This is a genomic window from Marinobacter alkaliphilus, assembly GCF_055394375.1.
The window spans coordinates 3,140,464-3,601,836 of record NZ_AP043751.1; the positions used below are offsets into that span (position 1 = coordinate 3,140,464).

Sequence of the window (461,373 nt, forward strand, 5' to 3'; positions counted from 1 at the left end):
CAGAAACTCCAGGCTTCGTCGGCTGCCTTGCCGTTCCAGGCAGCCAAGGCGGACTCTCCGGGCGTAATCGCAGGCAACCGGAAACTGCCGGGCGTCATACTCTTCGCCCCAAACGCCGAACAGCTGGCCAAATGCCTCGGTCAGCGCTTGGGTGTGGCGTTCAAACTCAAAGGAGGTTACACCGGGTTCCGCTGGCTCCGGAAGCGTATTCGGCTCAGCGGTGTCGAATTCGGGCTCAGCCACCACCGGATCACTGACACGCTCGATGACGCCGGAGATGGCGGGCGCGTCGAGGTCGTCAGCGAGGGTCTGCTCGGTTACCGGCAGCTGGAACAACCAGATGGTGCCAATGATCGCCACCAGAATCGACGCCGATAACAACAACAGATGACCCGCGCGGGAAACCTCCCTGCCACCCCCGGTGTTCATCAGGCGGCTGTTACCATGAACTTCCCGAGCTGCCTGGCGGATGTGGTCGGCGGTGATCTGGTGTTCACCCTCAGCATAAGCGCCCAGCAGCGCACGATCACTGATCAGGTTGATCAGGCGGGGAATTCCCAGGCTCTGGCGATAGAGTTTCCGGACGGCGGCCGGGCTGAAGATATCCCCGCGCAGCCCGGCGACACTCAAACGGTAGCGAAGGTAAGCCGGCAGATCTTCCTGCTCAATGGCATCCAGATGATACCGGGCGGTCACACGCTGGTTGAGCTGGCGCAATTCGGGCAGTGCCAGCATATCCTGCAATTCCGGCTGGCCCAACAGCACAATCTGAAGCAGCTTTTTCTCGGCAGTTTCCAGGTTGGTGAGCAGGCGCAATTGTTCCAGCACATCGGCGGACAGATTCTGGGCTTCGTCAATGATCAGAACTTTATGACGGCCCGCAGCGTGAGCCTTGAGCAAGTCCTGATTGATGCCATCCACCAGTTGCTTGATGGTGGCTTCCGGCGCATGGTCGATTTCCAGCTCGTCACAGATCGAAGACAACAGTTCCCGGGCAGACAGCCGCGGATTGAGAATCAGCGCAATGTCGACATGCTCGGGAGCATTCTCGATAAAGCAGCGGCATACGGTGGTTTTGCCGGTTCCCACCTCACCGGTAATGACAATAAACCCGCCCTGCCCCTGCACGCCGTACATCAGGTGCGCCAGGGCTTCCTTGTGGCGATCACTCAGGTACAGGTAGCGAGGGTCCGGTGCGATTGAAAACGGAGGTTCCCTAAAGCCGAAAAAATCGTAGTACATGGTTCCTCAGGATCAGGGTTTAGCCTTGTCGGCTCCGCTGACCAGTCGTAATTCAGCGGCCTTGCGGTTCTGTTGTTTCAGGCGACGAACGCACCGTTCAAGCGTTTTTGAAATGCGTGCGTGGGAGCGAATCATCGAAATTTTCGGCCAGGTTGCGCGCTCTCCGGCCAGAATCATCTCACGGACATACTCCGGGCTGGGATTCGACAGCATACGACGGAAGTCCCGGAATGCATAGGTGGGTGCAATCGTCACATCGCCGGAGTAGCGCTGAGCCATAATGGTGTACATCTGACCAGCCATCTGCCGCATCAGTTCCGGGCGTACCCTTTTTCTCAGATAATCGAACACACCCTGGCCGTGGAACTGGATCTCGGACTTCACCAGATGCATCGGCAGGCTTCCCAGGGACAGCTTTTCGTCCCGGCTCTGCTGGCTGAGGAACGGCACAACATGGGGATTGGTCTGACTGACAATGGTGAAGTTCACATCGTACAGATGGACCAATCGCTCAATCGGAAGGTCACTGACTACCGAGCCATCCACAAACTTCAACCGGGGCATGTACGGCAGCGAATTACCGTAAAGGTCTTTCTTCATCAGAGTAACGGGAGGGAAAATGCCTGGCACCGCGGCACTGGCAAGAGCCGCACTCCACACCTGGATATAAGGCGAGGTGTAACCGCACATCAACCGGGCTTTCTGGTGAGTCTGTACCGGAGACACACTGATATTGATGCTACGCCCGGTGCGCTGATAGGCCTCCTCAAAGGTGTAGTCGCCGATGTTTGCCCGCAGGCAGTTTTTCAGGGTTTCCTGATCCATCAGGCCATCACCCCGCATGGCGCTCATGATCCCCCGCCACTTCCAGGCGTTGAGGTTGTGGTTCTCGGGCACCAGCATCTCGGGGATTTCCGCGTCAGTATGCACGCCGAGGATACCGGCAATGATGGCACCAATACTGGAACCCGCAATAACCTGCGGTAGCAGGCCTTTTTCCCAGAGCGCCTTGATCACACCGAAATGGAACATGCCCAGACTGGCGCCGCCGCTGAGCAGCAACGTTGGCCTGCCATAACTGGTCAGGGTGTCTCTGAAGAACTGGAGCTTGTCGTAGACGGGGAAGCCTGGCACCGGATGATCACACAGATAATCCAGGGCCTCGCACACCTGGGTGATGTACTCCTCGATCAGGTGCTTGGTACCAACCCGGGAACGGGTGTAAAGCGCGGGATTGCCCATGTTGCCAAGATCATGGTGGAGGCCTTCCCGGAGCGCTCGCTTCAAACGCTCGAAGTCGTTCTGCTGACGATACTGCTTGATGTTACTGAGCCGGTCATAGATCAGCTCATAGTGATAAAGGTCAGATGCAAAGTCCTCCTTCCACTCCGCGTTGCCTTCGAGAAAATCCAGTTCCAGCGCGGCAGCCTTCCACTGTTCATAATTGGGAGCTTCCGCCAACAACTTGCGGAATCGGGCTATCCTGGGGTCCTTGATCACCTGCGGCCTCCCGGCGTGAACGCTCAGAAATCGTCGAGCATGAAGTCGTCATCATCTGCGAAGGGGTCTTGCGTGATCTTACCATCGTTAATCAGGAATTCACGACGCTGCAGGAAAGCATTACGCACAAACGTGTACCGGTCACCAGAAATAAAGCTTTCTGCCGGGATAAGGTCGGCCCGCTTATCAACAATCTGTAATGCCCGCAGGTAATATCGCTCGGGACTGCTGACCTCATCCCAGGCAGATGGCAAAAGGAACCCGTCAGTTGCCATGCCGGTAAAATAGCGCGGAGTCGCCGGGCCGAGAAGCGGCATCACCAGGTATGGGCCAGAGCCAACACCCCAGTATCCCAGGGTTTGACCAAAATCTTCCGGGCGCTCGGGCAAATCAAAGGCGGTGGCCACATCAAAAATACCCCCGAGGCCAAACACCGTGTTGTAGGTGAAGCGCCCGGCGGCCACCACGGCCGACTCCCCTTTCAACTGCAGCAAGCTGTTGCTGAAATTGCGGATTTCGGTGAGATTATTGAAAAAGTTGGTAATACCCCGGTCAACAATCGTGGGCGTGACGGTGCGGTAGGCCTGGGCGACGGGGCGGAGAAACCAACGATCAATGGCATCGTTGAACGAAAACACCTTCCGGTTCCAGCTCTCGTAAGGATCATCGGTATTGACCGGGGTTGAACCCTCGGGAACCGGCTCCTGCATGTTCTGGGCGTGTAACTGGCCACCTGAAAACGTCAGCAGTATCAGAGCGGCCAGCGTGGTCAGGCGCCGGGATAAAAGGTTTCTCATTTTGCTCTCTTGGGTTGTTTAACCTGTTTCAGTTCGTCGACAATACCGGCGCTTGATTATTATTATGAACGTCATCCGGAGGAAATCAGATGTCAGTACCGGGAAATCCCGTCAGTTCCCTGACCATGTCGCTGCGATGGGGCGATATGGATGCATACGGCCACGCCAATAACACGGTTTACTTCCGCTTCTTTGAAGAAGCCCGGATTGTCTGGCTGTCGTCACTGGAACTGGGTGGCGCGGAAGAGCCAACCGGACCGGTCATTATAAAGACCAGTGCCACATTTCTGAAGGAATTGACTCACCCCGCCAACGTCGTTGTTGAAACATACGCGGACAAAGCGGGAAATACCAGTCTGGATACCTACCACCTGCTGAAAGATTCAGATACCGGGGTAGTTTACGCGGAAGGCTACGCCAAGATTGTCTGGATGGATCGGGCTTCCCGAAAGTCCACCCCCCTGCCAGACACCCTGAGGGCGCTGGCAGCGAGGTAACAGGCCTCACCGGTGGCGAACAACCACGCTACCGATGGAATAGCCGGCGCCGAAGGAGCAGATCACGCCCAGGTCGCCGGTTTTCAGGTCATCTTTGTGTTTATGGAAGGCAATGATCGAACCGGCCGAGCTGGTGTTGGCGTATTCGTCCAGAATCACCGGCGCTTCCTCGACCGTTGCATCCCGGCCGAGAACCTTTCTGGCAATCAGTTGGTTCATGTTCAGGTTGGCCTGGTGCAGCCACATGCGTTTGAGGTCTTCAGGCGTCAGCTGCAGGGATGCCAGATGGCCCTGAATGGTGTCTGCCACCAGCGGTGACACCTCTTTGAACACTTTGCGACCCTGCTGAATGAATAGCTTGTCCGGCTTGCCAATACCCGATTCGTCTGCCCGGTTCAGGAAGCCAAAGTTGTTCCGGATATTGTTGGAAAACTGAGTCTTCAGGCGGGTGCCGAGAATTTCAAAACCCTGGCCTGCCTGGGTGTCCTCTTCCCTTTCCACCAGAATCGCCGTGCAGGCATCGCCGAATATGAAGTGGCTGTCCCGGTCCCGGAAATTCAGATGCCCGGAGCAGATTTCCGGACTGACCACCAGAACCCCTCTGGCGCTACCGTTTTCCACCGCGTTCACCGCGGCCTGGATTCCAAAGGTGGCGGAGCTGCAGGCCACATTCATGTCATAAGCAAAACCGTCGATGCCCATGGCTTGCTGGACTTCAATGGAAATGGCCGGATAGGCGCGCTGCAGGTTGGAACAGGCAACAATCACCGCATCCACATCTGCCGGAGTTTTGCCCGCCTGCTCCAGTGCTTCCTTACAGGCCACAATGGCCATCTCGCACTGGACTGACGGTTCGTCGTTATCCCGGTCCGGAATATTCGGTGTCATGCGCTTCGGGTCCAGGATACCTTCACGGTCAATCACATGACGGCGCTTGATACCCGATGCCTTTTCAATAAAGGCAGATGACGAAGGTTGCAGAGCCGTCAGTTCACCGCGGGCTATCTCTTCCGCATGTTCATCGTTATACAGCTCTACGTATTGATTGAAGGCTTCAACCAGTTGATCGTTTTCAATAATGGCGGGTGGCGTATACAGGCCGGTTCCGCTGATGACGGCTTTAATCACAATAACCCCACGTCATGGTTGTAATAAGACACTATGCTGTCAGAAATACTAACACACACGGCCGGAATTGCCCGCCTGACCAAAGTCCAGTAGCACCAGAACAGTGCAGCCCTCCCTCACACTGGCCCGAGAAGCACCATATTCAGGCCCTACACCCGTGTGTTCTGCCACTGTTTATCGAGTCGCTTGGCCGATACGGTCATCGCCGTGCCCAGTTGTTGGGCAAAGAATGAGATCCGATATTCTTCCAGCATCCAGCGGTACAGCTCCAGTTCAGGGTCCCGCACACCTTGGCGTTTCTGCTGTTCCAGCTTGGTGGCGTAGCGGGCCCATAGTGGCTCAATGGTGTGCAGGAATTCGCGCTCGCGGCCCATCTCCCTGGGCATTTTTTCCAGGCGAATCAAGGCAGCCTCGAAATACACCCCGAAGCGTTCCAGCCACTGGGATGGCGTGGCCACCAGGAAGCCCGGATAGACCAGGTGCTGAAGCTGGAATTTCAGATCTGCCATGCTCTGCGCCAGCGCCAGGTTAATTTTGCCCTTGAGCTGTTTGGCCACTTTCTGGTAACCGGCCATAGCCTGGTAAAGGCGTTCGTCGGCCTGCTCTAACGCCGGAATAAAATCCCCGCGGTGGGCATCGAACACTCGGATAAAGCTTTCTTCGTCTCTGGGCAGGGTTCCGGGCAGGAAGTGTTGCATCACCGCAGACAACAACAGATCGTCCAGCAGCACCTTCGCCTGTCCTACCGGGGCAAACATCAGCGCGGACTGTTTGAACCGGGGCAGCTTGCGCTCAAGGTCCGCGAGGGTGTTGCCAAACCGGTTGATGATCAGCCGGGCAATACCCCGGCGCATGGTGTCCTCAGCCGTTAACCGGTCCAGGCAGCGAATGGACCGTACTTGCTTGCCCAGGTCCTCAAGGGCGGGATAGACGGTTACCTGCATACCGCCTTTTTCGGTCTGCACCTGCTCGGGCATATTGCCAAACTGCCAGTCACTGAATTCTTTCGGTGCTCTCGAACGATCATCGTCGCTGGTAGCCGAGGCCAGCGACGCTTCCGCCCGACCCTCCAGCTTGGCCTGCAAATCGTCGGTATCCCGGCTCTCTGCCACCACTTTGCCTTTGTCTCCGGTTACCCGAAGGTTCATCCGCAGGTGCCGGGGCAATTCGTCCTCCGGCCAGGCTTCCGGATCAATCTGCACACCGGTCATCCGGCGCAGTTGATCCCCCAGTTTCAGGGCAAGGGGCTCGTTGCCAGGCTGCATGTTGGCGAGGGCGGCATCGACGAAATCCGGAACCGGCACAAAGTTACGGCGCAGGGATTTGGGCAACCCTTTCACCAGGGCGATGCATTTTTCTCGCAACAGCCCCGGCACCAGCCATTCCAGCCGGCGTGACGGAATCTGCTTGAGCGCCATCAACGGCACCTGCAGGGTTACCCCGTCCCGCTCGCTGGTGGGCTCGAATTCGTAACTGAGCGGGTACTTGACGCCTTCCCACTCCAGATAATCCGGATATTGCTCCGCTGCGCCTTGGTCCAGCGGGCGCTGCAAGACATCGGCCTCGGTCAGCTCCAGTTTGCGAAGTTCGTCGGCAGACAGGCCCTTCCACCAGCTTTCAAAGTGGCGACCGCTAACAATGTCTTTCGGCAGCCTCTGGTCGTAAAAGGCCACCAACACCTCGTCATCCACCAACAGGTCACGACGGCGGGTTTTCTTCTCCAGGTTCTCGACGGTATCGAGCATCTCCCGATTGCGGGCAATAAACGGAGCCTTTGAGCGGTAATCCCCCTCCACCAGGGCGCGCCGGATGAACAGATTCCGGCATTCCTCCGGGTCTACCTTGGCGTAGGGAATCCGCCGCTTGGCGACGATATCGAGTCCATACAGAGTCACCTTCTCGTAACCCATCACCTGGGCTCGTTTCTGCTCCCAGTGGGGTTCGAAAAAGTGGTGCTTTACGACATGGCCTGCAAGGGGCTCAACCCATTCCGGCTGGATAGCAGCAACCATGCGGGCGAATACCTTGCTGGTTTCCACAATTTCCGCCGCCACAATCCACTTGGGCCCGGACTTGGCCACCTTCGAACCAGGAAAGATCATCACTTTCCGATTTCGAGTGGCCAGGTATTCCCGCTTCTCTACCTTGACCGCAACGTGGCCCAGCAAACCGGCAAGAATCGCCTTGTGCATGGACTCATAGCTTGCCGGCTGCTTGTTCAGTGCCAGTTTCTGCTCCCGACAGATCAACGTCAGTTGCCGGTGAATATCCCGCCACTCGCGCATTCGCATCCAGCTCAGGAAGGTTTTCTGGCAAAGCCTCTTTAGCTGGTTCTGGGATTGCTCCTGGCGTTGCTCCTCAAACCAGTTCCAGATATTCAACAAGGTGGCAAAGTCCGATTCCTTGTCGTTGAACGGTGCGTGGGCCTGGTCGGCTGCCTGCTGTTTGTCCTGGGGCCGCTCTCTTGGGTCCTGGACACTGAGGCCGGCAATCACAATCAGCACTTCGCTCAGGCTGCCCTGCTCAGCGGCCGTCACCAGCATCCGTGCCAGGCGTGGGTCCAGTGGCAGGCGTGCCATGGTCCGGCCGAGACGGCTCACTCGGCGTTTATCGTCAACAGCGCTCAGCTCTTCCAGCAGCTTGTAGCCATCGTTCACCTGGCGGCGATCCGGCGCTTCCAGGAAGGGGAAATTCTGGATATCGCCCAGGCCCGAGGTGGCCATTTGCAGGATGACCGAGGCCAGATTGGTTCTCAGGATTTCCGGGTCGGTATACTCGGGCCGGTTAAGAAAATCGGCTTCATCATAGAGACGGAAACAGATACCTGGCGCCACTCGCCCGCAACGCCCCGCCCGCTGGTTGGCGCTGGCCTGGGAGATTGGCTCGATCGGCAAGCGCTGAATCTTGGAGCGAACGCTGTAACGGCTGATTCGCGCAACCCCGGTATCGATCACGTAACGAATACCGGGTACCGTCAGCGAGGTTTCCGCCACGTTGGTGGACAATACAAGCCGCCGGCCTTTATGGGCCTGGAAAACCCGGTTCTGTTCCTGGTTACTGAGCCGGGAATATAACGGCAATACTTCGGTGTGTCGCAGCTCCGCATGCCGCAGCACTTTACTGAGCGCCCGTATTTCCCGCTCACCCGGCAGGAACACCAACACATCTCCTGGGGGCTGCTTCTCCTTGCGTTCGTGCTGTTCGATCTCCTCAAGGGCTGACAGTACGCCGTCGGTCCAGCCCTGGTCACGGTCGTCTTCATCGCCGGTCAGGGGCCGATAGCGGACGTCCACCGGAAACGTTCGGCCGCTGACCTCAATAACCGGTGCTTTATCGAAGAACTCGCTGAAGCGATCAACCTCAATGGTGGCGGAGGTAATGATGACTTTCAGATCCGGCCGTTTCGGTAACAGTTGCTTGAGGTACCCGAGCAGGAAATCGATATTCAGGCTTCGTTCATGGGCCTCATCGATAATCAGCGTGTCATAACGATCCAGAAAGCGGTCGTGCTGGATCTCCGCCAGCAGGATGCCATCGGTCATGACCTTGACCCGGGACGCCTCCGAGGTGTTGTCGGTAAAGCGCACCTGGTAACCGATCTGCTGGCCAACCTGTTCACCAAGCTCTTCGGCGATACGGGCGGCGACACTGCGCGCGGCAATCCGGCGCGGTTGGGTGTGGCCAATCAGCCCACGAACGCCACGGCCATGGTTCAGGCAGATTTTCGGAATCTGGGTGGTTTTACCGGAGCCGGTTTCACCGGCGATGATCACCACCTGATGATGACGAATGGCCTCGCTGATGTCGTCCACCCGATCACTGACCGGTAGTCCCGGCGGAAAACTCGCTGGGCGGTGCAGCGCCTGACGCTGGCGCACCTTCTCAAGCCCCTGTTCCAACCAGTTCGCCATCTGTTCCAGGTCTTTCTGGCCCGGCTTGCCCTTGGTTCGGCCCACTCTGCGGATAATGCGCGCCGCTTCCTGCTGGTTACAGACATCCAGCTGGCTCATAAAGGCCTTCACTGCCGCCTGAGGATCAGCAGCCGTGGGTTGGGCGTTATCGGGCGTTGTTTTGTCAGTCATTGAACGGCAACAGACTCATGGATTGATGGATGCATCACAAGGCGCCACAGTCTAGCGGGAAATCCAAACGGTAGAAACACAAAGACCCTGCCTGAGCAGGGTCTTTGTGGGAAGCAGTGCAACCTCGCGGTTGCACCAATCGCCGTTTACTTGGCGTTGGCTTCATCCCGCAGTTCACGGCGCAGAATCTTGCCCACGTTACTCTTGGGCAGCTCGTCCCGGAACTCAAAGTGCTTGGGCACTTTGTAGGCGGTCAGGCGCTCGCGGCAGAACTCTTTGAGTTCGTTTGCGGTGACACCGTCTTTCGTGGGCACCACGTAGACCTTGACGGCCTCGCCGCTCTTGGCGTCCGGAATGCCCACAGCGGCGCACTCAACCACTTTCGGATGGCTGGTTACCACGTCTTCAATCTCGTTCGGGAACACGTTGAAGCCAGAGACAATGATCATGTCTTTCTTGCGATCAACAATGCGGATATAGCCATCTTCCTGGATCAGTGCAACGTCACCGGTTTTCAGGAAGCCATCGTCAGTGAAGGACTTCTGGGTGTCTTCCGGGCGCTGCCAGTAACCACGCATCACCTGCGGGCCTTTCACACACAGTTCCCCGGGCTCACCGATGGGTGTTTCGTTGCCGTCGTCGTCGATGGTTTTAACCACGGTGGACGGGATCGGCAGGCCGATGGTGCCGATCTGGATAGCGCTGCGGGGGTTGAAGGTAACCACCGGAGAGGTTTCAGTCATGCCGTAACCTTCACTGATCTCACAACCGGTCACCCGTTCCCACATTTTTGCGGTATCGCTGGTCAGCGCCATACCACCAGAAGCCGTCAGCTTCAGGCCGGAGAAATCCAGATCCTGGAAGTCCTCGTTGTTACATAGGGCCACGAACAGGGTGTTCAGGCCAATGAAAGCAGAGAACTTCTGCTTCTGCATTTCCTTCACGAAGCCCGGAATATCGCGCGGGTTCGGGATCAGAACGTTGTGGGCGCCGGCTTCCAGCATGATGCCGCAGTTCAGGGTAAACGAGTAGATGTGGTACAGCGGCAGCGGTGCAATCACCACTTCCTTGCCCTCTTCTACCTGGTCTTCCATCATCGGGCGCACCTGGGTCAGGTTGGCCACCAGGTTAGCGTGGGTCAGCATCGCGCCCTTGGCGACACCCGTGGTGCCACCGGTGTACTGCAGTACAGCCAGGTCGTCCAGATTGATGTCAACCGGAGTGAACTTCTCACGGGCACCGGCACTGAGCACCGCCGGCAGTTTGTGGGCAGTCGGCAGGTTGTAGGACGGAACCATCTTCTTGACGTGCTTCACCACAGCGTTCATCAGGGTACGCTTGATGGGTGAATGCATATCGGCAATTTCAGTCACGATCACGTGCTCAATGCCGGTATGGGGCAGCACTTTTTCCGCATTGTCTGCCATGTTGGCCAGCACCACCAGCGCCTTGGCACCGGAATCGTTGAACTGGTGTTCCATTTCACGGGTGGTGTACAGGGGGTTGGTGTTAACCACGATCAGGCCAGCACGCATGGCACCGAAGACAATCACCGGGTACTGGGTAATGTTGGGCATTTGCACCGCAATGCGATCACCCGGTTTGAGATCGGTTTTGTTCTGCAGCCAGGCCGCAAAATTACGGCTCTGAGTATCAAGATCCCGGTATGTCAGGGTGACGCCAACCGCAGTGAACGCAGGCTTGTCTGCAAACTTCTTAACAGCCTGTTCAAATACATCCACCATGTTTTTGTATTTCTTGAGATCTACCTCACGGGGAATGCCGGCGGGGTACTTGTCTTGATAGAACTGCTCAAAATCCATCACCATCTCCTGTCTGATTGGCGCTATTGGGGAGCCACCGGATGGGTTCAGAAGCTCCCTGATTGTAATGTTTTGCCAAGGCCGAACTGATCAAAAAATCAACCCGACAAAAGTCTCAGCCTTAAAAAGTCGGGAGAGAATAGCAGTTTTGTTAACGATGAGGTAGTTTCCGAAGCGTTAAACGGTACAACTGTATACCCCTTTCAAACACTTCTTCCATCACCGGAGTCTGTGATGAGCGACACCCTGGATACCCTTGAAAATATTACCTATGACGAATTGAACGAGGGCGACTCTGCCACCTTCACCCGGACACTGACCGAAGATGAGCTGGTATTGTTTGCAGCGGTGTCGGGGGATGTGAACCCGGTACACCTGGACTCCCAGTTTGCCGCGGAGTCCATGTTCAAAGAGCGCATTGCCCATGGAATGTGGAGTGGCTCTCTGATTTCTGCCGCACTGGCCACGGTCATGCCCGGCCCCGGCACCATTTACCTTGAGCAGAGCCTGTCGTTCAAGCGCCCGGTCAAACTGGACGACACCCTGACCGTCACCCTCACCGTAGTGCGCAAAGAACCGAAGAATCGCGTGGTACTCCAGTGCGATGTGCGCAATCAGAATGACAGCCAAGTGGTGACCGGCGAGGCGAAAGTCATCGCCCCCACCGAGAAAATCTCACTGCAAAAGCCACGCCTGCCGAAAATTACTATCGAAAGCTGAGGTCGGGCCCTGTCAGCCCGGGAGGAAATCGATCGGGAATCGAACCTTCCGGGTTTCGACATTGTCTGCGCCAAAATTGAACATCTGTACCCGCATGGCAATGCGTTGCTCCAGGGCCGGGTTGCCCAGCTCTGAGCTGACCACCTGGCATGCGGACACCGAGCCGTCCGGCTCTATCACCAGCTCCAGGGTGACTTTGCCTTCCAGCGTCGGGTCCTGTCGCAGTTCCCGCTGGTACAGGCCGTAGAGCACACTTTTCTGGGTATCAAACACCTGCCGGATATTGCTCATGGCCCGCTCACCTACCGAGGGCCTGGCCGGGGTTGCCGGGTCAACCGCCACTTCCCGGGGCGCAGAAACAGTTTGCATGCTATGCTCTGCCAGCGCCACTTCCCGGGCCGGCCCCTCACGGCTCTGGACGCCGCCACTGCCGGCTAACACCCTGGAGCGGTCGCCTTCCGGTTGCTGCACCTCTGCCTGTGCATCACCAATATTGGCGGTTCGATTCTCGGGCCGGGCTGAGGGCTCTGGCGCCTTCAGTGCCGCAAGCCGGTCTTTCATGGCAAACAAACCAGAACGTGCGGCATTTTCCCTCGCCTGTTCAGTGGTCTGCTCTTGGGGTGCCGAGACCCTGGGTTCCGGACGGGGTTCCGGGTCGGCCACGACCGGTTCAGCTTCCGCCCGCTCGGGTTCAGGCTCCGGCGAGGGCTCTGGCTCTGGCTCTGGCTCTGGCACTTCAACTACAGCGGGTTTTGGCGCCTCCACCAACTGCGCCAGCCGCGGCGGAATGCGCTCTGCTTCCGACCGTTCCCGTTCGGGCACCTGCAGGTTTGGAATGATGAGCGCCGGCACCAGAAACAACGCAAGCATGACTGCGAGTATCACACCGAAACGCGCGCTCTCCCATCCATCTCTGCTCCAGGGAAGGCGGGAAATTTGTGTGCCTGGCTTGCGTTCAGCCATTGCGCACCTCCCCCTCTACCGCCAGCCGGACCTGCCGGAAATCCTCGTCCACGCAGGTTTGCATGATCTTGCGCAGTAACCGGTAGTCGGTCTCTTTCCCCGCCATGATGGTGACTTCCAGTCCCTGATCTGGCACTTCCGCCCATCGGCCCCGTCGATACGCCAGCTCCTCAGACAGGCCCGCAATGTGAGTGTCCGAGGCCTCAATGCCGTCCAGCCTCGCCACTTCCCGGCCCTGAACCAGAATGGATCGGCCACTGACCTGCACGGTCAGGTTCTCCACGGCTTCTTTCTCCGCCGTCGAGGTGGGCAAAGGCACGTCTGCTGTATTCTGCATTACCTTCACATCGGAGGAATTCACCATCAGAAAGAACACGAGAATGGTGAATATATCCATCAGCGACACCAGGTTCAGGCCACCGGCCGTATGCATCCTGCCGTAATGGCGTTGGCGCAGACGGGCGCGACGCGATGCCTTCATACTCCACCCCCGTCTGCTGCTGACGCACTCTGCGCAAGGGTACGATCTTCGCCTGCATCCATCAGGGACACATCCGGGAACAACTCAGCCTCCACCACGCTGGCGGCAACCACTGCCGGGTAAGAGCGGACTGTGTCCATAACGGTTACCAGTGTCTGATAATCCACATCCGGGCCTACTTCCAGGGTTACGTCGGTCTTTTCGGGCATACGGGCCTTGATCTGCTGAAGAAGGGCGCTGAGCCCCTGGTAGTCCTGGCCGCCATCCTTGACCGGAAGCACTTCAATCAGCCCGCGCTCACTGTCGGCCACTTCCAGGCCACCGGGAATAACAGTGACCACCAGCCGGAAATTTTCAGAGGCTGGCGCCTGCCCGGCTTCCATCCCCGGAAAATTCAGCTCTATCATGCGGATCTGCGTGAATACCATGCCCAGCAACAACACCGGTACCAGCACAATCATCAGGTTCAGAAACGCGGTAATGTCCAGATCCGCCTGAGCCGTCAGCCTGCGATGTCTGCGTCTCATATCGCCATACTCCTGTTTACACTGGCTGAAACACGAAGTGCATCAGGCGGCTACCCTGCCGGCGTCGGGATCTGACACCATATTCAACAGCTTGACCCCGGCCATCTCGAAACTGTCCACGATTTCATTGGTTCGGGTTTGCAGCAAGGCGTGGAACAACAGCAAGGGAATGGCGGATATCAGGCCAAAGGCGGTGGTGTTCATGGCTACCGAGATGCTTTCCGACAACAAGGTGGCCTTCTGGGCAGGATCGGCTGCGGCAACGGCGGTGAACGCCGCGATCAGGCCAATGATGGTACCAAGCAGGCCCAAAAGAGTGGCCACATTGGCCAGGGTTGCCAGGTACTGAGTGCGCTTTTCCAGGCGCGGCAGTACTTCCATCAAACCTTCCTCCATAGCGTATTCGATATCTTCACGGCGGCTGTTATTCAACAACCGGGAAATACCCGCCCCGAGCACCGAGGCAATGGCACTGTCGGAACTGGTTGCCGCCTTCATGGCGCGCTGGTAGTCCCGTTTTTGCAGGGCGGGCAGAATACCGCGCTCAAACGCCAGGCGGTTGCGCCGCCGCACCGACCCCAGATAAAGAAACCGTTCAAGCGTGATCGCCAGCCCCAGCGCCAACACAATGGCAATGGGGTACATGAATGGACCGCCGTCCTGAAAAAATCGAATGATGGTATCGAGCATGCCTTTGTCTCCGTTTACTGCAGGGTCACGGTTGGCCCGGACCGGCCGCATTCACGGCTGGCTTCAGGACCAATGGGTTCAGGGATTCCCGGAACTGGCGATGATTCTCCAGCACCTGAGGGGAAAGGGGTTGGTTAAGCTCCGGCGCCTGGCTATTGAGCTCTGCCCTGGGCCTTCTGGGCAGCGTCGGGTTCTGCCAGGGCAGAATGTAAAGCACCCTGGGGTCATCGTCCCCCACGCTGGCAGACAAACCGCTCACTGTCAGGGCCGATTGTTCCGGGTCTTCCGCGGTGGCCGCCTGGAAAAAACCACTGGCCAGCACAACAATGCAGAGGCGGAGAAGATTCCGGCCGATGCTCATTGCAGCCTCCGCTCAAGGTCGGCAATCCAGCCGGCGACCAGCTTGTCTTCCTCACCGGTCAACGCCCGGTATCGCTGGTAATGGACCAGTGCCTTATCAAGATCCAGCAGATAAAGCTCACTGATCACCGCCAGGTTGTAATGCAGTTGGGCAACCTCTGGAGCCGCCTCCACGCCCTGCTCCAGCAGGTTGGCCGCGTCCCGGAAACGGTTTTGCTGTTTCAGCAAAAGCGCCAGGTTATTGACCGTTGTCGCGTCGCTGGGGTCCAGGGCCACCGAGGTCTGCCAGGCCTTGATGGCCCCAGGGATGTCGCCGTTCTCATGGGCGTTCACCCCCTTTATGGCCCACTCTCTCGCCTGTTCCGGTGAATGCACAGGCTGCACCGCGGCCCGCTCGGGGGTTTTGCCGGGGCCAGTAGCGCAAGCGGTCAAACCCACCAGAACCGAGATGATCAGGGCACGTTGCGCGTAGTGAAAACCTTTAAGCACCTTCGTTCTCCTCCATGTTCCAGCTCATCCAGCGAAGTTCACGGTCGTAACGCCCCGGGTGCATGACGGCCAGCGCCTTCAGGCTCTGACCAATCCATTCATCAAAACCCTGGCTGGCAATGCGCCCGTGATTCCTGGAATGCAATTCCATTGCCCGCTCTTCCAGCGGCCAGGCTTCTTCTTCCAGAAGCATCTGGTATTGCATGGCTTCCAGCTCATTGAGTTCTGACGGTACCTCAGAAGCCATTAAGTCTGCCGCCAGGGTGCGATAGAGCTCGGCCCTTCGGTATAGCACCTCTGATGCCACAGTTTCTCCGGCAAAGGATTCCGCTTCGAGGAAATAGGCCTGGGCCTGCTCCATTGCCTTTTGCTTGCGTTCAAGTGCCCGCTCCAGGGGATGTTCCAGGCGGATGCCAGCAAATTCCTGAGCCACCGAAGCACCCAGGGCCAGCGCCGCCTTGCCGGCCCACAGCAGGGTTTCTTCCGAGTGCCACTGGCTAGCTGCTTCACGGGTGACCATCGCTTTCTGCTGGCGCACTGAATCAACACCGGATTCAATCAACCTCTGGCGCATGGTTTGCTGCTGCACATGATCAGCCGCCGCATCCGGATCCGGAGCAACCGCCAGCCAATCCACATACAGGGCATTGCGCTCGGGCAATTCACCGGCCTGGTGGTAGAGCGCCGCAGCGCGTAGCTTCAGCGGCCAGGGGTTTTGCGCACGTTCAGAGGCCGCCATCAATTCGCCGGCTGCTTTCAGAGGTTGACGGGATTCGTGGTAGGCGTAGACCAGTTTTTCACTGACCTCATCCGTGAGCTCATGGGCGGGGTAGTCGAGCCGGAAACGGTTCAGCTCGTTAATGGCCGTTTGCCATTCAGAAGCCTTGAGCAATGCATTACTGGCATCAAAGCGCGCCCGGATGGCAATCTCGGAATCGGGTAAAACGGAATTCACGCGCTGAAAATGGGCGACCGCCACGGCAGTGTCGCCACTGGCGGCCGCTTTCTCTCCCTGCCGGTAGATGGCGGTCGCCAGCTGCTCACGAATCTGCTCCGGTTCATCCTGAGTCGTGGCCACATCAGGCGCGCTGTCCACCAGCATCAGCGCCTGTCGCCAGGCCCGCTCTTCCAGCCCGTACTCCCCCGTCCTCTGACGCACCCGGGCGGTCACCAGCCAGGCGGCATAACGTTCTTCGTTATTCGCCGACTCAAGAACCAGTGTCGAGCGCGCATAAGCCAGCGCCTCATCCTGAGCACCAATCTCGTACCAGCGGTTTGCCAGGTCAGCCCTCAAACCTGAAAGCCTGGCGTCCTGCGCAAAGGTATTGCCGAATTGTTGCTCTTCACTGGACAATTCCGTCAAGACGCCTCGGTATGCCCCGGCAGCGCTCTCCTCTAGGGTCGATCTCAACACCTTGATAGCAGCCCAACCGGCCTCGGCCGCATCGGCGTATGGCTGGCCGTAACCCCGAGCGCCGTAAGCGGCGCTGCGATAGTTCTCCAGAGCCTTGTCACGATTGCCGGCCTGTAACCGGGCGTCGCCGGCCAGATGCAACAGTTTGCCCGTGTCGCCGGAATGGCCTGCAAGTGCTTCATAGTAGCCGGCCGCACTGGTCCAATCCTGTGCGGCGTAATGGTAATCCCCGAGGAAGCGCGCATAGTCCTGCCAGAGGGCCTGCTGTTGGCCCTTCAACTCTTGATACTCTGGCTGTGATTGGTATCGGGCCACATAATCTGCCCTCGCTTCACGAGCCTTACTGGTGTCGCCCGCCATCCGCCAGTAATCCACACTCTGAGCCAGGAAATCCGGAGCGGCTGAATGCTCGGGGTAGTTCCCGGCAAACGCCTGGTTGATGCCAACGGCCAGATCAAAACGCCCTTCAAGGGCATGCAAATCTGCCAGCCGGTCGTAAAGCAGGTGCGGCCAGGCCACTGGCGCTCGGTTGCCAAGCCACGCGGCCAATGTCGCAGAGTTGTCAGTCCGGGCGGCCATCAAAGCCAGCACCCGAAAACTGTCTTCAATCATGTCCAAACCAGTCTGCGGCGGATCCAGCAACGTGGCTTCGCTGGGCAGGTGTTGATCCAGCAATGCCATAAACGTCTCCGCCGACCGGTTCCAGGCCGCGGGCCCCTGTTTGAATTGGCTCCAACCCAGCATGTAACGGGCTTTCATGGCCAGGTCCTGGTGACCGTCACCTTCAATCAACTGCCGATACCCGGTTTCCGCTTCCTGATACTCGCCGGTGTTATAGGCGGCTTCGGCAATCCGGAACCGGGCTTCCGGCACCAGTGATGAGCGAGGGTACAGGCCCACCAGCTGTCTGAGTCGCTGGATGGACTCTTCATGCTGCCCAGTCAGTGCATGGGCTTTGGCCATCTGATAGAGCAACTCGTCGAGTTTGCCGGAGAAGGATCCGCGGGCCAGGATGCTTTCATAGCTGGCCAGAGCCTCTTCATAGACCGCCGACTGCTGCTCATCGGAGAAGCCAATATCCTGGCCGGAACGGTCTCGGATATTATTGAGGCGATTCAGCGCATCAATACGGACTTCAGGTTCGTCGGACTTCTCGAACAGTTTCTGATAGCGACGAGCCACCTCTTTCGGCGAGATTGCAGGCAGGGGGCGGCTTTCAAACTTGAGAAACACCGGGCGCATATCGCCCAGGGTTTCGCCATCCCGGCCGAGTTCCACACGGAACGATTCCTGGGCCGCTACGCTCCCACCTGGAACTGCAGATATCAGGATGACAGCGAGCGACAACCGACGCACAAACTGACGATTCATCGGGCAGCCTCCCCGATGTTTTCCAGCGCAAGATACTCGTATAGGTGCGCAATCTGTTGTTCGGTTTTATCCAGGGAGTGGGCCATCCGCTGCTGTTCAGCGGCAACCAGGGCCAGTGCCTTTTTATCAAGGTAGTCAGCAGCCCGGGCGCGGGCTTTGCTCACACGGGTCTGCAGGCTGGAGATCTCGCCCCGCAATTGCCGGGCCTCGGCAAGGTTGTCCCGCAACTGCTCTTGCCTGCCGGCTTCACGACGGGGCAAGGACGACAGACGCTGCCCACCAGACTGAAGCAAACGCTGCAACTGCCGGAGCCGGGCGATGTGATCTGCACTCAATGGGCGATCCGTAAGCTGTTCAAGTTGCCGGGTTAACGTGTCTTGCTGCTCCTGCAACGCGGCAAGTTGGCTGCCCCCACCACCATGATGGTTGTTTTCCAGGGCGCCGATAAATACATCGAGATCATGCTTGCTGCTCTCCAGCGAGAACGCCAGATCATCAAGCCGGGCTACCCGGCCAACCGCCGCCTGCCCCTCGGCGCTCTCAAGGAAGCGAAGGAGGTAAGCCAGCCGGGGCTGGGTCAACGTTCGGCTGTCGGCAAGGAACCATTGGGTATCAGCGCCCCGAGCGTCTGCCACCAACGCCTTGTAGGCACCTTCAGCACGGATTCGCTCTGCGAGCTTACCGAGCGTTACCCGCTCCCCTTCGTAAGCTGCGTTGGCAGCAAGCCAGGCTTCACCGGCCTGCCCCGGATAACCCGCCAGATCGTATCCACGGCCCATTCCGATCCAGGCATCGCCCACCCCGGGAAACGCCAGCGGGAATTTCTTGGCGCGGTGCCAGCTCTGCATCGCCGCTCGGTGATTGCCCTTTTCGGACAGGGCGAAACCATGCAGGTACAGGGCCTGGGGGGTGTAATAGCTCTCCAGAGAGACTTTCTCAAGGAAGTCAGTGGCCTTGTCGTAATCCTGGTTGCGCACAGACAAATAGCCTGCCCGGAGATAAAGCTGATTGCGCAGATCCGCGCTACGGGCACTGTCGGGGTCTTTCGCAGCCATGGCCATGGCAACCCTCAAAGACACCAGGGCCCTTGATGGATCAAGGTCATCCCGGGCGAAATCGCCCGCCAGGTTCATATAGCCCACTGCGGCCCAGTAACCGTCGTCCATACTGGCAAGGTATTGGCCGGCATGATCCGTTTTCCCCTGCTGCCGCTGTGTTTCCGCAAGGTTCAGCAGTGCTCTCTGGCGCACCTCGCCAAACCCGGTTCGGGCAGCCTCCTGATACCACTGCACTGCTTCGACCTGATTACTCTCTGCCTCTGCCAATCGGGCAAGCTCCAGAGCGGCTTCGGCGCGATGAACGTTGCTGTTGAACACACGCTCCAGCAACGGTTTCGCCTCGCTGGTCTGGCCACTGGCCAGCAACACTCGCGCGCTAAGGTAGTCGGCTGAATCGCCTTTGACCTGGCCAGCCAGAGGAATAGCCTGTGCGATATTCCCGGTGTCCAGCGCAAACCGGGTAACACCAGCGGCCAGCTCTGTCGGCACAGATTCCGAGGCTCCTGCCTGAGGCACCGCCAGGGTAAAAAGCACCAGCAAAGCCCGGGCAGCGCAATGAACGTTGCGAACAGGTCCCGTCATGATCGGCTACTTCCACTCCTGGAACGTGACTTCCGGCTCGTAGTCCGGAGCCCGGGCATCGAGATTCATCTGCAGGCGCAAGGTACCCGGGCGTTTATCAAACCGGTGAACCACCTCACGGCGGACAAAGCGCTTGTTGGCAGCGCGGGCGTTGATCACCGTCTTCAGCTGGTGGTTGCCGTCAGCCATATTGCCTACGAACAGCTGCTGCACCCCACCCTGCTCCAACGACGTTCGCTCCGTGGCGCTGTATAGATGGGACGCTACGGGCTGATCGTTGATAAAGAGTTCAACAGAATCAAGATTGAGTGCCTGCCGGTTTCCCAGGGTCAGGAACACCGAGACTCGGGTATCCACCGGGTGCAGCAAGCGTTGCTCAAGGGCATGCACCGATGCCGAATGACGGGTAACGTCTGCCGTCAGGCGGTTGATTTCATCGTCCAGCGATGAAGCTGAAACAGAGCCGAATGCCAGTACGGCAATCATTCCGGATATCCAAAGCCCCTTGGTCCCTGGGACAATCCGGCAGTGTTGTGATTTTTGTTTGCCGAACATAATTTTCCTGCCGTGCGATCTCGGGCCCCGGCACAACCGGGCACCGTTACAATTCGAAATAAAGAGTAACACCCGCTAACAACCAAGAACGGTATCCAATTCACCAAATGAAACTTTCACCGGCAGTGGCGTAATAATAAGTGTCGAGTTATTTGACAGAACAAAAGGCGGGAGCGGGAAAGACCGGTCGACATGACCGAGCAAAAAAAGTAACTAATTGATAATTATAAACTAATTTCGGGTGGCCCAAGGCTTGCTACGGGGAAAGCGGCGGGAGCGCCTTCTGGCAACCCCCGCTTGAATATGCCGAGCTTTGCCGATGCCCTCAACCGCATCGGCTTTTTTTTGGTTCATCGCGCTTTACCGGGAAATGCTGCTTTTATCTTCAGAAAGAAGTAGTCGTTATCCCGGTAGCCGTAGGCCACCCGCTTGATCACCTTGATCTTGTTGTTCATTCCCTCCAACACACTGGTGTTCAACCGGTAGACCGCGCTGGCGATAATGCCGTCGACGTAGCCCTTGAGGCGCCTGGCAAACTGCTGCACGGGGGCCAGCCCACTACTCATAGCCAGATTTAGCCAGTCTTGCCAGCGTTGTCTGGCATCGGCCTCTGAGGGAGCGTACCAGAGCTCTTTGAGCTGGTCTTTCAGGACGTAGACAGTCATCAGGGGCTGGTTGGCTTGCAGCAGTTCTTCGAGCTTCAGAGCCTGCTCGTCCTTGAGGTTGCCTCGGTTTCTGAGCAACAGCCAGCGACTTCGTTTCACTACTTTGCGAGCCGGCTTGTCGTGTCGAAGCTGATTGGCCTGATCGACCCGGACACGGTCAATCACTTCCCGTCCGAACTTTGCTACAACGTGGAACAGGTCATAGACCACCCGTGCTTGTGGGCAGTGGTGCTGAACTTCCAGGTCCATGGCGGTATTCATATCCATCGCCACGGCTTCGATCTGGCCACAGGTTTCCGGCCCCAGCCATTCAAAGAAGGGGCGTACCGCTGCTCGACTGCGGCCTTCTCCAACCCAGAGGACTTGTTGAGTATCCGCATCAATCGCCACGGTGGCGTAGCGGTGTCCCTTGAACAAGGCGAACTCATCCATGATCAGTCGACGAATCCGGCGTTTATCTGGCTCAGTCACTTCTCGTTTGAGGCGCCGATGGTCGATGGCCTTGACCGTATGCCAATGCAACCCTAGCAGCGTTGCCACATGTTGGATCGGCATCAGTCGTACCAGGGATTCAATCCAACTGACCATGCCTGCCGTCAGACGCTGTCGCCCTGGTAACCAGCGAATCTGTTCAAGCTTGGGGCCACAGGTCGTACAACGAACTCGGCGAACTGGCACGTCCAGCCAGACGCGGTATTGGAACAGGTCGCGTTCTCGGACTCGTCGGGTGCTGATGTCATGGATGGCAAGCGTGTGCTGATTACAACCACTGCAGCATGGCAAGTAATCGTCGGCAGGTTGCAGTCGGATGAGCAGAGATTGAGCGTCAATCTGGGCATACGATTCTATCGTGAATCCTTCCCAGAACAGGGCAAGAGGATTAGCATTCATAGGGACGGCGGTGAGTCGGTCAGGTTTGTTGTTTTGGCGAACTCAAAACTAACCGGTTTGACCGCCGTCTCCTACTTTTTCACGCTAACCCGCGATGAACCTTTTTTTTGATCCACCCACCTCGATCCGAACTACTTGCTCAGGTGTTTCATGGCGGATTCAAGTCCCTCAATGGTCAGAGGGTACATATGATTATTGACCAATTGTTTGGTTATGCCCAGCGAACCACCGCTACCCCAGTAACTTTCCGGTAGCGGGTTCAGCCAAACCACCTTGCGGAAATGCTCCGACACCCGCTGGAACCAGGTAGCGCCAGCTTCTTCGTTCCAGTGTTCAATGGATCCACCCGGATGCGTTATCTCATAAGGTGCCATGGTGGCGTCCCCAACAAAAATAACCTTATAGTCCGGAGTGTACTTGTGCAGGATGTCCCAGGTGCTCAGGGTCTCATTCATGCGGCGAATATTGTTCTTCCACACACTCTCATAGATAAAATTGTGGAAGTAGAAATACTCCATGTGCTTGAACTCGAGCCTGGCGGCGGAGAACAGCTCTTCACATACTTTGACGTGCGGGTCCATGGAGCCGCCGACGTCGAAGAAGATCAGAACCTTCACCGCGTTGTGCCGCTCTGGCACCATTTTCAGATCCAGGTAGCCGGCATTGCGGGCGGTGGAACGGATGGTGTCGTCCATATCCAGTTGATCTGCCGCACCCTGTCGAGCGAATTTACGCAACCGACGCAGCGCCACCTTTATATTCCGTAGCCCCAGGGTGATGCTGTCGTCCAGATCACGGTATTCCCGTTTCTCCCAGACCTTGACGGCCCGGCCATGGCGACCGTTCTTCTGGCCAATGCGGAAGCCCTCAGGATTGTAGCCATTGGCGCCAAAGGGTGAAGTTCCGCCGGTACCGATCCATTTATTGCCACCGGCGTGGCGCTCGTTCTGCTCTTCCATGCGCTTCTTGAAAGTTTCAATCAACTCTTCAAGGCCGCCCAGAGACTCAATCTTGGCTTTTTCTTCTTCGGTGAGGTGCTTCTCGAACTCGGCCCTTAGCCAGTCATCGGGAATCAGGGCTTCGAGCAGATCATCAAGGTTCTCGATGCCTTCAAAATACGCCTTGAAGGCCCGGTCAAACTTGTCGAAGTGCCTTTCGTCTTTCACCAGGCACACCCGTGCCAGGTAATAGAACTCCTCCATGTCTGCGAACGCCAGGCGCTGCTGGATAGCTTCCAGCAGGTCAAGGAACTCTCGCAGACTGGCCGGAACCTTGGCCCGGCGCACTTCGAGGAAAAAATCGATCAACATAAAGCGAAACTCTTGCCAGAGATCAGTTGCGGCGACGTGCCATAAACGCCAGCTTCTGCAGCAGGTGCACGTCCTGCTCGTTCTTCACCAGGGCGCCATACAGAGGCGGCAGTGCAGAACTGCTCTCCTTCTCCTGAAGCGCCTTGGCAGACAGCTCATCGGCCATCAGCAGTTTCAACCAGTCAATCAGCTCCGAGGTGGACGGCTTTTTCTTCAGCCCGGGCACCTTGCGGACATCGAAGAACACCTCCAGGGCATCACGCACAACCTGTTGCTGAAGGCCCGGAAAGTGCACATCCACGATGTCTTTCATGGTGTCGTGGTCCGGGAAGCTGATGTAGTGGAAGAAACACCGGCGCAGGAAGGCGTCCGGCAGCTCTTTCTCATTATTACTGGTGATGACCACGATCGGGCGCTTCTTCGCTTTCACGAACTCCTGGGTCTCGTATACGAAGAACTCCATGCGGTCGAGTTCCAGCAGCAGGTCGTTCGGGAATTCAATATCGGCCTTGTCGATTTCATCGATCAGCAGCACCACCTGTTCATCGGCCTCGAAGGCCTCCCACAACTTGCCTTTGACGATGTAGTTGCGGATGTCCTTGACCTTTTCATCCCCCAGTTGGGAATCGCGAAGGCGGGATACCGCATCATACTCGTACAGTCCCTGCTGGGCCTTGGTGGTGGATTTGATGTGCCAGGGAATCAGGCGCATCCCCAGGGCGGCAGCCATTTCTTCCGCCAGCAGGGTTTTTCCGGTGCCGGGCTCGCCTTTGATCAGCAACGGGCGCTGGAGCGCGATTGCTGCGTTTACAGCCATCTGCAGGTCATCGGTGGCTACGTATTTATCGGTACCGGTAAACTTCATGTGTCTGTTTCCTGTTGGTTACTTTTTCTGATCTTCGTCGTCTTTTTCGGTGTCGTCGGCCTCGGACTTGTCCGTAGCCTCGTCGTCCGCTTCTGATTCGTCCAGCTCCGGCAGATCATCAAACTCCGACAAATCAAAGTCTTCAAGACCAAACTCATCATCGTCGTCTTCCTCTGGCTCTGGCTCTGGCTCTGGCTCTGGCTCTGGCTCTGGCTCTGGCTCTGGATCAGTCTCGGCCAAAGTCTCATCGTCTTCCGGCTCTTCGTTAACCGCATCATCGGCAACGGGAATCTGATCATCTTCCGTTTCCGGAACCTCATCGCGTTCAAGCGATTCGGTCATTTCCGGGATATCCTCGGGCTCCGGCGTTTCATCCGGTTCGCTGTCTGACACAGCTGCTGCTACCACAGGGATCTCCGGCTCCTCCTCCGGCAGATCCTCCAGGGTCTCTCTCTCCGCTGCGGCGGCCTGCTCAGCCTCGGCAATGGACTTTTTCTGGCGCCAGGCGAAAAGCCCCAGCCCGATAATGACCACCAGTAAGGCTGCACCCGCTCCAAATGCCCAGACCGGTATTCCCCACAAAGTGCCTTTTTCCGGTACGTGAACCGGTTCCGGTTGTGGCTCCGAGGGAGCTTCTGCTTGTTCAGGCTCAGGCTCAGGCATTGGTTCCGGGTCTGCGACAGGCGCCGGCACCTCGACCGGTTCTGGCTCAGCCGGCGCCTCGGGCTCAACCCGTTCACTGAGGTCGGGTACCAGGGGCTCAGACACCACCGCCAGCTCAGGTTCCTCACCCGGCAATGTAAAAGCGGTCATTGCACTGAATTTCCGGGAGAATGTACCGCCGTCTGCCACCACATCAATCTGATACCGCCCGGGAGCAGGCAGCCGCGTCACGGTATCCCGATACACGCCATCTTCCGGAGGCTGGTCGCCAGACAGCACCTTGGTGCCCCGCCGGCCATCATTGGCGGTGATCGACAGGCTTACCTGCATCACACCCAGAAAATCCCGATTCCTGATCTTCTCGGATTCCTCGAAAAACACGACCTCCAGATTGAACGGCGTTTCTTCCGAGAATTCTGATGGCACCTCACTCACGGCCATGCGCAAGTCACTGACAACCGTCACCCGGCTACCTTGGCCGAGGTCTCCAACAATACGCCATCGCCCGGCGGCCGGTTCAGTTACGGTAATCAGGTCGTAACCCGGCTCCACGGCCCACCGCACGTTGTCTGGCAGATTATTGGCCGCGAACGGCTCGCCATCCGGCTCAGAGAGGGCCAGGCTTCGTGCTTCGGCGTCAGAGCCGCCCGTGAAGATCAAAGCGGTAAATTCCCGAACGCCAGCATCCACCGCAAAGCCATCGCCCTCAATGGGAATCTGTTCTTGCGGTACGGCCGTGTTCAGGGCATCCGCAAACGCCAGGTTGAGCGCTTCAGCGGTTTTGGCCAGTTGAAAGCTGCCGCCGGTTTCCCGGGCCAGTCGCTGCAGGAAGGTGATGTCTGCCAACTCCGACAGGCCGACAGTATGGATAGTGGCGCCTTTGGCTTTCAAGGACGGCAGCAGGGTTTCAAGGATGCGCCGCTCTTCTTCACGACTGGCAGCCTCCCCGCCGGGAATATCAACCTTGCCGTCACTCAGAAGAATCAGGTGGGTGTTTTCCAGGGTTCCGTCAGACAACCAGTCGTCGCCAGCCTTTTCCATCGCCAGCCCGAGATTGGTATACAAGGCCACGGAATTGATCTGATCCGAACGCTCGATAACGGTGTTGCGCCAGGCATCATCAACAGTGGCGTGGGGTACCAGCATGTTGACATACTTCCCGAAGGTCCAGACACCGGCCTCAGAACCCGCAGGCAGCATCCGGGCCAACAGGCGTACGGCCGGCCGGCGCAGGTTCTCCGGGTCGGTTTCCTTCATAGAGCCGGAGATATCAACAATGATGCGCACGTCAGCCTGCTCGGGTAATGTCAGACCTGAATCCTGGGCACTGGCCTGCGCTGGCAGAAAACTGACCAGCACCAGCACCAGCATGAGGATTACCTGAAATCGCTTCATAGCCACCCTTACCTGTCTGATGTTTCGGACGTTATTGGAGTTATTTGCGCACCAACCGATACCGGACAAGATCCAGAATCCAGACCAGCAACATCACCAATGCAGCAATACTGAAATTCAGCAGCGCCCTGCCCGCCGCGTCGGCGTCTCCCAGAATAAGTTCGTAACCGGCGAACAACCAGGCGGGAATCCACCAGCCTGCAAGCTCTGCAGACTCTACGGGTGTCAGAAATAAAACAACCAGGGCCGACAGCAGCAACGTCCGCACACCATAGAATGGCAGTATCCGAAACAGCGCTTTCATCATGTAGAACAACACAACGAAAGCAACTGCATAGGCCGCCCAGAAAATTCCGTAAGCTAGTGAAGCATCAGTATCGATCATTACAGAACCCAGTGAATAATGTGGTCTTCCCAATCCTCTTCCGGCACACTGTCCTCAGAGACGACTTTGCCTTTTACCGAAACCCCGGCGCGATGCACGGATTCAGGATCACCGGATCGCAAGGGGTGCCAGTCCGCAAGGGGCCGGCCTTCCGCCAACGTTCGGTAAGCACAGGTGTACGGTAACCAGTGGTAGTCTGATACCGTTTCCGGTGTCAGAACCGTACAACCCGGAACTTTCTTCAGCCGGTCAGAATACACGGTACAACGGCAGGTTTGCGTATCCATGTAACCGCAGACCAGGTCGGTGTGGTACACCTCGCCGGTGTCTTCGTCTTCAAGCTTCTGCAGGCAACAAAGCCCGCAGCCATCACACAGAGATTCCCACTCTGACCGGGTCATTTCGTTCAGGTGCTTACGCTGCCAGAAGGGAATCTCTGCAATCATTGTCCACGCTGCTCGATTTTTCGCCGAAAATCAACAATATAAGTTTCCTGCTCTTCCGGCATCTGCAGAAAGAAATCCTTCTCGGCCAACGCCTCCAGCACTTCTTTACCGGTGGTCCTGGCGAGCTTTTTGTCTGGGCTCAACAGCAGATCCATGGCGTGAACCGGCTGCCCGAAGATCGAACGCAAAGCCTCCGGGAGATCATCCCAAACCTGGCCACGGCGAACATAGATGTAGGTATCGCTTTTTTTACTGCTGCGAAACACCGATACAAATTCACGGTCTTTCATTGTACGAGAAGCTCCTCAATTTCCGGGACGACCGGCGCCAGTATATCCCTGCGCCAGCCTTCAAAAAACGGATTACCTGCCATGATGCCCTCTTCAATAACGCCTTCAAGGCGTTTTCTTGGCGCCAGCAATTCAATGGGTATATCAGTATCTTCTGCCACTTTTCTGAAGCAACGCTTGACCTTTTTGAACAGCGCTTGCTGATCTCGGGTCAGCGGCCTGGGTATGGGCTTCAGATCGGTGTGGTCAGCTTCTCTGGCACCCCGAACCAATTCCAGCAGGTGTTCGCCATAACGCTTTACAATGCCGCCCGGAACGCCCTGGACATCATTGAGGGCTCTGAGCGAGCCAGGGCAGCGCTCGGCAATGGCTATCAGCAAGCCATCATTCAACACTCGGTTTCGGGGGCGATCCAACCGCCGGCACTCCTGTTCCCGCCAAACCACCAAGGCCTGCAGAACCGCCTGCTGTTCCCGATTCAGTGTCCAGCCACCACGAAGTTTCAGGTAGTGTTGCCCGGCGTCCTCCAGGCTGGCTGCTTCATCCGCAAAGCGCTGTGACTCGTCGGCCATAGCCTGTTCCAGCCCGCGCTCGCGCAAGCCGTGGCAAACCCACTCATACACCGGTTGCAAAAAACGGATATCATCCAGGGCATAGCGCTCCTGTTCCGGGCTCAATGGCCTGGCCACCCAGTCGGACCGGGTAACGGATTTATCCAGGGTTTCACCGAACAGGGTTTCCACCAGGCGGGCATAACCCACCGAAAACCCGGCACCGGCCAGTGCCGCGCCAATCTGGAGGTCCAACACACCTTTAGGCATCACATCCAGCCAATGCCGGAACAGCTCAAGGTCTTCGCTCATGGCGTATAACAGCTTTGGTCGCTGGCTATCCGCCAGCATCTCCCGAAACCGTTCGGAGGCCTCGGCTACGTCCGGATCAATCAGCCAGAACTCACCGCCGCCACCCAGCTGCACCAGACCGGGAATGGGATAGAAGGTAGAGACTCGCTCAAATTCTGTGTCCAGCACCACCGGTACCCCGGGCTCGAGGGCGTCCAGCCAGTTGTCCAGGGTATCTGGCTCGCGAATCCAGCGAACAGTGTCAGGGGCCGGGGGAATGGTAACGGCCGGTGCGGAAAGAGTCATGGAGGAACCTGAGACGTTATTCAGACAGGGGCTTTCGGCCCCGGAATGCATGGGTAAGTGTGAAGCCATCTACATAGCCCAGCTCGCCACCCACCGGAATGCCATGGGCCAGACGGGTGATCAGGATATTCTGGCCATCCAGGCGGTCAGCGATGTAGTGGGCAGTTGCCTCGCCTTCGACGGTGGGATTGGTCGCCAGGATCAGTTCAGTCACACCCTCTTCGCGGACCCGCTGTAGCAACCGTTCAATACCGATTTCTTCCGGGCCCACGCCATCAATCGGCGACAAGTGCCCCATCAGCACGAAATAACTGCCCCGATAATCGCCGGCCTGTTCGATGGCAAGCAAGTCAGAAGGACTTTCCACAACGCACAGGGTGCCGGTACGCCTCTCCGGCTTCTCGCAGATGTTGCAGATTTCGGTGTCAGAAAAGTTCTGGCAGCTGTCGCATCGACGCACGCCATCCATCGCCTGGCTCAGGGCGCTGGCCAGCCGGGAGCCTCCAGAGCGGCCCCGCTCCAGCAGATGAAATGCCATGCGCTGTGCCGTTTTCTGACCAACTCCGGGCAAACACCGGAGGGATTCAACCAATTCATCAACCAGGGGGCTGAATGCCATGAACGCTCCTCAAAGACTATGGCGGGCCGGGCCCAGGTTCAGAACGGCATCTTGAATCCGGGGGGCATACCCATTCCGGACATCATGCCAGACATCTTTTCTTTCTGATTTGCCTCAACACGGCGAACGGCATCGTTAACGGCCGCTGCCAACAGATCTTCAAGAATCTCTTTGTCTTCAGACAGCAGCGACGGATCAATGTCTACCTTGCGAACGTCGTGGCGACCGTTCATGGTCACTTTGACCAGGCCGGCACCGGACTCGCCTGTGACTTCCGCCTTGGCAATCTCTTCCTGGGCCTTCTGCATCTGCTCCTGCATCTGCTGCGCCTTTTTCATCAGGTCGCCCATGTTATTCATCATGTGTTTATCTCCTGCCTGTCTCTATGGGACGGATGCTTTCTTCAACCACCCGCCCTTCAAATCGTTCAACAATGCTCTTTACCACCGGGTCCTGACGGATCGCTTGCTCTGCCGCTTTCTGCCTGGCTGCCCGCTGGCGTTCTTCCCAGGCGGCCGGGGTATGAAGCCCTGGCTCACCCTGCTCTATTCTCAGTGAAGTGGCATCACCGAAGCGGGATCTCAAGGCTGCCAGTATTTTTTCTTCATGGCGCGCATTCAGCAGCCGGGCGTGGCCTTCATCCAGGGTTAACACCACGGTTTGACCGTCCATCGCCATGGCACTGTAGCTGGCGAGGTTGCCGGGCATGCCAGTAATCTCCAACTGGCGAAAATCCCGTTCCCATACAAATCCGTCCGCGGTTACCGGCTCCTGATTTTCGACAACCGACTCAACCTCCGGTTCCACCGGGCCTTGAGGTTGGGCTTCCTCAAACACCGGCGGTTCGGTGGGCTCAAGTGCAATATTACTGACCAAAGTCTCTGGCTCTTCAACCTCCGCGCTCAGAGCCGGGTCGCCGGGGTCTGGATCCCAGGGCGGAGCATCCATCATGGGCGGCTCGGGTTCCGGTTCTGCCGAGTCAGCCTCGGCTGGACGGTGTGCCTGTGCTGATTCTGGAATCGGCCGCGGCTCTTCCACCGGCTCAGGATTCTGCGCGGGCGCTGATGCCTGCTCAGCTACCGGTGCAGGCTGATGGCTCTGGGCAGGGGCAGGGTCGGGTTCCGGTTCGGCGCGCGCCTGGCCCTCATTGCCACCAGAAGCAATGGTTGGCGGCTCACGGCGATCAGCCCCCGGCCGGAAAGCCAACATCCGGAGCAGAGTCATTTCAAACCCCATGCGGGCATCGGGTGTAACCGCCAGATCTTTACGCCCCATCAACGCCGCCTGATAGAACAGCTGGGCGTCTTCCGCGCTCAACTGTTTCGCCAGTGACTGAACCTGGGCGGCATCGCCCAGGGCATTGTCGGCACTGCCCGGTACTACCTGTTCCATGGTGACCCGGTGAAAGAGGGATAGCAGATCCGCAAGAATGACGGCGTAATCCGGCGCAAAATCTGAAATGCGGCTGATCTCCGCCAGCAAACCGGGGCCATCCCGCTCAACCAGCGTTGCAACAATGCGCTCAATGTCACGCTGATCAATGGTGCCCAGCATATTGCTGACATCACTGGCAGCCAGATTCTGGTTGCCGAAGGCGATCGCCTGGTCGGTCAGACTCAGGGCATCACGCATGCTGCCGTCCGCTGCCCGGGCAAGCAGCCAGAGCGCAGGCTCCTCAAAGGGAATCTGCTCTTCGGTCAGTACGTGCTTGAGGTGGCCTACGATGTGCTCCGGTGTCATCCGCTTCAGGTTGAACTGCAAACAACGGGATAGCACCGTCACCGGCAGTTTCTGGGGATCGGTCGTAGCCAGAAGGAATTTGACGTGCTCGGGCGGCTCTTCCAGGGTCTTCAGGAAGGCATTGAAGGACTGGTTGGTGAGCATGTGTACCTCATCGATGAGGTATACCTTGTAGCGGCCGCGACTGGGAGCGTACTGAACGTTGTCTGTCAGTTCACGCATGTCGTCAACACCGGTGCGGGAGGCCGCATCGATCTCGATCAGGTCAACAAACCGCCCTTCCAGGATTTCCTGGCAACTGCCACACTTGCCACACGGATTGGCGGTAATGCCTGTTTCGCAATTAAGGCAACGGGCCAGCAATCGACCGATGGTGGTTTTACCCACGCCCCGGGTGCCGGTAAACAGGTAGGCGTGATGCAGCCTCTGGTGCTCAAGCGCATGCACCAGTGCCTGAAGCACATGCTCCTGCCCCACCATGTCCTCAAAGGTGCGGGGGCGCCATTTTCGGGCTAAAACCTGATAGCTCATGATCCTTCAACTACTGCTATAAACCGGCGCTAACAATAGCATGTAGCCGGGGCCAGAAGAAGGATGATCTGTTCACGCACCGTCATCCCCGGCCCGGTCAAGGGCACTGATCCGCCTGCGCTCATGTTCCGTTTCAAACATCCGCACCCGCAGCGCCTCAACCTCTGCCTGCCGGTCTTCGGCGGTCAGCCCACCGGCCTGGTCGATCAGCGCCTTCTGGCGCCGATACTCAGCCACCCGGCTTTGCCACTGGGCCCGCTGTTCGTCCAATCGGCTCAGCCTTTGCGTCGCTTCCGGGCCGTAGGCTTCCAGCCGCACCGCCCGCACCTCCTCCTCTGAGGCGCCCTGCTCTCGCATTTCGCTGACCTTCAGGCTGGTCGACACCACCGCTTCTGAACGGCGGCGAGTTTGAACCGAAAACTCAGGCAACAGCTGGTCAACCTGCGCCAATGCCTGGTCACGCTCGTGGCCGCTCAGGCTTTCGTCCGCCAGAATGCGTTGCCGGTCGAGCATCAATCTGAGGCGTGCTTCCTCTGCTCCAAAGAATCCTTCAGCTACATCCGGGCCCAGATGCTTCCGTCGTAGGTCCTTCAGTTCGTCCAGAACCGCCTGCAAATCCTCCACGTTGCCACTACGCCTCACGGCCAGTGCTTCCGAAGCACCCCGGTAGGCAAGGTAATCATCCAGAATCTCGAGCACTTCCAGTTGCACCTGGGCCGATATGCCGCGCTGGCGCATCTCTGCCGCCAGTCTCTGCCTTAGTGCTTCGCCGTGGACCTGGTCACCGGTGAGACCTATGTAGAAATCCAGAAACCGCCGCAGTGACGGATCCAGCACCAGGTTTCCGTTCATATCCACCCGAACACTGCCATCCACGTCGATATCGGATATCCTCTCATCACGGGGTAACGGCGGCACGCTATCCTCAGCGGAGGAACTTCCAGCTACTTCTTCAGGCAGTGCGACGGAACGCCCTGCAGTCTGCTGGCCAACGTTCTCGATGCCTGCACCCGGCAAGCCCTGCCCACCATCAGCAAACAGCCAAAAACCGGCCACAACGGCGAGCAAAGCCCCGAGTGCGAAAATCCCAACTCTGTGTACCACGGTTTCGCTCCAGGGCGGGCCCGGAGGCCCGCCAACAGGTTGGGATTAAAGCCCGAGATTTTTCAGCCGGTTCGCCTGCTGGCGATACAGCTGCACCGGGCTTGCCGCGAAGGGGCCTACCAGACCAAAAATCTGGTTCACCTCATCCAGGTGGTTGTGCCGATAATCCACACCCAGCACCTTACCCAGCTTCATGCTGCAGGCGGGCACCAGGCCGTCGTGGGGCTCATTGAAAAGCGGGCTCATGGTCGCCAGCAAGAGATCGCTGGGGTCGAGCAGATTGGTCACTACCCTGTTGCCACCCCAAGAGTAATACCGCACCCCATTGGCCACTTCAGCGCCATCATCACCGCAGTAACTGGACGGCATACCTGCGGGAAACTGGGCATTGAATGCCAGGGAGCCTTCGGTGCTGAGCGAATGGATGGCTGCACTGGTATCCTGAGGCAAACCGCCTCCGCCAGAAAGAGTATCAATCAACCCGAAGAACCAGTTTCCGAGGCCATCCAGATCTACGCCACTGGCAGCATCGGCCACCGGTGTACCCCAGTTAACACCACCGACACTGGCGGCGGACGCCACCAGGTCAGGCCGCACCCCGGCCACGTAGCGCACCGTGGGCCCACCATGACTGTGACCAATAAGGTGAACTTTCTCAGCGCCGGATACCGCCAGGTATTCTTCAATCTGGGCAAGAAGTTGCTCGCCACGAACTTCCGTGGAATTGGCGGCAGACACCTGGGGCACAAAGACTTCCGCGCCGCCTTCCGCCAGGGCATCGGGAATTCCGTTGTGGTACTCCACAAAGCCCAGCAGCTTGTTAAAACCAGAAAGCCCGTGCACCAGCACGATCGGGTATCTGGTTTCGGTGTAGGTGTCCTTTTTACTGAACCACCACGCGGAGGCTGGCTGGGCTGTCAATGCAGCCGCCAGCACGCCCGCTGTTACGAGCGATGTTGTTTTGGCACTTTTCATAGCTTTCCCTTTTTGTCTTTGTTTTGATCGGGCAACAGCAAAATACCGCTTGGGTAGCATGCCAAAAACACGATAGACAGGGACAAGTGCCAACCGGGCCATAAGGTGGCTCAGCGTGAACCAGCCCACAAAATCACAGAGGAAAATCGATAAAAAGGAGAAAATAACAGAGGGAGAAAATCTGGGGGTGACCCCATCAGCAATCCCCCGGCACACACATCCACCGCTTCGGCTGCTCCCTTCCGGGCCTGACCGGGTTCACGGTTTCATGTTGCGGGGGCACCAATGGGGCCACCATAACGGCGTTCCGGGACTTTTACCCCGAAAGCGGCGCGCATAATATCAGAAGGATATAAGGACTACAACGGCTAGTGTCTCTTAAGGGACACTAGAGCGGCAAGGGCACTTCATCCTGCCGAAACCAGCAGGCAATGCTATAACGGGTTCGCCTTGCCGGCAGCACCTCATGGGGCACTTCCTCGCTCAGGAAGAGTACGGCACGGCCAGCTTCCGGGCGCACAAGGCCAATCGCCCTATCCTCTTCCCGTGGGCTGAACACCTGCAATTCGCCGCCGTCTTCCAGGCCCCAGTCGTCATTCAGGTAAAGCACCAGGCTGATCATCCGGGACGCCCGCCCGCGAAAGCTGTCGAGGTGGCACTTGTAAAAGTCGCCGGCCTGATAGGTCGCATAATGCGCTTCATACCGTTTAAGCCCGAGAAACAGCTTTTGATTGAGGCCAGCCATCAACTGGTCCAGAAACCTGAAAAGACTTGCCTGCGGTTCGGTGAACCCTTCCAGCCAGGCAATACTGTCTCGCCGAACGCTGCGATCCTTCACCAGATCCGCTCCACGCCCGATACCAGCCCGGCTCATCGCTTCGGTGCGTTCGAGAATCTTCACCTCATTGAGCAGGGCCGGCACCAACCCCTCCGGCAGGCGATCAGCAAGATCCAGCTCAAGCCAGGCGTGCTCGCTCAAGCCATCCGCCAACTGATCCAGCCACCTTGCGTCAACACGATCAACATCGTGCGCGCCCGCAGTGCCCGCCAGCGAGCCCTCACCCACTACCTGATCGAAATGTCCCTGGCCATGTTCGAGCCGAGGCTCCGGCAGTGGAACAATAACCGCGCTCTGGCTATCAGAATCCATCAATACACCCCCTGAATTTTAGGCTATTGTATGATCAAACTCGCCGGCGCGGCGGATTTAATTTACTCTCTTGGTAAGCAGATACCCTTAAGGAAATCATCGCAAAGGAAGTCGTCGCAAACCATGTCTGAAAGCAGTAACAAACCACCGGTCTCGGTGACACCGGGACAATGGTCGTTCACCCGCTGGCAAACCATCGGCCAGCTTGAGGCCCTGGAGGTGCACCATCCTCTGTTTCAGGCCACTATTTTCCTCCAAGGCGCACACCTGACTCACTTTTCCCCACGGGACCAGAACAATTGGCTGTGGCTGAGTGAGCTGGCCAGATTCCAACCGGGCCGGGCAATCCGGGGCGGCATTCCAATTTGCTGGCCCTGGTTTGGCGACCCAGCCAAAAACCCGCCGGAAATCCGCAAGCGGGTTCATGAACCGACTGCTCACGGTTTCGCCCGCACCGCCCTTTGGCGCCTGGAAGATGTACGCGAGAGCGCCCATGAAGTGGAGATCAGCCTGTCTCTGAATGCCAACGAGGATTTCGCCGAGCAATGGGATGGCCACGCACTGGTGCTGGCCACGTTCAGTTTCTCGGTCAGGGGTTGCCAGGTTGCACTGACCACCACCAACCTCTCACGCCAGCCACTGGCGTTCAGCCAGGCGCTGCACACCTATTTACCAACCGCTGACATCAGCCGCACCCGCGTGCTTGGCCTTGGCAACAGTCAGTACATAGACACCCTGAAAGACTGGGAGTATTGCACTCAGGAAGGCCCGGTCTATTTCGAGGGTGAAACCGACAGAATCTATGAATCCGGCGAGCCCCTTACAGTGGTGACACCGATTGGAAAACGCAAGCTGACCTCGGTGGGCAGTGACTCAACGGTGGTATGGAATCCCGGGCCGGACAAGGCTGCCCGGCTTTCGGACTTCCCCGGCAATGGCTGGCAAAAAATGCTGTGTGTCGAAACAGCCAATGCCGACGGCGATTATCGGGTGTTGAATGAAGGCCAGAGCCACATTCTGGGCGTATTGATCGGCCGCATCTGACTGCGCCGAAAATCCAAATCCATCAGACAGGGAGCAGGCATGGGCCTGGCATCGTTTCTCAAATCCAGACTGGTACCAGCCGAACTGGACCAGCAGATAGAGCGAATACGCAAGCCAATCGGTTCCCTGGGCTACGACCCCTGGGGTTATAACAACGAGGCCATCAAGTACGGCTTCTCCCTTACCCGGCAGATCTACGAGAAGTACTTTCGTGTTCAGGCCTCTGGCGTTGACAATGTGCCCGCCGAAGGCCCGGTTCTGATCATTGCCAACCATTCCGGCCAGCTCCCCCTGGATGGCCTCCTTATCGGCTATGCTTTGGCATCACGAAAAGACAACCCCCGCATTCCCCGGGCCATGATCGAGCGGTTCTTTCCCACCGTGCCCTGGCTGGGCAACCTGCTCAATGAGATGGGCGCCGTTCTTGGGGACCCGGTCAATTGCGCCAAGATGCTGGAAAACAATGAAGCGGTGATCGTCTTTCCCGAAGGGGTTCGCGGCTCCGGCAAACTGTACCGTGATCGGTACCAGCTCAAGCGGTTCGGCAACGGCTTCATGCATTTGGCCATGAAATACAACGCGACGATTGTTCCGGTAGGTGTGGTGGGTTGCGAGGAAACCATCCCTGCCATTGCCAATATAAAGCCACTGGCCAATGCACTGGGCGTGCCCTACGTTCCGGTGGCACTGCCCGTGATTCTTCCGGCCAAGGTACACCTGAACTTCGGCCCACCCATGCATTTCGACAATACCGAAATCCCGGAAGAACAGGTGACCGAGCGGGTGGAAGCCGTCAAGGCTGAAATCAGCCGATTGATCGACAAAGGGCTTAGTGAAAGGAAAAGGCTGTTCTGATGACCACCAAACGAAGACCCCACATCCTCGTGACTGGTGCCGCCGGCGCCCTGGCTCAACAAGTCATCAGCCGCCTCAGGGAAACCTGCGACCTGGTCGCCGTCGATTTCCGTGAGCAGGTGTATCTGGGAGACGACATCCCCAGCTATTGCATCGACTTCAACAAGCGGGTTTTCGAGGACCTGTTCAGGCGATATCAGTTTGACGGCGTGATCCACCTGGGCCGGATACTGTCCAGCCAGCTCACCCGCATGCGCCGCTATAACGCCAACGTGCTGGGCACGCAGAAGTTGCTGGATCTTTCCCAGAAGTACGGCATTCGCCGGGTGATTGTTCTCTCCACTTACCACGTATACGGCGCCGTCGCCTACAACCCGGCCCTGATTGATGAATCCGCCCCCCTCAAAAGCGCGGGCCTGAGCGCGGATCTTGTGGATTCCGTGGAACTGGAGAACCTGGCCAACATTTACCTCTGGCGCTATCCGGAGCTGAACATCACCATTCTTCGGCCATGCAACATCGTGGGCCCCGGTGTGCGAAATTCCATGAGCTCACTGCTCGGCAGCTCCCGGGCTCCGGTGCTGGCCGGCTTCTCGCCGATGATGCAATTCATCCACATAGACGACATGGCAGATGCCATCGTACTGGCCTGGAACAAACCCGTAAAAGGCGTGTTCAACGTCGCCCCCCAGGATTGGGTAGCCTATCAACAGGCCTTGAAACTTTGCGGATGCCAGCGCATTCCACTGCCATCCATTCCACCCGTCGTTCCCAAGGCGATTTCAAGAATTCTGAACCTCAGGAGCTTCCCGACTTACCTGATGGCGTTCTTCAAGTACCCAGTGGTGATTGATGGCCGGGCCTTTGCCCGGGAGTTCGGATTTACCCCCAAACGTCAGTTGACAGATATTTTCCGTTACTATCAGGACAACAAACGGCCAGTGTGAACCAGGCCGGGAAAACGCCGATACCCGTAGACGGAACCGGGAGTTCAGAGCTACCCTGTACAGAATAAGTACAGAACCCAGGTTCAAGGAAAGACCGAATGCTCAGGGACATCAGCGTGATCAGCTACGGTGCGGCGGCAGCCTTGTTCGCGGTGCTGTCTGTGCTGATCGCGACACGTTATCTGCGAAGGGATCTTGACCGCGCCCTCTTCCTTGCGGCGTTGGTCACCACCTTGTGGGCAAGCACCCTGGTCTCCCAGAGCCTTTGGGGGCACCCCGGCTTTTTCGTACGTTACCTGCTTGAATTGCTCAGAGATACCGCCTGGATCCTGCTGCTGTTCGCCATGCTTCGGGACGCTTTTCGCCAGGGCAAGCTCGCCAGCCAGCTCAAAAAAGTGCTTGGCGCCTCCCTCTTCATACTGATCGCAACCCTGCTGACCCTGGGCAGCCTTGAATTTATCCTTGGCCTCGCCCTGCTGGATGGCAAAACCAAAGTCATCGGGCAAATCGCTCTGGCCCTGCTCGGGCTGTCACTGGTGGAACAGATCTGGCGCAACGCCCCCGGCTTTGGCCGGTCCTCCATGAAGTACCTCTGCATTGGTGTTGCCACCATCTTCACCTTTGACTTCTTCATGTACGCCGATGCCCTGCTGTTCGGCAAAGTCGCCGATTCGTTCTGGAATGCCAGGGGCTTCGTCAACGCTGCATTAATGCCGCTGTTTGCCGTCAACATTATCAATACCCGCAAACAACCGGTGGATTTCCAGCTTTCGCGCTCCGCGGTATTCCATGTGGGCACCTTCCTGTTCGCCGGCGGGTACCTGTTGTTCCTTGCCGTAGGTGGATACTACGTTCGCGCCCTGGGCGGAGCGTGGGGCGAAGCCATGCAGGTGCTGTTCATCAGCGTTTCCCTGGCATTTCTGGTCACCCTGTTATTGTCGAGGCGAATCCGGGCCAAGCTGATGGTGTTCATCAGCCAGAACTTTTTCGACTACAAGTACGATTACCGGAACGAATGGCTGAGAATGACCCGTGAACTGGCCGACCTGAGCAATGACCCTCCCCTGCCCGAGCGAGTAATCCGAATTCTCGCAGGCCTGGTGGAGAGCAACGCTGGCGCCATCTGGCTTCGCAGCGACCAGGGCGACTACCTGCTGAATGCGAGCGTGAACCTCGCCACGCCCAAATACACCATTATCGATAGTGATTCGGAACTGGTCCGTTTTTTCACGGATCGGGAGTGGATTATTGATCTGAACGAATACCGGTCCGACCCGATAAGCTACAACCTGCTCGAGATTCCTGACCCCATCACCAACACCCCAGACGCCTGGCTGATTATTCCCCTGTACCTTGGCAACGAGCTTTACGGCGTTGCCATGGTGGGGCGCCCCTATTCGAAAGTTGAGTTGAACTGGGAAAACTTCGACCTTATCAAAGTGGTAGCCCGACAGACCTGTAACCTGCTCGCCCAGATGGATGCCCAGAACCGCCTCTCGCGGGCCATGCAGTTCGAGGCTGTGAGTAAAGCCTCAGCATTTATGGTGCACGACTTGAAAACCCTGATTGCACAGCTGTCGCTGCTGGTTAAAAACGCCCCCAAGCATCGGAACAACCCGGCGTTTATCGACGACATGATCGCCACCACAGACCACGCAGTACGCAAAATGGCCAACCTCGTGGACCACATTCGTAAACCTTCCAACCCGGCAGAAGAAAACCGGAGCCCGATAAACCTGACCGAACTGGTCCAGGAGCTGATCGCCCATCACAGCCATCGGGCGCCTGCACCATCCCTGCAAGGCAGCCCAGACAACATCTTTGTGTCTGCGGATAAAGAACAGCTGCGGAGCGTGCTCGGCCACCTGTTGCAGAATGCCCAGGACGCAACCCCGGCAAACGGCGACATATCCATCAATCTTAAAACCGCCAAAGGCAATGTTGTGATCTTCATTCAGGACACGGGCACCGGCATGACCGACGACTTCATCCGCAGCCAGCTGTTCAAACCATTCGAGAGCACCAAGGGCCTTACCGGCATGGGAATTGGCGCCTACCAGGCCAGAGAATACATTCAGGAATTAGGCGGCAATATTGATGTCACCAGTGAGCCAGGCGTTGGGTCTTGCTTTTCCGTCAGGATTCCTCTGCTCACGTCCGAAGCCGAAATACGGGCTGCGGCCCCGAGTGTGCCAATTCAGGAAACCGTACAACCACAGAAAACCGTCAACTAATCGTCGCCCGAAGGTATTTTTATGAATCAGCATTGCAAAGTGTCAATGTTCAGTTAAGAATCATAACCATGGAAATGCCGGTTCAGCCAATGGTGGCAGCCGCGCCGTACACAGACCAAAGGATTGAGTGTTGTTGTGAAGCAGCTACTGATTGTAGAAGACGACCCCGGCCTGCAGAGCCAGATGCGCTGGTGTTTCAGCGACGACATTGATGTATCTGTTGCATCAGACCGTGAGGCCGCTCTCACGGCCCTTCGGCGCCTTGAACCCCAAGTTATTACTCTGGACCTAGGCTTGCCGCCCGACCCAGGCGGAGCATCCGAGGGCTTTGCGCTTCTGGAAGACATTTTACGCCTGGCCCCCATGACCAAAGTCATTGTGGTGACCGGCCGGGAAGATAAAGAAAACGCAGTTAAAGCTATTGGCATGGGCGCATCGGATTTCTACCAGAAACCGCTGGATGCCGACATCCTCACCTTCGTGGTCAACCGCGCGTTCCGGCTTGCAGAGCTTGAAAGAGAGAACCGTGAACTGGCCAGCCAGGGCAACGGCACCACCATCAAAGGCATTGTTGCCGCCAGCCGTGAAATGCTCGCTATCTGCCGTACGGTTGAAAAAGTCGCCCCTGCAGACGTTACTACTCTGATTACCGGAGAAACCGGCACTGGCAAGGAACTGCTGGCCAGGGCACTACACGATCTCAGCCACCGGGCTGACAAACCCTTTGCCGCCATCAACTGTGCCGCCATCCCGGAGAACCTTCTGGAAAGTGAGCTGTTCGGCTTTGAAAAGGGATCGTTTACCGGCGCGACGCAATCGAAGAAAGGCAAAATTGAAAGCGCCAATGGGGGAACCCTGTTCCTCGATGAGATCGGCGACATGCCCATGGCCCTGCAAGCAAAACTGTTGCGGTTCCTGCAGGAACGAGTGGTAGACAGAGTGGGTTCAGTCAAACCCATACCGGTAGACGTCCGGGTGGTCTGCGCGACCCATAGAAATGTTCAGGACCTGATCAGCCAGGGAGAGTTCAGGGAAGACCTTTACTACCGGATCAGTGAAATCACCCTGGATGTGCCAGCCCTGCGGGAACGTGAAGGCGATGCTCTGGTAATAGCCCAGTCGTTGCTGAAAACCCTGGGCAAGCAGCTCGACCGGCCCAACCTGTGTTTCTCCGAAGACGCTGCACAGGCCATTAATGCCTATGGATGGCCAGGGAACGTGCGGGAGATGATCAACAAAGTGAAACGGGCCATCATTATGGCTGACGGCAAACGGATTACCGCAGACGACCTGGTGCTCCCCGCCGACGGCTGTGAAGCTGACTACCAGCTAAACCTTCGCCAGGTTCGTGAAGCGGCGGAACGTAAAGCGATCATACAGGCGTTGACCACCAGCAACTTTAATATGGCGCAGGCTTCGAGACTGCTGGGGGTCACCCGCCCAACGCTCTATAACCTCACAGACAAATACCGGATTGAGACCTCCACCGCGACAAGCGGTGTGTGACCAACCCCAACGGATTCAGAACAAGACCCCGATAAAAGGAAGGAACAGGGCATGAAAATCAGTAACGTTGTAAGAGTGTCGCTGCTTTCGGCTGCCATCGCGTTAAGCCTGACTGGCTGCAACAGCGAGCCGGACATGTCACAGGATGACATCCAGTATATCAGCCACCTTGACCAGGCGCGGTTCTTCCAACGCCAGGGGGAGTTAAGAGCGAGCACTATTGAGGCTCGCAGCGCCATCCAGATGCAACCTGAGCGCGTTGATCCCTACTTCGTCATCATCAACAACCTGCTGACCGCAGGAGATGCTGTTAACGCCGAGCGCCAGCTTGACCAATTCCTGGAGAACCGGTCCGAAGACGCCCTTACCCAGCCCCAGATGAACCAGGCCGCGTTAATCCGCGCGGAATCAAGGATATTGCAGGGAAAAACCGCAGAAGCTGTCCAGGCGCTGGATCAGATTAGCTCACCCTCTCGGGACCAGGAACTCAAGGCGGATAACCTGAGGGGCCAGGCCTGGTTATCGGCCGGGGATTTTGGTCGGGCCGAGACAGCCTATACTGACGCCCTTCAACGCAATGATCAGAATGTCACCGCCGCGGTCGGATTATCCAGAATCGCCGCCGCCCGGGGCGACATTGCCAAAGCCCGCGAACTGCTCAGCCAGGCAGAAACCATCGATTCTGACCATGAAGACATCTGGCTATGGAAAGCACAACTCGCCCACTCACAGGAACAATGGGCCGAGGCAGAGCAAAACTATATCCGCGCACTGGAAACGATTGGCCAGTACGACGTGATGACCTACCGAAAGTACCAGACCATCTCAGCTCTGGTAACGGTTCTTCGCCAGCAAGGCAAATCAGCAGAAGCCTTTGTTTATGAAGAAATCCTTGCCAAGTCCGGGCCCGGAACCATCAAGAGCAACCTTGAAGCTGCAGCCGCCGCCTATAACGATGGAGATCTCGATACCGCTGCTCGCTTTTTACAGGAAGTGCTGAACCAGGCGCCCGGGCACCAGCAAAGTGCCCTGATGCTGGGCGTTATCCGTTTCCGGCAGGGCCGCACTGAAGAAGCCGCCAGCCTGCTGGAACCCCTCGCGGAGATGAACGACACCGACGGTGTTCGCAAGCTTCTGGCCGCAACCAGAATCTCCATGCGAGACCCCCAGGGCGCCAAAACACTGCTTGACGACCTCAAGGATCGCGACAGCGACCCACAAACTCTGGCTCTGGTTGGCATCGCTTCTCTCGCCAGCGGTGACGACCAGAGTGGCCGCCAGCTCATCAACAGGGCCCTCGAACTGCAACCGGATAACCACAATCTTCGGCTGCGCTACGCCACCTACCTTGCCCAGCGCGAGGACTACGAGGCCGCCATCCGCCAGGCGCGCCAGATTCCAGCAGAGGCTCCTGAATCGACCCAGGCCACGATACTAGTGAGCCAGGCGCAGATGGCCTCGGGCAATCCCGACGCCGCACATAAGGCCTTGGACGACCTGTTAAGCAAAGAGCCGGCCAACGTGGCCGCTTTGATTGCAAAAGGCAACCTGGCCGGCAATACCGGGAACATGGACAACGCCCGGAAGTTCTTCGAGCAGGCACACAAAGCGGCACCCGACAACCCGACGCCTCTGGTAGGGCTCGGTAACCTGGCCCGGTTGCGCGATGATAATGACACCGCCCGAGAACTCTATACTCAGGCCGTAAGGCTGGCGCCCGACAACCGCGGAGCACTGCAAGCAATTGCCAACCTCCTGCCCAGAGACGACCTAACCGAGTTGATGCGAAGCATACGCGAGGACAACCCGGAAGCGGCAGGGCCGCGCCTGATTCTTCTTGAGACAGCACTCATTGAGAACAACACCTCCGAAGCCGACGAACTCACTGCCCAGCTGGTGGAGCGGCAGCAAGCGGATGCGCCATCTCCCACCGAGCCACTGGTCGCCACAGTGTACGACGGTATTGCAACGCAAATGGTACAGCGTGGACAAACCGAACGGGCGCTACAGATACTCAATCGGGGCCGCACCTTGTTCCCGGATAACGAAGACATGGCCCTGAAAGTGGCCTCTATCGAATTCCGTAATGGCAATACCGCTGCCGCCAGGGACGCTCTGAGGGACGCAAAACAGCACAACCCCGAATCCCCAGGCCCGTATCAGCTGGAAGCCAGCTATTACGAGAGCCAGGGAGAACACCAACAAGCCGCTGAGCTCTATCAGCTCGCACTCACCAAACGAAACACCCCAGAGCTGCAAGTTGTCCGAGCCAGAGCACTCAGTAGTGCAGGCCAGCCCACCGCGGCCCTGGAGTCTCTTGAACAGGCCATGGAGCAGTTCCCGAACAACACCAGAATCATGCTCAGCCTGGCCATGGCACATCAGCAGACGGGCCAACAAGACAAAGCCAAGGCGAGTTACGAACAGCTGGTATCACTCAGCCCGACCAATGCGGTAGCCCTTAACAACCTGGCATGGTTGTATTACGAAACGGGTGATAATCGGGCCCTGGACACTGCCAGGAAAGCCTACGAACTGGTCCCCGACAGCGCAGCGGTGGTGGATACCTATGGCTGGATACTGTTTGAATCCGGTGAGCAACAACAAAGCCTTGTCGTGCTTGAGAAAGCGCACGAGCTGGACCCAGGCTCCCGCGAAATTGCCATGCATCTGGTGGAGGCCTACAGGGCAGCCGGCAGGGATGACGACGCCAGGCGAATTCTGACCAAGCTGGATAACGAGGCCTGACAGAGCTTAACGCTATAAGCGCGGTAGGCAGATAGCGAAACGTTCCTAAGACTCGGTGGCAGCCCTAACACACTGCAACAATACTTTACACAATGTATCGTTGCGCAAGGAAGGTGAGTTATGGCTGCCAAGAAGATTCTCGGCCTCGGTGTAGTGGTGGTTTTTCTCGGTGGTTGCCAGAGTTGGCAGTTTCGGGACATTGAAAAGTTACCACCCACTGCTGCCATTCCCGAAGTCAGCGAACCGGGAAAAGTCGACGTCTGGTACTTTGATGGCATATCAGGCAACAACGTTCAAAGCATGATAGACGCCGAGAAATTCCCGGACTCACCTGACGAAATTACAGAACTCAACCAATTAAGGCGCGCAGCCAACCGGGCCAACAATTACGGCACCTTGATTCGTGGCTATTTAGAACCCCCCGCAACGGGTGAATACACCTTCTACATTGCAGGTGACGACGAAACTCAACTCTGGCTCTCCCCTTCGCAGTCTCCGGAAGATATCGTTCGAATCGCCTCAACCATGGCGACCCCGCTCGATAATTTCACTCGCTACAGCTCGCAAACCTCAGGCATTCATTACCTCGAAGCCGGACAAAAATACTATTTCGAGCTGAGGCACAAAGAAGGCGGCTGGGATGACCACTTTACCGTGGCCTGGTCCGGACCCGGGCTGAATCAACAGGTGATCGATGGCCCTTTCCTGCACAGTTTTGCGCAGACAACCCCGGGCACCCAACCGGAACTGACCACCGAAGAAGCCTATGAACTCGGCTACCGTCTCGGATTTTTCGATGGTGAAAAGGGCTTGTCGTATAACGCCCAATATCCACCGCTGGATGAAGATGGTGATGGCCTCTACGACAACTGGGAAATCTATTACGGCCTGGATCCGACAGACCCGACGGATGCGATGTCAGATACCGACGGAGACCTGCTTACAGCACTGGATGAATTCTGGGCGCGCACAGATCCCAACCTTGCAGATACCGACGGCGATGGCATTCCCGATGGTTACGAATACGCTTACGGCCTTGATCCCACAGACCCAACCGATGCCTCGCGAGACCTGGATGGAGACGGATACTCCGTACTCGAGGAATACCTGGCGGGCACAAACCCACTGGATCCTGAGGATTTCCCTGCACCTGAAGCAACCTACCAGCCAGGATACGTTGGCCAGTATTTCACAGGCGTAAACTTTGACAGCTTTGTTTACACCCAGCGAGACACCGCCATTAATTTCAACTGGGGAAGTGGCAGCCCGTCTGCCAATATGCCCAATAATAATTTCAGTATTCGGTGGCAGGGCTGGTTTACTCCACCGCACACGGAAGGCACGCGCGAATACACGTTTGCCACAAGAACGGATGACGGTGTTCGCCTTTTCCTTGATGGCAATCTGGTTATCAATCAGTGGAAAAACCAATCCGCCACCACCTATACCAGTACAGCCAGCCTTCCGGCCGAGATACCCGTAGCGGTTACTATGGAATATTTCGAATCAGGATGGGACGCCTCTGCGAGCCTGGTGATATCCGATACAGCCACCGGGCAAAGTCTTAACCCGGAAAACGTGGTGCAAGCCCTCTCTCTTGATAGCACCTCCAGCGACAGCTCACTCAACGACGGCATAGACGACCTGTACAAGCTCCGATACGGCTTACCGCTGCTACAACCTGTCGCCGATCAAGTCTTTAATGACAGCGGTATTACCGTGTTGCAGGCTTACCAGTCAGGACTTCACCCGTACACACTTGAGACCGTATCTGAACCGGATGCGCCGGTAACCAGCGAACCATCTGATAATGGCGCCAGCGCGGGCAGTGTCACGCTATCCTGGACCCCGCCCCTTACACGCGTAGACGGCAGCAGTATCTCACTCAGCGAAATCTCCGGGTATTTGATCAACTACGGCCAAGCGCCAACAAACATGCCCCAGATCCTGGAGGTTCCAGCGGGCACAACTGAAGCAAGGATAGAAGGGCTCTCCTCGGGAGATTGGTACTTCACTATAAGGGTGATTGACACCAACGGACTGAGTAGCGAACCGTCAGATCCGGTTCAGTACAGTGTGCAGTAAAAGACAGATCGTCGAATTAATTTACATCGCCCAGATTAAAGAAATAATTAATGCATTAAAATCAATGAGTTAAAATCTGGCACGCTATCTGCTTTGGTTAAAGGGTGTTGTAAAAATTCGACCACTCACTGGAGGAGTGACTCAAATGAACAAACTTACACAAGGCATCGCACTGGCAGCCGCAGTTGGTTTTTCCGGTTTCGCACAGGCAGCCTACATTGACGCCGTTGCCAACGGAAATGCCCCCGGCGCAGCCGCCGAGCAAACCGTACCCGGCGATAACGATTACGCAACCCGCGTTGCCGGCACCTGGACTGCTGACGCCCCGCTATATAGCGTTGGTGACTCAGTGTTGTTCGGGCACAACCTCACCTCAACCTCAGCAGATCCGTTCAAGCTGACCTTTACCTACCTCGGTAAAGAAGCCTCTGACAACAACCAGTTCTACTGGGGTAACACCTTGGTATTCGATACCAACAGCACCCCTGACGATACTTTCAGCACTGTTTTCACTGGTGGCCTCGGAGCCCTTCTGGACTTCAAATTCACCATCCAAACCGGTCTGGACATTGTGAACGACGCCAACAACGGTGGCCAGTTCAGAACTGCTAGCCCGAGTTCCAGCACCAACTTCAACCTGTTCTTTGTTGAAGAAGATTACTTTATCATCAGTCTGGATGACGGCTACATCGGCGACGACAACCACGATGACATGGTTATTGCGGTTCGCGCCTCCAAAGTCCCTGAGCCCGGCACCCTGGCTCTGTTGGGCCTCGGCCTGGCCGGTATCGCAGTGCGTATGAAGGGCCGTAAAAAAGCCTGACATGCAACTCTGTGCTACGCTTTAAAGCCCTGCCTTTGCAGGGCTTTTCTCTTTCTGGTGGTGACCCATGGACATACTCATCGTATACGCTAGCAGTGGGCGCGGGTTAGCAAAGGATGCTGACATTCTCCAGTCGGCGATAACATCCATGGGCCATGCTTGTCAGGTAGAACATTTGCCACCAACACCGGAATGGCAAAGCCGGCTATCCCACTACCGGTATCGACTGCTAAGCCGATATCTGCCAAGTAGTGTCGGCAATCTTTACTACACCACTCGCGCAGCCATCGCGAGAACACCGCCACGTCAGGCCAGAGCGGATCTGGTCATCCACCTGGAAAACATCAGGCTATCTTATCTCAACCGTGGCAAATCCCACTGGTTGATCCCCAATCAGGAATGGTTTATTGAGTCACGCCTGCCTTACCTTCGGTTTGTTGACCGTATTCAATGTAAAACCCGACACGCTGTTGAAGTATTTTCCCGCCTGCACTCGAATGCGGCGTATCTAGGGTTTACCGGTACCGAAAAAGCATCCTCCCCAAGGCTGGCAGATAAAGCCCCTAATCTGGCAATACACATAGCCGGCAACAGCCAATTCAAAGGCACGCGTGCAGTACTGGATTGCTGGCTACAACATCCGGAGTGGCCGAAACTGATCGTTATCAGCCAACACTTGAAAGCTTCGGACTACAGCAGCGATAACATTGAAATCGCAAGCAATCTGACCGATCAGGAAATAGAAATGCTGTGGCAAAAGGCGCGCTTTGCGGTTTTGCCATCAGAGGTAGAAGGTTACGGGCAGGTGTTGGCTGAAGCGCTGGCAAACGGATGCATAACGGTCACTACGGATGCCCCACCGATGAATGAACTGGTTGAAGAGTGTCGCGGCTATCTTGCAGAGCCAGAGGAAAACCAGCCTTTCCGGCTGGGCACCCTGTTCAAGGTTTCAAAACGCAGCCTGGAGAAGGTCATAGACAAAGCGCTCAGCGAATCGCCAGAGCACTTGGACCGCATAGCCCACAGTGCCACCCTGTGGTACGCTTTGAATCACCAAGCGTTCCTGAGCCGTCTCACAAAGGCCGTCAACGAACTGGCCGAACAACCTCAAGATCAATCCGGGCGAGCGCCTCAGGAAAAGCCCGTTCGATAAAACCCGTCAATGCCTCTTCAACGTTGCAGTTCTCACAATTAACCGCGGTAATCAGCAGACTGGCATCATCACGGTGGTTGAAAAAACCTGACACCTGCGCCAGCTTGGCCCGCCACTGATCGGTTTCCCACCGCCCCTGTACGAGGTAGGTATAGCCCAGATGTATCCTCTGGCCTGTCATGCGGTTGCGCAAGGTAATGCCCTGCACCGGGATGTCCAGCGAGGTTGGAACATGAAAAAAGTGCTCAGGCGTCCATACCTCGCGATCGTACAAACGATTACTGTACTGAATCAGCTCTGCCCGGTGCCTCTGGAATTCATAGGTGAATACCCCAAAATAATACGTCACCTCAGCACCCTGCCCCGCCCGGACCTCTTCCCGGTCAAACAGCGTTTGCACATACATACGGTCCGGGTTGCGTATCTGGGGTCTCCAGCCCGCCAGTTGCGCTCCGAATACGGGCCCATAATGTTCACTCAGGTCCAGGGCCAATGCCGCCGGTTGAGCGCTGACGGCCGACGTCCGCTCTGGCAGCGCAATCCAGGTGGCAAACCCCGCGATCATGATGACCACAACGGCAACGGCCGGATTTCCGCTCGGAGTCATGATTTCCGGCTGCACAGCCTTCTGTTGCGCAATCGCCAAATCGTCTTTGATTTCGAGACGTCGTGCTATGAAGTAGAGTGGCACCAGGGTACCGGCAAACACCCACCAACCGAAGTTGTCGTGATCATCGATCAGGCTGGACTGCATGTTCGTCTCATAACCCAGATAGATAATAACGAATACGCGAATCCAATTCGCAACCAACGCAAACGCGACCCCGAGGCAGAACAAGGTGACGCGCGACCTCAGGCGGGAAAGATACGTCTCTCCGTAAATCAGTACGAGCGCCTGCCCAACCAGCAGATAACGCAGGCCGGAACACCCGTGCGCCACCTCAAAGGTGCCAACACCAATCAGGTAAACAAAGACCCCTTCAACCTCAAACTCAATGTTCGCAAAACCGAGAAGGAACTGATTAACAGCGACCGTGATTAACTGGAGCGTCCAGGAAAGGAAGTCCCAGACCGGAACGGTCAGGAACAGGAGCCCAAGGGGCACCAGAAACCACCGTACCTGGCGCCACCCCATCAATACCGCGAAGGCGCTGAGTAACATGGGCACCATCACCAGTTGCTGCAATGCCTGAAGGCGAATCAATCCACCCAGCCAGTACACCGTAAAGCACGCTATGAACGGCACCAGCCAAAAAGGATAAAAGCCGGCTTTAACCGGATGGATCATTGCTGCCCGGGCAGTCAGGAACAGCGAAACCGCGGCCAACAAGAATCCGTGAGAGTAGGACTCATCCAGTTTAAGCCAGCGTGACACAATCCCTTCAATCGTCGGGAAGGTAACCAGACCAATAAGGCAGAAGGTCGCCAGAAAGGGCCAGAGTTGCCTGACTACCTGCGGACTCGGAATCCATTCCCTGCTCATCGCTACACCTGCCTAAAGACGAAAAAATCGATTGACGGAAGACACAAGTTGTTGGGGCAAACAGGCCCGGGCACCATACGCCAGTTTTAACACCGGGGAACGAACATACTCCCCCGTGGTAAAAACCACCTGCTCGCCCTGAAAACGGCTCTTGTAGAACGTATTCTTGCCAGAACCGGCCAGTAAATCGTATCCAATCACGGTGTCATCATTGAATGCGGCTTCGATGGCGTAGCCCAAATGCAGTGTGCCTAGCGATAGTTTCGGGTGGAAACTCTCCATAAAGCCCGCCTGCAGATTGTATACACGATTGCCTGCCTGTACATCGTAGAGGACTGAGACTACCTGCCCCTTGGCCGTCAGCGCCGAAAGCCTGGCTAATTGGCCATTACCCAACCGGCTGAGGAAAGCCAGATGAAAGCGCACCGCGTGCCGGTCAAAACAAGGCTTGCCCCAACGCTCACGATGGAACTGATTCAACTCCTGTAAAAAGCTCTCAGGGTCGTCCCAGGGAACATATTCACCTGCAACTTCGCTTTCGAACACTGCTCGGCGGTTGAACGCCTTCAGGCGGGTGTTCTTTCCCAGTCGTTCCAACCAGCGCCTGTAGCCAGATTCAACTGGAACCAGGACACCTTCCGCTTCACTCCTGACCAATCGGGCTATATCCATACTTTCTGACAGGGCCGGCTCCAATAAATTCATGGATCTGGGCGACGCATCCGCCACAATCATCTCGTCCCAGGCGAACCCGGCCAGACAATCGGCGAGTCGCTTCATCACAGGCTTTTGATGTGTGCGATCCACAATCAGCCCAACGTACTCGGTCCGCACAGTAGGGCCGAGCTTCCAGGCGTTACCAATCACATGGAGCCGACGAACCCGCCAGCCTACAGGCGTTCTGACCGACTTCAAATACAACGGAGCAAGACCAACCAGTTCGTCAGACTCGCTGTAGACACCCAATAACAGCAGTTCCAGTTCCAGCGCCTGGCTCCAGGTCTCCCACCAGGAGACCTGCCATGCCCAGCTCATAAACAACGGGTCCGCATCGCTGCGGCCAAGCAGCTCTCCCCAGCTCGTTTTGAGGCCAAAGAGCTCATCCTCTGAGAGCCTGCGAACGGTAAACGTCATTTTCGCCCCCGAGACGCGGAGCTCACCAGCATCTTGATGGCCAGCCGCCAAGGGCCAGACCAAAACGGATCGTTCGTGGCAGCCCTTGCCAGCTCTTTAAGCGCCGTTCGATACCGGCCTTGAGAAAGCTCGTATCGCCCTTTACGCACCAGGAACCGGCTCATCCCATGGCGAGCCTCACGCCGGCTCAGTGCCTGAGGAAAAGCGCCGAGGAAATGCCGGATTATAAGCTCGTTAGCCATGAAACGGCTGTCTTTGTCACTGGAGATCTGGTTCTCCATCACACGGTAATATCCCAGGACCTCAGGCAGATACAAAAATTGATAGCACGTTGAAAAACGCAACCAGAGACCATAGTCTTCCGCCAGCCGATCGGCATTATCAAATCCACCCATTTCCTCAAAACAGCGCCGGCGAGTCATGGTGGTGTTCATGCTCACGAAGTTGTCCTGGATTAGCTGGGGGGTAATACGCCCGGTATAGCGTTTCATCCGGTTAACGCCCTGCTCCTTTCCTTGCGCATCTATAACGATGTAGTCGCCGTAGACAATGTCGGCCTGGGGGTTATCCCTGAATGCCTCAAGCGCTTTGTCCAGCTTGCTTGCCAGCCAGGCATTGTCCGAGTCCAGAAAACAGATAAACTCACCGTTTGCAGCCTCAATCCCGCGGTTGCGTGCAGCACTCTGGCCCTGATTATCTTGTACAAGGTACCGCACGCGGGGGTCTTCAAGGAACGGTTGCATTACCGCTGCCGTGTTATCCGTCGAACCATCGTCTATCACGATCAGTTCTAAATCCGGCATGGTCTGGGCCAAAACGCTCTCCACCGCGACCGGCAGGTAATCTGCCCGGTTAAACGTGGGAGTAATAACGGACACCAATGGCCTTGATGACATAATCGCCTTACTTCCGTGTCTGGTTTATCTACGTTGTTATTTCAGTAGCACAGCGGCAAACGCGCGCCACACATTCAACTCTGCCGGCGAGTATTTCACCGCCTTCAGCAACTCCCTCACCCCATCCCGCTTCTGCCCATTACTTCCCAGATAACGGCCCTTCCTGATATAGAAATGAGCGAAGCCCTGATTGAACTCCCGGGTACTCATGGCATCAGGAAAATCCCTCCTGAAGTCATGAATGATCTGCTCATTTACCTGAAACCTTCGCGTTTTATCGGAAGAAATCTGGTCCTCCATCACCCGGTACCAGGCCCAGTACTCCGGCTCATAACGAAACTCATACTTTGCGGAAAACCGGAGCCAAAGATCGTAATCATCGGCCACCCGGCGTTTGCCACTCATTCCACCCATCTCGTCAAAGCACCGGCGGCGCGCCATGGTTGTATTCATGGCCACACAATTATCCCTGACCATGTAGGGCGCAATATGGCCAGAGTAGCGGGCCATATTGTTCCGGCTCAGCTCCTCACCGGCTTCATTGATAATCACATTATCGCCGTACAGAACATCGGTAGCCGGGTATTGTTCAAAAATCCGGACTTGCTGCTCCAGCTTAGCCGCCGGCCAATAGTTGTCTGAATCCAAAAAGCAGATGAACTCCCCTTTTGCATCATCCAAAGCGACGTTCCGCGCCACGCTCTGGCCCTGGTTTTCCTGCCGGAACAGTCTTATGCGCTCATCGTTGAGATAAGGTTCAAGCACTTTGTCGGTATGATCGGTAGAACCATCATCCACAATCAGAAACTCGAAATGGGGATAGGTCTGGGCGAGCACGCTTTCAACAGCCTCAGCGATAAAATCCGCACGGTTGTACGTTGGTGTAATAATGCTGATCAACGGTTTATTTACCGACATCAAACGTCGTCCCTGTTTGTAACTTGATGATTCCAGGATTCCCGGGCCGACTGCAGCAATTCTCCATCAGAGTCGCCGCCCATAATGAACCAGCCCTGGTTGCACGGCCGAGGATTCGAGCCATCAGCCATTTGCGGCGAGGCCCATACAAAGAAACGCGGCTGTTCGCGCCCTTGATAGAAGCCCAGAGACCTCATCGCCTGCTTGAATTCCGCATCGGAGGTCATAGCCGAATAGGCAGCCAGCTCGGGCCATGTCGATAACATGGTTTTCACCAGAAAATACTTGAGCGGCAGCGCCTTGGCTGGCCCAAGGTAATCCACCAGGCGAGCCTGTTGCTGGTCAACCCGAACAACACCGATAGCCGCAAGCTGCCCCTCCGGGGTGAGAATTTCAATAAACTTGTATTCCGCAAGCGGGTGTTTCTGGTATCGCCAATCCAGGTAGCGCCAATCCCGGACCACGGTTTTATCGTAACCGCCCATACTCCGTTGCCAGAGGCCATCCACTTCCGCTGGTGCGGGGAGTTCATCACGAACACGGGATTCATGCCCGGATTTGGGCACGGTAGACGCGCCAAGCCGGCCAAGAAACTGATAGACCATCAAAGCAACGTCCCTGAATGATCGGGGCCTGCATATCCGTTTGAGGAAATGCACGTCGTGGCTCGCACGCCACCCCATGCGTTCCAACACAATCGCTGCCACGGGGCTAATGCCGAAGGACATCAGCACCGAGGACTTCTTCGCCAAATCTTCCTTAATCAGCCGACCTACGCCTTTGCCCCGATAATCTGAACGAACCTTGAAGTCACAACTCCACATGGCGTCTATAGGTTGGCCCCTCCAGGTAATGGACACGGGCACGACCCCGTTGAACCCGATCACCCGCCCCTGATCAACAGCGACGACTGGATCAAAACCCCGGTTAACGACGCCGGGGTTCTCAACAAACTGGTACCTCCAGATGTCGCCCTTGAAAGCGACATCCGAGAACAGGTCCAGAATCTGTGTCCGGTGCAGTTCATCGTTGTAGGGTGTGATTTCAGCCACCAGTGTGCTCCAACCAGGCCAGGAACATCAGGATGCCCCAGAGCTCTGCAGAATAATCTTCCCTTCCCCGCAAGTGCTCTTGCCAATAAGCGTTTACAACAGACTCATCAAGCAGCTCTTGCTTGCCAAACACGGACGGTGCAAGCAGCGACTCCGCCCAGGGCCTCAGTGGGCCACGCAACCAGTGCCCGACCGGCACTGCAAAACCCTGCTTTGGACGATCCACCAGCTCCCGGGGCACGTGCCGGAACAGCACACTGCGAAGCACCTGCTTTCCTACCCCGCCTTTCAGGTTATAGTCCAACGGTAGCGAGAGCGCGAAGGCCACCACTTTCGGGTCCAGCATGGGAATCCGCGTTTCCAGGCTGCAGGCCATCGCGGCCCGGTCGACCTTCACCAGAATGTCATCCGGCAGGTACCAGTTAAGATCCCGCCACATGAGGGTTTTCAGACTCTCTTCCGGAACCCCGGGAGGTAAAGGCCGGGTTAATCCATAGGTAGGCTCGCGAACTGCCTGTCGGAAACATTCCGGCTCCGCCCAGAATGAGACGGACTGGCGATAGAACTCGGATACACTTGATGACCGGGCCAACGCCCGCTCCGCCTTCAGGCGATGGCGTATCGCAAGCCCGGAGCGACCACGTTGAGCGGGAACAAGTGCCCGAATAGCCGCTGCTGACAGAGATTCCGGCAAGGCGGCCGCAGCTCGCCTTCCAAGGCCGGAGAGACTGTTGCGACCTTGCCACCGGGACAGCACCGAAGGGTAGCGGGTATAACCACAGAAAAGCTCATCTCCGCCGTCTCCGGACAAAGCCACCGTAACGTGCTTCCGTGTCATCTCGCTGACCAGGTAAGTTGGCAGCTGGGAGGAGTCTGCAAACGGCTCATCGTAAAGTTCAGGCAGCCTGGGCACCAGGCCCAGTGCATCGTTCGGAGTAACGTACAACTCAGTATGCTCGGTACCCAGATGGCGAGCCACTTCGGCGGCGTGTTCCGCCTCATTAAAACCGGCCTCATCAAACCCGATACTGAACGTTTTAACCCGCTGCGTTGCCCTTGCCTGCATCAGCGCCACAACCGTTGAAGAATCAATGCCGCCAGACAAGAAGGCGCCCAACGGCACATCCGACACCATCTGATCTTCAACTACATCGCCAAGGAGAGACTCCAACTGATGACTGGCGTCGTCAAAGCTGCCCGGGGGGCTCTCAACAAAACACTCTTCCAGTCTCCAGTACCGTTCGGGCTCCGGCAAAGGGTTGCTGTGCCCCGCGTTCAGCTGGAAAGTCACCATTGAGGCAGGAGGTAACTTGAAAATACCTTTGTGAATGCTCCAGGGGGCTGGAATGACGTTATGGCGCAACAACAACGCCAACGCCTGTTGGTCCACACCACCTTGCCAGGCCGGATGAGCGCGCAGCGCCTTCAACTCCGAGCCGAACAACAGAACGGTGCCCTGATAACCGTAATAAAGGGGCTTTTCGCCCATGCGATCCCGTGCAAGTACTAACGTTCTCTCTTGCAGATCAATCAGAGCAAACGCAAACATGCCTGAGAACCTGGCCAAACTGGGCACCAACCCCCACTGCTCAATAGCATGCAGCATGACTTCAGTGTCTGAGTGACCACGGAACTGGCAGCCCAGCTTGACGAGTTCCGAGTGAAGCTGCCTGAAGTTGTATACCTCGCCATTGAACGCGATGACATATCGCCCACTGGCTGAGGCCATTGGCTGGGCGCCAGCGGGGGATAGATCCTGAATCGATAAACGGCGGTGGACAAGACCCGCACCCAGGTCGAGGTGGTGCCAGAGGCCTGCATCATCGGGCCCCCGATGCGCAATAGCCCGCCCCATACCAGAGAGTACCTGCTCAGGCTCAACAGCACTTTCCTTGCTGACAAATCCGGCAAAACCACACATCCCTTATTTCCTTCCCGCCATGCGAGCAATCCTAACACCCAGATAGGTTCGCTCTTCCCTGTTTAACACCAGTAACCAAAACGCCACTAGCCAGGCAAGACTACTCAGAAGTGCACCGGCAACAATGTCAGCGTAGGAATCGTAGATCAGATACTCCCCTACACCCAACAGAATCAATGCCATAATCCCGGCAGGTACAAATGCAGGCAGCACAGACACACGGAGATATTCCCAAACTGGGAGCTCCAAATGTTTACAGGTATAGCGAAGATACAAAGGTACAAAGATCAGCCCCGGTACCACTGAGGCAAAAGCCACGCCTTCCAGACCAAATGGATGCACCAGAACCAGGCTGAGCCCGATATTCATAATGGCAGCGATGGGTGTAAGTCTGGCAAAAATACCATGCTTGTTTATGGCCGTGAGATAGCGGCTAGCAAACGGATTGATAAACGGAAGAATGGTAAAAATCACCAGAAAAACAATAAGGTACTTGGCCTTCTCGCCAAACTCCGGCCCCAGCCAAACATTGATAAAGGGAACCCCCAATAACAATGCGCCTGTACCCATGGCCATCAAGATACTAACCACATAGCGCGATGACACCAGGAATACCCGCCGGATCATCGCATCCTCCGCTTTGGCACTTAACCCACTGAACAGGGGCATGAAAGCGTGAGTTAACGTCCAGCCGAGCCCGCGAATATGTTGCGTGAGGTTTGCCGGTATGCTGTAAAACGGCACCATGGCCGGCCCCAGAATCAAGCCGATAACCAGAACGTCCGTCGCATTCTCAACACGGGTTGCTATTCCCTGAACAAAAGACTTGAACCCGAATACGATAAGCTCCCGCAACCTTACCCAGGAAAACATACCCAACTGAGCGCGAATGGCACCGTAGGCTGGGCGCGAAAGAATCCACATAAACAGCAGATACTTCACCGTAAGACCAATGGCATTAATACCCGCCAAAAGCACCAATCCGTTTTCCGGTGTAATCAGGCTATACAAAAGTACCGAGCCAACCACCGAGTTCACAATGGTAATGTTGTTTTTCAGATAATACTTCTGGAAGCCTTCAAGGTAGCTTTCTGCCACGTACCCCGGAAAGGAAATCAGCAGGTAGGCGCCAATAATAATCAGAAACAACGTGTACTTCTGATGGGCCTCACCCTCCGGCGCCAGCGAACCGCCAAACCAATATCCCCACGAGAAAAAGAACACGAAGAGCAGAACCCCAACCAGTGCCATGAAGGCGAGCGCCGACATGTAGACAGACTGAAGCGCGGTTTCATCCTTCTCCGCCAGGTGCCTGGCGGCATAACGGCTGATAGCGGGGCGAAGGCCAAGATCAAGTATGCCCATATAGCCGATAACCGCACCAATCATCTCCCACAGACCGTAATCGTACTTGCCCAGATTGTGGACAAATACGGGGGTCATAATGAAAGTAATGACCAGCTTTACGAACATGACCAGAACGTTGGAGCCAGTGTTCACAAGCAAGGTACGAATCATAGAGTTTGGCCAACCAGCTCGTCGTAGAGCGCCCGTAACTCAGCAGCAGGGCGACCAATATGAAAACGCTCTACTGCAATTGGCTGATAATCCAGAAAGCGGTCTCTGCTCGGGTCCGCAATCTCCGCTTTTATCGCGGCTGCGAGCCCTTCAGCGCTACCAGGTGAAAAAATCCGGGTGGGCGAGCCCGCAACCACCTCTCGCAGACCGATGCAATCCGTAGATAGCAAGGGAACACCGGCCGAAAGTACCTCCATTGCCAATAAGCCACAAGCTTCCCAACGGGACGGCATCACAACCATATCGACTGCTTTTATCATGGCCGGCATGTTGTCGGTACCGGGCATCTGAATGAACTGCTCAGAAAGCCCCTTAGCCTCGAGGTATTGATAATCCTCTCGGATATACCCCCCCCAGCCGAATGTAAGAACTTTTGGCAGACGTCCAAACCCGGTCAATTTAAGCTGTTCGATCGCGTCAACCAAAGTTCTGAAGCCCTTCTGACCCATAAACCGACCGAAGAACCCTACCAGCGGAAGATCCGCTTCCAGCTCCAAATCAGCCCTGAGGTCCACTCCGGACCCACTGGAAAAATAGTCCGTGTCCACTCCGTGCAAGATCGGATGGAGACACCTTTCAGGGACACTCGGAAAAAATGAATGGAAATTATCTGTCGCATCGTTCGTAACGGTATGGATCGCATTCATCCGTTTAAAAAGCAGTGCCATAAAGATCTTCTTTACGGACCCAGCAACACCTCCAAACTGTGATGCCTGAAAGACATCGTGAGCAGTCATCAGGTGCTGTTGTTTGAGGCCAGTCATTGAAAGCTCAGTCAGCAACCCCGCGCCAAAACCATGTGAGTGAACAAGATCGTAACGTCGCTTCCCCAGCACCTTCCTCAATTCCTTAACGAAAAGATGAGACCTTTCTGGCGAATTGATAACTCGAATGCGCGATTCGCCTAACGAATTGTCGAGATACTCCGAAAGCCCATGGTCAGGCGCAAACAAAGTAAAAGTGCAATGATCAAAGACCTCATTTCCATATATATACCGAAAGAAGGTTTTAATTCCTCCTCCGGGCTGCAAAGCAGTCATCAATACGTCCATATACACGCCTTGAAAAATTGGAGAAATTAAAATTCTCGCTTCCTAACCTTATCTGCAAGTCGAAACCTGGGTTCGTTATTAATATCGGAAACACAAAATTCCGATTCATTTTCCATATGGCCGTTCTTCAGGGCGAGGTTAGAAAACGCTATTACAAGACCAGCAAACAAATACCAATAATATTGTGAAAGACCCCAATAATTAATACTATAAACAGCATACATCCAGAACAGAGTTATTAGGGCTTTATTTAAACGTGTATAGAAATCGTCTGCACCTTCCCTCACCTGTGAGAACATCGATCGAACAACGAAAAGTTTTTTTATAACTCTACTTAGAAAGGTCATAAAGATAAAAAAACCAACAATTCCGAGTTCTATAAGAACTTCTGCATATAGGTTGTGACTTGCCTGCCTTGCGCCGAGTTTGTGTACTTTCGCTTCAGGTGTCGTACCCAACCCATGGCCAACGATTGGCCGAGTCATACCTAACTCAAATTCTTGGACCATCCCTTTGATACGTCCCTCTGCAGATGCTCCGCCCTCGGCGTCTCGATCAATTAAGGAGAGATAACGCTCCTTCTGAACTGGAGTCATAACAGAAAATGCAAGAAAGGCGGCAAGAACACCAACGGCTATTAACCTGACCTTCTTTTTCGATTCTTTAAAAACAAAAATTGCTACAACAAGGAGCGCAATAAATCCGCCCCTCGACATCGTTAATATGAGCGCATAGAGTAACAATGGCATTATTGACAAGTAAACAGCTTTAGCCTTCCAATTAAGCGGCCAGAGGAGGTAATGAAGAAACGGAACTGCAGTGGCGATGACGAATCCAAGTTCGTTAGGATTTATAACATCAGCTGGTGCACCAGCTAGCCTGCTCGCAAACTCTTTAGAGCTAAGATAGGTTGAACTTCCCCAATAACCAGTAGTAACATTCAAATACAAAGGCTCTAAAACCCTAAAAACCTGGCATCCAACAAATACAAGCAAAAATATCTTAAGTCGCTTTTCCGTATCAACAAGTAACGCGACAAAGAAAAGAAATACCGATGCCTTTACAAAAGGATCAAGATTGGCTCTGATAACGCTACCGGGCCACTCGACCAACGGAAGAGAGATGACAATGTATCCAGCCAAGACAAAGAAGCTTTTAAAAACTGGATCAACCATTTTATGCTTGAATTTCTGTCGCTGGCTAAATAGTAGTAGCAGGAGAATCAACACCGCAATTAGGGTCGGGCGAATCACGCCATAGGCGGGAATACGTGCAGAAAATCTCACAAAAAAGTCGATTACAAAATAAAGAAAAAAGCAAAAAGTGAAGCTACTAATTAACGAGTCAGAGTTCTTATCAGACAATGATCTATCAAAACGGCTCTTAATCGAGATCATGATACACCGTATAAATCTTGGTGCTGCTCCACCATTACTTCACTGCTAAACCGGACTTCGGATGATACCAAAGCCGCCGATCCCATCTGCTTTCGCAGATTCGCATCAGAAACAAGCTGCCCAAGGTAGCCAGCTAGCATTGTGGTATTACCCACATTATAGAGATAACCGGACACCCCGTGCTCTATTGCTTCTGGATTCCCACCGACCGAACTACAAACGACAGGCAGACCCGCCCGCATGTACTCCACAATAGAGTTAGAGAACCCCTCAGAATCAGAGCATAGCAATCCAATATCAAAAGCTGGCAGACAACCCGAGACATCGGAACGACGACCCAGAAAATGAATGCGTTTGTGCACATCCAGATCTTTAGCGCGTAAGGCCAACTCACTGTCGTCACCGTCGCCAATCACGACAAGATGCATATTACCGCCTTGTTCAACGACTTTGGCCAAAGCCACAATAGCATCAGTGATTCTTTTGATTGGCCGAATATTTGCTACAATAACTCCAAAAACACCATCGGGGTATTCCTTGCGGATAAGAAGAATCTCATCAGGAACTGAGGCTTTTTCAAGGTCTGCTTTATACCCATTATAAATAACACTTATCAGATTCTCAGGAATCCCTTCATTTCTGCATACAACGCGCTTAACCGCTTCGCTGTTGGCAATTACAGAGGACACAAAGCGACCGCTAAATCGCAACAGATAAAGGTAATTTTTCGTATACCAATACCCCATATCACGACGAGATATAATAACGCGAATCCCCTGTAATCTGAATATTATCGGACACATAATTGAAGGGTCGATAAAAAACGCATGAACAACGTTTACGCCGGCCTTACGAAACCGCTTTGCCTCTCTCCAAAGCCTAAACCAAGTAGACAGGTTTCTTAGTCCACTACTCCCCAAGATTGTATAGTTACAAGGAAACCCACTTTCCTTTAAATAAGTGGATTCTTGGAACACCAAGAGGTGTGGGGATACTCGACTTCGATCTAATCCTTGGACGAGCTGATACAGCTGCCCCTCAGTCCCGGCTTGGGGATTTTTAAAACTATCGATAACATAAAGAACTTGCACAGTCTTCTGATCGTGATCCATTAAGGCTCCTCAAGTATTCCTCTCGAGTCCTAAAATTACCCTCATCGCCCTAATCGGATCGAGGAATCCGGCCTTAAAAAAATGATTAGCCGCTAAGCCTTTCCGGTCATTATACCAATATACTTTACCCAACCGATACTCTAAAACTGCTCGTCGTTTCCGAACCGTTGTCTTCTTATAGGGATAACGTCCCACCGCTCTGGACAAGATTCTTAAGCCATTATTCCAACGTGTTTCTAGCCCGTTTACACTGATAGCTCCGTCATGTTTTCTATAATAAAAAGATGGAATGCCGGAATACGCTATTAAGGAACATTCTGCTATACGTAACGCGAAGTCATGATCTTGCGCAGCTCTAAAGGACTCCTCGAGCGAGCCTACCTTTTCAATAATATTCTTACGAAACATGCACAATCCGGGCGAAACTATATAGCAATCAAGGAGAAGCCGATTAGGGTCACCATCCTCATAATGATCGGGAGCAAATAAAGAGTATAGAACTCTTCCCTCTGCATCAATAGCATACCCCTGCCCATACACCATTCCAACATCACGATTATCGTTCAGAAACCGAGCATGTTCAGCGAGTATGTTTGGCGCCAGCAAGTCATCACTATCCAATATAACTACATATTTTCCGGAAGCATTCGATATGCCTTTATTTATCGAAGCTGCTTGACCTAAATTTTTAAATTCCTCATGAACCAAAACCTTGACCCTAGGATCCTTGACTCTTCTAAGCCAATCTAAGGTTCCATCTGTTGAACCATCATCAACAATAATATACTCAAAAAATTTGTAATTCTGAGACAAAACAGAGTTTACTGTTTCAGGAATTAAATCTAACCGATTATATGAAGGAGTAATAATCGACACTACGATATCAGTTTCCATACCACACCTGATCCCAAATGATTGGTCAAATGGTTCCAATTTTTATCTAATTAGAGTCAAATAAATGCAGCCACTTCAGAGCATATTCGCCGAATAACCGTAGACCACTGATATTCAGACTGCACCGCACGAGCGCCGGAAGCTCCAAGACGTTTTAGTTCATTTTCAGAACTTAAAAGATCGCAAATTAAGCGACCAAGTGATTCTATATCACCTCTATTTACTACATAACCTGCATTATTGCCTTCTATGATTTCGGGCATCACGCCACAACTTGTTCCAATGCAGGGTATTCCATATGACATAGCCTCGATAAAAACCTCTCCAAATGCTTCGTTATATGAAGGAAGCACGAAAATCGACGCGTCCTCGAAACATTTTTGATAAATTTCTAGGTCAATCGGGTTTCTTTTATCCAAAAATCCATAACAGGAAACCCCTGGCTCGTTAATGCCCCAATCTTTACCGACTAACGTTAATGTGAGGCTTGGATAACTTTTTCGAGCAATTTTAAAAGCTTTAACTAGATCCTGACCACCCTTTGCTTTAAACGAATGACTAGCAACGAACAGTATATTTCTTGTATCGTAACTCTTTTTAGAAACGTCCCTTACTGGAAAAATGCTGCCAAAGCCGGCATACACCACCTTTTCCTCGGGCAACTGAAAATCCTCTATAAATGATTTTCGAAGAGTTTTGCTCATCGTAAAAACTCTGGTTAGCGAATCATAGACGCCTTTTTCGAAATCATAAGCCCGGCTGACTACTTCCTTTGGCCTGAGCGCTAAAGGAATAGACTTGGCATAACTCGACAGATTGTTATCATGAAATGAGAAAAGAGGAACATCTCTCTTCCTGACACTTTCAGAGTCACTGATTGAATAGTTCGAACCTATCTGTATAACTGAATTGTAATCTTCACAAACCTCTTCAACTGCATTTATTGCATATTTGCTAGCAATTTTATATCGATATACATCTAACTGGTCCTTGATCTTCCATATATCTTTACTGGCTGAAATATTTTTCAGAAAACATGCTTTTCTAACCAAGAATGGAAGTTCAAAATCAACGACCTCACTCATATTTCCTTGAAAGCGAAGTTGATGAAACAGATTGTAAAACGCTGACCCCTTTTTTTCCTGGAATTTCCAACCTTGGATCAACCCGAGCAGGTTTACTGTTGAGGTCATATATTTCCCCAGTCAAACTTACTATCCCGATCTAAAAGTAAAGCCCCTAGTCGATCTATTCCCCAAACGGTTTTAAGAAACTCAAACCAGTTTTCTCCAACCCCATGCCTAGACATCGAAAATCTATCACTTATGCCCCGTCTATCATAGTATGCAGCTACAGCTGACTCGAATCCCGCGTTCTTTACTTCCATTTTAGAGAAATCTGTGATGTCGCTCGGCTGCCCATTCGGAAAGCAAAAATGACGACCTAGGTCGCCAAGTTCATGAGACAAATGATCGCGACATCCGATTACCTGATCTCTAACACCTCCCTCAGAAAGATGCCCAAGGCTAAAGTGATCTTTCGTATGACCACCGACCGATACTCCGTTGTTCTGCATCTCGCGCAACTCAGACCAGGAAACAGATCTATACTGCTCAATGGGCGATTTCGGTGGCTGAACGTTGGTAAGGAAAGAAATTCTCTCTAGAAGATCGTTAATGTCTTGGCCAGGGATCTTTAGCATGGCGCTGACAAGTTCAAACCATAGTTTCTCTTTATTTTCACGCCAATATTCAGGGCTATATTCGACACCCCCTATTGATAAGGGCTCTGAAATATCGACGCTATTTTCAATTATCCATTTTAACTTATCATGCCACAACCAAATCCCATCGCCGACAAAATCCGTCGCAACGTAAAATGTCGCCGGAAATCGATACTTCTTCAGTAATGGAAAACAAATCTCATAAAAGTCCCTATATCCATCGTCAATAGTTATAGTAACGATAGGTTTGGAGCGACCACTTCGAGACCGGCTTGGCGAACATCGATTAAGCGCCTCGGTAAGTGAAAGAACCTCAAAATGATCTTTTAAATATGCAAACTGTCTCTCCAGAACTCTCTTGCTTATTGCACCGTTCGTTCCCTCAACTGAAAATCGATGATACATTAAAATTCGGGGGTAACGTTGGGTGAGTGTTGAGGCGAGTTTATACCCCCCATATGGACCGACAGCTTTTACTACTCCTGACAATGACAACATCAAACCTTCCTTGAAAAAACACCATCACTGAGCTTGAAAATCCTGAGGTGGCAAAGGCGCGTTAACCTTATTCAACTCCCACCCTCTTGAATTAACATTTCCATTAGCATCAAAAACGTAGAGGTAGACACTATCTTTATCTTGACTGAGCGCTCCCAGATTTACCTCAACCGAAATTCTCCTATCGTCCCAGGCAACCGGACGCTGGATCTCACAGTGAGCACCTTTTCCTCTGATTTCTTCAACTGTCGAACGATTGCAAAAAAGCACTCGATGAAGGGTTTTATCAAGATAAATATCATCTAATTCCACAGTGAACGGCACTGGCATAAAATCGTCCATCCCTAAAAGCGCAATTGTCAATCCAGTGGCATCATCAACATCAGAATTTTTTAACGCTTCAGCCCAGTCGCTATCACTCGCTAAATACACTCGCCCATTTAGCCATGCCGTCAGACTCGGACTCGCCCCCAAGTCGATCTCAATTTCAAATAGATTCCAGTTTCCTGGCTCAGGAGAGAGGCCGCCAAAGCTGTTTGCCCATATCGATGACCCTGTTCCCGCCAAACCTAAATTCGCAAGCGAAAAGCGATAACCCCTTCCAGTTGGGTCCGACCAGAACCGGGCATACTTCCCTCTTGGCGACAGAAACCCATACTGGTCGAATTTCCCCAATGAGGATGACTCAGGAAAAACAACCTCAGCGCCAGACTCAAGCCCTACAATCCGCTTGCCAGTTAGATCTCTTATTGAGACGCCTCTAGGTGGTTCAATGAATAACCAGCCATTAGCGAGCGAACCGATGTCTTCATATGCTATAACCCTTCCTAGACCATCCACTCCCTCAATCTTAATGGACTCGCCGTAACTTTCACGTCCACCTGTAGCAAAGGCGGATGGTTTCCTCTCCGCGGGAATCGCATAATAGTTAGTAAGGTCGTAAGGCAACTTTATCCAAAAAGCAGAATACATCTTTGTTGATTCAAAGTTGGTATTCTCCCCTCCACTGGCTTTCGGCCACCCCAAAAAGTTTACATTACCCTTACCATAATAGTGTGAACCGGGATTACCATCCCTTGTCGGCCTGGAATTGGTTACCAGTATGCCCGTGCTGTGCTCCTCCGGCAGTGAAGGTTTCGTCCAAATTGTATTTGGATCGACATTCACTCGTTTTACTAGCGTCATGTCGTTGAACGTAGATTGGTGCTTATTGGCGACTCCATTTTCCCAGGTTACGTCCGTATGATCGAAAAGAACTGGAGCGCCTTGCTCTTTCCGTCCAAAACCCGAACCGGTTATCGTTATTGAGTTTCCAGAACGAAGCTCACTGGCGGTGCCTGTATCGATCCCTGAAAGTGTCGGGGCTGCCATTACCGAAGTTGTGATGGCTGCCAAGCTAGCTGCCATCATAAAGCTTGCCCCGCTAATTGCCCGTCCTTTCGAGATTAAAGATGCTAGCGAATTATTCATTTTGATCTCCCCCGGCTACGCTCGAAACGATCGCCAAATATCCATGCAGACGAGTCACCCACACTTGCTCCGCTCGTACAACATCTCCACCAGACCTCAAGCAACTATAAACGCTGTAGGTGTCTATATTTATAATAACTATTGTCTCAGATTTTGCGACTGCGTACTCTACACAACGCTCATTTTCGTTAGTTTGTTCAACCCTTTGAGCTCAATACCTTATAATTAATTCCGATAAGGCCTGATTTAAAAGAAAATTCTGCAGGGATCAAAAATGGATATATTTGTTCTGTACAAGGAAGACTACCCATGGGACGTGAGGATCGAAAAAATTGCCAAGAGCCTCAGGGACCGTGGCCATAATGTTACTATCGTTGCTCGCAACCTTTCCGGCAACAGTCCTGTAGCAGAGAGTGACGGCCTGCCGATCATCAGGCTCCCCGTGATAGGTGCCGCTAATTCGCTAGTTCGGAAACTTGCGAATGTACCGATATGGTTTAACCCTTTCTGGATCCGCACACTTAATGCAGCCATCTCAGGATCTGAGAACCCTGTGATCATCGTTCGAGACCTTCCACTGGTTAAAACTGCACTAAGTGTCGCAAAATCGAGGAACGTGAAAGTAGTTTTGGACATGGCAGAGGTTTATCCCTATATGTATGCTTCTGCGCGAATGTTCAGTAAGGGCTTGAATCTCGAGACATTGGCTAAGAGCCCCTCAATGGCAGCTCGTTACGAATCTAAAGTGCTACCCAAGGTTGACCATACACTTGTAATGATTGAAGAGTCCCAGGATAGGGTTCTTAACAAAGGCATCGATCCTGGAAAGGTAACGATTGTCAGCAATACTCCACCCGCCACAAAGTTTTCAGGAACCGCACATCAACACCAAGGAAGAAACCTTCGTTTGGTCTACGTCGGATTCCTGACTAAACTCCGAGGTCTCGACCTTCTTATCAAAGCAGCTTCCGCTTACGTCAAAATGGGTAACGAGCCTAGCTCTCTCAAAATTGACATCGTTGGCAAAGGATCTGAGCGAGAAAACCTCATTAACCTTGTAAAAGAACTGAACCTCGAACAGTCGGTTACAGTTCACGGTTGGCTGGAACATGAGCAGGTTGACCAGCTTATGGCCCAAGCTAACGTTGGAGCTCTCACTTATCGTGTTTGTCCTCACTGGAACCACACCATCCCGAATAAAATATTTGACTACATGCTCGCTGGTCTTCCGGTTCTTGCGACCGAGGTCAAGCCCATAGAAAGAATCATTAATGAAACCAAATCCGGACTGGTCTGCCGAGACAACGATGTAAGAGACATCGCCGAAAAGCTTCAAATTCTCAGATCCCCAGAAACCCGTGCAACCCTTGGCGCAAACGGTGTAAGCGCAGTTCAGTCAAAATACAACTGGGCGAATGATGAAAGGCGCCTTCATGCAGTGATCGACTCACTTGAAAACCAGGTCAAGTTCCGGTGAGTCTTCTATATGCAGTTCTCGCCAGGGACTGAACCAAAAAATTTGGAGGATACCTGAGAATATTTCTCAGAAAATACCGATAGCTGGAGTACCGGAACCTCAGCTCTTCAACCCTGTATCTTGCGAAATAGTCGTCATCGGAAGTTGGCTTGTTTGCCATCGTTTCAAACCGTTCCCAAGACAGCAGTGAATTTACCTCTGTTTGAGTCGCTTGGTCAGCAATTTCAAGTCGGAATCCTTCACCAATCTTAATGGGGACCCAATTCACACACGGGGCCTGACCAGCCTCCAACTCAACGTTTGCCACAAGTGTTTGTTTTGTGCTTTCTGACCAAAGGTCAAATAAGAAGTTACCAAGAGAGTAGAAAATCACACCCTTTTTGTATCTCTCGACTGGCTGGACCACGTGTGAATGGTGTCCAAACACCACATCGACCCCAGAATCGATCAACGCATGCCCTAACTCAACCTGGCTTGGGGCCGGATAATCCAGGAACTCAAGCCCCCAATGGATCGAGCAAATCAAAAAGCCCGGACAAGCAGCTCTCAATTTCTCGACCTCTGCAATCAGATCCGCGTGGCCTTCTCTTTTACTATATGGGAGCGCAGTATTTCGGTCGGCCCATTCCTCAGGCCTTAACGAAATATTGAAAATGTGACTTTCTATTCCGCCATGAGAAATTACATGGATATTGGGGCCGCTTCCAGATTCAAGGCCAATCACATCCATACCGGCCTTTCGAACATTAGATACGGTATCCCAGAAGGCGGCCTCTCCATGCTGCATAGAGTGATTGTTTGCAACACATAGAACATCGATACCGGCCTGTCGCAGAAACTGAAGGTGTGAAGGATTCCCTCTCATTTCAAAGGAAGCCAAGCTAAGTGGTCGTAACCCCAAATCAGAAGTAACTGTTTCCAGGTTGGCAAGCACGAGATCTGCGCTTTCGAAGCATTTAGAAATCCCCTCTACAATCTCGAATCCACTCTTAGAAAACGCGCTGCGCATTCCATGCCCGACACAGACCGGGTGATCACCTAGCGAAATGTCCCCCACTGCTGAGATTCTTAATGTCTTATTTTCCACAGTCATTGAAGTCCATATCCAAGAAAAAATAGGTGTGTTTCCCTTTCCGCATAAAGGCTTCTCCAACGACAACCGTCATGATTAGGTTTTGCTGAACATTCAACTGCGATCTCAACTCCAAATTCACCCATTCCTTTAAATGGTCTGCTCCACGCGAAGGCTCGATCGACACAAAGAGCTGAAAAGATCCTAGTTCAGATTGCGAAACAGTAAACTTGAAACATTCGTTGAAGGCATTCATGTACGCATCCAGAGCCCGACCGAAGACGACCGCATGAAACTTGTGATCAACAGTCAGATACGCGAATTGCTGTGCAGTCCGTCCGCGCAGCTCATCAATGGTCTTAGTATCGCCAAGAAGCTCACAGCCAGTATCCAGCACCGTTAAGCTATCACCCAACTGATAACGAACCAGACTTTGGGATTTGCGGAAAACATCTGTGACCATAACCTCGCCATTTTCTGACTCAACCCAAAGCCATGGATTAACCAGATGCATGTGTCCGCCGGCACACTCGAATGCGATAATGTCGAATTCTGTTGATCCGTACTCCTCAATAACCGGCGCTCTGAACGCTTCGCTGATATATCGCTTCTGGGCTGGCAAAATGGCCTCTGCAGTGCAAACCACTGCTTTAATACCAGTAGGTTTGAGTCCCTTATTTTTTATGACTTGGGCAGCCTCCAAAATAAGCGAAGTGTATCCATAAACATACTCTGGCCTCCAACTGACAAGCCTTGCAACGGTAGCCTCTACATCGCCCTCCGCTGGATAGAAGACCTGTCGGTTTAATAGTAAGTCCCGCACCTTCGCACCGAAGGTATTAGCAGCCCTCCCCCAAATTCGGGCTTCTCGTTGTCCCAGACGCAAACCATGCTTCCGATAACAATATGCACGAACAGCCAGCATTCGTGCCAACTCCTCGCGGGACAAGACAATACTCGTCGGTTCTCCCGTCGTACCCGCGGTATGACGAGAGAAACCAGCACTCTTGTTCTGACCAGAATTAGCAGCCTCCCGAAAAGTGCCCTTCGTCAAAGGCTTTTGCTTGGATACCTCTTCGATGCTACTAACGACATGTCCATCTGCTCCCCGTGGCTTGACTTTCAAGAGAATGGCATCCAATAGCCGCTGCCTGTCAGCTGGGTTCGAACTCCAGATACCCGACACCTCTTTCTCAAACCTGGAAACGGGCAGTCGCAGAAGGATAAAGGTCAGCCTTGCTAGCCCGTACCTCAGGAGGTACCACAATTTCATGATGCCAAAGCTCTCCGGTAAACTTTCTCGTATTGATCCGCCATCGATTGCGATGAAAGCTCATGTAGCACTTTCTGCCTTCCGCGCTCGGACCTCTTACGAGCTGCCAAGGCATCCTCCAGTACAGATTCCATAGCTCCCGCAATTTCTCTTTCACTACCGTTTACCAGAATTCCGTTGGCACCATTTTCAAGAACTCTAGGAATCTCCCCTACACAGGTCGAAACAATAGGAAGTTGAAGCGCCATAGCTTCAAGCAGCGTGATAGGGAGCCCCTCGGTCGTCGAAGAAATAACCAATACTTTGGATCTCGCCATCAACGCCGGGATATTTGGATAATAGCCCGGCAGTAAGACATCTTTTTCCAACTTATTATTGGAAATATCCCGCTCTAAGGTATCTCTGAGAAATCCCTCTCCTGCGATCAACAAACCTGCCCGTGGAAACTTGTCTTTAAATTCGCGAAACGACAAGACGAGATTGGTAAACCCTTTTTCCGGAGAGAGGCGCCCCACCCCTAGAATTACTGGTTCGTGATCACGGACAAATTCATTGATTTCTGTAGGTAGGGAATCCTTTGACTTACGTAAGATGTCCTCAACCTTCAGCCCGTTCCTGATAATGGCAATTCGCGTCGATTGTCGAAGAATTAAGGGAAGCTCTCTTTTCATTGCTTCACCCACCAGCACCACGGCGCTCATTCGCCACAGAGCGAGCCGGTCAAGAAGTTCATAAGCCCACATGCGAGTGAATCGGGGCGCATGTACATATCCGTGTAATGTGGTGACAACCGGAACCGTTTTGTTAAAGCGTCCAAACAATCCCAAAAGAATATTAAACTTGTACCCATGGGAATGGATGATATCTGCGCCCCATTCATCAGCCCACTCACAAATCCTGCGAGTTTCAGACCTATTCAACCCAGGTTTCATTCGCCAAACTGTTATTGGAAGCCCCAAGCGGTCTGCCTCTTTTTCGATGCCCTTGGACTCTATACCCGGCTCACCCGCACTTAGAATCATGGGATCAAGGCCTTGCGACTGCTGCGCCTCAACCAACGTCAGTAGCATCCGCTCAGCACCATAGAGCCCGCCGCTGTCGATGAGGTGTAAAACCTTTAGACTCACCTCACCCCTTCCTCGGATTCCAAATCACCTTCTTCTCCCCTTTAGAAAACGCAACAAACGCCTGGAGAGAAGCGAGGTTTAACAACATGAAGTAGTACGGCAACGCATAAAGGGTAGAAAGCGCTTGGCCCTCTTTTTCTTTCTTATGACCCGACCATGCGAGATACAGAAAAAGTGCATAACCTGTTGCTACCAATGCATAGAACCCTTTTACGGGCGCCAGATAAATGGCCGCAAGCGCAAGGGTTACCATCGGAGCAAATGCGGCGTAGCGAAGCAGTTTGTGCGATATAAGTTGCCAGGCGAAGATTGGGTCTCCTGCCGGATTCATAAGGTGCTTCATATCTTTCAACGCCCATAGCGCCCGCAGGCTCACCCGCACCCGCATGCTGAATTCGCTACCGCCATCGCTCAGGGCTTCTTCCTTCAGCAGTGCCTCTGGCTCATAAACAACGCGGTAGCCCTCGTCCACCACTTTCAGAGGTTGAACAAAATCCGGTAACTGGTCAGCTCCTAACGGTTGATAGAGCTCCTTTCGCATCGCATCAATTCCACCATCAACCCCAACGATGGAACCAATGCGGGTTTCCTGATCGCGCAGCCAGTTTTCGTATCTCATGTAAGCGCTGCAGCCGTCCCCCACCATGGAACCGTCGGCGTGTACGTAGACCATCTTGCCTGTTACATACCCCACCTGAGGGTCCGCAAAGTTGCGGCACAGCTTTCGGACTGCCTGGGTGTCCCATTGGGAGTTCGCGTCGGAGAACAGCAGGATGTCGCCATTAGCTTTCGGTACAAGTGTATTCAGCCCTGCGGTCTTGCCTTGCCTAGGTATCTGGCGGAATAGACGAATCGGTATGTCGGCGGCTGCAGCAACCTCTTCCACAATGCGATCGGTGCCGTCTTCGGATTCGTCGGATATCACCAGAACTTCCAGTTTTTCCGGCGGGTAATCCAAAGCCAGCTTGTTCCTGAGCGTGGCCTCGATATCCTTCGCCTCGTTGTAAGCAGCAATCAGAATCGACACCTTTGGTAAATAATCGTCGTTAGCCGCTATTGGAGTGGGCTTGAGCATCGCCAGAGCTTTCACCGCCAACGGGTAACCAAAATAGATGTAGAACAGCAGTGCAAAAGACGCCCAGAACACAAACTCCATCATGCGGCACCTACCGTTTGGAAGGCTTCCGATGGCTTGGTTTGGGTGTCCAGAACGCCCTGGTCTTTCAGAACGTTGCTCATGGTTGTGAATCTGAAGTGCCGGATCAGTTTCGCCAATCGCTGTTCGCACACATCCAGGTTGTTGTAGTGCCGGAATCTGGAGAACCATTTCACATCAAGACGGGGCTGTCCTGGGTCCACCTCCCAGGGATGCAGATAAAACACGAAAGGCTTACCCTGCCGATTGATAGAGCCCAGGCCGAATTTGCTGAACCAGTAAGGGAACAAACGGAAGTAACCTCCGCCGGCGATCGGTAAGGTGTATCCGGGCAACTTGAGCGTACTAAGGGGAAACTCGGCCAGCTCGTAGCCTTTGTCTGTCATAAGCCGATGCGGCCATCGCGGGGTGCCCGGCATGCCGTAACGGTCATGGTGCACCGGGAAGATGGACGAATCCCAGGTAAATCCCTGCTCGGCCAGAATATCCAGGGCCCACCGTGATTGGTTGGTTATGGAGTAGCTGGCTGCGCGATAGCCGGTTATCGGTTCACCGAGGATGTCTTCCAGAATGGCTTTGGAGCGAATGGTTTCTTCCTGGAACACTTCAGGTGTCTGGTTGTAAATCAGTTGATGGCTGTAACCATGACTGGCCACTTCATGGCCGGCGTCGGCTATGCGCTTGACCAGATTTGGTGATCGTTCGGCAACCCAGCCCAGTGTGAAAAAGGTTGCCTTTATACCGGCCGTCTCAAATAAACCGAGGATACGATCGGTGTTGGCTTCTACACGATATTCCATGCTGGACCAGTCATCATATTTAACGGCCTCTGCCAACGCAGCCACCTGGAAGTAATCTTCCACATCGATCGTCAGTGCGTTCCTGATTTGCTCTGTCATGGCCATTACCTCAAACACATCCTGTGCCGTTTACCGGAACCGGTACTCCACCCCAACCAACACCCAGTTCTCGTCGTACTCCCGGGTAGGTACATCACTTACTTTTCTTTCGTGCCCGACTTTCGCCACCAGGTTGAAGTCCCGGGTTGCCTGGTACTCGGTACCGGCTTCCAGCCTGAGTGTGCGGTCATCTGCCTGGTCGCTCTGGAACTTGGTGTAGTCATAGCCGATGCCGGCGTAACCACTGGCCAATTCCGTCAGAGGCCTTGAATAGCGCGCATTAAGCCCGGACTTGTCCTCACGCTCCGGTGACTCCAGATAATCCGCCTGGCTGGCATACACATCAACAGTCAGGGATGACCGGTCTGAATAGCGCTGGTTAATACCGGTAGAGAGCGTGGTAGTTTCAACCGAGATGCTGTCACGCAGGTTGAACTCGAACTCGCCAAATCGGATGTCAAAGCTGGAGGTGCGGTCGGTTAGCTCCCGGGCACCGCGCAGGTACCAATCCAGGCTTGGGGTAATGGTGCGTGTGAGGTCCAACTCGCCGATCAGGCCGTCGCTGCTTTGGGTGGTTGAACCAAAGCGGGTTTCTATTTCGCTCACCCCAATGGCACCGGACAATCTTGTGGTGGCCCACACGTTGGAAAACGTCAGTCTGGCGCTCTTTACATCAACCTCCGCATCGGTGTCGTACTCGGTACGGCTGTATGAGGTGCTCACGCCTGCAGTCAGTGTCTGGCTTACGATGTGGTTCCACGCCACAGAGCCGATGTAGCGTTCGCTGTCCGATTCTTCTGGCTCACTGAACTCGACGTTTTCATATCGGGCCGACAAGTTCAGCCAGTTGGTATCGTTCACGCGCAAAAGGTAACGGGGGCCGGTGCTGAATACGTTTTTGCGAGTTCGGTTGTCAGGGATGTTGCTCTGGGTCGCGTCCTGGTTCACTTCACGTAGGTTGTTGCTGACATCCCAGTAAAAACGGTTCGCCAGTTCGCAATCACCGGTGAAGTCCATCTCACCAAAGGCTTCGTCATCAAAGGAGTTGTCGTGCCACAGGGAATAGCCCAGAGTACCGGTAAAGTCTGCATTACAGCGGCCGGGGTCAGTGCGATAGCCAGCTCTGATGTAGGCCCGCGTTTCCATATCGCTGGTTTCGCCGCTACTGGTTTTGCGGGCATTATCGGTGAAACGGGTGTCCAGGCCCCCGGTAATCTCAGAGTTACCTTGGGCGGTGGTTGCAGTACCGGAACATACCAGCAAAAACCCGATCGCCAGTATTCTGCTGTGGGGCATCCCTGCGCCCTGCTTGCTATCCATTGATCACCGCTCCCACAAATTTATCCGGGTTGAAAGCCGTGGCAGCATGCTCAGCGGTAGTTGCTGTGATCTTGCCGTGAGGAACCACCAGCATGGCGTAGTCACACAATTCGGTCAGAATCCTAGCGTCAGGTGATTCAGAAATGGGCGCAGTATCCAAAACAATGAAGCGATCTGGGTAGCGGCGACGAACGGCTTGTAGGAACTGCTTCATTCGGAACGATGTAAAGAATTCCGACGGCGTTTCACGGCGGCTGCCAGCCGGGATCAGTCTCAGCCTCGGGATACCCGTTGGGTAAAGGATTCTGGCGATGTCATAGTCTGGGTCATCCAGGAAGTCTGTCAGGCCCGTTTCTGGCAACACATCCAGAGTGGTGTGCAGGGACGGCTCCCGGAGGTTGCAGTCAATGATCAGCGCGGTTTTCGCCTGGTCAAAGGCAAAGGCTGCGGCCAGGTTGAGCGCAACGAAGGAAGATCCGGCCCCAGAGGAGGCTCCGCTCACCACCAGGGTGAAATTGTTGCCGCCAGAAAGCTCGAGAAGCTTGGTCCGCAGGTCCCGAAACCGGTTAACGAGAGTACGGTTGCGGGATTCAGGATAGATAATGCGGCGTTCGTCCAGGTCATCAGGTGTCAGCCGCCTGGGCTCCTGCATCCGCACAATCTGCTTGCTTATGACGTATTTGTCTACAGCGCCCGGCCCAAGTTCAAGGGAACTGGGTACCAGCATCCTCGAGTCGTCTTCGTCAAAGTGTCCGAGTTCTTGCTTGAGACGTTCTTTGCGCTTCAACCAGAAAGACTGCTCATCCGCACTGCGAGCGCCTTGCTCCTCTGATTGTCCAGAGCGTTGCTCTGTTGGATCCAGTTCGGGCTGATCATTTCGTTGTTCTGGCATCAGATCACTCCCAGTTGGGCGAGCACAACGATGGTGATATACACCGCTGCAGTTAACACGACAAAAATGCCGACCATCATGGTGACCCGCCGGTCCCGGCGTTTCTCAAAGGGGGTGCGCACTTCCGGTATTTCGATCAGCACCGGTAACCCGATGCCGTCTTCAAGCTGCTTACGGGCACGAATTCGGGGATCGACCTGGAGCAATCCGGCAACCGCCCCAAAAGGCGCTGCCAACCCAAGGATAAGCCCGGCCATGGCGAACATGGAAAACTGGGGGCCAGAAGGCGTTCTGGGGAACTGTGCCGCTTCGTTAATTCGGTAATTCAGGCCCTGCCCTTCTATATCAAGATGCATGGACACCCGCGCTTTTTCCCTGCGTTTGAGCAGGTCGTCATAGATTTCGCGGTTTACTTCCATGTCTCGGGTGAGTTCCGAGTACTGAGCTTTATTGGCCTGTATGCGCTCCATCCGCTGAGTCTGCTGCTCCATAAGGCGCTGTAAGGAGTTGATACGGGTATCAATGGTCGCCATGTCGGCCCGGGTTTTGGAGAGTGCAGCGCTGAGTTCCTGATAGAGCGGGTTTACAGCCTCTTCGCCATCGAGGGATGTGGTACCGCCTTGCTGTGCCGCAGCCAGATCCCGTTGGCGTTTGAGTTCGGCCAGCTGTTCCTGGGTGATAACGATGTCCGGATAGGTGTCGTGGTATTGCAGCCTCAAGGCATCCAATCGCTCTTCCAGTGTCCGAATCCGCTCCCGGAAAGCATCCTCGGTTCTGCCCTGGCGAATGGTCGGCCGGATGTTGTTGAGTTGTCCCTGCAAAGAAGCAATACGGGTTCTCAGCTCTTCCTTCTCTAGCTGAGCCAACTCCAGCTGGTTGCGCAGCTGGGCCATTCTGGAGTTTGCCTCCTGCTCCGTGCCGTCGGTGTTTTCAGAGAGGAACTGTTTCAGGCGATTTTCGGCCTGGGCCAGCTGCCTCTCGTAGCTTTTCACCTGCTTGTCGATGAAGTCGTAGGCGTTGCGGCTTTCTGACCGCTTCCGGTCTTTGGTCTCTTCTATGAACACCTGGCCCAGCTTTTGGGCTACACGGAAGGCTTCCATCTGGGAAGTCGAGGAAAAGCCAATACTGAAGTAGCTATCGCCCCGGGGGCGCACCGATAGCCCACTTCGGATTTTGGCGATGCGCCCTTCCAAAGCATCCGGGTCCATGGGAGCGTTACGGTAAATCTCCGGGTCTGAGGCCACCCGCTCAATCAACGTTCGGCTCATCAGAAGCTCTCGGGCCGCCGATGTTCGATCATTAATCTTGGTGGTAACCGCACGCCCTTCCATCAAGGGCGCAATAATATTCCGGTCATCCACGAAGATAATGGTGTCTGCCTGGTACTTGTAAGGCCATATAAACCCGGCACCCAGCACCGCAAAACTGACAACCACAAACAACAAGAACGCCAGGCCCTTGCGCTGGCGCACTTCGCGAATAATCTCTTGCGGTAACTGCGATAACGGTAATGCCATAACTACACTCGATTCGAGACCAATGGTTCAGACAACGTCTGTCAGAAACTGCGTTCCGGGATGGTCAGGATGTCGCCCGGGCGCATGGAGTAATTGGTTTCAACCTGCCCCTTGCGCAGGATGTCGTCCAGTTTCACAGGGATGGCGACTACCTCGTTGCCCACCTTGCGGTAAAGCATGGACTTGTTGAGGGCAGCGAACTCGTTGGCACCGCCAGCATTGAGAAACATGTCCAGCACCGTCATGCCACTGCGATGGGGAATAGACACAGGCTGGCGCACAGCGCCAGTCACACGCACCCGGTCAGTGAACTCATGGCTGCCCATGGAGGTCACCACCACGCTTACCTGCGGTTCACGTATATATTCAGCCAGAGATGCCCGGATTGAGCTGGCAAGCTCCTCAGGCGCTCTGCCACTGGCCTGAACATCACCAACCAGCGGTACGGATATTTTTCCATCCGGGCGCACTGGAACCGAGATACTCAGGTCCTCGTTACGCCACACAGACACCCGGACAACATCCGTAGCACCGAGTATGTACTGGTCCACACTGTCGCGGGTATCCAGTGCGAGTGCTCGCTGAATCTTGTCAGGAGAAGATGCGGACGGCCCTGCACAACCTGTTGCCAAAGCTACCGCCATGAAGGACACAAACAGCCCTTGGGTGAGATACTTCCGTGACATCGTATACCCTCTCTTGTGAGGTCCGTGCTGCATTCCATGTTTCGGGAACAGCTTACTCCCGAAACTACCTTGATCCTTTTTTGAACAATACCACTTCTACTGTCTGAATTATAACCAACAGATCAAGAAGCAAACTCTGATTCTTGATGTAATAAAGGTCGTAACGAAGCTTTTCCCGGGTGTCTTCTTCGTTGTCTGCGTAGGCAAAGCATAGCTGTGCCCAGCCGGTCAGGCCTGGTTTTACCCGGTGGCGTTCAGAGTAAAAGGGGATCTTCTCTGATAACTGCGCCACGAATACCGGGCGTTCCGGCCTTGGCCCTACAAACGCCATGGTGCCGTTAAGAACGTTAAAGATCTGTGGCAACTCATCAATTCTGACTTTCCGGATAAACTCGCCAACCCGAGTTACCCGGGTATCGTTCTTTTTTGCCCAGACGGCTCCGTCCTTTTCGGCATCGGTGATCATTGAGCGGAACTTATGAACTTTGAAGACTTTGTTATTCAGCCCAACCCGCTCCTGGCTATAGATCACCGGCGCTTTAAAGCCGTCTTCCAGTTTGATGGCAAGTGCGGTGAGGATCATGATGGGAAACGTCGCCAGCAGCAGTGTGCCTGCGGCGAGAATATCGAGCGTTCGCTTGCCCGCACCGTAAACGGACGACACTGAGAAACCATCCGAAAAGACCAGCCAACCGTGACTGATCATTTCCAGGGCCACTTTCCGCGATTCCCGCTCATAGAAATTGGCACCGTCAATAATACTGACACCTTCCATTTTGCATTCCAGAAGGTCTTCCATCGGCAAGCCGCGCCGGCGGTCATCTACAGCTACCACGATCTCCCGAACGGGATGGCGCAATACGTAGTCGTGTAATGATGTGGGCAGGTTGATCAGGTGCTGATCACCCACTTCGATGGGTTCGTCCGGGAGTGGGACAAAGCCATCAAGCGTGAACCCCTTGCGGTTGAATGGGGTGGTGAGATCTTCCAGTAGTTGCCTGGCCCGGTGCCCTGCGCCAAGAACCAATACCCGGCGCTTGAAAGCCTCTTTGCCAACCAGGGCAAAAAACAGCACGCGCACTATGCCCAGCGAGAAAATGGCCAGAACTGTGGCGGAGGTGAGCAGGCCGAAACTGCCCAGATACCAAAGCCAGTCATCCGCGATGAAGTAAGCGAAACCGTGAACCGGGATAGCCAGAATCATCGCCATGATGGTTCTTAGCATCATGCCGGACATGCCCTCTTCCACCCGGGACTGATGCACACCCAAGGCAATCATAACCAGCAGGTTAAACAGGGCAAACGTAATGATGGAGGGCAAGACAAAATACAGATGTTCAAGGAAGAAGCCGACTTCACCAAAAAAGCGGAAGAACACCGCCAAACCAAAGGCAAAGCCCATCACGACCAGATCAATCAGGCCAAGGATGACAAAAGGTAGGTGAATATAGTGTCTGAACAACCTGACGTGGGCCACGTCGACTCCTTGTGCGGTTCACACTGCACTGTACTGCCAGCATCCTTTGCTACACACCGTAACAAACCGTAACAGAATTGTACTTCAATCTCCTGAAACTTCAATGAGTCCTTTAAAAACAAAGATCGGAATCTCACAGATGAGATCCCGATCATGCGCTTGACCCAAGGGTTTACTTGTTACGGCGACGAACGCCCAGCAAGCCAGCCAGGCCCAGACCAAGCAAACCAAGCGTACCCGGCTCAGGAACACTCGCCACAGGCTCGTCAGGAATGTCGACGTTGTCGAGGGTTTCGCCCATCACATAGGAGTAGCTCAGCTTGACCAAGTCACCCTGGAACAGGTTGCCAATATTGAACGCCAGGCCAATTACGTTATCGCCATCGCCGTCGTTCTGACCGGCCAGGTAGGTATCCGGGTCATAGCTCCAGGACGAGGTGATACCGGTGTTATGCTCGATCGAAGAGTTTGTGTACAAGCCAAGGGTCAGGCCAGTCTGGGCGCCCTGGGAGTTTACAAAGTCTTCCTCGGCAATGCCTGCTCCGCCTCGGGTATTGATGGTGTTGAAACTGCCGTAGGTGTTTACATCGGGATCCGGATCAATCGCCCGCAGGAATTTCAGGCCGGTCAGGTCAGTCAGGGCCTCGATAGAGGTCAGGACATCAATGCGCTCGTAATTGTCATTGAAGATGTATTCGTGGGTGATATTGAACATCCCACCGTAGGTTCCACTCCAAAGCACGTGGTTATCGAAGGCGGAACCGCCACTGATATCCGTCAGGGAGGTGGAACCAATGTTGCTGGGCCAATCATTGTTATTGTGAACGTTGCCGAACTGATCGGCCTTCACACCAAACATTTCCCAGGGACTGCCAGGAGTCAGATAGTCCTCTGCGCCCCAGCTGCGTGTGCCGCTTGGATCGTGCAGCAAGCCAGGGGAGGTCGTTCCGCCGTAACCCAGCGTGCCGTTGTCGCTGATGGCGGTACGAACATAATCACCTTCCATGATGATCGGTGCCGCCAATGACGTTGCTGAGAAAGCAAGTGTCAGGGCCGCGCAACCTGCCAGCAGTGCCGGCTTTTTGAATGATTCAGGAATACGATTCACTGTCTAATCTCCCTTTAGATAAAAAATCCGCGTTGTTGGTCGGCGCTTATAACCGCCGGCCAAGCGGTCCGTGCAGCAATAAACTGTCCAGTTTCACGTCAGGCTTTAAATATCAGGGAGATAGAGGAACTTTAGAAGGGAAAAAACCGGAGGTGTATCTGGAATGTGTAAAATCCTTCAACACCTCACAGGTCTGACTGTAACGAATCAGAAACAGTCGCCGGGCACCCTCACCCAGCCTTCCATGATAATCCGCGCGCTGCGGCTCATGATGGCTTTGGTGGCGGTCCACTGGCCGTTAACTTCTTTGGCTTCAGCACCCACACCCAGGGTTCCGGAGGGGTGACCAAAGGTGACTTCGGTGCGATCTCCGCCGCCGGCCGCCAGGTTCACCAGGGTTCCGGGAATGGCGGAGGCGGTGGCAATGGCCACGGCAGCGGTGCCCATCATGGCGTGGTGCAGCTTGCCCATGGACAGCGCTCGAACCAGCACATTGATGTCTGCCGCGTTGATCTGCTTGCCACTGGACGAGACGTAATCCACTGGTTTGGCTACAAACGCCACTTTTGGCGTGTGCTGGCGGTTGGCGGCTTCGGCGACGTCCTTGATCAGCCCCATCTTTACCGCGCCATGGGCACGAATGGTCTCAAACATCGCCAGTGCTTTGGGGTCGCTGTTGATGTCGTTCTGCAGCTCGGTGCCTTTGTAGCCGATATCTTCCGCATTGACGAAGATGGTCGGTATACCGGCGTTGATCATAGTGGCCTTCAGGCTTCCGACGCCCGGTACTTCCAGGTCATCCACCAGGTTACCCGTGGGGAACATGGCGCCTTCGCCATCGGCCGGGTCCATGAACTCGATTTTCACTTCTGCGGCCGGAAAGGTCACACCATCCAGTTCGAAATCGCCGGTTTCCTGCACTTCACCGTTGGTGATGGGTACATGGGCCACGATGGTTTTCTGGATGTTGGCCTGCCAGATACGCACGGTACAGATACCGTTGTCTGGAATGCGGTCTTTGGCGACAAAGCCGCCGTTGATGGCGAAGGCGCCTACCGCAGCTGTCAGGTTACCGCAGTTGCCGCTCCAGTCTACGAACGGCTTATCGATGGAGACCTGGCCAAACAGGTAGTCCACATCGTGGTCTGGTTGGGTTGGTGCCGCCAGAATCACCGTTTTGCTGGTACTGGAGGTGGCGTTGCCCAGGCCGTCGATCTGCTTTTCATAGGGATCGGGGCTGCCGATGACTCGCAGCAGCAGCTTGTCCCGTGCTTCGCCGGGCACCTGGCAGGCTTCCGGCAGGTCTTGCAGGCGAAAGAACACGCCTTTGCTGGTGCCGCCACGCATGTAGGTAGCGGGGACTTTGATTTGTGGGGGGAAGCTCATCAATGCGCCTCAAATATGGAGTCTGGTTCTAAAGTGGGGTCTGACCCCGTACGGGGTCAGACCCCTAAAATCAGACCGCAGCACCTTCAGAAGCGAGGAAATCCTGCGCGAAGCGCTGCAGTACGCCGCCTGCGGTGTATACGGTGACTTCTTCTGCTGTATCCAAACGGCAGATCACCGGAACACGGTCCACTTCGCCGGTCTTGCGGTGAATCACGAGCTCCAGCCTGGCACCCGGTGCAGCCTTGCCTTCCACATCGTAGGTTTCGGTGCCGTCCAACTGCAGGGTATGGCGAGTGGTGCCTTCCTCGAACTGCAGGGGCATTACGCCCATGCCAATCAGGTTGGTGCGGTGAATGCGTTCGAAGCCTTCGGCCACAATCGCTTCCACGCCCGCCAGAGCAACGCCCTTCGCCGCCCAGTCACGGGAAGAACCCTGGCCATAGTCGGCGCCGGCCACGATGATCAGCGGCTGCTTGCGCTCCATGTAGGTTTCGATGGCTTCCCACATGCGCATGGTCTTGCCTTCCGGCTCAACACGGGCCAGCGAGCCCTGCACTACTTCGCCGTTCTCGTCCCGAACCATTTCGTTGAACAGTTTCGGATTGGCCAGAGTGGCACGCTGGGCGGTCAGGTGGTCACCACGATGGGTTGCGTAGGAGTTAAAATCTTCCTCCGGCAGGCCCATCTTGTGCAGGTATTCACCGGCTGCCGAGTCCATCATGATGGCGTTAGACGGCGACAGGTGGTCAGTGGTGATGTTGTCCGGCAGGATCGCCAGCGGGCGCATGCCCTTGAGTTCCCGCTCAGCCGCCATGGTGCCTTCCCAGTAGGGCGGGCGGCGGATGTAGGTGGACTGCGGGCGCCAATCGTACAACGGGCTCTTCGCCTGCTCGGCAGCATCCAGGTTGAACATCGGGATGTACACCTGCTTGAACTGCTCCGGCTTCACAAATTCGCCGACAATACGGTCGATTTCTTCATCAGACGGCCACAGGTCTTTCAGGGTGACCGGCTTGCCATCCTTGCTGTAACCCAGGGCGTCACGCTCGATATCAAAACGCACGGTACCGGCAATGGCGTAGGCCACAACCAGGGGCGGAGACGCCAGGAACGCCTGTTTGGCGTATGGGTGAATCCGGCCGTCGAAGTTACGGTTACCAGACAGTACCGCGGTGGAATACAGGTCACGGTCAATGATTTCCTGCTGGATTTTCGGGTCCAGGGCGCCAGACATGCCGTTACAGGTGGTGCAGGCATAGGCCACGATACCGAAACCCAGTTTCTCCAGTTCTGGTAACAAACCGGCTTCTTCCAGGTACAGGCGGGCCACTTTGGATCCCGGTGCAAAGGAAGATTTTACCCAGGGTTTGCGAACCAGCCCCAGCTCGTTGGCTTTCTTGGCCAGCAGGCCAGCCGCCACCACGTTGCGGGGGTTGGAGGTGTTGGTGCAGGAGGTAATGGCAGCGATGATGACCGCGCCATCCGGCATCAGGCCCTTCTTCTCTTCTTCCAGCGCTTTGTCCAGATTCACCGCGATGCCGCGGTCGTGCAGATCAGAAGTGGCTACGCGGCGATGCGGGTTGGACGGGCCAGCCACGTTTCGCACCACGGTAGACAGATCAAACTCCAGCACGCGCTCGTACTGGGCTTCGGTCATTTCGCTGGCCCACAGGCCGGTTTCCCTGGCGTATTTCTCTACCAGATCCACCTGCTCCGGCTCACGGCCGGTGAGTTTCAGGTAGTCGATGGTCTGCTCGTCAATGTAGAACATCGCGGCGGTGGCGCCGTATTCCGGGGTCATGTTGGAAATGGTGGCACGGTCGCCGATGGTGAGGCTGGACGCACCTTCCCCGAAGAATTCCAGATAGGCGCCAACCACGCGCTCCTTACGCAGGAACTCGGTAATGGCCAGCACGATATCGGTGGCAGTGATGCCCGGCTGGCGCTTGCCAGTCAGCTTCACACCCACGATATCCGGCAGGCGCATCATGGACGGACGGCCCAGCATCACGGTTTCCGCTTCCAGGCCACCCACGCCCACGGCGATAACGCCCAGGGCATCAATGTGCGGGGTGTGGCTGTCGGTGCCCACGCAGGTGTCCGGGAAGGCAATCGGATGACCGTCTTCGTCCGGGCGGTTCTGGATCACCGGAGACATTTTCTCCAGGTTGATCTGGTGCATGATGCCGTTACCGGCTGGAATCACGTCTACGTTCTTGAATGCGGTGCGGGTCCAGTTGATGAAATGGAACCGGTCTTCGTTACGGCGGTCTTCAATGGCGCGGTTCTTTTCGAACGCATCCGGATCAAAGCCCGGAGCTTCCACGGCCAGGGAGTGATCCACGATCAGCTGGGTAGGCACCACCGGGTTAACCTTGGCGGGGTCACCGCCCTTCTCGGCGATGGCGTCACGCAGGCCAGCCAGGTCTACCAGGGCGGTCTGGCCCAGGATGTCGTGGCACACAACCCGCGCCGGGTACCAGGGGAAGTCCAGGTCGCGGCGGCGTTCAATCAGCTGCTTCAGGGAATCGGAAAGGGATTCCTTGTCGCAGCGGCGCACCAGCTGTTCGGCCAGAATCTTGGAGGTGTACGGCAGCTTGGCGTAGGAGCCGGGCTGGATAGCCTCCACCGCCTGGCGGGTGTCGTAGTATTCCAGGTCGGTGCCTGGAAGCGGTTTTCTGAATTCGGTGTTCATAATAATCAGCTCCGCTCTTCAATCGGCAACCAATCCTGATGCTCAGGACCAGTGTAGTCCGCGCTCGGGCGGATGATGCGGTTGTTGGCGCGTTGTTCTTTCACGTGGGCGGCCCAGCCGGATACCCGCGACATCACGAAGATGGGCGTGAACAGTTCGGTGGGGATGCCCATGAAGTGATAAGCGGATGCATGGAAGAAATCGGCGTTGCAGAACAGTTTCTTCTCGCGCCACATGACTTCTTCACAACGCACAGAAACCGGGTACAGCACGGTGTCGCCCACTTCTTTGGCCAGCTTCTCGGACCACTGCTTGATGATGGCGTTGCGCGGATCAGACTCTTTGTAGATGGCGTGTCCGAAGCCCATGATTTTCTCTTTGCGTTCCAGCATGCCCATCAGGCCGGCTTCGGCTTCTTCCGGCGTCTTGAACTTCTGAATCAGTTCCATCGCCGCTTCGTTGGCGCCGCCGTGAAGCGGGCCACGCAGAGAACCGATGGCGCCGGTTACGCAGCTGTGGATGTCAGAGAGTGTGGAGGCGCAGACGCGGGCGGTGAAGGTAGAGGCATTGAACTCGTGCTCGGCGTACAGGATCAGGGATACGTTCATTACCCGCTCGTGCAACTCGCTGGGCTTCTTGCCGTGCAGCAGCTCCAGGAACAGACCACCGATGGAATCGCATTCGCTGTTGGCGGTGTCGATGCGCACGCCTTCGTGGGCGAAGCGGTACCAGTACGTGATAATCGCCGGGAAGGTGGCCAGCATGCGGTCAATTTTGTCGTCCTGCTCGCTGAAGTCTTTTTCGGTTTCCAGGTTACCCAGCATGGAGCAGCCGGTACGCATTACGTCCATGGGGTGAGCGTCTTTGGGGATTTGCTCGAGCACCAGTTTCAGGGCGTCTGGCAGGTTGCGCAGGCTTTTGAGCTTGGCTTTGTAGGCGTCCAGCTCGGACTGGTTCGGCAGTTTGCCGCGTAGTAGCAGGTAGGCTACTTCTTCGAACTGGGCGTTGGCTGCCAGATCGGTTACGTCGTAGCCGCGGTAGGTCAAGCCGGTGCCGGTTTTGCCGACGGTACACAGCGCGGTTTCGCCAGCTACCTGGCCTCGCAGGCCTGCGCCACTAAGTTTCTTTGCTTCAGCCATGTTGGTCTCCCGTTGTTTCTGATTTTTCTGTTAATGAGTCTGACCCACTTTTACCTCGGTCATTCTCCGGAGTCAGCTGTTCCAAAATGGGGTCAGTCCCCATTCGGGGACAGACCCTTTACTGTGGAGTCAGCTGTTCCAAAGTGGGGTCGGTCCCCGTTTGGGGACAGACCCCTTATTAGTCCTTTTTCTGAGCAAACAGCTGGTCCAGCTTTTGTTCGAAGTCGTGGTAGTTGAGGAAATCGTACAGTTCCATTCGGGTTTGCATCAGGTCTACCACGTCTTTCTGGTCGCCTTTTTCCAGGATATTCTGGTACACGGCCAGGGCGGCTTTGTTCATGGCGCGGAAGGCGCTCAGGGGGTACAGAACCATGGCGGCGCCGGCTTCGGCCAGTTCGGAGCGGTTGTACAGCGGGGTGGCGCCGAATTCGGTGATGTTGGCCAGGATCGGGGCGTCGATGGCTTCGGCGAAGGCTTTGTAGTCGCTCAGTTCGTGAACGGCTTCGGCGAAGATGCCGTCGGCACCAGCTTCGATGCAGGCTTTGGCGCGGTCGATGGCGGCTTCCAGGCCCTCTTTCTGGAAGGCGTCGGTGCGGGCCATGATGAAGAAGTCTTTGTCCTGGCGGGCATCGGCAGCAGCCTTGATGCGGTCGACCATCTCTTCTTTGGACACAATCTCTTTGTTCGGACGGTGGCCACAGCGCTTCTGGGCAACCTGGTCTTCAATATGCACAGCCGCAGCGCCGGCGCGTTCCATTTCACGAATGGTGCGGCCGATGTTGAACGCGCCACCCCAGCCGGTGTCGATATCAACCAGCAGCGGCACTTCTGTGGCGGCAGTGATGCGGCGCACGTCTTCAACAACGTCGTTCATAGTGGTCATGCCCAGATCCGGCAGGCCATAGGAGGCGTTGGCGACGCCACCACCCGACAAATAGATGGCCTGGTGCCCTACCCGCTCCGCCATCATGGCGGTGTATGCGTTGATGGTACCAACGATCTGCAGTGGATGGTTTTCTTTCAGGGCCTTGCGGAAACGAGCGCCCGGGGAGAGTTGGTTAGCCATGGGACATTACCTCTTGGATCAGATTGTTAACACGCCTTGCTGAATCTTTTGTTCGATATTCTGGCGTGCGGCATTGATGTGTCTTTTCATAAGGAATTCGGCGAGTTCGCCATCGCGCTGGGCAATGGCTTCGACGATGCGGCGGTGTTCACCCAGCGCCATGTGTGGGCGCCCGGCGGAGGTGCTTAACCGGTAACGGTACATGCGCACCATGTAATACAGATCACCCAGCAGCATCTGGGCCAGCTTGGTGTTGCGGCTGCCGGTGGCAATCCGGTGGTGGAAATCGTAGTCACCCTCGGCCTGGTAATAGGCCTGGCCCTGGGCTTCTTCAATCATTTTCTCGTGACTGTCCAGTGTAGCTTTCAGGTCGCGGATTTCCTCATCGGTCATCCGTTCGGCGGCCTGGCGGGCAGCCAACCCTTCCATAACTTCACGAATTCGGTACAGCTCCAGCAGCTCTTCGGCACTGACAGATACCACTTTCACACCAGCATGGGGCCGGCGCACCAGCAAACCACGGGACTCAAGGCGGCCAAGCGCCTCTCTCAGGGGACCACGGGTGAGATTAAAGCGGGAGCAGAGTTCGACTTCGCCGATCTTTTCACCGGGCGCAAGGTCACCCATCACGATGGCGGTTTGCAGACAATCAAAGGCTTCATCTGCACGAGTATGTACTTGGGCCGGAGCTTGAACCATGTTTTGTTAACAATCCAATGAGTGATGCTGGTGAAATTACGCCCAACAACCCGGATTGTCAACAATAGAACCTCTATCTTAAGTCGTATTGTCTACAGTCTGGTTGAGTCGCCTTTCTACAAACGCCTGTACGCGTGCGCCCCAGAACGACGAAACCGGAGCATTCCAAGCACATTTATGCAAGTCAGCAAGAGCCTGGGCATCCTCCAGGGCAAGAGAAAGCGCCTTCTTATCCATCGTCGGGTAGCCGGATTTCACGCATTGTTCGACGGCCGCATCTATCGATGCCCGTTTCGCCCCCCGGGCCTTGGGCCGGGCAAGGTGCCGATGAAGGCGGTTAGCCGGCGGCACAATGATCGCCCGCTCCAACGGTGTCAGTTCCTGATCCACGGACAGCCGTTCTCGCAACTTCCGTGCGTCTTCCAGTAACGGGATCGGGGTCAGGGTGTCTGGTATCTGTAACAGGTGATATCGCCCCAGAGCTTCTCCTTTGCTGATCCGACTCAGCCAGACCGTCGTTGGTGCCGCCAGTATCAGCGGTACCGAAACAGGCAAGGACCAATAGAAAAACATAGGGTCGAGTGCCATCGCGAACAATGACCAACCACCACCAACCAGAAAACCTGGCAGATGCTGTACCAGCGCATCCCGCCAGCGAATCTCTTCTGTTCGGTTCTGGGCCGCCCAGCCCAGTCGGAGGTTTAACAGTGCCGAGACAACGAATCGGCTATGGGCCAACATCCGGATGGGCGCCAGGAGCACGGAAACCATGATCTCCAGAAAAACACTGATCAAAAGGCGCGCCCCCCCTACATACCTTCTCAATTCGCCTTTCAGGACGACATCCGCGACGGCCAGAAACTTTGGTAAAAAAAGAAGGGCCAGCGTACTGGTCACAAGGAGAATCGCCCACTCGGGCCGCCACTCGGGCCATAGAGGGAAAAGACTTTCATGACCGTCCGGGAAGTAATCTATCGGAGCCAGGGTTAGCTGTACGGCGGCAATCGTGGTCAACACCAGAAAGGCCAGCCACAACGGCGAGGCCGCGTAAGCCATGATGCCGTTCAGGAACGCCAGACGGTGAGCCATTCGGAGCTTCGGGGCCAGCAGCATAAGGAAGGCATGCTGCAGATTTCCCTTCGACCAACGCTGATCCCGGGCAAGCTCATCATCCAGTGTTGGAGGGGATTCTTCATAGCTATGGGCCAACGTCGGTTCCAGCCACACTTCGTATCCGGCCCGCCCCAGAAACGCCGCTTCCACGAAATCGTGGCTCATGATCGGCCCGCGCCAGATGCCAAACCCTGACAACTTACGCAACCCACAGTGAGACATGAATGGCGCCACGCGAATGATCGCGTTGTGGCCCCAGAAGACCGCATCGCCCATCTGTATGGCCGCCAGCCCGGTGGCAAACAACGGCGAGTAGAGCCTGCTGGCGAACTGTTGAATTCTGGCGAAAGCCGACTGGCCGTTAATCACTGTCGGTGCGCTTTGCAGGATGCCAACCCTTGGCTCAAGGTTCATCAAACGAACCATTTTCCTGATGGTGTCGCCGGCTAACAGGCTGTCTGCATCCAGAACAACCATATATTCATACCCTCGACCCCAGCGACGCAGGAAATCTGCGACATTACCGCTTTTGAAGTTCAGGTTAACCCGACGTCTACGGTAAAAAATCCTCCCTTCTGCCCCCAGCTCTGTTACCAACCGGTACCAGGCGGCCTGCTCCTCCAGCCAGACCTCAGGGTCCTGGCTGTCCGACAGGATAAAGAAATCAAACTGGTCGAGCTCTCCGCTGCGCTCAAGATCCCGGTACACGGCCTTGAGGCCTTCCAGAGTCCACCTCACCGGCTCGTGATAGATCGGCATTACCACAGCCGTCCGGGAAAGCGGCGCTGCGTCAATTTCAGGGGAGGAATGGCGGTTAATCAGGGAGTGTCGGTCACCACCCAACAACCGGAGAACAAAGCCGTATACCGCCATCCAGAAACCAAACGAAATCCAGACGTACAACAGGGCGAAAAGAAGGACGATACCGACTTCCACGGGCGTGCCCCCATGGTAAGGCAGCACCTGCAGAAGCAAATTGCCGGCAATCAGGGTCTGGCCGCCAACCAGCAAGATCAGCACACACCGCCTGACCGCTGCCCGCAGACGCCACGTTCTGCACTTTTTCTCAGGATGAGCCATGTGCGTAGTACCCGATACTGCCACGCTGGAATGGTGGGGCAACCTTGGGCAGTGCGTCCTCCGCAATCCGGAAGTAATGAGGAATGCGTTCAAGGAGCCAGTCAAAATCCTCAGGCTGTGCGGCCGACTGCTGTAAATCCGAGAGCATCTTAAGGGCAATGTCGAACGTGGCGGTATTCAATTCCAACCCACAGGCTTCAAGGTACACAAGCAGGCGCCCGAGTAACTGATACTGGTTCATGGCATCCATACCGTTCCCCCTGTTATCGCTGACTTCCCGGCCCGGCACCTGGCGGTAATGAGTAAGTCCAGGTTTCGGTGACCACCTGGTCATCTAACTCCAGATAACCGCGCAACTGCAGAATACTGTCTTTCGCAGGCCTCGCTAATATCGACAGGCGCCACTTATTCTCGGGCTGCACCCATTCAACAAAATGCTCGAGAACCTCGACACCATCGCCACCTGAGACCTTGCTGACCACCGGTGCATCGGGCTCGATGTCTGCAAGCTGGCCGCCTGCAAAGTCCACCAGAACACGGTAAGCACCGGACTGATCACCACCGCCAATGCGATCACCGGCGCCGATGAACGTATTGACAGCCTTCCCGCCCGGATGGCGGGCAACATCTGGCCCACCGAATGTCATGGAATACTCAAGCGACCGCTCTGCCCCACCGGTAACCTTATCGTCGGGACTCCAGAACGCCACTATATTGTCGTTGGTTTCATCGTCGGTCGGGATTTCCACCAAGACAACGTCACCCGCTCCCCAGTCATCGTCCATCGAAACCCAGGCACTGGGACGTCGCTCGTAACGGGCTTCCAGATCTTCAAAATGGCGGAATTCCGTATCTCGCTGTATCAGCCCGAATCCGGCAATGCGACTGGTCTGATGGAAACTCGTGGCAAGTCTTTTGGGATTGATAAGTGGGCGCCATAGCCACTCTCCGGATTCGCCGTCGTGAATGAGCAGGCCATCGGAGTCGTGTACTTGCGGTCGCCACTCGCCGTCAGGTCGCGGAGTATTCTCACCATAAAAGAACATGGAGGTAAGCGGGGCCAGTCCGAGCAATTCAATGTCGTCACGGATAAACAGCCTGGCTTTCACATCAAGTCCGGTCTCTTCTCCTGGATAGACCGTAAACTGGTAGGCCCCGGTCAGTGACGGACCATCAAGCAGGGCGTAAACCCGCATCTCTTCGCTGTTACGTGCAGGGCGCACCAGCCAGAAGTCTGTGAAGTCAGGAAACTGCTCACCAGAAGGCAATCCGGTGTCAACCGCCACACCTCGGGCCGACAAACCAAAGGCGGTGTCCTTGCTGACACCCCGGAAGTAGCTGGCCCCGGCAAAAACCAGAAACTGGTTGGCGATGTCCGGGCCATCGAAAGGAAAGGTTAGTTTGAAGCCGGCGTAACCGAGATCTGCGGGTACCCGCTTGCTCAACTCACTATCGGGCATGTTGAACAGGCTTTTATCGAATTCCAGCTTGCTGACACCTTCGGCATCCACAACGTATATATTGACCGGGCGCGTGTAGAACTTCCCGGCCGGAACAAGCATTACCTGAAACTTCGATGACGCCTCTTTCCACAGGTTTTTCTCGGGATCAAACCGGATCGACTGATAGTCCTGATAGCTGAGATTCCGCATAAAATCCGGGATGGTGTCGGGAGCCTGGTAAGCTGAACCAGCCCGTTCACGAGCCTGCTCCACCACGTCCTCAAACCGGAACTCGGCTGCCGTCACTGTGGTGAATGACATCAAACCCAGAACCACAAGCCATACTGTCCCTGAGCGCATAGATCCTTCCTCAGTCCACGGGTGATTACTTCAATCTAGCATCAGGGTGCGTAAACCGCTGAAGGTTGCCACCCATTCCATGTGAAGCCTGCCACCCGGACCGGAGCAAGGCTGCCACCCATCGGAGCGTAGCGACGCGGGGTTTCTCTTCTTACTCCGAAGTCTCGGTGGCCGTCAACTTTGCCTGTTGTTTTCGCATGGATTCGCCCCGCAGGTTGATCTTGTAGGCGTTGTGTACGAGCCGATCCAGAATGGCGTCTGCCAGAGTGGCGTCACCGATTACGCCATGCCATTCCTCGATGGGTAATTGGCTAGTGGCAATGGTGGAGCGCCTGCCATGCCGGTCTTCCAGCACCTCCAGCAAGTCTCGCCGATTCTCGGCGCTCAGTTTCATCAGCCCCCAGTCATCCAGGATCAGCACGTCGACCTTGGCCAGATTCGTCAGGAGTTTTGAGTATTGGCCATCGCCTTTGGCAATGGTCAGCTCCCGTAGCAGTCGGGTCAGGCGGACGTACTGGGCGGTGTAACCCTCCCGGCAGGCCTTATGTACCAGAGCACAGGCCAGCCAGGTTTTCCCGACCCCGGTGGGACCGGTGATGAGCACATTCAGGTGTTCCTTCACCCATTGGCAACCGGCCAGCGACTGGACCAGTCCTTTATCTAGGCCGCGTGAATAGCGGTAATCCAGGTCTTCGAGGATGGCATTGTGCCGCAGCTTAGCCCGGCGCAACCGGCTGGTCATGCGCCGGTTATCTCGCTCGGTCATTTCCCGGTCGACCAGCAGCCCGAGGCGTTCCTCGAAGCTCAGATCGGTGATGTCGGGGGTGGCCGACTGATCCGCCAGGGCGGCGGCCATGCCGGTCAGTTTGAGGGCGTGGAGCTTGTCCAGTGTGGGATGTTTCAGCATGTCAGAGATCCTTCAGTGGTAGTAGGCGGGGCCACGGATGTTGTCGTGGGTATCGGGCAAGGCCAGTTCCTGTTGCTCTTCCAGAGGCTGCTGATCCAGACGGTGTTTGAGGATGGATTCAATGCTCTTGTAGCGGCAGCTTCCCAGCATCAGGGCTCGCTGGCAGGCGGCCTCCAGCCGCGACTCGCCGTAGCTCTGCCCCAACCGGAGAATGCCCAGACAGGAGCGGTACGCCTGCTGAGGGTGTTTGCGGGCACCCAGAGCGGTGCGGATAAGCTTCTCCGTCGCCGGTCCGGTCTTGGCCGCCCAGGCGATGAGCCGTTCCGGCGACCACTCGCCAGCCTGGCGATGGGATTCGGGCATGTGCGCGGCGATGGTGGTGTGCCGTCCCTTCTGGTCTGAGCGCCGGTGGCTGGCGATCCGGTTGCCCCGGTAAAAGCATTCGATGGTGTTGTTGGTGATGCGAACCTCCACCTCTTTCTTGATCAGGGTGTAGGGCACTGAGTAATAGTGACCGTCGATGGCTACGTGGTAGTCGATATGCACCCGAGCCTTCTTCCACTCTGCGTAGACATACGGTTCTGCCGGCAACGGCTGTAGAACCGGTTTATCCAGCTGTTCGAAGTGGTCGCGCCGGCAGCCGGGCAACTTGCGGAAGGGGCGGCTGTTGAGCCGCTCCAGCAGTTCACGGATGGTGGCGTTGAGTTGCCCCAGGGAGAAGTGCTGGCGATGGCGCAACGCCGCCAGGATCCAGCGCTCGACGATCAATACACCGCCTTCTACCTTAGCCTTATCACGGGGCTTGCGAACTCTTGTCGGGACAACGGCCACGCCATAATGGGTGGCCATGTCCTGATAGGTTGGGTTGAGATCCGGCTCGTAGCGATGGGCCTTGCTGACGCCGGAGCGGAGGTTGTCCGGAACCACCAGTTCCGGCACTCCGCCCAGGAACTCGAAGGTCCGGATGTGGGAGCCGACCCAGTCCGGCAATGTCTGGCTCCAGGTGGCTTCGGCGTAGGTGTAATTGGATGCACCCATCACCGCGACAAAGACTTGTGCCTCGTGGATCTCTCCGGTGGTGCGGTCAATGACGGGCACGGTCTGGCCGGCATAGTCCACGAATAGCTTCTCACCGGCCCGATGGTCCTGGCGCATCACCAGGTCCAGCTTGCCCCGCCAGGCCCGGTAGTGCTCGCAGAACCAGCTGTACTGATAACCGTCCGGGTTGGCTTGCCGGTACTCCTGCCAGAGCAGGAACAGGGTGACGTTCTTGCCCGTGAGTTCGTCACGGATGTGTTGCCAGTCGGGTATACCTCTGGCCTGTGCTGGCAGGTCCGGTGGCGGCGGGAACAGCAACCGCTCCAGGTGGGCCTCATCCAGATCCGCTGGCAACGGCCAGCTCAGACCGGCCTCAACCGTGCGGCGCAGGTAGTCGCTTACGGTGGGGCGGCTAACGCCACAGGACGCCGCAATCTGGCGGTTGCTCAGCCCTCGCTCCCACTTGAGGCGAAGGACTTCTTTGATTTTACGCATGGATAACCTCTTCGCTGGCATCTGGCCCATCTCCGGATGAAAAGGGTCAGAGTACCGTTAAGTTATCCCGCGCCGGACGATTTTGATGGAGCTTCAGGCAGTCTGCTGGGGTGGCAGCTTTGCCGTGGAATTAGTGGCAGCTTTCGCGTGGAATGGGTGGCAGACTTCGTCTGGAATCAGTGGCAACCTTGGTCTGGAATACGCAATCAGGGCGGAGGGAATCTACAAGTGACAACTTCGTAAGCGATCAGACACTATATTTTTAAGCTCATGGAAAGCCGCACATCCGGATGATCCGGAACAACAATGGCTTCGGTGGTTGTTCCAAGTACCCTGCCAACGCTGACATCGGCACTGAACTTGCGGGCAGAAAGGCCGAGGGACAGCTCCCCGGAGGTGACATGGCCCGACTGGTCCTGCTGGAACGATACGTCCGGAACCCAGCCCCGCAGCACCGACAGCCTGACACTGGACAGCATTTGGGGGAAAAACGGCACGTTAAAGGTGGGGCTGCGGCTACCGAGCCGCAGCCAGCCACCCTCCGCCACACTCAGGGATTGACCGCTAAAACCCGTCGAAAGCGCTGAGCCAGCAACCTGCAGACGGTGAGATCCGGGAATGTCAGCGGAAGCAATTTGATATTGCCCTTCAAGATCCCATTGCCAGTCCAGCATTTCCCGGTCCAGAGACGCCGTAAACAACATTCGCCCGAACTGATCGTCCTGGGAATCCTGATAACCAACCGCCGTGCGTTCCGCCTCTGTCTCAATGCCAGTCACAGCCCTGAATCCACTGGAGAGATTGAAGCCGCCCACCAGGTCATGGCGCCCCAGGGCTTCAAGGCCCAACGTCGATACCTCGTAGTGATTCCTGTGGTCTTCATCCCTCTGTCGGGTCCAGGAACGGGTCACAGAGTTATACCCTGCCCGCCCCCGAATGCTGTAGCCGCTAACGGAGAACAGCGGCCGGCTTCCGGTTACGGCCACGTCGCGAATTCGGCCGGCCTTCTGATAGCGGGCCCCCTCAACCCTCGACACCTCATCATAGGCGGTATTGGTCAGCTCCATTCTCAGCTGGTTGCGCCCTACCGGCAAGCCATAGCCAAACCCAAGGACCTTGCGCTCGTTACTGACTCGATAAGTCTTGGAGTCCGCGTATCGAAGATCAGCCCGATGACTTTCACCGAACATATTCTTCAACCCAAGGTTCAGAGTGCCGTCAAGGCGATCTGAATCGTCGTTGGTACGTCCTGAAAACTCGAATTTCGACCGTAGCCAATGCTCGCGGGTGGCTTTCAAACGGTCCTGAGCAAACAGGGCTTCCTGGGTGCTGAGAGCATTCTGCTCGGAGAGTGAAAGCTCGCTGGCACCCCCCTGCACCGAAAATACAGCCAGTGCGCACGAAAACAGTGCAATGGAGCTCAGTTGAGGGCCGTGCCGTTTTGCGACCAGCGGATGTGCCATTCAGTACCCGTAGAAGTGTCAAGATCGTGTAAATGTGCTGAAGCGTTGCCACTTTAAAATATGGAGAGCCAGGCAACCACCCTTATCATCATAATTTTACAATTTTAATGTTGCCTTAAATCAGCAGCTTAGTAAGCCAACTGAAACTATTTTCGAGATATTTCAATCGCTCAGAGGAAGCAGGAAACAGTTCACAGAATTACCAACAATCAACATTCAGAAATGAAATCCTCCAACTCGTGAAACAACTTGGTTACACTTGGCACACTTTGTGGGACGGCTCCCAGCATGCAAGATTCAAACTAAGGATGAATACCATGATCAAAAAGTGCCTTTTCCCGGTAGCCGGCTACGGCACCCGCTTTCTCCCGGCCACCAAGGCCATGCCGAAAGAGATCCTGCCAATCGTTAACAAGCCGCTGGTTCAGTACGGCGTAGAGGAAGCTGCCGAAGCCGGAATACACGAGTTCGGTTTTGTAACGGGCCGCGGCAAGCGTGCCATCGAGGATCACTTCGACATCAGCTATGAGTTGGAGCACCAGATTGCCGGAACCGGAAAAGAAGGCCTGCTAACCTCCATTCGCGACCTGATCACCAACAACACCTTTGCTTTCACCCGTCAGAACGAGATGAAAGGCCTGGGGCATGCCATTCTGACTGGCCGCAACCTGGTAGGTGACAACCCGTTCGCGGTGGTGCTGGCTGATGACTTCTGTGTGGGGCCGGAAGGCGAGGACGGTGTTCTGGCGCAGATGGTGAAACTGTACAACCAGTTCCGCTGCTCCATCGTGGCTATCGAAGAAGTGCCGCAGGATGAAACCCACAAGTATGGGGTGATTGCCGGCGAGTCCATGAAAGACGGCCTGTACCGCATTACCGACATGGTGGAAAAGCCGGCTCCAGAGGACGCACCTAGCAACCTCGCCATCATTGGCCGGTACATTCTGACACCGGATATCTTCGATATTATCGAACGCACCCCTCCGGGCAAGAACGGCGAGGTCCAGATTACCGATGCCCTGCTGGAACAGGCGAAGAACGGTTGTGTGCTGGCGTACCAGTTCAAGGGCCAGCGCTTTGACTGCGGCAGCATCGACGGCTTTGTCGAAGCCACCAACTACGTTTACGAGAATATCTACAAAAAAGGCAAGTAACCTGGCTTACCGGGGCGGTTAACGCCCCAGCAGCTGAAGGACCATGCGCCGGTTTTCCGCGGTTGCCTTGCGGAACCGGCGCAGCAGTTCCAACTCTTCCTCTGATAGCTGCAATCGGTTCAGCTCCCGTTCCAGCTCTTTCAACGCTACAGACAAATCATCGCTGTTACTGAACGCCAGCCCCGGCAACTCCAGCTGACCGCTGTCACCGCCATCATCCATATCCAGCAGTTGATCCAACGGCGTTTCGGTTTTCAGACACACATCCAGCAGCTCACTGACACCCGGATAGCTCCGCTGCTTGGGATCTGTGGCCTCCCAGCTGCCTACCCGGGCTTCGTCCACACCGCACATATTAGCCACATCCGCCAAAGACAGCTGCCCGGTCTGCCGGAGTTGCCGCAAGCGGCGATGAAAGGACTGCAGGTACCGCATAGCTCAGTGTCCCTGAAAAATTGGCTGGAAAAGTGAATCAATCCGGAAATGTATCGTACATATAGCTTTGCACACAATCTGCTTATACTGAAACCACAAAACCAACAAACGGGAACGCCATGGCCACCCTGGATACAGACACTGCCTGGAAGCTCATACTGAATGCCAGCAACCGCAGCAATGTCACCCTTCCCCTGCCGGGAACCAGCCAACCCGCGCTGCGGATTAACGGCAAAAGCTGGGAGTTGGTGCATCAGGCAACCGAAGATGCCAGGAATCTGATATCGCTTTTCCTGCCCCTGTGCCAGCCCATCAGGCGCCCGGCGGGTAACCATGTGATTGGTCAGCTTGGTCAGAGCCTGGACGGCCGCATTGCCACCGTAACCGGTTGCTCCCGGTTCATTAATGGTGACGACGGAATCACCCATCTCCATCGTATTCGTGCCCTGTGCGATGCGGTAGTGGTTGGCGCCGGCACCGCCGCCACAGACAATCCACGCCTGACCGTACGCCGCGCGAATGGGCCCAACCCGACACGGGTGGTGATCGATCGCCATGGCCGGGTTCCTACCAGCCACCACCTGTTTACCGACAACGCAGCACCCACACTGCATCTGGTTGCCGGTGAATACGACCCGGCCCAAAAGCCCGCCCGCATCGGCCAGGTAACCACTATTCCCTGTCTCGGGGCTGCCGACGACCCTTCACCGGTGCCACCGGAGCATATTCTTCAAGTATTACAGGACTACGGACTTCGCAAAATCTTTATTGAGGGCGGCGGTGTAACCGTTTCATCCTTCCTCAAAGCAGGGCTGTTAGACAGACTCCATGTCATGGTGGCTCCGATGATCATCGGCAGTGGCCGGCCGGCATTCTCGCTGCCGGAAATCGACCAACTGGATGATGCCCTGCGCCCGCGGGCCCAGCTGGTTAATCTGGGCAGTGACATGCTGTTCGACCTGGCCTTCGAGAGGCGCTGGAATTGATCAGGCGCGTTTGAGAAGCACCAGCGCCCCCGGCCAGCTGGCCAGGAAGATCAACGCACCGTAACCAATACTGATCGCCACCCCCTGCTCTGCCGGTAACCCAACCGCGGGCCAAAGCAGGGCGGCTGCGCCTTCACGGACACCCCAGCCAGACACCGTTATTGGGACCACCATCGCCAGAAGCAATAGCAGACACAGGGCTGCGGTCAGAAAAAGGCTGCTGGCATCGGCGGCTAATCCCATCCCAAACGCCAACAACACAAACACCGTTAAATAGGTGCCCAGAACGGCAAGGGAAGTAAACAACTGCACCGAACCATTGCGCCAGCCTGCAAATGCCCGCTTGAGATCGGCGCCCAGGCGCCCAAGGTACCGCCGCAGTGAGGCAAGCCGACCACTGACCCACAGCAGCCAGGTTCCAATGCCCACCAGCAGAGGAGGCAACAGCCAGTAGGCCGGGTTCAGGGATATCCTGATGGGCAGCGGTTGACTGCTAAAAGCGCCCACACGCCAAAGCACAACCACAGCGAGTAAGACCACCGGAAACAACACCAACTGCCCGGACAGCCGTTCAAGGACAACCGCATGAACCGCCGAAAGCTGCCCCGAGCGCTCGTGAGCTCCCTGCCCGTGGCCCCGGCTGTGTCGCCAGGCCCGATTCACATCGCCCATAACGCCACCCGGCAGCACCTGATTCAGAAAGGTGGCCAGGTAATATTCCCGAACGGCAAAGGTCATCGGCACACAAACACCCAGCCTGCCGGCGGTGTAACGCCAACGCCAGGCGGACAACACCACCTGCAGGACAGAAACCGCCAGGGCCAGGGCGATCAGTGAAGTAGGAATGGATCGGAGCCTGGCTATCAAACCGGACAGGTCCACAAACCGTAACACCAGTATCAGGATAATAAGGGTCGCAGCCCATCGAAGCAGCAGCTTTGGCCATGGCCGCTGGCGCATCATGCCGGTAAACCTGAGTGGGGCAACCCGAGTAGGTCCAGGTGATCAACCACCACCCGCAGTTCGTGACGGGCCAACTGATCCTGCCGGTCTGCCAGCCAGGTTCTGATCTCAGCCTCCGCAGCCGGGTTCTGCTGGCAGGCGGCATCCGCCCAACCAGTCATTAGCATGGTGATCAACTCAGCACTCCCGCCGCCCTGGCCCGGGCTGAGATGCCATTGGCTCTGCTCTACCGTGACGGTATAACCTGCCTCACGCAGCCGTTTCTCCAAAACCCCGGTTGCTTCGGGACCCAATGCCGCTCCGCTGCCTTTATCGCCATGCTGGTGCTGATTCACCAGTCCCTGTACCAGAGCGTCGGAGGCATGGGACGGCGCCAGTTCAAAGTGCCCGCTGTAGCTAATCACCACCAGAACACCCGCCCGCCTTCGCACCACGGCACTGGAAAAGGCACGAAGCCAGTGTTCTGAGACCAGGTCTATCAGGGCCGATGCCGTGATCAGGGTGGCATCCTCTGGCAATAGCTCATCCAGGTTGTGCGGGGTTAGCTCCCGCATCATGGGAGCCGCTGGGGCGTCCAGTGCCCCAACCCGATGGCAGGCCAGCCCCAGCAGATGCTGATCCGGTTCAATCAATGTCCACCGCTGGGGCACCGGCAAACGGGGAATCAGATAACCAGGGTTAGAGCCCCGCCCACTGCCTATATCCACCAGATGCAACGGATCACCGGCCGGTTTTCCAGCGGCTTTCGTGTTGTATTCCACGGTTAGCCAGTTTGCCAGCGCATCCGTCAAGGCCCGGCTTCTGGCAGCATGATCCGCGGGCTCCCGGGCTTCCAGCCACTGGCCAGAGAATCTTGCAGGATCACCCTCGTCGCTGATGCCCAGACTGCCGAGGAATTCCCTTGTGGTATCTGACCACTGGCGAATATCTGACCGATGGGCCCGCGCACGTCGCGCCAGATCCGAAAAATCTGCGGTATTCGTCAGGAGAGAGCAAAGCTCTGACGCCAGGACCTTCGCATTGCCAGCCGGAAAATTCCGGGCTCCGGGTTTGCTGGTGGTCAACGCCAGCGCGCCGCCATCGGAAGACAACACCGGCAAGCCCGCGGCCAGGGCTTCATCGATGACCATACCATAGCCTTCGTAGAGCGACGGAAACACGAACAGATCCGCCCGGCGGTAGGCCTCCTCCAGGGCGGGTTCCGATAGCTCTCCCAGAAGCTGAATACGATCAGCCAGTCCGTGTCGGGCGATGGCACTGCGAACGGCCAGCGCATAGTCCGGATCACGATCCTCCGCCCCCACCAGGGTGCATTGCCACGGCAGTTCCTGCAGGGTGGCGAGGGCATCGACCAGTTGGTGCTGCGCCTTCCGGGGGGAAAGATGCCCCACGCACAAGAGCCTCATGGGCTTGTCCAAGTGGTCGCGCTCCATCTGGAAGAACAGGGCGTCCACGGCCGGCTGCGCCGTCGTAATCTTCCAGGACGGCACACCATAATCCTGTTGCACGCGGCGGGCAGTGTACTCACTGGTCGTGACCACCCTGCTGACCTGGGCCAGGGACTGCCTTTCAGCTTCCCGAAACCAGGCCTGTTGCTCCTGGGATAGCCCGGTCTCATCCGCCAGCGGGTGGTGTACCAGCGCCACAAGCTGCAAGCGTGTGCGGTGGCGCTCCAGCACGTCTGGCATGGCCCCCATGGCTAGCCCGTCAAGCACCACCAACGTGTTGTCCGGTAAAGACGTCAGGAACTCTTGCATGGCATTGGTAGCTGTTTGATCCGGTCTCGGAAAGCACCCGGCGAGCCCCTGAACCCGCGCGTTCACCCCGGCCAGGCGCGATGCCGCCACCAGGCGCTGCACATATCGGTACCCACCGGTGTTCTGGTCAGGATCACCGGGAACCACAAACCATAGGTCAGATGCCGGCATGGTAACTGGCCCAGGCCAGGTGCGACTCGCCCAAAGTCACTTTGAGGCCGGCAACCTGCCGGCCCTCTTCACCAAGGCGGCCAGCATGGATGGCAGCAGCCATGCGATTAAACACGACTTGCGCCATAAATTCCGTGGTGGTGTTCCGGCCTTCGAATTCGGGCAAGTCGTCCAGATTCTTCATGTTGAATTCCGAAAGCACCTCTTTCAGCAGGTCAGACGCCTGGCCAATATCCACAATCAAATCGTTATCGTCCAGCACGTGTCGCTCGAACGTAACGTCTACCACGTAGGTGGCGCCATGGAGCCCTTGGGCCGGTCCAAAGATTTCCCCTTTAAAACTGTGAGCAATCATCATGTGATCGCGAACGGTCAAACTGAACATAGTGTTTCCTCAGGAATAGGTAATTCGATGGCAGAGCGCATCCCCTGCTGGTGATAATAAAGTGCTGGCAACCGCAGGAAGTTCGTCAAACCGGGATTCGCCGCTGATCAGGTTGTCCAGCTCAGGCGCTCTGAGCAACTGAAGGGCAAGCTCAAGCCGCCGTGCATAGTTCCACCGGGGCTGTCTGCGTGGCGGAATCTGCCCTACCTGGCTGGATTTAAGTTCAAGGCGGTTAGGATGAAAGGCATGGCCAAGGGGAACCGTGACCGGTTCGTTGCCATACCAGCTAAGCTCCACAATGCGAGCTTCCGGCCCGGCCATGGACAGGGCTGATGATAACCCCTCGCTCCGGCCGGATGAATGAATCACCAGATCGCAATCACGGGCCGAGGCCTCAGTTGTGAACGGAATCTCCAAAGCCTTGGCAATGTCAGCCCTGGACTCATTGGTATCGACGGCCAGCAGCTGGGTGCCGGGAATCTGTTTGACCAGCCAGGCCACCAAAAGCCCGACTACCCCCAGGCCAACCACGGCAACCCGGTCGCCTACAGCGGGCTCGGCATCCCAGAGACCGTTAATGGCGGTCTCCATATTGGCAGCAAGAATGGCGCGCCCCGGCGGCAGATCGTCTGGCAGTACGGTGACGGCACTGGCCGGCACGCGGTAGTGCCGCTGATGGGGGTAGAGGCAAAATACCCGCTTACCCATAAGGTGCTCTGGCCCGTCCTGCACTTCGCCAACATTGGCATAGCCATACTTGACCGGAAACGGAAACTGGCCCTCCTGAAAGGGCGCGCGCATTCGAAGGTATTCGTCCTGTGGAACCCGATTATTGAATACCAGTGATTCCGTGCCCCGGCTGATCCCGGAATACAGCGTGCGCACGGTGACGATCTCTGCCCCGGCACCGTCAGGCCATCCCAGAGTCGCCGGCCGAAGCTCCCCCTGGCCCGGGGCAGTCACCCAGAACGCCTGATTCCCTGATGACGTCATAAACAGTCCATTCTCTTGTTATCTCCGTAAGCAAAAGCATCTACCCCAAACTATAGTCATAGAACGGGGCCTAACACACGTACCAGTCAGGCTATACGGAAACGCTCGGATATGGATTCGATTCGCCCGGCAACATTTCAGATTCCTGCCGCTGTGAGGGAGCTTGGTTGGGCTGCCCTACTGCTGTTTTTCGTGTTGCTGTCAGTGCACGAATGGTTCAGCCCTCCCGGCTGGTTCGGTCTGCTGGCGATTTTGATTTTTGCTACCCAAGGCGCCTTGATACTGACTCGATGGCCAGCCAGACAAAACTTCGGCTGGGCAAACCGCACTACCCTGCTTCGATCCATCCTGGTCGTTTCCCTGGTGGCCTGGGCACCGTTTCTGCCAGCTGCCGATTCTTCCGCGTTGTGGATTTACGGCGTGGCCTGCCTTATTGCGCTGATCCTTGATGGCGTGGATGGCAAGGTGGCCCGGGCCACCAACAGCAACAGTGAGTTCGGCGCCCGGTTCGACATGGAACTGGATGCTTTGTTTATCTTCGGCTTATGCGTTGCCACGATGGCTATCGGTAAGGCCGGGCCGTGGGTATTGATGCTTGCCCTGATGCGTTACGCGTTCCTGGCCGCCAGCCATTTCCTGACGTGGCTCAACCAACCGCTGCCGGACAGTTTCCGGCGCAAAACCGTATGCGTATGGCAGGTTGTTACGCTGATGATCGCCATACTTCCCCCTACCCCCACCGGGTTTGCCGGCACCACACTGGCCATGGCACTGGCCCTTCTGGGTTGGTCGTTTGCGCTGGATGTTCGCTGGCTCTACCAAAGGAGACACTATCATGAAAACTAAACTCGCCACCGCAACCCTGGCAGCCACCCTGCTCTCCACCGCGCCGCTGCTGCAGGCAGAACCAACCAGATTCCAGGTGGACGATGAGCACTTCTCCATGGTCTTTGAGGTGATGCACATCGGCTACGCCCCGGTCATGGGCATGTTTCGCGAGGTGAAAGGCGAATTCGTCTATGACGAACAGACCGGGGAGCTGTCATCCGGTGAACTGGCCTTCAAGGCGAACAGCGTATTCAGCAATCACGGTAAACGGGATGATCACCTGCGCAACAAGGATTTCCTGAACACAAGAAGACACAAGGACATCACCTTTACCGTCACCGGCTTCGAACGCACGGGAGACAACACAGGCATCGTCACCGGCGATCTCACGCTTCTGGGCAAGACCAACCCGGTGGATGTGGATGTCACCCTCAACAAGGCTGACGTATACCCCTTCGGGCACGAAGAATACACACTCGGCCTCAGTGCGTCGGCCGTGATCAAGCGAAGCGATTGGGGTATGACTTACGGAATCGACGAAGGCATGGTCGGTGACGAGGTAGTACTGCGTTTTGCCTTTGAGGCGATCAAGGACTAACCCAATACGTGAAAGCGGTCACACTTTAGGGTGAAAGTGGCGCATTGTCGGACAAGTTTCATGCCGGTTACGACAAAACTGGCTATGGTTACTCTTTAACCAAAAGCAATGAAATAACAATAAGAAGGTGATTCTACATGCCTTACAAGGCACTGATGGCCACCGCCGTAGTGGTGGCCAGTGTTTCAGGTACTGCCTGGCTGTTATCCGCAGAAAACGACGGTAAGTTCAGGTGGCTGCCTTTCGGCAGCCACCAGGATCATCAGGAAGCCAACGCCATGGCGAGAGACCGCACGCCACAGGCAAATGAGGCAAATGCTTCAAACTCTCCTGCGCCCTCTGACAACGCCCTGGGGTTCATGCTCGCCAGCGTTGCAGACGACTACCAGCGAAGCGCCCGCTACCCCGACTACTCGGTACCATTGACCACCGCCCAGGCTGAAGCTTACCAGGGTAACCGGTACCACCCGGTTGAATTGCCACTGGAAGACGACGGCCGCTTCATCGTGACACTCGACAAATTCCGCTTTACCCAGGGTGAGCCCATTCTTGTGGTGGCGTCCCTGAGTGGCCGGCAAGTGTTCGGCGACACTCTCTCGGCGACACTCGAATCGGCCACCAAAAGGGACAAGGCCGACTCAGCCGACCTGCCTGCCACGGAAGACAGCGGCTACTACCAGGGAACAATCAGCTCCGATCATGAGCCAGGCGAATACCGGCTGATTGTGGAGGCCAGGGTTGATGGAAGGCCAGTCCGGCATGTGTCGTCTCTCTCCATTGAACCTGATCTCGGCGACTTCGGTGGTATCGACTCACCCTATGTGTCCGGCAATGACCTGGTAATCCCGGTCCGTTTCGATCCGGACCATGCCGGCTACTATGCGCTCCATTCCACCGGTGACCTGGTTACCCGTCACCTTCTGGAAAACCAGGCTCGCTGGCTTCAATCCGAGGGCCTGCAACCGCTGAAAATCCTCGCGGTCATGGATCTTGCGGGGGCTGGCGGCGGTACTGAACTGGCCGACCTGGCGGTCAGCATCGCCTATAACGACAGCTGGTATAACTGGCCGGTAAAACAAGCGGTGCGTGCGTTCACCGGGATTGATCCCCAGCCCGACAACCTGGGCGTGGTCAATGACCTGCAAACCAACACCGCCCGCAACCTATCGGTAGGCCCCACGGCTATTCCCCGGCTGCGCTTCGTAGGCGGCGGCTCGTCCTACGGAGGCATTACCAAACCCTTCATTGCCGGCACAGATGACGGCGTGGTACCCACCCACTCCGCCTGCGGCGCCACCACCGCCAGCGGCATAGACTCGTGCTCCAACAGCATCAGTCTGGCGGGCAAGGTAAGCGGGCAGAATGGTCCTTCTGGCCTTTATTACAATCACTACCCGATTCTGATGAGCGAAGGCGCCAACCACAGTGCCGTGAAGGACACCCAGACCGGCAACATCTCCGTGCCGGTGGTGAACAACACTGTGCTCAATGGCCTGCAGATCGACTTTGCCAGCCGCACCTACAACCAGCGGGCCTGGTGGCAGCTTTGGGGCTCCGGTGACCAGTATGTCGAGGTCCCCAACTCCAACCAGACCAGCATGTCCAACCTGCTGTATACCACGCTCAACAACTGACACTACGGTTGTTGGCCGGGCTCAGGGATGAGCCATCTCCCTCCCTCTCGGTTTTCGCTGCTTTCTTTTTTAATTCGCAAACTATAGATTTATCCCTCCTTGCACCTCACTCTGCCTGACCGGAGCCAGTTTCTTGATGTCTGACGCTCACAAATCCGATCTGTTACTGGTTGTCGTTACCCTCCTGGCCGCGATCAGCTGGATGTTTTCTAAAGAAGCCGTACTGATGATGCCACCGTTGATGTTCATGGCGGCCCGGTTTCTGATCGCCGGCGGCGTGTTGGCGCTGATTGCGCTGCCGGCCCTGCGCCGGTTGGATGCCGACCAGGTGAAACGGAGCATGGGCGTCGGCCTGGTGTTTGGCATTGCCATGAGCTGCTGGATACTGGGCCTGTTCCATGGCGACAGCATGGGTGAAGGCGCGTTTCTCACCAGTCTTGGGGTTGTGATTGTGCCAATCATAGCCCGCGTGGTATTCGGTGAATCCCAGCCTCTGAGTACCTGGCTTGCCATTCCGATTGCGGTGGCGGGCCTGGCCCTGCTGTCCCTTGAGAACGGTTTCCGGCCAGACCCCGGACAGCTGTACTTCGTTGTGGCCGCGTTTATCTTTGCGCTTTACTTCACGCTCAACACCCGGGCCGCCAATCAGCGAACGGTCACCAATAAACGGGGCGATACCATCGAGAAGCGCAAGGTGCCGGCACTGCCCCTGACCGCCCTGGCACTGCTGACAGTGGGCCTGGTTACCCTGGTGGAGTCCGCTATCAGCGAGCCCTGGGTACCCACTCTCAATAACCCGCCGCCGATTCTGATAGTTTGGGTACTGGCCAGTGCCATCGTCGGCACAGCCGGGCGCTTTCTGCTGCAGACCTATGCACAGAGCCTTTCAGTACACAGTCACGGTGTGGTGATTCTGGTGCTGGAACCGGTATGGGTGGCCCTGTTTGCCGCAGCCTGGTTCGGAGAGACCATGTCGGCGCTGCAATTGGCGGGGTGTGGACTGATTTTCATGGCTCTGCTGGTAAACCGATGGGGCGCTCTGAGCCGCGCTATTAAAGGCTTCCTGAAACCGGCAAAAACTGCCTGAAAGAGGTTGACCAAGGGGAACGAAATCCGTATATTTCCACCCCGTTGCAGGACACAGGACCATAGCTCAGTTGGTTAGAGCGCTACCTTGACATGGTAGAGGTCCCCAGTTCGAATCTGGGTGGTCCTACCAATTCTGCAAAGAAAGTCAGTTATTTACGGGCCTCGTGAGAACTGGCTTTTTTTATGCCTGCGCGAACCGTCGCTGATTACCAGTCATCCTTTTCCTGTTTTTCCTTCTCTTCCAGCTCCGCTTGTCGTTTACGGATTTTTTCCAGCTTGTGTTCGGGAATTTTCATATTGCTGCTGTCTCTGAGTAGCAGAAGACTGCCGATAACCATGCCGAAGGCGAGCAGGATAAATATCCATCCTATTGCGGGCATCGTGTTCTCCTTATGCTGGATCTGTTTCCTGGGCAGCCAACCACGCTGCCCCGCGCACGCCACTGGAATCGCCGTGTATCGCTGGCCGGACCCGGGTTGAGCATTCGCCACCGAAAACATACTGCGGCAGCCGCCCCGGCAAGGATTGGTAGAGTTCCGGCACGTTACTCATGCCTCCGCCCAACACAATCATGTCTGGGTCCAGAAGGTTGATAACCGCGGCCAGGCCTTTGGCCAGATGCTCAATATAGAGGTCCAACGTAAAACGGCAGTCGCGGTCTCCCTGCCGAGCGCCAGCAACAATCTCCTGTGCCGAGGCTTTGTCGCCCCAGGATAGCCGATGGGTCAAGCTGAAGCCGGTACCAGACAGAAAGGTTTCGTTGCAGCCACGTCGGCCACAAAAGCAAGGGCGATCATCCAGCTCTCGCTGTGGTGTCCAGGGCAACGGGTTATGCCCCCACTCACCGGCCACACCATTGGGGCCCGTCAACAGCCATCGATCAATACTGATACCAGCACCACAACCGGTTCCCAGGATAGCCGCAAAAACCACCTCCACATTCTGACCTGCACCATCTGTGGCTTCCGATAATGCCAGGCAGTTGGCATCGTTGGTCAGGGCAACCGGTCGGCCGAGTAGCTGGCGAAGGTCATCTGCCATGGGCTTGCCATTGAGCCAGGTGGAATTGGCGTTCTTGATACGCCCGGTAACACCAGATACCGCTCCTGGAATACCAATGCCTACCGGTAAGCCGCGTTGGCTGGCATGTTGTTCAGCTCGTTCGATCAGTGATTTGATGGTAGCCAGGGTGGCCTGGTAGTCGCCGGCAGGCGTTGGCACCCGATGCCGAAAGTGCTCCTGGTGGTTCTCATCCAGCAGGATCACTTCCGTTTTGGTGCCTCCCAGATCAATACCGGTCAACCAGCGTTTGGACATTCGTAAAGATCGCCTTTGGTATCGGTTTGCTGCATAAACTGACTGCGCTTTTGGCTATAATCCCAGACTTTACCCATCCTAACCAGAGCGACCATCCCCGACCATGAGACGTACCCTGGACCTGAACGTTTCGGAATCCCAACTTGCCGTCGATGCACTCGCAGAGGCGTCGGGGCTCCCCAAACAGCGGATCAAGGATGCCATGGCCAAGGGTGCCTGCTGGTGGACCCAGAAGGGCAAGCAGGTTCGGTTGCGGAAAGCGAAGCGGGAGTTAAAGCCAGGCACCCGGATTCAACTGTTCTACGATGACCAGGTGCTGGGCCTCAAGCCGGACCAACCTGATCTGCTAGAAGACCTGGGGCGCTACAGCCTCTGGTACAAACCCCACGGCCTGTTAGCCCAGGGCTCACAATGGGGAGATCACTGCAGCCTGCTGCGCCTGGCAGAGGTTGCCCTGAGCAGGCCCTGTTTTCTCGTGCACCGCCTGGACGCCGATGCCGCCGGGCTGATGCTGGTAGCCCACGACAGTAAAGCAGCCGGAGCCCTGTCTCAACTGTTCTCCGGCCGCACCGTCACCAAAACCTACCGAGCGACAGTGACCGGCCAACTGAATGCGGATGACCTTGTCATCGACGCGCCACTCGACGGCAAGGAATCCCTGAGCCGCGTCACCACCCTGGCGATAGATCCCGAGGAAAACACCTCCGACGTACAGGTGCTTATCAAAACCGGGCGCAAACATCAGATTCGCCGGCATCTTGCAGGTATTGGCCACGCCATCGTCGGTGACAAGCTTTACGGCAGCCCCCACCCCTCCGGGCTTTGCCTGAAGGCCGTTCAGCTTCAGTTTGTTTGCCCACTGACCGGGAAAGCAAGAAACTTCAGCACCCCTTCGCAGGATTTTAACTAACGCTGTTGGTTACAGCCCCCGCAAAACAATGTCAGCTTTCTATACATATCAGATGCGTCATATCTGGGTTTTTCACCCGGGACCTGAAGAATACCTCGCCATCACAGTGCGTTAGGCTTGCTTGGAGCCTTGTGGCACATGCTATGCAGGGTTAACTGATGCCTGCATAGGTGTACCTTTCGGGAGTCAGCCGATATAGCAGTACGGTACGGATGCCCGCCTACAACACTCAGTCTGGATGAGGTAACGATAATGAAACTCAAGCGATTTCTTTCAGGTTTGATACTTTCGACGGCGGCCGCTATCACTCCGGTGCATGCCGCTCCCATCCTCAGCGACATTGTCTTTGTCGTTGACGAATCTGGCTCAATGGGAACTGTCCAAGCCAACCTTCGGGCTAATATCGGCCTCTTTGCCAGCATTCTTACCGGTACAGGCCAGGTTGACGCCCAGTACGGGCTGGTTGGCTACGGCGACAACGCAGTAGTACCACGCATGGTTACCGATCTCACCGATCCAGCCAGCTTTGCAACAGCAGCGCAGGGTCTAAAAATTAATGGTGGCACAGAGCCCGGTTACACCGCCACCGCCTTTGCCCTGAATGCCCTGGATGGCCAGAGTGATCTGTTTTCATTCCGGAGTAATGCCGTCAAGAACATCATCATTCTGACGGATGAACCATCCAATGGTGACTTCGCCTTCAGGGGCACGGCTGGAGGGTCTGCGGTCAATAGTTCGGTGCTGGATGGGCTCCTGACGTCTAATAACGCGCTCTATAACGGGGTTCTTCGAAACACGTCCACTGAGAATTCTTACAGGACCTTAATCGAAGATCATGGCGGAACCGTCTTTGACCTGAACCTGTTTAACACATCAAATCAAACGATTGTTCAGCAGTTCGTAACCGAGTTCGCGAACAAGAAACTTCAGGAAACCCTGGATTTCTGTCAACTGAACCCGATACACCCGGCTTGCCAGCCGTCGGCATCCGTGCCGGAGCCCTCTTCGCTTGCCCTGATTGGCCTGGGACTGTTGGGAATATTTACACGTTATCGCAGGCGCCCCGTGGCGTCAGTGGCGGTGTGAGTGCCTGAATAGTCGTATACCAACAAAAACAGCCAGCGTATTGCGCTGGCTGTTTTTGTACTGACGCTAACCCGGCTTCTACACCTTGTAGAAATCGCGATACCAGTCCACAAAGTTGGCGATGCCCTCTTCCACTGTAGTGTCGGGTTTGTAGCCTACGTCTGTGATCAAGTCATCCACATTGGCGTAGGTGGCCGGCACATCACCCGGCTGCAGTGGCAGCAGGTTCTTTTCCGCTTTCTTGCCCACACGCTCTTCAATGATTTCAATAAAGCGGGACAGCTCTACCGGGTTGTTACTACCGATGTTATAGATCCGGTACGGGCCTTTGCCGGTGCCAGGGTCCGGCTTCTCGCCAGACCAGTCCGGATTGGGTTCTGCCACATGGTCCAGGGTGCGGATAACACCTTCAACGATGTCGTCAATGTAGGTGAAATCCCGGCGGTGATGGCCATGGTTGAACACGTCAATGGGCTCACCGGCCAGGATCTTTTTGGTGAAGATAAACAGCGCCATGTCTGGCCGGCCCCATGGGCCGTAAACGGTGAAGAACCGCAGGCCAGTGGTGGGCAGGTTGTACAGGTGGCTGTAGGTGTGGGCCATCAGCTCGTTGGCCTTCTTGGAGGCCGCGTACAGGCTCAGGGGGTGGTCCACGTTGTCATGCACCGAGAACGGCATGGTTTCGTTGGCACCGTATACCGAGCTGCTGGACGCGTACACCAGGTGCTTTACATCGTTATGGCGGCAGCCTTCGAGGATGTTCATGAAGCCAACCAGGTTGGCGTCCACGTAAGCGTGGGGATTTTCAAGGGAGTAACGGACGCCGGCCTGGGCCGCCAGGTGCACTACCCTCTCGGGTTTGTGCTCTCGGAACAAGGCTTCCATTGCTTGTCTGTCCGCCACGTCCTGGCGCACTTCGGTGAATCCTGCCTTCCCGGTTAATCGGGCAAGCCGGGCTTCTTTTAGGTTTACGTCGTAATAATCGTTCACGTTATCCACGCCGATCACTTCATCGCCGCGATCCAGCAGTCGATGGGCCAGGTGTGAACCAATAAAGCCGGCGGTTCCGGTAACGAGGATTTTCAAGATCTGTTCTCCATGAAAAATGGCGCCCGGGGGCGCCTTTTAATGCTAACTCAGAATCGGAGGCCAGCGCTGACAAACGGGCCGCTGAGTTCGATATCCAGGTTGTCGTCGCCGTCCTCATAATCGAGAGATATCTGGCGATAGCCTGCCCGCAACTGCAGCAGCGACATTTCATACTGGCCATACACGTTGAAGTCATAGACCGAGTCGCCATCGTAGGAAATGGCGTTGGCGTCGCCACCCACAGACACGCCGGTGAAAGGCAGGTCAAAACGGGCGGCTACGTATACCAGGGGTAACACGGCGTCGGCCTTGGTTTCAGAGAACTGGCTGGTGTCGTTCCTGTTCTGAACAAGTAACTCGCCAGAGAAATCCCGAACGGTCAGGCCAAGATCCAGATTCACCCAGTTATCCAGGATTTCGTAGTACAGGGTCACGTCCAGCTGTTCCAGCTCCAGTTCGGAACGAACTGCACCAGAGACACCATCATAACCTGTGTTCAGCTGCCCATTACCACTCTGCTTCGTACGGGTATAAGCCAGCCGTACATTTGGCAGCACCGGAACCGGATGTTCGAAATACGCGGTGAGATTGGCGTTGGAATCGTTGCTGAGGTTCAGATCCCGCTCCAGATCGACCCGATCGTTGCCTTTGGAAGCTTCACCGGAATAGTCAGCGTCCCAGTAGCCAACCGTGGCGCCTACGCCCAGAATATCCGCGGAAACCACTGGAGCGGCAGCCAGCATGCTCGCGCCCATTACCATCATCAATTTACGCATATCACACCCGTTGTTGTCGGTTTTTATATTCAGTCGAACTGGATACCCAGACGACGCCCTACTTCTTCGTAGGTTTCAATCACTTCACCCAGGCCCTGGCGGAAGCGGTCTTTATCCATCTTTTTACGGGTTTCCTTATCCCAGATACGACAGCCATCCGGGCTGAATTCATCACCCAGGACAATCTGGCCTTCGCTGCGACCAAACTCCAGCTTGTAGTCCACCAGCAACATGCCGGCGTCATCAAACAGGGCTTTGAGTACGTCATTCACCTTGTAGGTGAGTTCTTTCATGCGCGCCAGTTCCTCAGCGCTGGCCCAACCAAAGCTGACCGCCAGTGACTCGTTCACCATGGGGTCGTGCAGGGCGTCGTTCTTCAGGAACAGCTCGAAGGTGGGTGGGTTCAGCTCCTGGCCCTCTTCCACGCCCAGTCGACGGCACAGGCTGCCGGCCGAGATATTTCGCACCACGCATTCCACCGGAATCATGTCGAGCTTTTTCACCAGGGATTCAGTGTCAGACAACAGCCCCTCGAAGTGGGTCGGTATGCCTGCTGCTTCGAGCTTGTCCATGATGAAGGCATTGAACTTGTTGTTCACCATGCCCTTTCGGTTCAGCTGTTCTTTCTTCTCGCCATCAAAGGCTGAGGTGTCATCCCGGAACACCAGTACAAAACGGTTCGGGTCGTCAGTGCGGAATACCGATTTGGCTTTGCCCGCGTATAGCTCTTCGCGCTTTTCCATTTAGATCTCCAAAATCGGACAGCGGCCTTGCCGGCCGCCCCGAATCAATACAGGTGTTCAAATAGTTGTGTGAGCAGGTCTGACGCGCTGTACTCACCAGTATAGCTATCCAGCCTCTCAGCTGTGACAAACAGGGCGTCTTCACGCTGTTCAACGTTCACGGTATGGGTATGGCGGGGTTCAGCCTTATTACTGAACCAGGAGAACCAGCCCGGGGTGCGTTCGTCTTCGGTACGGAAGTCCACGTGGAACCAACGCTCACTCCGGTTAAGGTCCTGGATGTCTGCGCCAATCTCCTCAAGGGAACGGTTCACTTCCGCCCAGGTGCGGCCGAAATCAAGCTCAACGCGCACAGCGACCGCCTGGTCATCTTCAGACAGCAGCCTCACCAATGGCTGGGCAATCATGCCCGATGCCGCCCGTGAGAACGACTTGCTGTCTTCACGCTGCTTCATGAATTCACCAAGCTCGGCCAACAGCGCTTCTTTCCTGCCCTGGGCGCGGGTGTCGGATTCCTGATCCGACTGCCAGGCAACGAGCCCGTCAGGCGCATCTTCAAGCTCCAGAATCCGTAGCCGGATTTCGGTGGTCTTGCGTCGAATGCCCGGAGCCAATCGCATCTGCAAAAGCACCCGGGGCTCCTTAGCGACCGGGTCATCAGCCAGCCCCAGCATGTCACGGCTGCGCTTGCTGAAGTTGGCCAGTTCACTCTGGAGGATACCCAACTGGGGGTTATCGTAAGCCACGCCAAGGCCGGCATCGTTCATCCAGGCACTGGCAACCGGCCACAAGCGGCCGGGCACTTCGTTGACCAGAAGCCAGACACGACCATCCAGTTCCTCGATCACGTAGTTCTGATCCAGAATTTCCGAGGTCATGTCCGGTGGGCGCGGGATGGAAGATGGAAACAACCGGCGTGAATCGTCCGTATTGATGCTCCGAACCGGCATGATCTGGCTCAACCTGGAATCGTCAGCCCCCTCAGGCACGTTGATTGGCTCGCCCTCCGGCGCGTGAACGTATCGCTGGGAGCGGTCTTCCAGGATGCCACACCCAACCAGGGTGCTGGCCAACAGGAGCCCGGCTAACGGCCGGAACAGGAATGTCTTGGTGTTACGGGCTCTTCCAGGAACCTGCATCGAGTTACTCCGGTAAAACGGGAATCGGTTGGCCTCAGAGAACACCTGAGGCCGTAAGTGCGTCTTCCACCTCGGCGTGGAACTTCTCGCTCAGCGGCGTCAGCGGCAGGCGAATGCCCTCACCGATCATCCCCATGCGATGCAGTGCCCATTTAACCGGAATCGGGTTGGCTTCCAGGAACAGCTTGCGGTTCAGCGGCATGAGCAGGTCATTCAAACGACGAGTCTCGGCTTCGTCACCTTTGATCGCCGCCTCACACAACTGTGACATGGCTTTGGGTGCCACGTTAGCGGTGACAGACACGTTGCCTTTGGCGCCGGCCAGCATCAGGTCTGCTGCGGTCGCATCATCACCGGAGTAGACCGCCAGGCGGCCGTCCAGGGCTTCGATCAGCTCGGCACCGCGGGGAATGTTCCCGGTAGCGTCTTTGATCGCCACGATATTGGGAATATCCGCCAGGCGAAGCACGGTTTCATTCAGCATGTCGCAAGCAGTGCGGCCAGGCACGTTGTAAAGCATCTGACTCATGCCCGGCACGGCCTCGGCAATGGCTTTGAAGTGCTGATAGAGACCTTCCTGGGTTGGCTTGTTGTAGTAAGGCACTACCAACAGGCAGGCGTCCGCCCCCAGTTTGTGGGCTTCAGACGTCAGTTCAATGGCTTCCCGAGTGCTGTTACCACCGGTGCCGGCGATAACAGGAATCCGGCCATCGACCCGTTTTATGATGTGGCCGATAACCCGACAATGCTCCTCGGGGTCCAGCGTTGCGGATTCGCCGGTGGTACCCACAGCAACGATGCCGTGCGTGCCGTTTTCAATATGAAAGTCCACCAGCTTGTCCAGATCCTCCCAGTGAATGTCACCGTTTGGATGCATGGGCGTGACCAGCGCGACAAGGCTACCCGTAATCATAAAAACTCCGTCCGAATAAAAGCGATATGGTAATGTTGGGCTCGAACTGACACAAGGGAATTAAAGGAGATGTCATGTCATCCGTAGCATTGAACCAACCCGTGCCCGATTTTGAAGCCGAGGCGACCGACGATCAGATTATCAGACTGGCCGACCTCCGGGGTAAAAACGTCGTCATCTACTTCTACCCGAAGGACAACACACCCGGATGTACCACCGAAGGCCAGGATTTCCGGGACAGGATGCCTCAGTTCAGCGAGCTTGATACCGAAATCTTTGGTGTATCCAGAGACGGGCTCAAGGCTCACGCCAATTTCCGGAGCAAGCATCAGTTTCCGTTCCACCTGATCTCGGACAAAGACGAGGCCCTGTGCAAGCTGTTTGATGTGATCAAACTGAAAAAACTGTACGGCAAGGAGCACCTGGGTATCGAGCGTAGTACCTTTCTGATCGACAAAGAAGGCATCCTGAGACGGGAGTGGCGTGGCGTTAAAGTAAACGGCCACACCGACGAGGTCCTGGAAGCCGTCAAGGCACTCTAAACTACTCTGATAACGCCGGTGAGGGCTCGGATTCCTTCACCGGCCATGCGGCAAACACCGCCTTGAGCATGGTGGCCAGCGGAATGGCAAAAAATACACCCCACAGGCCCCAGATACCGCCGAAGAACAGAACCGCCACGATAATGGCGACCGGGTGCAGGTTGTTCACCTCCGAGAACAGGATAGGCACCAGCACGTTACCATCCAGCGCCTGAATGATGCCGTACGCCACCATTACCCAGATGAAGTGAGAACTCCAACCGAACGCAAACAGGGCGATCACTGCGACTGGAATGGTGACCACGGCAGCGCCGATGTAGGGAATGACCACACTTAACCCCACCAGCAACGACAGCAGCGCCGCATAGGGCATACCCAGCAGTTTGAAAGCGGCGTAAGTGACGACGCCAACAATCAGTATCTCAACCGCCTTGCCCCGCACGTAATTGGCGCACTGGAGATTCACCTCATGCCAGATGCGAACCATCATTGGTCGTTGGGGAGGCAGCATCCGGCCAATGGAAGCGACCAGCACACGTCGATCTTTCATGAAAAAGAACACCAGAATTGGCACCAGGACCATGTAGATCAGCAGTGCTACCAGGTCTGGAATGCTTGATAGAGAGAACGAGACCAGTACCTGGGTCATATGAGCGACTTCTGCCGATACCTGGCGGTATATGGTGTCTACTGCCTCCATGGAAATCAGATGAGGATATTCCTCCGGCAGGAGCTCAAGGTAAGACTGAAGCTCGCGAATGATTCGAGGTGCTTCACCGGCAAGGTTACTGACCTGCGTCCAGATCAGTGGCAACAGCCCGAAAATAAACCCGACCAGAACACCGAGGAACACCACAAACACGCTGATGATCGCCACCAGTTCGGGTACACCCATCTTGTGCAGCTTGGCAACCAGGCCCTGAAGGATAAACGCGATAATCAATGACGCGATCGCCGGTGCCAGCATGGCGCCGAACAGAATGACAAAAACCGTACCGGTAACCAGAAGCAGAAACAGAATCACTGCTTCTTCATCAGAAAAATACTTGTGGGCTAGACCGCGCAGAATTCTGACCATGAACAACTCCGGAAGATTAACCGCCGCACTTTATCACGAAACGGAATTCGCCGTGATGCTCTGACTGGCTGACCAAAGTATGAGAAGACATTCCAAGCCAGGCCGGGATATCCCGGGCAGAACCCGAATCCGTTGCAATCACTTCAAGCTCTTGCCCGGCATTCATGGCGTTGAGTTCCAGCTTGGTTTTGAGAAGTGGCATCGGGCAACGCAGCCCGGAGGCATCCAGAATTCGATCAGCCATGTTAAACGAACACCATTACCATTTATCCAATAATCGAGCAGGCATTATGCCGGGGGTGTTACCCTATTGCATCTCAAGTCTTCGTAATACAGATAAGAACTTTCCGGGCTATGCTGATATCAAAGTGGCAAATCCCCACGGGTGTGACTGAAATCCATGAATCGAACTGATCGCCAGAATCCTGTCTGCCGTTTACTGACCACGTTTGCTCTGGCACTCCCCCTGCTGCTCTCCGGCGGGTTCAGCCATGCCCAGGAATCCAGCCTGCCCAGCATAGGCGGCAGCGCGGGCCTCATTTCCGGCCAGCAGGAAGCGGAAATCGGCCAGCAGGTGATGGCGTCCATCCGGCGTTCCGCACCCCAGATACAAGACCCGCTGGTATACGACTACCTGCACGCCATTACCTACAAACTGGTGCCCTCTGCCCCGCTTGATAACCGGGAACTGAAGCTGGTTCTGATCGACAGCCCTGCCCTTAACGCCTTCGCCGTCCCGGGCGGTATCGTGGGCGTTAATGGTGGACTGTTCCTCAATGCCGCAACGGAACAGCAGTTTGCCTCGGTCATGGCCCACGAACTGGCGCATTTGAGCCAACGTCACTTTGCCCGCCGCATGGAGCAACAGGAAACCAGCGCACCGCTGACACTGGCCGGGATGATCGCCGGTATCGTGCTGTCCGCGGTTACCCAATCCGATATTGGCATTGCCGCCATCGCCGGCACCCAGGCCCTGTCAATCCAGAACATGCTGGCCTACAGCCGGGCCCATGAACAGGAGGCCGACCGGGTGGGCATGGAGATTCTGGCCAACGCCGGCCTCGACCCGCGCGGCATGCCGGAAATGTTCGAAATCATGATGAGACAGAACCGGTTACAGGGAAATCAGATGCCCGAGTACCTGTCGACCCACCCATTAACCCAGAACCGGGTCGCCGACAGCCGCAACCGGGCGGAACAGTATCCCGACGAACGCATCCGGGATGGCCAGGAATATCACCTGGTTCGTAGCCGCCTGCAGGTGCGTTACGCCTCGTCAGCGCAACTGGCAGTCGAGACGTTCGAGGATTACCTGGCAAGGGATGACGCCAAACGCAACGACGCCATTCGCTACGGGCTGGCTGTGGCCTATCAGCGCAACCAGCAATACGACAAGGCCGAGCGCATACTGCGGGAACTTCTGGACGGCAGCCCGGGCAGAATTACCTTTCAGGTGACCCTGGCCGACGTGATGCTGGACCAGAAACGTTATGAAGACGCACGGACATTGCTGCGGCAGGCATTGGCCAGAAACCCACGCAACTACCCCATCACCTGGACACTCGCCGAAATCGAGATTGCCGACGGCAATGGGGATACCGCCGCCGGCTTGCTGCGGGACCTGGCCCGGCGCCTGCCGGAACGGGAGCAGATCTGGTTACGACTGGCCGAAGCCGAGGGAATGGCCAGGAATATCGTGGGTGTGCACCGCGCACGGGCAGAATACTATGCCTTGATGGGGGACTTGCAATCCGCCCAACGTCAGCTGCGCCAGGCCCAGGAAAAGCTACCCGCCGGGTCTGCCGAGCGGCAGGTGGTCAACGAACGCCTGAACGACATTACTGACAGGCTGCAAGCCCGGAGAGGCTGACGGGGATGGTCAGGCGTTTCCGGCAGCTTTCAGGTTCATGTTGGCGGTGAAATCCAGCATCCGGCGCAGCGGGCGCAATGCGTCTTCACGCAGGGTCGGGTCAACCAGCACTTCCTGATCGCCCCGCTCCAACACCGCAAGCAGGTTCTCAAAGCCGTTCATAGCCATCCAGGGGCAGTGGGCGCAACTGCGGCAAGTGGCGCCGTTGCCCGCCGTGGGAGCTTCAATCAGCGTCTTGTTGGGCGCCAGTTGCTGCATCTTGTAGAAAATACCGTTATCCGTGGCCACGATGAATTCTTCATTGGGCAGCGTCTGGACCGCGTGAATCAACTGAGAGGTTGAACCGACCACATCAGCCATCTCCACCACCGCGTCGGGAGATTCCGGATGCACCAGTACAGCTGCCTCGGGATAGAGCGCCTTGAGATCTTCCAGGCCCCGATGCTTAAACTCTTCATGCACGATACAGGAGCCATCCCACAACAACACATCAGCGCCCGTTGTCTTCTGCACGTAGTGGCCCAGGTGTTTGTCCGGCGCCCACAGGATCTTCTCCCCTCTGGCATCCAGATGCTCAACAATGGCCTGAGCGCAGCTGGAGGTCACCACCCAGTCCGCCCTCGCCTTTACGGCCGCAGAAGTGTTCGCGTACACCACCACCGTCCGGTCCGAATGTTGATCGCAGAAAGCGGAAAACTCATCCGCGGGGCAGCCAATATCGAGGGAGCAGGTAGCCTCCAGCGTGGGCATCAGCACCCGCTTCTCGGGATTGAGAATCTTGGCGGTTTCACCCATGAAACGGACACCAGCCACCACCACCGTAGACGCAGGATGCTGGTTACCAAACCGTGCCATTTCCAGGGAATCGGCAACACAGCCGCCGGTTTCCTCGGCAAGACGCTGGATATCCGGATCTGTGTAGTAATGGGCCACGAGCACAGCATCCTTCTCTTTGAGGGCTGCCTTGATGCGTGCCTCAAGCTCAGCTTTCTCGCTGGCACTCAGGGCCTTTGGCTCCGCTTCGTGTGCCAGATGTTCCTGAACAAGGATACGGTCTTGCGCTCGTGTCATTTCTGGATCTCTGAAGTTACTGTTACCGCGAGAGTATATCACTTCCGGGCGTGTTTTCATGGGGCTGTAACATAGCCTCCCGGGCACCCGGAAAATGAGTACGCCCATGCTGACTAGATGGGTTCGTGAAGCCAAAAAAAAAGAGCCCTGGGGGCTCTTTTTTCCACAAAACCCGGCGTCGGGCCTTGCTATTTGGTGGGTCGTGAAGGATTCGAACCTTCGACCAATTGGTTAAAAGCCAACTGCTCTACCAACTGAGCTAACGACCCATAACAGGTTGCCGGCGTTTGCCCGGCGAATGAAGGCACTCAAGACCACCATTCCGCAATTTGGTGGGTCGTGAAGGATTCGAACCTTCGACCAATTGGTTAAAAGCCAACTGCTCTACCAACTGAGCTAACGACCCAAACGAGGCGCACATATTACTGAATTTTTTTTGCTGATCAACCCCTTTTTGCGGGATTTACCAACTTTTTTCCGGGACCGATCAACAAGCAGACAAGCGGCTCAATCTGTGATCAGAGTCACGCCTTCTCGAGGTACTTCCGGGCCAGATCCGCAGCACCCGTATTCGGATAATTATCCACAACACTCTGCATGCGGCGTTTCGCTTCGTCTTTTTCGCCCATTCGATCGAGTGTCACCCCGAGCTTGTAGACCGCATCTGGCGCTTTTCGGTGATCACTGAAACGGGTAGAAACAATAGTGAATGCCTGCTTGGCCTGCTCGAGGCGGGGTTCCGCCAGGTACACCTCACCCAGCCAATAGTAGGCATTGACGGTAAGGTCCCCTTCCGGATATTCATCGATAAACTCATACAGCCTACTGATGGCGGTATCAAAGTCTTTCTTGTTCCGGATCAGATCAATGATTTCGTTATAGGTTTTCTGCTCATCCGCACCGGGGGATCGGTAAACCCTGGCCGGCGTTAGCTGGCCACCCTGACCAGATTCGGCTGCACGGCTTGATTCCCGGGTGTTTTCGGCCTTGCGCTCAACAGCCTTGGACAGGTCCAGTATCCGCTGGTCCAGATCCACGTAGCGATCCCGACTTTGCTGCTGCAAGCGGCTGATCTGATGCTTCTGTTCTTCCACCTGCCCTTGCAGCCTGCGCACATCGCTCTGGAGCTGCTGGATCATGTAGAACAGTTCCGCCGTAGCCTGGTTATTACCCGACTTACGCTGGGCCTCAGAGGCATTGTTCTGAAACGCGGGTGCAGACGACTGTGCCAGACTGACTCCCGCCAGGCCGAGGCCCAGCGGGAGCAGCACTGTCGCCATGAGCAATTTTCTCATGGGACCTTCCGATCATTGATTTCGATTACTTGAACACCAGCTCAACGCGACGGTTCTGTGCCCAGGCACTTTCGGACGAACCACGAACAGCCGGCTTCTCTTCACCATAGCTTACGGTTTCGATCTGGCCACGGGAAGCACCATTAACGATCAGGAAGCGCTGAACCGCATTGGCACGACGCTCACCCAGGGCAAGGTTGTATTCCTTGGTACCACGCTCATCGGCATGACCTTCAAGACGAACATTCTGGCGTGGATTGTTGGCCAGGAACTGGGCGTGGGCAACCAGAACATCGCGAGCTTCCTGCTTGATCTCGGAGGTATCGAAATCAAAGTAGAACGTAGTGATGTTGCGCAGTGCTTCCTGCTCAGCCTGCTGGCGCGCGGCCTGACGCTCTTCTTCGCTCAGACGAGAGGAAGAAACGCCATCACCATCGGCGCCGCCATAAACGGTGGAACCACCGTCCTGATCAATAGCGGCCACATCGGAGCCATAAGCACCGTCTTCCATGGTATCGCCGGTGGAGCTACAACCGGCTACCAGGCCCACGGACAACAACATCGCAAACGCTTTAGTCTGTACTGACAGTTTCATGTGTGCACTTCCTTATCGTGATTGGTTTATTGGACAACAACGTGTTCAGCGAACGATAGGGCCCCAGGCGGGCTCACGGACATCACCGTCTGATGCCGGCAGGCTGTACGCCGCCCCGCCATTTGCCGAGACAACCGTGAGCACGCTGGTACCGTTTTGCTGTGTGGCATAAATCAACAAGCGTCCATTTGGTGAAACGCTCGGTGATTCATCCGATTCGGTTCGGGTAATGACAGATTCTTCCCCGTTTTTCAGGTTCGTGCGGGCGATATGGAACGCCCTCTCCCTTTGATGCACGTAATACACGTACTCGCCTTTGGCATCCGGTCTTGGGCGGGCGTTGTATCGGCTGCCAAAGGTAATGCGCCTTGGTTCGGCACCCGCTCTTTCCATATGGTAGATCTGGGGGCCGCCTGAACGGTCTGACGTGAAATAGATTCCCCGGCCGGTGTGATCCCAGGCACCCTCAGTGTCGATGGCCCAATGGTTGGTCATCCGGGTCAGGTTGCCTGAGGCAATATCAAGCCGGTAGATCTCTGCGTTACCGTCTTTGGACAGAGTCAGCAGCATGGACTTGCCATCCGGTGACCAAGCGGGTGCCGAGTTCAGACCAGGAAAATCCGCCACCTTCTTGCGGTTTCCACTGGCCAGTTCATGAACAAACACCACAGGCTTGCCGGTTTCAAAAGACACATAGGCTAGCTGCTTGCCGTCCGGAGACCAGGCGGGAGACAAAATGGGCTCGCGGCTTTCAAGGCGGATTCTTGAGCGCTTTCCGTCTACATCGCTGACGTGCAAACGATAGCGGGCGTTATCGCCGTCTCCGGTCACCGTGACATAGGCAAGCTTGGTCGAGAACACCCCCGGATCCCCGGTAATAGCCTCGTACACCCGATCACTGATGTGGTGACCGAGGGTCCGAATGTTACTGGCCGGTGCGCCTGCGGTTTCGCCGAGAATACGTTCCTCCCGGTTAACATCAAACAGCTCGTACCTTGCTTCGATACGGTCGCCTGAACGGGTCAACTGCCCCACCAAAACATAGCGCTGCCCCAGCAGACGCCAGTCCCGGAAATATACTTCCGAGCGCTGTGAAGGCAGACTCAGCATCCGGGACGGCTCAAGCGGGCGAAACTCACCGCTCATGGTCAGGTCTGCCTGCACGATGGTGCTGACTTTGTCGCCCGCCGGCATGGAACCGCTTTCGGCAAACGGCACCACCGCAATCGGTATCGCGGCGTCGGCACCTTCGGTGATGCGAATCAGCAGCTCTGCCCTCGCCTGACCGGCCAGCAGCATTAGAACAACCAGTGCTGCCAGCGCCGTGGTAAAGGGAAATCCCTGACGATATGAGTCATGTGCGTTCAATGTCATAGGCCTCACCGCAACCGTTGCGGATTGAATTCAATAGTAAACTGTCGGAAATAACGCTCAAACGTATCCCGATCTGAAGGAATCGGATACCGGTTCAACGACCGGACTGCACCCAACGCCGAGTTATCAAATGCCGTGTTCCCGCTACTGCTGACCAGACGGGCGTTAACCAGTTCCCCGGTCGGCAGCAGCGTTATCTGAACTCTGGCCGTCATATCTTCCGTCGCCGACGACGGCGGGTACCAAGCCTGGCTCAAACGCTCACGTATAAGTGCCTGGTACTTTTCGCTTTCTGACAGCATCTGCGCTTCACGGGCACGGGCCGCAGCGGCCTCCTGCTGGCGCCGGGCTTCCGCCTCCCGCTCTCGGCGGGATTCTTCGGCCAGGGCTTCGAGTTGCTGCTCTCTCAATCTACGCTCGGCTTCCTGGCGTTTGCGTTCCGCTTCCTGGCGCGCAGCCTCTTCTTGCCGTTTACGTTCAGCTTCTTCCTGCCGGCGACGCTCTTCCTGGCGACGTTTCTCTTCCTCGGCTTTGCGCTTTGCCTCTTCCTGCCGTTTGCGCTCTTCTTCAGCGCGCTGGCGCTCGCGCTCTTTGGCCTCTGCCTCCGCTTTCTGGCGCGCAGCCTCCTGTTCCCGTGCCTGCTGCTCGGCCCGTTCACGAGCCTGAGCTTCCTGGCGCTTGCGCTCTTCTTCCCGCTGCCGCGCCTGTTCCTGAGCCTGCCGTTCGGCTTCCCGCCGGGCCTGCTCTTCCTGCTGTCGACGGCGCTCTGCTTCCTGCTGCTGGCGCTCACGCTCCTGTTGCTGGCGACGCTCCTGCTCGCGATCCCGCTGATCCTGCTCATCCACCACCGGGCTCGGCCGGGGTTCCGGGCTGACCAGCCGCGCAGAAATGGTTCTGGGCTCAGGCTCAGATATCGGCGATGTCCAGGACCAGCCAGCCAGCGCAATCCCGACAATTAACAGGTGCAATGCCACAGACATAAGCACCGGCGATTTCATCGGAGCCGTATCGGTACTGATGGTTTCCCGTTCGTGACCCTTCACAACAATAATGCCACCCTGTTACGGCCTTTCCTGAGGTGCGTCGGTTATCAAGCCAACCCCGGTTGCGCCTGCAGCCTGAAGCTCAGCCATTAGCCGAACCACTACGCCGTACTCCACGAACTCGTCACCACGCACCAGCACTTCGCCATTGGTGCGCTGTGACAGAATATTGGCCACCTGTTCACGCACCTCGGCCAGCGTCATCGGGTCGCTGCTTCGGTCGCCGATATCCATGTAATAGGCGCCGTTGGCGTCTACCGAGACGGTAATGGATTCAACATCTTTGTCTTGCTGAATCGGGTCTGATGTCGTTTGGGGCAAATCCACCTTTACGCCCTGAGTCAACATTGGAGCTGTCACCATGAAAATAATGAGCAGTACCAGCATCACGTCGATGTAGGGCACCACATTTATCTCAGACATCGGCTTGCGCTTTTGCTGGGGCATCAAGCCCATACCTTTCATGCCGCTCATGCCGTTTTCCTCCCGTTATCGACGAGTGCCATCAGGCCGCCTGGTCATTATTATGGACTCGGCGATGCAGAATGCTGGAAAACTCCTCGGCAAAGGTTTCATAGTTCTTCAGCAACGCATCCGACATGGCAGAGAACCGGTTATAAGCAATAACGGCCGGAATCGCTGCAAACAGACCCATGGCCGTTGCAATCAGCGCCTCCGATATACCCGGGGCCACCGTGGCAAGCGTTGCCTGCTGCACCTGAGCCAGACCCCGGAAGGAGTTCATGATGCCCCACACGGTACCGAACAAACCCACATACGGACTGGTTGAACCCACGGTTGCCAGGAACGGAAGATGGGTCTCCAGACGCTCCTGCTCCCGGGAAAAGGCAACCCGCATGGCCCGCTGGGTGCCTTCCATGACGGCGTCGGCATCGCGACTTTGCTGGCGCAGACGGGAAAACTCCTTGAAACCAGCCCGGAATACGGATTCCATGCCGGAAAACGGCGTCGGGTCTGCATTCACCTCTTTGTAAAGCTGCCCGAGGTCCATACCGGACCAGAAACGCTCCTCAAACGCCAACTGCGCCTGCTTGGCCTTCCGGAACACCTGAATGCGTTGAAAAATCAAAGCCCAGGACACCACCGATGCCAACACCAGCAACAGCATGACCAACTGCACCAAAACCCCGGCATTGGCAATCAGATACCAGACTGAAAGTTCCGCTTCCACTGTGCACTCCCAACTAAGTTTGTATGCTTTTCAATAAATTAAATTGAATTCTTTAGAATCTCTTGCATGTTCTCGGGCAACCTCTTGGGCTTGCCGGTATCCAGTGCGATGCAGGCAACCCGCACATCGGCTTCGCACAATAACTGCAGGTCTGCCGCTCTGAACACCCGCTGCCTGAAGTTCATCCACACCCGGGACGACGCTGTGGGCTCCGCAGTAACCAGTAGCTGGTCGTCCAGTTTGGCCGGCACCTTATAGTGCAGGCTCATGCGCTGAACCACGTAACTTGTGTTGTCTTCCAGGCCGGCCCTCAAACCAACACCGTGGCTGCGTACCCACTCGGTTCTGGCCCGCTCCATGTAGTGAAGATACTTGGCATGAAAGACGATACCACCCGCGTCTGTATCTTCTATATACACCCGGATGGGCAGTTCAAAGCGTTCTTTCGTAGCGTTTTCATTCAAAGAGGTCGTCCTCAGCACCGGATTTCGGGGCCACCACGCCAAAATGGCGGTAGGCACTGGAAGTCACCATTCGCCCCCGGGGCGTTCGCACCATAAAACCCTGCTGAATCAGGAACGGCTCCAGCACGTCCTCGATGGTCCCCCGCTCTTCACTGATGGCCGCAGCCAGGCTTTCCACACCCACCGGGCCGCCATCAAACTTTTCGATCATGGCCAGCAACAGGCGGCGGTCCATGTGGTCAAAGCCCTGGTCGTCCACTTTCAGCATGTTCAGAGCCTGGTCGGCAATGTCGGCAGTGATGTGGCCGTCTGAGCGAACCTCGGCAAAATCCCTCACCCGCCGCAGCAGGCGGTTGGCAATTCGTGGTGTACCCCGGGAACGGCGGGCTATCTCGAATGCCCCCTGTTCATCGATGGTCACCGAAGACAGCCGTGCCGACCGGAGAATGATGTGCGTGAGGTCCTGGGTGTTGTAGAACTCCAGACGCTGAACAATGCCAAAGCGGTCTCGCAGTGGCGATGTCAGCAAACCCGCCCTGGTTGTAGCGCCCACCAGGGTGAACGGGGGCAAATCCAGTTTGATGGATCGGGCCGCCGGACCTTCGCCGATCATGATGTCCAGCTGATAATCTTCCATCGCCGGATACAGTACTTCTTCAACCGCCGCGCTCAGGCGATGAATCTCGTCGATAAACAGTACATCGCCTTCTTCGAGATTGGTCAGCATGGCGGCCAGGTCGCCGGCTTTCTCCAGTACCGGGCCAGAGGTGGTCTTGATCGACACCCCCATCTCGTTGGCAATAATGTTTGCCAACGTAGTCTTACCAAGGCCTGGGGGGCCGAAGATCAGCACATGGTCCAACGCTTCCTGGCGGCCCCGGGCAGCGGAGATAAAGATTTCCATCTGCTCGCGAACCGTCGGCTGGCCCACATACTCAGACAGCAATGTCGGGCGAATGGCCCGATCATGCACTTCCTCGTATTCACCGGCCTTTGCCGAGATCAGTCGGTCAGATTCAATCATGGCATTATCCGCTTGCTGGGAATAAACAACGTGCCCAAAGCTTTGGCCTGACGTTCAAGTTGCCCCAATTGTACAAAGGGCATTGTTGGAGTCACGTTACGCTCTATACACATTGGTGTCATGGGGCGACACAAAAAAGGCCAGGCAGTGAATCCACTACCCGGCCGGGATCATATTTCGCAAGGCCAGACGAATCAGCGCTTCGCTGGTCATGTCGGGCTCAGCCACCTTACTAATGGCCTTGGCGGCTTCCTGGGGCTTGTAGCCCAGGGCAATCAGCGCGGCCTCGGCCTCGTCTCTCGCGTCGTGGCTTGCCGCCGGCGCTGTTGTGGAGCCGCCCGGAGTTGCTGAACCCGGTACCGTCGGGGTGAACTGCCCTTCCAGTTGGCCAATGCGGTCAGTCATATCAATCAGGAGTCGCTCGGCAGTTTTCTTGCCGACCCCCGGCAGCTTCACCAGGGCGCTGACATCGCGGGCCTCAACACAGCGTATAAACTGTTGGGCATCCAGGCCGGACAGTATGCCAACAGCCAGTTTAGGGCCAACGCCATTGACCTTGATCAGCAGCCGGAAAAGATTGCGATCCAGCCGGGAGGCAAAGCCATACAGGCTCTGGGCGTCTTCTCTGACCGCAAAATGCGTGTGTAAGGTAACTTCCTGCCCGGTTTCCGGCAGGTGAAAGAAGGTGGTGTAGGGAATGTCGACTTCATAACCCAAACCGGAGCACTCCACCAGTGCGTGGCCGGGGGCCTTCTCTATCAATATGCCTCGGATTCTACCGATCAATGCAGGCCTCCTGGGGCTTGTCTGAGCCTGTTATTGTTGCCGAACCCGCCCGCTTCGCGCTTTGCCACCGGTGCCGGCGAGCTTCAGTATGCTCTGGTTCATGTGGGCATGACACAGTGCGATCGCCAGGGCATCCGCCGCATCTGCCTGGGGCTTGCGGGACAAACCCAGCAGTGCCTGGACCATATGCTGAACCTGGGATTTGTCAGCGCCACCGCTACCAACCACCGCCTGTTTGACCTGGCGAGCGGAATATTCATGGACAGCCAGGCCGCTGTTGGCAGCACTGACAATCGCCGCGCCCCTGGCCTGCCCCAGCTTAAGGGCTGAATCCGGGTTCCGGGCCATGAACACCTGTTCAATGGCGAACTCTTCCGGGCGGTACTCACCAATCAACACAGCAAGGCTATGGAAAATAGTTTGCAGGCGTTCCGCCATGGGCTTTTCACCCACCCGGATACAGCCGCTGTCGATGTACTCGATCTGGCGGCCTTCCGCACGAATGATGCCGTAGCCGGTGATTCGTGAGCCAGGGTCTACACCCAGGATGATGGCCATCCACACGCCCTCAGAGATAGCTTGAGCAAAAGCACTCAACCCGGAGGCGCCACGGGCAACCTCCAGGCTTGTGTATCACTCGTTGTCTTCGGCTTTGTTGCCTTCAACCGCTTTGGCTGAGCGACGCAGGCGAATGTGCAGTTCTTTCAGCTGCTTTTCGTCTACCGCACCCGGCGCCTGGGTCATCAGACAGGTGGCGCTCTGGGTTTTCGGGAAGGCGATGACATCCCGGATGGACGACGAACCGGTCATCAGCATCACCAGCCGATCCAGGCCAAAGGCCAGGCCACCGTGCGGCGGGCAACCGAACTTCAGGGCATCCAGCAGGAAGCCAAACTTGGCGCGAGCTTCCTCTTCTTCGATACCGAGGATGCGAAACACCGTTTCCTGCATTTTGCCGTCATGGATACGGATAGAACCACCGCCCAGCTCGGTGCCGTTCAGCACCATGTCGTAAGCGCGGGACAACGCATTGGCCGGATCGGCCGCCAGCTCGTCCGGACTGCAGGAGGGCGCAGTGAACGGATGGTGAATAGCGGTGAGGCTGCCGTCTGGCAGTTCTTCGAACATCGGAAAGTCGACAACCCACATCGGTGCCCACTCGCAGGTGAGCATGTCGAGGTCATGGCCGACTTTGATGCGCAGCGCTCCCAGGGCTTCGTTGACCACGGTGGTCTTGTCAGCACCGAAAAACACGATGTCGCCATCTTCCGCCGCAACGCGCTCCATGATGGCCATGGCCACGTCGTCGCCCAGGAACTTAATAATCGGCGACTGGAGGCCTTCCACGCCCTTGGCCAGTTCGTTCACCTTGATGTAGGCCAGGCCCTTGGCACCGTATATGCCGACAAACTTGGTGTAATCGTCAATCTGCTTACGGGTCAGCGCACCGCCCTTCGGCACACGCAAGGCTGCAACACGGCCTTTCGGATCCTTCGCGGGGCCGGCAAAGACCTTGAAGTCCACGCCTTCCACCAGGTCGTTCACGTCTTGCAGTTCCAGCGGAATACGCAGATCCGGCTTATCGCTGCCGTAACGCTGCATGGCCTCGGAATACGGCATGCGCGGGAATTCCGGCAGCTCGACATCCAGCACGTCTTTGAACAGCGCCCGGATCATGTCTTCGTTCAGCTTCATCAGGGTCTCTTCATCAATGAAAGAGGCCTCGATATCAACCTGCGTGAACTCCGGCTGACGGTCTGCCCGCAGATCTTCGTCGCGGAAGCACTTGGCGATCTGGTAGTAGCGGTCAACGCCCGACACCATCAGCATTTGCTTGAACAGCTGCGGCGACTGGGGCAGCGCGAAGAAGGAACCTTCGTGGGTACGGCTGGGCACCAGATAATCACGGGCGCCTTCGGGGGTGGCGCGGGTCAGGATCGGTGTTTCCACGTCCATGAAGCCGCGACTATCCAGGAAGTTGCGGATGTAACTGGTTACCCGGGAACGGAAACGCAGGCGGTTGATCATTTCCGGGCGGCGCAAATCGATGAAGCGATAGCGCAGACGAACGTCTTCGCCCACATCCACGTGCTCATCCAGCGGGAACGGCGGTGTGGCGGCGGCGTTCAGGATCACGACTTCCTTACCCAGCAGCTCAACCTGGCCGGTCGGCATATTGTTGTTTTCGGTACCGGCGGGGCGCCGACGCACGTGGCCGGTAACCTTGACAACGAATTCGCTACGCACTTTTTCTGCCAGAGCAAAGCTCTCTGGGGTGTCGGGATCAACAACCACCTGAGACATGCCATCCCGATCTCGCAGATCCAGGAAGATAACCCCACCGTGGTCACGGCGGCGGTGTACCCATCCGCAGAGAGTGACTTCCTGATCGATGTGGGATTCGTTGATCCCACCGCAATAATGACTGCGCATATCGGTTCCCGTTGTGTCTGAATGTGTTCGCGTTTAATAAAAGCGTCTGGGCAAGCTGATGGGGATGGCTTTCCGAAACCGTGCGGAGCCATGGATGGCGGAGCCGAGCGTACATGGATGTATTCACAGCGTGCTTCGGAAAGCCATCCCCATCAGCTTGCTTGCAGCATTTTTGAGGCCGCCCGCAAATGTCAGCGACCATAGCCGAAAAGCCGCCCATTATAAACACAATGACATTGAAAATCAGGCGTCCCGGAAGAGAATTGGGACAGGATATTGAACGCCGGGATGACTATCAAAAAACCGGGGGCTAGAATGCATGGTTTGAGCGGACCATGGAGTAAGACGTTGGCCACCAGAGCGGAACAGAAACTGAAAACCCGACGGGCTTTGATGGATGCCGCCCTGGCACAACTGAGTGCGGATCGGGGCTTTGGCAGCCTGAGTTTACGCGAGGTTGCCCGGGAAGCGGGCATTGCCCCCACCTCCTTCTACCGGCATTTCTCCGAGCTGGATGAACTGGGCCTGGCACTGGTCGATGAAGGCGGTGTTGCGCTACGACGGTTAATGCGCCAGGCGCGCAAGCGAATTGCCCGGGACGGCAGCGCCATTTCCACATCCGTAGATACGTTTATGGAGTATCTGGGTAACAACTCCAACCTGTTCCGCCTGATGCTGCGCGAACGCACCGGGGTATCAAAACCGTTCCGAACCGCCGTCAAGGCCGAGATCGATCACTTCGTAACGGAACTGGCAGATGACCTTGGGCGGTTTGCGGATGAACAGAACAAGCCTCTGGCGGATACCAGGCTGGTGGCTGAATCCATGGTCACCCTGGTGTTCAATCAAGGTGCAGAAGCACTGGACGCCACGCCGAAGGAGCGGGACGAACTGAAAGCCAAGCTCAAAACCGAGCTGCGAATGATTCTGGTAGGCTCCCAAACCCTGGCGCAATGGCAGAAGGGCCAGGAATAACCGGAGCCCGATTCAGGCCAGGGATTGCAGCAGGGGCTTTAACCTGGCACGAATCTCTTCCAGCTCCTCCCCTGTGTACGGCACAGGAGGCTGCTTACCCCACACAGGACCGGGCCACGCGGGGTCACCTTCAAAGCGTACGATGTGGTGCAAATGAAGCTGCGGCACCATGTTACCCAGCGCCGCCACATTCATCTTGTCGCCACCGAAAAGCTCCATCATGCCCTGGCCAAGCGTAGAGGACTCCTCCAGCAACCGCACCTGTTGCTTATGGTTCAGCTGGTAGATTTCCCGGATGTCCGGCACCGCCGGCACCAGGATGATCCAGGGCCAGGTGCTGTCGTTCATCAACAGGATTTCGCACAGGCGGCTGTAACCCAGGTGATGGGTATCTGCCGCGAGCCTTTCGTGTAGCTGAAACATCACCAGCCCTCTCGATCAACCAGCAGAATGAAACTGGTTACGGCCGCGGCCAATGGCGTAGTAAACCAGACCATGGCGCTCGAGAATTTCCGGTTCGTACAGGTTTCGACCGTCAAACACCGCTGGCTGCTTCAGGGCGCCGGCAATCAGGTCGAAGTCCGGCGAACGGAATTCCTTCCACTCGGTACAGATGGCCAGCACATCGGCACCTTTGAGGGCCTGCTCTTTGGTGCCACACAGGGTCAGGCCTTCGTGGTCACCGTAGATGCGCTGGGTTTCTTCCATGGCTTCCGGGTCAAAGGCCTGCACGGTGGCGCCGACCTTCCAGAGATCTTCCATCAGCGTCCGCGAGGAGGCTTCACGCATGTCGTCGGTGTTCGGCTTGAAGGCCAAGCCCCAAAGAGCTACGACCTTACCTTTGAGATCGCCTTGGAAGAAGTGGCTGATCTTGTCGAACAGCACGTGTTTCTGAGCGTAGTTAACGGCTTCTACTGCATTCAGCAACTTGGCTTCGTAATCGCAATCACCGGCGGTCCGGGCCAGGGCCTGAACGTCTTTCGGGAAACAGGAGCCACCATAGCCGCAGCCAGGGTAGATGAAGTGGTAGCCAATACGGGGGTCGGAACCAATGCCCCGGCGTACCGCTTCGATGTCGGCACCCAGGCGCTCGGCCAGGTTGGACATTTCGTTCATGAAGCTGATCTTGGTGGCCAGCATGGAGTTGGCAGCGTATTTGGTGAGTTCCGCCGAACGGATATCCATAAAGATCATCCGGTCGTGGTTGCGGTTGAACGGGTAGTAAACCTCCCGCAACAGCTCCGCCGCCTGTTCGCTGTCGGTACCCACCACAATGCGGTCCGGCTTCATAAAGTCGTTGATGGCGGCGCCTTCTTTCAGGAATTCCGGGTTGGATACCACGTCGAAATCCAGCTCCAGGCCGCGCTTGTCGAGCTGCGCGCGTACCGCTGCCTTTACCTTGTCACCGGTGCCCACGGGTACGGTGGACTTGTCGACAACCACCTTATAGTCATCCATGTACTGACCGATGGATTTCGCCACCGCGAGCACGTATTGCAGATCGGCAGAGCCGTCTTCGTCCGGCGGTGTGCCCACGGCAATAAATTGAAGGGTGCCATGTTTGACAGCCTGTTCGGTGTCGGTGGTAAACGACAGGCGACCGGCTTCCACGGTGTGCTTAACGATGCTATCGAGGCCTGGCTCGTAAATCGGAATCTTGCCGTTCTTCAGTTTCTCGATCTTGCCCTGATCCACATCCATACAAAGCACATCGTGACCAACATCCGCAAGACAGGCACCTGTTACCAGGCCCACGTATCCGGTTCCAAAAATCGTAATTTTCATCCAGTTGTTCCTGAAATTAGTTGCTTGAAGAGGTTATCGGGAAGCTTTTTTCTTCTGCCAGACCGCTTCCCAGGCCAGAGCGGTACGCACGATGGTATTGAGGTCATCGTAATCCGGCTGCCAGCCCAGAACATTCTTGATTCGCGTGTTGTCGGCCATCAATGCTGCCGGGTCGCCGGCACGGCGGCCAGTTTCTGTCACCGGAAAATCGACACCGGATTCCGCCTTGACCACATCAATGACTTCTCGCACGGTAAAGCCGCGGCCGTAACCACAGTTGAGCACCTGAGACTCGCCACCCCGGACCATGTAATCCAGCGCCATCACGTGGGCCTTTGCCAGGTCTTCAACATGGATATAGTCGCGGATACAGGTGCCATCGCGGGTTTCGTAGTCAGTGCCGAATACACTCATACCATCGCGCTGACCGGTCACACATTCGCAGGCCACTTTGATCAGGTGCGTCGCCTCCGGCGTTGCCTGCCCCAGCAGTCCCTCCGGATTAGCGCCGGCCACATTGAAGTAGCGCAGGATAACGTAGTTAAGGTTACTGGCCGCAGCCAGGTCCATCATCATCCGCTCGCTCATCATCTTGGAGGCGCCATAGGGATTGATGGGTGCCAGCGGCAGGTCTTCTGTCAGCACCGTTTCCTCTGGCATGCCGTAGACCGCCGCGGTGGAAGAAAACACCATATACGGCACCTGGTGGCGCTCAACCGCTTTCAGCAGATTCAGAGTGTTACGGGTGTTATTACTGTAGTACTTGAGGGGATTGGCGACAGACTCCGGCACCACGATGTTCGCTGCAAAGTGCAGCACCGCTTCAAACTTGTGGGCGGAAAATACGGCTTCTATCGCGTCTTCATCCGCCAGATCGGCTTCCACCAGCTCCCCGGCGGTTACCGCCCAGCGATAGCCGGTAGAGAGGTTATCAAACACCATAATGTCGTGGCCCGCTGCTGCCAACTGACGCACAACGTGGCTGCCGATATATCCGGCACCGCCGGTAACAAGAACTTTCATGAGTCTGTGCTTCCCTTCCCTGAGTGTTGTTGGCGGCGCTGCCGGATTTCCCGACGGCGCCGGCTGAAAAATTCGGAGATCACCCGACCGCACGGTTCGGCCATCACGCCCCCGCAAACCTCTACCCGCCAGTTCAGATGCGGCTCTTCAAGGGTTCTTCTGGCCGACTCGACGGCACCCGCTTTGGGCTCAGCGGCACCATACACTAACCGGCTGATACGACCGTGGACAATGGCTCCCACACACATGGTGCAGGGCTCCAGGGTTACATACATCGTAGCACCCGCCAACCGGTAGTTCCCCACCCGAGCCGCAGCATCCCGCAGGGCTCTGATTTCCGCATGGGCGGTCGGGTCGCAATGGGAAATCGGGGCATTGAAGCCCGCCCCAACCTCCCTGCCATCCAGAACAACAATGGCGCCAACCGGCACTTCACCGGCTGCCCCGGCCTGGGCGGCGAGTTCCAGTGCCCTGGCCATCCAGCGCCGATCTTCCGGAGTGTCGTTCACTATCCCTTATCCCCTGCCTCGACTTACTCCCACTCAATCGTCGCGGGTGGCTTGGAAGAGATGTCGTAGGTCACACGGGAAACGCCAGAAATCTCGTTAATAATCCGGTTGGAAACCGTTTCCAGCAGATCATACGGCAGGCGCGCCCAACGTGCAGTCATAAAGTCGATGGTTTCCACTGCCCGGATGGCAATCACGTATTCGTACCGGCGGGCATCGCCTACCACACCGACGGATTTCACCGGCAGGAACACCGCGAACGCCTGGCTGGTCTTGTGGTACAGATCCGCACGGTGCAGCTCTTCCAGGAAAATCGCATCGGCGCGGCGCAGAATTTCCGCGTACTCTTTCTTCACTTCGCCAAGAATACGGACACCCAGACCCGGCCCCGGGAACGGGTGGCGGTAAACCATGTCGTAAGGCAAACCGAGCTCCAGGCCAATCTTGCGAACTTCGTCTTTGAACAGCTCCCGCAGCGGCTCAACCAGTTTCATCTTCATGGTTTCCGGCAGGCCACCCACATTATGGTGGGATTTGATGACATGGGCTTTACCGGTTTTGGAGGCGGCAGATTCGATCACATCCGGGTAGATGGTGCCCTGGGCAAGCCAGTTCACGTCTTTGATCTTGGCGGCCTCGGCATCAAACACATCAATAAAGGTGTTGCCGATGATTTTGCGCTTCTGCTCAGGGTCGTTAACTCCCTTGAGCTTTGACAGGAACAGGTCTTCGGAATCCGCACGGATGACTTTCACGCCCATGTTGCTGGCGAACATGTCCATCACCTGATCGCCCTCGTGCAGGCGCAGCAGACCGTTATCCACAAACACGCAGGTGAGCTGGTCGCCGATGGCCTTGTGCAGCAAAGCGGCGGTTACCGAGGAATCCACACCACCAGACAGCCCCAGCAGAACCTTTTCGGAGCCTACCTGCTCACGAATCTGGCGAACGGCGTCATCAACAATCTTGGCCGGTGTCCACAGGGCCTCACAGCCACTGATATTCAGGACAAAGTGCTCGAGAATCCGCTTACCCTGGAGAGTGTGGGTCACTTCCGGATGGAACTGGACACCGTACAGGTTACGGCTGAGGTCCTGCATGGCGGCAATCGGCGCGCTCTCGGTAGAGGCTAAAAGCTCAAAGCCTTCCGGCATGGCAACTACTTTGTCACCGTGGCTCATCCAGACATCGAGCAGGGATTCACCCGCAGGTGTCAGGTGGTCAGTAATGTCCTGCAGCAGAGGGCCCTTGGCCCGGACTTTCACCTGGGCGTAGCCGAATTCGCGCTTCTCAGAGCTGGCAACACGGCCGCCCAGTTGCTCCGCCATGGTCTGCATGCCGTAGCAGATGCCCAGAATCGGAATGCCTTTGTCGAACAGCCCTTCCGGTGCACGGGGACCACCCAGTTGGGTTACCGATTCCGGACCACCCGCCAGGATGATGCCTTTGGGATTGAACTCGTTGAGTTCTTCGTCTGTTACGTCAAAGGCCTTGATTTCACAGTACACGCCGATTTCGCGCACACGGCGGGCGATCAGCTGGGTGTACTGGGAACCGAAATCAAGAATCAGGATACGGTGGTCGTGAATGTTCTGAGCCATGGAGTCCTCGGGCTTTAAAAAAACAGCGCGGCCCGGAAACCGGGCCGCGTCAAATCAGGCAGTTTTTAGCCGATTCGGTAGTTGGGAGCTTCTTTGGTGATGGTCACGTCGTGCACGTGGCTCTCACGCATCCCGGCGTTGGTAATGCGCACAAATTCCGGCTTGGTACGCATCTCATCCATGGTTGCACTGCCTGTGTAACCCATGGATGCACGCAAGCCACCCACCAACTGGTGCACGATGTTGCGCATGGGGCCTTTGCAGGCCACACGGCCTTCAATGCCTTCCGGCACCAGTTTTTCAATACCTTTGCTGGCGTCCTGGAAATAGCGGTCGCTGGAACCCTGCCCCATGGCACCAATGGATCCCATACCACGATAAGCCTTGTAACTCCGGCCCTGGAACAATTCCACTTCACCCGGAGCTTCGTCAGTACCCGCCAGCAGGCTACCGATCATGACGCTGTGAGCGCCCGCTGCGATGGCTTTTGCGATATCACCGGAGAACCGGATACCACCATCGGCAATCACGGGTACGCCGCGCTCTTTCAGCGCCGCTGCCACATTGGACACCGCCGAAATCTGCGGCACACCAATGCCGGCGACAATGCGGGTGGTACAGATGGAGCCGGGACCGATGCCCACCTTGACCGCATCCGCGCCGGCATCAGCCAGGGCAATCGCCGCACCCGAGGTGGCAATGTTACCGCCAATCACCTGAACATCAGGGTAGTTCTGCTTTACCCAGCGAACCCGGTCAATCACACCCTTGGAATGGCCATGGGCGGTATCCACGACAATCACATCCACGCCGGCTTCGGCAAGCGCTGCAATCCGGGCATCGGTATCGCCACCGGTACTCACCGCCGCACCCACTCGCAGACGGCCCTGCTCGTCTTTGCAGGCCAGCGGGTAGTCTTTGGCTTTCTGGATATCCTTGACGGTAACCAGGCCCCGCAATTCGAATTCGTCGTTCACTACCAGAACTTTTTCAATGCGGTGACGGTGCAGCAGTTCCTTGATTTCCTCCAGGCTGGCACCCTCTTTGACCGTAACCAGCTTTTCCTTCGGAGTCATGATGTCACGCACCAGGGTATCCATCCGGCTTTCGAAGCGGATATCACGCCCGGTGACGATGCCGACCAGATCAGTGCCGTCGACAACCGGAAGGCCGGAAATGCTGTTGGCCATGGTGATATCCACCAGTTCCCGAACCGTTGTCTCCGGTGTGACGGTGATCGGATCTTTCACCACACCACTTTCATATTTCTTGACCTTGCGTACGGCAGCTGCCTGCTGCTCAACTGACATGTTCTTGTGCATGATGCCGATGCCGCCTTCCTGAGCCATGGCAATGGCCAGCTCGGCTTCAGTGACCGTATCCATGGCCGATGACACCAGCGGAATATTCAGGGTGATGCCTTTGGTCAATTGAGTCTTCAGCTCCACCTGATGAGGCAGAACTTCGGAATATCCGGGCACGAGGAGAACGTCGTCAAACGTGAGGGCTTCTTCGGCAATACGCAGCATTTGGGTCCGCCTTTTGAACATGCTAAGTTTGGAAATTCCATGCTGTACCCGCGGCGGCACAGCAAAGCAAAATCCTTAATCGATCTATTATAAAGTGGTGCCAACAGACAGTAAACCGCGAGGTTTTTGGCGTTTGGTTGCATCTTTTTGAATTTCCGTTATTTTTACCCCTCTCTTTCGGCTATTGCGTATGAATAATCACGGAGCGCGCCCTTTGATACCCCCTTATCCGGATTCCCGGCCCCGGGCCCTGTCGGTCAGTGAACTCAACCATCAGGCACGCCATCTGCTGGAAACCAGCTTTATGCAGGTGTGGGTGGAGGGCGAATTGTCCGGATTTTCAAGACCTTCCTCCGGGCACTGGTATTTCTCCCTGAAGGACCAGAAGTGCCAGGTACGCTGTGCCATGTTCCGGGGTGCCAATCAACGCCTGCGCACCCTGCCCCGTGAAGGCGACCAGATTCGCATCCGCGGCAAGGTCACACTCTACGAGAACCGGGGCGACTACCAGATCATTGTCGAACACCTGGAGCCGGCAGGGCTGGGCGAATTGCAACAGGCCTTTGAGGCCCTGAAGATGAAACTGCAATCGGAGGGCTTGTTTGACCCGGCCCGAAAAAAACCGGTTCCAGCCACACCGCGCCACATTGGCGTGGTGACCTCACCCACGGGTGCCGCCATCCATGACATATTGACCGTGCTGGCCCGCCGCTGCCCGGCCATCCCCGTCACCCTCTACCCCACAGCAGTTCAGGGCCAGGCCGCCACGGCCGACATCGTCAACGCGATCCAGCGCGCCCAGCAACACGGCGTGGCCGATGTATTGATCATCGGGCGCGGCGGCGGCTCACTGGAAGACCTGTGGTGTTTCAATGAAGAAGCAGTAGCCCGGGCTATCGCCAGCTGCAGCATTCCAACTGTCAGCGCGGTGGGCCACGAGGTTGACGTGACCATTGCCGATTTCGTGGCAGACCTTCGCGCCCCGACACCCTCGGCGGCCGCTGAGAAGGTTTCCCCGGACCAGAGCCACTGGCTGCGCCGGCTGAACGAGCAGGAACTGAGGCTGAGTCAGGCGGCGCGCCGGTTAACCCAGCGCCTGCACACCCAGCTTGGCCACCTGTCTGCGCGGCTGCGGGACCCGCGCCGGGAGTTGCAGGAAAAGGCGCAGCGCATGGATGAGCTGGACGTGCGGCTGAACAAGGCGATCGCCCAGCGACTCATCCAAACCCGGGTAAAAGCCGATCACCTGACCCAGCGCCTTGCCACCCAATCCCCACGCCGGACACTGATCGCCGCCCGGGACCAGGTGACCCGTCTCCACGAGCGGTTGGAGATGGCCACCCGCCACTACCTTAAGCAGCAACAGGAACGTTACCAATACAACGCCCAGGCACTCCACGTTGTCAGCCCGCTCGCCACCCTGGGGCGGGGTTACGCGATTGTCAGGGATGAGCAGAACCAGATTGTTCGTGACGCCAGCAAGCTTGGCGAAGGCGCCGCCATCACCGCCCGACTGGGCCACGGCAGCGTTACGGCGAAGGTGACGGAGATCAATTCCAACGGGGATTAAACGGACAAAAACGGCCAACTACGCCTATGGTCTAGTAGCCCCTGTTTCTAAAGCTCCTACAGTTGTGCATAACAGCCACAGAACAATAACAGCACAACTGAGGTGGAAAGCATGACATACCACTCCGAGTTCCGCCGGTCCATCGACCAACGGGATGACTTCTGGCGCGAGCAGGCCCAGAACATTGACTGGATCGAAACCCCGAACACCATCTGGCAGGCACTCGATAACGGTCACGGCCAGTGGTTCCCCGATGGCCTTCTGAATACCAGCGACGTGGCCCTTGACGCCAACATCCGGGCGGGCCGTGGTCAACAGACAGCCCTGATTTACGATTCGCCGGTGACTAACAGCCAGCAACACTTCACCTATGACGAATTACGGGATGAAGTAGCCCTGTTTGCCGGCGCCCTGCGTGCTCGCGGGGTCGAGAAGGGTGACCGGGTCATTATCTACATGCCAATGATTCCGCAGGCAGCCATTGCCATGCTGGCCTGTGCCCGCCTGGGCGCCATCCACTCAGTAGTGTTCGGTGGGTTTGCTGCCCACGAACTTGCGGTGCGTATTGAGGATGCCAAGCCCAAGGCGCTGATCACTGCCTCCTGCGGCATTGAAGTCACCAAGGTCATTGAATACAAACCGTTGGTGGACAGGGCCATTGAGCAATCCAGCCACAAGCCTGAGCTATGTGTGGTGTACCAGCGGCCGCAAGTCACAGCCAACCTGTCGGAAGGACGGGATTACGACTGGAACGACATGACCGCCAATGCGGAGCCAGCAGACCCGGTGCCAGTGAAAGCCACCGACCCGCTTTATGTACTTTACACCTCCGGCACCACCGGCAAACCAAAAGGCGTGGTGCGGGATAACGGCGGCCATGCCGTGGCCCTCAAATACAGCATGAAACTGGTCTATGACGCCAAACCCGGCGATGTCTTCTGGGCGGCGTCAGACGTGGGCTGGGTGGTAGGCCACAGCTACATTGTCTATGCGCCTCTGTTCGCTGGCTGCACCACCATCCTGTATGAGGGCAAACCGGTAAAAACCCCTGACGCCGGCGCCTTCTGGCGGGTAGTCCAGGATCACAAGGTGAACATGCTGTTCACCGCGCCCACCGCCTTCCGGGCCGTGCGCAAGGAAGACCCCGAAGCAGATCAGCTAAGCCGCTACGATGTCTCGTCGCTGAAACGCATTTTCCTGGCCGGCGAGCGGTTGGACCCCCCCACCTACGAATGGCTGAAGGAACACACGGGCCTGCCGATTCTCGACCACTGGTGGCAGACCGAAACCGGCTGGGCCATCTGCTGCAACCCCGTAGGCATTGAAATGATGACCACCAAACCGGGCTCGGCGACGGTACCGTCACCCGGCTTCAACGTGCAGGTCGTCGATATGGAAGGCAGCCAGGTACCGGCCGGCGAACAAGGCCAGATAGCCGTCAAACTGCCCCTGCCACCGGGGTGCCTGATGACCGTATGGGGCGACGACAAACGCTTCCAGAGCAGCTACCTGAATCCGATTCCCGGCTTTTACAGCTCCGGCGACGGCGGCTTTATTGATGACGACGGCTACGTGTTCATCATGGGCAGGACCGATGACGTGATCAACGTCGCCGGACATCGCCTGTCCACCGGCGAAATGGAAGAGGTGGTAGCTTCTCACCCGGCAGTCGCGGAGTGCTGTGTTGTAGGCGCCCACGACGACATGAAGGGCCAGATCCCGGTCGGCCTGGTGCTGATCAAAGACGGCGCAACCATAGACCAGGATGAACTGGAAGAAGAACTGGTAGAAATGGTCCGCGACAAGATTGGCGCCATCGCCTGCTTCCGTCGGGCCATGGTGGTAGAGCGTTTACCGAAGACCCGGTCTGGCAAGATTCTGCGCCGCGTGATCCGCCAGATTGCGGACGGCGAAGAGTACAGCGTACCCAGCACCATTGATGATCCTGCCATTCTGGAAGAGATCAGCGAGAAATTCGTGCGCTGACCTACCCCGCCCGTGCAAACGGACCACAACACAACTCTGCCTCAAACACCGGCAGAGTTGTGTTTCATCCTTATGACAACCCGTTGTTTTTTATCAATTAAAATCCCGACACTGATCACTAAAAAAACAATTGACGCCCCCCAAAGTCGGTCTATACTAAAAATTGCTGTGCTCTTCTGCAGCGGTATTTGACGAATGCGCTACAACGTCCTGCCCAGGCTTCGCGTTGCCCCTTCCTCAGTACGCTCCGGACGACTCAGCATCGACGGCTTCCGCTCAGGCGGAAACCGCGTTTGTATGGATCCAGAGTCTGTGCGAAACAAGAAGGTCCCGTGAGGGCAAATTTTCAGAAAGACAGGAAAGATCGATGTCCGATACCAAAACTGGCCACGTGAAGTGGTTCAACGAATCCAAGGGCTTTGGCTTTATTGCCCAGGAAGGCGGCAGTGACGTTTTCGTTCACTACAGTGCAATCAACTCCAACGGTTTCCGTACCCTGACAGAAGGTCAGCAGGTGCAGTTTACCGTGACTCAGGGACCCAAAGGCCCCCAGGCGGAAAACGTAACCCCTCTGTAAGGGCGACGGTTTACCGCCGGATGCCCCTCACGGGCAGACGAAAACAGAACGGCCGGCAATTATGCCGGCCGTTCTGCGTTCAGGCGTAGACAGAACCGGGCATCAGACCGCTTCCGCTGCTTCCGGCGCCTTGGCTGCCGGCATATCCGTGCCCACCGCCTGGGCCACCGCAGAGAACAGAGCCTGCAAGGTAGCCGAGGTGGTATCTTCCGCCAGGGCAGCCGCACTGCAATGCTGGCCATTGGCGGTCAGGCGGATACAGGCCAAGGCGTTGGCGTTGGTGCCCTCGCCCAGGGCAAACTCATCGTAAGCCTCGACAGCCACCGTAACGCCAAAGCGCTTGGCCAGGCCGTCAGACACCGCCTCGACCGCACCCAGGCCACAGCCTTCAAAGGTCACGGGAGAAGAGTCGCTACCGACCACCACTTCCGCACGAACACCCTCTTCGTCCCGATGCAAATCGTAGGAACGCAGTGACCAGTCTTCATGAACCTTCAGGTAGCGGTCTTCGAACAAGCGGTGGATGGTGTGGGAATCAATTTCGCCACCGTTGGTCTCGGCTTCTTTCTGGACCACTTTACTGAATTCGATCTGCAACCAACGCGGGAGGGTAATGTCGTAGTCGCGCTCCAGTACGTAAGCCACACCGCCCTTGCCGGACTGGCTGTTGATTCGCACCACTTCCTCATAGCGACGGCCCACATCGAACGGATCGATGGGCAGGTAGGCCACGTTCCAGGCGTCGTCATCGTTGCGGCGGGCCAGGCACTTACGGATGGCGTCCTGGTGGCTGCCCGAGAAGGCGGTGAACACCAGCTCGCCCGCATACGGATGACGCGGGTGGGTTGAAATCTCGGTACAGGCTTCCACCACCTCGGTAATTTCCGCCATGCCGGACAAGTCCAGGGTCGGATCAATGCCCTGTGAATACAGGTTCATGGCCATGGTTACCAGATCCATGTTGCCAGTGCGCTCCCCGTTACCCATCAGGGTACCTTCAATCCGATCAGCGCCGGCCATCACGCCCAGTTCGGCCGCAGCCACCGCACACCCCCGGTCGTTATGGGTATGCAGGCTGATGCTGATGTGCTCGCGATACCGGATGTTTTCGCAAATCCACTCCACCTGGTCGGCAAACACGTTAGGGGTAGACATTTCTACGGTAGCCGGCAGATTGATAATCACCGGCTGCCCCTGATCCGGGCGCCACACCTCGGTGACCGCATCAATCACTTCCGCAGCGAAGTCCAGCTCGGTGCCGGTGAAGCTCTCCGGGGAATACTGGAAGGTCCAGTCGGTGTCCGGATAACGGGCCGCAATCTCTTTCACAAGGCTGGCACCGTTAACGGCAATCTCGCGAATGCCGGCCCGGTCCAGACCGAACACCTGCTCCCTCTGCACGGTAGAGGTGGAGTTGTACACGTGCACGATCGCCTGCTTCGCACCCTTCAAAGCTTCGTAGGTACGCTCAATCAGTTCCGGGCGGGCCTGGGTCAGCACCTGGATTTTCACATCGTGCGGAATCCGGTTTTCTTCAATCAGCTTGCGGCAGAAATCAAAATCCGGCTGGCTGGCGGCCGGAAAACCAATCTCGATCTCCTTGAAGCCAAGCTTGACCAGCAAATCGAACAGGCGCTGTTTCTGGGCAACGGACATAGGCTTGATCAGCGACTGGTTGCCATCCCGCAGGTCGACAGCACACCAGGTGGGTGCTTTCTCGATAACCTGGTCCGGCCAGCGACGGTCTTTCTTGGCAACCGGTTTGAAGGCGACGTATTTACGATGATCAAAGGCCATAACGGAACATTCCTTTCGCTGTTCGTATCAATGGAGAGAGTGTAACGCCCAAACGACGCTATTTGGTTGCTATTTTAGCCCAAAACCGTTATTCATAAGCCACATATTGCCATCAAGTCAGGATTTACAGCATATGATTGCGAGTAATAACAAGGCGCTGGTCAGAATTGACAAAACTGACCGGAAAATCCTGGAACAATTGCAGAAGGACGGCTCACTGACCAACCAGCAACTGGCGGAGAAAGTCGGGCTTTCACCCTCCCCCTGTCTGCGCCGGGTGCGGGCGCTTGAAGACGCGGGCATCATAGTGCGCACGGTGACGATTCTGGACCACAAAAAACTGGGGTTGTCGCTGACCGCCATCATCCTGATTGGCATGGACCGACATACACCGGAACGCTTTGCCGCTTTCGAGGAACAGGTGGCGGTCTTTCCCGAGGTTCAGGAGTGCTACCTGATCACCGGCCAGAGTGCCGACTACATGCTGAAAGTGGTGGTGCCAGACATGGACCACTATCACCAGTTTCTGCTTAATCGCATTACCCGGATTCAGGGTGTCAGTGGGGTGCACTCCAGCTTTGTACTGCGGAGGGTAATCGACAGTACCGCCCTGCCCCTGGGCTATCTTTCCTGACGGGCCAGCTCTGCCAGGTAAGCCCTGGCCATACACTTCAATTCCACCACTAACTGCTGCCCCTGGTCGTCCGGCAGGGTGGCTGCGAGCCTGAGGATGGTTCCGGCAGATCGGGGCAACAACAGGCTGGCGGTCCAGCTGCGTTCCTTCGGCAACGCCGGATACTCCTGCTGGAGCCGGGCATCCAGGTCACGGGCGTTGCTGTAGAGTTCCCGCAGATCCAGTTCCCGCAGCTCGGGCATGGACTCAACGCCGCTCCAGATTGCCGAGTACGCAGGTTCGGTGCGGTAGAAGTCATAGAACTGATCAATCAGCACATCCACCGCGTCGTGCAGGCTCAGCTCGGGCAGTTTCTCCCGCAGCGCGGTTTCCATTTTTTCGACATGCCCTTCGGCAATGGCATGAACGATGGCCGCCTTGTTTGGAAAGTAGCGGTAAAGGGACGCTAACGACATGCCAGATTGCCGGGCAATGGCGGACATACTGGTGCCATCTACCCCGTTCTCATGAAAAATGGCCGCGGCATGGCTGAGGATATTGCCCACCCGCTCCCGACTGCGCGCCTGAACCGGTCGCCGGCGAGGTGTTACGTCGATAGATTCGTCAGTCATCATCTGTACCTTGTGAAGCAGGCTCCGTACAATAACGTCCACTTTACGACAAAGAAAGGCAGAAGCAGGCCAGAAGCCCTGCCAATTAGTCTTAACCCCCACTTTTCAATAAAGCGGAAGACACGATGCGAGCAAGCCGTTACCTGATTGCCACCCAGAAAGAGACACCCTCAGATGCAGAGATTATCAGCCATCAGCTGATGCTGCGCGCCGGAATGATCCGGAAGCTGGCCGCAGGCCTCTACACCTGGCTGCCCATGGGCCTGCGTACCCTGCGCAAGGTGGAACGAATTGTTCGCGAAGAGATGGACAAGAGTGGAGCCCAGGAAGTTCTGATGCCGGCCGTGCAGCCAGCCGAACTCTGGCAGGAATCCGGGCGATGGGAGCAGTACGGCGGCGAACTGCTGCGCATGAATGACCGCCACGGCCGTGACTTCTGCTTTGGCCCGACCCACGAAGAAGTCATCACCGACCTGATCCGCAACGAGCTGAAAAGCTACAAGGAACTGCCGGCTAACTTTTATCAGATCCAGACCAAGTTCCGTGATGAGCGCCGCCCCCGCTTCGGCGTTATGCGTGCCCGCGAATTCATCATGAAGGATGCCTATTCCTTCCACCTGAACGCAGCTTCGCTGGATGACACCTACCAGGTTATGCACCAGACCTACTGCAACATCTTTGATCGCCTCGGGCTGGATTACCGACCGGTGCAGGCGGATTCCGGTGCCATTGGCGGCAGTGCCTCCCACGAGTTCCATGTACTGGCATCCTCCGGCGAAGACGCCATCGTGTTCAGCACCGAAAGCGATTACGCCGCCAACATCGAAAAAGCCGAAGCCATTGCCCCTGCGGGTGATCGCCCGGCCCCTGGCGAGGCCATGACCGAAGTGCACACGCCAGGCCAGAAAACCATCGAAGCCGTTTCCCAGTTCCTCGGCCTGCCGGCAGAACGCAGCGTGAAGACCCTGCTGGTCAAAGGTGAAGCCGACGAGAACGGCGAGTCTGGCCTGGTTGCACTGATTCTCCGGGGCGATCACACCCTGAATGACATCAAGGCAGAAAACCTGAACGGCGTTGCCGAGCCGCTGACCATGGCCACCGATGAAGAAATCGAAAAGGCCATTGGCTGCAAACCCGGCTCCATCGGCCCGGTCAACCTGGCTGTGCCTGTGATCGTCGACCGCAGCGCTGCCCACCTTGCAGACTTCGTGTGTGGTGCCAACAAGGACGATTACCACCTGACCGGTGTTAACTGGGAGCGCGACGTACCCCTGGGCCGGGTAGAAGACCTGCGCAACGTGGAGGAAGGTGATCCCAGCCCGGATGGCAAGGGTACCCTGGAGATCCGCCGTGGTATCGAGGTCGGCCACATCTTCAAACTGGGTAACAAGTACAGCTCCGCCATGAACGCCACCGTTCTGGATGAAAACGGCAAGACGGTGATCATGGAAATGGGCTGCTACGGCATTGGCGTCTCCCGTATTGTGGCCGCGTCTATCGAACAGAACCATGACGACAAGGGCATCATCTGGCCAGACGCCATCGCTCCGTTCCAGGTGGCCATTGTTACTCTCAATGCCCACAAGAATGCGGTAGTGGCCGAAGCTGGCGAGAAACTTTACAGCCAGTTGCGCCAGGCGGGTTACGACGTACTGCTGGATGACCGTAACGAACGCCCGGGCGTGAAGTTCGCCGATATGGAATTGATGGGCATTCCTCACCGGTTCGTGATTTCAGAGCGCGGGCTGACCGCCGGCACCCTGGAATACAAGGGCCGCCGCGATGAAGAAAAACAGGACATCTCGGTGGAAGAAGCGCTGGCGTTCCTGGTGAAAGCCTCCCCGAAGGGCGGCCTCTAAGGCCGCTCGATCATCCCCTGGGCTGCCTGAAAGGGCAGCCCGGCGGTTTCTGACCAGCCACGCTAACGAGCGCCAACGACACCCGGTTCCATTTCAAGCTCAACCCCGAAGGTTTCCTGCACAGACCGGCGCACCTCGTCAGCCAGCGCCAGCACCTCGGCACCAGAGCCCCCCGAGTGGTTGATCAGCACCAGAGCCTGTCGGTTATGAATACCCACCCGGGTATTGCGAAAGCCTTTCCAGCCAGCCTGGTCAATCAACCAGGCCGCAGCCAGTTTGACACCCTGCTCTACCGGATAAAACACCACACCAGGAAAGCGCTCCTGCAACCTTTCAAACGCCACCTGATTGATCACTGGATTCTTGAAGAAGCTGCCCGCGTTAGGCAAAACGGCGGGGTCCGGCAGCTTGCGGTGCCGCACCGCCATCACCGCTTCAGCAACCTCCAGAGGCGTAAGGGCGTTGACATCGGTATCCCCGAGATAATCCTGAAGATCCCGGTAATCCAGTTTTAATGGCAAGGATCGGGAAAGCTTTAGTCTAAGTTCAAGGATGATGTAGCGGCCAGGCTGCCGTTTGAACAGGCTGTCACGGTATCCAAGCTGGCAATCGCCGGCGGCCAGGGTAACCACACCCCGGGTAACACGATCCAACGCTGTCACACTTACCAGGGTATCGCCAAGTTCAACACCGTAGGCACCAATGTTCTGCACCGGCGCAGCGCCGGCAGTGCCGGGAATCAGCGCCAGGTTTTCTATGCCCCGGTAACCCGAGCGGGCAGCGTATAAAACTGCCTCATGCCAGTTTTCACCAGCACCCAGAACCAGTACGGCGTCATCACCGTTTACTTTTTCCCAATGCCGGCCCCGAATCTGTATGTGCAGGACCGCACCGTCAAAATCACCGGCAAACACAAGGTTACTGCCACCACCGAGAACCAGGGTGTCCAGCTCCCGGGCCTCGGCCCAGGCCAGTGCCGCGGTGAGGTCATCCACGCCGGCAATCCGGATCAAATAACGAGCCCGCGCCGCAATCGCGAGTGTATTCAGCTCACGCAGATCAGCATGCTCGGTGACACTCAGCGCACCATTCAAGCCAATCGCCCCCGGATATCCTCCAATAAGCCTTGACTGGCTTCGTGAATCAGGTCAAGCACTCGTTCAAAACCGTCCTCACCGCCGTAGTATGGATCCGGCACCTCGGCCTGGCCGGACTCACCAAACTCAAGAAAAAGGCGAGGTTCGGTGCCGCCATTCTGATGCCAGATATCCCTGACATCGGCCAGGTTCTGCCTATCCATCACCAACACGTAATCAAACCGGTCGAGGTCTTCAGCCTTGATCTGCCGGGCCCTCAGGTCACTGATATCAACACCGCGACGGTCTGCCGCCGCCATGGCCCGGGCATCCGGCGACTTACCAATATGCCAGTTACCGGTGCCACAGGAGTCAATGTGCAGGTGCTCTGTCATTCCCTGCTCAGTGACCAGTTGCCTGAACACCCCTTCCGCCGTTGGCGAACGACAGATGTTACCCAGACAAACAAACAACACACTGACCTGATCAGGCATAACGTCCTCCTGCTTCTATCAAAGCCCGCACCCGGGCCAGATCCTCTTCGGTATCGACGCCCGGTGCGGGCGGTCGATCAGCAATATCCACGTGGATGTGAGCACCGTTATACAAGGCCCGGAGCTGTTCCAGCGCTTCCACCTGTTCTGTCGGTGCCGGCGGCCAGCTGACAAACTGGCTGAGCACACTGGCACGGTAGCCATAAATGCCAATGTGCCGGAAGTAACCAATGCCTTCGGGTAAGTCTACGTCCGCCACCGACGCGTTGGCGGGCCAGAAGTCCCGCGCCCAGGGGATGGGTGCTCGACTGAAGTAGTGCGCCATGCCCCGGTTATCGAACACCACCTTCACCACGTTCGGGTTGAACACCTGCTGGGCGTCATGGATACGCTCGCACAGGGTGGCAATACTGGCTTCAGGGAAGTAGTCGAGATTATCGGCCACCTGGTTGATCAGCGCCGGCGGTATCAGCGGCTCGTCACCCTGGACGTTAACCACCCGGTGGTCCGGGTCCAGCCCCAGTTTTCGGGCAACCTCCTCAAGCCGATCCGTGCCACTGGCATGGTGTGGTGACGTCATGACCACCTCGGCACCGAATGCCTGACACGCTGCCTCAATGCGCTGGTCGTCGGTGGCAACCACGACCCTGCTCGCCCGACTTTCCTGGGCGCGTTCACATACGTGCTGGATCATCGGTTTACCGGCAATCATGGCCATAGGTTTACCGGGTAACCGGCTGGATGCGTAGCGGGCGGGGATGACAACGGTAAATGACATGCTGATGCGTCCTGCTGGCGGGTGTGTCAGTGCTTATCAAGCCGTTCGTCGGTACTCAGGGTACGGGCCTCTACGGCCAGCATGACAGGAATTCCCTCACGAATCGGAAACGCCATGGCGTCCTGGTAACAGATCAGCTCGGTACGGGCATCGTTGAGCTTGAGTTCACCCTTACACACCGGGCAGGCCAGCATGGCCAACAGTTTCTTATCCATGGTTGGTTCTCTCAATATTTTGTTGATGCAACTGCCCAGAGCATGCCCTGAGCCGTTCCAGAAAGCGATGTTCAAAAGGTTCCGACAGGCAGGCATCCACCGTCAATACCCAGGCGTTATCGGGGGCAAAGCCCCGGCATTTGACCGCATCCTTCGCGGTCATGACCAGCCACTCGCCAGCGCTGGAACCAAGGTCTTCCGGGCGGAAGCGGTGATGATCTGGAAAAGCCGCTTCGGTGACCTGTGCTCCAAGATTCCTCAGTGTGTCGAAGAAACGTCCCGGGTTGCCTATTCCGGCGACCGCACGCACTGACCGGCCCCCGAGTGCGGAGGGCGCCAGAGTCTCCCCGGAGTTTAGGTTGACCAACGACGCCGGCTGCAGTGACATGGCATGGATCTCGGGATGCGCAACGCCGGCAAACTCGTCGATCTGCTGACCCGACGGCGGGAACGCTTCACCATTGAGAATCACAAAATCCACACTCGAGAGCCGTGTTACCGGTTCGCGCAGGGGGCCCACCGGAATCAGGGCACCGTTACCAATGCCTCGGCCGGCATCGAAAACCGCCAGTTCAATATCCCTGGGCAAGCGGTAATGCTGCAAGCCATCATCACAGATCAGGACATCGCCGAGTGCCTGCTCCAGGGCCCAGCGCCCACCGCGACAACGGTCGGGATCGACCACCACCGGGCACCCCGTGGCCAGCGCCAGCATCAGCGGCTCATCACCGCAGACCGATGCCGGCGTAGTGTCTTTTACCAACAAAGGATAATGATCGCTTTTGCCGCCGTAGCCCCGGCTCAGGATAACCGGATGCCAGCCGTCCTGCTTCATGCGTTGCACCAGCCGCGCGGTCAGGGGGGATTTGCCGGTACCACCGGCGGTGATATTGCCAACTACTACGACCGGCACGGGCAAGCTTTCATTGCGGGCCTGCCAGGCTTTCCGGCGTTTCGATTCAGACACCACACGGTACAGCCAGGCCAATGGACCCAGGATGGCCAGGGGCTTGCCCTGGCCATACCAAAAGCGGTCAATACGGCTGCTGCTCATGCATGCTCGCTGAACTGGATCTGATGTAACTGGGCATAGGCGCCATCTGCCGCCAGCAATTCCTCATGCGTGCCGGATTCGACAATATGGCCTTTGTCCATCACCAGTATCCGGTCCGCCTTTTCGATGGTGGACAGGCGGTGGGCAATCACCAGCGTCGTCCGGCCTTGCATCACCGTCTCAAGGGCTTCCTGAATATGCCGCTCCGACTCGGTATCCAGTGCCGAGGTGGCCTCATCAAGGATCAGGATCGGGGCGTTCTTCAGCAGAGCCCGGGCAATGGCCAAGCGCTGGCGCTGGCCGCCAGACAACATCACACCGTTATCCCCGATCATGGTATCCAGACCTTCCGGCATCCGGTCGATAAACTCGAGGGCATGAGCCTTGGCGGCCGCTTCCCGGATTTCTTCACGACTGCAGTTGCGCAAGGCACCGTAGGCGATGTTGGCGGCAATGGTGTCGTTGAACAGCACCACGTTCTGGTTCACCAGAGCAATCTGGGAACGCAAACCTTTGAGCGAGAATTCCTTGAGAGACCTGCCATCGATTCGGATGTCACCCTCGGTATACTCATAGAATCGGGGTAGCAGGCTGACCATAGACGATTTACCACTGCCCGAACGGCCGACCAGTGCCACACTCTGCCCGGCCGGCACGCTCACTGAAATGCCGTCCAGAACATTATCCAGTTGATCACGATAGCGGAAGCACACCTTGTCGAACTCAATATGGCCTTCCACACGCTCTGGGGTGTATTCGCCGCGATCCTCCTCTGGCTGCTCGTCCATAGTTTCGAACACGTCATAGGCCGCAGCCACGCCCTTCTGAATCTTGGCGTGCACCGAGGTTACCTGGCGAATGGGCTTGGCCATGGTCGTCGCCGCCGTAATGAAGGCGATTAACTGGCCGGTACTCATCTCACCACGAATTTCCGGAGACAACATGGTCCAGACCAGCGCGGCAATGGCGATCGCCACCAACACCTGGATGACCGGCACGCTGATGGCCTGAGTGGAGGCCATTTTCAGGCTTTGTTTGAGGTTCTGGTCGCTGACGTCTCGGAAGCGCTCACGTTCGTAGTCCTCACCGCCAAAGGTGCGCACCACTCTGTAGCCGGAGATGGATTCTGAAGCCACGTGGGTGATATCACCCATCGAACCCTGAATGCGCTTACTGATTCGGCGAAAGCGCTTGCTGGCGTAATTCACCACCAGCCCGATCACCGGCCCCACGGTCAGGAACACCAGGGTCAGCTTCCAGTTGGTGTACAGCATAAAGCCGAGCAAACCAACGATGGTCAGGCCTTCGCGGAGGGTGATGGTGATGGCGTTGGTTGAGGCCTCGGCCACCTGCTCGACATTGAAGGTGAGCTTGGACACCAACCTGCCCGAGGCATTGTCATCATAATACCGGGACGGCAGTGTCATCAGGCGATCGAACACATCATTACGGAGGGCATTGATTACCTGCCGCCCGACGTAACTGATGAAGTATTGACTGAAAAAGGTGCCCACCCCCCGCAAGGCGAAAATGCCGACAATCAGACCCGTCAACAACAACCGGTTCTGATCCGTCGGATTCTCAATGGCGGTAATCACATACTCCATGGCAGCCGCCATGCCTGTGGAGGCCGCTGCATAGATAATGTTCCCCAGAACGGCCAGGGAGAACGCGAACCAGAAAGGCTTCACATAGGCGAGCAATCGTTTGTACGTTGCCCAGCTTCCGGTTGGCGGTACCTTCAAAGGTTCCGGCCTTGCATCGATCACGGAGTCTCAGCCTCCCGCTCTGTGGTTATGCTCAGTTTCGCAAACCCCAGGCGGCCGGCCACATCCATGGCACGCACAACGTATTCATGGGGAGTTCTGGCATCGGCCGTAATGATAAACGGCAAGCTGTTGTCTCCCTCAGCTAATTCCCTGACACCCCGCTCAAGGGTTTCACGCCGATTATTGACCAGGGTCCTCTCGTTCAGGATGTACTGGCCCTCAGCATTGATCACCACATCGATCTGCCTTACCTCAGAGGGCGAAACCGGTTCGCCGCTCGCCTCGGGCAAATCCACCTGCAGGTGGCTTTCCCGGGTAAAGGTGGTGGACACCATAAAGAAAATCAGCAACAGGAACACCACATCGATCAGTGGCGTCAGGTCAACCCCGACCTCCTGGCTTCTCTGGCGCTTGAACTTCACGGTGTTCAGGCTCCTTCCACGTCGATTTCACGGTCGCCATGAACCACTTCCACCAGTTTGATGGCTTCCTGCTCCATGTTAACGACCAGCTCATCAACGCGACGAATGAAGTAGCGGTGACAAATCAGGGCGGGAATAGCCACGCTCAGGCCCGCGGCCGTAGTGATCAGCGCTTCCGAAATACCGCCAGCGAGATTACCGGCGTTACCCACGCCCGCCAGCTGAATTTCCGCAAATACTTTGATCATACCGATGACCGTACCCAGCAAGCCCAGCAGCGGTGTAATAGTGGCAATGGTACCGAGGGGGTTCAGGAAGCGTTCCAGATCATGGATGACCTGGCTGGCTTCATGCTCAATGCTCTCTTTCATGATCTCCCGGCCGTGCTTGGCGTTGATCAGCCCGCCAGCGAGTATACGGCCCAGGGGTGATGAGCCCTGAAGCGCCTTGAGCTTGCGCCCGTTCAGTTCTTTTTTCTTGATCCAGCGCCAGAGTTCGTTAATCGATTGTGGGGGCGCTACCCTGGAGGCCCGCAGAGTCCAGAATCGCTCCAGAACAATGGCAAGCGCCAGGATGGAACAGGCAACAATGGGCACCATCAGGATGCCACCGGCTTTCAACAGCTCGAACACGCTTGATCTCCCTGATTAGTTACAAGCCGCGCTACTTTAGCATAGCTGCCGGTTCAGGCCACACCCGGAATGTCACGGTATTTTACATTGGTCACGGGTCAGCCCCGCCCCCTGGATCCAAAACGGCGCAGTGTGGCGTAGCTCACTGATTTCTGGGCCATCCTCGCGCAGGGTGATAACGATCTCTCCGGAACAGGCGGTGTTGAGTGGGCGAGCGCCCGCCAGCTGGTAGCGGGCCACCACGTCAGGATGGGGGTGGCCGTATCGATGCCGATAACCCGCTGTGTAAATTACCCAGTCGGGGGCGACAAAATCGATCCACGGTGCAGAAGACGATGTTTTACTGCCGTGGTGCGGTGCAAGTACCAGACGGAAATCCATCGCTTTGCGCAACCACGGCACCGCGCCGGGGGCAAGCATCTCTGCCTCTACCCGTTTACTGATATCCCCGGTGAGCAGCACCTCAGAACCGCTTGCAGGATGGTGAACCCGGACCACACAGGACGCATCGTTTCCTGTACGCTCGGCTTGGGACTGCCAGAATTCGAACACCACCCCATGCCACTCGAACGGCTCTGACCGACATTGTCCTACCGATTTCCCCGCCACTTCGTCCAGAATCCCGGCCACGACTTCCGGCTCACCGCTCTGTATCTGCCCCACATCGACGGCTTGTAGCAACTGTACCAGGCCACCGGCGTGGTCACTGTCACCGTGGCTGATTATCAGACGATCAAGTTTGTTAATCCCCAGGGCCCGGAGGTTCGGAAGCAGTGTCGAGTCAACAGCCGAAAACACACCCCGTACTTCCGGCCCTGTGTCGTAAACCAGTGCCTTGCGCCCCACACGCACCAGAACAGACAGACCCTGGCCGACATCCCAGACACGAATTTCCGGCTCCACCACCTCTGGGTTAATGGCGGCAGGCCTTGTCAGCACCGCCGTGACCGCCCAGGCCCCGACTAACGCCACGGTCATCAGGCGAAAAACCCTGTCAGGGAAACGGAGCAGCAGAACGACGACAGCCGCCAACAATGCCAGCAAAAAGGGTGATGCCTCTGGCGTTAATACGGACACTGGAGCCGCCAGTTGCTCCACCCACTGCAGCCAGGCCATCAACGGGCTAAGGACTGCATCAAGCAGCGAACTTACCCAACCCGCCACCGCGCCACCAGACACCAGTACCAACAAAGCACCTGCGAACAGCACCGGCATGACAACCAGTGATACCCAGGGAATCGCCACCAGGTTTGCCACCAAACCCGCCAGCGGCTGGCTCTGCCCAAGCCCGGTCAACAATGGCCACAAGCCTGCAAAAACCGCTACCTGTGCCAACACCAGCCCCTTGAGCCAGCCGGGGCCTGCCAGGCGCCCGCTGAATATCGCCAGCAAAACTGCCACCGCACCAAAGGACAACCAGAACCCCTGATCCAGCGGCGCGAACGGGTCAAGCAACAGCACCAGAAACAAGGCTACGCAGAAGGGCCGCCAGACACTGGTCTGCCGGGCCAGCAGCAGGTACCAGCCGCCAACCAGAACCATGATCAAGGCTCGGCGGGTTGGCACGGTAAACCCGGCAACCAGTGCATAGAACAGGCAACACAGGATAACCAACGCAAAGCCTGCGATTCGCCTGCGCCGCTCATCCAGCCAGTGTGCCGGCACTGACATGGTGAATCGGCGGGCAACCAGGCCGGCACCAACCGCCACCAGTCCCAAATGCAATCCTGATATTGCCACCAGGTGAATCGTGCCCGTCGCCCGAAGCGTTTGCCAATTCTGATCCGTGAGATAACCGCGGTGACCAATCAGTAACGAGGCAATCAATGGGTATTCACTGGCATCCGAAAAATGCCGATGAACCTGCTCAGCGACTGTTTGATGCCAGGCGTGGTACCGGCAATGCCAGCCACAATGAAGGTCATGGTCCAGGGCGACTGCCCGAACGCTTCCGGTTGCCCGGTAACCTTTCCTGAACAGCCAATCCTCATAACGAAACCCCTCGTGATTCAGGTTGCCGTGCGGCCGTTTAAGGACCACCTCCAGTCTCAGCCGATGGCCGGGCAGCGCCTGATCATTCCGGCCATACCAGGAAAGGCGAATCCGGCCGGGTAGCGGCTGGCCCGCACTCTGCCGAGTTTCTTCTGCCCAGCTGACACCACAAATACTGAAGCGCAAGCTATCGAAACTGCCGGCTTGTGGTAGCTCACAGACATAACCGGACAGTTCCACGCGCATGCCTTCGAAGTCACTCGGCAAACGTTCCGCCAAGCGGGTTTCTGAATGCCAGCTTGCCCAGGCCAGTCCCAGTAAAACCAGCACCAATAGCAGGATAATACGCTGCAGGACTTTCTGCCTGGCCAGAACGGAAATGCCCACGAGCAATAATCCCGCCAGAAACAGCCACCCGGGCGGTGGTAAAAGCGTTAGTTGATACAGTAAGATAACGCCGCACGAGAACGCGACAATGCCGGGCGCGCCGACTACGCTGTGTTCAGGCGTTTGGTGAGTATGAATCAGACCGGACAATCCTTGTCCTCCAGTGCATTAGCCCGGCGCGCTCAGGGTGCCGGAAGTTATCCATTCCGAAGCAACAGGCCGAACTTCCTATGCCCAAGAAGTTCATGAAACGGTATCTGCCTTCCCCGGAAAAAGTGCAATCCATCGAATCGTTGCGCTTTCTGGGCGATATCCTTCATGAACCCAACCTGTGGCACATCAACCGGCACAGTGTGTCTCGCGCGTTCCTGATCGGGCTATTTCTCAGTTTTATCCCGATGCCATTCCAAATGGCGGCGGCAGCAGGCATGGCCATCTGGATCAATGCCAACCTGCCGTTGTCCGTCGCCCTGGTCTGGATCAGCAATCCGTTGACCATGCCGCCCATCTTTTACTTTAACTACAAAGTCGGCGCCTGGATTCTGGACCGCCCCGTGCTGGCTTTTGAGTTCCAGCTCTCCTGGTCCTGGCTGAGCAGCCGCCTGATGGAGATTGGCGTGCCGCTCTATGTTGGGTCAATTGTGGTGGCGACCGCTGCGGGTTGCAGCGCCTATTTGATCATCCAGTACCTTTGGCGGCGTAAAATCCGCACAGACTGGCAGGTTCGGCGCTTCTCGAGAAGAGCCTGCAAGAAGACCCGCAATCAGGCCTCCTGAACCAATCGCCCTTGCTCAAGTCGCAACACCCGACCGAGACTCCGCGCCATTCGCATATCGTGGGTGACCATCACAAAGGCAATGCCAGACTGCTCTCTCAAATCCTCAATCAGAGCCCTGATACCCTCGCCGGTATGCTCGTCCAGATTACCGGTTGGCTCGTCCATCAACACACATTGGGGCTCGTTGACCAGTGCCCGGGCAATGGCCACCCGCTGGCGCTCACCGCCAGACAGCTCGGAAGGCTTATGCTTCAATCGCTTGCCCAGGCCAACCCGGTCCAGCAATGCTTCGGCTTTCTGCCTGGCCACAGCCAGCGACTGACCGCCCAGTGCGCAGGGCATCATCACATTTTCCAACGCGGTGAACTCCGGCAACAGATGATGGAACTGGTAGACAAAGCCGAGGTGGCCATTGCGGAAACGTGCCCGGCCGGCCTCCGACAACCGGTGAATATCCTCACCACAGATATGAATCTGGCCGGATGATGGCCGGTCCAGGCCGCCAAGCAGATTCAGCAACGTGGTTTTGCCAGCACCACTGCTGCCCACGATGGCAACGGTTTCGCCTGCCGACACTTCCAGGGAAATGTCGGAGAAAATCGTCAATGTCTCGGGGCCCTGGTCGTAGGTTCGGGTAACCTGGCGGCAGTCGATGACCAAAGGCTTGCTGGTGGTCATTTCTACTTCACTCATAACGTAACGCCTCTGCCGGTTCGACCCTGGATGCCCGCCATGCCGGGTAGATGGTTGCCAGCAGGCTCATCACCATTCCGGCGCTGCTGATAATGGCCACATCCTGCCACTGCAACTGGGACGGCAGGTAACTGATGAAGTAGACGTCGGCACTCAGGAATTGATGCCCCATCAGTCCCTCAAGCCAGGAAATGAAACCACTGATATTCAGGGCTCCGAAGATTCCGAGCGCGGTTCCCATCAGGGTTCCAAAGATACCTATTACAGCGCCCTGAATGATGAAAATTCGCATAATGCGCCCGGGTGTCGCCCCCATGGTTCGCAGAATCGCGATGTCTGCGGTTTTGTCGGTGACTACCATGACCAGGGTGGAAACAATATTGAAAGCGGCCACGGCCACAATGAACATCAGCAACAGGCCAATCATGGTCTTTTCCATCCGGATAGCCTGGAACAGGTTGCCGTGAGTACGGGTCCAGTCAGATACGTAGTAACGCCCCCCCAGATCCAGCGCAACCTGGTTGACCACGCGTGGGGCCGCGAACAGGTCATCCACCAGCAGCCGCACGCCCTCAGCACGGCCACCGGTTCGCATCAGGCGGGCCGCATCGTCCATATGAATCAGCGCATAGTTGCCATCCAGCTCGGCACCGACACTGAATATGCCTTTGACGGTAAATCGTTTGAGTCTCGGCAGCACGCCGGCCGGGGTTACCGAGGCCTCGGGCAGGACAACCGTCAGTTTGTCTCCGACCTGGAGCCTGAGGCTGTTGGCCATCAGCCGACCGATGATAATGCCGAACTCTCCCGGCTTGAGTTCATCCAGGCTGCCTTCAATGAAGTGATTCTCAATGATCGATACCGTGGCTTCCTGCTCGGGCACAATGCCGCTTAACATCACTCCCCGAACATCACCTCCGCCAGTCACCATGCCCTGGCCCTGAATAAAGGGCGCGGCCGCCAGTACCCGTGGATGCTCCTGTACGCGGCGATCAATCTCCTCCCAGTCTTCCAGCGGGCCCGAAGCCCCCTGAATCGTGGCGTGGGGCACCATGCCCAGAATGCGCTGCTTCAATTCCCGGTCAAAACCATTCATGACGGACAACACGATGATCAGGACCGCCACGCCAAGCATCAGCCCGAGCATGGAAGTCAGCGATATAAAGGATATAAAGTGATTACGTCTCTTGGCTGCGGTATACCGCAAGCCGATATAGAACGATAAGGGTCTGAACATGGGGAGGTGCCTGTCGCTACCTTCTGGCCTGTCGTGGTTTGGTACCCCGGATCACTCGCGAGCCTCCGGGAAACTGCTAAACTACTCTTTACCAATAAAATTTCAGCCCGCCGGAGACCGAATGCCAGGCTCGCCTATCACGCCACCGATCACCGATGCCAAAGCCGACCGACGCGAGTATTTCCGGATCGAGGACCGTATTGGCCTTGAAATCCGCCGTCTCTCCGGGAACGCTGACAGCGAGCAGGATGATCCGTTCAATGGATCGCCACTGGAAAGCCTCAAAGCTGAATTCCGCCGGCTGGACCAGGACGTAAAAGCACACCTCGCCAGCCTGGCGGAACGTGACCGGCTACTGACCGGATTAATCAAATCCATGAACAGCAAGCTCGACACGCTGGCGCGCATTATCGCCTTTGAGCAAAATCCGTTGCAACCGGAGGACTGGCAGGATGTGACTCTCAGCGAGGGTGGCCTGTCGTTTTTCAGCAGCACCCCTGCCTGGAACCAGGGCGACCGTATTGCGGTACGTATGACCCTGCCACCGGAACTCTATCAACCTCAAGCCATTGCAGAAGTTCTGAGCGCAGAGGTAGATGATCGGGGCGGAGCAAGGGTTCACACCGAGTTCGTTCAACTTGACGACAGTAGCCGCCAACAAATTGCCCGCCATGTGATGCGTTGGCAAATCCGGCAGCGGCAAAAAGAGTAAACTTTGAAAAAACACTGACTTTTGCCCGTTTTTTCGGGATATTACGTTTTATCCATGTCCTGCGGTATCGTTCGCGGGAACCAGGCATTAATGGAGAACCCAATGAAGAACAAGCGAAACCTGATTACCGCCGTGGCACTGACGTCCCTGATGTCTGCCGGCCTGGCAACCAACCTGCAGGCCGAACAGCTGAAAATTCCCGTTGGCAGCCAGGCCGATCGCAGCCAGGTCAGCCTGCCGACCACCGGCATGACCCAGGCCTCGGTTCGCAACCGCTGGGGCGCTCCTCAGGATATCCAGGGGCCAGTAGGTGAGCCTCCAATCAGCCAGTGGCACTACTCCGATTTTATCGTCTATTTCGAACACGACCGGGTGCTACACACTGTCGTCAAGCGCAACCGCTAATCCCCCTCCGGACAAAGGTCCCATTTTTCCGCCCACGGCCTGACGTTGTGGCAATGGTCAGATAGAATGGCGGCTTTTGCGAACCAAGGTGACAAATACAGTGACATCCAAGCGAGTGTTGCCTGCGGAGTGGGCGCCCCAGAGCGCAGTCATGTTGACCTGGCCTCATCCGGGCACTGACTGGGCCCGGATAATGGACGAGGTTGAACCTGTCTTCCTGAACATTGCTCACCAGGTGCTTCGATTTGAGCATCTGGTGATCAGTTGTGAATTTGTGGCACGGCTGCAGAAACTCGGCCAGGAACTGAACCATTTCGCAGAAGAGAACGGCCTTCCGGGGCGTGTGATCACCGTCCCGGCACCTGCTAACGACACCTGGGCGCGGGATCATGGCCCGATAACGGTCGACACCGGCGACGGCCTCACCCTGCTGGACTTCCGGTTCAACGCCTGGGGTGGCAAGTTTCCGTGGGAAAAAGACAACGCGCTTAACCAGCACTTGGCGAATGCCGGCGTCTTTGGCGGCCATCGTTTGCAGTCTGTGGACTTCGTTCTGGAAGGCGGCTCCATCGAGTCCGACGGCCAGGGCACGGTCCTGACCACCAGCGAATGCATGCTGACACCGTCCCGAAATCCCTCCATGGACCGCTCGGCTATTGAACAGTTACTGTCGGAACTTCTGGGGGCCGATCGGATTCTCTGGCTGAACCACGGCTACCTGGCCGGTGACGATACGGATAGCCACATCGACACGCTGGCTCGATTCTGCGCCCCCGACCACATCTGCTACGTCACCTGCCCGGACGTAGCCGATGAACACTACAGTGCACTGGCAGCCATGGAAGAAGAACTGCAGGAGTTCCGGCAGAAGGATGGCAGCCCCTATCAACTGACTGCCCTGCCCTGGCCGGATGCCATCCATGATGAAGACGGCGAGCGCCTGCCCGCCACCTACGCCAACTTTCTGATCATCAATGGCGCGGTTCTGTTGCCTGTGTACGATGTACCGCAGGATCAGGAAGCCATCCGAATCATGGCCGACATTTTCCCTGACCGGGAGATTGTTGCGATCAACTGCCGCCCGCTGATCCAGCAGCACGGCAGCCTTCACTGTGTCACCATGCAGATTCCCGCAGGAGTGGTCACTCTATGACTAGCCGGCCCGAGAACCCGCAGCTGAAGATTGCGGCCATCCAGCAACAGTGCACCGACGACAAGGCCGCCAGCCTCGCCACGTCTGAGAAACTGATCCGTGAAGCCACCAAGGGCGGCGCACAACTGGTGGTGCTGCAAGAGTTGCATGCCACGCTGTATTTCTGCCAGACAGAAGACACAGACATTTTTGAACTGGCGGAGCCCATTCCCGGCCCCACCAGCAACCGGCTGGCAGATCTCGCCGGCGAACTGGAGATTGTTCTGGTCGGCTCCATCTTCGAACGGCGCATGAACGGCGTCTACCACAATACCTCGGTGGTGTTTGATACCGACGGCAGCCTGGCTGGCATCTACCGCAAGATGCACATCCCCGATGACCCGGGCTTCTACGAGAAATTCTATTTCACCCCCGGTGATGCCAGGTTCAATGATGGCCGCAGCGGCTTCACCCCGATCAACACCTCAATCGGAAAACTGGGCGTTCTGGTGTGCTGGGACCAGTGGTACCCGGAGGCAGCCCGCCTGATGGCGCTGGCCGGTGCTGATATCCTGATCTACCCCACCGCCATCGGTTGGGACATTACCGACGACCCAGCCGAACAGGCCCGGCAGTTGGAGGCCTGGGTCACAGTGCAAAGGGGCCACGCCGTCGCCAATAACCTGCCCGTTATTGCACCCAACCGGGTTGGCACCGAACCTGACCCCACTGGCCAGGGCGAGGGCATTCGATTCTGGGGTAACAGCTTTATCTGTGGCCCTCAGGGCGAGTTCCTGGCCAGGGGGGATGACCAGAGCGAGTGCATCCTGACCGCCACACTTGATCGCAGCCGCACCGAATCCGTTCGGCGCATCTGGCCGTATCTCCGTGATCGTCGCATTGATGCCTACGAAGACATTCTGAAACGGGTACTGGACTGAGGCCTGCATGAAACAAAAGATGGACAGCGTTGTTACCGAACTCAACAAAATACTGTTGGGCAAGGACACCCAGGTTCGGCTGGCCCTGTGTGGATTACTGGCCCGCGGCCACCTGCTGATCGAGGACATTCCCGGGATGGGCAAAACCACCCTGTCCCACGCCCTGGCCAAGATCATGGGCCTGAGTTATCAGCGCATCCAGTTCACCAACGATCTGCTACCCGCCGATGTTCTGGGCTATTCCATGTATGACAAGCAGGCCGGCAGCCTGGTATTTCATCCGGGCCCGATTTTTGCCCAGGTTGTACTGGCAGACGAGATCAACCGGGCCTCGCCCCGTACTCAAAGCGCGTTGCTGGAAGCCATGGAAGAGCGACAGGTGTCCATTGAGGGCGAAACCCGGCCACTGCCCTCGCCGTTTTTCGTGATTGCCACCCAGAACCCCATCGAACAGGGCGGCACCTTTCCGCTGCCCGAATCCCAGCTTGACCGCTTCCTGATGCGCCTGCGCCTGGGGTATCCGGATCCGAAGGCCGAGCGGGAACTGCTGGAAGGCGAGGATCGCAAGACCCTCACAGACAGGCTCCAGGCCATCCTCCCCCACGACCAACTGCAGGCACTGCAAGGTGCCGTGGACGAGGTCACTGCCAGCCCGGCCCTGCTGGATTACCTCCAGCGTCTGCTCGAACAAAGCCGTCGCATGCCCGGCCTGCTGTATGGCCTTTCCCCGAGGGCTGGCCTCGGTCTGCTCCGGGCCGCCAAAGCCTGGGCACTGATGGCAGGCCGCAACCATGTGCTGCCAGACGATATCCAGGCGGTCTTCCCGTCCGTTGCCGAGCATCGCCTCGAGCAGGGAGAGTCCGGCAAAAGCAAAGAAAGGGTCCGGCAGCTGCTGACCACCGTCTCAGTACTTGAATAATTCCGCAATGCCCATATAGCGAAGCTTAATTGGCCGCATTATCGGAAACGAATGGCAGCCTGGTTATTTCATGTTAGCCTTTCGACTTCTTAATTAATCAACAGTCCGCACGGCCGGACTGAACCTGACTCCTAATTACCAGCGAGCATTCCATGAGCGAAACCCGACACTCACGACTGATCATTCTTGGCTCCGGCCCGGCCGGCTACACCGCTGCCGTGTATGCGGCCCGCGCCAACCTGAACCCAACACTGATTACCGGTATTGAAGTGGGCGGTCAGCTCACCACCACCACCGATGTGGACAACTGGCCGGGCGATAACGATGGCGTTCAGGGCCCGGAACTGATGCAGCGCATGCAGATGCATGCTGAACGCTTCGAAACCAACATTATCTACGACACCATCAACGAAGCTGACCTGAACAACCGCCCGTTCCGGCTGAAAGGTGATGGCGGAGAGTACACCTGTGACGCCCTGATTATCGCCACAGGCGCATCTGCCATGTATCTCGGGCTGGAATCCGAGGAGAAGTTTAAAGGTCAGGGCGTGTCGGCTTGCGCCACATGCGATGGTTTTTTCTACCGGAAACAGAAAGTCGCGGTGATTGGTGGCGGCAATACGGCAGTGGAAGAGGCTTTGTATCTCTCCAACATCGCTGACGAGGTGACCCTGGTTCATCGCAGGGACAAACTGCGAGCCGAGAAGATCCTGCAGGATAAACTGTTCGAGAAAGCAGAAAACGGCAATGTGAAGATTGTCTGGAACCATACGTTGGACGAAGTTCTGGGCGATGGCACCGGCGTTACCGGCATGCGCATCCGGAGCATGGAAGACGGCAGCACTCAGGATATGGAACTGGCCGGTGTCTTCATCGCCATTGGCCACAAGCCCAACACCGGCCTGTTTGAAGGCCAGCTCGAGATGGATAACGGTTACATCCGCATCAATTCCGGGCTCAATGGCATGGCAACCCAAACCAGCATTCCCGGCGTGTTTGCCGCCGGCGACGTGGCTGATCATGTATACCGCCAGGCGGTTACTTCTGCCGGTTTTGGCTGCATGGCCGCCCTGGATGCTGAAAAATTCCTGGATCAACAGGACTGATCCAGGTAATCGCAACATGACGTCGCTACCCTGGCTGGACCCGGATCAGCTCTGGTTCCCCCCGGCAGACGAAGCACTGGACGACCCGGACGGCCTGCTGGCCCTGGGTGGCGACCTGTCATCAGAGCGACTGTTGCTGGCTTATCGCAACGGCATCTTTCCCTGGTTCAGTGACGACCAGCCCATCCTCTGGTGGTCGCCCAACCCACGGTGCGTGCTCCTCCCCAACGAGATTCATATCTCCCGTAGCCTGCGGCGCACCCTGAACCAGCGTCGTTTCGAGGTCACCGCCGATCAGTGTTTCAGCCGGATCATCCGCCTTTGCGCCAATACCCGTGCCGAGGGCACCTGGATCACCGATGACATGGTCACCGCGTACACTAGGCTACACCGGCAAGGCATCGCCCACTCCATTGAAATCTGGAATCAACAGGGCGAGCTGGCTGGCGGCATGTACGGCCTGGCCCTGGGGCGATGCTTCTTCGGAGAGTCGATGTTTTCTCTGGAGACCAATGCCTCCAAAGTGCTCATGGTACACCTTGCCAACCAACTGGCGGTCTGGGGCTACCAGATGATGGACTGCCAGGTTGAGAGCAGCCACCTGCTGAGCATGGGTGCCAGGGCTATCCCGCGGGCGGAATTTTTATCTATACTCAGGGCATGTGTGGATCGGAAAGCGGATCAGCCAGACTGGACATTCACCTGGCGCTGGCCCGGCCCGGAGGCATGAATGAGCAACCTCAGAACCCTGGTTTTCTTTGCAACACCAGCCCATGATTGCAGCTACCTGCCAGACCGCGAAGCCACCACCATGTTTGTGGACCCACGGGCCCACATCGACAAGAAACTCTACAGCCAGTTGACGGCCCTTGGCTTTCGTCGCAGCGGCTCACATTACTACCGCCCCCACTGTGAAGACTGCAATGCCTGTGTGCCTGTTCGCCTGAAAGTTGATGAGTTCAAGCCTGATCGCAATCAACGGCGGGTGCTGCGCAAAAACCAGGACCTCAGTTGCAGACTGGTGCCAGCCGCCTTCAGCGAGCGCTACTATCGCCTCTATGCCCACTATATAGAAGAACGCCATGAGGACGGAGACATGTACCCACCCTCCCGGGAGCAGTTCATGTCGTTTCTGGTAGAGGGGGCAACAGACTCCTGGTTCCTGGAGATTTCCCTGGACAGTGAACTGGTGGGGCTGGCCGCCGTGGATCTGCTGGACGATGGCCTGTCGGCCATCTACACCATATTCGCCCCGGAACTGGAACACCGAAGCCTGGGAACCTTTGCCGTGCTCTGGCAAATTGAAGAAGCCCGCCGGCGGGAATTGCCCCATCTTTATCTGGGGTACTGGATCAAAGAATGCCGGAAAATGAACTACAAAACCCGCTTTACCCCGATCGAAGCCCTGCGCGACGGCCACTGGCGAGAGATGCAATTGGACTGATTTTTGCCAAACGTTAAGAAATCAGGCAGAATTGCGCAATTTAAAATCACCGAAAGCATTCCCGAACGAGGTTTTTACTGAATGGCGAAATCAGATGTCATTGAAATGGAAGGGGTTATTATCGACACCCTTCCCAACACCATGTTCCGCGTTGAGCTGGCCAACGGTCACGTTGTAACCGCTCACATCTCAGGAAAAATGCGCAAGAACTACATCCGCATCCTGACAGGCGACAAGGTCAAGGTTGAGCTGACTCCCTATGACCTGAGCAAGGGCCGCATTGTGTACCGCGCCCGTTAATGCTCCAGTGACATCTGAAAAGCCCCGCTTCTGCGGGGCTTTTTTGTTAGATCTGGTAAGTCGGGCGTTCGCTGACCATCATTCGCGGTTCTGATCCGAGCATTCCATGGCACCCGGGTTTGTATAACAACGTATCTTGCGCAGAATCGTCATCATATCTTCGTGATAAACAGCGGCGGCCAACTGGGCCTCTTGCCCTTTATTCGACAGTAGATCTATGCGTACCTGCCTGAGCATTTCCTGATACTCCCGCATGTCCTCCGGACCAATATCCACCCACCGATCACTTGGTATACGGTCCTCGAATTGCCGAATAACCCTGATGGCATCCGGATAGAGCCGGGCCATCAGTTTCCGGGACTCCCGAACAAACTCGGGACTGAATGCACCTTCCCGCGCCACCAGCTGTATTGTCACCTGACCGACCGGGTAGCGAATGATGCCACCCCGATCGCCTGCCCCACGGAACATTTCAAGCACTTCCCAGGCCGCTGCCGGCGCATAGCTCATGTCAGCCTGACCTGAGTTGAAAACCCGGGCAAAGTTCGAGATCTTCGCCGGCACCGGCTCGGCACCCACAAACTCCACCATATGTCGGGCATCATGGTGGCCTTCAAAAACCGTGATGCGTTTACCCTTGAGCGCTTCAACGTGGTTAATGGCCCGGTCATTGACGAACAGGTAAGCCGCGCCCATGGGCGCGACACCAAGCACCTCATAGCCATCCTGGCTCAGGTGTCTCGCGATACGCGGGCTGGCAAGACCATGCAGCAAGACCCGCAAGTCTTCATAATAAGGTACGGCACCGATGGCGCTGATCGAACCGGTAAAATCGTTGAAATGCCGCACCCCCATATCGGTGAGTGCCACCAGGTCACACTGGCCCTCGCGAAAGTCCCTGATGGCCAGGTCTTCATCTGTGTAGGGCTGCATCACCAGAGACGTACCTGCGGAGACTGCGCCGCGCTGGTAATCACGAAGCAACTGATAGACAAAGCCGTTAGCGCCGGCCACATCAAACACGCAGAACTGCTTTCTTTCGGTAGCCGCCAGTGCCGGGCGAACCAGGAGCACCAACAGACCAAAAATCACTGCCAGGGTAAGGGGAAATTCACGGAACGTCCTCATTGGGCTGCTTCCTTATCGTTGTTATTGGCAAGCCGTGGCAAATCGCCACGCATTCTTTGCCTTAAACTGACAGAAGTTGCCCTGAAATGGATTGACAGCACGGCCAGGCGCTGGGGCCTGCTTCGGTCAACCGGTTAACAGCCAGCCCACCTGCACCAAGACAGCGCCCGTCAAGGCGCACCACAAAAAAACCGCTGCCGGGCATAGCCCGGCAGCGGCTTCCATTACCAACGATTGCGGTCAAACCGCTTCGGCTGGCTCGTCCTCATAGTCAAAGACCAGCTCATCATCCTTCAATTGAATGAACACGTCTCCGCCCTTCTCCGACAACCGGCCAAACAGGATCTGCTCAGCCAGCGGCCGCTTGATCTTGTCCTGAATCAGGCGAGCCATCGGTCTGGCACCCATGGTGACATCGTAGCCCTTCTCTGCCAGCCAGGATTTAGCCGCATGGTCCACGTGCAGCACCACGTGCTTCTCATCCAGCTGGGCCTGAAGTTCGGTCAGGAACTTGTCGACCACGTGGGTGATGGTTTCCTTCTGCAGGTCGGCAAACTGGATAATGCCGTCCAGGCGGTTACGGAACTCCGGCGTGAAGGTCTTGGTGATCACTTCCATGCCATCGGTGCTGTGGTCCTGCTCGCTGAAGCCAATGGAACGACGAGCCATACTCTCGGCACCGGCGTTGGTGGTCATCACAAGAATCACATGGCGGAAATCGGCCTTCCGACCGTTGTTGTCGGTCAGGGTACCGTGGTCCATCACCTGCAGCAGCAGGTTGAACACTTCCGGGTGCGCCTTTTCAATTTCATCCAGTAACAACACGCAGTGCGGGTGCTTGTTAACCGCCTCGGTCAGCAGGCCACCCTGGTCATAGCCGACATAACCGGGAGGCGCACCAATCAGCCGAGACACGGTATGCCGCTCCATGTACTCAGACATGTCGAACCGCACCAGCTCTATGCCAAGCACCTTCGCCAGCTGTTTGGTCACTTCTGTTTTACCAACCCCGGTTGGGCCCGCAAACAGGAAGGCGCCTTCCGGTTTCTCCGGCGCTTTCAAGCCGGCACGGGCCAGCTTGATCGCCGTGGCCAGAGATTCGATGGCCGGGTCTTGTCCGAATACCACCATTTTCAGATCGCGCTCAAGGTTACGCAGCAGATCCTTGTCGCTGGTGGACACGTTCTTCGGCGGAATCCGGGCGATGTTCGCGACCACGTCTTCGATGTCGGTAACATCAATGGTCTTCTTGCGCTTGTCTTCCGGCTGCAGGCGCTGCCTTGCGCCGGCTTCGTCGATCACATCGATGGCCTTGTCTGGCAGATGCCTGTCGGTGATGTAGCGGTCCGCCAGCTCAGCAGCCACCCGAAGCGCCTTGTCGGTGTACTTCAGGTCGTGGTGCTTCTCGAAGCTCGGCTTCAGCCCTTTGAGAATCTGGTAGGTATCCTCGACACTTGGCTCGTTCACATCGATCTTCTGGAAGCGACGTGCCAGAGCACTGTCTTTCTCAAAGATGCCGCGGAACTCCTGGAAGGTGGTGGAGCCGATGCAACGCAACTCCCCGGAGCTCAGCATGGGCTTGAGCAGGTTGGACGCATCCATCACCCCGCCCGAGGCCGAACCTGCCCCAATAATGGTGTGGATCTCGTCAATAAACAGAATGGCGTGATTCTGCTTCTTCAGATCACTCAGCAAGCCCTTCAGGCGCTTCTCAAAATCGCCCCGGTACTTGGTGCCCGCCAGCAGGGCGCCCATATCCAGGGAATACACCACCGCATCGGAAATGATCTCCGGTACCTGGCCATCCACAATTCGCTTGGCCAGTCCTTCGGCAATAGCGGTCTTGCCAACACCGGCCTCGCCCACCAACAACGGATTGTTCTTGCGACGACGCACCAGTATCTGGACCACACGCTCTACTTCGTGCTCGCGACCAATCAACGGGTCGATGCGGCCCTGACGGGCCTGCTCGTTCAGATTGGTGGCATAGCTTTCCAGCGGCCTGGACTGGGAGCCTTCCTCGCCGGCCTCTTCATGGGCAGCATGGTCCGCGCCTTCCTGGTCTTCCGCGCCCTGAACCCGGGAGATACCGTGGGAAACGAAATTGACCACATCAATCCGGGCGATGCTCTGCTTCTTCAGGACATATACCGCCTGGCTCTCCTGCTCGCTGAAGATAGCCACCAGTACATTGGCACCGGTCACCTCTTTTTTGCCAGAGGACTGGACGTGGAATACCGCTCGCTGCAGCACGCGCTGGAATCCCAGCGTTGGCTGGGTTTCACGCTCGCTGTCTGTGCTTGGAATTAATGGTGTAGTGGAGTCGACAAATTCGACCAGTTCATCTTCAAGGCGCTTGAGATCTGCACCACAGGCTTTGAGGACACCCACCGCCGATTCGTTATCGAGGAGAGCCAGCAACAAATGCTCGACCGTCATGAATTCATGGCGCTTATCACGGGCATTTTTGAAGGCCGTATTCAGCGTAATTTCCAGATCTTTGCTCAGCATGGGCCACCCCGCCGTCTATCAGTCCGCACGTTCAATCTCGCAAAGGAGCGGATGCTCGCATTCCGAAGAATACTGGTTCACCTGTGCCGCCTTTGTTTCCGCGATGTCACGGGTATATACCCCACATACGGCTTTTCCCTGCGTATGGACGAGCAGCATCACCTGCGTCGCCTTTTCTTCGTTCATTCCGAAGAACTTCATCAGTACATCCACCACGAAATCCATGGGTGTGTAGTCATCGTTCAGGAGCACAACCCGATACCGGGCCGGGCGCTTCAGAGCTGGCTTCTCGGGCGCAACACTAACACCTTCATGACGCCCGGGCTGTTCGTCCTCCCCCTGATTAAATACTAGTAGAGAATTCTCAATTGTCCGCATGGTTCTGTTTACCGGTTATTCGGTTTCCTGACTAAATGTGGTTGCCCGCAACCCGGTTTTCAAGCGAAAGCCCGGTTCAAGCGTGAGTTATTTATCAATACGGACATGATACCGCTTCCGGACCTTGTTGAACCACTCATTCGGCGACTACTGCCCCTTGACTCGAGCCCGGGTTTGGCCGACAGTTAAGGTGCATTGTAAAATAATGTAAACCTGTGCAACCGGCATGTAACAGCAAGCGACACCTGCCATGCCGAATCGCACCATTTATGACCCGGCCCGTCCGGGTCTCAGGCAGCAATTCCAATAATAAGAGTGACAGCAAAGGAACAGGGGAGTTCATCATGCCTAGAGGCAAGGTCAAATGGTTCAACAACGCCAAGGGATACGGCTTTATCATCGAAGACGGCTGCAGCGATGACCTGTTCGCCCACTTCTCTTCGGTGCAAATGGACGGCTACAAAACGCTGAAAGCTGGCCAGGCGGTCACCTTTGAGAAAAAGCCCAGTGACAAAGGGGTGCACGCCGTCAATATCGTTCCTGACGAAACTCAGGCGAAGCAGCCCTCTGAAATTGGGGGCAAACAGTCTGAGCCGTCCTCCCGGGACCAATCGTCAGGCCGGGACGGATATCCGCCCAGAGCCGTTAACGCCTGAGAAGGCGCCTTGGCCAATCACTCTCACCTGCCAGTTCAGCTGGCAGGTACGTTTTTTTATGCTTTTTTCACAGGGTTTTATCCTTTACGCTTGCCGCTTTCGAGCACCCGTTAGCGAGACAGGACCCCGTGCATGGCGGAGCTGATTCTTTTCAACAAGCCATTTCAGGTATTAAGTCAGTTCACCGACGAACGCCAGAACAACCCCCGCGCAACACTTGCCGACTGGATCAAGAAACCCGGCTTCTACCCCGCTGGCCGGTTGGACTACGACTCTGAAGGCTTGCTTCTGCTGACCAATCACGGCCCCCTGCAACATCGAATTGCCGCACCTGACAACAAAATGCCAAAAACCTACTGGGTTCAGGTGGATGGTGAGATTTCCCAGCAGGCCATTGAGCAGCTTTGTCAGGGTGTCAAGCTGAAAGATGGGTTAACCCGGCCCGCTACAGCCCGCCGAATGAACGAACCGACCGTCTGGCCCAGGGTTCCGCCAGTCCGGCACCGGGAAACCATTCCGACCAGCTGGCTTGAGCTCACCATCACCGAAGGCCGTAACCGCCAGGTACGGCGCATGACAGCAGCCGTTGGCTACCCTACCCTTAGACTTATTCGGTACCGGATTGGTGACTGGACACTCGACAATCTCGAGCCCGGGCAGTATCGGCTTGAGACCGTGCACCTGCCTGACAGCCCGGCAACCGGCAAACCGAAACCCGGCCGCCCGAAATCCCGGCCGGTCAGACACAGGAGACCTCGTTAACCATGACCTGGAAACCCCATGCCACCGTCGCCGTTGTGGTCGAAAACGAACAGGGTCAGTTCCTGCTGGTTGAGGAAATCAGCAACGGCAAAGTGGTGTTCAATCAACCAGCGGGCCACATTGAAGAAAACGAAGCCGTGCTGGATGCGGTGTGCCGTGAAACCCTGGAAGAGACCGGCTGGGAAGTGGAGCCTCAGTTCTTTTTGGGCGTATACACTTATAAAGCACCGGCCAACGGCGTTACCTATCACCGCTTTTGCTACGCCGCCCGCGCGACAAAGCAGGTCACCACGGAGCTGGACACCGGCATTATTCAGCCGCACTGGCTCAGCATTGAAGAAATTCGGGGACTCGGCGACAAGCTCCGCAGCCCTTTGGTGCTGCGCTGTATCGAGGATTACCGAAATGGCCGGCAATTCCCCCTCGATGTAGTGGTGGATGACCAGACGTAATCACCACAAGATGATAAAATCGCCGTTTTCAACCGGCTACCGAAAGGCTCATGATCCAGAATCCTGACTCCAGTACTCCCAAGAACACCCGCGTGATTGTCGGCATGTCCGGCGGCGTGGACTCCTCTGTTGCCGCCTGGCTGTTGAAAGACCAGGGCTACCAGGTGGAAGGCCTGTTCATGAAAAACTGGGATGAAGACGACGGTACTGAGTACTGCACCGCCATGACCGACCTCGCCGATGCCCAGGCAGTGGCGGATGCCATTGGTATCAAGCTGCACACCGCCAGTTTTGCGGCTGAATACTGGGACCGGGTGTTTGAGCACTTTCTGTCAGAATACAGCGCAGGGCGCACCCCCAACCCGGACATCCTGTGCAATAAGGAAGTGAAATTCCGGGCGTTTCTGGATTATGCCGTCACCCTGGGTGCCGACTACATCGCTACCGGCCACTACACCCGCCAGCGCCCTCTTAATGATGGCACTGGAAAGGCTCAACTGCTGAAGGGTCTGGACCCCAACAAGGATCAGAGCTACTTCCTGCACGCGGTGTCTGGTGACCGTATTGCGCGCACCCTGTTCCCGGTAGGAGAGCTGGAAAAACCGGAAGTTCGCCGTATTGCCGAGGAACAAGGCTTTGTTACCCACGACAAAAAAGATTCTACCGGTATCTGCTTCATCGGCGAGCGCAAGTTCACCGACTTCCTGAAACAGTACCTGCCGGCCCAGCCCGGCGACATCGAAACACCGGATGGCAAAGTGATCGGCAAACATCAGGGCCTGATGTATCACACCATCGGCCAGCGCCAGGGGCTGGGTATCGGCGGCCTCGCGGAATTTGGTGACGAGCCCTGGTATGTGGCTGAAAAAAACCTGTCCCGCAATGTACTGATTGCCGTTCAGGGCAAGAACCACCCACTGTTGTTTTCCCGCGGCCTTGTGTCTGGCGCCATTGACTGGGTGGCCGGTGAGCCGCCCGCCCAGAGCTTCCGCTGCAAAGCAAAAACCCGCTATCGCCAGCCAGATCAGGACTGCGAAGTGACCGTTATCGAAGGCGGCGTCAAAGTGGTCTTTGACGATGCCCAGCGGGCCGTCACCCCCGGCCAGTCAGTGGTGTTCTATCAGGGCGATGTCTGCCTGGGCGGCGGCGTGATCGAACAAACCTGGCGGGATGGCGAAGCGCTGCCATCACGGCTGGAGCTAACTGTCGATGCAGGGGCCCGCGCATGAGCAAATCCCTGCACGACCAGACCCTGGCGTTGGCTGGCCTGTTCCAGGCAGCAGCACTGGTGCGGCAGATTGCCCATAATGGCAGCTGTAGCGACGAGTCCCTGGAAACCTGCATACGCTCTCTGTTCGCCACCGATCCCGCGTCCACCCTGGATGTTTACGGGGGCGAATTGTCCGACATCCGTGAAGGCCTGGAGGCCCTGTCTACCTCACTGGCGCAACAGAGCCGCCCACAGGACGTCGAGATATTGCGATACGTGCTGAACCTCGTTCATCTCGAGTCCAAACTCAAACGCGACGGCGACATGCTCGATGTGATTGGCAGCCGGATTGAACAGGCACGGCATACCGCCAGCCACTTCGGATACACCCACAGCAACCTGATCGGCAATCTGGCGTCCATTTACACAGACACCATCAGCACGTTCCGCCTACGCATTCAGGTCAGCGGCAACCCCCAGGTGCTGCAACGGGAAGAAAATGCAGCGAAGGTCCGCGCCCTGTTGCTGGCTGGTATCCGCTCGGCAGTGCTCTGGCGTCAGAGCGGCGGCCACCGCTGGCAGCTGATCTTCAAACGCAAAAAGGTCATCATGCACGCCCGGGAGTTGCTGCGCTGATTCGCGGCGCCCTCTGGTGTATCATTAGCGCCTTCATATATTTCCGATCCGATTTTTCTTTGATGAACTGAGAGGTTTTCGATGGAACTCACCGCCCTGACCGCCATTTCCCCGGTCGATGGTCGCTACGGCAGTAAAGTCAGCGTATTTCGCAGCATCTTCAGTGAATACGGCCTGATCCGTAACCGGGTAACTGTCGAAATCCGCTGGTTGCAGAAACTGGCCGCTCACCCGGCCATTACCGAAGTGCCGGCATTCTCCGACGAAGCCAACGCCTTCCTGGACAAAATGGTCAGCGAATTCAGCCTGGCTGACGCCGAGCGCATCAAGGACATCGAACGCACCACCAACCACGATGTCAAAGCGGTCGAGTACCTGATCAAAGAAAAGATCGCCGATGTGCCCGAGCTGCACGCGGTGACCGAATTCGTCCACTTTGCCTGCACTTCCGAAGACATCAACAACCTGTCTCACGGGCTGATGCTGCGCGAAGGCCTGGACCACGGCCTGTTGCCGGCCATGGACAAAGTCGTCGACAAACTGGCCGAACTGGCCAAGGAACATGCCGAACAGCCCATGCTGTCCCGCACCCACGGACAAACCGCGTCTCCCACCACCGTCGGCAAGGAACTGGCCAACGTGGTGTATCGCCTGCGCCGCCAGTTGATGCAAATCCGCGAAGTGGAAATCATGGGCAAGATCAACGGTGCGGTCGGCAACTACAACGCCCATCTGTCCGCCTATCCGGATGTGGACTGGGCAGCCAACGCCGAAGAGTTCATTGAGAGCCTGGGCCTGGACTGGAACCCGTACACCACTCAGATCGAGCCCCACGACTACATCGCCGAACTGTATGACGCCATTGCCCGCTTCAATACCATCCTGATCGATCTGGACCGGGACATCTGGGGTTACATCTCCCTGGGCTACTTCAAACAGAAGACAGTGGCCGGCGAGATTGGCTCCTCCACCATGCCCCACAAGGTAAACCCCATCGACTTCGAGAACTCCGAGGGCAACCTGGGCATCGCCAACGCGCTCTTCAGCCACCTGTCTGCCAAGCTGCCAATCTCCCGCTGGCAGCGTGACCTGACCGACTCCACAGTGCTGCGTAATCTGGGCGTGGGCTTTGCTCACAGCCTGATTGCCTATGAGGCTACCCTGAAGGGCCTGAGCAAACTGGAAATCAACCCGGCCCGCCTCAACGAAGACCTGAACAACGCCTGGGAAGTGCTGGCCGAGCCGATCCAGACCGTGATGCGCCGTTACAACATCGAAAAACCCTACGAAAAGCTCAAAGACTTGACCCGTGGCAAAGCCATGAGCCCGGAAGTCATCAAGAATTTCGTCGAAACACTGGATATTCCGGAGCACGCCAAGGCCGAACTGCGCGCCCTGACACCGGATACCTACATTGGTAATGCCGTCGAACAGGCCGGCAATATTTAACCTGGAGCAACACCATGGACATGCTTGGCGGACTGACAGCTTCTGAATTTCTGCGGGACTACTGGCAGAAGAAGCCGCTGGTTATCCGTCAGGCATTTCCCGGCTTCCGGTGTCCGGTCAGTCCGGACGAACTGGCCGGGCTAGCCTGTGAGGAAGCAGTGGAATCTCGCATCGTGATCGAGAACGATGCCGGTAAACCCTGGCAACTGCACAACGGTCCTTTCAACCCGGACCGCTTCAGTGACTTGCCGGAACAGGACTGGACCTTACTGGTTCAGGGCCTGGACCACTGGGTACCGGAGATTGCCGACCTGCTCGACAACTTCCGCTTCATTCCCAACTGGCGTCTGGATGACATCATGGCCAGCTACGCCCCGAAAGGTGGCAGCGTTGGCCCTCACTACGACATGTATGATGTTTTCCTGCTGCAGGCCCAGGGCCACCGGCGCTGGACGTTCGGCGGCCACTGTGACCATACCTCGCCGAGAGTAGAAGGCACCCCACTGCGCATCCTGAGCAGCTGGGATGGCGAGGAAACCGTCACCCTGGCCCCGGGCGACATGCTGTACCTGCCCCCGGGTATAGGCCACCACGGCGTGGCTGAAGACGACTGTATTACTCTGTCCGTGGGTTTTCGTGCCCCGACCATCGATGACTTGCTCACCAGTTTTACCGATTTTCTCAGTCAGAAAGAAAAAGCCGCCGAGCATCTGGATGACCCGGACCTTCGAGTACAGGACAACCCCGGTACCATCGGCCCGGAGGTCATCAACCGCCTGGACACCATCATCCGTGAACAACTGGGTGATCGCCGCAACCTGGCCCTGTGGTTTGGCCAGTTCGCCACCGCTCCCAAGAGCCTGGAAATTGTGGTGCCGGCGGATGAACCTGCAGAAGCAGAAGATCTGGCTGAAGCCATCCGCGCCGGCGAGCAACTGCGCTGGAACGAGGGTTCCCGCTTCGCCTATCATGAACTGGACAGTGAAACTGCCCTGTTTGTGGATGGCGAACAATACCTTCTGAAAGGCGATGCCCGGCCACTGGCGCCACTACTCTGCGCCAGCGCCAGGATGAATATGGCCGCGCTGGCAGAGTTTGCCGGCGACGAGGCCTTGCTTGGCCTGCTAACCAATCTGTACAACCAGGGCTCGGTGTATTTCGAGTAAGCCATGAACCTGAGATTCCGAAAATACAGCTGGCAACTGGCGCCATCATCCATCAGGGACATCCGCCAACGGGTGTTCGTTGAGGAACAGCAGGTGCCACCGGAGCTGGAGTGGGACGACACCGACGAGATTGCTGACCATTACCTGGCGGTGGATGACAGCAACACACCGGTGGCTACCGCTCGCCTTTTCTCCACAATGGAGGAAACCGGTTACATCGGTCGTATGGCGGTGTTACCGGAGTATCGTGGCCTGGGGGCTGGTGATGCCCTGCTCAGACACCTGCTGGCCGAATCCGCTGGTCGCTTCCAGGAACTGAAACTCTCCGCCCAGCAGCACGCCACCGGGTTCTACCAACGCTTCGGCTTTCACATCTGCTCGGATATCTATGATGACGCTGGCATTCCCCATCTGGATATGCGCTGCCTGGCTCCCACACTGGCCAGTCATCCAGGTGATCAACGCGCGAAGCCACTGATTCTTGGCGAGGATTCCGAAAGCTGGCTGTTCGGCGATGAAAGCACCATGCTGGAATTGATGGACTCATTGGTCGCCCAAGCCGGCCAACGCATATGGCTGTATGACGACGTGCTTGATCACGGCCTCTACGACCGCTACCCGTTACGGGAACTGATCTCTGCGGTGGCTCGCCGGCACCGGCTTAGCGAAGTGCGCATCCTGATTCACGATGACAAGCCGTTGGTTAAACGCCGGCACCAACTGGTAGAGCTGATGCGCCGGCTCACCAGCCGGATTGAGCTGCGGTTGGTCAACACCGATTATCCGATGGAAAACCAGCCGTTCCTGCTGGCAGACCGTGAGGGTGTACTGTACCGCCACGATTTCAATAAGCCGGAAGGCTTCGCCAATTTTGCCAACCCGGGCCGGGTCAAGCTCATGGAGGAAGCCTTCCAGCGCATGTGGGATGCTGGCCGGGGCTCGCTGGAACTTCGGGAACTACCGCTCTGAATGCAGCCCCGGGGTAGCTTGTGGCGACTCAAATCTGGCACCGAAGGGTGCAAACTCCTCGTCCACTTCTTCCGCCACCTCGGCAATCAGCTTACGCAACCATTGATGATCGCTGTTGTGCTGCAGTAATGGACTCCAGGCCATTTTCAGCTCGAACGGCGGAATCTCGAACGGTGGCACCTTCACCACCAGGTTCGGGTTGTCTTTCTGCAACCAGGCCGCGCGAGATGGCAGAGTGGCAATCAGGTCATGCTGCTCCGCCAGCAACATGGCCACCTGATAATGCCGGGTGAAAACCGAGATCTGCCGCTTGCGGCCCATTCGCCCCAAGGCTTCGTCTACCCACCCCAGCCGCTGGACATCCTTGGGGTTCACCCCCACGCCCACACCAAAACCGGTTTTACTGACCCAGATATGGCTGGCATCCAGGTAGGTATCCAGGGTAAACGGCTCTTTAAGAATGGGATTACGGGCATTCATCAGGCAGGCAAAATACTCGATCCACAAGGTTTTCTGGTGGAACGATTGAGGAATCTTGTCGAAACGGTTGATGGCCATATCCAGCCGGCCCTGCTCCACATCCAGAAAGCTCACGTCGCTGGGGGTCAGCACGTCCAGGGTAACGTGGGGCGCCTCCTGGCGAATCCGCCGCAACACCCTGGGCATCAGACAGGATTCCGCGTAGTCACTGGCCATGATACGGAATACCCGCTGGCTCTCCTGGGCAGCAAAGGGGGTTTTCTCCTGCACCGCCTGTTCAATGTCCGACAGAATGCCACGGACCAACGGCTGCAGTTCCCGGGCCCGCTCCGTGGCTGTCATGCCTTCACTGGTACGCACCAGCAACGGGTCGCCAAACAGATCCCGTAACCGGCGCAAACCGTTGCTCATAGCAGGCTGGGTGATGCCCAGATGATTGGCGGCCTTGGTGACATTGCGTTCACGCAGCAGCACGTCAAGGTATACAAGCAGATTGAGATCTACCCGGGAAATGTCCATGCAAAAAATCCTGGAAAGCAGAGTGGCGGCACCGGTCTGGCCCGCCCACACATTCACCAGACCAATATACAGGAAACCCACAATTCATTAAATGAATGAAGTATTTCCTGTACTTACAACCGGAAACGGACGATTGCCCAGATTTCTGCTAGGCTTTCAGGGCGTTACCCAATAATATCTGACAATTAGAGGCGCGCCCGCAAAGGCGGTCCGTTCACTGTAATCCGGAGCCATTACCGACACCATGGATACCACCACCATTGTGCTGCTGCTCGCGGCGATCGTCACCGTCTCACTGGTCATTATCGTTATCAGTCAGATGCGTGAAAAGGCGCGGATTGAGCGGGTTCGCAAGATGACCGCCCGGGAAGACGAATACAATCGCGCCTACCGCCTGTTCTCGGAGATTCCGGCCCAGTACCTGTCTCCCGACCTCAAGCTGCTGCTGCTCAAGCGCATGGAGGAATCCTGTCACGATCTGGTCGCGCTTAAGTCCGAGCAACCGGTCAGCGAATGGCTCGACACCATCAAACAGACCAGGAAACAGGTACTGGAGAACAATGATAACCGGGCATCGGTCAGAATCGACTCCCCCGAGAAAGCAACCTACGTCAAAGAACTGCTTCAAAGCCTGTTCAAAATGATTGAGGCCATGCACAAAGCCGGCCGGCTCGACACCGCCAGCGCCAAAAAGCACCTGAAGCATGTGCTGTTTCTGGTGCACAAGACCCACGCCGACCTGCACGTTTTCCAGGCCCGGGACCATATCCGGCAGAACCAGATCCGCAAGGCCATACACGCCTACCACCTGGCCAGCACGGAAATGGGTAAATCCAAAGATAATCCGCTGGCCATGAAAGCCGTCAAGAGCTTCAGAACGCGCATCAAAGAGCTTGAAGCCAGTATGGCCGACGGCACCACACAAACCGAAAGCCACTCAAAGCTAGACCGGGAATGGGATAACTTCTTGCAGGACGATGGCACCTGGAAGAAAAAGGCTGACTACGACGACTGAGGAACACGCTTTACCCAATTGACCAGCCACAGGGACGACCATTCACCGTGTTAAAGAGCTTCCGGCACAGACTTTCCTACCGCCTTACCCGCGACACCGTACTGGTGGCCATGGCTCTTGGCCTGATTCTGAACCTGATTCAGATCACCCTCGACTATTTCTCGGCGAAAGACGCCATGGAACAGGACATACGGGCACTGATCGAGATCAGTAACAGTCCGGCGTCCCAGATTGCCTACAATATCGACGTGAGGCTGGCCGAGGAACTGCTGGATGGCCTGTTACGCCACCCGGCGACCATAGATGCGCGGATTGTGGACAGTGATGGCCAGACCATGTCGGCCGCCAGCCAAAGTAGCCCGATCTCCCGATACCGCTGGATCAGCGACCTGCTGTTCGGTTCCAGCAGTGTCTTCAGCACAGAACTCCAGGTACCCCAGTTACAGGACCTGCCATTGGGCCATCTGGTTGTCACCATCGATACCTGGCACTACGGCTGGCAGTTCCTCCAGCGGGCAGTCAACACATTCGTCATTGGACTGTTCAAGAGCCTGGTGCTGTCGGTTGCGCTGCTTGGCATTTTCTATTTCGTGCTGACCCGCCCCATGCTCAACGTGATTGAAGCATTGAGCCGGGTCAGGGCCAGCACCCCGGAAAAGGTCCGGCTGCCGGTGCCTGCCAACCATCGTTTTGACGAAATCGGCACCATGGTTGGCATCATCAACCAGCACCTTGAACACATGGAAGGCAGCGTGGCCCAGTTGAGGGCAGCCGAAAGCGCCATGAAAAATTACTCCAGCCAGCTGGAGCAGGAAGTTGAAGATCGAACACGGGAGATTTCGGAAAAGAATCAGGCCTTGCAACGGGGTAATCGGGCATTGGTTCGTGCCAAGGAAGACGCGGTGCGACGGGCCCGGGCACGAGCCAACTTCCTGGCCAGCATGAGCCATGAGATCCGCACCCCCCTGAACGGGGTGCTGGGAATGCTCGGGCTGGCGCTGGAAAGTGAACAGGACGCTGGCCAGAGAAACCGCCTGGAGATTGCCCTGAACGCCGGTGAGAGCCTGCTGGGCCTGCTCAACGACATTCTTGACATCTCCAAGGTCGAAGCCGGAAAACTCAATCTCGAGAACATTCCGTTCAGCGTTCGCGACCTGGTGGAGGAATGCTCAACTCTTCACGCCCAACAAGCTCGACGCAAACACATCAACCTGGTCAATGAAACCGACCCGATGCTACCCGAGCAGTTTCTGGGCGACCCGACGCGCACTCGCCAGATCCTCAATAATCTTCTCAGTAACGCGGTCAAGTTTACCGACGATGGCCATGTCAGGGTGCGCACCACCTATTCCGGTGGAAGCCTTCGCATGGAGGTTATCGATAGCGGCATAGGCATGTCCAAGGAAGGCTTGCACCGGATCTTCTCACCGTTTTCGCAGGCCGACACCGACACCACCCGGCTGTATGGCGGCACCGGTCTTGGCCTGACACTGTGCCGCCAACTGGTGGAACGTATGCACGGGCAGATACTGGTGGATTCCAGCGAGGGCGCCGGTACTCATTTCACCGTCACCCTGCCCCTGCCGGTGCATGAACCCGCACACCCGACTCTGCCAGAAGCCGCTGCAACCCGGCTGTGCGAAACAGGTGTCGCCATGGCCATACCACAGGATCACCCGCACCGGCTGGCAATTGAATCACAACTGCGGGCCTGGGCTATCCCGGTCAGAAGCGCCAGCCGTCATCCCAAGGGCATCTTGCTGGTGGCCGCAGAGCCTGGCGACGAAGAGTGCAAGGCCTTTGCCGATGACTGGCAGGGAATGGGCGTTATCATGGCAGACAGCACTGGCTCAATCAGTTCCGGCCGTCCCGGTCAGTTTATCCTGCCGCTGCCGCTCAGACGCACCGAACTCTACCACTGCCTCTGCGCCGCCGCAGGATTGCCGGACAGCGGCAGTTCACAACCGCTGGATCAATCAACCAGGGCCGCGAGAACCGAGAACCAACTCACCCTGCTGCTGGTCGAGGATAACCAGGTCAATCAGCTGGTCGCCAGCAGCCTGCTGAAGAAGCTGGGCCATCGGGTAGACCATGCAGAGAACGGCCAGAGGGCATTGGAGGCGTTGCAAAAGCGCCGTTACGACCTGGTTCTTATGGATTGCCAGATGCCCGTTATGGATGGTTACGAGGCAACCCGGGCCATCAGGCGCAACCCGGAATGGCAAAACTTGCCGATTATTGCGGTGACCGCCAATGTTATGCAGGGTGATCGGGAGGATTGCCTGGAAGCCGGAATGAATGATTACATCACCAAACCCTACAAGCGTGAGGAGCTCAGGGCCATTATCAATCGCTGGGCCCCGAACGCTCCAGAACCTCAAGCAGACTTCTGAGCTCCTGCCGAAGGGCGACCAACCGTTCCGGCGCCACATCCAGGCCGCACATCAATTGCCCTGGCACCCCGCGAGCCTGTTCCCGTAACCGCCAGCCGTCGCCTGTCAGGCTAAGGCGAACAACCCGCTCGTCACTTGCCTGCCGGCGCCGGATGAGCAGACCGCGCTCCTCCAGCCGCTTCAAAAGCGGCGTGAGAGTGCCGCTGTCCAGGCGCAACCGGGCGCCTATATCCGATACCCGGGCGGCCTCGCCAACCGGGCCATGCTCCCAGAGAGCCAGCATCACCAGATACTGCGGATAGGTCAGTCCCAGTTCCGCCAGCACGGGACGATACCGCGCTGTGACGGCCCGATTGAGGGCATAGAGGGCAAAGCAGATCTGGTTATCGAGCGCCAGCATCTGATCATCACCGTTCATGTCAGAGCAGCTTCTCGATATCAGCACGAATGTCAGCGGGTTTCGCTGTGGGTGCGTAACGGCGGATAACCTGTCCGTCGCGGTTGACCAGAAACTTGGTAAAGTTCCACTTCACCTTCTCCGACCCCATCAGGCCCCTGGCTTCCCTCTTCAAAAACTGGAACAGCGGATGTGCGCCATCCCCGTTCACGTCAACCTTGGCAAACATCGGAAAGCTGACACCATAGTTCAGGGAGCAGAACTGACTGATGGCATCCTCGTTTGCCGGATCCTGATTCATGAACTGGTTACAGGGAAAGCCCAATACCTCGAATCCGCGGTCACCGAGTTCCTCATGCAGCGCTTGCAAGCCCTCAAATTGAGGTGTGAAGCCACACTTTGACGCGGTGTTTACAATCAGCAAGACCTTTCCCTTGTAATCCGCCATGGAGGCTTCATTGCCCTTAATGTCACGAACACTGAAATCGTAAATGGATACGCCAGACATACGTTTACTCCTGTCGAGGATTTTCGTGAAATTACATTGTGCACAATATAATTTGGCAAAGCCACACTCTGAAAAGGCTTAACGGGCCAGTAATCCAGAGTTCACTTTCAAAAACCGCCGCAAACTATCCGTATTTGGCCACAATTCAACACATTTGCCCCTGTTGCCCCGGGGCTCCCCTCCGCTAGAATAGGATGCTTCCGTTTACCGGAACCTCTTTCAGACTGTTTGTTAAGGACGCCAGCGACCCATGCAGAACTATTTCAAATCCGCCAAGCTCGACAATGTGTGCTATGAAATTCGTGGCGTGGTTCTGCGTGAGGCGCGTCGCCTTGAAGAAGAGGGCCATCGGGTTCTCAAGCTGAACATTGGCAACCCGGCGGCGTTCGAGCTGGATGTACCGGAAGAGATCCAGCAAGACGTTATCTACAACATGCACCAGGCCCAGGGATACGTGGAGTCCAAGGGTCTGTTCTCTGCCCGAAAAGCCGTGATGCATTACTGCCAGCAACGGGGTATCGCCAAGGTCGACATCGACGACATTTTCCTGGGCAACGGCGTCAGTGAGCTGATCGTCATGTCCATGCAGGCACTGCTGAATACGGGCGATGAAGTGCTGATTCCAGCGCCGGATTACCCGCTCTGGACCGCCGCCGTGACCCTCTCCAGCGGCAAGCCGGTGCACTACCGGTGCGATGAGCAACAGGGCTGGTTCCCGGACATCGATGACATCAAGAAAAAGATCACCCGCCGTACCCGGGCCATTGTGCTGATCAACCCCAACAACCCCACCGGTGCGGTGTATTCGGAAGAGTTGTTGCAGCAGGTCATCGAACTGGCCAGGCAGCACAACCTGATCATCCTGTCAGACGAGATCTACGACAAGATCCTGTATGACGGCACCCAGCACACCTCCGTTGCCTCCCTGGCCGACGACGTGCTGTTCTTCACCTACAACGGGCTGTCGAAGAACTACCGGGCCGCCGGCTACCGCTCTGGCTGGATGATTATCAGTGGTGCCAAACATCGCGCCCGAGACCTGATCGAAGGCATCGAGATGCTTTCCAACATGCGCCTGTGTGCCAACGTTCCGGCACAGCTGGCCATCCAGACGTCTCTGGGTGGCTATCAGTCCATCAACGACCTGGTGGCACCCGGCGGCCGGCTTTATGAACAGAGGGAAACCGCCTGGCGCATGCTCAACGACATTCCCGGCGTCAGCTGTGTCAAACCCCAGGGTGCCCTGTACCTGTTCCCGAGACTGGACCCGAAGCACTTCCCGGTGGTCAACGATGAAAAGCTGGTGCTCGACTTGCTGCTGCAGGAGAAAATCCTGCTGGTTCAGGGCTCCGCCTTCAACATTGATGACAAACAGCATCTGCGCGTCGTTTTCCTGCCCCGGGAAGATACCCTGGCAGACGCCATGGGCCGCCTGGGCAATTTCCTGGAGCATTACCGCCAGTAACCGGAGCTGATATGGCCGACATACATGTCGAGGAGTTCTACAAGGACGTCGCTATTGCGCTGATCCAGCTTTATGCTGCGTTCCCGAGAAGGATCAACCTGTTCGTGGAAGACATCGCCGGGCCAGACGAGCCGGATGAATTCGGGCTGCACAGTAAACGGCACATGGCCTGCTTTGGAGCGCTCCTGTGGCTTTCAGAGGAAGGCCTGTTGCGCTACGTCGACACCATTCGGCAGGAAGCCCTGGACCAGGCCGTTCTGACCCGCGAGGCGTTTGTGCGCCTCAGTGCCCCGGCGCCCCAGGCGTTGATACGGGAGCTTAATGCCTCCAGCACTGAAGCGGAACTGCCTCCCTCCGTACAAAAGGATCTATCAACCTATATCCACCTGCTGAGATCGGCCCTCAAGAGTGGCAGTTCCAGCCGAATCAGCCTGGCCGTTCAGTCGTCCTTCTTCATTGATACCGGCGCGGGGAGCGTGCATTAAATCCAGGTAAGGCTCTTGAAGGAGTGAACCCGGACCACATATATCGGTCAGACAGGCAACCAGTTTCAGGGATCGTTAACACGGGAATAGACTATGCGGATTTTGTTGTTTCTGGCCACCAACCTGGCGGTCATCCTGGTCGCAAGTTTTACCTTGCGCCTGCTGGGCGTTGACAGCTACCTGGCCCAACAGGGCATCAATTACGGCTCGCTCCTGGCGTTTGCTGCCGTATTCGGCTTTGCGGGTGCCATCGTCTCACTGCTGATCTCCAAACCCATGGCCAAGTGGAGTACCAAGGCCCGGGTTATCGACTCGCCCAGAACCCCGGCCGAGCGCTGGCTGGTGGACACCGTGGCAGAGCTGTCAAAGAAAGCGGGCATTGGCATGCCCGAGGTGGCTGTTTTCCCCGCCTCCCAGTCCAATGCTTTTGCCACCGGCTGGAACAAGAATGACTCGCTGGTAGCCGTCAGCGAAGGGCTGCTGCACCGCTTCAACAAGGATGAAATCCGGGCCGTACTGGGCCATGAAATTGGTCATGTGGCCAATGGTGATATGGTCACGCTTGCGCTGATTCAGGGTGTGGTGAACACCTTTGTGATTTTCGCGTCCCGGGTCATCGGCTCCTTCGTTGACCGGGTGGTGTTCAAGAACGAGAATGGCCATGGCATTGGCTTTTTCGTGGTCAGCATCGCGGCCGAGATTGTCCTTGGCATACTGGCCAGCACCATTGTGTTCTGGTTCTCCCGCCGCCGGGAGTTCCGGGCCGATATTGCAGGGGCTCAGCTTGCCGGTACCGGAGCGATGATCAGCGCTCTGGCTCGCCTGAAGCAGGAAAGTGAAGTGCCGGATCAAATGCCCGATACCCTCCAGGCCTTCGGCATTAATCGCGGCGCCCGGGCCGGCCTCGCAGCCTTGTTCATGACCCACCCACCACTGGAAGATCGCATCGCAGCTCTGCAGAACGCCAGGGTTTGACAGAAAACAAAAGGGGGGGCGCTATCGGCGCCCCCCTTTGCCTGTGCAATCAGGTAATGTTGATCAGATCTTGAGTTTGCAGCCCAGCGCACGGAAACCATCCTGGAGCGATTTACTGGTCCCTTTGAGCTGAATCTTCAGGCTGGAGCACTCCCGGCGCACCGGATAGTCCCGGCGCAGGCGGTCAAACGCCACAGCCCGTTGCTCCGGATTTCCCCGCATGGCCAGTCTCAGCCTGGCGTCATCCCGCCTTGGGTCATAACAGACCCGCAGTGCCGTACGAATGGCCTCATCTTCCTCGGCGGAACTGGTAAACGAGACTTTGCTGACCGCTGGTTCAGGTAAAAACTGGCCTGCTTTCTTGCGTATGGGCAGGCCCAGGAACTGACACAGCGCCCGATAAACCATTTCCGTGCCCTGCATCTTGCCTTCCAGGCTGTACCCGGCAATATGGGGCGTCGCGAGCCATACCTTGTCCACAAGATCGGGACGTATCCCAGGCTCATGCTCCCAGACATCCAGGGCCACCAGCGGTGCATCAGCCTGTTCCAGTCTGCGCATCAAGGCCTCGGAATCAACAACTTCTCCCCTACCACCGTTGATCAGCAGTTGATCGGCGCCGATCAACGCCAGCTCCGGGTCAGACACCATGTGCCAGGTGGCGTGGGGCTGATGGCGGGTTAATGGCGTATGCAGGGTAACCACGTCACACTCCAGCGCCTCAGCCAGACTGACAAAGGGCAGCTCAGCACCGGGTTCCCGTTCCTGCCTCGGCGGGTCACACAGGCGCACCTCAAAACCAAGGCGCTCCAGGCATTGAGCCAGCTGACCACCGACATTACCAACGCCAACGATACCAACCGTCAGGGATGTCCAATCGTCCAGCCCCCGTCGCTCAGCAAACAGCGATACCACCGACAACACGTATTCGGCCACACTGGTGGCGTTGCATCCGGGGGCGGCGGCAAAGCCGATACCCCTCGCCTGCAACCACTCCAGGTCAATATGGTCTGTGCCAATGGTCGCAGTACCCACAAAACGAACCCGGCTGCCTTCAAGCAACTCCCGGTTAACACGGGTCACCGAACGAACCAGCAGGATATCCGCATCCTGCACCTGCTCACGACTCAGTGTTCGCCCTGTAACCCGGCGTATTTCTCCAATATCACCGAAGAACGCGTCCAGTAAAGGAATGTTCTCGTCCGCAACGATCAGCATAACCTGGTCTCCATCACCCTAAATCGCCCTGTACCAACGCGACTCAGTTGCGCCGGGGCCGCGAACCGCCACGCCCTGCCGGCCCGCGGCCGCTCTGGGGGCGGCGACCACCGCGCTTGCGCGTGATCGGCGGGTTATCCATGGTGGCCATCAAGTCTTCGTCTGGCACCGCGGTTTTCAGCTTCTGGCTGATGTACTTCTCGATCTCCGGTAAGGCAAAAGAGTCGTCTTCCCCGGCAAAGCTGACGGAAACACCGGTCTTGCCTGCGCGCCCGGTACGACCAATCCGGTGTACGTAATCCTCGGCGTTCTCAGGCAGGTTGTAGTTGAACACGTGGGTAACGCCATTCACGTGAATGCCCCGGCCTGCCACATCGGTAGCCACCAGCACCTGGATCTGCCCCTTTTTGAACTGGTCCAGGGTTTTCAACCGTTTGTTCTGGGCGATCTCACCAGACATCAGGGACACCTTCACGCCCTGATTCTTCAGATCCTCCTCAAGATCCCGGCACTGGTCACGACGATTGGCAAACACAATGGCCTTCTCAACTTCCGGACGTTTGAGGTAGTTCACCAGCACCGGCAGTTTGTCGTCGTCAGACACCAGATACACGGTCTGCTCTACCCGTTCGGCGGTTTTCTGCTCCGGCTCGATCTCAACAAACTCTGCGTTTTGGGTCCACATGGACGCCAGGTTCAGAACGTCCTGGTTGAAGGTGGCGCTGAACAGCAGGGTTTGGCGATCTTCTTTGCTGGTGCACTTGCGGATAATTCGTTTGACGTCAGGGATGAAGCCCATATCCAGCATGCGGTCTGCTTCATCCAGGATCAGGATGTCGATCTGGTCCAGAAACACGTCCTGGGAGCCCAAAAAGTCGATCAACCGGCCCGGGGTTGCCACCAGAATGTCGACAATCTCGTTCTGCAACTGCTCGCGTTGCTTGTCGTAGTTCATACCGCCCACCACGGTAACCACATTGTGGCCGGTGTACTGGCACAGCTGCTCTGCGTCCTTGGCAATCTGCATCGCCAATTCACGGGTTGGAGCCAGGGCAAGCACTCTGGGCTCAGAGGCAAACCGGTCTTTTTCATCCACCGGTGTTTCCAGCAGAGTCTGTATCGCCGTAATCAGGAAGGCTGCCGTTTTACCGGTACCGGTCTGGGCCTGGCCGATCAGGTCTTCGCAAGCCAGGGTCCAGGGCAGGGTTTCGGCCTGAATGGGCGTGCAGTATTCAAATCCGATTTTACTGATGGCATCCAGCAGACGCTTGTCCAGGTTAAGATCGCTGAAGCGTAAATCGCCGGTAGGTTTTAGGTCAGCTGTCATAGAGGTTCTGTTATCCTTGATTGGTCGTGTTCGGTTGCCATGGGCGCCAAACGGCGCCTGTCCTGGTTCCAGTGATGCTGGACCCTGTCGGCAGTCCCGTAGAAAGACTTGAGTGTATCGAAAAATTGCTGAGCCCTTGATGGCAGGCCATGAGCCAGATATTGGGAGGCCTGCAGGCGCACATTCTGGCGGAAGCCTTGCTCATTGGCCGCGCCGCTGCCGGCAAGGTTATCAACGCTGATATGAAAGCGAGAGCCGGCCGCCAGGGAAAACAGCCATTCAACGGCCTGAGGCTTGACCTCCACCTGCTCAAACGCCTGCTGTTGTTCCAGGCTGCGACCATCCGGACAATACCAATATCCGTAATCGTGCAATGTGCGCCGATGCTCACCGGCTATACACCAATGGGCAATCTCGTGGAGGGCACTGGCAAAAAAACCGTGGGCAAACACTACCCGGGCAAGTCCGTCTGGCTCGCTGGCAGGCAGGTACTCCGGTTCGTCACTGCCCCTGACCAGAATGGTCCGGAAGGATTCCCGGAACAGGTCGTTGAACAGCATGATAAGATCGTCTGGATTGTGATTCATCGGTTGGCTATTGTGCGACTTTAATACAAGCAATACCAGAGGGAACTTTGCCATGGCAATGATGTCACTGGCAGCAAGGCGACGAGCCGCAATACCGCCCCCCATTGGAAACACCCAGGATAACGAAGAATTCATGACAGCTATTCCAGACTCCCATCAACGATTGCGCCGCCCGGTCTCCCAGCTCGGGGCCTTGCTGGCACTGCTGTTTACCCTGCTTCCGGCCTCCGCCCTGGCCTTTGGCAACTCAGGAAGCTCCCTGTTTGGTGGCGGCAACAACGGCTTCCTGCCCGTAGACGAGGCGCTGCCCTTCAACCACAGCACGGAAGGCGACAGCGTTGTCCTGTCCTGGAATATTGCCCCGGAACACTATCTCTACAAAAGCCGTATACAGATTACTCCGGTCACTGAAGGCGTCAGCATTGGCGAGCCCGAGTTCTCCCTGCCCGGCACCCTGACCGAAGACGAATACTTCGGCGAGATGATGGTGTTCTTCGATCCGGTCGAGGCCCGGGTGCCGGTCATCCTTCCCGAGGGTATACAGGAAGCGGAACTGCAAGTGACCTACCAGGGCTGCGCAAAGGCGGGTCTGTGTTATCCGCCGCAGACGCGGGACGTTCTGTACTATCCGGGTAAAGGTGATAGCCAGGGCAGTCGTTCCTCACCCGCTTCAGGCAGCGTCTCCAGCAGCGGAGCATTCAACACGACAGATAACACTTCTTCGGCAACCGGCCTGGCCGGATTCCTGTCCAGCCAGTCGATCTGGATGATCGCTGGGGTATTCTTCCTGCTGGGGCTGGGGCTGACCTTCACCCCGTGCGTGTTGCCCATGGTGCCGATTATTTCCACTATGGTCTCAGGCCACAACACCCGCACGACAGGCCATGCTCTCCTTCTTTCCGGCAGCTACGTGCTGGGCATGGCGCTTACCTACGCCGCCGCTGGGGTGATTACCGGCCTGCTGGGCGCCAGTTTCAACCTGCAGGCACAGCTCCAGTCGCCCCTCGTACTCGGTGTTTTTGCGGCACTGTTTGTGGTGTTTGCCCTGGCGATGTTTGACCTGTTTGAGATTCAGCTACCCAGGTTTATCCGCGAGCCGCTGAACGATGCCAGCCAGAAGCTGACCGGCACCCGGGTGATCAGTATCTTCGGCATTGGTTCATTGTCGGCACTGATTGTCTCGCCCTGTGTCTCTGCGCCTCTGGCCGGTAGCCTGCTTTACATTTCAACCACACAGGACGCCGTCATAGGCGGCGTTGCCCTGCTTGCACTTGGGCTTGGCATGGGTGTGCCACTGATTCTTGTGGCCGTCGGCGGACGCAAGCTGCTGCCTACCTCAGGCCACTGGATGACGACCGTCAAACATTTTTACGGCGTGATGCTGCTTGCCGTTGCCATCTGGCTTATCGAGCGGATGGTACCAGCCTGGGCAGGCCTGACCATGTGGGGGCTACTGGTGGCCATCACAGGCGTTCAGTTGGGGGCTTTTGATGCGGCCAGGGCTGGCTGGGAACGCACACGCAAGGGCCTGGGCCTGGTAATGTTCGCCTATGGCCTGGCGCTCCTGGCAGGGGCGTTCAGCGGCGCCAATGATCCGCTGCGGCCGCTGGCACCGTTTACCGCATCTGCCGGCCAGGTTCAGGGCGGCGGCGCCAGCCATGCAGACTTCCAGCGGGTCGAAGATCCGCAACAGATTCGCGCAATGCTGGCCGATGCCCGCGCCAACCAGCAACCTGTTGTGCTCGACTTCTACGCGGATTGGTGCGTGTCGTGCAAAATCATGGAGCGGAACGTGTTCAGCGACCAGGACGTGATCCAGGCGTTAGCACCCTACACCCTGTTGCAAATCGACATGACCGACAACACCCGTGACCAACAGGCCCTGCTGAATGAACTCGGGCTATTTGGTCCGCCGGCCATTCTGTTCTATCGAACCAACGGCGAAGAGCTACAGGAAGCACGGGTGCTCGGGGAAATGAACCGTAGGCAGTTCCTTGACCATCTTGGCAAGGTGGCCCGGGAGAGCTGAGCGGTGTGCTCAGCTCTCACAACGGCGAATCAGGAAATGGAATTCCCCTTCCAGTTCCTGTTGGCTCAGCAGCTCATGGCTCAGGAACTGGCAAAAACGGGGTATATCCCGGGTTGTTGAAGGATCGGTCGCTACAACGCGCAACACTTCCCCCACGCCAACATCGTTGATCCGGGTGTGCAGCATCATTACCGGTTCCGGGCACAACAGCCCTCGAGCGTCCAGCTCGGCTTGAAACTCCAGGGTTGTCACAACAGCCACCTCCAGTTCTCGTGATTTTCAGAATCCGGTGCTAAATTATTGTTTACAGCAACGAAAATAAAGGACCAATTGCATGATTCGGGTTTTGATTGAACGACACATCGCAGAGTCTCTGGAAACCGCCTACGAGGAGCGTTCACGTTTGGTACTGCAGCAGGCCGTTAGTACACCCGGTTTTATTTCAGGTGAGACGCTGGTCGACAGCCATGACCCGAACCACCGTATCACCCTTGCCAACTGGCGCTCTGAAGCTGACTGGGATCGCTGGTACCACTCCCGGGAGCGGCGCGAGCTGATGGCAGAACTGGTGCCCATGATGGACCGCGATGAAATCATCACAGTTCTTGAGCAAAGCCCTATGCCCTGAGCCACTCCGGCTTAGTCCAGGCGCTCGATAAAACAGGTGATTTCCTCTCGATCATGATAAAGGTGGCGGGCCCGTACACGGCAAGTCAGGCCCGCCTCCTCAAGACCACGCACCAGGATGTCCTGGCATACCAGCCATTCGTCGTAGCGCTTCTTCATCGGTAACTTCAGGTTGAATACCGTGTAACGGCAAAGCCTGTCTGCCAGCCAGTCCACTGCCATCCGGGCGGTGCGGCGCGGCTTATCGACTATGTCGCAAACCATCCAGTCGACCGCCCGCTTCGGGCGCCAGGCATAACCATCCGCCTCAATGTGCTCAACATGCCCACTGGCCATCAAATCCGGATTCATCGGGCCATTATCAACAGCCGTCACCATCATACCCTGGTTCACCAGTTGCCAGGTCCAACCGCCGGGCGCGGCTCCCAGATCGACGGCTTTCCTGCCACCACCCAGGTAGTCGAGCCAGCGATCCTCCGGCAGAAATACTTTCCAGGCTTCCTCGAGTTTGAGCGCGGAGCGGCTGGGGGCCGAGGCGGGTAATCTGAGCCGCGGCACGCCCCCAGGGAACGGCGACCGGTTACCAGCGAGGCTGTACCCAATCACAGCCATACCAAAGTCTGCCAGCAGTATTTCCAGCCGTTTTCTAGTCTTTGCATCCGCCGTTTCCTGAAGCAATCCCGCGCCCCGCAGGCCCTTGGATAACGGCGCCACCCATTTTCGGGAAAAGTTACCCAGGTCCCGGTCCTCGTTGTTCTCCGGTAAACGCACCTCTACCCGGGCACAGCCACTCCCCTTCCAATCCTGATCTCGCAGAAAACCGACCACGGCCCCAACCCGATCCTGTACTGGCAACGCACAATCGCCCAGGATAACGAACCAGTCCCGAACAAATACCAGTTCGTCCAACGGCAGGCGGCCCATCAGTTCCTCCGGGCTTTCCTCACTGCCAATGGTAAACCGGACCAACCCGCTGTTCCTGACCGGCTGAAAATAACCAAACACGCCTTTAAGGGCTGCCTGATCCGTCACTTCCTGGCCCGCCTCGGCTTCGAATCCCGGGCGGCACACCAGCATAACCTGTTGCATCTATCACCTTTTCATTCAAAATTGTCAGGAATCTGACACCCCGACAAACAAGAAACTTGAACCTGTTTAACAGCAGGATTTGTTTACGCTGGCTACACTTCCGCCTTCATTCGACACGGGATTTCGTTGATGACGCCTCGATTCTGCGCCCTGCTGATGCTTGGCCTGCTGGCCTTTGCCGGCATTATGCCCGGTTACAGCATGGCGGCGGAACCATGCCCGACCCTACAGGCAACCAACCCCGAAGCCCGGAGCGCAATTAATCATCACTTGTGTTTCCATTCCGCCCGCCCCGGCGAGCCAGCCCACGCCGCTCAGAGCGCATCAGAACTGCCGGTGGATATGCCCTGGACACCCGCCAATGGCCACGACCTGGTGTTCAGCCATACAGACGCCGTCTACTGGATACCACTGACCGTCCACAACCCGGGCGCCAACCGGGCGCTCTGGTATCTGAAACTTAATTACCCGCTGCTGGACGAAATCACCTTCTGGCAATACCGCCACCAGCCGGGCAGCCCGGATGTCGTCACCGAGGCGGCGCCGCCACTGACCACAGGTGATTCCCTGCCGTTTGCCACCCGGGGCATAGATTACCGTTATTACCTGTTACCGGTCACGCTGGATCCGTCCGAACGGCGCACCATTACCATCCGGGTTCACAGCAGCGGGGCGCTGAATGTGCCCCTGGCCCTGATGACACCGGAAGAGGTCATTGCAGAAAGCAATCACCTGACCTTGATCCACGGCCTGTTTTACGGGGCGCTGCTGATTCTGGCCGCCTTTAACCTGCTGCTATTCTTCAGCTCCGGCACCCGGTACTACTTCTATAACGCTTTCTATATCAGCTCCATGGCGATGTTTCTGTTTGCCATGGGCGGCTTCGCGAATCAGTATTTCTGGCCCGAGAGTGCACAGCTGGCGAACCTGTCGATCCCGCTCACCCTGGTCATCTGCTCAGCCGCCATGGCACTGTTTGGCTGGTCATTTCTTGATGTCAGCGCCGGCACGATTTCAGAATCCGTGCTCCGGGGGTTGGTCTGGTCTGCTGTGGGCTTCCTGGCCCTGACCTTCCTGCTACCCTACTCCAAAGCCATCCTGCTCAACACAGCCCATGCGCTGATGGTGATTGCCGCGTTGTCGGTCATTGCGACTATCCGCTGGCGCCAGGGTTACCTGCCCGCCTTCTGGTACATCGCTGCCTGGATGATCATGGTGGTCGGTGCCCTGGCCTATGCCCTGGCGGCCTTCGGCTACCTGGGCGACTACCTGGCCCGCGAGGTCATGATGCAAGCGGCTGTCGGGGGGCAGGTTATCCTGCTGAACTATGCCATGGTGCAACGCTGGCGCCTGCTGAATCAGAAGTTGCTGGATATTGAGCACCAAGCACGCACAGAGCTGGAGTTCAAGGTTCACGAGCGCACCGCACAACTGCGCAATACCATGCGGGAACTTGAGCAGGCGAACCGGAAACTGGCGTCCCTCAGCCTGAACGATGCCCTGACCGGACTACACAACCGCCGGCATATGGATAACCTGTTACCGGAACTCTGCCGTGAAGCCCGTCGAACCGGCCAGCCATTGTCGCTGGCGCTGGTTGATGCCGATCATTTCAAGCGGATTAACGACAGCTGGGGCCACGATTTCGGTGACCAATGCCTCAGGCACATCGCGACCTGCCTGAAGAACCAGATCAAGCGACCACGGGATGTCGCGGTCCGTTTTGGTGGTGAGGAATTTGCCCTGCTGCTACCCGGTACAGACGCCACCGGCGCTTCCAAGTTGTGCCAGGATATTCTTGAGGCGGTGCGGGACTCTCGCATTACCGCTCCCGATGGTACAGCCGTCAGCCTCACCGTTAGCGCAGGCATCGCGGAACTGGGCGTCGAAGAGCAGCCAGACAGCCTGTTCCGACGCGCCGATGAAGCCCTCTATGCCTCCAAAGCCGCCGGCCGGGACGCAATTACCCTTGCTCAACACAGCTCCGAGCCCGCCAGCAACTCCTGAACAAATCGGCCGGTTTCGCCAGCCGCCTGCTCGATAAGGGTTGCCTGGCTGCCGGGATGCTTTGCCGGTGTCTGAAAGTCATGGTTTCCGCCATCCAACCAGCACAGCCGGGAAAGCCCCGGCATCTCACCCTGGGCCGCTACCTCCTCCAGCTTGCCGAAAGGGTCCCGGGTTCCTTGTACAATCATCATCGGGCAGCCAACGGTCGAAAAATGATCAATACGCCACCGATCTGGCTTGCCCGGGGGATGGAAAGGGTAGCCATAGCAGATAACCCCAGCAATACCCGGAGCATGTTCACTGGCCAACATTGAGGCCACCCGACCACCCATCGACTTGCCTCCAACCAGCATCAGGCAGTCCTCACTCACCTCATCTCGCACCCGTGCCACTTCGGCCCGGAATGAATCCAGCAACACAGGCATTCGGTCCGGTGGCCGCTTGCGGCCGTCTTCCCGCCGCCGAACCATATACGGAAACTCAAACCTGACCGTTGCAATCCCCTGCCGATCCAAAGCGTCAGATAGTTGCTCCATGAAAGGAGAGTCCATGGGCGCGCCGGCCCCATGGGCCAGCAACATGACACTTTTGGCCCCTTTACCGTAACCTTTGGTCTTAATCCGGTTCACAACATTCAACTCCTCGCTGTCAGCGGGTATCATTAGCGACCGAGCGGAAACCTTCAAGGCGCTTTTGTAACGCGGTTCAAGCCTTGCAAACTGTTGGCCAAACTGCTGATTCCAGCGGATTTGACGAATGTCAGGAGTTGACCTGAATCATTGCAAAGGCCTAATGGTTTCTCCATACTTGCGCCCGCATATTTCCCCATCCTAAACCCATTGGTAAGGCTATGAGCACAGTAAATGCAAACCTGACATACAACTACAAGGTGGTGAGACAATTCGCCATCATGACAGTGGTATGGGGTATTGTAGGCATGGCTCTGGGTGTGCTGATTGCAGCACAGCTGGTTTGGCCATCCCTCAACCTCGATCTGCCCTGGACTCACTTCGGTCGCCTGCGGCCGCTGCACACCAACGCCGTCATCTTCGGCTTTGGTGGAAGTGCCCTGTTTGCTACCTCTTACTACGTAGTACAGCGGACCTGTCAGGCCCGCCTGTTCTCCGATGGTATGGCAGCGTTCACATTCTGGGGCTGGCAGGCGATCATTGTATCGGCCGCCATTACCTTGCCACTGGGCATCACGTCTTCCAAGGAATACGCAGAGCTGGAATGGCCGATTGATATCGCCATTGCCATCGTGTGGGTAACCTACGCTCTGGTGTTCTTCGGCACCGTGATGAAGCGCAGCACACCGCACATCTATGTGGCCAACTGGTTCTACGGCGCATTCATCATTACCGTGGCAGTTCTGCACATCGGTAACAACATGGCCCTGCCAGCTACCGCCTGGAAATCCTACTCGGCGTACGCGGGTGTCACTGACGCCATGATGCAATGGTGGTACGGCCACAACGCCGTTGGCTTCTTCCTGACCGCCGGCTTCCTGGGCATGATGTACTATTTCGTACCCAAGCAGGCGAACCGTCCGGTTTATTCCTACCGCTTGTCGATCGTGCACTTCTGGGCGCTGATCACCACCTATGTGTGGGCCGGCGGCCACCACCTGCACTACTCTGCCCTGCCTGACTGGGCACAGACTGCGGGCATGGTGATGTCCCTGATCCTGCTGGCTCCGTCCTGGGGCGGCATGATCAATGGCATGATGACCCTGTCTGGCGCCTGGCACAAACTGCGCACCGATCCAATCCTGCGGTTCCTGGTGGTCTCCCTGTCCTTCTATGGCATGTCCACCTTCGAAGGCCCGATGATGTCCATCAAGACCGTTAACGCACTGTCCCACAACACTGACTGGACCATCGGCCACGTGCACTCCGGTGCCCTCGGCTGGGTAGCCATGATCAGTATCGGCGCCGTCTATCACCTGGTTCCGAAACTCTGGGGCGTGCAAGCCATGTACAGCACCGCACTGATCAACGTTCACTTCTGGCTGGCTACTGTTGGTACCGTCCTGTACATCGTTGCCATGTGGGTTAACGGCATCATGCAGGGCCTGATGTGGCGCGCAGTTAACGAAGACGGCACTCTGACCTACAGCTTCGTTGAATCTCTGGAAGCGTCCTACCCCGGCTATTTCGTCCGGTTTATTGGTGGCGCCATCTTCCTGGCCGGCATGCTGATCATGGCTTACAACGTGTACATGACCGTACGCCAGAAAGAAGCCGCAGCACAGGACAACGCTGCCGTTCAAGCGGCGTAAGGGGAGAGACCAGATGAGACACGAAATAGTAGAAAAGAACCTTGGCCTGATGATCGTCCTGATTGTGGTGGTCATCAGCGGCGGCTTTCTGGCCGAAGTAGTGCCCCTGTTCTTCCAGAAGGATGTGAACCAGCCAGTAGATGGTCTGGAACCGCTGTCCGCATTGGAACTGGAAGGCCGGGACATCTATATCCGCGAAGGCTGCCACGTGTGCCATACCCAGCAGATTCGCCCGTTCCGGGCTGAAACCGAGCGTTATGGCCACTACTCCGTGGCGGGCGAGTTTGTTTATGACCGCCCGTTCCTGTGGGGTTCCAAGCGCACTGGTCCTGACCTTGCCCGCGTGGGTGGCCGTTACTCCGATGCCTGGCAGCGCCAGCATCTGTACGATCCGCGCAGCGTGGTGCCTGAGTCCAACATGCCGGCTTTCCCCTGGCTGTTTGATAACCGTGTGAAGCACACCACCATCGAAGCTCGAATGAGAACACTGCAGACCCTCGGCGTGCCTTATACCGACGAGCAGGTAGCAAGTGCTGCCTCAGACATCGAAGGCAAGTTCGAAATCGAAGCACTGGTCGCATACCTGCAACAGCTGGGTACTGTGATTTCAGACAAACGGTGATCCCATGGATATTAATGAGTTACGCGGCATACACTCGCTGGTAATCATGGCGATTTTTCTCGGCATCATTTGGTGGGCGTTCAGCGCCCACCGAAAGAAGGCAAATGAAGAAGCCTCAAAGCTGCCCTTCTCCGATGATGACGATGAAGTAGCCAAGCGTACGCTCGAACAGGAAAAAACGGAGAAGAAACAATGAGTACCTTCTGGAGCATCTGGATCAGCGTGATCGTGCTCGGTACCATCTTCGGCTGCTGGTGGCTGCTTTGGGCCACCCGCAAAAGCCAGACGACCGATACCGAAACCGACCGCACAATGGGCCATTCCTTCGATGGCATCGAGGAATACGACAACCCGCTGCCAAAGTGGTGGTTTTACCTGTTCATCGCAACCTGTGTGTTTGCACTGGGATACCTGGCTCTCTATCCGGGCCTGGGTAACTTCAAGGGCATTCTGGGTTGGACCTCTGCCAACCAGTGGGAGGCGGAAGTAGCCAAAGCCGATGCCAGGTACGGTGAAATCTACGCCCAGTTTGGCGACACCCCGATCCCGGAGCTGGCGCAGAACGAAGATGCCATGAAAATTGGCCAGCGTTTGTATGCCAACAACTGTTCGGTGTGCCACGGTACTGCCGCTCGCGGCCAGGTGGGCTTCCCCAACCTGACCGACGACGACTGGCTGTGGGGCGGTGAGCCTGACCAGATCTGGCACAGCATTGCCAAAGGTCGTCAGGGCAACATGCCGGCCAAGGGTGTCATGCCCAACATGACCAGCCAGCAGGTTGATCAGGTGGTTAATTTTGTACTCAGCTACAGTGGTCGTGAGCGGGATGCCGAGGCTGCAAAAGCGGGTGAAGCTGTTTACCAGCAAGCCTGTGCGGCTTGTCACGGCGCCGATGGAACCGGCATGACCGCCATGGGGGCACCTAACCTGACCGACAACATCTGGCTGTACGGCTCTACCTACGAGTGGATCCGGGAGACCGTCGAACACGGTCGCCAGAACGAGATGCCAGCTCAGGAAGGCCGTCTGACCGACGATCAGATCCAGATCCTGGCAGCCTACGTTTACAGCCTGTCAAACTGAGCCAGACCGGCCGGGCATTCCCCGGCCCGGTCTTCTCAACCCTGCACCTGCCTCGCGGGTGCAGGCTTGAGAAGATCAGCTGACCCTCGAGGCCCGCTCCCAGCACGACACCTTTCGGGAGATACCCATGAGCAATGAAATTCCGGTCACCCAGGTAGACCCTTCCTCCGAGCCTCCCAATAAAAACAACAAGCCGGAAACCGTCGATCTCTACGCCAGCCGTAAGAAGATTTACGTCAAGGAAGTGAAAGGCACGTTCCAGAAGATCCGCAACGTCAGCCTGACGCTGCTCATGGGCATGTACTTTCTATTTGTGTGGCTAACCCTCAATGGCCAGCCGCTGATTCACTTCGATCTGCCGGCACGGGAATTCCACCTGTATGGCGTAACCTTCTTCCCCAAAGACTTTTTCCTGCTCTCGGGCATGCTGATTATCTGTGCCTTTGGCCTGTTCTTCATTACCACCCTGTTTGGCCGGGTCTGGTGCGGCTATACCTGCCCCCAGACCGTCTGGACCTTCATCTTCATGTGGATCGAGGAGAAAGTTGAGGGTAGCCGCAACAAGCGCATGAAGCTCGACAAAGCCCCCAACTCAACGGAAAAGGTCACCAAGAAAACCATCAAACACAGCTTGTGGCTGTTTGTCGCTCTGGCAACGGGCCTTACCTTTGTAGGTTATTTCTACCCGATCCGGGAACTGATCGTTGATCTGTTCACCCTTCAGGCCAATGGCTGGGCCTATTTCTGGGTAGCCTTCTTCACTGTCGCCACCTACCTGAACGCAGGCTGGATGCGCGAGCAGGTGTGCCTGTACATGTGCCCCTATGCCCGTTTCCAGTCTGTCATGTTCGACCCGAACACCCGGATTGTCTCCTATGACCCAAACCGGGGTGAGCCCCGCGGTGGCCGCAAGAAAAGCGTCAATCCCGCAGACGTCGGCCTGGGTGACTGCATTGACTGCGGCCAGTGCGTGCAGGTATGCCCCACAGGTATCGATATCCGCGATGGCTTGCAGTATGAATGCATTGGCTGCGCGCTGTGTATTGACGCCTGCGATGAAGTGATGGAAAAAATGGATTACCCCAAAGGGCTTATCCGATACACCACCGAGAACGAGCTGGAAGGCAAAACCTCCAAGCTTCTTCGGCCAAGGACCTTTGGCTACGGTGCGGTTCTGACCCTGATGATCGGAGCGATCATTTTCACTCTGGTCACGCGGGTACCGGCCAAAATGGACGTACTGCGTGACCGTGGCGCGCTTTTCAGCTTCAACGGCGAAGGTCACGTTGAGAACTCGTACACGATAAAAATCCAGAACATGTCGGAGGTTCCCCAGACCTTCAACCTGTCGGTTGAGGGGCTTGAGGGCATCCGGATTCTGACAACAACCAACGTCACAGTTGCCAGCGCTGAAATCCGCTCGCTGCCGACTGTCGTGGATGTTCCGCCAGAATCTATCCCGGACACCAATAACACCATCCGTTTCTATGCGGAGTCCGAAACAGATCCATCACTTATTCTGGAAACTGAAAGCCGTTTTGTTGGTCCAAGGCCGCGATAGAATATCGCAAGCCGCAGACCCGATACACTGACAAGAGTTGATAGCGTAATGACTGACAACACCCCCGTGGCACCCTGGTATCGCCAACCCTGGTTCTGGTTTTTGACGATATTTCCGATCGCTGCAATTATTTCCGGTATCACCATACTGACGGTGGGTAGCATTCTTTCTCCTTCCATGGTGACAGATGACTACTCCCGTGAAGGGCGCGGCATCAATATGGCCATCGCACGGGACCAGAAAGCCCTGGATCTGGGTCTGAAAGGCGGACTGACCGTTGACGAACGCTCTGCACGCCTGACGCTGGAAACCAAAGAAGGCGCAGCAGACTACCCGTATCTGGTTCTCAACCTTTACCACCCGACCATGTCGGAGCGAGATCGCACCATCCAGTTTCGTCGAATGGCCGCCGGAGAGTACACCGGTAACTTGATCGAAGATATGGACGGCCGCTGGTACTACGACCTGCAGGGCCCAGACAACGACTGGCGTGTAAAAGGCGAATTCTGGCTGCCAGCGTCCGACAAAATCGCCCTGAAAGCGACCAGTCCTACCCAGGGGTGAGTGCCCTGAAGTGCTTCCATTGCGGTGAGCCAGCGGACGGCCACCCGCCGATAACCCTGGAACTTGACGGCGAAACCCGACCCTTCTGTTGCCAGGGTTGCAAGGCTGTGTGCGAAACCATTCATAACGAAGGGCTCACAGGCTTCTATCAGTTTCGAACAGAACCCGCCGTCACCCCGCGGGAGCTGACCCGTTCAGAAACCGATCGCCTGAAGGAGCTGGACCATCCGCTGGTCCAGAAATCCTTCGTTGTCCCGGTAAAAGGCGGGCAGGAAGCGAACCTGCTGATCAGCGGCATCACCTGCGCGGCCTGTATCTGGTTGCTGGAGAACCACCTCAAACAACACCCCGGCGTTCAGGCTTTCTCGATTAATCACAGTACCCAGAGAGCGCGCCTGGTGTGGGCACAGGATCACACTCGCCTCAGCGATCTGCTGATTGCCATCCACCAGCTTGGCTATACCGCTCGCCCCTACCAGGCCGACGAAGCCGAGCAGACCCTGAAAGCCGAGCACCGCACCATGCTCATCCGGCTGTTAGTTGCCGGCGCCGGTTCGTTCCAGACCATGATGCTGGCGTTCCCGCTCTATTTTGAGCTGATCAGTGAGTTATCTCCGGAATACGTCAGCTTCTTTCGGTGGTTCAGCCTGATCGTGGCAACGCCAGTGTTGCTGTACAGTGCGCGACCGTTTTTCGAGAACGCCTGGCGCGACCTGACCACCCGCCATCTGACCATGGATGTGCCCGTGGCCATTGCTATCGGCCTCGCCTATGTGGCCAGTGCCTGGGTCACTGTGTTCGGTGGCGAAGAGGTGTATTTCGAATCCGTATGCATGTTTACCTTTTTCCTTCTGCTGGGGCGCTACGTGGAAGTCCAGGCCCGCTACCGCGCGGGCCTGACAGGCGGTGCCCTGGCGGGATTTCAGCCAACCGTCGCCGCCATGGTACGGGATGGCGAGACAGATCTGGTGCCGGCCCACGAAGTCAAAGCTGGTGATATTATCCGTGTACGCCCGGGCGAGACACTGCCGGTGGACGGAGAGATTGTGTCTGGTGAATCTACCCTCAACGAAGCCGCCCTGACCGGCGAATACCTGCCTGAATCCCGGGGGCCCGGCGATACCGTTCATGCCGGTAGCATCAACGGCGAGAATCCGCTGGATATCCGGGTGGTCAAAGCCGGTGCGGAAACCCGGCTTTCCGGAATCCTGCGGATACTGGACCGGGTTCAGTCGGAGAAGCCTCCGGTGGCGCGCCTGGCAGATCGCATCGCTGGCAAGTTTATTCGCCAGGTACTGATACTGACGCCCCTTGTCTGGGGCGGCTGGGTTCTCGCCGGCGCCGGCAACGCCTTCGACATCGCCTTGTCCGTGCTGGTGGTTACCTGCCCCTGCGCCCTCTCTCTCGCAACACCAACGGCACTCACCTCAGCCACCATGCGTTTGCGAAAACTCGGCTTCCTGCCGACCAAAGGCCACACACTGGAATCCCTGTACAGCATCGACACCGTGGTGTTCGATAAAACCGGCACCTTGACTCGTGGCGAGCTGACCCTGACTGGTAGCCAGACCTTCGGTGACATGGACCAAGCCAGCTGTCAGAAACTGGCAGCCGGCCTGGAAAAACACTCCGAACATCCGATCGCCAGAGTTTTTCACGAATGTGCATCGGTGGCCGTGGAGAATGTGAACAACCATCTGGGCGGAGGTTTGTCTGGTACTTTTAATGGCAAGCCCGTGTTTATCGGTCACAAGGCGTTCGTTGAGCAACACACTTCCGCTCCGCCCCCCCATGCGGACATTGCTTCTGGCATGGAAATCTGGCTCGCTACCGCCGATCAATGGCTTGCCAGCTTCCAACTGGATGATCAAATCCGCGAAGATGCCGGGCAAGCCATCAAGGCACTCAATCAAGCCGGAATACGGTCCCTGCTCCTCAGTGGTGATCGATCGGCCCATGTCCAGCAGGTTGCTGAGACACTGGGTATAAAAACGGCGATTGGCGAAGCCTCACCGGAACAGAAGTTGGCGGTGCTCGATCAGCTTCGCGATGAAGGTCACAAGGTAATGATGGTGGGCGATGGCCTGAACGACCTCCCCTCCATGGCCGGTGCGGGTATCTCGGTCGCCATGGGCACCGCCGCCGACCTGACCCAGCTAAAAGCCGATGCGGTGCTGATGAATGGTCAGCTGATGCAACTGCTCCAGGCCATCAAGGCAAGCCAGCAGACCCGCAGGATCATTCGGCAGAACATGCTCTGGGCGCTTGCCTACAACGTCGCCGCCCTGCCCCTCGCAGCAGCAGGCCTGGTCACCCCATGGATGGCGGCCATCGGTATGTCGGCCAGCTCTCTTTTGGTCGTGCTTAATGCCTTGCGGCTTGGCACATCCTCAAAGAGGTCCGGCCAGGAACCTGATACAGTTGGCTCTCATGCTACGGCTTGATACCGTAATCATCTACTTATCGTTTAGGAGCGCATCGTGCAGATAGTCATGTTCCTGGTCCCCCTGATGCTGGTTCTGGTGGCACTGGGGGTCGTGCTGTTTTCCTGGGCGGTGAAGAACGGCCAATACGATGATCTGGAAGGCCCTGCGCACCGGATTCTCTATGACGACGACAAAGACATGATTCCTGACGAAGCTCGTCAGGATAAAGTCCGCCCAGACGAAAACGACCCCGAGCCTTCTTCGAAACAGAGCGACCCGGAAGACAAAGCCTGAATGCATCCTGAACTCTACCTAAGTTACTCCAGTGCGTTTCTGATCGGGCTGCTGGGGAGCACCCATTGTCTGGGGATGTGCGGTGGGATCAGTGCCTCGCTGTCGATGACCCTGCCGGTGGGCAAAGGGTTCAGGCTGCGCCAGACCATGATGTTGCTGGCCTTCAATCTGGGCCGGGTTGGAAGCTACGCGCTGATTGCCGCCTTGATTGCCATTTTCAGTACCAGCGCCGCGGGCCAGTGGCGCTGGGCAGCCCTGTTGTTGATGACCCTGGCAGGGCTGCTACTGATCTTTATGGGGCTGTCGATGGGCCAGTGGTGGCAGGGAATCCGCTTTGTTGAGAAAGTAGGGGCCCCGGTGTGGAAACGCTTGGCCCCGCTGACCCGCCGCTTTATTCCCGTCAACAATCCCGGCCAGGCCTTGGCCCTGGGTGCGCTTTGGGGCTGGTTACCCTGTGGTCTTGTTTATAGCACCCTGGGCTGGGCAGCCCTGCAACCCACGATTGGCGCTGCCGCTCTGACCATGCTGTTCTTCGGTCTTGGCACCCTGCCATCTATGCTGGCCACCGGTTACGCCGCCAACTGGATTCGCAACCTTCAGGGCAACCGGGGGTTCCGCAGAATCAGTGGAGCGCTGCTCATCCTGTTCGGATTATGGACGCTTCCGTTCCAGGCCTTGATGCACTGAGCCGACCCTCAGAGATTCAGCACATCCAGGCGGCCGTAGTCCGGCTCAGGGCTGGCTGGCTGCACCGCCTGGCGCTTGCCCCCCAACCGTTTGCCTTCCTTGAAATCGTATAGATTCGGATCAGCCAGGTGTGAAGGCTCCACATTGCACAAAGCCCGAAACATGGTTTCCAGGCGGCCCGGATGCTGCTTGTCCCAGGTCTGGAACATGTCCTTGATCACCTGGCGCTGAAGGTTCTCCTGGGAGCCGCACAGGTTACACGGAATAATGGGGTATTCTCGCAGTGAGGCGTATCGGGCAATGTCTTTCTCGCGGGCATAGGCCAGCGGACGAATCACGGTATTGCGGCCGTCATCACTGTGCAAGACCGGCGGCATGGACTTGAGTTTGCCCCCGTAAAACATGTTCAGGAACAGGGTTTCGAGCATATCGTCCCGGTGATGGCCCAACGCAATCTTGGTGACACCGTGCTCTTCCGCAAAATTATAGAGAATTCCCCGGCGCAAGCGTGAACACAGTCCGCAAGTGGTCTTCCCTTCAGGAACTTTTTCCTTAACAATACTGTAGGTATCTTTTTCGATGATGTGATACTCGATACCAAGCGACTTCAGGTATTCCGGGAGCACATGCTCGGGAAAACCCGGTTGTTTCTGGTCAAGGTTCACAGCAATCAGTTCGAAGTCGACCGGCGCGCTTTTCTGAAGGTTCAGCAGGATATCCAGCATGGCGTAGGAATCCTTGCCACCTGACAGGCAGCACATGACCTTGTCGCCGGCTTCGATCATCGAAAAATCGGCAATGGCCTGCCCGACTTCCCGGCGCAGGCGTTTCTGCAGTTTGTTCAGTTCCAGTTTCTGGCGACGATCCTGCTCAGAAACAGCGGTCAGTTCGGGATTGGCGGTCATTGCTTGGGACATACTCTCGCACGTTCACAGGATAAGTGAGCGGGCAATTATACGCGTCACAAAGTATCAGGGACAGGATAGCAACATGGATATGTTGAAATTGAGCGACGACGTTGGCGGAAAACGGGCAATGAACCGGATCCGCAACCGCAATGCCATACTGGTCGCGGCCAGGGAATGCTTTCGCGAAAATGGCTACGATAACTCCACCATCCGTGACATGGTCCGCAGAACCGGCCTGGCGGCGGGTACCTTCTACAATTACTTCTCCAGCAAACAGGACATCTTTGCCGCACTTCTGACGGATTTCCTGAGTCACCTTAATGAAGATATGAGCCGCTACCGCCGGTCCGCCAGCTCAACCCGCGACTTTATCTACTACGCCTACCTGGCACTCTATTCCGCCACCGCCAGAGACCCGGCGATCTATGAACTGGCACACCAGAACCAACGCGCCTTGCGGGATCTTTTCGGCTCAGACATTCTTGGCCTGGCCATGTTATCACTGGAAGAAGACGTGCGTGACGCCATCACCAGGGGCCTGCTGCCGGATCTCGACCCGGAGTACCTGTGCGCAGCTTTCTTCGGTGTTGCCTATGACATCAGTACAGTGGTGGCCAGGCGCGCACATCAAGAGCCGGAGCTTGCTCAGCAGGAGGCCGAGAAGGCGGCCCGTTTCTCCACCGAGCTGTTCCTGGGCGGGCTACCCGCCATGGCCGAGCTTTCAAGCCAGGGCTGAGTCGCATACCATGGAGTCATGATGACTTCCCCAGACGTGACCGCAACAGAACCGGATACCACTGTCGCCAGCTCAGAACTGCGATGGCTGGAGCAACACACTGAGCACTTGCTGGTGGCGGTAGAGCATGAGCTACGCCAGGTGGGGCCAGGCGGATTAAGTGAGCTGGAGCTGATCAAGGCGCTTCAGGCAGAACCCTGGGCGCTGATTGGCAGCGTCAATTACCACGAACCGGATCAGCTCTACCCGGTGCATTTTCTGCTCTTTCACGTACTCTACCGACTGCGGGACCAACTGGCTCCCGGTGGGGAGTCGCTGCTGATTTCACCGTTGCGCCTGACCATTACCCAACAGCAAACCGTTGCTGGTGATGGATTGCCGGGGGAAGAAGACAAACTCAGGGCGTTCTATCTGGATCTGTCCCAGTATCATATGCCCGAAGCAACCATCCACCAGATGATGGATAACTTCTGGCGTGGGCAGTGCCGCACACGGCCAGACCTGCCGGCGGTATCAGAGGCCGCCGGAACACTCGGTTTTACCGAACTGCCTGAACACTTCTCCCCGATCAAACAGCGGTTTCGCAAGCTGGTGATGCAGGCTCACCCCGACCGGGGCGGCAATACCGAAGCAGTCCAGAAACTTAATGAGGCCTTTTCGGTCTTGAAAGCACACTACGCATAATCCATTTAACCGATATTCAGGACAGACGACGATCATGATCAAATGGTTTACGTTCCTTATGATGATCACCGCCCTCTCCATGGCGGGCGCCAGCGCAAAAGCGGATCTGGTGGTTCTGCAATACCATCACGTGGACGACAGTACGCCGGCATCAACCAGTACCTCCCGGTCACTGTTTGAAGCCCAGCTGCAGATGATCGCAGACCTGGAACTGGAGGTGGTGCCGCTTCTGGAAGGTACCCGGCAGGCATTGGCCGGCGATCTGGATAGCCGCCAGCAGATTGCCATCACGTTTGACGATGCCTATGAATCCGTCTATAGCGCAGCGGCTCCCCTTCTCGAACGTTTCGATATGCCCTATACGATTTTCGTGAATACTGATGCCATCGGCTCAAGGGGCTACATGACGTGGGACGAACTCAGGGAACTGGGTAGCCATGAAAGCGTAACCATTGCCAACCACAGCACAGACCATGGGCACCTGGCACGCAAGATCGATGAACCCGAAGCCGTGTGGATAGAACGGGTAACCCGCAGCCTGGATGTTGCCCAGAAGGTTCTCAAGGAAAGACTGAACGTTGAAGAGCCGATGTTTGCCTATCCTTACGGCGAGTATGACGAAGCCCTGGAAGCCAAACTAGCGGAGCGAGGCTGGTACGGCTACGGGCAGCAATCCGGTGCCATTGGCCGTTGGTCACACGAGACACGCCTGCCCAGGTTCCCCATGGCCAACCCATACGGCCAGCTTGGTAGCCTGAAAGACAAGCTATTGAGCAAAGGCTTCCCCGCCCCCGCCAAAGACCTGCCAGACGGTATTCTGGATAAAAACCCGCCCCTACTGACCTTCCCACTGGGCGACAAACTGGATGCCAACCGGCTCACCTGCTTTGCCACCGGCCAGGGCCGGATCGACTTCGACGTGGTTGACGGCGTCGTCCGGGTTCAGGCTCCCAAAGCCGGGCAAAGCCGGCGCTTCCGCTACAACTGCACCCACCCCGCCGGCCAGGGCAGCTTCTATTGGTTGTCACAACAATGGCTGGACCGGTCGAAACCCGAAGACTGAGCGGTTAATCTTCGAAGGTGGCGATACCGAACTCCCCAAACCGGACGTGCGGTATCGCCTTCGGACCCTGTCGGGTCTCAACAACGGTTTGAGCCTGCAAATCCTGCTCACGGGTATAAAGCAGCAGCCAACGCTCGCCCTGGCCCGGGAATACCGGCACCCAGGCTTCCAGATATCCTCGTTTGCGCCAGGTCTCAGGTGAGTAATCCATGACCAGATCGGTCACCAACCGGATTGGGCGCAAATCCTCGTCAAGAAACGCCAGGCTTGGAATAACAAGACCGTTGTGGTGATAACTACGTATTCGGGCGACAAAGGCCTCTACAGAGGACCGCGCTGGCAGGGCGATCAACTGGAACGGAGATCGGCCGGTGTCAAAATCATGCTCCGGTGACGACGCTTCAAGCCGGACAGCAAACTCACGCCCGCCCTGCCAGGTCTGGCTGGAGCGGGATGTCAAGCTGTCACAACACTGGCGACTGAATGCATCAAACTCACTTTCAGGCTCCTGCTCGATGCCCAGTATGGCAAAGGCATCGGGATCGTAACCCTCCACCGGTTCGGCATAGCGGCCTTCACTCGGGTGATAAACGCTGGCCGGGCTCAGTTCCACTGGGGCGGCAATCAGGCCCTTCTCAACGTCGCTACGGGTGTCGGGCGTAAAATAGCTGACACGCACATTGCCGTCGGCATCCCGCCAGGTGAAATAGGGTTGTCGCTGACCCGGCCGAAGATTGCCGGCTTTGTTGAGTTCATCGCCATCGGGATAGCTGTCGAGGGTGTATTCTTCATCCGGCTCAAGCGCTGGTTCCTCCCGCTCGGCGGGGCGCCGGGCGCCCTCCGCCTGCGAAGATGTCGGCCTGGCTTCTGCGTCCGGAATGCGGGTGTACTGAACACGCCCCTGCTCATCCACCCATGAGAAATAGCCCTCCCGCTCCCCTGCGGGTGTTCCAGACGATTGGCACCCCATCATCACCATCGCTGCCATGAATGCCGTCAGGCATCTCAATTGAGCCGTTGTCATACCCGTTTCCCGCCAGCAACAATCAGAACTTGGTCCGGAAGCTCAGCCCCGCCATGACCACCCGCAACGAGGTTTTGATATCCAGCCCGGCATAGGGGTTATAGATGATATTGGTGATGTTGTCACAGTTCACGTTGCAGCTGGTATTGGCCGGAATGGTTTCAATGGACTGCAGGTAGGACAGGTTCATATCGATCTCGGTGTTTTTGTCCCACTTGTACCCCATCCCGATGCTGTAGAGATTGGCGCCACCGAACGGTGCCATGATCGATCGCTGGTCATCGGGAATGACTGAGTCTCGAATCTCGACACCGGCCCGTAGATCCAGTCGTGATGACGCATGGAACTCAGCACCAAACGCCCAGTTCCACTGACTCTTGAAGCCCAGCGGCAGTCGGAGAGTGTTTGGCGTTGCATTGTCGGGCGACAGAATCCGCGCCGCGTTCAGGAATTCCAGATTTCGGTCAAAGCGGAACACGAAGGCATCCCACTGGGCGTAGTCTGTCCAACCCACATCAGCATTCAACGTCAGTTTGGGGTGAACATCGACACTGATACCGGTCTGGAAATGCTGTGGGTAGACCAGATCCATGCTGACATTACCCGCTTCCCGGGGTGCCCCAGACGGCAGGCTCAGGATGGCAGAGGTAATAGCCCCCAATACCGAACCGTTAACACTCTGCCAGAAACCGGACCAGTCGTCGGTGTACTGGATCTCGAACGTCCCTTTGAGGTTCATGTCCGCTTCAGAGGTATAGCTTGCCCCCCAGCGAAACCAGTCGTTCGGCTCCCAGAGCACCCCCAGGGTGTAGGTTGGCGATATGGTTTCCTGAACATTGATGCTCAAAGCACCAATATCATCCCAGGGGCCCACGTTACCGCCACACAGGGCCAGCCAGGGCTGCAGGGGCTCATCGCCACTCTCACAGTTGAACGCATCCTGAAGCACTTCCGCAACACCCAACAACATGTTGGGCGCCCGCATATACTGATCGGCGGCAATACCCATGTGTGACAGGTGAATACCCGCACCCACCGACCACTGGTCATTGATTTCATAACCAACGCTTGGCGACAGATAGGTGGTGCGCTGCAAAGCCGTGGCCTGGGGTTGGTAACGGCCCGGATCATCCTTGTCCCGATAGAAACCTGCAGCCAGCGGCAGGTAGAAAGCGTTGGCAAAGGTCAGTTTTGACCCCGGAGGATTGATGCTGATGCCAGCTGACGGCGCAACCGCAGGGCCCGGTGGCGCTTTCAGAATCCCGAACCCCGGAACGTAGAGTGCAACATTGTTGGTATGACTGTGGGTATTGGCCACGGGATCCCGCTGTTTTCCCGTGTTCGGGTCGATTTCAAGTCCGTCGATACCGAAGATTTCATAACCATCCGGAGCAATAAAGTCGGCATCGATGTCCAGGTAAACACTCAGGAGGTTTACCTCAAGTTGCCGGTCTTTCAGTTTGGTCAGGCCCGCCGGATTATAATGGATGGCCATGACACCGGGTGGATCCGCTGTCACGGCATTGCCCAGCGCCAACGCCTTGGGATGGATGGTGAGATTCTGGGCAAGCTGCGCCTGTGCTCCACATGAGAGTGTCGCGGCGATGACGGCCCCCAGAAGCTGCTTTGTTTGGCTGAAATGTGCCATGAAATTCGTCCCTTCCCTTAAATCGTCTGCAGCTCCAATCACTCTTTGAGGCCGGAGAAATTAATGGGCAGGGATATACCCAGGGAGAAATCCGGAGCATCTTCGGTCAGCCCAATGCCCAGGCTGGTGTTGACGATGGTGGTGTCACTCACCCGGGTACCCAGAGACATGCTCAGAAAGCCGGTCATCTGGTCTTGTGCAACGGCTTGATCGCCATTGCGGAACGTGAGCACAGTTTCATCGCTGTAACTGAGCTGGGCGGAAATGCTCAGGGAAATATCGTAAGACAGCGAGTAGGCAAAACCGGCAGAACCGGACAACCCGAAGCCGGGCTCAACCTTGGTCAGCAGGCGAGCGCCCCGGACCTGCTCCAGACCATCCTCTTCAATGTTGTAGGTAGCACTGACCGAGCCGAAGACCACCACCGGGTCCAACACCTTCGACATACTGAGGCCGCCGCCGATGGAGTAATATCCGCTGCCCGTGGACAGCTGCTCCTTGATGTCAATTTCATAGGGGCTGACACCGGTTTTCGAGGTCAGCGTTCCAAAGAAGGTGGTCGATACCTTGCCCGGCACGTAAGCGAACGGCTGCCAGCGGCCGGTAAAAGAGATGTCGCCGAAGTCATACACGGACAATTCGTCCTCGGTGTCGTATTTCACCACCAGGGGAATACGCGTGCCGATGGTCAGGTTATCCAGCAGGCCGTAGTCGTATGAGAAAGCGTTGGTGAAGTTGTGCGTGGCTGTGGGCACAACATCAAGATTCCTGACCGAACCATTGGTAATGGCTAGATCGAGACGCTGGTCACCGGTGTAGGAGTAGTCAAAGGAATAGTTCAGGGAGTGAGTGCCCTTTTTCTGCAGCGAATAGTTCTTTTCCGCCGCCTGGAACACTTCCTCCAACTGCCTTGTGGCATCCTCATCGCCTTCCTGACGGGCCAGCGCTTCCCGCGCCTGATCAACATTGCCATCCTGCGCCACTGACATGGCCGGAAGCAGACCCGAGGCGGAAACAAGGATAAAGCCTCGCACTAACCAACGATTCATCCTGACTCCCTACTTTTATTGGTTTTATTCCTGTTCCGGGCTTACCACCCGAAAAATTAGTTGCGGCGGTAGTACAGCTGTTTTCGAGTATTCTCTACGCTGCCGTCCGGGTTGTTTTTCTGACGTTCGAGCACATTCTGGATACGTCTTTCGGTAGATTCATGGAATACAGGCATTTGCTGTAACGCCAGCAGGGTCATTGTCTGGTCATCCACAAATCGCAGATCTTCTTCTTTGAGTTCAAGGTTATCCAGCGGCTTGTCGCTACCCGGAAAAACGATAAACAGAACGTTGTCGTCCCATTTTTCTTCGAACTGATCGAGCGTGAAGGAGATGTTGCCAACGGCAGGATCCGCCAGGTATACCCGCCCGTCACGAATGGTCCTGAGCACCACAAAATGCTTGAAACCGGCGTGATCGATGGGAACGATGGCGGGGTGGTCCAGCTCCATGAGGTCATCAATCTTGGCCCGGAAGCCACCGGAGGGATAACCCAGGGCAGTGACCAGTCGTTTCATGTCCAACATTGAAAACGCCCGGCGCTGAACAATGCGCTCACTTTCACCGTAGTGGAGCAATCCTTCCATCACCTGACGTTCAGACAGATTTCTGCCCAGATAGAAATTCAGGACGGTTGTCAGTGCCGCACTGCCGCAGCTGTAGTCGTATGCCTGACGCACGATATTACGGAATTTCTGTTCAACCAGAGGCTCAACCCGAACATCAGAACGTAGCAGCGCCGGGCTGGTGTCCACGTTCTGCTGGATAACAATCGTGCCCCGATCAAACGGCTCAACCTCGGTGGCTTCCTGCACCATAGTGAACGTGAGAATGGATCCGGCCAGCACCAGCAGCATCTTGGAAAGTCCCTGTTTTTATTAGACGTGCAACTTATCGGGTTACATGTTGTTACGGTACGATACCGAAATCGCGACTGGCTTAAAGATAACTGTGCCTCAAATCTGTCGCTGCAGAAGGGGCCTGACATGGATGGACTGAGAACTGGTTCAAGGCTCAAGGTAGCCGGCAACACCCGCCTGTTCCCGAAGGTATCGGAAACAGGCAGGTGGGAAGGAAAACCGATGGGCAAGGTACCCCATCAGAGGGTAAAGACAATCCCGAGTAGCAGGTAGCTGAGCAGGGTAACAACGATGATGCCGATAATGTTCAGGGCAAAGCCGGCACGAATCATATCGGCAATTCGCATATGGCCACTGGAAAACACAATCGCGTTGGGCGGAGTCGCTACCGGCATCATAAAGGCACAACTGGCCGCGATGGCCGCAGGCACCGTCAGCAACAACGGCGACACACCCTGCGACATGGCCAGGGCACCCAACAGGGGCAGGAACGCTGCGGCGGTGGCGGTATTGCTGGTCACTTCCGTCAGAAAAATAATGACGGTAGCCACCAGAACAATCATAACCAGTGTCGGCAACGCCCCGGCAACACCAAGGCTTTGGGCAATCCACTCCGCCAGCCCTGAGCTACTGATAACACCCGCCATGGCCAGACCACCACCGAATAGCAGGAGCACACCCCAGGGCAGCTTGTTGGCCGAATCCCAGTCCAGCACAAACACCCGCTCGGCGGTGTTAACAGGAATAACAAACATGGCAATGGCAGCCGCAATCGCGATACCGGTATCGCTGAGCCACGGCATCAGGTTGGCGGACAACAAAGGCCGGAAAATCCAGGCGGCCGCCGTGACCAGAAACACCAGGGCAACCAGCTTCTCACCCCGGCTCATTGAGCCCAGTTTCGCTAGCTCATTCTGAATCATCTCCCCGCTATCTGCCGAGCCACCAATGCCAAAATCCTTCCGGGTCAGCCACCACCAGGCTAGCACCAGCATGACCACCGACACCGGTACGCCAAGCAACATCCATTGGGCAAAACCCACCGAAATGCCCTGATTTTCGCTCAGGTACGCCGCCAACAAGGCATTGGGCGGTGTCCCAATCAGGGTGGCAATTCCGCCAATACTCGCCGAATAGGCAATGGCTAACAGCAAGGCGGTTGCATAGCGCCGAACACCCTCAGGGTTGGAGCTATCCATCATCGCCACCACAGACAAACCTATGGGCAACATCATGATGGCCGTGGCCGTATTGCTGACCCACATGCTGAGAAATGCGGTGGCCAACATGAACCCGGCCACCTGGCGCTTGGGCTGGTCACCCACGGCCCTGAGCGTGAGCAGAGCTATTCGACGATGCAGGTTCCATCGCTGCATGGCCAGCCCCAGGGTAAAACCACCCAGGAACAGAAAAATGATCGGATTGGCGTAAGGTGACGTCGCCTGACCAATGGATCCCAGCCCCAGGGCCGGGATCAGTACAATCGGCAGTAATGCGGTTGCAGGAATCGGGATGGCTTCGGTTGACCACCAGGTTGCCATCAGCAACATCAGCCCCAATGCCGCCCAAGCTTCCGGACTCATAGTCGCCGGCGCCGGCACCATAAGGGTTATAAGAAGAAACAGGACACCCAGCAAGAAACCGATAACCTGGCTTTTGGGTAACCCCCTGGGTTTGCTCTCAGAAGAGTGCGTTGCTGTCATGTAGTACCACCCTGGTTTGGGACGATGGATTGGCCTGCTCAGTCAGCGGCGCAATTTACACAAACTGTGGTGTAAGGCAACACCTGCAAACGTCTGGGGTCAATCTCCTCACCACACTTCTCGCACTCGTCCCCAAGACCGTTGTTGATACGATCAAGGGCATGGGCAATCTGAACAAGCTCTGCCCGGGTTTCCGCTTCCAGTGAATCCACCACCTCGTCGTTTTGGGTCTGGCTTGCCTGTTCTTCAAAATCCTTGTCAAGCGCTCCGGTCTCCCGACGCTGGTGAGCCTGATAACGCACCAGCCTGGCTTCAAGATCGGCTTTCAGGGTTTCAAGTTCAGATTTGCGATTGCTCATGGCCATCTCCCGGCGGGTTGTTATTGGTCTATACCCTAGAGAATATGCTGAATCCGGGTTTGACGCCTGTCAAAATCGTGTCATTCCCCATACGGTAGACTAGCTGCTCAGTCATCCCATATACAAAGGAGTTGTATTAAATGAGCACAGACCTTTTCGAAAAAGCCAACCGTCTGAACCAAACCCTGTTCGCCCAGTTCAGTAAAGCTACCGAAATGCAGATGGAAGCCTTTCGTCGCTATGCCGACCTTGCCATGAATCAGGCCCGCAAGGTATCTGAAGTACGCGACCTGGATGACCTGAAGCAGGTAACCTCCGAACAGGCAGAAACACTCAAATCTCTCAGCGAACAGTTCACCAATGACTGGAAAGCCTGGCAGGACTATCTCACCGAGACCCGTGAGCAGGTACAGAAAGTGTTTGAGGCCGAAGCCCCTAAACCCGCCAAAGAGAAAGCCCCAACCCAGAAATCTGGCGGTAGCAAAACCGCGGCCTGATGTTCCAAAGGCTGCAACGGTCGGATTGGCAATGCCTTTCCGACCTTTTTATATCTGTTGCCAGGAGGCGTCATGTTTGGTCTGGATTTGGTCAGTAAAACCGCAAACCAGTTGGTAAAGGCGTTCGAGGATAATGTCCGCCAGGGCCAGCAACAGTTGGAAAAATGGCTCGGTGACACCGGCCTGGTAGACGACACCAAACTTTCTACCGTGAACGAGATGTCGGAGGCCTATCGAGCTATGGCGGAAGACCTTTTGCTTCACCCGTTGCGGTTTGCCAGCGCGGAAATTGACCTTGCCAAAAAGCACCTGGGCCTGGCCCGATACACTCTTGCCCGCCTGACGGGCAAACCCGCTGGTCCTGTTGTTGAACCCGACCAGGACGACCGCCGTTTCCTGGCCGAAGACTGGCAGAAACATCTGCCGTTCGACGTACTTCAGCAGGCCTACCTGATCAATTCGAAAGCCTTCCTGCAATGGGTTGAGAACATGGAGGGGCTGCCTGGCCCAAGCCGGGACCAGATGCTGTTCTACGCACGCCAACTCACCAGTGCGTTGTCACCATCCAACTACCCGCTGACCAACCCGGAAGTATTGCGTATTACCTGGGAGCGCAAGGGCATGAACCTGGTGGACGGCATGCGCAACCTGGTTGAAGACCTGCGCCAGAACCCGAACCTGTTCAATGTGGCCATGACCGACCGCTCGGCGTTTGAGGTGGGCGGTAACCTGGCCACAACGCCTGGCAAGGTGGTCTACCAGAATGAGCTGATGCAACTGATCCAGTATGCGCCGACAACAGAGACCGTGGCCCAGCGCCCACTGCTGGTTGTCCCGCCCTGGATCAACAAGTTCTATATCCTCGACCTGACCGCCAGGAACTCCTTTATCCGATGGCTGGTCGACCAGGGCCAGACGGTTTTCGTGGTGTCCTGGCGCAACCCCGGGCCTGCGCAGAAAGATAAAGGCTGGGAAGACTACATGGAGCTCGGCCCCCTGGCTGCTATTGATGCCATCAGGGAGGCGACCGGTGAAGACCAGCTGAACGCCATTGGCTACTGCATCGGCGGAACCCTGTTGGGCTCTACCATGGCTTGGCTTGAGAAAAAGCAGCGTAAGCCCATCGTCAGTACTACCTACCTGACCACCCTGCTGGATTTCTCCGATCCGGGCGGCATTGGCGTGTTTATCAACGACCACTCGATTCGTGGTATTGAACGCGCCATGGAAAAGAAAGGCTATCTCGATGGCCGGGCCATGGCTTTCACCTTCAACCTGCTCCGGGAGAACGACCTGTTCTGGTCCTATTGGACCAATAACTATCTCAAGGGCTTGAAGCCTGCTGCCTTTGACCTGCTCTACTGGAACACCGACGGCACCAACCTGCCCGCTCGAATGCACAGCTACTACTTGCGGGAAATGTACCTGCACAACCGGCTGGTCGAGCCCGATGCCCTCACCCTGGCTGGTGAATCTATCAACCTGGCCGAGATTCAGATTCCGTCATTCTTCCTGTCGGCCCGCCAGGACCACATCGCCAAGTGGAAAACCACCTACCAAGGCGCCAAGGTTTACGGAGGCCAGGTCACTTTCGTACTGTCTGGTTCCGGACACATCGCAGGGGTTATCAATCCACCCTACAAGGAAAAGTACGGCTACTGGACCAACGACAACCTGCCAGCGGACGCCGACGACTGGTTCCAGTCGGCCGAGCACCACCCGGGCTCCTGGTGGCCACACTGGAACACCTGGCTAGCGAACTTTGAAGGCCCTAAGGTGCCAGCGCGGCAGCTCGGTGACGGCAAGCTTGCCATCCTGGAGGATGCGCCGGGCAGCTACGTGAAAGTTAAGGCAGCGGAGGCCGGTCGTTGCTAAACTGGAACGGTGATAAAACGCTGATAAAAACAGGATTATCCATGGCGCAGCCGCTCCCCATTTCCCGCATTATGTATAGCGGGCTTTTACTGCAATGTAGTCCACAAACCAGTATTGCCGACGCAGCGGCGCGAATGTCGGAAAACTCCGTTAGCTCGATACTGATCGCGGACCAGGATCAGGTGATCGGCATCTGGACAGAACATGATGCCCTGGCACTCGATTTCACTGACCCTGACAGGTTCAACCAGCCGGTCAGCACGGTGATGAGCTCTCCGGTTCTGACCTTACCCAGCACCATGGACGCCGGCCAGGCAGCCATCAGATTGAGAGACAGCGGCAAACGACACTTCCTGGTCGTCGATGAAAATGAAGCGCCCGTTGGCATCTTGTCCCAAACCGACCTGGCGCTCAATCAGGGGCTGGAACCCTACCTGAGACTCAGGGAAGTCCGGGCCGTGGTTGCCCGACCACCTTTGCTGGTTAACGGTCACCGATCGCTGGCCGAGGTGGCCAGCGAGATGCACCATCACCACGCAGATGCCGTAGTGGTGAATTGTGGCGACGGTGAACTGGGCATCCTGACCGAAAGGGATATGGTGCGCTTTATCGCCCGCCACACCAGCAACACTCCGGTACATGAGCTGGCGACGCGCCCCCTGCTCACCGTCAACGAAGAAGACCCGTTGATTCACGCCCGGGATTTGCTGATTGATCACCGGATTCGGCACCTGGCGGTGGTCAACTTTAGTGGTGAAGTGACCGGTCTGATCGGCTACCACGACATGCTCGCCGGCGCAGAACAGATGTACCTGGATGACCTGCGTGAAGCGCTCGAACAGCGGGACCAGGCACTGGCAAAATCCCGACGCACCTTGCAACTGGCCGAGAGGGTCATCGAATCCTCGTTCGAGGGCATCATGGTCACCGACAAGGATGTTCGGATCGAGTTCGTGAACCCCGCCTTTACTCAACTGACCGGATACAGCCCCGAGGAAGTCATCGGGAGAACGCCGGAACTGCTGTCCTCCGGACGTCACGATGCAGAGTTTTACAAGCGTATGTGGCAGTCCCTGACAACCCATGGCTACTGGCGCGGTGAAATCTGGAATCGACGCAAAACCGGGGAGCTCTACCTGGAGTTGCTGACCATTACTGCGATTACCGATGACCATGGCCAGACCACGCACTATGCCGGGTTGTTTACCGACATTACCCAGAATCGCAAGAACGAAGAGCAGATCCGCCAGCTCGCCTACTACGACGCACTCACCGGCGTTCCCAACCGGCGACTGCTGGAAGATCGTCTGGAACATGCCATACGCCACGCACACCGAAAAGACATGTTGCTGGCGGTGATGTTTATCGACCTGGACCAGTTCAAAGAGGTAAACGACACCCTTGGCCATGCGGTCGGTGACGAGCTTCTGCTGCAATTTACCACCCGGGTGCGCGATTACCTGCGTGAGGACGACACCCTCGCGCGGCTCGGCGGCGATGAGTTCATTGTGCTGCTGCCGGAACTCGACAAGCTTTCGGACGTCATCCAGGTGGCGGAGCGGCTGATCGAGCTGAACCGAAATCCCTACAGGATCAATAACGACAATATCCAGATCGGCTCCAGCATCGGCATCAGCCTGTATCCGGAAGACGGAACCACGGTGCAAGAGCTACTGCACGGAGCCGACATCGCTATGTATCGGTCCAAGCGGGACGGCCGAAACCAGTACCATCTGTTTAATCCGGACGTCGCAGAGACGGCCTGAGGTCGCCGGGCTGCGACTATCCGTCAGGCAACCTCGGCAGAGACCTGAAACTGTCCCGTCAGCCTCTGCAACTTTGCCGCTGCGGCCTGCGTTCGCTCTGAGCTCGCAGATAGCTGTTCTACCACGCCACGCATGGCCGCCGCACTTTCCGAGACGCCGTGGGTCTGCTGACTTTGCTCGCGATTCGTTTGCTCAATGCTGGCAATGGCCCGAAACAGCTTGCCAACCATATGATGCAAGTCCGAGCTGTCGTCGGCGGCAGCTTCCGCTTTGGCAAGCCGGTTCTCCATTTCCGAAATCCCCTCCTCCATAACGGCCACGGCCCTTTGTGTCTCGTCTTGCACGCCTTGCAGACGCTGGCCAATCTCTTCCGTTGCCTTTGCTGTGCGGCTGGCCAGCTGGCGCACTTCATCCGCGACTACCGCAAATCCGCGGCCTGACTCCCCAGCCCGGGCGGCTTCAATCGCCGCATTCAGGGCAAGCAGGTTGGTCTGGGCTGCAATATCGTTGATGACCAGGGCAGTTTTGCTGATTTCCTCAGTCCGATCGTTGGCAGCCCGGATTCCATCGGCTGAACGAGTGATCACCGTCCGGATACTCCGTGCTTCCTCACTGACCCGGGCAAATTGCGCCTGGGCACGGCTGACCACCGCGTCCATGCCTTCCCGCATTTCCTCAGCGGTCGTTGACGCGTTATTGATTTCTTTTTCCTGAACACCGGCACCGTGCACCATATCGTCGATATGAGCCAACACAGACTGAACCCGCTCATAGGCGCTGCGATTGTGGGTCACCATCTGGTCACTGGCTTGCCGGGAGTCTGCGGCCAGTGTCAACACCTGGCCCACCATGCCATCCAGGCTGTCAATAAAGCTGTTGGTCCAGCGGGCCAGATCCCCGCTCTCATCCCGGCGCGTCCGGCTCAGGTCAATCCTTTGCCGCAAGTTGCCTCCGCCCTCGGCAATGTCACGGATGATATCCCCCATGGCGGACAACTGCTCCGACACCGGTTTGACGGAAGTGGACCGGAAGATCATCACCATGGCGAAAATCGCCAGGGCATTGATCCCGCTTTCGAGCCATACCGACACCCCCAACGTGGACAACGCAACATTCACCAGCCACAGCGCCGCGGCCAGCAAGCCCAAACGACTGGATAACCGCCAGCTGATGGAGCGCCGTCGGTATACCTCTTCCAGATCGCCTTCACACATCATGCCCCAGGTATCAGGCGAACCAGGCATCTGAAAGGTGATGCCCTTGCCAATCACCGGGATGTGTCGATAGTCGGAATAGCCCGGGTACAGCACGTACAGGTTCTCACCATTGGCAATGGTCTCCCTGACACCGGGGTGCAAGCGGCCGGTTGCCGGATCGGTAAACCGGATCTCGAATTCAGTGTGCTCCCGAATACGCACCACGCCAAAGCCGGTTTCTATGCCGTCTTTGAGATTATCGCCGTGGCTGAAGGTGGCATCTTCGAAGCGGGATCGGGACAGCGCCGTTCCCGGCGAGATGGACTTGTCAAAACGACTGTCGATCATGAACAGGTAGTTGTCGCCGGACTCCTCAAAAACGTGTCCGGCCTCACGCTGAATCAGATCGCTCATCACATCATTGGGAATTCGCGCACACACAGCTGCCCGCTGCCCCCCGGCCAACTCGATTGGCTGATAGAACATCAGAGTCACCGCATCGTGAAACCGACTGGTGGTTTTGCCCAACGACGCCGTTACCGGGTCCCGGTAAGGACCATGCAGGAAACGCTCACCCGTTCCTCTCCGGACTGCTTCCGGAGCCAGGTCACGCTTGCCGTTGCGGACAGGCACACTGGACGCAACAACCTGGCCATCCTCTGCCACCACAAACAGCTCGGATATCTCCCTTAGCCGGGTGGAGGTCTGGGCAATAGTCTCCCCCAGAGCTTCGGGGTTCTTGCCATACAGGCGGCCAGCAACGGATTCCAGAAACGACCACTTGTGGTCTGCCCACCCAATCAGGGCATCACGCCTGGTTCTGGCCAGGTTCTCGAATATCTGTTCATTGGTCTCGTACATGTTTCGGTTCAGGAAACAGGACCAACGCATGGCCAGCTTTCCGTTACGCCCAAAGACAGGCAACCAGGAACGCTCACCGGCAGACAGGTTCATTTTGTAGCTTTTCAGAGTCATTTCAGGATTCTCCAGACCGGACATCGGAGCAGAACAGAGTTATTCGCTCCCTCGGAACCCTGAGACCTCAGCAAAGATCGGGCCTGCCAGCGCCCGAACGCCCAAACGTGAGCCAATTCACACCAATCCCCCTGCAACACACAGATTACCGGGCACCAGTTTGGTGCACACACAAACCCTGACACCAGATTACGCACTATTTTCGCACAACCTGACGTATATCAAGACCCTACAAATTGTTACGCCAAATTCCACTTTAGTCCCATTGTTGGTCCACTAACGAGGGCAGACACTAATCCTGTTTGATCCGAACAACAAAAATAACCCGCATTCGGGGTCCAAACCGTTGGAGGCCAACCACAATGACTTTCAGAAACTTCCTGCTCACGGCATGTCTACTGCTGCTGGGCAGCTCGGTAGTGTATGCAGAAACACTCAAGATAGGACTCAACTACCCACAGACTGGCCGGTACAAAGACCAGGGGCTTCAGCAACGACTGGGGGCTTTCCTGGCGGTTGATGAGATCAATCGAGCCGGCGGCGTGATGGGGCAACCCCTGGAACTGGTTATCCGCAACTCCCGCGGTGAACCCGACCAGGGCGCGCAGAACACTGCCGAGCTTATCGACCGTGAGGGTGCCCAGATGGTCTTTGGCGGAGTATCCAGTGCCGTTGCCATTTCATCAGGCAAGGCAGCCAGGGATCGCAATCGACTCTATTTCGGCACCCTTACCTATTCCAATGCCACCACCGGCAGTGAAGGCCACAGCCATATGTTCCGGGAACCCTACAATGCCTGGATGACTGCCAAGGCCTTGAGCCAATACCTCAATCGCCACCACGCAGACCAGAACTACTTCTACATCACTGCCGACTACACGTGGGGCTGGTCAGTGGAAGAATCTGTGCGCAAGTTTTCCAACACCGAAGACACAGAACAGCATAAAGGCGTGAAAACGCCCTTCCCCCGGGCGCTGATTACTGACTTCCGGGTGGCCCTGGAGCAAGCAGCCGAGAGTGACGCCGAAGTACTGATGCTGGTGCTCTTTGGCGACGACATGGTCAGAGCCCTTAACGCCGCCTATGAAATGGGCCTGACCAAACGAATGCAGGTTGTGGTGCCAAACCTCACTCTGGGTATGGCACGCCAGGTCGGGCCAACCATCATGGAAGGGGTGGTAGGCGCCGCCCCCTGGGTATGGAACCTGCCCTATGAAAACAACTATCAGCGGGGCAAAGATTTTGTTGAGGCTTTTTCCAGCCGCTATGAAATGCGCCCATCTTCGTCTGCCGCGTCGGCCTACAGCATTGTTTACCAGTACAAAGCCGCCGTCGAACGGGCCGGCACCACCAATACCCGAGCGGTCATCCGGGAACTTGAGGGGCATCGCTATAGCTTCCTGAAAGACGAGCAGTACTGGCGGGCGTTTGACCACCAGAACGTGCAGACCGTCTATGTGGTGAAGGTAAAACCCCGTGAGAAGATCATGGCGGACCAGTTCAGCTCGGACTACTTCGACATCATCGACTCCATGCCCGGCGACGAGGCCGCCCAGACCAGGGAAGAGTGGGAAGCTCGCCGCCGTGAAGCCGGCAAACCGGTTTCACTCTGACCCGGCCGGCCCCGGGGCATCCTGCCCTCGGGGCCGCCATTCAGTGACGCCGTCGCTTTACCCCCTGCGTTCATTCTCTGATAATCAGCATTCACTCAAAGGATGATCAGGGGCAAGCAGGCGTGTTAACAGGGCAAAGCAGTCAACGAATGGAAGCAAATGAACCGTCAGGCGTTCCTGGCCAGTGCGATCTGCTGGTTATCGGCGGCGGTGTTAACGGTACCGGTATTGCCATGGACGCTGCCGGGCGTGGCCTGAACGTCATACTGTGCGAGATGAACGATCTGGCATCCGCCACCTCATCAAGCAGCAGCAAGCTGATCCACGGCGGGCTTCGGTACCTGGAGCATTATGAATTCCGGTTGGTCCGGGAGGCCCTGGCCGAGCGAGAGGCGCTGTTACGCAATGCGCCACACATCATGTGGCCCATGCGCTTTCGCCTGCCTCACCAGCCCCACCTTCGCCCGGCCTGGATGATTCGCACCGGGCTGTTTCTGTACGACCACCTGGCAAAGCGGGAAATGCTGCCTGGCTCAAGGGCCATCAGCTTTGACCAGAACTCTCCCCTGAAACCCGACATTACCAAAGGTTTCGAGTACTCAGACGGCTGGGTGGACGATGCCCGGCTGGTGGTGCTGTCCGCCCGCAAGGCGCAACAGAAAGGCGCCACCATACTGACACAAACCCGGTGTGTTCAGGCCAGCCGCCAGGGCCCGCGCTGGAAAGCGGTTCTGGAAGATACCCGAAGAGATCGCCAACACACCGTTCATGCCAAGGTGATCGTCAACGCCACCGGCCCCTGGGTCAGCCAGCTGTTCGGCGATAGCTTCGGCATGCAGGCCCCGAAACAGATTCGGATGGTCAAAGGCAGCCACATTGTGGTACCCCGCCTGAACGTCGACACCGAGGCCTACATCCTGCAGAATCAGGACGAGCGCATCGTCTTCGTCATCCCTTACGAAGAACACTTCTCCCTCATTGGCACCACCGATGTGGATTACGAAGGCAACCCGTCCGAGGCCCGGATATCACCGGAAGAAACCGATTACCTGCTGACCATCGTCAACCAGTACTTCCGTCGACAGCTTGGGCCGGAAGATGTGGTGTGGAGCTACTCTGGTGTCCGGCCACTGATGGATGACGAACAGGGAACCGCCCAGACTGCCTCCAGGGACTACTCCTTTGAGGTAGACGAAGAGGACGGCCAGCCGCCCCTGATCTCCGTTTTCGGCGGCAAGATCACCACCTTCCGGAAGCTGGCCGAGGCGGTGACCGACAAAGTATGCGAGTACTTCCCTGGCGCCGGAAAATCCTGGACCAGGCAGGCCATTCTGCCGGGTGGTGACTTTGGTAACCAGCAACAACTGGCGGCGGAGCTTGAGATTAACTACCCGTGGCTGAACACCGACAGTATCCGCAGATTCGTGCGCTGTTATGGTACCGACAGCCATCAGATCCTGGCCGGCTGCAAATCCAGGGACGACCTCGGGCACTGGTTTACCGACACTCTCAGCCAACGGGAGGTCGATTACCTGGTGACGCGGGAATGGGCTGTTACTCCGGAAGACGTCCTTTGGCGAAGAACAAAACAGGGGCTCTACATCAACCAGGAGGAACTCCAGAAGCTAAAAGATTACCTGCAGTCCCAATTCAGCCTGAAAATGCTAGAGTGTTCTTCCTGATCACAGTAATTGACTAATACGTTTAACCCTGGCTCGGCCAGAGGACAATAATAAGATGTCTGAGAAACCGTTCATGCCAACCACACCGGCGCCATCAAATCTGACCTTTATTGCCGCTAAAACCAGTGCCCCTTTGCCGCCGGCCGGATTGTTAGCCCGGGAAAAATTTAACGACCTGCTGCAAACCCGGGAGCCGGTCTCCCTGTTGCTGGTTCATGCCCCGGCAGGCTATGGCAAAACCACCACCCTGGCCGAACGCCTGGACGATCTGGAGGCAAAGGCCGCATGGTACCGCCTGGAAAATACCGACAACGACCCCGTCCGGTTCGCCGGGTACCTGGCCCATGCCCTTGGTCAGATTGTCGATACGCCGGATATGCCTGCAATTGATCCGACAGGGGACCAACAGGGTCACGGTCTCGAATCATTTCTCACAGAACTCCTCGCCGGACTGCCACTTTCTGAGGAGCCCAGTTACCTGGTTCTTGATGACTACCAGATCATCACCAACCCGGAGATTCATCAAGGGATCAGGTTCCTGCTGCGGCATCTGCCGCCCTACCTCACTCTTGTTGTCATCTCCAGAACACTCCCGCCCCTGGGTGTTGCCCAGCTCAGGATGAAGGGGCAAATGATTGAAATTACCAGCAGGGATCTCGCCTTTGATGCCGATGAGGCGCAAAGCTACTTCGAGCAACGGCTGCCATTTGAGGTTTCCCGGGAAAACATTGAGCGTGCGGTTCGAAGGGTAGAAGGCTGGGTCTCGGCGCTGCAACTGTTGTCTGCCTCCGCCCGCACCAGCATCGAGTTCAGTCATTTTGTCGACCAGCTTGACCAGGGTAACCAGCACATTTTTGACTACTTTGACGAACTGGTCGGGCAGGACCTGAGTGAACAACAACGCTCCTTCCTCTTGCGCACCAGCATCCTTGACCGTTTCAACGCGGGCATGGTCATGCGGGTAATGAACGATTCCGATGGCCAGGCACTGCTCGGCAGCCTGCTGGCCATGGGGTTGTTCATCACGCCCGTTGATAACAGCGCGCTCTGGTTTCGTTACCACCAGCTGTTCTCTGTCTACCTGCGGCACCTGCTTGCCAGTACCACACAGGAAAATCAGAAAGCCCTGCACCAGCGCGCCACCGATGCCTGGCTGGAGCTGGACCACGCAGAGGAAGCCGCCCGGCATGCAGTCGCCGCAGAAGACCCGGAGCGCATTACCCGGGTCCTGAACCAGCATGGCCGAAAGTTCTTTACCGAAGGCCAGTTTACACTGCTACAACGATGCCTGGACGCCCTGCCCCAGAAAATCATTGCAGAAGATCCAACACTGACGTTGCTTCGGGCCTGGGTAGCCCAGGGACAATACAAGTTCGACGAGGTGGAAAACTGGCTATCCGCCGCTGAGACCCAACTGAAAGCGGTCATGAGCGAGGAGTCCCAGCGGACAGTCCATGGCGAATTCAGTGCCATTCGGGCACAGGTGGCCATGAACTATGGCGACAGCGACCGCGCCCTGGCATTGGCACGGGAAGCGGTAGCGCAAGAAGCCGCCTACCTACCCACCTCACGGGTTGCAGCTGCTTCGGTTCTGGGTGAAGCCCTGTTTGTCCGGGGCGAGCTGCAGGAGGCCTTGACCCGGATGCAGGAAACCGAACATATGGCCCGGGCCCATCAGGCGCACCAGAATGTGATCTGGGCCCTGTGCCAGCAAAGCGAGATCAGCGTGGCCATGGGGCTTTTACAAAAGGCCTACAACATTCAGGAGCGGGCATTTCAGTATGCCGAAGAAAACCAGCTGAACCACCTGCCCATTCTCGAGTTCCTGTTCCGCATTCGCAGTCAGGTGATGTGGGAATGGCATCACCTGGAGGGCGCGGAACGTTGCGCACTCCAGGGTATAGAGATTCTGGAAGCCCAGGGCGAACGCTGGTATGTCCAGAGCTACACCACTCTGGCCAAGGTTGCACAGGCCCGCGGCCGCCAGAGCCTGTGTGCAGACTACATAGCCAAGGTCCAGAAGATGCTCGCCGCTGGCGACTACCATCTGGACTGGGTTGCCAACGCCCATGCCACCATGCTGACGTACTGGGACGCCGTGCGGGACCAGAATGCCATTGAGCGTTGGCTGACCATTGCACCACCGTGTAAACCGGAGGAGGCAACCAACCATTTCTATCAGTGCAACGGTCGAAACCGGGCCCGTGCCCTGATGAGTCTGGGCCAATATCAGGACGCCCGGCCAATCCTGGAGGCACTGACCAGCGTTGCCGGCCAGATTGGCCTGAAAACCGACCTTAACCGCAACCATATCGCGCTGGCCTATCTGTTCTGGCAGATCGAAAATCGCGAAAAGGCTCTGGAACACATGCGCCTGGCCCTGGAACTGGCCAGCACCACCGGCGCAGTGGGAAGTTTTCTGCGCCTGGGCAAGGTTCTGATTGTCATTCTCAAAGCGCTGATCAACGACGGCCTGATTAAGGGCATGGAACAACAGCGGGCCGAACGCCTGATTCAGCTTGCCCAACAGCAGCGGGATTTCAGCCGGGCCATCCGGATTTCCCTGGACGAAGCCATCATCCAGGACATCATCGACCGGCCCGATGTGCCGGAGCTGATTCGCACCTCACCCCTGACCCGACGAGAGTGGCAGATACTGAGCCTGATTCATGCCGGCCTGTCCAACGACCAGATTGCCGAGCATCTTAAAGTGGCTTCTACCACGGTAAAAACCCACATCCGCAGCCTGTACCAGAAGCAGAACATCAGCCACCGCTCCGAAGCGATTGAACTGGCCAAGGACCTGCTGAGCAAGATCCAGGGGGAGTGAGCCGGCATCGGCTCCTCCACCCCTCACGCCCACTACTACCCTATACGCCCCGCTACGCCCCCCTCCTCCCCCCGGCTACGCCGACAAAAACACGGGCAGGAGGATGAACCACCCAAGGCAACATCGCACCATGGCAGGTGTATTGATCGGTGGGGACTCGCCTCCATCGCACAACAAGAACTTTTCACCACCAGGGTGTAAGTGAGGCAAGATGAGCAGAAATCCGGACTGGTGGCGTGGCGCCGTTATCTATCAAGTGTATCCACGCAGTTTCTATGACTCCAACGGCGACGGAGTGGGCGACCTGCCCGGGGTGACCGCGAAGCTGGACTATATCGCCAGCCTGAATGTGGATGCCATCTGGCTGTCCCCGTTTTTCACCTCTCCGATGAAAGACTTTGGATACGACGTCTCTGACTACCGCAATGTCGACCCGATATTCGGAACCCTGAAAGATTTCGATGAACTGATCGCCGAAGCCCACAAGCGCGGCCTGAAGATCATGATCGACCAGGTGCTGAGCCACTCTTCCGACCAACACCCCTGGTTTGTGGAAAGTCGCCAGTCCCGTGACAATCCAAAAGCCGACTGGTATGTGTGGGCCGATCCCAAGCCAGACGGCACGCCGCCCAACAACTGGCTGTCAGTGTTTGGCGGCTCCTCCTGGGCCTGGGACAGTCGCCGCAAGCAGTACTACCTGCACAACTTCCTGGCCAGTCAGCCAGACCTGAACTTCCACAACCCGGAGGTTCAGGAACAGGTGCTGTCCGATGTGAAGTTCTGGCTGGACCGGGGAGTTGACGGGTTCCGCCTGGACGCCATCAACTTCTGCTTCCATGACCGCAAGCTGCGGGACAACCCACCAAGCAAGGCATTGCAGGAGGGCTCCATCGGTGTTCGCAAAGAAAACCCCTACGCCTACCAGCATCACAAGCACGATAAAACCCAGCCGGAGAACCTGACGTTCCTGAAGCGGTTACGCGTGCTGCTGGATCAGTACCCGGGCACCACGACCGTGGGCGAGATCGGCGATGATGATTCGTTGCAGACCATGGCAGACTACACCAGCGGCGGTGACAAGCTGCACATGGCCTACTCGTTTGACCTGCTGACCGAGCAACATGGTGCCGACTTTTTCCGCAAAACCGTGGACACCATTGAACAGAAACTGACCGATGGCTGGCCGTGCTGGGCTATTGGCAACCACGATGTGGCACGGGTGGCCACCCGCTGGCAGGCCCGCTCGGAACAACAACTTAAAGCCTACATGGCCATGCTGCTGACACTGCGGGGCAGCGTGTGTATCTACCAGGGCGAAGAACTTGGCCTGACCGAAGCCGAGCTCGAGTACGAAGACCTGGTGGACCCCTACGGAATCAACTTCTGGCCAGAGTACAAAGGCCGGGACGGCTGCAGAACTCCAATGGTCTGGCATCACGAAGAAACCCACGGCGGCTTTTCCAGCACCAGCCCCTGGCTGCCCGTGTATGATGATCATTACAACGCCGCCGTTGCCCTGCAGCATGCCGAAGATAATTCCGTGCTCACCGCCTACCGGAGTTTTCTGGGCTGGCGCCGGGAGCAGGCTGTGCTGCTGAAAGGAGATATCGAATTCCTCAAGAGCCCGAAAGACACACTGGTGTTCGTCAGAAGTCTTGGTGAGGAACGCTTGATCATCGCTCTGAACCTGAGCGAGACCGGAAGTACCGTGACCCTGCCGGCGCAAGGCTCTCCCATTACCGGAACCCCCGATTTCATCGGCGGTCAATGGCACGGCAAACAACTGAAACTGGGGCCCTGGGGTATTGAAATCGCCAGGCTCTGACGGGTGACCATCGAACAAGAAGATAAACGCTATGGCCAGTGTAACCCTGAGAAATATCTGTAAAAGCTATGACGACGCCCAGGTAACCAAGAAGGTTAACCTGGACATCGATGACGGCGAGTTTGTGGTGTTCGTCGGCCCCTCCGGCTGCGGCAAGTCGACCCTGCTGCGGATGATTGCCGGGCTGGAGGACATAACCAGCGGCGACTTGTACATCGGCAATGACCGGGTGAATGACCTGCCCCCCAAGGAACGGGAAGTGGGCATGGTCTTCCAGTCTTACGCCCTCTACCCCCACATGAATGTGGCGGAGAACATGGCCTTCGGCCTGAAGCTCGCGAAAACCCACAAGGACGAAATCAACCGGAGGGTTCAGGATGCCGCCACCCTGCTGCAACTGGACAAGCTCCTGGAGCGCAAGCCCAAAGACCTGTCTGGCGGCCAACGCCAGCGGGTCGCCATCGGCCGCACCATCGTTCGCGAGCCGGCGGTGTTCCTGTTTGACGAGCCGCTGTCCAACCTGGATGCCTCGCTGCGCGTTCAGATGCGGATCGAGATATCACGCCTGCACAAACGCCTGGGCGCTACGATGATTTATGTCACCCACGATCAGGTAGAAGCCATGACCATGGCCGACAAAATCGTGGCGCTGGATAACGGGTGCATTGCCCAGGTGGGCAAGCCCATGGAACTCTACCACTATCCGGCCACCCGCTTTGTGGCAGGCTTTATCGGCTCACCGAAAATGAACTTCATCGACTGCCAGGTGGCTTCTGCCAGTAACCAGTCGGTCACCGTGACCCTGCCGGGTGACCATCAGCTGGAGTTGCCGGTGAACGGTCATAACCTGCTTGAGGGCGAAAACGTCACTCTGGGTATACGTCCGGAACACCTGACCGAAGACCAGGAGGCCGACATGTACCTGCAAGGTGAGGTTCACGTTGTTGAGCGTCTGGGTTATCAGACCCTGGTGCACCTGGTCGTTAGCAACGTGGAGGGCGTGCTGACCATGCGCACCGATGGCGGTAACCCCGTTCAGGAAGGCGCACCCATGACATTGGGGCTGAATGCCAACAAATGCCACCTGTTCCGGGAAGACGGCACCGCCTGCCCCCGCCTCTATCGGGAACCGTGCATCGACTTCTAGGGCCCTGCCCGCTTCTGACTTGATCTGCAGTACACTCTCCTTGGCCGGTATTCGTTACCGGCTTTTTTTGTGCCCCCTCCCTTGACCTAACTGGTGACAGCCGGCCGCACGCCCATGTGGGAGGCCCTTTCCAAAACACGCTGTGAATACATCCCTGTACGCTCGGCTCCGCCATCCCTGGCTCCGCACGGTTTTGGAAAGGACCTCCCACATGGGCGCGCTACATCAGGCGATAGGCAACCGGAACCAAGGGGCTGTACACCAATGTGTTCGCCAAGGTAAGACGCTTACAAAAAAGCCCGGTCAGCAGGGGGGATAACTCTGACCGGGTCGCGAAAGATAACGCGGGAAGACGCAGGTCGCGTAAGGAAGCCGTGCGGGATCTTCCGCTACGGCCTGGGAGAGCGGGCCCTTGCGGGCCCTGAGAGCAACAACAAAGCTAGCCTTTGACACCACCGGCGGTCAGCCCGCCGACGATCCACTTCTGGCAATACAGGAAAATCACGGTGATCGGCAGACCAGACAACACCGCCGCCGCGGCAAAGTCGCCCCACAGGTAGTTCTGCTCGTACAGGTACTGCTGAGCACCCACCGCCAGGGTCAGCTTGTTCGTATCCACCAGCAGCACCGAGGCCATCGGATATTCCATGATGGTCATGATGAACGCCAGGATGAACACCACCACCAGAATCGGCACCGACAACGGCAGCAGGATGTAGCGGAATGCCTGCCAGGTGGTGGCACCGTCAACGATGGCGGCTTCCTCCAGTGACCGGTCGATGGAATCGAAGTAGCCTTTAATCGTCCAGATGTGCAGCGCCATGCCGCCCAGAGAGGCCACGATGACGGCACCATGGGTATTCAAACCCAGCCAGCTGACATGGTTGCCGATCTGGTCGAACAGCGCATACAGCGCCACCAGGGACAGCACCGGCGGGAACATCTGAAAGATCAGCATAGATTTGAGTACTGCGCCTTTGCCCGCAAACCGCATGCGGGCGAAGGCATAGGCACTGGTGGTGGACAATGCCAGAATCAGAATGGACGAAACCACCGCCACCTTGACTGAATTCCAGAGCCAGAGCAGCACAGGAAACGGCGGCTGGGTGGTGATGCCGGCGTCGTCTGTGTAGGGAATACCCAGCGCCAGATACCAGTGTTCCAGCGAGGGATTCTCCGGCAACAGGCTACCGGAGGCAAAGTTTCCGCTGCGGAAGGAGATGGAAATCACCATCAGCAGCGGGAACAGAATCACCGCGATAAATGCCAGCATGCCCAGATGGGATGCCAGCACACGGTATTTAGTGGAGCGCGGTTGAACCATCGCCATGGGAAGCTCCTTATACCTTGACCTTGGACAGTTTCAGGTTGATCAGCGACAGCGCGCCAACCACCAGGAAGATCACGGTGGCGATGGCAGCCGCCAGCCCGAAATTCTGCCCGGAATCCTGGAATGCAATGCGATAGGTGTAACTCACCAGCAAATCGGTTGTGCCAGCGGGCGTGCTGGCTCCGATAATATCCGGTGCGCCACCGGTCAACAGGGCAATCAGAACAAAGTTGTTGAAGTTGAACGCAAAACTGGCAATCAGCAACGGCGTTAGCGGTTTGATAATCAGCGGCAGAGTGATGTTGAACAGATTGCTGATGGGCCCGGCTCCATCCATTGCCGAAGCCTCATAGAGATCCCGGGGGATGGCCTGCAACAGGCCCATGCACAACAGCATCATGTAGGGATAACCCAGCCAGGTATTGACGATAAGAATCATCGAACGGGCCAGGGCCGGATCACTGAACCAGTCCGGGCGAACACCGAACAAACCTTCCAGAACCAGGTTGATCTCCCCGAAGTTCTGGTTGAACAGACCTTTGAATACCAGAATCGAGATAAAGGCGGGCACCGCATAAGGCAATATCAGCATCGTGCGGTAAAAGCCCTTGCCTCGAATCTGATCCCACTGCAGCAGATTGGCCAGCACCAGCCCGAGGGCCAGGGTAAACACCACCGTTGCCAGTGCGAACGACAGCGTCCAGACAAAAATCTGCAGAAACGGCCCGCGAATACTGGGGTCGCTCACCACTTTCAGATAATTGTCCCAGCCAATATTGACTGTCCAGCCCGGAGAAATGGCATTGCCATCGGCGTCACGGTAGAACCCCGTCTCGTGGTCCGGAAAGTAGGTCACACCGGTTTCGTTATTGGTCAGGGTTTCGTTATCGTGCAGCGTAAACCGGCTGTGTATCGCCGCGAAGGAGCGCAGACTCGCCAGGCTCAGCTCCCGGCCATCTTCGGTGACCAGCTTCAGCTTCGACAGGTCGCCCCGCAGCTGGATGATGTCGCGGATGGCCAGAGGCTCGCCCTCCGGGAGGTCCGCCGATGGCAATACCGGAAAACGGGACTCTTCCGTTCCCAGTTCAATGGGGGGCGACACCAGGTCCTGATGGACGCCGTCCAGGTACAGGACATAGCCTTGATCCGTCTGAAACAGCTGGTAGTCATAGCGAACCGACTCGGATTGATAGGTCCGGCCAAGCAGGTTTTCTTTCACCCGGTCAAAGCTCAGAAGATTGCTGGCGCTGTAATTGGTAAAGCCGATGCCCACTGTGTACATCAGCGGGAAGATCACAAAGACGCCCATACCGGCGACCGCCGGAAATATGTAACGATGCGCATAGAGCTTCCGGCTGACAAACACTGCCACGGCAGAGGCGGTCAGTACCAGAAACAACATGGCGAACACAAATTCGCGCTGGGCGTACAACGCCAGGATCAGGTAGAGCGCCGCTATCAGCAATGCCGCCAGCGTGCCCCACTTCAGGAATACTCGTGTCATGGAGTGTCTGCTATCAGTCGCGGAAGGAGACAGGGTTTCCGTTATCATTGTAGTCAGCCTGTAGGTTGCCGTCGCCTCGGGGCAACGGCTTCATCACTCAGGGTCCGGCATGACAGGCCGGGCAGGCGTTACCCTGCCACGGCGCAATCACAGGCGATCAGCGGGTAATGCGCTGGGCCGCGGAGTTGAGGGCGTCTTCCACTGACTGGCGTCCAGAGGTAATGTTCTGAAGTGCCGGCCCCATGGAAGACCAGAACGCACCCATGGCCGGTACGTTAGGCATGGGCTCACCCAAGCGGGCGTTCTCGAAGGTAGCCTTGATGTTGTCATCGGAGGACAGTTCCTCCATGAATTCCCTGTTGGCCACAGCACCCAGCGGAACATCGTCGTTCACCATCTTCAGGCCTTTCACCGACAGCGCGTAGTTCTCAAGGAACTCAACGGCCAGGTCTTTATTGGGGCTTGCAGAATTCAGGGTGGCGGCCATTACACCAACCATGGGCTTGCCAGGTTTGCCATCAATGGCCGGGATGGTGGCCACCCCAAAATTGATACCGCTCTTGCGGAGGTTGGCCCAGGCCCAGGGGCCATTGATCATCATCGCCGTCTCGCCTTTGTTAAACGAGGATTCCATGGCACTGTAATCTGCCCCACGGGGCATGACACCCTCTTCGATCAGCATCGCCAGCGCCTTGGCACCTTTCATGGCACCGTCGTTGTTAACGCCGGTATCCTTCACATTAACGCTACCATCGCCATTCTCGCCGAAGATATAACCGCCAGCGGCGGCCAGTATCGGCCAAGTGAAGTAGGTGTTGTTGTAATCCCACAGGATGGCTCGCTTACCATCCTCTGCCAGTTTCTTGTGAATCGCAGGGATGTCTTCAAACGAGGCGGGCGGCTCCGGCAGCAAATCCCGGTTGTAGATCAGGCCGATGGACTCAACGGCCATCGGGTAGCCGTACATCTTGCCGTCGACGGTGACGGCTTCCCAGGTAAAGTCGTAGTTGGCATCAATGACATTCTGGGAGGGCTGGATTTCAGAAATAATGCCGCTCTGCGCCCATTCGCCGAAACGGTCGTGGGCCCAGATGAAAATGTCCGGGCCGTTTCCGGTCGCAGCCGATTGCTGGAACTTGTCGGTGGCGCTGTCCGGATGAGCCACCTCCACCGGAATGCCGGTCTCTTCGGTGAACCAGTCGCCCACCTCCTGCAGGCCGTTGTAGCCTTTGTCACCGTTAATCCAGATCAGCAGTTTGCCTTCTTCAATACCCGCGAATGCGGGTGATCCGGCGCCCAGGGTGGCGGCCATTACCGAAGCGGCGAGCGTGCTACGAATAAAAGTTCGACGATTCATCAGGTCTTTCCTCTGTGTGTTCCTGCCTTTTTGTTCTTGTCCGGCCTGCCAAGAGGTCGCCTGGCCGGGCTTGCCGCAAAACCTTCTTTTGCGAGTGTTCAAACTGTGTTGCAAATCCGGGGAATAAGCATCACCCCTTATATCATTCCCCGAGGCGTAGAACGGGGGAGTAGTAGGGAGTAGAAAATTACTTCTACCCGTTACCCCAGGACTCTGGTTTGATGTGCCCAACAACAACGACAATCCTACCTGGAGTCATTGCCATGGTTCACATTACTTCGCCGCTCAAACGCCCGCTTCTGCTGTCTGCCTTTCTTGGGCTTGCTGGTTGTGCCACCACTGTCGACGGGCCGGCGCAGGCCATTCCCGGCCCTCCGGCGCTCAATGATAGCAACGTTTTCTGCGAGGCTTCCCGGACTGAGTTGGTAATTCCGGTTGGCGGGGCCTTTGCCGAGGGCACCCTGGTGAGGGATTTCTACACCGGCAACACCGCCCGCGTGCGCGATGGCCAGGTCAGGATGACTCCAGACGATAACGCCGAGGGTCTTCTATTGCTGGAGCCGGTAGACGAGACGGTACACGCCTTTACCTGGGCTGGCGCCACCGTCTACTTCGCGGTGACCGACAGGTTTGCCAACGGCCGCGCCGATAACGACATCAACTATGGCCGGCAGAAAGACGGAAAAGACGAGATTGGCACCTTCCATGGTGGCGATTTCGCCGGCCTGACCCAGAAACTGGATTACCTGGCTGATCTGGGCGTCAACGCCCTGTGGATTACCCCACCCTTCGAGCAGATGCACGGATGGGTTGGCGGCGGTGATCGGGGCGACTTTCGGCACTACGGCTACCATGGCTACTACGCCCTGGACTTCACGGTACCAGATGCGAATTTTGGCACCCGGGAGGAATTCCGGACGCTGGTGCAACAGGCCCATCAACGGGGTATCCGGGTGGTCATGGATGTGGTGATGAACCACCCCGGCTACAGCTCGCTTCAGGATATGCAGACCTTTAACTTTGGCGCCCTGCACTCGGGTTTCGAAAAACACCTGCCGGAACACTGGGGTGACTGGCGCCCGGAATCCTGGGAAAACCATCATGCCTATCACGCCTTGATCGATTACGATCACGCGGACTGGCGTAACTGGTGGGGTAAGGACTGGGTGCGGGCTGGTATCGCCGATTACGACACGCCACCCAGCGCATCCGTCGACCCGGTACGTGGGTCCCTCGCCTTTCTGCCGGACTTCAAGACCGAATCGACCAACCCCGTGGAGCTGCCCGTCTTCCTGCGCAATAAAGAGAGCAGCCGGGCGGAACACCTGGACAACGCTACTGTTCGCGAGTACCTGATTACCTGGCTCACGGATTGGGTAAGGGAGTTCGGTGTTGACGGTTTTCGGGTAGACACGGCCAAGCATGTAGAACCCGACGCCTGGCGTGAACTGAAAGCGCGGGCGCAGGAGGCCCTGGACGATTACCGCGAGAGACACCCGGACACTGCCCTGCCCTCCGAAGAATTCTGGATGGTCGCCGAAGTGTTTCCGCACTCGGTTCGCAAGACCGGCTACTTTGACGCAGGCTTTGATGCTGTCATCAACTTCGATCTGCAGGCAGAGGCCAAAGCAGGCGCCCGATGCCTGCAGGCCATGGAGCCCGTCTACCGCGAATACGCCGATAAGCTGCACGGCGATGACCCGTTCAATGTGCTGAGTTATATTTCGTCCCACGACACCAAACTGTTCGCCCAGATTGCCGGTGATGACAATACGCTGAAAAAACGCGCGGCCGCCGCCCTGTTGTTCACACCTGGGGCAGTCCAGCTGTTCTACGGTGACGAGTCCGGCCGTGCCTTTGGCCCCACCGGCTCTGACCCTCATCAGGGCACCCGCTCTGCCATGAACTGGCAGGCCATAGAGGCTGGTGAGGTTTCCGACATCCTGAACCACTGGCGCACCCTGGGTCAGTTCCGCCAACGCCACCCCGCCATCGGTGCCGGGGAGCATAAGCTGATCAGCCAGCAACCTTATGTGTTCTCACGACAGCATGGGGATGACACGGTGGTCATCGCGTTCGGGAGCGGGAATTGATGCAAACAGCCGGGCCCGAATATCTCAAACAAACGCCTCTGGTTGTCGGATTGATGCGCCTTCTGGAACATCGGGAGCTGCACTCCCCTGGGGCTCTGGCCGACTGGATTACACAGTGCCTGGACGATGGCCTTGAGGTGTTTGACCATGCCGATATCTACGGTGACGGTGAATGCGAACGCCTGTTTGGCCGGGCCCTGCGGGCAACTCCCCACCTGAAGCACAAGGTAAAACTCATCAGCAAGGCCGGTATCGTGCTGAAACATCAGGACACAAGCCCCTGGCGGAGCAAGCACTACCGGGCGGAGGCAGGTTATATCAGCGCCGCCATTGACGCCTCGCTTCAACGCTTGCAGGTAGACCAGCTACACACCTTCCTGATCCATCGGCCCGACCCGTTGCTGGAAGCGCCGGCCCTGGCCAGGGTGCTTGAGCAAGCCGTCGAGTCCGGCAAGGTCGGGCATATCGGTGTGTCCAACTTTTTGCCGGAGCAATGGCGATGGTTACAACAGAACACCCATCTCCCGCTGGTCTGCAACCAGTCCGAACTGTCTCTTGGCCACCCGCAACCACTCTTCGATGGTGGCCTGGAAGCCATGCTGTCTGACAGGCTACGCTGGCTTGCCTGGTCACCGCTGGCCGGCGGCAAGTTGCCGGAACGCATTCCAGAGCAACTGCTTACCAACGCTCAATGGGAAACCGGTCTCTGTGAGACGGGGCTGGCCATCGCATGGATTCGGCAACTGCCCGGCGCACCGATTCCGGTGATTGGCTCGCTCCGTTCAGATCGGCTTCAAGCCGCTTCGCGGGGCGCCCAGGCTGATCTGCCCCGGGGGCTCTGGTATGCCTTGCTCGAAGCGGTGCAGGGAAACCCGGTCCCCTGAGCTCAGGCAGTCGCAAGCAACCTTCTGACACGTCCCTGAAGCGCCGGAATCACGTCCTTTTCAAACCAGGGGTTACGGCGCAGCCAAAGATTGTTGCGGGGACTGGGGTGCGGCATGGGTAGCTGCTGAGGCCAGTAATGACGCCACTGTTCCACATTAGCGGTCACCTTTTTGCTGCCGTCGGGCAGATGCCAGGCCTGGGCGTACTGACCGATCAACAGGGTCAATTCGATGTTGGGAAGACGAGCCAGAAGGGCCTCCCGCCAGGTATCCGCGCACTCCGGGCGCGGAGGCAGGTCACCGGATTTGCCGGTGCCCGGGTAGCAGAACCCCATCGGAAGAATGGCCAGCTCCTTCTCGTTATAGAAGGTGTCCCGGTCGATGCCCATCCAGCCCCGGAGCCGATCACCACTGGGATCATTGAAAGGCAGGCCCGTTTGGTGAACCTTGCGCCCGGGGGCCTGGCCGACCACCAGGATGCGAGCCGATTCACTTAATTGCACCACAGGGCGCGGCCCCTCCGGCAGTACCTCGGCACACAGCGTGCAGGCGCGCACACGGGCAACCAGTTCGGAAAAGGAAAGGTGGTCCAGATTGTCTGACATACTCCAGCTCTCCGTTTGCCTGCCCGACGCCATTTCTGGCCATTAAACCTCCGGATTCGACAGGGCTTCAGCGGCGCCAAGCAGTCCGGTATAAGGCTCCGTCACGACGTAAACGGGCGTGGATTCCAGAAGGGGGCGCATTCTGCCCTTGTCCTCGAACCCGTTCCGGAACGGGCTTTCCAGAAAGAAATCGAGGATACGCGGGAGAATGCCCCCGCACAGGTAAACACCACCCAGGCTACCCAGCGTCAGCACACCATTGCCAGCCACCCGGCCAAGAATTTCACAGAAATGACGAAGGCTTTCCCTGGCCAGAGCATCTTCATTGGCCACGGCTGCCGCGGTGATTTTCTCCGGGGAATCCAGAGCTGCGGGTACACCCCGGATTTCCGCATGGGCCTGATAGAGATTCAGCAACCCCTGACCGCACAGAATACGCTCCACAGACACCCGGCCGAACCGGGCCCGGAGAATCCGTAACACGTCCATTTCCAGGTCATCCGTCGGTGCGTAGTCCACGTGTCCACCTTCCGTCATCAGGGGCACCCAGCCATTGTTGATGGGCACCAGCCCCGACACGCCCAAACCCGTGCCCGGCCCCATCACCAACCGGGGCCGGCGTGGATCCCCCGGGCCACCGCAGACGTGTACCAGATTAGCTTCCGGAACATGGGGCACACCCAGGGCCATGGCGGTAAAATCGTTAATGACCTTGAACGCCGACCAGGAAAACTGCCGGCGAATCTCTTCGGTATCGAAGCGCCAGTGGTTGTTGGTCATTCGAACCTGAGTACCACGGACCGGGGATGCAACCGCCAGGCACGCCTGACCAACTTCCTCGACCCCGACGCGCTGAAGGTAATCCACCACGGCACAGTCCAGGTTTTCGTAGTCACGGCAGGCAAGCACCTCGATTTCCCGGGGCCGCACGTCGCCCTGCGCCACCAGAGCAAAGCGCGCGTTGGTACCGCCAATATCACCGACCAGTGAATACAGCATGTCTGTCATGACTCGTGATTCCAGAAAAAGCTCGCCCCCTGTTCCGGATTGCTGGCCGACCGACGCAGCCAACCGAACAGCTCCCGGCCAAACCCGTGATGATAGCTGCTAATGTCCGCTTTTTCAGGCTCACGGGCGGCAAGCTCCTGATCAGTGAGTTCAATACTCAAGGTGCCTTTGACGGCATCCAGGCGGATGAGATCACCGTTGTGCACCCGCGCCAGCGGGCCGTCGTCCAGAGCCTCAGGGTACACATGAATCGCCGCCGGCACTTTACCGGAAGCCCCGGACATCCGCCCGTCGGTCACCAGGGCCACTTTGAAGCCACGATCCTGGAGCACCCCGAGGTAAGGCGTCAGCTTGTGCAATTCCGGCATGCCATTGGCTTTCGGCCCCTGGAAGCGAACCACAACCACACAGTCTTTATCCAGATCACCGGCGTCAAACGCAGCCTTCAGTTCGTTCTGCTCATTAAACACGACGGCGGGTGCCTCAATCACATGATGCTCCGGGGCAACCGCAGATACTTTGATCACCCCCCGGCCAAGGTTGCCGTCCAACACTTTCAGGCCACCGTCAGGGGCGAAAGGCTCAGCCGCGCTGCTCAGCACATCCGGAGCCAGGCTTTTCTCAACGGCGGGCTTCCACACCAGGCGCTCACCTTCCATCTCAGGCATCTGAGTGTAGCGCTCCAGGCCCTGCCCCACGACGGTCTGCACATCGTTATGCAGATAGCCTCCCTCGAGAAGTTCCCGAATCAGGAACGGCGTGCCGCCGGCTTCATGGAAGGCGTTGATATCTTCCTGCCCATTCGGATAGATGCGGGTCATGGACGGCACCACCGACGACAGCTCCGAGTAGTCGTTCCAGTCAATGATAATGCCGGCGGCGCGGGCAATCGCAATCCAGTGAATGGTGTGATTGGTGGAGCCACCGGTCACCAGCAAGGCCACCAGCGCGTTGACGATGGCTTTCTCATCCACCATATCGGCCAGCCCCAGATCTCCACCGTGGGGCCTGGACAGCTTGATCACCTGTTCGGTGGCGGCGCGGGTCAGCGAATCCCTCAGCGGCGTGCCCGGGTTGACGAATGCCGAACCCGGCAGATGCAGCCCCATCACCTCCACCAATAATTGATTACTGTTCGCCGTGCCATAGAAGGTACAGGTACCCGGGCTGTGGTAGGACTTGCTTTCCGCTTCGAGAAGCTCATCCCGGCCAATTTTACCCTCTGCATACAGCTGGCGGATGCGCTGCTTCTCTTTATTCGGCAGCCCGGACGGCATGGGGCCGGCGGGAACCAGAATGGTGGGCAGGTGACCAAAGCTCAGGGAGCCAATCAACAGCCCCGGCACGATCTTGTCACAGATCCCCAGTAACAGGGTGGCATCAAACATATTGTGGCTCAGTGCCACCGCCGTGCTCATGGCAATGGTGTCGCGTGAAAACAGGCTCAGCTCCATGCCCGGCTGGCCCTGGGTAACGCCGTCGCACATGGCGGGCGTGCCGCCGGCGAACTGGGCCACCGAGCCCATACCGCGAGCCGCCTCACGGATCACATCCGGGAATGTCTGATAGGGCTGGTGGGCCGAAAGCATATCGTTATAGGCCGAAACGATCGCCACATTCGCCTTGTTCATAAACTTCAAGGTGTCTTTGTCCTGCTGACTACAAGCCGCAAAGCCGTGAGCCAGATTGCCGCAGGACAAGGTACTGCGATGCGGAGATTGCTCCTTCAACGTGGTCATTCGAGCCAGATAGTCCTGCCGGGTAGGCCGGCTGCGTTCAATGATCCTGTTCGTGACCTTGGTAATGATGGGGTGCATGGCAGACTCCGTGATTTCACTTATGTTTTTGCTGCATGACGTAAGTTTACTTACTTTTTTTCATCATTACAGCCAATCGACGTTCATTTATGAAATTTTTGTTGTTATATTTACTACATCAACCCTAAAGACTGAACAAAAAACCGACAACAAGGAGTCTGGTCATGACTATCCGCATCGCCATCAACGGGTTTGGGCGTATTGGCCGCAACATCCTGAGGGCCGTTTACGAAAATAACTACCGAAATCAACTGCAGGTAGTCGCCATCAACGATCTTGGCGACGCCGAAACCAACGCTCACCTATTCAAATACGACAGTGTACATGGCCGATTTGCCGGTGTGGTCAGTCACGACGCAGAGTCGCTGACCGTCAACGGCGACCGCATCGCCATTACCGCCATCCGTAACCCGGAAGACCTGCCCTGGAAAGACTACCACGTGGATGTGGTGTTCGAATGTACCGGGCTGTTTACCAACCGGGACAAAGCCGCCGCACACCTCAACGCCGGCGCCCGGAAGGTGATTATCTCCGCCCCATCCGCAGACGCAGATGCCACCGTTGTCTATGGCGTCAATCATCAGGAACTGACTGCCAGGCACCAGATCATTTCCAACGCCTCCTGCACCACCAACTGCCTGGCACCGGTGGTCGCCGCCCTGCACGAGACCGTGGGCATTGAGAGTGGCCTGATGACCACCATCCACTCCTACACCAACGACCAGAAACTGAGTGACGTTTACCACTCTGACCTGTACCGGGCCCGGTCAGCCACCCAATCAATGATTCCCACAAAGACCGGCGCTGCCGCTGCCATCGGCAAAGTGATCCCAGACCTGGACGGAAAACTCGACGGCCTGGCCGTCCGGGTTCCAACCATCAACGTGTCGCTGGTGGATTTTGGATTTATTGCCAACCGTAACACCAGCGTAGCGGAGATCAACGAAGCCGTCCGTGACGCCGCGCAGCGAAGCCCGATACTCGGCTACAATACCGAAAAGCTGGTCAGCATCGACTTCAATCACAACGCCCTGTCCAGCGTGTTTGACGCAAATCATACCCGGGTCATTGGCCGTCATGTAAAAGTCATGGCCTGGTACGACAATGAATGGGGCTTCTCAAACCGCATGCTCGACAACGCCATCGAGCTTATGAAAGCCGCTCAGTAACACCCAATAAAGGATCCGCATCATGCTCAGGCGCACCAAAATAGTCGCCACACTCGGCCCCGCTACCGATACCCCGGAAGCCCTGGCCGCCATTATTGCAGCCGGGGTAGACGCCACCCGGCTTAACTTTTCTCATGGCAGTGCTGATGAGCATATTACCCGGGCCCGGCGGGTAAGAGAGACAGCTGCAGCCCAGGGGCGCTTTGTTGCCTTGCTGGCCGACTTGCAGGGCCCGAAACTGCGAATAGCAAGATTTGCTGAGAACAAAGTTATTCTGGTGGCCGGCCAGACCTTCGTTCTGGACGCCGCCATGGACAAAGAGGCCGGCACCAATGAACGGGTCGGCATTGATTACGAGCAACTGATCGAAGATGTAGAACCGGGGGACATTCTGGTCCTGGATGATGGTCGCATCGAAATGGAAGTCCAGAGCGTGGATGGCCAAAGCATCACATCCCGGGTTCTGATTGGCGGCCCGCTTTCCAACAACAAGGGCCTGAACAAACGGGGAGGCGGCCTGTCTGCCGAAGCCCTCACCGACAAGGACAAACAGGATATTGTCACCGCAGCCCGCCTGGGCGCGGACTATGTAGCGGTATCTTTCGTTCGAACGGCCGATGACATGCACATCGCCCGGAAACTGCTGCAAGACGCCGGCTCAGATGCCGGGCTGGTCGCCAAGATCGAGCGGGCCGAGCTGGCCCATGACGAAGCGGCACTGGACGCCGTTATTCTGGCGTCCGACGCTGTCATGGTTGCCCGAGGTGATCTGGCGGTGGAAATCGGCGATGCCGAACTGGTTGGCGTTCAGAAACACATCATCTCCCGGGCGCGGGTATTGAACCGGGCGGTGATCACCGCCACCCAGATGATGGAATCAATGATCACCAACCCCATGCCAACCCGGGCAGAAGTGTCGGATGTGGCAAACGCCGTGATGGACTACACCGATGCAGTGATGCTGTCGGCGGAAACGGCCGTGGGCGACTACCCCACGGAGGCCGTTGAAGCCATGGTGCGCATCTGCCTTGGGGCGGAACGCCACCCTTCCATGCATCAGTCCAAGCACCGAATCCACGAAAGCATGGAGCGGGTTGATGAGGCCATCGCCCTCTCGGCCATGTATGCCGCCAACCACCTGGAGGGCGTTCGCGCTATCATCTGCATGACCGAAACTGGCGCCACTCCCAGACTGATGTCCCGCATAAAGTCCAGCCTGCCGATATTTGCTTTCTCGCGGCACCACTCCACGCAACACCGCGTTGCGCTGTTCCGCGGGGTGCAAACCGTGCCTTTTGATTCCGCCAAGATTGCCAATGAGCAAACCAACGCCAATGCCGTTGCCGAACTCAAACGCATGGGCGTAGTGAAGGAAGACGACCTGGTGGTGATTACCAAGGGTGATTACGTCAATGCCCAGGGAGGCACCAACACCATGAAGATTGTCCGTGTTGGAGCCGACATACGCTAACGTCGGGCCTGAGCAACGCAACCTGATAGCAAAAAGCCCACTCCTGAAAGTGGGCTTTTTCATGCCGGCGGGCAAACAACGTCACCTGAGCCGATCAAGACTGGCCCGCGCCACCTCGGTGATCACCTTCCACTCCCGGCGCTGGATCGCCTCCGCCGGCGTCAACCAGGAACCACCCACGGCGGCCACATTAGGCAAGGCCAGGTAGTCCCGCGCGGTATCCTGGTTAATCCCGCCAGTCGGGCAGAAGGTCACGTCCGGGAAAGGGCCCCGAAATGCCTTCAGCGCCGGCATACCGCCTGACACTTCAGCCGGAAAGAACTTGAATTCACGGTAACCCAACGAGTACCCCAACATCAGCTCGGAGACCGTGGCTACACCTGGCAATAATGGTGCCTCAGAGGTTAGCGCAAACTCCAGAATCGCCTCGGTAACACCCGGCGTAATCACGAACTGGGCACCCGCAGCCTCCACCTGCCGGTACTGGGCGATACTGGTTACTGTACCCGCACCAACCCATGCCTCGGGAATGGCTTTTCTAACCTGTTCAATGGCCCGCACCCCATGTTCGGTTCTAAGAGTAATTTCCAGCACCTTGATACCACCATCCACCAGCGCACGACACAAGGGAATGGCATCCTCCGGTTCATTGATGGCAATAACCGGCACCAGTGGCGAGGCACTGAGTACAGCCTGAATACGGTCTCTGTGGTAATCGGAAAGTTGTGTCATCTATGTCTCCTGAATGCAGTTACTGACCGCATTGATTCGTACTGTCTCGTCATCACGGACTCCAGAACACTTTCAGTCCGGGCTTGAGAAAGGCCCTGACCGGCATAGCCATAATGGCCTCGGGCCTTGCCATCGCTGCGGCCAGGGTGTCCAGCTTGTCATTCCCCTTCAGGTGCAGGGCGGTATACCTGGCACCGGCCAGCACCGGACGCGTCAAGGTAATGCGCTGCTGCGCCTGGGACGGCGGATTCATCGCCAGGACCAGATCCCTGGATTCCAGGTCCATGGCCTCTGGCAACTCCGGCGCATCCGGGAACAGAGACGCGGTATGACCATCATTCCCCATACCCAGGATCAACACATCCAGCGGCAGTTTCAGCCCGGCAAGTGCAGAGCGAACCCGTGGCAGGCCCTCCTCAGGCGTTGCACCAACCTGCTTCAGAGAGAGAAAGTTGGCATCAGCAGCCTTGTTCTGCAGCAGATTCTCACGCACCAGGGTGGTATTGCTGGCCGGATCTCCCTCGGGTACCCAACGCTCATCAGCCAGGAGCACATCCACCCGTGACCAATCCAGATCCACCTGCGAAAGCGCCCGAAAAAACGGCAACGGCGTGGACCCACCGGAAACCACCAGACTTGCCCTGCCAGCTCTCTCCAGACGCTGCACCAGAAAACGGGCGACATCAGCGGCGAGGGCTTCGGCCACCTCCTGTGGGTCTTCCCCCGACTCCAGAGTCACACCATCCGGCAGGGGCATATCAGGCATCTTCATACCAGCTCCTCCCGTCCCGGGTAATCATGGCAATGGATGCCACCGGCCCCCAAGTTCCTGCGGCATAGCGCTTTGGCGGTTCGCCGCTGTCATGCCAGTTTGCAATAACCTGATCCACCCAGCGCCAGGCGTACTCAACTTCATCACGACGCACAAACAGGTACTGATTCCCCTTCATTACTTCCCACAGCAAACGCTCGTAGGCATCGGGAATTCGGTCGGTTTCGAATGTCTCCGAGAACGTCAGCTCCAGCGGCCCCTGGCGAAGGCGCATACCTTTATCCAGTCCCTGGTCCTTGGTGAGAATCTTCAGGGACATGCCCTCATCGGGCTGCAGGCGGATAATCAGTTTGTTGTTGGCCAGATGCTTCTGGTCTGGATCAAAGATGTAATGAGGCGCCGGCTTGAAATGGATAATAATCTGGGACAACTTTTCCGGAAGCCGCTTGCCGGTGCGGATATAGAACGGCACGCCAGACCAGCGCCAGTTGTCGATCTCCGCCTTCAGGGCCACAAAGGTTTCCGTCTCGCTGCCCTTGTTCGCCCCTTCTTCTTCCAGGTACCCCGGTACCGGCTGGCCGCCACTGGTGCCTGCGGTGTACTGGCCACGAACCACATGGCTGCCCATCAATTCCGGGGTAATCTGCTTGAGCGCCTTGAGCACCTTCACTTTCTCGTCGCGAATGCTGTCCGCAGACAGGTCCGCCGGCGGATCCATCGCAATCAGGCAAAGCAACTGCAGCAGGTGATTCTGGATCATGTCCCGAATCTGGCCAGCCTTGTCAAAATAACCCCACCGCCCCTCGATACCCACGCTTTCCGCAACCGTAATTTCCACGTGGGAGATGTGGTTCTGATCCCACTGGGAAGCAAAGAGGTTGTTGGCAAAGCGCAGGGCAATCAGGTTCTGCACGGTTTCCTTGCCCAGATAGTGATCAATCCGGAAGATCTGATTCTCGTTGTATACCTGCCCCAATTCGTCATTGATCACCCTGGAGGTTTCCAGGTCGTGGCCAATGGGCTTTTCAACCACGACTCTCGTCCGCTCATTGCAGCAACGGGTTGCTTCGAGATTGCGGGCAATCACCCCGTACATTGATGGCGGAGTTGCCATGTAGACAATCAACTGGTTATCCGGCTCGTCCCGCCAGTCCCGAAGCGCCTGGTAGCCCTCCGGGTCACTGAAGTCGAGACGCTGGTATTCCACTCGCTGGAGAAAAGCCTGCGCGATATCCGGGTCAAACTCCTCGGACTTCACGTGCTTTTTCAGTTTCTCCAGCAGCTGTTCTTTCACCTTGTCCGTGCCGGCCTCGGTTCGCGCAACAGCAAGTATGCGACTGCCAGGCGCCAGCAGGCCCGCCCGTTCAAGTTGATACAGGGCCGGGAAGAGTTTGCGCTGGGCAAGATCCCCCAGCGCCCCGAATAGCATTAGGTCACAACGGGTAGCGGTACGGTTGACCATCGGTTCCTTCTCTCAGTTTAAAGCGACACCAGACGCCTGAAAGGCATTATGTAGTAATTTTATAAAAATAATGACAGCTTGACCGGCATTTTCCAAGGGTATTTTTCATTAATTGATATTTTTACTACACCAAAAAGTTCATAAACACGGTATAATCACTACAATTTCTGACAACAATGGCACACCCCGAGGGAGTACCCAAACATGGCGGCAAACCATGCGCACCGTGACGACAACCTGCTGGAGGACATTCAGTCCCGACTCGACAGCCTGAACAAATCTGAACGCAAGGTCGCGGAAGCCATCCTTCGTGACCCCAGCGCAGCCACTCGTTACAGCATAGCTGCCCTCGCCCGCGCTGCCGATGTCAGTGAACCCACGGTGAATCGTTTTTGCCGGGGATTCTCGGCCACCGGGTTCCCCGACTTCAAAATCCGCCTCGCTCAGAGCATCGCCACCGGCACCCCCTACGTGGGCCAGAATGTCGAGCCAGACGACACCGTGGCGGAGTTCGCAGACAAGATCATGCTCAGCACCATCGCCAGCCTGGACAAAGCCCGCCAGTCCCTGGACCCCAAAGCACTGGGCACCGTCATTGACTACCTGATTCAAGCCAAGCAGATCAATTTCTTCGGTATGGGTGGTTCAGCCTCCGTTGCTCTGGATGCGCAACACAAATTTTTTCGTTTCAATATCCCGGTCACCTCTTACGACGACGCCCTGATGCAACGCATGGTCGCCGCCGGTGCCCAGGTAGGCGATGTCATCGTATTAATCTCTTACACCGGCAGAACCAAAGAGGCCGTTGAGATTGCCAAGGTGGCACGTGCCAATGGTGCCACCGTGATTGGCATCACAAATCCGGAATCTCCGCTGGCTGAATGCTGCACAGCGGTGCTTGGCGTAACCGCTCCGGAGGACACCGAAGTCTATATGCCGATGTCCTCCCGCATCATCCACCTGACCGTGATCGATATCCTGGCAACCGGTGTGACCCTCAAGCGCGGAAAGGATTTCCTGAACCATCTCAAGAAGATAAAGGAAAGCCTCAAGGCTACCCGCTATCCACTGGAGTAATCCCCCATAGTACTCGCCTGCACCACGCAGACACCCTCCGGCAGGGGCGCAGCCATCTACGCCCCTCCTCCCCCTTGAAACTCACCCCCCAAATTCCCCGACTCGGAGGATGTACAAAGACACGCCTTGAGGAACCATGAAATCCGGTTTCCCAATGTCTGATTGGCAGAAGCTGCAATCAAGGGAACCGGAAGCCTGACCGGGACCTAGGAACCGGAAACTCCGCTTCCCTGACATGCAAGAATGACAAAAACACAGGACTCAAACGATGCACAATAAAAAGCCTCTCTTCGCTAGCAAGCTCCCACTGGCAGCTGCCATCACCGCAGCTGTCATGGCAACACCGGCCATCGCGGTGGACTTCCACGGCTACGCCCGGGCAGGAGCCTCCACCAATATCGGCAGCGGCGGCGAACAAACTTGTTTCGGCAGTGGCGCCAGCGGTCACTATGTAGGCCGCCTGGCTGACGAATGCGACACCTATGCCGAGCTGTCACTGGGCGACGAGCTGTTCAGTCAGGACGGCAAAACATTCCGCATTGATTCCATGCTTGCCTACAGCGCTGAGCCCCAGGGCAACGATTACCAGGCGCTGAATGGCGGCAACAACATCAGCGGTATCGGTATCGACTTCGACAACCGAGAAGTCGAAGTCGCCCGCAACAACGCAGACCCCTTCGGCGGCGGTGAGATTGCCCTGAGACAGCTTTATGTGTCTGCCAAAAACGTCGTCGAATCATTGCCCGGCGCCACCCTCTGGGCCGGCAAACGCTTCTATCAGCGTAAAGATATCCACCAGATGGATCTCTTCTACGTCAACAACTCCGGCTACGGCGCGGGTATCGAGAACATCAAGGCTGGCGCCGGCCACCTGTCCGTTGCCTATACCAATGCCGACACCAGCGACGGTGATGGCCTGGTACAGAACAACAAAGTTGACGTTCGCTATGCCTTCCCCGTTGCCGGCGGCCACACCCTCGAGCTGATCGGTATCTACGCCATGGCGGACCTGACCGACCAGCAGAAAGACGCCGGCATTGAAGACGAGAACGGCTACTTTCTCACCGCCGAACTGTCTTCAGGTGTTATGGGTGGCTTCAACAAGTTCGCCGTGCAGTATGGTGCTGATTCCATGGGCTTCGCCAATGCCGAAAGCAGCAGTGGCGGGCGAGTGGATAACGGCAACGTTGCCGGCTACTTCGAGTCCAGCTGGCGCGTGCTCAACCACGGCGTGATTAAATTGGGCAATAACTGGGACCTGGGCCATTCCGTTGTCTATGAGAAAGCCAAACCCCATGATGCCGGCGCCCGTGATGGTGAGCGCCTGAGCATCATCGCCCGACCGATCTACAACTGGTCAACCGTAATGAGTACCGCGATTGAGATCGGCTACAGCGATACCGACCGCCCCTGGTTCACCGAATCCCAGGATCTCGGGAAAGTGGCCATCGCCCAGCAATGGCAGGCCGGCCCTGGCTACTGGGCGCGCCCCGTTATCCGCGCTTACGCGGCTACCTTCTTCGGAGATGAAGCCGAGGCCGCACGCGGTGGCGAAGGCATTGATGGCGACATCCAGATCGGCGCCCAGATCGAAGCCTGGTGGTAAGGCTCTAAACTCCACACACTCTACTTGGACCTCCTTCAGGGCCGGCATTTGCCGGCCCTTTTTATTACCCCTCGCCCAATAACATCTACGCCCCGCTGCCACCTGGGGCTACGCCCCGAAAATCCGATCCCGGAGGGATGTTCTCGTGCACGCTTCACGCAACCATGAGGAAGATCCGGAGCGGATCTTCCACCAACAAAAACAATTGGAAAGAGGATGTTGACAATGCCTGACCATAAACGGCTCACGGGCGGCATAGTGCTGACCCTTGCGCTGGCTCTCACCGGCTGCAACTCCGGCAGTAGCAGCGACTCACCGGCCAACGGCGGAAACACTGGTGCTGACGGCCTGCTCGAACCCGGGGCCAACGAGGCCCTGCTCTATTACAAGCGACCAGATGCCAGCTATGACGGCTGGGGCCTGCACCTGTGGAACGACGCCGGCGCTGGTTGTGACGGCCTGGCCGATGGTGTGCCCACCGACTGGGACAACCCAAGACTGGCGGACGGCATCAGCGACACCTACGGCGCCTATTATCGGATACCCATGCGCGAGGCCGGGGACTGCCTCTACTTCATTCTCCATAAGGGTGATGAGAAAGATCTTGGCGGCCAGGACCACCGCTGGCACTTTGGTGCACTCGGCAACCGCATTTTCACCGTCAGCGGCAGCCAGCTGTTATCCAGTACACCGATCGAGACCGACGGTATTGCCATTGCCGGCGCCAGTGCCCATTGGGTTGATCGCAACACTCTGGTCTTCCGGGACACCGGAAATCTGCCACGGGTTGAACTTCGCTATGACCACAATGCAGGGATTGCCGTCAGCGACTCCGACACCCTGAGTGGTGGCAACGTACTGGAACTGACACCCACCACGTTACCTGAAGCCAGTGCAAACAAGTTCCCCCACCTGGCAGATTGGCCAGCCTACGAGATCATCGCTGACAGCGAAACCATCCAATCCGCGTTAAAAGGCCAACTGGTCGCCGCCGCCTACAACAGTAACGACGAGCTGGTAGCCGCCACTGGCGTGCAGATTCCGGGAGTTCTGGATGACCTGTTCGCCTACACCGGTGAACTGGGCGCCGTCGTTGAGGGAAGTAACGTCAACTTTGCCGTCTGGGCACCCACCGCTCAAACCCTAAAGCTTCATGTCTTTGATGACAATGGCACCCCGCTGCCCGGCTATCCGGTGCAGATGACCGAAACCAACGGCGTCTGGAGTCACTCCGGCAGCCGGACTGACCTGCTGGAGATGTACTATCAGTACGAAGTCTCCGTTTACCACCCCAGAACCGGCGAAATCGAAACCACCCTGGTATCCGACCCTTACGCCCTCAGCCTCTCGGCGAATGGCCAGTACGCCCAGGTGGTGGACCTTGGCACAGACTACAAGCCATCCGGATGGGACAGCCTTACACTTCCAGCGAGGTCAGCGCCGGAGGATGTCGTGGTGTATGAGGTGCACGTTCGCGACTTCAGCGCCACAGACGAAACCGTTGAGCGGACCCATCGAGGCAAATACAAGGCCTTTACAGCCCCTTCTGACGGCAGTGTCGACAGCGTCGCACACCTGAGGGCCCTGGCCGAGGCTGGCGTAACTCACCTGCACCTGTTGCCCTCCTTTGATATCGCCACCGTGAATGAGAGCCCGAACCAGGTGGTCGATATTCAGGACGATTTCAGCCGGCTGTGTGAGCTGTCTGAAGCAGCTGCCAGCGAGTTCTCTGAATACTGCACAAGCGGGCAAACGGTTCGCCAGGTTCTGGAAGGGTTTGACCCGCTCACCGGTGACGCCCAGGCTCTGTATAACACGTTCCGCGACCTGGACAGCTTCAACTGGGGGTATGACCCGGTTCACTTCACCGTGCCGGAAGGCAGCTATGCCACAGACGCCCAAGGCCCTCAACGCATTATCGAGTTCCGGGAACTGGTGATGGCGGCCTCCGAACTGGGCCTGAACGTGGTTCTGGACGTGGTCTACAACCACACCAATTCGTCCGGCCTTGCCGACAACTCGGTTCTGGACAAGCTGGTACCCGGCTATTACCACCGCCAGAATCCTGAAACCGGGGCCGTCGAACAGTCCACCTGCTGCGAGAATACCGCCTCTGAGCACGCCATGATGGAAAAGCTAATGGTGGATTCCCTCGTTACCTGGGCCCAGCACTACAAAATATCCGGGTTCCGGTTTGATCTGATGGGCCACCACATGCTGAGCAACATGGAGAAGGCCCTGGCCGCGGTGCAGGCGGTCGATCCGGACACCTATTTCTATGGTGAAGCCTGGAACTTCGGCGAGGTGGCCAACAACGCCAGAGGTGTAAACGCCATCCAGACCAACATGGCCGGAACCGGTATTGGCTCGTTCAACGATCGCCTGCGGGATGCCGTACGTGGCGGCGGGCCCTTCGATGAAGGTGATGCCATTCGGGCCAACCAGGGATTTGCCAATGGCCTGTTCACCTACCCCAATGATCGGAACACGGGCAGCGAAGATGAAAGAAACCGGTTACTGCAGGTCAGTGACTGGATTCGTGTGGGCATCGCCGGCAGCCTCGCAGACTACCCGTTCGAGACCGCCACAGACGAGCTGAAAACCGCTGCCGAAATCGACTACAACGGGCAGGCCGCCGGTTACACGGCAGATCCCCAGGAAATCATCAATTACGTTTCCAAGCACGACAACCAGACTCTCTGGGACAACAACCAGTACAAAGCCGACTACTACGCCAGCACCCAGGAGCGGGCGCAAATGCAGGTTGTTGGCCTGGCCGTTCCGATTCTCAGCCAGGGCATCCCGTTCCTGCATATGGGCTCTGAACTGCTGCGTTCCAAATCCATGGAACGGGACAGCTACGATTCCGGGGACTGGTACAACGACGTGGATTTCAGCTTCCAGGCTTCCGCCTGGAATCGCGGCCTGCCCCGCCAGGATAAGGATGGCTCTAACTGGGACCTGATCACCGAGGTCATCACCTTAGCTGGCAGTCACGCCGACCCCACTCCGGCGACGATCAGCTACACCAGGGATCAGGTGCTGGAGCTGCTCAGGGTGCGCAAGGAAAGCCCACTGTTCCGGCTTCAGACCGCCGAGGACATCAAGAACCGCCTCAGCTTCCTCAACACCGGCTCGCAGCAGATTCCGGGGCTGATCGCGTTCAGCCTGCTGGATGACGGTACCGCCGGTTTACGGGAGCTGGACGATGCCAATAACGAGATTGTGGTGGTGATCAACGCCAGCAACACCACCCAGACCCTGAACCACACCCTGGACGGGGATTTCTCCGTCAGGGCCGATACCTCCCCGGCCCAGTCTGCGGCTGCCGACGCTGGCGAGTTCCTGGTGCCCGGGCTCTCGGTTGCGGTATTTGCCCGCTGACCGGCGGGCCTCAACACAGCCGGCCATGCCGGCTGTGACCATTGATAACAAGGAGAACAACATGAAAAAAGTACTTGGCAATCTGGCTCTGATATCTGTGCTTGCCATGACCGGTTGTGCCACCACCGGTGGTGAGCGTGACTACAGCCAGTCACTGTATCTGCGCGGGCAGTTTGCCTGGTGGGATGCGCTACCCGAATACAAGGTCAAGAAGGTGGACACCGGCGTCTATCGAACGGAAATCGAGTTAAAGGCTGACGGCCAACCCTATGAATTCAAGTTTGGCGATGCCAACTGGAGCAATGGGGCCAACTGCGGTTACCTGTCCGAGAAAGACGACAAGGAGGTAGCGCTCAACACGCCGGTTCGAGCGAACTGTTCAGCCGTGTTTGAGAACTTCCGTTTCACGCCACCGGAATCGGCGGTATACGGCTTTTATTTCGACGTCACCGGTGAGACTCCCACGGTGTACATCAAAAAAGCCAACTGATTCCCTAACACGTAAAAAAAAGGGTGCCTGATCGGCACCCTTTTTTAATCACTCTTGATCGCACCCGGGAATCAATCCCTGTCGACCTCCGCGGTGTTTCTCAGGTATTGCTGATAAGCCATGTACTCACGCTGGCCCTCGAGCTGGGCCAGGAATTGACGCAACTGCTGGTATTCAGCGCCATCTGTATCCACCGCACCTTCGTTTACGGCATCAACCAGAATAATCGCCGCCTCACGCTGGCCCACGGCTTTGGCCATCGAAGGATTACCTTCCTCCGGGCGCGGCATGGCAAAGGCACGCTGCACCACAAAGCGGCTCAGGTTAGCGCCGTCTCGCCCCTGGTTCTCGAAGCGCTGCCAGTCACCGGCATTCAGCGATTCGGGATCTTCTCCCGCTTCCAGGGCTGCCATCAGCTCGTCTACCCGAGCCTCAAGCGCCTGCCGGGTCTTGCGCGCTTCCAACATGGCGGCAATGTCGTCACGAACGTCGGCCAGCTCACGCTGACGAGGCTCCAAGTATTCGCGGACGCGAGCCACCACAGACGCGTTGTCACCAACGTCGATCAGCTCGGTGTTGAAACCGCCCTGCAGTACATCATCAGAGAACAGCTGACGCACCAGCCCGGCGTGATCGAAAGGCGCGGCTCCACCCTCCCGGGTTACCCCGTCCACTTCCCGCACTTCCAGGCCAAGCTCGGCTGCCGGGCCCGCCAGATCGTCCGCAGCGTAGGCCGCATCCGCCAGCTGAGCACGTACTTCAGCGAAACGCTCACTGGCGCGGCTGCGGGCCAGTTCATCACGCAACTCACCCCGCAACGACTCAAACGACGGAACATCGGAACGACGCACGCCCTCCAGCCGGATCAGGTGGATACCAAAGCTGGTTTCAACCGGGCCCGACACTTCACCTTCTTCCAGGGCAAAGAGCGCGTTCTCGAAAGCCTCATCGTAGACACCTCGGCCAGCATAACCCAGGTCACCACCGTCACGGGCTGAAACCGTATCAGCGGAGAATTCCTCGGCCAGTTCCGCAAACGATTCACCTGCCTCCAAACGCTCCTGAATCGACGCGATGGTAGCCTCAGCATCGCTACCGTCTTCAATCAGGATATGGGCAGCGCGCCGCTCCTCACGGGCGTATTCTTCGGCCCGCTCATCGTAGAAGCCCCGCAGGTCTTCCTCGGAGATTTCGATCGCATCCGCCAGGGCGCCCAACGACAGCGTAATGTAAGCCACGTGCACCTGCTCGGGCTCACGGAACTGATCGGCGTTGTCGTCGTAAAACGACTGAATCTCTTCCTCGGTTACCTTAATCTGCTCAGACAGGGAGTCTGCGCTAACGGTCAGCACACGGAAATCGCGGGTCTGATTCTGGATACGCAACAGTTGTGCGACGTTTTCACTGGCCACAATACCGGTCTGCGCGATGGACGCACGAATCTGGTTGACCACGTAGTTCTTCCGCAGGTTCTCGCGGAATTCACCCACACCCATGCCAACATTGCGTACCGTTGCCACAAACCGATCACGGTTAAACTGGCCGTCTACCTGAAACTGGGGCATCTGGGTAATCAGCGCATCGATGTCGGCATCCGACAGCTCCAGACCCTGGGCTTGGGCGTCGAGGGTCAGTACCCGCTCCTGGATCAGGGATTCCAGCACATCCCGGCGGATCTGATCTTCATCCAGCATGGAGGGATCCGGGCTGTCCATCTGCATGAGCCGCTGCTGTGTTTCCAGCTGCACGGTGCGCAAAAACTCACGCTCGGTGATGGAGTCTCCGTTAACAGTGGCCACTTCCGGCTCACCGGAAAAACCGCCAACAATGGCGTCCATCCCCCAGATTGACAGAGAAATAATCAGAAGGCCGATAATAACCTTTGCAATAGTACCCTGGGCGTTATCCCGAATATCTTGAAGCATGTTGTTCCTGAATCCCTGTTCAAGGTCGTGCTGGTGTTATTGGTGAGACGGCTGCACTTTAACGTAAAAAAGGCGCACCCTGTCCGGAATGCGCCTTGAATTCTTGCGGCAGCTTTCGCAAGCGAAAGCTGCCAAAGAAAGAGCCTTTACTTAACGGCGTCTTTCAGGGCCTTGCCTGCTTTGAATCCAGGCACTTTAGAGGCCGGAATCTTGATTTCAGCGCCAGTCTGCGGGTTGCGGCCGGTACGGGCAGCGCGCTCTTTCACAGAAAAGGTACCGAAGCCGATCAGGGTAACCTGATCGCCTTTCTTCAGTGCTCCAGTGATGGAGTTGGTCATGGCATCCAGCGCACGGCCAGCTGCAGCTTTGGAGATATCTGCGGACTCTGCAATTGCATCGATAAGTTCGGACTTGTTCACACTAAACCCCTTCGATTTCAGGTTGAAGATGTTATAGGTCGGTTTGTTTTTCGAGGACGTTCCCGACTATCGCATATGCGGTCGGAGAATTCCATTCTTCAGTTTTCTTATTCCTTTCGGTAGTACACCGGTGTTCGGAATAGGCACTTACTGCGCGGGAGCCCTTGGTATTGGCTGCTTCACGGCGAAACAGTTATACCAACGGGCTCTCAGGCATGTCAACAACTCATCGGGTGTTTAATGTGTATTTATGCGCTCGGCAGCATCGCCGGCATCATCTCCGGCTTTCGACGAGGCTCCCTCTTTTGCCGAATCAGCCGTGCGCGGCTCCGGCTGGTAAGCCAGTGCAATGTCCAGAACCTCATCGATCCACTTCACCGGGCGGATCTCCAGAGACTCTTTTATATTCTCTGGTATCTCCTTGAGATCCCTAACATTTTCATCCGGGATAATGACGGTCTTGATGCCCCCCCGATGGGCTGCCAGCAGCTTCTCCTTGAGCCCACCAATCGCCAAAACCTTGCCCCGGAGGGTAATCTCACCGGTCATGGCCACCTCGGCCCGAACCGGAATTTTGGTCAGTGCAGACACCAGCGCTGTGCACATACCAATACCGGCACTGGGACCATCTTTTGGCGTTGCACCCTCAGGTACGTGCACGTGGAGATCGTGTTTTTCATGAAAATCATCGGCAATGCCAAGGCCAGAAGCCCGGCTGCGAACCACCGTCAGGGCCGTCTGAATCGACTCCTGCATGACGTCCCCCAATGAACCGGTCTTGACCACTCGACCTTTACCTGGGGTCAGAGCACATTCGATGGTCAACAACTCGCCACCCACCTGGGTCCAGGCAAGCCCGGTCACCTGACCAATCTCGTTCTTCTCTTCCGCCAGACCATACTTGAATTTCTTGACGCCGGAGTAGTCCTCCAGCATCTCGGGCGAGAGGGTCACAGAGGCCTTGTCGTTGGCCTCTACGTGCTCCCTGACCACTTTCCGGCAGATCTTGGCGATTTCCCGCTCCAGGCCCCGCACACCCGCCTCACGAGTGTAGTAGCGGATCAGGTCACGCAGTGTCTGTTCGGGAATCTTCAGTTCGTCCTTGCGCAAACCGTTCGCCTTGATCTGTTTGGGCAACAGGTAGCGCAGAGCGATATTGACCTTCTCTTCCTCGGTGTAGCCCGGAATCCGGATGATCTCCATCCGGTCCAGCAGGGCCGGCGGAATATCCATGGAGTTGGAAGTACACACGAACATCACGTCCGAGAGGTCGTAATCCACCTCCAGGTAGTGATCGTTAAAGGTGTGGTTCTGTTCAGGGTCCAGCACCTCAAGCAGGGCAGACGCCGGATCACCCCGGTGGTCCATGCCCATCTTGTCGATTTCATCGAACAGGAACAGCGGGTTCTTCACGCCAACCTTCGACAGCTTCTGCAAAAGCTTGCCTGGCAGAGCGCCAATATAGGTTTTCCGATGCCCGCGAATCTCTGCCTCATCCCGAACGCCGCCCAGAGCCATCCGGGTATACTTGCGGTTAGTCGCCTTAGCGATGGACTGCCCAAGAGACGTCTTGCCGACGCCGGGAGGCCCAACCAGGCAAAGCACAGGCCCCTTGACCTTCTTCACACGGCTTTGCACTGCCAGGTACTCAAGGATGCGCTTCTTCACCTCATCCAGGCCGTAGTGGTCCTTATCCAGGATCTCACGGGCCTTCTCCAGATCGTGACGCACGCGGCTGCGTTTTTTCCAGGGCACCGCCAGCATCCAGTCGATGTAACCCCGCACAACGGTGGCTTCCGCTGACATGGGTGACATCATCTTCAGTTTGTTGAGTTCTGTTTCGGTTTTCTTGCGCGCCTCTTCCGGCAGGCCGGCTTCCTCAAGCTTCTGCTCGAGTTCTTCGAAGTCGTTATTGCCTTCACCCAGATTGCCCATCTCTTTCTGGATGGCCTTCATCTGCTCGTTCAGGTAATACTCGCGCTGGCTCCGCTCCATCTGTTTCTTGACGCGGCCGCGGATGCGCTTTTCGACCTCAATCAGGTCGATCTCACCGTCCAGTTTGCCCAGCAGCAGGTCAACACGCTTGCGAACGTCCAGCGCCTCCAGCAATTCCTGCTTCTCGGGAATGCGCATTTCAAGATGGGCTGCCATGGTATCCACCAGGCGCTCAAGCTCCTGAATACCCGTCAAGGCATTGGAAACCTCGGACGGCACCTTCTTGGACAGCTTCACATACTTTTCGAATTCGTCCATCAGAGTCTTGGTGAGCACGTCCTCTTCGCGCTCAGGCAACGACTCTTCTTCCATCAGAATGGCCTGTCCTGACAGGAAATCACCCTCGGAAATATCGGTAATGCTGGCCCTGGCATTGCCCTCAACCAGCACCTTGACGGTACCATCCGGCAGACGAAGCATCTGCAGTACGGTGGCCAGAGTCCCCATCGAGAACACATCCACGGCACCAGGCTCATCGGTTGAGGCGTCTTTCTGGGCGACCAGAAGGATTTCCTTGCTGCCCTCCATCGCGGCTTCCAGTGCCTGGATGGACTTCTCCCGGCCCACAAACAACGGGACCACCATGTGCGGAAACACCACGACGTCCCGCAGCGGGAGCAGTGGGTAATCTTGCACGGTTTCTTCAGATATACGGGTCATAGGGAATCCTCTGACAGCATTTTATTCAGCATATCACCCATCATTGGGGCGGCGGCGAAAATTGCAATCTTTTTACGAAAGGAACCGCTGGGCAGGAACAGCATTCAGCTGTCATGAAAAAGGGGCGATAGCCGCCCCTTTTCAATGCACTGCCAATACCCACAGAACTGAGTCAGTCCTCGGGTACCGCTTTGGCATGGTCACTGCTTGCGTAGATCTTGAACGGCTCAGAGTCACCACTGATGACGCTGGCATCAATCACCACCTTGGAAACATCATGTTCAGATGGGATCTGATACATGGTATCCAGCAGTGTGGCTTCCATGATTGAACGGAGGCCCCGGGCACCGGTTTTGCGCTCCATCGCCTTGCGCGCTACAGCTCGCAGCGCGTCTTCCCGGAAGTCCAGCTCCACGCCTTCCATGTCAAACAGCTTCTGATACTGCTTGGTCAGCGCGTTCTTGGGCTCGGTGAGGATTTGTACCAGGGCTTGTTCATCCAGCTCTGTCAGCGTAGCAACCACCGGCAAACGGCCAACAAACTCTGGAATCAGACCAAATTTCACAAGATCCTCGGTTTCGACATCACGGATGATGTCACCGGTATTCTTGCTGTCGTCCTGGCTCTTCACCGTTGCGGAAAAGCCTATGGAACTGCGCTCCGAACGCTCCTGGATCACTTTCTCCAGGCCGGCAAAAGCACCACCGCAAATAAACAGCATGTTGGTGGTGTCTACCTGCAGAAACTCCTGCTGCGGATGCTTACGACCACCCTGGGGCGGCACCGATGCGACCGTACCCTCGATCAGTTTCAGGAGCGCTTGCTGCACACCCTCACCCGACACATCACGGGTGATGGAGGGGTTATCGGATTTGCGGGAAATTTTGTCGATTTCGTCGATATAGACAATGCCGCGCTGCGCCTTTTCTACATCGTAGTCACACTTCTGCAGCAGCTTCTGGATGATGTTCTCGACATCTTCACCCACATAACCGGCTTCGGTGAGCGTGGTGGCGTCTGCAATGGTAAACGGCACATTCAGCATCCGGGCCAGCGTCTCGGCCAGCAGGGTCTTGCCACTCCCGGTCGGACCGATCAGCAGGATGTTACTCTTGCCCAGCTCAACGTCGCTTTTGCCTTCGCCATAGCGCAGGCGCTTGTAGTGGTTGTAAACCGCGACAGACAACACAACTTTGGCGCGATCCTGGCCAATCACATATTCGTTCAGAGTCTCACGGATTTCCGCCGGCGTGGGAAGACGATCGCTGGCCTCTTCCTGGGCGTTTTCCTGAATCTCTTCGCGAATAATGTCGTTGCACAGGTCAACGCACTCGTCGCAGATGAACACCGAGGGCCCTGCAATGAGCTTACGGACTTCATGCTGGCTCTTTCCACAAAACGAGCAGTACAGCAACTTGCCGTTATCGTCGCCTCTGCCGTTTCTTTCATCTGCCATTGAAATACCTCTGTTCTTCGTTGGTCGGCGCAATCAAACAATACGCCGACCAGGGATGATGCGATGACTTTCAGTATTATTTATTCGGTACGCGCTTATCAAGTACTGTATCGATCAACCCGTACTCTTTCGCCTGCTGCGGATCCATGAAATTGTCGCGGTCAGTGTCGCGCGCGATGGTCTCCAGGTCCTGGCCGGTATGTTCCGCCAGCAAGGTGTTGAGGGTATGGCGAATCTTCAGGATTTCGCGAGTATGAATCTCGATATCCGTCGCCTGCCCCTGGTAACCACCCAGCGGCTGATGAATCATCACCCGGGAATTCGGCAGGCACGCCCGTTTACCCTTGGCGCCCCCTGACAGCAGGAAGGCGCCCATGCTGGCCGCCTGGCCGATACACAAGGTGGCAACATCCGGCTTTACAAACTGCATGGTGTCGTAGATGGACATACCGGCAGTCACAGAGCCACCTGGGCTGTTGATATAAAGGTGGATGTCCTTGTCCGGATTTTCGGATTCCAGGAACAGCAGCTGAGCAACGACCAGGTTTGCCATGTGGTCTTCGACCGGGCCAACCAGAAAAATCACCCGTTCCTTGAGCAGCCGGGAATAGATATCAAAGGAACGCTCTCCGCGTGCCGTCTGTTCAATTACGATCGGCACCAGACCGGCGTTGGTTATCATTGTAGGGCCATCAAACGGTTTCTGCGTCATGTGCGCCTGAACTCCTTATGGACAATGGGCATGGACTCCTGTGGCAGGATATCCGGAAGTGATCGTCAGGATACCCTTATACTCTGCCACCAGTGAGCCCAGATGAAAACAGCCGGACACGCCGGCTGTTTCCAGAAAGCGACTCCGGGCCAGGCCCGGGGGCCATCAGCGCTGGGGCTGACCGGCCTGAACCGCTTCTTCGTACTTCATTTTCTTCTCTTTCACCTTGGCCTGACCAAGCACATAGTCGACCACGGCATCTTCCAGTACAGACGACTCGATCTGAGCTTTCTGGTCCGGGTTGTTGGTGAAGTGCGCAACAACCTCTTCAGGCTGTTCATAAGTAGATGCGATCTCCTGGATCTTTTCATCTACCTGGGCCGGCTCGGCCTTCAGGTCGTTCTTCTTGACCACTTCCTGGAACAACAGGCCCGTCTTCACGCGGCGCTTGGCCTGCTCTTCGAAGATTTCCTTGGGCAGTTGCTGGAAGTCAACCTGGCCGCCGAAACGCTGAACGGCATCCTGACGCAGGCGATCAATTTCCTGATCCACCAGGGCAGACGGAATCTCCAGCTCGGTTGTTGCCAGCAGGCCTTCAACAACGTCGTTCTTGACCTTGTTGGATACCGCCTGCTTGAGCTCGCGCTCCATGTTTTTCTTCACTTCTTCACGGAAGGTCGCTTCGTCTTCGGCTTCAATACCGAACTTCTTGAAGAACTCCTGGTCCAGTTCCGGCAGCTGCGGCTCTTCTACCTTGTGGATCTTGATCTCGAACTTGGCAGGCTTACCAGCCAGGTCTTCGTTGTGGTAGTCCTCGGGGAACTCCACTTCGATTTCCAGATCTTCACCGGCCTTACCACCAACAATGGCCTTTTCGAAGCCCGGGATCATCTGACCAGAACCCAGAGTCAGACGATGGCCTTCAGCGGCACCGCCTTCAAACTCTTCACCATCGATGAAGCCTTTGAAGTCGATGGTCAGAACATCTTTGTTCTTGGACTTGCGCTTGACTTCTTTCATGGTGGCCTGCTGACGACGCAGGTTGTCAATCATGGTATCGATGTCTTTGTCGGTCACTTCAGCAACCGGCTTCTCTACCTCAACCTTGGACAGATCGCCCAGCTCGATTTCAGGCAGCACTTCGAAGATGGCCACGAACTCGAGGTCTTTGCCCTCTTCCATGGTTTTCGGTTCAAACTTCGGCCAGCCAGCCGGGTTGATATCCTGCTCCTGCAGTGCCTTGATGTAATGGTCGCGCATGGCCTCGCCAACCACTTCCTGGCGAACGCTGTCACCGAAACGACGCTTGACCACGCTCATGGGCACCTTGCCAGGACGGAAACCATTCAGGCGCACGGAACGGGCAGTTTCCTGCAGGCGTTTCTGAACCGCCTGATCGATTTCCTGGGCGGGCACACCAATCGTCATGCGACGCTCGATGTTAGAGGTCGTTTCAACAGACACTTGCATGGAAGTTCCTCAAATTACAGATTCTGTAGGTGAATGAAAATTAAGACAAAACCCTGTTCAAGGCGACAAGCCCGAAAGGGACGCAAAATTAAAAGCCGGTAGTTTATCACGGTTTACCCCACCGAGAGAATCACCCGGTAAGGCTGAATATCGCTTTGAGACCAGCGCCACAACCGACATAGACAAAAATGGGGGCATTACCGAAAAAAGAAAGGGTGGTGCGAGAGGAGAGACTCGAACTCTCACGGGTTGCCCCGCTGGAACCTAAATCCAGTGCGTCTACCAATTCCGCCACTCTCGCGTATCTGGCACTGTACCGAAACGACCAAACGCCGTACAGACAGGCAGAAAAACAAACAAGGGGAAAAGTGGGGTGGACGAAGGGGTTCGAACCCTCGACCGCAGGAGTCACAATCCTGAGCTCTACCAACTGAGCTACGTCCACCACATCAGGGAGGTGCCTTTGGCACTCACTACTGCTTGCTTCAACTTTGCTGGTTTGGCGATCCGGTCCGGACTAACGGCTTGATGGCGCGCCCGGCAGGACTCGAACCTGCGACCATCCGCTTAGAAGGCGGATGCTCTATCCAGCTGAGCTACGGGCGCTTGACCGTTCGCCCACCTGAATATCCAGAAAATGGTCGGGGTAGAGAGATTCGAACTCCCGACATCCTGCTCCCAAAGCAGGCGCGCTACCAGACTGCGCTATACCCCGTTTCGACTGAACAACAAGTGCCTCAGCAAAGTTGGCGCGCATATTACCGGCGGCTGAGGCATCCGTCAACAACGATTTCAAAAATCATAGAGATAACGTTGCCTAAGAAGACCCGGGCGGGCACAAAAAGTTCCCCAAGGAGCTTTGCCTGAGTCCCTGTTCAGCGCATTGGCGTAGATGCCGAAGCATGAGACAATGCCCGCCCTTCACTTCTTCACTATTCATGCCCAACCGACAAGACGGAAACATGAGCGCCAAACTGATTAACGGAAAAGAGATCGCTGCCCGGGTTCGACAACAGGTGGCTGCGGGCGTACAGGCCCGGAAAGCCAAAGGCCTGAGAGCACCCGGCCTGGCAGTGGTTCTGGTGGGCAACGACCCCGCCTCCCACGTGTATGTAGGTAATAAACGCAAAGCCTGCGATGAAGCGGGCATTCTGTCGCTGTCCTATGACCTGCCCGAAGACACCTCTCAGGAAGCTCTGGAAGGACTGATTGATGAGTTGAACGAAAACCCCGCCGTAGATGGCATCCTGGTTCAGCTCCCCCTGCCCTCACACCTGGACGCCGACCCGATTCTGGTAAAGATTCGCCCGGATAAAGACGTGGACGGGTTTCACCCCTACAACATCGGCCGCCTGATGCAGCGCAAGCCCTGCCTGCGCCCTTGTACGCCGGCCGGCGTGATCACCCTGCTCGACTCCATAGGCACACCCTACAAAGGTCAGCACGCGGTGATTGTGGGCGCCTCAAACATCGTGGGTCGCCCCATGAGCATGGAATTACTGCTGAAAGGCGCCACCACCACCGTATGCCACCGGTTCACAGGCAATCTGGAGAAGTTTGTGGGTGAGGCAGACATCCTGATTGCCGCCGTCGGTAAGCCCGGCATCATCAAAGGCGAGTGGGTAAAACCCGGCGCCACGGTGATTGATGTAGGCATCAACCGCATGGACGACGGCAAACTCTGCGGCGACGTAGACTTCGCCGCAGCCGCCGACCGCGCCGCCTACATCACCCCGGTCCCCGGCGGCGTAGGCCCCATGACCATCGCCACCCTGCTGGAGAACACCCTTTACGCGGCGGATGTGCTTCACAAGGGTCTGTCCCCGAACGGGGACTGACCCACCTTTGCCCGCCCCTGCCCCGAAGCTCGAGCCCATGGGTCCAAAATGGGTCAGTCCCCATTCGGGGACAGACCCCAATGCCAAAGCTCGAGCCCATGGGTCCAAAATGGGTCAGACTCCCAAGGGTCTGTCCCCAAAGGGGACTGACCCCCATTTGCCCGCCCCCGCCCCACAGCTAGAGCCCATGGGTCCAAAATGGGTCAGTCCCCGTTCGGGGACAGACCCCAGGGGGACAGACCCAAAAAAACCCGCCGGAGCGGGTTTTTTTAAACACGGAGCAGATTACTGCCCGTACTTGGCCTTAGCCTTCTGTCGGTAGGCGTGCAGAAGCGGCTCGGTGTAACCAGCCGGCTGCTCACGGCCTTTCAGAACCAGATCCACAGCTGCCTGGAAGGCGATGCTGTCGTCGAAGTTCGGGGCCATGTTGCGGTACGCGGCATCACCGGCGTTCTGCTTGTCTACTACGGCAGCCATGCGCTTCATGGTTTCCATGATCTGCTCTTCGGAGCAGATACCGTGGTACAGCCAGTTGCACAGCAGCTGTGAAGAGATACGCAGGGTCGCGCGGTCTTCCATCAGGCCTACATCGTTGATGTCCGGCACCTTGGAACAGCCCACGCCCTGGTCGATCCAGCGTACAACGTAGCCAAGGATACCCTGGGCATTGTTGTCCAACTCCTGCTGGATGTCTTCCGCGCTCAGTGAAGACGGATCGTCCATCACCGGAACCGTCAGGATGTCGTCCAGAGACGCCCGCTGACGGTTAGCCAGCTCTTTCTGCACATCAAACACGTTCACCTGGTGGTAGTGGGTGGCGTGCAAGGTAGCGGCCGTCGGCGACGGAACCCAGGCGGTGTTGGCGCCAGACTTCGGGTGGCCAATCTTGGCTTCCAGCATGCCGGCCATCAGGTCAGGCATGGCCCACATACCCTTACCAATCTGGGCAACACCAGACAGACCCGCTTCCAGGCCGATATCTACGTTCCACTGCTCGTAGGCGTTGATCCAGGTGGCCAGCTTCATCGGGCCCTTACGGATGAACGGACCCAGCTCCATGGAGGTGTGAATCTCGTCGCCGGTGCGGTCCAGGAAGCCGGTGTTAATGAACACGGTGCGATCTTTGGCAGCGTGGATACAGGCTTTCAGGTTCACCGTGGTACGGCGCTCTTCATCCATGATGCCCACTTTCAGGGTAAAGCGCGGCAGGCCAAGCGCATCTTCAACACGACCGAAGAATTCGTTGGTGAACGCCACCTCTTCCGGACCGTGCTGCTTGGGCTTAACAATGTAAACAGAGCCCTTGGTGCTGTTCTGGAACTTGCCATCAGCCTTCAGATCGTGAATGGCGATCAGTGAAGTGACCAGGCCATCCATCAGGCCTTCCGGAATCTCGTTACCGTCTTTCAGCAGGATGGCCGGGTTGGTCATCAGGTGGCCAACGTTACGAACGAACAGCAGGCTGCGGCCCTTCAGGGTCAGTTCGCTGCCATCAGCACCGGTGTAGGTGCGGTCGCCGTTCATACGGCGAGTCATCATCTGGCCGCCCTTCTCGAAGGACTCTTCCAGGTCACCTTTCATCAGGCCGAGCCAGTTCTTGTAGGCTACTACCTTGTCGTCTGCGTCAACCGCCGCAACGGAGTCTTCGCAGTCCATGATGGTGGTCAGGGCGGATTCCATCAGCACGTCTTTGACGTTGGCACCATCGTCTTTGCCGATCGGATGGCTGGCATCGATCTGGATTTCAAAGTGCATGCCATTCTTCACCAGCAGAACGCCAGTGGGGGCATCGGCGGCACCGGTGTAGCCAACAAAGCCGGACTCGTCTTTCAGGCCGGTGACTTCACCATTCTGCAGTTTCACCGCCAGTTTTCCGCCGTCGATGTAGTATTTGGCAGCATCTTTATGGCTACCGGAAGCCAGGGGCGCAGAGCCGTCCAGCAGGTTGCGGGCCCACTCGATGACCTTGGCACCGCGAACCGGGTTATAGCCGCGACCTTTATCAGCGCCATCTTCCTCGGAAATAGCATCGGTGCCGTAGAGGGCATCGTACAGGCTACCCCAGCGCGCATTGGCGGCGTTCAAGGCGAAACGGGCGTTCATCACCGGAACAACCAGCTGCGGGCCGGCCATGGTAGCGATTTCCGGATCTACGTTGGCAGTAGAGATTTTGAAATCGGCGGGCTCATCGACCAGGTAACCGATCTCTTTCAGGAATGCCTTGTACTCAGCCATGTCCAGCTTCTGGCCCTTGTGGTCACGGTTCCAGGCATCCATCTTTTCCTGGAGGGCGTCACGCTTGGCCAGCAATTCGCGGTTGCGCGGAGCCAGTTCGTTCACAATTTTGTCGAACTCGGCCCAGAATTTGTCGGCGTCAACGCCGGTACCCGGGATCGCTTCGTTGTTTACGAAATCGTACAGATTCTTGGCGATCTGAATGCCGCCAACTTGAACGCGTTCTGTCATCGTTGCTTGCCTCGATGGGTTATGTTTCCCGACTCCCCCTTAGCGCATCAGGTGCGGGGGCATTAGTATTTGAGCGGCGCATTGTACGTGAAAATCCCTACAAGGTCATTCCCGCACAGCACAATGCGACTTTATGTGCATCTGCCGGATCTCAGGCGCGGCGCCAGGTGGTCCCTTCCCGACTGTCGTCCAGAATAATACCCTTTTCGAGAAGCTCATCCCGGATACGATCGGCCCCAGCAAAATCTTTCGCTTTGCGGGCATCGGCGCGGGCCTGAATCATGGCCTCAATATCTTCAGCCGTCAGCTCACTACCGGTATCGGCCTGAAAGAAAGCTTCCGGGTCTTGCTGAAGCAGCCCCAGCACGCCACCCAGACGAACCAGTATGGCTGCGCTGCGTTTGGCCTGCTCGTCATCGCCTTCACGGCGGTGATGATTAATGTCGTTGGCCACGGCATGCAAAACCGCGATGGCACCGGCGGTATTGAAATCGTCGTCCATCACTTCGGCGAACCGGCGATCGTGGTCGGTTTCCGGCACATCACTATCCTTGGCCGGAGTAATGCCACGCAGGGCGTGATACAGCTTGGTCAGTGTGCGCCCTGCCTCAGCAAGGCTTTCCTCGGAATAGTCTACCTGGCTACGGTAATGGCTGGAGACCAGGAAGTAGCGCACCACTTCCGCCGGATACTTTTCCAGGATTTCCCGGATGGTAAAGAAGTTGCCCAGAGACTTGGACATCTTCTCTTTGTTCACCCGAATGGCGCCGGCGTGCATCCAGGTATGAACAAACTTGTGGCCGGTGGCACATTCCGACTGGGCAATTTCGTTCTCGTGGTGCGGGAACAGCAGATCCGGCCCGCCACCGTGAATGTCGAAGGTGTCGCCCAGGCACTTGGTGGACATAGCCGAGCACTCGATATGCCAGCCCGGTCGGCCATCGCCCCAGGGAGACTGCCAGCTAACTTCGCCAGGCTTGGCGGCTTTCCACAAGGCAAAATCCGCAGGGCTGCGCTTGGCTTCCTGCACATCCACCCGGGCACCGGCCACCAGGTCTTCGAGTTTTTTCTTGCTCAGTTTGCCGTAGTCCGGGAAGGAATCCACCGCGAAATACACGTCACCGTTATCAGCCGCGTAGGCATGGTTGCCCGCAATCAGCGTCTGGATCATGGCGATGATATCGTCGATGTAGGCGGTAGCCCGCGGCTCATCGCTGGGAGCCAGCACACCCAGGCGAGCTTCGTCTTCATGCATGGCGTGAATCATGCGGTCGGTCAGGTCGGTGTAGACCTCACCATTTTCATCGGCCCGGCGCAGGATCTTGTCGTCGATGTCGGTGATGTTACGCACGTAAGTCACATCATAGCCACGGTGGCGCAGGTAACGGGTAACCACATCGAAGGCCACCAACACCCGGGCGTGGCCCAGGTGGCAGTAGTCGTAGACCGTCATGCCACACACGTACATGCGTACCTTACCTGGCTCGATGGTCTTGAACGCTTCCTTCTGCTGCGTCAGCGTATTGTAGATACGCATTACTTGCCTCCCTTGCCCCAGGAATCCCGAAGTGTGACTGTCCGGTTGAACACCGGCTTGCCGGCCTTGGCTGTCAGCTCCTGATCACAGAAGAAATAGCCCTCACGCTCGAACTGATACGGTAAATCGGTCCTTGGCTCGGCCAGACTTTTCTCAACCCGCGCGCCCTTCAGCACCACCAGGGACTCCGGGTTCAGGTGATCCAGGAAGTCACCTTCCTTGTCGCTGTCCGGGCTCTCGTGGTTAAACAGTCGGTCATACAGGTTGATATCGGTTTCGATGCTGTCATTGGCCGATACCCAGTGAATCACGCCGTTAGGCTTGTAACCTTCCGGGTTCACACCCAACGTGTTCGGATCGTACTCGCATTTGAGTTCAACGATCTCACCGCTGTCATCGCGCACCACCTCTTTACAGGTCATCACGTAACCTCCGCGCAGACGCACCGCCTGCTCCGGCGCCAGACGTTTCCACTTACGCGGCGGCTCCACCTCGAAGTCTTCCCGGTCGATGTACAGAGTCTGGCTCCAGGTGACGTCCCGCTCCCCCATCTCCGGCTTCTGCGGGTGCACCGGCAAGGTCAGGGTTTCGGTCTGATCAGCCGGGTAGTTGGTGAGAGTCACTTTTAGCGGGCGCATGACGCACATGGCGCGGGGCGCCCGGTCGTTCAGGTCTTCCCGGATGGCATACTCCAACATACCTACATCAACGGTACCACCAGCTTTGTTAACACCGATCATGTCGCAGAAGCTGCGTATGGATTCCGGGGTGTAACCACGGCGGCGCATGCCGGAAATAGTCGGCATACGCGGATCGTTCCATCCCTCTACCACATGTTCGTCCACCAGGCGCTTCAGCTTGCGTTTGCTGGTGATGGTATAATTCAGGTTCAGCCGCGCAAACTCAATCTGGCGCGGATGGCACGGAACGGTGATGTTATCCAGCACCCAGTCGTACAGGGGGCGGTGGTCTTCGAATTCGAGCGTACACAGGGAGTGAGTAATCCCCTCCAAGGCATCAGAAATCGGGTGGGTGAAGTCGTACATCGGGTAGATGCACCACTTGCTTCCGGTCTGGTGATGGTCGGCGTAGCGAATGCGGTAAAGAATCGGGTCCCGCAGGTTGATGTTCGGGGAGGCCATATCGATCTTGGCCCGCAACACCAACTCGCCGTTCTCGAACTTACCGTCGCGCATGTCCCGGAACAACTGCAGGCTTTCTTCCACCGGGCGGTCCCGGTATGGGCTGTTCTTGCCGGGCTCCTTCAGGGAACCACGGTATTCAGCCATCTGCTCAGCATTCAGTGCACACACATAGGCCTTGCCTTTTTCGATCAACTCCTCGGCAAAGGCGTACAGCTGGTCAAAGTAATCTGAGGCGTAACGTACGTCGTCCGCCCACTCGTAGCCCAGCCACTCGACGTCCTGCTTGATGGCATCGATGTATTCCTGACTTTCCTTTTCCGGGTTGGTGTCGTCAAAGCGAAGGTTACACTCGCCACCGAAGGTTTGCGCAATACCAAAGTTCAAGCAGATCGACTTGGCGTGACCAACGTGCAGGTAGCCGTTGGGCTCCGGCGGAAAACGGGTAACGACCTTGCCAGCGTGCTCACCCTTGGCGATGGCGTCTTCGATCAGGCTCTGAATAAAATTGTGGGCTTTCTTCGACTCGGCGCTCATACAATCTCTGTCAACAGGGAATGGATCCGGGGAGCACGGTGCAGGCTCCCTTAAACCGCCTATTATACTCACAAATCGTTGCCGGACTCATGCACAGGACGAAACTCTTGAGTACAATGCAACCTTCAGACCCACAACCCCTATTTAACAGGACGACCTGATGATTCTGCTGCAGACCAACCACGGTGATATCAAACTGGAACTGGACTACGAAAAAGCCCCGGAAACCGCAAAGAACTTTGAGCAGTATGTTCGCGACGGCTTTTACGACGGTCTGATCTTTCACCGTGTCATCAGCAACTTCATGGTTCAGGGCGGCGGCTTTGAGCCGGGCATGACCCCACGCAAAACCCGCGACCCCATCCAGAACGAAGCCGACAACGGCCTTAGCAACATGGTCGGCACCATTGCCATGGCCCGCACCATGGACCCGCACTCAGCTACGGCCCAGTTCTTCATCAACGTGGAGAACAACGGATTCCTCGACCACACCGCCAAGAATGCCGAGGGCTGGGGCTACTGTGTGTTCGGCAAAGTGGTTGACGGCATGGAGACCGTAAACAACATCCGCGCCGTTCGCACCACCATGCGTGCCGGCCACCAGGACGTGCCATTTGAAGACGTCATCATTGAAAAGGCCGAGGTTCTGGAGGACGCGTGACCACGCTGTTTATCTCGGATCTGCACCTTGAGGAGTCGCGCCCGGATATTACGGACGCGTTCCTGACGTTCCTGCGAGAGAAGGCAGCAGGGGTTGAGCAGCTCTACATTCTGGGCGATTTTTTTGAGGCCTGGATTGGTGACGACGAGCGCACACCACTTCAGGAGCAGGTTGCTGGCGCCCTGAAGCACCTCAGCGACAGCGGCACCCATATCTTCCTGATGCATGGCAACCGGGACTTCCTGATCGGAGAAGATTTCTGCCACCGGTCCGGCGCCACCCTGCTGGACGACCCGACGGTGATCGATCTGTATGGAACGCCTACTCTGCTGCTGCACGGCGACAGCCTGTGCACTGCCGATGTGGAATACCAGAAATTCCGCGCCAACATGCGCAACCCGCAGATGCAGAAGATGATGCTGGCCCGCCCCCTGGAAGACCGCCAGCAAATGGCAAAGCAATTACGGGCGCTGTCGATGGCCAAGAACCAGGGCAAGGCGGAAGACATCATGGATGTGACGCCAGAGGAAGTAGTCAAGGAGCTCGAAGCCCACGGCGTTCAGTTGATGATTCATGGCCACACCCATCGTCCGGCCGTGCACCACCTCGAAGCCAATAACAAACCAGCGCGCCGGATTGTGCTCGGTGACTGGCACAGCCACCTTTGGTGGCTGGAAGTACAGCCCGGCAAGGAAGCTGAGTTGAAAAAGCAGCCCCTGCAGCCTTGATGCCGCAGGGGTCGCCCCTTCCTCAGGCCTTACCCGTCGGTGGGCTCCCGATAGGTTTCCAGACGGCGCAGCCAACCCGGCAACCAGCGTTCCCGCTCTATGGCCTGCTCTGCCAGCTCGGCGCGCCGGGTAAGCACCCGGCCCGCGGCCTCCCGAAAGCGATCCAGCGGGCGAAGCCCCGGGCTCTTATCCATAGCCTGCAAGACCTGCAACAACCCCCAACCTTCGCCCTCATAGCGCTCCGTTTCTGAAAGCCCTTCGCCCTTGAAGTTGACGTAGTCCATCAACGCGTAGACACCACCGGGCGTTTGCCCAAGCTGCCACAAGCGTTCCCGAATAACCGGCCGCTGCGCTTCGGGCGCGGCATTAACCACCGTTTCCAGGGAGCGGGCGGCGCGTTCCTGGATAAAGCGCACCTGATAACCGCGGGTTTCATACAGGAGTGCCCGCAGCGCCTTTACCTCATCGGTCGCACTCGAACTACTGAGAAAACCGGCACGGTCTGGCCAGGGCGCGCCTTGGGTGCGGGCGTCTTCCAGCCAGCCGGGAAGCTGCACACCGCGATCAACCATAAAGTCCAGAAGCGCCGGGAAACTCTCGGTAAAACGTCCGCTTTCGCCCTCCGGATACCAGATAAAGTGGCCAATCCCCAACGAAGGAAACGCTTCGCCCTCATTCCAGTGCACCAGGCATTCATGCCGCCCGGCACATTCGTTTCGGAAAATTCGTTCTCCAACCCAGGCCAGCTCTTCGGCCGTCAACGTCATGGTCTGTGCCTGCTCCAGCACCTGGCCCGACACTCGCAGCAACCGCCCATCGGCTGAGTCGGTCAAGAGATACAGGGCGCCGTCGGGCCCTTGCCGCACATCGCGGATACGCTCACCAAGCTCAGAAAACAGGCGCTCGCTTTCCACAACCCGGCCCTCGCTGAGAACAACCCGATGCACACTCTTATTGGCCAGGGCGCCGACAAACAGGTCGCCCTGCCAGTGCGGGAATTGGTGGCCGCTGTACAACGCCAGGCCCGATGGTGCGATGGACGGCGTCCATGACCACAGGGGTTGCTCGGTACCCTCGTATCGTTTGAATGGCGTTACCATGGCACCGGTATAGTCACGGCCATCGGTGGCCAACGGCCAGCCGTAATTGCGCCCGGCCTGGATCAGGTTGATCTCGTCACCGCCACGGGGGCCGTGTTCGTGAGCGATGACCCGGTCATTACCGGCATCGTAGACCAGCCCCTGAACATTTCGATGCCCCAGGCTGAAGATCTCCGGCAGAGCGCCATCCACCTGTACGAACGGATTATCCGCCGGAATGGAACCGTCCGGATTCAGTCGCACGATGGTGCCCAGATGGCTGGACAGTTTCTGTGCTTCCTCCCGAAAATCGAAGCCATCCCCCAGGGTTACCAGCAAGGTGCCGTCGGCCAGCCAGGCCATGCGCCCACCGTAATGGGCATCACCATATTTACCCGGCCTGGCCCTGAAGATTTCCCGCACTTGCATCAGTTCGCTTCCGACAAGCTGGCCACGGGCGACGCACAGATGATTTTCCCGAACCGTGCCACAGGCATAGGCGAGGAACACACCACGACGTCGATCATCCCCCGCCCTGCCATCAAAGCCGGGCTCGAGTAGCACATCAAACAATCCGGCCTGGCCGGAGACGAATACGTCCGGGACACCCGACACCTGCACCTGATGCCCATCCGGCGATACTTTTTTCAGTTCTCCAGCGCGCTCGGTCACCAGAAAATCACCCCCTGGCATGAATGCCAACGACCACGGGTGATCAAGCCCTTCAGCGACCACGTCTATCCGATAATCGGCCGCTTCCTGGGCCAATGTCGGCTCCGGAGCGCCCACGCCGGCCAATACCAAGAAAGGTGCTATCAGACCATGACGGGCCACGGTCATGGTCATCTTGCCCGTCAGTTGCGCAAACACCCATCCCGCTACTGCTGCGGTCCCCAGCATCGCCAACAGCCCGGGCAGGGTTCGGGTTGCTGCGATCAGTGTCGGCATGGGCGCCAACACATCAACCAGGGCCAGCGTTGCCCACAACGCAAGAGCTCCACCAAGGGCATACCAGAAATCCCGGTAGGGCCAGCCCAACAACCGGAGCAATCCCGCAGTTACCAGGAAGCCCGGAACCAATGCAGCGGCCAGCAGCACCCCATAGACAGGCGCGAACCCAACCAGGTCCTGCCCCATGACAACGAGGCGATCCACCAGGCTGAACGAGGCCCCAAGGGCCGACAACGCCGACAGGTTGAACTGAGTCTGCACCAGACTGCCGAGAAACGCGCCGCACACCACCGCGATGGCTCCCGCAATTACGATTTGGACACTTTTTTTCATTCCCCTGCGCTTCCCGTAGTGATGATTTTCTGACAAAGGCTCTGATAACGAAGGAATTTTCAGAAACTTCCCGGCCATCTGATCCGTTACCTTAGCAAGCTCCAGCGGTTGAAGCACAAGCCTCTTGCCTCATACTGTTCATATAACGCAACTGACACGAGTGAACCCTATGACAGGGAACCGGGCTTCTCTTGCAGCCTGTTTCATACGCACCTTCTTCCTTGCCTGGATCTGGCTGGCAGTGATTCGCGGCCTGCTGATCATTCAAAGCGGGGTACTCCCGAGCCTGCCCGGTACCCTGGGCGGCGACGTTGCCGGGGCTTTTTTGCTGGCCGTATTCCTGCATCTATCGGTTGGCGTTGTCCGCGCCCTGTTGATCACCGCCCTGGGCGTCGCACTCTATGTGGCCGGCATGCACCTGACAGCCCATGGCACGCTTTTCCAACTGGCCTTCGCCGGCAAGGGTATGGACAGTACGTTCATTACCGGCAGCCTGCTCAACATCTATCTGATAACCCTCCCGGGCTACCTCGTGCTGGCCTGGCTGTTGCACTGGCTGCATCGAAAATGGGTGCCCACTTCAGAGCGTGCGCCAGTCCTGCTTATCAGTTCCGCCGTTCTGGTCACCGGCCTCTACACTCTGTCGTTTCCGAGCCTGACGACACCCGCCAATAATGTGGTGGCCAGCACTGTCGCCCAGGTTCCAGGTGCGTTGCTCAATCCGGTTGGCACTGCTATCGGTGACGAAACCACTGAACTCAGTGAGCAACTGGACAGACGAACAAACTTTTTCCACCAACAAACCAGCAACTTTCAGAATCCCGAGCCACCCAATGTTCTGTTGATCATGATCGAGGGGCTGTCCGGAGGCTACCTGCCGAAAATCAGCCAATATCACAACCTTCAGCCCATCGTCTCTCTCGACACTCTGGAGGCGACGTTCGACGCCTTCGGTTTCCGGGTCTACAACAACGTGCTGAGCATGGAACGGCAGACGGATCGCGGCACCTTTGCCCTGGTGTGTGGGCGCTACCCCGACTTGCGCCGGCCATCGGAGAAGATGTTGGCCGTCGCGGAAGACAAAGCCAATCCCGACTGCCTTCCGGGGAAGCTGAAAGATCAGGGCTACACCACCGCTTACTGGCAAGCTGCGCCAATCGAATACATGAAAAAAGATCAGTTCATGCCCCGGGCGGGCTATGAGAACGTCACCGGCGCAGAGGCATTTGGTCACGCGCAGGAACAGGATGGCTGGGGACCGCCAGACCCGACGTTCTTCCCGGACATTGCTGAACGCCTGAGTGAACTGGATAGCCAACGCGGCCCCTGGTTTGTCACAACCCTGAATGTCGGCACCCACCATCCGTTCAACATCGGACCAGAAGCCGAACAGGAACTGGAAGCCGAGCAGGCCAACCAATCTCCTTCTGAAGAAACAACGGGGCTCCCTGCCACCCAGATGGCTCGCAAAAAGGCCATGGTGGTCATGGCCAACTCCCTAGAACGCTTTCTGACACAGCTTGAGCAGGAAGGACTGCTGGACAACACTCTGGTGATTGTCACATCCGATGAATCCGGCGGCTTTGTTCGCGACGACCATGAGACCTTGCCGCTGAACAGCAACCTCGGCGTGCTGGCCATACGCTCGCCGGGCCGGCCAGACCTCAGTGAATTCGCACCGGAAAACCGGATTGTTGCCCAGTTCGACATCCCGATGACCATTCTGGATGCTACGGGCAACGGCCACCTGGCCGGGGACATGCTTGGCCGAAGCCTGCTGTCTGAGCCGACGGAGCCTGCTCGCGACCTGATGCTGGCCGACACCTACACCGGCATGAAGTACTTTCTCCGGGAATCCGGCACCCTGCTCGCCTGTACCGAATTGACTACCCGCTGCAGCAACTGGGCGTTCGATCCAGACAGACTGTTCGGAAGCCTGCAACAAACCGAAGACGAACCCTTCCTGTCCTTCGATGAGCGCCTGGCACTGCTGGAGAAAGCCACACTGCTGACCCAGGAAGGCGAATAACGTGCTACCCCTGCTAAGACAAGGCTTGGCCCTGTTCCGCCACCATCATCGGTCATTGCTTGCGCTCTACCTGACCTTCACCGGTTTATCCATCGCGGTATTTACACCGCTGATTACTGCCGCGGTGTCTCTGCTCAGGCCACTCACCGGTGACGCGGCCATCACAACCGGTGGCCTGCTGGACTTTCTGGCATCGCCGGGCGGCGTGCTCTGGCTGCTGGTAACCCTGTTACTTGCAGCGGTACTGATCGTCCTCCAACTGGCCGGGGTTACTTTGATCGCCGCCCAGACTGGCAATCACACCTCGAGGGCAGCCATCCGTGCCTTGGTGGGGATTGGTCGGCGCTTGCCGCAACTGGCTCTACTGGCCATCATTCAAACCCTGGCGCATTTGTTGATTGCCTTGCCATTTCTGGCGGCCATGGGCTTCGCCGCACATCTGTTGCTCAACAACTTCGACCCTTACCTGCTAAACCTTGAGCGCCCACCGATTCTCTGGTGGTTCCTTGGCTTCTGTCTGGTCATGCTGGGTGCCATTGTGGTGGCCAACGGCACCCTGTTTCTCCGCTGGATTCTTTCCATCCCGGCCCTGATGCTGGACCAACAAACACCGATGGCGGCCCTTCAACAGAGTGCCCGCGACACCCGCGGCGCTCATCGCGAAACGGTCGGTCTCCTGTCGCTTGGTATTGTCGCGGTGCTGGCCATGCCGGCCGTGGTAACGCTGGTGTTTGATTTGCTGGCGGCCAGTGTGTTCAGGGTTGTGCCAGCGAAAGCCAGTATCCTCTTGCCCGTGGTTATCCTGTTGGTGGGGAGCTACCTTCTCGTCAGTCTTGCCCTTACCTTCCTGGCCAGCTCGGCACTGGGCACCCTCATCGTCGCCCGCTACAAAGCAATACCCGGGCGCAAGCTGCAATGGCAGCAGCCGTCTCCGGACCGACAGGATGCAAAAACCGGGCGCCGGCTTTGGCTGCTCGAGGTCGTGATCATCGCGCTGGTACTGACCCAAAGCGTTCAAGTGGTCAACTCGCTGAACCAGCAAGACAAAGCGACCATAACGGCCCACCGTGGCAGCGCCTTCAAAGCTCCGGAAAATACTCTCAGCGCCATACACCAAGCTGTAGAGGACGGTGCCGACTACGTTGAAATTGATGTCCAACTGACCGCAGACGGCGTACCAGTGCTCTGGCACGACCAGGATATGGCGAGGATATTCGGAAAGCCGGAACGGATTGGCGATGTCCGGTATGACGACATCCATCATCTGGATGCCGGCTCATGGTTTGGTGATCACTTTGCCCATGAGCGTATCGCAACGCTGGAGCAAGCGGTCAAGGCCACCCGTGGCCAGGCCCGACTGTTTGTTGACCTGAAACCGAACCGCAACGAGCGGGCACTGGTAACCGCCGTTGTCCAGACCCTGCAAGAAAATAATGCCGTGGAAGGCACTATCATTGCAGCAGCTGACTGGCCCAGCCTGGAACTGGCAAAGCAAATGGAACCGGGCCTGAAAACCGCGTTGCTGGCACAGTTCGTGGTAGGCCCCTTGTGGCAGGATCGTTACGACATTCTGGCGCTGCGCCTGAACCGGGCCACCCCGGCAGCGGTCGCCAGGGCGCACAAGGCGGGCAATGAGCTGCATGTGTGGACTGTCAATCAACCGTCCGACATGGCACGCTTTCTGGATATGGGCGTTGATAATATCATTACCGACCGCCCGGATGTGCTGGCTGAGCTGATGGCAGAGCGCGCGGCGCTCAGCGATGGTGAGCGCCTGGCAATGCAGATCCGCAACTGGCTGAGGTAGACCGCAGCAGGCCCAAAGGCGGTTTACTGCTCCACAAACGCCCGTTCAATAACGTAGTGGCCCATGTCGCCGCCGCGAGCCTCACGGAAGCCCATGTTATTGAGAATGCTGCAGGTGTCCTTGAGCATGCTCGGGCTGCCGCAAATCATGAAGCGATCCTGCTCCACATCAAAATCGGGCAAACCGAGATCACGGGTGATCTTGCCAGTCTCCATGGCATCGGTCAGGCGACCCTGGTTGCGGAAGGGCTCACGGGTGACCGTCGGGTAGTACAGCAATTTGCCGTGCACCATCTCACCGAAAAACTCGTTTTCCGGCAGGTCCTGGATATCCTGCTGGTAAGCCAGCTCAGACACATACCGTACCCCGTGGGTCAGGATGACCTTGTCGCAGGCTTCATACACCTCAGGGTCTTTGATAATACTCATGAACGGCGCAAGCCCGGTGCCGGTGCTGATCAGCCAGAGGTTGCGTCCCGGCAACAGGTTATCCAACACCAGGGTGCCGGTGGGCTTACGACTGACCAGAATTTCATCCCCCACCTGAATCTTCTGCAGTCGTGACGTCAGTGGGCCGTCCGGAACCTTGATCGAGAAAAACTCAAGCTCTTCCTCATAGTTGGCGCTGGCGATACTGTAGGCCCGCATCAGCGGCTTGCCGTCTGTTTCCAGACCAATCATGACAAAGTGCCCGTTCTTGAAACGGAACCCCGGGTCCCGGCTGGTCTTGAAACTGAACAGAGTATCGTTCCAGTGGTGAACGCTGGTGACCGTTTCTTTCATCAGATTACTCATGGCAGCCTCGTTGTTGCGACTTCAAACAGGTTATATGGGAATTCAATGAGTAAAGTTTAACCCGACAGGTTAAATCGACAAAACAGGCAATACCCATATGTGTGTTCGATTTTATGGATATAGATCGGTAACAAACTGACCAGGGTCATGGTCTTCAGCTTACTCCTGAACTAGCCTGAAAGAAATTGGCCCCAGAACAAACAACCACCAGGGAGAACACCATGCTCGATCACCTGATTCTGACCGTGGACTACACCAGGGAATGGGAGCAGGCTATGGAACAGCTGCCAGCTTTGCTCAAACTCCTGGGCACCCGGAAGATTACGCTCACCTATGTCCTGCAGACCCATAAACGACTGCATCCGGACGACACCGAAGGCTCGGCTACCGAGCGGTTACGGAGGATCGGGGAACACCTCAAAAGCAGCCTCGGCATAGAAACCGCCATCCACGTTTCCAAGGGTTTTGTTGCCCAGGAAGTCCAGGCGCTGGCCAAGAAACTCAACGCCGACGGTGTGGTAGCGTGCAACCGCAGCCATCGGGCAGCCAAGGAACTGTTCTTCGGAAACACCGCCCTTAACCTCGCCCGAATGACCAAAGTTCCGCTATTGATCATTCCGGTCCAGGACGAGCCACCGGCGGCCGAAGAGGAGATTTTGCTGGCCACCGATGGATCAAAGGCGTCGTTCAATGCCCAGGCAGTCTTTGAAAAGCTCATGGCCAACCATCGCACCGGGCGCGTGGTATGGGCACATTCTGAAGAGCCGGAACAATCTGATGAAGCCACGGAACAGAGGATCAATGTACTGGCAGAGCGGCACCCCAACGTACATCGGAATATCCTGACCGGCCGGCCGGTGGACCAGATTCTGCAAACCATCAATGACACCCGCCCGCTGTTGACCATTATGGGCAAACGGGGCTCAACCCCCATTCAGGAGATCATGATCGGCAGCACCACGGAGCATGTGGCGGCCGGCAGCCCCTACCCGGTACTGATGATCCCCTGAACCGGCCATCACGGTTGTGTTGGCGGCAGTGACCGGCTAACGTATCGATCAGACAGGACATTTTCTCCCATCTATCCGGCCTGATCGATTATGAAGTACAGCTTCCGCCAACTCGAGGTCTTCCTCGCCGCCGCCCATTTCCAGAACATCACCCGGGCGGCGGAGTCCCTTGCCATGTCGCAATCCGCGGCCAGCAGTGCGCTCAAGGAGCTGGAATCCCAGTTTGATATCCAGCTTTTTGACCGGGTGGGCAAACGGCTGCAACTGAACGAGCTGGGCCGGCTGTATCGGCCGAAAGCCGAAGCCCTGCTGGCTCAGGCAAGGGAACTGGAACAGGCCTTCAGCAAACACTCCGAGGTCGGCGCCTTGAAAGTGGGTGCCACACTCACTATCGGCAATTACCTGGCAGTAGGCGTGATGGCCGAGTACATGAGCTCGCCAAACCACCCGAAAGTCTCTCTGGAAGTTGCCAACACCAGCACCATTGCAAGACGGGTTCGGGACTTTGAACTCGACATCGGATTGATCGAGGGCGAGCTGCAGGCTTCGGAGCTGGAGGTCATTCCCTGGCGGGAAGACCGGCTGGTGGCGTTCTGTTCCCCTGGCCACCCACTGGCGGCAAAAACCAAGTTAACCGATGACGATCTGCGATCCGCCACCTGGATTCTGAGGGAACAGGGCTCCGGCACCCGCCAGAGCTTCGAACGGGGCATGCACGGGCTGCTGCCAGACCTGAACGTGCTGTTGGAACTGGAACACACCGAAGCCATCAAGCGGGCAGTAGAAGCCAACCTGGGCATCGGTTGCCTGTCAGAGGTGGTCCTGGCCGACGCCTTCAAACGCGGCAGCCTGGTGCCCCTGGCCATCCCCCACCGCCAGTTCGACCGGCACTTCTATTTCATACTGCACAAGCAGAAATACCGAAGTGCGGGGATTGATCGATGGATGACTCTATGCAGAGAGCTTTAAAAACTTTTTAGCCACGGACACTCACGGAAGAACACGGACAACAATGTTGTTTACTCTTTTGTCCGTGAGCGTCTGTGAGTGTCCGTGGCAAAGAGTCAGTAAGCGAGAGGCCCACTGTGAAACCGGAACTCCGAATCCGGCTCTTCAATCAGCTTTTGTTCAATGGCCATAAACTCCGCCACCCGATCTTGCACCGGGCCACCGTTGGCCTGCTGCGCCAGTACCAGATAATCCTGGTAATGCCGTGCTTCGGATTTCAACAAACTGTTGTAAAACTCGGCCAGCTTGTCATCCAGGTGCGGTGCCAGGGCGGCGAAGCGCTCGCAGGAGCGGGCTTCGATGATGGCGCCGACGATAAGCACATCCACCAGCCGGCCGGGGTCTTCCGTGCGTACGGCTTCACGCAGGCCGGCGGCGTAGCGGGCCGGTGACAGATGGGTGTAGGCCACGCCCCGCTTCTTCATAATCGCCAACACCTGCTCAAAATGCCGCAACTCCTCCCGGGCCAGGCGGGACATCTTGTTGAGCAGATCGGTGTTGTCCACATAGCGGTACATCAGGCTCAGCGCCGTGGAGGCCGCTTTCTTCTCACAGTGGGCGTGGTCAATCAGCATCACATCCTGGTTGGCCAGCGCATTCTCAATCCACTGTTCCGGCGTGCGGCAGGGCAAAAATTCGTGTATCTCTTTCAGGGCGTCATTCATGGCTTCAGCAGCAGTCTGATTCATCAAGCGCGGCAGTATAGCGCAGCTAGCAGATCTCTCCGACCACTGTCCAACTTAACTTTATAAGGGGTTTCCTATAGAATGCAGCGCCAGATCAAGGAGTCTCTGAATAAATCCTGAAACCCCATCAGTGATTTGAGGCGTTATTCAGAGGCTCCTGCGGCCTTTTCGCCAAAAAACTCCCGCCGGGCACCACGCCCACAGCGCGGAACATTCCAACTGATGAGGGTCCATATCGTGTTAGAAGCCTATCGTGAACACGTTGCCGAACGTGAAGCCCTGGGTATCCCCCCCAAGCCCCTGAACGCCGAGCAGACCGCTGCCCTGGTTGACCTGCTGAAGAACCCGCCGGCCGGTGAAGAAGAAACCCTGGTTTACCTGCTGGAAAACCGCATTCCGCCGGGCGTAGACGAAGCTGCCTACGTTAAGGCCGCATTCCTGTCTGCCATCGCCAAGGGCGAGGCCACTTCCCCGCTGGTCAGCAAAGAATACGCTGTGAAGCTGCTGGGCATGATGCAGGGCGGTTACAACATCGAGACCCTGGTTGAGCTGCTGGACAACAGCGAGCTGGCCGAACTGGCCGGTGAGCAGCTGAAGAAAACCCTGCTGATGTTCGACGCCTTCAACGATGTGAAGGAAAAGATGGACGCCGGCAACGCCGTCGCCAAGTCTGTGGTTGAGTCCTGGGCCAACGCCGAGTGGTTCACCAACAAGAAGAAGGTTCCCGAGAGCACCAAGATGGTGGTGTTCAAGGTGACCGGCGAAACCAACACCGACGACCTGTCTCCGGCCCCGGATGCCTGGTCCCGCCCGGACATCCCGCTGCACGCCCGCGCTGCCTATAAAATGGAACGTGATGGCCTGAAGCCGGAAGAGCCCGGCGTAACCGGCCCGATGAGCCAGATCGACGAAATCAAGGCCAAGGGCCTGCCCGTTGCCTTCGTTGGTGACGTAGTTGGTACCGGTTCTTCCCGTAAGTCTGCCACTAACTCTGTTCTGTGGTTCTTCGGTGAAGACATCCCGGGCGTGCCGAACAAGCGTGCCGGCGGTGTCTGTATCGGTAACAAGGTTGCCCCGATCTTCTTCAACACCATGGAAGATGCCGGCGCCCTGGTATTCGAGGCCCCGGTCGACAACATGAACATGGGCGACGTGATCGAAATCCGCCCGTACGAAGGCAAGATCCTGAACGAAGCCGGTGAAACTATCTCCGAGTTCAAGTTCAAGTCTGATGTGATCCTGGACGAAGTTCAGGCCGGCGGCCGTATTCCGCTGATCATCGGTCGTGGTCTGACCAACAAGGCCCGCCAGGCTCTGGGCATGGGCGCTACTGACATCTTCCGTCTGCCGAAAGATCCGGAAGCTGGCGACAAGGGCTTCACCCTGGCCCAGAAGATGGTTGGCAAGGCCTGTGGTCTGCCGGAAGGCAAAGGCGTTCGCCCGAACACCTACTGTGAGCCGCACATGACCACCGTAGGCTCCCAGGACACCACTGGCCCGATGACCCGTGACGAGCTGAAAGACCTGGCGTGTCTGGGCTTCCAGGCAGACCTGGTAATGCAGTCCTTCTGTCACACCGCGGCTTATCCGAAGCCGGTTGACGTTGAAATGCAGCACACCCTGCCGGACTTCATCCGCACCCGTGGCGGTGTTTCCCTGCGTCCGGGCGACGGCATCATCCATTCCTGGCTGAACCGCATGCTGCTGCCGGACACCGTAGGTACCGGTGGTGACTCCCACACCCGTTTCCCGATGGGCATCTCCTTCCCGGCCGGTTCCGGCCTGGTGGCATTTGCCGCTGCAACCGGCGTTATGCCGCTGGATATGCCCGAATCGGTTCTGGTTCGCTTCAAAGGCGAAATGCAGCCTGGCATCACCCTGCGTGACCTGGTACACGCCATCCCGCTGTACGGCATCAAGCAGGGCATGCTGACTGTTGAGAAGAAAGGCAAGATCAACGAATTCTCCGGCCGTATCCTGGAGATCGAAGGTCTGGAGCACCTGACTGTCGAGCAGGCGTTCGAACTGTCTGACGCCTCTGCCGAGCGTTCCGCTGCCGGTTGTACCATCAACCTGTCGGAAGACTCCGTGGCTGAGTACCTGCGCTCCAACATCGTTATGCTGCGCTGGATGATTGCTGAGGGTTACGGCGATCCGCGTACCCTGGAGCGTCGCGCCCAGCAGATGGAAGAGTGGCTGAAAGATCCGAAGTTGATGCGTGCTGATAAAGACGCAGAATACGCCCACGTGATCGAAATCGATCTGGCTGACATCAAAGAGCCGATCGTGTGCTGCCCGAACGACCCGGACGATGCCAAGTTCCTGTCCGAAGTGGCTGGTGACAAGGTAGACGAAGTGTTCATCGGTTCCTGCATGACCAACATTGGTCACTTCCGTGCCGCTGGTAAGCTGCTGGAGCAACACAAGGGCGCCCTGAGCACCCGTCTGTGGATGTCTCCGCCCACCAAGATGGATCAGCAGCAGCTGATGGAAGAAGGCTACTTCAACACCTACGGCACCGCCGGTGTTCGCACCGAGATGCCGGGCTGCTCCCTGTGCATGGGTAACCAGGCACGTGTAGCACCGAAGTCAACGGTTCTGTCTACCTCTACCCGTAACTTCCCGAACCGTCTGGGTGATGGTGCCAACGTGTACCTGACCTCTGCGGAACTGGCGGCTGTGGGCGCAGTACTGGGCAAACTCCCAACTCCGGCGGAGTACATGGAGTACGCCAAGGACCTGAACAGCATGTCCAAAGAGATCTACAAGTATCTCAACTTCGACCAGATGGAAGAGTACACCCAGAAAGCGTCTGAGGCTTCCGTAGCCTGAGACCTTCTGAGGTAGCTTACCTCTGATCTGAAAACGCCAGCCTTCGGGCTGGCGTTTTTTTATGTCTCTAGTTTGGAATTGGCTGCCTCTGGGGTTCAGGTTTCGGAGTGAGCTGGCCCCGAGGTGGGGGAGTCTTTTCTTCCGGGAAAAACAACTCGCTTCGCTCAGACATCTTTTTCCCTGCAGAAAAGACTCCCCCACCCCGCCGCCAGCGCTGAACCATGTGCAGTTTTCAGGTACAAAAAAGGGCTCCCCGCAGGGAGCCCTTATCAGATCACTGAATAGTATCAGTGACTGCTGTTATCGCTCGATATGCTGGTACTCTCCAGCATCGCTGGTAGCCAAGGTGACTACTACGATAGCGATGAACGCAGCGATGAAGCCTGGGATGATTTCATAGACGCCCGGGCCACCCATGAAGCTGCCGTTCCAGCCCAGAGCAATCCACGCCATTACCGTGACAGCACCTACGATCAGGCCAGCCAGTGCGCCAGCGCCGTTGGTACGTGACCAGGTCAGGCCGAGAATGATCAGCGGGCCAAAGGCGGCACCAAAGCCTGCCCAGGCGTTACTGACCAACGCCAGAACCTGAGAGTTGGGATCAGAAGCAATGAGCGCTGCAACCAGACCCACCGCAACAACACAGGCACGGCCGATGTTCACACACTCCTTGTCGGAAGCCTCTTTACGCAGGAACAGGCGGTAGAAATCCTCGGTCAGGGATGAGGAAGCCACCAACAGCTGACTGGAGATGGTACTCATAACCGCTGCCAGCAGAGCCGCATACAGGAAACCGGTGATCAACGGGTGGAACAGGAGGTCCGCCAGGATGATGAAAATGGTTTCCGGGTCAGCCACGTCCATACCGTTCCGGATAGCGTAAGCGCGACCGAAAACGCCCAGGGAGATGGCGCCAATCAGTGAGATGGCCATCCAGGACATGCCGATGTTACGGGCCACAGACACTTCGTGCACGGTACGGATTGCCATGAAACGCACAATGATATGCGGCTGGCCGAAGTAACCCAGCCCCCAGGCCACCGCTGACAGCCAGCCAACCAAGGTTAGCCCCTCGGTCCAGGACAGCAGGGTTGGATCAACACTGTTCAGGGTTTCAGAAGCCTGGCCGAAGCCGCCGCCACCTTCGCCGAACAGCACTACCGCTGGCATGAGCACCAGGGCCAGCATCATGATGCAGCCCTGTACAAAGTCGGTCATGCTCACCGCCAGGAAACCACCAACCACGGTGTACGCCAGAACGACACCGAGAGTGATCACGATACCTACGCCATAGTCGCTCAGACCGCCGAAGTTGAAGATGCCGGAAAACGCACTTTCAAACAGCTTGCCGCCTGCAACCAGACCAGATGCCGTGTAGACCGCAAAGAATACAACGATAACAATCGCCGATACCGTGCGCAGCGGCAATGCTTTGGTTGGAAATCGGTTGGCCAGGAAGGCCGGGATGGTCAGGGCATTACCGTAGTGAACAGTTTGTTCACGCAATCTGGGTGCAACAATCACCCAGTTAATGAACGCGCCCACAAACAGGCCGATACCGATCCAGGCGTCCGCCAGGCCGGTAACAAACAACGCCCCGGGCAAGCCCAGAAGCAGCCAGCCACTCTTGTCGGAAGCACCGGCCGACAAGGCCGCTACTTTTGGGCTGAGCCCACGTCCACCCAACATATAATCTTCAGCTGTCGCCGAGGCTTTCCGCATGGCGTAAACGCCAATGCCGATCATAATCGCAAAATACGCAAATAGACTGATCCAAACGCCAATAGCCATAAGGCTCCTCCGGTTTATTGAGTCGGACTGAATCCGCTCTTAAGGCACAGGTACCACATCACTGTTGGTTGACTGGCCGTTGTTCTTGTTTACCCAAAATCCATCCGAATTGGAGCGAGGCAAGCCCCCGCACAGCCACTCCTTCACTATAGTTATTATTCACACCTTTACGACCAGGATTGCCGAGCAAAAAGCGCGATTCTACAGATGCATTAAGTTAGTATTACTACTGACCTACGGCTTACAAAATCCTACGATTCTTTTGCATAATCCTACGGGACTACCGAATTTATCGCCCAGCTCAGGCAACACTTTCATTAATCTGCAATCTGGAGGGTGTTGTGCCCTTGTATTTGCGCAACGCATTGGTCAAGGCACTCTGGGAGGAGAACCCGGTTCGGTAGCTTATTTCCGACACCGAGAGAGACGATGATGCGAGCAGGTGAGCGGCCTGCTCAAGGCGGGTCTGCAGCAGAAACTGATGAGGGGTTATGCCCGCCACCTCCCGAAAAACCTCATGGAATCGACTGACACTGAGGCACGCCTCACTGGCCATTTCCTCGACAGTAATTTTTCGATGCAGGTTGGCCAGGATATAACGTCGGATCACCTCAGGGCTGATGCTTGCCCGGCTGGAAGACTGGACCTGACGGTGCACAATGCGGTCCGCCATGCAGTAAAGAATACTCGAAGCCAGATGCTGCTGCAGGGTGAGGTTGTCTGGCGCGCGGTCAAATTCACCGGCGGTAAACTGAACCAGCCCCTGTAGCCGGCTGTCCATCTGCAGGGTGCGCGGCTTCTCGAAAAACCGAATCATCCGTTCGTAATCCGCATGGGCCGGCGTATTGATAGCAGGGGTGAGCGGGTCAAGATTGATCACCAGAACGTGGTTCTGATCATCGCCACAGTAATCGTGGCTCGCCTCAGTGGGCACAACACAGGCTTTCCAGGTATCCAGGTGAGCCCCAGTGCCACCAACACTCAACTCAGCCTCTCCCCTCACCCCGATGACAATCTGGTGGTGTTCGTGCCGATGCTGGTGAGCGGCGATGGGAAGCTTGAGAAGTTTTGCGTTGAGCATTAATGCTGCCGGCCGTTAACTGAGAATGTACATCAATTAAAGCAGAACATTACAAAAAGTGCACGAAATCGACACAACTATGGCCGTACTCCGGCTAATCAGGCGGATTCAGTTATTTTAACCAGGGCAGCCAACAACGCCGACACACTGGCCGACACCTGCTCCAGCGGCAGTGCTGCGTTAACCACATGGTAGTTGCCAGGCATCGCCGTAGCCCGCGCCAGGTAGGTATCGCGAATGCGCTGGAAAAAGGCCAGGGTTTCCTGTTCAAATCGGTCGAGCTCACCCCGCTTTTTCGCCCGGGCCATTCCGGTTTCCACGGGTGCATCCAGCAAAATGACGTGGTCTGGCCGTACCTCACCCTGAACCAAGGTTTCCAGCAACGCGATACGCTCGGCGGGCACCCCCCGGCCACCGCCCTGATAGGCAAAGGTGGCATCGGTGAAGCGGTCGCACAGCACCCACTGCCCCTTGTCGAGTGCCGGAACGATCCGGTTATGCAGGTGCTGGGCCCTCGCTGCGAACATCAACAGCAACTCTGTGGTTTCATGAACCGGCTCTTCCCGGGGCGACAACAACAATTCCCGAATGTTTTCCGCCATAGGCGTGCCACCAGGCTCCCGGGTGACGATAACATCGATGCCGAGGTCCTTGAGGGTGTTGGCAGCGTTTTCCAGCTGCGTGGATTTGCCAACGCCTTCGGTGCCCTCGAAGGTAATGAAACGACCTCTGGTATGCATCATTCTTCCCGGCTGTTGTTCAGGGTTCCCGGTGCCGGAAACGAGCGATAGTCTTCACGACGATTCAACTGATACTCCCTGACCGCTTTCTGGTGCTCCGCAAGGGTTCGGGAGAACTTGTGGCTACCATCACCACGGGCAACAAAGTAGAGGGTATCGCCGTCCTCCGGATGCAAAGCGGCGTGCACAGAGTCCCGCCCGGGCAGCGCAATCGGTGTGGGCGGAAGACCGTTGATTCGGTAAGTGTTATAGGGGGTGTAGGTCTGAAGATCACTGCGGCGAATACGGCCCTGATACTGATCCCCCATGCCGTAGATTACCGTGGGATCCGTCTGCAGCCGCATACCTTTATGCAGGCGCCGCACAAATACGCCCGCCACTTCCCCGCGTTCCCAGGGCACACCAGTTTCCCGCTCAACGATAGAAGCCATGATCAAGGCTTCATACGGGGTATCGTAGGGCAACCCTTCAGCCCGGTTCTGCCATTCTTCCTCAAGCACACTCACCATACGATTGTGGGCATGCTTGAGAATATCCAGATCAGACTCACTGGAGCTGAACATGTAGGTATCCGGAAAAAACCAGCCTTCAGGATGCTGACCTTCCGCGCCAACCGCCGCCATGATCTGCTCATCAGTCCAGTCACTGGTAACCTTTTGGAGCCGTTCAGAACGCGCCAGCGCAGCACGCATGTCGCGGAACGTCCAGCCTTCGATAAACTGGACTGACCAAAGCTTTACCTTACCTTCGACCATGGCGTCTACCATGGCAACCGGTGTCATGCCGGGCAAGAATTCATAGTCACCCGCCTTGATCCTGGTCTGGTCCGGATAGAGGCGGCCATAGAGCCTGAGCCAGAGCGCATCCGACACATAGCCTTCATTCTCCAGCTGCCGTGCCACCCGGCTGAACCCTGTGCCTGCCGGCACGTTAAACAGCACCGGCTCGTCCAGTGCGACGGGTTGCTTCAGGGTTTGCAAACCCTGCCAGGCCCACAAGCCACCGCCGGCAGCAGCGAGCACGAATACAGCAACAACAACGATCAGTAACTTCTTGAACACGCGAATCAATCCAGTCTTGCCGGTGAACCAACGATTGTCGCAAGTCGCTGGTCAACAGGCAAATCGTGCCCGGCCAGATTGCGAACCGGCACCACCCCGACAACACTGTTGCTGAGCCAAAGCCCCTGACAGCTGCCGCCCAACAGTGTATCAAGCGTCAGTGGCATCTCCCGGAATTCGTGGCCGGCAATTCTCAGCCGGTCAAGCACGTAACGACGCATCACACCCGCAACCGCCAGGGTTGAAGCGGGCGGTGTCAGCCATACGTCTTCAAACAGCATGAACAGATTGGTCCGGGTGCCTTCCACCACATGGCCATCACGATTGCTCATCAGCACCTCAAAGACATCCCCTTGAAGCTCCCTGGCCGCCATCACCTGCTCAAGTCGGTTCAACGACTTGATCCCGGCCAGAAGCGGGTTCACTGTCAGCGGAACACGGGAGAAGTCGGCCACCACACCTTCCGGCCCGGGAACACTGGGGAAAGCGGAATGGGACACAATGAGAGACGGCTTCATGCGGGGCTCCGGGCGGTAGCCCCGCCCGCCCGAACCACGGGTGAGGGTCAGTTTGAGCACCCAGTTTAAGGACGGGTACAGGCCGGAATATCGTTCCAGGGCGCGAGCGCAGGCTGCCTCAAGTTCCGGGCGCGCCACCGGGATGGCAAGCCGGCCGGCATCACGGACCATCCGGTCAAGATGATAACCCAACAGGCTGGCCTTACCGCCCATGATGGCAATGGTCTCGAACAGACCATCGCCGTAGGCAAGGCCCCGGTCTCCCGGTGGAACACCACCGTCTTCAGCCCAATACAGATCAAACACGGTAGGGTCAGTCTTCGTAACGACTTACAATCAGCGTGCCGTTGGTGCCGCCAAAACCGAACGAATTCGACAGAGCAATCCGGACGTCCGCCTCTCGGCTCTTGTGCGGCACCAAGTCCAGATCACAGCCCTCGTCTGGCTCGTCCAGATTGATGGTCGGCGGCAAAACCCCGTCGCGCACGGCCAGTATCGAGAAAATCGCTTCGACAGCGCCAGCGGCCCCCAGCAAATGGCCGGTCATGGACTTGGTGCTGCTCATAGCAAGCTTGTGTGCGTGCGCACCAAACACCGCCTTGACCGCAGCCACTTCCGCTACATCCCCGACCTGGGTGGAGGTGCCGTGGGCATTGATGTAGTCAACCTGCTCAGGTTGCAGACCCGCGTCACGGATAGCGTTGACCATCGACCGGCCGGCACCCTCGCCACTGGCGGGCGGCGCCGTGATGTGATGAGCATCATCGCTCATGCCAAAACCGATCACCTCGCCATAGATGGTGGCTCCGCGAGCCCGAGCATGCTCCAGCTCTTCCAGCACGACCACCCCGGCACCGTCACTCAATACGAAACCATCACGGCCTTTATCCCAGGGACGGCTGGCTTTTTCCGGCTCATCGTTACGGGTCGATAAAGCACGGGCCGACGAAAAGGCCGCCACGCCAGAGCGGGTTGTCGCCATTTCCGAGCCACCAGCCAGCATGACATCCGCATCGCCATAGGCGATGGTTCGGGCAGCGTAGCCAATATTATGGGTACCTGTGGTGCAGGCGGTGACAATGGCAATATTCGGCCCCTTGTACCCAAAGCGAATGGCAGCATTGCCAGAGATCATGTTGATAACCGAGGCGGGCACAAAAAACGGAGACACCTTACGGGGGCCGGATTTCTCCATCTGGATCACGTTCTTCTCGATGTACTCCAGGCCACCGATGCCGGATCCGATGGCAATACCAACCCGTTCCTTGTCGAGATTGCCAAACTGCTCCAGGCCACTGTCGTCCACCGCCTGCTGGGCAGCAATGAGTCCGTAGTGGATAAAGGCATCCAGTTTGCGCGCTTCCTTGCTGGACAGATAGGGTTCAATATCAAGATCCTTTATTGCCCCTCCAATCCGGGTGCCGTAGTCAGTTGCATCAAACCGATCAATCAGCCCGATACCGCTGCGCCCTGCCCGGATGGCCGCCCATGACGACTGTACATCATTCCCCACCGGAGAAAGCATTCCCATGCCCGTGACAACAACCCGTCGTTTACTCATAACCCTGTTCACCCGATTATTCCGTGTAACATCCAAACACTGAGACTTTCGTTCCACCAATAAAAAAGCCGTCCTTCATCAACCCCAAAGGACGGCTTTAGCCTGGCTATCTGATCAGCAGAGTATCAGGTGTGCGCGACGATGTAGTCGATCGCGTCCTGAACCGTGCCCAGCTTTTCGGCCTCTTCATCAGGAATTTCAGTCTCGAATTCCTCTTCCAGGGCCATAACCAGCTCAACAGTGTCCAGTGAGTCAGCGCCAAGATCCTCTACAAAAGAAGATGTGTTCTGAACCTCGGACTCTTTCACGCCCAGCTGTTCACAAACAATCTTCTTAACGCGCTCTTCAACTGTACTCATAATGTCCTCACTTTATGTGTCAACCAAGCAACTCTATGGTTGCCAGTTTAGTTTAAACCCTACCTGCAAACAAGCAGGGGTTCTGTCAAACATGTTGTGCGACAAGGGGTTGCACATCAGCCCGCAACGGGCTTAACCCATGTACATGCCGCCATTCACATGAATGGTTTCTCCGGTAACGTAAGCAGCGCCTTCCGATGCCAGAAACGCCACCACCGAGGCAACCTCCTCCGGTGACCCGAGGCGACCAGCCGGTATGATTTCCAGCATAGCCTCACGCTGCTTATCGTCCAGTTTTTTGGTCATATCCGTGTCAATAAAACCGGGTGCCACGCAATTGGCGGTAATGCCACGGTTAGACATCTCTTTCGCCAGGCTACGAGTGAAACCCTCCACCCCGGCCTTGGCTGCACAATAATTACCCTGCCCGGGGTTGCCCATACCGGCGACCACCGAACTGATGTTGATAATCCGGCCCCAACGGGCCTTGGCCATGCCGCGAAGCACCGCCTTACTGGTGCGATACACACTGGAAAGGTTGGTTTCCAGCACGGCAGCCCAGTCATCGTCTTTCAGACGCATCAGCAGGTTATCACGGGTGATACCGGCATTGTTGACCAGGATCGCAGGCGCACCGGATTGTTCAGTCAGCTGCTTCAGGCCCGCTTCAATACTTTCCGGTTCGGCCACGTTCATCACGATGCCATAACCCTGGTAGCCGGCTTCTTTCAGTCCGCTGGTGATGGCTTCTGCGCCGGCTTCGCTGGTCGCGGTGCCAATGACTTCTGCACCCTGGCGGGCCAGCTCGTGGGCAATGGCTTTCCCAATACCACGGCTTGCGCCGGTAACCAGCGCAACCTTGCCTTCCAAAGACATAAACAACTCCGTTTATCAGGACTGGCCGAATGCCGCCAGGGCGCCGGCCAGAGAATCGGGATCTTCAATACCGTGCACCGGCAAACCGCGCTCAATCCGCTTGATCAACCCGGCAAGCACTTTACCAGCACCGCATTCAACCGCAACCGTCACTCCTTCATCACTGAGCGTGCGGATCGAGTCCGTCCACAACACAGGAGAGTATAGCTGCTTCAGCAGATTGCTCTTGAGCGTGTCTGCGTCTTTGACAACAGTAGCATTCACATTCTGGACCACCGGGATGACAGCATCGTTAAACCGGACATCTTCCAAGGCTTCGGCCAACTGTTCGGCAGCACCTTTCATCAGGGCACAATGGGACGGCACACTCACCGGCAGCGGCATCGCCTTCCGCGCCCCGCGGCCCTTACAGGCTTCAATAGCCCGCTCAACGGCAGCGGCGGAGCCGGCAATAACCACCTGCCCCGGGGCGTTAAAGTTCACCGCAGCCACCACATCGCCCTGGGCCGCCTCTTCACAGGCCGCAACAACGTCTGCGTCTTCGAGCCCCAGAATGGCAGCCATGCGGCCTTCACCGGCAGGGACAGCATCCTGCATAAGTTCGCCACGAAGCTGAACCAGTTTGACTGCTTCAATGAAGTCCAGACTTTCCGCGGCCACCAGCGCGCTGTACTCGCCCAGACTATGACCTGCGACGAAATCAGGACGTGACCCATCCGAGACACACCACTGGCGCCACAGGGCAACACTGGCGGTTAACAGGGCCGGCTGGGTAACCATGGTCTGATTCAGCTCTTCAGCAGGACCGTGCTGGCACAGGTGCCAGAGATCGTAGCCAAGAACGTTAGACGCCTCATCGAAGGTTTCGCTGATCATTGGCCACGCCTCGGCAGCATCCTTAAGCATGCCGACCGATTGGGAGCCTTGTCCGGGGAAAATAAACGCTGATTTCATAAGCGGAATCTTATCGTCATTGATGGGTTACTGGAGATTAGCCAATAGTACAATTCAGGCCAATTATCCGCGATTAACCCTGAAAATGCGGGTCTACTTTAGTCGGGACCCGACCGGGACAGGCATCATAACATCAGATCATCGAGTCTTTCGTTGATCCTTCGTGGCACTTCGAGCTCCACTTCCCGAACGGCCTGGCGAATAGCAGCCAGCATGGCGCGCTCGTTGGCATTGCCATGGCTTTTAATGACCACACCCTGGAGCCCAAGCAGGCTCGCACCGTTATGACGGGACGGGTCCATCAACTGAAGGAGGCGGCCAATAATCGGTTTTGCCAACCAGCCCACAAAGCGACCATAAAGCGAGCGGGTAAATGCCTGCTCAAGAAGCTCGATCAGCAACCCGGCGACACCTTCGCCGGTTTTCAATGCAATGTTGCCGACAAAACCGTCACAGACTACTACATCGGCGACATCCCGAAACAGGTCACTGCCCTCGACATAACCAATGTAGTTGATGGTGTCGCATTGGGCTAACATATGGGAGGCAAGGCGAACCTGCTCGTTGCCCTTGATCTCTTCCTCGCCAACATTAAGCAAAGCAACACGAGGCTCAGGCTGGGCACAAATGGCCGAGGCCATGAGCGACCCCATCAGCGCATACTGATACAGGTTCTCCGCCGTGGAATCGACATTCGCACCGAGATCCAGAACGTGGCAACGGCCACGGAGGGAAGGAATAAGTTTGGCGATGGCCGGCCGTTCAATACCGGGATACATGCGGATAATCGACCGGCCGAACGCCATCAGGGCGCCGGTATTGCCAGCACTGACACACCCCTGGGCCTCGCCGTCCCGGACAAGCCCGAGCGCAATAGCCATGGAGGAGTTTTTCTTATGACGAATGGCGTGGGAAGGGCGCTCGTTCATGCGTACCACATCCGCCGCCTCAACGATGCGAATCCGTTCGTGCCCATCAATCAACAAGGCCACGAGCTCGCTCCGGATTCCCACCAGAACAAGACTCAAGGCCTCATTTTCACGCACTGCTTCCAGCGAAGCATGAACCACCACCTCGGCGCCACGATCACCGCTCATGGCGTCGATAGCAATGGTGACCGGTTTACTCACCGCTCGTCCATGCGTCACGGGTCAGAAGGGTATCCCGACGATCTTACTCGTCGCGAGCCTCAACAACCTGCTTTCCGCGGTAAAAACCGTCCGGAGAGACGTGGTGACGACGATGAACTTCGCCGGTGGTTGCGTCTGTGGACAGAGCGGCGGCGCTCAGTGCGTCGTGCGAACGGCGCATGCCACGCTTGGAACGGGTCTTGCGATTTTGCTGTACAGCCATGGTTATGCTCCTGACCTATTTACGAAAACGTTAATGCTTTGTCGTCTTGAGACCCGCCAGCACACTGAACGGGTTGTCTTCTCTTTTCTTTACCTCTGGCTCACTGGCAGCCTTTGATGGCTCCAGTGCCTCCAGGTCTTCCTTTGCCGGGCATTCGTCCCTCTCATGAAGAGGAAAGGGTGGTAATACCAGCAATAGCTCGTCTTCCACCATGGCCCACAAGTCTGCGCTGAAGTCCTCGAACAGAAAGGGTTCCAGTGCTTTCGGCAATCGTTGGGCCTGCTCATCGTTGATGACCAACCCGAGATCAAAACGGGATTCCAGTGTCGTATGCATATCAGTCATGCAACGCTGGCACTCCAGTGTGACCGGCGCAGACAGCTCGCCCGACACAACCCTTCGGCGCTCACTATCCTGATAAAAGGACAGCTTAACATGGCATTCACTGCCATCCTGCAAGCCAGGAACTGCTTCTCGAAAACGAGCGAGACCCTTGAGTGGAACTACCCCCTCAAGTGTTCTGTTCTGCTCAGCCAACCGGATAGGGTCAACGGATTTCGGCAGTTCGGCGATCGGCGCTTTATACATAGGCGCGCAATTTTAGGGGCGCGACCCGCCTCTGTCAAAGACTTAATCCACTTTCTGCCGGGGGTTCCGCTCCGTGTAGGGGTATTTTACGATATGGACCGGCAAACCTGACCAGATCCATCCACCCACCACCTCTACAAGGCAACCATGACCTCATCCGGCCTTTTGCTAGCGTCATCATCCCCTTACCGCAAACGCCTGCTCGAACAGCTGGGCCTGCCCTTTGAGACAGCCAGCCCAAATATCGACGAATCGCCGCTACAAGGCGAACTACCGGATGCTCTGGCGGTTCGACTGGCCACCCAGAAAGCCCAGGCGCTTGCACCGGAGCACCCAGGAAAACTCATCATCGGCTCGGACCAGGTCGCCGCCCTGCCGAACGGTACACTGTTAAGCAAACCAGGCAGCTATGAGCAGGCGCTTGAACAACTCAGCCAGAGCAGCGGGAAAAGCGTGCACTTCCTCACCGGCCTGGCGGTGCTCGACACCCGGACAGGCGCTCTCGAACACTGCTGCGAAACCTTTATTGCACATTTCCGCGACCTTACCAGCGAGGAAATCAGCAATTACCTGCGCAGAGAGCAACCCTATGACTGCGCCGGCAGCTTCAAGATGGAGGGATTGGGCATAACCCTGTTCAAGGGATTGGAAGGGCGAGACCCCAACAGCCTGATTGGATTGCCACTGATTGCCCTGAACGAGATTCTGATCCGGCTCGGTAACAACCCGCTGCTACACCCCGAACCATCATCCGGGGTGTAGCAGACGATTAACGCAATTCGAGGCGCGATTCCAACATACGGGTAGCGACACCCTCGCCGACCGAGACGCCCAACTGGTCCACAAGCTCACGAAAGGGCGAGCGACGGCGACTGTAGTCCACCAAGTTCTCCTCACCCACCAACTGACGGGCCACCCAGGAGGTACTGCCCAACCCGTCCACCAGCCCCAGTTCAACAGCCTGCTCGCCACTCCACACCAGACCACTGAACAACCGCTCGTCGTCTGCCAGGCGATCACCCCTGCCCTCCTTTACGGCACTAATGAACTGCTGGTGAGTGTTTTCCAGCACGCTCTGCCAGAACGCAACATCCTCATCGCGCTCTGGCGAGAACGGGTCAAGGAAAGCTTTGCTCTCGCCGGCGGTATAGAGGCGGCGATCCACACCGATTTTGTCCAGCATTTCACTGAACCCGAATCCGCCGGCAATTACGCCGATCGATCCCACCAGACTGGCACGGTTGGCGTAGATTTCATCAGCCGCCGCCGCGATGTAATAGGCTCCCGAGGCTCCGATGTCCGAAATGACGGCATATACCTTTTTATCCGGATACTCTTCCCGCAGGCGCTTGATTTCATCGTAGACGTAGCCTGCCTGCACCGGGCTGCCGCCGGGACTATTGATCCTTAACACCACCGCCTTTGAGCGCTCAGCCTCAAAGGCATTGCGCAGCGATGTCACCAGGTTATCGGCGCTCGCCAGCTCATCTGCGGCGATAGTGCCCCTGACCTCCACCAACGCGGTGTGGTGACCGGCAACGGAATCAACACTGTCACCAAGAGGCGAACGTATAAAGAACAGCAGCGCGAACAGGTAACCAAAAGTCAAAATCTTGAAAAAGATCCCCCAGCGACGGCTTCGGCGCTGCTCGGCCTGCAGTGACATCACCAGCTTCTCGATCAGTCGCCAGTCGCGCCCCGATTCCGGCGGCAACGCCGGCTCTTTACTGCCAAACAAACCTCGCTTTCGCGCCGGCGCACTCTGCTCAGGCTCTGCAGGCTTGTCACCCCAGCCCGGCTCCTTATCCGATTCCCAGTCACTCATCCGCTATTCCTTAACCACAAACGATCATAGCCCCAGCGTACGCCGAAGCTCGTCAACAGAACTCACTACTGCGTGGGGATCATACTGTTCCAGCACGTCACGCTTATGCACGCCCCACTCAACCCCGATCGCCGGCATACCAATACGGCGAGCCATATCCAGGTCGTAGCGGGTGTCACCGATCATCACCGCCTGCTCCGGCCGGTAACCGTAGAAATCCAGAATTTCTTCAAGCATCAGCGGGTCAGGCTTGGATTTGGTTTCGTCAGCACACCGGGTAATGTCGAAATGGGTGCCCAGCCCGCTGGAGGTGAGTGCCACTTCCAGCCCCCGTCGGCTCTTGCCGGTGGCCACCGAACAGCTCCGGCCAGAGCCACGCAAGTCCGCCAGCATGTCCGCCATACCCTCGAATACGTTCTGGGGCGTGGTCACTTTCTGGAAAAAGTAACCTGCATAACCCTCCCGAATCCGCATCATTTCCTCGCGGCTCAACCCCGGGTAAAGACGTTCCAGAGCCTCGATCATGCCCAGCCCAATAATATCCCGATAGGCCTCGCGCTCCAGCTCCGGATACCCCAGCTCAGTCGCAGCCTGGTGCAAGCTGTCGGCGATATGGTCCACGGAATCAATGAGCGTTCCGTCCCAGTCAAAAATAACAACCTTTACATCCATCAATAACTACCCTTGCTACGCTGCTCAAGCTCTTTGAGCACCTTGGCGAATGGCTCATCATACGGCGCTTCGAGACTCATTGCCTCATCAGATCCCGGCAATGTGAACTCAAGGGCCCTGGCATGAAGCATCAGCCGCTGCCCACCGATGGCCCGAAATGCCTTGAGACTGGCGTCGTCCATATATTTGTCATCGCCGGCTATCGGGTGACCAGCCGAGGCACTGTGAACGCGAATCTGGTGCGTGCGACCGGTTACCGGCGACGCCTGCACCAGACTGTACCCCTGGTACTGCTGCAAACAGCGAAACAGCGTCAGCGATTCCTTGCCTTCGGGACTTACTTTCACCCGCCGCTCGCCATTCGGCATCTCATAGCGCAGGAGTGGCTCATCAACCCGACCAATGGCCGCTGGCCAGGTGCCCGCCACCAGGGCGTGATAATGCTTACGAATGCGCTTGTGCCGCAGTTCATCCTGAAGAAAACGCAACGCCGAGCGTTTTTTAGCCACCATCACCAAACCGGACGTATCCCGGTCCAGCCGATGCACCAACTCCAGGAACTTTGCCTGCGGCCGGGCCGACCTGAGCACTTCGATCAAACCAAAACTCAGACCACTGCCACCATGAACGGCAATACCCGAGGGCTTGTTCACCACCAGCATATCGTCATTTTCAAAGACCACGGCCGCTTCCATAACCGATTGCACCCGATCACCGGGCGTAGGCGACTCCGGCTTGCTCTTCTGGACAATCGGCGGAATGCGCACCACGTCGCCAGCCTGAAGGCGGGAATCCGGCCTTACTCGACCTTTGTTAACCCGCACCTCACCCTTGCGAACGATTCGATACACAATGCTTTTGGGCACACCCCGCAGGCGGGCGAGGAGAAAGTTGTCTACGCGCTGGCCGGCCATATCCTCGTCCACCGTCACCCACTGGACACCCTTCTGCACCTGGCCTGCCAGCAACTCTCCGCGACGCCCATCAGAGGACACCGGCCCTGCCCGGCCCGATCCCCCATGGGACGGATTGCCGCGTTTCGGCGGCTGACGACGGGCTGCTGGCTTGCGCGACATGGGATACCTTTTCCTGGGTGATAAACGCGGGATTGAACGAACACCGCTTTACTGTTATATTCCGGCGTGCTCTGCCGTTTGTCTACGGCCTGACGAACTCTGGTCAGAAGCCGGAGCGGCAGCAGTATACCGACACTGATTAAGAGATTGAACGCCGAAGCCCAATCATTACCGGGCCCGGCGTGAAACAAACTCCCGGACCACAGGGCAGACCCAGAGAGGCTGCGACCTGCTCCGGGAGAGGAAAAACCGACCGGAAAACCGTCGGGCGACATCGCGAAGAATCACTACCATGCAAACCCGGGCCGTCCAGCAAACCAATACGACGTGAGACCCAGGAGTTTGTGTGAACCTGAAAACGGATATTATGCGTCAACAGACATTCACCCTATTCGACCTCTCCCTGCTGTCAGGCAGGCGGATTGTCGGCGGTGGTCTCAGACTTACAGGATCGCAACCCATAAGGGTTTGATCCGTCTGGCCGCCGGCCGCCCTGCTGTAACGGGCCCGCGGCACGCACATCCCGCTTCGCTGATGCGAACGCTCCCGGTTTTCTGTCACTAACAAACGACAGGAACCCTTTCTTTCCATGAAAAGAATGCTGATCAATGCAACTCACCCTGAAGAGTTGCGCGTAGCTCTGGTAGACGGCCAACGGCTTTTTGACCTGGATATCGAATCCAGCACCCGTGAACAGAAAAAAGCCAACATTTACAAAGGTCGTATCACCCGCGTAGAACCCAGCCTTGAAGCGGCGTTCGTCGACTTTGGCGCAGAGCGCCACGGCTTCCTCCCGCTGAAAGAAATCTCCAAAGAGTACTTCAAGAAGTCTCCCGGCCAGATCGAAGGCAAAATCAACATCAAGGATGTTCTGTCTGAAGGACAGGAAGTCATCGTGCAGGTTGATAAAGAAGAGCGTGGCAACAAGGGCGCAGCCCTGACCACCTTTATCTCTCTGGCCGGTCGCTACCTGGTGCTGATGCCCAACAACCCCCGCGCCGGTGGCATTTCCCGTCGCATTGAAGGCGATGACCGGGCGCAGCTGAAAGACGCCATGAACGGCGTACAGGTTCCCAAGTCCATGGGAATCATCGTGCGTACTGCCGGTATTGGCCGCACCACCGAAGAGCTCCAGTGGGATCTTGATTACCTGGTGCAGTTCTGGGAAGCCATCACCCAGGCCGCCGGGGAGCGCAAGGCGCCCTTCCTGATTCACCAGGAAAGCAACGTTATCATCCGGGCGGTTCGTGACTACCTCCGCCAGGACATCGGCGAAGTCCTGATCGACGCTGACGGCGTTTACGAAGACGTACTCAGTTTTGTACGCGCCGTAATGCCCACCTTCGAGAACAAGATCAAGCTTTACAAGGATGAGATTCCCCTGTTCAGCCGGTATCAGATCGAAGGCCAGATCGAAACCGCGTTCCAGCGGGAAGTGAAGTTGCCCTCTGGCGGCTCCATTGTGATCGACCCCACCGAAGCACTGGTCTCCATTGATATCAACTCCTCCCGCGCCACCAAAGGCCACGACATTGAGGAGACTGCCCTGCAGACCAACCTGGAAGCGGCAGAAGAAATCGCCCGCCAGCTGCGCCTGCGAGACATGGGCGGGTTGATCGTTATCGATTTCATCGACATGACGCCGGCCAAGCACCAGCGCGAAGTCGAGCAGAAAATGCGTGAAGCCCTGGAAATCGACCGGGCCCGCGTTCAGGTCGGCAAGATTTCCCGTTTCGGCCTGCTGGAAATGTCCCGTCAACGCCTGCGCCCATCTTTGGGTGAAACACGCAGCGAAGTGTGCCCTCGCTGTGAAGGCCAGGGCACCATCCGGGGTATCGAATCCCTGGCCCTGAGCATCATGCGACTGATCTACGAAGAATCGTCCAAGGAAAAGACCGCCGAAGTCCGCGCCATCGTGCCGGTGTCCGTGGCTACCTTCCTGCTGAACGAAAAACGCAAGCAGTTGGCCGACATCGAGGCACGCCAGGGCGTTTCCGTGGTGGTTGCCCCGGTGCCAAATATGGAAACACCGCACTTCGAGATCATCCGCCTGCGTCAGGATGAAGCAACCCCTGAGCACATTGCCAGCCATCAGGTTGCCCAGGAATACAACGAGCGGGAAGAAGAAAGCGCCGAAGTAACGACCACCGAAAAGCCGGTTCGTGAGCAGGCTGCCGTGAAGGCCATCCGCCCCACAGCCCCTGCCCCGACAGCCCCCCAGGCCGCCGCTGAACCAGCGGAGCCGGAGGAAGGCCTGTTCCGCAAGCTCGGCAAGAAAATCGCCTGTTTCTTCCGCGGCGAGCAGGAGCAAACCGACACCAAACAAGCCGCCGGCAACCGTGACCGCGCCGGAGACCGTCGCAATCAGGGCCGCCAGGACCGTCGTAAATCAAGGGTAGCCCGTGACGACCAGCGCCAGGGTGGCAATCGCACCGGCAACGACCGCCGTCAGGGTGGCCAGCCAAACCGCGCCGATGACAACCGCAACCGTAATCGCGGCAACCGCAACGAAGACCAGTCCCGTGCCGCCCAGAATCGCTCAGGGCAGCAGGACAAGGGTGGCGATAACCGTGGTACCGACAACAAGGGCGGTGAGAACCGTCGGGATAACCGCAAGGATTCACAGGGTCGCAATCAGAACCGCAATCGTCCTCAGCGCGACGCAAAAGACCAGAAAGACAACCGCGAGCCGCAGGACGGCCAAAAAGCCCAGGCCGAGAACAAGCAAGGTGGCGACGACAAGCGTCGTAAGCCGCGCCGCCAGCGTAATCGCGACGGCTCACCTGCCGAGTCTCCGGCCAGCACACCGGCCGCTCGCAAGGCAGAACGGAGCGAAAGGCACCAGAAGGACACTCAGCCCGAGAAAGGCGTAGAGACCGGTAACGAAGAGGCGAAGCAACAGCCAGCCCAGCAACCGGTTGAACAGCCCAAGAAGGTTGAAGCACCGAAGAGCGCTGCCGCCGAAGACAAGGCCACGGTGGAGACACCCAAGGCTGACAAGCAGGAACAGCCGAAAGCCGACAAGGTGCCGGAAGAGAAAGCCGAGCAACCTGCCCAGCCGGCAGAGCAAGGCAACCAGGTTGACGGCCAGAAGGCGAGCGAAACAACCGACGCCAAGGCTGACGCCGCGAAGCCGGCTGACGCGCCTGAATCCGGTAACGCCGAGAAGGACAAGGAGCCCAGGGAACCCCGCAAGGCTCGCCCGGCAAACCGTCAGCGCAAACCGAAAGCCGCAGACAAGGCTGCAGATAGCGCCAATGCTGAAGCGCCGGCCACCAAGACCGACAGCGAAGCAAAAGCAGCAGAGGCAACTGACAAGCCGGAAGCAACGCCGAAGTCCGAGAGCAAGCCCGCTGAAGCGACAGAAGCTCCAAAGACCGAAAGCAAGGCAGCAAACAGCGAAACGGCGGATGCTCTGAAGGCTGAAAAGTCGGAACAGACTGAAACCACCGAGAAGCCCAGGAGCGAAGAGCCAAAAGCCCAGCCAGAGAGCCCCGAGCCCAAGGCCAAGGCTGACAAGGCAGAACCGGAAGCTGAGGCTAAGACTGACGCAGAGCCCAAGGCAGAAGTAAAAGCCGACGATGCGCAGAACGCCCCCGCACAGGACGAAATGCCAGACGTTCCGGTCACTCCGGGCCGTGCATACAATGACCCACGTGAGGTCCGTAAGCGCCAGCGTGCGGCCGCCGAAGCCAAGAAGGCCGGGAGTAACTGAATATGCTGACCAATTCGGATATCGAGGCGCTGGAAGACATACTGTTCGCTGAGCCCTGGGGAGATGAAGCCCTGGATTTCTTCGGATTCCACGGCGTGGTGTGTGCCAGCGTTATCGGCCCGGTCAGCCTGGAGGCGGAAGATCTCTTCCGCCTCGCCACCGGCGCAGACACCCTGCCAAACGGCAAGGTACCGGAGGTCTTCGCTCACTGTGTGAAGGTGTTGGCTTCTGATATGGCCCACGCCCTGGACATGGGCCAGCCGCTGGAACTGCCGGAACCGGAAGACGGCGACCCCATGAACGCACTGGAAAACTGGTGCGCCGGGTTTGTTGATACCTTCCTGGAAAATGAAGAGGCCTGGCTCGATGCCGCCAGCGAGGAAGACGTCGCGGACCTGATGGTACCGATGCTTACCCTGTCTGGCCTGTTCGAGGACGAGGACTTCCAGAACGTGCGTAACGATGAGAAGTTATCAGGTCGCATGGCGGAAGCCATTCCGGATTCACTGACGGACCTCTACCTGCTGTTCCACGCACCGGACTAAGCGTTCACCGGTTGCCTGAAATGATGCCAGACGGGCTCCAGCCCCTCTGGCATTTTCATGATACGGCCCAGCTCGCACCAGGGCGCGCCGGGAAAATGAAAATCGCTGCCCTGAGAAGCCAGCAACTGCTCCCGCCTTGCCAGCTCTGCCACAAAACCGAGATCGCCACTGGACTGCCCGGATACCGACACCTCAATGGCCCGACCACCAGCCCGGCGAAAATCCGCTGTCAGCTCACGCAGGCGGGTTGCCGTCAACCGGTATTTTCGGGGATGCGCGAGCACAGCGATGCCGCCAGCATCCGTGATCCATTGCACCACTTCAGATAATTCGGGCCAGCAGGCCTTCACATCACCGGGCTTTCCGGAACCAAGGTAGCGCTTGAACGCATGGGCCGTCTTTGGCACCACCTCGGCGTTCACCAGAACCTGGGCAAAATGCGGTCGTCCCGGCACGTCCCCTCCGGCCAGGGCCGTCGCTTTCTCCAGCAACCCGTCAACCTTCAGGCGAGCCAGCCTATCGGCAATCAACCGCGCTCGCTGCCACCGGTTCTCGTTCTGCTGCGCCAGTGCTTTCAGAAACGCCGGATCCGCTTCATCGAAGTCCAGGCCGACCACATGAATGGTGTGGCTGCGCCAGACACAAGACAGCTCAACACCGCTAATCAGTGACAGCCCCAGTTCCTGCCCCCGGGCGCGGGCCTGAGCGAGACCAGCAATGGTGTCATGGTCGGTCAGTGCAAGATGGCTGACACCCTGCTCTGCCGCCCGGGCAACCAGGTCTTCCGGCGTTAACGCGCCATCGGATGCGGTGCTATGGCAATGCAGATCAATGCACGGTTTCGGGTCTTGAGGTATAGTCACAAACAGTCCTGAACTGGGCGATAGCCGCCAGTGTACCAGTGTTGGCTATCCGGCCCTAACCAAACCGAGATTTGTACCGGAGCACCCATGTATTACGCCATTATCAGCGAAGATGTCCCCAACAGCCTGGCCCTTCGGATGACCGCCCGCCCGGCTCATGTTGCAAGGCTGGAAGCACTGAAAGCCGAGGGGCGTTTGCTGGTAGCCGGCCCCCACCCGGCCATCGACTCCCCGGACCCGGGCGAAGCCGGGTTCAGCGGCAGCCTGGTCATCGCCGAGTTTGAATCACTGGAACAGGCTGAGGCGTGGGCGGATGCCGACCCGTACATTGAAGCCGGGGTGTATCAATCCGTGACCGTCAAGCCCTACAAGGTTGTGCTGCCCTGAGCTGGTGACAGTGTAACCAGACAACAGCACTGCATGAGCGGATTGTAACCCGCGATTGCTTGAATACCCGTCACTGTGTGACAAAATTGCGTGTTTGAATGACCGTCAATAGACCATACCAGGGAACGTAATCCGTGACATCGCTCCGTCTTCTTCTCAGCCTTTTGCTTATCATCGCTTCGGTTTCCGTCGCTCAAGCCCGTACCGTATGGGTTGACGACAAGCTCTACCTGCCCGTTCGATCCGGAGCCGGCTCCCAGTTCCGGATTATTGAAAACGCGGTTCCCAGCGGCACACCGCTGGAGGTGTTGGAAGTCGGCGATGGTTACACCAAGGTGAGAACGCCCAAAGGCACTGAAGGCTGGGTTTCAAGCCAGTATCTCAGCAACCAGCCGATTGCCGCTGACCGGTTACGACGCGCCACCCAGCAACTGGAGCAGGCGCGCTCAGAGCTCACGAGTGTCCGCGAGCAGTTGTCGGAGGTTACGGAAGAACGTGACAACCTGCAGAACGCCGAAAGCAGCCTTTCCAACCGCGCTGGTGAACTTCAGGAAGAACTCACCCGCATCAAGAATATCGCGGCGGACTCCATCAACCTGGAGCGACGCAACCGGGAGCTGCGCGAAGAGAATCAGAAACTGCGTAACGATCTGGAAGTACTGACGGCAGAGAATGAACGGCTTGAAGCCAGCAAGGATTCCGATTTCATGCTGCTAGGCGCCGGCCTGGTGCTTGGCGGTGTTCTGCTGGCCCTGCTCATTCCGATGCTCAAACCAACAAGAAAAACCGACAACTGGGCCTAAATGCCATGAAAGATTACTCGGAAAAACGTGACTTTCACCGGATGCAGGTAAACAGCCGCATTGAAATCACCAATGCCAGGGGCGATACATTCACCGGCATCTGCCGGGACCTGAGCGCCGCGGGCATGCAGCTGTTCATTGACGAAGCTGTCGCCGTGGGCAGTGAACTCAGAACCCGCCTGGAAGGCGCAGATAACCAGCTACCCCCGCTGGAGACCGTGTGTGAGGTCATTCGTTGCGAACCAGAGGGCGAAGGTTATCTGATCGGCGTCAACATCACAGAAGTTACCCAATAAAAAACGGCGGCCAGAAGGCCGCCGCTTTGTATTTCTCCAGGACAACCCCGGGTCAAACCAGGGGTTTCTCGGATACGATGATGCCATTGTTATCGGCATACACGTAGTGGCCCGGATGGAAGGTCACGCCGTGGAAGGTAACCGGAATGTTCAGGTCACCAATACCACGCTTTTCAGTCTTCCGGGGAACCGTGCCCAGCGCCTGAACACCCAGGTGGGTCTGGCCAATTTCGTCCACATCCCGGATGCAGCCGTAAATTACCAGACCGGCCCAGCCATTCTCTGCGGCTTTCTCGGCCAGCATGTCGCCCAGCAACGCATTGCGCTTGGACGCACCACCGTCTACCACCATTACCCGACCGTTGCCCGGCAGGCCCACCTGCTCCTTGACCACGGAGTTGTCTTCAAAGCACTTCACGGTAACGATTTCGCCGCCAAACTGGCGCACACCACCGTAATTGTTGAAGCCAGGCTCAACCACCTGTACTTCCGGAAACTCGTCGCACAGATCCGGCGTAATGATCTTGCTCACCTGCTACTCTCCTTTTCCGAAATGTTAGCTTTTCCGAAATATTCGCGCTCAGTCAATCTTCTCGTCAGCCAGGAAGAACCAGGTATCCAGCACGGAATCCGGGTTCAGGGATACCGTATCGATACCCTCGTCCATCAGCCACTTGGCCAGGTCCGGATGATCAGACGGGCCCTGACCGCAGATGCCGATGTACTTCCCAGCCTTTTTACAGGCCTGGATAGCGTTGGACAACAGGGCTTTGACGGCATCATTCCGCTCGTCAAACAGATGCGCAATGATACCGGAATCCCGGTCGAGGCCCAGAGTCAGCTGCGTCAAATCGTTGGAGCCGATTGAGAAACCGTCAAAGTGCTCCAGGAACTGTTCAGCCAGAATCGCGTTGGCCGGCAGCTCACACATCATGATAACCCGCAGGCCATTGTCGCCACGCTTGAGGCCATTCTCCGCCAGCAGATTAACCACCTGTTCGGCCTCGCCCACGGTGCGCACGAACGGTACCATTACCTCAACGTTGGTCAGGCCCATGTCGTTACGGACTTTCTTGAGCGCCCGGCACTCCAGCTCGAAACAGTCGCGGAAAGTTTCGGAGATATAACGCGATGCGCCACGGAAGCCCAGCATCGGGTTTTCTTCGTCCGGCTCATACAGGGTGCCACCAATCAGGTTGGCGTACTCGTTGGATTTGAAATCAGACAACCGCACAATCACTTTCTTCGGCGCAAATGCTGCGGCCAGGGTCGAAATACCTTCAACCAGCTTGTCGACGTAGAAATCCACCGGGGAGGTGTAGCCGGCAATACGCTTGTCGACTGTCTGTTTGATATCGCGGGGCAGGCCGTCGTAGTTCAGCAACGCCTTTGGATGAACACCGATCATGCGGTTGATGATGAACTCAAGGCGGGCCAGGCCAACACCTTCGTTGGGCAGCGCCTGGAAGTCAAAGGCCCGGTCCGGGTTGCCCACATTCATCATGATCTTGAACGGAATGTTGGGCATGGAATCCACGGTGTTTTCACGCAGCTCGAAGTCCAGGGCGCCTTCGTAGATCATGCCGGTGTCGCCTTCGGCACAGGATACGGTCACATCCTGGCCGTCTTTCAGTAACTCGGTGGCATCACCACAACCCACAACCGCAGGAATACCCAGCTCACGGGCGATGATCGCCGCGTGACAGGTACGGCCACCACGGTCGGTGACGATGGCGGAAGCGCGCTTCATCACCGGTTCCCAATCCGGGTCGGTCATGTCGGTGACCAGCACATCACCGGGTTGCACACGGTCCATCTCGTTAATGCTGGTGATAATCTTGACCGGACCACTGCCGATCTTGTGGCCGATACTGCGGCCTTCCACCAGCACCTTACCGGTCTCTTTCAGCAGGTAGCGCTCCATCACGTTGGCCGAGGCGCGGCTCTTCACGGTTTCAGGGCGGGCCTGAACAATGTAGATCTTGCCGTCGTCACCATCTTTAGCCCATTCAATATCCATCGGGCGCTGGTAGTGCTGTTCGATAATCATGGCCTGCTTGGCCAGCTCTTCCACTTCCGCATCGGTAATGGAGAAGCGGTTACGGTCTTCCTGCTCTACCTTGACGGTTTCCACGAACTGGCCTTCGCCCGGCTCGGAATGGTAAACCATCTTGATGGCCTTGCTGCCCAGGTTCCGGCGCAGCACCGCCGGGCGGCCAGCCTCGAGCGTAGGCTTGTGCACGTAAAACTCATCCGGGTTAACGGCGCCCTGTACAACCGTCTCGCCCAGGCCGTAGGACGACGTGATGAACACCACATCGCGGAAGCCGGATTCGGTATCCAGGGTAAACATCACACCACTGGAAGCGGTTTCACTGCGTACCATTTTCTGGATGCCCGCAGACAGCGCCACCAGCTTGTGATCAAAGCCATGGTGAACACGGTAGGAAATCGCCCGGTCATTAAACAGGGAGGCAAACACCTCTTTGACCGAGGTACGAACCTGCTGAAGGCCAGACACATTGAGGAAGGTTTCCTGTTGGCCGGCAAAGGAGGCATCCGGCAAGTCTTCTGCCGTGGCAGACGAGCGAACCGCCACAGCCATGTCTTCGTTACCATTCTGGAGTTTCGCAAAGGCCTCTTTCAGGGCATTATCCAGGCTATCGGGGAACGGAGTATCAACCACCCATTGGCGAATCTGGGCACCGACACGAGCGAGCTCGTTAACATCGTTTACATCAAGGGCATCAAGAGCCTGGTCGATTTTGTCTTTCAGGCCATCGGTGGCCAGAAACTCGCGATAGGCATAGGCAGTGGTGGCGAAACCACCGGGAACGGTAACGCCTGCATTGGCGAGATTACTGATCATTTCACCGAGGGAAGCGTTCTTGCCTCCAACCCGGTCAACATCGGACATTCCCAGGTGGTCAAACCAGATGATGTAATCTTCCAAAGCACGTCTCCCTTGAGTCTGTGTAGCGCGGAGTCTCGAATCTGGCGTGTATGATACTGTAACCTGCGGAAATTACCTAGGGAGCTGCGGAACAACTCCCGGCAATCAGCCAAAACCAAACCGGATACAGCCATGAAAAGAACCGCTTTTTTTATTTCGGACGGCACAGGCCTGACGGCAGAAGCACTCGGCCATGCCCTGCTTGCCCAGTTCGAGAAAATCGATTTTGAACGTATAACCGTGCCCTATATTGATGATGAAGAAAAGGCTCATGACCTGGTCAAACGCATCAACAAGGCTGCGGAGGTAGACGGTGCCGCGCCCCTGGTTCTCGATACCATCGTTAACAGCAGTATCCGTGAAATCATCAGTACCGCCGACGGCTTCATGATCGACATTTTTGGCACCTTCCTGAGTCCGCTGGAGCAGGAACTTAACTCATCGTCGTCTTACACCGTGGGCAAATCCCACGCCATCAATAACGAAGGCAGTTACGAGCGCCGGATCAACGCGGTGAACTTTGCACTGGATAACGACGACGGCGCCCGCACAAGACACTACAGTGAAGCAGACCTGATCCTGGTGGGCGCCTCCCGAAGTGGCAAGACACCGACGTGCCTCTACCTTGCGCTTCAATACGGCATCAAGGCGGCAAATTACCCCATTACTGAGGAAGATCTGGAGGATCAGAAACTGCCTGCGGCTCTGCGCCCCCACAAAGAGAAGATCTTCGGGCTGACGATTGAACCGGAACGACTGGCAACCATCCGCAATGAACGGCGACCGAACTCCCGCTACTCCTCGATTCAGCAGTGCATGCACGAAATCGAGGAAATTGAACTGATGTACAAGCGGGAACGCATTCCCTACCTGAACACGACGGCCTATTCGGTTGAGGAAATATCCACCCGTATCATGGTCACCACCGGCCTGAAGCGACACCGGTGATACCCGCCAAAAGGCTTAAACGAAAAGGGCCCGGAAATCTGATTTCCGGGCCCTTTTCAATTCTCTGAGAGGCAGTTATTGCGACTCTACCTCAGAGTTCCTGAATCGCCATGCCCAGGCCCTCGGCCACGCCGCGATTATCAGGGTTGGTGACGACCGCCACACTGGCCTTTTCCGGCACCAGCCAGGTATCGGCCACCCGTTGCAGCTCGTCCAGCGTCACCGCGAGCACTCGCTCCCGGAACCGGGCCCGCTGCTCCGGCGTGCGGCCAAACAGCTTGTTATGGAACGCGTGGCGAGCGGCACCGGCGGGTGACCTCGGCCGGTCCAACTGGCCGATAACACCGAGGATGGCCTCTTCAAGGGACTGGGCATCGTGGTTTTCCGTGCGCAGCCAGTTCAGGGCACCGTCGAAGTCGTCGAGGGTTTCCGCCAGCCTCGGGTCCCGGTACGAGAAGAAACGGAATACGCCATTGACACTGTCCTGGCCGGCACCGCCACCATAGGCACCGCCCTTTTCCCGGATAGCACGATGCAGGAAGCCATTGCGCAGGAAACCGCCCAGAACCGTCAGCGCGGCAGCATCCGGATGATCCACCGCAACGGTGCTGTAGGCCTTGGCACAGAAATTCACCTGGGTTGACGTCAACCAGGCCTCACGGGTGCTGTAATTAACCGGTGCCATGGCCCAGGCATCGCCCGCCCGACCGGAATCACCCTGCCAGCAGGATTTGAGATCATCCAGCATGGGCGCCAACTGACCATCTTCGCCAATCAGCAGGAACTGCCGTTGCTGGTTGCGGATTTTGTCGTGCAGCGCCGCCAGGCTGGCACAGAATTCAGCCAGGGCTTGGTCATCCTTCAGGGATTTGTCCAGCTCTTTGGTCCCACGGATACCCGCCAGGCCACCCAAACGGAAGGTCAGCCAGGAGCCGGCACTCAACCCTTGAGCCGCAGCGCCCATGGCCAGGGCGTGGCCACTGCCAGTCACGGCCTGCTCACGGCGCGCCCGCACCTGCGCAATAATCTCTCGGATACGCTCTTTCTCATCAAACCGGACGCCGGTGTATACATCCTTCAGCAACTGGGTAAGGGCCTTGCCGTTGCGGGCCAGGGCCTTGCCGCTGAAAATCAGGTAGCCAGACACGTCCTGAACATCATCAATACGCCCCTTGGCGCTGAATGAGGCACCAATACCGCCGGATTCCGCGGAAATCCTGTCTTGCATCTGCAGGTAATCCAGTTCACCACAACCCACTTCGGAAACCAGGGTGGTGTAGTAAGGCAACAGTAACAATTCCTGCTCTGACAACGCCGGTACCGGCAATACAACCTGCTGGTACACCAGGCCATTGGTGCCCCGGGAATACACGGTTGCTCCGATGTCGGCATCGTAGCTGCCCTCTGGCTCGGGCATCTGCAAAGGTACATCGTCCAGGCCGACCTTTGGCAGAATGGAATCGTCATCTTTACGCAGCTGGCGTTGTTCCAGGGCCTGAGCACGCTCCACAATAGCCTTCACTTCCTCTTCCGTCAGGCTGGCTTTGCGGCGCGCCAAGGCCTCACGAATGGCCTGCTGGTGATAGCTCTCCAGCTTCTCATCCGGGCGCAAGGTGAGGGTCACACGGTGCGGGTTGTCCAGCAGCTTGCGGCGAATCAGGCCGGGCACATATTCCGGATCCTTGATTTTCTCTCGCAGGCTGGCCAGCACAGGTTCCAGATCCAGCAACTCCACCGGATCACCACCGTGCACCATCGGCGCAATCGCGCTCATGATCAGTTGCAGGCCATAGGGGAAGCTGTCCCCCGCTATTTCCCGCTGATGCAGTTCAAGCTGGTGCAGAATGGCTTCCAGCCGGTCCTGACTCACGCCCTGATCCACCACGCTCTGCAGAGTGGATTCAACCAGTGTTTCCAGCTCTGCCCGACTATCTGGCTCGCTGCCTTCAATGCCGCACACAAAGGTCATTTCCCGGTTGGAATCTTCCAGGCCACACATGGGCGACGGAGCATGGCCAATATCGGTGGTTTCCAGAGCCCGCATCAGCGGTGAGGCACTGTTTTCCAGCAATACGGCAGACAATAACTGGCCTTCCAGGTTCTCCTGCAGGTCAAAGCTGTGGCCCAGCAACCAGCCCATCACAATGTGTGTTTTGTTCTCTGTGCCTTCGCCGTCATTGACCGCATAGCCCTGCTCTACCCGCAGCGGCGCGAACATGCGCTTCTCGTCGTGTACCGGCAGCTCGATTTCCAGCCGATCAAACCGCTTGAGCGCCAGCTCCTCGAACTTTTCATGGTGCTCCCGGGCGGGAATATTGCCATAGGTAGCAAAAATGGCGTTGCTCGGGTGGTAATGATGCTTATAGAACTTCACCAGGTCATCGTAGGTCAGATCAACAATATGATCCGGCTCACCCCCACTGTTGTAGTGGTAGGTGGTGGTCGGGAACAGGTGGCTGGTCAGGTTCTGCCACAACTGGGACGTGGGCGCACTCATCGCCCCTTTCATTTCGTTGTAGACCACGCCCCGGTACACCAGGTCGCTGGACGGGTCGTCCGGCTTGTCAAACTCCAGGCGATGGCCTTCCTGGGCAAAGTCCAGCGGGTCCAGCCTGGAGAAAAACACCGAATCCAGGTACACCGACAGCAGGTTGTCAAAGTCCTTGCGGTTCATGCTGGCAAACGGATAGGCGGTCCAGTCGCTGCTGGTGAAGGCGTTCATAAAGGTGTTCAAAGAACGCCGGATCATCATGAAAAACGGATCGCGGACCGGATAACGTTCGCTACCACACAGCGCCGTGTGCTCAAGAATATGAGCCACCCCGGTGGAATCCATCGGGAAGGTACGCAGCGCCACAAAAAAGACGTTCTCGTCGTTGTCCGCCGCCAGGTGAAGGTGGCGGGCGCCGGTTTTCTTATGGCGATATTCCTCAACCTCAAGGTTCAGCGTGTTGATCCGGTGACTGCGAAGTTTCTCGAAGGCCGGGTGAATTGCGTTATCGGTCGCTGCAGCCATTAAGACAATCCTGTGTATTGAACAATTGGAGAATTACAGGGTAACACGTAGTATCAGATATGATGCACGGAACGGACTCAACAAGGTAGCCTGCCGCATTATGACAGACCGCACCCCCAAGCATATCGACGCCCCGGAAGTAGCCGCCTGGTGGGCGGAAAGACGCCAGTACCTGGAGCGAATCCGCAAGGTACCGGAAATAAGACAGCGCTTCTGGCGAGAAGTTGCCATTTACCTGCTGCGCCGCCTGCTATGGTCGTTCGGGTTCTTCCCGATTTTCATCGCTTTCTGGCTACCGTTCGTTCTGTCCAGTTTTAATCCGGTGGTGATGGCGTCGGATATGATCCCCCTGCTGCAAGGGTTTGTGAATTCGAACCCTGAACAACAGGCCACCACCATCAGCACCTTGACCATTGCCTGGCTGTCGATCGGTTCTTTCTTCCTGGTTTTCGATTTCGTGCTGACGCCATTTCGGTCACCGTATCAATACGAAGCCGATGTGTACATGAAGTCCTGGGAGCAGCTCAATCATGACCAGCTTCCGGACAAAATGTGATTTGGCCAGCATTCTGGCTAACTTCAGACACTTTCTGTTACATAACGTTGCAGACAGTGGGTAAGATGAAACCATAAGAAAGTATCCGGTAAGTTTGGATCACGAGGTTTCGTCATGGTCGATTTCAGACCACTACTGTTCGTAAACGCCCTTGCGTTAATGCTCCTGGTTACCGCCGGCTTTGCCTCGGTTAGAAAAGACGTGCCCGAGGTAACCGTTCCCGGCGTGACCGAAACCATAGCCGCGGCGGCGGAGCCGGTCTTGGCACCAGAGCCACGGCCAGCGCCGGCACCTGCCTTACCGGAACCCGAACAGCCCTCGCAACCGGTATCTGAAACCGCCAGCGCCACACCCTTCACCCTGCCCCCCATGCCGGAACAGCCGGAGATGGTTGCCGTGGCAGAGCCGGTTTCAGCCATCAACACCCGGCTGGACACTCCTCTGGCTGAACGCCCAGTTCAGCAATCAACCCCGGAACAGGCAAAAGAGCCGCCGCCACCGAGCACTGGCAAACTGGTCTTGCGCTCCAATGTGGTGGGCGACCGGGTCACGATCAACGGCAAGACTTATGGCGCCACCCGGCTTGATCTGGAACTGAAGCCTGGGCGCTATGACGTAACCATCGAAAAACCCGGTTACCAACCCTGGACCGACACCGTTGCACTGACCGCAGGCCAGGAGCTGACACTGGTGGGCCGCCTGGAAGCCTACACCACGGTCAATTATCGCAACGGCGAATGGGTTGGTGGCGTAAGAACCGGCGACGGCACCTGGCAGGATGAGGCCGGCCTTCGCTACGAAGGACACTTTGTGGACGGCAAGTTCCACGGCACCGGTAAGGCCTGGTACCCCGACGGCAGCAGATACGAGGGCGACTGGGACAATGGCGAGCGCCACGGTGAAGGCCAATGGCGCAGCGCTGATGGCTCCGCCTATACCGGTCAGTTCGAACGGGATCAGTTCCACGGCAAAGGCACCCTGACCCTGGACAACGGCGACATCCTCACCGGCAACTGGAGCCGCGGCCGCATGAATGGACATGGCTCGCTCACCACTGCTGATGGCATGCTTTACGTTGGTGGCTTCCGCAACGACGAATTCCATGGCCAGGGCGCCCTGACCTACCCGGACGGCCGCTCCTATGAGGGCGAATTCTCCAACGGCGAATTCCACGGCAAGGGCTCAGAAGTGTTTGCCGACGGCAAGAAGTACGACGGCCAGTACATAGAAGGCAGATTCCATGGAAGGGGCCTGCTGCGCAACCCGAACGGCAGTTCGATAGAAGCTACGTTCCGGCATGGCGAACCCTACGGACAGGTGCGCCTGACCACTGCGGCTGGCGAAGTCTTTACCGCCCGCACCACAGAACCCGGTGTGTGTTATCGGGACAAGAGTTATCGGGCAACGCAATGCCCGCAACTGGAAGGCTGGTAACCACCCGGCCGCAGTAACCACGTGTTTGCAGTAACAGGTTGAGGTAGTGACATGGCAATCAAAAACGCTCTGCTGGTGGACGACTCTAAAGTAGCAAGATTTGCGCTCAGCAAACTGCTTGAGGGTCGGGACATGGAAGTAAACATGGCGGGCTCTGCCGAGGAAGCACTGGACTTCCTGAAAAGCCATGATCGCCCGGACGTGATCTTTATGGACCACCTGATGCCCGGCATGAACGGCGTTGAGGCCACCAAAGCCATCAAGGGGAACCCGGATACCGCCGGCATCCCCATCATCATGTGCACCTCGAAGAAGTCCTCCTCGTTTGTGGAAGAGGCCCGCAATTTCGGGGTGTACAACATATTGACCAAACCCCCGCAAACGGATGGCCTCAGCCTGGTTCTGGACCAATTGGCCAGTGATGTGGAACAGGGAACACTGCCGCCCACGGTTACCACCGCAAACGACGCCGAATTGCCGGATACTGAAGACGAATTGTTGCACATACCCACAGATGCCTCAGTGGAGATGTCACCGAAAGGCGAACTCGGCGCTAACGGACATACCAGCCCGAACGTGGTGCCACTGACCAGCGACCTGATCGAGCAGATTGCCCGTTCTGCGGTAAAAACCCACATCAACAACCGCCTGCACGAACTGCTCAGTGACCTGTTTGACGAGCAGTTTGACCACCTGAAGCGGGCCCTGGACGAGAATCGGAGCAAACAGGACGCGGCCATTGAAGAGCGGCTGAACGAACTCACCAAGCTGCTGGATGACCGCACCCGCAACCTTCGGGATGACGTTGCCGCCGAGGTCAACCTGAGCCTGAGCCAGGAACTGGCCCGGCTGAAGAAGGAACTGTCGAAAAACGCCGGCTTCACCGCTGAGCACATGGCAGAGCTGAAAGACCACATCACCAGCGTTCAGACCATCGACACCGAGTTCTGGCAGACCCTGCAGTCTGAGGCCATTCAGCAGGCCCACGAGATCTCCCGTGAAACCGCCGAAGACATTGCCCAGCGCACCATTGACCTGTATGTATCGCAACAGCGCTCTGCCAACTCCCGCATCTACACGCTGGGACTGGCGGTCAGCCTTGGCATATTCACTGTGGGTATTGCCTGGCTGTCAGGTTTGTTCGGCTAATAACCGCCTGACTTCCTGCCAACTTTCCGGGGTGTCAACATCCGGTTGCACCCCGGCAATATCAATGGCCCCAGCGCCTGAACGATTCAGTACCCGCCCCGCCCCGGCGTCCCCCGCCAGAGCCACCACTTGCGGCCACAATGAACGGGGTATCCAGGCAGGCACTCCCACACGTCCCCCGTAACTGGCTCCCCATGGCCGCTCGGGCTCAGCGCGGGCCTGCGCTGCCAGCTGTTTCAACCCTTCGGGCGCCAGCAGCGGCTGATCTGCCAAGACCACAAACACACCCAGAGCCTGCCGCCCCAGTTGATGGATACCCGCCGCCAGTGATCCGGCCAGCCCTTGCGACCAATCCGGATGATAGATCCAGGCGCCCGGCTGCAGCGCGCAGCGGTATCTAACCAGGGGGTAACCACAACCGGCCACTACCCTGACCTGTCGGGACAACAACCGAGCCTGCCCAACGGCCCTGGACAACAACGATTCACCACCCGGCAGCATCAGGAGTTGCTTCGTGCACCCCATCCGTGAGGCTCGCCCAGCGGCCAGCACCAATGCCGGAAACTGCTGATCGTGAGTAACACCGTTGCTGGTTAAAATATCCTTCTCCTTGGTATGCGGGAATCCAGGCAAGCCGCAGTAAACTGCTGAATCACCCGATTTTTGCTAGAATTCCGCCACCATGCAACCAAATCAGCCGGACCACCCATGAACCACCTCTTTGTCGACAATATCACCGTGATTGACTTTGCCTACCTGGACCCGGCCCGGGGCCTTGTGGGTGAAAGCTGGATTACAGACGTAGTCCTGGGCGGTGAACTGGACGACCAGGGTATGGTGTTCGATTTCAGCCTGGTAAAACGCACCATCAAACGGGTAATCGATGAACGGGTCGATCACCGATTGGTGATTCCGCGTGGCTATGAAGGCCTGAATTGGGACGAAGAGACACCAGATGCTTTCATTTGGAACCTGACCGATGGCAGCCACATTGAACACCGCTCCCCCGACGAAGCCGTGGTGTGGCTGTCTTCCGACCGGGTAGTGCCGTCTGCCGTGGCGGCCCTGTTGGAAAAAGAACTGAAAGCCGTTCTGCCCGGCAACGTCACGTCGGTTGAGATCAACCTGCGGGAAGATGTGATCGAAGGCGCTTATTACCACTACGTGCACGGCCTGAAGAAACATCTGGGCAACTGCCAGCGCATCGCCCACGGCCACCGCTCCCCCATCCGCATAGACCGCAACGGCCACCGGGACTACGACCTGGAAAACCGCTGGGCCAAGTTATGGAAAGACATCTACGTAGGCACTGAAGAAGACGTGACCCGGCGCTTTGTTGGCGAAGACGGCGTTGGCTACATCACCTTCGAATACGAAGCCAACCAGGGCGAATTCGCCCTAACCCTGCCGGAAAGCCGCGTCTACATGCTCGACACCGACACCACCGTGGAACTCATTGCTGCCCACATCGCCGACAAACTCAAGGCAGAGTTTCCGGAAGACGAGATTCGGGTGAAGGCTTATGAGGGGGTTGGTAAGGGGGCGATTGCCAACCGGGTCTGACCCCGAACGGGGTCTGACCCACCTTTGCCCGTCTTGAGCATCACATCAGAACCAATGGGTTTTCAGGGGTCAGTCCCCCCATGGGGACTGACTCTTTTTATGGCACCAAACCTGAAGGCTACAAAGGGGTCTGTCCCTGCGGGACTGACCCCACCCTTCTGCCGGCGGCGGTCTGCTTATCCCATGGGTTCTGGTGTGGTGCTCAAGACGGGCAAAGGTGGGTCAGTCCCCATGCGGGGACAGACCCTTCAAGACCCGGAAACAAAAAAACCGCCCGAAGGCGGTTTTTTTATGGCTATCCGGTGGACTAAACCGTCAAGCCGAATTGGCGTCCCCTAGGGGGTTCGAACCCCTGTTGCCGCCGTGAAAGGGCGGAGTCCTAGGCCACTAGACGAAGGGGACTAGAAATTGGTGGAGCCAAGCGGGATCGAACCGCTGACCTCAACACTGCCAGTGTTGCGCTCTCCCAGCTGAGCTATGGCCCCTCAACGGATGCGTATATTAAGGATCCGCCCTTGGGGCGTCAACACCCGATTCCGCTTTTTTTAAAGTTTTTTGAACATCCCTGTTCGCGTCGTTCAATTAACCAACAAACCGCTCATCAAATGCCCAGGGCGGCGTATTCCTTCTCAACTTTCTTGGTTTCTTTCTTGGAAAAGCCGCCCATCACATCCAAGGCATGGCGCAAACGGGAGCGGGTCATGTCCGGGCCAAGCAGGGCCATGGAGTCCATCACCGACCAGGAATTCGGGGTTCCCGCAATGGCCACGAAGATCGGGAACATGAAATCCCCCATCTTGAGTTCCAGCGCTTTCGCCAGGGCCTTGATGTCAGCAAAGATGGTGTCCTTACTCCAGTGGCGCTGGGCCTCCAGCTTCCACAGGGCGAACTGCAGCACCCGCTTGACCTGGCCTTCTTCCAGCTTGTTATGGGCGAAGTCTTCCGGCTTCAGGTTCAGCATGCCGCTGAACATAAACTGGGCCATGGGCGCTACATCAGAGAACACCTCTGCCCTGCCCTTGATATGCGGCACCAGCGCTTGCAGGTCGTCGCGATTGAACCACCACTGATGCATCCGCTCCATGAACTGCTCATCGCTCAGCTCGTCACGAATCCACTGGCCGTTCAGCCAACGCAGCTTTTCCACATCAAACACAGGACCGCCGAGGGATACCCGCTGGATGTCGAAGTTCTCGATCATCTCATCCAGGGTGAACTTCTCACGCTCATCCGGCATGGACCAGCCCATCCGGCCCAGATAGTTGGTGACCGCCTCCGGCAGAAAGCCCATGCGCTCATAGAAGTTGATGCTGGTGGGGTTCTTGCGCTTCGACAGTTTGCTCTTGTCCGGGTTACGCAGCAGCGGCAAGTGGCACAGCTCCGGCATATCCCAGCCAAAGTACTGGTACAGCAGCTTGTGCTTGGGCGCAGAGTTAATCCACTCCTCACCGCGCAGTACGTGGGTGATACCCATCAGATGATCATCCACCACATTGGCCAGGTGGTATGTGGGCATGCCGTCGGATTTCAACAGAATCTGGCAATCCACCTGGGCCCAGTCGATCTCGATGGTGCCCCGGAGCATATCCTGGATCTCGCACACGCCTTCATCCGGCACTTTCATACGGATAACGTACGGATCACCAGCATCCAGGCGGCGCTTTACTTCTTCCTGGGGCAGCTCCAGGTCACCTTTGATGCCCGGGTTAAGCCCCTGGGCCTTGCGCTCTTCGCGAATGGCATCCAGCTCTTCCGGGGTGCGGAAGCAATAGAAAGCGTGGCCGGCCGTCACCAGGTCTTCCGCGTACTGACCGTACATGTGCTTACGCTCAGACTGGCGATAGGGGCCGTGGGGGCCACCCACATCGGGGCCTTCATCCCAGTTCAGCCCCAGCCAGCGCAGCGCCTTGAGAATATCCTGCTCGGATTCTGCCGTGCTGCGGGCCTGGTCGGTATCTTCAATGCGCAGAATGAATTGACCACCGTGCTGGCGAGCAAAGCACAGATTAAACAGAGCCACGTAGGCGGTACCAACGTGTGGGTCACCAGTGGGCGACGGGGCAATTCGGGTGCGTACAGTCATGAAACCATCCTGAAAATAACTGGCCAGTGAATAAAGCCGGCATTATAGCGGCCATGGCCAGTTTTCGCATGATCCGGTTTTGCACAGCGCACTCGAGATGTAATATTATAACGTATCGCAAAAAACTTCAGGATAGCCTTCCACTATGCAAATCAAAGCATCTTACCTCGCCCTCGGGCTGAGCGCCCTGGTTGCCTCGGCTCCGGTCGCTGCAGCCAACATTGTCACCTCCATCAAACCACTGGAACTGATCGTCAAGGCGGTGGCCGGTGACGACGCCAAGGTAACTACCCTGGTGCCGGCGGGCTCAAGCCCCCACAACTACACCATGAAACCTTCCCAGCGCCGGGCCCTGGAGCAGGCAGACGTGATCTTCTGGGTAGGACCGGAGATGGAAACTTTCCTGAACCGGCTGCTGAGCGGGCGGGAATTCCAGGATCGAGCCAAGGCGTTTATGGAAGGAACTGGAACCGATAAGGAAGAAGATCATGACGATGATCATCATGGCCACCACGATCATCATGACGATCATGGCCACCAGGAAGACGCGCATGCCCATCATCACCACCACGACCATGGCGACGGCGAAGACCCCCACATCTGGATTGATCCTGCGCTGGCACTGGAGATGGCAAAAGACGTTCGTACCAGACTGGCCACTCTGGACGGCATGAGTGCCGACCAACTTGATGCCAACCTGGCGCGGTTTGAAGAGAGCCTGGCCAAGGCTGAGCAGGACATTCGCGCGCGACTCAGCGGCGCAAAGAATATCAGCCTGTTCGCCTACCACGACGCCTTCACCCGTTTTGCTGAGCATTACGGCCTGACTCTGGACGGCGTACTAACCCTGAACCCGGAATTGTCCCCCGGTGCCAGGCATATCGCCGAAGTTCAGCGCAAGCTGCAGCAAGCCAACCAGCCCTGCCTGCTCACGGAACCCCAGTTCAACAGGCAGTGGTGGCGCTCCATCACCGATGGCCTGGATGTCACCTTCAGCACCTGGGACCCGCTGGCCTCCGATATTGAAAGCAATGCGGAAGGCTACATCAACTTCCAGTACAGCATCGCTGACGCCGTTACCAACTGCCTGCCCAGGTAACCCCGCCTGACTCAGGGCCCGGCCATCCGTATAAACCGGCCGGGCCTCAATTGCACGTTGCTCTTTTCAGACACAGCGGGTAGATTTCAGATAATTGTCTATTCCCGTGTGATGAGTTCATCGTGAACAAACCTAGCACCAGCATTCACACATTCCCTCCGGCACTGCGGTCTTCTCTTGTGAACACCGGCAGGGCTTCTGTCCGTCTCTGATTTCGCTGAATCCCCCGCAAATACCTCCCCGGATTCAGCACTTAACCAAACATACCTGAACCTTTTTTCCGGAGATTACTATGTCTGATTTACCTGCGATTACTGTTGCCGAAGAAGATTACAACCGCCTCAGCACCCTGCTCGAGCGCATGGCCGGAAAATCCGAAGTGGCTGATGGCCTGGAGGAAGAACTGAGCCGTGCAGACCTTAAGCCACTGGCAGAGATGCCCGAGGGCGTCGTTACCATGAACTCAATGGTCCGATTTGTAGACGAAGACGCCGGCAAAGAACACGAGATGATGCTGGTATACCCCCACGAGGTGGGTGACGCAGACCACAAGGTATCCATCCTGGCCCCGGCCGGTGCCGCCATGCTGGGCCTGAGCATTGGCGACAGCATTGAATGGCCGATGAAAGGCCGCAAGCCCATCCACCTGAAGGTGGTGAGCGTTACCCGCGGCGCATAAGCAATTTCCTTTACAAATGTCATAAATTGACATTTCTCCAAATGGCCAGCGGCCTCCGGTGTTAGCCTGAAAGCAAGCTAACGAGACCATCAGGAGGCCGTATGACCGAAAAGCGCCACGAAGACTGGGACCCAAGAGCCGCCAGCGTACAGAAAGACCAGATCCGCGCGTACGACGACATGCGCGAACGCTGCCCGGTGGCCTGGAGTGACTACCAGCAATGGACGCTGTTCCGCCACGCCGATGTGATGCGTGTTCTGGAAGACCACGACACCTTCAGCAATGCCGTCTCTGCCCATCTTTCCGTGCCCAACGGCATGGACCCGCCCGAGCATACGCCCTACCGCAAGGCCATTGAGCCGTACTTCGCCCCGGAGCCCATGGCCCGTTTTGAGCCTCAATGCCGGGACCTCGCCCGGGCGCTCGTCACTGAGCTGCAAAAGAACCAGCCGGTGGATGTGGTCGACGCCCTGAGCCGCCCATTTGCCCTGCGAATCCAGTGTGCCTTTATGGGCTGGCCTGACGGCCTGCACCAGCCACTGGCGCAGTGGGTTATGAAGAATCACCGGGCAACCCTGGCCGCCGACCGTGCCGCCATGGCGGAAGTGGCAGAAGAGTTCGACGGCTACATCCGTGATTTGCTGGATACCCGACGCCAGGCTGGCGACCAGGCAGCGGATGACGTTACCACCCGGCTGCTGCGCGAACAGGTCAACGCCATCGAAGCGGTCAGCACCGATGCCCCCGAACGGGCCATGTTCCCCACCGGCGGCTTCAACCACCTCCCCCTCCAATTTTTGGGGTCAGACCCCGAGACATTTTGACCGGCGAAATGTAATGTGTGGCGGTATCTGAGTACCGGGGTCTGACCCCAAATTAGACAGGACCGCCCATGACCAAGCCAGAGAACCAAGGCCCCGCCACCCGCATCATTCACAACCGTCGCCACCGGGATGCGTTTGGCAGTCCTTACTCGCCGGTATACAACACCACCACTTACCGGTTTGAGAACACAGCAGCGCTGCTGGATGTCATTGAGAGGCGCACCGAGGGTAATCTGTATACCCGCTGGGGCACCAACCCCAGCATCAATGAGCTGGAACAGGGGCTGGCAGGGTTGGAACAGGCGGAAGCAGCGCTGGCGTTTGCCTCCGGCATGGCGGCCATCTCCGCCACACTGCTCACCCATGGCCGTCACGGCATTGTGTGCGTGGGTGATCTGTATGGTGGCACCCAGGAGCTGCTGAAAAACCACTGCATGGCGCTAGGTATTGATGTGCAATTCCTGTTCCGGGAAGAGCTGGCACAGCTGGAAAGCCGACTGGATGTGCCTGGGAAGCTGGTATACTTCGAGACCCCCGCCAACCCGAACCTGGCAATTCTGGATATTCGTGCGATTGCCGACATCGCCCACCGCTGCGGCGCCCTGGTGGCGGTGGACAACACCTTCGCCAGCCCCATTAATCAGCAACCGCTAACACTGGGGGCGGATCTGGTACTGCACAGCGCCAGCAAATATCTGGGCGGCCACAGCGACATCACCGCCGGGGCTCTGATGACTTCAGCCGAACTGGCTAAAGCGGTCGCCGCCTGGCGTAAGAACCTTGGCCAGCTGATCGCCCCGGAAACAGCGGCCCTGCTCTCCCGCAGCCTGCGAACCCTGCCGGTACGAATCCGCCAGCACAACGAAAACGCCATGGCGGTGGCCCGCGCTATGGAACAGCACCCGAAAATCACCAAAGTCCACTACCCCGGCCTGCCCTCCTTCGAAGGCCACGAACTGGCCAAACAACAAATGACCGGCTTCGGCGGCATGCTCAGCATTGAAGTGGAAGGCGGCCAGCAAGCAGCCGAACGTGTGGCGGATTCCCTGAAAATCTTCCTGCTGGCCACCAGCCTCGGTGGTGTAGAAAGCCTGGTCAGCCAACCCAGCGCCACCAGCCACCACAGCCTGAGCCGGGAAGAACGCCTCAAACGCGGCATCGGCGACGGCATGCTACGCCTGTCCGTAGGCCTGGAAGACGCCCAGGACCTGATCGCAGACCTTAACCAGGCCCTGAAATAACCTTTGGGGTCAGACCCCAGGACATTTGGAGGGGCGAAATGTCTTGGGGTCTGACCCCAAAAATGGGTTTAGTCCGGCGTTCGTGGGGTGGCTTTGCGGTATTCGCCGGGGGAGCAGTTCATCCAGCGGCGGAAGGCTCGGGTAAAACTGGCGGTGTCTGTGTAGCCTAGGTGAATGGCGAGTTCGTCCAGCTTCATGGCGCTGTTCTTCAGCAGCTGCAAGGCCAGTTGGCGGCGTTCTTCTTCCAACAGCTTGCGAAAACTGGTGCCCTCCTGGTCCAGCTTGCGCCGGAGACTGCGGGGAGACATGGCCAGGGATCTTGCCACCTCATCCAGCGATGCCACCAGCCCCAGTGGCCCGAGTAACTGCTGCCGCACCTGTCCGGCAAAGCCTCCAGATTGCCGCCGCTCAAGTTGCTGACGACATTGATGATCCAGCACTTGCACCAGGTGCGGGTCGAAGGTGGGTAGTGGCCGATCAGCATCGGCTCGCCGGATAACCAAGGCATTGCGCGGTTTGTGAAACGTCAACCTCACGCCGCTCAGCTCCTCAAGGCAGGAGGCATAGGCCAAAGGCTCGCCTTTCAGTTCGATCGCCTGCACATCAAACCCTGCCAGGCTCAGCTCTTTGAACAGATTCAGCCCCGTGGCCAGATCTCGCTCCAGCAAAAACTGGCGTAAATGCCGGGGAACATCGTCAGCATCAAACGCAACGCCGAAGTCATCACCCTCCACGAACGTGGACATCTGGCAGTAGGCGGTGCTGAGCGGTAGGTACCGTAAGGCTAATGCAGTGGCATCCCGCAAGGTACGGCTGGTGCGCAAGGCGAAGCCCCATATACCGAAGGTCGCCACGTTATACTGCAGGCCAATCCGGAACCCCAGAGCGGGCGTGTCTGGCAGCGCCAGAATTACGTTTTCGATCAGCCGCATTTCCTGGGCGCGGGTAATCAGGCCATCTGCAGCCTGCAGGTCTTCTTCAGCAATCCCGGAACCCAGCAAACAGGTCTGGCGATCCACACCTTGCCGGGCGGCAAAGTTGATCATGACCTGGCTAATGGTGACGGGGTGCAGAAGCGTATCGGAGTTTGACATAGCCCGGGAGTATGCCCCGCCGTCGCAAACCCGACAAGCGCACAGAGTGCCAAGGCCATTTATGCCTGTTGATTGGCCGAAGCTGCCCTGTCTGAGCTGGCACGGCGCGTTTACTGTGGGCATTGTCCGAACCAACCGGAGAGCCCGATGACAGAAGACCTGACCACCCTGAACAAGCAGGCCATCGCCGCCGCAAAAAAACACATGGGGGAAGTGGCCTGGCCCACAGTGGTGCTGACCTTTGCCACGGTGGGGGCTTTTGCGCTTACGCTGGCACTTTTCGCCGCCGGGCTGCTACCCGCTTGGGCCGCCACCCTGCTGATCGGCGCGTTGACGTATTTCTCCTACACACCGCTGCACGAGGCCGTTCACAACAATATCCACGGTGAACACGACCAGCTGACCTGGCTCAACCATCTGTGCGGGTATCTGGTTGCGCCGCTGATTGCCGTGCCCTACCAATCTCACCGGCTGGAGCACTTCACCCATCACCGCTACACCAACCAGCCAGATAAAGACCCGGACTTCCTTATCAGCGGCATGGGCAAGGGGCCCTTCAGCGCCCTGCTGACGGTGCTCAAGTTCCTGTGGGTACAGAACACCTTCTTCGCCCGTCAACATTGGGGCAACGCATCCCGAAGGGAAAAAGTCATCTACTGCGCCGAGCTGTTTGTCTCCTTCGGTTGGCGAATCCTGTTTCTGTCGCTGGTGAGCCAGAGCGGCGCAATGGTGGTTGTTCTGGTCGGATACTTGATTGGCGGCGCCTTCACCGCCTACTGGTTTGCTTACCGGCCGCACCTGCCCTACAAGGAGCCCAAGCGCTACCGCAACACTAACAGCCTGATCATGCCCACCGCTATGAAGCCGCTGGAATGGTTCTGGCTCGGGCAGAATCTGCATTCCATCCACCATCTGTTTCCCAGAGTGCCCTTCTACCGCTACCACGCCCTGCATCGCGAGATCGAACCGGTCCTGCGGGCCCATGGCACCCCGATCATCGGCATCTTCAACCGCCACCCGCAGTAATAATTTGGGGTCAGACCCCAGGACATTTGAAGGGGTGAAATGTCTTGGGGTCTGACCCCAACTTGAATCCCGGAGGCCTTGCCCCAATAATGCAGGGATCTTCCGGGAACATTTCCATGAACAGAACCCTCGCAATGCAGTTGCCGCCCTGGCGCCAGATGGTGTCCGGTTTTGCTGTGGCTGTATTTGCCCTGGTCCTTCTCTGCTCAATTACCCAAGCGCACGCCCAGCCGAGCCCGGCGGGCAAGGTGGTGGTCAATCACCTGGACCATCTGGTGGTTGCCAGCCACAACCCGGCGTTGGCGGTGGCAGAAACTGGCTCAGCGGAAGACGAGCCCCTCATTGATTCCCCGGAGCACCTGGCCCGGCTTTTTGGCGCTGTGCTCTGGTCGAAGTCCCGCTCTCCGGTACCGGCAGCCGACTACCGCACCGAGCGAGCAGCATCCCTCGCTGATTTCACCACTCCGCCCCTGCGGGCACCGCCCATCGCGTAATCCTCTGTACAGAACATCACGCAGACCGGCCGTAACGCCTGTCTGACCGCGACCCTGTTTATCAAGGATTACCGATGAAATCATTACGTTCACGGGCCATGGTGTATGGCCTGGTTATCGTGCTCGGCCTGCTGAGTGCAATGCCGAATCTTCTGCCGGCCAACCTGGCCGACAAGCTGCCCGAGTGGTACCTGGAAAACACCCTTGCTCTGGGGCTCGACTTGCAGGGCGGCTCGCACCTGCTGCTGGAAGTTGACGCCACCGAACTGCTCGCCAACAACCCGGGCCACCCCGAAGACCTGCTCCTAAAAGATGCCGTAGAACGCAGCCTGGAAGTGGTGCGCCGGCGGCTGGACGAAACCGGCCTGGTGGAGCCCAGCATTACCCGCCAGGGCAAGAACCATATCCTGGTACAGATGCCCGGCGTGGCCGACCCGGCCCACATCCGCGAACTACTGGGCACCACCGCCCAGATGACTTTCCACTGGGTTGCCAAACCGGATGAAAGCCGGCGCTCCGCGATTCTTCGGCTAACCGACACCACCGGCGAGCAGGAATACGTGCTGGAGAAGCGGGTAGCCATGCAGGGTGAGCGCATCAGCGATGCCCAGATGGCCTTCAACCAGGACACCACCGAACCGGTGGTTAACTTCAAACTGGACTCCGAGGGCGCCCGCCTGTTCGGCGACATGACCCGCCAGAACATCGGCCGGCCACTGGCCATTGTGCTGGACAATCATGTGATCACCGCGCCGGTCATTCGCAGCGTGATCGCCGGCGGCAGCGGCGAAATCAGTGGCTCCTTCACCACCGCGGAAGCAAGCAACCTGGCCCTGTTACTGAGAGCCGGCGCTCTGCCTGCGCCCCTGCACGTCATTGAAGAGCGCACCGTCGGGCCAGACCTCGGCAGCGACGCCATCGCCATGGGCGTGAGCACCGGCCTGCTGGGCGCGGCCTTGGTGATCGCCTTCATGCTCGGCATCTACGGCCGGTGGGGGTTGATCGCCTGTACCGGCCTGGCCATCAACATCGGCCTGGTTATTGGGCTGCTCAGCATACTGGGCGCCACCCTGACCCTGCCCGGCATTGCCGGTATCATTCTCACCATTGGCATGGCGGTAGACGCCAACATCCTGATCAACGAACGCATCCGGGAGGAATCCCGTAAAGGCAAGGTCGCCTGGATGGCACTCCGGGAAGGTTTCGGGCGCGCCTACAGCACTATTCTGGACTCCAACATCACCACCCTGATTGCCGTCAGCCTGCTGTTTCTGTTCGGCAGCGGCCCGGTAAAAGGGTTCGCGGTAACCATCGGCATCGGCTTGCTCACTTCCCTGTTCACCGCCGTCGCCTTCAACCGCTTGGTCATGGAATGGTGGATCAAGGGCCGGGAACGGGAGCCGCTCACCATTGCCGGCTTTGCCTGGCTGGATCGCCTGAGCGAGCGGGGCGTCAACTTCATGAAAGGCCGGGTGATTGGCCTGGTGCTGTCTGGCGTTCTGTCGATCGCCTCCATCGCCCTGTTCATCCAGCCCGGCATGGATTACGGCGTGGATTTCACCGGCGGCACCCTGGTGGAAGTGCGCGCGCCTTCTGTCTCTGTGGATGAGTTGCGAACAACGCTGCAAAGCCAGCAACTGGGCGCTGCCTCCATTCAGGAGTTCGGCCAGGACGGTGATTTCCTGATCCGGCTCCCGGCGGACGCCAGCTCCAACACAGGCGCGGCACACCCGGTAGACGCCCTGAAATCCGCCGTCACCAGCCTGCAACCGGATGCCAGCTTCCCGAAAGTGGACGTGGTCGGCCCGAAAGTCAGCGGCGGCTTCAGCGATGCCACCATCCTGGCCATCCTGCTGGCCGGCGCCGGTATGCTGGCCTACCTGTGGATTCGCTTTGAATCCCACTTCGCCCTGGCCGCCACCATCACCATCGCCCTGGACCTCACCAAAACCATCGGCTTCTTCGCCCTGGCCGGCGTGGAATTCAACCTCACCGCCGTGGCCGCCTTGCTGGCACTGATTGGCTATTCGGTGAACGACAAAGTGGTGGTGTTCGACCGCATCCGGGAAAACCTGCGCCAAACACCCGACATACCCATGCTGGAATTGCTCAACCAGAGCATTTCCTCCACGCTCACCCGAACCGTGTTCACCTCGGTGACCACCTTCCTGGCACTGTTGCCCATGGGCATCGCCGGCGGTGCTGCAGTATCCAGCTTCGCCTTGCCCATGCTGTTCGGAATCGTGATTAGCACCAGCTCCTCCGTGTTCATCGCCTCGCCCATTCTCTACTACCTGAGCGAACGCCGAACCCGAAAAGGCCTCGCCCAACTACGCCCCACCGCCGAGGAAATGCGCAAAGAGCTGGAACTGATCCCATAAACTTTGGGGTCAGACCCCCGGACATTTCACCCAACGAAATGTCTTGGGGTCTGACCCCAATTTGGGTTGCAACACAACATAATGCCACTAATATGATTCATTATTGGGAAAATGAAACACCTATGATGCAAGAGTAGACAATGAGCAATTTGCACAAGCAATTGAAACAACGCCGCAAAGCACTCGGCCTGCGCCAACAGGATATGGAGATGCGGATTGGTATGCCTCGCCAACAGTATCAGCGGCTTGAATCCGGCGGCAATACGCGACTAGACACATTGGAACTGGTGGCGAAAGGATTGAATCTAAGGGTTATGCTGATCCCGGAAGACAAGGTGCGCGCCGTTGAAGAGTTTCTTGCCGGTAAAACGGAATTACCTACCACGACGGTGCCCGGCACCGGCCACATAGCAGATAATCCATGGCAAGGACTGCTTGGAGACGATGATGACTAAGCCCGCAAGCGCCAGTGTGCTGGAACTTACCCTGCACGAAACGACGGTTGGCTTCCTCACAGGCTTCCGGGATGGCCGTAGCATTCTTACGTTTAGCCCGGAATATAGGGCAACTGCCACGCGCCCTACCTTCAGCCTGATCACCCATCCTGCGTTTCCCGCAGCCGAGCAGGTCATGGCCTTGCCCTGGGTGCGACGGCAAAGACTCCATCCGGTATTGTCCAACCTTCTCCCTGAAGGCGCGCTACGACAGTTTCTGGCTCAGGCACTGAAGGCACACCCAGATAACGAGTTCGAGCTTTTGTCTTGGCTAGGGCAGGATTTGCCCGGCGCTCTGATTGCAACCCCGATGGAGCCTGATGCGGTGCCAACCTATGTGTTAGAGCAAGGACCACAGCCCAGCATCGTAAAGCCCCCGGCGCAGGGTGCAAGCAAACGTTTTTCTCTGGCAGGCGTGCAAATGAAGTTCTCAATGCGCGAGCACGATGGCCGTTATCAGATTGCAGAAACCGGTAAACTCGGCGAATGGATTATCAAGACACCCTCCACGACCCACAAACACGTCCCGCTGAATGAATACACCGCCATGCGTCTCGCCGAGATGGCAGGCATCGACATTCCCGAAATCCGACTGGTGCCGTTGGCCCACGTGGACCAACTGCCTCAGATCAACTTACCGAACGAACAACATGCCTTTGCCATCAAACGATTCGACCGGGCCAGTGGCAAGCGCATCCACATGGAAGATTTCGCGCAAATCCTGACCAAATACCCTCACGATAAGTATCACGGCGGGAATTACCAACAAATTGCCCGAATTCTTTATGAGTATTCCACGGATGGCCTGGCTGATGTGCAACAACTGGCCCGAAGGCTTCTGGTTAACATTCTGCTGGCTAACGGAGACGCCCACCTGAAGAACTGGAGCGTGCTCTACGAGGACCAATTCAACCCCAGACTATCTCCGGCCTATGACATCCTGACCACCCGTGTATACATCGAAAACGAGCACGAGTTTGCGCTAAACCTGGCTAGGGCCAAAGACTGGTATAACGCTGATATAGCTCAATTCCAGAGCTGGGCAGAAAAATCAGGCATTCCCTGGCGCACCATAAAGCCCCACCTTCAGGACACCCTGGACAGAGCCCGAGCCCAGTGGCCCAAAGCTCTTAAAGAACTCCCCATGATCCCCCAACAGCAGCAGGAACTGGCCCGGCACTGGCAAAACTTACATACAGATTTCCGAATTGGGTAATCTGGGGTCAGACCCCCGGACATTTCACCTAACGAAATGTCTTGGGGTCTGCCCCCAATTTCAGCGGCTGACCAGGAAGTCGGCGAATTTTCGGGTGAGGAAACCGGGCAGGAGTTTGTTGGTGAACCAGAGGCTGCGGGCGCGCCAGCCGGGAATGATCATGAATCGTCGGCGGTCGATGCCTTTACGGATCTGTGCCACGGCATCATCCAGCTGCAAAGTGCCGGCCATCAGCTTCAGGGCTTCCGTCTGCTTTGGGCGATTGAGGCGCTCGGCCTCTACCATCGGGGTTTCCACCTCTGGTGGGCACACCACCGATACATCAACACCCTTGGCTGCCAGCTCGATGCGCAACACCTCGGCCAAGCCAACCACGCCGTATTTGGAAGCACAGTAAGCCGCATAGCCGTAACAGCCCACCAAACCCGCCATTGAAGCCACGAGAACCAGGTGCGAACCGGCGGCCATATGAGGCAGTACGCCAGCCACCACATTACGCGAGCCAATCAGGTTGATGTTGATGACCCGGGCATAGGCGTCGTCATCGATAGCCTCAAAATCCGCAGCAATGGCAATGCCCGCGCAATGAATCACCACATCCGGCCGCCCGCCGTCAGCGGCCTGGGCGAAGGCTGCCCTCACCTCGTCCGGCCTGGTTATGTCCATGGCGAACGCCCGTATCCGGTCTGGTCCGGCAATGGTGGCCAGTGCCTTCAATGCCTGTTCAGTTGGCTGAATATCAAACAGAGTAACCGCCGCGCCTGAAGCCAGGTACGTGCGCGCCAGTTGAAGGCCGATACCACTCGCACCGCCGGTTATGTACACCTGTTTTTCCACAATCACACTCCGAATTGTCTTGTTATACCTCCAGCATATCGGCGAAGGCAGTGACACCCCATGCCCCAAGCGCCTTTTCAATGACCGACAGTGGGGCTATTGACCCACCCACCAGCTTGTGCTGCCCGCAACATTTGTCCTATTTCCCGAACCTGCCGATTGTGAAACACTTGGCCACTTCCATGGCACAGCAAAGGAGCAAACCATCACAATGGCCGTAACATCCGTCGCCCTGGTGGCACACGACAACAAGAAGAAAGAACTGGTTGAATGGGCGAACGAAAACCGCACCCGCCTCGCGCCGCTGCGTCTATACGCCACCGGCACCACCGGCCGCCTGCTCAAAGAAAGCCTGCAACGTGACGACCTGCACAGCCTGCTGAGCGGCCCTCTGGGTGGCGACCAGCAAATCGGCGCCAAGATAGCCGAGGGTGAAATCGACCTACTGGTATTCTTCTGGGACCCACTGGAACCCCAACCCCACGACCCAGACATCAAAGCCCTGCTGCGCATCGCCGCCCTTTGGAACATCCCGGTTGCCTGCAACCGCGCCACCGCAGAGTTCGTGCTGACCTCCGCCTACATGACCGACGACAATCACCGGTCACAAAAGCCGGATTTTTCCGATTACACCGGCCGCAACGTTCGTTAACAGAAAGTCACAGGCATTTGCAGGATTTGGAACTAGTATTCAGATAAACCCTTCAAGGGAGTAGAGGGGAAATTTAATGCATTCCAGAATCCTTTTTATATCCGCGGCGCTGGCCATCGCCAGCATGGCACCGGCCACCGCCTATGCCGATGGTCACGAGAGCAGTATTTATATTGCTGTGATCGACGACATACCCAGCACCACCATGGCGGTGCGATTACTGGAGGTTGCCTATCAACGCCTGGGGCTAGAGATGAGAACCCTGGTGGCACCCTCTCGGCGCGCCCTGATGATGGCAGACAACGGCAAGCTGGACGGAGACTTGTTCCGCATTGAGAGCGTGGCGGCTGAGTATCCAAACCTCACGCAGGTTGATTACCCGCTGCTGGAGGGTGGATTATTCGCGGTAGTGCGCGACCCCAACGCGCAAACCATGCCAGAGCCTGGAGATCAGCCGCTTAAAGTGGCCGTTCGCCGCGGCGTCATCATCGCCGAGCAAACCGCCGATACACTTGGCATGGAGCCATTGCATACCGAAAGCTACGAGCAGATGCACCAACTGCTTGAGCGGGGGCGCGTGGAGCTTGCCCTGGTGTCTGACATTGAAGGGCTGTCGCCACTGACATCCGACAATTGGAACCAATTCACCGTGCTGCCGGAACCGGTTATCCGTTTCAAGCTTTACCACTATGTGAACCGCCGGCACGGCAACCTTGCCCGGGAATTGGCACGGGTATTGGCAGAGCTGGAGCGCGAAGGCGTGAAAGACGACATCCGGGAACGCACGCTGGAGGAACAGGTAGACGGAGATTGGTAAACGGGCCACCCCGCTGAGGCGGCCCTATACGGCATCAGGAAGCTTTCTTCAGCTTCTTCTTCAGTGACTTGATCTTGGCTTCGTGCTTCTCGATCTTGGCTTTGCGGGCGTTGATCTTTTTCTTCAGGTTTTTCTCAGCTTTCTTGGACATAACTGCCTCCTGGTTGTCATTGGCTTCCGGTTGGTAGCTACTTTCATTGTAAGTGGGGTTTAGGGGAAGGCAAGGCAACAGAATTAAGCCCGGTACACAGCGATCTCCCACCACACATCGGCACGGTTCAGCTGATCGGCACGCGGCCTATCCGGCAAAGGCACCGGCATAACGGCCCGGTGGCGGGCAAAGCTATCCAGCTCGGCTTTTGACACTTCGTAGAACTGGCGCTCACCATCCCCCGGTCCGTGTCGCAGAGTGATCACCAACATGCCAGACGGCGCCAGCAGTTCAGTCAAAATACGGAACGCCCGCTCTCGAGACGTAGGCGGCAGGTGCATCCACACCGCCGACACCAGCACCAGATCAAATCGGTAACTGAGTTTGCGGATTTCGCTCAGGTCCGGCAGGGCATCTTCCACCCACTGGATACTGCGATGAGCGGTTGCCACCTCGCCCAGGCGGCGCAATTCCGCTGCCGGTTCCACCGCCACTACGTCCCAACCACGCTCTGCCAGTGCCAGTGCATCTCGGCCGCTACCAGCGCCCACATCCAGCGCCAGACCTGCTTTCTTGTCCAACTGGGGAAGCCAGTCGCGGTGGACCTGTTCGAAGGTCAGGGACTAGTATTGGGTGAAGAATTTTTGGGCGTTTTTGTTGTAGGGACCGTAACTCATGCCACCGCCAGCTTGGCCGCCTGCTGCCACATAAAGTTTGGCATCGGGGTTCGGAGTTTCCAGGTAATACTCATGGGCTGGGAACCAGTGTGAGACACGTAATCCACCTCACCATAATTCACAAATCCCATCGTGCGACCATATTCGTCTTTCGCCTGCTCTCTTACAAACAGGAACAACCGCTTGTTGAGGGCTTGGTGTTGAATATAGCCTTTCCCTTTGCCCCGGTCAGGCCGGGAACTGTTTTGCGACTGCCAGTGAAACAGCTGCTCGCTGATCGCGTAGTCGTGGTACATGGTGGTTGGTGAGAACTGCTTTTCGTTTTTGTCCAAGGTGACAAACAGCAGCTCGATGTTCTGATTCGGGATGACATACACACCTTCCCTCGATGGTGGCTGGTGCTCGAAGGTCATGGCACCAAAGCCAACCAGAATCTGCTCTCGGGAATAGCGGGCGTGCAATCGCAACGGCACTTCCTGCAACCCCGGCATGGCCAGCTGTTCGTGCTTTGTTTTCGTCAGTTTCCAGTCGAGCACGTCCACCAGCTCCTGTTCCAGCCCCAGCTTGCTGAGTTCTGCCAGGCTTTGGGCAAGCGAATCAAATTCCAGCTCCGGCCCTGTTTTCTGCCAGAAATCGTAATGGCACATAAGGGCTTGGCGATCGTTGGCGTTATCCCAGCTAAAGCCGGCTTGGCATAGCTTCTGGAGGAACAGCAGATACTGGTGATCGTCACAGATCAGAATCCGGTTATAGATGGCCTTCTTCGCGAGCTTGAACGGCGAATCATCGGCTACGTCTTCTTCTTTCGCTTTGCTTACCAACTCCGCCCAACTGCCCCGTTTGTATAGTTCGTTCAGGTCGATATGAGGATGATGGGTTATAAAGTTTTTCAGCGTGAGAGGCTGCGTGGAATGCTGAGGAAACTGACGAACCAAAGACACCAGCCGCTTCATGGTCAGCGTGGCTTGCCGTATGTTGCTCAGCACCATTTCCTGGGTTTTCTTGGTGAGCTCAATCCGGCAACCCAGCGGTGCATGCGGGAAGCCCTGCTTGAGTTCCTCCGTAATCGAGCGTTCTGACTTACCCACCAGTGCCCGGAATTTGTTGGCAAAGTCGTACTCAGGCCGGGAGTTGCCCACGAAATCCAGAACCGTGCAGCAGTCTTTATCGTCTGCCAAACGCAGTCCACGGCCGAGTTGTTGCAGGAAGATGGTCAGGCTCTCGGTTGGACGCAAGAACAGCAAGGTATCGACTTCCGGAATATCGACGCCTTCGTTGAATATGTCGACCACACACAGAACGTTGATTTGCCCGGATCGAATGGCTTGCTGCTTTTGCTGGCGCTCGTGGCTGTTGTCACTGGTGAGCACATCCGCTTTGATACCGTGCAGTAGGAACTGTTGCGCCATGAAGTTTGCGTGGTCATGACCCACACAGAAAGCCAAAGCCTTCATACTTTCGATATCAGTGATGATTTCCCGCAAGCTTCGCAGAATCTTTTTTACGCGATTCTGGTTGTGCGTATACAAGTTCGTCAGCTGAGCAATATCGTAACGCCCACGACTCCAAGGAATGGTGCGCAGGTCGGTGTCATCATCTATTCCAAAGTATTGAAAGGGGCAAAGGTGCCGACGGTTAATAGCTTCCGGCAAGCGGAGTTCGGCGGCAATCACACCGCCGAAGTCGCTGAGGATATCCTCATTGTCATGCCGCTCTGGTGTGGCAGTTAGCCCCAGCAGTATCTCAGGAGAAAACTGCTCCAGTACCGCCCGGTAACTGGATGCGGCAATGTGATGCACTTCGTCGATCACGATGTAATCGTAATAGTCTTCAGTGAGCTTTAGCTGATCCAGCTGGTTGTTTAATGTCTGGATCGACACGAACAACTGGCGGTAGTGCTCTGGCAACTGGCCGCCCACCCAGAGTTCGCCAAAGGCATTGTTTCGCAGCACGCCTCGGTAGGCTTCGCGGGCTTGCCGTAGGATTTCTTCCCGGTGCGCCACAAACAGAAAGTGGGCATTCGGTTTTGCTTTCAGGAACCGCTGAAAATCAAACGCCGAAATCAGCGTCTTGCCGGTGCCTGTGGCGGCCACCACGAGGTTTCGGAAACGCTGATGCACGTCCCTCTCGACAGATAACTGCTCCAGAATGTCCTTCTGGTGGGCGAACGGGGTGATTTCGAAATAGTGGGAGACACCGGGAACATCCAACCCTTTTTGCTGCTTAAGAGCTCGGTTTAGCTTTTCAGTGCTCTCCGCCTGCCCATCAAAACCCTCAAATTCGTCTGATGCCCAGTACGTCTCAAAAGTGCTCAAAGACTTGTTGATGATGTGAGGAATTTCTTGCGAGGTGATCTTCAAATTCCACTCGAGGCCGTTGGTTAATGCCGATCGGGACAGGTTAGATGAACCAATGTAACCCGTGTGAAAGCCAGTGTTCCGAAGGAACAAATAGCTCTTGGCGTGAAGCCTTTCGCGCTCGGTGTTGTAGCTCAGTTTCACTTCGGTATTGGGCAGGCTGGCCAGATACTCAACGGCTTTGGCATCCGTTGCCCCCATGTAGGAGGTGGTGATGATTTTCAGCTCACGACCACTGGTGGTGAAAGCTTCCAGCTCTTTCCGGAAAATGCGGATGCCGGCCCACTTGATGAACGACACCAGCCAATAAATCTTGTCTGCGGACAGAATCTCACGTTTGAGCTCGGATTCCAGTGACAAGCCGGCATTGCTGCCAGAGAACAGCTCGCTCTGCGTCAGGCCTGTTAGCGGAAAAATGTCTTCTACGTATTGTTTGAGGTTGGCAGCAACAGGGTTTTCCAGCTCGTAAAGCGCGGTGAGAAGCTTGCCTTGGCTATCGAGAAGGTTTTCCGCAAGAAAGCCTTCGTCAGAAATCTGGCTCTTGAGCCACATCAGCAGCTGGTTGGAGAGTTTGATTTGCTCTTGCAGCCGATCATCGCCCGACGGCACGGCTTCAATGGCAAATTCAAGGATGCTGGAAAGGAATCGTGACAGCCACACTGAGGCTTCGGCGTTATTGAGCTGGCGTTCACCGACGTAGAACTTGTCTCTGTCCAGTCGACTCTCGACGAGCTTGGTGATTAGCTGCTCGTAAATTCCAGTTTGTTGCATCCATTACATTCCGTGTTGACGACGACCATCGGCTAAACGCTGAGATCGCTGACTGTCATGATTGCTTGCTAACGAACTCATCATCGAACCTTAGCCTTCAAGGCTCATATTTCCAAGAAATTCCACAAGTTTTGCAGAGCAGGCAACCTTGGCCTTTCACTCTGAGGTTCAAGCCCGCACATTATCCAGATTACCCTTAACCCATATCGAAAATCCCTGTTTGCCTTGATATTCATCAGTGTTTACCATCGCGCCCCTTTCAATTAATGCACCAAATCAGGGCAAGCCAAGATCATGGGACGCAGGAACGAGCAGCTGCGCTGGCAGCTGGCCAAAGGATTGCTGAATGCACTTCATCTGGAACGACTGGCCACGCGGTACAGTCGAACCACGGTTATGGCTGTGTTCAATCTGATCAATGGTGGTTTCAGTATTGCGCTGGTCTCTTTTGTTGCGCTTGTCACCCAGGAAGCGTTTATCTTTCCCTCGCTCGGCGCCACCGCCTTTATTCTGTTCTATGTGCCCATGGCCCAACCCGCTTCACCAAGAAACACCCTGTGCGGACACCTCATTGGCGCTCTCACTGGGCTGTTCAGCCTGTACCTGTTCGGTTTGCAGGATCAGCCGTCTGCTTTTATGACGGGTGTCGACTTGCCTCGGGTGGGCGCAGCGGCCCTGTCTCTGGGGCTGGCCAGCTGCCTGATGGTGGTGTTCAGGGTAGCGCACCCACCAGCGGGCGCTACGGCGCTGATCGTTTCCCTGGGGCTGATGCCAGACCCGGTCCAATTACCTATACTGATGGCCGGTGTCGGCTTGCTGCTGGCGCATGCTTTTGTCATGAATCGCTTGGCCGGCATCCCCTACCCGCTGTGGTCCACAGCAACAGCAGGTCCCGTCATGCAGGATAGGAAAACGTCATGCTGAACTTTCTGGGAACAGATTTACCCATCATTCAGGCGCCCATGGCAGGCGTTCAAGACAGCCGGCTGGCGGCAGCGGTTTCCAATGCCGGCGGGCTGGGGTCGCTGCCTTGCGCGATGTTGACCGCGGCTGCACTCAGGGCAGAGCTTGAAGCCTTGAAAGGGAGCACAAACCGGCCATTCAACCTGAATTTCTTTGCCCACACTCCACCAGAACCTGATACCTCAGCGGAAAAGTCGTGGCGGGCGGCGCTAGCGCCCTACTATCGGGAATACGGGTTGGACGAAGGCGTTATTAACAATGGCCCCGGGCGGCAACCCTTCAACGCCGAGATGGCTGCCATTGTGGAGGAATTCCAGCCAGCCGTTGTGAGCTTCCATTTTGGCCTGCCGGCGCCCGAGTTGCTGCAACGGGTCAAAGCCGCTGGAGCCACGGTGCTGTCATCGGCTACCACGGTAGAAGAAGCCCTTTGGCTGGAGGGCAACGGAGCCGACGGCATTATTGCCCAGGGGCTTGAGGCCGGTGGCCACCGGGGTATTTTCCTGACAAAGGACATGAGCACGCAGATGGGAACGTTTGCCCTTTTACCCCAGGTGGTTGCTGCGGTGAGTGTGCCGGTTATTGCAGCCGGTGGCATTGCCGATGCCCGGGGCGTAAAGGCGGCACTGGCACTTGGCGCTGCGGCGGCCCAGGTGGGCACGGCGTTTATGCTTTGCCCGGAAGCCACAACCCGGGCGGTTCATCGCGAGGCGCTAAAGAGCGATGCGGCCCGGCACACGGCCATCACTAATTTGTTCTCCGGGGGCCCGGCAAGAGGCATTATGAACCGAGTGATGCGAGAGCTGGGGCCGATATCAGCCCTGGCTCCCGCTTTCCCATTGGCCACCAACGCCATAGCACCATTGCGGGCGGCCGCCGAGGCACAGGGCTCCGGGGATTTCTCGCCGTTGTGGTGTGGGCAGAATGCATCGGGGTGCCTGGAGGTTCCGGCGGCGGAGCTGTTACGAAACTTGGCACAAGGCAGCAATTAAGCCATTCTGATGGGCCAATCAGCGCTCGCTATGCGGGGCTTATAAATATCCCGATCGGACTAAAGGCCAATGACTGACGAGAATAATCCTTTCCGTTTTCGCTTCCGGGTGCGCTACGGCGAGTGCGATGCTCAGGGCGTGGTGTTCAATGCCCGCTATGCAGATTTCGTGGATATTGCTGTGAATGAGTATATCCGCACGCTGTTTGGTGATTACCAGCACCTGCTTGATCAGGACCTGGACATCCAGGTAGTCAGCATGACCGTTAACTGGAAAGCACCAGCGAAGTTTGACGATGTGCTGGAAGCCCGCATCAAGGCCGGGCGGCTGGGGAATACGTCGTTCACCCTGCACCTGGAATTCTTCCGGCACGGTGACGGGCAGTTTATCGCCGATGCAGACATCACCTACGTGCTTATCCAGCCTTCAAAGATGGCCAAGGCCGTCATTCCAGGCAGCCTGAGAGACAAGCTGGAAACCGGTGCGCCCGGGGTGCTGATCAGCCATGCCGGAGAGACTGTGTAGTAATTTATGAGAAAATCGATCAAACGCTCCCTGGCGCTGATTCTGACACTGCTGATGGTGGGCATTGCCTATCTCTGGCTGACCTTTGTCAGCAGCTTTGGCTATAACCCAACGGCGGAGCTGCCTGCCATCGACGAGGACGAAACCTATTCGGTGTTTGTGTACGGCACCCTCACCCGGCCCTGGGTGCGTTGGCTGGTGACGGGGCGTGCCGGCAGCAGCGAACTGGCAATACTCCCGGGTTTTCGCAAGGAAAAACTGGATATAAAGCCGGACGCTGATGCCAGCGTAGCCGGAGAGGTGATTGAAGTGAGCGCTAGTGAATTGCGGGCATTGGACAGGTACGAGCGGCTAGGCGTGCGCTACGAAAGAGTGGAGTTAACACTGCAGGATGGCCGATCAGCCTGGGTGTACAGGCTGATGGAGCCACTGATCCTTGAGCTGGAGTAAGCGCTATTTCTTCACCCACTGGCCATTGACCTGAACGAACTGCCCTGCCGGAGTTTTCTCAATAGCTTTCTTGCCAGCCACCGTTTCCACCTGGGTGACCGGAATGTCGTGCCGCTCGGCAATACGGGCATACTCATCCCGGCGGGCATGGTTAATAGCTTGTACCACCGCAGGCGCATCGCCCTCTGCACGCACCACTTCCAGGTAGCCCGTCGGGGTTTCACCCACCAGGCCCTGCTGTTTGACGGTTTCCAGTTTCTGCTTGGCCTCTTCCAGGCCCATGGCGAGCGCCGGCAGTGCCAGGCCGATGGCCAGAAGGAAGGCGCCCAGTTGCATCAGTCGTTTCATCTTCAACCCCTTGATCTGCCCTTGGTCAGGCCGCTGTTGTTCAGAACAGGCCTTTATCGCTGAACAGTTCATCCACTTCCCTGTCCACTTTTACGTAGATTTCGTGCTGGATTTTAACGTTCAGGTTCACGGTAATCGGCTCTTTTGGTGCCGCCATCTGTACCGTTGGCGTGCAGGCGATGAACGCCAATGGCAGGACCGATATCATCAGAACTCTCATGGCCAGCGGCCTGCGTGACCGCCACACATTGATCATGGTTTTGCCTCCTGCCCGGACTGTTGCAGCCGCTCCCGAACGCGTTCGGTAACGGCTTCGTTCACCCTGCCGCTCAGCTGTAAGCTGGTTAACAGCGCAGGAATGTCTTCTTCAAGATTGATGTTCAGCACCACCGGCTGGCCGCCGCGAACGCCCGGGCTTTGCCCTTCCAGCCGCAGGCCTAACATCAGCTTTCCATTCTTATCGTAGTCTATCGTGCTATCCAGCACCGAATAGTGAAAGTTTTGCAAAGCTTGCACCACCAGGTCCACGGCCTGGCTACTGCCCAGCATGGCCTGCAATCGCTCGCCCGGCAGTCGAAGGCGGCCGCCCGGAACGATAGCTGCCATGGTGCCTTGTTCAACCTCTACCGATGTGCCGGAGATCATCAACGGTATACGGCCATTAAGCCTGCCGGAGCCTTCAAACCCTTCGGCCGGGTAGACTTCCAACAGCCGTTCAAGCGATAACTCGTAGACGTCTAACGGGACGTTAACGGGATGATTGGCCAGGTCGAGGGTTTGCGGTGCAACTCTCAGGCGGCCATTGAGAAATTCGGCTGTGGCCTGCTGAATCTCTAACTGGCCAGTGAGCGGCTCGGCGGCCGGCGCCCGATAATCCGCCAGCAACCGCACCGGCCCTAGGCCAATGCCGGAGTTGATCTGGCCTATGGTGATGTCGCGCAGGCGGGCAGCCAGTGATTCGTCTTCGAGGCTGAACAACAAGCGGCCACTCATATCGGAAAACGCCGTTCGATCGAAGACCCCGCTCACGCCCGCCAGATTCAGCCGGGCATCCAGTGCGAGGGGGGCGTCAGGTTCCAGCCGAAAGCTGGCGGCCGCCTCAAGCCGACCATGGTTTAACGTAAGCAGTGAGGGCCACTGGGCGAGTGTGTCAGCGAGTGTCGTGCCGGCTTGTTCAGCGGCCATGGCCATAGCTACTCGGCCAGCCATGAACTCCCCAGTCCGGCTTCTCAACACCACCTCCGCCAACAGGCCGGAATCTGATCGCAGCTGGCCCTCAAGGCTGAGATCAGACACAGCGCCACTCACCCGCCCGTCGAACCGCCAACCCTGGGGTTTCAGGCTGGGGTGTTGCAAGTCTTCAATCTCAATGGTGACCAGGCCAGCCACCGCAGTGCGGTCCACAAGGGCTTCGGCGCCACCGAGGTTGATGGTGACGGTTACATCGGTCAGATCCAGCTGCACGTTATTTAAGAAAACCGAAGAATCTCCGGCGTTCTGTGCAAGGGTGGCGGCCGTCAGCCTTGAACCGGGTTTAAAACGGACGATAACCGCCTGGTTGTCTGCCTCAACCGAGTTAACCACCTCAGCCCGGATGCCGGTCACGCGCCAATCCGCAGTCTCGATATCCGGCAGGGCAATGCCCATTCGCCCCTGCTGCAGCAAGAACGACCAGTCCAGCGCGGAAGCTGACGGCACCCACAGCAAGCAGGCCAACAGGATGATCAGCGATCGCCATGGACATCGTCCGCGCGGGATCAATACAACACTCCTTTGCTCACAATCAGGTAGTATGTGCCGATAAACGCTGGCCATGACCATACAGAGCCAGCAAGTTGAACCGGGCACAGAAACTTATATGAAGATACCAAAACGATTACAACCCCTCGTTGATGAAGGCATGGTGGATGAGGTGTTGTACCAGTTGATGAGCGGCAAGGAAGCCCAGGTGTTTGTGGTGCGCTGCGGCGACCAGGTGCGTTGCGCCAAGGTATACAAAGAGGCCCAGAAACGCAGTTTCAAACAGGCCGTTCAGTACCAGGAAGGCCGTAAGGTACGGAACAGCCGTCGCGCACGGGCCATGAGCAAGAAAACCCGCTATGGCCAGAAAGAGCAGGAAGACGCTTGGCTGAACGCCGAAGTAGACGCCCTCTACCGCCTGGCGGACGCCGGCGTTCGCGTGCCAGAACCTTTCGGTTTTGTTGACGGCGTGCTGCTGATGGAAATGATTGCCGACGGTGAAGGCAAGGCCGCGCCCCGGCTGGACGACGTTACCCTCACCCCCGAACAGGCCCGCAGTTACCACAGCAAGGTGATTGCCGACGTCGTGCGCATGCTCAGTGCCGGCCTGATTCACGGCGACCTGTCCGAATTCAATGTTCTGGTTGATGCCACCGGTCCGGTCATTATCGACCTGCCCCAGGCGGTTAATGCAGCTGGCAATAACAGCGCGGAGCGCATGCTCGAGAGGGATGTAGACAACATGCGCCGCTATTTCGGCCGCTTTGCCCCGGAACTGCTGAATACCGATTATGGCAAGGAGATCTGGGCGCTTTATGAAGCCGGCGACCTGCACCCCGACAGCCAGCTGACTGGCTGCTTTGAGCACGACACCGAAAGCGCGAACGTGGATGAGCTGCTCGATGTAATTGAAGCCGCCAAGGAAGAAGAATGGGAACGCCAGGAACGCCTGCGGGATGCCGAAGACGAAGACTGACGTTGCCACCGGGCATTGTACGAAAGCCGGAGGGCCCTGCGGCGTTTAATCGTTTAGAATGGCAGGATCAATCTGCGGACCGACAAACATCTCGCTCCCTCATCTCTGCGATCCGTAAAAGGTACACCATGCTTTCAGAACGTTTTTATACCGTCCAGGACGGACGCATTGTTATTACTGCGCCCCAGGCCAGCCATTTTGCCAAAGAGATTGCCGGAGACTTCAACCCTATCCACGATCCGGACGCCCGCCGTTTCTGCGTGCCCGGTGACCTGCTGTTTGCCATTGTGGTCGGGCGCTTTGGGTTATCAGAGAACATGACATTCCGTTTCCGCAATCTGCTGGGGGCAGAAATTCCCCTGGAGTTCCGGGAAACCGGTGACGACACCATCGAAGTCTGCGACGAAGCCGGCAAGGTCTACCTGGAAGTGAGCCGCAGCGGTGCGGTAATCCGAGACGAGCAAGTGATTGATGACTTCACCCGCGCCTACGTGGCGGCCTCTGGCAAGAATTTCCCCCACACGCTCAAACCGCTGATGGAATCCCACGGGGTCATGTTCAACCCCGACCGCCCGATGGTGATGTATGAAAGCATGAGCGTGGCGATCAATAAACAGGACAATCTTCAGCCAGACCTGGAACTGAACAAGGCGGACCTGGAAGTGGCGGGCAAGCGCGGCAACGTAACCCTCTCTTACCACTTGATGTCTGATGGCTGCTCGGTTGGTGAAGTGTCCAAACGCCTGATGCTGGGCGGGCTCCGGGAATACTGCCCGGAGGCCATGGCTGGTATTATTGAGGAGTTTTACCGGCTCAAGGCCCGTGGTACCCGGCTGGGCATGGAAAACGCGGATTAATCGCCCTCAGCAACCCGCTCAAAGGTGTGCAGGCAAACATCTACCGTGAGTGACAGGGAGTTCAGGGCAGCCGCCCGCTCCCGGCCTTCCGCGTTTGCCCGGTAGAAATGGGGCGTCATCGCCAGAAGGTCTGCGATGGGCTCCGCCCCCGCCAGATGCAGTGAAAACCGAACATCTTCCGAAGCCACTCGGCGAAATCCTTCCGGGGCTGGCGTCACTTTCTTCGATTCGCTCCGGATTTCAGGATAGATAATTTCCCGCAGCTCCCGCAGGTGATCCTGCCCTGCGTCCACCTGAATCAACTTGCCGCCCGGTTTGAGAACACGGCCGAATTCCGGGTACACGGGAAAGCCAAACAGGCAGAGAATACGGTCCAGTGAGCCAGGTAGCACCGGCAGATTCGCATTACTGCCCACCACCCAGCTCGGCCGTTTGTCTTCACGGGCCGCCGCCAGTACCGCCCATTTCGAGATATCCAGGCCCAATAGCGCCAGGGAGCGCTCGTCGCCCGCCGCCCAGGCCAGTTGCCGCAGGTAATAGCCTTCACCACAACCGGCATCCAGGCAACTCAGTGTGGTGCTGGCCGGCGCATCGTCCAGCGTTGCCCGCGACACCGCCTCGGCAATCGGCTGGTAATACCCTGCCTCAAGAAACCGCTGGCGTGCCGCCACCATCACCTTACTGTCACCCGGGTCCAGCGAACGTTTCTTCTGCACCGGCAACAGATGCACATAACCCTGCCGCGCCACATCAAAATTATGGCCACTGGCACACCGCCACGAACCCGACTCCCGCTGCAAGGCAGCGCCGTCCAGGGGGCAGGCTAAGGCGTCAAAGGCTGTGATGGTCATTCAATATCCTGTTGTCCGGTTCATCCACCGCGGATTATACATGCCGGGGTCAGACCCCAAGACATTTCGCCCGGGTAAATGTACTGGGGTCAGACCCCGGTACATTTTGTTACATTCGGGGATGGCACTGGGAGCCCCCTCGCAGCCTGCTTATTAGGGGTATTCCTGATAAACTAGGACGCTTGGATTTTCGTATGATCTGCGCCATTGCCGTTTACAGGTAGCTCTATGTCTTTTGTTCCATCGCCGATTCCATTTGCCGCCGACTCCGGCCCTTCCCGCCGCTTCTGTGTGGCCCCGATGATGGACTGGACAACACCTCATTTTCGCTACCTGGCGCGAGTTCTGAGCCGCCGGGCGTTGCTGTATACCGAGATGGTGACCACCGGGGCGTTGATTCATGGGGATACCGAGCGGTTTCTGCGCCATGATCCATCCGAATACCCGCTGGCGCTGCAGCTTGGTGGCAGCCATTCCGGTGAGTTGGCTCATTGCGCAAAGCTGGCGCAGCAGTTTGGCTTTGATGAAGTGAACCTGAACGTCGGCTGCCCCAGTGATCGGGTGCAGAACAACATGATCGGCGCCTGCCTGATGGGCCATCCGGATAAGGTGGCGGAAGGTGTGGCAGCGATGATTGCGGCCACGGATTTGCCGGTTACGGTCAAGCACCGTATTGGCATCAACGGCCGCGAATCCTGGGATGAGCTGTGCGAGTTTATCGAAACCGTTGCTGCAGCCGGCTGCAAGACGTTCATCGTGCACGCCCGCATTGCCATTCTGGAGGGCCTGAGCCCGAAGGAAAATCGCGATATCCCACCGCTAAAGTACGATTGGGTGTACCGCCTGAAACAGGCCTACCCTCACCTTGAAATCATCATCAACGGCGGCATCAAAACTTTTGAGGATTGCCATGAGCACCTGGCCCACACCGACGGCGTGATGCTGGGCCGCGAGGCCTACCACAATCCCTGGCTACTGGCCGACGTGGATACCGAATTCTTTGGTGAGCCGGCACCTGTCACCAGCCGTCATGATGCCCTGCGCGCCATGTTTCCGTTCATCCAGCAGGAACTGGACCGGGGGGTGTACCTGACCCACATTACCCGCCATATCATGGGCCTGTTCCTGGGCCAGCCAGGAGGGCGACAGTTCCGCCGGCATCTGAGCGAGAACGCCAACAAGCCGGGTTCCGGCCTGGAAGTGGTGGAGCAGGCTCTGGCCAAAGTCAGGGAACCGGAACTCATTACGGAAAGTTGATCATCCCCATACCTTTTGTTGTCTTGTTCCTGTCGTAAGCTGCCGTTATTGTAGGGGTTACAAAGGTATTCTGGAGCTGGATACCGCCATAACACCGCACAACCGGGACGACAGGACGAATGAACAGCAAGCTGGACCAACTGAAGACCATGACCACCGTGGTGGCCGACACCGGCGACCTTGATGCCATTGCCCAATGGCGGCCACAAGATGCCACCACCAACCCCTCACTGCTGCTGAAAGCCGCAGCATCGGAAGCCTACCGCCCGATGCTGGACAAGGCCGTCGCCTTCGCCAGCCAGCGTGGGGGCTCTGGCGCCGAACAACTGACCATCGCCACTGACATGCTGGCGGTGCTGGCCGGTAAAGAAATCCTGAACCTCATTCCCGGCGTCGTCTCCACAGAAGTAGACGCCCGCCTGTCGTTTGACACCGCCGCCACCCTGGAACGCGCACGCCGGTTGATCGACTACTATGACCGCCAGGGCGTAGACACCAGCCGGGTGCTGATCAAGATTGCCTCTACCTGGGAAGGCATCCGCGCCGCTGAGCAGCTGGAAAAAGAAGGCATCCACTGTAACCTTACCCTGCTGTTCTCCTTTGTACAGGCTGCCGCCTGCGCCGAAGCCGGTGCCTATCTGATATCGCCGTTTGTAGGGCGAATCCTGGACTGGCACCTGGCCAGCACGGGCCGCGACAGCTACCCGGCGGCGGAAGACCCGGGCGTGCAATCGGTCACACGCATCTATAATTACTACAAGGCCAATGGCTTCAATACCGTGGTGATGGGGGCGAGCTTCCGTAATACTGGCGAGATTGAAATGCTCGCCGGCTGCGATCGCCTGACCATCAGCCCTGCCCTGTTGCAGGAGCTGAAAGACGATCATGGCGAATTGCCCCAACGACTGAACGCGGGCAGCGCAAGCAGCGCCGACAAACCACACCACGTGGACGAGAAGCGGTTCCGCTGGGAGTCCAACGAGGATGCCATGGCCACCGAGAAACTGGCTGATGGCATTCGCCGGTTTGCCGCAGACCAGATTGAACTGGAAAGCCGGGTGCGGCAGTTAGCGACCGAGGCTGCCTGATCAACACCCCAACCTTTAGCCAAGGGGCGCTGTATGATTGATCGCCTGAAAAAACTGTTTGCAGTGCCGGAATCCGAGCCTGTGCAAACCGACGCCCACCAACTGGCTGTGGCTGCCACAGCCCTGATGGTGCAGCTTGCCCGTGTCGACAATCACGAGGACGAGCGCGAGCTGAAGATTATTGTCGATTGCGCCGTTCAGGCCCATCAGGTTACCCGGGAAGAAGCGGAAGAGATTCTTGCCGACGCCCTGGCACACGCAGAGGATTCCACGTCGTTGTATGAGTTCACCGGACAGATCAACGACCACTTTGACCAGCCCCAGAAACAGGCCCTGCTGGAGAGTATCTGGCGGGTAGCCCTGGCAGACGGCCGTATCGACAAATACGAAGAACACCTTATTCGCCGGATTGCGGACTTGCTGCATCTTAATCATCGGGAATTCATGCAGGCCAGGCACAGGGCGGAAGACGCCGCCGGTTAACCCCAAGGAGATTTCATGTTAGCCATTCTTCACCCCAACACAGAACTGGACAGCGAAGCCTACCGCCAGACCATGCACTACCTGGAAAACCTGCCTGGCGTCAGTGTGCGGGTACATGAGGTTCAGGGTGCCAGCCAGCGGCTGACGGAGATTTATCTGCTGGGCGACACCAAAACCCTGAACAAGGAAGAGATTGAAGCGCTACCCGCCGTGGAGCGGGCCATCCGAATTTCTGATGACTACCGCATTCTGGGCCGCCACAAAGACGATCACCGCCAGAGCGGTTTCACCTACAACGGCGTCGAGTTCAGCCAGAACAACCTGAACATCTTTGCCGGGCTATGTGCGGTAGACGTGCCCGAGCACGTTGAGCAGATGATGCAGGCGCTTGAGGACAATGGCGAGGTCTGCACCCGCATGGGCGCCTACAAACCCCGCACCAACCCATACTCGTTCCAGGGGCACGGCAAGGGCTGCCTGCCCTGGGTCTTCGAGAAAGCCGGCAAGCATGGCATCAAGGTTATTGCCATGGAGATCACTCACGAAAGCCATATCGAAGAAATCGACACCTGCCTGGAGAAACTGGGCCGGCCCACCGGTGTGATGCTGCAGATTGGCACCCGGAATACCCAGAACTTCGAGCTACTCAAAGCCATAGGCCGGCAGAAAACCTACCCGGCACTGCTCAAGCGCGGTTTTGGTATTACCCTGAACGAGTCACTGAACGCCGCGGAGTACCTGGCCAGTGAGGGCAACGCCAACGTGATTTTCTGCCTGAGGGGCATGAAAACCGAGGCCGGCCAGCCGCACCGAAATATGGTGGATTTCGCCCACGTACCAGCGGTAAAGCGCCTGACTCGCATGCCGGTGTGTGTAGACCCGTCCCACTCCGTGGGCAGCCGGGACCGCTCACCGGATGGTATTCTGGACGTGATGCACGCCACCGCCCAGGGCGTGATCGCCGGCGCCAACATGGTGCTGGTCGACTTCCACCCGAAGCCGGAGAAAGCTCTGGTTGACGGCCCCCAGGCCCTGCTGATGAAAGAGTTGCCGGCGTACCTGGAAGATATTCGCCTGTGCCACGACACCTGGAAGAAACGCCAGGCTATTTACCAGACTCTCAAGGATAGTACTGCAGAATGATCGTTTATGGTCACCGCGGGGCCAAAGGTGAGGCTCCAGAAAATACCATGCCCGGTTTTATCCATGCCTATCGGCATGGTATCCGGCACTTCGAGCTGGACCTGGTGCTGTCAAAAGACGGCGTGCCGGTGCTGGTGCACGACCTGACGGTAGATCGCACTACCGGGCAGAAGGGCAATGTCGGCCATTACACGGCCGCCGAGCTGGCCGACATGGACGCTCGGCGCAACACCAGCGCCTGGCCCCGCAAAGCGGGCATTCCGACTCTCGAAAACCTGCTCGACCAGTTCGACGATCTGGAGCACCTGCAGCTGGAAGTGAAGAAGGACAACCGGGCCCGCCTGAACATACTTTGCAACCGCCTGACAGAAGTTATCCAGCGCCGGAACCTTTACCAGACCGCCGCCGTTACCTCATCCGATCCCTGGTTCCTCAGGGAACTGAGGCGCCGTGACAAGAACCTCCGGATTGGCCTTGTGGCTGAGCGAAAGTTCCCGAAGCCGCTGAACCTGGCTACCCGCCTGGGCTGTGAGTATTTCTGTGTGAACTGGAAGATTCTGAATGCCGACATGGTTGCCCAGGCACACAAGCGTAATATGCATGTGTCCACCTGGACGGTGAACCGCATTCACGACATGCTGAAGCTGGAAGAGATGGGCGTAGACAGCATTATTACCGACTACCCGACAAGCACACGGATGTTCTTCGACAACCGCGCCAGAGCCGTTCTGAGCTTGCCAGCAAAGGAAGGAATGCCCGAGCCGGCATAATACCGGCGCCGGTACGGAACTGACCGGATCAGAAGATCCGGTTCAGGCCGTTCAATGCCGCCACCCGATAGGCTTCCGCCATGGTCGGGTAGTTGAAGGTGGTATTGATGAAGTAGTTCAGGGAGTTCGCCTCCCCTTTCTGGTTCATGATCGCCTGGCCGATGTGTACAATCTCAGCCGCCTGGTCACCGAAGCAGTGAATACCCAGAATCTCCCGAGTCTCACGGTGGAACAGGATCTTCAGCATGCCCACCGCTTCACCCGTGATCTGTGCCCGCGCCAGGTCCTTGAAGAAAGCCTGACCAACATCGTATGGCACTTTGGCTTCTGTCAGCTCCCGCTCGGTTTTACCGACGGAGCTGATTTCAGGAATTGTGTAGATACCCGTAGGCACATCATCCACGTATCGGAAATACTCGTCCTGGGTGATATCTGACGAAGCCGCACGGCCCTGGTCATAGGCTGCACTGGCCAGGCTCGGCCAGCCAATCACATCGCCCGCCGCGTAGATGTGGTCCACCTCGGTACGGTAGTGGTCATCCACTGCCAACTGGCCGCGGCCATTGGGCACCAGGCCCACATTCTCCAACCCAAGGTTTTCCGTGTTGCCACTTCGCCCGTTGCACCAGAGGAAGGCATCGGCGCGAATTTTCTTACCAGACTGCAGGGAAAGCACCACACCGTGGTCGTCGCCCTTCACCGATTCGTACTGCTCGTTATGGCGAACCAGCACACCGTTGTTGCGAAGGTGGTAGCTGAGCGCATCGGAGATTTCGTCGTCCAGGAATGACAACAGGCGACTGCCCGGGTTGATCAGGTCAACCTTTACACCCAGCCCGGCAAAAATGGAGGCGTACTCGGAACCGATAACGCCGGCGCCATAGATAATCAGGGTGCGCGGGGTGTGGGACAGGTTCAGGATGGAGTCAGAGTTGTAAATCCGGTGATGGCGGAAATCCACATCGGGCGGCAGATACGGACGGGAGCCAGTAGCAATAATGGCCTGTTTGAAGTGGATAGTCTCAACCGACTTGTTACCACGAATTTCCAACCGATGGGTGTCTACAAACGATGCACGACCGTTAATCAGGTCTACCCGGTTACGGGAATAGAACTGGGTGCGCAGCTTTACCTGCTTGCCGATGACCTTCTGCGCATTCTGCAACACCCTCGGGAAGGAAAACCAGCGCGGCTCGCCGATATCCCGGAACATCTGATTGGTGTTGAAGGTGATGATCTGCTTCACCGAGTGACGCAGCGCCTTGGATGGAATGGTGCCCCAGTGCGTGCAGTTACCGCCCACCGTCGGTTTGTCTTCAATGATGGCGACTCGCTTGTTGTGCTTGGCCGCGTTCATTGCCGCCCCTTCACCGGAAGGGCCGGCGCCAATAACGACGACGTCGTAGTGATGCTCTGCCATGTGCGCAGTGACTCCTTATCTACGCCATAAAATGCGTAGTTCTATTTATTGATGAGTGTCGCTTACTTTTCTGTGCGCGAGGCGTCGTAGGCCAGATCTTCACCTTTCTCAGAGGCCCCGGTCTCGCTGCGGCTTTCCTCACACTTCTGCGTGTTACCGCCACAAATATCACAGGACTGGCTGATGCCCAGGGCACCAATCCCACCGCAGGTGCCGCTGATCGGCTTACGGCCAAAGATCACGCCGATCGACATGCCGGCAATCAGAATGCCCACAATGAACAAAACGAGAAGAAAGGTACCCATACTGCCCTCCTTTACTGAACCACGAAGGAAGAGAAAGCCGGTGTTTCATGCACCTCAAAGCCGCCCTCGCCTCGCACGATGAAATAAGCAGGAATATTTTCCCGCGTTGCCAGCGCCCGTGCCCGCTCATAACCCATCACGGTGAATGCGGTGGCTAGAGCGTCGGCAGTCATACTGTCTTCGGTAATCACCGTCACAGACGCTATCCTGTTGGTGATCGGCTTACCAGTCGATGGATCTATTGTATGCGAGTAACGCTGTCCATCCGATTCGTAATAGTTACGATAGTCACCGGAGGTTGCCATCGCATGCTGATCCATGGCCACTATCTTGCTGACCTGCCTTGCCTGTTCCGATGGCTCTTCAATGGCCAGGCGCCAGGCACCGCCGTCAGGTTTCCGCCCATTGACCCTCACCTCACCACCGATCTCTACAAGGTACGCCTGCACACCTTCACGGTCCAGGTAACGGGCCACCACATCGACACCATAGCCTTTGGCAATCCCGGACAAATCAATGTACTGGGGCTTTTCGCTACGCAACGCCATGGCCTCTGCGTTCAACTCGATATAGCGGTAGCCAGTATCTGCAAGCGCTTTCTCAAGGGCCGCGTCAGACGGCACGGTATCAGGCCGGGCATCCGGCCCAAAGCCCCAGAGATTGACCACGGGACCGATGGTGATATCAAACGCCCCGTCGGTCAGCTCGGCAATTTCCTGGGAACGCTGTATCACTTCAAACAAGGCCGGAGAAAGCTCCGTCCACTCCGACTGGTCCTGTTTGCGATTCAACAATGACAACTCGGAATCCTGCTTCCAGGTTGACATGGACGCATCCACCGCTTCCAGCTCTTTCTGAATACCCTGAGCCAGAGTCTGCAGGCGTTCCCTGTCTTCTGGCAATACGACGTTTATGTGATAGGTCGTTCCGAAGATACCTCCGGAAATCTCCCAGACTTTTTCCTTTTCCTGAAACGAGCAACCCGCCAGGGCAGCCATGATCAGCGTCATAAAGACGCCGACCACAACCACCCTGACGGGTCCAAACATGCGGGATGTCATCTGAGCCTGTTAACCTCCGAAATCATCCAGCATGATGTTTTCGTCCTCAACACCAAGATCTTTCAGCATCTTGATGACGGACGCGTTCATGATTGGGGGCCCACACATGTAGAACTCACAGTCTTCCGGAGCCGGGTGGTCCTTCAGATAGTTTTCGTACAACACGTTATGGATAAAGCCGGTAGGGCCATCCCAGTCGTCAGTCGGAAGCGGATCTGACAGGGCGCAATGCCACTCAAAGTTCTCGTTCTCTGCGGCCAGACCATCAAAGTCTTCCACATAGAACATTTCGCGCACACTGCGGGCACCATACCAGAAACTGATCTTGCGCTTGGAATTCAGGCGCTTGAGCTGGTCAAAGATGTGGGAGCGCATGGGCGCCATACCCGCACCACCACCAATGAACACCATTTCCGCGTCGGTCTTCTTGGCAAAGAATTCACCGAATGGCCCCATTACAGTGACCTTGTCACCCGGCTTCAGGTTGAACACGTAGCTGGACATGATGCCTGGCGGGTGATTGGTGCCCGGAGGCGGTGTCGCAATACGGATGTTGAACTTCAGAAGTCCCTTCTCTTCCGGGTAGTTCGCCATGGAGTAGGCACGGATGGTGTCTTCCTTGTTGATCGCCTTATAGCGCCAGATATCGTGCTTGTCCCAGTCTTCGTGGAACTCTTCCTCGATATCGAAGTCCTTGAAATCGATTTCGTAGGGAGGGCACTCCAGCTGCACATAGCCACCAGCGCGGAAGTCCACTTCCTCGCCTTCCGGTAGCTTCAGTACCAGTTCTTTGATGAAGGTGGCCACGTTGTGGTTAGACACCACCTCGCACTCCCACTTCTTCACGCCGAAGAACTCTTCCGGTACTTCGATCTTCATGTCCTGTTTTACAGGAACCTGGCACGACAGGCGCCAGCCTTCTTTTTCTTCACGGTTGGTGAAGTGGGTCTTTTCGGTGGGCAGCATGGCGCCGCCACCTTCCAGAACCTTACATTTACACTGGGCGCAGGTGCCACCGCCACCACAGGCAGACGACAGGAAGATGCCGTTGCCCGCCAGGGTGTTCAGCAGTTTTCCACCTGCTTCCGTTTTCATGGTGTGTTCCGGGTCGTCATTGATTTCAATGGTGACGTCGCCGGTGCTGACCAGTTTTGAGCGCGCTGCCAGGATCACCGCCACCAGTGCAAGCACGATGACGGTAAACATGACCACGCCAAGAATAATTTCTGTATTCATGGTCTCGCCTTCTCGTAGTTATCCGATGATCCGGGGGCGCATTACAGCGAGATGCCGGAGAACGACATAAAGCCGAGTGACATCAGGCCGACAGTGATGAAGGTAATACCAAGACCACGCAGGCCATCGGGCACATCACTGTACTTGAGCTTCTCGCGGATACCTGCCAGGGCACCAATGGCCAGGGCCCAGCCCACGCCAGCGCCAAAGCCGTACACCACACTCTCACCAAAGTTGTAGTCACGTTCAACCATGAACAGTGACGCACCAAGGATCGCGCAGTTAACGGTGATCAGAGGCAGGAACACGCCCAGCGCTGCGTACAGCGACGGGATGTACTTGTCGAGAACCATCTCAAGAATCTGCACCAGTGCCGCAATAACACCGATGTAGGTCAGCAGTCCCAGGAAGCTCAGATCAACATCTGGGAGTCCCGCCCAGGACAGGGCACCTTCACGCAGAACGGTATTGAAGATCAGGTTGTTCACCGGCACAGACAGAGTCAGTACCACAACCACCGCAATACCCAGGCCAATCGCCGCTTCTACCTTTTTGGAGATCGCCAGGAAGGTACACATCCCCAGGAAGAACGCCAACGCCAGGTTTTCAACGAAAATAGCCGTAACCAGAAGACTCAGATAATGATCCATTAGAAGGCCTCCCGGGTTTTATGGGCTGACATCTTGAAATCAGGCTCTTCAACCTGATCCGGCTTCCAGGTACGCAGTGCCCAGATGCCCAGACCGATGATAAAGAACGCGCTCGGCGGCAGCAGCATCATGCCGTTCGGCACATACCAGCCACCATCGTTAACCGAGGCCAGGATGGTGAAACCAAGCAGTTCACCAGAACCGAACAGCTCACGGAAAAACGCCACGAACAGGATCGCAATGGAGTAGCCCAGACCGTTACCGATACCATCCAGGAAGCTCAGCATCGGCGGGTTCTGCATGGCAAAGCCCTCGGCCCGGCCCATAACGATACAGTTGGTGATGATCAGACCAACGAATACCGACAGCTGCTTGCTGATTTCATAGGCATAGGCTTTCAGCACCTGGTCGACCACGATTACCAGCGACGCAATGATGGTCATCTGTACGATGATCCGGATGCTGTTGGGAATCTGGGTACGAATCAGAGATACCGCCAGGTTTGAAAACCCGGTTACCGCAATAACCGAAGCACACATAACCAGCGTAACGCTCAGGCTGGTGGTAACCGCCAGCGCCGAACAGATCCCAAGAATCTGCAGGGCGATGGGGTTGTTACTGAAAATCGGTTCAAAAAGAACCTTCTTGGCTGATACGTCAGACATGATCAGGCCTCCCCGTCGCGCAGATTTTTCAGGAACGGCGCGAAACCGTTCTCACCCATCCAGAAGTTGATCAGGTTCTCGACACCGCGAGCCGTCAGCGTTGCACCAGACAGGGAATCAATCTGATGCTCGCTGTCCGGATTGGCACCGCCTTTGATCAGGCGGATCTGGGGCTCACTCTTGTCGTCACCGTAGATCTTCTGGCCAACCCACTGGCTTTTCCAGCGAGGGTTGTCTACCTCACCGCCAAGGCCAGGCGTTTCCGCGTGGTCATAGAAGCCCAGGCCTTCGATGGTGTTCAGATCACCTTCCAGTGAAATGAACCCATACAAGGTGGACCACAGACCAGGACCGTGAACCGGCAACACCACACGAACCAGCTCGCCATCCTCCTCGAGGATGTAAACCGTGGCTGCGTGGGCACGACGACGCAGATTGGCGGTGTCTTGCTCACCCGACAGGCGGGTAGACATGTTCGGATCACCGGCAGCGCGGTACTGGTTGTAGCTCAGTACATCAGGCACGCCAAGCTCTTCCGGGGTGGTGAACCGGCCAGTACGCAGGTCAACCAGGCGCGGCTCGAACTGACCAAACAGTTCTTCGATACGGGCCCGATTGGCGCCAGGCTCCGCCATGCCGGCGGCCTGAAGGATATTGGACTTGATGTCCAGCTCTTGGTTCAGGGCCTGCTGCGGGCGCAAGGATACAGCTGCAGCAGACACAATCACGGAGCAAACGATACATAGGGCGAAAGCGACCTGAATGGTCTTTCCGACCGTCTCTTTTTTCTTAGCCACGTGCGAGCCTCCGTTTGATGTTGGCCTGAACCACGTAGTGGTCCATCAGCGGGGCGAACAGGTTGGCGAACAGAATGGCCAGCATAATGCCTTCCGGGAAGGCCGGGTTGACCACACGGATGAGGATAGTCATCACACCGACCAGAATGCCAAACATCCAGCGACCGGTATTGGTCATCGCAGCCGATACCGGGTCTGTCGCCATAAACATCATGCCGAAGGCGAAGCCACCCATAACCAGGTGCCAGTGAGCCGGAATGGCAAACATCGGGTTAGTCTCGGACCCGACAATGTTCAACAGCAACGACATGCCGATCATGCCGATCAACACCCCGCCGACAATGCGATAGGAGGCGATCTTCATGGCCAGGAGGATCAGACCACCAATCAATATAGCAATGGTGGACGTCTCACCCATGGAACCCTGAATGTTACCCACGAAGGCATTCATCCAGCCGATCTGGGTTTCCAGTGCTTCCAGGCCGCCAGAGGCAGCCCAACTCAGAGCTGTTGCGCCACTGAAGCCATCAACTGCAGTCCAGACAGTGTCGCCGGAAATCTGCGCGGGATAGGCAAAGTACAGGAAGGCACGACCAGTCAGGGCCGGGTTCAGGAAGTTCTTGCCGGTACCACCGAACACTTCCTTACCGATAACCACACCGAAGGTGATACCCAGGGCCACCTGCCACAGCGGAATGGTGGGCGGGCAGATCAAAGCAAACAGTACGGAGGTTACGAAGAAGCCTTCGTTCACTTCGTGACGACGCACGGTGGCAAACAGCACTTCCCAGAAACCACCCACCACAAAGGTGACGGCATAGATAGGAATGAAGTAGGCCATGCCGTAGACGAAGTTGTCCCACCAGCCGGCACCGGCGCCGGTCACGGCCAGGGCGGTGATAAAGGCTTCACGCAGGCCGCCATCGGCAATCATGGCATCCGGGTTGGCTGCCAGGAAATTGTTGGCCTGAAAACCAATGTTCCACATACCGAAGAACATGGCAGGGAAAGTACACAACCACACAGTGATCATGATGCGCTTGAGGTCTACGCCGTCACGCACATGGGCCGTGGTGGAAGTTACTTTGCCAGGGGTGTAGAAAATGGTATCAACGGCTTCGTACAGGGCATACCAGCGCTCGTACTTACCACCCTTTTCAAAATGATGCTCGATTCCATCGAGAAACTGTCGGATAGCCATCGTATTATCCCTCGATCTCGATTCGGGTCAGGTTCTCGCGGAGAATCGGACCGTATTCATATTTGCCGGGGCACACAAAGGTGCACAGCGCCAGATCTTCTTCATCCAGCTCCAGGGCGCCAAGTTTCTGTGCCACTTCGGTATCGCCAACAATCAGTGCTCGCAGCAGCTGAGTCGGCAGGATGTCCAGCGGCATCACCTGCTCATAGGCACCGACAGGCACCATGGCCCGCTCACTGCCGTTGGTGGTGGTGGTGAAGTTGAACAGCTTGCCACCGGTCAGCTTGGACAGGTAGATGTTCAGCACCGAGAACTTGTTGGTGCCCGGAGACAACCAGCCAATGAACTCACGCTTGGTGCCTTCTTCCAGCACCGACACCTGATTGGCAAAGCGGCCCAGGTAGGCACAGGGGCCATCACCACGACGACCGCCAAATACCGAGCCTGAAATGGCGCGGACTTCGCAATCAGTGGCGATCTCGCCATCCAACAGTTCCGGCAGGCTGGCACCCAGGCGGGTACGAACCAGGCGGGGCTTCAGGGCTTTAGGGCCACCGATGGCCACAATGCGCTCAACCGGCACTTCACCGGTCTCGAACAGTTTGGCAATATCGATCACGTCCTGGTAATTGATGCTCCAGACAGTCTTGCTGACTGAGACCGGGTCCAGGTGGTGGATATGGGTGCCCACATTACCGGCAGGGTGCACACCATCGAACTGGTGTACTTCGATGTTGTCTGCTTTTGGCACAGACACGTCGGAGCCGGGTTTGCCGGTCACAAATACCTTACCGTTGGTCAGGCGGGAGATGATGGTCAGGCCTTTTTCGAACGCCTTGCTGTTCTCGCCGATAATAACGGTAGGGTCTGCTGCCAACGGATTGGTATCCATGACAGAAACAAAGATGGAGTTCGGTGCGGAGTCGATTTCCGGAACCTTGCTGTAAGGCCGGGTGCGGAACGCTGTCCACAGACCGGATTCAACCAGGTTATCAACTACCTGCTGGCGTTCCAGGCCGGCAAGATCGGAATCGTTGTAGCGAGCATAGGTTTCCGCCTCATCGCCATCCACTTCGATGACAACAGACTGGAACACGCGACGCTCACCGCGGTTGATTTCTTTCACTACACCGGCTGCCGGTGAAGTATAACGAACGCCTTCGGTCTTCTTGTCCGTGAACAGCAGCGTACCGCGCTTGACACGGTCTCCCTCTTTCACAGCCATCGTCGGCTTCATGCCGTTGTAGTCAAAGCCGATCAATGCCACGTGGCGAATCGGCTTGCCGTCAGTAATGGTCTGTTCGGGAGCGCCGCTGATGGGAAGATCCAGGCCTTTTTTGATCTTGATCATTAGCCTCATCCAATCATCAGAAACTTTTCTGTGGATTTTAACGCCCGGCCCCGCCGCTCGGGGGTGAGAATATGGGTGCCAGACATACCCAAAATCGCGCCAATTATAGAGATTAAGGAAACCTATTTCCACCGGTAAGGAAAATGGTTTTATCCCTCCAAAGTAGTAAAAAAGCCCCGGCAGCTCACGCTACCGGGGCCTTTTGATCCGACCTGGCTGAAACAGACTTAGACTTTAGTCACGTGCCCGCTTCGGAAAGATCGGGTAAGTTACGCCGGCCATCTGATTGACACAGCGGATAACCTGAGCGCTGTAACCGAATTCGTTGTCGTACCATACGTACAGAATCAGGCGCTTACCGTTGGCGATGGTGGCTTGGGCATCGACAATGCCCGCATGGCGGGAGCCTACGAAGTCTGTGGATACCACTTCCGGGGAATTCACGAAATCGATCTGCTTCTGCAGCTCAGAGTGCAGAGCCATGTCGCGGAGGTAATCGTTCACCTTCTCTACATCCACATCGGACTTGAGATTCAGGTTCAGGATGGCCATGGACACGTTCGGCGTCGGCACCCGGATAGCATTACCGCTCAGCTTGCCCTTGAGCTCCGGCAGCGCCTTGGCAACAGCCTTGGCCGCACCTGTCTCGGTAATAACCATGTTCAGTGCTGCGCTACGGCCACGACGGCTACCCTTGTGGTAGTTATCGATCAGGTTCTGGTCGTTGGTGTAGGAGTGAACAGTCTCAACATGACCATCTTCAATGCCGTATTCGTCGTTGATGGCCTTCAGCACCGGGGTAATGGCGTTGGTGGTGCAGGAAGCCGCGGACAGGATCTTGTCTTCGTCGGTAATCCAGTCGTTGTTGATACCATAAACGATGTTCTTGATGTCGCCCTTGCCTGGCGCGGTCAGGATAACGCGGCTGACACCCTTGGACTTCAGGTGCAGGCCCAGACCTGCTTCATCACGCCACTTACCGGTATTGTCGATCACAATGGCATTGTGGATGTCGTAGCTGGTGTAATCCACCTTGTCCGGACCATCGGAATAGATCACCTTGATAAAGTTGCCGTTGGCGATCAGGGCGGAGTTTTCCTCGTCTACCGTGATGGTGCCGTCGAAGGGACCATGCACGGAGTCACGACGCAACAGGCTGGCGCGCTTTTCCAGGTCGTTCTCGGCACCGCCCTGGCGAACCACAATGGCTCGCAGGCGGAGATTGTTACCACCGCCGGCTTTTTCAATCAGGATGCGGGCCAGCAGACGGCCGATACGGCCAAAACCATAGAGCACTACGTCTTTGGTTTCGTTCTGGGCGTCCTGCTCGGACTGACTGGCATACTGGCCAACCACCGGGCCGATTTCACGCTTCAGGAATTCGGTGAGGTCACCGCCTTCAGCCTTGAACTTGACCGCCAGCTTGCCGATGTCCACGTGGGCGCGACCAAGATCCAGCTTGTCCATGGCCTGCAGGATCGGCAGCGTGTCGTGAACGGACAGCTCGCTGTTCTCAACCTGACGAACAAAACGATGGGCACGGATGATGTCGATCACCGACTGGTTGATGATCGCCCGGCCGTATACCGACGTAACAACGTTGTTTTTGCGGTACAGGCGGCCAATCAGCGGGATCATCGCTTCGGCGGTGGACTCTCTTTCTGTCCAGTTGGACAGGTGCTGGTTGATTTGTTCGTGACTCACGGTTGGAACCTCGTATAGCACTGGGAATAATTTTAAGGCGCACATTATCCAACTTAAGACGCCCGACGGCAAATAGCGATTTGTCGGTACCAGCCATGACACTGAAACCCCCGAACGCTAGAATAGCGCCGCTCGGTTCCAGACGCGCTAACTCAGGAGATTTGACAGCTCATGCCCCAAGGTTCCGCCCGTGCGGCCTCACCCGCCCCGTTGATTGCCCCGACGCTGCCGGATAAAAGCGCCGACCACCGCAAATGGGGCCAGCTTCACGGTTGCAGTGACGCCCTGGCCATCTGCGAGAGCGCCAAGCTGCATAAAGGGCTAACGCTGGTGGTTACCCGAAGCACCGATGAGGCCATCCGCCTGGAGCAAGCCATCCGGTTTTTCCTGAACCTGCCACCGGAAGAAGACGGCGCTACGGTGACCGCAGACGGCCTCGAACTGTTGTCGCTGCCGGACTGGGAAACCCTGCCCTACGACCTGTTTTCACCCCACCAGGACATTACTTCCAGGCGTATCCGCACCCTGCACCGGTTGCCATCCACACGCCACGGTATTCTGGTGGTGCCCGCCCGCACCCTGATGCATCGGCTGGCGCCGCCAAGTTACCTACAAGGCAACACCCTGCTATTAAAAGTAGGCCAGAGCCTAAATATCGACAGCTGGCGAATGCAACTGGAGGCTGCGGGATATCACCACGCTGAAAATGTGTATGAGCACGGTGAATATGCCGTGCGCGGGGCGATTCTGGACATCTACCCCATGGGCTCCAACCTGCCCTACCGGATTGACCTGTTCGACGACGAAATCGAAACCTTGCGCACGTTTGACCCGGAAACCCAGCGCTCCATTGACCGAATCGAACAGATCGAACTGCTGCCAGCCCATGAGTTCCCCTGGCACAAAGAGGCACGGTCCGGCTTCCGCAACCGCTGGTTTGAACATTTCCCCCATGCCGACAAAGACGCCCCGGTCTATCAGGACGTCAGTAACGGTATTACCCCGCCAGGCATCGAGTATTACCTGCCATTGTTCTTTGACCAGACCGCCACTCTGTTCGATTACCTGCCCGCCACCACACTGGTGTTTACCGCAGACGGTCTGAACGATGCCGTTGCGGCTTTCGATGCGGAAACCCGCGCCAGGCACGAGGACCGCCGGCACGACCGGCTGCGACCGATTCTGCCGCCGGCCGAGCTTTTCCTGCTACAGGACGAAGTGTTTGGCCAGATCAAGCGATACCCGCGCATCACCTGCACCCCCGACGCCATGGACGGCGCCGGCACTGCCAATTGCGGCGCCACACCGCTACCGGATGTCGCCATGGATGGCCGGGCAGCAGACCCAGCCGGGCGCCTCAAGCGTTTTATCAAAGATTTCCCGGGCCGCGTGCTGATTTGCGCCGAGTCTTCCGGCCGGCGCGAAGCCCTGATCGAGAACCTGCGGGATCACAAGCTAAAGCCTGTCACCCTCAGCGGCTGGCAGGCATTCACTGAAAGTGACAGCGCGACCCTGGCCATCACCATCGCGCCGATGGAACAGGGAATGGTGCTACCGGAGCAGAACCTCGCCCTGATTACTGAAACCGCGCTGTTCGGCGAACGGGTTCTGCAGCGGCGCCGGCGCGAAAAACCCACGGAAGTGGACGACCACGGCTACCGTGACCTGTCCGAACTGCGTATCGGCTCGCCGGTGGTGCATATTGACCATGGCGTGGGCCGTTACAAAGGCCTGGAAACCATCCATGCCGGTGGCCAGGCCGATGAGTTCCTGACCCTGGAATACGCCGGTGGCTCGAAACTCTACGTTCCCGTTTCCAGCCTGCACCTGATTTCCCGCTACGCCGGCACCGACGAAGAGCACGCGCCCCTGCACAAGCTCGGCACCGACCGCTGGAGCAATGCCAAACAAAAGGCCCTGGAGAAGATACGCGATACCGCCGCCGAGCTGCTGGACGTTTACGCCCGCCGAGAAGCCCGCAAAGGCTTCCAGTTTGAAGACCCGAAAGAGGCCTACCGGGCGTTCGCCGCAGGCTTCCCGTTCGAGGAAACGCCGGACCAGCAAGTGGCCATTCAGTCGGTGTTCGAAGACATGACCGGCGAGCGCCCCATGGACCGCCTGGTATGCGGTGATGTGGGCTTCGGCAAAACCGAGGTAGCCATGCGTGCGGCCTTCCTGGCCACCTGGTCCGGCAAGCAGGTGGCCGTGCTGGTACCCACCACCCTGCTCGCCCAGCAGCATTACGAATCCTTCCGGGATCGTTTTTCCGACACCCCGGTCACCGTGGAACTGCTCAGTCGTTTTCGCAGTGGCAGCCAGACCACCAAAGCCATGACCGCTATCGAGGAAGGCAAGGCAGACATTGTGATCGGCACCCACAAATTGCTGCAGGGCGATGTGAAGTTCAAGAATCTGGGTTTGGTCATTATCGATGAGGAGCACCGGTTCGGTGTTCAGCAGAAAGAACGGCTGAAATCCCTGCGGGCGGAGGTGGACATGCTTACGCTGACCGCTACGCCGATCCCGAGAACCCTGAACATGGCCATGGGGCACCTGCGGGATCTGTCGATCATTGCCACGCCCCCGGCCCGCCGGCTATCGGTGAAAACCTTCGTGCGCCAACGTGAAGAGGCCATGGTGAAAGAGGCGATCCTTCGGGAGATACTGCGTGGTGGCCAGGTGTATTTTCTGCACAACGATGTGTCGACCATTGAAAAAACCGCCGAAGATCTGCGCAGACTGATTCCGGAGGCCCGGGTGGGCGTCGCCCACGGCCAGATGCGGGAACGGCAGTTGGAACAGATCATGTCGGACTTTTACCACAAGCGCTTCAACGTGCTGGTCTGTACCACCATTGTGGAAACCGGCATCGACATTCCCAGCGCCAACACCATCATCATCGAGAGAGCCGACAAGTTTGGCCTGGCCCAGCTGCACCAGTTGCGCGGCCGGGTTGGCCGGTCCCACCACCAGGCCTACGCCTACCTGCTAACGCCACCACCGAAAAGCATCTCCAACGATGCCAAGAAACGCCTGGATGCCATCGCCGGCGCCCAGGACCTGGGCGCCGGCTTCATGCTGGCCACCCACGACCTGGAAATCCGAGGCGCCGGCGAGCTGCTGGGCGAGGAACAGAGCGGGCAAATTGAAAGTATTGGCTTCACCCTCTACATGCAATTGCTGGATGAAGCGGTAAAAGCCATTCGCGAGGGCCGCACCCCGAATGCTGAACTGCCCCTGAGCCACGGCACCGAAATGAACCTGCGCATCCCGGCATTGATTCCCGACGACTACCTGCCCGATGTGCACAACCGCATGATGCTGTACAAGCGCATTGCCAGCGTCCAGAGCGAAGATGAATTAAAAGAACTTCAGGTTGAGATGATCGACCGCTTCGGATTATTACCGGAACCGGCCAAGAATCTGATCAACCAGACCCGGCTGCGTTTGAAAGCCGAAGCTCTGGGCATCGGAAAAGTGGACGCTGGCAAGGAATGGGTGCGACTGGAGTTCGGTGCGACCACACCGGTGGACCCTCTGGTGCTGGTTAAAAAAGTGCAATCCGCGCCGGACACCTACAGGCTGGAAGGCGCCAACAGCTTCCGCTTCCGGCTGAATGATGATTCAACCAGTGGTAAACTCGACGCCATTGCAGCCATGCTCACGGAATTGACGCCCGGCGATAAGCCAGCCAAGGCGTTGTGAGCAAACAACGACTCAGGTGGAGTAAGACTCTTGCAAGCCCAGCATTTCTGTTTACGGCACACAGTGATCGGTTCCCTTCTGGCAGCGGCCTTCATGCTCGCCCCGACCGTCCTGATGGCCCAAAGCCAGTCAGGCAACGCACCCCGCGACTACTACCGGGCCGAGTTCATTATTCTGGAGCGACTGGTTGACCCATCCGGCATTGACGAGAAGATGGCTGGTAAACAGGTTGAGCCAACCATTCAGCCAGACAAAGCCCTGTGGGTGGATCAGGCCGACGGCAGCCGCCTCTCCGATCTGAAACTGGTACCGCAGAGTGAGCTGCACCTGAATCAGGCCGCCCGACGCCTTGAAAACAGCGGCAACTATCGGGTACTGGCAGCCACCGGCTGGTACCAGACGTTTCCGCCCAATTACGACGGCGAGCCCCTTGAGATTGCGTTGGGAGACTGGCTGCCGGACGCGGGCCAGCGAGCCGTGGAAGGCCATATCACCATTGACCGGCAACGATTCCTGCACGTGGGCATTCATCTGAATCACTGGATGATTGACGAGAGCACGCCGGCTTCTCCACTTCAACTGGTCACCTGGATCAGGGAAACCCGCCGCATGCGCAGTGAGGAAATCCATTTCATTGACTCCCCCACGATCGGCGTACTGGTTTTCTTCAAGCGGGTGGAGTGAGCACCTCAAGCTGACCAAGGCCGGCCATTGAGCGCTCGAGGATCAACCGGACCCCGGACATCCCCTGCTCAATGGCCTCTTCAATCTCGGCCATGGTAATGATGTGGTCGGATTTGCCCGCCGCCCAGTTCACCACCAGGCCCAGACTCACGTAACGCATCCCCAGTTCCGCCGCCAGCACCGCCTCAGGCATGCCGGTCATACCCACGATATCACAGCCGTCGCGCTCCATTCGGCGTATCTCTGCTGCCGTTTCAAGCCGCGGCCCCTGGGTGGCGCCATACACACCAAAGTCCGAGAACGGCACGGCCGCCTCCCGTGCCGTGGCAACCAGTAGCTCCCGGGCTTCCCGGTCATAAGGCCAGGTGAAATCAATGTGAGTGACGTGCTCCAGCTCGCCTTCAAAGAAGGTACTCGGCCGCCCCCAGGTGTAGTCAATCAGTTGATCGGGAATAACCACATGGGCCGGCCCCATGTCAGGGTGAATACCGCCAACGGCGTTGACACCCACCAGGGTTCGGACGCCGGCATCATAGAGCGCCTGGATATTGGCCCGGTAGTTCACCTGATGGGGCGGAATCCGGTGCGGGTTACCGTGTCGGGACAGAAAAATCACCTTCTGTTGCCCCAGCACGCCATGAACCAGAGCGGAAGACGGCTCCCCCCAGCGGGTGGAGACGGTTTCCTCGCCCACAATGGTGAGATCACTGAGACTGGTCAGCCCGGTCCCACCAATGATACCAACCGGCTTGCTATCAGCGACTGCTGTCATTCTGTTTCTCCGCCTGTGTTCCTGAATCCTGCCCCCGGCCATCCTCTCTGGCTGGCTCAGACGCTGACTGCTCCTGATTGTCGCCGCTGACTTTCACGCCGTCTGGCAGGTGCAGGGTACGTGTCGGGAAGGCCACTTCGGCGCCATGACTTTCGATAATGTCACTGATCTTCAGCAGAACATCCTCTTTGACCTCGTGGAACCGGACCCATTGGGTAGTCTTGGTAAAGGCATAAACCATAATGTCGAGGGATGACGCATTGAAGGCCAGGAAATTCACAATCAGCGTCTCATCGGCCGCAATGTCTTCATGATTCTTGAGCATGTCACGTATTTCATCCACGATTTTCTTCATGGAGTGGACGTCTGCGTAGCGAATGCCGATGGTTTCCGAGATACGGCGGTTGGTCATCCGGGACGGATTCTCCACCGCAATGGTAGTGAAGGCCGCATTGGGAACGTAGAGCGGGCGCTTGTCGAACGTACGAATGGTCGTCAGGCGCCAGCCGATGTGCTCCACCGTACCCTCAATATTCCTGTCCGGGGAACGCACCCAGTCGCCCACTTTAAAGGGGCGGTCCAGATGGATGATAAAGCCACCAAAGAAGTTGGCCAGCAGGTCTTTCGCCGCAAAACCCACGGCAATACCACCCACACCACCAAAGGCAAGAACCCCGGAGATACTGAATCCGAGGGTCTGCAATGCGGTCAGAACCGCGGTAATAATGACAACCGCCCGCAGCAGCTTACTGATCGCGTTCACCGTGGTGTAGTCCATCGGTTTACGCATTTTCATGGGCGAGACCAGAATCTTCTCCGCCTCCTTGACCAGCCTGAGCAGTGCCCAGACAAGAACCCAGACAAATCCGATCTGCAACAGCGTACCGTTCGCCTTGAAGATTTCAGCATCGGAGAAGTGGTGGGCAACCTCTGCTGCCCAATAGACCCCCTGCAGCCAGATAAACGCCACAACCGGCTTGCGGGCGGCATGGAGCAAAGCGTCGTCCCAGAGATTACGGGTGGCACTGAATTTGTTCTCCAGCGCAACGATCACGCGGGATGCAATGAATGCGGCAGTAGCCGTCGCAAACACCAGCATGAAGATCAGAATACCGGCACGCCACCCTTCCGAAAGCATTCCGAAATCTTTTATCCAGCTGTTCAAAATGCTTAATGTTTCTCCGATCATCGTATCCCTCTGAACGTCAGTAATTAAAGAATCAAGACCCGGGTGCCCGGCGCAACGCGTTCAAACAGGTCCGCAACGTCCTGATTGCGCATGCGAATGCATCCATGGGAGTGGGCAACGCCCATAGGCTCGGTATCCGGCGTGCCATGGATATAGATAAAGCGGCGAAACGTATCGACCCCTGGCCCACGATTACGCCCCCATTCACGGCCGCACAGCCAGAGAATTCGGGACAGGATCCAGTCCCGGTCTGGGTGCGCCGCGGCCAACTCCGGCGAATAGCGCTCACCGGTGGGCCTGCGCGCGATAAACACCGTGTTCAGCGGCAGGCCGCGGCCGATCATGGCCCGCACATAGTGTTCACCGCGAGGCGTGCAACCACTGGCATTGCGCTCGCCGGGGCCATTCAGGGCCGTGGATATCCGGTAGCGGGCTAACGCCTGCCCACTTGAATCCACCAGCACCAGGGTCTGGTCGCTGATGGAAATCTCAATATGCGAGATCGGGCTGGATGGTGTATGTACAGGGGGCACGGTTCCCTCCGGTTAAAAACCAGAGGGAAGCCTACCCGAGGCAGGGAACCTCAGGCAACAGAGACTTTGCTCTCAGGTGGCGGAGTCAGCAATTTATCGGGCGCTTGCATGCCGGCTGCCAGGAATGGCACCAGCCTGGCGGCAATCTCCTGCACGGAGGTTTCAACACCCAGTTTGTTCTGCAGGATATCCCGCAAAGCATCACTGCTGGACATGGTGAACGCCGTGGCTCCCAGCATGAACTGGATGCGCCAGTAACGGTCAACGGCGGTGAGTTCCGGCGTAGCCTCTTTGAGCAGTCGCATGAACCGGCCAAACGGCTGGCTGTATTCCTGCTCCAGGAACTTTCGCAGATGGCCCTGGGACTGGGTGTAAGCCAGCCCCAACAGGCGCATGAAGATGGAAATGCCACGCTCATTGCGCTGGGGCATCCGTATGGCACTCTCAGTGAGCGCCCAGAGGGTCTGGTTTAGCGTGGGGGGATTGCCGTCACACCGCTCTTCCAGGTCGTCGAAGGCGGTTTCCAGAGTCGCCGAAAATGGCGTCAGAAATCGGGCAAAAACCGCGTGGATCAACGCGTTTTTAGACCCAAAGTGATAATTGACAGCGGCCAGATTTACTTTAGCCTTACTGGTGATCATCCGGAGTGATGTTTCGGAGAACCCCCGCTCGGCAAACAGCTCCTCAGCAGCGTCGAGTATGCGGTCAACGGTATCAGACTGCGCCATGTTGTTTTCAGTGCCTCTAGCAAACGTCTGTTTGAAACATACGTTTGAAGACCCGCCATGTCAAGTTCGCTCGGCCGGCACCGCGGCAACCGATTGCCAACCCTTATCGATGGCTTCCTGATTACCATCGAAAAACGCCTGCTGAACGCGGCTGTACGCCTTTTCTGCTTCCAGCATGTAAATCAGATACAGGCGCACATACTCCCGCCGGACAAGTTGCCTGGCCAGAACCCGCTGTTCACTCAAGCGGATAATATCGCTGAACCTGGGATGCTTCAGTGCGGGGTTATACTCCGCCATCCTGGCGCATTGCCAAACCAGCCCCTCCTTGCCTTCCAGATGCTCCACGTGCTTCCGGGCATCGCGCAGCAGGCGCTGCCGCTTAACCACAAGGTCCAGATAGGACGGCTTCTCAGTGTAGATCCGCCGGATGATCGGCACTCCCAGCAACAGGATGATAACGAAGGCTCCAAAGCCACCACCGGCAATCCAGGCCGGGATGAAACCGGTGAGCCCGGAGAGAAAAATGGTGGCGGCCACCAGTGCACTGAACACCCACAGGTCGCGACTCCGGCGGGCGGCAGCCATCTGATAGTTGGTTGGCCAGTCAGACATCGACAACAGGTCGAAATCCATCAGCAGCACCCGATCACACTGGCGCAGCATCAGTCTTAGCTTGCGCTGCTTTGATTCCGCCAGCGCTTTCTCTATGTCACCCTGTGACTCGCGCCCTGCCTCGTTGTCCTGCTCATCACCCCCCTCCTGTTCGGCGGGCTCCGGGGTTCGATCAGACTCCGACCGCGCCGCCTCTGATGCTTGCAGAGCCGCAGTGCGCTGAGCCGAGTTCAGGGCAGACCCCGCAGCGTCGGGCACCGGATCAGCCGCACGGCCCGGCCTCAGGACCGCGCCCGGAGCGTTGGCATCGTCTGTCAGGTTCTTTGCTGTTTGCTCAGCCATGAGGCCACCTTATCGGTTCGTTCCTTTTGCAAGTATCGGCCAATACGACTGTTTCTTGAATGTCCTGTTTGCCGACGCTTGTTCAGCGGGCTTTCTTGGCAACCGAACCGGCCACCGGTATCCTTGCTCCATCACATCAGGGTTCAGGAGCACCACTATGTTTACCGGTATTGTTCAGGGTATCGCCAAAGTCACCGAGATTATTGCATCACCGGGCCTGAATACTCTGGTGGTCGACTTTCCAGGGGCACGGGTTGAAGGCGTGACCATCGGGGCGTCGGTTGCCATTAACGGAACCTGCCTGACGGTCACTCGACAGGACGGAACCCACCTTTATTTTGACGCCATGCAGGAAACCCTGCGCCTGACCACACTCGGGGAGCTATCCCCCGGAGACACAGTAAACTTTGAACGGGCAGCTCGCATTGGCGATGAGATCGGCGGCCACCTGCTCAGCGGCCACATTCATACCACGGCTACCCTGGTGGACATCGTTCGGCCAGAGAATAACGTAACGTTGTGGTTCGAAATTCCTTCAGAGTGGCAAAAGTACGTGTTCCCGAAAGGCTATATCGCCATCAACGGCGCCAGCCTGACCATCGGCGAGGTTCAGGAGAACCGGTTTAACGTGCACCTGATCCCGGAAACCCTGCGCGCCACCACGTTCGGAAGCGCTAAGCAAGGGCAAAGGGTGAACATTGAGGTAGACAGCCAGACCCAGACCATCGTAGACACCCTGGCCCGGCTCGGCTACGACCGGCCGCCGACAGCCGGGAGCTGAGGGTTCACAGGCAGGCTTCAAAAACGACGAAACGCGGGCTTGCCGCCCGCTGTACCACACTGCTGAAATAGCGTTTCAGGGAGCGGTGATACCCCAGGTGGCGATTCCCCACCATCAACAAGGTGCCCTCGGGTTCCAGGTGCCGGGCAGCATCCCGGAATAGCCTCAAGGCGATGTGATCGCCTACTACCCCACCCTCATGAAACGGCGGGTTGAGCAGAATCAGCTGATAGTTTCCCGCGCCCCTGTCGACGCCGTCGGAATGGCAGACGCTGGCCCTTGCTTCAAACCCGCAACGCATCAGATTATGCCGTACACTCGCCACAGCCTGAGCGGACACATCGGCAAATTCCACACGGATATCGTCGCGGCAGGCCAGTGCCACCAACCCCAGAACACCGTTACCGCAAGCCAAATCCAGTACCCGGGCACCCTTTGGGAGCCGGGCAACGGCAGGGGCTACAAGTGGCAGCAATTCACGGGTACCAATGTCCAGACGGTCCCGGGCAAACACCGCAGGCATGGCCTCCACGGCGACTGAAACACCCGGAACGGAATAACCTTTCCAGAGCCCTGACCAGCCCGCCAGGCTTGCCTCTCCCCGGCGACAGACCACAACACGCGCCTTTTTGCGGGCTGGCAGAACGGCTTCGGTGGGCATGGCTTCGGCAAATACGTCAACACTGCGATCTGGAAGGTGCTTGATCATGCCCCCGGCAAGCAGGCAGCCATTGCCTGCCAGTGCGGAATTCACCCAGCGCAGCAGCCACGCCAGGTATTCGCTTTGACGGGGCACACGCATGACGATCAGGTCAAAGGGCCCCTGCGGTGGATTCAGCCAACTGGCCAGCTGTACCGCGGAAGGTATATCGGGATTCAAAGAGATGTTAGCGCTCAATGCGCCCCCCAGAACTGCGCTGTCTGCCACCGATACCGGTGCGTAGTCAGACAACCCGAGCGTGAGTGCGCCAAACTGGTCATCCACCACCAACACACGATCGCCGGCGTGCACTCGGCGTAGGGCTTCATCCAGAAGCAGCTCATCCGCTGCATCCCAGGCACGTAAGTTCGGGTCACTCACGCCGGGGCGACAGAGCACTCGCTGACCAGCAGAGAACTCTAACGTTGCGGTTGTCATTTTGGGCACTCTGTTTCAGGTTTGATGAAAATGACCGGTTTTAGGCTGTTTACTCTAGAAAATAATCCTAAGTTAAAGCTGTTCACGCCGAACACCCTTTCCGGTTACGTAGTCCGGCTCTTCATGCCCGGACGAACGGCACTTTTCCGGAGATACACTTTTGCCCCTTACCCCAGGGGCTTTTTTTATGGGCGCAACCCGGCACTGGCGCGGCGAAAAGCCCGATAAACCGTAAAGCGACGATCCTGAGCCAGTCGCTCTACCGGCCCGATATGCCGCTGGATGTCGCCCTCATAGGGCAGGAAACTGTTTGCCACCAGTCGCAACTCCCCTCCGGGCACCAGGTGACCAGCCACATCCCGGAGAAACTGCTCGGTCATGGACGTGTCGGTTTTGACCCCGCTGTGGAACGGCGGATTGGTCACTACCGCCTGCCACCGCCCTTCAAGGGTCGAAAGCCCGTCGGCAGCGTAGATCTGGCCATCCAGGCCTGCCCTGGCATAGGTGGCTTCGGAACAAAGCACAGCCTGGGCCTGGACATCCACGCCGTCCACTGTCACCGGTGAGCGCCCCTGCCGTTTGGCAAAGCCCTGCAACCAGCTACCGATCACGCCGGCGCCACAGGCAAAGTCGAGCACGCGCTCAGCCTTCAAGGGCGACTCCGCCAGGGTTTCAAGCAGCATCCGCGTGCCCGCATCCAGCTCCCCTTCACTGAATACCCCCGGCAGTCCAGCCACGGCGATTTCAACGCCTGCACACTCGAGCTGGCTCCAGCTGATCCATTCACGAACATCGAACACCGACAGGGGCTGACTATTGGTGCCGACCCAGACCTGACAATGCCGGGCACTGTCCACCTTGCCCGTATCGGAAGCCACTTCGTTGAACTGTTTGACCGCACCACCGATGCCTTCTTTCTTCTCGCCAATCAGCACCAACCTGGCGCCTTCACAACCCAGAAACCGAGCCATTGTCAGGCGCAAAGCCAGCTCCGCCCGGGCCTTGGGCAGAAAAACCACAATCGTGTCGTAATCTGCGGCGGCCAGACCATCGGTGTCGTAGCCAAAACAGGTCTTCCAGCCAGACCGCTGTGCCAGTGCGCTGTATACGCCCGCATGCTCACTCATGGCCAGGCCACTGTCACCACATTGGGACAGTACAAGAGGCTCAGTAACACCCAGTAAGGCAAGCCGTCCCTGTAACAGATCGCGGTTACGAAGAAGAACGTCGTGGGTATTGGTCAGTGCAGACATGGATAGCAAGCCCGTTGGAGATCGTAAAAGGCGCTATGCTAACCGGAAAAAAGCCCTGAGTCTGCCATCGCGGCACATCAGGGCTTTATCAGAAAGGGAAACGGAACGGTAAATCAGAACACCAGTGGGCACCTGGTGAAGGCCTTACTTGTATCGAGCAACGGTGCCGACACGCAGTGCATCTTCCGGTGACATTCCCCAGTCTTCCTGGGGGCGGGGTTCGCTTCGCTTGCTGTCCTGCCGATTACTGCTCATGGTCGTGGCCGCGTTTCTGCGAGCTTCGATTGCACTCAGGGCCTTTTGCATCAGTTCTTTCATGGTCACCTCCCTCATTACTACAGTACCTACTGTACCAAACACAGGGGTGACCATCTGTGATGACGCCAAGGGTCAACAAGTGACGCTCGTCACGATTCTTTGACACTTTTTGACATTTAAGGTGTCATGTTTTTTGACGACCTGACCGAACGGGTCGCTCCACCAGCGCCTGAAGGTTTTTCTGACGAACCTTCTCCCGCTCCTCTTCACCGGTGATCGCCAGCCCCATGTCACGCAGCAGGCCATCGGCCACATCGTAGACAAATCCATGAACGGTCAGGGGTTGGCCACGGCGCCATGCCTCCAGGAGAATGTTGTTCTGGCACACGTGGGCTACTTGTTCCAACACGTTCAGTTCGCACAGGCGGTCCACCCGGTCCTCAACCGTCGGCAAGGCATCCAGAACGGACTGGTGGCGGTCCCGAACATCCTGTACATGGCGCAGCCAGTTTGAAATCAGGCCGAAGCCCTCGTTCAGCAGTGCTGCACGCACCCCACCGCAACCATAGTGGCCAACAACCATGATGTGTTTGACCTTCAGCACGTCAATCGCAAACTGAAGCACCGACAGGCAATTAAAATCCGTATGCACCACAACGTTCGCCACATTGCGGTGCACGAACAATTCCCCCGGCATAAGATCGACAATCTGGTTGGCCGGCACCCGGCTGTCTGCACACCCGATCCAGAGATATTCCGGTGCCTGCTGGTTTTTCAGGCGCTCGAAAAACTTCGGATCGCCCGCTTTGATACCGTCTGCCCAGGCACGGTTTTTCTCCAATAAATGTTGCAGGTGTGGCATTCACACGTCTCCCGGCATTGATTCCCGCCCGGGATTGAACGGGAATCAACGGCATAACGCAATAGTCAGTTGGTCTTGGCGTCTTCGGGCGACTGATGCATGGTGCTCTGGGCCAGGTCCAACAGCTCCCGCAAAGCCACTGAAAACATTGCGTATTCGGGCTCCCGGGCACTCTTCAGCTCGGCCAGCATGGCTTTCCAGCGATCAATCATGGGCTGATGCTTCACCTGCCAGGCGTCCACACTGTCCATGACATCCTCGGGTTTTCTGGCCAGCTTAAGGACGCCCGTCGTCAGGGCCCGTTGCTGCCAATCCAGATCTTCCCGGAAGCTCTCACGGGCCAGCGCCTGCCAATGGGAATTCGGTGTCAGCACCGCAATGGAGTTGGCGAACCAGTTCAGATCAAGCCGCTCACCCAGGTCGTAGTAGAGGTTGGCCACAGTCTTGAGTGGCATACTGGTTGCCTCCTGAGCTTCAATAATGCCCAGGGATGAGTACAGATACCCGGTACCAGCCAGTACCTGGGCAAGGTCTTTTGGCAGGCCCGCACTGGCCAGGTCCGAATGGCGTTTTTCCCAGACGGCACAAGCCTGTTCACCCAGGTACTCTGGCAGGCTGGACGTAATCGCCCAGACGCTGTCGGCAAAGCGTTCCATATGGCTCTGGATATTGAGCTCTGCGCGGCGATTGCGAAGCAGCCAGCGCACAGCCCGTCGCATCAGGCGCATCAGGTCCTGCATCAGTTCTATCTGCAAACTGGCGGACACGTGGTAATCCAGTGCTTCAATGCGGTCCCACCAGTTGTCAATGCGGAAGACGTCGCGGGCAATAATCCAGGCCAGGGCAATGGATGCCGCATCCGCGCCCGTTGACTGGTTCAGCCGCTCGACAAAGGTGATACCCATGTGGTTAACCATATCGTTGGCAATCTGCGTTGCGATGATCTCCCGCCGCAACTGGTGCTCGCCAAGCTCCGAGGAAAACCGCTTGGTGAGTTCCTTCGGGAACACCTTGTACATTTCCCCGGCCAGCAGCGGGTCATCCGGCAGGTCGCTGTCAATCAAGGCCTGCTTCAGGTCGCCTTTGACATAGGAAATCAGCACCGACAATTCAGGTCGGGTCAAACCCTTCTTGGCCAGCTTGCGTTCGGACAACGCTTCGTCATCCGGCAGAAACTCCAGATCCCGGTTCAGCTTGCCCTGCCCCTCGAAGGTATTCATCAGCCGGCGATACTCTTCCAGGCGTGGCGCCGTATCGATACTGGCAATGCTGATGGCCTGGGTCTGGCGGTAGTTATTCTTGAGCACCAATGCGGAAACATCGTCGGTCATTTCTTCGAGCATGATATTGCGCTGCTTGCCGGTGAGATCGCCCATGGCGACCGCACGATTGAGCAGGATCTTCATGTTCACTTCATGGTCCGAGCAATCCACACCGCCAGAATTATCGATGAAATCGGTATTCAGCCGACCGCCTTTCAAGGCGTACTCGATGCGCCCGAGCTGGGTAAAGCCCAGGTTACCACCCTCTCCGACCACCTTGCAGCGCAGCTCACCGCCATTGACCCGAAGGCCATCGTTGGCTTTGTCGCCTACATCGGAGTGACTTTCAGAGGCAGATTTCACATAGGTGCCAATACCACCCACCCAAAGCAGATCCACTTCCGCCTTGAGAATGTGGCTAATCAGCATATTGGGCGGAACACGGTCGGCCTTGATACCCAGCAGCTTTTTCATCTCCTGGCTGACCGGAATGGACTTGGCGCTCCGGCTGAATACGCCACCCCCCTTGGAAATCAGCTTGGCATCGTAATCGGTCCAGGCTGAACGGGGTAACTCAAACAGCCGCTTACGCTCCTTGAAGCTCCTTTCAGCATCCGGGTTGGGATCGATGAAAATGTGAATGTGGTTGAAGGCCGCTACCAGCCGTGTTTTCTCGGAGCACAGCAATCCATTACCGAAAACGTCGCCGGCCATGTCGCCAATACCAATGGCGGAAAATTCGTCTACCGCGGGGTTGATGCCCATTTCGCGGAAGTGCCGCTCAACCGACACCCAGGCACCCCGGGCGGTGATGCCCATTTTCTTGTGGTCATAGCCATTACTGCCGCCGGAGGCGAACGCATCGCCCATCCAGAAGCCGTATTCGGCCGCCAATCCGTTGGCAATGTCCGAGAAGGTCGCCGTGCCTTTGTCCGCAGCAACCACCAGATAGTGATCATCGTCATCGTGACGGATCACCCGCTGCGGCGGCTCAATGGCCGAATCCACCAGATTGTCAGTGATATCCAGCAGCCCGCGAATGAATGTTTTGTAGGCAGCAATACCCTCCGCCTGGAACGCCTCGCGGTCCGAAGGATCTGGCAGGCGCTTGGCCACAAAACCACCTTTCGCGCCAACAGGCACGATGACGGCATTCTTCACCTGCTGGGCCTTGACCAGGCCCAGGATCTCAGTGCGATAGTCCTCGAAACGGTCGGACCAGCGCAGGCCACCACGGGCCACTTTACCGCCACGCAAGTGCACACCCTCAACCCTCGGCGAGTACACGAAGATCTCGAACATGGGCATGGGCAACGGCATGTCCGGTATCCGGGTTGGGTCAAACTTCACGCTGATGTACGGCTTCGGCTGACCGTCGGCATCCGGCTGGTAATAATTGGTGCGTAACGTGGCCTGCATCAGTTCCATGAACAGCCGCAGCACCCGGTCTTCACTGAGGTTCTCAACTTCATCAAGGCCGGCATTGAACTCAATTTCCAGCTTCTGCTGAGCTGCCTCGCACTTGCCCCGGCTCTGGAACCGGTCCGGATTGAAACGGATCTCAAACAACTCCAGCAGTGTCCGGGTCAGATTGACGTGGTTCACCAGGGTGTTGGAGATAAAGGTCTGACTATTGGAGAAGCGGATCTGGCGCATATAGCGGGCGTAAGTCCGCAACAGCGCGATTTCCCTCCAGCTCATGTAGGACGACAGCATCATCCGGTTGAAGGCGTCGTTCTCCGCCTCACCGTGCCATACCCGGCGGAAAAGCTCCTCGAAGATCGGGCGAATGCGATGAATGTCGACCACGCTGCCGGAATGAGCCTGCAGGGTGAAATCGTGAATCCATACCGTCTTGCCGGTACGGTCGATGACCTCAAAAGGGTGCTCTCCGATGACACGAAAGCCAAGATTGTCAAAAATCGGCATCACATCAGAGAGGGGCAGCGGTTCATCCGGATAGAACAGCTTGAAGTGCAAGGTACTCTCGTCTTCCTCCAGCGCCCGGTAAAAACTCATGGCCAGGTCATCGTTACGGGCCGAGGCGACAATGTGCTCCAAATCAATAGCCGCCCGCCGGGGAGAGAACATATCGGTATAGCTCGCTGGGAAGCCACCAGCCCAGACCCGGTACATCTCGTTACCGTATTCCTCTCCGTAGGCTTCACTTAGCGCCTCATACAGGCCATCACGCCAGGATTGCGCCAGTTCAATGACCTTGTCCCGGATTTCCGCCAGCGGCAGCTGCCGGTTTTCAACCTGCGGCACCCGGATGGTGAACTGTACCCGGGCCAGCACCGATTCGGAGAAGTGGGTGACGAATTCGATGTCTTCCGCTTCCAGCCTGTCCAGCAGTACCTGCTCAACCTTCAAGCGCAGCTCGGTGTTGTAGATATCACGGGGGAAGAACGCCAGACAGGTCACAAACTGGCCGTAGACGTCTTCGCGCATGAACAGCTCAATTCGACGGCGCTCCTGGATGTACAGGATATTCTTGGCCACCCGCAACAGTTCATCGGTTTCAATCTGGAACAGTTCGTCTCGGGGATACAGAGTGAGTATCTGCTCCAGCTCCTTGCCTGCGTAGTCATCGGTCAGGAAACCGGAGCGCTTCATGACACTCTGGAATTTGCGGCGCAGCAGGGGGATTTCATCGGGCCGCTCGTTGTATACCCTGGCGGTGTACAGCCCCAGGAACCGGCGCTCACCAACCACTTCACCTTTACTGTTGAATTTCTTGACCGCGATATAATCAGGGTACGCCGGGCGATGTACCCGGGAACGCTGTGCCGACTTGGCAAAGATGAAAATATCGTCCGTGCGGGTCATCTCGTGCCGGGTTCGCTGGGGCAGCTCATTCAGGCGAACCTTGTCAGGGCGTTCGTTGTTGACCCTCAGAATGCCCAGCTCCGAATTTTCAACCCGGCGGACCACCATGCCCTGTTTGTCCTTCGCGAAGTCATACTCGTCATAGCCCAGGAACGTGAAGTGATCTTCCACCAACCACTGCAGGAAGGCCTTCGCCTCCTGCTTTCCTTCGTCACTGATGCCAGCCGTCGTGGCCTCGAGTTCGGAAAGAATCTCACTCACCTTGTTTTTGACAACCGGAAAATCCTCCACGGCAATCCGCACTTCGTGGAGCACATTCTGCAGGGCATCCTCAAGGTTACGCAGATCTTCCGGCGCGCTGTGCCGGTCTATCTCGAGGACAATAAACGATTCGTAGGCGGCACCGGCCGTCGCCTTTTTAGTGGATAACAACTTCTTGAGCTTGCCATCCTTGTCCCGCTGCACATTCAGGATGGAATATTGAATCGAGTGCGTCCCGATCTCACGCTGATTAATAGCAATTCGTAGCGAATCGATCAGAAACGGAATGTCAGGGTGCAGGATGAAAATGACGGTATGAGTGGACTGCCATCCGTCGCTTTCCAGATCGGGATTGAATACTGAAACAGGTGTCGCCTCGGCATTACGTTTCTGGATAAACTGCCACGCCGCAAGCATCGCACCATAGGTATCTGAAAACCGGCGACTCACCAATTCCTCTAGAGGAACATGCGCATAATGTTGTCGGGCGAATTCCGCGATCTTTTTCGCCTCGGTCTTTGCAATCTTCTCTGAGAACGCATCGGCCAACTGTTCAAAAAACTGATCCTTGCTGGCGATTGTCAGCGCATTCATATCCAACCTCTGGTTTGTGTGAAATAAACGTAATCAGGGTATCGTCACATAAGCATAGTCAAGCCCTTGATTTTTGCCGGCCAGACACCAAAACTGCGGCAACTACTTACGCAGAATTTCGTCCCGCGCCCGCTGGACTATCAAGAACCAAGAGCAAAGAATTTCATGTCGTTACAGCAAACGTTTGGTGACCTCCGTGCGCAACTGGCAAAACGCATCATCGGCCAGGAGAAACTGGTAGACCGGCTGCTGATTGCCTTGCTGGCTGATGGCCATTTACTGGTGGAAGGCGCCCCCGGCCTGGCCAAAACCACCGCCGTAAAAGCACTCTCCGACCACCTTGAGGGTGATTTCCACCGTATCCAGTTCACCCCGGATCTACTGCCCTCCGACGTCACAGGCAGCGAGATCTATCGGGCTGAGACGGGCCTGTTCGAGTTCCAGCGCGGGCCCATCTTTCACAACCTGGTACTGGCCGATGAAATCAACCGCGCACCAGCCAAGGTTCAGTCCGCCCTGCTGGAGGCCATGGGTGAGCGCCAGATCAGTGTTGGCATGCAAACCTTCGCATTACCCAAACTGTTCATGGTGATGGCCACCCAGAACCCGATCGAGCAGGAAGGCACCTACCCGCTGCCGGAAGCCCAGCTCGACCGTTTCCTGATGCATGTGGTGATTCACTACCCGTCTGCCGATGCCGAGAGACAGATTCTGCACCTTGCTCGCAGCGACTACCGTCAGGGAATCCCGAACGTAGACATTCGTCTAACAGAGGATCAGGTGATGTCTGCACGCCAGGCGGTATCGGACATCTACATGGCAGAACCGGTCGAGCAGTACCTGTTAGCCCTGATTCTTGCCACCCGGGATGCCGCCAGCCTGGACCCGGAACTGGCCCGCTGGACCGCGTTCGGCGCCAGCCCCCGCGGCACCATTGCGCTGGACCGCTGCGCCCGCGCCCTGGCCTGGCTGGACGGCAGGGATTACGTCACACCAGACGATGTTCGGACCATGGCCTTTGATGTGCTTCGGCACCGGATTTTGCTGACCTTTGAAGCCGAGGCTGAAGGCATGACCGCAGACACCGTGCTCCAGAGACTGATTGACCAGGTTCCGGTGACAGCCTGAAGTTACCTGCAGCAGGAGGCAGTAACGACAGCATGGTTAACGCAATTCCCGCCACCCACATCACCTTGCAAGAGCTGGTGCGGCTCCAGGCTGACGCCCGGGCACTGAAGCTGCCTTCGGCACGGCCGGTGCGGTCCCGCCAGTCTGGCCTCCGGCAATCTCGCCAGCGAGGCCGTGGAATGACCTTTTCCGAAGTTCGTCAGTATCAGCCCGGGGACGACATCCGGAGTATCGACTGGCGGGTAACCGCCCGGCGTCAGGCTCCCCATACCAAACTGTACGAAGAAGAACGGGAGCGACCGGTTCTGTTGATCGCTGACCTGGGCCCAACCCTGTTTTTCGCCAGTGCCGGCGCCTATAAGCAGGTACGTTGTGCCCAGCTCACAGCATTGCTCGCCTGGCTTGCGTTGTGGGCCGGTGACCAGGTAGGTGGACTGGTGTTCAACAGTGAGAAACTGGAAGTACTGCGCCCGGCACGGCGTCAGAAATCGGTACTGCGCCTGCTGGACCAGGTGGCCGGCCTGCAGCACCGGTCTGACTCACCGCCCGCCCCGTCCGCCGCTAACGAACACCGGCTTGATACCGCACTGGCAGAGGCCCGCCGGGTGGCCCATACCGGCAGTCGGATTTTTGTGATCAGCGATTTCATGACGGTCACAGACACAACAACCAGCCTGTTGGGTGCACTGGCCAGGCACAACAGCGTCAGCGCCATCCGTATTCTTGACCCTCTGGAAAACGAGTTACCACCTAGCGGGCGTTTCGCCGTTGCCGGCCCGGATGGCCCCATCTGGTTCGATGCCTCCAACACGGCCTTCCAGAGGGCATGGCGTGAAAAAGTAGCCACCCATGAACAGCAGCTGGCTGACTGCTTCCGCACCTCCGGGGTGCAGGCAGCCACGGTACTGACTCAACAGGAACCTGCCGCCGCACTACGTATTTTGCTGGGCCCGGGAGGTCGCATCGGATGAACGAACAGGACCCACTGGCCCAACTGCGGGATATCCACCTTCCGGACACCGGCGGAATCTGGCCGCCGGCGCCCGGTTGGTGGCTTCTGGCAATCGTGTGCGCCGTTGGTCTTGCGGTCGCGGTAACGCTGTGGCGGCGGCAGCGCCGAAAAACCGCGTGGCGCCGTGAGGCCCGCCGCCTGTTGACGGACCTTAAGGCCCGCGCCAGCAAAACCCCTGAGTGGTTTGGTGAGCTCAACACGTTCCTGAAACGGGTGGCCAGGCAGGTGCACCCCAACCAGAATCCGCAAGTCATGTCCGGTGAGCAATGGATCGCCTTTTTACTGGCGACCGCGCCTGACAACCGGATAGCTTCCCGCCCGCTGGTGGAAGCCATGGTCGCCAGCACCTGGCAACCCAGCCCAACCGCCGACCCAAACCAGGTGCTGGATTTCGCAGTCCTCTGGCTGGAGGCACAGATATCATGAGCCTTGCTTACGCCTGGCTTCTGTTATTGGCGCTTCTGCCTCTACTGTTTCTGGTCCGCCGACACAGCAAACAGGCCGCCGATGCCCCGGTTATCCCTGTCGGCCATTGGCTTTCCGGGTTACCCGGCGTCAGCAGCAGTGGCCAGGCGACACCCCGCTGGCGGCGACTGCTGTTGTTGCTGGCCTGGCTATGCCTGGTGGTGGCCATTGCCAGGCCCCAGCATGTCGGCGAACAGATCCAGATGCCGGTCAGTGGTCGCGACCTGATGCTGGTGGTGGATATCTCCCCGAGTATGGATGAGAAAGACATGGTTCTGCACGGTCGTGGCATAGACCGGCTGGAGGCGGTAAAACGAGTACTGGATGAATTTATTGACCACCGGGAGGGTGACCGGCTTGGGCTTATCCTGTTCGGTACCGAGCCCTATGTGCAGGCTCCCCTGACCTTTGACCGGGAAACCGTACGCACCTTACTGCAAGAATCCGGCATCGGCATGGCCGGAAGGGCCACCGCCATCGGCGATGCCATCGGACTGTCGGTTAAACGACTGCGTGACCGGCCCCACGACCAAAGGGTGGTGGTAATGCTGACAGACGGCGCCAACACAGCAGGCCAGATCACGCCGGACAAAGCCACCGAGATTGCCCAGGCAGCAGGTGTCAGGGTCTATACCGTCGGCATCGGAGCGGATTCCATGGTCCAGCGAGGCCTGCTGGGAACCCGACGGGTCAACCCCTCCCGCGACTTGGACGAAGACCTGCTGACCCGAATGGCAGAGCAGACTGGCGGGCGGTACTTCCGGGCCCGCAGCCTGCCGGAACTCGAGATGATCTACGACAGCATCAATCAACTGGAGCCCATTGAACAGGAAGGACAGTTTTACCGTCCGGTCACCGAACTCTATGTCTGGCCTGCCAGCGCAGCGGCCGGCCTCTGGCTTATCCTGCTGGCGACACGGCTTGGCGGTGGGATCCGGCGCAAGGCCGACGACCCGGAGGCAAACCATGGCTGATTTTCACCTGATCCGGCCGCTGTGGCTGCTGTTGGCGCTGACCATACCCCTGCTTTACCTGATGCGCCACCGGCTGCGGCACGGTAGCACCGGCTGGGAACACTATATCCCACCAGCGTTGCTGAACCCTTTGATCCGGCGTCAGGGGCAGCAACCAGGGGCCCGGACCATCCCTCCCCTGCTACCACTCAGCCTCGGCATCCTCGCCCTGTCGATAGCACTTTCAGGCCCAAGTTGGCGCCAGGCACCAACGCCGTTGAAACAGCCCGAAGACAGCCTGGTGATCGTACTGGACCTGTCGTTATCCATGTTGGCAACGGATGTTGAACCAGACCGTCTGACTCTGGCCAAGCGCAAGATCCGGGACATCCTGAGTATCCGGGAAGGAGGCCTGACCGGCCTGTTGGTCTATTCCGGTGATGCCCATGTTGTGACACCTCTGACCGAAGATCACCGCACCATAGAGGCCATGCTCAACGTGCTGGAGCCAACCATCATGCCCGCCCAGGGCAATCGGGCTGACCTCGGAATAAAGCGCGCTGTCGAGCTTCTGGAGCAGGGCGCTCCTGGCCAGGGCCGCATTCTGCTGATTGCTGATGACGTACCGGCCCGCCACCACAACGATATCCGTGCCCGGTTGCAAGGCACCCCGTACAGCCTGAACACTCTGGTAGTGGGCTCCCGGGAGGGTGGGCCCATTCCCCTGGCCAAGCGAGGCTTCATCAGGGATAACGGAAATATTGTCATCGCCCGGGCCGATCCGGACAGCCTTGCCAGACTGGCCCGGGAAAACCGTGGGTTCAGCCACGAATTGACTCTGGGTGACACCGACATCCGGCAACTGCGATTGCAACCCGAGGTTAGTGATGACTGGTCCCGGGGTGAGGATGGTCTGACCGTTAACCGCTGGCAGGATGATGGTTATTGGTTGTTGTGGCTTGCACTGCCCCTGTTACTGCTGGGCTGGCGAAAAGGGGCGTTTGCCGTCTGCGCAATGGCCATACTGCCACTGGCCCTGACGCCCCGCCCGGTAATGGCATTTGACTGGGGCGGGTTCTGGCAGCGAGAGGACCAGAGAGGTCCGGAGTTGATCGAGCAGAACCCGGCGCGGGCCGCTGATCTGCTTCAGAAACCAGGCTGGCGGGGCTCCGCCCTGTACCGGGATGGCAGATTCGATGACGCCGCCCAGGCCTTCGCAGACCAACCGGGCGCTGTTGGCCATTACAACAGAGGCAATGCCCTGGCCAGAGCCGGACAATTGAAGCAGGCTCTTGATGCCTACCAACAGGCCCTGGATGATCATCCCGACTTCGAAGATGCCCGGGCCAACCATGAGCTGGTCAAGCAGTTGCTGGAACAACAACAGGACTCAAGTTCGCAGAACGGCGATCAGAACCAGGATAATCAGGACCAGCAGGACAGTTCCGGTGACCAGAGCCAGGATTCACAGCAGGGCGAAGGTTCAGAATCGGAACAGAACGATCAGGGCAATGACCCCGGCCAGTCCCGGCAGCCAGATGCTGATCAGCCCGATGACACCGATCAGAGCGATGGAGAGCCCGAACAGGACACAGCCGAGGGCGAGCCGCAGGAACCGTCTGACAACACAGAGCAGGACACCGGCGAGCAGACCGCCGAGGCACCAGCAGCCATCTCTGAGCAGCCCCTCACCCAGGGCCAGGAGCAATGGCTCAGACGGATTCCAGACAACCCGGGCGGACTACTGCAGCGCAAATTCCTGCAGCAACACCAACAACGTCAGACCACACCGGACGAGGGCGACACACCATGGTAAAACGCTTTCTAAGAACCATCAGCCGTCTGGGCTTGCTCGTGTTGCTGACAGCCTCCTCGGCCTTGGCAGACACCCTGTCGGTGGAGCCAGACCGCACCCAACTGTATCAGGGGGAAGTCCTTACACTGACGGTCAAAGGCTCGATGAAAATCGACATCAACCTGAACAACCTGTTCAACTTCGATCTTTCTCAGTTGCCATCACCGGATATCGAGAAGGTTGAACCGGATTTCGAAATTCTTGCCCGGAACCAGCGTTACAGCGTGCAAACGGTCAATAACGACATGGTTGGCGAGATTACCTGGACCTACCAGTTGGCGCCCACCCGCACCGGCACCCTGACCATCCCGGCGTTGACCTTCAAGGACACCAGCTCATCCCCTGTCACCGTTGAAGTGACCGACGGCACCCCACCCAATCAACCCGCCGCGGCCAGGGACAGTTTTATTGAGCTGGCAGCGGACAAAGCCGAGGTGTATGTTCAGGAACAGCTGGTGCTGACTATCCAGCTGTTTTTCTCCGGAAACCTGATTCGGGGCGAGCTGTCAGAACCCGAACATCCCGACGCAATTATTGAGCCCCTGGGCAAACAGCGGGAATACGCTCGCTACCGAGATGGTATTCGCTACCGGGTGGTAGAGCGACGCTATGCCATTTTCCCGCAACAACCGGGTGAGCTGACCCTGCCCCCAATCCGCTTTGAAGGACAAGCCCGTGACGCCTCCGGCCAGCTCCGCTTTTTGCGAGACCGCCAGGAGCTCTTCGACGTAAGGGTAAAGCCAGTACCTGACGGCTATCCCGCCAATCAAGCCTGGCTGCCTGCCAGCCAACTGAGCCTGACCGATGAAGGATTGCCGCCCTCCGGAGAACTTCAGGCGGGCAGCAATCTGAACCGAAAACTGACACTGGAAGCCGTTGGCCTGCCTTCCGAGGCCCTGCCGGCACTGCCCCAAACGGTACCCGATGCCATCCGCAGCTACCCGGAACAGCCACTGAGAAACACGGAAACCACCACAGACGGTCTGCGCTCGACCCTGCAACAGGTCTCTGCCCTGGTGCCGGTGCAATCGGGCGAGGCTGTGCTGCCGGCCATCCGCATCCCCTGGTGGAACACCCAGACCGACGAGCTTGAATACGCGGAATTGCCACCACGCCGTTACGCCATCGCAGGTGGAAGCGCCGTGGTCGCCGCGCCTTTATCGGAGTCCGGGCCAACGCCAGACGCACTGCCGGAAGCAACCGTAACTACGCCATCTGGCGTTGACGGGGTGTCACCCTGGTTCATCTCCAGCCTCGTTCTGGCAGGCTTGTGGCTGGCCACGGCGGGGTTGTGGTGGTACTCCCGCAAACGGCAGGCACCCGCACCCAACGAGAGTCATCCGGAGGATGCCAGCGAACGTCAGGCGTTCGCCAGGCTCAAGGCGGCCATTGATGACCACTCAGCCCAGACCACCGGGCTCATGGTGACATGGGCAAGGCTACGATTTCCCGGCCAGACTTTCGTCACTCTGGAGGATGTCATCAACTTCAGCGGTGACCCGGACCTTGCGAATGCAGTCGGGCAGCTTCAGGAAAGGCTTTTCTCAAATCATTCACCATCCCAGGGCCACCGGGTGGCCAGTGAACTGACCCGATGCCTGGAAGAGCTGCGAAACCGTCAGACCAACCCGAACGGCACAACAGCTTTGCCGCCATTGTATCCGGCCGGCCTGTCACACTGACGGAGCCGGCCGCAGGGAACTCAGAGGCTCAGTTGGTGAGTTCCTGATTGATCACCAGATTCACGGGCTCACCTTGGGCATCCGATGACAGCACCTGGGCCTCTACCCTGCCCTGCCAGTCTCCTGGCTGCGGGTTAACACTGCCGCTGCGACTGAGGCGCGCAATAACCACCACGTTCTGCTCGGCTGAAATGGTGGTTTCCGGTGACATCGCGTAGCGATCATCCAGCCGGATATCTGCCGGCAAGGCGCCGGCGGTCAGGCGGGCAACCGCCACCGGTGCCCCCTGGCTGGTGCCCGCTGACCGAGCAAAAATGAACAATGCAGTATCGGCAGGTACCTGGCCCTGAAGATCTTCATCCAGAGATACCCGCAAAGAAACACCCGGGCCACTCGCCGACACGGGCTCGGCCGGCTCCTCAGGCGCTGGAGGCTGCTGACCGAGGCGCCGGTAGGACTCGTCAATACCACCGCGGATTGAGGCAATCTGCGGGTGATCCGGCGCCACCTCCACAATCCGCTCCCAGTATTCAATGGCCCCCTGATAATTCTGCTGGCTGAAGGCACTGATACCCAATAACCCCAGCGAGTTCACCTCGTCCGGGTTCAACGCCTGTGCCGCTTCGATGGCCTCCACAACCTCCGGAGTCATCTGGCCTTCAGTGGTAAAAAATAAGGCCTGGGCAGACAGTCCATAAGCCACCGCGCTGGAAGCAGGATCTTCTTCAACGGCCTCAGCCAGCCTGCGGAACGCCTGGGCAGCGTCCTCGTAACGTTCAATGCGCATGTAGGTCTGGCCCAGCATGGCCCAGCCATCCGGGTTATCGGGATTGGCCTCCAACCGGTTACGCAGCTGTTCAGCCAGCTCGGAAACCCGTGCTACCTGTTCACCACCCGATGCGTTCATCTCCTGCATCGTCAGGTACTGTTCCACCTGTTCCATGGCACCCCAGCGATCATAGGCCAGGAAGGTGCCAGCAGGTAACAACAACACAACGGCCAGGGCAACCACCATGGCACTGCGACGGCCGGGGATACGCTTCTCCGGAACCTGATCTTCCGGAACGTCGTCCAGCATGGCGCCAGCCAGCTCTTCTTTCAACAGCCGGTAGTTTTCATCGTCCAGAATACCTGATTCATATTCGTGCTCCAGCTCTTTCAGTCGGCTGCGATACGCCAACAGGTTCTGGTTTCTGAGGTCGGTTTCCTGTCGCGCTTGCGGACGGTGAAAGAACACCGGGTAGAGTACGAACGCCAGGGCAAAGAGAATGAGTACCGTCGCGGCAATCCAGAATGTTTCGGTCATGGAACTATCATCACAGTTAAAAAGGGTTTGCAGGGATTAGCGGCGTGTTCACCGATCCTCGTCGGCCAGTATTCGATTGACCCGTGCTTTTTCGTCCGGGCTCAACGCTGACTCTGCAGAGTCTCGACGCCGGGACCGCAGCACCACGCCGGCAACGATCAGAACGCCGCCAAACATGGCGATGGCCGGAAACGCCCAAAGCACGACGGTACGGCGGTCTACGGGGGGCTTGTACTTGACGAACTCACCGAACCTGTCCACGAGGGCGCCGACAATCTCGTCGTCCGTTGCGCCAGCCTGCATCATCACGTACACCTGATCACGCATATCCTTTGAGATGGGCGCGTTGGAATCGGCAATGTTCTGGTTCTGGCATTTCGGGCAACGAAGCTCCGCAATCAGACTGCGAAAACGCTGTTCTTCGACCAGGGTATCGAAATCGTAAAATTCCGGCGCCTCGGCCTGGGCCGACGCGGAAAACACCAGCAACGCTGCCAGTAACATGGGCACGAAACGCATCAGCCAGCCCCCCTTGCCTGATTGATTACGGGCAGCAGTATCTCTTCCCATACCCGTTCGTTGACCACACCGACATGGCGATAGCGCACGACACCCCCGGCATCGATTACGAAGGTCTCCGGTGCACCGTATACACCCAGGTCAAAGCCGAGCGAACCTCTCGGGTCGAAGATAATGGTCTGGTAGGGGTCGCCCAGGCGCCCAAGGAAGCGGAATGCGTTTTCCCGCTGGTCCTTGTAGTTAAGCCCGATAATGCGAACCCCCTTATCGTTGGCAAGCCACATCAGGTACTCGTGCTCATCCCAACAGGCCGGGCACCACTCCCCCCAGACGTTGAGCAGTGCAACCTCGCCCTGGAACACGGACTGATCCAGCATCTCACCAGGCTCGTGCAGGCTCTCCAGGCTAAACTCCGGAACCGGCTTGCCGATCAGTGCCGATTCTAGCTCCGTGGGATCTTTGCCAATACCCGCCGCGAGAAAGACTCCAACAGCCACAGCCAGCACCAGGGGCAAAAACAGCATCAAGCGCTTCATGTCCCGGCCTCCACCGGCTTCCCGCTCGACGTATCCGCTTTTGTCTTCGGATCAGTCAGCCCAGCCGCAGCTTTCACCCGGATCCGATAACGCTTGTCTGAAATAGCCAGGAAACCACCAATCGCCATGATCAGCGACCCCAACCACAGCCAGCGGACCAAAGGCTTGTACTGCAGGCGAATGGCCCAGGCATCGTCTGTGATGCGCTCACCGATGGCAACAAACACATCCCTGAAGAAGCCTGCATCAATGGCTGCCTCGGTCATCACGCTCATGCCCACGAGATAATTGCGCTTCTCGGGATGCAGATTGGCGACCTGCCGGCCATCAACAAAGACATCAAACTCCCCGTACTGGGCAGTGAAGTTCGGCCCCTGTCGCTCTCCGATGTAATTAAACACCACGGTGTAGTCACCCACTTCGGCGGAACCACCAGGCACCATGCGCACATCCCGCTCGATGCCATAGTTCGAGACCACCGTGGCCCCGGCCATCACCATGGCCATGCCCAGATGCCCGAGAACCATGCCGTAATAGCTGCGTGACTGTCGTTTCAAGCCGTGCCAGCGGCCGTTCCGGGAGGCAGACTTGTCCCACAAATCCCAAATCGTAGCCAGGGTTACCCAGGCCGCCGTAAACACGCCGGCAAACGCCCAAGGTGCAAAGCCACCGTAAACCAGCATCACCGCGGTCGCGACCAGTATGCTGACCGCCAGGGGCCAAAGCAGCTTCCGCCCCATCCAGCCACCGTCTGTTTTTTTCCAGCGCGAGAAGATACCGGCACCCAGCAGCAACCCAGCAGCCACCGCCATAGGGCTGAAGGTTGCGTTGAAGAACGGCTCACCAATCGACAACTTGCCCATGTTCAGGTAATCAAGAACCAGTGGGTAAAGCGTGCCAAGGGCCACTAACAGGGTCGCTGCCACCAGCAACACGTTATTGAGCAACAGGAAGGTTTCCCGTGACAGGGAACCATAACGGGACCGCACGTGCACCACAGGCGCACGGAACGCATACAGTGTGAGGCTACAAACGACGGTAATACCCAGCAGCGCCAGAAGGAAGGTTCCCCGCTCGGGATCATTGGCGAACGAATGCACAGACGTGAGAACACCGGACCGAACCAGGAAGGCACCCAGCAGACTCAGTGAGAAGGTGACAATCGCCAACAGAACTGTCCAACTCTTGAAAACGCCCCGTTTTTCGGTAACCGCCAGCGAATGCATCAGCGCGGTGCCAGACAACCAGGGCAGCAGGGAAGCGTTTTCAACCGGGTCCCAGAACCACCAGCCGCCCCAGCCAAGCTCGTAATAGGCCCACCAGCTGCCCAGCGCAATACCAAGCGTCAGGAATGCCCAGGCCACCGTGGTCCACGGGCGGGACCAGCGGGCCCAGGCTGCATCCAGCTTACCGTTGATCAGGGCGGCAATGGCAAAGGCAAAGGCCACAGAGAAGCCAACGTAGCCCATGTAAAGCATGGGCGGATGCAAGATCAACCCGATATCCTGCAACAGGGGATTAAGGTCCCGACCGTCGGCAGGAATGTTTGGCAGAATGCGCTCGAAGGGGTTTGAAGTGATGATGATAAACAGGAAGAACCCGACGCAGATCATGCCCATCACAGACAGCACCTGAGACACCATGGTAGACGGCAACTTCCTGCTGAATACCGCAACTGCCAGTGTCCAGCCAGCGAGCATCAGAATCCACAGCAACAACGAACCCTCGTGGCCACCCCATACGGCACTGAACTTGTAGTACCAGGGCAACATGCTGTTGCTGTTATTGGCAACGTAGGCAACCGAGAAATCATCCACCATGAATGCATGGGTCAGAACCGCAAAAGACAACCCGGTGAAGACAAACATGCCGGTGGATAGCGGGCGGGCAAAGGCCTGCAAACTGTCACGGCCGGTCAGTGCCCCGGCTAACGGGACAACAGAAAGGAGTACTGCCAGCAGCAGCGCGATAATCAGTGCAAGCTGTCCGAGTTCCGGATACATCGGGTTCCTCCAGCAACAGGGGTTCGGGGTGAATGGTTAGTAAGCGGTGGATTCCGCGGCTTTCTCTACATCGGCAGCCTGGTGCCTGCCCTTCGACGCCCGCTCCAGGGCTTCGGCAACTTCCGGCGGCATATAGGTTTCATCGTGCTTGGCCAGGACCTGGTCAGCAACAAACCGGCCATCCGCGTTAATCCGACCCATGGCAACAACGCCCTGCCCCTCAGCAAACAGGTCCGGCAAAATACCAACATACTCCATGGCCACCGAGGCGGAATAATCAGTCACCCGGAATTCCACCTTCAGGCTTTCCGGATCGCGCACCACACTGCCCTCTTCGACCATGCCGCCAGCCCGAATGCGAACATCCACTGGCGCTTTGCCATCGGCGATCTCACTGGGGTCGTAGAACAGATTGATGTTCTGGCGCAATGCATAGGTGGTCAGGCCAACAGCGATGGCAAGCCCGGCCAACAGGAACAACACAATGGTCAGTCGCTTCTTACGAATCGGATGCATGAATTACCTGCTCTTCAGTCTTGGGGAATTTCAACTCGGGTAAAGGTGGCCGATGCTTTGCCCGGTGCCCTGGCAGATGCCCGGCTTTCTGTCTCATGCCTGCGCTGGCAGTCCTCGAGGGCCACTCGATTTCGCTTCACTGACCAGATCATCAAACCACCTAGCAGAACGGCAAAGACCGCATAACATACCCACACGTAGGGTCCGTGGCCTTCCATCGCAATAAATGCTGAGAATGAATCAAACGCCATCGGTTATTTCCTTCCTGCCAGGACCATCTCTTTTACCCACCGGGTTTTCTGTTCCCGAATCAGGATCTCGGTTTTCATTCTGATACAGGCGAACCAGCCGAACAGCAGGTAAAGGCCCAACACAGAGAGCAGCAACGGCATCCACATTTCCATGGGCATGGCCGGCTTTTCGGTCAGCTTGAACGTAGAAGGCTGGTGCAGTGTATTCCACCACTCCACGGAGTATTGGATAATCGGGATATTTACTACCCCCACCAGAAGCAGAACGGCAACAGCACGGGCGGCAGACTTTTCATCATTAATGGCCCGGTCCAGGGCAATGGCGCCACCGTAAAGGAACAGCAGAATCAGCATAGAGGTCAGGCGGGCATCCCACACCCACCAGGTGCCCCAGGTCGGCTTGCCCCAGACAGCGCCGGTAAACAGCGACAGGAACGTGAATACAAGCCCAACCGGCGCTATGGCTTTAACAAACACATCTGCCAGTTTCATACGCCATACCAGAGTCACCACCGCAGCGATCGCCATAGAGACATAGATGGACTGGGCCAGGAAGGAGCTGGGCACATGAATGAAGATAATCCGGTAGCTGTTACCCTGTAAGTAGTCCTTCGGCGCAAATGCCAATCCCCACACCAAACCTGCCACCAGAAGGAGCAAACCACCGGTAAGGAGCCAGGGCATAAACCGGGTCGCAATCCCGAAGAACCACTTGGGGGAACCCAATTTGTGAAACCATTGCCACATCAGTTGGTCACCGTCTTACTGTTCATTTTGCCAGCGGGCGCACCCGTGGCGTTTAACTGTTGGACATGCTTATCCGCAACGCTGCCGCGGACGCGAACGGAGCCAGCGTCAGGGCCAGCACCAGAAATGCCCCCATCAGGGCCAGATAGCCGGCTACCGGCGCACCTTCAGCCGCCGCTGCCACCGTGCCGGTACCGAAAATCAGCACGGGAATGTACAGCGGAATAATCAATAATGACAAGAGCACGCCCGCAGAGCGCAGCCCCAGCGTCAACGCAGCGCCAATGGAACCGATCAGGCTGAGCACCGGTGTGCCGATCAGCAGCGTTAGACATAGAATTGCAACAGAGTTCCCGTCCAGATGCACCATAACCCCCAGAATCGGGGTCAGCACCACCAATGGCAGGCCCGTGAGCATCCAGTGCGCCAGTGTTTTTGCCAGGATAAGCAAGAACAGGGGCTGTGGCTGCAACACAAGTTGCTCCAGGGTGCCGTCATCAAAATCATGCCGGAACAGGTGATCAAGGGATAACAGCACCGACAACAGCGCCGCCACCCAGAGAATGCCCGCCCCGGACTGCTTCAGAAACCCCACCTCGGGGCTGACACCAAGTGGAAACAGGGTGACAACCATGACAAAGAACAACAGGGGGTTAAGCAGGTCCTGGCGCTGCCGGAACGCGACTCTGACATCGCGGGAAAACACCGCCACCATGGCGTTGACAGGCCCGACGCCCCGTTCGACCGGCTTTATCAGAGGATGGGCCGAGCTATTCATCACACTGCCCCCCGCCCAAGGTAATACGCCGCATACCTTCAACCTGAAGGTCATGGTGGGTGGTGACCAGAATCGCGCCACCCTCTGCTGCCCGTTGCTGGAGCAGGGTTTCGATGGCCTGAACGCCATCCGCGTCTATCGCGGTAAATACTTCGTCCAACAACCACAGGGGTTCGTCGGCGATCAGCAACCGGGCCAGCGCAACCCGTCGCTGCTGGCCTGCCGAGAGATTGCGACAGGGAACATGTTCATACCCCGCCAGGCCAGTGCCAGCCAGGGCTTGTACCAAAACCTCATCATTGACCGGGCGACGGCCCGCCATCAATGCCCGCAGGTTCTCCAGCGGTGTCAGCAACGGCTTGATTCCGGGGCGATGGCCTAGATACAGAGTGTTTCGGAGAAACGACTCGCGATCATGCCCTCGGGGTTGTCCGCACCATCGAATCTCACCGGACCAGGCATCATTCAGGCCCGCCAGAATACGTAACAGGGTTGTTTTACCTGAGCCATTGGGGCCCTCGACACGGGTGAGCGTACCGGGCACTATGGAGAAAGACAGGTTTTGGAACAACAGGCGCTCATCCCGTTCACACTCGAGATCAACCGCCTGTAGCAACGGCTCGGACATCAGGGCCCCGTTCAGGACGAAGGATGCTCAACAGGCATCAGGTGTATGGACGAAGGTCACGCAGGTGCCAACATGAATTCAAGGCATTGGTTGCCAGCGCGGCGTATTATAACGAAAGCGCTCCAGGATTACTCTTGCCCGACATCAAATCCATGACAATGAAGCTGAACGGCGGACAACCTCCAGTCAAAACACCGGACTCGCCAGCGGCCCGGACCTCACCCGGGCAGGGCACCCCTGAACTTCGGGACGGCGCATCGTCTGTACCCCGGGCAGACCCGCTCAAATCTGCACAGCAGCAGCTAATGCAACTCCGGCTCAGCAATAACGAAACCGCCCTGGCCCGGGTGGCCGACATTATTCAACAGAAAGGTGGTGGCCATGAGCTGCTTCTGGAGTTGCGTGGCCGTGCCCTGGCGGTGTCGACCGGCCCGGATTCCGCAGGCCTGTCCGCAGGCGATCTGATCAAGGTGATGCGGGCCGGCAACGAACTGCGACTGCTTGGCAAACTGGCCCCGGGCCCAGATGCCAGTATTGCGCGGGCACTGGCCCAGAGGCTGCCCTGGCAACAGAATTTACAGGCCGGGCTCGGGCAACTGCTGCAAAGTCTGACCAGTGGATTGAAGCCTGCGCTACAACCTGGCCAACCACCGGCCGGAAATGCCACCCAGCCCTTGCCTGCCCTGGCCCAGCAACAACTGCAGAACCTGCTTGCCAGCCTGCCCCGTTCGGATGCCCTGGCACCCGGCGTCGGCAAGACCGATGGTATTGCCCAACAGGTCCGGCAATGGCTAACCGAAAGTGGAGTTTTCGCAGAATCCAGGTTGTTGCATTCCAGCCCGGCCCAGGGTTCGCCGACCGATCTGAAGCTGGCCCTGGCTCGGGTTGCAGATGCACTCCTGGCTGCACAGGGCCAGGGGCCTGAACACTTCAATCGGCTGACACCGCTTGCCAGCCACGACCTGGTTCAATCACCTCTGCAATTCCCGAATACCACTGGCCCCTCATCAACCAGCACGGCCGAACCGCTGTCGGTGGCACAGGCCCTGCGCCTGCTGGCCGGCATGCTGAACCGGATTACCGTCAATCAGCTCCATAGCCAGGTGCTTACTGCCAGGGCCGGTGCCGAAACCGGCACACCCACCAACACGCTACTGATCGAATTGCCCTGGCTGACGCCGCATCAGGAACCACGAACGGCTCAACTGCGGCTGGAACAATATGAAAGAGACGAGGAGTCTGCCAAAGCCACCGGTCATGCCACTGTCAGTGAATGGCGGCTGGCGCTGTCCATGGATCTGGACGAAGCCGGGCCGCTTCACTTCGACGTTTCTTTCCGGTATCCATCGGTCAGTGCACAGGTGTGGGCGGAAAAGCAGAGCACCCTGCGCCAGGTACACGAAGAACTGCCGCTGCTTCGGCAGAGCCTGACCGACCTGGGGCTGGAGGTAAAAGGCCTGGATTGCCGGCGCGGCAGCCCCCAGCGCACACAAACCCGACTGGAACACCGACTGGTGGACACCAAGGCATGAAGAACAAACAGACTGACACAGCCATACCGGCAGCCGTCGCCCTGAAATACGATGGCGAGCGGGCACCGGTTATCGCAGCAACCGGGACCTGGGAACTGGCGGAAGAGATTATCCGCATCGCCAGGGAGCACGGCGTGCCGCTGTATGAAAATGCCGAGTTGGCCAGCATTCTCGCCAGACTGTCGTTGAACGAAGAAATCCCGGAAGAGCTTTACCGGGTGATTGCGGAAATACTCGCTTTCGCGTTTCACATTCGGGGCCGGAGGCCCGAATAACTTCCAGAGCCGCTGGCTCGGGAATATCAAGTGGTGCACAGAATCAGGTCACATAATTCGTCGGTTGGTATCCCAGTACCCGCATCAGCAACCAGCACCTCGACGTTGTGCTTACCTCCGAGGGTAAAACGCTCTCTGGCCTTCTCGGCAAACACCGGAGACGAACGCCCGCCGGTCTACAACATTGAGAGCCTCGGCGGCTCTCGGGTAGAGTTTCTTCATTCAGCAGCGCCTGTGACAGCTTCGGATCAGGCCGCCTGACGTTTCTTCAGTGCTGACACCAGTTCGGCCTCGGGGCGGGATATTCCGCACGTATTCATAAGATCGTCAATATCTGCACCAAGATCAACCAGGCGCGCTGCTTCGTCGTAGGAAATTCTCAGTGGGTCGTTCTGGCGCATTTCATCCAGGGCGTTACGCAATTCGTGCAGTTGCCTTTCGCAGGCCACCAGGCGCTGGCCGACGCCCATGCTACCGCTGGTCGTAGCGTGCAATTCGCGGCCCAGGGTGTCGCATCGCTGTTTTGTTGAAGCTCGCAATGCGCTGATCTGACGCCCGTGGATGACACCCTGAACCAGCACCAGGCCAATCGCGACTGCAGTCAGGCCCCAGGGGAGCCAGGAAGGAATGGTATAACTCATGACAGACGTCTCCCTTGTGTGTCACCACGGAAGACGTCCATCGGGAGCGCTGGAAGGAGATGCCCTTACAGCGATGCGATTTCAGCCCACTCGTGGTCTGACAACATTTTGTCGAACTCGACGAGAATAATCAGCTCGCCATTCTTGTTGCACACGCCCTGGATAAACTTGGCACTTTCCTCGTTACCCACGTTCGGTGCGGTTTCAATTTCACTGGCCTTGAGATAGACCACTTCCGCCACTGAATCCACCAGAATACCCATGACCTGGCTGGAGGATTCCATCACTACAATCCGCGTGGCATCCGTCACTTCTGCGTCCGCCAGGCCGAAGCGCCGACGGGTGTCAATAACCGTAACCACGTTGCCCCGCAGGTTGATGATGCCCAGCACGTAATCCGGGGCACCCGGTACCGGAGCAATCTCGGTATACCGCAGTACTTCCTGGATCTGCATCACGTTGATGCCATAGGTCTCATCATCCAGGCGGAAGGTCACGTACTGCAGTACCTGATCATCCTGGGCCTGATTTACTTGTCCGCTCGGGGATGCCATAGCGCTCTCTCCTTCTCGGCTGCCCGGCGGGGCAACCTGATCGTCAAAAATTCATCATCAGTGCCCAATACTATAGTTAAGGGCACAAACCGTGCCAGCCTTGCACGGTTTCTTTCAGTAACCAATCTGTACAGTTTCCGCCTGTGCGGTCACCTCAACTCAACTCAGCTCAGATCCAGATGGTGCTCCCGCTCGGCCCTCACCAACAGGTGAGCCATGGTTCTGACATCAATCAACGCGCACATGTGATCAATCACGGTTCCCGCCAGCCAGGGCCGCTTGCTCCGCGCGGTGCGCCAGCGTACCTCATCTGGCTTGAGGGTGAACGACTGGGCAACATCGTCACAGGCCAGGCCCCAATCGCTGTCATCCAGACGGATCACAAACCGATAATTATCACGGGCACCGGCTGGAACCCGCCCCGCCATAATCCACTCTGCGGTGTCGACCACCCGCAGATTATGATCACGATCCGGGCGAATACCCATGTACCAACGAGGGCTACCCGGGATTGTCCGGATTTCCTCTTCAATTCGATGAATGGCTCCAAGCAGCACCAGAGGCACCGCGAGCTGCAGCCCCGCCACGGTAAAAATCAGGCACTCAAACGGCCCATGGGACCAATCTGGCCGGGTTGGCGGCTCGGGCGGCGCCTTCTCGATAACCGGGGCAGGCTCCGATTTTACTATCTCGGCAGGTTTTACTATCTCCGCCGGTTTTTCCCGGACTCTGGTTCTGGTTTCGGTCTTCGGTTTCGGTTCCGGTGCCGGCTGAACCTGTTCAGGCTCTTGCACCTGAGCGCTGCTGGTTGCCGTATGCAGAAGTTCGTCGAGGTAGCTGGCGATCGCCGCATCGGGCGTGGCCAGCTGTGCCATTTTTTTGTCAGCCATGCCGCCGCTCCTTCGCGGTAGCGGTTAACGCCAGAACATCGTCAAGCAGATGCCGGTAGGCTCGAACGCCATGGGTGTCTGCATCCAGTGCCGATGGAATAACACCGGCCTGGCTGGCATCCCGGAACTTGGTGTCCACCGGAATGGCAAAACGCCAGAGCTTGTCGCCGTAGGTTTTACGCAACAGATTCAGGCTCTTCACTGAGGCCTGGGTACGGCGATCATAGAGCGTGGGCACAATGGTGTACGCCAATTCGTTCTTCTGGGAACGCATGATCATTTGCAGGGTGTGCAGCATGCGCTCCAGGCCCTTGATCGCCAGAAACTCGGTCTGTACCGGAATAATCAGATGCTGGGCCGCCGCCAGGGCATTGACCATCAGCACGCCCAACGACGGGGTGTTGTCCAGAATCACGTAATCAAAGTCATCCCAGAGTTGCGCCAGGGCCCGGGAAACAATCAACCCCATCCCCTCCACGCCAATCATCCGACGCTCAAGGGTGGCCAGGGCTGTGCTGGCCGGCAGCAACGACAGATTCGGACAACTGGTCTCGGTAATCAGCTGGGCAGGCAGGCCTTCCGGTACCTTGCCCTGGTGCTGGAACAGATCGAATACGCTGTGCGCCAGCGAATCGGGGTCATACCCGAACCAGCTGGTCAGAGAGCCATGGGGGTCAAGGTCGACCACCAGCACGCGTTTGCCGCGTTCGGCCAACAACCCGCCCAGGGCTACCACCGAGGTTGTCTTACCTACACCACCTTTTTGATTGGCTACAGCCCAGATTCGCACTCTTGTTACTCCAGTTTGGCTATGCCCGACAGAAATACCGGCCGCTACTGACCATATCGGCACGCTGGCCCGGAACTTGACTGTCCGCTGTCCGTTTTACGCGGCAAGCCTTTGCCGATCCGGATGATAAAAAGACTGTAATACAGGAAGCGTGCCAGTTCGGCCATACGCATCTGCCACCGGCAGATTAGCGAACGGCACCACGAATACTGGCGTCTCGGGAAATCAGAAGCACAACCCGGCGATTACGACGCCGCCCTTCCTCGGTGTCGTTTCTCGCTACCGGCTGGTACTGGCCGTAACCCACCGCGGCCAGGCGTTCGGGTTCTACACCTTCCATCATCAACATACGAACCACGGCCGATGCCCTGGCGCTGGAAAGCTCCCAATTGGATGGAAACCGGCTGGTTCTGATTGGCTGGTTATCGGTAAACCCCTCCACCTTGATGGCATTATCGCGGTTGCGAAGCACCGTCGCGATCTTTTCGATGACCTGGAATGCATCGTAGTGAGGTTCGGCGTCACCACTACTGAACAGCATGCTGTTTGGCAGGTTGAGCTCCAGCCAGTGTTCATTGGTTTCCAGGCTGACCACGCCCTGACTGATCAGTTCGTCAAACTCCATAGTCAGTTGATCTGCCATGGTTCTGAGGGCTTGTGTGCGGCTTTCGGCATCCAGTTGAGGATTGCGCGGCGCCTCGGTGACCGGCGGGGGAATGACGTCTTCTGGTGAACTGGTCGGGGCCCGCAGTGGCTGGTCGCCCACCTGGACAGGCTGCACCGAGCGCTGGGGGGCGTTAAACACGCCTGTCAGGGTTTCGGACAGAACTTTGTATTTACCCTCGTTAACGGAAGACACCGAGTACATGACAACAAAAAAAGCGAACAGAAGCGTGATGAAATCCGCATAGGAGATCAGCCAACGCTCCTTATTGTGCAGGTCATCCTGGGGTTGTCTGCGCCGACGCATAGGCTATTCCGTCCTGATTACTGCAGGAAGCCCCGCAGCCTCAGTTCAATGGATTTCGGGTTCTCACCCTCAGCGATGGCGATGATGCCATCGATCATCATGTCTTCGTAGCGGGTACGTTCCTTGACGATACTTCGCAACTTGTTGGCGACAGGGAAAAACAGCAGGTTGGCCAGGGCCACGCCGTAGATGGTGGCTACAAACGCGGTGGCAATGCCGCTACCCAGAGACTGCGGGTCTTCAAGGTTGGTCATCACCTGAATCAGGCCCATGACCGCCCCAATGATACCGATCGTCGGCGAATAACCACCCATGGCTTCATAGATACGCGCCGCCTCAAGATCCCGCTGCTCACGGGATTCCAGATCCACTTCCATAATGCTGCGGATGGCTTCCGGCTCAGCGCCATCAACCAGCAACTGCAGCCCCTTGCGGGCAAATTTCTCCGGCTCCCGCTCTGCCAGGCCCTCAAGGCCCAGCAAACCCTGCTTACGAGCCTTGACGCTCCAATCGATGACCTTGCCAATACCATCTTCCAGGCTGATGTAGGGCGGAACGAATACCCAGCGAATCTGTGTCATGGCCCGTTTGAGCATGGGCCAGGAGGTTTGCAGAATAGTGGCTGCCAAAGTGCCGCCGACCACGATCAGACCTGCGGGCCCGTTGAACAGTGAACCGACCGCACCACCCTCCAGCAGGTTGCCGCCCAGGATGGCGACAAACGCAAGGATGATGCCCAGCAGGCTAAGAATATCCATCAGCTCACGCCTTCAACCAGCCGGGGGCCCACTTCATCAAGCGGCAGGATTTCGTCACTCAATCCGGCCTTGGCGACGGCCATGGGCATGCCGTAGATCACCGAGGATTTCTCGTCCTGGGACCAGACCACCGAACCGGACTGCTTCATCATCCGGCAGCCTTCCTTACCGTCTGCTCCCATTCCCGTCAGGATGACGCCCAGGGTTTTCGCCGGGAAGCTGCGGGCGAGAGAACCGAAAGTGACATCCACACAAGGTTTGTAGTTCAGCCGTTCGTCACCCGGCAGGATCCTGACTCTCGCCTGACCGCCACGATTTTCGATCATCATCTGCTTGCCGCCAGGCGCCAACAAGGCATGGCCAGGCTTCAGGATATCGCCATCTTCGGCCTGCTTGACCTGAATACGGCAAAGTTTGTTCAGGCGCTCGGCAAAAGCCGGGGTAAAGCTGGCAGGCATGTGCTGCACCAGCACAATGGGAGCCGGGAACGACGCCGGCAGTGCGGCCAAGACCTTCTGCAGCGCCACCGGTCCTCCTGTGGAAGTGCCAATTGCAACCACGCTGTAATGTCTTGGTGCGGCTTTCCGGGAGGGCCGCCTTGGCGTTTCCGGCTCGCGGGTCGGCTCTGGCTGGACCGGGGCTGAGCGGTCGCGGGTTACCGGTCTGGCGGGCCGCTCTGGAGGCTGCGGCGCTGCCGGGCGCGAAACCCCGTGACGCGGCGCTGCCGGGCGCGCAACCGGAGCCGCAGAACGACCGCTCGGCTTGCTGCCGGCCACGTCAAGAATCCGATCGATGAGGATTTTCTGAAGTTGGCTGGTATCCCGGGCAATTTCCTCGAAGTTCTTGGGCAGGAAGTCCACTGCCCCGGCTTCCAGGGCATCCAGAGTAACCCGCGCGCCCTCATACGTCAGAGAGGAGAACATCAACACCGGGGTCGGGTGCTTTTTCATGATTAAACGAACCGCCGAAATGCCATCCATCACGGGCATTTCGTAGTCCATGGTAATCACATCAGGGCGCAGCTTTTCGGCCAGCTCCACCCCTTCACGACCATTGGTTGCCGCACCGACAACCTCGATCTGCCCCGAGGCCGTGAGGATTTCCGTCAGCCGTTTGCGAAAGAACCCTGAATCATCAACAACCAGGACAGAAACTGTCATCCATTTCTCCTAAACAATCCTGCATGTTGTCTGCCCTGGCACCGCTAACCGTAATGTTGAAGAAGGCTGGGTACGTCAATAATCAGGGCAATGCGGCCGTCACCGGTGATGGTGGCCCCGGCCATACCGGGCGTACCCTGTAACGCCCGCCCCAGGGGCTTGATCACCACCTCTTCCTGGCCGATCAGCTGGTCCACCACGAACCCGACCTGCTTTGTACCCATGGCCACAATCACCACATGGGCGTTTTCCGGCTCTTTCTGACCAGCCGCGCCATGTACCAGCCAGCGCTTGATGTGGAACAGCGGGAATACCTTGTCACGAACCACGATGCATTCCCGGCCATCGACGATGTTCGTTTTCGACAGATCGAGATGGAAAATTTCAACCACGTTCACCAGGGGCAAGGCGAAGGACTGATCGCCCAGCATGATCATCAGCGTAGGCATGATCGCCAGGGTGAGCGGCACCTTGATAAGAATGCTGGTGCCCTTGCCCTGTTCAGACACGATGTTGATCTGGCCGTTAAGTTGGCCGATCTTGGTTTTCACCACGTCCATGCCCACGCCCCGGCCAGACACATCGGATATCTGTTCCTTGGTCGAGAAACCGGCGGCAAAAATCAGGTTAAAACACTCGTTATCGGTCAGTCGATCCGCTGCATCCTGGTCGTACAGCCCCTTCTCCACCGCTTTTCGGCGCAGAACATCAGGGTTCATACCCGCGCCATCGTCAGAGATGGAAAGCAGGATATGATCCCCCTCCTGTTCCGCTGACAGGGTAACGGTGCCAGCACGGGGCTTACCGGCCTTCTCTCGCACCTCTGGCATTTCAATGCCATGATCAACGGAGTTTCTTACCAGGTGAACCAGCGGGTCGGACAGCGCTTCGACCAGGTTCTTGTCCAGGTCGGTTTCTTCCCCGTGCATCACCAGGTTGATTTCTTTCTTCAGCCCTCGGGCCAGGTCTCGTACCACCCGTGGGAAGCGCCCGAATACCTTTTTGATCGGTTGCATGCGGGTCTGCATGACCGCCGCCTGCAAATCGGTGGTCACCACGTCGAGGTTGGCGACCGCCTTGTGCATATGTTCATCTTCGCTCTCGGAGCCCAGACGCTGCAGACGATTACGGACCAGCACCAGCTCACCCACCATATTCATGATGTCGTCAAGGCGCTTGGTATCCACCCGCACGGTGGTCTCAGCTGTGGGCGCCGCATCTCTTGCCGGAGCGGCGGGGGCTGCCGGTTTGGCTTCCTGCTTGGCGGGTTCCGGTTGTTTTGGCTCCGGCTTCTTTGGCTCAGGCCTGGCCGCAGGCTCAGGTTTGGTCTCCCCTGCGGGGGCTGCACCAGGGCTCTTGCCTTTGCCGTGCAGCTCATCCAGCAGATTTTCAAACTCGTCATCGGTGATCAGATCATCACCAGTGGATGATTTTGCCGGTTCTTCTGGTTCCGGCTCCGGCGGGGTGTCGTTATCAACAACCGGGGCGCCGGCAAACTGGCCTTTGCCGTGCAACTGATCCAGCAGGGCTTCAAATTCGTCGTCGGTGATCTCGTCGCCGTCTGATCCGGCGTCATTGGCGGAGGTGTTTTCCGGTGCGGCCGCCGGCTGTTGCTCCGCACCTTTTTCATCGGCCAGGGCATCCAGCAGTTGCTCAAACTCTTCGTCGGTAATATCACCGGAATCATTGCCCGCACCCACGGCAGGTTCGGGTTCTGGGGTTGGCGTTACCGGCGCTGCCGTGTCGCCTTCCGGCTTGGCAAGTTCATCCAGCGCGGCGATCAATTCGTCCGGAGCCGGCGTCGGCTCTTCACGGTTACGAACCTGATCAAACATGGCGTTGACGTGGTCCAGGGCTTCCAGCACCACGTCCATCAATTCGGAGGTAACCTTGCGCTTGTGGTTGCGAAGGATATCGAACACATTTTCCGCAGAGTGACAGCAGTTGACCAGCGCTTCGAGCTGCAGGAACCCGGCACCGCCCTTGACCGTGTGGAAACCACGGAAGATGGCGTTGAGCAGGTTGCTGTCATCCGGATGCTGCTCAAGATCTACCAGCTGCTCGGACAGCTTTTCGAGAATCTCGCCGGCCTCAACCAGGAAGTCCTGCAGGATCTCTTCGTCGGCATCAAACGCCATGCGTCACCCTCTATAATCGTTCAGAAACCGAGACTGGATAACAGGTCATCAACGTCGTCCTGCCCCGAAACTACATCATCACGCTCCTCAGCCTTGATCTGAGGCCCTACCCCTTTTTCGGCCGATTCTTCTTTTTCTTCAATCTGGTGCACAGTGCCGGTGAGCTGGTCCACGTGGCTGGCCATCACCACCAGGCCAAGCAGGTTCTCTTCGACTTCTTTCACAAGGGCCGTGACTTTCTGGATAACCTGCCCGGTAAGATCCTGAAAGTCCTGGGCCAGAAGGACTTCAGACAGATTGCTGTACAGGGTATCGGAATCTGTCGCCAGGCCCGCAAAGAAGCGATCAATGCGTCCGTACAGTTCCCGGAATTCTGCCGGCTCCATTTCCCGACGGCGCAACCGCTGCCATTCGTCTCGCAGGGCGGTCGCTTCGTCGCGCATGGTGTGCGCCACCGGCATGCTTTCTTCGACCAGGTCCATGGTGCGATTGGCCGCCTGGCTGGTCATCTGGACAACGTAGGCCAGCCGATCCGAGGCATCGGACATCTTGGACAAGACTTCTTTCTGCTCGGCACTGCGGGCGTCTATCTGAAAATTCCGGATAGCCTCGTGCAGGCTCCGGGTCAACCGCCCCACTTCCCGATAGAGGCTCTGGTCGCGAACTTCACTTAGCTCGTTGATCACCGACATTGCCCGGGCGTAGTTACCGGAACTGATGCATTCGGCCAACTCCGAACTCTGCTGCTGGAGCTTTTCGGTTACCTCCGGGTCGAGGCCCTGATGGTTCTCGTTCTTGTCAGTCATGACAGCCATCCGACCTCTGGTTACTGGATTCGCTCGAAGATCTTCTCAATCTTTTCCTTGAGAACGGCAGCAGTAAACGGTTTGACGACATACCCGTTAACGCCGGCCTGGGCCGCCGCCACAATCTGGTCACGCTTGGCCTCCGCAGTTACCATCAGCACCGGCAGGTTCTTCAGGTTCTCGTCTGCCCGCACCGCCTTGAGCAGATCAAAACCCGACATGCCTGGCATGTTCCAGTCGGTCACCAGGAAGTCGTACTTGCCGCTCCTGAGCATGGGCAAGGCAGTGTTGCCATCGTCCGCTTCATCCGTATTGGTGAAGCCAAGATCGCGCAGCAGATTCTTGATGATTCGCCGCATTGTGGAAAAGTCATCCACAATGAGAATTTTCATGTTTTTGTCCAATGGGACCTCCAGTCAGTAACACCCGGATTTCATTAAGCCTTTTGAAAGTCTAGCAGGCCGCTGCTTTAACCGCTTATTGTGTGGTGTTTGGCCGCGTTGTAAAGCGCCGGTTACCAAAATCTACACAGTTACGCGCCGCGCGGTCAGCGCCGGCCCGATTTATTCTGGCTCGTCTTCCCGCCAATCGGACAACCGCCCCCTGAGACGAAGGGCCGCCTGGCTATGAATCTGGCTGACCCGGCTCTCGCTGACACCCAGCACCGCGCCAATCTCCTTGAGGTTCAGCTCTTCCTGGTAGTAGAGGCTCAACACCAGTTTTTCTCGCTCAGGAAGCTCTTCAATTGCCTCTGCCAGGCTTTTCTGGAATGCATTTGATGCAATGCCATCCAGGGGATTATCGCTGGCCTCTGTTTCTTCTATCGGCAGCTCCCCGGATTCATTGAGCTCATCAAGGCTAAAAAGTCGGCCACTGTTGGCGTCTGCCAGGGAGGCATGATATTCCGACAGGTCAATGCCCAGCTCTTCGGCAACATCAACATCCTGGGCCTCGCGCCCGGTGCGGTCTTCAACTGTCTTGATGGCTGCCGCGATACGGCGGGCATTGCGGTGAACGGAGCGGGGAACCCAGTCGCCCTTGCGGATTTCATCCACCATGGCACCGCGGATACGAATACCTGCGTAGGTTTCAAAGGTGGCACCCTTGCCGGTGGAATAGCGTTGCGCAGCTTCCAGCAGGCCGATCATACCCGCCTGCATAAGATCTTCAAGCTGAACCGAGGCCGGCAAACGGGCCATCAAGTGTAGGGCGATTTTCTTGACCAGCGGCGCATGCTCCTCAATCAGCTGAGAGGGGCCTTTTGCGCCAGCCTGATGGTAGATTCCCAGGTTCTTCGCCAATGTCATGTATCCGGTTTTCTTATAGGACTGGATTCAGATCAGACTTCGACGAGCCGCTCCACGAAAAACTCCAGATGCCCTCTTGGCGATGATGGCAGCGGCCAGCTGTCCACTTTCTCTGCCAGGGCACGGATCGCCAGCGAGGCCTTGGCCCGTGGATAGGCATCCAGAACGGCCCGCTGCCGCTGAACGGCTTTTTTGACGGCTTCGTCGTAAGGCACGATACCTACATATTGTAGTGCTACATCAAGGAAACGCTCGGTGACACGGGTCAGTTTTTCATACAGATGCCGGCCTTCCTGCTCATTTCGCACCTGATTCGCCAGAATACGGAAACGGTTGGTGCCGTAGTCGCGATTCATCAGTTTGATCAGGGCATAGGCATCGGTAATGGAGGTAGGCTCATCGCACACCACCAGCAGCAATTCCTGGGAGGCCCGCAGGAAACTGACGACCGACTCGGAAATACCGGCTGCTGTGTCAACAATCAGCACATCAATCTGGTCACCCAGCTCGCTGAAGGCGTTGATCAGCCCTGCATGTTCCATCGGGCTCAACTGGGTCATACGCTGGGTGCCGGACGATGCGGGGACAATCTTGATACCACCCGGGCCGTTGACCAGAACGTCCTTGAGGTCGCACTCGCCACTGAGCACATCCTGCAGATTGCGATTGGCGGTAATGCCCAACAGCACGTCGATATTGGCAAGGCCAAGGTCTGCATCCAGCAACACCACCCGCCGGCCTTTCTGGGCCAGCGCGATACCGAGGTTGACGGACACATTACTCTTGCCGACACCGCCCTTGCCGCCGGTAACCGCAATCACCTGAACCGGATGTGGTCTGCTCATACTGTTATCAGTCTCTTACTGCGTTCTTGTGTGGGCACAAACGGCAGCGCACCGGCTGTACCACCGGGCCTCAGGCCCCTTCTGCAACGGCCTGGCCGTGCTGCATTGTTTTCAGGCGTTCTACGCCCAACCGCACCAGAGGAATGGCCTCTGCCCGGTGCAGGTCTTCGGGAATCTTCTGGCCATCGGTATACCATGCCACTGGCAGGCCGGTTTCCATGACAAAGCCCAAAGACTCACCCAGTGTCAGCGCTTCGTCAATTTTGGTCATCACGCAGCCTGCAAGGTTTGCCATCTTATAGCAATGCCACACGGATTTCATGATGCGCGGCTGGCTGGTGGCAGACACGACCAGATGGGTACGGATATTGTGATCGCTCCGGGCCAACTCCGCCAGCTGTTCCTGATAACCGCGATCCGAGCTGGTCAGCCCGGCAGTATCAATCAGAACCAGGTGCCGGTCTGACAATTCGTCCAGAATGTCATCCAGGGAATGACTCTCGTCCACAACCCGGACCGGAACATTGAGGATACGGCCAAACACAAACAGCTGTTCATGGGCTGCCACCCGGTAGCGATCGGTGGTGACCAAAGCCAGGGAATCCGGCCCGTGCTCCAGTACATATTGGGCTGCCAGCTTGCCAATGGTGGTGGTCTTCCCAGACCCGGTTGGCCCCACCAGCGCATAGACGCCGCCGGCCTCAAGCCAGTGTTCCCGAGCGGTACGTACGCCGGTGGCCAGCATCTTCAGGGATTGCTTCCAACCGTCTTCCAACCTGCCGGCGCGATGCTGACGGGACAGAGAGGTTGCCAGCTCCGCGCCCAGGCCAAATTCCTGCAGCCGCTCGGCAAGCCTCTGCTGAACCGCATTGGATGCCGCGACGGCAGGCTTCTCGGGTACCGAGGTACGGCCGCTGACCATCTCTCTCAGGGAGTTGATTTCCGCTCTCATGCTCGCCAACTCATCCGAGTAGCCCGCCTCTGGTCGGCCACCCGCATTGCCCACCGAGGTCGATCCACCAGCCAACTCACCTGACCAGTCGGCAGCCGGCCGATCATCAGCCAGTGCACGATCATATTCCGCGCCGACACCCGCCCGCTTCTCCCGCACTTCGCGAATGCGATTGCGTGATCGGTTCAACTCTTCTTCCAGCCGACGATGCTGGTCTGCCTGCAGCTCCGCCAGGCGGGAGCCGTTGGTGGCCTGTGCCGCTCTCTCGCCAAGGCGCTGGCGTGCCATATTTTCGTCATAGTCCAGGGCCGTCACAATTTCGACGCCTCCGTCCACCCGGCGATTGGACAAAATAACGGCATCCGGTCCCATCTCATGACTGACCTGTTTCAGGGCTTCGGCCATGGTCTTTGCAAAAAACCGTTGTACTTTCATAGCGTTTCATCCTCCACCGGCGTGCCCGAATCGGGTGCTCGCCTTGCCCTGCCGGCCTTACTGACCAACAGAGGCGACTATCGTGATCTGTTTGTTATCCGGAATTTCCTGGTACGAGAGCACATGCAAACGCTCTACCCCATAACTGGCAAACTTTGCCAGCACTGGCCGCAAGGGCCCGGAAACCAGAAGAATCGCCGGCTTGCCCAGCATTTCCTGGCGCTGAACACTGTCCTGAAGGGACCGCTGCAGCTTTTCCACCATATTGGGCTCAAGCACCAGGCCAATATCGTCCTGTCCGCCGGATTGTTGACTCTGCTGAACTGACTTAAGCAACAACTGTTCCAGGTCTGGATCCAGAGTGATCACCGGTATCTCGGTGTCATTGCCACAGATGCTCTGAACGATCATTCGGCGCAGCGCCTGGCGAGCCAGGGTGGTCAACAGTTTCGGGTCCTGGCTTCTGGGATGGACGTTAACGATGGCTTCGGCAATGGAGCGCATATCCCTGACCGGCACTTCTTCCCGGAGCAGATTCTGAAGCACCCGCAACAGGACGCTCACGGAAATCGTCGTAGGCACCAGCTCCTCAGCCAGTTTCGGGGCCATTTTCTCCAACTGGTCCAGCCACTTCTGGGCCTCTTCATGGCCGATAAGTTCATGGGCGTGCTTTTGCAGAATCTGGTTAAGGTGGGTAGCCACCACCGTGCTGGCATCCACCACGGTGTAGCCCAGAGTCTGGGCCTGGTCTTTCTTGTCAGGCTCAATCCAGATGGCATCCAGGCCGAAGGCCGGGTCTTTGCCGGCAATGCCTTCCACCTTGCCGAACACCTGACCCGGATCAATGGCCAGCTCACGTTCCGGGTGAATCTCCGCCTCGGCAATGGTCACACCCATCAGGGTAATGCGATAGACGTTCGGCATCAGGTCCAGATTGTCCCGAATGTGCACTGACGGCATCAGGAAACCCAGATCCTGAGACAGTTTTTTGCGAACCCCCTTGATGCGACTGAGCAGCTGCCCGCCCTGGGATTTATCGACCAGAGGAATCAGCCGGTAGCCCACTTCCAGACCAACGATGTCAACGGTCGCCACATCATCCCAGCCCAGCTCCCGGGTTTCACCGGGCGCCGGCAGCGCCTGTCCTTCTGCGCCGGACCGATCCTGAACCACCTCGCCACCGGCACGGGGCGCTCCACCAGCCATGCCGCCACGACCGGCGTAAACGCCCTCTTCTTCCACAGTCTGGCTTTGCTTTTTCCAGATCAGCCAGGCCGCACCGGCGGCAAGGCTGCCCAATCCCAGGAAGGCAACATGGGGCATGCCCGGAATCAGACCCAGGATAATCAGGATGACTGCGGCAATACCGATGGCCTTGGGCGCGTTGAACATCTGATGAATGATCTGCCCGCCCATGTCCTGGCTGGCCGTTACCCGCGTTACCATGATGGCAGCGGAAGTAGACAGCAACAGTGATGGAATCTGGGCAACCAGGCCGTCACCAATGGTCAGCAGCGCGTACCGCTGCATCGCCAGGCCAAAGTCCAGGCCATGCTGGAGCATGCCGATCGAGATACCACCAATGATATTGATCGCAAGAATCAGCAACCCCGCAATGGCATCGCCCTTTACAAACTTGGACGCACCATCCATGGACCCATAGAAATCCGCTTCCTGGGCAATCTCCGAACGGCGGCTTTTGGCCTCGTCCTGGTTGATCAGGCCCGCGTTCAAATCCGCATCAATGGCCATCTGTTTGCCGGGCATGGCGTCCAGGGTAAAACGGGCACTGACTTCCGACACCCGGCCGGCACCCTTGGTGACTACCAGGAAGTTGATGATCATCAGGATGGCAAACACCACCAGACCAACCGCATAGTTCCCGCCAATCAGAACCTCACCGAACGATTCGATCACCTTACCGGCAGCATCACCACCTTCGTGACCGTTGAGCAGGACAATCCGGGTAGAGGCCACGTTCAAGCCCAGGCGCAGGAGCGTGGCAACCAGCAGCACCGTTGGGAATGAGGCGAACTCCATCGGTCGAAGCGCGTACACGCACACCAGCAGAATGACGATGGACAAGGTGATGTTGAAGGTAAAGAACACGTCCAGCAGGAAGGCCGGCATGGGCAGGATCATCATGCCCAGCAAACCCATCAGCATCAATGGAATACCGATGCTGCCCCGCGTCAGGGTTTTGACGTTACTCAGAACTAACGCTCTGTCCATGCTGGATACTTCTCCGCTCTGCCGTGCTTTCCGGAACTGTCAGGGTCGAAAAACTGACGCGGCGCGCCAATCTGGGAGAGTGATCGCAAGAACCGTACCAGACCTTACAATTTTTGATATTTCCCGCTTTGCCAGCGCCTGACGCGGGCGCCCAGATACGGTATCCTTGCGCCATTTATTGCATCCGAAATCAAGCCCGAACATTCGAACACACAGGTGACCCCAATGCCGATCCACGAAGTGAAGCACCCCCTGATCCGCCACAAACTCGGCCTGATGCGCCGCGCCGACATCAGCACCAAGAATTTTCGTGAACTGGCACAGGAAGTTGGCGCACTTCTGACCTACGAGGCGACCAAAGACTTCAACCTGCAGGAAAAAACCATTGATGGCTGGGCCGGGCCGGTGACCGTGGAACAGATTCACGGCAAGAAAGTCACCATCGTGCCGATTCTGCGCGCTGGCCTGGGCATGCTCGACGGCGTGCTGAGCCTGATCCCGGTGGCACGAGTGAGCGTAGTGGGCCAGATCCGCAACGAAGACACCCTGGAAGCGGAAACCTATCTGGAAAAACTGGTGGGCGAGCTGGACCAGCGCATGGCTCTGATTATCGACCCGATGCTGGCCACCGGTGGCTCCATGATCTCAACCATCGACCTGCTCAAGAAAGCCGGCAGCACCGAAATTCGGGCCCTGGTGCTGGTGGCCGCGCCGGAAGGCGTCGAGAAAGTGCTGGAAAAACACCCAGACGTTTCCATCTACACCGCCTCGGTTGATGAGCGCCTGAACGAGAAAGGCTACATCCTGCCTGGCCTGGGTGATGCCGGTGACAAAATCTTCGGCACCAAGCAGAAGGACGTCTGAGCATGCAGGAACACACCCATGAACCCGTGTGGAAGCAGGCATTAGCCGGCTCCCAGATGCTCCTGGTCGCCTTCGGCGCCCTGGTATTAATGCCCCTGATCACCGGGCTGGACCCCAACGTGGCGCTGTTTACCGCCGGCGTCGGCACCCTGATTTTCCACGTGGTCACCGGCGGCCAGATCCCCATTTTCCTGGCCTCATCCTTTGCCTTCATCGCGCCGATCATTGCCGCCAAGGGCCGCTTCGGGCTGGAGGAAACTCTTGGTGGCCTGATGGCGGCCGGCATCCTGTACATCTTCCTGGCCGGCGCCGTGCGGGCAAGGGGCACGGGCTTTGTCACCCGCCTGCTGCCGCCTGTGGTCATCGCCCCGGTGATTATGACCATCGGCCTTGGGCTGGCATCTGTGGCCGTGCACATGGCCTCTGGACGCACCGGCGACGGCGCCGCCGAACTGGTGCCCTATAATACCGCCATCACCATCGCCATGATCTCCCTGGCCGTTACCATCGTGATGTCGGTCTGGGCCAAGGGCATCTTCCGGCTGATCCCGATCATGTTTGGCGTTATCGTCGGCTACATCCTGTCCTGGTTTGCCGGCATTGTAGACACCACGCCAATTCAGGAAGCTCCGTGGTTCGCCGTTCCCAACTTCGTCGCACCCGCCTTCAGCTGGGGCGCCATCCTGTTCATGATCCCGGTCGCCATCGCCCCGGCCATTGAACACATCGGTGACGTACTGGCCATCGGCAACGTCACCCGCAAAAACTACCTGCAAAAACCCGGTTTGCACCGCACCCTGCTGGGCGACGGCCTGGCCACCAGCGCCGCCTCCATGCTCGGCGGACCACCCAACACCACCTACTCAGAAGTCACCGGCGCCGTGATGCTGACCCGCAACTTCAACCCGAAAGTGATGTGGTGGGCCGCCGGTACCGCCATCGTCCTGGCCTTTGTCGGCAAGTTCGGTGCAGCCCTGCAGACCATCCCGGTTCCGGTTATGGGCGGCATCCTGTGCCTGCTGTTCGGCTCCATCGCCGTGGTCGGCCTGAACACCCTGATCCGCCACCAGGTAGACCTGTCCCAGTCCCGTAACCTGGTGATCGTAGGCGTAACCCTGGTGTTCGGTATCGGCAACATGGTGATTGGAACGCTGGAAGGCATAGCACTGTGTGCGGTTGTCGCGATCGCACTGAACCTGATTCTGCCTGGCGAGAAAGAAGCCTGGGGTAAGCGAATTCAGGAGCCCAAGGCTTAGTAAATGAAACCGGTCAGGTCGACACGAGCTCGGCCTGACCTCTCTCCCCTAACAGCAGCCGGATTTCCATCCCGGCGCTGTCCGATACAATTCACGACCCCTCTGATTCCTATAGTGGCCAATTCGGTCGCGAGCCGTAGGCATGGCCTCCCAAAAATCTCGAAGGCCATGGATGGCCGGAGCGGAGCGCTCATGGATGAGCTCGTAGCGTTTTTTGGGAGGCCATGCCGACGGATCGCCGCACCAAACCATCAGGCTACAATCAGAGCCAAACTCCAAAATCTAAATATCGCGCCGCATCTCCGGCGGAATCGGAAAATCAGGCATACCCGGTTTGGCCCCGCGCCCCTTGCGGAACTGCCGGAGCTGGAACACATAGGCCAGCACCTGCGCAATGGCCATATACAAACCATCGGGAATCTCCTGCCCCACATCGGTGTTGTGATACACCGCCCGGGTCAGCGGCGGCGTGCGCAGAATCTCCACCTTGTGCTCACGGGCAATCTCCATAATCTTGAAGGCAATCTCATCCGCCCCCTTGGCCACCACCACCGGCGCGCCCATCGAATCCTGGTTGTACTTTAACGCCACCGCATAATGGGTCGGGTTGGTAATCACCACATCCGCTGTCGGCACATCCTGCATCATACGGCGCTGGGCCATCTCACGCTGCAACTGGCGAATCTTGCCCTTTACCTCTGGCTTACCCTCGGTGTCCTTGTACTCGTCCTTCACCTCCTGCTTGGTCATGCGCAGTTTCTTCTGGTGGTCGTAGATCTGAAACGGCACATCAATCATGGCAATGATGATGGTGGCAGAAGAGAGCAGGAAAAAGCTCCAGGCAACAGTCCACATCACATGTTCCATTGCAGGTATGACAGGCTCTTCAGCAATAGCAAGCAAGTCTTCTGTGCGGAGGTCCAGAATGAGAATAGCTACGACAAGTACTAACCCAACCTTAGCGATCGCTTTGACCAGCTCGATCAGGGATCGCATGGAAAACATCCGGCCCAAGCCCTTTATAGGGTCTATCCGATTGAGTTTGGGCGCAATGGCTTTGCTGCTGAACAGCAATCCGCCGATTCCTACAGATCCCGCAATAGCAGCAACAAGAAGCAGAACCATGATCGGGAGCAACGCAACCACAGCCGCTTTGGTAGAGAGTATGAGCTGCACGCTCATATACCGAGTATCGAAAACGGCAGCACGCTCGATAATAAAGGCGTCCCGCATCAGCTCCTCAAGCATGGTGGCTATGCTGACACCAAACATCAGGAGACCGCCTGCACCGGCCAGCAAGACTGCCATCGTCGCCAGCTCTTTTGAGCGCGCAGTTTCGCCGTCATCTCGGGCCTTTTCGAGCCGTCGGGGCGTAGGCTCCTCGGTTTTCTCCTGGCTATTATCGTTCTCTTCAGCCATCGCTACGGTTGTCCTTGCAGCAGTCGCATGAAATCGAAGGTTTCACGAGCGTATTGGTCAAAATGCGGCAGGAAATTGGCGTGCAACACCCAGATAGCGAACAACCCAAAAATCAGGCCAATGGGGAAACCTAGTGCAAAAATGTTCATCTGCGGGGCTGCTCGTGTCATCACGCCAAACGAAATGTTGACGATAAATACTGCCGTTACCGCTGGCAGCGCCAACAGCATCGCAGATGCAAACATCCATGTAATCCTGTGAGCCAGTTCCCAGACCCCCGCCTGGCCGAGTCCCTCCATACCAATAGGCAGAACATAGAAGCTCTCGATAAACACCTCGAACGCCACCAGGTGTCCGTTCATGGCGAGAAACAACAGGGTGATGGTGATGGTGTAGATTTGCGCAAGCACTGGAACGCTCACCCCATTGGAAGGGTCCATCATGGAGGCAAAGCCAAGCCCCATCTGCATGGCGATCATCTGGCCGGCAATCACGAAAAGCTGCCACAGAGCGGTCAGCGCAAACCCCAGCCCGACGCCGATCAGGATTTGCTGCAGGGTGATCACCACGGCATCCGCACTGAACGCCTCAACCTGGGGAACTTCGGGAATCAATGGAGCAATAAGCACGGTCATCAGCAGGGCCAGCCCAAGCCGCACCCGTGCGGGCACCAGCTGGGTACCGAAAATGGGAATGACCATTAAAAAGCTGGCCAGCCGGAACAACGGCCACAGGTGTTGACCCACCCATTGACTGATCAGGTCTGCACTGAGTTCTGCCGGTACCATCCGTCAGCCGATCAGAAATGGAATGCTTGAAATGAGGCCGTTTGCATGGTCCAACAACAATGTCAGCATCCAGGGACCCCAAACGATAATGACTATCAGTGTAATCAGAAGGCGCGGCAAAAAGCTCAGAGTCTGCTCGTTGATCTGGGTTGCCGCCTGAAAGGTACTCACGACCAAACCAATCACCAGGCCCGGCCCGATAATGACAGCCGACAACAGAACAATCATCCAGAGCGCTTCGCGCAAAATGTCGATCACGGTCTCAGGGGTCATGGCTGGCCTCCTATATCCCGTAACTGGCGGCAAGGGTGCCCATGATCAGCGCCCAGCCATCCACCAGAACAAAGAGCATGATTTTAAATGGCAAGGAGATGATGATGGGCGACAGCATCATCATACCCATGGCCATCAGAACACTGGCCACCACCATATCGATGATTAGAAAGGGTATGAACAGAATAAACCCGATCTGAAACGCCGTCTTGAGTTCACTGGTCACAAATGCCGGCATCAGCACCCAGAAGGAAACGTCTTCGGGGGTTTCATACTGCACATCGGCGATGCGCATGAACAACGCGAGATCTGACTCCCGCGTCTGCTCCAGCATGAACCGGCGGAACGGCTGACTGGCCAGCTCCACGGCTTCCAGGGAGGTGACCTCCTCCTGCATATAGGGCTGCAACCCCACCCGGTTGGCCTCTTCCAGCACTGGCTTCATAATAAAAATACTCAGGAACAGTGCCAAACCCAGCAGAATCTGGTTGGATGGCGTTGCCTGCAACCCCAGGGCCTGCCGGAGAATGGCGAAGACCACGATGATGCGGGTGAACGATGTCATCATCATCAACATCGCGGGCAGGAAGGTCAGTGCTGTCATCAACGCCAGGATTTGCAGGGTGACCGAGTATTCCTCGGTTCCGTTTTCTCCAGGCTGCACCGTAAAGGCCGGAATGCCTGGCAGGTCGGCAAAAGCCACAGGCGCCAGCAACAACCCAGGGAACAGCACAAGCAATAGCAGACAGCGTTTGAGCAGGGCCACGGTCATAGCGTCAGTCTTTCCTTTCCGGTGCCGACCAGGACTTGCCGATCATGCCCTGTAACCGGCGGGCAAACTCACCGGTGGGAGGGTTGGCGGAATCCACAACCGGGTGGTCGAACACCTGCAGGGTTCGAATGGTGGAAGGGGTAATACCCAGCAATATCTGTTGGCCACCCACCTCCACCAGGGCAATCCGCTCCCGGGCCCCAATGGCCAGCACAGAGACCACCTTGATCGCGTTGTTATTCATGCCGGTCATGCCGTTCATACGCCGGATCAGCCAGGCACAGCCGTAGATCACCGCGACAACCGCCAGCAACCCAAGGCCCAGGCTGACAATGGTCCCCAGAGTCTCCGGCGCGTTTCGGCCAGCGTCCCGAGTCGGTGCACTGGCCTCCTCGGCGAATGCTGGAACAGCAAAAATAAGGGGCACCAGGCCGTTCAGAAGTCGCACCATGTTACTTCTGCAACCGTTTGATGCGCTCACCCGGGCTGATCACATCGGTCAGGCGGATACCGAACTTTTCATTCACCATCACAACCTCACCGTGGGCAATCAAGGTGCCATTCACCAGCACATCCAGCGGCTCACCCGCCAGTCTGTCCAGCTCAATCACAGAGCCCTGGTTAAGCTGCAGCAGGTTACGGATTGGAATCTGGGTGTTGCCCACTTCCATGGAGATGGTCACTGGAATATCGAGGATAACGTCGATATCCGGAGCTTCCCCGCTACCACCCATACCTGCGTCGTCAGGGAATTCTTCCATCGGGGCGGCACGGACATCCTGCCCGGGCTCATCGGCTCCCTCGGCTTCGGCCATCGCTGCTGCCCATTCGTCCTCACGGCCATCCGCATCGCTCTCTTCAGAACCGCCGGTTTCCTCCATGGCAGCTTCCCACTCAGCAGCCAGCTTTTCGTCCTCGCTGAGCTCCTTATCGTCTTTCTTGTCGTCCTCAGCCATTGCGTCCCACCTTCAGTTGTTTCTTTACTTTGGGCAATGTCGCCCGCTCATGAATTCTCAGCGCCAGCTTTCCGTCTCGGGTTCCCAGCGTGGCCTTGTAGATCGGAATTCCGTTGGCGGTAACCGTCAAATGCTCGGGCACTTCTACAGGGATCACATCCCCGGCCTTCATCCTGGCAATATCCCTAAGTGATATCCTGCGCCGGCAAACCGTTGTATTGATCGGAACATTCACTTCCTTGATGTCTTCCTGCAGGGCGTTGACCCACCGCTCATCAACATCGTCGATATCGCTCTGCACCCCGGCATCCAGCACATCCCGAATGGGCTCAATCATGGAATAGGGCAAAGCAAAGTGCAGCTCACCACCACCGCCATCCAGTTCGATATGGAAGGTACTGACCACCACCACTTCACTCGGGCTGACAATATTGGCCATCGCCGGATTCACTTCCGAGCTCAGGTATTCGAATTCCACCTGCAGGACCGCATGCCAGGCTTCTTTCATGTCGTGGAAAACCTGGTTCAGAACCATCTGGACAATGCGGGTTTCGGTGGGCGTGAATTCACGGCCCTCAATCTTGGCGTGCCTGCCCTCCCCGCCGAAGAAGTTATCCACCAGCTTGAACACCAGCTTGGCGTCCAGAACGAACAGCGAGGTGCCACGCAGTGGGCGCACCTTGCACAGGTTGAGACTGGTGGGCACATACAGGGTGTGAATATATTCACCGAACTTCATGATCTGCACGCCACCGGTGGAGACGTCAGCATTCCGGCGTAAAAGGTTGAACAGGCTGATACGGGTGTAGCGGGCAAACCGCTCGTTGATCATCTCAAGGGTGGGCATACGGCCACGGACGATACGGTCCTGACTGGCCAGGTCGTAGGTCTTTACGCCGGTTTCATCAGTCTCTTCATAGGTATCTATGTCACCGTCATCCACACCGTGGAGAAGCGCATCAATTTCGTCCTGTGACAATAAATCCTGCATACCTGACCCTGCCCTGAGATTCGTTTACCCGATCGGGTACCTATTGCACTACAAAATTTCTGAATAGCACCCGCTTGATCGACGGCTCGCCTTCTTCCTCGAGCACCTGATTCACGGTAGCCAGCAGCTGCTCAGCAAGGGTTGACCGCCCTTCCGGCGTTTGCAGCTCATTGAATTCACTGTTTCCAAGCACCATCACCAACTGGCTGCGAATCAACGGCATGTGCGTTTCCGCCGCGGCCAGGGCGGCTGGGTCCGGCGCCTCAAGTGACAGATGAACCTGGGCATAACGCTGGCGCCCCTGGGCCTGAACTGTCGTCACCAGCGGGCGCTCCAGGTCAATATAGCTGCTGGCGACAAAGGCCGGCTCTGCCGGAGAGGCCTGCTGCTCTCCCTCTCCGCCACCTGGAAGCCCCCCGCCAAGGAACCAGAGCGTTCCTGCGACCGAAAGCGCAACCGCCAGAACAATGATCACCACCAGCATGATGATGAGCTTCAGTTTACCTTTCTTGGCGGGTGCCGGTGCAGCAGTGTTCTCAGCCATAATGTCCGCTTTGTCAGATTTTTGTCAGTCAGGCAATCTGCACCTGACTTTCCATGATTAATGCAAGGGGCGGGCCAGAACTCCCATCCCCCCGGTTCAGAACCGCAGTTTAGCGTTGCCGGAGGGGATGGGCAAAGAGGATTGGAGAGTTAACGCAAAGCGGTCAGAAAACGAACAAAATCAGGCAAACACATCCACCTCACCCTTCCAGGCCAGGTCGAGGCCAGCCATCTCTTGCAGGGACTCATCCGTATCTCCGGTCAACGGCCCGCCACTTGCGCCAGCCGACGCATGCTCTCCGGAACCATCTCCCTGCTCACCACCCTGCCTGCCCGGCTGGTCGGAAACATCAAACTGACTCAGAGACAAACCCTGCTCCCCCAGCATATCCCGCAGCCTGTGGGAGTTGAGTTCCAGCTGCTCCCGTACAACCGGGTTGGCGGCATGCACGGTGATGTTGGCCTGGTCATTCTGCACCCGAACCTTTACCTCCATCGGTCCCATATCCGGCGGCGTCAGGTGAATTTCTGCCACAGACATGTTTCGGGCGGTCAGCCAGCTGAGCTTGCCCATCACCTTGTCGCCCCATTCCGCCTGCCCCACGGGCACTTCTACCGATGTGGCATATCCCTTCAGGGGCACAGCAGCCTCTGCCGCCAGCCGTGCGGGCTGGGCCGCCTGTTGTGAAGCAACCTCGAGGGCTGCCTGGAATCTGGGGGCCGACAACAGGTTGGCGGGATCAACCGGTCTTGTACTTTCACCGGCCACGCCGGCCGACAACAGGTCAGTTAATTGCGTACTCAGATTCATGGTGGCGGTAGCCGGGCCTTGTTGTCCGTTCTGGCCACTGATGGCGCCTTGCATGCCAGCCATCGGCATCAGGGCGGGGTTCATCAGGGGATCGGCATCCGTAGCCGGCAAGGCATTGCCTGCTGGCGTTAGCAAGGACTGCAGACTGGCGAAGGTCATGGTCACTGCATCAATCTGGGCAGGATCGTCCTGTTCGGCCGCCGTGCGCTGTGAACCAGGCTCTTTACCCGCTGTAACCGGGGCGCCCGGCTTATCGGCACTTTCCGAGGCAGTGGACTCTTTGGGCGCATTGACGTCTTTCTTGTCGGCACGCCGGGCTTCGCGCTTGTCCTGAACCGCTCGGCTCTGGTCCTGACGGTCTGCCTGCTTTTGGTCCAGGCGCTTCCTTTCTGCGCGGGAGACCTCGTCAAACCGAGATTCAGAGCCGGAATCCCGATTGCCCGCCGGTTTGTTAGTCGCTGTGTCCTTCTGTGCCCCTGGAAATGGCGCTTGGGGAAGAATCATCTGCTGCATGGCAACCTCTTGCCGCTTTATCAACCTGAGTTACCCGCAATCGGGCTCTGAGCAGAAGATTGCAAAAGCGATGCCAGAACAAGCCTCAGGTTGATTCACCAAAGGGTGTCAGCCGTGTGGTTACCTCTGAGAATTCCACCTCTATGGCTTTGACAATGGGTTCTGCTTCATCCAGGTTGCCAGCTTTACCCGCCTGCTCAGCCTCCATACACAATGCCCCGAGACACGGCGCACCGATATTGATACAGCTGCCCTTGAAACTATGGGCGGTTTTGGCAAAGGCATCGGCGTCGCCTGCTTCCAGGTTCTGCCTGAGGCTGTCTAGGCGCGTTCGCGAGTCTGCCAGATAGGTCTGAATCAATACTTCAAACTCATCTTCCATGACATCCTGCAATTCAGCCAACGCCTCTTCGTCAAGATGTGGTTTGTCAGTCATCTGCAATCCTCTGCGTATCGTTGTGGCCGGAAGGCGCATTGTCGGCGAGTGCGGTTGACTCCCAATCATAAACGATTTCTACATGATTGCCGCGCCCATGCACCCTCAACTGCCGGGTCATCCGGCGCAATAGTTCAAGGCCGCGGCCCGCGTAACGTGTACCGGGCGGTAACCTCTGTTCCAACACCTTCTCAGAATAACTCTCAAAATCAAAGCCCTGCCCGCTATCCTCACAAACCACATGCAACCGACCGCCGGTATCCGTGGGCTGATGGCTCAGGGCAAACCGGATATAGTGGCCGTTGGTATGGGCCAGTCGACGTCTTCTTTCTTTGTAGTAGTGGCCAAATCCGTCGGGGGATGTTTTCCAATCCGACGGCAGTTCGAGCACGCCGTGTTCCAGGGCGTTGTTGTAGAGCTCGGACAACAGGGTGTAAACCTCACCGCTCTTGCGACGAAGACCAGGGACTTCCATACAAATGTGGAGCAGTAGGGGTAGCGGATTGAAATCCGCTAGCGTTCGCTCTCGCACTTCATAGACACAGTGCCAGTCGACCGGCCCGGACAGCGCCGATTCCGGCGCCCGGTCATTCCGTGCCTGGAGCTGTTCGTGATGAATGATTTCCAGCGCACACAGCGTCAGATCATCCGCGGCATCCGGTTTTCCGGTGAACATCCGGATGTGCTCCATCAACGCATCAAAGGGCTCCTTTGGTGGATCAAGATCCGCCAGAACCCGGTGTACGCCTGCTTCCCCGAATTGCTCACCCCGGACATTCCGTGATTCCGGGAAGCCATCAGTCATGATGACAACCTGGTCACCAGGTTGCACAGGCAGTACCGTCATGGAGGCCTGGAACTGATCGGGGGCCTGAACCCCCAACGGCAAATGCCGGGAGGGGATGGTCAGGTGTTTGCCATTGGCACGCACCAACCAGCCATCCGGCAATCCGCCATTCCAGGCGCGCAGCTGGCCCAGCTTGAAATCAGCATCGAGCATGGCCCCACAACAGAACATCCCCACCGGCAGGATCTTTTTCAGCTTTCGATTGATCTCAGAGAGAATGTCCGCCGCGCCAAACCCCTTGGTTGCCATGCCGTAGAAAATCTCGGCAACGGGCATCGCGCCGATGGCCGCAGGCAAGCCATGGCCAGTGAAATCTCCCAGAAATATCAATGTACCGCCCCCGGGACGTTCCGCCGCAAACAGTACGTCACCATTGAAGACAGACAGCGGGGAAGCGTGGTAGCGAATATGGGGGGCATTCAGGCATCCGGTATGGGCAACGTTGTCGAATACCCGCCGGGCGACCATCTGTTCCTCGACCAGTTGTTCGTGCTGTCGGCGGATCTGGTCCCGCTGGTCTGATAACACCTGGTGCATCTTGCGCATGCGATTGAAGGCATTGATCTTGGCTTCCAGGATCACCCGGTTATAGGGTTTCGCCAGAAAATCGTCCCCCCCAGCCTCCAGGCAACGAGCCAGCTCAGCGGCATCGGACAGGGAGCTCAGGAAGATCAGGGGGACCAGGCGTTCACCGGCCAGGGCCTTGATCTGCCGGGCCGCCTCCATGCCATCCATCCTGGGCATCAGCGCATCCAGCAGGACGATATCCGGCTGATGATCACAGAACATGGCAACCGCCTCTACGCCGTCCCTGGCCTCAACAACTTGATGGCCAAGTCGCCGAACCAGGGCAGAGAGGATCAGCCGGTCACTGTCGCTGTCTTCAGCGATCAGTACCTTCAGGGCGTCGGCCTCAGCCGATGCTGAAGAGTTGCTCAAAATTGGAGATAGAGAGGATGCGCCGGACATCGCTGTTGCAGTTCTCGATAGAGATACTGGCACTGTCTCCACCGGCATGGTCCCGCAACAGGAGCAACATACCCAGGGCGGAGCTGTCGAGGTAAGTGGTGTCGGAGAGGTCGATCACATAACGGTTGACGCTGGCATCACTGTGCTCATAAGCGTCTCGGAAGGCCTGATGAGTGCTGAAATCGAAACGGCCCTCTACCCGGATTGTCAGAGTCTGACCGTCGTCACTCCGGCGCGTTTCTATTGGCATTCCGTCACCCCCCGGCCCCTGTGTTCAACGATCATGGCAGTTCTCCCTGTTCAGCTTCTACCGTATCTGGGTAAGCATAGCCAAGTTAGCGAAAAATGCATCTGACATTACTGATTGAGATCAACCCGGCATGTCATCGATTTCGGCGGGCGAAGGCACGGCCGGCGGCTTCATCCGCCAACTTCTGATCCTTCATGTCCTGGTCCCGCTGTTCCTGTTGGCGACAGGATTCAATGTACTTTTCCATGCCCCGACGTCTCTCCCAGGCCTGCTGCCACTCTTTGCGGCGAACCTCGAACACCTGCTCGGCCTGCTGCAACTGGCGGTTCTGCTGGGCAATCACCTGATCGAGCTGGGCAATAAAGGCTTGCCAGGCCTGCAAGCGAGCCACGGGCACCACCCCCTGCTGGTTGGCACGGATCTGGTCACGGTATTCCTGCTGATAGCGTTCCAGGTTTTCCACCTGTTCCCGATGCGCTTCAGCCAGCTTGCGGGCCTCACCCATGCGCTCCAGAGCTTCCTGCTCCTTACGTTCTTCCAGGGCGAGTACCGGTTCCAGCCGCTTCGAGCGTAACATTAACCTTCACCACGCTCAGCGGCGGGGTTATGAACGGCCGTCTTGCGCCGTTCTGGCGAGCGGCGCTCCGGAACCACCTCCAGCAACTGTTCTATGCTCTCGCTCAAGGGGGCGGACTCGTTCAGCCCCTGTTGCAGGAATTGCCGCATATTACCGATGTGCTGAATTGCAAAGTCAGTTTCAGGGTCAGAGCCCTTGACATAAGCACCCACACTGATCAGATCCCGAGCCTGCTGGTAACGGGAATACACCTGCTTGAACCGCTGGGCGCGGGAGAAATGTTCGGCTTCGGTAACCTGAGGCATGACCCGGCTGATAGACGCTTCCACATCGATGGCCGGGTAATGGCCCTCTTCGGCCAACCGGCGGGACAACACAATATGGCCATCCAGAATCGCCCGGGCAGCATCGGCAATCGGATCCTGCTGGTCATCGCCTTCTGTCAGAACGGTATAAAAGGCGGTGATGGAGCCACCACCTGGCCGTCCGTTGCCGGTCCGTTCAACCAACTGTGGCAATTTTGCGAAGACCGAGGGCGGATAGCCTTTTGTGGCGGGCGGTTCCCCCACAGCCAGGGCGATCTCACGCTGGGCCTGAGCATAACGGGTAAGCGAATCCATCAACAGCAGCACCCGCTTCCCCTGATCACGATAGTACTCGGCAATACGGGTGGTCAGCATGGCGGCTCGCAGCCGCATCAGCGGCGAATCATCCGCCGGGGCAGCCACCACAACCGAGCGGGCCAGACCTTCCTCGCCCAGAATGTCTTCGATGAACTCCTTTACCTCCCGACCCCGCTCACCAATCAGGCCAACCACGGTGATATCGGCGTCGGTAAACCGGGTCATCATGCCAAGCAGCATACTTTTACCCACACCGCTGCCGGCGAACAGCCCCAGCCGCTGGCCCTGGCCCACAGTCAGCAAGGCGTTGATCGCCCGGATACCCACGTCCATGGACTGCCGAACCGGAGCCCGGTTCAGTGGGTTAATGATGTCTCCAGTCAGCTGGACCCTGGCCTCAGCCTGCAAAGGCCCTTTGCCATCCAACGGATCGCCGGCACCGTTCACTACCCGCCCCAGCATTTGCGGGCCGACCGGCACCAGGCTGGCCGATGACAGTGGAATCACCCTGGCGCCGGGCTTCAAGCCTTCGATGGCCGTTAGCGGCATCAGGTAAACCTTGTCTTCCTCGAAGCCAACCACTTCTGCTTCCACACTGCCGCTGCCTTCACCCTGAATGATGCAACGATCACCCACGACCATCGGGCAGCCAACACACTCGAGGGTCAGGCCCACCATGCGGGTCAGTCGACCAGACAATTCCGGTTCGGGTTCAGCAACAATGGCGCCCTGAAGCTGGCGCAGGCGTTCAGCCAGGCGGTAGGTCATCGTCCTCGCCCTGTTCTTCATCTTCGGCGCCGGCGCGATTACTCAACTGCCCCTCAAGCATGCCCTGTACCGCCTTCTGAAAGCGTTTCTCAACGGTGTAGTCCACCAGACTGTAGCGGGACTCTACTTTACATCCGCCAGGCATCAGGGTGTCGTCTTCGATGATTGAGGGACTGACTTCCAACCGTTCGGCCACTTCGCGAACCGGCTCAAGATCATCCGGGTGAATATGTATTCGGAGGTTATCGGCGGTGGAAGGCAAGGCCGCAAGGGCTTTACGGACCACCTGGCGAATCTGGGAAGAGTCCAGGCTCAGCTCCCGGTAAACCACCGCCCTGGCCAGCGCGGTGGTCAAATTGACCAATACAGATTCCAGTTCTTCCTCATGGCGCTGGATCGGCAACACCAGTTCGCCCAGCAAATGCTCCAGGCGACCAACCCGGGATTCCACTTCCTTTCGAGTCGCTTCTTCGGCCTGCTGCTGGCCCTGTTCCCGGCCCTCTGCTTCGCCGGCCTGAAGCCCCTGCTGGTGCCCCTCGGCACGGCCTTTCTCAAAGCCTTCCTGGTAGCCTGCCTCCCGGCCTTCCTGAAAGCCGTCTTCCCTGGCGGCCTGACGAATCTCTTCAAGATCCGCCGCTGTCAGCGGTTTGACTTCCTGCTCCTGAACCACCTGGTTGCCCCGTTCATCAAGCAGGGGAAGTTCCCACCGTTCCCAGGCGGTCAGCTGTTCTTTCGGAATGCGCTTGGTGTCCTGGTCTGAATCTTTCATCACATCATTTCTTCACCGGCACCACCAAGGGAAATCTCACCGGCTTCCGCCATCCGGCGTGCCACGGTAATGATGTCTTTCTGGGCGGCTTCCACCTCGCTGACTTTCACCGGACCCTTCGCTTCCAGATCGTCCTGCAGAAGTTCAGCGGCACGCTTCGACATATTCTTGAAGATCTTGTCCTTGACCGCATCATCAGCGCCCTTAAGGGCAACCACCAGCACTTCGGAAGATACTTCCCGGAGCAGCGCCTGAATGCCGCGATCGTCCACTTCCTTGAGGTTGTCGAAGACAAACATCAGGTCTTCAATGGTTGAGGCCAGATCCGGGTCCATGTCCTTGATGGAGTCCATCAGGTTACCTTCAATGCCACGGTCCATGAAGTTCATGATATCCGCCGCCCGTTTGACACCGCCAATCCGACTGGTCTGGGCTGCGGAACCGCCAGAGAACTGTTTTTCGAGAATGTCGTTGAGCTCCTGCAGGGCCTGGGGCTGGATGCTTTCCAGAGAAGCTACCCGCATCATGACATCAAGCCGGACTTTTTCATCCAGGGTTGCCAGAATTTCGGCGGCCTGGTCCGGATCAAGGTAGGAAATGACGATGGCCTGAATCTGGGGGTGTTCGTAACGGATAATATCGCCAACGGCCCGCGGCTCCATCCATTTCAGGGTATCCAGGCCCGTGGTGTTGCCGCCCACCAGAATCCGGTCAATCAAACTGGCGGCTTTGTCATCGCCCAGGGCCTGGGTCAGCATGGCCCGGATGTAATCGTCATTACCAACCCCGAGCCCGGTCTGGCCGCCCACGGCTTCGACAAACTGGTTCAACACAAAGGTGACGTCGTCTTTACTGATATCCCTCATCTGGGCCATGGCAACGCCCACACGCTGTACTTCTTTCGGGCCCATGTGTTTGAGCACCTCGGCGGCATCTGCCTCGCCCAGGGACATCAACAGTATGGCCGCCTGCTCGACACGCGGAATCTTGCGCTGCTGTTTTCTGGGGGTGTTATCCCCCTGGAACTGAGCGTTCTCTTCAGTCATCGACATTCACCCACTGGCGCATGACCTGAGCAACCCTGGCCGGGTCTTCCGCAATCAGGCCTTTGAGAGCATTCAATTGCCTATCATAACTGTCTGTGGCACCCGGCAAAAGCAGATCATCCTGAGCTGACATGGCGTCTCTGAGCGCATCGCCGCCCTCGATTCCATCCAAGCCACCGTAACCACCACCGTCAGATTCATCACTGCGCTCTTTGGTTCCCGCGCCAGAAAGGCTCTTGAGCGCGGGCCGTAGCAAGCCTAACACCAGAATCAGAATCACCAGGCCGGCCAGAACCTGCTTCATCAGGTCCCAGAACCAGGGCTGCTCCCAGAATCCAGGCGTCTCAAACTCCACCGATTCTTCCGGCGAAAACGCCGTGTTCATAACCGTCACACTGTCGCCTCGGGCGGCCGAGTAACCGACCGCATCCCGCACCAGCATACTCAGGCGCTGAAGTTCGGATTCCGGCCAGGGCTCGTAGGTAACCTGCCCTGTTTCCGGGTTCACCACCTTCATGTCATCCACTGCCAGGGCAACGGTTACCCGCTTGATACCGCCCAACTGCTGACGTGTATAGCTGACGGTGCGGTCCAGTTCATAGTTTCGGGTGGATTCACGACGCACATTCACCGGAGGTGCCGCGGGAGCACCATCACCTTCCTGGCCCGCTGCCTGTTCGGGCACGGTTGCATTGCCCGGGGGCTGGTTGCTCAAGGCGCCCGGAATGCCACCGTTCGCACCGGCACCGCGTTGTTCACTCAGCTCCCGTTCGCTGCGCACCGCCTGCTGTTCCGGGTTATACAGTTCTTCTGCCCGCTCCACGGCGGAGAAATCGAGATCTGCGGTGACTTCCGTACGGAAGCGTCCAATGCCGACAATCGGGGCGATCATTGACGCCACCCGGCGCGAAAGACGGTCTTCAACCCGCGCCGTATACTCGTACTGGTCTTTCATCTGGTCGGCATTAGCCCGGGTTTCGTCCCCGGTCAGCAGATTGCCGTTCTGATCCACCACCGTGACCTGTTCCCGGCTCATCATCGGCACGCTGCCGGCGACCAGGTTAACAATGGCGCGGATCTGTTCCTGTTCAGGCCGGCGACCGGCAAACACTTCCAGGAACACCGACGCCGTTGGCTCTCGGGCATCCCGGATAAACACCGAACGCTCGGGAATGGCCAGGTGTACCCGGGCATTGCGTACACCACGCATGGTGGCGATGGTGCGGGCCAGCTCACCCTCGAGACCACGGCGATAGCTGATGGTTTCCATGAACTGGGAGGTACCCAGCCCCCGGTCCTGATCCAGCAACTCGTAACCGATGGTACGCCGATCGGTCACCCCTTCGGCGGCCAGTTTCAGGCGGGCGTTATGAACTTCATTGGAGGGAACCAGAAGCGCGCCGGTGCGCGGGTCCATACGGTACTTGATGCCATTGCTGTCCAGAATCGTCGTGACATCCTGAGGGTTGTAGGCAGAGAGATCCCCCACAACCGGCTGGTAGTTGGGCTCCTGGGCCCAAAGCACCACGGCAACCCCCAGCGCAACACTGGCCGCCAGGCCGACCATCAGGCCAACCTGTCGCAACAGGTTCAGGCGGTTGAAACCCAGCAGAAGGTTGCTGCGGCTTTCAGGTGCATCCGCGTCCTGGGTTGCCGGCACGTCAGAGGCAGTGGTTTGTGCTGGTACGCTTGCCATGCGGGTGCTCCGTTATCAGATCGGCATATTCATGATGTCTTCGTACGCTCGTACCACCCGGTTACGCACCTGGGTGAGGGCCTCGAAAGACACACTGGATTTCTGGGCAGCAATCATCACTCGGGTAATATCGACATTGGGGTCTCCCATGTCGTAAGCCGTGCGCAGGTCGTTGGCCTGCTTCTGGGCATCATTCACACTGTTGACCGCATTGCCCAGCATATCGCTGAAACTGGGAATTTCCCGGGGTTCCTGAACGTTGCGCGGGCCGTCAACACGGCCACGAACCGATTGATCCTGCTCAATACGCTGGTTCTGCATCATCTGGGAACGCAGGGAACGGATATCTGACAGAACGCTGTTGATGTCGGCACGCTGAACCATATTTCTCTCCACACTAACCAGGCTAAGCCCTCGGGCTTCACTTGTTCGTTACATGGAGAGGACTAAGCAAATGGCAGGCCAGGAACACTTTACCTTTCTAATTCAATAGATTGAGGATCATTAATGTCAGAGGGCGTTAATCAGTGACGGACATTTGACGGAGACAGGTAGCAAGGACAGGCAGATAAATCAGGATAGAGGGGGGAGCCATTGGGGTCCTCACCGGGCAATTCGAGAAGTTGAGGTCATGAGAGATGCGGCACTCCCATGATTTTGTTGAGGAGTAGCGCAAAGAACGGTGGTTTGTAATCCACGACTGTGCGGTTATAATCGGTCGGGCTCAGGATGAGTCAGTTACAAACCACTATTCTTCAGGGACCGAAGTCATGCCCCAGGCAAGCGGATTGCAGTTCACCGCCCGTGTAGGCGAATTCCCCTCAGATCACTTTTCGGTAGTTGGCTTTAAGCTGGCCGAACAGCTGTCTTCCTTGTTTCATGGCCGGTTAGAACTGGCGAGCACCGACCCCGATGTGGCCGCTGCTGACGTTCTGGAACAACCGGTGGACCTGGTGGTGTGGCAAGACGGCCAACCCCTGCGGCGCTTCACCGGCGTGGTCAACGAGTTCGTCCGAGGCAACACCGGCCACCGCCGCACCGCCTATCAAGTGGTCATCCAGCCCCCGGCCTGGCGCCTGGACCTGATGCACAACAGCCGCATCTTCCAGACCCAGAGTACCGATGCCATCGTGCGCACCCTGCTGGAAGAGCGGGGCATCATTGATACGGTCTTTGACTTCAAGCGCCCCCCGGAAGAACGGGAATACTGCGTCCAGCACCGGGAAAGCGACCTGCAGTTCATTGAACGACTGGCCGCCGAAGAAGGCTGGCACTACCGTTACCAGCACGGCAGCGTGGATGGCGAAGAACAACCGGCCCTGATCATCGCCGACCACCATGGCGACGCCCCCAAGCTGGACCCGGTGCCCTGCAACACCCAGGCCGGCGGCAGTAGCAAACAGGCTTGCGTGTTCAGCTTCGCCTACGAAGAGCGCATCAAAGCCGCCTCCGTGGCCATGAAGGACTACACCTTCAAAAACCCCGCTTACGCCCTGATGCACGAACAAAGCGCCGGCAGCCCGAACCACCGCGAAGATTATCAACACTACGATTACCCAGGCCGCTACAAAGCCGACGCCAGTGGCCAGCCCTTCACCCAGGCCAGACTGGACGCCCTGAGAAACGACGCCTCCCTGGCCCAGGGCGAAAGCAACCGCCCGGACTTCACCCCAGGCGCCAAAGTGGAGCTGCAGGAACACGACAGCCAGAGCCTGAACCGGGAATGGCTGCTGACCGCCATCACCCACACCGGCAAACAGCCCCAGGCCATGGAAGAAGAGGGTGGCAGCGAACCCACCAGCTACCACAACGACTTCATCGCCATCCCGGCCGATAAAACCTGGCGGCCAGTGTGTGAACACAAACCCATGATGGACGGCCCCCAGATGGCCATCGTCACCGGCCCCGAGGGTGAAGAGATCCACTGCGACCAGTATGGGCGAGTGAAAGTGAGATTCCCCTGGGACCGCTATTCAAAGAACGACGAACACTCCAGCGCATGGCTACGCGTCGCCCAGGGCTGGGCCGGCGGCCAGTACGGCTTTATGGCTTTACCGAGAATCGGCAATGAAGTGATTGTGTCCTTCCTGGACGGCGACCCGGACCAGCCCATTATTACCGGCAGGACTTACCACGCCACCAACACACCGCCCTACGCGCTGCCGGAACACAAAACCCGGACCACATTAAAAACCAAAACCCACAAGGGTGAGGGTAGCAACGAACTGCGCTTTGAAGACGAAGCGGACCAGGAACAGATCTACGTCCACGCCCAGAAAGACCTGGACCTGCTCACGGAAAACAACCGCACCGAAGTCATCAAGAACGACAGTCACTTGACGGTGGAGAACAACCGCTTCAGCCACACCAAAGGCAACAGCCACCACACCGTGGACGGCGAGAAGCGCGAACAAACCGGCAAAGACCAGAGCTTCAACGTCACCGGCACCCTGCACCTCAAAGCCGGCACCGCCTGGCTCAGTGACTCGGGCACCGAGCTGCATATCAAAGCCGGTCAGAAAGCGGTGATCGAAGCAGGAGCCGAAATCACCCTGAAAGCCGGCGGCAGCTTCGTAAAGATCGACCCCAGCGGCGTGGCCTTGGGTGGTGCGAGTATCAAGATGAACGCCGGTGGCGCTGGTGGCAAAGGCAGTGGGCAGAAGGTGCAGGTGCCGGAGAGGCCGGGGTTGGTGGATGCCGGTGGGGCGTATACCGAGCCCGCTGCGCTGGTCACGGTCGGCCAGAGAACCAATGCGCAACCGGATGCCCAGATGCGTGCGCTGCAGGAAGGCAAAGCCCTGACCTCCATTTGCCAATCAGAAGAGAACACATCGGGAGATGGGTCCGATGCTTGATGTTTTCGAGGGACCTTCAAAAGCTAACAATCAGCTTCAGGACATGCATTTCAATTATGTCCTGATTGATGGCAGCAAACGCGCAGAGGCGGAACGCTGGCTGTACGAGCTTGTTGACACTCCGGACTATCGTAATCTGTTTGATGGCACTGAGTGGGCATCGATTCGCGATGTTGCACCGTTGCTGGTGAGCACTGACCGGGGCCACCCGTTGTTGGAAAAACTGTCTCTGGAGGGCAAAACGTTCGAGTGGGGCTACGCGATCGCCAGTGATGAATCGTTGGACGCGGTAGCTGCTCATCTATGCCGGTTTATCACGGTACGCCACCCTTTGGGCTATAGCGTCATGTTGCGGTTCGCCGATCCCACGGTTGCAAGGGTCCTGCTGGCTTCTTCCGGTGATGGCGGTGTGCCCGAATACTGGTCTCCGTTTACTGCGGTAAAACTCCCCGATGCTTTATGGGATGGTTGGCATCTTGAGGTGCGCCCGGACTCGTTGCCAGAGGTTGGCGTTGGAAGGAACACGGAGGGTAGCGCTTCATTTCGGCTGGGTGAACACACCCTCAGAGGTTTAACGGACACTGATCGGCGTACAACGTTGGTCAAATTGATCCAGCATTTTGAGACCTATTTCCCGAGTAGAGCCGCGCCAAATGTAAGGCAGGCTGTAATAAAGGATCTTAGGACCATCATGGAACAGGCGTTGGCCAACGGCTATGAATCGCTTCAGGCCTTGCTCCATTGGTGTACCGTGTACGGCTATCAGGGAGAGCTGTCACTGTGGGAAGCAGCGGCCTCTGGCATTTATGACCTTTTTCATCGGTGGCCAGGAACGGCCGCAGAAGCGCAGGCTAGAAAAGCAGCGATGATCGCCATGTCCTCAGCTGGAACCCAAGTGCAAGGAGAGCCTATCCATGGGTAAGCAACTTACTAACCCCATAACCGCCGCCGATCGCGCAAGCCTGGCAAGCGCCACGGCTCAAGGCGCCTGCCCGTTGACCCGGTCGGATATTCAGTTGATCCCGGTACGATACGCCTATGCCGATGAAGCGGCGGGACACCCCTCATTGGAGCCCCGGTTCAACCTCGAATTTCAGCCAATTGGCATCCGTCAGGTACGGGATGGTTACCTCTACTTGTTCCATTCCGATGCCCCGGACATTCTGCATGAGTACGAAGTCAAAGACGGCGGCGCGGTCACCAAGCGGTTATGGCAAGGTAACGAGGGCGCTCAGGATCAGCGTACTGGAACCCCGGATACTCCGGCCATCGTGGTGCCGCGCAGGGGGCATGTCGATGTCTTTTTCTCGTCCACACAGCTGACCGCGAAAAAGTGCAGCATGCTGATGCGCTGGGATGATTACCGTCGAGAGGTGATGCAGCGGGTGAGTCTATCTGGTTACTGCCCCATCAACGGCAAGCCGCAGTTGTTGAGCAAGGCAAATCTGGAATCGCTGCTGACACACCCAGATGCCCAAGCCGTGCCAATGGATGGGAAAACCCATTTACCCTCGTGGTACTGGGCACAAAATACACTGGATGCCGGCTCTGAACCGTTCGCCCATCGATTGCCAGCTTATGATCTGGACCATGCCTATATCGTGGTTGATGATTTTATGGGCCATATCGATGACCTGCTGGATGCCTGGGCGATTGTGGATACCAACCATAACGCATGGTTGGAGGCAGAGGACGCGAAATACTATCCGGCGCGCTTCATCAGCGATCTGATTCGATTGGATGACGAGCGAGTAGCCGAGCTGGCCCGCGCGTTTTCGGCGCAGGTTGAAGATGAAGATGCCAGGGCATTGTTTGAAAAGGTTGCTCAGGGGAGCCGCGACCAACATGTCCGGTTGAAAGAGCTGATCGACGACTTCCCTGAATATCAGCAAAGCGCCCGAAAGGTCGCTGGCCCCAGCACCTATAGCTATATGCCGTCCGACCATGAACGGGTCACCAGAATGCGTGACGCTGCTAAAGCGCTGGCAACAGAATTGGGCATGTCACAGCGTGACGTATTCAGTATCGTCGAATCCATGGCGGACTATCAGGCCGACCTTGTGGAAGGTTCTGCTCTCAGTGGTCAACAAGGTATCGCGGATTTGGTGAAGCTGGAAGACATGAACGCCTATCTGGAACAGGCTCAGCAACACCTGATGCAGTTCGCCGAGGAAAAACGACGGATCGTCACGGATATCCAGTCGTTACTAGCTACCTTTTACCTTCATGGTCATCTGCACGACCGGGAAAGCGATGCCGACTATATGGCGCTGCTGAAGATGGACAACGGTCTGATTGCGGTGCTTACGGAGTGGGCACAGTCATCGGGTGATTTTTCCTTCCTGAAGCGATTTTACTTTGAGGAGATCGGGCACCAGCATTTGATCTCCCTGGATCTGAAACCCGAGATCATCCCCGGCACATTAAAAGACGTAGTCGACGGCCTGAAAGCCATAATGGATGCCAAGCAAGCTCCTGCGGCATACAAAGAGTGGGTTCGGCTGGTTGAGCAGAGCCCCCATTTGCAATTTCCGTCGCTTTCAGAGGGCGCTGCCGCACAACTCAGCCACCATCTGGCTCAGCTCAACATTACCGGGCGATTGGCGGTATTCGAGCTGGTACAGGCGGTGGATGCAGCCGATCTGCATGGCCGACTGAAGCAAGTGTTCGAACGGATGGATCCTGGGCTTCGAGCCCACATCTTCGAGAACCAAAGGCTGTACCAGGTTGACCTGGAGATTGCAGATGCCGACAGCCTTGCCAGGCATGAATCTCTCGTGAAGGAAATCGAACGGCTGGCCAAGTTGCGTGAGGAGGTTTTGGAGCGGGAAAATCGCCTTCAGCAGCGGCATAGCGAGGCCAGCACCCGAGACCGTCGCCGATATAAACGAGAGTACGACGAACAGATCCAAGCTATTCGTGCTCAAAAGCAAGAGCTGACCCATCAGCTTCGGGAACGCGGGTTCAGATTATTGGATACATCCCCGTTAGAGGGTGAAAATCATAGCGGAGAGCTCTTGATTGCTGGGTTGACCCGGACTGCCTACGGCCGTGCTGTGCAATCCGAAGTCGATGAGCTGAAACGTCTGAGAGAGCGGGGCGGGCTTACCCGCATGATGGATTATGGCCGGGGTATGATCCACGGACAGGACACTCTGGATCTGCCGAAACGCATTGGTGGTCTTGGGCTTGTATCGTTCATGGGATTGGTTGGAGCCGTTGGAACATGGGATGCCTATAAGAAGCTGAGTAATGACGATCCAGATTCTAGTCGTTTGGAGGTGTTTTCTGGGGCTACCGGCACGATCGGTGCGGCGGCCAGTATCCTGACTATTGTCGGCAGCGCCCGCCTGAATTATTACTACCAGACCATCTCAGAGGCGGATGAAGTGCTCACCCGACTGGCCAGAGTAAATGTATGGGGAGGCACCATTGCGGCTTGGGCGGGGTTCTTTTCGGCGCTAGCTGATGGCGCCAAACAGTTCCTTGAACTAATCAGTCCGAAGAGCAATAACGGCGTTCGTTTTGGAAGTGGAATTGCCCTCGCTGGTGATGCACTGATCGCTGGCGGAAGTTGGCGAATGGCCCGAACTGGGTCAGCCGGTATTATCCACGTTATCCGTAAAACCTCCGTCGATATCACCTGGAAATCGGTAAACCGTGGAATGTTATCGTTAGCGGGTGATTTGTTTAGGGGGGTGAATGCTTACCTTTGGGTAGGCACGGGTTTGGTCTGCATAGGCAATTGGGTACAAAGCTATTATAAACGCACAGACGTGCAGCGCTGGTGTGAGCAGAGTGCCTGGGGCAATGACACCAAGGGTTGGGATACGGATCAGCAGCGCCACGAACTGGCCAAGGTCATTTACCAACCCACTCTGTCAGTGAAGGCAGAACAAGCCGCGTTGGATGGGCGCACGAGTTATTGCGCCTTCCGCCTGGAATTGCCCGGACTGAGTTCGCTGGAAGCGGATAACATGGAATGGGCAATCTTGCGGCAGGAAAGGACGGCCTGGGAGCCTGACCACGACTACTGGAATCAGGCCATTACTACCAAGAGTATGGGCTCGGTGGGCGTTGCCCTGGAGCTGTCCCTGACTGGAGCCGACCTGGATACGGCCGATGGGTTCTATTTGGCCTTCCGCTATAAGGCTGCAAACTCCCCCAACTGGTTGCCAGAGACAGACAAGGCGTACCATTACAAGCTGACCTTGCACGAGCATGGTAATTTGCCGATGGTCAGCGCTAACGAAACGAAAGAGTGGCAGCCGATAACACCTCTGGATGCGCCGGACACGCGATTGACCCCATTGATCATCAACTACCATGCACTGGTAAACCATCCCATTAAGTCCTGACTATGACCACAGCTAACGAAAGCCCATCACCAACTCAAACATCGCCTGAGCCCAACTGGGAAGCGGGTGTGCGCCGCACGACCCAAGAGGGACGACTGTTGGCCCTGGGTCCTGCACCTGTGACCACCGGCGAGAGGGGGGCGGACGTCAACGCTTGGATTCGACGAAAAACCGAGGGCTGGCTGGATTTGCAGAACGGCAACTTGTTGTTCGGCGCTGAGTTTTCCCTAATGTTCTTGAGCTTGAGCTTGTTATCGATTGGTTTCTTGGGGTTTGGTCTTATGTTCGCGGTGGGACCGGACCATTTAGGCAACTGGGATTGGGAGTCACCGCTTATCATGCTTGTTGGAAACCTCCTCATTTCTTTGCCTTGGGGGCTCTATATGCATTTCCTGGGCAACAAAGCAGTGAAAGAAACCCCTCCGGTGAGACTGAACCGGCAGCGCCGGGAAGTGGCCATGCCGCGCTGGACGGAAGGCAAGGAATATAAACTGCCATTTTGGAATGAAAGCGCAGAAGGATGGGCTTATGTGACGGTTGTATTCACCATTGTCGCTGTTTTCGCACCATTTATGTTGGAGGACGCAACAGAAGAGTATCGCAACACGATAGTAATGTGGGCCTTGGTTGTACTTGCAATAGAGCTTTCAGTCATCGGCACCTACCTTTTCATCGCCCTCCGCCTAAAGAAAAAACACGACCCCAAACTCGTCTACGAAATCTATCCCTGGGAAAAACTGGTCGCCTACATCGAAACCCGCCAGGACATTGGCCCCAGTTTGATGGCCACACACACGGTGCTCACCCTGGCGATTCCGAAGCCGGACGACCCGGAATCGGCCCTGGCCGCTGCCAGCATTAACGTCGGCCATGAAACGTCCGGCCTGGCTCAATGGGAGTGTATTCGCCAGTTTATGGAAAATGGCCCCGAGGCCTGCCCGGATCCGAAGGAGAACGAGACTCTGGCTCACTACAAAGCCAAATGCCGCCAGGCCCGTAAAGAAATGTCCTTGTTACCCTGGCTGGTCAAGAAAGTGGGCGACTGGTTCTTTCAGCGTTACCTGGCCCACATCATCACCGAACGCCGCATCAAGACCTTGGCCCTGAAAAACTTGCCAGAAGAATTGAAAGCCTGGTCCGCGCCTTTGCCCAAGGAACAGTGGGCCAAACCGTCTGAGGCACTGCAGAACCTGAACCAACAACTCGCACGCGCTTACGAACGTGGCCTGAAGTTCACACAGATGGGGCCCGTGTCTGAATGGCAAGCGGGTCGTGAGGAGAAGCAACAACAAAAGCGAGGCAGAGGTCTTTTCCGAGCCTGAGTCTCATGCTAAGGGAATCCCTATATCTTGATGCACACAACTGACGAGACCCCGTCATTGCCTCAGCCATTATCTGAGCCCAATTGGGAAGCAGGCCTGCGCCGCAGCACCAAAGATGGCCGGTTACTGGCGCTCAGTCCTGAGCCGGCGATGACAGGGGAACGGGCGGTAGACGTCAACACTTGGATTAGGCGAAAAACCGAGAGCTGGCTGGATTTGCAGAACGGCAACTTGTTGTTCGGCGCTGAGTTTTCCCTAATGTTCTTGAGTTTGAGCTTGTTGACTGTAATGGCGGCAGTGGGTTTCACCTTGGAAGTTGGCATCAACATTGGACGTTGGGATTGGGGGTTGCCTTTATTTGTACTTGTCGGAAATCTCTTGATCTCTCTGCCGTGGGGGCTGTGCATGCATTTCCTGGGCAACAAGGCAGTGAAAGAAACGCCACCGGTGAGGCTGAACCGGCAGCGCCGGGAAGTGGCCATGCCGCGCTGGACGACCGGAAAGGGCTTACAGCTGCCGTTTTGGAACTCAAACTCGGGCTTAATTGCATATATAGTTTTACTGCTCACCATAGGCTTTGTTTTTTCTGCTATTACGCAGGAGAATGCGTCCGATGAATATCGGAGCACATTGGTGTTTTGGGGATTGCTTATTCTAGGTACAGAAATCCTGGTAATAAGCACGTACCTTTTCATCGCCCTCCGCCTAAAGAAAAAACACGACCCCAAACTCGTCTACGAAATCTATCCCTGGGAAAAACTGGTCGCCTACATCGAAACCCGCCAGGACATCGGCCCCAGTTTGATGGCCACACACACGGTGCTCACGCTGGCGATTCCGAAACCCAACGATCCGGAATCGGCCTTGGCCGCTGCCAGCATCAACGTCGGCCATGAAACGGCCGGCCTGGCCCAATGGGAGTGTATTCGCCAGTTTATGGAAAACGGCCCCGAGGCCTGCCCGGATCCGAAGGAGGACGAGACTCTGGCTCACTACAAAGCCAAGTGCCGCCAGGCCCGTAAAGAAATGTCCTTGTTACCCTGGCTGGTCAAGAAAGTGGGCGACTGGTTCTTTCAGCGTTACTTAGCCCACATCATCACTGAACGCCGCATCAAGACCCTGGCCCTGAAAAGCTTGCCAGAAGAATTGAAAGCCTGGTCCGCGCCTTTGCCCAAAGATCAATGGGCCAAGCCATCCGAGGCGCTACAGGGGCTCAACCAGAAGCTCACTGATGCTTACGGGCGGGGCTTGCGTTTTACCCATATGGGGCCGGTGTCTGAGTGGCAAGCGGGGCGAGAAAAGAAGTCGCCACAAAAGCGGGGGGAGAGGCCGTTTCCGGGCCTGAGTCTCATGCTAAGGGAATCCCTATATCTTGATGCACACAGCTGACGAGACCCCGCCATTGCCTCAGCCATTATCTGAGTCCAATTGGGAAGCAGGCCTGCGCCGCACCACCAAAGATGGCCGGTTACTGGCGCTCAGTCCTGAGCCGGTGATGACAGGGGAACGGGCGGTAGACGTCAACACTTGGATTAGGCGAAAAACCGAGGGCTGGCTGGATTTGCAGATAGGGAACCTATTGTTTGGCACCGAATTTGCCTTGATGTTTCTAAGCTTGGGTCTGCTATCTATCGGTTTCTTGGGGTTTGGGTTTATGTTCATAGTTGGCCCGAACCAGTTTGGCCAATGGGCATGGGAGGCGCCATTGTTCATGCTTCTTGGAAACCTCCTAGTTTCTTTACCTTGGGGGCTTTATTTTTATTTCCTAGGTAACAAGGTGGTGAAAGGAACCCCGCCGATAAGGTTTAACCGGCAACGTCGAGAAGTAGCGATGCCTCGCTGGACGGAAGGGAAGGAATTCAAACTGCCTTTCTGGAATGATAGTGCTGCTGGTATCGCGTACATAGTCGGCCCTGCAAAACTGAAAAAGCCAATAATACCAGTGTGTTGAAGTGATTTCCGGGTATAATGTCCGCTACAAATCTCCCCGTTTCGCCCAAAAACCGGAAGAAAAGCCCATGATCCCACGGGATAAACGCCAAGCACCGCAGCGAGACCTGCTGGAAACCTACCTCGAAGACATCCTCAACCCCCGGCACGAACTGGTGCAGATGGGCAAGCGGATCGACTGGACGGCTTGCGAGCAGCATTTTGGTCAGCTGTACGCGGTGGAGGCCGGGCGTCCTGGGCTTCCCATCCGCTTGCACGTGGGCTTGCAGCTTCTCATGCACATGTACGCTTTGTCCGACCGGGATATTCTGGATCGCTGGGTGGAAAACCCCTATTGGCAACAGTTCTGCGGCGAAGTGATCTTCCAGCACCGGTTCCCGATGGACGAAACCACCATGATGCGGTTCCGCCACCGCATTGGCGAAGACGGAGCCCGTGAGCTTCTGACAATGAGCATCGCCCTGGGCCAGGATACCGGTGTCATCGCTCCAGAAAGCCTCAATACGCCCATGCCCGCCAGTTCAAGCGGATGCACCGGAATCTGGCCAAAGTCTGTAACGCCATCGTTGAACAGCGTCCGATGGAGCAGCGCTCCGAGCGCCTGAACCACAAGCTCCACCAGGCACTCCGGTTGCTGAACCAGTACGGTGACCGAACCGTCAAACCCCAGTTGTACAGTCTGCACGAACCGGACGTGGTGTGTATCGCCAAGGGCAAGGCCCGTACCCGGTATGAGTTCGGCGCCAAGGTCAGCGTGGTGACCACCGCCAAAGAGGGCTTCGTGCTGGATTGCCAGGCCCTGACGGGCAACCCCTACGATGGCCATACTGTCGACACGGCGCTCAAACGTGTCCTTCTGCACACCAGCAAAATGCCAGAACATCTGCTGGCCGACCGGGGCTATCGTGGCAGTGAAAGCACGTTCCTATCCCGGGTTCACATTACCGGAAAACGGCGTGGGCGTGGCAAGGCGCATCCGTCGTCTGTCAAGGTAGTTGGAACCTGATTCATTTTGGCTCTAATAAGCCACGCATTGCTCTTTAACAGTTTGTTCCTCGGGTAGCGGGTTTAGCCACACGGCTCCCACCGGTTCGCAGTTGCGGATACCGGTGGACCAGCGACCAGGGTTCTTTTCCTTGGCCCTGAGCAAGGTCATTTTTCGACTTGCCAGGATGTCTGCATCCTTTCCGGCGTGACGGTCAGCCGGTGTCACATAACGGATCGCGCTATGGCGATGCTCGTTGTTGTACCAGCGGATGAACGTGCTCACCCAGTCACGGCTCAGTTCAAGGTTCTCAAAGCCCTCATGCGGGTATTCCGGGCGCTGCTTGGTGGTGCCGAACAGTGACTCGATATAGGCATTGTCATTGGACACACGCGGTCGACTGTAGGAGGGCGTGACACCCAGCTTCTCGAACGTGGCCGGTAGCGTGCCGCCTTTCATGGGGCTGCCGTTGTCAGAATGCACCACCGGTGGATTGTTCACGCAGCCCTCGCGTAACAGTGCTTTGCGCAACACGGTTTCGCTGTTGACGGCGTTTTCCGCATCGAATACTTCAGCGCCAACGATCTTGCGGCTGTAGACATCGAGCATGAAGTACAGATAAAAGAACCGACCCCGAACCGTCGACTTCAAGTAGGTCACATCCCAGCACCAGACCTGGTTCGGTCGGCTGGCCTCATGACGGCGTGGTGGGCCGACTCGCCCGGAGTGGCGGGCACCCCGGCGGTGGTTCTCGTTATGTTCGCTCAGAACGCGGTAGAACGAGGATTCCGAGGCGATGTACCACCCATAGTCGTCCATCAGCAGCGGCACGACCTGAGACGGCGGCAGGCTGGCATAATCGGACTGGTGACAAACGGCCAGAATCATCGCTTTCTCCATGGCGGTCAGTGTGTGAGAGGGGGTGTGCTTCGGGGCGTTGGGCCGACCATCTTCACCACCGGCTTTCCAGCGGCGGTAAGTGTTGGTGCCAATACCCAGTTCGGCACAGGCGCTTTTTAGGCGCGCCCCATCGGTACGCGTTTCATCGACCAGCTGCACAGCATACTGGCGATCCAGGGCACTGGTCAGTCGTCCTCGTCCCCCCAGATCGCCTGGGCCTTTTTTCGCAGAGTCAGCAGGGCGGCTGTTTCCGCCAGTGCGGCTTCCTTGCGTTTCAGCTCACGTTCCAGTTGACGGGTGCGCTTTTTCTCGTGCTTGACCGCCTCACGGGAGCGTTTTTCAATCTTTTCATCGCGATCATTGGCGGCTTCACAGCTCTGACGCCAACGACGGATATGCTCGGGATAGAGTCCACGTTTACGGCAGTACTCGCCCAGTTCGGACTCACTAAGCGCGGCGGTCTCAAGCACGGCGTTGAATTTATCGCGCGAACTCCAGCCTTCCGGGTCTGAGCCGTGATCTGGCAACAGTTGACCATTCTTTCGGGCTTCGCTGCGCCAGTTGTACAAAGTAGCGTCTGAAATGCCTTCTTCTTCCGCTACTTCAGCCACAGGCCGGTTATTCGGTGGCAGTAACTTGCGAAGAATGGCTTCTCGGCGTTCCGGTGAATACTTCATAAAAACCTCTGTCTCGCCCCACTTCATTTAGAGAGTCTAACATCGGGTGGGGTTCCAACTACCTTGACAGAGGGGGCATCCGGACCAGCAACATCGGCGCAACAGTATCGAGCCGATCATCGGCCACCTGAAAAGCGATGGCCTGATGTTCCGAAGCTTCCTCAGAGGATTCCAGGGCGACAAGATACACGCGGTACTGTGCGGCGTGGGCCTGAACCTGAGGAAGGTTCTGAGGAAGCTCGCCGAGCTTCTTTGGCCTTATGAAAATGGACGGTATTTGCGGATGATTTTGGCTGTTTTATGGTCAATTTCGACATTGCCGGATGAATCAACAGAGACCGGTGAATTGCTGGTTATCTGAAAACGGCGTTTTTGCAGGGGCGACGAATTACATGGATATCACCAAGCCCCTGCCGGAGCTTCCCTTGCTTGAGCGATACCGCCCGCTGGATCCGACCACGGCAGAGCATGACCAGAAGACGGGCCGGCCAGCGCGCTACTGGCGGGATATGGACGATGAAACCTTCAAGAAGCACGTGGATCGGATGTTCACCGAAGTCACCATCATTGACGCCGCCCAGCGGCGCAATGTGATGGCAGAGAAGCTGCATGAATCTTCGCCTTTCTCCACATTCCAGAGGCGGAAATCAGAGCATCTTTTCGCCGATCAAGCACGCTGGAAATACTCTTACCCCAATGCTGCCTGAATTACAGCCCCACTGAGTTGCGCTCAACAAAGGTAGATCGGGGCATGTTCAAACCAATCGGATCGTTGGGGAGGATGTTCAGCAGCTTTGTTTGTGGACGGAAAAATCAGCCATTCTGATGTTATTCCCCCTCAGAAGAATCAGGTAGAGGAATTGAACCGGACAGAACTGGGTCGGTCCGCCAGTCTTCGTCTGCCGTGGGGTAATACCCTTAGGCCTGTGCCAGTTCAGACTCAAGATCGATTCCGGCGTCACGCATCTGGGCCAGTTTGTAGCGGAGCGTTCTGGGGCTGATTCCCAGTTGCTCCGCAGCCCGGTTACGACGGCCCCGTTCTTTCCTGAGCGTCTGGATAATAATACGGAACTCCTGCTGTCGCAGACCATCCCCCAGTGAACCGGCCTCGTGAAGCTCTTTACTGAGCGGTTCCGGTGCCGACTCCATCGGAACGGACTGGCTGGGTTCGGGCTCTGACGGCTGGTGATGAATCTGTGGTGCGACACTGTGCAAACCCGGTGAACTGAAATCGGCCCGGCCAGTGATCCCCAGCTCCAGGCACAAATCGCCCTCGTGAATCACATTGCCCTGCTGCAACACCAGCGCTCGCTGAATGGCATTATCAAGTTCACGAACATTACCAGGCCAGCCATGGCTGATCAGGGCCTTGCGGGCATCCTCCGCCAGGGCGATACCGGTAAGCTTCATTTTCCGGCAGTGCTTCTTGAGCAGGAATTTGGCCAGCGGCAGTATATCCAGCGGCCGCTCCCTCAGAGGCTGCCAGTGCATGGGAAACACGGTCAGCCGGTAATACAGGTCTTCACGGAACTTGCCCTCACGGACGTAATCCGCCAGGTCGCGGTTGGTGGTTGCCACGACACGAACATCCAGCGGGATGGTTTTTCGCCCCCCTACCCGCTCCACTTCACGCTCCTGCAACACCCGCAGGAGTTTAGACTGCAAGCCAAGCTCCATTTCGGAAATTTCGTCCAGCAGGATGGTGCCGCCATTGGCCTGCTCAAACTTGCCAGGGGACGACGCCACCGCACCGGTGAAGGCCCCTTTTTCATGACCAAACAGTATGGCCTCAAGCATGTTCTCGGGAATGGCGGCACAGTTAATCGCCACAAAGGGCTGATCTGCCCGGGGCGACTGCTGGTGAATATAGCGGGCCAGCACTTCTTTACCGGTGCCACTCTCACCGGAGATCATGACCGTGGAATCACTGCCGGCAACTTTCGCCGCCAACTGGAACATTCTTTTGCTGATAGGATCTTCCGCCACCGGTTCGTCACCGGATTTGGGTTTTGCTCCGCCAACCACCCTGGTGACCGCCTCCACCAGAACCTGAGGCTCGAAGGGTTTGACCAGATAATCAATGGCTCCGGACTGCATGGCAGACACCGCGTGGCTGATCTGGCCATAGGCAGTGATCAGCATCATCGGCAGCCCGGGATAATGACGCTGTACTTCCGCCAGCAGCTCGTGACCAGACATGCCCGGCATGTTGACGTCGCTGACCACCATATCGACGGGGTCGCGAGCCAGGGCGGCAAGCGCCTCCTGGCCGCTGGCAGCTTCCCGCACCCGGAACTTTGCCAGCTCCAGGGTCGTGACCAGCGCCTCCCGCAGGTCCCTGTCATCCTCAACAATCAGAATCTGGGCCTTCGCCATGGTATCTGCCTCCAACGCCTATTCGTTATGTTCTGTCGGCCAGGGTCGGCAGCTGCAGTGTCGCCACTGCGCCGCCCTGCTCCGGCGAGAAAATAGAAAACCGGCCGTTATGGGCCTTGACCACCGCCTGCACCACGGCCAGGCCTAGACCGGTGCCGTGAGACTTGGTGGTGTAAAATGCTTCGGTGATCCTGCCGGACTGCTCTTTCGAAAAGCCCGGGCCATTGTCCAGCACCCGTATCTCCATACCTTCAGCGGACGACGCCAGTTGAACTTGCACGTCGGTGGCACCGGCTTCCAGGCTGTTGTTCACCAGGTTCATGCAGGCGCCGACCAGGGCATCGCGGTTACACATCAATCGGCACTGGTCATCTACCCGGCTGTCCAGTGTCACATCAATACCACTGGCGGGTTTCAGACCCTCAACGGCCGCGGACAGGGAGGCCACCAGCTTGCCGGCCGACAACTCCTCCGCCAGGCGGGTTTCGCCACGGGCGAAAATCAGCATGTCCCGCACCTGCTGCTCCAGGTGAGTCAACCTCGACATCAGTCGTGAAGCGCACCGCTGACGCAGCTCTTCGTCCAGATCCGGCTGGCTCAGGTGACCGCCGTATAAAATGGCGGCAGACAACGGAGTGCGGATCTGATGGGCCAGAGACGCCACCATCCGGCCCATGGCAGACAGGCGCTGGGCATGGGCCAATTGCGACTGCAGCTGCCGGGTCTCGGTCAGGTCGGTTAACAGAATCAACTGGCCGGGCTGGTTTTCCATGGTCCGGATTTCAATGCTGACGCGCCGGCCATCTTTGAGGGACACTTCGTGACCGTCATCGCTGCGGGGAGAAAAGCAGCGCCGGATAACATCCACCCAACGCTCGCCATCCAGGGGCTCCCCCAACAGCGCAATGGCCGCCGGATTGCACTGGCTGACCACGCCCTGCTGATCCAGCACCACCACGCCAGCCGGCAGGGCCTTGAGCAGAGTCGACAACCGGTCGGCCAACTGTTCCTTTTCCTCCAGCTCCTGCTGACGCTGAAGCGTCTCGTGGGAGAGTTCACCGGAAAGCTGGTTTACGCGGGATTCCAGGGTTCGGTAGGAGTCGGTAATCTGCCGGGACATGCGATTAAACAACTCAAGCGCAGAGTCCACGGCCTCATCACCCTGTTGTGGAAACAGAGCAGTGACCTTGTCATTAACATCAGCAGCGGCATTGGCACCTGACTTCTGGTGACCGGACTCCATGGCAACGCGTGCGTGACTCATAACCTTCCCCCTGACGGGCCCCGACCGGGCCAACGGATCTTTCGTTCAGGTTTGATTAAGCCAACACTATGCCAACTTGGTTTTTACTATATTTTTCAGAAGGTTAAGAAAACGACAAACTGGAAAACGACAAGTTTCCGTCGGTCGGGAATGCAAGCGGCGCCGAAGGTTACAAACCTTTGACGCCGCTCAGGGGGAGCGATCAACCTTCGTCTGACTCTTCCCGAAGGCCATATTTTCGGACTTTCTCCACCAGGGTGGTACGGCGAATTCTGAGTTTCTCGGCCGCCCGCGCCACTACGCCGGCAGCTTCATCAAGCGCCTGCTGAATAAGCTGCTTCTCCAGATTGGAGAGGTAGTCCTTGAGATCGATACCATTCACCGGTAACAGGGCCGGCGCATCCAGGCCCACCAGCCCGGGAATGGCCGATGGCATGCCGGTGTCCTCCACTGGGCGGTTCTCGTCATAGTCATCCACGTAGCGAAACTTCTTGGGCAGCTCCTGCACACCAATCACTCCGTAGGGATGCATGATGGCCAAGCGCTCAACCAGGTTGGCCAGCTCCCGCACATTGCCGGGCCAGTCATGGCGACACAGACTCATAATGGCAGCGGAGTTCATCCGCAGTGAGCCGCGCTTCTCTTTCTCCATCCGGGAGATCAGCTCATTAATCAGCAACGGGATGTCTTCCACCCGTTCCCGCAGCGCCGGCATTTCAATGGGAAATACATTGAGACGGTAATAGAGGTCTTCCCGGAAATCGCCGGATTCAATCATGTCTTCGAGATGCTTGTGAGTGGCGGCAATCACCCGCACATCCGCAGACTGGGTACGGTTACTGCCCACACGCTCAAAGGTACGCTCCTGCAACACCCGCAGAATTTTAACCTGCATGTTCAGCGGCATATCCCCGATTTCGTCCAGGAACAGGGTGCCCCCTTCGGCCAACTCAAAGCGCCCTACCCGGGCGGTAATGGCGCCGGTAAAGGCTCCTTTCTCATGCCCGAACAGCTCGCTCTCCAGCAACTCTGCGGGAATGGCGCCGCAGTTGACCGGCACAAACGGCTTATCCCGGCGGGAGGAATGATAATGCAGGTTACGGGCGACCACTTCCTTACCAGTACCGGATTCACCGGTGATCAGAACGCTGACGTCTTTATCAGCCACCTGCTCCATCAACTGGCGCACCTGCTGAACCTTTCGACTGGTGCCCACCAGACTGCGGAACAACTGAACACCCCGCTGCTGCCCCCGCTCCTTGCTGCGACTGAACTGGTCGTGGTAGATCTGGGCCCGGTAGAGTGAATCCACAAACTTGGTGTAGTTCAGGGGCCACTCCATCCTGGCGATAATACGGTTTGCATCGTCTTCCGACACGCCCTTGAGGTCCGGGTCACCCACCAGAAGAATCGGCAGCCCCTGAGCCAGTTTGCACACCCTCTGCACATGCGCGGTGCTGGCGGCGTCTTCGCCGTTGATCACGGCTACGCCGATACTTTCTTTGGTCTGCTCGTCGTCGCTCTCCAAAAGCGCCAATGCTTCGTCACCGGCCAGCACCTGCTCTTCGCCGACAAATTCCAGAATGGTGATCAGGTCCCTGCGCCTGGAGTCATCCTCACTCAGCACCAGCACTTTGTTATTTTTGGACATTCACGAGAATCTCTTTGGGAATTTGTGCGGTATTTAAGACTGTATAAGCTCAGGAGTCAATTTTATGACGCTATCTTTGGCGGTTTGTTGAAACGTTCTGATAAGCACGGGCCGCCGTACGGTTTTCATTGACGCCCTTGAGCGATTCCCGGGCTTCATCCCTGGCCTTGATTGCGGCCTGGTTTGCCGCTTCCACGAACTGATTCAAAGCGTCCAGGCGGTCCCTGATCAGGGCCGCATCAATGCGCCCCTGTTCCAGCGCCACCATTAACGGTTCAATTGCAGGTTTAACACGGGCATTCAGTTCCGCAAGTTGCTCCCAGTCCTGGGCAGCGAGGGCCTGGTCCAGCTCGGACCGGAGTTGATCAAGACTTTCAAGAAGAGCCTGGGGGTCTGCCATGCGATGTACTCCACGTTTTGACGGGATGTTGGAGCCTGGCAGTTGGTTGAGGCGGGTGCCGCCCATAAGCAGGCAGCACCCGGGGAGGTTTACCGGCGCGCGGCCCTGCGGGCGGCGGCAGCGGTAAATTCGTTGCCCCGATACCCAGGCTCGAAATTGTAGGCCGGGTAGCCGTCATCCAGGCCATCGATGTAATAACGCTGTGCTTTCAGATCATACGTCATCTCCATGGTGGTCCAGAAGACCGGCACACTGTAATAGACAATGTTGTGTGCTTCGGATACGCGCCAGAGTTCACCAGCCTCGTTATATTCTTCCGTGGCCAGAATCTGCCAGCTGTCCTCATCGATGTAGTAAACACGGCGATCATAGATGTGGCTGATGCCGGTGCGTCGCTTGGCCTCGACCACCCACACCCGGTGAAGCTCGTATCGGGTCAGGTCCTGATTGATGTGGTTCGGCCGGATCACGTCATTTGGCCGAACACTTTCATCGTGCAGTTTGTAGGCGTTGTAGGGAACGATCAGTTCACGCTTGCCCTTAAGTTCCCAGTCGTACTGGTTGGGGGCACCGTTGTACATGTCCTTCTGGTCGACTGAACGCAGAGACGAAGAGTTCGGCAGGTCCGTCTCATAGGCCAGATTCGGGGACCGGCGCAAACGGCGGGAACCGGAATCGTAACGCCATGCCAGCCGCGGTGAGCGAACCTGGTCAAGGGTTTCATGCACCAGGGTAATGGTGCCAGCCAGGCTGGACGGCGCGACGGTTTCGGTTTTCAGGTAGAAAATCTTGTTATCGATGTCTTCCAGCTCAGCGCCGGGGCGACTGTATGCAAAGAAATAATCGTACTGGTTGACGACAGGGTTGAATGAGCCGTCCCGCTGCGGCGTAGCCGATGCACTGCGGAACGACAGTTCCTCACCCCGGTATCGCAGAATATGGTTCCAGATCGCTTCCAGGCCGTTCTGTGGAATGGGGAACGGACTGGTCATGATGGTGTCTCGAACACCGTTACCGTTATCCAGGAGTTCAGCTGTCAGAGCGTTCTGGTAAAACTTCTCGTAGACATGCTCGGGGAACGCTGCTGTTCGGCGGGTCTGGTACACCGGCATGAAAAATTCCGGGCCGTACTGCTCCAGCATCTGAATGTGGCCGTCCGACAGTATGTCCCGGTACTGGTCCAGATTGTCACGGGTAATAACGTACAGCGCTTCGTCTTCCGGGAACGGGTTAATCTCTACGGTGCCTTCGCGCCAATTGGCCGGGGGTGAAGCCAACCCGCCAGTCCATGCCGGAATGGTGCCAGACTCGTTACCCGCCCGTTCTGCACCCACTGGTGTGAGATCATTCTTCAAACGCTCGGCCTCGGCCGGCGACACCTTTGCCAAGACAGGACCTGAACACCCCAATACCACCGCCGCAATAGCAGCAATTATCCGGTTTCGCATCCTTATTACCTCCAATAATGGACCACAAGACGATCAAAGCTTGTTCAATCTGTGTGCCTTTTTGCCAGTTTCAAACGACCGTTTCAAGTGATTGTTTGTAGTTTCTTGTGAGATGCAGCTATTCCGGGGAGCCCAGGGGAGGAGAAATTAGCGCGCAAAAATGATAGACTCTGACGGTTGTTCTGATTGGACTCTTGAACGCTCACGTAGTGCGGGTGGTAGATGGCATCACAATGGTACTCACTGGTAGCCCAAAAGCTTTTTCTGGCCAACACCTTACTCACCAGGCTTGAGTCGGACACCAAGCGCTCCGCTGCGGAAACGGAAGCGCTGTCTCAGGGCTCCGCCGAGCTCCTGCTGCGGGCAAGGCAAACGCTGCTGGTGATGATTGCGCGATACCATCAGCACAAAGCCGAAAAACCGCAGACACTGGCAGAACTGGAAACACTGTTTCCTTACGAGGTACACGAGACCCGGCTTTTGAGAGAACTGGCAGAGACATCGGGAAGCTGGTGGAACCATCTTGATCAGGTTGAATCGGCTTTGAGCCAGCCTCCGACCACACGCAAGAATGTTACCGAAGAGAATATCATTGCGGTTTCCGTCGAACAGGGCCCGGACCGTTCCGCCGCCACACTCAGAAAGACTCTGGCGGCCATGACTGAACTGGCCAAACGGCTTGAGGAACAACACAGCGAGTGGTAGCCCCACCCTGTTGGCTAAATTCCCGCACCGAATCGAATACACCAAGACAAAGGTTGAACGAATGTCACCATCGTTTTTTGAAATCGTACAACTTGCCAATGGCGACTACGCCTTGCGCCGCATTGATGACGACGCAGCGCCGTTGGTGCGCATTTCCTTCTCGCAGGAGGCCAGGGAAATGATGGAAGACCGCGACATGAGCGTTGCCAAGGCGATGATTGCGGCAGGGATTGAGGCCGCTGGCAATATCGCACACGATATTGACTGGGACGATGACGACAATGATCTGGCCGAATCCCAGCCCCAATACACCCTCCACTGAACTCCTTTACCGATGACGCAGCACCACGCCGTGGCTGCTACCTTGCGCCGAAGCCTTTTGAAGGGACTCAAAGGCTGAACGCCCGAGCTTGTTAGTCCAGAGCACCACCGCATGACAGGTACCAGCACTCAAAGCCCGCTCAGCCAGCTGCTGTGCGGAGTAATCGTTGGTTGAGCGCAATACCAGCAACTCACTGGCCACAATACCGTGCATTTTCTGCCACTTGCCAACCAGGGACTGTGGCGGGTCAATCAGGGCCAGCCAGCGCTTCTCCTGATTCAGCTGGGTGAGCATAGGGAGCAGTAACTGGACATTCTCTACCTGGCCTTCAGGAAGAATAATTTCCGTCACGTTACCGCCAAAATCCCTGGTTCCCCGACCGACGTCTGACGATGAGTGAAGGGCTGTGGCCCGTGCTTTTCCTGTAGACACCGTGCGGGCGGGCATGATGGCCGCCGGCTGGAACGCCATGTTCTGAGTGAAGCTTAACTGTTCCATTGCTCACCTACCTGCGCTAATCGTTTCTTATTGCTGGTTATCAATGCAAATCTGATCGGCGGATCACGCCCACACCCAGACCTTCGATAAACAACTCCTGTTCGGCCAGATCAATTTCAATCGGGGCGAACTCTTCGTTCTCCGCAATCAACCAGACCTTCGAGCCGTCCCTGCGAAACCGTTTTACCGTCACTTCTTCACCAACCCTGGCCACAACCACCTGCCCGTTATGAACATCCTGAGTGCGATGCACTGCGAGCAAATCACCGTCGAGAATGCCAATGTCTTTCATGCTCATGCCGCGCACGCGGAGCAGGTAATCGGCGGATGGCGAGAAAAATTCCGGCTGCAAAGTGCAGTGCTCTTCAATGTGTTCCTGGGCGAGAATCGGGCTACCCGCCGCAACCTGGCCGACAACCGGTAACCCTGGGTCCTGCTCCACTTCCGGCAGTCGAATCCCCCGGCTGGCACCAGGCACCATTTCGATGGCGCCTTTCCTGGCCAGGGCCCGCAAGTGCTCCTCTGCCGCATTGGCGGAGCGAAACCCCAGTTCGGCAGCGATTTCTGCCCGCGTTGGCGGGTAACCGGTTTCGTCTACGTACCGCCGGATGATATCCAGCACCTGGGACTGTCGCGCGGTCAGCTTCATGCATGTACTCCGGGTTTTTCATCCTGGTTTTATATACAGTGATTTGACTATATACAGTGTTTTATCCAGTGTAAAGCCCGATTGAAATTTTCTGTCATGTAATCGGGCCGCTGCATATCGGTGTGTTATGGTTTAAGTCCGTGAATTATATGGATGCAAGGTGCCAATGAATTCGACAGAGCGTTGTGCGATGCCGGAGCGGCTTCGTAATCATCAAGGAGAAGAGCGTAGAGTTGGCGTGGAGATCGAACTCTCCGGACTGGGCTACGATGAATTGGTTGAACATGTCGCCCGCCTGCTCAAGGGCAGCCCGGAGCTGGAGTCGCGTTATGTCAGCCGCCTGGAGACTGACGCCGGAACCTTCACCATTGAGCTGGACTCTGACCCTGTGAAGGATCTTGACCTGGCGGACGAACGCCTGCCCGAGTCAATCCGCGAGCTGGGCACCCACGCCATGGATGTCATCGATTTTGCCGCAGAACGCATTGTGCCTCTTGAGATTGTCGGGCCACCTCTGCCCTTTTCCAGACTGGGTCTGATCGAAGAACTGGTAGACGAGCTGCGCGAACTTGGCGCGGAAGGCAGCCGGGAAGCGATTTATTTTGCTTTCGGCCTGCAACTCAATCCCGAACTGCCGGACCTGGAACCCGCAACCATTGTCACCTACCTGCAGGCCTTCGCGGCACTTTATGACTGGCTCAAATCCCGGCATCAGATTGACATAAGCCGAAAATTTACCACTTACATCGAGCCCTGGAGCAGCCGTTACACGGACATGCTGATGGCGGAAGATTATGCTCCCGACCAGGCCTCGCTGATGAAAGACTACCTGAACTTCAACCCGACGCGGAACAAGGCCCTGGACCTTCTGCCACTGTTTGCACATCTGGATTCAGAGCTGTTGCACGACTATGTGGACGACCCGAGAATCAAGAGCCGGCCGACGCTTCACTACCGGTTACCCGATTGCGATATCGACAACCCCCGATGGCATTTTTCCACGGTCTGGAACGACTGGGTGGTACTGGAGCAGATCGCAAACCATCCAGAGCACCTGAAAGAACTCAGGGAACTGTTCCGCGAAGCCCAGACATTCAGTTTTCGCAATCTCACCCGCTCATGGCGTGACACCACGGAACAATGGCTTAAACAGCGCGGCTATGTCTGAGATCTCAGAAGCACCAGAATCGCCGGGGATCACCATTGGCATCAGCGGCCCCGCCAGGCGCAGCACCGCCCACAGACTGATCAATCTGGGCCTGCGGCTGCATGGCGCCCACACGCACTACATTCGCCCCGGATCCAGCACGGACGTCTCCCTGCTCGATGGCCTGGTCCTCTCTGGCGGCACCCACGTACACCCCAACCGCTATGGCCAACAGCCACAAGTGACCGCGAGATACGACCTGAAACGGGACGAAACCGACTTCAGGCTGCTTGAGCAAGCCGAGGAAATAGACATTCCGGTACTGGGTATATGCCGTGGGGCCCAGTTCATCAATGTCTTTCATGGCGGGTCGTTGTGCCAGAACGTGATCCCGCTGCGAATGAAAACCCGCCACCGCCCTTTGCTGCTACCCCTTCAAACGGTCCAGCTGGTCCAGGACAGCCGGATAGGCCGGCTGATGCACAGCACCCTGATTGGCGCGAACCGTATTCACAGCCAGGCGATTAAACACCTGGGGCGGAATCTCAGGGTAACGGCACTGGACAACGACCTGTTCGTGCAGGCCATCGAAAACACCGGGCAACAATGGTTGATGGGGGTTCAGTGGCATCCGGAATACCTGCTGTATCACACCGGCCACCGGCGGATTTTCAGCCACTTTGTGCATGCCGCCCGGGCTCGGAAACTGGAGCGGCTGCAAAGCCAAGATATGGCCTTTGGCCAGCAAGGAGACTGATGATGAAAAAATACACCAAAGCACTGGCCGCAACGGTGTTCGTGGCTTCATTGGCACCACTGGCCGTTTCCGCTGGCGAAGTGAGCCTGAGTGGGGAGGGCAGCGTTCGCTACACTCCGGACAGCGCCCGTTTGCAATTTACCGCCAGTGCCGAGCACAACCTCCCAGAGCGGGCTTCTGATCGCCTTTCCGAGACCATGGAGCAATGGCGCAAGGCGATACAGGGCATCCGCGACCAACTGGTGGACTATTCAGACGCCAACGTTAACCTGTATACCCGGTCACTACCGGTTCAGGAGCGTGGGCAACAACCGGAGCGAATGGCGGTGGCAAGCCAGACAGTCAGCTTTTCCATCGACAATCTTGAACTCCTGAACCCTCTGCTGGAACAGGCCCACAAGGCTGGTCTGCAATACCATCTGAGCGAACACCAGTTCTTCCATTCCGACGAAGAGCGCCTGCAACGTCAGGCACTGGCCAGGGCCATCGAGGATGCCCGCAGCCGGTGTGCCTTTGTGGCGGAACAGTTGGGCAAAACCTGTGGTGAGGTGAAAACCATCAACATCAATGGCGGCCACCGCCCGATGCCCATGATGATGGCGGAAGCAAGAGCCGCCAGCGACACCGTTTCCAGTATCGCCCCCCGGGAAATCCAGGCCAGCGTCAACGCCACCTTCAACCTGGATTAACAACCATCGATCAGAAATCCCGGGTGTAGAAGATATCCAGCGAGGCGGCCAGGCCACTGGCCGCCTCCAGATAGAAATACCGGCCCAGATCATATCGCAGTGCGACCGTGGTGATCGGTTCGAATATCCCGACGCCGTACCTCAGGCTCAATTCATCGGTAATGTATCCGCTGGCCACCACCGCGGCCTCGTCTCCGGAGCCTTCCGTTTCCAGGGTGAGATTGCGAATGCCCAGCTCGTCTCCAATGCCCTGGGTCAATCTGCTGGCCTGGGTCAGCCCCAACGACAACGCAGCCTGCGCCATCTGGCCGTCATCACCGCGGCCTTGGGGCGGACGGCCCAGAATGATGTAGGACAACGCATCGCTTTGGGGCATGGAAGGTTCAGAGAACACCTCGGTTTCAGGGGCGTTCACGGGGCCGCTAAGCCTGATACCGGCAACAACAGTGTCTACTCTGCGCACTGCCTCTATGTCCAGGTAGGGTTCCGTCAGGGCACCCACAAACAGGATTCTCGCTCGCCGCAGTTCCAGATCCTGCCCAAATGCCTGGTATTGACCATTCACCAGTTGAAGCGCACCCCGGGTATCCATGTCGTTGCCAATCCGCAGAGTCCCCTCGAGATTCCCGGTCACACCGAAAGCATCAAACGCTACCCGGTCTTCGCCGACCACCACAGTCACGTCCATCACCATACGCCGGATGGTCGGCTCCTCGGTTTCAACTCCGACAATCACCTCATCTTCGGAGATAGAAACCGCTGACTCCGGAAGCCCCTTGATCTCGATCTCACCACGGGGTACTTCCACCCGTCCAGACACAGAGAGTTCACCACTGCGGAAAGCAATGGTGAGGTCTGGCCCGACTTCAACCCGGGCATAGGGTTCGACATTCACTGGCAGCCTATCGCCAACAATCGACAGCTCAATCTCGGGCTCCTGCTGCCAATTGATCATCCCCGAAAGTTGCCCGCTACTGCGGTCGTTACTGTTCCAGCGCCCGCTGATATCAGCGGAATCCCCGAGAAACTCGAGCACCAGAACCACATCGTTCAGTGGTAGTGGCAGGCCCGGATCGTAAAAACGACCATTCGTAAGAGCCAGCTCGCCATGAATCATGGGACGTAACAATGGGCCGGTAATTTCGCCTTGGCCGTTAACCTGACCTCCAATCTCTTCCACCCCGGCGAAGGCGGATGCAAAAGCCAGATCCAGTGAGTTCAGGCTGAAACGGCCCTGTACCGGTCGTTCTTCAGCCATCGGGTCAACCGCCAGCTCGGCATTAAAATCGCCCAGCTCCGGGCCTCGCAGGGCAACTGAAAGCTCAGCTATGCTGGGCTGAAGACGAGCATCAACGGTCAAACCCTCATGACTCAGGGTTTCCCAGTCATCCAGCACCAGGAATTCGAAGGTTCCCTCACCGGCATCCAGTGTGATTCTGCCATCCGGCCCTGCGTCGGTCAGTGACAGATCCACGTCGGCATCCAGGTGCGCACTCCATCGGAAGGTATCAGGCAACAGTGGTTCAAGGGCCGTGGTCGGAAACTGGCGAATCTGGAAGGCGATGTGGGCATCCGGCAATAGCTGCTGATCGTCAGCGCACACAGAACTGTCCTGCCAGCGCCAGCAGTGAGCGCCTAGGCTCAGTTTGCCTTCTTCGGTGTAGGCAAGGTCAGCGGGAGATTCCAGTTGCCACGTCTGGCCCGGGCCGGGTATGTCGATTTCACCACGGTTCAGGGCACCCTGCCAGGCATCAAGGCTTTCACCCAGGGCGCCGGCAAATACGGCAAGCAGGGTCGCCTCACTGTGGCTGGCATTGACTGTTAGCTGATGCTCATCCCGGGTACCTTCAAGGCGAAGGGATACGCTCTCCAGCTGTTGGTCGGCAGCACGAATCTCATTGATCTCCAGCGCTGCATCCAGCACACGGCCTTTGGCCAGACTGGCATCAAGATCCACGGCCTCAATCTGCAACAGATCCTGCCAGCTCAATCCGCGGCCAGCCACGACAAGCTCGGCGGTGGGATCATCCACGGTGCCCGCAAACTGCAGGCTGGCCTCCAGTTCACCAGCCAAACCTTCGGCAAACATCGCCGGTTCAGGCAACAGGATGGACAAGTCACCTGCCAGTTGGCTGCCGTAACGACCCTGCCCTTCTATACGGTTCTCACCCACGACAAGTACAAGATCATCCACTTGCCATTCGCGACCGTCACTGACCAACTGGCCCCGGGCGCGAGCATTGTTCCCCTGCCATCGTCCCTGCAGATTCCAGCCCGCCGACATTCGGGGCAATGCGTCGTCCTGAAGCTGGCCTTCGCTGGTTACGTTGCCATCCAACCGGGACTCCAGCACAGGCACCCAATAGCCCGGATTGAACTGATCCAGAACCAGGGCAGCTTGCCAAGCCAGCTGGGAAGAAAAATCGAGCTCGGCTTCGCCAGACAGGGAACCCGCTCCGGTCGTCATGTCGAGCTGGGTGATACGGACAGCCTGAGTATCGCCATCAAGGCGGGCCTTCAGCTCGGCATCCCCAAGGGGACCGGCAACCTGCGCGTCAAGATCCGCCTGGTAGCGGTCTTCCTGGTAACTTGCCCGACCTTCCAGACGGTTGAGCGAAACCGGAGGCTCGCCCAGCCCCGGCACCAGGGTGTACCAGGGGAAGCGGTTCAGGGCCAGCCCCACATCAGCGGCCAGACCATCAGCCCAGGAGGCCTCGCCCTGCACCTCCAGGGTTCCGGGTGGCTCACCACCCCCTCTTTCCGGGCCGGCCATGGACAGTACCAGATCTGTCACCTTCTCTGTGGTGACCAATCCCTGGATAGACGTCTGGATATCACCCTCGGTACCCGGCAGTAGCGCCTGGGTACGGGTCCTGAAGCCGTTGGCCAGGGAACCGTCAAGGGTTAATCGCCAGTTCTTCAGCGTCAGTGTTTCCGGAAGATCATGATGGGCAAGAAAACGCTCGGATTCGAGTCTGATGGACGCTGGCAGACGGCTTTCCAGCGGCTGAACCTGCCCCTGTATATTCGCATTGAGATAACCACTGCTGGCACCTCGCAACCGCAAGTCCCTGACGCTGCCACCCAGGTTAACGGTGACCTGCCAGTCATCTCCCGATGGCGGCGGCAAGGATACGTCAACATCGATATCCAGGGGCCAATCCCGCCGCATGTCAGCGCGACCACTCGCCGATACCCGCATCTCTTCCAGCTGATACAGCACGTGTTCAAGCTCCAGGCTGGCACCGGAGGCCCGGGATTGCAGCTCAAACCGGTCCCAGATGGCTCCGTCATTGACCGTCAGCGGCCCCAGGGCAACATCCCCGATCACCACCGCCAGCGGCAGGTTAACCCTGGGAAGACTGATATCACCGGAACGTTCATCATCAGATTCAGAGGGCTGCAGGGTCACTGCAATCCGATCGGCCTTGAGCGTATCCAGGCAGATGGTTTTTTCGAACAGACACGTCGGAGACCAGTCTACTTCCGGAGCCTCAACCACCACACCCACGCCATAGCCCTGCCATTCAAGGCGGTCGGCCTGCCACTGGCCAAGCAGGGAACCTCGGTCGGCCTCGGTCTGCAACCCGGGAATCTGATCAATGGTCCAGGCTGTGCCCTTTTCGGTATGCAGGGCCAGCAAAATCAGCCCAACGACCACCAGAGGCAAAAACAGCAACAATGCGACAACCAGCAACAGCCAGAACCACCAGCGCCGGCGCAGCGGCTTTTTGTGTTTCTTCGGCTGACGTTCAGCCTGCTCTGGTGGCACCGGTGGATGATCGGTCACAGCTCTGGCCCCATGGAAAAGTGAATACGCCAGCCGCCGCCAAATTCCTCGTCCAACCCCTTGGCCACGTCGAGGCGCAACGGCCCTACCGGGCTCACCCAGCGAATCCCCAGGCCCGCACCTGTCGCCAGCCGGTCAAACACATCATTCACCGCGTTGCCCTTGTCGACGAACGCCGCCACCCGCCAGTTCCGGACAAACTCGTACTGATATTCGACACCACCGACCAGCTGAAAACGGCCACCAACGGCTACGCCATTGTCATCACGGGGCGACAGGGTTTCGTAGCCGTAGCCCCGGACACTCTGATCACCACCGGCAAAGAAGCGCAATGAGGGAGGCACATCGGAAAAACTGTTGGTCGCCACCCCACCAAAGTTGAAACGGGTCAGAAACCGGTGATTATCAGCCAGGGTATACAGCCCCCTGGCCAGCACATTCACGTGCAGGATGTCTGCGTCCGATATGATGGCCCGATGGGCACCGGTCACATCAAGCTGCAATCGATAGCCCCGGGACGGGTCCAGGGGCGAGTTGGCCTGGAGTTTGGAGTAACTGAGCCCCGGCAGCAACAGGCTGGAGTTGCCCCGTTCATCTTCACCAATTTTGAAGCGCTCGCCTTCCCAACGTATTGAAAGCACCTGCATCCAACCGGTATCCAACTGATGCCGCCATTGCTGCCCCAGAGTCAGTCGCTCCGATTCCACATCTTCGATATTTTCTCGCTGGTAACCGGTGCCCAGCCGTATGGAATCCGTCATTGGCGGGTCCAATGGCAGCTCATACCATCCACTGACGTTCTGCCGCAGCTCCGAAAGCTCCGTGTCTGCCCCGCGTCGATGACCCATGGGGTTGGTGTAATGCTCTCGCCAGTTACCGCGGAACCGGGGGCCGACGTCTGTTGAGAAGCCAACACCGGCGCCTACCGACCGGGGCGGCCTGGGGGTAAGACCAATATCCACCGGTATCACACCATCCTCTGCCCGATTCGGTGAAGCATCAATATCCACACCGAAAAAGTAACCACTGCTTGAGAGATCGCTGTTGAGCTTCGCCACTTCATCGGCGTGGAAAGGAATGCCGGGTTCAAAGGTCACAAACTGGTTCAGTAAACCTTCATCAAAACCATGGCCTTCCAGGAAGGTAACCGCGCCCAGGCGATACCGCTCGCCGGTACGGTAGTGCAAGGTAATATCTGCGTGATTCTCGGAAGGGTCTACTTCCAGTCGGCGGGTCACAAACTCACCGTCAAAGTAACCCAGACGTCGCGCCCGATTCTGTATGGCCTGCCGCAGCGTGTTGTAGCGGCCATGATGAAGCACATCTCCTTCCGCCGGCTCTTTCGGAATCTGATCAACCAGTGCCGGATCTTCACTGCCTGGCCCCTCGATCAGCACTGACCTGGAACGAATGCGGACGGGCTCCCCCGGCACAACCGTCAACACCAGCTCGGCCAGCCCATCCGCATTTTCAGTGACTTCAAATGTGATCACCGGATTGTAGTACCCCAGGGCCCGAATGGCCTGTTCAACCTGGGCTATCGCCGTGGAGGCGTAACGGCGCAGGCCATCGGCTGAGCGGCCTTCTACCTCACCCACAAAAATCCGGGCATTGTCTCTCAAGTCACTGTGATCGCCCTCAACCTCAACCCTGACCTGACTGGCATGGCTGGCAGACGCGCTCAACAGCAACGCAAGCCCGGTCAGCTTCAGGATTCTTTGTATGTGGTATCGGGCTAACAGCATGCAGTGTTTGGGTTTCCCACCTGGATGATTGACGAATCCCTGAGTCAGGGGGTGAGTTTACCGATAGCGGATGCGCGCTTCTACGCCTGGCGCGCCAAAATCACAATTGACCACAATGCCATCAGGGAATGCTGCCTGGCCCGGGCCGGCCGGGTGGGTAACCAGATTACGCTCCGCTGCGTGGAGCTGTGTGCTTCACTGGGGTACCAGGCTCGAAAAATGGGCCACGGACTCCAAAATACTCGATATTTTCGAAGGCACCCAGCAGATCCAGCTGCTGATCATCGCCCGACGATTACTCGAAAAGTCGTCCTCCGAGCTGAAATAAGCTAACCTGTCAGGGACTTATATTATGCCCCTGACCAATGACAGGTAGCCCGGATGCTCAGGATTAACCGCGACAACCTAAGGTCCAGCCATCAGTTGATCTGGTTCCTTATCGATTTCCTGATGCTGAGCCTGCTGATCATCAACCTGGCCTTTATCATCTGGGATTCGATATACAGTTTCGTTGCGGTTCAGAACCTGCTGGAAGAAAGCCTCCCCGCCGTCAATGCGATCTACCAGCCGATCCATGAACGGTTTATTTTCTATGATCTGATCTTCGTCTCCATCTTCCTGACCGAGTTTTTTGTCCGCTGGGGCTACTCCGTCAAAGCCAAGGTCTACGACCGCTGGTATTTCTACCCGTTCATACACTGGTACGATCTGGTGGGCTGCATCCCCGTTGGCGGCTTCCGCTTCCTGCGGGCGTTGCGGATCATTTCGATCATCTACCGCCTGCACCAATACAAGATCATCGACTTCACCAGCACTCGCTTGTACCAGTTTGTGTCGTTTTACTATGAAGCCTTCATGGAAGAGTTATCAGACCGGATTGTTCTGAAGGTTCTGAGCGGCGTTCAGGATGAGGTAAAGCGTGGTTCGCCCCTGTTTGAACGGATCCAGACTGACATCCTGTTCCCGAGACGGTCCATGTTGTCGGATTGGTTATCGGAACGCGTCGCCCTGGCTGCGCAGCAAGGCTACATCCCAAATAGAGGTGCCCTGCGAGTCTATCTGGAAGACCGTGTTGACAATGCCCTGAAGCAGAATCTTGAACTGTCGAGACTGAAATACCTGCCGGTGGTTGGCCCAACCATACAGGACACGCTGGAAAATGCCGTTGGCGATATTGTTGCAAACGTGATCCACCAGATCCTGGAAGATCTGGCGTCTTCCAGCAATCACGCTTTTATCGAAGACATTGTGAACGTGATGCTGCCGGAGCCGGGAGAAGAGAAAGGAGCAAACCAGGAACAAGAGGCGTTGATCAACCTGATTCTGGAAATACTCGAGGCGATTAAGGACCAGGTGAGAGTGAAGCATTGGCGAGCCAACCTCCCATGACGCTCGGGTGCTGAAGGCTCAACATAAATTTACACAGCAAAATTTTACAGTCTCAAATAAAACCGTGTTACATAGGCTGACAGACTATGGATTCCAGAAGGACGTCGAATGTCTGAATCAAATTCGACTGCCTCAGACTTAAGGGCTGGCTACAGGGCAGCTGGACTATCTGAGCGTCAACTTTCATGTTTGAAAATATGCGCCGGGCTGCTTCAATCGCCGGACGAACAAAGTTGCACAAAGCTATTAGAAACCGTCGTCACTCATTATGGCGTTCCTCATGCTGCTCTGTTTGCCTATCAATCCGGGAGGTTGCGTACACTGGCGTCTACCGGTGGCGCAGCAATAAACGCATCGAGACAAGCCGTAAAAGCCAACCTCGCACCCTTTCTGAAATGGCCGTGTAAGCCCTACCTTAGAAACCTGCCAGAAAATGCCTGGATCTTCTATTGCACAAACCCGGGATTCGAATGGCTCGTTCCCATTGCACTCCAAGGGTCGGTCATTGGTTTACTCGCGCTGGCCGGCTTTGAGTCGCAACCCGCTCCAGGAGAACGTGATCAACAGCTCATGTCGATTCTTGCAAGCCTATTGACGGGCCAATTAATTTTCACCAGCACGCCAATGAACCAGAAAATTCCACATAAACACTCAGAATTATCGCTGCTATCACCGCGCGAAAAAGAAGTGATGAGTTTGTTACCACGAGGCATGAGCAACGCTCGTATCGCCGCCACTCTGGATATCGCGCCGGGGACGGTAAAAACTCATGTAGAACGTATTCTCAAGAAGCTTCAGCTTGAAGACCGAGCGCAAGCCGCTGCTTTTGCGGTGGAATCCAAGTTGGGCAACTCTGGTTGTTAAAAATGATAGCTACTATCAGAAAACATTGGCATGGGTGGAGCCTAAGACGTCGCAGCCTGGCTTCGCTGATTATCCCACTGTTGGTTGCGACCATCGTTCTCCTTGTTATGGCCAAAGTCCTTGCTTTCAACCGGCACGCAGAGGATGAACTTCAGCGCGGTCTGAGAGTTCTCGGGCAGATTCACGCTGCACACGCCGCATTAGCCGAGGCTGCCAGCGGTGTACGAGGGTATTTGCTGACGCAGGATGAAGCATTCCTGGCACCCTACCAGCGGGCTGAAGAGCTTTTGAAGCAATCGCTGCGACAGCTGGAAGTAGATGTGAAAGATTCAGTGCAGCGCCAGAATCTGGCCGATATATCAACGCTCATTGCAGTAAAGCTCGCTAACCTCGCCCAACTCAAAAACCCGGACCTAGCAGTCAACGGTGGCTCAATTCGCTCCTACTCGCTGGAAAACAAAGCGCTACTTGATCGTTTACGCCAACATATCAAAGAGATGGAGATCCGTGAAAATCAAATCATTCTTGCTTTGCAGCAAAACCTGCAACGGGCACGAAGAAGCAGCCAGTGGATCATTTTCAGTACTCTGGTTGTGGCTGTAGCACTTGCCGTATTGTTTTCTCAGGGTTTCGCCCGAGACCTGATAATACGGATACGCCGCATTCGAGATAACGCAACCAACATTGGTCGAGGCATCCCTTTGAAGGAGCGGCAGAGTGAATATCAAGACGAACTGGCTGAACTCGACAAGCTAGTGGTACAGACAGGTTTTATGCAGGATAAGAGACTTGAAGAGCTCAGATATGCTAAGTCACTTGCGGAAAATGCAAACCAGGCGAAAACTGACTTCCTGTCCCGCACCAGTCATGAACTGAGAACTCCTCTCAATGCCATAATCGGATTCAGTGATTTATTAGGCAACAACAAACTGACACGCGACCAATTACAGCATGTGGGTGTCATTCGGCGCAGTGCCAGCCATCTCCTCGAGTTGGTTAACGACCTCCTGACCCTTTCTCAATTGGAGAACGGGAACATCTCAACAGAGATCACACCCGTGTCATTGAAAGAAATTGTCACCACAGCAGTAGATTTTGTTTCCCAGGCAGCAAGAGCTAAAGCCGTTAAACTGAATATCTCGGACGACGACAAAAGCTATGTGTTGGCTGATCCGAAATGCTTGCTACAAATTCTCATCAATCTTTTGGACAACGCGATTAAATTCACGCCGAAAAAGACGACGGTCACCGTCAATTGGCGACCGTTAGGCAGTTCTGGTAGAGAGAATTATGAAATCGTCGTTCATGATTGCGGGCCAGGCATAACGCCCGGCTTTGAGAAAGACTTGTTCTGTCCCTTCAATCGCCTCGATAGCAAAACTGACGGCATCGGTTTAGGGCTGGCCATCAGCCGTTCTCTGGCAACAAATATGAGCGGCCACATAGAACATCGGGCCACCAAAGGTGGCTGTGAATTTGTGCTCAGATTGCCGGCGGCTGATGGTTCTTCACGAGGCAGAGGTTCAGACAGTTATGGCCCGCCTGATAGGGAGTCTAAACTGCTCAAAGAGGAAAGTTATCCTGAAACGACGTGGGTACTCGCCATTGAAAGCCCGGACCTCCCTATACTGTTTGAGACGCTAGCAGCTCGGTTTCACGCCAAGGTTATTCATGTGTCCGATCCATGTTGGCCGGAGTTACTCCCAGACACTCATGTTGTTCTCATCACAGACATACCAGCAGCTCGACTGGACCTGCCACCCAGCCTGCGGTCAGGAAAACAGTTGCACATCACGCCAGAGCCTCCTCCGAGCGATCAAAACAACGACATCCGATGGCTCGCTCCTCCCGCAACGCCTATGCGAATTCGGCTTTTATTAAAGGAGATGCATTAATGTCAGCGATTCTCAACGATATTCGCCAATCCAAGCTGCTGATCATCGATGATGAACCAGCAAATCTTGAGTTGCTCGAAGAGCTGTTTGCAAAAGAAGGCTTTGAACAAGTGCTTTCATCCGTTGATGCTGTCCGAGCCTCTTCACTTATCCAGGGATTTCGCCCTGACATCATTTTACTCGATTTGCGAATGCCTGATATTGATGGTTTTGAAGTATTAAGTTTGCTAGATGACTTGCGCGAGCAGGGGCACTGGATTCCAGTTGTTGTTCTCACTGCGGACATTACCAAGGAAGCTCGTTACAAAGCGTTGTCGCTAGGTGCCTCGGATTTCCTAACCAAACCCTTCGACCATATGGAAGTCGTGTTACGCGTGTGGAACCTGCTGGAAATGAGACGCCTTTACCTTCAACTAAAGTCCCTGGGCGAGTCACCGAATATGTCGCCCCATGGGCCATGGCAGTCCTGAGGCGCCAGAGCAGAGCAACATATCCGTTGTTACGTCCCGGAATTCATTTCCGGGACGTAACAAGCGCCTGGCTCAATTGCCGTAAGGCAGTGACGAGTGATGAAGAACGATGCGCAGATTGCCCGCGTCATCCAGCTGGTAACCAAATGACTTGTCTACAGTTGTAACAGAGCCATCATTATGGGTGAAATGGACGTTGCCCATGGACATAGCTACGGGGCCCGAGAGATGGATGGCTGCGTTTTCAAACTCAACCGCAGCCCAACCCTTGATGCCAAAACCTTCGTCATTTGGAAAAGCTTTGTCGTGACCAACGAAATACGCTAATGCGCCTTCAGCAGTCAGACGAATGTTCTGAGGAATAGCGGCCAGTGTCGGTTTAAACAAAACCGGCCCCATCGTGTAGCCATAGGCCGAATCGATAACCGCTCTTGCCGTATTTCGAGCTTTTTCAATGCCGCCTTCCGCATAGTGTTCTGAAAGCATGACAACCGCATCCCCCCACGTCTTTTGGGCAGCAAGTACATCTGCCTCAGAAATTTCTGCGTGGGCGTTTGCAGAGAAAGCCGCGGCCACAGCAAGAGCAACGAGACTGGAAATCTTATGTTGAGTAGCTAACTTGTTCATCTGGAATTACCTCAATTATTGATCCAAGAATGCTTGTCAAAAGCCCTCATACGCCAAACATCTTAGGCAAACCCAAAGTACGAGTCGCCTGCCGATCGGCATAATTTACTATATGCCAATCGGCATACTAGTTTTCGTAACATAAATGTCAGCCGGCCTCACTCTTGCCCCAGATACTGGCGCAGAACCAGGCGCTGACTGGGCTTTAGCAATGAATCGGATAACTACTTGTCCCAAAGTGGCAAATCCCGATCACCATCAAATCTCTATATAAAAGCTCAACAATTGGTTTATAGAGGAGCCGACTGTGGCCACAACGAAACTCACTTCCGCATTCCCAGTTCGTAGGCAAGATTTTGAGTTCGAGCAAGTACCCAGATATTGGGTGAATGGGGACGCATTCATGACTCACGTGTTCAATGGAATGTCTGCGCTGTTTCCAGACGGTGCGTATTCCAGACCAAGGTTGCCACTGATTCCAGACGAAGTCTGCCACCCATTCCACGCGAAAGCTGCCACTAATTCCACGGCAAAGCTGCCACCCCAGCAGACTGCCTGAAGCTCCATCAAAATCGTCCGGCGCGGGATAACTTAACGGTACTCTGACCCTTTTCATCCGGAGATGGGCCAGATGCCAGCGAAGAGGTTATCCATGCGTAAAATCAAAGAAGTCCTTCGCCTCAAGTGGGAGCGAGGGCTGAGCAACCGCCAGATTGCGGCGTCCTGTGGCGTTAGCCGCCCCACCGTAAGCGACTACCTGCGCCGCACGGTTGAGGCCGGTCTGAGCTGGCCGTTGCCAGCGGATCTGGATGAGGCCCACCTGGAGCGGTTGCTGTTCCCGCCGCCACCGGACCTGCCAGCACAGGCCAGAGGTATACCCGACTGGCAACACATCCGTGACGAACTCACGGGCAAGAACGTCACCCTGTTCCTGCTCTGGCAGGAGTACCGGCAAGCCAACCCGGACGGTTATCAGTACAGCTGGTTCTGCGAGCACTACCGGGCCTGGCGGGGCAAGCTGGACCTGGTGATGCGCCAGGACCATCGGGCCGGTGAGAAGCTATTCGTGGACTATGCCGGCCAGACCGTGCCCGTCATTGACCGCACCACCGGAGAGATCCACGAGGCACAAGTCTTTGTCGCGGTGATGGGTGCATCCAATTACACCTACGCCGAAGCCACCTGGAGCCAGACATTGCCGGACTGGGTCGGCTCCCACATCCGGACCTTCGAGTTCCTGGGCGGAGTGCCGGAACTGGTGGTTCCGGACAACCTCCGCTCCGGCGTCAGCAAGGCCCATCGCTACGAGCCGGATCTCAACCCAACCTATCAGGACATGGCCACCCATTATGGCGTGGCCGTTGTCCCGACAAGAGTTCGCAAGCCCCGTGATAAGGCTAAGGTAGAAGGCGGTGTATTGATCGTCGAGCGCTGGATCCTGGCGGCGTTGCGCCATCGCCAGCACTTCTCCCTGGGGCAACTCAACGCCACCATCCGTGAACTGCTGGAGCGGCTCAACAGCCGCCCCTTCCGCAAGTTGCCCGGCTGCCGGCGCGACCACTTCGAACAGCTGGATAAACCGGTTCTACAGCCGTTGCCGGCAGAACCGTATGTCTACGCAGAGTGGAAGAAGGCTCGGGTGCATATCGACTACCACGTAGCCATCGACGGTCACTATTACTCAGTGCCCTACACCCTGATCAAGAAAGAGGTGGAGGTTCGCATCACCAACAACACCATCGAATGCTTTTACCGGGGCAACCGGATCGCCAGCCACCGGCGCTCAGACCAGAAGGGACGGCACACCACCATCGCCGCGCACATGCCCGAATCCCATCGCCAGGCTGGCGAGTGGTCGCCGGAACGGCTCATCGCCTGGGCGGCCAAGACCGGACCGGCGACGGAGAAGCTTATCCGCACCGCTCTGGGTGCCCGCAAACACCCTCAGCAGGCGTACCGCTCCTGTCTGGGCATTCTCCGGTTGGGGCAGAGCTACGGCGAGTCGCGGCTGGAGGCCGCCTGCCAGCGAGCCCTGATGCTGGGAAGCTGCCGCTACAAGAGCATTGAATCCATCCTCAAACACCGTCTGGATCAGCAGCCTCTGGAAGAGCAACAGGAACTGGCCTTGCCCGATACCCACGACAACATCCGTGGCCCCGCCTACTACCACTGAAGGATCTCTGACATGCTGAAACATCCCACACTGGACAAGCTCCACGCCCTCAAACTGACCGGCATGGCCGCCGCCCTGGCGGATCAGTCGGCCACCCCCGACATCACCGATCTGAGCTTCGAGGAACGCCTCGGGCTGCTGGTCGACCGGGAAATGACCGAGCGAGATAACCGGCGCATGACCAGCCGGTTGCGCCGGGCTAAGCTGCGGCACAATGCCATCCTCGAAGACCTGGATTACCGCTATTCACGCGGCCTAGATAAAGGACTGGTCCAGTCGCTGGCCGGTTGCCAATGGGTGAAGGAACACCTGAATGTGCTCATCACCGGTCCCACCGGGGTCGGGAAAACCTGGCTGGCCTGTGCTCTGGTACATAAGGCCTGCCGGGAGGGTTACACCGCCCAGTACGTCCGCCTGACCCGACTGCTACGGGAGCTGACCATTGCCAAAGGCGATGGCCAATACTCAAAACTCCTGACGAATCTGGCCAAGGTCGACGTGCTGATCCTGGATGACTGGGGGCTGATGAAACTGAGCGCCGAGAATCGGCGAGACTTGCTGGAGGTGCTGGAAGACCGGCATGGCAGGCGCTCCACCATTGCCACTAGCCAATTACCCATCGAGGAATGGCATGGCGTAATCGGTGACGCCACTCTGGCAGACGCCATTCTGGATCGGCTCGTACACAACGCCTACAAGATCAACCTGCGGGGCGAATCCATGCGAAAACAACAGGCAAAGTTGACGGCCACCGAGACTTCGGAGTAAGAAGAGAAACCCCGCGTCGCTACGCTCCGATGGGTGGCAGCCTTGCTCCGGTCCGGGTGGCAGGCTTCACATGGAATGGGTGGCAACCTTCAGCGGTTTACGCACTCAACCGGCACCCGAGCCATCAGTCGCCGTTGCCGGGCGGGGTCTGTGAGGTCTACCACGCCTCCGGTCGCCGGATACTTCTTCGCGGCAAAGTTAGCCAGCTTGGCCAGTGTTCGCGTAGGGGCAATGCCCACACAGACGGGCAAGCCGACGTTCTGATACACGGTGTTCCTGACCTCTCGGCCAAAATCCTCGAAGGACACCACCCGGTCAATGCCGGTGAGGTCCAGAAAGGCTTCGTCAATCGAGTACACGTCCACCCGTGGGGCCAGGGCTTCGAGTGTCGTCATAACCCGCCGGCTCATGTCGCCATAGAGGGTGTAGTTGGAGGAGAACACCTGGATGCCGTACCGGTTAATTTCCGTTTTGATGTGATGAACCGGCACGCCCATCTTGATCCCCAGTGCCTTGGTTTCTTTTGAGCGTGCGACCACGCAGCCGTCGTTGTTGGACAGTACCACAACCGGCGTATTGCGCAGATCCGGACGGAACAGTTTCTCGCAGGAGGCGTAGAAGTTATTGCAGTCCACCAGAGCGAAGACGGCCTGACCTCGGCCAACCGATGCCATCGCTACCCTCCCCGCTTCATTGACCGGATGACGTTGGTCACCACGCCAAACACTTCCATCACCATGTCACCCTCAACCGTAATGGGCTTGTAGGCGGGATTGCGCGGAAGGAGGCGCACGGGTGGTGGAGTCAGGTGCAATTGCTTCACCGTCATCTCGCTTTCCAGGCTGGCGATGATTGTGTCGCCGTGCCCGGCCCTCAGCGACCGGTCTACCACCAGGACATCGCCGGGATAGATGCCAGCCTCAGTCATGGACTCACCCTGAACCCTAACGAAGAAGGTGGCAGCAGGGTGCTTAATACACAGCTCATTCAGGTCGATGGTCTTCTCAACGTAGTCTTCCGCCGGCGACGGGAAGCCAGCCGAGACCCGCTCCAAAAACATCGGAATGTTCAGGCGTGAGACGGATTCGTAATCACCAAGCAGAATGCAGGACATGCTTTACACCGGATACTGTTTGAATATACAGTATTTTGGCGAGACAATATCAGCGGGTCAACCCACCATTGGGCACAACGCCCTATACTCGGAATAGTGCAGCTGTCAGGAAGGCGGGAGGAATCTGTATGAAAAGCGTAATACTGATGTTTATTGGCGGCTTGGTGGGCGGCCTGATCGGGCCAGTGACAGCGCTGGTGGGTGTGGCAGCCGGTTATGTGGTAGGGCGCACCCTGACGCATCCAAGTGCATCCAAGCCTAAGGAAAACCAGTTTCCTTGCGGTTAATCTCATCATGCCGGAGCTTTAACCCTCAACATGTTCCTGAATCAGTTTTAGCGCTTCCTCCATATGTTCAAACCGGTGGCTGCCGTCCTCACACAACATCGAATAAAAAATGGGTGTGGCCACAACGTGCTCACACCCCTCACTGTCGTTTTCACCTGCCTCATCCATGAGCTTCTATCGATGGCAGCCAATACACGTTATTTCCGAGCCGCCCAAAACCCATTGGCTGGCGCTTTCGGTAGGCCTTCCGCTGATTGTCAGCCATGGCACTCTGGGCATCGGCGTCCCGAACATAGCGGGCAAGCGTCATGGCAGGGGTGGCACCGTAGCGCGCGCCGGGGGAGGCGCAGGTCCAGATGTGCCGGAGTGCAAGCGCCGCATCAGGGTCTACCTTGTCGAGATAAGCCAGACCGTAGGCGCAGGCCTCCAAGGTCATGTCGGCGTGGTCGCACAACCTTGCGGTTGCTGTCGGCTTACCCCACGTATCATAGGTGTAGGTCTTGCCAATGTCGTGTAACCCAGGGACGAAACCGAGTTCCTGAAGCTCCTGAGGCATATCGGGCTCATTAGCCTCCGTCATGACCAGTACGTTCTTCGCAACGTCCAGGGAATGAGCCAGCAGGCCGCCGGGTTCGTTATGATGGTCATTCCTGCTCGCCGGAGCTTTCAGAAAGACTTCCAGCCTGTCACGGCGCTCCAATACTCGCTTAATGAACACCTGTAACGAGGCTGACCGCAAAGAGCGCACCGCAGCCACCAGCTGATCCAGTGCCTCCGGCTTCGGGCAGAACGTTCGTGGCAAAGTCTTAAGCGCCGGCAAGCCGGCAACATCGATCTGCAACGGCCGGCGAATATCGGTCAGCGGGGGTGTAAATAATTCTGTGTCACCGCCGGGGTTAAACGTAATCGCTGATGCGATCCACAAACTCAACCATAAACCGGTTCAACGCAGCCTTCCAGTTCCTGATTGGCATTGTCCATTTTTCGACGCGTCCATGATAGCGAGGTAGACCACCTTGCGGGCGGAGTCGTCCGTTAGGAACAGTTTCCGTTTCTTGATCGCTTTGCGGATAAAGCTGTTCAAGGACTCGATGGCATTGGTGGTGTATATCGCCTTGCGGATGTCCTCCGGATAACGGAATAGCGTGTTCAAGTTCGGCCAGTGATTGCGCCAGGAGCGACTGATGTGCGGGTATTTAGCACCCGAGTGGCTCTCGAACTCATCCAGCGCCTGCAGGGCTTCTTCCTCTGTGGCTGACTGGTAAATGCGCTTGAGGTCGGCCGTTACGGCCTTGTAGTCCTTCCAAGGCACATACTTCATCGAGTTGCGCACCATGTGGACAATGCACAGCTGGATCTGTGTCTGAGGGAAGGCCGCGTTGATGGCATCGGGGACGCCCTTGAGCCCGTCCACGCAGCCGATCAGAATATCATTCACACAGCGATTCTGAAGCTCAGTGAGGACGCCCAGCCAGAACTTGGCGCCTTCGTTCTCGGAGAGCCACATGCCCAGCAACTCCTTGTGGCCTTCAAGATTGACGCCCAGGGCCAGGTAGATCGCTTTGTTGATCACTTGCTTGTCCTGGCGGATTTTGACCACGATGCAATCCAGGTAGACGATGGGGTAAACCGGATCCAGAGGACGCGATTGCCATTCCACGACCCGCTCCATCACAGCTTCTGTGACTTTGGAGATCAAGGTGGGCGAGATGTCGGCGTCGTACATCTCCTTGAAAGTGGCGACGATCTCCCTGGTGGTCATACCCTTGGCGTAGAGGCTCAGGATCTTGTCGTCCATCGGGGGTGAAGCGGGTCTGGCCCTTCTTCACCAATTGCGGCTTGAAGCTGCCCTCGCAGTCACGGGGCGTGTTCAGCTCGTAGCCCAGATGATCGTCCAGTTCGGCATTAAGCGCCGCCTCGACGGTGATCTTGGTCAGCATCTGGCTGAACTCGTTGGGGTCCTTCTCGGTCTTAAGCGTTTCGGCTGCCTCATGTGCGAAGGCTTCCAGTTCTTTCCTGTTCATATGCCTATCCTTACCCGGCCAGGGTTCTATGATAGGCGGTTTACACAGTTTTATTTACACGCTCAACCATCAAAATAGGATGTCACAGGGATTGGCACATATGTGTCACATATACGTCACAGGGAAATTTGGCCGCCCCAGACGCAAAAAAGGCAGACCAGTAAGTAACTGATCTGCCTTTCTATTATATGGTAGCGGGGGCTGGATTCGAACCAACGACCTTCGGGTTATGAGCCCGACGAGCTACCAGACTGCTCCACCCCGCATCAAACTGGTTGTTTACCGGGTTGCCCCGATCAACGTGGCGCGAATAATACGGCGTGAAGTTGCCCCTGTCAAAGGAAATTACGGTTTTCCCGTAACTTAGCGCTCCAGAATCGCCGTCACGCCCTGACCACCCGCCGCACAGATGGAAATCAGGCCTCGACCACTGCCCTTTTCTTCCAGCAATTTGG

At 57.2% G+C, this 461,373-nt stretch carries 410 protein-coding genes, 10 tRNA genes, 1 other RNA gene and 6 pseudogenes (2 of these 427 cut by a window edge); 160 read left to right on the top strand and 267 right to left on the bottom strand.

The features are described from left to right. The 3 genes in view from ACZ5Q2_RS14350 to ACZ5Q2_RS14360 are tightly spaced (at most 23 nt apart) and all read right to left on the bottom strand, a layout consistent with a single transcriptional unit that may run on beyond the window. A protein-coding gene (locus ACZ5Q2_RS14350) for an ExeA family protein (RefSeq protein ID WP_432209946.1) crosses the window boundary here: on the bottom strand, positions 1-1,242 show its 5' portion. 456 nt of this gene lie to the left of the window's left edge; 1,242 of the gene's 1,698 nt are visible here — the first part of the coding sequence; it begins with the start codon at positions 1,240-1,242; its stop codon lies beyond the left edge, outside the window. Positions 1,243-1,254: 12 nt separating this feature from the next. Beyond that, on the bottom strand, positions 1,255-2,742 hold the full coding sequence (locus ACZ5Q2_RS14355) for a DUF3336 domain-containing protein (RefSeq protein WP_061331116.1): 1,488 nt from the start codon (positions 2,740-2,742) through the stop codon (positions 1,255-1,257). Positions 2,743-2,765: 23 nt separating this feature from the next. Then, complete coding sequence (locus ACZ5Q2_RS14360) at positions 2,766-3,539, bottom strand: MlaA family lipoprotein (RefSeq protein WP_061331115.1); 774 nt, start codon at positions 3,537-3,539, stop codon at positions 2,766-2,768. An 89-nt stretch (positions 3,540-3,628) separates the two neighbouring features. Between ACZ5Q2_RS14360 and ACZ5Q2_RS14365 the strand changes: the two genes are divergently transcribed. Then, on the top strand, positions 3,629-4,036 hold the full coding sequence (locus tag ACZ5Q2_RS14365; protein ID WP_061331114.1) for an acyl-CoA thioesterase: 408 nt from the start codon (positions 3,629-3,631) through the stop codon (positions 4,034-4,036). 6 nt (positions 4,037-4,042) lie between these two features. Here ACZ5Q2_RS14365 and ACZ5Q2_RS14370 read toward each other — a convergent pair whose 3' ends face one another. From ACZ5Q2_RS14370 to ACZ5Q2_RS14380, 3 genes are all read right to left on the bottom strand, one after another. Beyond that, positions 4,043-5,164, bottom strand: a complete 1,122-nt coding sequence (locus tag ACZ5Q2_RS14370) for a beta-ketoacyl-ACP synthase III (protein WP_061331113.1) — start codon at positions 5,162-5,164, stop codon at positions 4,043-4,045. 149 nt (positions 5,165-5,313) lie between these two features. Beyond that, entirely contained in the window at positions 5,314-9,174 is a 3,861-nt protein-coding gene (hrpA, locus tag ACZ5Q2_RS14375) for an ATP-dependent RNA helicase HrpA (RefSeq protein ID WP_061331176.1), read from the bottom strand. Positions 9,175-9,392: 218 nt separating this feature from the next. Continuing rightward, complete coding sequence (locus tag ACZ5Q2_RS14380) at positions 9,393-11,069, bottom strand: long-chain fatty acid--CoA ligase (RefSeq protein WP_061331112.1); 1,677 nt, start codon at positions 11,067-11,069, stop codon at positions 9,393-9,395. A gap of 234 nt (positions 11,070-11,303) precedes the next feature. Between ACZ5Q2_RS14380 and ACZ5Q2_RS14385 the strand changes: the two genes are divergently transcribed. After that, a complete protein-coding gene (locus ACZ5Q2_RS14385; RefSeq protein ID WP_061331111.1) occupies positions 11,304-11,789 on the top strand; it encodes a MaoC/PaaZ C-terminal domain-containing protein in 486 nt (161 codons plus the stop codon). A 12-nt stretch (positions 11,790-11,801) separates the two neighbouring features. Here the strand turns inward: ACZ5Q2_RS14385 and ACZ5Q2_RS14390 are convergent, their stop codons facing one another. The 24 genes from ACZ5Q2_RS14390 to ACZ5Q2_RS14505 form a co-directional block, all read right to left on the bottom strand. After that, the gene (locus tag ACZ5Q2_RS14390; RefSeq protein WP_061331110.1) at positions 11,802-12,752 is read right to left on the bottom strand and encodes an AgmX/PglI C-terminal domain-containing protein; all 951 of its coding nucleotides are present in this window, start codon (positions 12,750-12,752) and stop codon (positions 11,802-11,804) included. Next, positions 12,745-13,233, bottom strand: a complete 489-nt coding sequence (locus ACZ5Q2_RS14395) for an ExbD/TolR family protein (RefSeq protein WP_061331109.1) — start codon at positions 13,231-13,233, stop codon at positions 12,745-12,747. The genes ACZ5Q2_RS14390 and ACZ5Q2_RS14395 overlap by 8 nt, the downstream gene beginning before the upstream one ends. Continuing rightward, entirely contained in the window at positions 13,230-13,760 is a 531-nt protein-coding gene (locus ACZ5Q2_RS14400) for an ExbD/TolR family protein (protein WP_061331108.1), read from the bottom strand. The genes ACZ5Q2_RS14395 and ACZ5Q2_RS14400 overlap by 4 nt, the downstream gene beginning before the upstream one ends. 42 nt (positions 13,761-13,802) lie before the next feature. Next, entirely contained in the window at positions 13,803-14,450 is a 648-nt protein-coding gene (locus tag ACZ5Q2_RS14405; RefSeq protein WP_061331107.1) for a MotA/TolQ/ExbB proton channel family protein, read from the bottom strand. A gap of 25 nt (positions 14,451-14,475) precedes the next feature. Continuing rightward, positions 14,476-14,811 carry a hypothetical protein gene (locus tag ACZ5Q2_RS14410; protein WP_156471715.1) on the bottom strand — a complete coding sequence of 112 codons (336 nt, stop codon included), beginning with the start codon at positions 14,809-14,811 and terminating at the stop codon, positions 14,476-14,478. Then, positions 14,808-15,299 (bottom strand): tetratricopeptide repeat protein, encoded by a 492-nt coding sequence (locus ACZ5Q2_RS14415; protein ID WP_061331106.1) that lies wholly within the window; start codon positions 15,297-15,299, stop codon positions 14,808-14,810. The genes ACZ5Q2_RS14410 and ACZ5Q2_RS14415 overlap by 4 nt, the downstream gene beginning before the upstream one ends. Beyond that, a complete protein-coding gene (bamD, locus tag ACZ5Q2_RS14420; RefSeq protein ID WP_061331105.1) occupies positions 15,292-18,084 on the bottom strand; it encodes an outer membrane protein assembly factor BamD in 2,793 nt (930 codons plus the stop codon). Before bamD ends, ACZ5Q2_RS14415 begins: the two co-directional genes overlap by 8 nt. Then, on the bottom strand, positions 18,081-19,724 hold the full coding sequence (locus tag ACZ5Q2_RS14425) for a tetratricopeptide repeat protein (RefSeq protein WP_432209945.1): 1,644 nt from the start codon (positions 19,722-19,724) through the stop codon (positions 18,081-18,083). Before ACZ5Q2_RS14425 ends, bamD begins: the two co-directional genes overlap by 4 nt. Before the next feature lie 6 nt (positions 19,725-19,730). Beyond that, positions 19,731-20,210: an AraC family transcriptional regulator gene (locus ACZ5Q2_RS14430; protein WP_106695660.1), complete on the bottom strand. Its 480-nt coding sequence runs from the start codon at positions 20,208-20,210 to the stop codon at positions 19,731-19,733. Positions 20,211-20,629: 419 nt separating this feature from the next. Then, positions 20,630-21,835: an ISL3 family transposase gene (locus ACZ5Q2_RS14435; protein WP_011785425.1), complete on the bottom strand. Its 1,206-nt coding sequence runs from the start codon at positions 21,833-21,835 to the stop codon at positions 20,630-20,632. Positions 21,836-21,966: 131 nt separating this feature from the next. Next, a complete protein-coding gene (locus ACZ5Q2_RS14440; protein ID WP_061331102.1) occupies positions 21,967-23,145 on the bottom strand; it encodes a vWA domain-containing protein in 1,179 nt (392 codons plus the stop codon). 22 nt (positions 23,146-23,167) lie between these two features. Then, positions 23,168-24,010 (bottom strand): AAA family ATPase, encoded by an 843-nt coding sequence (locus ACZ5Q2_RS14445; RefSeq protein ID WP_432209944.1) that lies wholly within the window; start codon positions 24,008-24,010, stop codon positions 23,168-23,170. 18 nt (positions 24,011-24,028) lie between these two features. Next, positions 24,029-26,068 (bottom strand): vWA domain-containing protein, encoded by a 2,040-nt coding sequence (locus ACZ5Q2_RS14450; RefSeq protein ID WP_432209943.1) that lies wholly within the window; start codon positions 26,066-26,068, stop codon positions 24,029-24,031. A 40-nt stretch (positions 26,069-26,108) separates the two neighbouring features. Further along, complete coding sequence (locus ACZ5Q2_RS14455; protein ID WP_061331099.1) at positions 26,109-26,453, bottom strand: hypothetical protein; 345 nt, start codon at positions 26,451-26,453, stop codon at positions 26,109-26,111. After that, the gene (locus ACZ5Q2_RS14460; protein WP_106695657.1) at positions 26,453-26,899 is read right to left on the bottom strand and encodes a YcgN family cysteine cluster protein; all 447 of its coding nucleotides are present in this window, start codon (positions 26,897-26,899) and stop codon (positions 26,453-26,455) included. The genes ACZ5Q2_RS14455 and ACZ5Q2_RS14460 overlap by 1 nt, the downstream gene beginning before the upstream one ends. Continuing rightward, the gene (locus ACZ5Q2_RS14465) at positions 26,896-27,189 is read right to left on the bottom strand and encodes a YcgL domain-containing protein (protein WP_061331097.1); all 294 of its coding nucleotides are present in this window, start codon (positions 27,187-27,189) and stop codon (positions 26,896-26,898) included. Before ACZ5Q2_RS14465 ends, ACZ5Q2_RS14460 begins: the two co-directional genes overlap by 4 nt. Beyond that, on the bottom strand, positions 27,186-28,337 hold the full coding sequence (locus ACZ5Q2_RS14470) for a ribonuclease D (RefSeq protein WP_061331096.1): 1,152 nt from the start codon (positions 28,335-28,337) through the stop codon (positions 27,186-27,188). Before ACZ5Q2_RS14470 ends, ACZ5Q2_RS14465 begins: the two co-directional genes overlap by 4 nt. Before the next feature lie 16 nt (positions 28,338-28,353). Beyond that, a complete protein-coding gene (gene recR / locus ACZ5Q2_RS14475) occupies positions 28,354-28,956 on the bottom strand; it encodes a recombination mediator RecR (protein ID WP_061331095.1) in 603 nt (200 codons plus the stop codon). 38 nt (positions 28,957-28,994) lie between these two features. Further along, a complete protein-coding gene (locus tag ACZ5Q2_RS14480) occupies positions 28,995-29,318 on the bottom strand; it encodes a YbaB/EbfC family nucleoid-associated protein (protein WP_061331094.1) in 324 nt (107 codons plus the stop codon). Positions 29,319-29,322: 4 nt separating this feature from the next. Beyond that, positions 29,323-31,227, bottom strand: a complete 1,905-nt coding sequence (gene dnaX / locus ACZ5Q2_RS14485) for a DNA polymerase III subunit gamma/tau (RefSeq protein WP_061331093.1) — start codon at positions 31,225-31,227, stop codon at positions 29,323-29,325. A 72-nt stretch (positions 31,228-31,299) separates the two neighbouring features. Beyond that, on the bottom strand, positions 31,300-32,331 hold the full coding sequence (locus tag ACZ5Q2_RS14490) for a lipase secretion chaperone (protein WP_061331092.1): 1,032 nt from the start codon (positions 32,329-32,331) through the stop codon (positions 31,300-31,302). Between the two features lie 45 nt (positions 32,332-32,376). Then, complete coding sequence (locus ACZ5Q2_RS14495) at positions 32,377-33,306, bottom strand: esterase/lipase family protein (protein WP_082780496.1); 930 nt, start codon at positions 33,304-33,306, stop codon at positions 32,377-32,379. Positions 33,307-33,497: 191 nt separating this feature from the next. Further along, an RNA gene (gene ffs, locus ACZ5Q2_RS14500) (signal recognition particle sRNA small type) lies at positions 33,498-33,594 on the bottom strand. A gap of 100 nt (positions 33,595-33,694) precedes the next feature. Further along, positions 33,695-34,456 (bottom strand): 2OG-Fe(II) oxygenase, encoded by a 762-nt coding sequence (locus tag ACZ5Q2_RS14505; RefSeq protein ID WP_082780495.1) that lies wholly within the window; start codon positions 34,454-34,456, stop codon positions 33,695-33,697. A 123-nt stretch (positions 34,457-34,579) separates the two neighbouring features. On the opposite strand from ACZ5Q2_RS14505, the gene ACZ5Q2_RS14510 reads away from it, so the two are divergent. The 9 genes from ACZ5Q2_RS14510 (at position 34,580) to ACZ5Q2_RS14550 (ending at position 47,851) form a co-directional block, all read left to right on the top strand. After that, a complete protein-coding gene (locus tag ACZ5Q2_RS14510; RefSeq protein WP_061331091.1) occupies positions 34,580-35,500 on the top strand; it encodes a D-hexose-6-phosphate mutarotase in 921 nt (306 codons plus the stop codon). Between the two features lie 39 nt (positions 35,501-35,539). Next, complete coding sequence (locus tag ACZ5Q2_RS14515; RefSeq protein ID WP_058089657.1) at positions 35,540-36,355, top strand: lysophospholipid acyltransferase family protein; 816 nt, start codon at positions 35,540-35,542, stop codon at positions 36,353-36,355. After that, positions 36,355-37,302, top strand: coding sequence for an SDR family oxidoreductase (locus tag ACZ5Q2_RS14520; RefSeq protein WP_061331090.1), 948 nt, complete (start codon positions 36,355-36,357; stop codon positions 37,300-37,302). The genes ACZ5Q2_RS14515 and ACZ5Q2_RS14520 overlap by 1 nt, the downstream gene beginning before the upstream one ends. A 98-nt stretch (positions 37,303-37,400) precedes the next feature. Beyond that, the gene (gene prsK, locus ACZ5Q2_RS14525) at positions 37,401-39,536 is read left to right on the top strand and encodes an XrtA/PEP-CTERM system histidine kinase PrsK (protein WP_061331089.1); all 2,136 of its coding nucleotides are present in this window, start codon (positions 37,401-37,403) and stop codon (positions 39,534-39,536) included. A 183-nt stretch (positions 39,537-39,719) separates the two neighbouring features. Continuing rightward, positions 39,720-41,042 (top strand): PEP-CTERM-box response regulator transcription factor, encoded by a 1,323-nt coding sequence (gene prsR / locus ACZ5Q2_RS14530; RefSeq protein WP_230713952.1) that lies wholly within the window; start codon positions 39,720-39,722, stop codon positions 41,040-41,042. 51 nt (positions 41,043-41,093) lie between these two features. After that, complete coding sequence (locus ACZ5Q2_RS14535; protein WP_061331087.1) at positions 41,094-43,790, top strand: tetratricopeptide repeat protein; 2,697 nt, start codon at positions 41,094-41,096, stop codon at positions 43,788-43,790. A 120-nt stretch (positions 43,791-43,910) separates the two neighbouring features. Then, positions 43,911-45,875: a PA14 domain-containing protein gene (locus tag ACZ5Q2_RS14540; RefSeq protein WP_061331086.1), complete on the top strand. Its 1,965-nt coding sequence runs from the start codon at positions 43,911-43,913 to the stop codon at positions 45,873-45,875. 145 nt (positions 45,876-46,020) lie between these two features. Further along, positions 46,021-46,698 (top strand): PEP-CTERM sorting domain-containing protein, encoded by a 678-nt coding sequence (locus ACZ5Q2_RS14545; protein WP_061331085.1) that lies wholly within the window; start codon positions 46,021-46,023, stop codon positions 46,696-46,698. 148 nt (positions 46,699-46,846) lie between these two features. Continuing rightward, positions 46,847-47,851, top strand: coding sequence for a glycosyltransferase (locus ACZ5Q2_RS14550; protein ID WP_432209942.1), 1,005 nt, complete (start codon positions 46,847-46,849; stop codon positions 47,849-47,851). Here the strand turns inward: ACZ5Q2_RS14550 and xrt are convergent. The 14 genes from xrt to ACZ5Q2_RS14620 are packed head-to-tail and all read right to left on the bottom strand — an operon-like array spanning position 47,784 to position 64,979. Beyond that, complete coding sequence (xrt, locus tag ACZ5Q2_RS14555; RefSeq protein WP_061331083.1) at positions 47,784-49,334, bottom strand: exosortase; 1,551 nt, start codon at positions 49,332-49,334, stop codon at positions 47,784-47,786. The genes ACZ5Q2_RS14550 and xrt overlap by 68 nt on opposite strands. Positions 49,335-49,346: 12 nt before the next feature. Further along, positions 49,347-50,468 (bottom strand): GNAT family N-acetyltransferase, encoded by a 1,122-nt coding sequence (locus tag ACZ5Q2_RS14560; RefSeq protein ID WP_432209941.1) that lies wholly within the window; start codon positions 50,466-50,468, stop codon positions 49,347-49,349. Beyond that, a complete protein-coding gene (locus ACZ5Q2_RS14565) occupies positions 50,465-51,364 on the bottom strand; it encodes a glycosyltransferase (RefSeq protein ID WP_061331081.1) in 900 nt (299 codons plus the stop codon). The genes ACZ5Q2_RS14560 and ACZ5Q2_RS14565 overlap by 4 nt, the downstream gene beginning before the upstream one ends. 36 nt (positions 51,365-51,400) lie before the next feature. Next, a complete protein-coding gene (locus ACZ5Q2_RS14570) occupies positions 51,401-52,282 on the bottom strand; it encodes a glycosyltransferase family 2 protein (RefSeq protein WP_061331080.1) in 882 nt (293 codons plus the stop codon). Next, positions 52,282-53,334: a GNAT family protein gene (locus ACZ5Q2_RS14575; protein ID WP_061331079.1), complete on the bottom strand. Its 1,053-nt coding sequence runs from the start codon at positions 53,332-53,334 to the stop codon at positions 52,282-52,284. Before ACZ5Q2_RS14575 ends, ACZ5Q2_RS14570 begins: the two co-directional genes overlap by 1 nt. After that, positions 53,327-55,255, bottom strand: a complete 1,929-nt coding sequence (gene asnB, locus ACZ5Q2_RS14580) for an asparagine synthase (glutamine-hydrolyzing) (protein ID WP_061331078.1) — start codon at positions 55,253-55,255, stop codon at positions 53,327-53,329. The genes ACZ5Q2_RS14575 and asnB overlap by 8 nt, the downstream gene beginning before the upstream one ends. Positions 55,256-55,258: 3 nt before the next feature. Further along, the gene (locus ACZ5Q2_RS14585) at positions 55,259-56,773 is read right to left on the bottom strand and encodes an oligosaccharide flippase family protein (RefSeq protein WP_061331077.1); all 1,515 of its coding nucleotides are present in this window, start codon (positions 56,771-56,773) and stop codon (positions 55,259-55,261) included. Next, positions 56,770-57,885 carry a glycosyltransferase family 4 protein gene (locus ACZ5Q2_RS14590; RefSeq protein ID WP_061331076.1) on the bottom strand — a complete coding sequence of 372 codons (1,116 nt, stop codon included), beginning with the start codon at positions 57,883-57,885 and terminating at the stop codon, positions 56,770-56,772. Before ACZ5Q2_RS14590 ends, ACZ5Q2_RS14585 begins: the two co-directional genes overlap by 4 nt. Positions 57,886-57,911: 26 nt before the next feature. Beyond that, the gene (locus ACZ5Q2_RS14595) at positions 57,912-59,282 is read right to left on the bottom strand and encodes an O-antigen ligase family protein (RefSeq protein WP_061331075.1); all 1,371 of its coding nucleotides are present in this window, start codon (positions 59,280-59,282) and stop codon (positions 57,912-57,914) included. Beyond that, positions 59,279-60,394, bottom strand: coding sequence for a glycosyltransferase (locus ACZ5Q2_RS14600; RefSeq protein ID WP_061331074.1), 1,116 nt, complete (start codon positions 60,392-60,394; stop codon positions 59,279-59,281). The genes ACZ5Q2_RS14595 and ACZ5Q2_RS14600 overlap by 4 nt, the downstream gene beginning before the upstream one ends. A gap of 9 nt (positions 60,395-60,403) precedes the next feature. Next, positions 60,404-61,288 carry a glycosyltransferase gene (locus ACZ5Q2_RS14605; RefSeq protein ID WP_138436304.1) on the bottom strand — a complete coding sequence of 295 codons (885 nt, stop codon included), beginning with the start codon at positions 61,286-61,288 and terminating at the stop codon, positions 60,404-60,406. Positions 61,289-61,344: 56 nt separating this feature from the next. Beyond that, positions 61,345-62,481, bottom strand: a complete 1,137-nt coding sequence (locus ACZ5Q2_RS14610; protein WP_061331072.1) for a glycosyltransferase family 4 protein — start codon at positions 62,479-62,481, stop codon at positions 61,345-61,347. Continuing rightward, entirely contained in the window at positions 62,478-63,509 is a 1,032-nt protein-coding gene (locus ACZ5Q2_RS14615; RefSeq protein WP_061331071.1) for a polysaccharide deacetylase family protein, read from the bottom strand. Before ACZ5Q2_RS14615 ends, ACZ5Q2_RS14610 begins: the two co-directional genes overlap by 4 nt. A gap of 24 nt (positions 63,510-63,533) precedes the next feature. Continuing rightward, positions 63,534-64,979 carry a hypothetical protein gene (locus ACZ5Q2_RS14620; RefSeq protein WP_156471714.1) on the bottom strand — a complete coding sequence of 482 codons (1,446 nt, stop codon included), beginning with the start codon at positions 64,977-64,979 and terminating at the stop codon, positions 63,534-63,536. A 274-nt stretch (positions 64,980-65,253) separates the two neighbouring features. Between ACZ5Q2_RS14620 and ACZ5Q2_RS14625 the strand changes: the two genes are divergently transcribed. Next, entirely contained in the window at positions 65,254-66,456 is a 1,203-nt protein-coding gene (locus ACZ5Q2_RS14625) for a glycosyltransferase family 4 protein (protein ID WP_061331069.1), read from the top strand. Here the strand turns inward: ACZ5Q2_RS14625 and ACZ5Q2_RS14630 are convergent. From ACZ5Q2_RS14630 to ACZ5Q2_RS14735, 22 genes are all read right to left on the bottom strand, one after another. Next, positions 66,443-67,549 carry a CapA family protein gene (locus tag ACZ5Q2_RS14630; protein WP_061331068.1) on the bottom strand — a complete coding sequence of 369 codons (1,107 nt, stop codon included), beginning with the start codon at positions 67,547-67,549 and terminating at the stop codon, positions 66,443-66,445. The genes ACZ5Q2_RS14625 and ACZ5Q2_RS14630 overlap by 14 nt on opposite strands. Beyond that, positions 67,533-68,801, bottom strand: coding sequence for a phenylacetate--CoA ligase family protein (locus ACZ5Q2_RS14635; RefSeq protein WP_061331067.1), 1,269 nt, complete (start codon positions 68,799-68,801; stop codon positions 67,533-67,535). The genes ACZ5Q2_RS14630 and ACZ5Q2_RS14635 overlap by 17 nt, the downstream gene beginning before the upstream one ends. After that, on the bottom strand, positions 68,798-69,928 hold the full coding sequence (locus tag ACZ5Q2_RS14640) for a glycosyltransferase (RefSeq protein WP_227510072.1): 1,131 nt from the start codon (positions 69,926-69,928) through the stop codon (positions 68,798-68,800). Before ACZ5Q2_RS14640 ends, ACZ5Q2_RS14635 begins: the two co-directional genes overlap by 4 nt. Before the next feature lies 1 nt (position 69,929). Beyond that, the gene (locus ACZ5Q2_RS14645) at positions 69,930-71,087 is read right to left on the bottom strand and encodes a glycosyltransferase family 2 protein (protein WP_374812799.1); all 1,158 of its coding nucleotides are present in this window, start codon (positions 71,085-71,087) and stop codon (positions 69,930-69,932) included. Next, entirely contained in the window at positions 71,084-71,983 is a 900-nt protein-coding gene (locus tag ACZ5Q2_RS14650) for an XrtA system polysaccharide deacetylase (RefSeq protein ID WP_374812797.1), read from the bottom strand. The genes ACZ5Q2_RS14645 and ACZ5Q2_RS14650 overlap by 4 nt, the downstream gene beginning before the upstream one ends. 30 nt (positions 71,984-72,013) lie before the next feature. Continuing rightward, on the bottom strand, positions 72,014-73,303 hold the full coding sequence (locus ACZ5Q2_RS14655; RefSeq protein ID WP_374812795.1) for an outer membrane beta-barrel protein: 1,290 nt from the start codon (positions 73,301-73,303) through the stop codon (positions 72,014-72,016). Beyond that, the gene (locus tag ACZ5Q2_RS14660) at positions 73,296-74,195 is read right to left on the bottom strand and encodes a P-loop NTPase family protein (protein ID WP_244178307.1); all 900 of its coding nucleotides are present in this window, start codon (positions 74,193-74,195) and stop codon (positions 73,296-73,298) included. Before ACZ5Q2_RS14660 ends, ACZ5Q2_RS14655 begins: the two co-directional genes overlap by 8 nt. Next, positions 74,195-75,712: an XrtA system polysaccharide chain length determinant gene (locus tag ACZ5Q2_RS14665; protein ID WP_374812793.1), complete on the bottom strand. Its 1,518-nt coding sequence runs from the start codon at positions 75,710-75,712 to the stop codon at positions 74,195-74,197. Before ACZ5Q2_RS14665 ends, ACZ5Q2_RS14660 begins: the two co-directional genes overlap by 1 nt. A gap of 41 nt (positions 75,713-75,753) precedes the next feature. Further along, positions 75,754-76,398, bottom strand: a complete 645-nt coding sequence (locus ACZ5Q2_RS14670; protein WP_374812792.1) for an XrtA/PEP-CTERM system exopolysaccharide export protein — start codon at positions 76,396-76,398, stop codon at positions 75,754-75,756. A 64-nt stretch (positions 76,399-76,462) separates the two neighbouring features. After that, positions 76,463-77,875: a TIGR03013 family XrtA/PEP-CTERM system glycosyltransferase gene (locus tag ACZ5Q2_RS14675; protein ID WP_152438013.1), complete on the bottom strand. Its 1,413-nt coding sequence runs from the start codon at positions 77,873-77,875 to the stop codon at positions 76,463-76,465. A gap of 172 nt (positions 77,876-78,047) precedes the next feature. Beyond that, a complete protein-coding gene (locus ACZ5Q2_RS14680; RefSeq protein ID WP_061331061.1) occupies positions 78,048-78,983 on the bottom strand; it encodes a PEP-CTERM sorting domain-containing protein in 936 nt (311 codons plus the stop codon). A 207-nt stretch (positions 78,984-79,190) separates the two neighbouring features. Next, positions 79,191-80,369: a 2-methylaconitate cis-trans isomerase PrpF gene (prpF, locus tag ACZ5Q2_RS14685; protein ID WP_374812789.1), complete on the bottom strand. Its 1,179-nt coding sequence runs from the start codon at positions 80,367-80,369 to the stop codon at positions 79,191-79,193. A gap of 70 nt (positions 80,370-80,439) precedes the next feature. Beyond that, positions 80,440-83,067, bottom strand: a complete 2,628-nt coding sequence (gene acnD, locus ACZ5Q2_RS14690) for a Fe/S-dependent 2-methylisocitrate dehydratase AcnD (RefSeq protein ID WP_374812787.1) — start codon at positions 83,065-83,067, stop codon at positions 80,440-80,442. A gap of 5 nt (positions 83,068-83,072) precedes the next feature. Next, positions 83,073-84,206, bottom strand: coding sequence for a bifunctional 2-methylcitrate synthase/citrate synthase (gene prpC, locus ACZ5Q2_RS14695; protein ID WP_374812785.1), 1,134 nt, complete (start codon positions 84,204-84,206; stop codon positions 83,073-83,075). 178 nt (positions 84,207-84,384) lie between these two features. Beyond that, the gene (prpB, locus tag ACZ5Q2_RS14700) at positions 84,385-85,272 is read right to left on the bottom strand and encodes a methylisocitrate lyase (protein ID WP_061331057.1); all 888 of its coding nucleotides are present in this window, start codon (positions 85,270-85,272) and stop codon (positions 84,385-84,387) included. A gap of 18 nt (positions 85,273-85,290) precedes the next feature. Then, entirely contained in the window at positions 85,291-85,971 is a 681-nt protein-coding gene (locus tag ACZ5Q2_RS14705; protein WP_058089623.1) for a GntR family transcriptional regulator, read from the bottom strand. Positions 85,972-86,049: 78 nt separating this feature from the next. Continuing rightward, positions 86,050-88,104: a glucans biosynthesis glucosyltransferase MdoH gene (gene mdoH / locus ACZ5Q2_RS14710; protein ID WP_230715234.1), complete on the bottom strand. Its 2,055-nt coding sequence runs from the start codon at positions 88,102-88,104 to the stop codon at positions 86,050-86,052. A gap of 46 nt (positions 88,105-88,150) precedes the next feature. Further along, positions 88,151-88,414 (bottom strand): hypothetical protein, encoded by a 264-nt coding sequence (locus tag ACZ5Q2_RS14715; RefSeq protein ID WP_230715236.1) that lies wholly within the window; start codon positions 88,412-88,414, stop codon positions 88,151-88,153. 13 nt (positions 88,415-88,427) lie between these two features. Continuing rightward, positions 88,428-89,966, bottom strand: a complete 1,539-nt coding sequence (locus ACZ5Q2_RS14720; protein ID WP_230715238.1) for a glucan biosynthesis protein G — start codon at positions 89,964-89,966, stop codon at positions 88,428-88,430. A 151-nt stretch (positions 89,967-90,117) separates the two neighbouring features. Further along, positions 90,118-90,873 carry an IS21-like element ISSpu5 family helper ATPase IstB gene (gene istB / locus ACZ5Q2_RS14725; RefSeq protein WP_432209940.1) on the bottom strand — a complete coding sequence of 252 codons (756 nt, stop codon included), beginning with the start codon at positions 90,871-90,873 and terminating at the stop codon, positions 90,118-90,120. Positions 90,874-90,885: 12 nt separating this feature from the next. Continuing rightward, the gene (istA, locus tag ACZ5Q2_RS14730) at positions 90,886-92,427 is read right to left on the bottom strand and encodes an IS21 family transposase (RefSeq protein ID WP_230716000.1); all 1,542 of its coding nucleotides are present in this window, start codon (positions 92,425-92,427) and stop codon (positions 90,886-90,888) included. Between the two features lie 233 nt (positions 92,428-92,660). Next, positions 92,661-93,869: a ShlB/FhaC/HecB family hemolysin secretion/activation protein gene (locus ACZ5Q2_RS14735; protein WP_230715240.1), complete on the bottom strand. Its 1,209-nt coding sequence runs from the start codon at positions 93,867-93,869 to the stop codon at positions 92,661-92,663. Between the two features lie 317 nt (positions 93,870-94,186). Between ACZ5Q2_RS14735 and galU the strand changes: the two genes are divergently transcribed. Further along, positions 94,187-95,023, top strand: coding sequence for a UTP--glucose-1-phosphate uridylyltransferase GalU (gene galU / locus ACZ5Q2_RS14740; protein WP_061331053.1), 837 nt, complete (start codon positions 94,187-94,189; stop codon positions 95,021-95,023). An 18-nt stretch (positions 95,024-95,041) separates the two neighbouring features. Here galU and ACZ5Q2_RS14745 read toward each other — a convergent pair whose 3' ends face one another. Next, on the bottom strand, positions 95,042-95,458 hold the full coding sequence (locus ACZ5Q2_RS14745; protein ID WP_058089618.1) for a helix-turn-helix domain-containing protein: 417 nt from the start codon (positions 95,456-95,458) through the stop codon (positions 95,042-95,044). A gap of 119 nt (positions 95,459-95,577) precedes the next feature. Between ACZ5Q2_RS14745 and ACZ5Q2_RS14750 the strand changes: the two genes are divergently transcribed. Next, on the top strand, positions 95,578-96,444 hold the full coding sequence (locus ACZ5Q2_RS14750) for a RibD family protein (protein WP_230715242.1): 867 nt from the start codon (positions 95,578-95,580) through the stop codon (positions 96,442-96,444). Here ACZ5Q2_RS14750 and ACZ5Q2_RS14755 read toward each other — a convergent pair whose 3' ends face one another. From ACZ5Q2_RS14755 to ACZ5Q2_RS14770, 4 genes are read right to left on the bottom strand one after another with little or no spacing between them, the layout of a single operon-like run. After that, positions 96,445-97,407, bottom strand: coding sequence for a lysylphosphatidylglycerol synthase transmembrane domain-containing protein (locus ACZ5Q2_RS14755; RefSeq protein ID WP_230715244.1), 963 nt, complete (start codon positions 97,405-97,407; stop codon positions 96,445-96,447). Then, positions 97,404-99,335, bottom strand: a complete 1,932-nt coding sequence (locus ACZ5Q2_RS14760; RefSeq protein ID WP_230715246.1) for a glycosyltransferase family 4 protein — start codon at positions 99,333-99,335, stop codon at positions 97,404-97,406. The genes ACZ5Q2_RS14755 and ACZ5Q2_RS14760 overlap by 4 nt, the downstream gene beginning before the upstream one ends. Then, positions 99,322-99,720, bottom strand: a complete 399-nt coding sequence (locus ACZ5Q2_RS14765; RefSeq protein WP_061331049.1) for a 6-pyruvoyl trahydropterin synthase family protein — start codon at positions 99,718-99,720, stop codon at positions 99,322-99,324. Before ACZ5Q2_RS14765 ends, ACZ5Q2_RS14760 begins: the two co-directional genes overlap by 14 nt. Before the next feature lie 9 nt (positions 99,721-99,729). Continuing rightward, complete coding sequence (locus ACZ5Q2_RS14770) at positions 99,730-100,713, bottom strand: zinc-dependent alcohol dehydrogenase (RefSeq protein WP_061331048.1); 984 nt, start codon at positions 100,711-100,713, stop codon at positions 99,730-99,732. Positions 100,714-100,824: 111 nt separating this feature from the next. Between ACZ5Q2_RS14770 and ACZ5Q2_RS14775 the strand changes: the two genes are divergently transcribed. The 5 genes from ACZ5Q2_RS14775 (at position 100,825) to ACZ5Q2_RS14795 (ending at position 104,992) form a co-directional block, all read left to right on the top strand. Continuing rightward, positions 100,825-101,559 (top strand): CDP-alcohol phosphatidyltransferase family protein, encoded by a 735-nt coding sequence (locus ACZ5Q2_RS14775; protein WP_061331047.1) that lies wholly within the window; start codon positions 100,825-100,827, stop codon positions 101,557-101,559. Continuing rightward, entirely contained in the window at positions 101,549-102,139 is a 591-nt protein-coding gene (locus tag ACZ5Q2_RS14780; RefSeq protein ID WP_230715248.1) for a YceI family protein, read from the top strand. The genes ACZ5Q2_RS14775 and ACZ5Q2_RS14780 overlap by 11 nt, the downstream gene beginning before the upstream one ends. A gap of 137 nt (positions 102,140-102,276) precedes the next feature. Further along, positions 102,277-103,773 (top strand): hypothetical protein, encoded by a 1,497-nt coding sequence (locus ACZ5Q2_RS14785; RefSeq protein WP_230715250.1) that lies wholly within the window; start codon positions 102,277-102,279, stop codon positions 103,771-103,773. Between the two features lie 136 nt (positions 103,774-103,909). Then, positions 103,910-104,860, top strand: coding sequence for a DMT family transporter (locus ACZ5Q2_RS14790; protein ID WP_230715252.1), 951 nt, complete (start codon positions 103,910-103,912; stop codon positions 104,858-104,860). 55 nt (positions 104,861-104,915) lie between these two features. After that, positions 104,916-104,992 (top strand) — tRNA-Val (locus ACZ5Q2_RS14795). A gap of 76 nt (positions 104,993-105,068) precedes the next feature. Here the strand turns inward: ACZ5Q2_RS14795 and ACZ5Q2_RS14800 are convergent. Both ACZ5Q2_RS14800 and ACZ5Q2_RS14805 read right to left on the bottom strand, forming a co-directional pair. Further along, positions 105,069-105,242 carry a DUF2897 family protein gene (locus tag ACZ5Q2_RS14800; protein ID WP_230712445.1) on the bottom strand — a complete coding sequence of 58 codons (174 nt, stop codon included), beginning with the start codon at positions 105,240-105,242 and terminating at the stop codon, positions 105,069-105,071. A 10-nt stretch (positions 105,243-105,252) separates the two neighbouring features. Continuing rightward, on the bottom strand, positions 105,253-106,179 hold the full coding sequence (locus ACZ5Q2_RS14805) for an ROK family protein (protein ID WP_230712447.1): 927 nt from the start codon (positions 106,177-106,179) through the stop codon (positions 105,253-105,255). A 103-nt stretch (positions 106,180-106,282) separates the two neighbouring features. On the opposite strand from ACZ5Q2_RS14805, the gene ACZ5Q2_RS14810 reads away from it, so the two are divergent. Both ACZ5Q2_RS14810 and ACZ5Q2_RS14815 read left to right on the top strand, forming a co-directional pair. After that, positions 106,283-107,089 (top strand): RluA family pseudouridine synthase, encoded by an 807-nt coding sequence (locus ACZ5Q2_RS14810; protein ID WP_230712449.1) that lies wholly within the window; start codon positions 106,283-106,285, stop codon positions 107,087-107,089. A 252-nt stretch (positions 107,090-107,341) separates the two neighbouring features. Continuing rightward, positions 107,342-108,175 (top strand): vWA domain-containing protein, encoded by an 834-nt coding sequence (locus ACZ5Q2_RS14815; protein WP_061331038.1) that lies wholly within the window; start codon positions 107,342-107,344, stop codon positions 108,173-108,175. A 78-nt stretch (positions 108,176-108,253) separates the two neighbouring features. On the opposite strand, the gene ACZ5Q2_RS14820 is transcribed toward ACZ5Q2_RS14815, so the two are convergent. Genes ACZ5Q2_RS14820 through dapA form a run of 5 tightly spaced genes read right to left on the bottom strand, consistent with a single transcriptional unit; the run spans position 108,254 to position 112,835 of the window. Next, the gene (locus ACZ5Q2_RS14820; protein WP_061331037.1) at positions 108,254-109,261 is read right to left on the bottom strand and encodes an NAD-dependent epimerase; all 1,008 of its coding nucleotides are present in this window, start codon (positions 109,259-109,261) and stop codon (positions 108,254-108,256) included. A 50-nt stretch (positions 109,262-109,311) separates the two neighbouring features. Further along, positions 109,312-110,040 (bottom strand): TIGR04219 family outer membrane beta-barrel protein, encoded by a 729-nt coding sequence (locus ACZ5Q2_RS14825; RefSeq protein WP_061331036.1) that lies wholly within the window; start codon positions 110,038-110,040, stop codon positions 109,312-109,314. Positions 110,041-110,069: 29 nt separating this feature from the next. After that, positions 110,070-110,783 (bottom strand): phosphoribosylaminoimidazolesuccinocarboxamide synthase, encoded by a 714-nt coding sequence (gene purC, locus ACZ5Q2_RS14830; protein WP_061331035.1) that lies wholly within the window; start codon positions 110,781-110,783, stop codon positions 110,070-110,072. 44 nt (positions 110,784-110,827) lie between these two features. Then, positions 110,828-111,922, bottom strand: coding sequence for an outer membrane protein assembly factor BamC (gene bamC / locus ACZ5Q2_RS14835; protein WP_061331034.1), 1,095 nt, complete (start codon positions 111,920-111,922; stop codon positions 110,828-110,830). A gap of 34 nt (positions 111,923-111,956) precedes the next feature. After that, positions 111,957-112,835 (bottom strand): 4-hydroxy-tetrahydrodipicolinate synthase, encoded by an 879-nt coding sequence (gene dapA / locus ACZ5Q2_RS14840; protein ID WP_061331033.1) that lies wholly within the window; start codon positions 112,833-112,835, stop codon positions 111,957-111,959. A gap of 74 nt (positions 112,836-112,909) precedes the next feature. Here dapA and ACZ5Q2_RS14845 point away from each other — a divergent pair, with 74 nt between their 5' ends. Further along, complete coding sequence (locus ACZ5Q2_RS14845) at positions 112,910-113,377, top strand: peroxiredoxin (protein WP_061331032.1); 468 nt, start codon at positions 112,910-112,912, stop codon at positions 113,375-113,377. Position 113,378: 1 nt separating this feature from the next. On the opposite strand, the gene ACZ5Q2_RS14850 is transcribed toward ACZ5Q2_RS14845, so the two are convergent. Together ACZ5Q2_RS14850 and ACZ5Q2_RS14855 are read right to left on the bottom strand one after the other, a co-directional pair. Next, positions 113,379-114,455 carry an AI-2E family transporter gene (locus tag ACZ5Q2_RS14850; RefSeq protein WP_061331031.1) on the bottom strand — a complete coding sequence of 359 codons (1,077 nt, stop codon included), beginning with the start codon at positions 114,453-114,455 and terminating at the stop codon, positions 113,379-113,381. A gap of 16 nt (positions 114,456-114,471) precedes the next feature. Continuing rightward, the gene (locus tag ACZ5Q2_RS14855; protein WP_058089598.1) at positions 114,472-114,699 is read right to left on the bottom strand and encodes a sulfurtransferase TusA family protein; all 228 of its coding nucleotides are present in this window, start codon (positions 114,697-114,699) and stop codon (positions 114,472-114,474) included. A 156-nt stretch (positions 114,700-114,855) separates the two neighbouring features. On the opposite strand from ACZ5Q2_RS14855, the gene ACZ5Q2_RS14860 reads away from it, so the two are divergent. Then, on the top strand, positions 114,856-116,325 hold the full coding sequence (locus ACZ5Q2_RS14860; protein ID WP_061331030.1) for a M48 family metalloprotease: 1,470 nt from the start codon (positions 114,856-114,858) through the stop codon (positions 116,323-116,325). A gap of 9 nt (positions 116,326-116,334) precedes the next feature. On the opposite strand, the gene nadA is transcribed toward ACZ5Q2_RS14860, so the two are convergent. The 14 genes from nadA to aspS form a co-directional block, all read right to left on the bottom strand. Further along, positions 116,335-117,396: a quinolinate synthase NadA gene (gene nadA, locus ACZ5Q2_RS14865; RefSeq protein ID WP_061331170.1), complete on the bottom strand. Its 1,062-nt coding sequence runs from the start codon at positions 117,394-117,396 to the stop codon at positions 116,335-116,337. Between the two features lie 193 nt (positions 117,397-117,589). After that, positions 117,590-117,665 (bottom strand) — tRNA-Lys (locus ACZ5Q2_RS14870). Positions 117,666-117,726: 61 nt separating this feature from the next. Beyond that, a tRNA-Lys gene (locus tag ACZ5Q2_RS14875) sits at positions 117,727-117,802 on the bottom strand. Between the two features lie 118 nt (positions 117,803-117,920). Further along, entirely contained in the window at positions 117,921-118,691 is a 771-nt protein-coding gene (gene ybgF, locus ACZ5Q2_RS14880; protein WP_061331029.1) for a tol-pal system protein YbgF, read from the bottom strand. Between the two features lie 25 nt (positions 118,692-118,716). Continuing rightward, a complete protein-coding gene (pal, locus tag ACZ5Q2_RS14885) occupies positions 118,717-119,286 on the bottom strand; it encodes a peptidoglycan-associated lipoprotein Pal (protein ID WP_058089595.1) in 570 nt (189 codons plus the stop codon). A 45-nt stretch (positions 119,287-119,331) separates the two neighbouring features. Then, the gene (gene tolB, locus ACZ5Q2_RS14890) at positions 119,332-120,660 is read right to left on the bottom strand and encodes a Tol-Pal system beta propeller repeat protein TolB (RefSeq protein WP_058089594.1); all 1,329 of its coding nucleotides are present in this window, start codon (positions 120,658-120,660) and stop codon (positions 119,332-119,334) included. A gap of 5 nt (positions 120,661-120,665) precedes the next feature. Continuing rightward, positions 120,666-121,658, bottom strand: coding sequence for a cell envelope integrity protein TolA (gene tolA, locus ACZ5Q2_RS14895; RefSeq protein ID WP_269063655.1), 993 nt, complete (start codon positions 121,656-121,658; stop codon positions 120,666-120,668). Between the two features lie 63 nt (positions 121,659-121,721). After that, entirely contained in the window at positions 121,722-122,168 is a 447-nt protein-coding gene (gene tolR, locus ACZ5Q2_RS14900; RefSeq protein ID WP_058089873.1) for a protein TolR, read from the bottom strand. 40 nt (positions 122,169-122,208) lie between these two features. After that, entirely contained in the window at positions 122,209-122,832 is a 624-nt protein-coding gene (tolQ, locus tag ACZ5Q2_RS14905) for a protein TolQ (RefSeq protein WP_230712744.1), read from the bottom strand. A gap of 101 nt (positions 122,833-122,933) precedes the next feature. Next, positions 122,934-123,359 (bottom strand): tol-pal system-associated acyl-CoA thioesterase, encoded by a 426-nt coding sequence (ybgC, locus tag ACZ5Q2_RS14910; RefSeq protein WP_061331027.1) that lies wholly within the window; start codon positions 123,357-123,359, stop codon positions 122,934-122,936. Next, positions 123,352-124,383, bottom strand: coding sequence for a Holliday junction branch migration DNA helicase RuvB (ruvB, locus tag ACZ5Q2_RS14915; RefSeq protein WP_061331026.1), 1,032 nt, complete (start codon positions 124,381-124,383; stop codon positions 123,352-123,354). The genes ybgC and ruvB overlap by 8 nt, the downstream gene beginning before the upstream one ends. Before the next feature lie 156 nt (positions 124,384-124,539). Further along, complete coding sequence (gene ruvA / locus ACZ5Q2_RS14920) at positions 124,540-125,169, bottom strand: Holliday junction branch migration protein RuvA (protein WP_061331025.1); 630 nt, start codon at positions 125,167-125,169, stop codon at positions 124,540-124,542. Between the two features lie 30 nt (positions 125,170-125,199). Beyond that, complete coding sequence (ruvC, locus tag ACZ5Q2_RS14925) at positions 125,200-125,727, bottom strand: crossover junction endodeoxyribonuclease RuvC (protein ID WP_061331024.1); 528 nt, start codon at positions 125,725-125,727, stop codon at positions 125,200-125,202. 75 nt (positions 125,728-125,802) lie between these two features. Then, on the bottom strand, positions 125,803-127,602 hold the full coding sequence (aspS, locus tag ACZ5Q2_RS14930) for an aspartate--tRNA ligase (RefSeq protein ID WP_432209939.1): 1,800 nt from the start codon (positions 127,600-127,602) through the stop codon (positions 125,803-125,805). Positions 127,603-127,950: 348 nt separating this feature from the next. Between aspS and fabR the strand changes: the two genes are divergently transcribed. Next, a complete protein-coding gene (fabR, locus tag ACZ5Q2_RS14935; protein WP_432209938.1) occupies positions 127,951-128,577 on the top strand; it encodes an HTH-type transcriptional repressor FabR in 627 nt (208 codons plus the stop codon). 12 nt (positions 128,578-128,589) lie between these two features. Here fabR and ACZ5Q2_RS14940 read toward each other — a convergent pair whose 3' ends face one another. The 6 genes from ACZ5Q2_RS14940 to guaB all read right to left on the bottom strand — a co-directional run bounded on the left by ACZ5Q2_RS14940 (position 128,590) and on the right by guaB (position 135,024). After that, a complete protein-coding gene (locus ACZ5Q2_RS14940) occupies positions 128,590-129,000 on the bottom strand; it encodes an HIT domain-containing protein (protein WP_152437982.1) in 411 nt (136 codons plus the stop codon). A 15-nt stretch (positions 129,001-129,015) separates the two neighbouring features. Then, complete coding sequence (locus ACZ5Q2_RS14945) at positions 129,016-130,362, bottom strand: UDP-glucose dehydrogenase family protein (protein ID WP_432209937.1); 1,347 nt, start codon at positions 130,360-130,362, stop codon at positions 129,016-129,018. Positions 130,363-130,395: 33 nt separating this feature from the next. Continuing rightward, a complete protein-coding gene (gene galE / locus ACZ5Q2_RS14950; protein WP_432209936.1) occupies positions 130,396-131,385 on the bottom strand; it encodes a UDP-glucose 4-epimerase GalE in 990 nt (329 codons plus the stop codon). After that, positions 131,382-131,864, bottom strand: a complete 483-nt coding sequence (gene tadA / locus ACZ5Q2_RS14955) for a tRNA adenosine(34) deaminase TadA (RefSeq protein ID WP_061331168.1) — start codon at positions 131,862-131,864, stop codon at positions 131,382-131,384. The genes galE and tadA overlap by 4 nt, the downstream gene beginning before the upstream one ends. A gap of 53 nt (positions 131,865-131,917) precedes the next feature. Next, the gene (gene guaA, locus ACZ5Q2_RS14960; RefSeq protein WP_061331018.1) at positions 131,918-133,495 is read right to left on the bottom strand and encodes a glutamine-hydrolyzing GMP synthase; all 1,578 of its coding nucleotides are present in this window, start codon (positions 133,493-133,495) and stop codon (positions 131,918-131,920) included. Between the two features lie 65 nt (positions 133,496-133,560). After that, a complete protein-coding gene (guaB, locus tag ACZ5Q2_RS14965) occupies positions 133,561-135,024 on the bottom strand; it encodes an IMP dehydrogenase (RefSeq protein WP_061331017.1) in 1,464 nt (487 codons plus the stop codon). A gap of 190 nt (positions 135,025-135,214) precedes the next feature. Here guaB and xseA point away from each other — a divergent pair, with 190 nt between their 5' ends. The 3 genes from xseA to ACZ5Q2_RS14980 all read left to right on the top strand — a co-directional run bounded on the left by xseA (position 135,215) and on the right by ACZ5Q2_RS14980 (position 139,157). Further along, entirely contained in the window at positions 135,215-136,594 is a 1,380-nt protein-coding gene (xseA, locus tag ACZ5Q2_RS14970) for an exodeoxyribonuclease VII large subunit (RefSeq protein WP_061331016.1), read from the top strand. Positions 136,595-136,705: 111 nt separating this feature from the next. Next, entirely contained in the window at positions 136,706-138,580 is a 1,875-nt protein-coding gene (locus ACZ5Q2_RS14975; protein WP_061331015.1) for a propionyl-CoA synthetase, read from the top strand. A 367-nt stretch (positions 138,581-138,947) separates the two neighbouring features. Next, the gene (locus ACZ5Q2_RS14980; protein ID WP_058089577.1) at positions 138,948-139,157 is read left to right on the top strand and encodes a cold-shock protein; all 210 of its coding nucleotides are present in this window, start codon (positions 138,948-138,950) and stop codon (positions 139,155-139,157) included. Positions 139,158-139,259: 102 nt separating this feature from the next. Here the strand turns inward: ACZ5Q2_RS14980 and leuA are convergent, their stop codons facing one another. After that, positions 139,260-140,954 carry a 2-isopropylmalate synthase gene (gene leuA / locus ACZ5Q2_RS14985; protein WP_061331014.1) on the bottom strand — a complete coding sequence of 565 codons (1,695 nt, stop codon included), beginning with the start codon at positions 140,952-140,954 and terminating at the stop codon, positions 139,260-139,262. A 133-nt stretch (positions 140,955-141,087) separates the two neighbouring features. On the opposite strand from leuA, the gene ACZ5Q2_RS14990 reads away from it, so the two are divergent. After that, a complete protein-coding gene (locus ACZ5Q2_RS14990; RefSeq protein WP_061331013.1) occupies positions 141,088-141,588 on the top strand; it encodes an Lrp/AsnC family transcriptional regulator in 501 nt (166 codons plus the stop codon). Here the strand turns inward: ACZ5Q2_RS14990 and ACZ5Q2_RS14995 are convergent. Continuing rightward, entirely contained in the window at positions 141,576-142,199 is a 624-nt protein-coding gene (locus tag ACZ5Q2_RS14995) for a TetR/AcrR family transcriptional regulator (protein WP_061331012.1), read from the bottom strand. The two genes, ACZ5Q2_RS14990 and ACZ5Q2_RS14995, sit on opposite strands and share 13 nt — an antisense overlap. Before the next feature lie 125 nt (positions 142,200-142,324). Here ACZ5Q2_RS14995 and ACZ5Q2_RS15000 point away from each other — a divergent pair, with 125 nt between their 5' ends. Next, a complete protein-coding gene (locus ACZ5Q2_RS15000; RefSeq protein WP_061331011.1) occupies positions 142,325-144,058 on the top strand; it encodes a proline--tRNA ligase in 1,734 nt (577 codons plus the stop codon). 62 nt (positions 144,059-144,120) lie between these two features. On the opposite strand, the gene murB is transcribed toward ACZ5Q2_RS15000, so the two are convergent. The 9 genes from murB to ACZ5Q2_RS15045 all read right to left on the bottom strand — a co-directional run bounded on the left by murB (position 144,121) and on the right by ACZ5Q2_RS15045 (position 152,877). After that, positions 144,121-145,152: a UDP-N-acetylmuramate dehydrogenase gene (gene murB / locus ACZ5Q2_RS15005; RefSeq protein WP_061331010.1), complete on the bottom strand. Its 1,032-nt coding sequence runs from the start codon at positions 145,150-145,152 to the stop codon at positions 144,121-144,123. Beyond that, complete coding sequence (locus ACZ5Q2_RS15010) at positions 145,149-145,628, bottom strand: low molecular weight protein-tyrosine-phosphatase (protein ID WP_058089572.1); 480 nt, start codon at positions 145,626-145,628, stop codon at positions 145,149-145,151. The genes murB and ACZ5Q2_RS15010 overlap by 4 nt, the downstream gene beginning before the upstream one ends. Then, on the bottom strand, positions 145,621-146,406 hold the full coding sequence (kdsB, locus tag ACZ5Q2_RS15015; RefSeq protein ID WP_061331009.1) for a 3-deoxy-manno-octulosonate cytidylyltransferase: 786 nt from the start codon (positions 146,404-146,406) through the stop codon (positions 145,621-145,623). Before kdsB ends, ACZ5Q2_RS15010 begins: the two co-directional genes overlap by 8 nt. A gap of 26 nt (positions 146,407-146,432) precedes the next feature. Further along, positions 146,433-146,621, bottom strand: a complete 189-nt coding sequence (locus tag ACZ5Q2_RS15020) for a Trm112 family protein (RefSeq protein ID WP_011785222.1) — start codon at positions 146,619-146,621, stop codon at positions 146,433-146,435. Beyond that, positions 146,614-147,675: a tetraacyldisaccharide 4'-kinase gene (gene lpxK, locus ACZ5Q2_RS15025; protein WP_061331008.1), complete on the bottom strand. Its 1,062-nt coding sequence runs from the start codon at positions 147,673-147,675 to the stop codon at positions 146,614-146,616. The genes ACZ5Q2_RS15020 and lpxK overlap by 8 nt, the downstream gene beginning before the upstream one ends. Next, entirely contained in the window at positions 147,672-149,444 is a 1,773-nt protein-coding gene (gene msbA / locus ACZ5Q2_RS15030; protein WP_061331007.1) for a lipid A export permease/ATP-binding protein MsbA, read from the bottom strand. Before msbA ends, lpxK begins: the two co-directional genes overlap by 4 nt. Next, positions 149,441-149,866: an ExbD/TolR family protein gene (locus tag ACZ5Q2_RS15035; RefSeq protein ID WP_061331006.1), complete on the bottom strand. Its 426-nt coding sequence runs from the start codon at positions 149,864-149,866 to the stop codon at positions 149,441-149,443. Before ACZ5Q2_RS15035 ends, msbA begins: the two co-directional genes overlap by 4 nt. A gap of 5 nt (positions 149,867-149,871) precedes the next feature. Then, positions 149,872-150,498, bottom strand: coding sequence for a MotA/TolQ/ExbB proton channel family protein (locus ACZ5Q2_RS15040; RefSeq protein ID WP_058089566.1), 627 nt, complete (start codon positions 150,496-150,498; stop codon positions 149,872-149,874). A gap of 72 nt (positions 150,499-150,570) precedes the next feature. Continuing rightward, positions 150,571-152,877, bottom strand: a complete 2,307-nt coding sequence (locus ACZ5Q2_RS15045) for a DNA internalization-related competence protein ComEC/Rec2 (protein ID WP_432209935.1) — start codon at positions 152,875-152,877, stop codon at positions 150,571-150,573. A 230-nt stretch (positions 152,878-153,107) separates the two neighbouring features. Between ACZ5Q2_RS15045 and ACZ5Q2_RS15050 the strand changes: the two genes are divergently transcribed. After that, complete coding sequence (locus ACZ5Q2_RS15050; RefSeq protein ID WP_061331005.1) at positions 153,108-153,653, top strand: DUF2062 domain-containing protein; 546 nt, start codon at positions 153,108-153,110, stop codon at positions 153,651-153,653. Here ACZ5Q2_RS15050 and ACZ5Q2_RS15055 read toward each other — a convergent pair. Then, a complete protein-coding gene (locus ACZ5Q2_RS15055; protein WP_061331004.1) occupies positions 153,641-154,348 on the bottom strand; it encodes an ABC transporter ATP-binding protein in 708 nt (235 codons plus the stop codon). The genes ACZ5Q2_RS15050 and ACZ5Q2_RS15055 overlap by 13 nt on opposite strands. Then, complete coding sequence (locus ACZ5Q2_RS15060; protein WP_061331003.1) at positions 154,341-155,585, bottom strand: lipoprotein-releasing ABC transporter permease subunit; 1,245 nt, start codon at positions 155,583-155,585, stop codon at positions 154,341-154,343. Before ACZ5Q2_RS15060 ends, ACZ5Q2_RS15055 begins: the two co-directional genes overlap by 8 nt. Before the next feature lie 121 nt (positions 155,586-155,706). Between ACZ5Q2_RS15060 and ACZ5Q2_RS15065 the strand changes: the two genes are divergently transcribed. From ACZ5Q2_RS15065 to infA, 9 genes are all read left to right on the top strand, one after another. Beyond that, positions 155,707-156,297 carry a PilZ domain-containing protein gene (locus tag ACZ5Q2_RS15065; RefSeq protein WP_061331002.1) on the top strand — a complete coding sequence of 197 codons (591 nt, stop codon included), beginning with the start codon at positions 155,707-155,709 and terminating at the stop codon, positions 156,295-156,297. 102 nt (positions 156,298-156,399) lie between these two features. Further along, the gene (locus tag ACZ5Q2_RS15070; protein WP_061331001.1) at positions 156,400-156,702 is read left to right on the top strand and encodes a hypothetical protein; all 303 of its coding nucleotides are present in this window, start codon (positions 156,400-156,402) and stop codon (positions 156,700-156,702) included. Positions 156,703-156,853: 151 nt separating this feature from the next. Beyond that, positions 156,854-157,855: an agmatine deiminase family protein gene (locus tag ACZ5Q2_RS15075; protein ID WP_061331000.1), complete on the top strand. Its 1,002-nt coding sequence runs from the start codon at positions 156,854-156,856 to the stop codon at positions 157,853-157,855. Beyond that, entirely contained in the window at positions 157,852-158,775 is a 924-nt protein-coding gene (locus ACZ5Q2_RS15080) for a carbon-nitrogen hydrolase (RefSeq protein ID WP_061330999.1), read from the top strand. Before ACZ5Q2_RS15075 ends, ACZ5Q2_RS15080 begins: the two co-directional genes overlap by 4 nt. A 7-nt stretch (positions 158,776-158,782) precedes the next feature. Beyond that, positions 158,783-159,694, top strand: coding sequence for an AAA family ATPase (locus ACZ5Q2_RS15085; RefSeq protein ID WP_061330998.1), 912 nt, complete (start codon positions 158,783-158,785; stop codon positions 159,692-159,694). Between the two features lie 152 nt (positions 159,695-159,846). After that, positions 159,847-160,800: a thioredoxin-disulfide reductase gene (gene trxB / locus ACZ5Q2_RS15090; RefSeq protein ID WP_061330997.1), complete on the top strand. Its 954-nt coding sequence runs from the start codon at positions 159,847-159,849 to the stop codon at positions 160,798-160,800. Between the two features lie 16 nt (positions 160,801-160,816). Next, positions 160,817-161,530, top strand: coding sequence for a leucyl/phenylalanyl-tRNA--protein transferase (aat, locus tag ACZ5Q2_RS15095; protein WP_061330996.1), 714 nt, complete (start codon positions 160,817-160,819; stop codon positions 161,528-161,530). Beyond that, positions 161,531-162,244, top strand: a complete 714-nt coding sequence (locus ACZ5Q2_RS15100) for an arginyltransferase (RefSeq protein ID WP_061330995.1) — start codon at positions 161,531-161,533, stop codon at positions 162,242-162,244. 81 nt (positions 162,245-162,325) lie between these two features. After that, entirely contained in the window at positions 162,326-162,544 is a 219-nt protein-coding gene (gene infA / locus ACZ5Q2_RS15105; protein WP_058089554.1) for a translation initiation factor IF-1, read from the top strand. A 78-nt stretch (positions 162,545-162,622) separates the two neighbouring features. Here infA and ACZ5Q2_RS15110 read toward each other — a convergent pair whose 3' ends face one another. From ACZ5Q2_RS15110 to clpS, 3 genes are all read right to left on the bottom strand, one after another. Beyond that, positions 162,623-163,672, bottom strand: coding sequence for a putative solute-binding protein (locus tag ACZ5Q2_RS15110; protein WP_227510066.1), 1,050 nt, complete (start codon positions 163,670-163,672; stop codon positions 162,623-162,625). A 240-nt stretch (positions 163,673-163,912) separates the two neighbouring features. Further along, the gene (gene clpA, locus ACZ5Q2_RS15115; RefSeq protein ID WP_058089552.1) at positions 163,913-166,183 is read right to left on the bottom strand and encodes an ATP-dependent Clp protease ATP-binding subunit ClpA; all 2,271 of its coding nucleotides are present in this window, start codon (positions 166,181-166,183) and stop codon (positions 163,913-163,915) included. An 18-nt stretch (positions 166,184-166,201) separates the two neighbouring features. Further along, the gene (clpS, locus tag ACZ5Q2_RS15120; protein WP_061330994.1) at positions 166,202-166,561 is read right to left on the bottom strand and encodes an ATP-dependent Clp protease adapter ClpS; all 360 of its coding nucleotides are present in this window, start codon (positions 166,559-166,561) and stop codon (positions 166,202-166,204) included. A gap of 344 nt (positions 166,562-166,905) precedes the next feature. On the opposite strand from clpS, the gene ACZ5Q2_RS15125 reads away from it, so the two are divergent. From ACZ5Q2_RS15125 to ACZ5Q2_RS15160, 8 genes are all read left to right on the top strand, one after another. Beyond that, positions 166,906-167,217 carry a cold shock domain-containing protein gene (locus tag ACZ5Q2_RS15125; RefSeq protein ID WP_058089870.1) on the top strand — a complete coding sequence of 104 codons (312 nt, stop codon included), beginning with the start codon at positions 166,906-166,908 and terminating at the stop codon, positions 167,215-167,217. A gap of 132 nt (positions 167,218-167,349) precedes the next feature. Then, a complete protein-coding gene (locus tag ACZ5Q2_RS15130; RefSeq protein ID WP_061330993.1) occupies positions 167,350-167,979 on the top strand; it encodes a pseudouridine synthase in 630 nt (209 codons plus the stop codon). A gap of 2 nt (positions 167,980-167,981) precedes the next feature. After that, a complete protein-coding gene (locus ACZ5Q2_RS15135) occupies positions 167,982-168,431 on the top strand; it encodes an NUDIX hydrolase (RefSeq protein ID WP_061330992.1) in 450 nt (149 codons plus the stop codon). 50 nt (positions 168,432-168,481) lie between these two features. After that, positions 168,482-169,660, top strand: coding sequence for a tRNA 2-thiouridine(34) synthase MnmA (gene mnmA, locus ACZ5Q2_RS15140; RefSeq protein WP_061330991.1), 1,179 nt, complete (start codon positions 168,482-168,484; stop codon positions 169,658-169,660). Continuing rightward, entirely contained in the window at positions 169,657-170,277 is a 621-nt protein-coding gene (hflD, locus tag ACZ5Q2_RS15145) for a high frequency lysogenization protein HflD (RefSeq protein ID WP_058089547.1), read from the top strand. The genes mnmA and hflD overlap by 4 nt, the downstream gene beginning before the upstream one ends. An 81-nt stretch (positions 170,278-170,358) precedes the next feature. After that, positions 170,359-171,726 carry an adenylosuccinate lyase gene (gene purB, locus ACZ5Q2_RS15150; RefSeq protein ID WP_061330990.1) on the top strand — a complete coding sequence of 456 codons (1,368 nt, stop codon included), beginning with the start codon at positions 170,359-170,361 and terminating at the stop codon, positions 171,724-171,726. Positions 171,727-171,740: 14 nt separating this feature from the next. After that, positions 171,741-172,892, top strand: coding sequence for a cupin domain-containing protein (locus tag ACZ5Q2_RS15155; protein WP_058089545.1), 1,152 nt, complete (start codon positions 171,741-171,743; stop codon positions 172,890-172,892). A gap of 3 nt (positions 172,893-172,895) precedes the next feature. Next, positions 172,896-173,861 (top strand): GNAT family N-acetyltransferase, encoded by a 966-nt coding sequence (locus ACZ5Q2_RS15160; RefSeq protein WP_061330989.1) that lies wholly within the window; start codon positions 172,896-172,898, stop codon positions 173,859-173,861. Here ACZ5Q2_RS15160 and ACZ5Q2_RS15165 read toward each other — a convergent pair. Next, positions 173,850-174,860 carry a LysR family transcriptional regulator gene (locus ACZ5Q2_RS15165; RefSeq protein ID WP_058089869.1) on the bottom strand — a complete coding sequence of 337 codons (1,011 nt, stop codon included), beginning with the start codon at positions 174,858-174,860 and terminating at the stop codon, positions 173,850-173,852. The two genes, ACZ5Q2_RS15160 and ACZ5Q2_RS15165, sit on opposite strands and share 12 nt — an antisense overlap. Before the next feature lie 244 nt (positions 174,861-175,104). Between ACZ5Q2_RS15165 and ACZ5Q2_RS15170 the strand changes: the two genes are divergently transcribed. Next, positions 175,105-175,875: a hypothetical protein gene (locus ACZ5Q2_RS15170; protein ID WP_061330988.1), complete on the top strand. Its 771-nt coding sequence runs from the start codon at positions 175,105-175,107 to the stop codon at positions 175,873-175,875. A 110-nt stretch (positions 175,876-175,985) separates the two neighbouring features. Next, entirely contained in the window at positions 175,986-178,268 is a 2,283-nt protein-coding gene (locus ACZ5Q2_RS15175; RefSeq protein WP_082780501.1) for a hybrid sensor histidine kinase/response regulator, read from the top strand. Here the strand turns inward: ACZ5Q2_RS15175 and ACZ5Q2_RS15180 are convergent. Both ACZ5Q2_RS15180 and ACZ5Q2_RS15185 read right to left on the bottom strand, forming a co-directional pair. Beyond that, a complete protein-coding gene (locus ACZ5Q2_RS15180; RefSeq protein ID WP_061330986.1) occupies positions 178,222-178,686 on the bottom strand; it encodes a MarR family winged helix-turn-helix transcriptional regulator in 465 nt (154 codons plus the stop codon). The genes ACZ5Q2_RS15175 and ACZ5Q2_RS15180 overlap by 47 nt on opposite strands. A gap of 1 nt (position 178,687) precedes the next feature. Then, positions 178,688-179,173, bottom strand: a complete 486-nt coding sequence (locus tag ACZ5Q2_RS15185; protein ID WP_061330985.1) for a glutathione peroxidase — start codon at positions 179,171-179,173, stop codon at positions 178,688-178,690. 250 nt (positions 179,174-179,423) lie between these two features. Between ACZ5Q2_RS15185 and ACZ5Q2_RS15190 the strand changes: the two genes are divergently transcribed. The 3 genes from ACZ5Q2_RS15190 to htpX all read left to right on the top strand — a co-directional run bounded on the left by ACZ5Q2_RS15190 (position 179,424) and on the right by htpX (position 182,098). After that, positions 179,424-180,638, top strand: a complete 1,215-nt coding sequence (locus ACZ5Q2_RS15190; protein WP_061330984.1) for a pyridoxal phosphate-dependent aminotransferase — start codon at positions 179,424-179,426, stop codon at positions 180,636-180,638. An 11-nt stretch (positions 180,639-180,649) separates the two neighbouring features. Continuing rightward, on the top strand, positions 180,650-181,123 hold the full coding sequence (locus ACZ5Q2_RS15195; RefSeq protein WP_061330983.1) for a hypothetical protein: 474 nt from the start codon (positions 180,650-180,652) through the stop codon (positions 181,121-181,123). Between the two features lie 93 nt (positions 181,124-181,216). After that, the gene (htpX, locus tag ACZ5Q2_RS15200; protein ID WP_061330982.1) at positions 181,217-182,098 is read left to right on the top strand and encodes a protease HtpX; all 882 of its coding nucleotides are present in this window, start codon (positions 181,217-181,219) and stop codon (positions 182,096-182,098) included. 63 nt (positions 182,099-182,161) lie between these two features. Here htpX and pdxB read toward each other — a convergent pair whose 3' ends face one another. Genes pdxB through ACZ5Q2_RS15215 form a run of 3 tightly spaced genes read right to left on the bottom strand, consistent with a single transcriptional unit; the run spans position 182,162 to position 185,365 of the window. Next, the gene (gene pdxB, locus ACZ5Q2_RS15205; RefSeq protein WP_061330981.1) at positions 182,162-183,316 is read right to left on the bottom strand and encodes a 4-phosphoerythronate dehydrogenase PdxB; all 1,155 of its coding nucleotides are present in this window, start codon (positions 183,314-183,316) and stop codon (positions 182,162-182,164) included. 43 nt (positions 183,317-183,359) lie between these two features. Next, positions 183,360-184,643 carry an ATP-dependent RNA helicase RhlB gene (gene rhlB / locus ACZ5Q2_RS15210; RefSeq protein WP_061330980.1) on the bottom strand — a complete coding sequence of 428 codons (1,284 nt, stop codon included), beginning with the start codon at positions 184,641-184,643 and terminating at the stop codon, positions 183,360-183,362. After that, positions 184,640-185,365, bottom strand: coding sequence for an elongation factor P hydroxylase (locus tag ACZ5Q2_RS15215; protein ID WP_374787047.1), 726 nt, complete (start codon positions 185,363-185,365; stop codon positions 184,640-184,642). The genes rhlB and ACZ5Q2_RS15215 overlap by 4 nt, the downstream gene beginning before the upstream one ends. Here ACZ5Q2_RS15215 and dsbD point away from each other — a divergent pair. Beyond that, positions 185,364-187,259 carry a protein-disulfide reductase DsbD gene (gene dsbD, locus ACZ5Q2_RS15220; RefSeq protein WP_058089534.1) on the top strand — a complete coding sequence of 632 codons (1,896 nt, stop codon included), beginning with the start codon at positions 185,364-185,366 and terminating at the stop codon, positions 187,257-187,259. The two genes, ACZ5Q2_RS15215 and dsbD, sit on opposite strands and share 2 nt — an antisense overlap. Before the next feature lie 9 nt (positions 187,260-187,268). Here the strand turns inward: dsbD and ACZ5Q2_RS15225 are convergent, their stop codons facing one another. Next, positions 187,269-187,448 (bottom strand): sulfurtransferase TusA family protein, encoded by a 180-nt coding sequence (locus ACZ5Q2_RS15225; RefSeq protein ID WP_412537669.1) that lies wholly within the window; start codon positions 187,446-187,448, stop codon positions 187,269-187,271. 145 nt (positions 187,449-187,593) lie between these two features. Between ACZ5Q2_RS15225 and ACZ5Q2_RS15230 the strand changes: the two genes are divergently transcribed. Then, complete coding sequence (locus ACZ5Q2_RS15230) at positions 187,594-187,887, top strand: antibiotic biosynthesis monooxygenase family protein (RefSeq protein WP_058089532.1); 294 nt, start codon at positions 187,594-187,596, stop codon at positions 187,885-187,887. A gap of 11 nt (positions 187,888-187,898) precedes the next feature. Here ACZ5Q2_RS15230 and rlmM read toward each other — a convergent pair whose 3' ends face one another. Next, positions 187,899-188,975, bottom strand: coding sequence for a 23S rRNA (cytidine(2498)-2'-O)-methyltransferase RlmM (rlmM, locus tag ACZ5Q2_RS15235; RefSeq protein WP_058089531.1), 1,077 nt, complete (start codon positions 188,973-188,975; stop codon positions 187,899-187,901). Between the two features lie 129 nt (positions 188,976-189,104). Between rlmM and ACZ5Q2_RS15240 the strand changes: the two genes are divergently transcribed. Further along, positions 189,105-190,982: a sensor domain-containing diguanylate cyclase gene (locus tag ACZ5Q2_RS15240; protein ID WP_432209933.1), complete on the top strand. Its 1,878-nt coding sequence runs from the start codon at positions 189,105-189,107 to the stop codon at positions 190,980-190,982. On the opposite strand, the gene ACZ5Q2_RS15245 is transcribed toward ACZ5Q2_RS15240, so the two are convergent. After that, positions 190,949-191,611, bottom strand: coding sequence for an alpha/beta family hydrolase (locus ACZ5Q2_RS15245; protein WP_227510065.1), 663 nt, complete (start codon positions 191,609-191,611; stop codon positions 190,949-190,951). The two genes, ACZ5Q2_RS15240 and ACZ5Q2_RS15245, sit on opposite strands and share 34 nt — an antisense overlap. Before the next feature lie 221 nt (positions 191,612-191,832). On the opposite strand from ACZ5Q2_RS15245, the gene ccoN reads away from it, so the two are divergent. The 9 genes from ccoN (at position 191,833) to ACZ5Q2_RS15290 (ending at position 200,500) form a co-directional block, all read left to right on the top strand. Then, positions 191,833-193,263 carry a cytochrome-c oxidase, cbb3-type subunit I gene (ccoN, locus tag ACZ5Q2_RS15250; protein ID WP_058089530.1) on the top strand — a complete coding sequence of 477 codons (1,431 nt, stop codon included), beginning with the start codon at positions 191,833-191,835 and terminating at the stop codon, positions 193,261-193,263. A 13-nt stretch (positions 193,264-193,276) separates the two neighbouring features. Continuing rightward, positions 193,277-193,885: a cytochrome-c oxidase, cbb3-type subunit II gene (gene ccoO, locus ACZ5Q2_RS15255; protein WP_058089529.1), complete on the top strand. Its 609-nt coding sequence runs from the start codon at positions 193,277-193,279 to the stop codon at positions 193,883-193,885. 4 nt (positions 193,886-193,889) lie between these two features. Beyond that, entirely contained in the window at positions 193,890-194,081 is a 192-nt protein-coding gene (locus ACZ5Q2_RS15260) for a CcoQ/FixQ family Cbb3-type cytochrome c oxidase assembly chaperone (protein WP_058089528.1), read from the top strand. Next, a complete protein-coding gene (ccoP, locus tag ACZ5Q2_RS15265; RefSeq protein ID WP_058089527.1) occupies positions 194,078-194,968 on the top strand; it encodes a cytochrome-c oxidase, cbb3-type subunit III in 891 nt (296 codons plus the stop codon). Before ACZ5Q2_RS15260 ends, ccoP begins: the two co-directional genes overlap by 4 nt. Positions 194,969-195,095: 127 nt before the next feature. Next, complete coding sequence (gene ccoG, locus ACZ5Q2_RS15270; RefSeq protein WP_058089526.1) at positions 195,096-196,529, top strand: cytochrome c oxidase accessory protein CcoG; 1,434 nt, start codon at positions 195,096-195,098, stop codon at positions 196,527-196,529. A gap of 48 nt (positions 196,530-196,577) precedes the next feature. Continuing rightward, on the top strand, positions 196,578-197,093 hold the full coding sequence (locus ACZ5Q2_RS15275; RefSeq protein ID WP_058089525.1) for a FixH family protein: 516 nt from the start codon (positions 196,578-196,580) through the stop codon (positions 197,091-197,093). Then, complete coding sequence (locus ACZ5Q2_RS15280; RefSeq protein WP_058089524.1) at positions 197,090-199,537, top strand: heavy metal translocating P-type ATPase; 2,448 nt, start codon at positions 197,090-197,092, stop codon at positions 199,535-199,537. Before ACZ5Q2_RS15275 ends, ACZ5Q2_RS15280 begins: the two co-directional genes overlap by 4 nt. A gap of 48 nt (positions 199,538-199,585) precedes the next feature. Further along, positions 199,586-199,813 carry a cbb3-type cytochrome oxidase assembly protein CcoS gene (gene ccoS / locus ACZ5Q2_RS15285; protein WP_227510076.1) on the top strand — a complete coding sequence of 76 codons (228 nt, stop codon included), beginning with the start codon at positions 199,586-199,588 and terminating at the stop codon, positions 199,811-199,813. Continuing rightward, a complete protein-coding gene (locus ACZ5Q2_RS15290) occupies positions 199,814-200,500 on the top strand; it encodes a sulfite exporter TauE/SafE family protein (RefSeq protein ID WP_058089522.1) in 687 nt (228 codons plus the stop codon). It begins immediately after the preceding gene. Between the two features lie 8 nt (positions 200,501-200,508). Here the strand turns inward: ACZ5Q2_RS15290 and ttcA are convergent, their stop codons facing one another. Further along, positions 200,509-201,417 carry a tRNA 2-thiocytidine(32) synthetase TtcA gene (gene ttcA, locus ACZ5Q2_RS15295; protein WP_058089521.1) on the bottom strand — a complete coding sequence of 303 codons (909 nt, stop codon included), beginning with the start codon at positions 201,415-201,417 and terminating at the stop codon, positions 200,509-200,511. A 73-nt stretch (positions 201,418-201,490) separates the two neighbouring features. On the opposite strand from ttcA, the gene ACZ5Q2_RS15300 reads away from it, so the two are divergent. Genes ACZ5Q2_RS15300 through ACZ5Q2_RS15310 form a run of 3 tightly spaced genes read left to right on the top strand, consistent with a single transcriptional unit; the run spans position 201,491 to position 203,891 of the window. Then, on the top strand, positions 201,491-202,144 hold the full coding sequence (locus ACZ5Q2_RS15300; RefSeq protein WP_058089520.1) for a TetR/AcrR family transcriptional regulator: 654 nt from the start codon (positions 201,491-201,493) through the stop codon (positions 202,142-202,144). Between the two features lie 21 nt (positions 202,145-202,165). Then, on the top strand, positions 202,166-202,828 hold the full coding sequence (locus tag ACZ5Q2_RS15305) for a DNA-J related domain-containing protein (protein WP_058089519.1): 663 nt from the start codon (positions 202,166-202,168) through the stop codon (positions 202,826-202,828). 34 nt (positions 202,829-202,862) lie between these two features. Continuing rightward, positions 202,863-203,891 (top strand): polysaccharide deacetylase family protein, encoded by a 1,029-nt coding sequence (locus ACZ5Q2_RS15310; protein ID WP_058089518.1) that lies wholly within the window; start codon positions 202,863-202,865, stop codon positions 203,889-203,891. 4 nt (positions 203,892-203,895) lie between these two features. Here ACZ5Q2_RS15310 and ACZ5Q2_RS15315 read toward each other — a convergent pair whose 3' ends face one another. The 6 genes from ACZ5Q2_RS15315 to ACZ5Q2_RS15340 form a co-directional block, all read right to left on the bottom strand. Beyond that, positions 203,896-204,915: a MalM family protein gene (locus tag ACZ5Q2_RS15315; RefSeq protein ID WP_058089517.1), complete on the bottom strand. Its 1,020-nt coding sequence runs from the start codon at positions 204,913-204,915 to the stop codon at positions 203,896-203,898. 22 nt (positions 204,916-204,937) lie between these two features. Further along, complete coding sequence (locus ACZ5Q2_RS15320) at positions 204,938-206,563, bottom strand: OmpP1/FadL family transporter (protein ID WP_058089516.1); 1,626 nt, start codon at positions 206,561-206,563, stop codon at positions 204,938-204,940. 38 nt (positions 206,564-206,601) lie between these two features. Continuing rightward, complete coding sequence (locus tag ACZ5Q2_RS15325; RefSeq protein ID WP_058089515.1) at positions 206,602-207,612, bottom strand: hypothetical protein; 1,011 nt, start codon at positions 207,610-207,612, stop codon at positions 206,602-206,604. Between the two features lie 56 nt (positions 207,613-207,668). Next, a complete protein-coding gene (locus ACZ5Q2_RS15330) occupies positions 207,669-208,469 on the bottom strand; it encodes a C39 family peptidase (RefSeq protein WP_058089514.1) in 801 nt (266 codons plus the stop codon). Positions 208,470-208,711: 242 nt separating this feature from the next. Further along, positions 208,712-210,175, bottom strand: coding sequence for an SLC13 family permease (locus ACZ5Q2_RS15335; protein WP_061330979.1), 1,464 nt, complete (start codon positions 210,173-210,175; stop codon positions 208,712-208,714). 38 nt (positions 210,176-210,213) lie between these two features. Next, on the bottom strand, positions 210,214-210,534 hold the full coding sequence (locus tag ACZ5Q2_RS15340; RefSeq protein ID WP_061330978.1) for a TraR/DksA family transcriptional regulator: 321 nt from the start codon (positions 210,532-210,534) through the stop codon (positions 210,214-210,216). A gap of 140 nt (positions 210,535-210,674) precedes the next feature. Here ACZ5Q2_RS15340 and ACZ5Q2_RS15345 point away from each other — a divergent pair, with 140 nt between their 5' ends. The 3 genes from ACZ5Q2_RS15345 to ACZ5Q2_RS15355 all read left to right on the top strand — a co-directional run bounded on the left by ACZ5Q2_RS15345 (position 210,675) and on the right by ACZ5Q2_RS15355 (position 214,672). Continuing rightward, complete coding sequence (locus ACZ5Q2_RS15345; protein ID WP_230712524.1) at positions 210,675-211,031, top strand: phasin family protein; 357 nt, start codon at positions 210,675-210,677, stop codon at positions 211,029-211,031. A 72-nt stretch (positions 211,032-211,103) separates the two neighbouring features. Further along, positions 211,104-212,906: a PHA/PHB synthase family protein gene (locus tag ACZ5Q2_RS15350; protein WP_230712525.1), complete on the top strand. Its 1,803-nt coding sequence runs from the start codon at positions 211,104-211,106 to the stop codon at positions 212,904-212,906. A gap of 41 nt (positions 212,907-212,947) precedes the next feature. Beyond that, positions 212,948-214,672 (top strand): diguanylate cyclase domain-containing protein, encoded by a 1,725-nt coding sequence (locus ACZ5Q2_RS15355; RefSeq protein ID WP_230712526.1) that lies wholly within the window; start codon positions 212,948-212,950, stop codon positions 214,670-214,672. A gap of 23 nt (positions 214,673-214,695) precedes the next feature. Here ACZ5Q2_RS15355 and ACZ5Q2_RS15360 read toward each other — a convergent pair whose 3' ends face one another. Beyond that, positions 214,696-216,843 (bottom strand): methyl-accepting chemotaxis protein, encoded by a 2,148-nt coding sequence (locus ACZ5Q2_RS15360; RefSeq protein WP_432209932.1) that lies wholly within the window; start codon positions 216,841-216,843, stop codon positions 214,696-214,698. A gap of 362 nt (positions 216,844-217,205) precedes the next feature. Here ACZ5Q2_RS15360 and ACZ5Q2_RS15365 point away from each other — a divergent pair, with 362 nt between their 5' ends. From ACZ5Q2_RS15365 to malK, 5 genes are all read left to right on the top strand, one after another. Next, positions 217,206-218,456, top strand: a complete 1,251-nt coding sequence (locus ACZ5Q2_RS15365; RefSeq protein WP_342632309.1) for an ABC transporter substrate-binding protein — start codon at positions 217,206-217,208, stop codon at positions 218,454-218,456. A 149-nt stretch (positions 218,457-218,605) separates the two neighbouring features. Continuing rightward, positions 218,606-220,138 carry a glycerol-3-phosphate dehydrogenase gene (gene glpD / locus ACZ5Q2_RS15370; RefSeq protein WP_432209931.1) on the top strand — a complete coding sequence of 511 codons (1,533 nt, stop codon included), beginning with the start codon at positions 218,606-218,608 and terminating at the stop codon, positions 220,136-220,138. A 55-nt stretch (positions 220,139-220,193) separates the two neighbouring features. Beyond that, complete coding sequence (gene malT, locus ACZ5Q2_RS15375; protein ID WP_432209930.1) at positions 220,194-222,968, top strand: HTH-type transcriptional regulator MalT; 2,775 nt, start codon at positions 220,194-220,196, stop codon at positions 222,966-222,968. 211 nt (positions 222,969-223,179) lie between these two features. Further along, the gene (locus ACZ5Q2_RS15380; protein ID WP_432209929.1) at positions 223,180-224,793 is read left to right on the top strand and encodes an alpha-glucosidase family protein; all 1,614 of its coding nucleotides are present in this window, start codon (positions 223,180-223,182) and stop codon (positions 224,791-224,793) included. A gap of 31 nt (positions 224,794-224,824) precedes the next feature. Continuing rightward, positions 224,825-225,940, top strand: coding sequence for a maltose/maltodextrin ABC transporter ATP-binding protein MalK (gene malK / locus ACZ5Q2_RS15385; RefSeq protein WP_432209928.1), 1,116 nt, complete (start codon positions 224,825-224,827; stop codon positions 225,938-225,940). Positions 225,941-226,379: 439 nt separating this feature from the next. Here the strand turns inward: malK and malG are convergent, their stop codons facing one another. From malG to malE, 3 genes are all read right to left on the bottom strand, one after another. Beyond that, complete coding sequence (gene malG / locus ACZ5Q2_RS15390; protein ID WP_374787054.1) at positions 226,380-227,270, bottom strand: maltose ABC transporter permease MalG; 891 nt, start codon at positions 227,268-227,270, stop codon at positions 226,380-226,382. A gap of 10 nt (positions 227,271-227,280) precedes the next feature. Further along, positions 227,281-228,774 carry a maltose ABC transporter permease MalF gene (gene malF / locus ACZ5Q2_RS15395; RefSeq protein WP_432209927.1) on the bottom strand — a complete coding sequence of 498 codons (1,494 nt, stop codon included), beginning with the start codon at positions 228,772-228,774 and terminating at the stop codon, positions 227,281-227,283. 157 nt (positions 228,775-228,931) lie between these two features. Beyond that, positions 228,932-230,131, bottom strand: a complete 1,200-nt coding sequence (gene malE, locus ACZ5Q2_RS15400; protein WP_432209926.1) for a maltose/maltodextrin ABC transporter substrate-binding protein MalE — start codon at positions 230,129-230,131, stop codon at positions 228,932-228,934. A 263-nt stretch (positions 230,132-230,394) separates the two neighbouring features. On the opposite strand from malE, the gene ACZ5Q2_RS15405 reads away from it, so the two are divergent. Together ACZ5Q2_RS15405 and ACZ5Q2_RS15410 are read left to right on the top strand one after the other, a co-directional pair. After that, on the top strand, positions 230,395-232,224 hold the full coding sequence (locus ACZ5Q2_RS15405; protein WP_432209925.1) for an alpha-amylase: 1,830 nt from the start codon (positions 230,395-230,397) through the stop codon (positions 232,222-232,224). Further along, a complete protein-coding gene (locus ACZ5Q2_RS15410) occupies positions 232,224-233,108 on the top strand; it encodes an aldo/keto reductase (protein WP_172972258.1) in 885 nt (294 codons plus the stop codon). Before ACZ5Q2_RS15405 ends, ACZ5Q2_RS15410 begins: the two co-directional genes overlap by 1 nt. 2 nt (positions 233,109-233,110) lie before the next feature. On the opposite strand, the gene ACZ5Q2_RS15415 is transcribed toward ACZ5Q2_RS15410, so the two are convergent. From ACZ5Q2_RS15415 to edd, 3 genes are read right to left on the bottom strand one after another with little or no spacing between them, the layout of a single operon-like run. Further along, positions 233,111-233,713 (bottom strand): uracil-DNA glycosylase family protein, encoded by a 603-nt coding sequence (locus ACZ5Q2_RS15415; RefSeq protein ID WP_230712532.1) that lies wholly within the window; start codon positions 233,711-233,713, stop codon positions 233,111-233,113. Between the two features lie 42 nt (positions 233,714-233,755). Next, positions 233,756-234,721 carry a glucokinase gene (locus ACZ5Q2_RS15420; protein ID WP_230712533.1) on the bottom strand — a complete coding sequence of 322 codons (966 nt, stop codon included), beginning with the start codon at positions 234,719-234,721 and terminating at the stop codon, positions 233,756-233,758. Beyond that, a complete protein-coding gene (edd, locus tag ACZ5Q2_RS15425) occupies positions 234,718-236,538 on the bottom strand; it encodes a phosphogluconate dehydratase (protein WP_230712534.1) in 1,821 nt (606 codons plus the stop codon). Before edd ends, ACZ5Q2_RS15420 begins: the two co-directional genes overlap by 4 nt. A 164-nt stretch (positions 236,539-236,702) precedes the next feature. Between edd and gap the strand changes: the two genes are divergently transcribed. After that, entirely contained in the window at positions 236,703-237,707 is a 1,005-nt protein-coding gene (gap, locus tag ACZ5Q2_RS15430) for a type I glyceraldehyde-3-phosphate dehydrogenase (protein WP_072677555.1), read from the top strand. A gap of 22 nt (positions 237,708-237,729) precedes the next feature. Continuing rightward, complete coding sequence (gene pyk, locus ACZ5Q2_RS15435; RefSeq protein ID WP_230712536.1) at positions 237,730-239,178, top strand: pyruvate kinase; 1,449 nt, start codon at positions 237,730-237,732, stop codon at positions 239,176-239,178. 81 nt (positions 239,179-239,259) lie between these two features. On the opposite strand, the gene ACZ5Q2_RS15440 is transcribed toward pyk, so the two are convergent. From ACZ5Q2_RS15440 to zwf, 3 genes are read right to left on the bottom strand one after another with little or no spacing between them, the layout of a single operon-like run. After that, the gene (locus ACZ5Q2_RS15440) at positions 239,260-239,910 is read right to left on the bottom strand and encodes a bifunctional 4-hydroxy-2-oxoglutarate aldolase/2-dehydro-3-deoxy-phosphogluconate aldolase (RefSeq protein ID WP_230712538.1); all 651 of its coding nucleotides are present in this window, start codon (positions 239,908-239,910) and stop codon (positions 239,260-239,262) included. A gap of 52 nt (positions 239,911-239,962) precedes the next feature. Beyond that, entirely contained in the window at positions 239,963-240,676 is a 714-nt protein-coding gene (pgl, locus tag ACZ5Q2_RS15445) for a 6-phosphogluconolactonase (RefSeq protein ID WP_230712748.1), read from the bottom strand. Beyond that, the gene (gene zwf / locus ACZ5Q2_RS15450; RefSeq protein WP_230712540.1) at positions 240,669-242,144 is read right to left on the bottom strand and encodes a glucose-6-phosphate dehydrogenase; all 1,476 of its coding nucleotides are present in this window, start codon (positions 242,142-242,144) and stop codon (positions 240,669-240,671) included. Before zwf ends, pgl begins: the two co-directional genes overlap by 8 nt. A gap of 204 nt (positions 242,145-242,348) precedes the next feature. Here zwf and ACZ5Q2_RS15455 point away from each other — a divergent pair, with 204 nt between their 5' ends. The 4 genes from ACZ5Q2_RS15455 to ACZ5Q2_RS15470 all read left to right on the top strand — a co-directional run bounded on the left by ACZ5Q2_RS15455 (position 242,349) and on the right by ACZ5Q2_RS15470 (position 248,701). Continuing rightward, positions 242,349-243,221: a MurR/RpiR family transcriptional regulator gene (locus ACZ5Q2_RS15455; RefSeq protein ID WP_230712542.1), complete on the top strand. Its 873-nt coding sequence runs from the start codon at positions 242,349-242,351 to the stop codon at positions 243,219-243,221. 268 nt (positions 243,222-243,489) lie between these two features. Continuing rightward, the gene (lamB, locus tag ACZ5Q2_RS15460; RefSeq protein ID WP_230712544.1) at positions 243,490-244,827 is read left to right on the top strand and encodes a maltoporin LamB; all 1,338 of its coding nucleotides are present in this window, start codon (positions 243,490-243,492) and stop codon (positions 244,825-244,827) included. A gap of 225 nt (positions 244,828-245,052) precedes the next feature. Continuing rightward, on the top strand, positions 245,053-248,211 hold the full coding sequence (gene pulA / locus ACZ5Q2_RS15465; RefSeq protein WP_432209924.1) for a pullulanase-type alpha-1,6-glucosidase: 3,159 nt from the start codon (positions 245,053-245,055) through the stop codon (positions 248,209-248,211). Positions 248,212-248,272: 61 nt separating this feature from the next. Further along, positions 248,273-248,701, top strand: a complete 429-nt coding sequence (locus ACZ5Q2_RS15470) for an early set domain-containing protein (RefSeq protein WP_058089863.1) — start codon at positions 248,273-248,275, stop codon at positions 248,699-248,701. Positions 248,702-248,772: 71 nt separating this feature from the next. On the opposite strand, the gene ACZ5Q2_RS15475 is transcribed toward ACZ5Q2_RS15470, so the two are convergent. The 10 genes from ACZ5Q2_RS15475 to ACZ5Q2_RS15520 all read right to left on the bottom strand — a co-directional run bounded on the left by ACZ5Q2_RS15475 (position 248,773) and on the right by ACZ5Q2_RS15520 (position 258,053). Continuing rightward, positions 248,773-250,626, bottom strand: a complete 1,854-nt coding sequence (locus ACZ5Q2_RS15475; RefSeq protein ID WP_058089490.1) for a SurA N-terminal domain-containing protein — start codon at positions 250,624-250,626, stop codon at positions 248,773-248,775. A gap of 146 nt (positions 250,627-250,772) precedes the next feature. After that, positions 250,773-251,045, bottom strand: a complete 273-nt coding sequence (locus tag ACZ5Q2_RS15480) for an HU family DNA-binding protein (protein ID WP_008174603.1) — start codon at positions 251,043-251,045, stop codon at positions 250,773-250,775. A gap of 237 nt (positions 251,046-251,282) precedes the next feature. Then, on the bottom strand, positions 251,283-253,700 hold the full coding sequence (gene lon / locus ACZ5Q2_RS15485) for an endopeptidase La (RefSeq protein WP_432209923.1): 2,418 nt from the start codon (positions 253,698-253,700) through the stop codon (positions 251,283-251,285). Positions 253,701-253,872: 172 nt separating this feature from the next. Next, positions 253,873-255,156: an ATP-dependent Clp protease ATP-binding subunit ClpX gene (clpX, locus tag ACZ5Q2_RS15490; protein ID WP_058090436.1), complete on the bottom strand. Its 1,284-nt coding sequence runs from the start codon at positions 255,154-255,156 to the stop codon at positions 253,873-253,875. Positions 255,157-255,232: 76 nt separating this feature from the next. Next, complete coding sequence (gene clpP, locus ACZ5Q2_RS15495) at positions 255,233-255,868, bottom strand: ATP-dependent Clp endopeptidase proteolytic subunit ClpP (RefSeq protein WP_432209922.1); 636 nt, start codon at positions 255,866-255,868, stop codon at positions 255,233-255,235. 165 nt (positions 255,869-256,033) lie between these two features. Beyond that, on the bottom strand, positions 256,034-257,338 hold the full coding sequence (gene tig / locus ACZ5Q2_RS15500; RefSeq protein ID WP_432209921.1) for a trigger factor: 1,305 nt from the start codon (positions 257,336-257,338) through the stop codon (positions 256,034-256,036). Between the two features lie 216 nt (positions 257,339-257,554). Next, positions 257,555-257,639 (bottom strand) — tRNA-Leu (locus ACZ5Q2_RS15505). A gap of 68 nt (positions 257,640-257,707) precedes the next feature. Further along, positions 257,708-257,783, bottom strand: a tRNA-His gene (locus ACZ5Q2_RS15510). An 84-nt stretch (positions 257,784-257,867) separates the two neighbouring features. Then, positions 257,868-257,944: transfer RNA gene (locus ACZ5Q2_RS15515), tRNA-Arg, on the bottom strand. Between the two features lie 32 nt (positions 257,945-257,976). Beyond that, positions 257,977-258,053: transfer RNA gene (locus ACZ5Q2_RS15520), tRNA-Pro, on the bottom strand. A 247-nt stretch (positions 258,054-258,300) separates the two neighbouring features. Between ACZ5Q2_RS15520 and folD the strand changes: the two genes are divergently transcribed. Continuing rightward, positions 258,301-259,176, top strand: coding sequence for a bifunctional methylenetetrahydrofolate dehydrogenase/methenyltetrahydrofolate cyclohydrolase FolD (gene folD / locus ACZ5Q2_RS15525; RefSeq protein WP_432209920.1), 876 nt, complete (start codon positions 258,301-258,303; stop codon positions 259,174-259,176). Between the two features lie 285 nt (positions 259,177-259,461). On the opposite strand, the gene ACZ5Q2_RS15530 is transcribed toward folD, so the two are convergent. The 3 genes from ACZ5Q2_RS15530 to ACZ5Q2_RS15540 all read right to left on the bottom strand — a co-directional run bounded on the left by ACZ5Q2_RS15530 (position 259,462) and on the right by ACZ5Q2_RS15540 (position 264,858). Beyond that, positions 259,462-261,642 (bottom strand): malate synthase G, encoded by a 2,181-nt coding sequence (locus ACZ5Q2_RS15530; protein ID WP_061330962.1) that lies wholly within the window; start codon positions 261,640-261,642, stop codon positions 259,462-259,464. A 151-nt stretch (positions 261,643-261,793) separates the two neighbouring features. After that, on the bottom strand, positions 261,794-263,179 hold the full coding sequence (gene cysS, locus ACZ5Q2_RS15535) for a cysteine--tRNA ligase (protein ID WP_058090431.1): 1,386 nt from the start codon (positions 263,177-263,179) through the stop codon (positions 261,794-261,796). After that, positions 263,179-264,858, bottom strand: a complete 1,680-nt coding sequence (locus ACZ5Q2_RS15540) for a glutamine--tRNA ligase/YqeY domain fusion protein (protein WP_061330960.1) — start codon at positions 264,856-264,858, stop codon at positions 263,179-263,181. The genes cysS and ACZ5Q2_RS15540 overlap by 1 nt, the downstream gene beginning before the upstream one ends. Positions 264,859-265,018: 160 nt before the next feature. On the opposite strand from ACZ5Q2_RS15540, the gene ACZ5Q2_RS15545 reads away from it, so the two are divergent. Beyond that, positions 265,019-265,519 (top strand): peptidylprolyl isomerase, encoded by a 501-nt coding sequence (locus ACZ5Q2_RS15545; protein ID WP_061330959.1) that lies wholly within the window; start codon positions 265,019-265,021, stop codon positions 265,517-265,519. After that, entirely contained in the window at positions 265,516-266,247 is a 732-nt protein-coding gene (gene lpxH / locus ACZ5Q2_RS15550; RefSeq protein ID WP_061330958.1) for a UDP-2,3-diacylglucosamine diphosphatase, read from the top strand. The genes ACZ5Q2_RS15545 and lpxH overlap by 4 nt, the downstream gene beginning before the upstream one ends. A 29-nt stretch (positions 266,248-266,276) precedes the next feature. On the opposite strand, the gene ACZ5Q2_RS15555 is transcribed toward lpxH, so the two are convergent. Beyond that, positions 266,277-268,610 (bottom strand): PQQ-dependent sugar dehydrogenase, encoded by a 2,334-nt coding sequence (locus tag ACZ5Q2_RS15555; protein WP_082780489.1) that lies wholly within the window; start codon positions 268,608-268,610, stop codon positions 266,277-266,279. A gap of 169 nt (positions 268,611-268,779) precedes the next feature. On the opposite strand from ACZ5Q2_RS15555, the gene ACZ5Q2_RS15560 reads away from it, so the two are divergent. Together ACZ5Q2_RS15560 and ACZ5Q2_RS15565 are read left to right on the top strand one after the other, a co-directional pair. After that, positions 268,780-270,639 carry an LTA synthase family protein gene (locus tag ACZ5Q2_RS15560; protein WP_061330957.1) on the top strand — a complete coding sequence of 620 codons (1,860 nt, stop codon included), beginning with the start codon at positions 268,780-268,782 and terminating at the stop codon, positions 270,637-270,639. Positions 270,640-270,664: 25 nt separating this feature from the next. After that, positions 270,665-272,446: a glycerophosphodiester phosphodiesterase family protein gene (locus ACZ5Q2_RS15565; RefSeq protein ID WP_061330956.1), complete on the top strand. Its 1,782-nt coding sequence runs from the start codon at positions 270,665-270,667 to the stop codon at positions 272,444-272,446. A 23-nt stretch (positions 272,447-272,469) separates the two neighbouring features. Here the strand turns inward: ACZ5Q2_RS15565 and ACZ5Q2_RS15570 are convergent, their stop codons facing one another. Beyond that, positions 272,470-273,240: a ferredoxin--NADP reductase gene (locus ACZ5Q2_RS15570; RefSeq protein WP_432209919.1), complete on the bottom strand. Its 771-nt coding sequence runs from the start codon at positions 273,238-273,240 to the stop codon at positions 272,470-272,472. Positions 273,241-273,461: 221 nt separating this feature from the next. Between ACZ5Q2_RS15570 and ACZ5Q2_RS15575 the strand changes: the two genes are divergently transcribed. Both ACZ5Q2_RS15575 and ACZ5Q2_RS15580 read left to right on the top strand, forming a co-directional pair. Further along, the gene (locus ACZ5Q2_RS15575) at positions 273,462-274,250 is read left to right on the top strand and encodes a universal stress protein (protein ID WP_374787068.1); all 789 of its coding nucleotides are present in this window, start codon (positions 273,462-273,464) and stop codon (positions 274,248-274,250) included. Positions 274,251-274,340: 90 nt separating this feature from the next. Next, the gene (locus ACZ5Q2_RS15580) at positions 274,341-275,219 is read left to right on the top strand and encodes a LysR family transcriptional regulator (protein WP_374787069.1); all 879 of its coding nucleotides are present in this window, start codon (positions 274,341-274,343) and stop codon (positions 275,217-275,219) included. A 95-nt stretch (positions 275,220-275,314) separates the two neighbouring features. Here ACZ5Q2_RS15580 and ACZ5Q2_RS15585 read toward each other — a convergent pair whose 3' ends face one another. Then, positions 275,315-275,923 carry a MiaE family protein gene (locus ACZ5Q2_RS15585; RefSeq protein ID WP_230712750.1) on the bottom strand — a complete coding sequence of 203 codons (609 nt, stop codon included), beginning with the start codon at positions 275,921-275,923 and terminating at the stop codon, positions 275,315-275,317. Between the two features lie 258 nt (positions 275,924-276,181). Here ACZ5Q2_RS15585 and ACZ5Q2_RS15590 point away from each other — a divergent pair, with 258 nt between their 5' ends. Beyond that, complete coding sequence (locus ACZ5Q2_RS15590) at positions 276,182-278,776, top strand: bifunctional aconitate hydratase 2/2-methylisocitrate dehydratase (protein WP_432210707.1); 2,595 nt, start codon at positions 276,182-276,184, stop codon at positions 278,774-278,776. Between the two features lie 300 nt (positions 278,777-279,076). Here the strand turns inward: ACZ5Q2_RS15590 and putP are convergent, their stop codons facing one another. The 12 genes from putP to ACZ5Q2_RS15650 form a co-directional block, all read right to left on the bottom strand. After that, positions 279,077-280,567 carry a sodium/proline symporter PutP gene (gene putP / locus ACZ5Q2_RS15595; protein ID WP_432209918.1) on the bottom strand — a complete coding sequence of 497 codons (1,491 nt, stop codon included), beginning with the start codon at positions 280,565-280,567 and terminating at the stop codon, positions 279,077-279,079. Positions 280,568-280,868: 301 nt separating this feature from the next. Further along, the gene (locus tag ACZ5Q2_RS15600) at positions 280,869-281,648 is read right to left on the bottom strand and encodes a helix-turn-helix transcriptional regulator (RefSeq protein WP_374815559.1); all 780 of its coding nucleotides are present in this window, start codon (positions 281,646-281,648) and stop codon (positions 280,869-280,871) included. 98 nt (positions 281,649-281,746) lie between these two features. Next, positions 281,747-282,388, bottom strand: coding sequence for a dTMP kinase (gene tmk, locus ACZ5Q2_RS15605; protein WP_374815561.1), 642 nt, complete (start codon positions 282,386-282,388; stop codon positions 281,747-281,749). Further along, entirely contained in the window at positions 282,388-283,449 is a 1,062-nt protein-coding gene (gene mltG, locus ACZ5Q2_RS15610; RefSeq protein ID WP_374815563.1) for an endolytic transglycosylase MltG, read from the bottom strand. Before mltG ends, tmk begins: the two co-directional genes overlap by 1 nt. 5 nt (positions 283,450-283,454) lie before the next feature. Next, positions 283,455-284,273: an aminodeoxychorismate lyase gene (pabC, locus tag ACZ5Q2_RS15615; protein ID WP_061331909.1), complete on the bottom strand. Its 819-nt coding sequence runs from the start codon at positions 284,271-284,273 to the stop codon at positions 283,455-283,457. A gap of 7 nt (positions 284,274-284,280) precedes the next feature. Beyond that, complete coding sequence (gene fabF / locus ACZ5Q2_RS15620; protein WP_342632285.1) at positions 284,281-285,528, bottom strand: beta-ketoacyl-ACP synthase II; 1,248 nt, start codon at positions 285,526-285,528, stop codon at positions 284,281-284,283. 125 nt (positions 285,529-285,653) lie between these two features. Further along, positions 285,654-285,887 carry an acyl carrier protein gene (gene acpP / locus ACZ5Q2_RS15625; RefSeq protein WP_008938713.1) on the bottom strand — a complete coding sequence of 78 codons (234 nt, stop codon included), beginning with the start codon at positions 285,885-285,887 and terminating at the stop codon, positions 285,654-285,656. A 132-nt stretch (positions 285,888-286,019) separates the two neighbouring features. After that, entirely contained in the window at positions 286,020-286,763 is a 744-nt protein-coding gene (gene fabG / locus ACZ5Q2_RS15630) for a 3-oxoacyl-ACP reductase FabG (RefSeq protein ID WP_061331907.1), read from the bottom strand. A 15-nt stretch (positions 286,764-286,778) separates the two neighbouring features. After that, positions 286,779-287,717, bottom strand: coding sequence for an ACP S-malonyltransferase (gene fabD / locus ACZ5Q2_RS15635; RefSeq protein WP_061331906.1), 939 nt, complete (start codon positions 287,715-287,717; stop codon positions 286,779-286,781). A 125-nt stretch (positions 287,718-287,842) separates the two neighbouring features. Next, a complete protein-coding gene (plsX, locus tag ACZ5Q2_RS15640) occupies positions 287,843-288,814 on the bottom strand; it encodes a phosphate acyltransferase PlsX (protein ID WP_432210706.1) in 972 nt (323 codons plus the stop codon). A gap of 76 nt (positions 288,815-288,890) precedes the next feature. Further along, positions 288,891-289,070, bottom strand: coding sequence for a 50S ribosomal protein L32 (gene rpmF, locus ACZ5Q2_RS15645; protein ID WP_011785345.1), 180 nt, complete (start codon positions 289,068-289,070; stop codon positions 288,891-288,893). A gap of 30 nt (positions 289,071-289,100) precedes the next feature. Then, positions 289,101-289,658, bottom strand: coding sequence for a YceD family protein (locus ACZ5Q2_RS15650; protein WP_061331905.1), 558 nt, complete (start codon positions 289,656-289,658; stop codon positions 289,101-289,103). A 147-nt stretch (positions 289,659-289,805) separates the two neighbouring features. On the opposite strand from ACZ5Q2_RS15650, the gene ACZ5Q2_RS15655 reads away from it, so the two are divergent. Continuing rightward, a complete protein-coding gene (locus ACZ5Q2_RS15655) occupies positions 289,806-290,420 on the top strand; it encodes a Maf family protein (protein WP_061331904.1) in 615 nt (204 codons plus the stop codon). 7 nt (positions 290,421-290,427) lie between these two features. Here the strand turns inward: ACZ5Q2_RS15655 and ACZ5Q2_RS15660 are convergent, their stop codons facing one another. From ACZ5Q2_RS15660 to rluC, 3 genes are read right to left on the bottom strand one after another with little or no spacing between them, the layout of a single operon-like run. Beyond that, entirely contained in the window at positions 290,428-291,483 is a 1,056-nt protein-coding gene (locus ACZ5Q2_RS15660) for a S49 family peptidase (protein WP_061331903.1), read from the bottom strand. Between the two features lie 24 nt (positions 291,484-291,507). Continuing rightward, on the bottom strand, positions 291,508-292,155 hold the full coding sequence (locus tag ACZ5Q2_RS15665; protein WP_061331902.1) for an HAD family hydrolase: 648 nt from the start codon (positions 292,153-292,155) through the stop codon (positions 291,508-291,510). Then, positions 292,155-293,069: a 23S rRNA pseudouridine(955/2504/2580) synthase RluC gene (rluC, locus tag ACZ5Q2_RS15670; protein WP_267313157.1), complete on the bottom strand. Its 915-nt coding sequence runs from the start codon at positions 293,067-293,069 to the stop codon at positions 292,155-292,157. The genes ACZ5Q2_RS15665 and rluC overlap by 1 nt, the downstream gene beginning before the upstream one ends. A 751-nt stretch (positions 293,070-293,820) precedes the next feature. On the opposite strand from rluC, the gene rne reads away from it, so the two are divergent. Both rne and ACZ5Q2_RS15680 read left to right on the top strand, forming a co-directional pair. Next, entirely contained in the window at positions 293,821-296,946 is a 3,126-nt protein-coding gene (gene rne / locus ACZ5Q2_RS15675) for a ribonuclease E (RefSeq protein ID WP_061331900.1), read from the top strand. Positions 296,947-296,948: 2 nt separating this feature from the next. Further along, complete coding sequence (locus ACZ5Q2_RS15680) at positions 296,949-297,491, top strand: YecA/YgfB family protein (protein WP_061331899.1); 543 nt, start codon at positions 296,949-296,951, stop codon at positions 297,489-297,491. Here the strand turns inward: ACZ5Q2_RS15680 and ACZ5Q2_RS15685 are convergent. Beyond that, positions 297,488-298,354 carry a PHP domain-containing protein gene (locus ACZ5Q2_RS15685; RefSeq protein ID WP_432209917.1) on the bottom strand — a complete coding sequence of 289 codons (867 nt, stop codon included), beginning with the start codon at positions 298,352-298,354 and terminating at the stop codon, positions 297,488-297,490. The genes ACZ5Q2_RS15680 and ACZ5Q2_RS15685 overlap by 4 nt on opposite strands. A gap of 87 nt (positions 298,355-298,441) precedes the next feature. Here ACZ5Q2_RS15685 and ACZ5Q2_RS15690 point away from each other — a divergent pair, with 87 nt between their 5' ends. From ACZ5Q2_RS15690 to ACZ5Q2_RS15700, 3 genes are all read left to right on the top strand, one after another. After that, positions 298,442-298,741 (top strand): YciI family protein, encoded by a 300-nt coding sequence (locus tag ACZ5Q2_RS15690; RefSeq protein ID WP_432209916.1) that lies wholly within the window; start codon positions 298,442-298,444, stop codon positions 298,739-298,741. Between the two features lie 134 nt (positions 298,742-298,875). Beyond that, positions 298,876-299,544 (top strand): TIGR04211 family SH3 domain-containing protein, encoded by a 669-nt coding sequence (locus ACZ5Q2_RS15695; protein WP_072677589.1) that lies wholly within the window; start codon positions 298,876-298,878, stop codon positions 299,542-299,544. 5 nt (positions 299,545-299,549) lie between these two features. Then, on the top strand, positions 299,550-299,840 hold the full coding sequence (locus tag ACZ5Q2_RS15700; RefSeq protein WP_061331896.1) for a PilZ domain-containing protein: 291 nt from the start codon (positions 299,550-299,552) through the stop codon (positions 299,838-299,840). A 52-nt stretch (positions 299,841-299,892) separates the two neighbouring features. Here the strand turns inward: ACZ5Q2_RS15700 and rraA are convergent, their stop codons facing one another. Then, positions 299,893-300,372 carry a ribonuclease E activity regulator RraA gene (gene rraA, locus ACZ5Q2_RS15705; RefSeq protein ID WP_061331895.1) on the bottom strand — a complete coding sequence of 160 codons (480 nt, stop codon included), beginning with the start codon at positions 300,370-300,372 and terminating at the stop codon, positions 299,893-299,895. Positions 300,373-300,420: 48 nt separating this feature from the next. Then, a complete protein-coding gene (gene ppsA / locus ACZ5Q2_RS15710) occupies positions 300,421-302,757 on the bottom strand; it encodes a phosphoenolpyruvate synthase (RefSeq protein WP_396631706.1) in 2,337 nt (778 codons plus the stop codon). A gap of 168 nt (positions 302,758-302,925) precedes the next feature. Between ppsA and ppsR the strand changes: the two genes are divergently transcribed. Next, a complete protein-coding gene (ppsR, locus tag ACZ5Q2_RS15715; protein ID WP_058090402.1) occupies positions 302,926-303,741 on the top strand; it encodes a posphoenolpyruvate synthetase regulatory kinase/phosphorylase PpsR in 816 nt (271 codons plus the stop codon). 91 nt (positions 303,742-303,832) lie between these two features. Here the strand turns inward: ppsR and ACZ5Q2_RS15720 are convergent, their stop codons facing one another. Then, positions 303,833-306,757 (bottom strand): insulinase family protein, encoded by a 2,925-nt coding sequence (locus ACZ5Q2_RS15720; protein WP_432209915.1) that lies wholly within the window; start codon positions 306,755-306,757, stop codon positions 303,833-303,835. Between the two features lie 100 nt (positions 306,758-306,857). Between ACZ5Q2_RS15720 and ACZ5Q2_RS15725 the strand changes: the two genes are divergently transcribed. The 3 genes from ACZ5Q2_RS15725 to ACZ5Q2_RS15735 all read left to right on the top strand — a co-directional run bounded on the left by ACZ5Q2_RS15725 (position 306,858) and on the right by ACZ5Q2_RS15735 (position 309,896). Next, positions 306,858-307,313 carry a hypothetical protein gene (locus ACZ5Q2_RS15725; RefSeq protein ID WP_061331891.1) on the top strand — a complete coding sequence of 152 codons (456 nt, stop codon included), beginning with the start codon at positions 306,858-306,860 and terminating at the stop codon, positions 307,311-307,313. 114 nt (positions 307,314-307,427) lie between these two features. Continuing rightward, positions 307,428-308,747: a PEGA domain-containing protein gene (locus ACZ5Q2_RS15730; RefSeq protein ID WP_432209914.1), complete on the top strand. Its 1,320-nt coding sequence runs from the start codon at positions 307,428-307,430 to the stop codon at positions 308,745-308,747. A gap of 51 nt (positions 308,748-308,798) precedes the next feature. Continuing rightward, positions 308,799-309,896 (top strand): response regulator, encoded by a 1,098-nt coding sequence (locus ACZ5Q2_RS15735; protein WP_286921258.1) that lies wholly within the window; start codon positions 308,799-308,801, stop codon positions 309,894-309,896. Here ACZ5Q2_RS15735 and ACZ5Q2_RS15740 read toward each other — a convergent pair. Continuing rightward, positions 309,879-310,421: a nucleotidyltransferase family protein gene (locus ACZ5Q2_RS15740; protein ID WP_432209913.1), complete on the bottom strand. Its 543-nt coding sequence runs from the start codon at positions 310,419-310,421 to the stop codon at positions 309,879-309,881. The two genes, ACZ5Q2_RS15735 and ACZ5Q2_RS15740, sit on opposite strands and share 18 nt — an antisense overlap. 183 nt (positions 310,422-310,604) lie before the next feature. Between ACZ5Q2_RS15740 and ACZ5Q2_RS15745 the strand changes: the two genes are divergently transcribed. Then, positions 310,605-311,459, top strand: coding sequence for a 6-pyruvoyl trahydropterin synthase family protein (locus ACZ5Q2_RS15745; protein ID WP_432209912.1), 855 nt, complete (start codon positions 310,605-310,607; stop codon positions 311,457-311,459). Between the two features lie 326 nt (positions 311,460-311,785). Here ACZ5Q2_RS15745 and ACZ5Q2_RS15750 read toward each other — a convergent pair. The 3 genes from ACZ5Q2_RS15750 to gltX form a co-directional block, all read right to left on the bottom strand. Next, positions 311,786-311,861 (bottom strand) — tRNA-Glu (locus ACZ5Q2_RS15750). A gap of 7 nt (positions 311,862-311,868) precedes the next feature. Continuing rightward, positions 311,869-311,944 (bottom strand) — tRNA-Ala (locus tag ACZ5Q2_RS15755). A gap of 116 nt (positions 311,945-312,060) precedes the next feature. Next, positions 312,061-313,542 carry a glutamate--tRNA ligase gene (gene gltX, locus ACZ5Q2_RS15760; protein WP_432209911.1) on the bottom strand — a complete coding sequence of 494 codons (1,482 nt, stop codon included), beginning with the start codon at positions 313,540-313,542 and terminating at the stop codon, positions 312,061-312,063. 145 nt (positions 313,543-313,687) lie between these two features. Here gltX and ACZ5Q2_RS15765 point away from each other — a divergent pair, with 145 nt between their 5' ends. From ACZ5Q2_RS15765 to ACZ5Q2_RS15780, 4 genes are all read left to right on the top strand, one after another. Next, positions 313,688-314,641 (top strand): zinc ABC transporter substrate-binding protein, encoded by a 954-nt coding sequence (locus ACZ5Q2_RS15765; RefSeq protein WP_432209910.1) that lies wholly within the window; start codon positions 313,688-313,690, stop codon positions 314,639-314,641. A gap of 292 nt (positions 314,642-314,933) precedes the next feature. Then, positions 314,934-315,320, top strand: a complete 387-nt coding sequence (gene rnk / locus ACZ5Q2_RS15770) for a nucleoside diphosphate kinase regulator (protein ID WP_374787825.1) — start codon at positions 314,934-314,936, stop codon at positions 315,318-315,320. Between the two features lie 101 nt (positions 315,321-315,421). Next, on the top strand, positions 315,422-316,144 hold the full coding sequence (locus tag ACZ5Q2_RS15775) for a cytochrome P450 family protein (RefSeq protein WP_432209909.1): 723 nt from the start codon (positions 315,422-315,424) through the stop codon (positions 316,142-316,144). Between the two features lie 68 nt (positions 316,145-316,212). Continuing rightward, positions 316,213-317,385 (top strand): trans-sulfuration enzyme family protein, encoded by a 1,173-nt coding sequence (locus ACZ5Q2_RS15780; RefSeq protein WP_432209908.1) that lies wholly within the window; start codon positions 316,213-316,215, stop codon positions 317,383-317,385. Between the two features lie 68 nt (positions 317,386-317,453). On the opposite strand, the gene ACZ5Q2_RS15785 is transcribed toward ACZ5Q2_RS15780, so the two are convergent. Beyond that, entirely contained in the window at positions 317,454-318,479 is a 1,026-nt protein-coding gene (locus ACZ5Q2_RS15785; RefSeq protein ID WP_432209907.1) for an AraC family transcriptional regulator, read from the bottom strand. A gap of 147 nt (positions 318,480-318,626) precedes the next feature. On the opposite strand from ACZ5Q2_RS15785, the gene ACZ5Q2_RS15790 reads away from it, so the two are divergent. The 5 genes from ACZ5Q2_RS15790 (at position 318,627) to ACZ5Q2_RS15810 (ending at position 324,090) form a co-directional block, all read left to right on the top strand. Further along, positions 318,627-319,505, top strand: coding sequence for a fatty acid desaturase family protein (locus ACZ5Q2_RS15790; RefSeq protein ID WP_432209906.1), 879 nt, complete (start codon positions 318,627-318,629; stop codon positions 319,503-319,505). A 116-nt stretch (positions 319,506-319,621) separates the two neighbouring features. Continuing rightward, positions 319,622-319,999: a hypothetical protein gene (locus ACZ5Q2_RS15795; RefSeq protein ID WP_432209905.1), complete on the top strand. Its 378-nt coding sequence runs from the start codon at positions 319,622-319,624 to the stop codon at positions 319,997-319,999. A 74-nt stretch (positions 320,000-320,073) separates the two neighbouring features. Beyond that, complete coding sequence (gene secD, locus ACZ5Q2_RS15800; RefSeq protein WP_432209904.1) at positions 320,074-322,380, top strand: protein translocase subunit SecD; 2,307 nt, start codon at positions 320,074-320,076, stop codon at positions 322,378-322,380. 140 nt (positions 322,381-322,520) lie between these two features. Continuing rightward, positions 322,521-322,835 (top strand): helix-turn-helix domain-containing protein, encoded by a 315-nt coding sequence (locus ACZ5Q2_RS15805; protein ID WP_058090386.1) that lies wholly within the window; start codon positions 322,521-322,523, stop codon positions 322,833-322,835. Next, positions 322,828-324,090, top strand: a complete 1,263-nt coding sequence (locus ACZ5Q2_RS15810) for a type II toxin-antitoxin system HipA family toxin (protein WP_432209903.1) — start codon at positions 322,828-322,830, stop codon at positions 324,088-324,090. Before ACZ5Q2_RS15805 ends, ACZ5Q2_RS15810 begins: the two co-directional genes overlap by 8 nt. Before the next feature lie 60 nt (positions 324,091-324,150). Here ACZ5Q2_RS15810 and ACZ5Q2_RS15815 read toward each other — a convergent pair whose 3' ends face one another. After that, positions 324,151-324,927: an SDR family oxidoreductase gene (locus ACZ5Q2_RS15815; protein ID WP_432209902.1), complete on the bottom strand. Its 777-nt coding sequence runs from the start codon at positions 324,925-324,927 to the stop codon at positions 324,151-324,153. A 211-nt stretch (positions 324,928-325,138) separates the two neighbouring features. Here ACZ5Q2_RS15815 and ACZ5Q2_RS15820 point away from each other — a divergent pair, with 211 nt between their 5' ends. Continuing rightward, a complete protein-coding gene (locus ACZ5Q2_RS15820) occupies positions 325,139-325,579 on the top strand; it encodes a methylglyoxal synthase (protein ID WP_432209901.1) in 441 nt (146 codons plus the stop codon). A gap of 76 nt (positions 325,580-325,655) precedes the next feature. Continuing rightward, positions 325,656-326,396 (top strand): hypothetical protein, encoded by a 741-nt coding sequence (locus tag ACZ5Q2_RS15825; protein WP_432209900.1) that lies wholly within the window; start codon positions 325,656-325,658, stop codon positions 326,394-326,396. Between the two features lie 234 nt (positions 326,397-326,630). Here the strand turns inward: ACZ5Q2_RS15825 and ACZ5Q2_RS15830 are convergent, their stop codons facing one another. Both ACZ5Q2_RS15830 and ACZ5Q2_RS15835 read right to left on the bottom strand, forming a co-directional pair. After that, a complete protein-coding gene (locus tag ACZ5Q2_RS15830) occupies positions 326,631-327,128 on the bottom strand; it encodes a class I SAM-dependent methyltransferase (protein WP_432209899.1) in 498 nt (165 codons plus the stop codon). 92 nt (positions 327,129-327,220) lie between these two features. After that, positions 327,221-330,352: a DEAD/DEAH box helicase gene (locus ACZ5Q2_RS15835; protein WP_432209898.1), complete on the bottom strand. Its 3,132-nt coding sequence runs from the start codon at positions 330,350-330,352 to the stop codon at positions 327,221-327,223. A 294-nt stretch (positions 330,353-330,646) separates the two neighbouring features. Here ACZ5Q2_RS15835 and ACZ5Q2_RS15840 point away from each other — a divergent pair, with 294 nt between their 5' ends. From ACZ5Q2_RS15840 to ACZ5Q2_RS15855, 4 genes are all read left to right on the top strand, one after another. Beyond that, on the top strand, positions 330,647-331,276 hold the full coding sequence (locus ACZ5Q2_RS15840; protein ID WP_106695452.1) for an HPP family protein: 630 nt from the start codon (positions 330,647-330,649) through the stop codon (positions 331,274-331,276). Beyond that, positions 331,270-332,304, top strand: a complete 1,035-nt coding sequence (locus tag ACZ5Q2_RS15845; RefSeq protein WP_432209897.1) for an NAD(P)H-dependent flavin oxidoreductase — start codon at positions 331,270-331,272, stop codon at positions 332,302-332,304. The genes ACZ5Q2_RS15840 and ACZ5Q2_RS15845 overlap by 7 nt, the downstream gene beginning before the upstream one ends. Before the next feature lie 69 nt (positions 332,305-332,373). Then, the gene (locus ACZ5Q2_RS15850; RefSeq protein ID WP_061331872.1) at positions 332,374-332,829 is read left to right on the top strand and encodes an acyl-CoA thioesterase; all 456 of its coding nucleotides are present in this window, start codon (positions 332,374-332,376) and stop codon (positions 332,827-332,829) included. 6 nt (positions 332,830-332,835) lie between these two features. Beyond that, complete coding sequence (locus ACZ5Q2_RS15855; RefSeq protein ID WP_061331871.1) at positions 332,836-333,279, top strand: gamma-glutamylcyclotransferase family protein; 444 nt, start codon at positions 332,836-332,838, stop codon at positions 333,277-333,279. 3 nt (positions 333,280-333,282) lie between these two features. On the opposite strand, the gene ACZ5Q2_RS15860 is transcribed toward ACZ5Q2_RS15855, so the two are convergent. The 3 genes from ACZ5Q2_RS15860 to ACZ5Q2_RS15870 are packed head-to-tail and all read right to left on the bottom strand — an operon-like array spanning position 333,283 to position 335,388. Continuing rightward, the gene (locus ACZ5Q2_RS15860; protein ID WP_342632253.1) at positions 333,283-333,627 is read right to left on the bottom strand and encodes a YdbL family probable chaperone protein; all 345 of its coding nucleotides are present in this window, start codon (positions 333,625-333,627) and stop codon (positions 333,283-333,285) included. Positions 333,628-333,667: 40 nt separating this feature from the next. After that, entirely contained in the window at positions 333,668-333,847 is a 180-nt protein-coding gene (locus ACZ5Q2_RS15865; RefSeq protein WP_058092783.1) for a YnbE family lipoprotein, read from the bottom strand. Between the two features lie 32 nt (positions 333,848-333,879). Next, entirely contained in the window at positions 333,880-335,388 is a 1,509-nt protein-coding gene (locus ACZ5Q2_RS15870; protein ID WP_432209896.1) for an intermembrane phospholipid transport YdbH family protein, read from the bottom strand. A 97-nt stretch (positions 335,389-335,485) separates the two neighbouring features. Here ACZ5Q2_RS15870 and ACZ5Q2_RS15875 point away from each other — a divergent pair, with 97 nt between their 5' ends. After that, positions 335,486-336,343 carry a PA4780 family RIO1-like protein kinase gene (locus ACZ5Q2_RS15875; protein ID WP_152437870.1) on the top strand — a complete coding sequence of 286 codons (858 nt, stop codon included), beginning with the start codon at positions 335,486-335,488 and terminating at the stop codon, positions 336,341-336,343. A 128-nt stretch (positions 336,344-336,471) separates the two neighbouring features. Continuing rightward, positions 336,472-337,200, top strand: coding sequence for a DUF3581 family protein (locus tag ACZ5Q2_RS15880; RefSeq protein WP_061331868.1), 729 nt, complete (start codon positions 336,472-336,474; stop codon positions 337,198-337,200). Here the strand turns inward: ACZ5Q2_RS15880 and ACZ5Q2_RS15885 are convergent. Then, positions 337,197-338,051 carry a putative RNA methyltransferase gene (locus tag ACZ5Q2_RS15885; RefSeq protein WP_061331867.1) on the bottom strand — a complete coding sequence of 285 codons (855 nt, stop codon included), beginning with the start codon at positions 338,049-338,051 and terminating at the stop codon, positions 337,197-337,199. The two genes, ACZ5Q2_RS15880 and ACZ5Q2_RS15885, sit on opposite strands and share 4 nt — an antisense overlap. A gap of 228 nt (positions 338,052-338,279) precedes the next feature. On the opposite strand from ACZ5Q2_RS15885, the gene dusA reads away from it, so the two are divergent. From dusA to ACZ5Q2_RS15910, 5 genes are all read left to right on the top strand, one after another. After that, a complete protein-coding gene (gene dusA, locus ACZ5Q2_RS15890) occupies positions 338,280-339,308 on the top strand; it encodes a tRNA dihydrouridine(20/20a) synthase DusA (RefSeq protein ID WP_432209895.1) in 1,029 nt (342 codons plus the stop codon). Between the two features lie 119 nt (positions 339,309-339,427). Then, entirely contained in the window at positions 339,428-340,396 is a 969-nt protein-coding gene (tal, locus tag ACZ5Q2_RS15895) for a transaldolase (RefSeq protein WP_152437796.1), read from the top strand. Positions 340,397-340,429: 33 nt separating this feature from the next. After that, positions 340,430-340,879, top strand: coding sequence for a tellurite resistance TerB family protein (locus ACZ5Q2_RS15900; RefSeq protein WP_061331864.1), 450 nt, complete (start codon positions 340,430-340,432; stop codon positions 340,877-340,879). 15 nt (positions 340,880-340,894) lie between these two features. Continuing rightward, positions 340,895-342,022: a 3-deoxy-7-phosphoheptulonate synthase gene (locus tag ACZ5Q2_RS15905; protein WP_138436560.1), complete on the top strand. Its 1,128-nt coding sequence runs from the start codon at positions 340,895-340,897 to the stop codon at positions 342,020-342,022. Next, a complete protein-coding gene (locus tag ACZ5Q2_RS15910; protein WP_061331862.1) occupies positions 342,019-342,792 on the top strand; it encodes a glycerophosphodiester phosphodiesterase in 774 nt (257 codons plus the stop codon). The genes ACZ5Q2_RS15905 and ACZ5Q2_RS15910 overlap by 4 nt, the downstream gene beginning before the upstream one ends. 28 nt (positions 342,793-342,820) lie before the next feature. Here ACZ5Q2_RS15910 and sthA read toward each other — a convergent pair whose 3' ends face one another. The 10 genes from sthA to ACZ5Q2_RS15960 all read right to left on the bottom strand — a co-directional run bounded on the left by sthA (position 342,821) and on the right by ACZ5Q2_RS15960 (position 353,182). Beyond that, entirely contained in the window at positions 342,821-344,212 is a 1,392-nt protein-coding gene (gene sthA / locus ACZ5Q2_RS15915; RefSeq protein ID WP_061331861.1) for a Si-specific NAD(P)(+) transhydrogenase, read from the bottom strand. 62 nt (positions 344,213-344,274) lie between these two features. Next, entirely contained in the window at positions 344,275-344,517 is a 243-nt protein-coding gene (gene nqrM / locus ACZ5Q2_RS15920; protein WP_061331860.1) for a (Na+)-NQR maturation NqrM, read from the bottom strand. Between the two features lie 11 nt (positions 344,518-344,528). After that, positions 344,529-345,578, bottom strand: a complete 1,050-nt coding sequence (locus ACZ5Q2_RS15925; protein WP_330165890.1) for an FAD:protein FMN transferase — start codon at positions 345,576-345,578, stop codon at positions 344,529-344,531. A gap of 9 nt (positions 345,579-345,587) precedes the next feature. After that, the gene (gene nqrF, locus ACZ5Q2_RS15930; RefSeq protein ID WP_061331858.1) at positions 345,588-346,814 is read right to left on the bottom strand and encodes an NADH:ubiquinone reductase (Na(+)-transporting) subunit F; all 1,227 of its coding nucleotides are present in this window, start codon (positions 346,812-346,814) and stop codon (positions 345,588-345,590) included. Between the two features lie 41 nt (positions 346,815-346,855). Beyond that, positions 346,856-347,464 carry an NADH:ubiquinone reductase (Na(+)-transporting) subunit E gene (gene nqrE, locus ACZ5Q2_RS15935; protein ID WP_058090111.1) on the bottom strand — a complete coding sequence of 203 codons (609 nt, stop codon included), beginning with the start codon at positions 347,462-347,464 and terminating at the stop codon, positions 346,856-346,858. Then, positions 347,464-348,129: an NADH:ubiquinone reductase (Na(+)-transporting) subunit D gene (locus ACZ5Q2_RS15940; protein WP_058090112.1), complete on the bottom strand. Its 666-nt coding sequence runs from the start codon at positions 348,127-348,129 to the stop codon at positions 347,464-347,466. The genes nqrE and ACZ5Q2_RS15940 overlap by 1 nt, the downstream gene beginning before the upstream one ends. A gap of 2 nt (positions 348,130-348,131) precedes the next feature. Further along, entirely contained in the window at positions 348,132-348,926 is a 795-nt protein-coding gene (locus ACZ5Q2_RS15945) for a Na(+)-translocating NADH-quinone reductase subunit C (protein ID WP_061331857.1), read from the bottom strand. Further along, positions 348,919-350,127 carry an NADH:ubiquinone reductase (Na(+)-transporting) subunit B gene (locus tag ACZ5Q2_RS15950; RefSeq protein WP_061331856.1) on the bottom strand — a complete coding sequence of 403 codons (1,209 nt, stop codon included), beginning with the start codon at positions 350,125-350,127 and terminating at the stop codon, positions 348,919-348,921. The genes ACZ5Q2_RS15945 and ACZ5Q2_RS15950 overlap by 8 nt, the downstream gene beginning before the upstream one ends. A 4-nt stretch (positions 350,128-350,131) precedes the next feature. After that, a complete protein-coding gene (locus tag ACZ5Q2_RS15955) occupies positions 350,132-351,478 on the bottom strand; it encodes a Na(+)-translocating NADH-quinone reductase subunit A (RefSeq protein ID WP_374815821.1) in 1,347 nt (448 codons plus the stop codon). 234 nt (positions 351,479-351,712) lie between these two features. Further along, a complete protein-coding gene (locus ACZ5Q2_RS15960; protein WP_058090116.1) occupies positions 351,713-353,182 on the bottom strand; it encodes a glyceraldehyde-3-phosphate dehydrogenase in 1,470 nt (489 codons plus the stop codon). A 171-nt stretch (positions 353,183-353,353) separates the two neighbouring features. Between ACZ5Q2_RS15960 and mfd the strand changes: the two genes are divergently transcribed. Next, entirely contained in the window at positions 353,354-356,887 is a 3,534-nt protein-coding gene (mfd, locus tag ACZ5Q2_RS15965) for a transcription-repair coupling factor (RefSeq protein WP_432209894.1), read from the top strand. Between the two features lie 93 nt (positions 356,888-356,980). After that, positions 356,981-357,571: a CsiV family protein gene (locus tag ACZ5Q2_RS15970; protein WP_432209893.1), complete on the top strand. Its 591-nt coding sequence runs from the start codon at positions 356,981-356,983 to the stop codon at positions 357,569-357,571. Here the strand turns inward: ACZ5Q2_RS15970 and ACZ5Q2_RS15975 are convergent. From ACZ5Q2_RS15975 to ACZ5Q2_RS15995, 5 genes are read right to left on the bottom strand one after another with little or no spacing between them, the layout of a single operon-like run. Further along, positions 357,555-358,343 (bottom strand): S-methyl-5'-thioinosine phosphorylase, encoded by a 789-nt coding sequence (locus ACZ5Q2_RS15975; protein WP_432209892.1) that lies wholly within the window; start codon positions 358,341-358,343, stop codon positions 357,555-357,557. The genes ACZ5Q2_RS15970 and ACZ5Q2_RS15975 overlap by 17 nt on opposite strands. After that, the gene (locus ACZ5Q2_RS15980) at positions 358,327-359,532 is read right to left on the bottom strand and encodes a mechanosensitive ion channel family protein (protein ID WP_432209891.1); all 1,206 of its coding nucleotides are present in this window, start codon (positions 359,530-359,532) and stop codon (positions 358,327-358,329) included. Before ACZ5Q2_RS15980 ends, ACZ5Q2_RS15975 begins: the two co-directional genes overlap by 17 nt. 23 nt (positions 359,533-359,555) lie before the next feature. Then, complete coding sequence (locus ACZ5Q2_RS15985; RefSeq protein ID WP_432209890.1) at positions 359,556-360,065, bottom strand: L,D-transpeptidase family protein; 510 nt, start codon at positions 360,063-360,065, stop codon at positions 359,556-359,558. Between the two features lie 50 nt (positions 360,066-360,115). Beyond that, on the bottom strand, positions 360,116-360,793 hold the full coding sequence (locus ACZ5Q2_RS15990) for a TetR/AcrR family transcriptional regulator (RefSeq protein WP_061331848.1): 678 nt from the start codon (positions 360,791-360,793) through the stop codon (positions 360,116-360,118). Positions 360,794-360,853: 60 nt separating this feature from the next. Then, positions 360,854-361,750, bottom strand: a complete 897-nt coding sequence (locus ACZ5Q2_RS15995; protein ID WP_106695436.1) for a hypothetical protein — start codon at positions 361,748-361,750, stop codon at positions 360,854-360,856. Between the two features lie 157 nt (positions 361,751-361,907). On the opposite strand from ACZ5Q2_RS15995, the gene ACZ5Q2_RS16000 reads away from it, so the two are divergent. Next, the gene (locus tag ACZ5Q2_RS16000) at positions 361,908-362,531 is read left to right on the top strand and encodes a riboflavin synthase subunit alpha (protein WP_431474962.1); all 624 of its coding nucleotides are present in this window, start codon (positions 361,908-361,910) and stop codon (positions 362,529-362,531) included. Positions 362,532-362,535: 4 nt separating this feature from the next. Here ACZ5Q2_RS16000 and ACZ5Q2_RS16005 read toward each other — a convergent pair whose 3' ends face one another. From ACZ5Q2_RS16005 to ACZ5Q2_RS16025, 5 genes are all read right to left on the bottom strand, one after another. Beyond that, entirely contained in the window at positions 362,536-363,669 is a 1,134-nt protein-coding gene (locus ACZ5Q2_RS16005) for a class I SAM-dependent methyltransferase (protein ID WP_432210689.1), read from the bottom strand. A gap of 185 nt (positions 363,670-363,854) precedes the next feature. Then, on the bottom strand, positions 363,855-364,922 hold the full coding sequence (locus tag ACZ5Q2_RS16010; RefSeq protein WP_431474960.1) for a methyltransferase: 1,068 nt from the start codon (positions 364,920-364,922) through the stop codon (positions 363,855-363,857). Positions 364,923-365,066: 144 nt separating this feature from the next. Then, positions 365,067-365,240, bottom strand: coding sequence for a hypothetical protein (locus ACZ5Q2_RS16015; RefSeq protein ID WP_172972251.1), 174 nt, complete (start codon positions 365,238-365,240; stop codon positions 365,067-365,069). A gap of 124 nt (positions 365,241-365,364) precedes the next feature. After that, positions 365,365-366,042 carry a carbonate dehydratase gene (gene can / locus ACZ5Q2_RS16020; RefSeq protein ID WP_061331843.1) on the bottom strand — a complete coding sequence of 226 codons (678 nt, stop codon included), beginning with the start codon at positions 366,040-366,042 and terminating at the stop codon, positions 365,365-365,367. Positions 366,043-366,107: 65 nt separating this feature from the next. Next, the gene (locus ACZ5Q2_RS16025) at positions 366,108-370,988 is read right to left on the bottom strand and encodes an NAD-glutamate dehydrogenase (protein WP_431474959.1); all 4,881 of its coding nucleotides are present in this window, start codon (positions 370,986-370,988) and stop codon (positions 366,108-366,110) included. Between the two features lie 165 nt (positions 370,989-371,153). Here ACZ5Q2_RS16025 and ACZ5Q2_RS16030 point away from each other — a divergent pair, with 165 nt between their 5' ends. From ACZ5Q2_RS16030 to ACZ5Q2_RS16055, 6 genes are read left to right on the top strand one after another with little or no spacing between them, the layout of a single operon-like run. After that, the gene (locus ACZ5Q2_RS16030) at positions 371,154-372,116 is read left to right on the top strand and encodes an AAA family ATPase (protein WP_061331841.1); all 963 of its coding nucleotides are present in this window, start codon (positions 371,154-371,156) and stop codon (positions 372,114-372,116) included. 32 nt (positions 372,117-372,148) lie between these two features. Further along, complete coding sequence (locus ACZ5Q2_RS16035; RefSeq protein WP_432210688.1) at positions 372,149-373,087, top strand: DUF58 domain-containing protein; 939 nt, start codon at positions 372,149-372,151, stop codon at positions 373,085-373,087. Then, positions 373,084-373,554, top strand: a complete 471-nt coding sequence (locus tag ACZ5Q2_RS16040) for a DUF4381 domain-containing protein (protein WP_431474958.1) — start codon at positions 373,084-373,086, stop codon at positions 373,552-373,554. The genes ACZ5Q2_RS16035 and ACZ5Q2_RS16040 overlap by 4 nt, the downstream gene beginning before the upstream one ends. Next, the gene (locus ACZ5Q2_RS16045) at positions 373,551-374,567 is read left to right on the top strand and encodes a vWA domain-containing protein (RefSeq protein WP_431474957.1); all 1,017 of its coding nucleotides are present in this window, start codon (positions 373,551-373,553) and stop codon (positions 374,565-374,567) included. The genes ACZ5Q2_RS16040 and ACZ5Q2_RS16045 overlap by 4 nt, the downstream gene beginning before the upstream one ends. Then, positions 374,560-376,362, top strand: a complete 1,803-nt coding sequence (locus ACZ5Q2_RS16050; RefSeq protein WP_431474956.1) for a VWA domain-containing protein — start codon at positions 374,560-374,562, stop codon at positions 376,360-376,362. The genes ACZ5Q2_RS16045 and ACZ5Q2_RS16050 overlap by 8 nt, the downstream gene beginning before the upstream one ends. After that, the gene (locus ACZ5Q2_RS16055; protein ID WP_431474955.1) at positions 376,356-378,083 is read left to right on the top strand and encodes a BatD family protein; all 1,728 of its coding nucleotides are present in this window, start codon (positions 376,356-376,358) and stop codon (positions 378,081-378,083) included. The genes ACZ5Q2_RS16050 and ACZ5Q2_RS16055 overlap by 7 nt, the downstream gene beginning before the upstream one ends. A gap of 28 nt (positions 378,084-378,111) precedes the next feature. Here ACZ5Q2_RS16055 and ccmI read toward each other — a convergent pair whose 3' ends face one another. From ccmI to ccmA, 9 genes are read right to left on the bottom strand one after another with little or no spacing between them, the layout of a single operon-like run. Next, complete coding sequence (gene ccmI, locus ACZ5Q2_RS16060; protein WP_431474954.1) at positions 378,112-379,389, bottom strand: c-type cytochrome biogenesis protein CcmI; 1,278 nt, start codon at positions 379,387-379,389, stop codon at positions 378,112-378,114. A 48-nt stretch (positions 379,390-379,437) separates the two neighbouring features. Continuing rightward, complete coding sequence (locus tag ACZ5Q2_RS16065) at positions 379,438-379,908, bottom strand: cytochrome c-type biogenesis protein (protein WP_431474953.1); 471 nt, start codon at positions 379,906-379,908, stop codon at positions 379,438-379,440. Then, the gene (locus tag ACZ5Q2_RS16070; protein WP_431474952.1) at positions 379,908-380,444 is read right to left on the bottom strand and encodes a DsbE family thiol:disulfide interchange protein; all 537 of its coding nucleotides are present in this window, start codon (positions 380,442-380,444) and stop codon (positions 379,908-379,910) included. Before ACZ5Q2_RS16070 ends, ACZ5Q2_RS16065 begins: the two co-directional genes overlap by 1 nt. Beyond that, complete coding sequence (locus ACZ5Q2_RS16075) at positions 380,441-382,447, bottom strand: heme lyase CcmF/NrfE family subunit (protein ID WP_431474951.1); 2,007 nt, start codon at positions 382,445-382,447, stop codon at positions 380,441-380,443. The genes ACZ5Q2_RS16070 and ACZ5Q2_RS16075 overlap by 4 nt, the downstream gene beginning before the upstream one ends. Before the next feature lie 36 nt (positions 382,448-382,483). Beyond that, a complete protein-coding gene (ccmE, locus tag ACZ5Q2_RS16080; RefSeq protein WP_061331831.1) occupies positions 382,484-382,963 on the bottom strand; it encodes a cytochrome c maturation protein CcmE in 480 nt (159 codons plus the stop codon). A 14-nt stretch (positions 382,964-382,977) separates the two neighbouring features. Continuing rightward, complete coding sequence (gene ccmD, locus ACZ5Q2_RS16085) at positions 382,978-383,214, bottom strand: heme exporter protein CcmD (RefSeq protein WP_230714289.1); 237 nt, start codon at positions 383,212-383,214, stop codon at positions 382,978-382,980. Positions 383,215-383,217: 3 nt separating this feature from the next. After that, positions 383,218-383,961 (bottom strand): heme ABC transporter permease CcmC, encoded by a 744-nt coding sequence (gene ccmC / locus ACZ5Q2_RS16090; RefSeq protein WP_431474950.1) that lies wholly within the window; start codon positions 383,959-383,961, stop codon positions 383,218-383,220. A gap of 52 nt (positions 383,962-384,013) precedes the next feature. After that, positions 384,014-384,739 carry a heme exporter protein CcmB gene (gene ccmB, locus ACZ5Q2_RS16095; RefSeq protein ID WP_319635283.1) on the bottom strand — a complete coding sequence of 242 codons (726 nt, stop codon included), beginning with the start codon at positions 384,737-384,739 and terminating at the stop codon, positions 384,014-384,016. Beyond that, on the bottom strand, positions 384,732-385,367 hold the full coding sequence (gene ccmA / locus ACZ5Q2_RS16100) for a cytochrome c biogenesis heme-transporting ATPase CcmA (RefSeq protein ID WP_319635282.1): 636 nt from the start codon (positions 385,365-385,367) through the stop codon (positions 384,732-384,734). Before ccmA ends, ccmB begins: the two co-directional genes overlap by 8 nt. 134 nt (positions 385,368-385,501) lie before the next feature. Between ccmA and fliK the strand changes: the two genes are divergently transcribed. After that, positions 385,502-386,899, top strand: coding sequence for a flagellar hook-length control protein FliK (gene fliK / locus ACZ5Q2_RS16105; protein WP_432210687.1), 1,398 nt, complete (start codon positions 385,502-385,504; stop codon positions 386,897-386,899). Then, positions 386,896-387,174 (top strand): EscU/YscU/HrcU family type III secretion system export apparatus switch protein, encoded by a 279-nt coding sequence (locus tag ACZ5Q2_RS16110; RefSeq protein WP_061331826.1) that lies wholly within the window; start codon positions 386,896-386,898, stop codon positions 387,172-387,174. The genes fliK and ACZ5Q2_RS16110 overlap by 4 nt, the downstream gene beginning before the upstream one ends. 248 nt (positions 387,175-387,422) lie before the next feature. Here ACZ5Q2_RS16110 and ACZ5Q2_RS16115 read toward each other — a convergent pair whose 3' ends face one another. The 14 genes from ACZ5Q2_RS16115 to flhA form a co-directional block, all read right to left on the bottom strand. Beyond that, positions 387,423-387,815, bottom strand: coding sequence for a DUF2802 domain-containing protein (locus tag ACZ5Q2_RS16115; RefSeq protein ID WP_061331825.1), 393 nt, complete (start codon positions 387,813-387,815; stop codon positions 387,423-387,425). Between the two features lie 65 nt (positions 387,816-387,880). After that, positions 387,881-388,369, bottom strand: coding sequence for a chemotaxis protein CheW (locus ACZ5Q2_RS16120; RefSeq protein ID WP_072677648.1), 489 nt, complete (start codon positions 388,367-388,369; stop codon positions 387,881-387,883). 164 nt (positions 388,370-388,533) lie between these two features. After that, positions 388,534-389,259, bottom strand: a complete 726-nt coding sequence (locus tag ACZ5Q2_RS16125; protein ID WP_432210686.1) for a chemotaxis protein CheW — start codon at positions 389,257-389,259, stop codon at positions 388,534-388,536. Continuing rightward, positions 389,252-390,049 (bottom strand): ParA family protein, encoded by a 798-nt coding sequence (locus ACZ5Q2_RS16130; RefSeq protein ID WP_061331822.1) that lies wholly within the window; start codon positions 390,047-390,049, stop codon positions 389,252-389,254. The genes ACZ5Q2_RS16125 and ACZ5Q2_RS16130 overlap by 8 nt, the downstream gene beginning before the upstream one ends. A 187-nt stretch (positions 390,050-390,236) precedes the next feature. Further along, the gene (motD, locus tag ACZ5Q2_RS16135; protein WP_432210685.1) at positions 390,237-391,019 is read right to left on the bottom strand and encodes a flagellar motor protein MotD; all 783 of its coding nucleotides are present in this window, start codon (positions 391,017-391,019) and stop codon (positions 390,237-390,239) included. Between the two features lie 17 nt (positions 391,020-391,036). Continuing rightward, complete coding sequence (locus tag ACZ5Q2_RS16140; RefSeq protein WP_058090151.1) at positions 391,037-391,777, bottom strand: flagellar motor protein; 741 nt, start codon at positions 391,775-391,777, stop codon at positions 391,037-391,039. After that, positions 391,777-392,937 (bottom strand): protein-glutamate methylesterase/protein-glutamine glutaminase, encoded by a 1,161-nt coding sequence (locus ACZ5Q2_RS16145; RefSeq protein ID WP_432210684.1) that lies wholly within the window; start codon positions 392,935-392,937, stop codon positions 391,777-391,779. Before ACZ5Q2_RS16145 ends, ACZ5Q2_RS16140 begins: the two co-directional genes overlap by 1 nt. 44 nt (positions 392,938-392,981) lie before the next feature. Beyond that, positions 392,982-395,075: a chemotaxis protein CheA gene (locus ACZ5Q2_RS16150; protein WP_058090153.1), complete on the bottom strand. Its 2,094-nt coding sequence runs from the start codon at positions 395,073-395,075 to the stop codon at positions 392,982-392,984. A 20-nt stretch (positions 395,076-395,095) separates the two neighbouring features. Continuing rightward, the gene (locus ACZ5Q2_RS16155; RefSeq protein WP_058090197.1) at positions 395,096-395,881 is read right to left on the bottom strand and encodes a protein phosphatase CheZ; all 786 of its coding nucleotides are present in this window, start codon (positions 395,879-395,881) and stop codon (positions 395,096-395,098) included. 20 nt (positions 395,882-395,901) lie between these two features. Continuing rightward, positions 395,902-396,285 (bottom strand): chemotaxis response regulator CheY, encoded by a 384-nt coding sequence (gene cheY / locus ACZ5Q2_RS16160; protein WP_011785448.1) that lies wholly within the window; start codon positions 396,283-396,285, stop codon positions 395,902-395,904. A 159-nt stretch (positions 396,286-396,444) separates the two neighbouring features. Further along, entirely contained in the window at positions 396,445-397,188 is a 744-nt protein-coding gene (locus ACZ5Q2_RS16165) for an RNA polymerase sigma factor FliA (RefSeq protein ID WP_061331817.1), read from the bottom strand. Between the two features lie 32 nt (positions 397,189-397,220). Continuing rightward, complete coding sequence (locus ACZ5Q2_RS16170) at positions 397,221-398,033, bottom strand: MinD/ParA family protein (protein WP_058090155.1); 813 nt, start codon at positions 398,031-398,033, stop codon at positions 397,221-397,223. 70 nt (positions 398,034-398,103) lie between these two features. Further along, positions 398,104-399,420, bottom strand: coding sequence for a flagellar biosynthesis protein FlhF (gene flhF / locus ACZ5Q2_RS16175; RefSeq protein WP_432210683.1), 1,317 nt, complete (start codon positions 399,418-399,420; stop codon positions 398,104-398,106). Between the two features lie 57 nt (positions 399,421-399,477). Beyond that, positions 399,478-401,652: a flagellar biosynthesis protein FlhA gene (gene flhA / locus ACZ5Q2_RS16180; RefSeq protein ID WP_058090157.1), complete on the bottom strand. Its 2,175-nt coding sequence runs from the start codon at positions 401,650-401,652 to the stop codon at positions 399,478-399,480. 225 nt (positions 401,653-401,877) lie between these two features. On the opposite strand from flhA, the gene upp reads away from it, so the two are divergent. Both upp and ACZ5Q2_RS16190 read left to right on the top strand, forming a co-directional pair. Then, entirely contained in the window at positions 401,878-402,516 is a 639-nt protein-coding gene (gene upp, locus ACZ5Q2_RS16185; protein ID WP_106695409.1) for a uracil phosphoribosyltransferase, read from the top strand. A gap of 2 nt (positions 402,517-402,518) precedes the next feature. Then, the gene (locus ACZ5Q2_RS16190) at positions 402,519-403,772 is read left to right on the top strand and encodes a uracil-xanthine permease family protein (RefSeq protein WP_432210682.1); all 1,254 of its coding nucleotides are present in this window, start codon (positions 402,519-402,521) and stop codon (positions 403,770-403,772) included. A gap of 282 nt (positions 403,773-404,054) precedes the next feature. On the opposite strand, the gene flhB is transcribed toward ACZ5Q2_RS16190, so the two are convergent. From flhB to fliE, 18 genes are all read right to left on the bottom strand, one after another. Further along, the gene (flhB, locus tag ACZ5Q2_RS16195) at positions 404,055-405,191 is read right to left on the bottom strand and encodes a flagellar biosynthesis protein FlhB (RefSeq protein WP_061331813.1); all 1,137 of its coding nucleotides are present in this window, start codon (positions 405,189-405,191) and stop codon (positions 404,055-404,057) included. 2 nt (positions 405,192-405,193) lie between these two features. Next, positions 405,194-405,979, bottom strand: coding sequence for a flagellar biosynthetic protein FliR (fliR, locus tag ACZ5Q2_RS16200; protein ID WP_061331812.1), 786 nt, complete (start codon positions 405,977-405,979; stop codon positions 405,194-405,196). A 3-nt stretch (positions 405,980-405,982) separates the two neighbouring features. Next, positions 405,983-406,252: a flagellar biosynthesis protein FliQ gene (gene fliQ, locus ACZ5Q2_RS16205; protein WP_061331811.1), complete on the bottom strand. Its 270-nt coding sequence runs from the start codon at positions 406,250-406,252 to the stop codon at positions 405,983-405,985. A gap of 10 nt (positions 406,253-406,262) precedes the next feature. After that, positions 406,263-407,024 carry a flagellar type III secretion system pore protein FliP gene (gene fliP / locus ACZ5Q2_RS16210; RefSeq protein ID WP_061331810.1) on the bottom strand — a complete coding sequence of 254 codons (762 nt, stop codon included), beginning with the start codon at positions 407,022-407,024 and terminating at the stop codon, positions 406,263-406,265. A 4-nt stretch (positions 407,025-407,028) separates the two neighbouring features. Further along, the gene (gene fliO / locus ACZ5Q2_RS16215; protein WP_061331809.1) at positions 407,029-407,475 is read right to left on the bottom strand and encodes a flagellar biosynthetic protein FliO; all 447 of its coding nucleotides are present in this window, start codon (positions 407,473-407,475) and stop codon (positions 407,029-407,031) included. Between the two features lies 1 nt (position 407,476). After that, positions 407,477-407,980 carry a flagellar motor switch protein FliN gene (gene fliN, locus ACZ5Q2_RS16220; protein ID WP_058090165.1) on the bottom strand — a complete coding sequence of 168 codons (504 nt, stop codon included), beginning with the start codon at positions 407,978-407,980 and terminating at the stop codon, positions 407,477-407,479. Beyond that, positions 407,973-408,971 (bottom strand): flagellar motor switch protein FliM, encoded by a 999-nt coding sequence (fliM, locus tag ACZ5Q2_RS16225; RefSeq protein ID WP_058090166.1) that lies wholly within the window; start codon positions 408,969-408,971, stop codon positions 407,973-407,975. Before fliM ends, fliN begins: the two co-directional genes overlap by 8 nt. Positions 408,972-409,011: 40 nt before the next feature. Continuing rightward, complete coding sequence (locus tag ACZ5Q2_RS16230; protein WP_061331808.1) at positions 409,012-409,515, bottom strand: flagellar basal body-associated FliL family protein; 504 nt, start codon at positions 409,513-409,515, stop codon at positions 409,012-409,014. A 180-nt stretch (positions 409,516-409,695) separates the two neighbouring features. Beyond that, on the bottom strand, positions 409,696-410,838 hold the full coding sequence (locus ACZ5Q2_RS16235; protein ID WP_061331807.1) for a flagellar hook-length control protein FliK: 1,143 nt from the start codon (positions 410,836-410,838) through the stop codon (positions 409,696-409,698). 85 nt (positions 410,839-410,923) lie between these two features. Then, entirely contained in the window at positions 410,924-411,274 is a 351-nt protein-coding gene (locus ACZ5Q2_RS16240) for an Hpt domain-containing protein (protein ID WP_061331806.1), read from the bottom strand. Next, positions 411,267-413,060 carry a SpoIIE family protein phosphatase gene (locus ACZ5Q2_RS16245; RefSeq protein ID WP_227510140.1) on the bottom strand — a complete coding sequence of 598 codons (1,794 nt, stop codon included), beginning with the start codon at positions 413,058-413,060 and terminating at the stop codon, positions 411,267-411,269. Before ACZ5Q2_RS16245 ends, ACZ5Q2_RS16240 begins: the two co-directional genes overlap by 8 nt. After that, positions 413,035-413,340 (bottom strand): STAS domain-containing protein, encoded by a 306-nt coding sequence (locus ACZ5Q2_RS16250; RefSeq protein ID WP_058090171.1) that lies wholly within the window; start codon positions 413,338-413,340, stop codon positions 413,035-413,037. The genes ACZ5Q2_RS16245 and ACZ5Q2_RS16250 overlap by 26 nt, the downstream gene beginning before the upstream one ends. A gap of 133 nt (positions 413,341-413,473) precedes the next feature. Next, on the bottom strand, positions 413,474-413,917 hold the full coding sequence (fliJ, locus tag ACZ5Q2_RS16255; protein WP_058090172.1) for a flagellar export protein FliJ: 444 nt from the start codon (positions 413,915-413,917) through the stop codon (positions 413,474-413,476). Then, a complete protein-coding gene (gene fliI / locus ACZ5Q2_RS16260; protein ID WP_061331804.1) occupies positions 413,917-415,308 on the bottom strand; it encodes a flagellar protein export ATPase FliI in 1,392 nt (463 codons plus the stop codon). Before fliI ends, fliJ begins: the two co-directional genes overlap by 1 nt. After that, the gene (locus ACZ5Q2_RS16265; protein WP_061331803.1) at positions 415,289-416,077 is read right to left on the bottom strand and encodes a flagellar assembly protein FliH; all 789 of its coding nucleotides are present in this window, start codon (positions 416,075-416,077) and stop codon (positions 415,289-415,291) included. Before ACZ5Q2_RS16265 ends, fliI begins: the two co-directional genes overlap by 20 nt. Further along, positions 416,077-417,123: a flagellar motor switch protein FliG gene (gene fliG, locus ACZ5Q2_RS16270; RefSeq protein WP_058090175.1), complete on the bottom strand. Its 1,047-nt coding sequence runs from the start codon at positions 417,121-417,123 to the stop codon at positions 416,077-416,079. Before fliG ends, ACZ5Q2_RS16265 begins: the two co-directional genes overlap by 1 nt. Next, positions 417,116-418,819, bottom strand: a complete 1,704-nt coding sequence (gene fliF, locus ACZ5Q2_RS16275; RefSeq protein ID WP_432210681.1) for a flagellar basal-body MS-ring/collar protein FliF — start codon at positions 418,817-418,819, stop codon at positions 417,116-417,118. The genes fliG and fliF overlap by 8 nt, the downstream gene beginning before the upstream one ends. A 15-nt stretch (positions 418,820-418,834) precedes the next feature. Then, positions 418,835-419,203: a flagellar hook-basal body complex protein FliE gene (gene fliE / locus ACZ5Q2_RS16280; protein WP_072677674.1), complete on the bottom strand. Its 369-nt coding sequence runs from the start codon at positions 419,201-419,203 to the stop codon at positions 418,835-418,837. A 386-nt stretch (positions 419,204-419,589) separates the two neighbouring features. Between fliE and ACZ5Q2_RS16285 the strand changes: the two genes are divergently transcribed. The 7 genes and pseudogenes from ACZ5Q2_RS16285 to ACZ5Q2_RS16315 all read left to right on the top strand — a co-directional run. Beyond that, positions 419,590-421,674, top strand: a complete 2,085-nt coding sequence (locus ACZ5Q2_RS16285) for a type VI secretion system Vgr family protein (RefSeq protein WP_464597164.1) — start codon at positions 419,590-419,592, stop codon at positions 421,672-421,674. After that, positions 421,667-422,596, top strand: a complete 930-nt coding sequence (locus ACZ5Q2_RS16290; RefSeq protein ID WP_230714321.1) for a DUF4123 domain-containing protein — start codon at positions 421,667-421,669, stop codon at positions 422,594-422,596. Before ACZ5Q2_RS16285 ends, ACZ5Q2_RS16290 begins: the two co-directional genes overlap by 8 nt. After that, positions 422,589-426,032: a toxin VasX gene (locus tag ACZ5Q2_RS16295; RefSeq protein ID WP_230714323.1), complete on the top strand. Its 3,444-nt coding sequence runs from the start codon at positions 422,589-422,591 to the stop codon at positions 426,030-426,032. Before ACZ5Q2_RS16290 ends, ACZ5Q2_RS16295 begins: the two co-directional genes overlap by 8 nt. Positions 426,033-426,034: 2 nt before the next feature. Beyond that, a complete protein-coding gene (locus ACZ5Q2_RS16300) occupies positions 426,035-427,354 on the top strand; it encodes a hypothetical protein (RefSeq protein ID WP_230714325.1) in 1,320 nt (439 codons plus the stop codon). Between the two features lie 30 nt (positions 427,355-427,384). Continuing rightward, positions 427,385-428,743 carry a hypothetical protein gene (locus ACZ5Q2_RS16305; RefSeq protein ID WP_230714327.1) on the top strand — a complete coding sequence of 453 codons (1,359 nt, stop codon included), beginning with the start codon at positions 427,385-427,387 and terminating at the stop codon, positions 428,741-428,743. Then, a complete protein-coding gene (locus tag ACZ5Q2_RS16310; protein WP_230714329.1) occupies positions 428,730-429,305 on the top strand; it encodes a hypothetical protein in 576 nt (191 codons plus the stop codon). Before ACZ5Q2_RS16305 ends, ACZ5Q2_RS16310 begins: the two co-directional genes overlap by 14 nt. Before the next feature lie 67 nt (positions 429,306-429,372). Further along, positions 429,373-430,283: pseudogene (locus ACZ5Q2_RS16315) on the top strand (transposase); the annotation flags it as partial. Between the two features lie 39 nt (positions 430,284-430,322). On the opposite strand, the pseudogene ACZ5Q2_RS16320 reads toward ACZ5Q2_RS16315, so the two are convergent. Next, positions 430,323-431,893, bottom strand: a pseudogene (locus tag ACZ5Q2_RS16320) (IS3 family transposase). A gap of 43 nt (positions 431,894-431,936) precedes the next feature. Here ACZ5Q2_RS16320 and ACZ5Q2_RS16325 point away from each other — a divergent pair. After that, positions 431,937-432,227: pseudogene (locus tag ACZ5Q2_RS16325) on the top strand (IS5/IS1182 family transposase); the annotation flags it as partial. A gap of 31 nt (positions 432,228-432,258) precedes the next feature. After that, positions 432,259-432,573, top strand: a complete 315-nt coding sequence (locus ACZ5Q2_RS16330) for a hypothetical protein (RefSeq protein ID WP_230714331.1) — start codon at positions 432,259-432,261, stop codon at positions 432,571-432,573. Between the two features lie 211 nt (positions 432,574-432,784). On the opposite strand, the gene ACZ5Q2_RS16335 is transcribed toward ACZ5Q2_RS16330, so the two are convergent. The 5 genes from ACZ5Q2_RS16335 to ACZ5Q2_RS16355 form a co-directional block, all read right to left on the bottom strand. Next, entirely contained in the window at positions 432,785-434,242 is a 1,458-nt protein-coding gene (locus ACZ5Q2_RS16335; protein WP_432210680.1) for a sigma-54-dependent transcriptional regulator, read from the bottom strand. Between the two features lie 25 nt (positions 434,243-434,267). Next, positions 434,268-435,506: a sensor histidine kinase gene (locus tag ACZ5Q2_RS16340; RefSeq protein WP_432210679.1), complete on the bottom strand. Its 1,239-nt coding sequence runs from the start codon at positions 435,504-435,506 to the stop codon at positions 434,268-434,270. Positions 435,507-435,708: 202 nt separating this feature from the next. Beyond that, positions 435,709-437,157, bottom strand: coding sequence for a sigma-54 dependent transcriptional regulator (locus tag ACZ5Q2_RS16345; RefSeq protein WP_432210678.1), 1,449 nt, complete (start codon positions 437,155-437,157; stop codon positions 435,709-435,711). Positions 437,158-437,227: 70 nt separating this feature from the next. After that, positions 437,228-437,557 (bottom strand): SOS cell division inhibitor, encoded by a 330-nt coding sequence (locus ACZ5Q2_RS16350; RefSeq protein WP_432210677.1) that lies wholly within the window; start codon positions 437,555-437,557, stop codon positions 437,228-437,230. A gap of 89 nt (positions 437,558-437,646) precedes the next feature. Continuing rightward, positions 437,647-439,005 carry a DUF1329 domain-containing protein gene (locus tag ACZ5Q2_RS16355; protein ID WP_432210676.1) on the bottom strand — a complete coding sequence of 453 codons (1,359 nt, stop codon included), beginning with the start codon at positions 439,003-439,005 and terminating at the stop codon, positions 437,647-437,649. A gap of 222 nt (positions 439,006-439,227) precedes the next feature. Between ACZ5Q2_RS16355 and ACZ5Q2_RS16360 the strand changes: the two genes are divergently transcribed. Next, positions 439,228-439,710: a DUF6586 family protein gene (locus ACZ5Q2_RS16360; RefSeq protein ID WP_432210675.1), complete on the top strand. Its 483-nt coding sequence runs from the start codon at positions 439,228-439,230 to the stop codon at positions 439,708-439,710. Between the two features lie 61 nt (positions 439,711-439,771). Further along, positions 439,772-440,032 (top strand): hypothetical protein, encoded by a 261-nt coding sequence (locus ACZ5Q2_RS16365; protein ID WP_058090184.1) that lies wholly within the window; start codon positions 439,772-439,774, stop codon positions 440,030-440,032. 6 nt (positions 440,033-440,038) lie between these two features. Here ACZ5Q2_RS16365 and ACZ5Q2_RS16370 read toward each other — a convergent pair whose 3' ends face one another. After that, complete coding sequence (locus tag ACZ5Q2_RS16370; protein WP_058090185.1) at positions 440,039-440,530, bottom strand: cell division inhibitor SulA; 492 nt, start codon at positions 440,528-440,530, stop codon at positions 440,039-440,041. Between the two features lie 40 nt (positions 440,531-440,570). Next, the gene (lexA, locus tag ACZ5Q2_RS16375; protein WP_058090186.1) at positions 440,571-441,179 is read right to left on the bottom strand and encodes a transcriptional repressor LexA; all 609 of its coding nucleotides are present in this window, start codon (positions 441,177-441,179) and stop codon (positions 440,571-440,573) included. Positions 441,180-441,345: 166 nt separating this feature from the next. On the opposite strand from lexA, the gene ACZ5Q2_RS16380 reads away from it, so the two are divergent. The 3 genes from ACZ5Q2_RS16380 to ACZ5Q2_RS16390 are packed head-to-tail and all read left to right on the top strand — an operon-like array spanning position 441,346 to position 443,772. Continuing rightward, entirely contained in the window at positions 441,346-442,347 is a 1,002-nt protein-coding gene (locus ACZ5Q2_RS16380; RefSeq protein ID WP_058090187.1) for an amidoligase family protein, read from the top strand. After that, positions 442,340-443,083 (top strand): gamma-glutamyl-gamma-aminobutyrate hydrolase family protein, encoded by a 744-nt coding sequence (locus ACZ5Q2_RS16385; protein WP_432210674.1) that lies wholly within the window; start codon positions 442,340-442,342, stop codon positions 443,081-443,083. Before ACZ5Q2_RS16380 ends, ACZ5Q2_RS16385 begins: the two co-directional genes overlap by 8 nt. Continuing rightward, positions 443,083-443,772: an SIMPL domain-containing protein gene (locus tag ACZ5Q2_RS16390; RefSeq protein ID WP_432210673.1), complete on the top strand. Its 690-nt coding sequence runs from the start codon at positions 443,083-443,085 to the stop codon at positions 443,770-443,772. The genes ACZ5Q2_RS16385 and ACZ5Q2_RS16390 overlap by 1 nt, the downstream gene beginning before the upstream one ends. A 10-nt stretch (positions 443,773-443,782) precedes the next feature. Here ACZ5Q2_RS16390 and ACZ5Q2_RS16395 read toward each other — a convergent pair whose 3' ends face one another. Together ACZ5Q2_RS16395 and ACZ5Q2_RS16400 are read right to left on the bottom strand one after the other, a co-directional pair. After that, positions 443,783-447,562: a translocation/assembly module TamB domain-containing protein gene (locus tag ACZ5Q2_RS16395; protein ID WP_432210672.1), complete on the bottom strand. Its 3,780-nt coding sequence runs from the start codon at positions 447,560-447,562 to the stop codon at positions 443,783-443,785. Beyond that, positions 447,559-449,307 carry an autotransporter assembly complex protein TamA gene (locus ACZ5Q2_RS16400; RefSeq protein ID WP_374787040.1) on the bottom strand — a complete coding sequence of 583 codons (1,749 nt, stop codon included), beginning with the start codon at positions 449,305-449,307 and terminating at the stop codon, positions 447,559-447,561. Before ACZ5Q2_RS16400 ends, ACZ5Q2_RS16395 begins: the two co-directional genes overlap by 4 nt. A 138-nt stretch (positions 449,308-449,445) precedes the next feature. Between ACZ5Q2_RS16400 and ACZ5Q2_RS16405 the strand changes: the two are divergent. The 5 genes and pseudogenes from ACZ5Q2_RS16405 to ACZ5Q2_RS16425 all read left to right on the top strand — a co-directional run. Next, positions 449,446-449,635: pseudogene (locus tag ACZ5Q2_RS16405) on the top strand (acyl-CoA dehydrogenase family protein); the annotation flags it as partial. 53 nt (positions 449,636-449,688) lie between these two features. Next, on the top strand, positions 449,689-450,696 hold the full coding sequence (locus ACZ5Q2_RS16410) for a hypothetical protein (RefSeq protein ID WP_058090190.1): 1,008 nt from the start codon (positions 449,689-449,691) through the stop codon (positions 450,694-450,696). Between the two features lie 108 nt (positions 450,697-450,804). Continuing rightward, positions 450,805-451,560, top strand: a complete 756-nt coding sequence (locus tag ACZ5Q2_RS16415) for a response regulator transcription factor (protein ID WP_374787041.1) — start codon at positions 450,805-450,807, stop codon at positions 451,558-451,560. Positions 451,561-451,562: 2 nt separating this feature from the next. Beyond that, the gene (locus ACZ5Q2_RS16420; protein WP_058090192.1) at positions 451,563-453,455 is read left to right on the top strand and encodes a sensor histidine kinase; all 1,893 of its coding nucleotides are present in this window, start codon (positions 451,563-451,565) and stop codon (positions 453,453-453,455) included. Continuing rightward, complete coding sequence (locus tag ACZ5Q2_RS16425; protein WP_374787042.1) at positions 453,455-453,925, top strand: response regulator; 471 nt, start codon at positions 453,455-453,457, stop codon at positions 453,923-453,925. The genes ACZ5Q2_RS16420 and ACZ5Q2_RS16425 overlap by 1 nt, the downstream gene beginning before the upstream one ends. Positions 453,926-453,997: 72 nt before the next feature. On the opposite strand, the gene ACZ5Q2_RS16430 is transcribed toward ACZ5Q2_RS16425, so the two are convergent. Next, positions 453,998-454,552 (bottom strand): hypothetical protein, encoded by a 555-nt coding sequence (locus ACZ5Q2_RS16430; protein WP_058090194.1) that lies wholly within the window; start codon positions 454,550-454,552, stop codon positions 453,998-454,000. 385 nt (positions 454,553-454,937) lie between these two features. On the opposite strand from ACZ5Q2_RS16430, the gene ACZ5Q2_RS16435 reads away from it, so the two are divergent. The 3 genes from ACZ5Q2_RS16435 to istB (ACZ5Q2_RS16445) all read left to right on the top strand — a co-directional run bounded on the left by ACZ5Q2_RS16435 (position 454,938) and on the right by istB (ACZ5Q2_RS16445) (position 457,493). Beyond that, the gene (locus tag ACZ5Q2_RS16435; RefSeq protein WP_464597165.1) at positions 454,938-455,111 is read left to right on the top strand and encodes a hypothetical protein; all 174 of its coding nucleotides are present in this window, start codon (positions 454,938-454,940) and stop codon (positions 455,109-455,111) included. A 72-nt stretch (positions 455,112-455,183) separates the two neighbouring features. Then, positions 455,184-456,725 (top strand): IS21 family transposase, encoded by a 1,542-nt coding sequence (istA, locus tag ACZ5Q2_RS16440; protein WP_230716000.1) that lies wholly within the window; start codon positions 455,184-455,186, stop codon positions 456,723-456,725. 12 nt (positions 456,726-456,737) lie between these two features. Beyond that, a complete protein-coding gene (gene istB / locus ACZ5Q2_RS16445; RefSeq protein ID WP_432209940.1) occupies positions 456,738-457,493 on the top strand; it encodes an IS21-like element ISSpu5 family helper ATPase IstB in 756 nt (251 codons plus the stop codon). 122 nt (positions 457,494-457,615) lie between these two features. Here the strand turns inward: istB (ACZ5Q2_RS16445) and ACZ5Q2_RS16450 are convergent. Further along, a pseudogene (locus ACZ5Q2_RS16450) lies at positions 457,616-458,167 on the bottom strand (Y-family DNA polymerase); the annotation flags it as partial. 2 nt (positions 458,168-458,169) lie between these two features. After that, the gene (gene umuD, locus ACZ5Q2_RS16455) at positions 458,170-458,607 is read right to left on the bottom strand and encodes a translesion error-prone DNA polymerase V autoproteolytic subunit (RefSeq protein WP_230715430.1); all 438 of its coding nucleotides are present in this window, start codon (positions 458,605-458,607) and stop codon (positions 458,170-458,172) included. A 128-nt stretch (positions 458,608-458,735) separates the two neighbouring features. On the opposite strand from umuD, the gene ACZ5Q2_RS16460 reads away from it, so the two are divergent. Further along, positions 458,736-458,894, top strand: coding sequence for a hypothetical protein (locus ACZ5Q2_RS16460; RefSeq protein WP_230715429.1), 159 nt, complete (start codon positions 458,736-458,738; stop codon positions 458,892-458,894). A 160-nt stretch (positions 458,895-459,054) separates the two neighbouring features. Here the strand turns inward: ACZ5Q2_RS16460 and ACZ5Q2_RS16465 are convergent, their stop codons facing one another. The 4 genes and pseudogenes from ACZ5Q2_RS16465 to ACZ5Q2_RS16480 form a co-directional block, all read right to left on the bottom strand. After that, complete coding sequence (locus tag ACZ5Q2_RS16465; protein WP_374787876.1) at positions 459,055-459,819, bottom strand: TraI domain-containing protein; 765 nt, start codon at positions 459,817-459,819, stop codon at positions 459,055-459,057. Next, positions 459,791-460,918 (bottom strand): annotated as a pseudogene (locus ACZ5Q2_RS16470) (IS256 family transposase). Before ACZ5Q2_RS16470 ends, ACZ5Q2_RS16465 begins: the two are co-directional and overlap by 29 nt. A gap of 189 nt (positions 460,919-461,107) precedes the next feature. Continuing rightward, positions 461,108-461,184, bottom strand: a tRNA-Met gene (locus ACZ5Q2_RS16475). Positions 461,185-461,281: 97 nt separating this feature from the next. Continuing rightward, positions 461,282-461,373, bottom strand: the 3' portion of a protein-coding gene (locus ACZ5Q2_RS16480; RefSeq protein WP_432210670.1) for an acetyl-CoA C-acetyltransferase. The gene runs 1,234 nt beyond the window's last position; only the last 92 of its 1,326 coding nucleotides appear in the window; its start codon lies off the right edge, out of view; its stop codon occupies positions 461,282-461,284.

What these genes read in the sequence shown, in the direction of transcription:
- ACZ5Q2_RS14360 (WP_061331115.1), bottom strand. Translation starts at nt 3,539, where the DNA reads ATGAGAAACCTTTTATCCCGGCGCCTGACCACGCTGGCCGCTCTGATA.
- ACZ5Q2_RS14365 (WP_061331114.1), top strand. Translation starts at nt 3,629, where the DNA reads ATGTCAGTACCGGGAAATCCCGTCAGTTCCCTGACCATGTCGCTGCGA.
- hrpA (WP_061331176.1), bottom strand. Translation starts at nt 9,174, where the DNA reads ATGAGCCAGCTGGATGTCTGTAACCAGCAGGAAGCGGCGCGCATTATC.
- ACZ5Q2_RS14380 (WP_061331112.1), bottom strand. Translation starts at nt 11,069, where the DNA reads ATGGATTTTGAGCAGTTCTATCAAGACAAGTACCCCGCCGGCATTCCC.
- ACZ5Q2_RS14385 (WP_061331111.1), top strand. Translation starts at nt 11,304, where the DNA reads ATGAGCGACACCCTGGATACCCTTGAAAATATTACCTATGACGAATTG.
- ACZ5Q2_RS14390 (WP_061331110.1), bottom strand. Translation starts at nt 12,752, where the DNA reads ATGGCTGAACGCAAGCCAGGCACACAAATTTCCCGCCTTCCCTGGAGC.
- ACZ5Q2_RS14395 (WP_061331109.1), bottom strand. Translation starts at nt 13,233, where the DNA reads ATGAAGGCATCGCGTCGCGCCCGTCTGCGCCAACGCCATTACGGCAGG.
- ACZ5Q2_RS14400 (WP_061331108.1), bottom strand. Translation starts at nt 13,760, where the DNA reads ATGAGACGCAGACATCGCAGGCTGACGGCTCAGGCGGATCTGGACATT.
- ACZ5Q2_RS14405 (WP_061331107.1), bottom strand. Translation starts at nt 14,450, where the DNA reads ATGCTCGATACCATCATTCGATTTTTTCAGGACGGCGGTCCATTCATG.
- ACZ5Q2_RS14410 (WP_156471715.1), bottom strand. Translation starts at nt 14,811, where the DNA reads ATGAGCATCGGCCGGAATCTTCTCCGCCTCTGCATTGTTGTGCTGGCC.
- bamD (WP_061331105.1), bottom strand. Translation starts at nt 18,084, where the DNA reads ATGAATCGTCAGTTTGTGCGTCGGTTGTCGCTCGCTGTCATCCTGATA.
- ACZ5Q2_RS14425 (WP_432209945.1), bottom strand. Translation starts at nt 19,724, where the DNA reads ATGACGGGACCTGTTCGCAACGTTCATTGCGCTGCCCGGGCTTTGCTG.
- ACZ5Q2_RS14430 (WP_106695660.1), bottom strand. Translation starts at nt 20,210, where the DNA reads ATGATTGCCGTACTGGCATTCGGCTCTGTTTCAGCTTCATCGCTGGAC.
- ACZ5Q2_RS14435 (WP_011785425.1), bottom strand. Translation starts at nt 21,835, where the DNA reads ATGAATGCTAATCCTCTTGCCCTGTTCTGGGAAGGATTCACGATAGAA.
- ACZ5Q2_RS14440 (WP_061331102.1), bottom strand. Translation starts at nt 23,145, where the DNA reads ATGTTGATCGATTTTTTCCTCGAAGTGCGCCGGGCCAAGGTTCCGGCC.
- ACZ5Q2_RS14445 (WP_432209944.1), bottom strand. Translation starts at nt 24,010, where the DNA reads ATGAAGTTTACCGGTACCGATAAATACGTAGCCACCGATGACCTGCAG.
- ACZ5Q2_RS14450 (WP_432209943.1), bottom strand. Translation starts at nt 26,068, where the DNA reads ATGAAGCGATTTCAGGTAATCCTCATGCTGGTGCTGGTGCTGGTCAGT.
- ACZ5Q2_RS14455 (WP_061331099.1), bottom strand. Translation starts at nt 26,453, where the DNA reads ATGATCGATACTGATGCTTCACTAGCTTACGGAATTTTCTGGGCGGCC.
- ACZ5Q2_RS14460 (WP_106695657.1), bottom strand. Translation starts at nt 26,899, where the DNA reads ATGATTGCAGAGATTCCCTTCTGGCAGCGTAAGCACCTGAACGAAATG.
- ACZ5Q2_RS14465 (WP_061331097.1), bottom strand. Translation starts at nt 27,189, where the DNA reads ATGAAAGACCGTGAATTTGTATCGGTGTTTCGCAGCAGTAAAAAAAGC.
- ACZ5Q2_RS14470 (WP_061331096.1), bottom strand. Translation starts at nt 28,337, where the DNA reads ATGACTCTTTCCGCACCGGCCGTTACCATTCCCCCGGCCCCTGACACT.
- recR (WP_061331095.1), bottom strand. Translation starts at nt 28,956, where the DNA reads ATGGCATTCAGCCCCCTGGTTGATGAATTGGTTGAATCCCTCCGGTGT.
- ACZ5Q2_RS14480 (WP_061331094.1), bottom strand. Translation starts at nt 29,318, where the DNA reads ATGATGAATAACATGGGCGACCTGATGAAAAAGGCGCAGCAGATGCAG.
- dnaX (WP_061331093.1), bottom strand. Translation starts at nt 31,227, where the DNA reads ATGAGCTATCAGGTTTTAGCCCGAAAATGGCGCCCCCGCACCTTTGAG.
- ACZ5Q2_RS14495 (WP_082780496.1), bottom strand. Translation starts at nt 33,306, where the DNA reads ATGAAAAGTGCCAAAACAACATCGCTCGTAACAGCGGGCGTGCTGGCG.
- ACZ5Q2_RS14505 (WP_082780495.1), bottom strand. Translation starts at nt 34,456, where the DNA reads ATGGATTCTGATAGCCAGAGCGCGGTTATTGTTCCACTGCCGGAGCCT.
- ACZ5Q2_RS14510 (WP_061331091.1), top strand. Translation starts at nt 34,580, where the DNA reads ATGTCTGAAAGCAGTAACAAACCACCGGTCTCGGTGACACCGGGACAA.
- ACZ5Q2_RS14515 (WP_058089657.1), top strand. Translation starts at nt 35,540, where the DNA reads ATGGGCCTGGCATCGTTTCTCAAATCCAGACTGGTACCAGCCGAACTG.
- ACZ5Q2_RS14520 (WP_061331090.1), top strand. Translation starts at nt 36,355, where the DNA reads ATGACCACCAAACGAAGACCCCACATCCTCGTGACTGGTGCCGCCGGC.
- prsK (WP_061331089.1), top strand. Translation starts at nt 37,401, where the DNA reads ATGCTCAGGGACATCAGCGTGATCAGCTACGGTGCGGCGGCAGCCTTG.
- prsR (WP_230713952.1), top strand. Translation starts at nt 39,720, where the DNA reads ATGCGCTGGTGTTTCAGCGACGACATTGATGTATCTGTTGCATCAGAC.
- ACZ5Q2_RS14535 (WP_061331087.1), top strand. Translation starts at nt 41,094, where the DNA reads ATGAAAATCAGTAACGTTGTAAGAGTGTCGCTGCTTTCGGCTGCCATC.
- ACZ5Q2_RS14540 (WP_061331086.1), top strand. Translation starts at nt 43,911, where the DNA reads ATGGCTGCCAAGAAGATTCTCGGCCTCGGTGTAGTGGTGGTTTTTCTC.
- ACZ5Q2_RS14545 (WP_061331085.1), top strand. Translation starts at nt 46,021, where the DNA reads ATGAACAAACTTACACAAGGCATCGCACTGGCAGCCGCAGTTGGTTTT.
- ACZ5Q2_RS14550 (WP_432209942.1), top strand. Translation starts at nt 46,847, where the DNA reads ATGGGCCATGCTTGTCAGGTAGAACATTTGCCACCAACACCGGAATGG.
- xrt (WP_061331083.1), bottom strand. Translation starts at nt 49,334, where the DNA reads ATGAGCAGGGAATGGATTCCGAGTCCGCAGGTAGTCAGGCAACTCTGG.
- ACZ5Q2_RS14560 (WP_432209941.1), bottom strand. Translation starts at nt 50,468, where the DNA reads ATGACGTTTACCGTTCGCAGGCTCTCAGAGGATGAGCTCTTTGGCCTC.
- ACZ5Q2_RS14565 (WP_061331081.1), bottom strand. Translation starts at nt 51,364, where the DNA reads ATGTCATCAAGGCCATTGGTGTCCGTTATTACTCCCACGTTTAACCGG.
- ACZ5Q2_RS14570 (WP_061331080.1), bottom strand. Translation starts at nt 52,282, where the DNA reads ATGTCGGTAAATAAACCGTTGATCAGCATTATTACACCAACGTACAAC.
- asnB (WP_061331078.1), bottom strand. Translation starts at nt 55,255, where the DNA reads ATGTGTGGTTTTGCCGGATTTGTCAGCAAGGAAAGTGCTGTTGAGCCT.
- ACZ5Q2_RS14585 (WP_061331077.1), bottom strand. Translation starts at nt 56,773, where the DNA reads ATGATTCGTACCTTGCTTGTGAACACTGGCTCCAACGTTCTGGTCATG.
- ACZ5Q2_RS14590 (WP_061331076.1), bottom strand. Translation starts at nt 57,885, where the DNA reads ATGGACGTATTGATGACTGCTTTGCAGCCCGGAGGAGGAATTAAAACC.
- ACZ5Q2_RS14595 (WP_061331075.1), bottom strand. Translation starts at nt 59,282, where the DNA reads ATGATCTCGATTAAGAGCCGTTTTGATAGATCATTGTCTGATAAGAAC.
- ACZ5Q2_RS14600 (WP_061331074.1), bottom strand. Translation starts at nt 60,394, where the DNA reads ATGGATCACGATCAGAAGACTGTGCAAGTTCTTTATGTTATCGATAGT.
- ACZ5Q2_RS14605 (WP_138436304.1), bottom strand. Translation starts at nt 61,288, where the DNA reads ATGGAAACTGATATCGTAGTGTCGATTATTACTCCTTCATATAATCGG.
- ACZ5Q2_RS14610 (WP_061331072.1), bottom strand. Translation starts at nt 62,481, where the DNA reads ATGACCTCAACAGTAAACCTGCTCGGGTTGATCCAAGGTTGGAAATTC.
- ACZ5Q2_RS14615 (WP_061331071.1), bottom strand. Translation starts at nt 63,509, where the DNA reads ATGTTGTCATTGTCAGGAGTAGTAAAAGCTGTCGGTCCATATGGGGGG.
- ACZ5Q2_RS14620 (WP_156471714.1), bottom strand. Translation starts at nt 64,979, where the DNA reads ATGAATAATTCGCTAGCATCTTTAATCTCGAAAGGACGGGCAATTAGC.
- ACZ5Q2_RS14625 (WP_061331069.1), top strand. Translation starts at nt 65,254, where the DNA reads ATGGATATATTTGTTCTGTACAAGGAAGACTACCCATGGGACGTGAGG.
- ACZ5Q2_RS14630 (WP_061331068.1), bottom strand. Translation starts at nt 67,549, where the DNA reads ATGACTGTGGAAAATAAGACATTAAGAATCTCAGCAGTGGGGGACATT.
- ACZ5Q2_RS14635 (WP_061331067.1), bottom strand. Translation starts at nt 68,801, where the DNA reads ATGAAATTGTGGTACCTCCTGAGGTACGGGCTAGCAAGGCTGACCTTT.
- ACZ5Q2_RS14645 (WP_374812799.1), bottom strand. Translation starts at nt 71,087, where the DNA reads ATGATGGAGTTTGTGTTCTGGGCGTCTTTTGCACTGCTGTTCTACATC.
- ACZ5Q2_RS14650 (WP_374812797.1), bottom strand. Translation starts at nt 71,983, where the DNA reads ATGACAGAGCAAATCAGGAACGCACTGACGATCGATGTGGAAGATTAC.
- ACZ5Q2_RS14655 (WP_374812795.1), bottom strand. Translation starts at nt 73,303, where the DNA reads ATGGATAGCAAGCAGGGCGCAGGGATGCCCCACAGCAGAATACTGGCG.
- ACZ5Q2_RS14660 (WP_244178307.1), bottom strand. Translation starts at nt 74,195, where the DNA reads ATGCCAGAACAACGAAATGATCAGCCCGAACTGGATCCAACAGAGCAA.
- ACZ5Q2_RS14665 (WP_374812793.1), bottom strand. Translation starts at nt 75,712, where the DNA reads ATGGCATTACCGTTATCGCAGTTACCGCAAGAGATTATTCGCGAAGTG.
- ACZ5Q2_RS14670 (WP_374812792.1), bottom strand. Translation starts at nt 76,398, where the DNA reads ATGTCACGGAAGTATCTCACCCAAGGGCTGTTTGTGTCCTTCATGGCG.
- prpF (WP_374812789.1), bottom strand. Translation starts at nt 80,369, where the DNA reads ATGAGCTTCCCCCCACAAATCAAAGTCCCCGCTACCTACATGCGTGGC.
- acnD (WP_374812787.1), bottom strand. Translation starts at nt 83,067, where the DNA reads ATGAACACCGAATTCAGAAAACCGCTTCCAGGCACCGACCTGGAATAC.
- prpC (WP_374812785.1), bottom strand. Translation starts at nt 84,206, where the DNA reads ATGGCTGAAGCAAAGAAACTTAGTGGCGCAGGCCTGCGAGGCCAGGTA.
- prpB (WP_061331057.1), bottom strand. Translation starts at nt 85,272, where the DNA reads ATGGCTAACCAACTCTCCCCGGGCGCTCGTTTCCGCAAGGCCCTGAAA.
- ACZ5Q2_RS14705 (WP_058089623.1), bottom strand. Translation starts at nt 85,971, where the DNA reads ATGGTTCAAGCTCCGGCCCAAGTACATACTCGTGCAGATGAAGCCTTT.
- ACZ5Q2_RS14715 (WP_230715236.1), bottom strand. Translation starts at nt 88,414, where the DNA reads ATGGATGCCATGAACCAGTATCAGTTACTCGGGCGCCTGCTTGTGTAC.
- ACZ5Q2_RS14720 (WP_230715238.1), bottom strand. Translation starts at nt 89,966, where the DNA reads ATGCGCTCAGGGACAGTATGGCTTGTGGTTCTGGGTTTGATGTCATTC.
- istB (WP_432209940.1), bottom strand. Translation starts at nt 90,873, where the DNA reads ATGCTGAAACATCCCACACTGGACAAGCTCCACGCCCTCAAACTGACC.
- istA (WP_230716000.1), bottom strand. Translation starts at nt 92,427, where the DNA reads ATGCCAGCGAAGAGGTTATCCATGCGTAAAATCAAAGAAGTCCTTCGC.
- ACZ5Q2_RS14735 (WP_230715240.1), bottom strand. Translation starts at nt 93,869, where the DNA reads ATGGCACATCCGCTGGTCGCAAAACGGCACGGCCCTCAACTGAGCTCC.
- galU (WP_061331053.1), top strand. Translation starts at nt 94,187, where the DNA reads ATGATCAAAAAGTGCCTTTTCCCGGTAGCCGGCTACGGCACCCGCTTT.
- ACZ5Q2_RS14745 (WP_058089618.1), bottom strand. Translation starts at nt 95,458, where the DNA reads ATGCGGTACCTGCAGTCCTTTCATCGCCGCTTGCGGCAACTCCGGCAG.
- ACZ5Q2_RS14750 (WP_230715242.1), top strand. Translation starts at nt 95,578, where the DNA reads ATGGCCACCCTGGATACAGACACTGCCTGGAAGCTCATACTGAATGCC.
- ACZ5Q2_RS14755 (WP_230715244.1), bottom strand. Translation starts at nt 97,407, where the DNA reads ATGATGCGCCAGCGGCCATGGCCAAAGCTGCTGCTTCGATGGGCTGCG.
- ACZ5Q2_RS14760 (WP_230715246.1), bottom strand. Translation starts at nt 99,335, where the DNA reads ATGCCGGCATCTGACCTATGGTTTGTGGTTCCCGGTGATCCTGACCAG.
- ACZ5Q2_RS14765 (WP_061331049.1), bottom strand. Translation starts at nt 99,720, where the DNA reads ATGTTCAGTTTGACCGTTCGCGATCACATGATGATTGCTCACAGTTTT.
- ACZ5Q2_RS14770 (WP_061331048.1), bottom strand. Translation starts at nt 100,713, where the DNA reads ATGACGTCATCAGGGAATCAGGCGTTCTGGGTGACTGCCCCGGGCCAG.
- ACZ5Q2_RS14775 (WP_061331047.1), top strand. Translation starts at nt 100,825, where the DNA reads ATGGATTCGATTCGCCCGGCAACATTTCAGATTCCTGCCGCTGTGAGG.
- ACZ5Q2_RS14780 (WP_230715248.1), top strand. Translation starts at nt 101,549, where the DNA reads ATGAAAACTAAACTCGCCACCGCAACCCTGGCAGCCACCCTGCTCTCC.
- ACZ5Q2_RS14785 (WP_230715250.1), top strand. Translation starts at nt 102,277, where the DNA reads ATGCCTTACAAGGCACTGATGGCCACCGCCGTAGTGGTGGCCAGTGTT.
- ACZ5Q2_RS14790 (WP_230715252.1), top strand. Translation starts at nt 103,910, where the DNA reads ATGTCTGACGCTCACAAATCCGATCTGTTACTGGTTGTCGTTACCCTC.
- ACZ5Q2_RS14800 (WP_230712445.1), bottom strand. Translation starts at nt 105,242, where the DNA reads ATGCCCGCAATAGGATGGATATTTATCCTGCTCGCCTTCGGCATGGTT.
- ACZ5Q2_RS14805 (WP_230712447.1), bottom strand. Translation starts at nt 106,179, where the DNA reads ATGTCCAAACGCTGGTTGACCGGTATTGATCTGGGAGGCACCAAAACG.
- ACZ5Q2_RS14810 (WP_230712449.1), top strand. Translation starts at nt 106,283, where the DNA reads ATGAGACGTACCCTGGACCTGAACGTTTCGGAATCCCAACTTGCCGTC.
- ACZ5Q2_RS14815 (WP_061331038.1), top strand. Translation starts at nt 107,342, where the DNA reads ATGAAACTCAAGCGATTTCTTTCAGGTTTGATACTTTCGACGGCGGCC.
- ACZ5Q2_RS14825 (WP_061331036.1), bottom strand. Translation starts at nt 110,040, where the DNA reads ATGCGTAAATTGATGATGGTAATGGGCGCGAGCATGCTGGCTGCCGCT.
- purC (WP_061331035.1), bottom strand. Translation starts at nt 110,783, where the DNA reads ATGGAAAAGCGCGAAGAGCTATACGCGGGCAAAGCCAAATCGGTATTC.
- bamC (WP_061331034.1), bottom strand. Translation starts at nt 111,922, where the DNA reads ATGCAGGTTCCTGGAAGAGCCCGTAACACCAAGACATTCCTGTTCCGG.
- dapA (WP_061331033.1), bottom strand. Translation starts at nt 112,835, where the DNA reads ATGATTACGGGTAGCCTTGTCGCGCTGGTCACGCCCATGCATCCAAAC.
- ACZ5Q2_RS14845 (WP_061331032.1), top strand. Translation starts at nt 112,910, where the DNA reads ATGTCATCCGTAGCATTGAACCAACCCGTGCCCGATTTTGAAGCCGAG.
- ACZ5Q2_RS14850 (WP_061331031.1), bottom strand. Translation starts at nt 114,455, where the DNA reads ATGGTCAGAATTCTGCGCGGTCTAGCCCACAAGTATTTTTCTGATGAA.
- ACZ5Q2_RS14855 (WP_058089598.1), bottom strand. Translation starts at nt 114,699, where the DNA reads ATGGCTGATCGAATTCTGGATGCCTCCGGGCTGCGTTGCCCGATGCCA.
- ACZ5Q2_RS14860 (WP_061331030.1), top strand. Translation starts at nt 114,856, where the DNA reads ATGAATCGAACTGATCGCCAGAATCCTGTCTGCCGTTTACTGACCACG.
- nadA (WP_061331170.1), bottom strand. Translation starts at nt 117,396, where the DNA reads ATGACACGAGCGCAAGACCGTATCCTTGTTCAGGAACATCTGGCACAC.
- ybgF (WP_061331029.1), bottom strand. Translation starts at nt 118,691, where the DNA reads ATGAGAAAATTGCTCATGGCGACAGTGCTGCTCCCGCTGGGCCTCGGC.
- pal (WP_058089595.1), bottom strand. Translation starts at nt 119,286, where the DNA reads ATGAAACTGTCAGTACAGACTAAAGCGTTTGCGATGTTGTTGTCCGTG.
- tolB (WP_058089594.1), bottom strand. Translation starts at nt 120,660, where the DNA reads ATGACATTGAACGCACATGACTCATATCGTCAGGGATTTCCCTTTACC.
- tolA (WP_269063655.1), bottom strand. Translation starts at nt 121,658, where the DNA reads ATGAAATCGCCGGTGCTTATGTCTGTGGCATTGCACCTGTTAATTGTC.
- tolR (WP_058089873.1), bottom strand. Translation starts at nt 122,168, where the DNA reads ATGAAAGGTATGGGCTTGATGCCCCAGCAAAAGCGCAAGCCGATGTCT.
- tolQ (WP_230712744.1), bottom strand. Translation starts at nt 122,832, where the DNA reads ATGCTGTTGCTGGTGTTGGCATCGGTGGTGTCCTGGGCTTTGATTTTT.
- ruvB (WP_061331026.1), bottom strand. Translation starts at nt 124,383, where the DNA reads ATGATTGAATCTGACCGACTGATCTCGGCAAAGGCCGGTGAATACGAG.
- ruvC (WP_061331024.1), bottom strand. Translation starts at nt 125,727, where the DNA reads ATGGCCATCATCCTGGGTGTAGACCCTGGCTCACGAATCACCGGCTAC.
- aspS (WP_432209939.1), bottom strand. Translation starts at nt 127,602, where the DNA reads ATGCGCAGTCATTATTGCGGTGGGATCAACGAATCCCACATCGATCAG.
- ACZ5Q2_RS14940 (WP_152437982.1), bottom strand. Translation starts at nt 129,000, where the DNA reads ATGTTTCAGCTACACGAAAGGCTCGCGGCAGATACCCATCACCTGGGT.
- ACZ5Q2_RS14945 (WP_432209937.1), bottom strand. Translation starts at nt 130,362, where the DNA reads ATGAAAATTACGATTTTTGGAACCGGATACGTGGGCCTGGTAACAGGT.
- galE (WP_432209936.1), bottom strand. Translation starts at nt 131,385, where the DNA reads ATGAAAGTTCTTGTTACCGGCGGTGCCGGATATATCGGCAGCCACGTT.
- tadA (WP_061331168.1), bottom strand. Translation starts at nt 131,864, where the DNA reads ATGGCCAGGGCACTGGAACTCGCCGCCCAGGCCGGGGCAGCCGGTGAA.
- guaA (WP_061331018.1), bottom strand. Translation starts at nt 133,495, where the DNA reads ATGGCTCAGAACATTCACGACCACCGTATCCTGATTCTTGATTTCGGT.
- guaB (WP_061331017.1), bottom strand. Translation starts at nt 135,024, where the DNA reads ATGCTGCGTATTGCCGAAGAAGCCCTCACGTTTGACGACGTTCTCCTC.
- xseA (WP_061331016.1), top strand. Translation starts at nt 135,215, where the DNA reads ATGAATAATCACGGAGCGCGCCCTTTGATACCCCCTTATCCGGATTCC.
- ACZ5Q2_RS14975 (WP_061331015.1), top strand. Translation starts at nt 136,706, where the DNA reads ATGACATACCACTCCGAGTTCCGCCGGTCCATCGACCAACGGGATGAC.
- ACZ5Q2_RS14980 (WP_058089577.1), top strand. Translation starts at nt 138,948, where the DNA reads ATGTCCGATACCAAAACTGGCCACGTGAAGTGGTTCAACGAATCCAAG.
- leuA (WP_061331014.1), bottom strand. Translation starts at nt 140,954, where the DNA reads ATGGCCTTTGATCATCGTAAATACGTCGCCTTCAAACCGGTTGCCAAG.
- ACZ5Q2_RS14990 (WP_061331013.1), top strand. Translation starts at nt 141,088, where the DNA reads ATGATTGCGAGTAATAACAAGGCGCTGGTCAGAATTGACAAAACTGAC.
- ACZ5Q2_RS14995 (WP_061331012.1), bottom strand. Translation starts at nt 142,199, where the DNA reads ATGACTGACGAATCTATCGACGTAACACCTCGCCGGCGACCGGTTCAG.
- ACZ5Q2_RS15000 (WP_061331011.1), top strand. Translation starts at nt 142,325, where the DNA reads ATGCGAGCAAGCCGTTACCTGATTGCCACCCAGAAAGAGACACCCTCA.
- ACZ5Q2_RS15010 (WP_058089572.1), bottom strand. Translation starts at nt 145,628, where the DNA reads ATGCCTGATCAGGTCAGTGTGTTGTTTGTTTGTCTGGGTAACATCTGT.
- kdsB (WP_061331009.1), bottom strand. Translation starts at nt 146,406, where the DNA reads ATGTCATTTACCGTTGTCATCCCCGCCCGCTACGCATCCAGCCGGTTA.
- ACZ5Q2_RS15020 (WP_011785222.1), bottom strand. Translation starts at nt 146,621, where the DNA reads ATGGATAAGAAACTGTTGGCCATGCTGGCCTGCCCGGTGTGTAAGGGT.
- lpxK (WP_061331008.1), bottom strand. Translation starts at nt 147,675, where the DNA reads ATGAGCAGCAGCCGTATTGACCGCTTTTGGTATGGCCAGGGCAAGCCC.
- ACZ5Q2_RS15050 (WP_061331005.1), top strand. Translation starts at nt 153,108, where the DNA reads ATGCCCAAGAAGTTCATGAAACGGTATCTGCCTTCCCCGGAAAAAGTG.
- ACZ5Q2_RS15055 (WP_061331004.1), bottom strand. Translation starts at nt 154,348, where the DNA reads ATGAGTGAAGTAGAAATGACCACCAGCAAGCCTTTGGTCATCGACTGC.
- ACZ5Q2_RS15060 (WP_061331003.1), bottom strand. Translation starts at nt 155,585, where the DNA reads ATGTTCAGACCCTTATCGTTCTATATCGGCTTGCGGTATACCGCAGCC.
- ACZ5Q2_RS15065 (WP_061331002.1), top strand. Translation starts at nt 155,707, where the DNA reads ATGCCAGGCTCGCCTATCACGCCACCGATCACCGATGCCAAAGCCGAC.
- ACZ5Q2_RS15070 (WP_061331001.1), top strand. Translation starts at nt 156,400, where the DNA reads ATGAAGAACAAGCGAAACCTGATTACCGCCGTGGCACTGACGTCCCTG.
- ACZ5Q2_RS15075 (WP_061331000.1), top strand. Translation starts at nt 156,854, where the DNA reads ATGTTGACCTGGCCTCATCCGGGCACTGACTGGGCCCGGATAATGGAC.
- ACZ5Q2_RS15080 (WP_061330999.1), top strand. Translation starts at nt 157,852, where the DNA reads ATGACTAGCCGGCCCGAGAACCCGCAGCTGAAGATTGCGGCCATCCAG.
- ACZ5Q2_RS15085 (WP_061330998.1), top strand. Translation starts at nt 158,783, where the DNA reads ATGAAACAAAAGATGGACAGCGTTGTTACCGAACTCAACAAAATACTG.
- trxB (WP_061330997.1), top strand. Translation starts at nt 159,847, where the DNA reads ATGAGCGAAACCCGACACTCACGACTGATCATTCTTGGCTCCGGCCCG.
- aat (WP_061330996.1), top strand. Translation starts at nt 160,817, where the DNA reads ATGACGTCGCTACCCTGGCTGGACCCGGATCAGCTCTGGTTCCCCCCG.
- ACZ5Q2_RS15100 (WP_061330995.1), top strand. Translation starts at nt 161,531, where the DNA reads ATGAGCAACCTCAGAACCCTGGTTTTCTTTGCAACACCAGCCCATGAT.
- infA (WP_058089554.1), top strand. Translation starts at nt 162,326, where the DNA reads ATGGCGAAATCAGATGTCATTGAAATGGAAGGGGTTATTATCGACACC.
- ACZ5Q2_RS15110 (WP_227510066.1), bottom strand. Translation starts at nt 163,672, where the DNA reads ATGAGGACGTTCCGTGAATTTCCCCTTACCCTGGCAGTGATTTTTGGT.
- clpA (WP_058089552.1), bottom strand. Translation starts at nt 166,183, where the DNA reads ATGCTGAGCAAAGATCTGGAAATTACGCTGAATACGGCCTTCAAAAAT.
- clpS (WP_061330994.1), bottom strand. Translation starts at nt 166,561, where the DNA reads ATGCGGACAATTGAGAATTCTCTACTAGTATTTAATCAGGGGGAGGAC.
- ACZ5Q2_RS15125 (WP_058089870.1), top strand. Translation starts at nt 166,906, where the DNA reads ATGCCTAGAGGCAAGGTCAAATGGTTCAACAACGCCAAGGGATACGGC.
- ACZ5Q2_RS15130 (WP_061330993.1), top strand. Translation starts at nt 167,350, where the DNA reads ATGGCGGAGCTGATTCTTTTCAACAAGCCATTTCAGGTATTAAGTCAG.
- ACZ5Q2_RS15135 (WP_061330992.1), top strand. Translation starts at nt 167,982, where the DNA reads ATGACCTGGAAACCCCATGCCACCGTCGCCGTTGTGGTCGAAAACGAA.
- mnmA (WP_061330991.1), top strand. Translation starts at nt 168,482, where the DNA reads ATGATCCAGAATCCTGACTCCAGTACTCCCAAGAACACCCGCGTGATT.
- hflD (WP_058089547.1), top strand. Translation starts at nt 169,657, where the DNA reads ATGAGCAAATCCCTGCACGACCAGACCCTGGCGTTGGCTGGCCTGTTC.
- purB (WP_061330990.1), top strand. Translation starts at nt 170,359, where the DNA reads ATGGAACTCACCGCCCTGACCGCCATTTCCCCGGTCGATGGTCGCTAC.
- ACZ5Q2_RS15155 (WP_058089545.1), top strand. Translation starts at nt 171,741, where the DNA reads ATGGACATGCTTGGCGGACTGACAGCTTCTGAATTTCTGCGGGACTAC.
- ACZ5Q2_RS15160 (WP_061330989.1), top strand. Translation starts at nt 172,896, where the DNA reads ATGAACCTGAGATTCCGAAAATACAGCTGGCAACTGGCGCCATCATCC.
- ACZ5Q2_RS15165 (WP_058089869.1), bottom strand. Translation starts at nt 174,860, where the DNA reads ATGGACATTTCCCGGGTAGATCTCAATCTGCTTGTATACCTTGACGTG.
- ACZ5Q2_RS15170 (WP_061330988.1), top strand. Translation starts at nt 175,105, where the DNA reads ATGGATACCACCACCATTGTGCTGCTGCTCGCGGCGATCGTCACCGTC.
- ACZ5Q2_RS15175 (WP_082780501.1), top strand. Translation starts at nt 175,986, where the DNA reads ATGGCTCTTGGCCTGATTCTGAACCTGATTCAGATCACCCTCGACTAT.
- ACZ5Q2_RS15180 (WP_061330986.1), bottom strand. Translation starts at nt 178,686, where the DNA reads ATGAACGGTGATGATCAGATGCTGGCGCTCGATAACCAGATCTGCTTT.
- ACZ5Q2_RS15185 (WP_061330985.1), bottom strand. Translation starts at nt 179,173, where the DNA reads ATGTCTGGCGTATCCATTTACGATTTCAGTGTTCGTGACATTAAGGGC.
- ACZ5Q2_RS15190 (WP_061330984.1), top strand. Translation starts at nt 179,424, where the DNA reads ATGCAGAACTATTTCAAATCCGCCAAGCTCGACAATGTGTGCTATGAA.
- ACZ5Q2_RS15195 (WP_061330983.1), top strand. Translation starts at nt 180,650, where the DNA reads ATGGCCGACATACATGTCGAGGAGTTCTACAAGGACGTCGCTATTGCG.
- htpX (WP_061330982.1), top strand. Translation starts at nt 181,217, where the DNA reads ATGCGGATTTTGTTGTTTCTGGCCACCAACCTGGCGGTCATCCTGGTC.
- pdxB (WP_061330981.1), bottom strand. Translation starts at nt 183,316, where the DNA reads ATGCTGATCGTTGCGGACGAGAACATTCCTTTACTGGACGCGTTCTTC.
- rhlB (WP_061330980.1), bottom strand. Translation starts at nt 184,643, where the DNA reads ATGACAGCTGACCTAAAACCTACCGGCGATTTACGCTTCAGCGATCTT.
- dsbD (WP_058089534.1), top strand. Translation starts at nt 185,364, where the DNA reads ATGACAGCTATTCCAGACTCCCATCAACGATTGCGCCGCCCGGTCTCC.
- ACZ5Q2_RS15215 (WP_374787047.1), bottom strand. Translation starts at nt 185,365, where the DNA reads ATGAATTCTTCGTTATCCTGGGTGTTTCCAATGGGGGGCGGTATTGCG.
- ACZ5Q2_RS15225 (WP_412537669.1), bottom strand. Translation starts at nt 187,448, where the DNA reads ATGATGCTGCACACCCGGATCAACGATGTTGGCGTGGGGGAAGTGTTG.
- ACZ5Q2_RS15230 (WP_058089532.1), top strand. Translation starts at nt 187,594, where the DNA reads ATGATTCGGGTTTTGATTGAACGACACATCGCAGAGTCTCTGGAAACC.
- rlmM (WP_058089531.1), bottom strand. Translation starts at nt 188,975, where the DNA reads ATGCAACAGGTTATGCTGGTGTGCCGCCCGGGATTCGAAGCCGAGGCG.
- ACZ5Q2_RS15240 (WP_432209933.1), top strand. Translation starts at nt 189,105, where the DNA reads ATGACGCCTCGATTCTGCGCCCTGCTGATGCTTGGCCTGCTGGCCTTT.
- ccoN (WP_058089530.1), top strand. Translation starts at nt 191,833, where the DNA reads ATGAGCACAGTAAATGCAAACCTGACATACAACTACAAGGTGGTGAGA.
- ccoO (WP_058089529.1), top strand. Translation starts at nt 193,277, where the DNA reads ATGAGACACGAAATAGTAGAAAAGAACCTTGGCCTGATGATCGTCCTG.
- ACZ5Q2_RS15260 (WP_058089528.1), top strand. Translation starts at nt 193,890, where the DNA reads ATGGATATTAATGAGTTACGCGGCATACACTCGCTGGTAATCATGGCG.
- ccoP (WP_058089527.1), top strand. Translation starts at nt 194,078, where the DNA reads ATGAGTACCTTCTGGAGCATCTGGATCAGCGTGATCGTGCTCGGTACC.
- ccoG (WP_058089526.1), top strand. Translation starts at nt 195,096, where the DNA reads ATGAGCAATGAAATTCCGGTCACCCAGGTAGACCCTTCCTCCGAGCCT.
- ACZ5Q2_RS15275 (WP_058089525.1), top strand. Translation starts at nt 196,578, where the DNA reads ATGACTGACAACACCCCCGTGGCACCCTGGTATCGCCAACCCTGGTTC.
- ccoS (WP_227510076.1), top strand. Translation starts at nt 199,586, where the DNA reads ATGTTCCTGGTCCCCCTGATGCTGGTTCTGGTGGCACTGGGGGTCGTG.
- ACZ5Q2_RS15290 (WP_058089522.1), top strand. Translation starts at nt 199,814, where the DNA reads ATGCATCCTGAACTCTACCTAAGTTACTCCAGTGCGTTTCTGATCGGG.
- ttcA (WP_058089521.1), bottom strand. Translation starts at nt 201,417, where the DNA reads ATGTCCCAAGCAATGACCGCCAATCCCGAACTGACCGCTGTTTCTGAG.
- ACZ5Q2_RS15300 (WP_058089520.1), top strand. Translation starts at nt 201,491, where the DNA reads ATGGATATGTTGAAATTGAGCGACGACGTTGGCGGAAAACGGGCAATG.
- ACZ5Q2_RS15305 (WP_058089519.1), top strand. Translation starts at nt 202,166, where the DNA reads ATGACTTCCCCAGACGTGACCGCAACAGAACCGGATACCACTGTCGCC.
- ACZ5Q2_RS15310 (WP_058089518.1), top strand. Translation starts at nt 202,863, where the DNA reads ATGATCAAATGGTTTACGTTCCTTATGATGATCACCGCCCTCTCCATG.
- ACZ5Q2_RS15315 (WP_058089517.1), bottom strand. Translation starts at nt 204,915, where the DNA reads ATGACAACGGCTCAATTGAGATGCCTGACGGCATTCATGGCAGCGATG.
- ACZ5Q2_RS15320 (WP_058089516.1), bottom strand. Translation starts at nt 206,563, where the DNA reads ATGGCACATTTCAGCCAAACAAAGCAGCTTCTGGGGGCCGTCATCGCC.
- ACZ5Q2_RS15325 (WP_058089515.1), bottom strand. Translation starts at nt 207,612, where the DNA reads ATGAATCGTTGGTTAGTGCGAGGCTTTATCCTTGTTTCCGCCTCGGGT.
- ACZ5Q2_RS15330 (WP_058089514.1), bottom strand. Translation starts at nt 208,469, where the DNA reads ATGCTGCTGGTGCTGGCCGGATCCATTCTCACGTTCACTATGGTGCAG.
- ACZ5Q2_RS15335 (WP_061330979.1), bottom strand. Translation starts at nt 210,175, where the DNA reads ATGACAGCAACGCACTCTTCTGAGAGCAAACCCAGGGGGTTACCCAAA.
- ACZ5Q2_RS15340 (WP_061330978.1), bottom strand. Translation starts at nt 210,534, where the DNA reads ATGAGCAATCGCAAATCTGAACTTGAAACCCTGAAAGCCGATCTTGAA.
- ACZ5Q2_RS15345 (WP_230712524.1), top strand. Translation starts at nt 210,675, where the DNA reads ATGAGCACAGACCTTTTCGAAAAAGCCAACCGTCTGAACCAAACCCTG.
- ACZ5Q2_RS15350 (WP_230712525.1), top strand. Translation starts at nt 211,104, where the DNA reads ATGTTTGGTCTGGATTTGGTCAGTAAAACCGCAAACCAGTTGGTAAAG.
- ACZ5Q2_RS15355 (WP_230712526.1), top strand. Translation starts at nt 212,948, where the DNA reads ATGGCGCAGCCGCTCCCCATTTCCCGCATTATGTATAGCGGGCTTTTA.
- ACZ5Q2_RS15360 (WP_432209932.1), bottom strand. Translation starts at nt 216,843, where the DNA reads ATGACTCTGAAAAGCTACAAAATGAACCTGTCTGCCGGTGAGCGTTCC.
- ACZ5Q2_RS15365 (WP_342632309.1), top strand. Translation starts at nt 217,206, where the DNA reads ATGACTTTCAGAAACTTCCTGCTCACGGCATGTCTACTGCTGCTGGGC.
- glpD (WP_432209931.1), top strand. Translation starts at nt 218,606, where the DNA reads ATGGAAGCAAATGAACCGTCAGGCGTTCCTGGCCAGTGCGATCTGCTG.
- malT (WP_432209930.1), top strand. Translation starts at nt 220,194, where the DNA reads ATGTCTGAGAAACCGTTCATGCCAACCACACCGGCGCCATCAAATCTG.
- ACZ5Q2_RS15380 (WP_432209929.1), top strand. Translation starts at nt 223,180, where the DNA reads ATGAGCAGAAATCCGGACTGGTGGCGTGGCGCCGTTATCTATCAAGTG.
- malK (WP_432209928.1), top strand. Translation starts at nt 224,825, where the DNA reads ATGGCCAGTGTAACCCTGAGAAATATCTGTAAAAGCTATGACGACGCC.
- malG (WP_374787054.1), bottom strand. Translation starts at nt 227,270, where the DNA reads ATGGCGATGGTTCAACCGCGCTCCACTAAATACCGTGTGCTGGCATCC.
- malF (WP_432209927.1), bottom strand. Translation starts at nt 228,774, where the DNA reads ATGACACGAGTATTCCTGAAGTGGGGCACGCTGGCGGCATTGCTGATA.
- malE (WP_432209926.1), bottom strand. Translation starts at nt 230,131, where the DNA reads ATGAATCGTCGAACTTTTATTCGTAGCACGCTCGCCGCTTCGGTAATG.
- ACZ5Q2_RS15405 (WP_432209925.1), top strand. Translation starts at nt 230,395, where the DNA reads ATGGTTCACATTACTTCGCCGCTCAAACGCCCGCTTCTGCTGTCTGCC.
- ACZ5Q2_RS15410 (WP_172972258.1), top strand. Translation starts at nt 232,224, where the DNA reads ATGCAAACAGCCGGGCCCGAATATCTCAAACAAACGCCTCTGGTTGTC.
- ACZ5Q2_RS15415 (WP_230712532.1), bottom strand. Translation starts at nt 233,713, where the DNA reads ATGTCAGACAATCTGGACCACCTTTCCTTTTCCGAACTGGTTGCCCGT.
- ACZ5Q2_RS15420 (WP_230712533.1), bottom strand. Translation starts at nt 234,721, where the DNA reads ATGACAGACATGCTGTATTCACTGGTCGGTGATATTGGCGGTACCAAC.
- edd (WP_230712534.1), bottom strand. Translation starts at nt 236,538, where the DNA reads ATGCACCCCATCATTACCAAGGTCACGAACAGGATCATTGAACGCAGC.
- gap (WP_072677555.1), top strand. Translation starts at nt 236,703, where the DNA reads ATGACTATCCGCATCGCCATCAACGGGTTTGGGCGTATTGGCCGCAAC.
- pyk (WP_230712536.1), top strand. Translation starts at nt 237,730, where the DNA reads ATGCTCAGGCGCACCAAAATAGTCGCCACACTCGGCCCCGCTACCGAT.
- ACZ5Q2_RS15440 (WP_230712538.1), bottom strand. Translation starts at nt 239,910, where the DNA reads ATGACACAACTTTCCGATTACCACAGAGACCGTATTCAGGCTGTACTC.
- pgl (WP_230712748.1), bottom strand. Translation starts at nt 240,676, where the DNA reads ATGCCTGATATGCCCCTGCCGGATGGTGTGACTCTGGAGTCGGGGGAA.
- zwf (WP_230712540.1), bottom strand. Translation starts at nt 242,144, where the DNA reads ATGGTCAACCGTACCGCTACCCGTTGTGACCTAATGCTATTCGGGGCG.
- ACZ5Q2_RS15455 (WP_230712542.1), top strand. Translation starts at nt 242,349, where the DNA reads ATGGCGGCAAACCATGCGCACCGTGACGACAACCTGCTGGAGGACATT.
- lamB (WP_230712544.1), top strand. Translation starts at nt 243,490, where the DNA reads ATGCACAATAAAAAGCCTCTCTTCGCTAGCAAGCTCCCACTGGCAGCT.
- pulA (WP_432209924.1), top strand. Translation starts at nt 245,053, where the DNA reads ATGCCTGACCATAAACGGCTCACGGGCGGCATAGTGCTGACCCTTGCG.
- ACZ5Q2_RS15470 (WP_058089863.1), top strand. Translation starts at nt 248,273, where the DNA reads ATGAAAAAAGTACTTGGCAATCTGGCTCTGATATCTGTGCTTGCCATG.
- ACZ5Q2_RS15475 (WP_058089490.1), bottom strand. Translation starts at nt 250,626, where the DNA reads ATGCTTCAAGATATTCGGGATAACGCCCAGGGTACTATTGCAAAGGTT.
- lon (WP_432209923.1), bottom strand. Translation starts at nt 253,700, where the DNA reads ATGACCCGTATATCTGAAGAAACCGTGCAAGATTACCCACTGCTCCCG.
- clpX (WP_058090436.1), bottom strand. Translation starts at nt 255,156, where the DNA reads ATGGCAGATGAAAGAAACGGCAGAGGCGACGATAACGGCAAGTTGCTG.
- clpP (WP_432209922.1), bottom strand. Translation starts at nt 255,868, where the DNA reads ATGACGCAGAAACCGTTTGATGGCCCTACAATGATAACCAACGCCGGT.
- tig (WP_432209921.1), bottom strand. Translation starts at nt 257,338, where the DNA reads ATGCAAGTGTCTGTTGAAACGACCTCTAACATCGAGCGTCGCATGACG.
- folD (WP_432209920.1), top strand. Translation starts at nt 258,301, where the DNA reads ATGAGCGCCAAACTGATTAACGGAAAAGAGATCGCTGCCCGGGTTCGA.
- ACZ5Q2_RS15530 (WP_061330962.1), bottom strand. Translation starts at nt 261,642, where the DNA reads ATGACAGAACGCGTTCAAGTTGGCGGCATTCAGATCGCCAAGAATCTG.
- cysS (WP_058090431.1), bottom strand. Translation starts at nt 263,179, where the DNA reads ATGCGTATCTACAATACGCTGACGCAGCAGAAGGAAGCGTTCAAGACC.
- ACZ5Q2_RS15540 (WP_061330960.1), bottom strand. Translation starts at nt 264,858, where the DNA reads ATGAGCGCCGAGTCGAAGAAAGCCCACAATTTTATTCAGAGCCTGATC.
- ACZ5Q2_RS15545 (WP_061330959.1), top strand. Translation starts at nt 265,019, where the DNA reads ATGATTCTGCTGCAGACCAACCACGGTGATATCAAACTGGAACTGGAC.
- ACZ5Q2_RS15555 (WP_082780489.1), bottom strand. Translation starts at nt 268,610, where the DNA reads ATGAAAAAAAGTGTCCAAATCGTAATTGCGGGAGCCATCGCGGTGGTG.
- ACZ5Q2_RS15560 (WP_061330957.1), top strand. Translation starts at nt 268,780, where the DNA reads ATGACAGGGAACCGGGCTTCTCTTGCAGCCTGTTTCATACGCACCTTC.
- ACZ5Q2_RS15570 (WP_432209919.1), bottom strand. Translation starts at nt 273,240, where the DNA reads ATGAGTAATCTGATGAAAGAAACGGTCACCAGCGTTCACCACTGGAAC.
- ACZ5Q2_RS15575 (WP_374787068.1), top strand. Translation starts at nt 273,462, where the DNA reads ATGCTCGATCACCTGATTCTGACCGTGGACTACACCAGGGAATGGGAG.
- ACZ5Q2_RS15580 (WP_374787069.1), top strand. Translation starts at nt 274,341, where the DNA reads ATGAAGTACAGCTTCCGCCAACTCGAGGTCTTCCTCGCCGCCGCCCAT.
- ACZ5Q2_RS15585 (WP_230712750.1), bottom strand. Translation starts at nt 275,923, where the DNA reads ATGAATGACGCCCTGAAAGAGATACACGAATTTTTGCCCTGCCGCACG.
- putP (WP_432209918.1), bottom strand. Translation starts at nt 280,567, where the DNA reads ATGGCTATTGGCGTTTGGATCAGTCTATTTGCGTATTTTGCGATTATG.
- ACZ5Q2_RS15600 (WP_374815559.1), bottom strand. Translation starts at nt 281,648, where the DNA reads ATGCTCAACGCAAAACTTCTCAAGCTTCCCATCGCCGCTCACCAGCAT.
- tmk (WP_374815561.1), bottom strand. Translation starts at nt 282,388, where the DNA reads ATGCATACCAGAGGTCGTTTCATTACCTTCGAGGGCACCGAAGGCGTT.
- fabF (WP_342632285.1), bottom strand. Translation starts at nt 285,528, where the DNA reads ATGAGTAAACGACGGGTTGTTGTCACGGGCATGGGAATGCTTTCTCCG.
- acpP (WP_008938713.1), bottom strand. Translation starts at nt 285,887, where the DNA reads ATGAGTACAGTTGAAGAGCGCGTTAAGAAGATTGTTTGTGAACAGCTG.
- fabG (WP_061331907.1), bottom strand. Translation starts at nt 286,763, where the DNA reads ATGTCTTTGGAAGGCAAGGTTGCGCTGGTTACCGGCGCAAGCCGTGGT.
- fabD (WP_061331906.1), bottom strand. Translation starts at nt 287,717, where the DNA reads ATGAAATCAGCGTTTATTTTCCCCGGACAAGGCTCCCAATCGGTCGGC.
- plsX (WP_432210706.1), bottom strand. Translation starts at nt 288,814, where the DNA reads ATGAGCGGTGATCGTGGCGCCGAGGTGGTGGTTCATGCTTCGCTGGAA.
- rpmF (WP_011785345.1), bottom strand. Translation starts at nt 289,070, where the DNA reads ATGGCTGTACAGCAAAATCGCAAGACCCGTTCCAAGCGTGGCATGCGC.
- ACZ5Q2_RS15650 (WP_061331905.1), bottom strand. Translation starts at nt 289,658, where the DNA reads ATGTATAAAGCGCCGATCGCCGAACTGCCGAAATCCGTTGACCCTATC.
- ACZ5Q2_RS15655 (WP_061331904.1), top strand. Translation starts at nt 289,806, where the DNA reads ATGACCTCATCCGGCCTTTTGCTAGCGTCATCATCCCCTTACCGCAAA.
- ACZ5Q2_RS15660 (WP_061331903.1), bottom strand. Translation starts at nt 291,483, where the DNA reads ATGAGTGACTGGGAATCGGATAAGGAGCCGGGCTGGGGTGACAAGCCT.
- ACZ5Q2_RS15665 (WP_061331902.1), bottom strand. Translation starts at nt 292,155, where the DNA reads ATGGATGTAAAGGTTGTTATTTTTGACTGGGACGGAACGCTCATTGAT.
- rluC (WP_267313157.1), bottom strand. Translation starts at nt 293,069, where the DNA reads ATGGCCGGCCAGCGCGTAGACAACTTTCTCCTCGCCCGCCTGCGGGGT.
- rne (WP_061331900.1), top strand. Translation starts at nt 293,821, where the DNA reads ATGAAAAGAATGCTGATCAATGCAACTCACCCTGAAGAGTTGCGCGTA.
- ACZ5Q2_RS15680 (WP_061331899.1), top strand. Translation starts at nt 296,949, where the DNA reads ATGCTGACCAATTCGGATATCGAGGCGCTGGAAGACATACTGTTCGCT.
- ACZ5Q2_RS15690 (WP_432209916.1), top strand. Translation starts at nt 298,442, where the DNA reads ATGTATTACGCCATTATCAGCGAAGATGTCCCCAACAGCCTGGCCCTT.
- ACZ5Q2_RS15700 (WP_061331896.1), top strand. Translation starts at nt 299,550, where the DNA reads ATGAAAGATTACTCGGAAAAACGTGACTTTCACCGGATGCAGGTAAAC.
- ppsA (WP_396631706.1), bottom strand. Translation starts at nt 302,757, where the DNA reads ATGTCCGATGTTGACCGGGTTGGAGGCAAGAACGCTTCCCTCGGTGAA.
- ppsR (WP_058090402.1), top strand. Translation starts at nt 302,926, where the DNA reads ATGAAAAGAACCGCTTTTTTTATTTCGGACGGCACAGGCCTGACGGCA.
- ACZ5Q2_RS15720 (WP_432209915.1), bottom strand. Translation starts at nt 306,757, where the DNA reads ATGGCTGCAGCGACCGATAACGCAATTCACCCGGCCTTCGAGAAACTT.
- ACZ5Q2_RS15725 (WP_061331891.1), top strand. Translation starts at nt 306,858, where the DNA reads ATGACAGACCGCACCCCCAAGCATATCGACGCCCCGGAAGTAGCCGCC.
- ACZ5Q2_RS15730 (WP_432209914.1), top strand. Translation starts at nt 307,428, where the DNA reads ATGGTCGATTTCAGACCACTACTGTTCGTAAACGCCCTTGCGTTAATG.
- ACZ5Q2_RS15735 (WP_286921258.1), top strand. Translation starts at nt 308,799, where the DNA reads ATGGCAATCAAAAACGCTCTGCTGGTGGACGACTCTAAAGTAGCAAGA.
- ACZ5Q2_RS15740 (WP_432209913.1), bottom strand. Translation starts at nt 310,421, where the DNA reads ATGGGGTGCACGAAGCAACTCCTGATGCTGCCGGGTGGTGAATCGTTG.
- ACZ5Q2_RS15745 (WP_432209912.1), top strand. Translation starts at nt 310,605, where the DNA reads ATGAACCACCTCTTTGTCGACAATATCACCGTGATTGACTTTGCCTAC.
- gltX (WP_432209911.1), bottom strand. Translation starts at nt 313,542, where the DNA reads ATGACTGTACGCACCCGAATTGCCCCGTCGCCCACTGGTGACCCACAC.
- ACZ5Q2_RS15765 (WP_432209910.1), top strand. Translation starts at nt 313,688, where the DNA reads ATGCAAATCAAAGCATCTTACCTCGCCCTCGGGCTGAGCGCCCTGGTT.
- rnk (WP_374787825.1), top strand. Translation starts at nt 314,934, where the DNA reads ATGTCTGATTTACCTGCGATTACTGTTGCCGAAGAAGATTACAACCGC.
- ACZ5Q2_RS15775 (WP_432209909.1), top strand. Translation starts at nt 315,422, where the DNA reads ATGACCGAAAAGCGCCACGAAGACTGGGACCCAAGAGCCGCCAGCGTA.
- ACZ5Q2_RS15780 (WP_432209908.1), top strand. Translation starts at nt 316,213, where the DNA reads ATGACCAAGCCAGAGAACCAAGGCCCCGCCACCCGCATCATTCACAAC.
- ACZ5Q2_RS15785 (WP_432209907.1), bottom strand. Translation starts at nt 318,479, where the DNA reads ATGTCAAACTCCGATACGCTTCTGCACCCCGTCACCATTAGCCAGGTC.
- ACZ5Q2_RS15790 (WP_432209906.1), top strand. Translation starts at nt 318,627, where the DNA reads ATGACAGAAGACCTGACCACCCTGAACAAGCAGGCCATCGCCGCCGCA.
- ACZ5Q2_RS15795 (WP_432209905.1), top strand. Translation starts at nt 319,622, where the DNA reads ATGAACAGAACCCTCGCAATGCAGTTGCCGCCCTGGCGCCAGATGGTG.
- secD (WP_432209904.1), top strand. Translation starts at nt 320,074, where the DNA reads ATGAAATCATTACGTTCACGGGCCATGGTGTATGGCCTGGTTATCGTG.
- ACZ5Q2_RS15805 (WP_058090386.1), top strand. Translation starts at nt 322,521, where the DNA reads ATGAGCAATTTGCACAAGCAATTGAAACAACGCCGCAAAGCACTCGGC.
- ACZ5Q2_RS15810 (WP_432209903.1), top strand. Translation starts at nt 322,828, where the DNA reads ATGACTAAGCCCGCAAGCGCCAGTGTGCTGGAACTTACCCTGCACGAA.
- ACZ5Q2_RS15820 (WP_432209901.1), top strand. Translation starts at nt 325,139, where the DNA reads ATGGCCGTAACATCCGTCGCCCTGGTGGCACACGACAACAAGAAGAAA.
- ACZ5Q2_RS15825 (WP_432209900.1), top strand. Translation starts at nt 325,656, where the DNA reads ATGCATTCCAGAATCCTTTTTATATCCGCGGCGCTGGCCATCGCCAGC.
- ACZ5Q2_RS15835 (WP_432209898.1), bottom strand. Translation starts at nt 330,352, where the DNA reads ATGCAACAAACTGGAATTTACGAGCAGCTAATCACCAAGCTCGTCGAG.
- ACZ5Q2_RS15840 (WP_106695452.1), top strand. Translation starts at nt 330,647, where the DNA reads ATGGGACGCAGGAACGAGCAGCTGCGCTGGCAGCTGGCCAAAGGATTG.
- ACZ5Q2_RS15845 (WP_432209897.1), top strand. Translation starts at nt 331,270, where the DNA reads ATGCTGAACTTTCTGGGAACAGATTTACCCATCATTCAGGCGCCCATG.
- ACZ5Q2_RS15850 (WP_061331872.1), top strand. Translation starts at nt 332,374, where the DNA reads ATGACTGACGAGAATAATCCTTTCCGTTTTCGCTTCCGGGTGCGCTAC.
- ACZ5Q2_RS15855 (WP_061331871.1), top strand. Translation starts at nt 332,836, where the DNA reads ATGAGAAAATCGATCAAACGCTCCCTGGCGCTGATTCTGACACTGCTG.
- ACZ5Q2_RS15860 (WP_342632253.1), bottom strand. Translation starts at nt 333,627, where the DNA reads ATGAAACGACTGATGCAACTGGGCGCCTTCCTTCTGGCCATCGGCCTG.
- ACZ5Q2_RS15865 (WP_058092783.1), bottom strand. Translation starts at nt 333,847, where the DNA reads ATGAGAGTTCTGATGATATCGGTCCTGCCATTGGCGTTCATCGCCTGC.
- ACZ5Q2_RS15875 (WP_152437870.1), top strand. Translation starts at nt 335,486, where the DNA reads ATGAAGATACCAAAACGATTACAACCCCTCGTTGATGAAGGCATGGTG.
- ACZ5Q2_RS15880 (WP_061331868.1), top strand. Translation starts at nt 336,472, where the DNA reads ATGCTTTCAGAACGTTTTTATACCGTCCAGGACGGACGCATTGTTATT.
- ACZ5Q2_RS15885 (WP_061331867.1), bottom strand. Translation starts at nt 338,051, where the DNA reads ATGACCATCACAGCCTTTGACGCCTTAGCCTGCCCCCTGGACGGCGCT.
- dusA (WP_432209895.1), top strand. Translation starts at nt 338,280, where the DNA reads ATGTCTTTTGTTCCATCGCCGATTCCATTTGCCGCCGACTCCGGCCCT.
- tal (WP_152437796.1), top strand. Translation starts at nt 339,428, where the DNA reads ATGAACAGCAAGCTGGACCAACTGAAGACCATGACCACCGTGGTGGCC.
- ACZ5Q2_RS15900 (WP_061331864.1), top strand. Translation starts at nt 340,430, where the DNA reads ATGATTGATCGCCTGAAAAAACTGTTTGCAGTGCCGGAATCCGAGCCT.
- ACZ5Q2_RS15905 (WP_138436560.1), top strand. Translation starts at nt 340,895, where the DNA reads ATGTTAGCCATTCTTCACCCCAACACAGAACTGGACAGCGAAGCCTAC.
- ACZ5Q2_RS15910 (WP_061331862.1), top strand. Translation starts at nt 342,019, where the DNA reads ATGATCGTTTATGGTCACCGCGGGGCCAAAGGTGAGGCTCCAGAAAAT.
- sthA (WP_061331861.1), bottom strand. Translation starts at nt 344,212, where the DNA reads ATGGCAGAGCATCACTACGACGTCGTCGTTATTGGCGCCGGCCCTTCC.
- nqrM (WP_061331860.1), bottom strand. Translation starts at nt 344,517, where the DNA reads ATGGGTACCTTTCTTCTCGTTTTGTTCATTGTGGGCATTCTGATTGCC.
- ACZ5Q2_RS15925 (WP_330165890.1), bottom strand. Translation starts at nt 345,578, where the DNA reads ATGACATCCCGCATGTTTGGACCCGTCAGGGTGGTTGTGGTCGGCGTC.
- nqrF (WP_061331858.1), bottom strand. Translation starts at nt 346,814, where the DNA reads ATGAATACAGAAATTATTCTTGGCGTGGTCATGTTTACCGTCATCGTG.
- nqrE (WP_058090111.1), bottom strand. Translation starts at nt 347,464, where the DNA reads ATGGATCATTATCTGAGTCTTCTGGTTACGGCTATTTTCGTTGAAAAC.
- ACZ5Q2_RS15940 (WP_058090112.1), bottom strand. Translation starts at nt 348,129, where the DNA reads ATGTCTGACGTATCAGCCAAGAAGGTTCTTTTTGAACCGATTTTCAGT.
- ACZ5Q2_RS15950 (WP_061331856.1), bottom strand. Translation starts at nt 350,127, where the DNA reads ATGGCTATCCGACAGTTTCTCGATGGAATCGAGCATCATTTTGAAAAG.
- ACZ5Q2_RS15955 (WP_374815821.1), bottom strand. Translation starts at nt 351,478, where the DNA reads ATGATCAAGATCAAAAAAGGCCTGGATCTTCCCATCAGCGGCGCTCCC.
- mfd (WP_432209894.1), top strand. Translation starts at nt 353,354, where the DNA reads ATGCCCCAAGGTTCCGCCCGTGCGGCCTCACCCGCCCCGTTGATTGCC.
- ACZ5Q2_RS15970 (WP_432209893.1), top strand. Translation starts at nt 356,981, where the DNA reads ATGCTCGCCCCGACCGTCCTGATGGCCCAAAGCCAGTCAGGCAACGCA.
- ACZ5Q2_RS15975 (WP_432209892.1), bottom strand. Translation starts at nt 358,343, where the DNA reads ATGACAGCAGTCGCTGATAGCAAGCCGGTTGGTATCATTGGTGGGACC.
- ACZ5Q2_RS15980 (WP_432209891.1), bottom strand. Translation starts at nt 359,532, where the DNA reads ATGATCGGAGAAACATTAAGCATTTTGAACAGCTGGATAAAAGATTTC.
- ACZ5Q2_RS15990 (WP_061331848.1), bottom strand. Translation starts at nt 360,793, where the DNA reads ATGGCGCAGTCTGATACCGTTGACCGCATACTCGACGCTGCTGAGGAG.
- ACZ5Q2_RS15995 (WP_106695436.1), bottom strand. Translation starts at nt 361,750, where the DNA reads ATGGCTGAGCAAACAGCAAAGAACCTGACAGACGATGCCAACGCTCCG.
- ACZ5Q2_RS16000 (WP_431474962.1), top strand. Translation starts at nt 361,908, where the DNA reads ATGTTTACCGGTATTGTTCAGGGTATCGCCAAAGTCACCGAGATTATT.
- ACZ5Q2_RS16005 (WP_432210689.1), bottom strand. Translation starts at nt 363,669, where the DNA reads ATGACAACCGCAACGTTAGAGTTCTCTGCTGGTCAGCGAGTGCTCTGT.
- ACZ5Q2_RS16010 (WP_431474960.1), bottom strand. Translation starts at nt 364,922, where the DNA reads ATGTCTGCACTGACCAATACCCACGACGTTCTTCTTCGTAACCGCGAT.
- ACZ5Q2_RS16015 (WP_172972251.1), bottom strand. Translation starts at nt 365,240, where the DNA reads ATGAAAGAACTGATGCAAAAGGCCCTGAGTGCAATCGAAGCTCGCAGA.
- can (WP_061331843.1), bottom strand. Translation starts at nt 366,042, where the DNA reads ATGCCACACCTGCAACATTTATTGGAGAAAAACCGTGCCTGGGCAGAC.
- ACZ5Q2_RS16025 (WP_431474959.1), bottom strand. Translation starts at nt 370,988, where the DNA reads ATGAATGCGCTGACAATCGCCAGCAAGGATCAGTTTTTTGAACAGTTG.
- ACZ5Q2_RS16030 (WP_061331841.1), top strand. Translation starts at nt 371,154, where the DNA reads ATGTCGTTACAGCAAACGTTTGGTGACCTCCGTGCGCAACTGGCAAAA.
- ACZ5Q2_RS16035 (WP_432210688.1), top strand. Translation starts at nt 372,149, where the DNA reads ATGGTTAACGCAATTCCCGCCACCCACATCACCTTGCAAGAGCTGGTG.
- ACZ5Q2_RS16040 (WP_431474958.1), top strand. Translation starts at nt 373,084, where the DNA reads ATGAACGAACAGGACCCACTGGCCCAACTGCGGGATATCCACCTTCCG.
- ACZ5Q2_RS16045 (WP_431474957.1), top strand. Translation starts at nt 373,551, where the DNA reads ATGAGCCTTGCTTACGCCTGGCTTCTGTTATTGGCGCTTCTGCCTCTA.
- ACZ5Q2_RS16050 (WP_431474956.1), top strand. Translation starts at nt 374,560, where the DNA reads ATGGCTGATTTTCACCTGATCCGGCCGCTGTGGCTGCTGTTGGCGCTG.
- ACZ5Q2_RS16055 (WP_431474955.1), top strand. Translation starts at nt 376,356, where the DNA reads ATGGTAAAACGCTTTCTAAGAACCATCAGCCGTCTGGGCTTGCTCGTG.
- ccmI (WP_431474954.1), bottom strand. Translation starts at nt 379,389, where the DNA reads ATGACCGAAACATTCTGGATTGCCGCGACGGTACTCATTCTCTTTGCC.
- ACZ5Q2_RS16065 (WP_431474953.1), bottom strand. Translation starts at nt 379,908, where the DNA reads ATGCGTTTCGTGCCCATGTTACTGGCAGCGTTGCTGGTGTTTTCCGCG.
- ACZ5Q2_RS16070 (WP_431474952.1), bottom strand. Translation starts at nt 380,444, where the DNA reads ATGAAGCGCTTGATGCTGTTTTTGCCCCTGGTGCTGGCTGTGGCTGTT.
- ACZ5Q2_RS16075 (WP_431474951.1), bottom strand. Translation starts at nt 382,447, where the DNA reads ATGTATCCGGAACTCGGACAGCTTGCACTGATTATCGCGCTGCTGCTG.
- ccmE (WP_061331831.1), bottom strand. Translation starts at nt 382,963, where the DNA reads ATGCATCCGATTCGTAAGAAGCGACTGACCATTGTGTTGTTCCTGTTG.
- ccmD (WP_230714289.1), bottom strand. Translation starts at nt 383,214, where the DNA reads ATGGCGTTTGATTCATTCTCAGCATTTATTGCGATGGAAGGCCACGGA.
- ccmC (WP_431474950.1), bottom strand. Translation starts at nt 383,961, where the DNA reads ATGTGGCAATGGTTTCACAAATTGGGTTCCCCCAAGTGGTTCTTCGGG.
- ccmB (WP_319635283.1), bottom strand. Translation starts at nt 384,739, where the DNA reads ATGAATAGCTCGGCCCATCCTCTGATAAAGCCGGTCGAACGGGGCGTC.
- ccmA (WP_319635282.1), bottom strand. Translation starts at nt 385,367, where the DNA reads ATGTCCGAGCCGTTGCTACAGGCGGTTGATCTCGAGTGTGAACGGGAT.
- ACZ5Q2_RS16110 (WP_061331826.1), top strand. Translation starts at nt 386,896, where the DNA reads ATGAAGAACAAACAGACTGACACAGCCATACCGGCAGCCGTCGCCCTG.
- ACZ5Q2_RS16115 (WP_061331825.1), bottom strand. Translation starts at nt 387,815, where the DNA reads ATGAGTTATACCATTCCTTCCTGGCTCCCCTGGGGCCTGACTGCAGTC.
- ACZ5Q2_RS16120 (WP_072677648.1), bottom strand. Translation starts at nt 388,369, where the DNA reads ATGGCATCCCCGAGCGGACAAGTAAATCAGGCCCAGGATGATCAGGTA.
- ACZ5Q2_RS16125 (WP_432210686.1), bottom strand. Translation starts at nt 389,259, where the DNA reads ATGGCTGACAAAAAAATGGCACAGCTGGCCACGCCCGATGCGGCGATC.
- motD (WP_432210685.1), bottom strand. Translation starts at nt 391,019, where the DNA reads ATGCGTCGGCGCAGACAACCCCAGGATGACCTGCACAATAAGGAGCGT.
- ACZ5Q2_RS16140 (WP_058090151.1), bottom strand. Translation starts at nt 391,777, where the DNA reads ATGGATATTCTTAGCCTGCTGGGCATCATCCTTGCGTTTGTCGCCATC.
- ACZ5Q2_RS16145 (WP_432210684.1), bottom strand. Translation starts at nt 392,937, where the DNA reads ATGACAGTTTCTGTCCTGGTTGTTGATGATTCAGGGTTCTTTCGCAAA.
- ACZ5Q2_RS16150 (WP_058090153.1), bottom strand. Translation starts at nt 395,075, where the DNA reads ATGGCGTTTGATGCCGACGAAGAGATCCTGCAGGACTTCCTGGTTGAG.
- ACZ5Q2_RS16155 (WP_058090197.1), bottom strand. Translation starts at nt 395,881, where the DNA reads ATGACTGACAAGAACGAGAACCATCAGGGCCTCGACCCGGAGGTAACC.
- ACZ5Q2_RS16165 (WP_061331817.1), bottom strand. Translation starts at nt 397,188, where the DNA reads ATGACATTGGCGAAGAACCTGGGAATCTACCATCAGGCTGGCGCAAAA.
- ACZ5Q2_RS16170 (WP_058090155.1), bottom strand. Translation starts at nt 398,033, where the DNA reads ATGAGCAGACCACATCCGGTTCAGGTGATTGCGGTTACCGGCGGCAAG.
- flhF (WP_432210683.1), bottom strand. Translation starts at nt 399,420, where the DNA reads ATGAAAGTACAACGGTTTTTTGCAAAGACCATGGCCGAAGCCCTGAAA.
- flhA (WP_058090157.1), bottom strand. Translation starts at nt 401,652, where the DNA reads ATGGACAGAGCGTTAGTTCTGAGTAACGTCAAAACCCTGACGCGGGGC.
- upp (WP_106695409.1), top strand. Translation starts at nt 401,878, where the DNA reads ATGCCGATCCACGAAGTGAAGCACCCCCTGATCCGCCACAAACTCGGC.
- ACZ5Q2_RS16190 (WP_432210682.1), top strand. Translation starts at nt 402,519, where the DNA reads ATGCAGGAACACACCCATGAACCCGTGTGGAAGCAGGCATTAGCCGGC.
- flhB (WP_061331813.1), bottom strand. Translation starts at nt 405,191, where the DNA reads ATGGCTGAAGAGAACGATAATAGCCAGGAGAAAACCGAGGAGCCTACG.
- fliR (WP_061331812.1), bottom strand. Translation starts at nt 405,979, where the DNA reads ATGGTACCGGCAGAACTCAGTGCAGACCTGATCAGTCAATGGGTGGGT.
- fliQ (WP_061331811.1), bottom strand. Translation starts at nt 406,252, where the DNA reads ATGACCCCTGAGACCGTGATCGACATTTTGCGCGAAGCGCTCTGGATG.
- fliP (WP_061331810.1), bottom strand. Translation starts at nt 407,024, where the DNA reads ATGACCGTGGCCCTGCTCAAACGCTGTCTGCTATTGCTTGTGCTGTTC.
- fliO (WP_061331809.1), bottom strand. Translation starts at nt 407,475, where the DNA reads ATGGTGCGACTTCTGAACGGCCTGGTGCCCCTTATTTTTGCTGTTCCA.
- fliN (WP_058090165.1), bottom strand. Translation starts at nt 407,980, where the DNA reads ATGGCTGAGGACGACAAGAAAGACGATAAGGAGCTCAGCGAGGACGAA.
- fliM (WP_058090166.1), bottom strand. Translation starts at nt 408,971, where the DNA reads ATGCAGGATTTATTGTCACAGGACGAAATTGATGCGCTTCTCCACGGT.
- ACZ5Q2_RS16230 (WP_061331808.1), bottom strand. Translation starts at nt 409,515, where the DNA reads ATGGCTGAGAACACTGCTGCACCGGCACCCGCCAAGAAAGGTAAACTG.
- ACZ5Q2_RS16235 (WP_061331807.1), bottom strand. Translation starts at nt 410,838, where the DNA reads ATGCAGCAGATGATTCTTCCCCAAGCGCCATTTCCAGGGGCACAGAAG.
- ACZ5Q2_RS16240 (WP_061331806.1), bottom strand. Translation starts at nt 411,274, where the DNA reads ATGACTGACAAACCACATCTTGACGAAGAGGCGTTGGCTGAATTGCAG.
- ACZ5Q2_RS16250 (WP_058090171.1), bottom strand. Translation starts at nt 413,340, where the DNA reads ATGCCAATAGAAACGCGCCGGAGTGACGACGGTCAGACTCTGACAATC.
- fliJ (WP_058090172.1), bottom strand. Translation starts at nt 413,917, where the DNA reads ATGTTACGCTCGAAGCGGCTGGAACCGGTACTCGCCCTGGAAGAACGT.
- fliI (WP_061331804.1), bottom strand. Translation starts at nt 415,308, where the DNA reads ATGACCTACCGCCTGGCTGAACGCCTGCGCCAGCTTCAGGGCGCCATT.
- ACZ5Q2_RS16265 (WP_061331803.1), bottom strand. Translation starts at nt 416,077, where the DNA reads ATGAAAGATTCAGACCAGGACACCAAGCGCATTCCGAAAGAACAGCTG.
- fliG (WP_058090175.1), bottom strand. Translation starts at nt 417,123, where the DNA reads ATGACTGAAGAGAACGCTCAGTTCCAGGGGGATAACACCCCCAGAAAA.
- fliF (WP_432210681.1), bottom strand. Translation starts at nt 418,819, where the DNA reads ATGGCAAGCGTACCAGCACAAACCACTGCCTCTGACGTGCCGGCAACC.
- fliE (WP_072677674.1), bottom strand. Translation starts at nt 419,203, where the DNA reads ATGGTTCAGCGTGCCGACATCAACAGCGTTCTGTCAGATATCCGTTCC.
- ACZ5Q2_RS16285 (WP_464597164.1), top strand. Translation starts at nt 419,590, where the DNA reads ATGCCCCAGGCAAGCGGATTGCAGTTCACCGCCCGTGTAGGCGAATTC.
- ACZ5Q2_RS16290 (WP_230714321.1), top strand. Translation starts at nt 421,667, where the DNA reads ATGCTTGATGTTTTCGAGGGACCTTCAAAAGCTAACAATCAGCTTCAG.
- ACZ5Q2_RS16295 (WP_230714323.1), top strand. Translation starts at nt 422,589, where the DNA reads ATGGGTAAGCAACTTACTAACCCCATAACCGCCGCCGATCGCGCAAGC.
- ACZ5Q2_RS16300 (WP_230714325.1), top strand. Translation starts at nt 426,035, where the DNA reads ATGACCACAGCTAACGAAAGCCCATCACCAACTCAAACATCGCCTGAG.
- ACZ5Q2_RS16305 (WP_230714327.1), top strand. Translation starts at nt 427,385, where the DNA reads ATGCACACAACTGACGAGACCCCGTCATTGCCTCAGCCATTATCTGAG.
- ACZ5Q2_RS16310 (WP_230714329.1), top strand. Translation starts at nt 428,730, where the DNA reads ATGCACACAGCTGACGAGACCCCGCCATTGCCTCAGCCATTATCTGAG.
- ACZ5Q2_RS16330 (WP_230714331.1), top strand. Translation starts at nt 432,259, where the DNA reads ATGGATATCACCAAGCCCCTGCCGGAGCTTCCCTTGCTTGAGCGATAC.
- ACZ5Q2_RS16335 (WP_432210680.1), bottom strand. Translation starts at nt 434,242, where the DNA reads ATGGCGAAGGCCCAGATTCTGATTGTTGAGGATGACAGGGACCTGCGG.
- ACZ5Q2_RS16340 (WP_432210679.1), bottom strand. Translation starts at nt 435,506, where the DNA reads ATGAGTCACGCACGCGTTGCCATGGAGTCCGGTCACCAGAAGTCAGGT.
- ACZ5Q2_RS16345 (WP_432210678.1), bottom strand. Translation starts at nt 437,157, where the DNA reads ATGTCCAAAAATAACAAAGTGCTGGTGCTGAGTGAGGATGACTCCAGG.
- ACZ5Q2_RS16350 (WP_432210677.1), bottom strand. Translation starts at nt 437,557, where the DNA reads ATGGCAGACCCCCAGGCTCTTCTTGAAAGTCTTGATCAACTCCGGTCC.
- ACZ5Q2_RS16355 (WP_432210676.1), bottom strand. Translation starts at nt 439,005, where the DNA reads ATGCGAAACCGGATAATTGCTGCTATTGCGGCGGTGGTATTGGGGTGT.
- ACZ5Q2_RS16360 (WP_432210675.1), top strand. Translation starts at nt 439,228, where the DNA reads ATGGCATCACAATGGTACTCACTGGTAGCCCAAAAGCTTTTTCTGGCC.
- ACZ5Q2_RS16365 (WP_058090184.1), top strand. Translation starts at nt 439,772, where the DNA reads ATGTCACCATCGTTTTTTGAAATCGTACAACTTGCCAATGGCGACTAC.
- ACZ5Q2_RS16370 (WP_058090185.1), bottom strand. Translation starts at nt 440,530, where the DNA reads ATGGAACAGTTAAGCTTCACTCAGAACATGGCGTTCCAGCCGGCGGCC.
- lexA (WP_058090186.1), bottom strand. Translation starts at nt 441,179, where the DNA reads ATGAAGCTGACCGCGCGACAGTCCCAGGTGCTGGATATCATCCGGCGG.
- ACZ5Q2_RS16380 (WP_058090187.1), top strand. Translation starts at nt 441,346, where the DNA reads ATGAATTCGACAGAGCGTTGTGCGATGCCGGAGCGGCTTCGTAATCAT.
- ACZ5Q2_RS16385 (WP_432210674.1), top strand. Translation starts at nt 442,340, where the DNA reads ATGTCTGAGATCTCAGAAGCACCAGAATCGCCGGGGATCACCATTGGC.
- ACZ5Q2_RS16390 (WP_432210673.1), top strand. Translation starts at nt 443,083, where the DNA reads ATGATGAAAAAATACACCAAAGCACTGGCCGCAACGGTGTTCGTGGCT.
- ACZ5Q2_RS16400 (WP_374787040.1), bottom strand. Translation starts at nt 449,307, where the DNA reads ATGCTGTTAGCCCGATACCACATACAAAGAATCCTGAAGCTGACCGGG.
- ACZ5Q2_RS16410 (WP_058090190.1), top strand. Translation starts at nt 449,689, where the DNA reads ATGCTCAGGATTAACCGCGACAACCTAAGGTCCAGCCATCAGTTGATC.
- ACZ5Q2_RS16415 (WP_374787041.1), top strand. Translation starts at nt 450,805, where the DNA reads ATGTCTGAATCAAATTCGACTGCCTCAGACTTAAGGGCTGGCTACAGG.
- ACZ5Q2_RS16420 (WP_058090192.1), top strand. Translation starts at nt 451,563, where the DNA reads ATGATAGCTACTATCAGAAAACATTGGCATGGGTGGAGCCTAAGACGT.
- ACZ5Q2_RS16425 (WP_374787042.1), top strand. Translation starts at nt 453,455, where the DNA reads ATGTCAGCGATTCTCAACGATATTCGCCAATCCAAGCTGCTGATCATC.
- ACZ5Q2_RS16430 (WP_058090194.1), bottom strand. Translation starts at nt 454,552, where the DNA reads ATGAACAAGTTAGCTACTCAACATAAGATTTCCAGTCTCGTTGCTCTT.
- istA (WP_230716000.1), top strand. Translation starts at nt 455,184, where the DNA reads ATGCCAGCGAAGAGGTTATCCATGCGTAAAATCAAAGAAGTCCTTCGC.
- istB (WP_432209940.1), top strand. Translation starts at nt 456,738, where the DNA reads ATGCTGAAACATCCCACACTGGACAAGCTCCACGCCCTCAAACTGACC.
- umuD (WP_230715430.1), bottom strand. Translation starts at nt 458,607, where the DNA reads ATGTCCTGCATTCTGCTTGGTGATTACGAATCCGTCTCACGCCTGAAC.
- ACZ5Q2_RS16460 (WP_230715429.1), top strand. Translation starts at nt 458,736, where the DNA reads ATGAAAAGCGTAATACTGATGTTTATTGGCGGCTTGGTGGGCGGCCTG.